The organism is Hymenobacter seoulensis, assembly GCF_054780535.1.
Window position 1 is genome coordinate 455,492 of sequence record NZ_BAAGWD010000002.1, and the last position, 461,373, is coordinate 916,864.

The following is a 461,373-nucleotide window of genomic DNA, read 5'->3' on the forward strand; positions in this document are numbered from 1 at the left end:
TGCCCGGCGCTACTTGGGCAGGCTAGGTAGTGGGTTGCGCTTCGCGTAGCTTGCTGCCGCCAAGGCATTGCACGTACCCAGTATGCTTTCTGAACCTACTTACCTGGCTGCCCGCGTGGTGGCCCCCATGATTGAAGCTCACTTTGCTAGGCACCGCGCCGGCGCTAACCCTACGGATGTAGCCCAGCTGGCGCCCCCGCCGCCTGCGCAGTGGGTTGAGGCCATTATTGATGTAGCCTTCTGGGCCAGCCTGCGGCGCGAAGAAGGCCACCCACCCAAAATTTCGTTGGCCCTGTTACAGCCCGCGCAGGCCGGTCAGCCGGTAGTGTTCGGGCAACGCCGCCTCACGCCGTATAACCTGCTGAAGCTAGCTCCGGCCGTAGAGCAGCCCGGTATTCATTTGGGCGTGTGGTACGATGCCGAAGGGCTGTATGTCTGGGGCACGGCCACCGAAATCCCGCCCCTGAGCTTTGTGCTGGAAGTAGTGGAGCCGGGCCTGCTGGTGGTAAAGCACCGCCGCACCGATGGCTTCGGTAAGTTTGTGAACGTGGCCATCCTGCGCGGCGACCAGCTCCAGCTCGTAGACGCCGAAAACATTGCCGTAGATGATTGCCCGGCCCTGCAAAAGTTTCTGCCCGGCCACGATCAGAACACAAGCGCCAATGAAACCGACAACGTGCTGGTGGAGCTGGCGGCGGTTATGCGGGCCCACGGCCGGGGCGGGCTGGTGCTGGTAGTACCCTCGGCTTCTACGCTGTGGCAAGAGTCCATTGTGCAGCCCATGACGTATCCGGTAACGCCGGCGTACATGGGCATTGCGGAGGTGCAGCAAGGCCAATCAAAGCGGAAGTGGCTGGAGGAAATTCAGCGCAACATTGGCATTGTGGGTGGCTTCACGGCCGTCGATGGGGCCACCATTATCACCCGCGACTACCACCTGCTGGCCTTCGGAGCCAAAGTAGCGCGCGCCAAGTGGAGCCAGCCCGTCGACAAAATGGTGCTCACAGAACCTGTTATTGACAGCCCGGCGCGCTACCTACACCCAGCCCAGAACGGCGGCACCCGCCACTTGGCCGCCGCCCAGTTTGTGTTTGATCAGCGCGATTCCCTGGCTCTGGTAGCTTCTCAGGATGGCTTTTTCACCGTCTTTGCCTGGTCGGTGGCACTGCAAATGGTACATGCCCACCGCATTGATGTGCTGCTGCTCTAACGCTTCTGAGAGTGCTAGTAACGCAGAGCGGCTGCAACTCCTGGGGAGCTGCAGCCGCTTGAAGGCCTAGTGCCTCTGGTACTTTATACTGGGGTGTCCAGCTTTACTCCGAAAGCACTAGGGCCTTTAGGACCCATTTCTACTTCGAAGCTTACTTTATCGTTTTCTTTAATCTGATTCACTAGCCCATTAGCATGAACAAAGATGCTTTCCTGAGTTACTGAGTCCTTGATAAAGCCGTACCCTTTCGAGTCGTTGAAGAACGTAACCACGCCTTTCCGGATGGGGTCAGTTGGCTCCATGTCTTCCTGCTTCAGCGCGCCAATCCGGATATCTTCCGTCTTGATTTCTTTCTTCTTCTTCGGATCCGGCGGAGAAGCGGAAATGTTGCCGTTCTCATCTACGTACGCCAGCATATCGTCGAGGCTCTGCCCTTTCTTGGCATTGGCCTGACGCTCTTCTTTCTTCTCTTCTTTATCCTGACGTTTCTTTAGGCGCTTTTTTTCGTTTTCCCTCTTGCCGAAGGTGGCTTGTGATCTACCCATGTGTTGTATTAGTCAGTTATGTCGCTCCGAAAAGCGAGGTCGGCGATGTTAAGACAGGTGGTTAATTTTAGACGAAATCGGATAGGCTAAGGTTCATAATTACAATAGAATATATAGTAATATCAGTAAAGCTGGTATCAGGCAGATTTGCACGAATAACTACCCGTTGCTACCAGGGTAGCCCAACCAGCAAACAGGGTGGGAGCCGGGCCGGGCAAAGTTGCCGGCGGGGGTCTGCGGCATAATAGTAGCGTAAAGTTACTTCTTATTCTCACAGCAATAGCACAGAGTATATGCACTAGGTGCTATACCTGCTCAAATACCTGCCGGGCAGCCGCAAAATCAGAAAACTGCGCTCCGCAAAAAGCCAAACATATGCTGGCCGGCTCGCTGTAGCCACCACCGCTGGTGTAGGCACAAAAGGCCCACCCAACTTGAGTGGACCTTTTGTGCCTACACCGGGTCTAGGGTTTATTTTGAAAGGCTGATTCGGCTGGTTTTGGTTTTGCCGTTAGTAGTTACGCGGTAGTAGTAGGTACCGGAGGGCAACGAGGCACCTTTAAACACCACCGACTTGCTTTCGCCGGCCTGCACCATGCCATCGAACAGGGAGGCTACCTGCACGCCCATGGAGTTGTACACACTCACGGAAACACGCCCGCTTTTGGGAGCCGAGAAGTTAATAGTAGCATCAGAGCCCGTGGGGTTAGGATAGGCCTCTGACTCGATGCTGCGCTGCTCCGGTGCCCCAAATAGCTGCGAGCTTTTAGTGGTAGGAGCCGCATCTGCCGTATTGTAGTTCTCGCAATCCGTGGCAGCAGACACGCACCCATCTACCGTCGTGACAATGATGCTGAATCCAGATCCGGCAGCTAAGCCTCCGAAATCTAGGTTGCCCCCAGTTCCCGTTTTTTCAGTGGATACAGAGCCATTTGTGAGCGTGTAGGTAGCATCAAGAATTGATCCAACCACGCGCACTGTAGCGGTAGCAGATCCGCACAAGCTAGGCTCTATTACTTGCACCGCAGGGCGGCCGGGCTTGGTTTTTTCTCCCACTGCTATGCTAGCGTAGCTTTCGCAGGTTTCGGCGCTTACTGCTTTCACGTAGTACGTAAACCCTACAGGAGCCTTTGTTGCATCCGGCACCAAAGTAGTACGGGCAGCATTGGTATAGAAGTAAAGCGTACCGGTATACTCAGTAACCCCCTCGTTCAGATCAACCGTAAAGCCTGCGCATGCCGAGAGTGGCTTGGTAGTAAGTTTTGGCAAAGCATTCTTAGTGACCACAATCGTGGCATAGCTTTCACAGGCATCAGCACTTACCGCTTTCACGTAGTATGTAGCGCCCAAAGCCGCTTGTGTCGGATCCGTCACCAGGGTTGTGCGGGCAGCATCAGTATAGAAAGAAAGCGTACCCGTGTAGGAGGTAACTCCAGAGTTCAGATTTACCGTGGAGCCTTCACACGCTGCCAAAGGTTTGGTGGTCAGGGTAGGCAGTGGATTGATGGTAAGACTCCGACTGGCCGTAGCAGAAGCGCAAGCTGCATTGGAACTGGTAGTAGTAAGCGTGACGGTTACTGGGCCGTTTCCGGTTACGCTTACGGTGGCAGTAGCAGTGCCGTTAACGTTATACTGTTGGTTGGAGAGCTCGCCGCCTGCTGATACACTCCACAGCGGGGTGCCGTTAGAATAGGTACCGCTTACGGCGAAGGTAGTAGGCCCGGAAGACGCTTTACAGGCTGGGCTTACCTCCGCTACAGTAGCTGTTGCGGCAGGCGTTAAGGAGAATTTCAGGATATCAAAATCCTTCAGCTCAGAAGTGTACGAAGGAGAAGAGCGGGTTTTGACGGTGATAGTGGCCGCTGGGGTGCACTGGTTTAGAGTGGAAAGCCCTTCAATGTCCGTGATGTTAATGCCTCCTTCTACCATTTGTAGCGCCCCTGTTACATTGGTGTAGGCACCATCACCGGTAAATGATTTGTTGGGCGCTACCGGCCCCACATTCGTTGTATTGGTTGTGATGAACGCCCCCAACGTAGAAACAGGCTTTTCTGCCGACCAAGTGCCATTGGCCAACCACGTCCGAACCCCAATGATGGGCCGGTTACCCCCGCCCGTGTAGTTTACTACCAGTAAAAAGTCATTTACCGTGCGTCCGTTTACCAGGCCCTGGCCTACCAAGTTTGAGCCTATTACTTTGGCCCCTGCTTGGTTATACTCAAAATCCAGGTAGCTGGCGCCGTTTACTGACCGGGTTTCTGCCGCGAAGAACAACCACAACTTCCCGCCTACCTCCCGCGAATGCAGGAAGGTATTAGTGATGTCGTTTTTCTGTGGACCGCCGCTACCAGTGCCTATTGTGTATGGCGATTGATTACTGCCAATGGCATCACCGTTTTTGTTAGAACTCCCAGCAAACACAGACTGCTCGGCAATAGGAGAGAGGTTGCCCCAGTTTCCATCAACCTGCCAAAGGCTGCGCCCATTAGCCGTTACGCCGGGTATGGATATCCCGCCTGATTGAAGCAAAACTGCATTTCCAGTTGTCCCTTTCGACCAGTCGTCGCCCAGTGTTGTGATGGAAGGAGAGTAGTTGGCATTGCTCCAGAACCCAGGGATAAAACCGGATTTGAAATCTGCATCAACTTCAAACCCGGCTTGGGTGCCGCCTTTACCCGGGTCCTGGGCTATGGCAGGGCTCATGGCAAGCCCCAAACCTACAAGCAGAGCGCCAAAAAAGCGTCCAAGTCGGGCGGAACGTGTAGTTTGTAAGGTGTTGCTAGAGTAGCCTGTTGAAGCACTCCGGCGTGGTGTGAGAAAAGTAGAGGGCATGATTGCTTTGTTCAGATGTGTGCTGAAAAAGTATCGTAGCGGTGAGGCTGCTAGGCAGCATACCAAGGTGCAGCGCACGTAGGCCCTTGGTGCGAGAGGAGAGTAGGTGGTACTAGGGCACAGGTTGCCCTGAACCGGTTTAGGGCGGAGTTGATGTTGGTCAGATGGAATGAATGGTCGGGCTCATGTGCACGGTTACCGGACTAGCGTTGGCCAGTAGCAGCAAGCAAAATTCTCCGATTACCTGAGGCAGGCGGTTGCCCAGTTAGCTGGGCGGCAAAAACGTAGTGTCTGCTTCTTCCTTGCACATGCCATTACCACATAAAATGTACACACTGGCGTCATCTGACAGGCGGCTTTGGCTTCAGGCCACTTTGGAGGCTAGCCAACGGGCCATATACCGGTATAGGGCCTGCTGCTTTTCAATGGGCCGGCGCCTAGGTGCCTGCCTTTCGATAGTTAAATGTAGATATATAAAAATACAGATAAAATAATTTCAATAATAACTTAAACAATTCTAATGAAAGGTTGTGTTGTATGAAGTTATGTAATATTATTGATATTGCTCTTAGTACGCGGAGCTCTTACCACACATACTATTACCATGGTTCTCAGCTTTTATGTGCAGTCTGAGTGGTTTAAAAGACGCAAATCACTATAAGTCGGAAAGCATGAGCATAAATTATAAATCGGAGTACTGTAGGATTATTATAATATATGACTAGGCCACATGAAGGTGGAGAGTCAGTTGAGCATAGGGTTTTAGTAGACGAGCTTGCCTTTAGTGCAGGTAGAAAGTTTTTTGGAATTACTGTTGACTCAAAACGGGAAAGGTATACTGGCTTATAGCGGGGCTAACGTGTCCGTCTATGCCTTGTCTGTAATGTTGATAGGTAGTAAAAACTGTATTCCGGTGCTGTGTTGGGCAATAGGTCGTCTACTTCGCGCACCTCGCCAGCTTGCAAATCTCCCAGCCAGATAGAGCCCACGCGTACGCGTACTAGTCGCAAAGTGGGAAAACCAGCGGCGGCCGTCATCTTCCGGACCTGCCGGTATTTGCCTTCCGTGACGGTAATGGATACCCAGCTGGTAGGGCCATGGCGGTCATCGCGAATTTTGCGGGTCCTAGGGGGCAAGTCGGGCGCAACCTCTAAGCGGCGTACGCGGCAGGGCAGCGTCTGGTACCGCTCATTATGTACCCCAATTTCAACTCCTAGGCTAAGCTGCGCCACGGCTTCCTCGGTAATGAGGCCGTCTACCTGTGCATAATATTCCTTCTCTACGGTTTTGCGGCGCACCTGCTCACTTATCCGGCCATCGGTGGTTAGCAGCAACAGTCCTTCGCTGTGCTCATCAAGCCTCCCAATTGCCATGGTGCCTTCCGGAAAGTTGTGCAGCTCGCCCAAAAACCGCTTTTTACGTTTTTCTAGGGGGGCTTCACTGGTAAACTGGCTGAGGTAGCCGAAAGGCTTATGCAGCATGAAGTGGCTGTGGGCCATGGCAGGTTAAAACTAACAGAAGGTAATGCAGTGGAAATTAACGGCTGCAAAGCTACATAATGTGTGGGCGTCGAGGGGCGGTAACAGGTTCCCAGCCCCAGTAAATGAAATAGTAGCACCATCGTGAAGTGACAACGCAAATACAATGGGTTGTGCACTCTTGAGGGGGTAGCGAATCCTGCCTGGAATAATGGCGGATTTGCAGCGCGATGCCGAACTCGCGAATAGCCTAATTGTGTACAGGTAAAGTTATGTAGGTCAAGACTATATACAATAAATTGCTGCGTTAAATACGTATTTTTAACTACTTAGCGCCCATTTAGCATAAGGGCAAATCCGGGTAGCTTAGCACAGCCGTAGCTCAGGTTAGTAATATTTTTTCTAACATAAATTCTACAGGTATGTCTGAGCTTTTAGACGAGAAATCCGCTGTTGAAAAGGCAGGGGAAGGACTGCGTATGCCGCTGCAGCGTCGGTCGTTTTTGCGCTTTACGGGGGCCGGTGTGGTGCTCACCGGGTTGGTGCTGGCGGGTTGCAGCGATAGTACCCTAGATGATGAACTGGCGGCGGCAGCTAGCAGCGACAGCAAAGACGACAATAACCGCGTGGTGAACGTGGGAAGTGGGGACTTCGGCGTGCTCAATTTTGCCTATGCCCTAGAGCAGTTAGAGGCTGCGTTCTACGCCCAGGTATTGTTGGGACGTTATTACGCCGGTGCCTCAGCCGCCGAGCGGTCGGCATTTAAGGATATCGAGGCGCATGAGCGTATCCACCGCAACTTCTTGCAGGCGGGAATTGCGGCCAACGGTGGCACGCCAATCAAAGATCTGGAGCCTGATTTCTCCTCCATCGATTTTGGGAGCCGCACGAGCGTGCTGGGGGCAGCCAAGGCGTTCGAAGACCTAGGGGTAGCGGCCTATAATGGGGCCGGGCCGCTTATTAGCAACCCGGTGTTTCTGGGGCTGGCGGGCAAAATTGTGTCCGTAGAAGCGCGCCACGCCGCCCTGATTCGGGACCTGATCCAGTACGGCTCGTTTGTGGGGCCCGATGTAGTAGACGCCAGCACTGGCCTAGAAAAGTCGATGCGCCCGGCACAGGTAGCCGCCATGGCCAATAAGTACCTCAAGCCCGGCTCTAAAATCAACGTCAGCAAGCTGCCCCGCTCGTAAGCGCCGCTGGCTATTCCTTCTGTATCGTCAAGACTCCTACCCATGAATATTCTCAACCTGATTGCTGAAATTGAACGCGTAGACCCCGAGGTTTACGAGCGGCTCGACCAACGCCGCCACATGTTTCGTCATTTTGCGGGCTTCGGTAAAAAGCTGGCAGTGGCGGCCGTACCCTTGGCGCTAGGGTCGTTGTTTCAGAAAGCCTACGCGCAATCTGGTAGCCTGAATGAGCAGATTAAGTATGTGCTGAACTTTGCCCTAGGCCTTGAATACCTGGAGTACTATTACTACCAAATGGGCCTAGATGCCTCCGGGTTGCTAAGCAGGCAACAGCGCACTTCTGTTATGACCATCCGCACCGACGAGCGCCACCACGTGGATTTCCTGAAGGCCGTGCTGGGTACCGCCGCCATTCCCGATCCGGGGGCCAGTGCCTTTGATTTTACGGGCAGCAAAGGCGGCAAGAGAGCCCCGCTGTTTGCGGACGTGTTTACGAATGCCAGCACCTTCCTGGCTGTAGCGCAGGCACTGGAAGATACCGGGGTACGGGCTTATAAAGGCGGCGCGCCGCTGCTGATTAGCAACAACACCATCTTGGAAGCGGCGCTTAACATTCACTCGGTGGAGGCACGCCATGCGGCGCACATTCGCACCATACGCCGTGGCGGACCACAGGCGGTGCCGGGCTCGCTCAACACCAACCCCAAAAGTTGGATTTCCGGTAACGACAATGGCGGGCCCGCACCGAGTGCTACGGCTCCCGTGTATGGCGCTGGTAACCCGGCTGGTGCGTATCCGGGCGAAGAAAATGTAAGCCAAGCCGGCGTGAACCTAGTAGCTGCATTCGGGGTAACCACGGGCGAAGCCTCAGAGGCCTTCGATGAGCCGCTGGACCCCAATACTGTTCTCACTATTGCCTCTAACTTTATAAAGTAGCCATGAAGCGTACTGCACTTGCAGGGAGGTAGCAGCGCGTTGGGGTGGCTTTTGGACTGCTCCAACGTGTTTCAACGTGCCCGGAAACACTAGTTGTGTTTCTTGCCTCAACCTGCTGCCTAGTCGCGCCGCCTAAGCTTATATAAAGCACTGAGTGGTATCGGCAACACAAGCGCCTAGGCAGTTGGGGGCCTCTAACTGCCTAGGCGCTTGTGTTGGGTGTAGTGCCCGGAGTTCAGGTAGTTTTATATAAGTACCACCCATTGCCAAGCGGCTTAAGCATGATGACGTGGTCGGGCGTCATGGCGGGAACGGCTGCGATATTGGGTTGGTAGAGCAGGCCCACGGCGTTATCAACCATGCCGCCAATAACAAACTCCAGGCAGCTGGTGCACCCCAGGTTGCGCTGGGTCACGCGGCTGATATAGAGCGGGCGCAGTACGGCCTGCAGTTCAGTATCTTTACTTAGGTCTGGTTCCGGGCTGGCAGCTTTGCCAGAGAAGTAGCCGCGGGTTTTGATAAGCTGCACGGCCCGCTCAAAGCTTGATTTGTTGCGTTCAAAATGCCGGATAATATCTGCATCGGGGCCAATCCAGAGCTGAATGTTGCCGAGCATAAACTGGTGGTCGGCGTCGGGGTGCTTCTGGTTATAGCGGGCTACTTCAGCGGGCGGCATATCGGATAAGAGCTGCAGCATAGGCGCGCCAAACTGCGTCATGGCCAAGCTGCGCACGGCTTCCAGCTTCCAGGTGGTAGGGCTGGTGGTTGAATCGCGCCGAAAGTGCAGGTATACATCATTGCGGCTAACGGAGTCGCGCAGCTCTACGCTTACTACAGCCGTGCGCTGGTTTTGCTGCAGCAGCTGGCAGTTGCGCTGCAAGGTGGCCGGAATCTGCTGGCCCAGGCTTTGGCGCTTGGCCTGGCCGGCTGCCTCACAGCAGAGGTACTCGCGCATATTGGCCCAGCCGCCGGGCGCCACAAACTGCTCCGCAATCTGGAGGGGCTCCAGGGGTGGCGCGGCGGCCCAACCCAGTAAGGGCAGCCACCAAACAAGGACTACAAGCAAATACTTCATTACCCAAGCAAGGCTAGCCGCTGCACCCACCCGGATGCGGTACGTAACCTCTAAGATAACCAGAAAGCCAGGTGAGAAGGTTGCGGCACCCCAAAGATTGTCAGTGGAAAGCACGTAGCACTTATCAGGCTGCTGCTTGGGTAGTGGGGTTGGGGGTGCAGGCGACCCCTAGTCAGGAGTGAAGCCTTTTGAAAAACAAGGCTTTACTTCTTGAAATAGGCTAGTAGCTCGGCTTTGTAGGAGTTGCCGATGGGAATAAGAGTACCATCAAGCAGCTGCACCGTATCGGGCTGGAGGAGCTTGATGTGCGTGGCCGCTACAATAAAGGAGCGGTGCACGCGCAAGTAGCTGGGGCCTAGTATTTCTACCATTTCTTTCATGGTTTGGTGCAGCAGGTAGGTTTTGCTGGCCGTCATCAACTTCACATAATCCTTGCAGCCTTCCACATATATAATGTCGCGGTGCGGGACTTTAAGCAGCCCTTGGCGTTCCTTCACCAACAGGTATTTCTCCGTGATTTCGTCGGTGGGGGGCGCGGGTTGCAGCGCGGGCAAGCGGGCAATGGCTTTCATAAACCGCTCGTAGGAAAACGGCTTAAGCAGGTAGTCTAGCACATCCAGCTCGTAGCCCTCGTAGGCGTACTCGCGGTAAGCCGTCGTCAGGACGGTTTTGGGCGGATTGCGCAGGTTTTTTAGGAAGTCGAGGCCGGACATTAAGGGCATTTCGATGTCCAGGAAAAGCAAATCGACGGGTTGCTGCGCGAGGTGCTCGTAGGCTTCCATGGCGTTGCGGCACTTTCCCGTGAGCGTAAGGCCCGGCGTCTGGCCAATAAACTGGGTGAGCACTTGGTGGGCCAGCGGCTCATCATCCACAATCAGGCACCGGACGGGCGCGGAGGTAGTCGTCATATACAAGGAAGGATAGAAGGGAGACGCTATAAGGTAGTAGCTGGGGTGTACTAGGTAGCACGCGACATTAAACCTGCAGCGTCAGCTCGGCCCGGTAGAGGCCCTCGTGCTCGGTGAGGTGCAGTTCATGGGTGCCGGGGTAATAGAGGTGGAGACGCTGCCGAATATTCACGAGGCCGATGCCCCCGCTACGTTTTATAGAAGCAGCCGGCGCTTCGGGCAGCATGTCGTTTTCAATCAGGAAGTGCAGGCGGCCGGGCTGGCTGCTCAGGGTAGCACGCACGCTGGCCTTGTCGGAGTAGTGGTGGCGGCCGTGCTTAAAGCTGTTCTCTACGAGTGGCAAGAGCAGCAGCGGTGGCACCTTCAGGCCCGCAGGCAGGCTAATGGCCGTCAGCTGAATATGAGCGCCGGGGTATTTGCGCTGTTCCATCTCGAAGTAGTTTTCCAGAAACGCTACCTCCTCGGGCAAGGCAATGTACTCTTTGCCACTATCATAGAGCACGTAGCGCATCAGCTCCGAGAGCAGCAAAATAAAGCGCGGCGTTTCGGGCGAGCCCGCCAGGCTCAGGCCATAAATACTGTTGAGTGTGTTGAACAAGAAGTGCGGTTGTAGCTGGCTTTTAAGCTGCTCCAGTTGGAGGGCCAAGTGGTCTTTCTCGAGGTGGCGCCGACGGTACTCATTTTCAAAGGCCAGCCGCACAAAAGCCACGCAACTGAAGGCCAGCAAGTCAGTGAACAGCAGGCTGATGTAGGTATTGCGCAGGGCAAATACCTGGGCCGCCGCCTCCTGAAAGCCACGCTGGTAAAAGTCTTGCAGCAATGGCGGGCTGGCCACCCACTGAAACAGCCAGTTGGCCACGGCCGCGTTCAGCTTAATGCCCCACCACAAATACACAACCGACGCCAGCCCTAGCAGCGCGTAGCGCCGGCGGCGTAGCAGCACAGGCACTAGCCAACGGTAGTACGGGATGATATAGAGGGTAGCGGCCAGCGCAAAAACGATAAGCTGCGGATACGGAAAATTGGCGCGGCCGGTGGGTTGCGGCAGCACGGTACCCATTACCACCGCGTATTTGTACATGCCCACATACAAACCCCAAATCAGGATTTCGAACAGGAGAGGAAAACGGCTGGGCCGGTCGGCAGCGTCGTGTTGCATGAGGGCAAGTTGGCTGATTTTCCGGCGGCGTGGTGCTGGCTAGCCCCGCTATTTCGACCAAGCCGGGTGTTTTTTCGACTAAAAATGGGAGCCCTAGGTTTGGTCGGATGGTAGGCAGGCTTGGTCTAAAAAAGCTTCATTACGGCTTTTGGAGGGCATTCCTTTGTGTCGTTGCTAGTCGCTGAACGGCTGGCACATCTCTGACACTCACTACCCTTCCGCCATATGAAAACCCTGTTCCGCTCCCTGCTTGCTACGGCCCTGATGACCACCGCTACGCTAGCCGCCCAAGCGCAGCCCAGTGCCCTCACCGCTTCCCCTGCTGCCGATACGGCCCGCATCACCCTCGACGCCAGCATCATCAACCCCGTGAGCACCCAGAGCTTCGAGGCCTTCCGGACGGCTGTGCAACCACTGGTAAAGCAAATGGCCGGCAAGCAGGTAGTGGCCATGGGCGAGGGTACCCACGGCACCTCGGAGTTCTACAAGCTGCGGTTCTGGCTTACCCGCATCCTGATGGAAGAATATGGCTTCGACCGCCTGGGCCTGGAAAATACCTACGGTGACACCTACCTGCTCAACCAAGCCATGCAGCAACCCAAAGTCGACCTGAAGCCCCTGATGCAGAAGCACATGCTGAGCATGTGGCAAAACCAGGAAATGGCCGAGCTGCTCACCTGGATGCAGGGCCACAACCGCACCCATCGGCGCAATAAGGTGGAGCTAACGGGTATTGATGCCATGTTCAGCAACGCCGACGCCCAGCTGCTTCAGCAGGGGCTGGCCAAAACCAAGCGCCCCGAACTACAAACCCTCACCGCGCAACTAGTCAAGAATTCTGCCTACATGGATAACATGTGGTACCACGCCGAGGACACGAGCTACCACCTTAACCGCAAAGAGTGGCTGGCCAACGGCATGGCCGGCTACGAGGCCGCCGACCAGCTGGAAAAAGCCCTTCCGGGCCTCCGGCTGCCTCGCAAACAGCGCGAAGTCCTGGCCGGCGCCGCCAAAAACGCCCGCATGCGCTTTGATCTGTTTTATCAAGCTAAAGTATATAAGCGCAACTCCTCCCGCGACAGTGTATTTGCCGAAATGACCAAGTTCTTGGTGGGGAACAAGCAGCATAAAGTGATTATCTGGGCGCACAATGCCCACGTGGCCCGCACGGTGGCTGCCCCTGGCGACAACAACGGCGGTGGTACCGGCAGCTTCCTAGACCGCATGTTTCCCGGGCAGTATTTCGTGCTGGCTACCGGTACCACTTCCGGCACTTTCTCGGCTACCACGCAGCGCTTTATTTCTCCTGCCAGCGTGATGACCAGCTACCCCCTCGAAATGGCTAAAGCCGGCTCCTGGGAAGCCTCGTTAGGACAAGTAAGCAGCCCGGTCTATTATTTCAACACCAACCAGTTGGGGGTCAAGGACCTCAAGCGCCCGCACCGGTTGGTGGGCCAAACGGCTGGCAGTGAGAATTTCTACAACGACACCCAGCTCAGCACCGCCTACGACGCTATGCTGTTCGTGCGCCAAAGCACGGCCGCTACCCCTCTGCGGTAAGCCAACCCTTTATTCAGGTGTTACATTCCTGTGGCGTATCCGTTCGTGTTCTATAAAAAAGCGGCAGCAGCTCCCAGAGCTGCTGCCGCTTGTGCGTGGTAGCGGGGCCAGTGCGGGCTTGTTATTAATCTGCTATATGCTCGTCGCGCATGATTTCCATGGCATCAACTATGCTGAAGCCAGCCTCATCAAAGGCTAAAAACTTGCCATTGCCGATACCACGCAAGCCCATTTCCTCGTGGTGTCCGAATCGAGTTACTTTTTTGGCTTTATTCCACCAGAAGAAGCGGGCTGGTTCCTCATAGGAGGAATGAAAGATGATATTACCGCGGCTGGTAGTTACGGCGTGGGCGCCGGCAACATCAGCTGGAGTGGTATGATGAATCACGCGGAAATCGGTAAGGCGTACTTCTATCAAATGGAAGTCAGTGTACGCATAGGCCATAATGGTGTCCTTGCCTTGTTTTGTCATGCAGTAGCAGTCCAGAATAAAGTAGGGCTGACTAGAATTGTACCCAAAAACCTGCTGGCCCGAAAAGTCAAATACCGCTAAACCGTCCCTACTAGGCGTTTTACTTCCAATACCTTCATCGAAGTACGAAATAACAATCTGGCCCTGCTGAATCAGGACATCCGCAATGGCGTCTCCGGCATTAAAGGTCAGAAGCTTGCGTCCCGCACGGTCGAAGATGTGGGCATTGTCGGTGGTTCGCAACCGGCCCTCAACAATCAGAAAGAGCTCGGCATTCAGCTCCCGGATACGCGGGTGCCGGAACTGCTCGTGTAGCTGAATCCGCTCGTCGTTGATCTGAACTTCGGACGTACTGAGCAAGGCAATGTAATTGCCATATTCATCGGCATCTAGGCTTATAATCTGCGCTTTGCCACAGTTGAGGGGGTAGTGAGTAGTCAAGATAGGAAACCAGAAAAAGGCGGAAAGTGCTAGCCTGATTTAAGCTAGCACTTTCCGCTTGTATAGTACCTAGTAAACGTACTGGCTTATCTCGTCACGCGGGGCTTGCCTTTGTAATGAATGTCGCTGGCGCCGGAGGTTCTAGATGAGAGCTCCTCCGTAACGGCCACATAGGCATCGGAAGAACCGCTGGCCTGCACGCTGGCGGTGCGACTTTGCAGGTTGTAGGCTTGGTAGTCGCTGCTGCCGCTGAGCTGCACCTGCTGGCGCTCCACCTCCCCGGTCAGGCGCAGGTCGCTGGCGCCTGAGGCGGTGGCGCTGAGGGTTTTGGCCTTGATAACCAAAGTTACATCGGAGGCGCCGCTGGCTCTGATGGTAAACTCGTCGGCGGTGAAGGGGGTGGTGCTTTTCACGTCCGAAGCGCCGCTGGCTTCTACTCCTTTCAGGGTGGGGCACGTGATGTACACCGTTACTTTCTTGTTATTGAGCAGCTGGCTTAGCGTGTTCGTATTGGACCGGTAGAGTTGCAGCGTACCGTCTTTTACTTCTGTTTTGATGTACTCCAGCACGTCTGGATCAGCATCAACCTTCACGGAAGTAGTAGCGCCCTGCGTGAGCACTACATCAATGGCGCCGCTGGTTCTGACTGTTTGAAACGAGCCAACCGAGCGGGTTTGCTGCGCGAGGCTGGCGCCGAGGGTAGCCATGCTAAGCACGGCCGTAGCGGCTAACGATTTGAGTAGGGCAGACTTCATGGAGCAGTTGAGTTACAAATGAAAGGAAGGCTAGTACTCATCAGATGAAGCCACTAGCCCATCGGTTGCCTGAGCTTCTGCTTTTTATCAACCGCTTCCTCCGCCCGCGGCTTTCATTCAGTCTAGGAGCCCGCTATTCTGCCTGTTTGGCGTTGGTACTGCGCGTGGCTTTAGAAAGGTGGGCACAACCTCGCCGTAACCTGCGCCGTAACAGCGGCCAGTATAGCCTGCGGGCTATGCTCTTCTCCCACCTATTGCTGTTTCTGATGAATAAGACCTTGCTTTTCCTTTCCTGCGCCGCCAGCCTCGCCGTGGTTTCCTGTAATCAGGATAAACAAGCGGCCGTGGATGCTGCTACTACTCCTTCTGCCGATACGGCCGTAGTAGTCCGCGACGGCACCATGGACACGGATGCGGATGCCACTGCTACGGCTGATACCGCTGCGTACCGCACCGAAGCCGACCGCCTAGCCGACCGCATTGCGCAAGACCTGCGCCTGACCGATACCGTAGTGGTAACCCGCGTTGAGAAAACCTACTACACGCGTGGCCGTCAGCTCCGCGACGTGGAAACGCGCTACGCCACCGATACCACCGGCCGTTATGCCGCCCAGCGCGCCATCAACGACAACACCGACCGCGAAGTCCGGACCTATATCACGGACCCAAACCAGTACCGCACGTACGAAACCAACCGCAACAGCTACTACTCAGGCACGCCGTACAGCAACGCCACCATCACAACCACGACGACGGAACGGGAAGCAGCTCCAGCGCGTCGGCAGGGCCCCTCAGTGGTGAAGTATGATAAGAAAGCCAACGGCGAAACGAAGATTGTGTACTCGAATGGCAAAACCGTGAAAGTAGACAAAGACGGCGACCGGAAAGTAGAGTACCCCAGCGGCACCAAAGTAAAGCGTGACGCCGACGACGGTACCACCAAAATTAAACGCTAGCCCTGCGCTGAGCCTTAAGCAAAAGCCCGTGTACTGGTCAGTACACGGGCTTTTGCTTGGGGTTTGGTGAGTTGACAGGCCTAGTGCGTGACGCCATAGTGCCGCAGCTCCTCATCGATGCGGCGGTTCCAGCGCTCCTGCGCCACCGTATTCAGGCCGCCCTGGGTTTCGGTGTCATACTGTTCCTGAATGTGGTTCATTTCCGTGAACGACTTCAGGTACTGCAGTTGCAGAATGCTGTTGTAGTCTTCCACCGTGAGGCTATCGGGCGAGGCCTTGCGGCGAAACCGTTCGGCCACCAGCCGCACCAAGTCAAAATGCCGCTGTTCGTGGTTCAGGTGGTAGTCGGTGCGCTGGCCGGCATCTACCCACGAAGAGCTCCGCACCACAAACACCTTCAGTATCAGGTCTAACTCTATCACTCCATTCACCACCCGTGGCTGGCCTTGGTAAGCAAAGCTCGGGAATACTGAAGCGGCAAAACGCCCGCGCGGCCGCGGCTGCCCCGTAAAATCAGACCATACCAGCGGCCGGGCGGGGTCGTAAAACACGGTGTCTGGTTCCGTTCGTGTGGTTTCGTACCGAAATACCGGATGCACCGCTGTGGCCAGTCGAACATCGTGCGTGGCGGCGCGCGTAAGCCACGTATTGAAGTAGGTAAAGCTCGTCACCAAGGCCTGGCGCAGTACGGGCTCCACCACCGTGCGGTCGGCGAGGGGCCGCAGGTAGCGGGCGCCGCCACGGTACTCGGTCAGGGTTATGGTGCGGCCCTCGGGATTTGTCCAGTCGAAGGCTAAATGCAGCGTAACCTGGCCCGCCGCCTGCCCGCCACCTCCCGGCGTTTCCTGAACCCGGCACTCCAGCACACGCAACACCACGTTATACCGAGCCGCTTGGGCCGGCAGCATGCGCGTTGCAAACTGGCGCAATGCGGTGGCAGTGCCTCCCTGCAGCTCCACCGGACGGGGCTTGCTGCCAACCACAGAGGGGGCGGGCAGCAGCCACGCTACGGCCGGGTGGCCCGGGCGCTCATCGCGCACCGCTTTTACAGTAAATAAGGCGGTTTTGAAAGCAGAAGGAGCCGGTTGCAGCACCAGCGGTTTTTCGGGGGAAGCTTGCCGGGCCGCGGTCAGCAGCACCAGGAGCAGTACTAGCCCAGTTATTCCCCCAAACCCCTTCCAACGCAACAACACAGTCATATCAGTATAGCAGACATTCATCTGCCAGACACAAGCCATGCGGCGCTTGTTCCCTAGGTCCTGAAGGGGGCCGAAGTGCTGAAACCCAGGGGCCGGTTACCGCACCAGGATTCCAGCACTTCAGCCGCAGTTCGGGCCTAGTTACTTGCCCATGCGCTGACGACGATATTCAGTAGGGCTTTGGCCGGTGTATTTGCGGAAGGTTTTGTTGAAGTGTGAGAGGTTGTTGAACCCACACGAGTAGCACACTTCCGTTACGGCCAGGTCGTCATCGAGCAGGAGGCGGCAGGCTTGGCCCACGCGGTATTCCTGCAGGAAATCGGTGAGCGTGTGGCGCGTCATCTTCTTGAAGTAGCGGCAGAACGCGGGCACTGAGAGGTGGGCTACATCGGCCACTTCCTGCACCGAGAGGGTAGTGCGCTGGTAGTTCTGCTCCACAAACTGATACACCCGGCTTAGGCGCTGCTGCTCTTTGCCGCTTAGCCCTTGCCCGCCGTTGCCGGCATGCAGCGGGATACAATCTTCGGCGGGAGCCTGGGCCAAATCTTGCAGCACCTGCAGCAGCAGCAGCAGGCGCATAAAGGGCGGCGCGTTCAGCAACTGGCGCAGGGCCGGCCCCACGGTAGCGCGCGTATTGCCGCCAAACGAAAGACCCTCGTGGGAGCGAGCCAGCAGCTGCCGGATAGAAGCCATTTCCGACTTCTCCCAGAAATCAGGACCTAGAAAATCGCCGCGCAGCTGCACCACAATTTCCTCGAAGGGCGTACCCGCCGGGTGGCCGTAACTAAACGTCAGGTGCGGCAGGTCGGGCCCTATAAGAGCCAGCTCACCTTCCTCAAACCGGGAGATGTGCTGCCCAATATGGCGTCGGCCGTGGCCTTTCGGAATGTAAACCAGCTCGTACTCCGGATGATAGTGCCAAAGCAACTCTGCCTTGCCTACCTCAGTATAATGGAGCAAAGTAAATGAGCTGTCGACGGTGGGGTGGATGGGCTCAAATTGTAGCTTCACAGTTCAATAATGCCAGAATGGCTAGGTGGGAACGTGAAGTTAACAGTTTTGGTCAATATGACACCGTAATTGGCGAACAAGGCAGTAGCCGCCTAGGCTATTTTAATCCGAAATTGCAATATCAAATCGAGCTACCCGAATGAAGACATTCCATACCTGCCTATTAACGCTGGCCATGTTGCTGCTTTTGGTAGTAGGTTCTCGTTTTGCGCAGGCCGCGCAACCGGTAGCTGCCTCGCCTGAATCAGTAAAACTACGCACTGAGCGCCTAACGGGCTACCTCACGCAAGCTTTGCAGCTTAACCGCCAGCAGCAGCGCGCCGTAGCAAAAAGCACCCGGAAATATCTGCAGCAGCTTAGCACGTTGCCGGCCTCAGCCAACCGGGCGGCCATGGTGGCCACCAACTCCGACGAGCGGCTCCTGCCGGTCTCCTCGGTGGTAGCAATTGAAAAGGAATATTCGCTGGCCCTGGGGCGCATCCTGACGCCCGGCCAGTATAACGCATATAGCTGGCTGCATATGCACCAGCCAGAAGAAGGCAGCCGCTAGGCTGTTTTTAGTACAGACATCCAGCGGCTTTGGGTGGGAATTTTAGCCGCTGGCCGTTTCCCGGGCTGCCTTTGGTGTCCGGTAAACGCAAAAGAGGTTGAGGCTGTGGGAGCTTCAGCCTCTTTTTTTTGTTTCTGTACGTATGAAAGGGCCGCTTGGCCCGTTGCCATAGCTCGGCTTCCGACCTTTTTCCCCTATACTTAGGGTTCCAATTGTCCTCTATGCGCCTTTATTTGCTTGCTTGCTTGCTGTTGTTCTCCTTCGGGGCCAAGGCACAGCAGCCTGATACTTCCCGCTCAGCCCGCCAGATTACCCTTTCCAACGTCGACGTAGCTCCCGCGGCCGTTGATATTTCTGGGTGGCTGCTGCTGGACAAGGATATTCAGACGGAGCTCGAAGGGGCCGTGCAGAACATCTATAACTTCAAGCACGACCGTGCCGAGCGACAATTCCGTAGCCTGCGCCGCCGCTACCCGCAGCACCCCATGCCGTACTTCCTGCTAGGTCTTACTACCTGGTGGAAACTGATGCCTTCTAACATTACCGAGGAGCGCTACGACAAAACGTTTCTGGCCTACATGGACACGGCCATTACCAAGGGCGAGGCCCTCTACGCCCGCGACAATAAGAATTACGAAGCCTGCTTTTTCCTGTCGGCGGCCTACGGATTTTCGGCGCGCCTGCACTCCGAGCGGCACAACTGGCGTAAGGCTACCTTCTCCAGCAAAAATTCCCTGGCCTACCTCGAAAAAAGTAAGGAAGCCAACGGCCTCAGCCCCGAGTTCCTATTCGGCCAAGCCCTGATTAACTACTACGCGCCCTGGATTTCCGATAACTACCCCTTGCTGCGGCCGGTGCTGCTGTTCTTCCCGAAAGGCAACAAAAACCTAGGGCTAGCTCAGCTACGCAGTGTTTCGGCGAACGGGTTTTACACCGCTCCGGAGGCCAAGGTGTTCTTGATGAAAATCCTGCAAAACCAGGAGAATAAGCCCGAGGAAGCGTTGCCACTAGCCCGCGTTATGGCCACAACCTACCCCGATAACGGCTACTTCCAGCGCTTTTATGCCCTAATGAGCTACCAGATTGGCGACCTGAACGAGTGCGAGCGGGTAAGCCGGGACATTCTGGACAAGCTGAACCGGGGCCTGCCGGGCTACGAGGCCATTAGCGGGCGCTACGCCACGTTCTTCCTCGGAAGCCTGATGCAAAACCAGTACAAAGACCTGAAAAGGGCCAAAGAGTACTACCAGCGCTGCGTGGTGTTTGCCGAAAGCACCAACGACACCAAGCAAGGCTTTTACCTCTATGCCCTGCTGAACATTGCCCGCATAGCCGACAAGGAAAAGGACATTGCTACCGCCGTGCGTAACTACAAAGAGGTGCAGAAAAAAGCCGAGCGCAAATCAGAAGCCCACAACGAGGCCACTGCGTACCTCAAGAAGCAGAAGCAGCGCAAGTAACGGTTCAGCCGCTCAGCAGGGCTAGGGTTATTCGTTGAGGGCCGTTTGGGGCTGGCGCCGACTTTCTTGGCGTAGTAGTGTGTGGGTGTGCACCAGCAGCTCGGGGTTGCCCCACTGGCCGTGACCTGGTATAACGATTCGGGCTTTGGGGTAGCGGGTGGCTAGGGTGCGCAACGCAAGGGGCCATTGTTTCAGGTTCGCATCCTCGAGCGGGCCCAAATTAGTAGCTGCTTGCTCCCGGACAAGCTCACCGCCAAACAAGAGCTTTTGCTTGGGCAGCCAGGCCACCATATTATCAGCGGAGTGCCCGGCCCCGGGGAAAAACAGCTCCACGCGGGTGCGGCCCGCTCGAATGAGCGTATAGCGCTTAAGTGCCGGGGTGGGCGCTGCCTGCTGCGGATGCTTGGCTAGGTAGCGCTGCGCCGTAAGCGGGGTGCTATATACTTTAATTCGGTGCGCTTGCAGCACCGCTAGGCCACCCGTTCGGTCATCGTGGGCGTGAGTGATGACGGCCAGCCGAACCCGCTCATGTAGGCTGTCAGTTACCCAGCGCAGTAGCTGTTCCGTTTGTTCCGGGTCCCAGGCGGTATCAATCAGCACTACGCCCTGCGCGGTGCGTACCACTAGGCCATTGGAAGCAGTAAGGCCCGCCTTACCGGGATACCGCCCGTACGAGGTGTGTACAAACACATTAGGAGCCACGGGGCGCACCCGAATACGGGAAGGTGTTTCCAGAGCCGGCGGGGCGGTGGCTTGCGTGGAAGAAGGCAGTGAGAAACTCAGCGTGAGCGTGCAGGCAACAGGGGCGAAAAAGCGGGTAAGCGAGAAAGGTAACGGCACAGAAAGCGTAAAAAATTGGAAAGCCAAGATTTGCTAACGCCGCTCTGTACAATAAAAGTGCCTTATCTGTAGCAACTACCTAGGTGTGCGCCCCAGGATCTGCTGCACATGCTGCTCCAGGTGCATCACGTAATCCTCTATCAGCCAGCCCAGCGTAACGCTATAGCCGTTATCGAACTCGCAGGGATGGTGCAGGGCTGCTGCGGGTAATTGTAGAATGATGCGGATCAGCTGCCGGTTATAGCAGGTCCAGAGGCTCAGCAAATCGGTGGCCGGCGTGTGCTGGTAATTGGCCAGGCGCACCCATTCATCCTGGTCGTACGGGATGATGACCAGCGGCTCGGGCCGGGTGCTAGCCAGAATAAAGCGCCGGTGGTTGTTGGCTGCCGAATCTATTAAGTGCCCTAGAATCTGTTTGCGCGACCATTTGCCGGGGGCGTGCTGCATTTCCAGCTCCACTTCTGAAAAAGCTGGCAGGCGCGCATTGAGTAGTTCCAGCAGCTCCTGAAGACGATGACAGACCTGTTGCATAACAAACGGATATAAAATAGGCTAGCCGGGCGGTTTGTTGCGGCGAGCACCCTAGTCAAACATTTCCACAAAGATGTGGGTATGTCGTTGGAACTCTGGCGGGCTCCGCGTAATTAATCTGCGTTTCTTTATCAGCCGCTACTTCCCTTTGCCATGTCTACACCAACCGTTTTACCATCGTCGGGCGCCACTGCAGTAGCCCAGGAGCCTTCCTCAGTTGCCAAGCTGTTTGCTAGCCAGCTAGCCCGCTCCGAAGCCTTGCGCCGCGAGCCGGTAGAAAGCCGGGCCCGCCGTTTGCGCGCCTTGGCTGCTTGGGTAACTGAAAACCGCGCCGCCATTGAGCAGGCCCTGTTCGCCGATTTCCGGAAGCCGGTTGCGGAAACCGACGTAACCGAAATCTGGCCCACGCAAACCGAGATAAAGCACACATTGCGCCATCTGAAGCAGTGGACCCAGCCCCGCCGGGTGGGTACGCCCATGTCGCTGGTAGGTACGCGCGGCTGGGTGCAGCATGAGCCCAAAGGGGTGTGCCTGATTATCGCGCCTTGGAATTATCCGTTTTATTTGGCTCTTGATCCGCTGGTATCGGCGCTGGCGGCCGGCAACTGCTGCATTATCAAGCCCTCGGAAATGACACCCACGGTAGCGGCCCTGCTCAGCCGCATGTGCCGTGAGCTGTTTGACCCCGCCGAGGTAACGGTGGTAGAAGGCGACAAAGACGTGGCCACAGCGCTGCTGGCACTGCCCTTCCACCATATTTTCTTCACGGGCAGCCCGCAGGTGGGCAAAGTGGTAATGCGCGCTGCCGCCGAGCACCTGACCAGCGTGACTTTGGAGCTGGGCGGCAAAAGCCCGGCCGTGATTGATGAAACCGCCAACCTGCGCGATGCCGCCGAGAAAATTGTGTGGGGCAAGGGCATTAATGCTGGCCAAACCTGCGTGGCCCCCGACTATTTGCTGGTGCACGAAGCCATCCGCGACGAGCTGGTAGCCGAAATAAAAGGCGTAGTGCAGCGCTTCTATAACCCTGAAGGCGAGGGCGTAGCTGCATCCTCTTCCTTTGCCCGCATCGTCAACGACCACCATTTCGGCCGGGTAGCATCGATGCTGGAAGAAGCCCGGGCGGCTGGCGCAACGGTGGCGTTGGGCGGCCAGACGGATGCCGCGCACCGCTTCATAGAGCCCACGGTGCTGCTGAACGTACCCGCCGATAGCCGCCTGATGCAGGAAGAAATATTCGGGCCGTTGCTGCCCGTGCGTACGTTCCGCAACCTAGCGGAAGCAGTGGATGAGGTGAATTCCCGACCTAGGCCGCTGGCTTTGTACGTATTCAGCCAAAGCGCCGAAAACCAGCGCTACCTGCTCCAGAACATGCCGGCCGGTGGCGCCTGCGTCAACGAAACTATTCTGCACTTGGCCCACCCAGAGCTGCCCTTTGGCGGGTTTGGCAACAGCGGCCTGGGCCGGGCGCACGGCTATGCGGGTTTTCAGGCCTTCAGCAACGAGAAATCAGTACTAAAGCAGCGCGTGGGCCATACCGGCCTCAAACCCATTTATCCGCCGTATTCGCCGCAGGTAAAGAAGCTCATCAACTGGCTGGTGAAGTGGCTGTAAGCTAGGAGCTAGCAGGAGGAATGAGGAAGGGTACTAGGTTCAGCATATCGTCAAACCGATGCTATGCTGCAGTAACCGGTTTGTGCCCGTAAAACTTGTATGCAAGCCGAGTAGTTCTGCCAAAAAATGCCGAACTTTTAGGGCGCCGGTGTTTCCCACGTAGCCGGCGGTTTCACTTCCTGCCCGGTTATGCTCTTCTCTGCTGCTCAACACGCCACCCTGCGCGCCCTTGCCGATACCTTTATCCCGTCACTAGCCCCGCCCGAGGCTTCAACCGATACCGCGTATTGGAATCGGGCTGGCTCCGAAGGGGTAGATCTAGAGAAGATTGGGCTAGTGCTGGAAGCGCAGCCGGCCGCCGCCCGCCAAGAGTTTCTGCAGTTGCTCAAGCTGTTGGATGCTCCTATGTTGGGTCTCACGTGGTTTGGGCCGCTTCGGCCGTTTGCGCGCCTAGCCCCTGAGCAGCGCGAAAAGCTGCTGCAAAGCTGGGCCGCCAGCAACGTGCCCCAGCTGCGGAAAGGCTTTCATGCCCTGCGCAAGCTGTTTGTGTTTCTGTACTATGGCGGCTCCACGCCCGACCAGGGCAACTTTGTGTGGGAGCATATCGGCTACCCTGGTCCGCAGGTGGTCGATGAGTCGGTGGTAACGGAAAAGCCCATCCGGCTGCTGACTCCGGCTCAGGACGTGCATTACGACTGCGACGTGCTGGTAATTGGCAGCGGCGCCGGTGGGGGAGTGGTGGCAGGTGAGTTGGCGGCCGCCGGGCAGCAGGTGCTAGTGCTGGAAAAAGGCCCTTACTTCCATGGCCCCGACTTCTGCCAGCGCGAAGTAGAGATGCTGGGCGCGCTATATGATGGCCGTGGGGCGCTTTCAACCCAAGATGGTGGCATTGCGCTGCTAGCCGGCTCCTGCCTGGGCGGCGGCACCACCGTAAACTGGGCTGGGGCTTTCCAGACACCTGACTATGTGCTGCAAGAGTGGGCCCGCGAGCATGAAGTGCCTCATTTTACCTCAATGGAGTTTAAGCGCAGCCTAGCGGCGGTTAGTGAGGTACTAGGGGTCAATACCGACTATACCCGCCACAACGGCCAGAACCAAGCTCTCTGGGACGGCTCCCGAAAACTAGGGCAGGACGTAAAGCTGATTCCGCGCAACGAAAAAGGGCTCACCGACTCGGAGCAGCACTACTGCGGCCTCGGCTACAGCGGCTTCGGCGACCGGCACGGCATCAAGCAGGGTACCCTTAATACGTACCTGCAAACCGCCTTCGACCACGGCGCCCGCATGCTGTGCAACACCCACGTGAGCCGGGTAACCATGGCCCAAGGCCGGGCTACCGGCGCCGAAGCAGTCTACACCGCCCCCGATGGCCGCCCGATACGGGTAACGGTGCGGGCCCGGCGGGTAGTAGTAGCCGGTGGCTCTATCCAGACGCCGGCATTGCTGCTCCGGAGCGGTTTGCGCCACCCGCATATTGGGCAACACCTGCATTTGCACCCCACTGTAGCGGTTTCAGGGCTGTATGCGCAGGCCATTAATCCGTGGCACGGGCCCATGATGTCGGTGGTGAATGATGCCTTTACCCGCATGGAAGGCTCTAACTTTGGGGTGAAGCTGGAAACGCCGCCGGCTCACCCGGGCCTGATGTCCATGGTACTGCCCTGGCGCTCCGGCCGTCAGCACAAAGAGCTGATGCAGCAGGCCGCGCACCTAGGCTCCTTTATTGTGCTCACCCGCGACCGGGACGGCGGCCGCGTAACCATCGACCCCCACGGTGCTCCCCTTATTGATTATACCCTGAGTGCTTTCGACCGCAACCACCTGCTGCAAGGCGTGCGGGCGGCTGCCGAAATTCATGTGGCAGCCGGCGCCCACACGGTGCTGCTACCCCATGGTACGCTGCCAACCCTAAAAGCCCAGGACGGCAAGCTGCTGAACCCGGAAGTGTTAGACGGGCTGCCGCACCTCGGCTGGAAGCCAAACCAGTTCGGACTCTACAGCGCCCATCAAATGAGCACCTGCCGCATGGGTGGCACCGCCGCCACGCACCCTACTAGCCCTTCCGGAGAGCTCTATGAAGTAAAAAACCTGTTTGTAGCCGATGCGTCGGCGTTTCCGGCGTGTAGCGGCGTAAACCCTATGCTCACTATTATGGCCTTGGCGCATTATATGGCGCAGGAGCTAAAAGCCAGTCTGCCAGCGGAAGCAGCGGCGGGCCGAGTAGCTGTAGCCGGATAATTCGCGGGGAAACATAGCCGTTGGTGCATTTTTCGCGTAGGTGAACCACACCCCTATTTTTCCCTTCTATGTACGCTCCCCGCTTTACCCTTTCCCTGCTGTTGGCGGCTAGCTTGCTGGCGGGTTGTGCCCGCCGCGACAAGGCTAAAAACTCTACCGCCAAAGCCGAGCCGGTTGCTGCTCCGGCTCCCGTAGTAGCGCCCACCGCCGCCCGCGACCTAACCGATGTGCTCACGGAAGAGCTCAACCTAGAAAACGACCAGCGGCGCAAAGTGCGCGCCGTGTTTACTAGCACCGTAGAGCAGGCCAACGCCGCCCAGCAACGCTTGGGCGCCAACCGTCCGGCCTTGCTAGCCGAATTGAAGCGCATCAACTTGGCCTCTGACCAGGAACTGCAAACCATTCTTACACCGGCCCAGTACAAGCAGCTCAAAGCCAAACAGCGCCAGGTGCAAGCCCAGATGCAGGCCCGCAAAGCCCAGTAGCCTGACCAAAGTTGCTAGGTGCTTTCGGCGCTTCAACCTCTTAAACGTCAGTCGAAGCCAGCGAAAAGCCGCAAGTCTGCCCAGCGCAGGGTTGCGGCTTTTTGCTGACCTAGTGTCAGTGGCTCAACCTTATGCGAGGTGGGTGCGTTTGTCAGAAGCTTCCTGACCTCTAATTCCCCTCACTGTGCGCCGCCAACCCTACACCCTCCGATTTAATCCTAAAAACAGCTTAAACGCGGCTGGCAAGCACGTCCGCGACGGGCTATCCACGGTGCTGCGTACCGGCGACAACCTGTGGGTGAGCTGCGACGAGCGCACGACCATTGAGCGCCTGCGCCTTACAGGTCCGCATGAGTTTGCCCAGCACTGCTCCTATAAGGTGACCGACTTTCTGGATTTGCCGTCGGAGAGCACCGAGGAAATTGATATTGAAGGCATGGGGGAGGGCGAGCATTACCTCTGGCTGGTAGGCTCACATAGCCTCAAGCGCAAAAAGCCCGACGCCGATAGCAAAGACGTAGACAAGGAAATTGCCCGGCTAGCAGAAGTGAAGGAAGAGCCTAACCGCTACTTGCTGGCCCGCATTCCGCTGCTGCTTAACCCCAAAACCGGCGACTACGAGCTGCATAAAACGGCCCCGCACCCCACTGATCCTACGCGTACGCTGCATGCGGCCCAGCTCCGCGGTACCGATGACTCTAACGACCTGCTCGATATTCTGGCCGATGATCCGCATCTAAAGCCGTTTCTGTCGATTCCGGGCAAAGACAACGGGTTTGATATTGAGGGCTTGGCCGCCGCGCCCGATGGCCGCTTGTTTGTAGGGTTGCGCGGCCCGGTTCTCCGCGGTTGGGCCATGGTGCTGGAACTGCTTCCCCGCGAAGATAAGCACGGCCGCTTGCGCTTAGATAAGCTGGATGGCGCCACGGAGGTGTACTACAAAAAGCACTTCCTGGCCCTGGGTGGCATGGGCGTACGGGAGTTGCGCCAGCGGGGCTCCGACTTGCTGCTCTTGGCTGGCCCTACCATGGACCTCGACGGTACCATTGCCGTATACTGCTGGCCCGACGCCCTGCGCCTGCCCCAGGACAGCCTCATCGGGCCCGATAAGCTGCAGCGCCTCTTTGATGTGCCCCACGGTAGCGGCCCCACCTCCGGCCAAGACAAAGCCGAAGGCATGGCCCTACTAGATGAGCACCATGTGCTGCTGGTATTTGATAGCCCAACCGATGCCCGCAAAGCCGCGCCGCACGAGGTAACTGCCGACAGCGTCCGCCTTCCGGGCTAGGGTGCTGCGGTGGCTAAACCGCCGGGCCGTAACATTAGGGCCGGCCGGTGGTTTGGGTTCTTCTCCTTACTATTTCCCTTTGTTATGGCTTCTTCTTTGGTTCAGGTTCCCGAAACCACGCACCGCATCCGGTTTCAGGACTGTGATATGCTCGGGCACCTCAACAATGCCCGCTACCTCGATTATTTCCTGAATGCCCGCGAAGAGCACACCATTCAGCACTACGACCTGAACCTGGGCAAGCTGGCCCGCAACTCTAACTCAGGCTGGGTGATTACCAAGCACCATATTGCCTATTTGCGCCCTGCCAACCACGCCGAGGTAGTTCGTATCCGCACCCAGCTTATCCACTTCGATAACTCGAACCTGGTAGTGGAAATGCAAATGCTCAGCGAAGACGGACAGCGGCTGAAAGCAGTGCTATGGTCAGAAATGGCCTTTGTGAAAGTGCCCGGCGGCACCCGCACCGAGCACCCCGATGAGCTGATGGATATGCTGGAAGAGCTGGACGTAGACGACATCAGCTACGACCCCGACGGCTTTGATGAGCGGGTCCGCCACCTGCGCAAACAGCTCAAGCGCGAACGAAACGAGCAGGACTAGTCCTGCTAAGTGCGCAAACCGGCTGGTACTTGGCCTGCTGACTATCTAAATCGGTTTACCTACCCCAACTGCCTAGGGCACTAGGGCCAACAAGGCGGCCGCGTGCGCGTGGTATACGAGGTAGAACCCCACGTCGAACAGGAGTAAAAAGCCGCCTTGCAGCCACAACGAGCGGCCGAAGCCCGCCAGGCGCTCAGGCCTTTTGGCATCTTCCGTGTCGGCGCGGGCCTGAAGCCAGCTGCCTACGCAGAGGTAGGCCACATCCAGCCCAGCATTGAAAAGCAAAATCTTCTCGAAGGTAAACTGGGCTGCTAGGCTCTCCGCGAGGGTAAGGCCTGCCACCTGCTGCGGATGCGCCTGCAAAATACCCCATACCGCCAGCAGCGCGTTTACCATATTCCAGCCCACATTCATGAGGTGGAAATGGTGAGCTTGCGTGCGGGTATCGGTGCGGGCTACGTAGTAGCCGCTAATCACGAGGTTGAGCAGCGCCCATGTGCCGAGCACGGCCATGCCGCGCTCGGCCAGTAGCTCCCGGGCGTGGTTCAGGACGGGCAGAGCTGTGGCCGTAGCAATACCAGAATCAAGTAGCATAAGACAACATACAGTAGTAGAAACCCAGCTAGCAGACACAAAAAAAGGAAGCCTCCTAGGAGGCTTCCTTTTTTGAACCGTAGCTTGAGGAATTAGTTGGAAATACCAATGCCCACATATACCTGAAACGCACCATTCTTGATGTTAGTCAGGGTTTTGTTGCCGGTGGTAGCCAAGTTTTGATCCTGAATGATATCGGCAAAGCCAGCGGTGTAGCGGCCGCCTACGCGAGCTGGTCCTACGCGGGCTTCTACCCCAGCCGCCAGGCCATAGTCGAGGCTGTTGTAGCTATAGCCGTAGAGGTTATTATCGTCGGCAATTTTCCGCTCCCGGTCGCCCTCCTTTACTTTGGTGAGCAGCGAAACCTGAGGGCCTACGTGCACACTCACGTTATCAAGGAAGTTGTACACCAGCAGCACTGGCAGTTGCACGTAGTCGAGGCGAGTAGTGTAGGTATTCTGGGTAGGGTTAGCGGGGCTGCTGCTCTCAAAACCCTGGCGGCTATACAGCAGCTCAGGCTGAATCGAGAAGGCATCGTTGAAGCCAAACTGCGAGTAGATACCGGCGTGGAAGGTGTTAAAGGTGCCTTCGTTGCCGTAGTTTTTCTTGTCGTCGCCGCGGAAATGAGCCGCCGTGAAGCCGCCTTTAATCCCGAATCCGTTGTTGCGCGAGTCGCTGCCCGTGCTGGCCGCGTAGTCAGTGGAGGAGCGCAGGCCGCTTACACGGGGAGCTTCAGTAGGAGTTTGGGCAAAGGCAGTGGCACTCAGCGCGCAGCCAGCCAGCAGGAGGGTAACTTGTTTCATAAGGGAGCGGAAGAGGTAGGTCAGAAGAAAGAGCTGGTTGCATTTAAGCTTGAACAGCATCAGTAAGCCGCTATACTTACGGCGGCCCAGAAGGTTACAGCAGGACCGCAGGTAAAGCAGGAATTTTATACGCGCTGGGCTGTACATCTTACCGGCTAAGTTTTATCTTTGGCCCTTTACGGCCGCCGCCAGATGGTTTTGTCCGGGGTGTTAGCTCAGTTGGTTCAGAGCACTACCTCGACAAGGTAGGGGTCACTGGTTCGAGCCCAGTACGCCTCACTTACAAAACCGCCCGAATCCGAAGATAACCGCTTGTAAAGGCGGTTATTTTTGTGAGGTGCCAGCTGGTTCCTGAGCTGTTTTGGCGCCGGCTGCGTAGGTTCGTACGCTATGCTTTCAATTGCCTGGGCGCCCTTGTACGCCCACCCGCTGCCCGCCAACCATCGCTTCCCGATGCTTAAGTATGAGCTGTTGCCCGAGCAACTGCTTCGCGAAGGCATTGTACCGGAAAGTGCCTTTTTCCAACCGGTACCGCCACCCGAGGTGGACATCGTCCGGGTGCACGCTCCTGAGTATTATCAGCGCCTTTGCGCCGGCCAGCTCACCCGCCACGAGGAGCGTGCCACGGGGTTTCCGTGGAGTGAGGAGCTAGTACTGCGCGAAACCACCATATTGGGCGGCACCTTGGAGTGCGCCCTAAAGGCCCTTCAGCACGGAGTAGCGCTCAACATTGCTGGCGGTACGCACCATGCCTTCCGGAGACGGGGCGAAGGGTTTTGCCTGCTCAATGACCAAGCCGCCGCGGCGGCTTACCTGCTGGCCCAGCCGGAGCTAGGGGTGCAGCGGGTACTCATCGTAGATCTGGATGTGCACCAGGGCAATGGCACTGCCAGTATTTTCGGGGCCGATCCTCGCGTATTCACCTTCAGTATGCACGGCGCCCGCAACTATCCCCACCGCAAAGAGCAATCGGACCTCGACCTGCCCCTGCCCGACGGCACCGACGACACTACGTACCTAGCTCTGCTCCGCGACACGCTGCCGCGCCTGCTGGAAGAGCACCAGCCCGATTTTATGTTTTACCTCAGCGGCGTTGATGTGCTGGCCACCGATAAGCTGGGCCACCTCGGGCTCACGCGGGAAGGCTGCCGCCAGCGCGACCTGTTTGTGCTTGAAACCTGCCACCGCCACCGCCTGCCCGTGGTAGTGTGCATGGGCGGCGGCTACTCCCCGCGCATCGCGGATATCGTAGATGCCCACGTCAACACCTTCCGCATCGCCGCCGATTTGTGGAGCTAGTGAACGGTTTGCGCTGTCTCAGTACCTAGGGGTGTTAAGGCGTCCAACCCACTACTGCCCTCTAACACTACCTGCCACCGAAAGGCCCAGCGCCAGCGCAGCATGTAGTGCGGCACACCGGCAGTAGCTAACAGATCTTGCCAGTCGGAGCGGGTGAAGGCGCGGGCTACGGAAAGGGGCGCATCATGCTGCACTAGGCGCGAGCCACCTAGCAAGCGCGTGAGCCACCGGATGCTGTAGTAGGCCAGCGGGTGTCGGTGCAGGTCGTTGATGATGACGGCCACGTGCGCCTGCTGGCTCCAGTGGTGCAACATCCTAGTTAACTGCTCATCCGGGAAATGGTGGCAGAACAGGCTGGCGGTCAGGATGTCAAACGGCTGCTGCTGAAATGCCGGCGAGAAAATATCTGCTTGCTGAAAGCTGATTTCAGGATACTCACTGCTACGGCTGGCAGCATACTCCAGCATAAACGGGTTGGCATCAATACCGATAAGCTCCACGGCTACCCCCCGGCGGCGGGCCCAGCGGGCAATCTGGCGCAAGGTGTCACCGCCGCCGCTCCCTAAGTCAGCAAGCCGAAGCGGGCGGATTGTTGGGAATCGGGGGCGCAGCTGCTCCAGCGCATGCAATATGGGCGCATAGCCTCCCAGCCAGGTATTGATGGTTTCCAGCTCATCGAGGTTCTGGCGCAGCTCTTCCGAAGCCAGCGTCAGGTCATCCATCAGCTCTTCCTCCGTAGCTCGTACGCGAAAATCAGGCATGGGTAAGGGTGCACGGCATCAATGAGCGCCTATTGGGGCAAACGCACTGCGCTAACATCAGAATTACAGAGCCTCCGTGAAGTTTGCCGCATCTTGCGGTTGCCGCGTGGTGCGCTCCAATGCATTTTTCTGCGGAATGGCTTTCTGTTTTTTGCCATCCCAGAGCACCGTGAGCAGCATAGCTTCTAGGGTAAGGCCGGGGCCAAAGGCAAAGCTCAGCACGGGGGCACTGGCATCAGCAGCAGACAGAGAAGCCAGCAGGTCGCGCAGCACAAACAGCACTGTGGCCGATGACATGTTGCCGTATTCGCGCAGTACTTGGTACGCAAAGCGGTTATCGTGGGCGGTGAGCCCTAGGGCCTGCTCAATGGCTTCCAGAATTTTGCGCCCGCCCGGGTGAATGGCAAAGGCTTGAATGTCTTCGAGCGCCACGGGCAGTTCGGCCAGCAAATCCTGGGTGAGCCGCCCAATGCCCTGCTGAATCATGCGCGGTACATACGAGGAGAGCGTCATCTCAAACCCAAAGTTGTTGATGTGCCAGGCCATGTCTGCCTGTCCGTCGGGCTCCAGGCCGCAGTGGAAAGCCGTTAACTCCAGGCAGGCACCGGTAGGGCGGGGGTGCCCCTGCACCAGCACAGCAGCTGCGCCATCGCCAAACAGGGCATTGGAAACCAAGTGGTCATCGGCTTGGCTTTTCTGGAAATGCAAGGTACACAGCTCGGTGCACACAATTAGCACCCGCGCCTCGGCATCGGCCCGACAAAACGCAGAGGCTAGCTTAAGAGCGTTTACGGCTGCGTAGCAGCCCATAAAGTTTACGCACGTGCGCTGCACATGGCCCGGCAGCCCGAGAGCAGCTACCAGCTCAATATCCAGCCCAGGAGCGTACATGCCCGTGCAGCTCACGGTAATCAGGTGCGTGACGGAGCCAATTTTTACGTCGGGTAGTTGCTGCAAGCAGTCGTGCACGGCCTGCACCGAAAGGGGCAGGGCGTGGCGGCGGTACTCGGCCATGCGCTGGCCCACTGACGGGAACGGTTCCAGGCCCGGCGTATTCGGGAAAAACTCGAATTCGCCATTGGCGCGGGCATAATCCGGAAGCACCGTAAAGCGCTGCCCAATGCCCGACACGCGGTAGAGGGCGCGGAGCTTGCGCGTGCCGGCCTCATCCAGCTCTAAGGCACTGGCCATGAAGTCGGCAATCTGAAGCTGCGGAATACGGTGGGGCGGGTTGGCTGTGCCAATGGCACACAGATAACTACTCATCAGCGCAGTTTACGCATAAAAGCAAGGTAGAAGGTTGTAATATTTCGTTGTTTGCTTGATTGTATTCGATTTAACAACCGGCGGGTTGGTTTCCGGTTCAGAGCCCAACGGAGGCTAGTAGGCCAAGTAGCTCGGGCGCAAAAAGTTAGAAAACGGCCCCATGCGTTTGGCGCATAAGGGCCTGCACTCCGCCCGGCCACAGCCGCAGGCCGTTCACCACGGCTTCGCTGAGCACCGGTTGTCCAAACAGGCGCTGTACTGCCCGCCCTACCCGCAGCCGGGCTCCAAAGTGCTGGTGCCAGTCGTGGTGGTAGGCGGTTTCGAGCGCGGGGCGGGCTAGTCGGTTGCGCAGAAAGGCATCAATGCGCTGTGAAGCCAAGTGGGCGCCGTGCATGGCCATGGCCATGCCGTTGCCGCACAAGGGCGTAATCAGGCCGGCTGCATCGCCGCACAGTAGCACGTGGTCTTCCACGCAGGTTTTGGGCGCGAAGGATATTTCGTTGATCACCTCGGGCTGTGGATACAGCACTTCGGCGTGCTCCAAAATGTGGTGCAGGTGCGGGTTACGGGCCAGCACGTGCTCCTCTAGCTGCGGAATGGTGCCGTGGGCCTTCAGGTTGCGGCGCGTAGTGAGGTAGCAAAAGCAGTACTTGTCGTCTTCAATGGCCGAAATACCCGCGTACCCATCAGAGAAGTTGTGCAGCGCAATCAGGTGGCGCGGCATGCTGGGGTAGCGCAAGTGATATTTCACGCCCAGGTAAGGCGAGCGTTGGGTGAAAAAAGCTCGCTGCAACTGGCGGTCGAGGGAGCTGCGCTTGCCATACGCCCCTAGTACTACCCGCGCCGTAAGCTGGCGGCCATCGGCCAGCGTTACGTGGTGCTGATCAGCGGCCGCGTCAAACGCGACGGCGGTGGCGGTGGTCTGCTGCAGCACGGTAACACCCGCCGCTACGGCGGCCTCCAGCAGAAAGGCATCGAGCAGGTAGCGACTGACGCCAAAGCCGCCCAGATCCAAAGGGGCCGACAGCACGCGGCCGGCCGGCGAGCTAATGTGCAGCTCCGAAATAGCGGCTGGCGCCAACGGAGCCGGATCAACCCCGAGGCGGCGCAGGTAGGGGAGGGCCTCGTTGGAAATATACTCGCCGCACACCCGATGAAATGGGTACTGCCGCCGCTCCAGCAGCGTCACGCTGTGGCCGCGCTGGCGTAGGTCTAGGGCCGCGCATAATCCACCCAGTCCGCCTCCAATAATGACAACGTCCAACTTATTTCATCGGATAAAAGCGTGAGAAAGAAGATAAAAGCAAGTCTTTTATCGAAGATGAGTTATATTCTGGCAACCTAAATAAAAAGCCTTGTTACTTTTGTTAACCTAAACCAATCCGCGTCGTTATTGTCTATTCTGTAACGACCTTCATGCTACTCCCCCACCGCTTTGTATGATGAAACTCCTACGCGTGTTGTTTTTGTGTGTTCCACTTGCTTTGGGACTGAGCGGCACTGTGCTGCCAGCCGAAGCGCAGCCCGGCAGTAAGCCTGCCGCCCCCACTCGCTTGACTACCAGCGAAGACAAAGCTTTGCTGGTGTATCCTAACCCGAGCACCGGTATTGTGCACATTGCCATCAATGGGTTTGAAGGCCGCAAGCTGGAGCTGCGCGTGCTCAACGTCATCGGGACGGTGATGTACCGCGAAACCCTGACCGAACTCAACGACCGGTACACCCGCACCCTCGATCTGAGCAAGTTTGCCAACGGCCTGTACTACGTGAAGCTGGAAGCCGACAATGCCAGCGAAATGCGCAAGCTGGTCATTCGCTAGGGCAACGCCTAGGCTCAACCTGATTTCCCTGATTTAAAAGAGCAGTGCTGTGGCTGCTCTTTTTTTGTGAGGCTACAGCCCCAATTACCCATAAAAAAGCACCTCTACCTACGGTAGAGGTGCTTTACTATGAGAAGGCAGTATGCCCGAAAACTAGCGGCGGTTTTGAGCGCGCACCGGAATCGGCTTTAGCATTGCTTTCAGGTTGTTTACCGTGTCGAAACCGAGCAGGGCAGTAGCCAGCGCAATTCCGAGGAAAATCAGCAGCGTCATACAAAATAGGATTAAGAGAAAAGAAAACCTCGCACCCAGGAAAAGCCATGAAGCTCGGGCTGCCTGCGAAGTTGATACAAGTATAACCCCTAAGTGGGGTAGGTAGTTGCAGTATAATTATGTCCTTTTCAATAGTTTGTCTACTACATGTGCTGCATCGGCCGCAGCGCCACCCATAAGCGCCGAGCGGCGGCTGTGCAACCAAGGTAACCCCAGAAACGCTAGCCCCGGAACCGGGCTCAACCCCCGCTGGTGCCGAGGGTGCCCATCGGGGGTGAGGGCGCCGGGCACGTGCAGCCAGCCGTAGTCGGGCGCAAAGCCGGTTGCCCACACCACGGCCCCTAGGGGCGGTGTAGTTGCCTGCCGCCCTTTGATTTCAGCTTGGGAAGTAGCCGCCACGGCCCGGCCAATAAACTGAACGCTAGGCAGGCGCCGCAGCTTGTGCAAATCGGCGCTTACCACGGGCTCGGGCTGGCTGCGCATGTAGCGTCCCAGCCAAGTGTCGTGGCCGGCTTCCAGTATGCGGGTGGTCAGGAGCAGCGCCCACATGGCCGTGTTGTTAGGCATGGCCGGCGTTTTCTCATCGTAGGCCGCAAAAACCTGCCGGCCTGTAGCGGCTACATCAGCGGCAATCTGCAGGGCTGAGTTGCCGCTGCCTACCACGGCTACCGGCCCCGCAGCCGGCAACTGGCCGGGCCGCTGGTACTCGCTACTGTGCAGCTGCAGCACGCCGACGGGCAACTGGTAACTGAACTCCGGAATGCGCGGCGCCGAGTACGGGCCGGTACACACCACAACATGGCGGCAGCTAAACTGCTGGCCTACCTCCGTCAGTACGAGGTAGCCATCGGCAGCAGGCTGCACCCTGATAACGCGCTGCCCGGTGAGTACGGGCAGCTGAAAATGAGCGGCATAGTCGTGCAGGTAAGCCGCCGCTTCCGCTTTGGTTGGGTAGCGGCGCGGGTTGCCTGGCCACGGCAAACCAGGCAGGTTACTAGCCCAAGCCGGCGAGAAAAGCCGCAACGAGTCATAGCGGGAGGCCCATACGTGGCCAACGGTGGGGCGCTCATCCAGCACCACAAACCGCACACCCTGCTGCTGCAGGTAGTAGCCCGCCGCCAGCCCGGCCTGCCCGGCTCCTATAACCACAGTATCGAGTATTTCGGGAGAGGCTACCTGGGGTTCAGTATTCATGCTGCATACTATAACCGCGGTGCGGCTTTTCGGTTGTGCTTCCAGCGGAGGCTAGTCCGGAAATTCCTCCCACAGCTGCCGAATGGCCAGGTCCACAGTCTGCCGAACCACCTGCACCTGCTGCTCCAACTGGTTCCAGTCGGCGGTTTCGGGGGTATAGGCAGCGTTTTCGATGGCGCGAAGTACGTCGCGCAGGGCCTCAATGTGCAGGCCATCCACGGAGCTTTTCAAATGGTGGGCCGCCGCGCCCAGCTGGGCCAGATTGCGCGTCTGCAGGTGCTGCTCTAGCTCGGCCAGTGTGGGCGGAGTAGTGCTGATAAACAGGTGCGCCAGCCGCCGGATAAAGGCTTCGTCGTTGTTGGAGAATTTGCGCAAACTGCTCAAATCGTACACGGCGGTGCCCGCCGGCTCCGGGGAGGTTTCTGGCTGGTTAATGGGTAGTGATTTTGGTGGTTCTGGAGAAAGGGTTTGCGTAGTTGCTGGGGGTAGCAACTCCTGCAAGAGGTGGAAAAGGGTTTCTTGGCGGAACGGCTTAGACAGGTAGGCGTTGAGGCCGGCGGCCTGGTAACGCTCCGCTTCTCCCTGCATGGCGTGAGCCGTGAGAGCCACTACCGGCGTGGCGGCCCGCGCCGACTCTGGGTGCTCGCGGAGCAGGCGCGTGGCGGCTACCCCATCCATGCCGGGCATCTGAATGTCCATCAGTACCACATCATAGGCATGTTGCTGAAACAGCGCCACAGCTTCCGGGCCCGACGACGCGGTATCCACTACCATGCCCCAGCCGCGCAACATGGCCTGCATTAGAAACTGATTGACGCGATTATCTTCCGTGAGCAGCACCCGGCGCCTACTGAGTGCCTGGTAATTGGGGGCTGCCGGTTCTGGGGCCGGCGCCGGTGCCGAGGCCGGGCCAAATTGCAGCGTGAAGCGGAAGGTGCTGCCTTGGTGCAGGCGGCTTTCAGCGCTCAGCTCCCCGCCGAGCAGCTCTACTAGGCCCCGCGAAATGCTAAGCCCCAGGCCCGAGCCGCCGTACTCGCGGGCGGTGCTGGCCGAAGCCTGCGTGAAGGGCTCAAACAGCTGCTGCAACTGCCCATCGGAAATGCCAATGCCCGTATCCTCCACCGAAAACTGGTAGCGCGGTGCTTCTGAGGCTAGGCTTACCCGGCGGCAGGTGAGCAGCACTTCGCCGGTTTGCGTGAACTTGATGGCGTTGCTGAGCAGGTTCAGCAGCACCTGCCGCAGCCGGTATGGGTCGCCGAGCACCCAGATAGAGCCACCGTCTGAGGGAAGCTCCAGCCGCAGCCGGATGCCTTTTTCATCGGCTTTGGCTTGCAGAGCTTGGCCGCTGGCTTTCACCACTTCCTGCAGCTCAAATGGTACTGCCTCCACCCGCACGCGCCCGGCCCCAAGCTGGGCCATATCCAGAATATCGTTGATGACCACCAGCAGGTTTTCGGCCGAGTAGCGGATATGATGCAGGTATTGGTGCTGCTGCTCCGTCAGGGAAGTTTTGGCCAACAGCTCCGCCAGTCCCATAATGCCGTTCATCGGCGTCCGGATTTCGTGGCTCATGTTGGTCAGGAAGGTCTGGCGGGCCTGGGCGTTTTGCTCAGCTACCTCCTTGGCGCGCTGCAAGGCCAGCTCCGTCTGTTTCAGGGCGGTTATGTCGTTATCAACCCCTAGTACCTGCACGGTGCCGTCGGCCAGTACAAACGGGCGCTTCAGGATCTGGAACCAGCGCTGGTTGCCCCGGGCATCTGTAAAGGTATCTTCCAGGTCCATGTCCTGTTGGGTGCTCAGGATCTGGTCGTCAAGGGCACGGTGGCGAATAAGGTCCGGAAAGCGTTGCTGCAGCTCCGTGGCCGAGGTTTGTAGCAGGGCTTCGTTGGTGAGGCAGTACAGCGCAGCCGTGGCCTGGTTGGCCAGCACGTAATTGCCTCGGGCATCCTTGAGGTAAATCAAGTTGGGCACGGTATCAATCACCTGGCGAAACAGGCGGTTTTGCTCGGCCAGGCGGCGGGTGGCCGAGCGGCGCTGCTCATCAGCGGTTTTCCAGCGCGTGATATCCTCGCCGGAGCCTACCACCTGGGTTACGCGGCCCTGCGCATCGCGGGCAAAGGGGGTATTGCTGCTGCGCAGCCAGCGCAACGTGCCGTCGCGGTGGTAAAGGCTGTACTCCAGATGTAGAATCTGGCCATCGGCTAGGGTGGCTACTTCCTCAAAGTGCTTGCGCAGCCGCACAGCTTCAGGAGCGGGCATTATCTTCTCCAGCATTCGGTCGCCCATTTCCTGCAACTCCTGGTCGGTGTAGCCCAGCACTGTTTCAATAAACTGATTGCAGTACACATTCGCTTCCTTTTCTATATCATAGATATAAATCAGGTTGGGCGTGGTTTCCGTGATGCGCTCCACAAACAGGCGACTCTGGCGCAGCTCTTCCTCCGTGAGGCGCCGCTCCGTCACATCAGCCGCCGATACCACCATCTGCCACACCCGGCCGTTGGGCTGGCGGGTAAAGCAGGTACTCTTCAGGCTTAGCCACCGCCACGAGCCATCCCGATGCTTTACCCGGTACTCGGAGCTCATCACTTCGCCATCCTGCATCACCAGCCGCTGCGGGCTTTTGGTAAGCGCCAGCAGGCGGTCATCGGGGTGGAGCAGGCGCTGGCCCAGCTCCGAGCCCATGGCCAGCACTTCCTCGGGAGCATAGCCCAGCAGCACCTCGCTTTGCCGGTTGCAGTACTGAATAGTGTTGGTGAGCAGGTCGTAGATAAACACGATGGTAGGTACCGTGTCGTTGATGCGGGCCGTGAATAGCTGGCTGCGCATAAGTTCGGCCTCGGCGCGGCGGCGGGCCGTGATATTGGTCAGGTACAGATTGGCGCCTTCTTCCTCTGAGAGCGGGGCAATGGTCCAGAGGTAGAACTCACCGGCCAGCTGCTTGTCCACGGTTCGGGGCTCGCCGGTGGCTAGGGCCCGGGCAATTTCCCGCTGTATGAGCTGCCGGCAGTCGGCTTCGGTGGGCTGATACAAGGCTTCCAGTACCGGCGCTGCGGCCGGGTTGGCATATTGGGCCTCTGCGGCGCGGTTAAACCGGATAATGGGCTGGGGGCTTTGCTCCGCGAGGCGCGAAAGCTCCTGCACGCGCTCCTGCGCCTGCTGGCGCTCCGTTACATCCTCATAGCTCCAGATGTGCAGGCGCGTCGTGCCCTGCTGTACCACCGGCAGGTAATCCTGCTGCAGAATCATGCCGTTGCGCAGCCGCAGCAGCATGCCGCTCACGCGCTCCTGCTCGGCAATCAGGCGGGCATTCTGCTGTTCAGCGGCAGTGTGCTGATGCAGCTTCGTGCGGCTTTCCTGCAACAGCAGTTCGGAGCGCTGACCCAGGTAGTACGCCGGCGGGTTTGCTAGGCCAAATAAGTCGCACAACCGCTGATTCAGCAGCGTTACCACATGGTCCTGGTCTTCGGCCAGGATGGCGGTGGTCATGGTATCGAGCAGGGCGGCGGCTTGCGCTGAGGCAGCTTGGGTTCGGCTTTTCAGCTCGGCCAGCTCCTGCTGCGCTTGCTGCCAAGCCATGCGCGTGTGCCGAAGCTGGCGCTCCAGATGACGGGTGCTGATAGAACTCATAGTATGGTCCGGTGCCAGGTCAGCGGATGCGGACCTCGTTGTTCTGTACCATACGGTAAATGGTAGACTTACCGATTTGTAGCTTGGCCGCTACCTGCAGAATATTTCCCTCGTGCATATCCAAGTAGCGCTGCACAATGGCCGCCGTTTGGAGGCGCAACGATTCATTAGCCAGCTCACCTCCCGCCTCGGGCGCCGCTGCCTGAGGATGGCGCAGAGGCAGGTCGTGGGGCTGTATTTCGTCGTTTTCAGCTAGTACGGCGGCTAGCTCCATCACGGCTTTCAACTCCCGCACATTGCCCGGGAAGGCGTAGTGCAGCAGCTTGTGCTCAGCCGCCGCCGAAAGCCGGCAGGCCGCCATGTTGTTTTGGGTACAGAAGTCCTGCAGAAACGTGTTGGCCAGCAGCAGAATATCCTGGCCCCGCTCGCGCAACGGCGGCAGCTGAATTGGGAGGCCCAATAGCCGGTAGTACAAATCCTCGCGGAAACGGCCCTCTTGCACTTCCTGGGCTAGGTCGCGGTGAGTAGCTACCATCAGGCGGGCATCAAACGGAATGCGGGTGTTGCTGCCCACACGCGTTACTTCCCGCTCCTGCAGCACGCGCAGCAGCTTGGCCTGCAGGCTGATATCGAGCTCAGCTACCTCATCCAGAAACAGGGTGCCCCGGTGCGCCTCCTCAAAGCGGCCGATGCGGCGGGCAATAGCGCCCGTAAAGGCGCCTTTCTCGTGCCCAAACAGCTCACTTTCTATCAGCTCGCGCGGAACTGCGGCCACGTTCACGGCCACAAATGCTCCGTTGCGCCGCTCTGAGCGGAAGTGAATAGCCTTGGCTACTAGCTCTTTGCCAGTTCCGGTTTCGCCGCTGATGGAAACGGTGATGTTGGTGCGGGCCGCCTTTTCAATGAGGGTAAAGAGCTGCTTGATTTGCGGACTCTCGCCCAGGATGGCGCGCTTAGGGTCGTATTTCTGCCCGATTTGCTCGCGCAGGCGCGTGTTTTCCTGCCGCAGCTCTATCTGCTTGCGGATGTTGCCCACGGTGTTCCAGAGGCGGTCGGCGGTTTCCTCGTCTTTTACTAGGTAGTCATAGGCGCCTTGGCGCAGCAAGCCGATAGCTGTGCGCACATCTTCCTGACCCGAAATGACAATGACGGCTACCTCCGGCAGGCGCTCCTTAATCTGGCGGAGCACCTGGTCGCCCTGGCCATCGGGCAAGGAATAATCCAGCGTGATGATATCGGGTTTGTCGGAAAGGTTATCAAGGCAGGCCTGCGCGGTTGTAAAGCGGCGGATGGTGTAATCGGGGTTCTGGGCCAGCTTGTATTCCAGAAGCTCACCATACCACGCATTATCCTCGACAATAAAAATGCAAACAGGTAATAAAACGCTCATGGAAAAGTAGAAGAGGGATGCAGCAAGAATGATTCGTTCCAATCATAATTCCGGATACGGAGATACGGTTCATTGGAATATTCAATTCTTGGAAAGTAAGTTTTCAGAGGCCGTGAGGCAGAGGAATAGGGCGATACTGCGAGTATAAGCGGGAAATCCGGCTATACCAAACTTTCTCGTTTTAGGATTGGGAATCTCGGAATGGAACAATATATAGTTCTTATGATACTAATAAGTTACTGATACTCAATAGTAAGTATTTATGGCAGCACAATGGCGACGGAATTGATAAGGTTGAGTTAGCTCATAACTATTTATGAGTGACAGCTAACTACCTGCGCTATGAGCCTCTTTTACAGATTTTTACCCTCTTGCATATTTGCATTTGCCGTGCTGCTCAGTTTGGGCCTGCAAACCGGTTGGGCCGCCAGTGCGCCCATCTACTCCAACACCGGCCCCAACGGAAGCCGTACCATCCGGACCTGCACCACTACCGAAGTGCCCATCACGGGCATTGAAATAACCACCTGCTTTGGGCGCATCGACAGCTTGGAGCGCGTAAGCGACACCAACTTCAACTCGGGCGCAATAATGAATGTGCCCACTTCGCTGGTAAGCAGTTCGTTGCGTTTGCGCGTCGATTTAGCGTCAATGGCGCCGGCCAACTACCGGGCAGGCTTCGCGGTAGAGCGCATTGGTGGGGTGCTAAATTCGCTGCCCCTGAGCACTGCCAACGTGCTGATAGTGCGCACCTACCTGAAAAACGGCACTACCTCGGTGCTTCAGGAAGAAAAAGCCGTAGATGCCACGCTAGTCAAGGAATTACTAGGTAGTCAGAGTGGCAAAACCCGGATTGAGTTTCTGGCCACCAAACCCTTCGACCAACTGGAGCTGGAAGCGGCATCATTGCTAAGCCTAAACTACAACCTAAAGGTTTACTACGGCTATGCCATTGATGCCAATGTAGTGGAAACGGCCCTGGGCTACGTATCGAGGTTTGCGGCGCCCACGGCCAGCAGCTACAGCACCAGCGTTAGCACCGATGGCCTGACGGTGTGCGTAAATTCAAACGTGAGCAACCCGCTCAACGCCGTTGACCAGAGCCTAACCAATTACGCCACCCTAGGCTCTCTGTTGGATGTAAGCTGCCCCACCACGTTTCAGACGCAGCTGGAAGGTGCGGCCCCGGCCGGCTACCACGCCGGGTTTGTGCTCGGCAGCAACACCGTGCTCGATGCCCGGGTGCTGGACGAGTTGAAGGTAACTACCTACCTAGGCGGTGTGGCGCAAGAGTCTGGCTCTGGTGCCGCCCTGCTCGACCTGAACGTGCTGCCCAACCAGCAGTACAACGTGAACTTTGCTACCACCAAGCCCTTTGATAGAGTTGAAATTCAGCGCACCAGCCTGGCGAGTGTAACTGACGACCTGCGCCTGTATTACGGATTTGGAGTAGAACCGCGCGTATTTGAAGATCAGGCACCGCTGCTTTCGGAGTTTGTTGATCCGGCCGGTAACTTTCAGGTCAACAACAGCCTGGCTTGTATTGGCTGCTCCGTCACGAACCCCGGTAATGCCGCCGACCAGGACGTGACCACCAACTACGCCACCATCAAAACGGCGCTAGCGTTGGGCGGCACCACCCGCCTGAAGCTTCGCCTCGATGGGGCCGGCCGGGCCGGCAATGTGGCAGGCGCCGTGCTAGGCCTTGCTTCCGGCTTACTTGATGTGAATCTGCTCTCTAACATCAAAATCAACACCTACTCGGGCGGAACCGGTACGGGTTCTACTGGTACCGATGGCAGCGTGCTGGTAGAAAGTGCTTCTGGTAGCTCATTTCTGAAGCTGGAGCTGCTCGCCGATGGCCGTCAGGAGGTTTCCTTCCTAACCACCCGCGACTTCGACTGGGTTGAAATTGAAATTGACAACGGCGTAGCTCTGCTCAACAATACGCAGGTGTACTACGGCTTTGCTGAAGACCGGCCCGTAGGCTTCCCAACCACCATTAATCGGCCTGCTCCGCTGCCAGTTCAGCTGGTTGCCTTCACGGCCCGAACTAGCGGTACGAGTGTGGTGCTACACTGGCAGACCGCATCGGAGCTCAACAGCAGCCACTTCCTGGTGGAGCGCGCCATCGGTACCAAGTCTGAGTTCAAGGCAATAGGGCGCCTAGTAGCGGCTGGCAACTCCACCGGGGCCCGGCACTACACCCTGCGCGACGCGGATGCCTCCGCTGTACGCTCGGCAGTACTGTACTACCGGTTGCGGCAGGTGGACCTGGACGGAAAAGAAACTTTCTCGGAGGTAGCCGTGGTGCAGCCTGCTCCGCAGGGCCCGGCCCTAACGGTATTCCCGAGCCCTGCTTCCGCCACCGAGGTAGTCCGAGCCGAATGGCAGGGCCTGCCCGCCGGAGCTTATCAGTTGATGCTTTACAACATGCAGGGGCGCTTGGTAAGCCAGCAAACAGTTAGCGGCAGTGACGCCGCACTAGCTACCTCGGCGCTGCCAACTGGCTTGTACCAGGTAGTGCTCGTGAATAATGCGGGGCAGCAAGTGGCGGCGCAGCGCCTGCTGGTGCAAGGCCGCTAGGTAGTAGTTACCCTTTATCCACCTATCCTTATCTCACTTATTTTTCTTGAATTGGAAGCCCCGTTGTTGCAGGCAGCGGGGCTTTCCTGCGTTCAGGACATGCTGGTTTGTTGCGCCGACAATTGTGTAAAATCTTGTTGATTGTACTTATGCCCGAAATGATAATAGTATGTTAACCTCCGCTTAGGCGCTAAGCTCCACCTTTGCCTACGCAATGCTCTCATTCTTCCACAACCAAAAACCTTTCTCAATGCTGCGTACTCCTATTCGCTTGCTGAGCCTCGCTCTGCTGGCCAGCTTAGCCGTGTCCTGCGCCAAGGACGAAGTAGTGCCCACCGCCGGTCCGGCTCCCGTTGTGCTGCAGGCCGATGCCACAGCCACCCGCGACAATAACCTGGCGCTGGGCAACCCCAGCGGTGCCGTAGCCGATCCGTATTACTACTGGAATTACCTTGTTACCAAGTCGCAGTTCTCCATGTCGTATCACCGCGACCGGGGCACGCCGAACTGGGTAAGCTGGCACCTGAGCAGCGCATGGTTGGGCAGCACGCCCCGCCAAGATAATTTTGCGCCCGATAACACCCTGCCTTCTGGCTGGTACCGCGTTTCCAGCACCAGCTACACTGGCTCGGGCTTCGACAGAGGCCACAACTGCCCCTCCGCCGACCGGACGGCCTCTATTGCCGATAACTCGGCCACGTTCCTGATGAGCAACATGATTCCGCAGGCTCCCAACAACAACCAGCGGACCTGGGCTAACCTGGAAAACTATTGCCGCACGTTGGTTAGTGCTGGTAATGAGCTATACATCATCATGGGCAGCTACGGCAAAGGCGGAACGGGCTCGGCGGGGTACGCAACCACCCTCGATGCCGGCCGCGTTACCGTACCGGCTCGTGTGTGGAAAGTGATTGTGGTGCTGCCAAACGGCACCGGCGACGCAGCCCGCGTCACGACCAGTACGCGGGTTATTGCCATTGACACGCCCAACGATAACGCCCTCAATACTTCCTGGAGCGCTTACCGCACTACCGTCGATGCCATTGAATCGGCAACGGGCTACAACCTGCTTTCAGCCGTATCCTCGGCGGTGCAAACTACCGTTGAGGCCCGCGTAGATAACGGCCCCACCAGCTAATTCACTAGGTCCTCCGTAAGAGCAAACCCTGGCTACGTGTAGTCGGGGTTTACTTTTGCCTCACTCTAAGCTTGTTAAGCTACGTGTAGGTGGCAACTTCTTTTAATCTAGCAGAAGCGGCTGTTCATCTTTAAATTTATGTTATTAGTCTAAGGTGGCGCCTTTCCTTGAGGGCGTCGTTGTAAGTTTGTACTGAGTGAAGTGAGGGTGAATAGAGGAGTGATTTGAATGAAAAGCCGCGCTGCAACGCGGCTTTTCTCTTTTCCGGCCAGTGTAGGTGCAGGATGAAATAGGAGCCGTCTGTAGTGTCGCGTTGACCAGGATATTACTGCTTAGTAAACAAGTGATTATAATGTAGCGGTTTGCGCTCTGGCACTGCCTAGTGAGTTGCTAGTCAAGTGCCGACTACTCGACTGCTCAGGCAGAGAAATACTAGGGTCAATTTGGGTGGCAAGTGCCTCTTACATCAGCAAAGCCTCTGCTCGAAACACAACGTTTCGAGCAGAGGCTTTGCTGATGTAAGAGGCTAGTAGAAAGGCCTAGTTTTCGCCGCCGGCCACACCCACCTGTCCTTCGGCTGGGGTGCTGTTCATATATGAACGAAACGACATGGCGGCTTCACTGGCCAGAGAAGTGGCCTGAGCCGTAATACGCCGGTCGTTGCGGGTTTTGTCGTTGCTCTTTTCTTCCTGAAGCTGGGCCCGGTACTGATCAAAGGGTACAGTCTGGGAGGGCTGCTTGGTATCCGGAATAACCCGGAACGAGCCGATGCTGTATTCGTAGCCAGTTCCGGTAGCTCGGAAGGAGAAATCGAATAGCACCGGCAACTCCTGCTCCTTGCCTTTGGTGTCTACTTGCTTCACTTTACCCGTGCCCGTTACCCGAACAGTTCCGGCGCTTTCATCCACCTTCATCCCCGACTTCGGGCCGTAAGAAAAACGGTTCTGTGCCCAGTCTAGTGCACGGCGGTAAAGAGTAATGTTATCTAGGTTTTCGGCGGGTACCCGTTCGCTGTATCCAACAGGGGCCGGTGCATCGGTCTGGGCTTGCACCTCCGGTGTCAGCGTCATCATCCCGAGTACAAGTAAGCTAAGTAGTACTTTTTTCATAGCAAAGAGAGAAGAAGTTTAGAAAAACATGCAAAAAGCCCCTGTAGAACAAAGATAACAGTTACTTGCGGCTTATTATAAAGGAACTAGTATTATAAATATGTTAAGACACTGGTTGGCGCAGGTAGCTCATAATTTGGTATAGATTACCCGAAATAGACTACGAAAAGATGATTTTTACTGGTCCGTGGCGGCTAGTATACACTATAATAGTGGCTGGAAGTTCACTGTTTGTATATTTCTAATATTGAGACATCGATTCTCAGAATGATATATGCGGCAAGAACGACTTGCTCTAGCACGTGTGTAATAAGCTTTGATGAATACTAGGATACATAATACTGTTGAAACAACCTGAATAGCAGACAGATAATAAAAGTGTTTTCTAGGTGTGTGCTAAGTTTAAACCGATATTGGGTAATTTTCAGATAACAAATAATTAACATAAATGTCCTTGCTAGTGAAAATAAGAGTAGTACTTTTGCACCGTGCTTCAGCTAAATCAACCCAATCTGATGAAGCGCGGGACCGAGCGAAACGCCGTCCTGCGAGATGACCGAAAGGTTGTTTCTCCCGTTGACTCTTTCGGTTTTATTGGTTTTGCCGCTTTCACCGTTTCGGTTTTCGAAGCGGTTTTTTTATGCCCTGTCGGCTCGGCAAGCCTTGCGAAAACCAGCACTTCCACCCGCTTTTCTCACCCCCTACTGGTAGCCACCTCATGAACGACAATACCACCCTCGCCCAGCAGATGGTAGTCGCCGCTCCCGCCGCCACCCGCAACGTGAACCTGCCCTCGGGTGCCGGCGTAGGCACGGCCCATGTAGCCCCGTTCATCTCCAGTCAGAAAGACATCCGCGACTGCGTAATCTAGTCTGGCTCCTTCGCAAGCGCCCGGTTCTATAGCCGGGCGCTTTGCTTTGGTAAGGATAGTGATCTGACGCTAGATCATAAAAACTAGCAAACCCGACGACAATCCCGTTTCCCACCTGAAGGCGGCAGCGGGGCGGGGTGGATCAAGGAAGCGGGGTGATAGAAATCAGGGGGGATTCTGACGCAAGTCGGTCCGCGAATTGGCCACCCCGTTTTTTCGGGCGCAAAAGGAATAAATGTTAACTACTTTAGGCCCAGGCTAAGGGTAGTGTTTTCGTCTGATTTAGTGGTAGCCTGCTCCGGCTTGGGAGTGCGGCGGCCAGCGAAATCATAGCTTTTTAAACTATATGCAACTCGGCAAACTCACGCTCCAGAACCCCGTGTGCCTCGCGGCCGCCCCCTGGCAGCTGGATGGAACAGGCTACGAGCGACTGGGGGCGATTTTCACCCGCACCGTGACCATGGAGCCAAAGCCCGGGCTCTACGAAGAAGGCATTTGGCAGGTCGCTGACCAAACCTTGCTGAACGCCACCAATATGCGCACTGAAAGCGCTGAAATTCTGGTGCAGGAGTACTTGCCCAACCTGCGGCGGTACGGCGTGCCAGTGTTCGTGAGCATCACGGCGCCCGGCATTCCGGGCTTTCGCAAAATTGCGCGCTTCCTGGCCCGCGAAGCTGGCGACCTAATTGCCGGCGTAGAGGTGTACATCGCCCAGCCAGATACTGGCAAAGGCGAAGAACTAAACGCCAAATTCGTACGCGAAGCTACCCAAGCCGTGCGCAACGAGCTAGGCCCTGAGGCCGCCGTAATCGTGAAGCTGCCACCGTGGCCAGAGCACATTCGTGGCTTGGCGCTCGGGGCGCAAGCTGGCGGCGCCGATGCGTTGGCGGCTACCAATCTACTGAAAGCTTTGCACCTGCCCGATGATGCTACGGCCGCACCAGTGGCAGGTGGCCTGTCGGGTGAGGCCTTGCGGCCAGTGGCCTTGCGCTGCGTATGGGAGCTCGCTCACGATGAGCGTATTACGTTGCCCATTTTCGGGACGGGCGGCGTGTTTACGGCCGCTCATGTCAGTGATTATCTGCGCTGTGGTGCCGTTGCTGTGCAGGTAGCCAGCGGCGAATGGCTGGAACCTGGCTTGGCCGCCCGGCTGGCAGCTGAGTGCGGGCACTTGGTGCCAGAGCCTTCGCAGGCCCGGCCTTAGTAGTGAGTTGCCCGCTAATTAGTTAGAACCCAGTTTCTCCCACCGCGAGCCGCCCGGTTCGCGCCACTTCCCACCTCATGGAAAAGCTACTTCACCGCGTACAGGCGGCCAATTCCCTGCTCTGTGTAGGCCTCGACCCTGTAGGCGATGATGCGCAGGTTGCGCGTCGCCTAGCCCAGGTCATTGACCAAACCAGCGAGTACGCTGCTGCTTTCAAGCCCAACCTAGCCTTTTTCCTCAGCCGGGAAGATGGCGTGAAGCTGCTTCGCGAAACCGTGCAGCGCATTCCCGAAAGCATCCCGGTTATTCTGGACGGCAAGTTCGGCGACATTGCCAACACTGCCGACCACTATGCCCGCTTTGCCTACGACATCGTTGGGGCCGACGGCGTAACCGTGAACCCGTATATGGGCGACGACGCTATTGTTCCCTTTGCCCTGCCCGGCAAGCTAGTGTTCGTGCTGGCTAAAACCAGCAATAAGCCCACTCATTCCCTGCAGGATGTAGCCCTCACCCGCGGCGGCTCCCTGTCAGATTGCGCCGCTACCATAGCCCGCAAGCTCGATGAGCAGCATGGCGGGGGTATAGGCCTAGTGGTAGGTGCTACCAACGCCGAAGCCGTTGCCCGTATGCGTCGCCTCTCGCCCGAGCAGTGGTTCTTGGTGCCCGGCGTAGGTGCCCAAGGCGGCGACTTGCAAGCCACGTTGAAAGCCGGCCTGCGCGCTGATGGCTCCGGTCTTCTTATTAATACGTCGCGCGCGTTGTGGCAAGCAGATGATGCCGGTGCCGCAGCTCGGGAGCTGGTAGCACAGATCAACCAGTTTCGCCCGGTAGTGGCCTAGGCCGAACGTATCTATAAAGTGTCAATGTCCACCAACCGTGAGTCTGTACAAGGAACGTTTGAGGTTATTGACAGCTTCGCTATTCCACGACGTAAGGAGTTCTATCTAATAGGGCTGATTACGACTGGTTTGATACAGGAAGGATGGTATGCTCATATTTCCTTGAATGGGTTTACAACGTTAACCATCAGAATAGAGCGGATAGAATACGTCCTGATGAAGGCACGAGAAGAGTATACGATGTTAGTTGTTAAGGCCGAAGAAGATAGTATGGATGTGCTGCTGGGCCTTAATATTGGGTTAGAATCAGTAATCATTTCAACAGAAGGCTCCGAATAAAACATACATGTCCTCCACCCCAACCACCTTCACCTCCGAAACGCTAGAGCAGCAACTACTGCAAGAAGACGCGCTGCTGCGTGGTCACTTCCGTCTTTCTTCCGGCTTGCATTCTGATACCTACGTGCAGTGTGCCAGGTTCTTGCGCCGGCCCGACCTAGCAGCACCCGCCGCGGCAGAGCTAGCCCGGCAGATTCAGGCAGCCGGTTTGCAGCCTGATGTGGTGGTAGGGCCAGCTATGGGTGGCGTGGTGATTGGGTATGAGCTGGCTCGCCAGCTAGGCGTGCCCGGCATCTTTACGGAGCGGGATGATACCGGGCAGATGACCTTGCGGCGGGGCTTCACCATTGAGCCGGGTCAAAAGATTGTTATTGCCGAAGACGTCGTGACTACCGGCAAGAGCACCAACGAAGTAGCGCGGCTGTTAGAGGGGCTGGGCGCAAAAGTTTTGGCCGTGGCAAGTTTAATTGACCGCACGGGTGGGCAAGCCTCACTTTCTTTTCCGAACTTTGCCCTGCTGCCGGTAACGGCGGCCACCTACGCACCCGATGATTGCCCGCTTTGCCGGGCAGGTATTCCGGTGGTGAAACCCGGCAGTCGGCCGGAAAAAGCGTTTTCTTAAACCTACTTCGCTGCAACCGGTAGCTAAGCAAGGCATTTTCGGCGTACCCTGCGCGGGTATGCTTCCTCACGTGGGCACCTTCGCCTAAGCGTGGGAAACCCGAAAAATAGATAACCACCCTCCTTTTGGACTCTACCCAAAGAACCATACAGCTTCTGCTCAAGCCCGGCCAACACGATGGCGAGGGCCAACGTGTAGCCGAAGCTGCCCAACGCCACCTAGGCCTCTCTACCGGCCGGGTGCAAAGCACCGCCCTCTACACGGTGCGCTACCCCGTGAGCGACGAGCAACTGCGCGACTTCGCCACCCACTGCCTTCAGGACCCAGTGCTGCACGACGTGGCCCTCGACGAGTTCCGCCACGGCTCCGAATACAAAAGCTACATTCTAGTAGCCAAGTTGCCCGGCGTGACGGATGACGAAGGCATATCGGCCCAGAACGCCCTAGGCGACTTCCTGAACCAGCCGCTGGACACCCATACCCAGCACATCTTCAGCAAACGGCTCTACTTCCTGGAGCACGAGCTGCCCGAGAGTAGTCTGCGCCGCCTGGCCGAAGATCTGCTCGGCAATAAAATGATCAACCGCTTCGAGGTCGGCCCCATAGCCCAGATTCGCGACTATACGCCGCGGCCGGGCGGTGGGGCCGAATCTATTACGGACACGGTGCGCCTCGTAGGCCTGTCGGATGAGGAGCTGGTTAAGCTGTCGAAAGACAACCTCTACGCCCTGAACCTGGAGGAAATGCGCGTCGTGCTCGACCATTACACCAGCATTGCCGCTAGGCGCCAAGCCGCCGGCCTGCCCCAGGACCCTACGGACTGCGAGCTGGAAATCATTGCTCAGACCTGGTCGGAGCACTGCAAGCACAAGGAGTTCAGCGCCGTTATTAAGTACCGGGATGCGGACACCGGCGAGGAGTTTGAGGTAGACTCTCTATTCAAGACCTACATCAAAGACGCTACCTCCGAGGTTGACCGTCAGCTCCGCGCCAACGGCAACGACTGGCTGATTAAAGTGTTCAGCGACAACGCCGGCGCCGTACGCATCAACCCGGAGTCGTTGTTCGTGTGGAAGGTCGAAACCCACAACTCTCCCTCGGCCATTGACCCCTACGGCGGAGCCATTACCGGCATTTTAGGCAACAACCGCGACCCGTTGGCAACTGGCATCGGGGGCGCGCGGCTGCTGTTCAATACCAACGTGCTCTGCTTCGGCAACCCCGATTTTTCGGGCACGCTGCTGAGCAACCAATTGCACCCGCGCCGCATTTTTGAAGGCGTGCGCAAGGGTATTGAAGATGGCGGCAACAAGTCGGGCGTACCGACGGTGAATGGCGCTATTGTGTTCGATGACCGGTATGCTGGCAAGCCGCTGGTGTACTGCGGTACCGGAGCCGTAATGCCCATGCAACTGGCTGGGCTTGATTCGTGGGAGAAGAACATTGACGCCCAGGACCGCATCATCATGGCTGGTGGCCGGGTGGGCAAAGACGGTATCCACGGCGCAACCTTCTCCTCTATTGAGCTAGACGAAACTTCGCCCGCTACGGCTGTGCAAATCGGCTCGCCGATTACCCAGAAGCTAGCCATGGATTTCCTGATCCTGGCAACCCGCCGCGGCCTCATCAAGTGCAGCACCGACAATGGTGCGGGCGGCTTGTCTTCCTCCATTGGCGAACTAGCTACTATCAGCGGCGGTGCCGTGGTGGAGCTGGAAAAAGTGCCCCTGAAGTACCCTGGCCTACGGCCGTGGGAAATCTTCGTGTCGGAGTCGCAGGAGCGGTTTTCGCTGGCTGTGGAGCCCGCGAAGATGGCCGAGTTGATGGCTCTAGGCCAGGAGATGGAAGTGGAGCTGACCGATATCGGCTACTTCACCGCAGATGGCAGCCTTGATGTGCGCTTTGACGGCGAGTCGGTGGCGCGCATCGACATGGAGTTCCTGCACAACGGCGTGCCGCGTAAAGTGCTGGAAGCCGAGTGGACCAAGCCTACCACCCAGGAGCCCGCGCTACCCGCTAACCTCGACTATACCGACGTGCTGAGCCGCCTGCTGGGCAGCCTCAACATTTGCTCCCGCGAATCGGTGATTCGGCAGTACGACCATGAGGTGAAGGGCCGCACCATTATCAAGCCGCTGATGGGCGCTACCGGCCAAGCCCCGCAGGATGCCGCCGTGGTGCGTTTCAACTTTGAGAGCTGGGAAGGCGTGGCTGTAAGCAACGGTATCCTACCCCGCTTCGGAGATATCGATGCCTACGATATGTCGGCCGGCGCGTTTGATGAGGCCGTGCGCCAGATTGTAGCGGTAGGAGGGAAGCTGCCCAACCTGAGCTACGGCGACGGCAACTTCTGGTCGGTGAACGACAACTTCTGCGTACCCGACTCAGTGTATGACCCTGCCACCAACCCCGACGGTAAGCACAAGCTGGCCAAGCTGGTGCGCATGTGCCAGGCCCTGCGCGACGCCACGGCGGCCTACTGCATCCCGCTCACCTCGGGCAAGGACTCGATGAAGAACGACTTCAAGGCCGATGGCGTGAAGATTTCCGTTCCGCCCACAGTCCTGTATTCCATGACCGCCAAAATCGAGGACGTGCGCCGCACCATCACCTCCGACTTCAAGCAAGCCGATGACGTGGTGTACCTGCTGGGCGAAACCTACGACGAGCTAGGCGGCTCGGAGTTCTACCAACTCTTTGGTGAGCTAGGAGCCAATGTGCCTAAAGTTCGGTTCGAGGAAGCCAAAGCCCTCTACACCCTGATGGGCCAAGCCAACGACAACGGCCTTATCCAATCCTGCCACGACCTATCGGATGGTGGCCTTGCGGTTGCCTTGGCGGAAGCCACGTTTGGTCACGGTTTCGGTGCTGATGTGGAACTGCCCGCTACTGGCTTAGGCCTATCGGCGCAGCTGTTCTCGGAGTCGCACTCCCGCTTCGTGGCCACGGTGGCGCCAGAAGATGTGGTGGCTTTTGAGCAGCACTTCGGCGCCCGCGCTACCCGCCTCGGCGTGGTGACGCAGAACAGCCAGCTCACGGTACGCCACGGCGGGAAAACCGTTATTTCGGCCAGCACGGCGGCCCTGCGCCACGAGTGGACGAATGGCCCAGTAAACAGAATTATCGGCTTCGGCCAGCACGAAGCGGCTCAGATATCATGAACGAGAAACCATTATTTCCGGATCTGAATTCGCCGCCCATGCCGCAGCGCGACGAAACGGGGCCAGCGCAAACCAACGCCGACGGTTCCGTGACGGTGCTCGGCTATAAGAGCATTGACGGCGGCCACGAAAGCACCGAGCCCCTAGGCCACTCAGCCGAAGGAACTGCCTCCAAGCGGCCGGTACGTGCCCTTATCCTGACGGGCTTCGGCATCAACTGCGAAGAGGAGTTTGCTGCCGCCTACAAGCTAGCCGGTGCTGAGCCAACCATCGTGCACCTCAACCAAGTGTTGCACGGCCACGTCAGCATTCACGACTACGATATCCTGAACTTCCCCGGCGGCTTCAGCTTCGGCGACGACCTAGGCTCGGGTGTGGTACTGGCCAACAAGCTGCGCTACCGCAAAAACGCCGAAGGCCGCACCCTGCTCGATGACATCAAGGAGTTCATTGCCAACGGCAAGTTCGTGATGGGCATCTGCAACGGCTTCCAGGTGCTGGTGAAGCTAGGCCTATTGCCTAACCTGAGCGGCAACGTGACGCCGGAAGTGACCTTGACGCACAACGCCTCGGGTCGCTACGAAGACCGGTGGGTGCGCCTGAAAGTCAATCCCAAGTCGAACTCCCCCTTTCTGAAAGGCATTGACTCCATGGAAGTGCCGGTGCGACACGGCGAAGGTCGCTTGATCATTAAGGGCGAAGAAACCTTGGCTGAAATAGAGGCGCGCGCGCTGAACTGCCTGGCCTACACTGATTTCGACGGCTCGCCGACGGACGTGTACCCGCACAACCCCAATGGCGCCGACCTAAACTGCGCCGGCCTGACCGATACCACCGGCCAAGTATTCGGGCTGATGCCGCACCCTGAGGCGTTCCTGTCGCTCTACAACCACCCCGACTGGGCCCGTCGCAAGCGCCAGAACCCGAATCTGAGTGAGGAAGGCGACGGCCTGCGCCTGTTCCGCAACATTGTGGAGCACGTGCAAAGCCAGCGCCAAATCGTTACCACACCCCAGGAAGCCAGCCAGTTTTCCTCCTAGACACCTCCGCATTCCGCTGACCTAGTGCCGGCTGCTAACCCGTTGTATGAACACCCTCAACCACTTCGATACCCCCCAGCTCGAACTCCTGCACCGCGGCAAAGTTCGTGACTCGTACCGTGCCCCTTCCGGCGAGCGTCTCATCGTGGTAACCGACCGCCTCTCGGCGTTTGACTCAGTGCTGGAAACGCCCGTGGCTCACAAAGGTGCGGTGTTGAATGGGCTGGCCGCTTTCTGGTTCGACAAGACCAAGCATATCATCCCGAACCACGTGATTTCGTTGCTCGACCCAAACGTGACACTGGCCAAGGAGGCTGAGCCGATTCGGGTGGAGATGGTGGTGCGGAACTACCTCACGGGCTCTATGTGGCGCGGCTACCAGCAGGGTCAGCGTACGTTCTCGGGCGTAACCGTGCCGGACGGCCTGACCAAGCACCAGCAGTTCCCCGAGCCCATCGTGACGCCAACCACTAAAGAGGAGTCGGACCGCGAGATTACGCCAGAGAACCTGGTGTCGGAAGGCTGGGTGACGGCGGAGCTGTACGAGAAGATGCGGGTGAAGTCGTTGGAGCTGTTCAACTTTGCTTCGAAATGGATGGCCGAGCGCGGCATTATCCTGGTAGACACCAAGTACGAGTTTGGATTGCTGGATGGGGAGCTGATTCTGATTGACGAAATCCACACGCCCGACTCGTCGCGGTTCTGGAGCGCCGAGGACTACGCCAAGAACCCTGAGACGGCCGAGCAGATGGACAAGGAGTACGTGCGCCAGTGGCTGATTGCCAACAAGCAGGACGGCCAGTATCCCCGCGCCCTCACCCCCGAAGTATCCGCCGAAGCCACCCGCCGCTACCTCGATATCTACGAGCGCATCACGGGCGCCCCGCTGCCCATCGGCAACGAAACCACTCCCGGCGGTGACGTACAGGCCCGCCTCATAGGCAACCTCGTGCGTGCTGGTATCATGAAAGATGCCTAAAACTCATAGGCGAATATGCCCTCAGCTACCCCAATCCCAAGGTAGTGCGCACCGCTAACACTGAGCTACGGACGCTGTATTACTAAGCCAATGAACGTTGCGAAACACAAACAACTAGTGCAAGAGTACATTGAAGCGTACAACCACTTCGATGTAGACGGGATGGTGCGCCATCTGCATGAGGATGTAGTATTTCGCAACATTTCCAGCGGTGAAGTCAACCTGACGACTACCGGTAAGGAAAGCTTCCGCCAGCAGGCCGAGCAAGCCAAACAGTACTTCACGCAACGGGAGCAGCGCATCACGGATTGGCAAGTAGCCGACAACCTCGTGGAAGTCCTTCTGGACTATACTGCCGTTGTTGCTCTTGATTTTCCTAATGGCCTAAAAGCCGGCGACACACTGCAACTGCAAGGCAAATCCGTTTTTCGGTTTGCAAATGGGCTGATATCTTCCATCGACGACATCAGCTAAGCCTACGCTAATCTCCAATGACCACCACTGCCACCATAGTGCTCGAAGTTTCCTCGCCCCAGGCGATGGAAGCCCAGCCGTTGCTCGACGCCTTGTCGGAGCAATTGGGCACGCGCTTTGGCAGCGACGGGCGGGCTTCGTTTACGGAGTGGCGGCAGGATGACTCTCGCTACATCTTCCTGCTAGCCCGGCAGGATGGCGAAGCCGTAGGCTGTGGCGCGGTGCGGCCTATTGCTGATGGTATTGGCGAGGTGAAGCGCATGTTTACCAAGTATACCCGGCAGGGAATAGGGGAAGCAGTGCTGCAACAACTAGAAGCAGAAGCTCAACTGGCGGGCTACACGGAGCTATGGCTCGAAACGCGGGTAGCTAATACCGAAGCCTGCCGATTTTACATCAAAAACCATTATCAGCGCCGCGCCAACTACGGGCAATACATCGGCCATGACCATTCTGCCTGCTTCGGCAAATATCTGATACCTACTGACGCAGCCGAGTTACTCTCTCATGACTAGTTCTCCGAATAAAACCATAGTACTCCTCGGCGGCGGGGCCCGTGAACACGCCATGGCGTGGAAGCTGACCCGCGACGGTGCCACCGTGCACGTACTGCCCGGCAACGCCGGCATTCCGAACAGCCACCCCGAAATCAGCGCCACTGACTTTTCAGCCATCCAGAGCTTCTGCGAAGCTAATGGCGTGAAGCTGATTGTAGTTGGGCCAGAGGCGCCGCTAGCAGCTGGCGTAGTGGATTATTTCGCTGGCTCCGATATCCGGGTGTTTGGTCCAGGCCGCGCCGGGGCGATGCTAGAAAGCTCCAAGGTATGGTCGAAGGACTTTATGCGGCGTCACGGGGTAGCAACGGCCCTGTCGTGGAAGTACCGAAGTGATAAGCTGGACGAGGCTCGCGCCAAAGCCACGGAGCTGGATGGGCAGGTAGTAGTGAAGTTTGATGGCCTAGCGGCTGGCAAAGGTGTGTACGTCTGCTCCTCTATAGAGGAAGCCCAGGCTGCTCTGGACGACTTGCAGCAGCAACACACGGGCTGGTTCAGCTTCCTGCTGGAAGAAAAACTGACTGGCCCCGAAATCAGCATCATCGGCGTGACGGATGGCAACCGCGTGCGGCTGCTGGCGCCGTCCCAGGACCACAAGCAACTGTTGGCCGGCGACAAAGGCCCCAACACGGGCGGCATGGGCGCTTACTGCCCTGTTCCCTTCTGCGACGATAATATCCTGGCTGCTATCCGCACCAGCATTGTAGATCCTACCTTACTAGGCCTACAAAACGAGCAGTTCGACTTTAAAGGCTTCCTGTACTTCGGTATCATGCTCACGCCCCAGGGCCCGAAGCTGCTGGAATACAATGTACGCCTCGGCGACCCCGAAGCCGAAGTATTGCTGCCGGCATTGGAAAGTAGCCTTCTGGAACTCATTGAAGCGACGCTGGATGGCCGGCTGCAGCAAACGGTGGTGCGGCAACGCCGCGGGTATTATGTAGGCGTGGTCTTGGCTTCAGGTGGTTATCCGGCAGCCGATTTCCCGACCGGCTTCCCGATTACTGGCCTAGACCAGTTACATCCCAGCATCTTAGCCTTCCACGGCGCTACTCGCCGCCAAGACGACGGCCAACTGGTGACCAACGGTGGCCGGGTAATGGTGCTCGTAGGCCACGGTGATGAGCTGGAAGATGCTGTAAATCATGTGTATCGGGAGGTAGAAAGAGTTAAATTCAAGGATGTATACATCCGTACCGATATCGGCCAGCGGCCGGAACCTAGCCTTGCAGGAAACTGGTAAACATAGCACCCGTAAGCAGCGCCTGGCCATCTTATTGTCGGGGCGGGGCTCCAACATGGTGGCCCTGGTACACGCTGTGCAGTTCGGCGTGTTGCATGAGCTAGCCGAAGTAGCCGTAGTCTTCAGCAACAAGCCCGATGCACCTGGCCTAGAAACGGCTGCCACGCTGGGGTGCCCCACTGCCAGCCTCAGCAGCGAGGGCCGCAAGCGCGCCGAGTACGATGCGGAGGTAGTGGAGGTGCTGAACCGCTACCAGCCCGACTACGTGGTACTGGCCGGCTACATGCGCATACTGTCGCCCACGTTTGTGCGGGCGTTTCCGGGGCGCATCATCAACATTCATCCGGCCGATACGCACCAGCACCAGGGCCTGCACGCCTACGAGTGGGCCTTTGAAAATCAGCTGCTTGAAACCAAAATCACGGTACATGTGGTTGATGAGGGCCTGGACACTGGGCCTATCCTGGCGCAGCATTCTGTGGACTTGCGCGGGGCTGATACCCTAGCGGAAGTAGAGCGCCGTGGCTTAGCCGTTGAGCATTTTTTGTACGCCGATACGCTGGCCCGGTTCATTCGGGGCGAGCTACCACACCACAATCCTGAAACAGTGGCTGCGGCCGCTGTTTCAACCTCCACCCCCGATCCTCTGCTGCCTGTTTCCGCTGGTTCTTCTCCGCAAGGAGATGAGGCTGTGGGCTAGGCCACTTACTCGCCTCAACCCGCTGGTGCTGCCAAGCTGCGGCGGGGTTACTTCACCACCCCTGTAGTGGGTTTCACGCTCACTACTGCCTTCTCGATATTTCCCATGTGCGGAATTGTAGGTTTTTACGGCCCCGATGACGTCGCCCACGACATCGTATTTGGTCTGACGGCGCTCCAGCACCGCGGCCAGGACGCGGCCGGTATAGCCACCTTCGATGATAACTTTCACCTCTGCAAAGGCAACGGCCTGATTTCCGATGTGTTCCGGAAAAAGCAGCTCAAGAAGCTGAAGGGTAACATCGGTATCGGCCATGCCCGCTACACTACGCAGGGCTCCAACGATGCGGAGCTGGCGCAGCCGTTCACTACCAGCTACCCCTTCGGGCTCTCTATGGTGCACAACGGCAACGTCATCAACTTCCGCTCAGCTGCCAAGCGCTTACATGAGAAGTACCACGTGCTGCCCAAAACCAGCAACGATCTGGAGCTCATCATGTACACCTTCGCCTCGGAGCTGCGCCTGAAGAACCTCGATGCTCTTTCAGTAGTCGACATCTTTGATGCGGTAGAAACAACGCAGGAACTGGTGAAAGGAGCTTACGCTACCATCACCGTTATTGCCGGCCACGGCCTGCTGGCCTTCAACGACCCGCTGGGAATTCGGCCCTTGGTACTAGGCCGCCGCGATACGGAAAAGGGTCCCATCTACGCGTTTGCCTCGGAAAGCACCTGCTTTGATTATCTGGGTTTTGAGTTCATCAAGAACGTAGGCCCTGGCCAGGCAGTGTTTATCGACAAAGACTTCAAGGTACACTACAAGAATCCGTACAACCTCCCGAAGGCCTTCTGTGTGTTCGAGCACATCTACTTCGCCCGCGAAGACTCTACTATCCATGGCCGCTTGGTGGCTCGGGAGAGAGTGCGGTTGGGTAAGATGCTGGCCCGGAAAGTTATCGAGTCGGGCATTCAGCCGGATATGGTGATTGACGTGCCCTCTTCGGGCTACTTCTCGGCTTCTGGCCTAGCCGAGGCCATTGGCGTGCCCTACCGTCGCGCCATGGTGAAGAACAACCACATGGGCCGCTCCTTCATTGTGAGCAGCCAGGCCGGCCGCGAGGATATCGTGAAGAAGAAGCTCAATCCCATCCGGGAGTTTGTGGAAGGCAAGAAGATTGCGGTGGTCGATGACAGCATCGTGCGGGGCACCACTTCACGGCGCATTGTGCGCATTCTGCGTGAGGCTGGCGCTGCCGAGGTGTACTTCATTAGCAGTGCGCCGCCCATCATTGCCCCCTGCATCTATGGCATTGATATGGCCATGAGCACGGAGCTGATTGCCGCTAACTACACCGAGGACGAAATCTGTCAGTATATCGGGGCCGATAAGGTAATCTATCAGTCGATTGAAGACCTGCAGGAACTGTTCTCGGAAGATAAAGGCCACGGCGGCAGTTGCTTCGCGTGCTTCACCGGCAAGTACCCTACCGGCGACGTAACCAAATACCTGCGTCACATTCAGGAGGAGCGCCAGAGCCACCGCCACGACAAGAAAAATGACGCTAACGCGTTGCCTTCCGTGAGTGCCAAAGCTCCCGAGCCAACCGAACATTAATTCAAGATGATGACAGCATTAGGACTAAGCTAAAAACTAGTTCCTCGCCTCAATGAGGAGAGGTTAGGGGTAGTTGACCTATCGTCAGGCACCCATTAGTCTCTAGGTCTAAAACTCGTTCTGCTGTCTATCAACCACCCCTAGCCCCTCCTCATCTGAAGAGGGGAACTAGCCTTCTAGTTTGCTTAACCCTAGCGTTTCATATGTCCTCTGACCTCAAAGCTACTGCCGGCTACTCCATCGAGGAAGGCAATGCCGCCTCCAAAAATGCTTACCACTGGGCCCAGAAAACCTTCTCTACCCGTGCGGGTAAGCCTGGCGAGCCGGCGCAGGACCTGGCGGGCGGCTTCTCCAACGAAATCCGCTTTGGCGCGGAGCGGCTGGGCATTGGCTCCGATGGTATCGGTACCAAGATTGAGGTGGCAGAGCGTACGGACCGTTACGATACGTTAGGATATGACCTAATTGCCATGGTAGCCGACGATCTAGTTGTGGCGGGTTTCATCCCTACCAATCTGTCGAATATCATCGACGTGAACACCCTCAACTACGAGGTGGTAGATGAGCTGATGCACGGCCTGCATGATGCGGCGCAGTTCAGTCAGATAGCCGTAACAGGTGGCGAAATTGCTGAGCTAGGTAACCGCATCGGTGGCTACCCCGGTGCCCGCATGAACTTCAACTGGTGCTCCACGGCCGTGGGCGTGTTGCACCCGAGTCTTGAGCGCCCCCTAAGTGGTGCCAACGTGCACGCCGGACAGGCAGTGGTAGCGCTCCGGTCCCCATCGTTCCGCTCCAACGGCTACTCCCTGGCCCGTCGCGCCCTCACCAAAGCCTTCGGTGAAGCCTGGCACACGGCTCCGTACACCGGGCCTGATGCCGCCGAAATGGGCCAGACCTGGGGCGAGGTGATGCTTGCGCCTTCGCTCATTTTCGCGCCCGGTGTGACGGCGGTGCTGGATGCTGGCCTGCTGTTGCATGCAGCAGCGCACATTACCGGCGGCGGTATTGCCGATAACTTCAAGCGCGTACTCAAAAACGGCGTGGGCGCCGAACTGACCAACTTGTTCGAGCCTCTGCCTGCTATGCAGCAGCTGGCTGAACTGGCCGGTATTACACCCACCGAAGCCTACCTCTATTGGAACATGGGCAACGGCATGCTTCTCGTTACAGACGAAGCCCAGGCCGAAGCCGTGGCCGAAATCCTTCGCAGCTACGGCTACCAAGCCCAAGTAGCCGGCCGCATCACGCAGGAAACTGATGTAGTACTGCGCGTAGGTGCGGGCGAGTTGCGCTACGAGGCATAATTCGTAACCAATCACCCTTATAAAACATGAAGCGGTAGGTACTGTACCCACCGCTTCATGTTTTATAAGGGTTTGAAAGTCATAACTATTTCTACCGTGAAGTCCTCCGGGGTATCGTAACGCTCTCTGATTTTAAGAGTTGAAGCATCTAACGCAAGGACCTCGTATGTGTGCAGGTTTCTATCGATAGTAATCGACAACGTTTTTGCATCTGGAGTTAGCGTCCAGCTGCCTGATCTTGATTGCGGAGTAGATGAGCTGAATTTGGTGCCACCTTCATCCACAATAAAGCTTTGGTTGGAAATAAATTGCCAAGAGTCATCCTTAGTCCAGTCAGAGATGCTGTTATACCCTTCCTCAGGTACTTGATCAGGAGAAAATTCAGCTACTGTTGAGACCTTCAGCCTTGTTGTGTAAGAGGTCAGTTGCCATTTAGTAGCTAGCAGAAATTCGTTTTTGGTAGCAACATGTTTCGGCGTTATGCTATCTTTTTTGGTGCAAAAAGTAGTAAAGAGAAGCAGACCCAATGAAAGGACAATAGGTAGCAGTTTCATGAATAAAGAGAATAGTAGGTGAAAAAGTGTATAGCAAATAGGGATACAATCAACCAGTGAAGACTGTCGATGACAGGCGCTATCTGCTTCTACACGCATGACCAGGCCGCAAAAGCATAGGTTGCTTCTACTACCAACTTCTTTTAAAACAAGTTATAACGGTGGGCATTGAAGGCGATGCTGAACTTATAAGGAATCGGTTTACGGTAACCTGGACTCCACGAGCAGATATAAAAACAAAAGCCGAACTGTTCATACAGCTCGGCTTTTGTTTTTATAGAGGTATTGTAAACTAGGCCGGTTCGATATCAAACCCGGCTTGGGCCACAGATTTCATGATCAGCTCGGGAATGGGGTTCTCGCCTTCTACAGTGAGAATCTTCTCGGAGCTGTTTGTGTCTACGCTCCATTTGCTCACGCTGGCTTCGGCGTCGAGGAAAGGGGTTACGGCGCGCACGCAGTTAGCGCAGTTGATGCTGGTTTTGAATTTCAGGGTTGACATAAGAGTAACAGTTAGAGCTGCAGTGGCCTAGAGAAGCGGTCCGCGGCGGGTGAGTTGCTAGTACAACGAATACAACGCAAAATTAGCTGCCGCAATAGGCCTAGCCCGTACAGGCTTTGGCTAGAGTAGTGCAGAGTTTTGCCGTATTTAGTCGCCCAACTCGCAGTACACCGAAAATGGATAAGAACGAATTCTGGCAGTTAATAGACGCCGCCAAAAAAGCTTCAAATGGCGACCAGACTCTTCAGGAGCAGGCATTGATCAACAGCTTGGCAACGTATGTGCCGGAGCAGATTATCGATTTTGAGTGTATTTTGAGTGAGTGTCTGATGGAGGCCGATGACTTCGGCATTATGGCCGCTCAAAAGATACTTGATGGTTACGTTTCAGATGATACCTACCTGTACTTCCGGTGTTGGCTCATAGGTCAAGGAGAAAGCGTTTTCAGGGCGGCGCTTGAAAAACCCGATACGCTGGCAACGGTGCTAGACGCCGGGTATCAGGATTTTGAAGAACTGCTATACGTAGCAACTACTGCCTTTCAAAAACGCACTGGCAAAGAAGAGGAAGACGATACCTTTCCCAGGGAAATAGCGTCGGCCCGAGGATTAGATTATGATTTTGGCTCTGTTACCAAAGGCGAAGACTGGACCGAAAGTCAGTTGCCGAAGATGCTGCCTAAGCTTTGGAAGAAATTTGGTGCCTTATGATTAATGGTAACTATGCATTGTAGAATATAGCGCAGTTAACTATAAGTAATCTATAGATTCGTCTTTGTAACCTACTCAGGGTAGAGTAAATTATTCCACAATTACTCGCCAGTCGATAGCTTCAAGTTCCTTCAAGGAAAGCGAAATCGTAGTGTAACGATGTGTTTGATTGAGGCTATCCATGCTGTGGTATCGACGCACAGAGTCCGTTGCATAGATGAAAAGATTGAGTTGCTTGTTTTTGCTGCGGTTTACTTCTCTGACCCATTCATCCATGCTACCAGGTATGGTTTGCTCAGCCTCAGTTCTTGGTGTAATGCTACGGCTCAGACATACTTCTGACCTATTAAGGCTTGGATAGTCAGGAATGGTATCGTGCGCCATCTCTACGCAAATAGCGGTCTTAGTTTTGTTTACTAGCACCAAGCGAGAGTCGTAATAATCACAACTCATTAGTAGAAGGGCTAGTGAACATAGTGGGTGGAGGCGCATTGGAGGACAAGTAAGCCTAATCGTACATAAACGCTTAGTACCTTATTCATAAGTAAGCTGTACAAAGGTTACGCCAGCCGTAGTGGGCGTTTCTCCAGAATCAGGTTGGTGCGGAAGGTGTTCAGGCTTTCCTCGAGGCCTACGGGGTAGGTGTGGGGGTTGAGGAAGCGGCGGATGCTGGGGTCGAGGCTGAGGACTTCGCGGTGGGCACGCTGGCGGCTTTCTTCCAGGGTGGGCAACGCATGCACCAGCTTGCCGCGGCGGAAGATGGGCTCCAGTAGCTCACGGTACGCCGCATCGGGGCGCACGGGGCGGCGGCGGGTATAGTCGCTGGGGTCAATGATGGTCAGGTGGTCGGGGAGGGGCTCGGCGGTGTTGTAGAGCATGTCGGCGCGGGGCTGGCCTTTCTCGGTTTCGTAGCGGCGCACCTGCAGGATACCGGGGATGCTGGTTTTGGCCAGCTGCTCCGAGAGCTTAATGGTGAAATCCCAGCCCGAATCGTCGGGTTTGCGCAGGGCAGCCATCTTGTACACTCCCCCAAGGGCGGGCTGGTCGTAGGCTGTAACTAGCTGCGTGCCGATGCCCCAGGTATCTATTTTGGCGCCTTGCTGCTTGAGGCTGGTAATAAGGTTTTCCTCTAGGTCGTTGCTGGCCACGATGCGCACGTTCTCAAAACCGGCTTCATTGAGCAACGCGCGGGCTTCACGGCTAAGGTAGGCTAGGTCGCCGGAGTCGAGGCGGATGCCGCCTAGCTCGTGGCCGTTGGCTCGCATCTGGCGGGCTACTCGGATGGCGTGGCGCACGCCTTCCAGCGTGTCATAGGTGTCAACCAGGAATACTGAGTCATCGGGGAAAGCCTTGGCGTAGGCGGTAAAGGCCGTTTCCTCGTCCTCGAAAGCCATTACCCAGCTGTGAGCATGCGTGCCCTTCACCGGAATGTTGAAGCGTTGCCCGGCCAGCACGTTGGAGGTAGCATCAACCCCGCCCAAATACGCGGCCCGACTAGCTGATAAGCCCCCATCAAACCCCTGAGCACGGCGCAAGCCGAATTCCAGCACCGTATCAGACCCGGCAGCTTCGCGAATGCGGGAGGCTTTGGTAGCTACTAGGGTCTGGAAGTTGACGAGCGTCAGCAACGCCGTTTCCACCAATTGCGCCTGTAGCAGCGGGCCTTGCACCCGAATCAGGGGCTCGTTGGCAAACACTACGGTGCCTTCCGCAATGGCATCCACATCGCACGTAAACTTCAGGTCGCGGAGATAATCGAGAAACTCTTGGGGGAACATTTTCTCGCCCTTCGCGCTCTTCAGGCTACCGAGGTAGGCCAGGTCGTCGTCTGAAAAGCGCAGGTTTTCGAGCCAGTCGGCGGCGTAGGCCAGTCCTGCGCACACGGCGTAGCCGCCATCAAACGGCGGGCGGCGAAAGTAGAGGTGAAACACGGCCTCTCGGTCCTGCATGCCCTGCTGCCAGTAGCCGTAGGCCATGGTAACCTGGTAGAGGTCGGTGAGGAGACTGAGTGAAGGAGCGTAGAGGCCGGAAAGCGGAGCAGGGTTCATACACAAGGAGCGTGATACAAGACGCTCGAAGGTACGGCAAGACGGCCGATGGCGGACAACTTACCGCTGTCCCCCATCGAGTATGAGAGGCTTACCGTCTCTGCTTTTGCTCTGTTTAGGCTACTGGCGGTTTACGCCTGAAGGAGGGGTAGCAGCGCTGGCGCGTGCTAGGGTTGGTTTCCTGCCGAAGTAGGCGAGCCATGTGGGGCGTGCCTATTCGGGCTGGGCCACTAGTGAAGAAGGTAACTGATGATGCCGGACCACACTGTGTTGGGTGCGGCAGTACTGTTCCGCATCGAGGAGGGTGGGCACCACCGGCGGGCAAAGGGCGGTAGGCAGTTTGGCCATTAGCTGGCGGGCAGAGTCGCCGAGGTGGCAGAGCACCAGCTGCACCTGCTGCTTGCGCAGCCGACGGTAGTAGCGGGCCAGTAGCCGAAGCGTGGCAAACGACAGATTTCGGGTGTGGCTGCAGTCAACCCAAATGTTGGGTTTGCCACTCCGGCTAGCTCGGCGCAGGGCATACGAAAGCTGATCTTTGGTTGCCGGCTCGTTGTCGTCGGCCAGAATAAGCAGATAGCTCTCGGGGAGGATTTCGCGATACACTTCCATAAGGCGGGTGGGAAAGGGTGGGGCAAGGGGTGCGGGCAAAGCAGTGGCCAGCCGCACGTAACGGAGGGAGCGGAGACAAGAGATATACGCTTGTAAAATAAAAAAGGTGCGCAGGTAAGTTGTTGATTTATAGAGAGGTATTTGCTAAGGTGGCTAGGTCGCTACAGGCTCTGAACCGGTTCTTCAAGGATAGCATGCAGCTGTTAGGTGAAGCCTGCGGCCACCCGAATACCGTGCTTCCTGTTGCCCGAACTGGCCAGCCGTCCTGCTCAGGTGCCTGGGACTGGGCAGGAACAGCAGAAGACATAGTTTCTAGACCTCATTGGTTGGGGCATAAAGTCAGCCTAGGCAAAAACCAAGTAGGAACGGCCGGAAACTCCAGTCATCTACGGTCATATTCCGTAGTATTGTCAGGCCGCGCTGTTGCGGCGTTTCACTGCTGAGCTTTCGTAAAAGCATATGATTCGTGTATTGCTAGCCGACGATCATGCCATTCTGCGGGATGGTATTCGTGCTATTCTTTCCCGGGAGCCCGACATGGAGGTAGTAGGCGAGGCGGGCAACGGACAGCAGTTGCTGGATATGCTGGCCACTACTCCTACGGATGTGGTACTGATGGATATCAATATGCCGGTGCTGGATGGCTTCGCGACCATGCCATTGATAAAAGCACAGTTTCCGGAGGTGCGGGTATTGGTCTTGTCGATGCTCGACCACGAAAAATACCTGTATCGCATGTTTCAATTGGGCGTGCTGGGCTACGTGCTCAAGAACGCCGACAGCTCGGAAATCACCTACGGCATCCGGACGGTGGCTTCGGGCCGTCAGTTTCTGTGCACCGAAATAGGTTTGGGTTTGCTGTACCGGACGGAACACCGCGCCGATGTGCTCCCGGAAACCAGTTCAATTCAGAATCTTAAAAGCCAACGTTTGCCCGGAACGGTTGAGCTTTCGATGCGGGAGATGGAAGTGCTGAAGCTAATTGCCGAAGGCCTCACGAACGCTGAAATTGCCGATCAGCTGTTTGCCAGCAAGCGTACCATTGAAACGCACCGCCAGAACATCATCGAGAAAACCAACGCCAAAAACACGGCCGCTCTTATCCGCTACGCCATGAGCCACGGCCTGATTGACTAACGAAAAAACCTGGGTGCCAGTGAAACAGGGGTTGCGTGTTTGGCCGGCCCTAGGCCCGCCGCCGCATCAAACCCTTGTTTCACCCGCACCCAGGTTTGCCTCTGGAGTAGCCGCGACGGGAATCGAACCCATATCAAGCGTTTAGGAAACGCCTATTCTATCCGTTGAACTACGCAGCCGGGGTAGTACGCTAGTACAAAGCTACGCCGAAAGCGCGGGCTGCCCAAACCCCGTGCGGCCAGCAAGGCGTATAGGCCGCAGGGCGCTAGGCCATTTCGTAGCACAAACCCTCACCCTCTTCTTCTCTTAGCATGGGCTTACTGGATGACTTGCGCGCTGACCGGCGCACAGCCGGCGGAAGGGCCTTGCAGGAGGCCGATAAGCAAGTGCCGGCCCTGTTACTCATTCCCGATATCAGCGGCTTCACGCGCTTTATTGAGGAGTCAGGCAGTCCGCAGGCGCCGTTTCTGGTGGCCGATTTGCTGGAAATCCTGATTGAGGCCAATATGCTGGATTTGCAGGTAAACGAGATTCAGGGCGATGCCGTGCTGTTTTACCGCCTGGGGCCGCCGCCGCCCATTGCCGACCTCGTGCGCCAGTGCCGCCGCATTTACCTCGACTTTCAGAACTACCTGCGCCTGGTGGAGCGCGATACGGGCTCGGAGCTGGCCGAAGCATTGCAGGAGCTGGCCCTCACCCTCAAAATAGTGGTGCACTACGGCCGGGTAAGCGTGGCGCGCATTCGGGAGCACACCAAGCTCATGGGTCGCGACGTAATTGTGGTGCATCGGCTGCTCAAAAACAACATTACCGGCTCAGAATACCTACTGCTTTCCGAAGGCTATACGGCTACTCAGCACCCTGCTGCCCTAACCCGCGCCTTCTCCTGGACGCGTCTGCAGCCCGGCGCCACCTACTACGAATACCTAGGCGAAGTGCCTTATCACTATGCTCACCTTTCGCCGCTGCGGCTGCTGGTGAGCACCCCGGAAGTAGCCGACGATACCACGCAGAGTTGCGCCCTGAAAGTGCGACGGGCGGTGCGCGTATCGGCGGCGTACGCGCTGCGGGTCATCAGCAACTTTCGGCTCCGCCCCCTCTGGATGGAAGGCGTTTCGGCCGTGCACTACGATGTAACCAAGGCCGGGCGCTTGGGCACTAGCTACAAAGCAGATGTATACCGGGGCCAGATTGACTTTCAGGCGGTGCAATACGTGGAAGAAGACGGCCGCTTGGAATACGTGGAAAAGATTTCCCATTTCCGCCTTTTCCCGAATACGCTGCTGTTCTACTGCCTCGAGGTAGTGGACACCAGTACGTGCTTTATTACCATTGAACTCCGTTACGGCCACATTGCTAGCTCTAATCGGTTGGTGCGATTCGGCCAACTGCGCCGCCTCCACCGCTTTCTGGGCAGCTCCCTTCACCAATTCGCGGCGCTGGTTGAAAAACAGGCGCCAAGTGCCTCATAACCTTCCTGGCTACTAGGCCTCCAAAACGCTTAAAGCGGTTGACCCTAAAACGGGACCTAGCATAGTGCTAGGTCCCGTTTTGGGGTCAACCGCTTTAAGAACGTAAATAGGCTGAGTTACACCTTGTAAAGCAAGGCAATACCAAACGAAAGCGCCGTCAGGATCAGGCCCACCATGAAAATGGTGTAGCTCAGGCGCAGCAAGCGGTACTTTTTGGTCAGCACGTCGCCGAGGTAGTAAATGTCCGTCACCATGTTGGTATACAGCGCTTCCTTCTGGCCCATAATCTCCGTCATGCCATGCTGGAAGTCATCGAGGCTGAGCTTGCTGAAGTTGCCAAAGAACAGCAGGTTTACGCGGCGGTTAGTAGCAATTTGGGGGCTGCGCTTCAGCCATTTAAAGCTCGTTACATCGGGCTGTGCACACAGGATGGCCGTGATAACCGACCCCAGGGCTGTGGCCAGCAGAATGCCCATGGGCACCGTAATAACTGGGTTTCGGATGAGGCCCACGTTACTCAGAGCCGCTGACTTGCTGCCCAGCTTAGCGCCGAAATATGTGATGATCAGGGACATGAGCACCGCATTGAGGCTGATCATCATATTGGCCTTTTTATCGGCCATGTCCGAAAGCTTCATGTGGTTGCTGTACATCGTCCGGAACATGGTTTCGATGCCGCGCTTGGGTTCCGCGAAGGTGCCCTGCTCTTCTTCCTCTTTCTTCTTTTTCTTTTTCTCGGACTTCTTTAGCAGTTTTCGCTGCTCCTTTATATTGTCCTTGAACTGCTCCTGGTAGCGCTCCTTGGCCACCTTGGTGTAGTACTTGCCGCCAATCAGGAAGGCTAGCTGGTTATCGGCCCACTCGGGGTTCGAGTAGGTTTTGCCAAAGGTGGCTTCCCACTCAGCCCGCAGCAGCTCGGCATTCGAGAAGAAATCGTCGCGGCCCATGCCGCTCATGTCGGCGTCCACTAGCAACTGCTCCAGCTCTGTTTCGCGGGTCGCGTCGCGGTGAGTGGCCCGGATCAGGTTCTGCACCAGTTCAGTGCGCTCGGGGGGGTAGCCTTGTTGGGTAAGCCACTCGCCGGCCATTTCAGCGCTCCGGAACTCGTGGCCATCATATACTTCTGTGTAGCCTACATCATGAAACCAGGCGGCCAGCACTAATGCTTCCTGGTCGGCCTCGCTGAGGCCAGCCGCTTCGCCAAGGGCACGCGCTTCCTTCACCACTACGGCGGTGTGCTTCGGGGAGTGATACACGAGCTGGGCCGGAAGCTTTTCTTCCAGCAGCGCCATCACATAAGCCTTTGCGTTCTTGACAATTTCGGCCTTAGCCGGTTTCTGAGTAAGAATGGGTTCCATCAGGAGATGTGGAAAACAAAAAACGACAGCTAGGCTGTTCGGCTTACAACGCGAATTGCGGCCACAGGTTTTCGGCAGTCGCAACCCAACCGTAGCCAGTTGAATTGCGTAGGGCAGCGCACAGCGCTATACTCCGGTTGTAAGGGGTAGCCGTTGCAGGTAAGTTTACGTATTTCCTGAACACTCTCCCCCCTTAACAAGTGCCGTTTCAGGGATTCCCTGTTTTTTGCTACCTTCTTTTATGAGCAGACATTTCCTGTCCTGTTGCTTACTGCTGGCTTTGGCTGGTGCTGTTGTGCCCGTGGCGCAGGCCCAGCAGAAAGAGCAAGCCTCTCACCCTACGCGGCCTAACTACCGCAAGGCCGGCCTGAACTGGGAGTCCAAGACGCCGCCTGATAGCTCCCGCATTCGCTATAGTGTATTTCTGATTGGCGATGTGGGCAAACCCGCCCCGGAGGCGGAAGGTGGCGAGCCTTCCCTGAACTACCTGCGCAAACAGATTCTGGCCGCCGGCTCCAAAAGCACGACGGTGTACCTGGGTGACAATATCTACGAGTACGGCATGCCCGAGGAAGGCGCCTACGACCGCAAAGCCTCAGAGCAGCGCATCGTTGACCAACTGAAGGTACTGCGCGACTACCAGGGCGAGAAATACATGATTCCCGGCAACCACGACTGGAAGCAGGGCCTGCAGGGCTCGGTGGAACAGGTGAACCGGGAGCAGTTTTTTGTAGAAAATTACCTGCAGAGCGACTCCGCCGCTTTCCCCTACACCGGCGACTTTTTCCTGCCCCGTGATGCCTGCCCCGGTCCGGTTGAGATTCGCCTCCAGGATGACCTAGTACTTATTGCCATCAACTCCCAATGGTTTCTGCAAACCAACGGCGAGCGGCCGTATGGCGCCAACAGCGGCTGCGGTATTGCCAACGAGACGGACTTCTTTGTGCAGGTAGAGGATATCATCCAGCGCAATGAAGGCAAGAACATTATGGTGGTTGCCCACCACCCCTTGTTCTCCGATGGTATTCACGGGGGCTACTTCACGCTCGGTGACCATTTCTTCCCGCTTTCCATTGTGTACAAATACGCCTTTGTGCCGCTGCCGGTCATTGGCTCAATCTACCCCTTTGCGCGCAAATACGGCGGAGTAACCCAGGACTTGCCCCACCCGCTGTACCAAGCCTATAAGAAGGGCCTGATGGAGGTGTTTAACAAATACCCCAACATCATTTACGCGGCCGGGCACGAGCACAACCTGCAGTTTTTCAAAGAGGGTAACCTCAACCACATTGTCAGTGGCTCGGGCTGCAAAACCCAGCACGTAAAGCCTGGCAGTGGCGGCGACGCTTGGTTCTCGGACAAGGAAAAAGGGTTTGCCCGCGTCAACTACTATGACAACGGGGAAGTATGGACGGAATTCTACGTGCCCGAGGGCAAAGGCCAAACTGGCCGCCTCGTGTTCCGGCTGCCGCTGTATGCCCAGCAGGCCAGCGCCGAGGAAGTAGTGGTGCAGCCTACCGGTAACCGCCCCAACTTTGCCGATAGCACCGTAACCACGCCTGTAAACACTAGGTATGCCAACCGGAGCAAGTTCCATAAATTCCTGTTTGGTGAGCATTACCGCCACGAGTGGGCTACTCCCGTTACCTTTCCGGTACTAGACCTAGCTACTGAAAAAGGCGGCCTGACGCCATACAAAATTGGTGGTGGCAAGCAAACGGCCTCGCTGAAAGTGCGCAACGAGGAAGGCCGCAACTTTACCGTTCGGAGCCTGAACAAAGACCCCTCGGCGGTACTGCCGGAAGCCTTGCGCGAAGGCGCGGCCGCCGACATTCTACAAGACCAGATTTCGGCGCAGCACCCCTTTGCCTCTATTGCACTGCCACCTCTGGCTGATGCTGCTGGCATTCTGCACACTAACCCCGAGCTGCGCTATATTCCGCAGGACCCGCTGCTGGGTCAGTACCTCGAGCGCTTCGGCAATACGCCCGGCGCCATTGAGGAAGACGCCAAGGACGACCAAAGCGACGTGGCCTCCCTGGGCAACGCCAAGAACTTAGTAGGCACCGACAAGGTGTTTGAGCGCATCACCGACGACAACGATAACCGCGTCAACGAGAAAGCCTTTGCCCGCTCCCGCCTCTTCGATATGTGGATTGGCGACTGGGACCGGCACGAAGACCAATGGCGCTGGGCCGAGAAAAAGGATAAAGACGGTGACCGCAAATTCACGGCCGTACCCGAAGACCGCGACATTGCCTTCTTTAAAGGCGATGGTATCTTCCCATATCTGGCCTCGCGTAAGTGGGCTATCCGCAACTTCCAGAACTTCGGGCCCGATTACGCCGACTGGAAAGGCTTGAACCTGACGGCCCTCAGCAACGACCGGGTTTACCTGGCTTCTGTCACGAAGGAAGACTGGGTAAAGCAGGCCGAGGAAATGAAAGCGGCCCTTACTGATGAGCTCATCGAGCAAACCCTACGTGAGCGGTGGCCCAAGCAAATTTTTGAGTTGCACGGCCCCGAGATTATTGCCAAGCTCAAGAGCCGCCGCGATTTGCTGCCCCAAGTAGCCGCCGACTATTATGGCTTGCTCAGCGAAGTAACCGAAGTGAAGGGCTCCAAGAAGCGGGAGCGGTTTGTGGTGGAGCGCCTGCCTAGTGATCAGACGCACGTAACGGTGCAGAAGATCAACAAGGAAGGGCAGCTAACCAAAATCCTGTTCGACCGCACCTTCGATAACAAGGTGACGAAAGAGCTGCGCCTCTACGGATTTGAAGGCGAAGACCAATACGAGCTGAAAGGCGATGTGAAGCGTGGACCAATGGTGCGCATCATTGGCGGCACCGACCGCGACTCGATTGTGGACCGCTCGAACGTAGCTGGCTTAGGCCACCGCCTACATGTGTATGATGCGGATACCGGCAACGTAATTATTGCAGGGAAAGACGCTCGTTTGCGTTTGGAGCCCGGTATTGATGTCAGCCAGTACGACGTCCACAACCGCACCGACCGCAAAGACTACACACTCAACTACTTCGGGCCCACGGCTTACTTCGGCTACAACATCGACGACCGGTTGTTCCTCGGAGGGGGGGTAGTGTATCGTACGTATGGCTTCCGGAAGGCACCATATGCTACCGAGCAAAGCCTGGCGGCGAACTACTCGCCTTCTCAGAGCGCCTACAACGTACGCTACCTCGGGCATTTTGTCGATACGTTCGGCAAGCTCGATTTGCGCGTGAATGCTCAGTTGTATGGCCCGCAGCTGCTCTACAACTTTTTCGGGTTGGGCAACGATACGCGCAACGTGCTGGCCGACGACCAGGATACCCGCGCCCGCGACATCAACGATACCTACCGCATCCGGTTCTCGCGCCTAAGCGTGGCCCCGATGTTGGAGCAGGATGTGTTCAGTTTCCTGAAGCTGGGCTTTGGGCCTCAGTACGACCAGTTTCATATTGAGCGCGACCAGCTCGGGCTGGAAATTGCCAACGGGCTCGATGCCAACAGTAATGGGCAGGAAGGTACGGCCGCGGCCGGTATTCGGGCCTCTGACTTTGGTGTGAACCGCTACCTAGGCGCCAAGGCGTACATGAGCCTCGATGCCAGCTCCTCGCCGAAAAACCCACGCATCGGCTTGCGTATCTACAACTCGGCGGAGTATAACTACCAGCTTAACGGCGAGCGGCTTAACTATGGCCGACTAGCCACTGAGGCCCGCTTCTATCTGTCGCCTAACTTCCCATTCCAGCTGACCTGGGCCGGCCGCATTGGCGCCAACCGCAACCTCGGCGACTACCGCTTCTACCAGGCTAATACCCTAGGCGGCACTACTAACCTGCGCGGCTACCGCCGCACCCGCTTTGCGGGCCGGAGCTCGGTGTATGCCAACGGAGAAGTGCGTGTGCAGCTGTTCAGCTTCAATGCCTACCTAGTGCCCGGCAAGTTCGGGGTGTTGGGCCTGGCTGATGCTGCCCGCGTGTTTACCTCCCGCGATACGGATACCGGCATAAAGGCTCTGCACACGGCCGTGGGCGGTGGCATCTGGGTTGATGTACTGAAACAGGCCGTTATCAATGCTACGTACTCGGTAGGAGAAGAAAAGCTGGTTTTTGTTGGGTTTGACTTCCTGTTCTAGCTAGTGGGGCATGGCTGCTAGCTCACTGCCGGGCGCCAACCTCACTCTCCGTTTTTGCGTTTTCACCTGCTCTCATCCTTCCTCCCTCCTCTGTATGCGTACTCTCTTGACTCCTTTGTATAGCCGGCTTGTGCGGCGGCTCGGCGCCAGTATGCTGGTAGCGGCCCCGCTGCTGGCAGCTCAGGCGCAGGTAACGCCCGCCCAGCCTCGTGTGTATCCGCCGCCCGCTCCCTTGCCCGGCGATACTATCCAGGCAGGGAATGGGCAGGAGTTTGCCGTGCCTTCGGTGGTAGGTATGGGTCCAAGCAAAGGCCTGATTTTCCATTACGAGCGGATGCCGCGCTTTAATGTGGACTCCGATGGCAAAGTGGTAGGGCTGCAGGATTTCAGCTCAGAGGCCACCAAAAACGCGCGCCTGGTAATCAAAGGCTACATCCCGATGCTGAACCACCCGCACCTGAAGCTGGTGATGGGCGTGAATTATGAGCGGGAAGAATTCAAGTTTCGGCAACGCCCCACCGGCTATGAGCTGTATGATAACATCGAGGACAAGGGCCTGAAAACACTGGGGGCACAGCTGGCGGTCATCCGTCCCGTGAACACCGTGAACTGGTATATCTTCCGGGTGAAAGGGGAGCTCAGCGGCGACTACACCTCCTCGGAGCTGAGCGTGCGCGACTACCTGCGCGTGTCCTCTGAGTTTCTGTACGGCTGGAAGCGCAGCCCTACCTTCTCGTGGGGGGTAGGGTTGCAGCTTGGCTACACCTTCGGGCGCCAGAGCATTTATCCAGCTCTGTTATATAACCGCACCTTCAACAACCGCTGGGGCGTGGAAGCGCTATTTCCTGCCCGCGTGACCATGCGCTACAACGTGTCGCCGAAGTCGTTGCTGTTTGCGGGCTATTCCGTTGACGGGTTGAACTATATTATCAAGCTGCGGGAGCCCCTGCGGCGCGAAGGAGCTATTGATCTGCGCACCTTGGAGCTACGCGAAACGGAAGTGAAGTTCCGCGGCCGTTGGGAGCGGGAAATCTATGACTTCCTGTGGTTCGGGCTGGAAGGAGGCTACCGCTACAACTACGCCTTCGATGCCTTTGACCGCACCAATGATAACCGTGTCAAAATCATCGATTCTAAGCTGGCTGGTGCTCCCTATGCTTCGTTTGAGCTGTTCATTGTGCCTCCGCGCAAGTTCCTGAAAAAGGCCTCTGGCAACTAAGCCTATTCCAGCCAGCTTATTTGCATTGGGGTTTGCCTGGTGCACAAGCCTAGCGAAACAATACACAACAAGCCCGGCCGTTTTTCAGCAGTCGGGCTTGTTGTTTTTGCTGATAACTGCCTGGGCTTCGCATACAGAATACGGGTAGTATCCATGCCGTAAAAAAAGCCCCCGCACAGCGGAGGCTTTCAACAGAAACAGACCCTAGGAAAACGCACTTACCACAGGCGCGTGTCGCTGACGCCTAGGGGCAGTGGTGGGTGCTCGGCCAAGCCAATTACGCACCAGCCGGCCTCAATGCCAAAGGCGCCGCCTTGCAGCAGGTAACTGATCCAGCGCTCCGTAGTACGGCCGCTGTATTGCTCGCTTTCTGGCTCGTATTCGCACAAGAGCAGTGCGTCGCCTACTTGGTACTCCCGGTCGTTGAGGCGTACGTCGAACGGTTTTCGTCCGTCGAGTACGGCCTCAAAACAGGCGGGCCAGACTTTGAGCTCGTGGTAGTTGGCAATAGCGCGAATGGCGGGAGCTAAAGTGCCGGAAGAAAAATATTGCATGGTAGTAGTGTCAGAGGTGAAAGGAAATCCGGCACAGGAATCATGCCGTATTGCCTCAAAGTAGAAAAAAACCAGGTAAAAGCAAGCAATACAAGCGTATTATAGGAGGTAACGGATATTTAGTTGGAATGTTCGCGGTTTGTGACAGAATGGCGGATGTAATTTATTAGATATGAGCAAGATATCTTAGAACGGGTGCCTTTAAGGCAAACACGCACCTAGCGCCGACTATAATACAAAAAGCCAGATGCCGCTACCAAAGTGGTAGCGGCATCTGGCTTTGAGTGAGTTGGTTATACAGACAGGAAGTGCGGCACTTGCACTCCTGAAAGCCGGTAGGGAAGCTACTTGCGTGGTGCCCGCAGCTTTTTAGGCGCAGTTAGGCTCTTCAGATACTCATAGGTATCAAACTGGGAGCGGACGCGAGCGGAGGCAGCATCTTCGGGGCCGATAAAACGGTTGTGGAAGTCGCGGGCTTTCACGTTGTCCTGACGTTGTAAATCCAGGAGGTGGCGTACCTCAGCCCGCAAATCGGGTTGCAGAATCGGGAAAGCTACTTCCACGCGCCGGTCGAGGTTACGGGCCATCCAGTCCGACGATGCGACGTACACCTTTTCCTCGCCGCCGTTGCCAAACACATACACGCGGGCATGCTCCAGAAACCGGTCAACCATGCCCCGCTGGCGGATGTTTTCGCTCTGGCCGGCTAGCTCCGGAATCAGACACGAAATTCCCCGAATCAGGAGTTCTACCTTCACTCCAGCCTGGCTGGCCTCATACAGCTTCAGAATCATGCGTTCATCCTGCAGGGCATTGAGCTTCAGAATAATATAGGCATCCTGGCCCTGCTGGGCCAGCTCGATTTCATGGTCGATCAGGGCGTTAAGCCGTTCGCGCAGCTCAAACGGAGCTACTAGCAGGTGCTTGAACAGGCCGCTTTTATCCTGGCGGTCGTGGAAGTAGCGGAATACCTCAGCTACCTCGCGGGTGAGTTCGGGGTTGCTCGTGAACACCCCATGGTCGGCGTATATCTCGCTGGTTTTCTCGTTGAAGTTGCCAGTGCTCAGGTACGCGTACAAGCGGTTTTGGCCTTCTTCAGCCCTAGTAATCAGGAGCAACTTGCTGTGCACTTTCAGCTCCGGAATGCCATAGATGACGTTAGCGCCGGCCTTTTGCAGCTTCTCGGCCCAAAACATATTGCTTTCCTCATCGAAGCGGGCTTTGAGCTCTACTACTACGGTTACTTGCTTGCCGTTTTTAGCTGCTTTCAGCAGCGCTTTGGCTACCTCACTTTTGCCTGCCACCCGATACAGCGTGATGCTGATGCCGCTTACCTGGGGGTCTTGCGCTGCTTCCGTTATTAGGCGCGTAACGTAACCGAACGACTGGTATGGTGGGTGCAGCAGGTGGTCGCGTTGGGCAATAGCGGGCAGCATTTTGCCAGTTCGCGGCAATGTAGGGTGCTGCAGCGGGGGCATGGGCTCGTACTGAAGCTGCTCCAGCCCAAAGTCCGGGAAGCCAAAAAAGTCGCGGAAGTTGTGGTAGCGGCTGCCTTCCACCAGCTCTTCTTTGCCGATGCCGGTTTTCTGCATCAGGGCGCGCAGTACGGCTTTGGGCATGGCGGGGTCATAGAGCAGGCGCGCCGGGTAGCCGGTTTCTCGCTTTTGCAGGCTACTCTTGATTTTGGCCAGCATATTACCCGATACTTCTTCCTGAATGTCGAGCTCGGCATCGCGGGAAAGCTTCACGGCCTGCACCTGCACCTTCTGGTACTTCGGAAACAGTGAGCTGGCACAGCACCGGATTACGTCGTCCAGAAACATTACATACTTGTCCTCGCCGTGGGCCGGCAGCTGCACAAAGCGGCCACCGTGGCGCTTGGTAGGCAGCTCCATCACTACCACTCGCTCTTGCTCTTGCTTTTTCTGATCTAGGGGCTGAGAGAGCAGGAACGTGAGGTACACGCTCTGGTCGCGCAGAAACAGGTGGTGCAGGTTGTCGTCGAGAATAATGGGCGAAAGCAAATCCTGCACGTGCTGGCAAAAGTAGTCGTTCACCCAGGTGCGCTGCTCTTCCGTCAGGTCGTGCTCCGTAACTAGGTGAATGTGCTGGGCGCGCAGCTCCGGCAGAATGTCATTGCGGAAGGTTTCGCCGAACTGCTGCTGCTGGCGGCCCACTTCTTCCAGCAGGTTATGCAGCTGCTCCACGGGGTCTTCGCCCAGCTTGGCCCTAGTCTTCTTTTTCAGCTTTACCAGCCGGCGCAGGGTAGCAACCCGCACCTTGAAATACTCATCGAGGTTGCTGCTAAAAATGGCCAGAAACTTAATGCGCTCTAGCAGCGGCACGTTGGGGTCCTGCGCTTCCTGCAGCACGCGGCGGTTGAAAGCCAGCCAGCTTAGTTCTCGGTTTAGCAGCCGGGGCTGAGCCTGTGTGGTTTCGGACATGGTAGGGGGTAGGGGCCGGGGCGTAGGAGGTGGGTTTGAAAAGTAGTGCCAGTGCGGCAGCAAGGTTCCTAGGCCACCGGGTCCCTAGTTGTGTTTCGGATAATCGTAGAAGTAGTATTCGGCATTCGCCCGGTCAATTTCAACCCAATGGGCGCAGTTGAACTTCAGGCACACAATGGCCGCCGTGGGCATATCCGGAATTTCGCTGGGCGAAAGCAGATTGGCAAAGTCGGTGAGGGTGTTGTTGTGGCCCACCAGCAGCACCGAGTCCGCCGTATCGGGGCACTCGCGCACCACCGTCAGCAGTTCGGGCACGGTGGCCTCGTAAATGCGGTCTACTACCTGAATGCGCTCAGCCGGATACTCCAGCTCGTGGGCTACTAAGGCTGCCGTGCTCAGGGCCCTAACGGCTGATGATGCCACGATGAGGTCAAGCTGAATATTACGCTTGGCTAGCGCCTGGCCCATCAGCGGCGCATCGTCGCGGCCACGGTCGTTGAGGGGCCGTTGCTTGTCGCTTAAATCATCGAAGCTCCAGCTCGATTTGGCGTGGCGCATCAGGTATAAGGTCTTCATAGGGGAGAAAACAGTAGGCACGCCTCTTTACTGTGGCGCTAGGAAAAGGTTTTGCTTCGGAGGGCGGGTATGTCCAAAATCGGGCCGGTAACTAGCCGGCAACTAAAAAGACCCGCCCAGCCGGGCGAGTCTTTTCGTTGCAAGCTACGCAAAGCCAGCGGTTTAAAGCCGACAAGAGCCTAGGTTATTCTTTAATGAAGCGTTGGTGCGTCACCTGCTGTCCATCGGCAATGCGCAGCGTGTACACGCCTTTGGCCAGGCGGCCCACATTGAGCAGGTTGCCATCAAACGATACCTGCTTCATTTCGGCGCCGCGCACATCGTACACCCGCACCGAAACAGCGCTGGCGTTGAGAGCAGCTGGCACTTCAATGTTTAGGACATCTGCAGCTGGGTTCGGGAAAATGCGGTAGCCCGCAGCTTCAGCCGTAGCTCCGTCTTGGCGGGCAGTGCCACCCGAGATAGAAATGCTGTAATCTTCGGTTTCACCGTAGCTGTAGCTGTTGCAGCTGGTGGTAGCCGAGGCATCGCTCATGATAATGCGCATGCGGGTTTTGCCCGTTTTGGCAGTAGCTGGTACCGTGAAGGTGCTGGTAAGGGTGCTAGCCGAAGCGCTGCTGCGGCTGGCTACTAGCTCGCCGGAGTCGATGAAGTCGCCGTCCTGGTTGTAGTCGATGTACACTTTCCAGTACTCGGTGTAGGCCGTGGAGGCATAGCCCGCGGAGTAGCTGATGGTCTGGGAAGAGCCGGCGGTTACGGTAGTGGACAGGGCTGTGCCATCGTAGTAGCCTGCATTGGCCCCCGAGGTGCGGCTGATGGAGCCTAGCTGCACAAAGTCAATCCACTCATACGACACTGAATTGCCTTTGGAAGCGCAGTACGTAGGCGTGGTTGGGGTAGTGCCGCCAGGAGCAGTGCCACCGGTAGAAGTAACTAGGCCCACGCGGGCGCCGCCAGTGGCGAAGAGGGCATTCATGCGCGAGGACTGGCCGTTGGAGAACATGTACATGCAGGCATCATCGGTGTAGTCCATGTAGTTCATGAACATGTCGCCGTTGGGCCCGTTGGAGCAGGTCACCTTCGGGAAGGAAGGGCAGCCGTAGTTGCTGGTTTGCTGGGTCGGCGTGTCCGAGACGAGGTCATTGCCGCAGCTGGCATCGCCCCAGATGTGGCGCAGATTCAGCCAGTGCCCCACTTCGTGCGTGCCGGTACGGCCCAGGTTAAACGGAGCCGAGGCCGAGCCGCCGCGCCCGAAAGCCGACGTCAGGATTACTACCCCATCGGTGCTGACGGGGCCGCCCGGAAATTGTGCGTAACCCAGTACGCCGCCCGATAGGTTGCACACCCACAGGTTCAGGTATTTGGTAGCATCCCAGGCGTTCAGGCCGCCGGTAGCCGTGCTCTTCATCTTGTCGTCGGTGCCCCAGCTCGTGATGGTCGTCGACTTGCGCTCGATGCCGGTGGTAGCGGTGCCGGAAGGCGTGCGCTTGGCCAGCACAAATTGAATGTTGGCGTTAGCAGCCAGGCCAGCAAAAGCCGAAGGCGTCTTGCTCACGTCGGCGTTAGTTTTGCTGAAATCCTCGTTCAGAACCGTAATCTGCGACTGAATCTGGGCGTCGGAAATGTTCTGGGCCGTGGTGTTGTACAGCACGTGCACCACTACCGGAATGGTAATAACAGCGGTGGTACGCTGCGCTACCGGGTCGGCCTGAAACTGGCGGGTCTGGTTTTCGATGTTCGACAGGCGCTGAGCCATGGTTGGGTCGGCGGCCAGCTGCGCCGCCAAGTTTTCCATCGTCGAGCACTGCCGGACCGTTTGGGCTTCCGCCGTAAGCGAGGCGCCTAGCCCCATGCAGGCCAAGGCCAGGGCGTAGATAGTTTGTTTCATAGAGAAAGGGTTTGGTTGTGAAAAAGAGGAATGGAGCGGGTAAAAAAGAAAGCAGGTGTGCTGGCTGTGAGAAAAGGGCGAAGGGTACTATGGTGAGGTAAGGCCGGTTGCTAGGGTGCCGGAAAGGCTAAACTGCTTGGCGCCTGCTGTTTTAGCGAAGACGATTCAGCGACTCTCCGAAAGCACTTGCTGGCGCGCTGAATTGGGAGCGCTGGCACGTACCCACAACGCCCACTCCAATACTGATTGGAGCGGGCGTTATTTGGTATAAGCGGTAGGGCTACTCCTTGCGGAAGCTCTGGTGCTGGGTTGATTTGCCGTCGGTCAGGACGAGGTGGTAGATGCCATTAGGCAGGGCCGAGATGTCAACGTTACCAGCTTCGAGGCTGCGCGCCTGCTTCATTTCAAAGCCACGCAGATCGTATACTTTCGCCGACCATTTGCTGGCGGGCATGTTCAGGCCCGTGCGGATCGAGAGCTGATCGACGGCGGGGTTCGGGAATACGTTCAGGGTTTCTACCGAAGTAGAGCTCATGAGCGGAGCGGTACCGCCGGTTGAGCTAACCAAACCCACGCGGGCGCCACCGGCAGCGAACAGGGCGTTCATGCGCGAAGACTGGCCGTTGGAGAACATGTACATGCAGGCATCATCGGTGTAGTCCATGTAGTTCATAAACATGTCGCCGTTAGGGCCGTTGGAGCAGGTCACCTTCGGGAAGGAAGGGCAGCCGTAGTTGCTGGTTTGCTGGGTCGGCGTGTCCGAGACGAGGTCATTGCCGCAGCTGGCATCGCCCCAGATGTGGCGCAGATTCAGCCAGTGCCCCACTTCGTGGGTAGCCGTGCGGCCTTTGTCATAGGGCTTGGCTGTGCCGCCGGGCAGCGAGGAATACAATACTACTACCCCATCGGTGCTAGGCGAACCACCTGGAAACTGCGCGTAACCCAACAGGCCTTGGCCCAAGTTACACACCCAGATGTTCAGGTATTTGGTCGCGTCCCAGGCATCATCGCCGCCGCGCTTGGAGTTCTTAACGGCATCGTTTGAGCTCCAGGAGGAGGTTTTGGTGTATTTGTGGATAATGCCGTTGGTGGCTGTACCGGTTGGTGTGCGCTTGGCCAGCGTGAACTGAATGTTGGTGTTGGCCGCAGCACCGGCGAAGGCCGCCGGAACTAGGCTGGCATCGGCGTTGGTTTTGGCGAAATCCTGGTTCAGTACATCAATCTGAGCCTGCACCTGCGCATCCGATACGTTCTGAGCCGTGGTGTTATACAACACGTGCACTACCACCGGAATAGTTACGGCAGCATTTGTGCGCATGGCCGTGGTGGGGTTGTTCACAAACTGGCGCGTCTGAGATTCAATGTCCTCCATGCGCTTTGCCAGGCCGGGGTTAGCCGCCATTTGCGCCGTAAGCACATCCATCGTCGCGCACTGGCGGCCAGCACCAGCCGGAGCAAAACCGTTTGCAAGGGCACCAAGCTGGCCGCTCTGCGCTGAGGCAGAGGCTGCTAAACATACTAGGCCCAAAGTGAGAGAGTAAAAGGTTTTCTTCATGTGAAACGGGTTGGTTGTGGAAACGGAAACTGTAATTTAAGCGCTTATTACTGATTTGTTAATAAAAGGTTCGTTAAACTGAAAAATTATTCAAAATATGCTCTTTAGGAGTGATAATGTTTAAAATAAAGTGACCAAATGCTGAATCCCTACTGTTGTTCTGCTTGCGGCCCAATCTGCTAACCAAGAGCTCAGTCCATAAGCAAATTGAGTTGTCAGGAAAGCAGGGGCTAGTAAAAAACACGGCACGTCACTTGGGTAATGGAGCCGTATTAGCGGGTTGCTAGGACGCTAAAACGCCCGAACCGCTGATGCGGCCCGGGCGTTTTTCTGAATGCTCAGTGGCGTTTACTCGCTTTCGTCTGACTGAGTGGCACCGTAATACTGATGCTGCGAAAGCGCTGATACGTGCCGTACCAGCAGGTCGCGGAGCTCATCAATGTTTTCGCGCTCCTGGGCCGAGATGAAGATAACCGGGTCGTGCAGCTTGGCCATGTACGTAGCCTTCAGCTGTTCCAGGGTGGGGCGCGGCGTGTGCTCCTCGTCCTCGTTCATGCCCTCGAAGCCGCTGTGATACCCCACTTCTTCTTCGCTATTGTACCGGTCAATCTTATTGAACACCAGTAGCATCGGCTTTTCAGCCGCCCCAATGTCCTTGAGCGTGTCGTTGACTACGGCAATCTGGTCTTCAAACGTGGGGTGGGAAATATCCACCACGTGCACCAGCAAATCGGCTTCTCTAATTTCGTCAAGCGTGCTCTTGAAGCTCTCAATCAGGCGGGTGGGCAGTTTCCGGATAAATCCTACTGTGTCGGAGAGCAGAAACGGTACCGTGTCCAGTACTACCTTGCGCACCGTGGAGTCAACGGTAGCGAAGAGTTTGTTTTCGGCAAACACATCGGCGCGGCTCAGCAGGTTCATGATGGTACTTTTGCCCACGTTGGTGTAGCCCACCAGGGCTACCCGAGCGATGCCCGTGCGCGACTTGCGCTGGGTGTGGCTTTGCTTATCAAGCTCCTTTAGGCGCTCTTTCAGCAAGTCAATTCGGTCGCGCACCACGCGACGGTCGGTCTCGATTTCCGTTTCACCAGGTCCGCGCTGGGCTACGCCACCACCTCGCTGTTTGTCCAAGTGAGTCCAGAGGCCAGTCAGGCGGGGCAGCAAGTATTGGTACTGAGCCAGCTCCACCTGCGTGCGGGCCGTCGCCGACTTGGCGCGGCTAGCAAAAATATCAATGATCAGGAGCGAGCGGTCGACGATTTTGACCTTCAGCTCGGCCTCCAGGTTGCGGAGTTGAGAAGGTGAGAGGTCATCATCGAAAATAACCATGCTGGCATTGGAGTGCTGCACGTACGCTTTGATTTCCTCTAGCTTGCCTTCACCCACAAACGTACGGATATCGGGCTTTTCGAGGCGTTGCACAAAGCGTTTGGTGACGGTAGCGCCGGCTGTTTCAGCCAGAAAAGCCAGCTCGTCGAGGTACTCCTGCGTGCGGGCATCGGCTTGGCGCTTGTCGGGTACGGCTACCAGCACAGCGGTTTCTTCTTCAGGAGCGGTTTCGTAGGTGCCGTCTTTGCCTGATTTGGCCAGCATGCGACCTACGCGGCCTTTTACAGTATCGGTAGCGCCGGGGTGGCGGGTGCTTTTGCCCGGCTTACGGCCTTTGGAGGCGGGTTTGTTAGCCATTTGGAAAGGGGTAATGCTAGGGGAAGAGATGGAGTGAACAGCAGGGTAGGGAGCAGATGCTGGCTTTCTATTTCAAGGTAAGGGAGTAGGCTACCACCTGTTGAATCTGCTCTTCCGTGAGTTGATCCTTGAAGGAAGGCATCTTGCCAAGGCCGTTCACTACCATATACACGCGGCCCGTGGTATTCAGGTTGCTCTTGGTTAAATCGTGGGCACCGTTGAGGCCCAATTTTCCATCGGTACCGTGGCACACGGCGCAGTTCTGGGTGTAAAGGATTTTGCCAGCTACCAGCGCCTCATCGCCGGAGGTTTCTGCCGCGGGTACCTCGGCCGCTGCCGCGAGGGTTGCTACATCCGCCGCCGACAGATCAGTGCTTAGCGACGTTGTATCAACCGGAGCGGAAGCTTCCGGCGTGGCCGTGGCTTCGGCCCGGCCAATGGGGGGGCCGGCAGGGTTGGAGGCCGCTGTAGGGCTAGTAGGGCGGCTAAGCGTAAAGGAGCCCGTTTCGGCTAGGCCATACACATACAAAAAACCCAGGAACGTGAGCACTACGCCCGCTTTGTGTTGGCGACGCATGGCGGCAATGGCCAGCGGCAATAGCACCACTACTAGGCCCAGTTTCACCCACAACCAGCGCGGTGTATCACCCGGGTATTGGGCTAGCAACGTGCCACCGGTTAGCAGAATCAGCAGGCCTAGTACCGAGTCGGCTACGCGGGTACGAGCCCGCACGGTGCGCAGCGTGTCCTGTCGGTTGGTTAGCAGCAGCACGGCTTTAAAGGCGTAGAACAGTAAAAATGCCAGCACAACCAGCAGGTGCAGGCGCAACAAAAGCGGGGAAGGCATCAGCGAAATCAGGTAAAGAAGAAGGCAGGAATGTAGCTCGCAAAGATAGGGCGCTCGGGAACGGCAGCACGAAGTTGGCCCCCAAACCAGCCCTAAATTCAGACTTACCGTATAGGGCCGCCGGAAGGCCCGTATCTTTGCGGCCCGTTTGCTCCCTAGCTTCTTCTTTTCCTTAAACCTCCGGAATGCGCGTTGCCATCGTTATTAATACCAGCTGGAACATCTGGAATTTTCGTCGGAGCCTGGTAAAGGCCCTGCAGGCGGCCGGCCACGAGGTGCTAGCCATTGCCCCACCCGATGCGTATTCTGAGCGATTGGAAACTGAGCTGGGCTGCCGATTTGTGCCGATTCTGATGGAAAATAAGGGTACCAATCCGCTTAAGGATGCCCAACTCACCGGCCGGTTTTACCGCATCTACCGCCGCGAGCGGCCCGATGTGGTACTGCAGTACACCATCAAACCCAACATCTACGGCACTATTGCCGCCAAACTGGCGGGCATCCCAAGCGTAAACAATGTGTCGGGCCTGGGTACGGTGTTTATCGTGAAGAACTTGGTGAGTAGTGTAGCCCTGGGCCTCTACCGCTTTGCTTTTCGCTTTCCCAAGCGCGTATTTTTCCAGAACAACGACGACCGACAGCTTTTCCTGCAGCATGGCTTGGTTGCGGAGCGCATCACTGATCTGCTGCCCGGCTCCGGCATCGATACGCACAAATTCCGGCCCGCCGCTGAGTTTACGCGCCACGAGCCCTTCACCTTCCTGATGATTGCGCGGGTACTGTATGAAAAGGGCGTGGAGGAATATGTGGAGGCCGCCCGGTTGGTTCGTGAGGCAGTACCCGGAACCCGCGTGCAGCTCCTCGGCGGTATTGATGAGTCGGGGGGGGTAGGCGTGAAGCGCGTGGTGTTCGAGGAGTGGCTGAAAGCCGGAAACCTAGAATATCTGGGCACTTCCGACGACGTAGCCGCTCACATCCGCCAAGCCGATTGCGTTGTGCTCCCCTCGTACCGCGAAGGAACCCCCAAAACCTTGCTTGAAGCAGCCGCTATGGGCAAGCCCATCGTTACGACGGACGTACCAGGCTGCCGCGAAACGGTGGTTGACGGGCAAAATGGCTTGCTCTGCGAAGTGCGTAATGCCCAGGATTTGGCTGCCAAAATGCTTCAGATCGTGCGCATGCCTAGTGCGGAGCTTGCGCAGATGGGCCGCGCCGGCCGCCGCCTAGCCGAAGAAAAGTTCGACGAGCGCATTGTGCTGGACAAGTACCTAAGCATCGTGCATGACGTCACTACCCGCCGCAATTCTGGCTAACTTGCCACAAAATTCGGCACCAAACCAGCCCTCATACCTGTCTCATTATCCCATTCTTAGTCGATGGAAATTAAGCATCATGCCCTGGCCGGCGTAGTAGAGTTTACCCCCCGCGTATTCGGCGACGCCCGAGGCGCTTTCTTTGAGTCGTTCAGCCAGAAAGCTATGCGCGAAGCCGGCGTTGATGAGGAATGGGTGCAGGATAACCAGTCACGCTCCATGCGGGGGGTGTTGCGGGGGCTGCACTTTCAGCGGCCGCCGTATGCGCAGGCCAAGCTGGTAAGGGTAGCCCAGGGTCGGGCACTGGATGTAGTCGTAGATATACGCCGCGACTCCCCTACCTACGGCCAGCACCTAACGGTAGAGCTGGATGCCACCCGGTTTAACATGCTGTACGTGCCCGTTGGGTTTGCCCACGGCTTCGCGGCCCTGGAAGACGACACCCTCTTTCTGTACAAGTGCAGCAACTACTACCAGCCTAGCTCCGAAGGCGGCCTGATTTGGAATGACCCTCAGCTCAATATCAACTGGGAGCTTTCTGAGCCGGTGATATCGCCCAAAGACCAAATCCAGCCTTCCTTGGCCGAGTTTGATAGCCCTTTTTAGGGTAGCGTACCAGTAATGAAACCGTCCTTCTGCTGGTGTTGCAAGCTGTTAAAGCTGTGGCAACACCAGCAGAAGGACGGTTTCTCTGTTAATGTGCTTACGCTAGACTAGCTCTAGCAACGACTCCAACCCCATGCCGCGCGAGCCTTTGATGAGTAGCTGGCTGCTGCGCAACGGATTTTCGCGGAGCCAATTGGCGGCTTCGGGCTTGGTAGGGAAGTATAAAAAAGAAGAGTCCGTAACGGCGTGGTGCATGTCTTGGCCAATGAGCACCACCTTGCCAAACGGCAGGCCCTGCAGTAAATGGCCAATGGCTTGGTGCTCCGCCTGGCTTTCCTGACCCAACTCAAACATGTCGCCCAGAATAACCACTTTTTGGGCCGGGTTTCCGGGGCGGGCGGCAAAGCTGTTTAGGGCGGCCGTCATGCTGCTAGGGTTGGCATTGTAGGCATCCAGCACCACTTCGTTGTGCGTGGTGCGCACTAGCTGCGAGCGGTTGTTGGTGGGAGCATAGCTGGCCAGCGCCTCACCAATACGAGCCGGCTCCACGCCAAAATAAGCACCTACTGCGGCCGCTGCCGCTAGATTCGGGAAATTGTAGCCGCCGGTAATCTGTGCCTCTACTACCGAGTCATTAAAGAGGCGAAACTTCACGTTGGGAGCGGCACTGAGCAACTCAGCTGGATAGGTGTCAGCGGGGCCCGGATACGTGACGCGCTCCGATACGCTTTTGGCCAAACCAGGTAGCCGCATATCCAGCGTATTCACGAAGGCCGTGCCGCCTACCTGGGCCAGGAACTGGAACATTTCGCCCTTGCCTTTGGCAATGCCTTCTACCCCTCCAAACCCTTCCAAGTGTGCTTTACCGATGTTAGTAATGAGGCCGTGGGTGGGCTCGGCCAGGCGGCATAGCAGCGCAATTTCGCCCTGGTGGTTGGCGCCCATTTCCACAATGGCCAACTCATGCTCGCCGGGCCGGATGCTGAGCAGCGTAAGCGGCACCCCAATGTGATTGTTGAGGTTGCCGCGGGTGTACTGCACCTGGTAGCGCTGGCTCAGCACCGCGTATACTAGCTCCTTGGTAGTGGTTTTGCCGTTGGATCCCGTGATGGCCAGCACCGGAATAATCAGCTGCCGGCGGTGATAATGGGCTAGCTCCTGCAGGGCCGCCAAGGGGTCGGGGGCGTAGGTATAGCGGTCGGGGTCCTGCGCGGCCAGGGCTTCATCATCTACTACGGCGTAGCGGGCGCCGGCCGCCAAGGCTTGGGGCGCGAAGTCGCGGCCACGGAAGCTAGGGCCGTTCAAGGCAAAAAACAGGGTGCCGTCCTGGGGGTGGCGTGAGTCGGTGCTGACGGCGGAAGCGGCACGGTACCGCTCGTAGAGAGCCGGGAGGTCTGCCAGGCGGTTTTGCATGTAACTTAGTGCGAAAGAAGACTGTTGGTTGATTGGACCCTGACGTAACGCCCGGAGTATATGCGCCGCTATTTTATTGGAAGCTACCTCGCCGCTGTGGTAAGCGGATTTTCACTGCCAGCAGCAGCCCAGAGCGGCGCCCCTTTCGGGTTTGAATACCAGGCCGTAGCAAAAGTAATGCACGGCGAGGAGACCCTGCTACATGCGTGGGCTGGCGGACTGAATTCGCCACAATTTTCCAACATAGACTTAAACGCCGATCAGCAGCCCGACTTGTATGCCTTCGACCGGGCTACTAACCGCTCTTTCACGTTTCTCAACGTAGCCACCGCTACCGGCCGCGGCTGGCAATATGCCCCCGAGTACGAGGCTCTGTTCCCCCGCGACCTGCAAGGTTGGGTGCTGCTGCGCGACTACGACTGTGATGGCCGCCCGGATATCTTCACAGCGGCCAACGGCGGCAACATCCGGATACTGCGGCAGGTGCCCACGGCGCAGGGGCGGCCCGCTTTCCAACTTACCACCGATATGCTGCTGTACTTCGACCCTTCCTCGAACGGCGGCAACATCAACATCACCACTGGCGGCTACAACATGCCGAGCATTCAGGATGTGAACGGCGACGGGCGCCTGGATATCCTCACCTTTGACTTTTCCGCTGCAGTTCCTAGCATCCTGTACTTTCGCAACACCACGGCTACCGGCTGCGGCGGACTAGCCTTTGAGTTGGCTTCCACCCAATGGGGAGGGCTAGCCGCGTGTACGTCCGGGTGTACAGCCTTCACGTTTGGTACTGATTTGTGCCGGCCCTTACTCCGGCCTTTGCACACGGGTGGCTACAACATCACGCTGCTGGATTTGGATGGCGACGGCGACCAGGATTTGCTTTCCGGCCGCGACAACTGCCCGGAGCTGGTGAGTGTCCGGAATGATGGCACCGTTCAGGATGCCCGCATGACCAGCGCTGGCCTTAATGCCGCCTTCCCTACGGGCACCAATGTGGCCCGGGTGCCGAACTTTCCGGCAGCGTATCTGGCCGATGTAACCTTTGATGGTCGCCAGGACGTGCTGGTAGCGCCTAACCTTTTCGATAATGTGGATACCGTCGAGACTAGGCAATCGGTGTGGCTGTACCGCAACACGGGTACAGGCGCGGCGCCCACGCTAGTGCGCGAGCAAACCGACTTCCTGCAGCACGATATGATAGACGTAAGCGAAAGCGCGGCGCCTACCTTCGGCGACCTGGATGGCGACGGTCTATTGGATATGCTGATCGGGAGTGTGAGCCGCAATAACGCCAAGCGGTTTTATCGCGCTAGCCTCAGTTACTACCGCAACACCGGCACTCGTACCCAACCAGTCTTTAAGCTAGTAACCAACGATTATTTAGGCCTGTCCGGCCTGAAACTGGTTTCCCTTAAGCCCGTGCTGGCCGATTTAAATCAGGATGGCGCTCTGGATTTGGTGTACTCAGCCTACAAAAAAGGCAGTGCGGCCAATACCATAGCCTACGTGCTGAACACGGCAGCCGCTAGCCAGCCGGCGCAGTTCAACCTGGCCGCTACCAGCAACTTCGCCAACGTGCCCGGCCAGAAACATGACGCGCCCTGCTTTACGGATGTGGATGGCGATGGGCGCCTGGACATGTTGCTGGGTACCAACTCCATCACCACGGATAACACGGGTGGCTCGTTGCGCTATTACCGCAATACGGGCGCGGCGGCGCTGAGCCAGACGTTCGTGCTGCAAAACAACGATTTTGGCCAAGTCAGGACGAGCACCGGTAGCCGGCCGAGCTTTCTGCACCCCACCGTAGCTGATTTTGACGGAGATGGCCGCCCCGACTTGCTGACGGCCGATGCCTCTGGCGAAATCCGCTTTTTCTCTGATTATCGGTCCCAAACCGGCGCCTTCACGGCGCGCACCGACGTGTTCTATAATGCCCTCACACAGCAATTTATAGCTCCCCGGCTGGGCTCCGCGGCTGAGTTCCGGTATGCGCCCGCCGCCGCCGATGTTAACAACGACGGCGCGCCGGAGCTGTTTCTGGGGCTGGAAGGAGGCGGCATTACCAGCTTTGTGGGCCGCAATAGGGTAGTAACTGCCAACCAGCCCGTTCGACCCACGCTAGCCCTGCAGCTGTACCCAAACCCTGCCTCGGCCACGGCAACTATTTTGGCGCCGTCTCCGGTCCGCCTCACGTTGCTTGACCTGACGGGCCGCGTAGTGCGCCGCCTTCCGGCCTTCGCCCGCGAACATCAGCTTAACGTAGCAGGGTTGCCGGCTGGCGTATACCTAGTACGCTGCGAAACGGTAGCCGGTGAGCTAGGCGTGCGGCGACTGGAAGTAAGCAAATAGCGTGAAATAGGCTTTTCAGGTTCACCTAAAGATTGCACCAGTCACGAAAAGAGAATTGCTGAATTAATTCAAAAAGAGAGGCCACTTGACATTCAGTCAAGTGGCCTCTCTCGTTATCACCAGATGCCTTTATCTATTTTGACCCAGCAGAGGAGGCTAGTATTGTGTGCAGCTCAAACGAGTCGCCATCGTTGAGGGCCGGAAAACGCTCCCGGAAGGCGGTTAGCTCGTCGCGGCGCAGGGCCCGCGTGATGCTGGTTTCCTGGTTGCCTACTTCTACTAGGTACTCGCCGCGCATATCAAGCAGGGCCGAGTCGCCGGCATAGGCCAAGCTGTTGTCATCAATACCCACCCGGTTTACCCCGAGCGTGTAGGCCAGGTTCTCGATGGCGCGGGCCCGCAGCAGCGTTATCCAGGCGGTGCGGCGGGTGGTGGGCCAGTTGGCAACGTACAGCAGCAAATCGTACGGTTGGTCGGGGGAGTTGCGGCTCCACACCGGAAAGCGCAAGTCGTAGCACACCAGCGGGCAAATGCGCCAGCCGCGCCACTCCACAATCAGGCGCTCGGTGCCGGGTGTATACACGTGGTGCTCTCCGGCCATGGTAAAGAGGTGGCGCTTATTGTAGTAGCTAAACGATCCATCGGGCTGCACCCACAGCAGGCGGTTGTAGTAGCGGCCCTCTTCCTCCACAATAAGACTGCCGGTAACCACGGCATCGTGGGCGGCGGCTTGGTGGCGCATCCACTCCAAGGTGGGCCCCTCGGTAGGCTCAGCCAGGGCTGCCGCTTCCATGCTGAAGCCGGTCGTGAACATTTCGGGCAGCACAATCAGGTCCGTTGGAATCGAAATGGCATCCATGTGCCGGCCTAGTTCCTGGCGGTTGGCATGCGCATCGTGCCAGGTCAGGGAAGCCTGTACAAAGGAAACGGTAAGGTCAGACACAGCTCTAGCGTAAAGTGAAAGTCAGGAAGCAGGAAGAAGTATACCGAAAAAAGGTAATACCAAAAAGGGAAATGTTTCTATTCGAAACTTTCCCGGTTCCAACTACTGCCGCAGCAGGCGCTCAGCAGCGGCGCGCAGGGTAGTGTCTTGCTTGGCAAAGCAAAAGCGTACCAACCGGTGATCCTGCCGATTGTGGTAGAACGCTGATATAGGCACCACGGCTACCCCGCTTTCGAGGATTAACTGGCGGGCAAACGTTTCATCATCCAAGTCCGGGGCCACGTCCTGAAAATCAGCCACCTGAAAGTAGCTGCCCTGCACCGGCAACAGCCGAAACCCCGTGGGCGCCAGCAGCTCCCGGAACAGGTCGCGCTTTTGCTGGTAGAAGTGGGGTAGCGAATCGTAGAGGGCCGTATCGGCCAGTACATCGGCCAGGGCGTGCTGGGTTGGGGTGCTCACGCTAAACGTCACAAACTGATGCACGCGGCGCAGCTCCGTGGTGAGGGCCGGCGGGGCCACGCAATAGCCCACTTTCCAGCCCGTGGCGTGGTAGGTTTTGCCAAACGACGACAGCACAAAGGCCCGCTCGCGCAGCTCCGCGTGGCCTATCACGCTCTGGTGCTGCTCGCCATCAAACACCATGTGCTCATACACTTCGTCGCTGAGCAGCAGGGTAGGGGTATCGCGCAAGAGGCCGGCCAACTGGTCCAAATCTTGGGCGGTCAGGACGGCGCCCGTGGGGTTGTGTGGGGAGTTGATGAGCAGCAGCCGGGTACGCGGCGTGAGAGCCGCAGCTACTAGGTCCCAGTCGGGCCGAAACCCTGGCAGCTGCAGCGGCACGTATACCGGCGTACCACCCTGCAGGCGTACGGCTGGCGCATATAGGTCGTAGGCCGGTTCCAGAATCAGTACTTCATCACCGGGGCGTACTACGGCCGCCAGCACCGCGTACAGGGCCTCGGTAGCGCCACTTGTAATGGTGATTTCAGTAGCCGCATCGGGCGTGTAGCCGTAGAGGCGGGTTGTTTTGGCTGCAATGGCTTCGCGCAGGCGCGGCAGGCCTGGCATTGGCGCGTACTGCTGGTGGCCGGGCGTGAGCACGTGGCGGGCCAGCGCCTCCAGTAGCGGCTGCGGCGGGTCGTAGTCAGGAAAGCCCTGCGCCAGATTGATGGCTCCACTTTCCTGGGCCAGCTGGGTCATCACGGAGAAAATGCTGGTGCCTACATCGGGCAGCTTCGAGAGCAGCAACGGCTGAGCCATAAAAGGGAGCTAGAAACAAGAGGATGGGCCCCCAAAGTACACCTGGTTAGCTGAAAACCCAGCGCCAACCCGTAGGCTTTGGCCTTATCATGAACCTAGCACTTGCCCGAAGGCAAAATGCTAGGCAGTTATTGTCCATAAAGCCTCTACTCAGGAAAGGCTACAGCGGGTTTTTGAGCAGCTGCGGAAACGTATGCCGAAACTTCTCCACCTTGGGTGTCGAGATGCTGCGGATATATGCTTCCTGTGGATGCAGACGGTAGTAGCCCTGGTGGTAGCCCTCTGCGGGCCAGAAGGTAGCAAACGGCACCACCTGCGTGACGATGGGGTTGCTGTATTGCTTGGCCGCATCTACGCGCCGGATGGCTTCCTGAATAAGTTGCTTTTCCTTGGGCGTGCGGTAAAAAGCCACCGAGCGGTATTGGGCGCCAGCATCGGGACCTTGGCGGTTTAGGGTAGTCGGGTCGTGCGCGGCCCGGAAAAACACATCAACCAGCGTAGCAAAACTGATTTGCTTGGGGTCGTAGTATACCTGCACGGCTTCGGCGTGGCTGGTCTGGCCACTGCCCACTTCCTCATACGTAGGATTGGCTTCGCGGCCACCGCTGTACCCTGATACTACCGCCTGCACCCCTTTCAGCTCTTCAAATATTTCCTCCGTGCACCAGAAGCAGCCGCCGGCAAACGTGGCCGTAGCCAGCCCGCGCAAATCGCGGGGGGCGGGGGAGGCTGTAGAGCGGGCTAGTACCTGGCTACCCGTCTGGGCTTCGGCAGGGCGCCGCTCTGAGCAGGAAAATAACACGGCCAGCAAGGTGGCAAAACAGAAATACCGCATGGGTAAGAAAGTAAAATCAGTGAGAAAGAGCAGTATATACGCAGGAACTTTAACCCCCGGTGAGGCCGCTGCCGTAGAAGCTGTTCCTTAACGCCTCGTCAGCCCGACCCTATCCGTTCGTTTTCTATCATGGCCTTACGTCTTCTGCACCAAGATGCTAGCATCAGCATTTGTTTTGACTATCAGGAGAACTGGCTTTCCGCCGAATGGACCGGAGAACAGAACGGCGAAACCGTGAAAGCCGGCGCCCTGCGGATGCTGGACCTAATGCGCCAGGAGCAGTGTCATAAAGTGCTGAATGATAACCGACTCGTAACCAGCATGTGGTCGGAGGCGGCGGAGTGGGGCGGCACGGAGTGGTTTCCGGCCATGGCCGATGCGGGCCTAGAGTACTTTGCGTGGGTATACTCGCCCAACGTGTACAGCCGCCTTTCCACAGACCTGACCCTGAAATACACCACCCGTCCCGTTGTGCTCACCTTCGACAGCATGGATACGGCCAGCGCCTGGCTGCGCCAGATGTAAAACCGCACCCCGGGCGCTTGCTTTCCGGCGGCGCGGGTAGTTTATTCGGAAGTTTCAACCCTAGCTTGCTGCGTGATTTTCTTTCTGCGTACCCTGCTGCCAACGGCATTGCTGGCTGGCGTTTCCCTAGGGGCAGTTTCGGCTCAAAGCCTGCTGCCCGCCCTTCAGCAAACGCCCGCCGCCCTGCGCTGGTACGAGGTGCGCACCCCCCATTTTAGGGTGCTGTACCCAGCAGGGTTTGCCGACCGTGCCCGCCGCACGGCGCATCGGCTGGAGCAGGTACACGAGCCCGCTGGCGCATCGTTGGGCATAGCGGCGCGGCCCGTCACGGTGGTGCTGCAAACCCACAATACTATCGGCAATGGCTTCGTGACCTTGCTGCCGCGCCACTCCGAGTTCTTTACTACCTTCCCCCAAGATCCTTACCTAGTAGGCACCCTCGACTGGCTTGATCAGCTCACGGTGCACGAATACCGCCACGTGGTACAGTATGATAAGGCGCGCCAGGGCTCCGGCCTGATTGGCTACGCGCTGGGCGGCTACGGGGGCCTGGGCCTGATGACGCTGGGGGTGCCCGACTGGTTTGCCGAAGGCGACGCCGTAGGTACTGAAACTGCCCTGACGCGCAGCGGCCGCGGCCGCATTCCCAACTTCGATGCCTACCTGCGCGCCAACCTGCTGGCTGGCCGCCGCTACACCTACGCCAAGGCCGTAGGAGGCTCTTACCGCGACTATGTACCCAACCACTATGTGCTAGGGTACTTTCTCACCACAAGCCTTAAGCGCACGGCGGGCCCCGGCGTGTGGGGCAATGTGCTGAACCGCTACTACCGCTTCCCGGTCTATCCGTTTTCCTTTTCCGATAAGCTGCGCCTGACCACCGGCCTGCGCACCGACGACCTGTACCAACGCACCATGCAGGAGCTGGACAGTACCTGGCGAATCCAGCAAGCCCGCCGGGAGCTCACCCCCGCTACCCAGCTGCCCGTGGCCTCTTCCGAGAAAATTTTCACTGAGTACCAATACCCGCAGTATCTGGATAACAACAGAGTACTGGCCCTGAAAAGCGGCTTGGGCCACACGCCCCGGCTAGTAGAGTTGCGGAGGGGTGGGCCGGAACGGGAGTTGCTCGTGCTGGGCCTTAACAATAACCCCGAGCAGCTTTCGGCGGGTGGCGGGCGGGCGGCCTGGCTGGAGTTTCGGTACCACCCGCGCTGGCAGCAGCAAGTGTATTCGGAGCTGCGCATTCTGGACCTGGCCACCGGCCGACTGAGCCGCCCGGGCCGCCGTACGCGCTATTCAGCGGCGGTGCTCTCGCCTGATGGGCAACGCCTGCTCGCCGTCAGCACCGACTCGGCTTATCAGCACCGCCTGCAACTGCTCGATGCTGCTACCGGCGCTACCCTGCGTACGTACCCCAACCCTCAAAACGAGCCCTACTTACATCCACGCTTTGGGGCCGACGGGCGCACGGCCGCGCTGGTGCGGTTGGAGCCCGCCGGCAAACGGCTGGAGCTATTGGAAGTAGAAACCGGCCAGGCCCGCACCGTTCTCCCCGCCGCCAACGACAACCTCTCGCACCCCCAGCCCTGGCAAGACTACGTGCTGTTTAACTCGCCCCGCTCGGGCCAAGATGAGGTGTACGCCGTGCGCATCAGCACCGGCGAGGTGCGGCAGGTAACGGCCCGGCCCGTAGGCGCCTATCACGCTACCGTAGCGCCCGATGGGCAGCGGCTGGCGTTCCATGAGGTGCAGGCCCAAGGCAGCCGGGTGCTGGAAATGCCGCTTACTCCGGACCAGTGGCGCCCCGTAGCGGCCACGGCCGGCAACCCCACCAACGCCTACGCCGATGCTCTGGCTGCCCAGGAGCCGGGCGCGCGCACTGTGGGTAGCATTCTGCCTACTGATTCGGTGGCCGGACTGCCACTTACGGAGCACCGTTACCGCCGCCTGCCGCACGCCCTCAACCTCTATGGCTGGGGCTTGGTGCAGAGCCCTACGGGCACGGGCCTCAACCTGGGGTTGCGCGCCCAAGATGTACTCAACACGACCCAAGTGGTAACGGGCGTTGGCTACGATGCCACGGAGCGCACCGGCCGCGTATTTGCCGATGCCAGCTACCAGGGCTTGGGGCCGATATTGGACCTAGGAATTGAGCACGGAGGCCGCCGCGCCATTGGCCCGGTAGCTCCCGATGAGTTTGCTTCTGACCGGTGGCAATACACGCGCCTGAGCGTGGGCAGCCGCCTGCCCCTGGTGCTCACTACCTCCCGCATGCTCACCGCCTTTACGGCCGGTGCTTATTATCAGCTCGAGCAAACACAAGGATACAATTTCCTGGTACCTCCGGGCCGCACAGAGGTTGGTAGCCAGCCGCTGCACGCACTGCTGGGCAGCCTGAGCTTTTCGCGCACGCTGCGCCAGAGCTACCGCGATGTAGCGCCGCGCTGGGGCCAGAGCGTGAGCATGGTGTGGCGCGGTACGCCTTTCGGCAAGGGCATTTCGGCGGAGCAGCGGGCGGTGCAGGCTAGTTTATTTCTGCCCGGCATAGGCTGGCACCATGCCGTGCGGTTGCGGGCCGGCTACCAGTGGCAGCAGCAACAGCAGTACCGGTTTGGAGCGGCCATATTCTACCCACGCTCCCTGCCTTACTTGAGCTATAACCAGCTTACTTCCTACAGCGCCGAATACCGGTTGCCGCTGGCTGATGTGCATTGGGAGTGGGGCCGGGCCTTGTATGTGCAACGGCTGAAAGGCGCCGTATTTGCTGATGGCGTACGCGGTGAATCCGGCCCGCTGCTCAAGTCCTATTATGCCACGGGCTTCGATGTGTCGGCGGTGTTTAATCCGTTGCGGTTGCGCACGCCCTTAGAGCTAGGAATTCGTACCGTGTATAACTCCTTCGACCAGCGCTGGCAGGTGCAGCCCTTGCTCCTGAATATCGGTTTCTGATCCTTTCGTAACGGCAGCAGCACGTCCTGATTCTTGTGGCAGAATCAGGACGTGCTGCTTTGTAGGTACTGTGCTATGTATCTCGTAACTCTCACCCCCTACTTGGCGGCTCTGTACACCAGCAAGGGCTGGGCGTGCGCAGCATCATACAGCGAAAGCTGATGGTTGCTGATAGTGTAACGCGTCACCTGGGGGAGTAACTCGAGGTAGCGCGTTTCCTGTGACTGGGCGGCGCAGGTGGCATACGTACTGGCTTGGGTGCCGAACCGGAGCTGCGGTGAGCCAGGAGCCAGCGTGTACTGTCCGCCATACGTATTGCAGGCTGCCCGCCCTGAGTTGGTGCTGCCCACGGCGCTAAGCACCAAGTCGGTAGCAGTGCTGCCGGGCTGCGCACTAATGGCCTGTCCTTCCAGCTCCACTAGCTCCCAGCGCTGATCCAGCAGGTACACGGGTGCCGGCATGGGTTCACTGTCTTTGGCGCAGCTGGTCAGCAACGCGGCGCTTGTCAGCAAAGTCAGGAGGAAGGAACCACGCATAAGGCAGCACAACAGATAGGGTGAGGAGTAGTACAAGGAGCAAGGTAACCAGCAAATAGTTGCATGCTAATTTCGGCTCCCATTTTAGGTCGCTTTTCTGCTGCCTGCCTCCAAATTTTTGGGCTGTTTTCCGGCCAAATTTTCTGAGGAAAAAGCAGCGGTGTTTAGCACCGTTTACTTTGCCGCTACTGGCCCAAATCCTGGCTTTTGTGTAAGGTTTATATCTTGTATTTCAAGAGATTAGATGATGGTTCGGTGCTTTGGCAGGGCTAGTGTGGCGGAACTGTAACCGGGGGCTACGTAATTATTTTTGAGCGGCGTGTGTTAGAGCCTGCATTCCAATGCCTATCTTCTGCCATGCTAGTACTTCCGCTCCTTTGCCTCCCTGCTTTTTGTGCTACTGATTTGGCTGCTCCGGCCGCGGCTCCGGCGGCAGGCTCTGCTACTTCCATCACGGTGGTGGTATCGTCGCTGGCCTCTACCTCATCTTCCGTGAAGCTGTACTTCTATAATGTGCGGGAAAAGTTTCTGGAGAAAGGTGGCTATGCCTTTATGCGGGTAGTGAAGCCAGGCGGGCAGCGGCAGGTAACCTTGCCGGTGGAGCTGCCGAATGGCGACTGGGCCGTGGCCATCACGCAGGATACTAACAACAACGATAAGCTGGACAAGAACTTTATGGGCATCCCCACGGAGCCTTTTGCCTTTTCCAACAACGTGCGCCCCCGCCTAGCCCCTCCTGATTTCAACGACTGCAAGTTTACCGTCAGCGGCGCGGGCAAAGTGGTGAGCATCGTACTCACCAAATAAGCCTATTCTTTCCGAAACGGATGCGCGCCTTTAGCTAGGCGTTCCGTTAGCTCCACGGCCCGCCGGGCGCGGGTTTCCGGCTGCCGTGCCGTCGTAATATGCTGTACTACTGCCCGGCGCATACTGGCGGAAAGCTTCTCAAACCCTAGCCCGGCCTCGGGCCAAGCGGCAAACGCTTCGCTAAGCTCATCCGGAATATCTACGCGGTCGGGCTCCGGGTCGGGGGCGAGCATAAGCGTAACCTGCTGGCCAACCTGCACGCTGGCGGCGTAACACAGGTCTTTGTTGAGCATTAGGTAGCGGCCCCCGCCGGTTTGGGGCAGCAGGCTCAGCCGGATAGGATGCCCATTGAGCGTGCCAACTACCCGTTTTATGCTTTTGCCGCCCAGTGCCTCCAACACTAGCGGCGGCACCACTACCACCTGCGTAGGCATAAAGCTGGGCCCGCCCGCCTCAATGTGAGCTGTGAAAGTAGTAGACATGGTATAGGGTTAGAGTAAGTTGCTAGGCTAGTAGTTGTTACATGTAGTTTTTCCGGTGGCAAGTAGCAAAGTATGGATGGTTTCTGGCAGCTAGCCGCTGCGCCTCAAATCATACGTCTTCGAGCTGGGGTGCCGCAATGTGGCCCTCCTACGCATCATAGAGATACTTGCCAGGTAAAGCTACCTTCTGCTTCCGCCTATCAGTGCCCGTAAGGGCCAACGATAGTTATAAGGTGTGTTGTAGTTTCTTTCGCAGTCCTGGCAGCAAGACATCGACGGCCACAATGTGGCCTGTGCTATCCACAAGCAGGTTGGCCGGGATGCCGGTAACGGCAAAACGCCTGATGTCCTCTCCATTCCCGCCTTGCAGCTCCGATAGGTGCGGGATACGCAGGCTGTCCTCGGCAATGGCTTGCACCCACTTGTTGTAGTTGTTGTCCAGCGAGACGCCAATCATGCCGAAGCCTTTGCTGTGGTACTGGTTGTATAGTTGGCGATACTGGGGCATTTCCATGCGGCAGGGGCCGCACCAACTGGCCCAAAACTCAATCAGCGTTAGTTTATTCTGTTGAAAGAGGTGTGCCGCATCCAGCACTTGGCCCGTTGGGGTCTTGCCCGCCAGGCGCTGGATGCGGCGGCCCACAAAGCGCTGACTGTTCTGGTTGCGGCCTTCGTTTTTGGCCAGCTGCTTGTCGAGTAGCTGGCCCGTGTAACTCTGTTGCAGCTGCGTCGGCATAGCTTGGTAGTACTGACGGAAGCGCTCCACCGAAGGCCGGTCATTGCGGTTATCCAGCATGGCGTAGAGAGCTACCACGGAGGTAGGATGTTGCTGGACGAATAGATCAGCCGCCGCGGCCCAGTAACTGGACGCCCGGTAATTGAAGCCGTTGACGGAGTCTGCCCATTGCTCTATCAGGGCTTTATTGCCGGAGCCGAAGGTCTCCCTAAACTTGGCCGTGACCAAGGCTTTATCAACGAAAAACTTATGCCAGAGGCTGTCCCGCGTGAGTAGATATTGCTCCCACTGCTGTTGCAGCGGGGAGGTAGAGAAAACGACCGTGTTTTTTAAATAAGAACCCATATCGGGCCGCTGATAGAAGTCGGTTCGAATCAGCTTTTTCGTGGCTCTTATATGAATAGAGTCGGTAGGTAGCTGTAGCTCGATGTAGCCGGAAACCGTGTTATCTGCTTTGCTGACGTAGCGAAGACCGTAGAGACCGGGATGGGTAACTACCCCCCGCAGTGAAAAGCGGCCATTGGCGGTTTGCGTCGCATTGATAACGGAGTCTTGCATCCATAATTTTGCCTGACAGTCTTTACACCCTTCCACATCCGCTACAATCAAATAGCTGTGTTCTTCGGGCTGCTTTTGCTGGCAACTGCTAAGCAGTGCTACACACAGCAAAAAAATCCAAGTGATTTTACAAGTAGCCCTAACACACATACTATTCGGCTTTTTTTATATAAGTGAAAGCGGGCTGTGATAGACGTTATTTACTGCATACAACTTGGCGCATGTAATGCGCCTTTCCAAAGCCTCGGAAAACTTTTTGATCCTTGCGAGGCTTATAGCCTGCTGAAAACATAGATCTTCTTCCCATGAAAATAGAAATCTGGTCCGATATCGTGTGCCCGTTCTGCTACATCGGCAAGCGGCGCCTGGAAAATGCCTTGGCAAAATTTCCCCACGCCGAGAACGTAGAAATTCACTGGCGCAGCTTTGAGCTGGATGCGCAAGCCAAGCCCGAGCCCGGTGTGAGCCTCTACAAACGCCTCGCCGCCAAATACAACAACACGGAGGCCTGGGCCCGCCAAATGAGCGCCAACATGACCCAGTCGGCTGCTGAACTGGGCCTGACCTTCGACTTCGATAAGGCTGTGCATGCTAACACGCTGCATGCCCACCGCCTTGTACACTTGGCCGAGCGCCACGGCAAGCAGGACGCGGCCAAGGAGCGCTTTTTTAAGGCCTATCTGGAGGAAGGCGAAGACCTCAACGACTTCGCTACGCTCACGCGCCTGGCCACTGAGCTAGGCCTGCCCGCTACTGAAGTAGCGCAGGTGCTACACTCCAATGAGTTTGAGCAGGACGTGCGCCACGACGAGTACCAGGCTCGCCAGATTGGCGTGCGCGGCGTGCCCTACTTCGTGTTCGATGATAAGTATGCCGTATCAGGCGCTCAGCCCTCAGAGCTGTTCCAGGAAGTGCTGGAAAAAGTGTGGGAAGAGTCGCGGCCGCAGCCGGTGCAGCTGGCCGGCGCGGATGGCGCCGCCTGCGGTATTGATGGCAGCAACTGCTAGTAAGGAGTCTAGCCTATAAAGCCAAAACGGCCGCCCTAGTATAGGGCGGCCGTTTTAGGTTGGTAACGAGCCTAGTCCGCGTCTTTGAAAACGAGGATGGGCTTCAGAGAATTGGTGGCATCATACAGGCGCAGTTCCCGCCCACTAATTTCGTAGCTAACCGTGCGCGGCAACACCTCCAGGTAATGGTCTTCAAGGCTTTGTCCGCCACAGGTAAGCTTGGTGGTGGCCTGCTCACTGATGGTTAGCCGGCCCGCCGGGCCTAGGGTGAATGTACCGCTGTATGTGTTGCAGGGCGCCTGGCCGGTGGTTTTGCTGGTAGCTGCATCAAACTCAATATAAGAGCTATGCGCGCCTGAATAGCTGGAAGCCAGTATCGGGAAGTCCTCTACCTTTTCCAGCATCCAACGCGTACCGGGCAACGGCGACTCCTGGTTTTTGTCTTCGCAGCTACTAAGCAGCCCCAGCGCGGCCACGCACAAAGAGAGAAAAGATAAGCGCATAAGTAAAGCGGATATAGAGTAGGAAAAAACACCTGATGCGCTGATGATACCAAGCCCGCCCGTAAGGTTGCACACAGAAAACGCCGCCCAAACCGGGCGGCGTTTTCTGTATTTGCAGTTGCTGCGCTTTACGCAGTGTATTGCTAGAGCTGAGCTAGTTGTTGCGAAATGAAATCTACCTCCTGCGGGGAAAGCTGCACATCAATAGCGTGAGCATTCTGCACGGCCTGCTCAGCGTTGCGTGCGCCCACCAGCGCCACCGAAATGCCAGGCTGCGCTAGGGTCCAGCGGAGCACCAACTGCCCCAATGTGGCGTTTTTGGTTTCCGCCATCGGCCTGATTTTGTCGAGGAAAGCGTTTACGCGCGTCACGAACTCCGGAGTGAACAGCGGGTGGCCCCAGCGCAGGTCGCTGGCATCGAAGTGTTGGCCTGGCTTGATTTTGCCCGTGAGCAGGCCCAGCTGCAGCGGGCTGTAGGCCAAAATGGCTTTGTTGTGCTCCAGGCAATAGGGCACCACATCCTTCTCAATATCACGGCGTACCATGCTGTAGGGTACCTGGTTAGAGGCGAGCTTAACTACCTGCTCAGCTTCCTGCATCTGCTCCACGGAGTAATTGCTCACGCCAATGGCGCGCACTTTGCCTTGCTCCACGAGGCGCTGCACCGCTTCCATCGTATCGGCAATGGGCGTGGTGATATCGGGCCAATGGATCTGGTACAGGTCAATGTAGTCGGTGCCGAGGCGGCGCAGGCTGTCCTCGCACTCCTTTACGATGCTTTCCGGCGCCGCGTACTTGTACACATCAATATCCTGGCCCTGGTTGTTCTTGCTCTTGAAGCCGAAGTCGCCTTTGGTATCGTCCCAGCGCATGCCAAACTTGGTCAGAATCTGCACCTTGTCGCGGGGTAGAGTTTTAATGGCTTCGCCCACAATTTCCTCGCTTAGGCCCTGCCCGTAAATAGGCGCCGTATCAATGCTGGTGACGCCCAGCTCATACGAGGCCCGGATGGCGCCCACGGCATCGTTCTGCTCGGTGCCGCCCCACATCCAGCCGCCGGCTGCCCAGCTGCCGAACGTAATGCGCGAAACCTGTAAGCCGGAGTTGCCTAGTTCAATGTATTCCATAGCCAGAAAAATAACGGTGGTGCCCTGCCGCCCCGGCTGCGTTGCCGGGTGTGAGGGAGCTAGTACCTACCTCCTCTGCCGCCCGAATGTTGCGGCTGGGCTACTACGGTTGGGTTTCGTTTCAGGCGCCGGGGCGGTTGGACCGGCCAGAAGGGCTAGTAGCCGGCCATCAGAATCAGAAAAGAGGTGGGAGAAGGCTGTGGGCAGCAGGTAGATAAATTAGCGCTATACTTCGGATACAATCTTTATCTAGTAATCCGCCATGCATTATCCTCGACTATTACTGGCTGTTTCGGCCGCCGGGCTGCTCGTATCCTTCCGACTTCCCCTCGATGAGTTTGCTCGCTTGGTGGAGCAGCAACTGGCGCGTTTTTATCAGGCCGCCGCTCCCGAAAAAGCCTATCTGCATTTTGATAAGGACAGTTATGCCGCGGGCGAAACCATCTGGTTTAAGGCGTATGTAGTGGATGCTGCCCGCCACCAGCCCGACAGCAGCCGGGCCGTGTATGTTGATTTAATTGGCCCTGATCAGCAGGTACTGGGGCATCAGGTACTGGCCCTGCAGAACGGGGGCGCCCCCGGCGACTTTGTGCTGCCCCCCGAGCTTCCGCAGGGCGGGTATACCGTGCGCGCCTACACTAGCTGGATGCGCAACACCCCGGAGTTTTTCTTTAGCCGCGTGCTGCCCGTATGGTCAGAAAACACTAGCCCTTCCCGCAGTGAAAACCCCGCCGGCAAGCCCGATGTGCAGTTTTTTCCGGAAGGCGGCCAGCTGGTGAATGGGGTGCCGAGCGTAGTAGGGTTTAAGGCCACGGGCCCAAATGGGCTGGGCTTGGCTATAACAGGAACGGTGCAGGATGCGCAAGGCAACGTAGTGGCCGAGCTCCGCAGCCAACACCTGGGTATGGGGCGCTTTGAACTGGTGCCCGCGGCCGACCAGCGCTACACGGCCCGCATCCGGCCAGGCAATGGCCCCGAGCTTACCTATGCGTTGCCTGCCGCTCAGCCTGCGGGCCTGGCGTTGCGCGTGCAGGACCTAGGCGATGCATATCAGCTCACGGTGCAGCGCCAAGCTAGGGCCACCGACGCGGCTGCGGAGCGCATCACGGTGGTGGCGCACGTGCGCGGCCGCATGGTGTACCTAGAGCAAACCGAGTTGCAAGGCCGTACGCCCTTCGCGCCAAAGATTCTGAAAAGTCAGTTTCCGGCCGGCATCATTCACTTCACCGTCTTCGATAGCCAACGGGCCGCACGGTGCGAGCGGCTGGCTTTTGCCGATACCGACCCCGGCGTGCGCCTCACCCTACAGCCCGATAAGGCCGTGTATTCGCCGCGAGAAAAAGTAACGGTGAAAGTAGCCGCTCAGGATGCTGCCGGGCGCCCCGTTGCCGCTGACTTTTCTCTTGCCGTTACCGAGGCGGCCCTGGCGGCTCCCACCGGCTACGAAACCGATATCCGGACCCACCTACTGCTGACCTCGGATTTGCGCGGCCATGTGGAGCAGCCGGCTTTCTATTTTACTAGCCCTACGCCGGCCACCAAGCAAGGCCTCGATGATTTACTGCTGACCCAAGGCTGGCGCCGGTTTGCCTGGCAGCCGCTGCTAGCAGGCCAGTTGGGCAACTTTCCGCATCCGCTGAAGCGTACGTTGAGCCTGCGCGGCAGGGTAGTGGGCTCGCGCCAAGAGCCATTGCCCGGCGTTACCGTTGAGCTTACTCGTTCCAAATCCGCCGCCCCGCAGCAAACCCTCACCGATGCCGAAGGCCGCTTTGTGTTCACCGGCTTTTCGGGCCTCGATACAGCGCTGGTTCGGTTGGAAGCCAAACCCACCCGTAAAGTGCGGCAGCCCCAACTCCTGCTCGATACTGATTACCCAGCCGTTTCGGAGGTAGCGCAGGCCCTGCAGCTCCCCATGCCGCCGGAAAACCGCGTGGCGCTGCTGGCCAGCGCTAGGAGTAGTGCCACCGCTGATCCTACCCCCAACGGGCGCAGTATTCTGCTCAGCAACGTAACCATAAAAGGAAGTAAAGCCGCGCTCAAGCCCGATAACCGGCGGATTTATGGGCGGGCAGATGCTGTTATCCAGACTAAAAATATTGCCGGCATCAGCACCTATCGGGATGTAGTGCAGGTGCTGCAGGGTCGGGTGGCGGGCCTGAGTGTGGTATCAAACCAGGGCTTTGTGCAGGTAACCATGCGCGGCAGTACATCGGTTTCGCAGATGCGGCTAGGCTCTGCTCCCAACCCCACTGGCTCCCGGATGCGCAACCCACCCCCTGATATTCCGCCTACCAAAAACACCACTGCGCCCTTGTTCCTGCTCGATGGGGTGCCCACCGATATCAACATGATTAACTCGGTGCCGGTCACGGATTTCGAAACCATTGAGGTGCTAAAGCCCAGCTCTGCCGCTATTTTCGGCGACCGGGCCGGGGCTGGCGCTATTGCGTTTTTCACGAAGTATGCTAACCCCAACTACAACCCGGCGGCTGACCAGCAGCCCACCCGCGAGCCGAACATGTACATGCCGCCCCGCTTTTATCAGGCCCGAAAGTTTTACGAGCCGGCGTACGGCACCAACCCAAGCGCCGCTGCTGCCGATAAGCGCGGAGCCACTATTTATTGGAATCCTACGGTGCATACGTCTGCCGCCGGTGTGGCCACCATTTCATTTTACACCGCTGAGAAAACCGGCGTCTTCCGTTTGCAGGCCGAAGGACTTTCGCCAGCCGGTACTCCCGGCCGGGGCACGGCCATGCTGACGGTGGAGAAAACAAAGTAAGCACCGCATGGCCACTTGCGCCCAGGAGCGGGAGTAGTAGACAGCCGTTATTTCAGACGGCGGTACGGAAAGTCGCTTGCTGACCGGCGAACCAGATCAGCGGCGAGCTTGGCCGGCTTGAGTGCCGCCGAACCCGTGCGGTCGTAATCGAAGCGCCAGGTTAGCTGCCCAGAGCGGCAGTCGTGTACCGTTAGGTTGGTGGTAGCCTGGCTGAAAGGAATACTGGAGGGCGAATCGGTGGCGAGCAAGGGCTCATTCAGAAGCAGGCGGGCCGCCAGGGCCAGCCCACCAGGCAGGGGTTGGTACAGGTCCGTCTGGCCCGAGAGAATGGCGTCAACCCCTAGCGCCTGCTGCAGCTCACTCATAGAGCGCTCCGGCAAATTGGCGTAGCTGATGCCCGCGGCCTGCAAGCGTCGGTTGGTTTCGGGCACGGGCTGGAGCTGCACCGTGTAGCCGGCCGCTGGTCGTTGTTTCTGCAGCTCCGCGTACAGCAATTGCTGTAGCTCGTAGGCCAGCGCTTGGCTTTCGGCCTGCTGCTGAGCCGTCCAGTCCTGTTGCACGCGCTGCTGAGTTGCTAGGGTGGTATCGGAGCCCAAGTACCGCAGGTCGCGCATCCGAAACCGGTCTTGGGTTACTTCAAAGGGCAGAATGGCAACCGTTCGGTGCGCCGTTAGGGCCGAGGCATCGAGGGTGCGGACCGCGTAATTACTAGGGGTGCAGGAGGCTGCCAGCCATCCGGCCAACAGCAAAAGCAAAACGCGCGACATACAAACAATAAGCTAAATCAAAAGTGAAAGTACACTAGCTCCACGCATTCGTAAAACAAGCACGGCTCCCTAGGCTCAATACACCAGCCAAGCCATTGCGCCGCAGCTTGACCCTGCACCTGGAGTTGCAAGCGCAAGTGTAGGCCACGTGGTAACGGAGGACGACAGCAGGATTAGGCGGAGCGCGGTTCAAGCACCTGTATCACCTAGTTGAACAGAGCGCCGCTAAAGCTGTAAGGTTGCTTGGGTGGCGCTGGGCAAGATGAATTTCTGGCTGGAGTAGGCTAAAACTTCTGAAATGCGCGTGCGAAGTGGTGTTCAGCAGCCCACCAGCCTCTGGCATATAGGTCTGGCAACAGGTGAAATTTACACACCTATCCTGCGTGAGTTAATCATAGAAAAATTATAAAATTTAAATATCGGCTTATTTGTCCGAAGTAGTTTCACGGGCTTGTTTAAGACACTATATGGTTTGTTAATAGTGAATTAGATATACAAGATGATTTATAAAAGACAAAATTTTATATAGGTAAAATACAGCTCGTCAGTAGCAACATGCCTGCCATGGAGGCGTAGAAAAAGCCCCATGAACACTACGCCAACTTCCGCTTCCGGGGCTCGTCTCCCTGACCCGACCCCAGCTGCCGGGGCAGTGGTTCTACCTGTTATTGAAGAGCAAGCCGTTGTTCGGCGTGAGGTAGTGGAAACGGGCCGTGTGTTCGTGACCAAAACCGTACAGCAACACGAGGAAACAGTACAGCTTGATCTGCTGCATGATGAGGTACAAGTAGAGCGCGTACCCGTCAATACATTCGTTCCGGATGGCGCCACGCTGCCCGGCGTACGCTACGAAGGCGACACCATGGTGATTCCGGTGGTGCGCGAAGTAGTAGTGAAACGAATGCTGGTGGTAGAAGAGCTGCACATCACCAAACACCAAGTCCCTACCCAGGAGAGTCATACGGTAGTGCTGCGCCAAGAGGTGGTGCAAGTAAACCGACAGGACCTTACCCCGCCTCCGGCCGCTCCGGCCACGTCTGACGCTCCTATTCTTTAATCTATCCATTCCTTCCATCCCCCTTTCCACCACACAATGAACCAGACAGTAGTAGGAATTTTCGAAACGGCTGCCCAGGCGCAGCAAGCTGCTCAGCAACTAGCCGCCGCCGGCTTCAGCACCGAACACGTAGATGTAGCTTCTTCCGGCGCCGCCGGAGCAAGCACTAGTAATAGCAATAGCAATTACCGCAACAGCAGCGGTACTGCCGTAGAGGGCGTAGCCGATGCCGCCGGCCGTACCGCCGAACATGCTGGCGACGGTATCAGCAATTTCTTCAGCAACCTGTTTGGCGGCGCTGACTCCGACGACGCCCGCCGGTACTCGCACGTAGCTCGCAACAGCGGCTCCGTGGTAACGGTGCACGCACATTCCGCTGAAAACGCCCACCGGGCCGCCGAAATTCTGGACCGAGCTGGCGCAGTTGACGTGGATGAGCGTGCTGGCCAAACCGGCTATCAGTCCGGCAACAACTATAATGCAGGTGCTACCGCAGCCGCTGGAACCGGCGCTACAGCGCAAGTAATTGAGGAAAACCTGCAGGTAGGCAAGCGCGTGGAGCAAACCGGTGGCGCCCGTTTGCGCAGCCGCATTGTGGAGCGTCCCGTTGAAGCCAGCGTGCGGTTGCGCGAAGAGCATGTAAACGTGGAGCGCCGCCCCGTTGACCGCCCCGCCACAGAAGCTGACTTTAACACCTTTAAAGAAGGCGAAATTGAGATTACAGAAAGCGCTGAGCGGGCCGTAGTGGCCAAAGAGGCCCGAGTAGTAGAAGAGGTTTCGTTGGGTAAAGAAGTAACCGAGCGCGAAGAGATAGTGCGAGATACCGTTCGGAAGACGGAAGTTGATGTGGAGCGCCTCGATGGCCGCACCGATGTAAACACCAACTCCGGCACGAACACCGACCCCAATTACAACCAACGCAATAGCTAAGCACAGCGTAGTATTGTAGCAAGAAAAGGCGCCCGGGCATTCCGGGCGCCTTTTTTATGTATGCGGGTATAGGTCATGCACGTCTCAGGCAGGTTCAGGCCTATATCACCCCTAGTAAAATATGCTGTGGTTACACATAGCCACTGGTAGTACTGCTCTGAAACGGTTTAAGCGCGGCGCAGGCCTAGTAATATTAGCCGACTGCAAAACCTAGGATACTGCGAGCTGCTGCCAAACAGAAAAGGCCACCTTACGAGTAAGGTGGCCTTTTCTGTGGAAAGGAACGGATGGAGCGGGTGAATTACTCCGGGCTACCGGAAGTGTCTTTCGACTTCATTTTCATCTTCTTGTCGCGCGGCTTTTTCATGTCCTTGGTGCGGCGCACTTTGCGGTCAGTGTCCATGGTAGAGGTACCGCTGGTGGTGCCGTCCATGGTGCTGCCGGAAGTGCCTACCGACGAGCCACTGGTAGTAGCCGTCTGACGGTCGCTGGCGGGCTGCGTGTTGCTGGCCGGAAGCGTACCCAAAGAGCCAGCAGGCTGCGCTGGAGGAGAAGACTGAGGGCTTACGCTACCGTTCACGGTAGGCGTGCTGCCCGAGGTAGTAGATTGAGCGGAAGCGGCAGTAGCACTTAAGGCAATAGCAGCGGCGAAAGCAAATACGATTTTCATAGCGTGGTGATGAATGAGAAATGGATAACGAAGCCAGTTGGCTGGCTGCTGTAGTCCTTACGGGCTCACTAAGTGTTGCGTTTACTAAAACACCCTTTTAGAAGTTATAAGATCATGGCATTGGGCAATGCAGTTTAACCTGGGCCGGCGCTTAGGCCTATTACGCAACCAAGCAAAAGCACCCAAAAAAGCACAGCTGAGAGAACCATTGCTGCGCTTCCCGGCCATCATGCGAAAATGCCGACCCCAATTCTTCTCTGGCTGTGCATGGCGGTCGGTGCAGTCTACTGGGCTGTGCAGCGCTGAGCAGATAGCGCCCGATTATTTAGCTGAAAACGGGACTCCTTGTACTTCTATGGCCTAGGTTAGGCAGCTTTCATCTACTGGTAGGGCAGCTTGGTACTCAGGGTACTAGGTGCAAAATTTGGTGAAAGCTCGACCATACACGGAGAATGCTGTTGTGTTAGGGTATTCATCACCTAACCAAACGATTATCCTTATGAAAAAGTCAGTTGTTTTGAGTATTGTGTTGGCCGGAGGCTTTTTCCTGTGTGCCACGGAGCAGAGCGCGGCGCAGTCCATGGGCGCCACTACGTCGGCTACTACCGCCGCCTCAACGGGCAAGGACTTGGCCGCCAGCGCTGGTTTGTCGTCGAACCACACTACCCTGCTGAAAGCCCTGCAAGCCGCTGGTCTGGCTGATCAAGCCAAAGGCGCCGCCCCGTACACCGTATTCGCGCCCGACAACGCCGCCTTCGCGAAGCTGCCCGCCGGCACGCTTACAACCTTGCTCAAGCCAGCCAACAAGAAACAGCTGGCCGGTCTGCTTTCTTACCACGTGGTAGCCGGCAATGTGATGGCCGCCGACCTGACCGATGGCCAGGTGATTAAAACCGTGCAGGGCGAAAGCCTGACGGTGAGCCTGGCAGGGGGCACCGTAAAAATCAAGGATGCCAAAGGCGGTACTGCCACCGTTACCCAGCCCGATATCAAAGCCACCAACGGGGTAGTGCACTCCATTGACACCGTTCTGATGCCTGCTAAGTAAGCTTAGAAAGTTTCTGTCAGCAAAAGGCCACCCAAACCGGGTGGCCTTTTTGCTGTACACAGTGCGGGAATTACCGCTGGTTGTTCCAGCATTGCGAAGTGCGCTTTGGCGAGAAGCCCCCTCCCGCCTGCGCGCTGCATAGCGCTGTGTTGTGCGGTTTCAGTTTCTGTTCAGGCAGACTTTTCGCTAGGTCCTTGCAAGAGAGCAAGCCTATTCATCGGTTGCCTGGTGCCCGCTGCTGAGTTGCGCAAGAGCAGTGTATAAAATCATAATTAGTTGTAATTTACTATATACCCTCTGGTCCGGCGCACCTCGCCGCTGGTACTCCCTGCCGCCTACCCCCGGTAGGCCCACTATACTGGCCTTACTGGCCTGCGTATCCTTTAAGTACAGCTTTGGTATATGTTAGTGGATGAAGTAAATACGCTGCCTTCGCTGAGTGTGCGAGGGCAGATCCTGCGGCCTCACGATGCGCAATATGACGCCGCCCGCCAGGTGTACAACGGCATGATCGACAAGCACCCGGCCCTGATTGTGCGGTGCGCCGATGTAGCCGACGTTATTGCGGCCGTCAATTATGCCCGTACGGAGCACCTGCTGCTTGCTATAAAGGGCGGCGGCCACAGTGGCGCCGGTCTGGGCATGTGCGATAATGGGATGGTCATCGATCTGAGCCTGATGCGGGGCATCCACATCGACCCCGAAGAGCGCACCGCAGTAGTGGAAGGTGGCTGCACCCTCGGCGATGTTGACCACGCCACGCATGCCTTCGGGTTGGCTCTACCGGGCGGCATTATCTCTACCACTGGGGTAGCCGGCCTTACCCTGGGCGGCGGCCTAGGTTACCTCACGCGCCACTACGGCCTCACCATTGATAGCCTGCTGGAGGCGGATGTAGTGCTGGCCGACGGTCGCTTTGTGAAAGCCTCGGCCACGCAAAACGCCGACCTGTTTTGGGCGCTGCGCGGCGGGGGCGGCAACTTTGGCGTGGTTACCTCCTTCCGGTTTCGGCTGCACCCCGTGAAAATGGTGCAGGGCGGCCCCATGCTGTGGCCGCTGGAAGAGGCGGCCTCCGTGCTGCGCTGGTTTGACCAGTTTATGCAAACGGCTCCCGAAAACATCAGCGGCTTTTTTGCTTTCCTGACGGTGCCGCCCGGGCCACCTTTCCCGGAGCACCTGCACTTGCGCAAAATGTGCGGCATCGTGTGGTGCTACAGCGGCCCCATGGCCCAGGCCGACGACGCTTTCCGGGCGGTGCGCGCCTTCCAGGCCCCGGCCCTCGATCTGGTAGGCCCCTTGCCTATGCCGGCGCTCCAGTCGATGTTTGATGGGCTGTACCCGCCCGGCCTGCAATGGTACTGGAAGGCCGATTTCATGAACGACGTGTCAGAAGAAGCCATTGCCCAGCATCATCGTTTTGCCGACTTGCTGCCGACCATGCACTGCGCCATGCACCTGTATCCCATCAATGGGGCAGCGGCGCGCATCGGCCGCAAGGAAACCGCCTGGAACTACCGCGACGCCCGCTATGCCATGGTGATTGTAGGCGTCGACCCGGACCCCGCCAACAAGGAGAAAATAATGGCCTGGGCCAAAGCCTACTGGGAAGCCCTGCACCCCTATTCGGCCGGCGGGGCCTATGTTAATTTCATGATGGACGAAGGCGACGAGCGGGTGCGCGCTACCTACGGCGCCAACTACACCCGCTTGGCCGCCATCAAAGCCCTATACGATCCGCATAACCTGTTTCGGGTAAACCAGAACATCCTGCCCGTCGAGCGGGAGCATATCTTCACCTGATCCTACCGCCCCTGCGCGCACTCGCCGCATAGCCCGCAAAAAAGCCCCGCCACTGTGTATGGCGGGGCTTTTTGGTGGCAGGCATATCGGTGCCAGAAGCGCGGTAACGTACCAAAGTGCCTCTTTAGAAACCTAGCCCGATAGTGAACCCGGAAACCGGACCGGAGAAGTCGCCTAGGCGCTGGGCCTGGCCCGTAGTGATATTGATGCGGTAAAGCCCAGTGCGGCCCGCTACGTCCAGCAGGGCGTATGCCTCGTTGCTGGTGCCCCCAATATCAAACCCGGTTGAAGCTTCGGCATTCACTCCCAGTGCGCCTACTTCTACCAGGGTGCCGTCGTTGGGCGGCATCTGACGAAACAGCTTGTCGCTGGCTACATCAATATCGTAAAGCGTAGTGGTGGCGGTGCCGGCCACGTTGTTGGCGTAGGCCGCTCCCGTAACCGCGGGCATGCCGGGATTGAGGTTGCCGTCCTTGAGAACCACCCCATCGGCGGGGTTGATGCGCAGATTCTGGCCCGTGTTGCTCACCACCCGAATACGGTCCACCACCGGGTTAAAATCGACCCCGAAGGAAGTACCCTGCAGCGGCATGCTGAGGGTAGCCACCAGCGCTGCCGCGCCCGAAGATGCATTCAGCGTAAACAAACGGCTGTTGCTGCTGACAGCATACAACTGCCCATTTACCGGCCGGAAATCAAGGCCAACTACGGTTTCGCCACTGCTCAGGCCCGTGATGGGTTTGGCAACGGATGTGCCGGGAGCGGTAGGGTTGAAGATCAGAAGCTGGCTAGCAGCACTAACCGCATAGGCTACCGGCTGCGTCGGAATGGCTAGGCCCGTGTATTGGCCGTCCTTATCGTACTTGGCCAGAATGCGGGCTGCTCCCGTGGTCAGGTCTACCTGGAAAAGGGTGGGCTTCTTATTGACTTCGAACAGGCCTAGCGCTAGGTCGGTGCCGGGTACGATATCGAAGCCGCCATTGCCGGTTACGTTAATCTTCAGGTCGCCTACTTCTACCAGCGTGCCATCGTTGGGCGGGGTTTGCTTGTAGAGCTTCTGAGTGGTCAGGTCGATATCGTAGAGAGTAGTAGTGGTGGCTCCGGCTACGTTGTTGGTGTAGGCGGCCCCAGCGAGGCGGGCTCCGCTCACCCCATTGATGGGGCCATCAACAGCGGCTACAGTGCCGGTCTCGGGGTTCAGGCGCAGGTTCTGCCCGGCGTCGGTTACTACCCGAATGCGGTCAACGGTGGGGTTGAAGTCGAAGCCGGCTACCGAGCCGGTGAGGGCAGGCGTGAAGGCCTGGGTGCCAATGGCGCGGGCGGCTCCCGTTTGCGGATTAATCACGTAGAGCCGGCTGCTACTGCCTAACCCGTATAGCTGGCCGGTGGCGGGGCGGAAGTCGATGGCCAGAATGGTCTCGCCGTTCTGTAGGCCTGTAATAGCTACCGAGCTGAGGGGCCGCTCCGGGTTTGTTCCCTCGAACGCGTCTAGCTGCAGCCCGCCCGCCAGAGCGTAGAAGCGAAAAGGCAACTGCGCCCGTTTCACGTCGCTGGTGCTGCTGCCCACAGGAGCCATGCTGGTATCATCGGTGGCTTTTTCGCAACCAACCAGGGCACAGAAAAGTCCGGCAGTAGCAAGGAGCTGGCCGAGGTAGAGCTTATTTTTCATTTTTAGGGGTTTAGGTAAAATAAATCCGTGACGAAAAAAGCTACGAAGTGGATTCGCCCCCGGATTGCGGGCCGCTGATAATGCTGGAATTTAGTTGGTTGTCTTCTCCGACGAGGTGGTTCCCATCCTTCCAAAGGGAACCGGAGTAGCACCCTAGGCCACCGACTGGCTCCAACTGAACTCTTGCTACCAGCGCCGGGAAGCATAGGGCGTTACCTTCGCCCAAAACTGCCCCGTATGATTACGCTAGCGCCCCTGCAACCCGAACACGTAACCCACTTCTACCGGTGGATTCAGGATCCGGAAGTCATCGAGTATTCGCTATCAGCATTCCAAACCATGACCACGGAAGCGCAGATTGACCCCTGGTTTGCCCGCACCCTGCACGACGACAGCAGCCTCAACCTGGGCATCTTCACCACCGACACGCACCAGCTGCTGGGCTACGCGGGCATCTCCGGCATTTCCCGGCTCAACCAATCGGGCGAGTACTTCATCCTGATCGGGGAGAAAGCTTATTGGGGCCGGGGCGTGGGCACTGAGGCTACCAAGCAGGTACTTACTAGGGGTTTTGCCGAGCTCAACCTCAACCGGATTATGCTCACGGTTTCAGAGCCGAACGTGGGTGGCGTGAAGGCGTATGCCAAAGCAGGGTTTGTAGTGGAAGGCCGTATGCGAGAAGCCTGCTTGCGAAACGGTCAGTTCCATGATAAACTCATCCTATCGGTCCTGAAAGCAGAGTGGCAGCAGTCGGTAGCCGGAGCATCCTCCATGGTGCCGCTCCTCCCGCAGTAGCAGGCTAGCACGCCGTACCTTCCCGCTGCTCCGGCCCCTAGGCCACCTGCTACCGCAAATCCTTCGAGGCCCGCTCCAGGCGCTGTGCCTCGGCCAGCGTGATGGGTCGGTACGGAATGCCCAGGCGCAGAGCGTTTTCTTCCACCGTAGAGTCGAAGCCGGCTTTTTTGCGGCGCTGGTTTACGAGGGCGGCATCCTCAATGGGCCAGATAAACGACACCTGCTCTGGGCGGCCAGTGCAGGCATTACGCACCAGGTAACCGCGGCCCTGGGTGCCGTAGCGCTGCGGTTTGCCCTGATAGGCCAAGTACCTGTCTAGCATGCGGGCATAGAGGGAATAAGGTACTTCGCCTAGCTCAGCCATGCGCCGAATAAGCGGCAGGTACTGCGGAATGCGCCCGGAGTGCTGAATCACGAGCAGCGCCACTTCGTTGGTGGGCGCGCCTACTAGCGTGCGGCCGGGGTAGCCGTAGCGGGCAATCAGCTCGGCCACGCGCCGGATATGCACCGAGTCCGTGGCAATCATCATCCAGTTCAAGCTTGCCACCGACTCGTAGCGGGGGCGGGTGCCACCCATCAGCAGTTGCCGGTAGTGCTGATCGGCTACATCCAGGCTATCCAGCTCCCGCTTCAGGCGCCGCTGCTGGCTGGTTTGCCCGGCCGCGGCCAAGGCCAGCAGGCAAACCGCACACACAACTACACAACGGATCAGAGGCATAAGACGGAAGTATAGGCCTGGCAAGATGGCAACTTTCTGTGGAAAACGGGGCTAGGCCATGCCATAAGGGTAGTGCGCAAAAAAGCCAATCCGGTACATGCGGAGCCGAAGTTGGGCGTTCTGGCCGGTTTTCCGGCTTGCGGTGAGGGGCCTTGAAGCAAAAGAATACCTAGTGAATATAGATTTAACAAAATATTAGCAGGTTTGCAGCGCGTTGTTCCTTTCCGCAAAGTCTCAGCGCATTTGCCCAAACTCTATCCCGCATCTTCCCTCATCCCTACTATGCTGCGTACGTACCGCTCTGTTTTACTAGCTAGTCTGCTGGCCTGTGCCGCCTGTGGCTCCTCCAATGAGGAAACAACTTCTGCCGAAATCACCTCTGAGGAAAATACCGAGGAAGTAGCTACCCAGGAGCAAGCCCCCGAAACTCCGGCCACCACCGCCGCAACCCCAGCCGCTGCCGACACCGAACCCCACCTAACGGCCGGCCCGAAAAAAGACGTGTACAGCGTAGGCGACGTAGCAGAGCTGGACTCGCTGCTCATCAAGGTAAATAGTGTAACCACTGCCCCCGAAACCGATTTCAAGGAAAAACCCAAGGCTGGCCACGAATACGTGGTAGTAAACGTGACCTGGGAAAACGGCACCACCAAGCTCCGCGACTTCTCGACCCTGATGAATACGATGGTGCTGGATGCCCAGGGCAAAGAAATCAAAGCGAAAGCCGCTGCCAGCTCCGAAGGCACCATGCAGCTAGACCGTAGCCGCGCCGCCGGCCACTCCGGCACCGGCCCCATCTTCTACGAAGTGCCAGCCAAGGCCAAAGGCCTGAAATGGGTATTCCGCACTATCAAAGGATCTGCCCTGGACATGGCCGAGAAAGGCCGTGTAGCCTTTGACCTCGGCCGCTAACCAGGTTGAACACTAGGCCGTAACCGAGCCTTTCTGCCAATATAGACCGTCATGCTGAGCGCAGTCGAAGCATCTCGCTTGCTGTTGTCATTGCCCAAGCCAAACTAACCGTCATGCTGAGCTTGTCGAAGCATCTCTCCCGCGGGCTAATCAACTGGCCTAGAACTGCTACGAAGCGGTAGAGATGCTTCGACAAGCTCAGCCTGACGGTCAGTTTTTTACTAGGCCAGTCGCTAGGCCACTTGCTCACTACTGGCGTACGGCTGCCATCAACCGGGACAGGGTTGCCGCCGAAGCAGTTGACGAGCTACGTATGCCGGCTAGGCCACCTATCAGTCCTGGGGTTTGGTGCCGGGCAGGCGGCTCTTGATCCATTTAATCTGGCCGTTGTGGTTCGACTCATGCTCACAGACGTGAAACCACTTGCAGTAATTGTTGGTGGGCCCCCAGAACCACTGCGCATCTATGGCCATCAGCCAAGCATCGTCGCGCTGTTGCAGCTCCCGCAGCGAGGTGGCCCGCACTTCCTGCAGGGTGCTGAGGTAGAAATCGAGGGAGTGGCCCCGGATGGTTTGGCGCGCTTCCGGGCCTAGCTTCATCGGGGTATCCCATTGCCGCTTGATGGCGCTGCTCCAAGAGTCCCACTTGCGACCCTCAAAAGTGTGCAGCTGGTAAAGTTTTTCGGTAGCGGCCAGGTGCAGCAGCATCGCGCCAATGGAGTTGGCCTGCGGGTCGTGGAGGTAGTCGAGTTGCTCCCTGCTGAGCCCCTGCACCGAGCTGTATACCACGGCCCGCATCCAGTCCAGCATCGAAACCAGGGTGCCCACCATCGGGGAATACCCCGGCCGCGGGCCCAATATATTCGGGCCGGTATCGGGTGGGGCCATGCTACATCCCAACTGGGGCACCAGCGCCAGACCCGTTAGGCCGGCCGTGGCGGCGGTAGCAGTTTTCAGGAAGCGCCGACGGGTGGGGTGGGAGATGTTCATGCGTCTTAACCGTATGCCCTGTTCGATTAAGCATACGCCAAGCACTGAAATAGTTACGTTGAGCTTGTGTAGTGGAAGGGCACAATAGATGGTAGTGCTGAAGTATAGAGTTAGTGAAATAAAAATAGGCGCTATTCCCAGGGGAATAGCGCCTATCCAAACTGAACATTACTTCTTACACCCCAACCTTCTCCTCACTCCCCAACTCACTCAAAATCCGTTGGGCGGCTTGCACGTTTTTCACGTCCTCGATGCTGATGACGAGTTGCTCCTTGCGCTCCTTCATGGAGGCCGAGCGGGGGTGGGTTTGCACGTAGCTGAGGATGTTGCCGAAGGTGGGGCCCTGGAAGTATCGCTCGTTGTTGGTGGCCGGAATGAAGCCTTTCAGCAGGTTCTTCTTCAGCGTGAGCTTCTCGAACCCGGCGTGGCAGGCCTGCCAGCGCAGGCGCACAATGTCGGCGAGCTGCTCCACCTCGGCGGGCAGCGGTCCGAAGCGGTCCACCATGCCATTGAGCACCTTGCGCAGCTCCTCGGCATTCTTGGCCCTATCCAGCTTGCTATACAGCTGCAACCGCTCCGATACGCTGGCCACGTAGCGGTCCGGTATCAGCACCTGCAAGTCGGTTTCAATGTTGCACTCCTTGGGGCCTGCGGCGCCGGCAGCTTCCTGCAGGCGCTGGGTGGTGTCGCCCAGGAATAGGTCGCGGAACTCGGTTTCCTTCAGCTCCGTCACGGCCTCGTCCAGAATCTGGTGGTAGGTCTCGAAGCCCAGGTCATTGATAAAGCCCGACTGCTCGCCGCCCAGCAGGTTGCCCGCCCCCCGAATGTCGAGGTCGCGCATGGCCACGTTGAAGCCCGCGCCCAGGTCCGAGAATTCCTCCAGGGTGCTCAGGCGCTTGCGGGCATCACTAGGCAGGCCCGCCACCGGGGGCGTGAGCAGGTAGCAGTAGGCCTTCTTGTTGGAGCGGCCTACGCGCCCGCGCATCTGGTGCAGGTCAGAGAGGCCGTGCATGTGGGCCCGGTTGATGAGGATGGTGTTGGCATTGGCAATGTCTAGGCCACTCTCGATGAGGGTGGTGGCCACCAGCACATCGTAGTCGCCGTCCACAAACTTCATCATGCGCTTTTCCAGCAGGTCGCCGTCCATCTGGCCGTGCACGTAGGTCACGCGGGCATCGGGCACTAGGCGCAGAATCATGTTGGCCTGCTCCTCAATGTCCTTCACGCGGTTGTGCACATAAAACACCTGTCCGCCGCGCTTCAGCTCGCGCGAAACGGCGTCGCGCACCAGCAGCTCATCAAACACGTGCAGCTCGGTTTGCACCGGCTGGCGGTTGGGTGGGGGCGTGGCAATCACGCTCAGGTCGCGGGCGCCCATCAGCGAGAAGTGCAGGGTGCGCGGAATAGGCGTGGCCGAGAGGGTGAGCGTATCTACGTTCACCTTGATTTCCTTGAGCTTGTCCTTGGTTTTCACCCCGAACTTCTGCTCCTCGTCAATGACCAACAGGCCTAGGTCCTTGAACTTTACATCCTTGTTAGTGAGGCGGTGCGTGCCAATGAGGATGTCGGTTTTGCCCTCGGCCACGCGGCCCAGGGTTTCCTTGATCTGCTTGGTGCTCTTGAAGCGGTTCACGTACTCCACCGTCACGGGCAGGTTGCTGAGCCGCTCCCGGAAAGTTTTATAGTGCTGCATGGCCAGAATGGTGGTGGGCACCAGAATGGCTACCTGCTTGCCATCGGCTACGGCCTTAAACGCTGCCCGAATGGCAACCTCCGTCTTACCGAAGCCCACGTCGCCGCACACAAGGCGGTCCATGGGGTGGGGCACCTCCATGTCGCGCTTCACGTCCTCGGTGGCCTTGGCCTGGTCAGGCGTGTCCTCGTAGATGAACGACGATTCCAGCTCAGCCTGCATAAAGGAGTCGTGGGCGAAGGCGTGGCCGGGCGCGGTTTTGCGCTTGGCGTACAGCCGGATCAGCTCGGCCGCAATGTCCTTCACCTTCTTCTTAACCGACTTCTTCTTGTTTTCCCACTCCGGCGAGCCCAGCTTGCTCATGGTAGGCGGGTTGCCCTCGGCCCCCGAGTACTTGGCAATCTTGTGCAGGGCATGGATGCTCACCGTCAGCACGTCGTCGTCGCGGTACACCAGCCGGATGGCCTCCTGCAGCCTGTCGTTGATTTCTACCTGCGTGAGGCCCGCGAAGCGCGCAATGCCGTAGTCCTGGTGCACCACGTAGTCGCCGGGCACCAGGGTGCGCAGCTCCTTCAGGGTCAGGGCCTTTTTCTTGGAGAACTTCCGGGTTTCCTGGGCCCGGTAAAAGCGCTCGAACAGCTGGTGGTCGGTGTACACCAGCAACTTCAGCGTCTCATCAATAAAGCCTTCGCGTAGGCCTATCAGCATGTGCTGAAACTGCACGTTGTTGTCCAGCTCATCGAAGATGGTGCGCAGGCGGTCGGCCTGGCGCACCTGCTCGGCGGCAATGATATTGGTGTAGCCCTTCTGCTGGTTGTCGTGCAGGTTCTTCACCAGGCGGTTGAAGTCCTTGTTGAAGCTCGGCTGGGGCTTGCTGTTGAACTGGAAGTCCTCGCCGGTCTTGTAGTAAAACCGCTTGCCAAACTCCACCACCGCAAAGCTCTCCAGCAGCTTCTTAAAGCTCTTGTTGGTCTCGAACAAATCCTCTGGCTTGCTGACTACCTGGGTGCCGCCCGCTACCTCCAGCAGCTCCTTAAAGCCCGCCTCGGCCCGGTCAAACGATTCCTCCACTACATCCAGGGCCTGGCGCAAATCCTTGGCCCAGATGGTGGTGTTCTTCGGAATGAAGTCGAGGAACGCTTCCCGCGTTTCCTGCAGCAGCTTGGTTTGCACGTTCGGGATGATGCTCACTTGCTGGCGCTTCTCCACCGACAGCTGGCTCTCCGGGTCAAACGTCCGCACGGTTTCCACCTCATCCCCGAACAACTCGATGCGGTAGGGCAGCTCGTTGGCGTAGCTGAAGATGTCCACGATGCCGCCGCGCACCGCAAACTGCCCCGGCTCATATACAAAGTCGGTCCGCTCGAAATCGTACTCCGCCAGCATGTCACTGATGAAGTTCACGTCGAGCTTGTCGCCCGTCTTCACCAGGAAGGTATTCGCTACCAGGCTTTTCTTGTTGATTACCTTCTCAAACAGCGCCTCGGGGTAGGTCACGATGAGGGCACCGGCAGTTTCCTTGGCGGTGGCCTTCGCGCGCTTCTTGCTCTTGGGTTGGCCTTCCGTTTCCGGCGTGGCGTCCTCCGCCTCGTCGTCGGCTTGCTCCGCGGTGGTTTTTGGCCCACGGTGAGAGTTGAGCTTGTTCAGCACCTCGGCCCGCATGAGCACGTTGGCGTTTTCCGTCTCATCAAAGGAGTAGGGGCGCTTGTAGGAGCTCGGGAACAGCAGCGGCTCCTCATCGGGCACTAGGTGCTGCAAATCGGCCAGAAAGTAGGCCGCCTCGTCCCGGTCGTGCAGAATAAACAGGTGGTGCTGATCGGGAAATTCCTGGTGTATGGCGGCAGCCAGCACCGCATCCTGCGAGCCTACCAACCCCTTTAGGTGCATGCGGGGGCTAGCAGCAACTGATTTATCGGCTGTGGCGGGCTTCAGGGAATGGCGCGTGGCCGGGTTCAGGCGGGCGCCGACGGTCATTACCGTCGGGTCCAGCGTGTAGAGCTTCAGTAAATCGGAAACCTTCAAAGCAAGTATCGGCTAGGGGAGGAGGCAAAGGTAGAAGCCCGGCCGAAGTCTACTCCGGTCGGGCAAGGTAAGCTTACTGAGCGCCACGAAGGCGCGCTAGTCAATACCCGTACCAGGCGCCGAAAGTTTCCGTCACTTTTCGGAGTCTCTGCCGTATCTTCCGAGTTCATGCATCGAAGTGGCCCAATAGGGCATAAGGCTATGGCAGACAAGCAGAAGGAGCAAGGGGCCGAAGAGTGGGATGCAATTCTAAGTCATCTGCGCCAAATCAGGCAGCAGGTGCAGGAACAAGGCCCCATGGCTGAGCAGCAAAAAGCAGAAGTAGAGGACGCCTTTCATCGGGGCTTGGCCTTGCTGGAAAGCCAGGTACAGGGCTTTCAGGATGTGCAAGACGTGCAGGGCGGACTGAAAGGTAGCGCCGGCCAGTGGTAAGAATGCAGCCCACTCAGGGGTAGCTACCCTTTACTAGGTAGCAAACCCGACATAACGCTCGGTGGGTACTGCCCGTATGCGCGGTATCTTTGTGGCGTATTCTCTTCCTTACCTTTTTAGTGCGCGGTTCTTCTCACCTGGCCATTGGCCTTATTACCGGCGTTGCCGTAGCGGGGTTGGTCCCCGGCATTCCGTTTTCTCCTGCTGGTATTGCGCTGGCCGGCTTCTCCGCCCTCGCCCCCGACCTTGACCATCCGGGCTCCCGCCTTAGCAAGCGCTTGGGCTTTGCGCAAAACTATGTGCGCTGGGCCTTTGTAGCCGTAGCTGTGGGCTTGGCGCTCTACACGCATTTTCAACTGCCACTAGGCCCTGATCGGCGTATGGGCTTCACGGCGGCGCTGGCGTTCGGCCTTATCGGAGCCGCCATGCAAGGCGACTCCACCCGTAAGCTGGCCCTGCTGTTTACGGGCCTGTGCACGGTAGTAGCGGGGCTCTATACCAGCTACGTGTGGCTGAGCATGCTAGGTCTGTTTGTGTCGGTAGCCCCATTTACGGCTCACCGCTCCTGGACGCACACCCTCTGGGCCACCGGTTTCTGGACCTATACGGGGCACCTGGCCAACCAGAGCCTAGGCTGGCACGGGGTAGCCTTGTTTGCGGGCGGCGGCTATGCTTCGCATTTACTAGCCGATACCCTTACCAAAGCCGGCGTAAAGTGGTTTATGCCCCTCACCGATTTGACCCTTAAAATACCGCTTATCCGCACGGGTTCTGCCAGCGGCAACTTCCTGGAAGTAGCCATTTGCGCCGGCTATGCCATGCTGGTGCTAGGGTTAGTGGTGGGCAAGCTAAGTTTCTAAGTAGCTGAAACTTTATTCACTACTGTCGAGCTATAAAGAGCAACTAATGTAGTATTGCATTTGTCTATTATTGTGGAGCTTTTAACCGCCAATAAGGCCTATCGGACGAATAATTACGCCACTCATTGTGAACTCTGTACATTTGTTGCAAGGCCTTACCACTTCATGGGTTGAATATTGTATTTAACCATGAATTGCTTGCTATTCCTCCCATGCTTTTGCATTGAGGTTTGGCAATTACATTTATACAAATCATATTTGATTTGTACTTCTTAAATTTAAATACGATATATCTATGAATTAATATTATACCGGTGATTATATCCAAGCTATTCATTGGAACATGCTAGTTTGCTCTGCCTGAGAGGCAAGCACTGCCTTCCAGAAGATGTTGCTCGCTTGTATTAGATTAATGTAACCGCCAGCTAACCGCTCCACAGGTTTCTGCCAGCGAAAGGCCCCTAAACATTTCAGCCTATGGATTATTACAATATATGGGAATATACCACTGCTATCTTCAGCCCGAACTGTGCCCGGCACAGGCTTCTTTGCACTTACTACTCGCTCTAATACACACACACCTTTTTGCGCTCAAACCGTTTCTTGTATGAACCAGATGAATAGCCCCCTGATTAGGATCGGCGTCTTCTATGACGGCAATTATTTCCTAAAGATCAGCGATTACTACTACTTCCAGCACGACCGTAAAGCCCGGATTAGCCTGGAAGGTCTCCATGAATTTATTCGTCATCAGGTTGCTGAAGAAGAAGACGTAGACGTACGTCTGAGCCAGATCATTGACTCTCACTTCTTCCGCGGCCGCCTATCAGCTACTGAAGCCCGCGATAAAGACCGCCTGTTCCATGACCGTCTGCTCGACGACATCTTGATGAACATGGGTATTACTACGCACTACATGCCCCTGAAAACGCGCGATGGCCGTTTGCAGGAGAAAGGCATTGATGTGTGGCTCTCGCTAGAAGCATTGGAACTGGCTATCCACAAAAGCTTTGATGTAGTGGTGCTGATTGCCGGCGACTCGGACTATGTGCCCCTGATCAAGAAGCTGAATACCGTGGGTACCCGCGTGATGCTGCTGAACTGGGACTTTAAATACACCGACTTCAAAGGCGAAAACCGCGTCACCCGTGCTTCGCAGCAGCTGTTGGAGCAGGCTACCTATCCCGTGCAGATGCACGACCTCATTGACCAGGGCCTGAACAGCGGCGACGACGTGATTGAGTCGATGTTTGTGAACACGCCCGAGCCGGTAGCTTTCCCAGCCGTGAAGCCCGTACGGCCCACTGGCCCCACGGCGGCCGGTCCCGTAGGCACCGTAGGCATCAGCACCATCAAAAACCTGAAAAACGGGTTTGGTTTCGTGGTAATGCCGCCTAACAATCTGTTCTTCAGCTACGCCGACATGGCCGAAGGTGACTTCAACGAGCTGCAAGAAGGCGACTGGGTGGAGTTTACGGTAGGCCGCAACCACCGCGACGAGGACTGCGCCCGCAACGTACGCAAAGTAGAAGCCCCTGAACTAGAGGAAGGCGACGAGTACGGCGACGAGCACGAGCACGAATCGGCCGGCTCTCCGGAGCGGATGTAAGCACTTTCGCCTTTGGGCCTGAAAAGGAAAAGCCGCCGGGTAATCTGCTATTAGCAGGTTGTCCGGCGGCTTCTTTTGTATGGTGTAGGTGGTAAGTAGGGGTTTGAGGTGTTCACGGACCTAGTAAATGTAGGCTCAGCGGCAGCCTTGCTTACTCGCCGTTTGCCTCACCCGGAAACAGCAGGTTATGAAAATCGCGCTTCGAAGCGGGGTACCGGTTGAAGGTCCCTAGCCCCCGGGCCACCACCAAGTCGTTGCGGGTGGGGCACGTGATGAAGGCGCTGCTGACGATAAGGGTTTTTCCGCTGTGCTCTACCACGCCGTGCGCCACTAGGTGGTCGTGGAGGCGAACCGGGTGGAGGTAGTTGATTTTGAACTCGACGGTAGAAACCAGCTCCCCGGCCGTGAACGCCAGCGAGAGAGCTGCCGCGCCCAGCACCGAGTCCATGAGGCCGGCCAGTACGCCGCCGTGGCAGGTTCCGGGCGAGGAAAGGTGTTCATTCTGCACGGTCATGGTGTAGCGCACGTCGCCAGGCTGGGACACGAGCAACTCCATGCCATTGGTGCGGCCGTAGTGGTTTATCTGATTATAGATGGCAATGAGCGTCGCAACGTCAGGGGTTGGCTCCATGGAGGGGGGTAGTGGGAAGGGCAGGTGGAAATCAAGAGAAAAGGTAGCTACTTTAGACAAAACCCTACCGCTTATGCCTCTATCTGCCTCGCCTAACTTTGCCGAGTTCTACCCGCATTACCTGCGCGAGCACAGCCGTCGGGGCACGCGCGTTCTGCATTTTACAGGCACCACTCTGTTTCTGGCTGCCACCGGGCTGGCCATTGCCGAGCGCCGCCCAGCGCTGGTGTTGGCTGGCGTAGTAGCCGCGTATGGCTTTGCGTGGGCGGGGCATTTCCTAGTAGAGCGTAACCGACCTGCCACCTTTCAGCACCCATGGCTTTCGCTGCGCGGCGACTTCCGCCTGTATTGGGACCTAGTACGGGGCAAAGAGAAGTTCTGAGCCAGTACCTGCTAGAGCGCCCGGTGCATCAGGAAATGCGGGATGGTGCCAAACAGCAAATGCGAAGGCGCCACCACCTCATAGCCCAGCCGTTGGTAGAAAGGCACTGCTTCCGCGCGGGCGTGCAATACTATTTCCTGCAGGCCTTGGGTGCGGGCGGCTGCCTCCAGGTGCAGCAACACCGCGCGGCCTAGGCCGCGGCCCTGCCAGCTGGGGTGCACCGCCATAAACCGAAGCTGGCCCTGCCCGGGGCCGGAGGGGTGCAGGCGGCCCACTGCCACGGCTGCGCGTGTGTCGGGGGCTAGGATCAGGGCGTGGGTAGTAGTAGGGGCCAGGTCATCGTCGGCGCGCTCCGAGCCGGGTGGCTGCTGCCAGGGCTGGCGCAACACGGCGTAGCGCAACTGGTAATATGCGTCCCAGTCGGCGGCGGAAGCAGGGGTAGTAATATGCATACAATAGAAAACAGAAGTTGACCGGCAAATAACACGGAAAATCAGATGCCAAGCAGGGCCGGCTTGGCACCGGTTGCTGGCCTAGTAGCGGGCCGCTTCTTCTGGGGCTAGCGTTTCATGCGGCGCCATATTCTCGTCTCGCTATCTTTGGCTTCTCAACCCGCGGCAGGATGCTGCGTAGCACATTCAGCCCTCACCTTTATTTTCACGCATGGCATCCTTTGATATTGTAAGCAAGGTAGATCCGCAAACCCTCGAAAACGCGGTAAATACGGCCAAAAAAGAATTGCAAACCCGCTACGACCTGCGCGATACCAAAGGCGGTATCGAGCTCGACAAGAAGGCCAACACCATCACGCTCACCTCCGAAAACTCCATGCGCATTAAAGCCCTGGAAGATATTCTGCTCACGCGCATCGTCAAGCAGGGTATTGATGGCACGGCCCTGGATTTTACCGCCGAAGAGCAGCCCATGGGCGCCTTGGTAAAGAAAGTAGTAAAGGTGCGCGCCGGCGTCGACAAAGAAGCGGGCCGCAAAATCATCAAAGCCATCAAAGACGGCAAGGTGAAGGTAGAAGCCCAGATGCAGGACGACCAGATTCGGGTGACGGCCAAGAAAATTGACGAGCTGCAAGCTGCCATTGCTGTGCTGCGCCGCACTGATATTGGCCAGCCCCTGCAATTTGTAAACATGAAATCATAGGGAGGCAACGAAGCTAGCACATGGCGCGGCGCTAGGCACATACGCTTGCCAAAGCCCCTCGTACCGCTGAGTACACACCATTATTCGTTCTTTTCTCTCTTCCCGATGAACTTCGACTTTTCTGTTTTTTCAAACCCCGAAACCTGGGTGAGCCTGCTGACGCTCACGTTCATGGAAATCGTGCTGGGTATTGATAACATCATCTTTATTTCCATCATCGTAAGCCGGCTACCCCGCGACCAGCAGAAGCGCGGCCGGACTATTGGGTTGATGCTAGCACTGCTGTTTCGGATTGGCTTGCTGCTCAGTATCTCCTGGATTGTGGGCCTAAAAGCCCCGCTGTTTAGCCTGCCGCTGCCGTGGATGGAAGGCGGCTGGAGTGTAACCGGCCGCGACCTGATTCTGCTGGGCGGTGGCTTGTTCCTGATTGGCAAAAGCACCACCGAAATTCATACCAAGCTTCAGGGCGAAGAAGAGGATGAGCACGGCAACAAAGGCGGTACGGCCACGATGAGCCACATTATTTTTCAGATTATCCTCATCGATATCGTGTTCAGCTTCGACTCCATTCTCACGGCCGTAGGCCTGGTAGATAACGTGCTGATTATGATTCTGGCCGTGATTCTTTCCATGGCCGTCATGATGATTTTCAGCGGCATTGTGGCCGATTTTGTGAATCGCAACCCCACTATCAAGATGCTGGCCCTGTCGTTCCTGATTATGATTGGGGTGATGCTGGTGATGGAAGCCTTCCACAAGGAAATCGAGAAAGGCTACATCTACTTCGCCATGTTCTTCTCCCTGATAGTGGAGGTCCTGAACATGCGCCTGCGCAAAAAGACCACCCCCGTGCACCTGCGCGACTCGCAATACGACTAAAGGCACTAGCCCTTTGCCAAGCAGAAAGCGCCCGGAACAACTGTTCCGGGCGCTTTCTGCTTTTTAGCATGTTGCCTTAAGAAGCCTGTAGGAAATAAATAACAACCGCTAGCAGCAGTACGCAGCCCAGGCTGCAGTTAATTATCAGCGGATAGGCACTGCGTTTGCGTGCGCCTACCGCGGCCACCACCGCCAGCAGCACCGGCGCAAAAAAGAAGTTGCCATATACGCTCACCTGGTCTACGCGCTGTAGCGGCTGCCCCACCGGAGCTAGTTGCCGCACCTGCCGGAACAGCGCACTCCGCCGCACGGTAAGCACGGTACCAGTTTCCAGGTCGAAGTCGTAGTTACGTAGGTTGGCATGAGGCGTATGCAGCGAGTAGTGCGTCACAATCCCGCTTCTTCTAGACGACATGGTGTGCCGCTCCACCGCTTGCACCACTTCCCGGGGGTAGTCGAGGGTCCAGCAGAAATCAAGCAGCAGCAGCCCGCAAAACACTAGCATAAGCTGGCAAAACCGGCGTGCCCAGGGCGCATAGCGGGCGTATACTTCGGCATACGGATCGGACTTGGGCGCACGGCGCGGCGCTGGCCGGCCGGTGCGCCGCAACGCTGGGTCGCGGTGAAGCGGTGCCGCGGGCGCAGCGGCCACCAGCCGTGGCTGCCGCTGCGCCTGTAGCTGGGCATCGTAGGCTAGGCGCCGATCCGGGATGCTTAATACATCATAAGCTTCATTAATCAGTAGGTAAAGCGCATGGGCCGCCGCGTCGGGGGTGCGGTCGGGGTGCGTGAGCAGCACTAGGCGGCGGTAGGCCTGGCGCAGCTCCGCCGGCGTTGCCTGCTCTGACACACCTAGTATGTCGTAATAGGTGGTCATTACATAGTTGGCAGAAGAGATGCTATGGCGGGCGTCTGGTCCTGGGCCCGCCGAATGGCTAGCTCCAGCAACCTGCGGTTCAGCTCCGCACGATTCGCCCGGTAAAAGATAGTTTCTTCTTCGGTAAACAGGCCCACCATCAGCCCAATAATAGTATAGCGCAGCTTGGTATTGCGGCTTAAAAGCTCGGCTACCAGGCGCTGCTGCTCCGTAGCGGATGCCCCGGCGTACGGTACGTGGTGGTCAGCAAGGAAATCGGCGAGGGTAGCAAGCAGGCGCTGGTTTTGCAGTTTCAGCACGGGCCGCAGCGTATGGTGCAGAAACGCGCCCACGGTATCAGCCGCATCAAGAGGTAGCGCCAGGGTGATAACGGGGCGCAGGGCTAGTAAAGCGGCATCGGCCGCCGAAAAGGTAGAAGAGTCAGACATGCCTAGATAACCCGCAGCCGGGCAAATCGGTGTAAAAAAATACCCGCCCAGCTTACGCCGGGCGGGCAAAATGCCAGTGCAGAGGCGGTTGGGCGCACGCCAGAGCCTAGTGCTGCACTACTATTTTCTTGGTGATGATGCCCTCAGAGGTTGTCAGGCGAACAATGTAAATGCCCGCGCGCAAGGCCGCCGTGTTGATGGCAGTGCCTTCTTGCTGCAGGCGTGCTGAGTTAACTGTTTGGGTGCTTACCCGCTGGCCCAGCAACGATACTAGTTCCACCTGTACCGGCACCGCGCTGCTTACCTGCGTCCGGACCACTACCTGGCTGTTGGCTGGGTTCGGGTACACTTCCAGCAAGGCTTCGCTGAGCTGCTTGCGGTTGCTCAGAATAGCCGGCAGATCATACGCAATGGTTTGATCGGTGAGCTTGTTGGCGTCGCCTTGCTTGGCGCTGAAGCCCATGCCGCGCCGAGCAAACGCCCGCCAGATCAGGGCAGAGTTGGCGGCCTTGTTGTTGATGGAGTCGGCCTTAAGAATGGCGTTGCGACCGTCAATAAAGCCGGGGTTGCATTTCTGCAGTTTGCAGCCATCAATTACCAGCTGCAGAGCCAGGTTATTGCCGCCAGTGGCGGCCGTCAAGTCGGGGTTGTAGCCGTGCTTTTCAATCAGGGCCCAGTTCATGTCCCAGAGCGTAGAGGCCCAGATGTAGCCGATGTTGTGCACCTGTACGCGGGTCACATTTTCGGCGTCTTCATAAGTGTTGTAGCTGCCGGTGCCTACCAGGGCATACGTGGCATCATTCACTTGAAAATTGGTGCTGTAAGGCTTGGGCCGGATGCCGCCGCCGGTGGTGGGCTGGAACGTGGCATACGTACCGATGCCGCGCGGGGTAGTGCCTACGTCGCCGGGCTTAGTGGTCATCCAGAGGGCAAAGAAATCACTCCAACCTTCGCCCATCTGCTCGGCGCTGGTCAGGCAGTTGGCGTTGCTGGCCCCACCCGTCAGGCGGCTCGAAATACCGTGTCCGTATTCGTGGGCGACAATGCCGTTATCGAAATCACCATCGCGCAGGTAGTAGTTACCGGCGGCGTTTATGGAAACCGTCTGGCCAGCCTGTAAAGCTGTTTTCAATCGGTCGCCATCGCTCTTGGAAATAAAAATAGACGGGATACGCAGGCCAACGGTGTCAGTGCCACCCATCGTAATCAGGGGCGCATTGGCCAAGTTATCCATCACGACCACCATTTTTGCCCCGGCGTTTTGAGCATTCCTGATTTTTACGGCAAAGCCACAGGGCGTGCCGCCGCCGCGTTCAACCAAAGCAATGTTGTTGCGAACATCCGCAGCGTTGGTAAAGGCGTTGCAGGCTAACGTAGGGGTAGCCGTGCCGTCGTTTGCCAGTACTAAGTTACCGGTGATGGGGCCTACGGCTGCCAATTTCTTGCCCAGGCTTCCCTCGCGAGCATTTAGCTTTCCGGCCAAGCTAGCCGGAGCAACAACGTTAATGACCAACTCGGAGAAATCCCAGAGGTACATCTGCATGCGGGGGCGCGCTCCTTCAGCAGGGGTAGCGAAGTTGGCATTGTTCAGGTTCACGGCTGAGGCCGACATGGAAGCGTCTTGCGCTTCGGCCTGCACGTCATCGTTGCCAGTGCCGCGTCCGGAGTAGTTTTTCACCTGAAAGTTGCCACTAGCCTCATCGAAGCCTTTAACCGCCATCACATCGTGCATGATGTTGTTCCAGTAGAACAAGTTCACGACGGCCGCCGGCAGGTTTTCGTTGGGGGAAGCGCTCAGGCTGGCGTTGAAGGGGTAGTTAAAGATCAACTCAGGGCCGCCGCTGGGGCTAATGCTGGAGGCGCTGTACTTGTTGGCATTGCCCCGGTCGTCGTAGGCCTGCACGTTGTTACCCCGCGTCAGGTTCGATTCGGCTCCGGCCACGCCATTGGTATCATGCCAGCCAAACGGCGAAACGCGGGCATCGGCCGGGTTAGTTACTACTTGGCGGGCTCCATGAATGGGGCTCTCCACCGTAATCGGCCATACGTTATAGGAGTTGGTAGCAGTTAGCTTGTTGGCCGTGGTAGACGTAGGCGTTGGTGCATCGGCGGAGGCGAGCCGGGCAATGGGCTGCGTTAGTTCCGACATGCTGAAGCTGTCGTGGATGGTGTAGTCGGTTTTGTCCAGCAGCTCGCCGGTGGCCGCATCAACCCGCGCACTCCAATAGTGCTCTGCTGAGGTCGGGGCTATGGTAACATCCCACACCAGGCGTAACTCGCCATCGGCCATGGGCAGGTACATAAGCTTTACCGGAATGTTTTCCAGCGAAATGCCACCATGGCTGAACTCCATACCCTCGGCAGCAGTGCCGGCTTTTACTACTTGTAAGTTGCCGGGAGCCGGCAAGCGCAGGGCGCGGGCGGCCGCCGCTACGGCCTTTTCGGGGCTCAGAGAAGGAGTGGCAGCCCGGGCGGCTGTGGCTACGTTTGCGCGGAAGCTGCTGTGCAAGTCGGCTACCTTGCCTGCCTGGTTTACGTGCACATCAGCTACGGCTCCAAATACCTCAACTCCTTGGTGGCGCTGGCGCAGATAGATGTGCGTAATGCCCGTATGCTCGTCGGTATGCTGACTGGTGACGGCAGGTTCAGCTACATCTGTGGCCAGCAAACCCAGGCTGGTACGCTTCGCGCTTAAGGCTCCAAGTGCCCGCTCCAGCGGCACATTCTGAGCAGCTGCTAGGCCTGGAACGGCCAGTAAAGCAGCAACCGCCAATGACCGCGCCGCAGAAGTAGTAAAAGGTGCTCTCATTCAAGGAAATCTAGAGGTGGGCAGGAAGCAGACTACAAAAACGAGCCACGGATTGTTCTGGTGGCTCGTTTCAAATTTACACAACAAACGACGGCTTTGGTTCCAAAAATGCTGGCTAAGTGTCGAGTTTGTTGCTAGGTTGTCATTTTCTAGCCCTCATCGGATGCCAACCCCCAACCCATTTTGCTGATAAAATCCCATAGTACCACTCCAGCCGCTACGCTCACATTGAGGCTGTGCTTGGTGCCAAACTGCGGAATTTCTACGGCCGCGTCGCAGTAAGCCAGCACCTCGTCTTCTACCCCAAACACCTCGTTGCCCATCACCAGCGCGTAGGGCCGGCCGATTTCGGGCTGAAAGGAGGGTAGGGGCTGACTGCCCGTGGTTTGCTCCACGGCCACCAGTACGTAGCCGGCGGCTTTCAGCTGTTGCAAGGCCTCGAGGGTAGTAGGCGCGTATTCCCAGGTTACCGACTCGGTGGAGCCTAGGGCCGTTTTCGTGATTTCGCGCTGGGGCGGGCGGCCCGTGATGCCGCACAGCCAGATTTTCTCAATAGCAAAGGCATCGGCGGTGCGGAAAGCGGCGCCCACATTGTGGAGGCTACGCACATTGTCGAGCACTAGGGTAAGGGGGAATTTTCGCGTATTTTTGAAGTCTGCCACCGTCAGCCGGTTCAGCTCTTCCATGGAGAGTTTGCGCATCCTGCAAAGGTAGGAACGCGCCCGGTTGCGGCTGATGTTGGGCGTACACGAACCACCGGAAAACAGCGCGAAGCTCCAGCTTCGTGCATTAGGGCGCACCACCCTCGTGCCCCAATGCCCGCCTCGGTGGTTCCCCTCTGTGCCAAGCTGGAGCTTTGCGCCACATGATCTGCTAGTGAAAACGAAAGTCGTCGACCCCAATAAAAAGCCCATCCGCACGCATGGCTCCCTCGGGCCCGCTCCCGTAGTTGATACGCCGCTGATGAAGCAGTATTATCAGCTGAAGCAGGCCCACCCCGGCGCCGTGCTCCTGTTCCGCGTGGGCGACTTCTACGAAACCTTTGGCGAAGATGCCGTTACGGCCTCCCGCATTCTAGATATCACGCTTACCAAGCGCGGCGCGGGCACTTCGTCGGAGACTCCGCTGGCGGGCTTTCCGCACCATGCCCTCGATAACTACCTGCCCAAACTGGTGCGGGCCGGGCAGCGCGTAGCCATCTGCGACCAACTCGAAGACCCTAAGCAAGCCAAGGGGCTAGTAAAACGCGGCATTACGGAGCTGGTAACACCCGGCGTGAGTCTGCACGACAACGTGCTGGACCGCCGCTCCAACAACTACCTCTGCGCCGTGCACTTCGGCAAGCACGAGGCCGGTATCAGCTTCCTGGATATTAGCACCGGCGAGTTTCTGGTGGCCCAGGGCACCATTGAGTACCTGGGCAAACTGCTCCAGAACTTCCAGCCCGCCGAGGTACTGTTCTGCAAGAAAAGCCGCCAGGAGTTTGAAGGCCACTTCGGCCCCGACTATTGCCATTTTGCCCTCGATGAGTGGGTATTCGGGTTTGATTATGGCCACGATACGCTTACGCGCCACTTTAACACCACCTCGCTGAAAGGCTTCGGGATTGACGGGCTGCGCGAAGGCATTACGGCCGCCGGCTGCATTCTGCACTACCTCGCCGAAACCAAGCATACCGACGTGGGCCACATCGGCAGCATCGGGCGCCTGGAGGAGGACAAGTACGTGTGGCTCGACCGGTTTACGGTGCGCAACCTCGAGCTGGTCCAGCCCCAACACCCCGGCGGCGTGCCGCTTATTGATATTCTCGACCAGACGGTAACGCCGATGGGCGCCCGCCTGCTGCGCAAGTGGGTGGTGCTTCCCCTGAAAGAGCCCGCCCAGATTCAGCGCCGCCTCGATACCGTTGAAGCCCTGCTCCAGACGCCCGAGCTGCTGGAAACCCTGCTCCAGCACTTGCGCCAGATTAACGACCTAGAGCGCCTGATTTCCAAGGTGGCCGTGCGCCGCATTAACCCGCGCGAGCTCACCCAACTTGCTAGGGCCCTGGAAGCCATCAGCCCGATGCGCGAGCAACTAGCTGCTTCCGGCATTCGGGCCCTGCAGAAGCTGGCTGATCAACTAAACCCCTGCGCCGCTTTGCGCGATGAAATCCAGGCCAAAATCCGTCCCGATGCCCCCATCCTGACCAATCAGGGCGGCGTGCTGAACGATGGCGTGGATAAGGAGCTAGATGAGCTCCGGGCCATGGCCTTCTCGGGCAAAGACTACCTCTTTCAGCTCCAGCAGCGCGCTATTCAGGAAACCGGCATTTCGTCGCTGAAGGTGGCCTATAATAAGGTGTTCGGCTACTACCTCGAAGTCACGAACTCGCACAAGGATAAGGTGCCAAGCACTTGGATCCGGAAGCAGACCCTAGTGAATGCCGAGCGCTACATCACGGAGGAGCTTAAAACCTACGAGGAGAAAATCCTGCACGCCGAGGAGCGCCTGTTCGTCATTGAGCAGAATATCTACAACGACTTGGTGCTGTTTGCGGCCGAGTATGTGGCTCAAATTCAGCAGAATGCTCGCGCCATTGGGGTAGCCGACTGCCTGGCTTCCTTTGCGGCCACGGCGCGCCAGCACCGCTACGTGAAGCCCGTGGTGGATGATTCTACTACCCTTGATATTACGGCGGGCCGCCACCCCGTCATCGAGCGCCAGTTACCGCCCGGCGAGCAGTACATTCCCAACGACATCTGCCTCGACCAGGATGACCAACAGATTGTGGTGATTACCGGCCCCAACATGGCAGGTAAATCGGCCTTGCTACGCCAGACCGCGCTGATTGTGCTCTTGGCCCAGATTGGCTCCTTCGTGCCGGCTGATGCGGCACACGTGGGTGTTATCGACAAGATTTTTACTAGGGTCGGGGCTTCCGATAACCTCAGCAAAGGCGAAAGTACCTTTATGGTGGAAATGACCGAAACGGCTTCCATCCTGAACAACCTCTCCGACCGCAGCCTCGTGCTGATGGACGAAATCGGGCGCGGCACCAGCACCTACGATGGCATCAGCATTGCCTGGGCTATTGTGGAACACTTGCACAACAACCCGAAGGCCCGGGCCAAAACGCTGTTTGCTACCCACTACCACGAGCTCAACCAGCTAGCCGACGACTGCCCACGGGTGCGCAACTATAATGTGGCCGTGAAAGAAGCCGACGGCCGCATTCTGTTTCTGCGCAAGCTGCGCGAAGGTGGCTCTGAGCACTCGTTCGGTATTCATGTGGCGCGTATGGCTGGTATGCCCACCTCGGTCGTGTTGCGCGCCAACGAAATCATGCACCACCTGGAGCAGGAGCGCACCTCAACCGGCGTGGATGCAGAGGCAGCCACGGAGTTTGATGAAGTGCTAGCCGGCCTGGATGAGGAGCCTGGAACGGGGAAAGTAGTACCGCTTAATGGACACACACCAGCCTCAGAAGCTGCTCGCCGAGGCCCGAAAGCCCAGCCCGCCGCGGCTGTGCACAACGCCCCGCGCCCCAGTCTGCAGCTCAGCATGTTTGAGCCCGCCGACCCAGCGCTGGAACGCGTGCGCGAACTACTGGCCGCCCTGGATGTGAATACACTCACCCCCATCGAGGCCCTATTGAAACTCAACGAGCTGAAGCTGGCGGCTGGCAGCAAGTAAGCACTCCAGAAAGCCGAGCTGCCGTATCAGGTGGCTCGGCTTTTTGCGGGACGTTTGCCAGTCACTAGGTTGGTTACAGGACGCAACCGGCAGGTAAAACTTGTAATGCCGAGCAAAATCAAGGTTTTCAGGTGAAATTTTTCTGACTGAGAATCAGCTGGAAAGGGCTGAAAACAGAATTTTCTAGCGGTTTTTTTAGGGCTGGCTCTTGACTTCAGGATTTCCTGTATTACCTTTGTCACATCAAAACGCCACTACGGCGCCAAGATCAAAAGCGAGAGTAGCTCAGTTGGTAGAGCGCGACCTTGCCAAGGTCGAGGTCGCGAGTTCGAACCTCGTCTCCCGCTCCAAGTAAAGACCCTGCTAAACGGCAGGGTCTTTTGCTTTATAGCAGGCTGTGTGTGGTTGCTCGCAACTGCTTTCAGTACGTAACAGGCCCGCCAAAACTGTGTTACCTGCTCTTTAGGCCCGTTCGGGGCCAGAAAAGGAAGCGTTGCCTTCATCGTTTGCTGATTTTGCAGTTACTTTGTCGTGCTATCCTGCTGCTAGGTGCCTGTGCGGGCAAAAGCAGTCTCCTCTGCCAGAGTGGTGTAATGGTAGCCACGAGGGACTTAAAATCCCTTGTCTTCACGGACGTACGGGTTCGAGTCCCGTCTCTGGTACTCTTTAGCCTCCGGGCTAGTAAAAAGCCGCCTCCAACCTCGTTTCTATAATGGAAACGAAGGTTGGAGGCGGCTTCTTTTCGTTCACCGTTTACCATCTGTTTAACACGTGAGTTACTCCGCTACAGTAAACCTCCGTAAACCTGCGCAGAAAAATGGCTTGAATACCGTACGCCTCCAGGTCATCATAAACCGAAAAGTGGTGCCCATCCCACTGAAGCTAACATGGCCAGAAGCTCTGTTCGATGAGGAGGCCGGCACCTGTTTGGCCCAACTGCCGAAAAAAAAGCAGGGCTCCGACTATAAAAACCTGCTGGCCCGTACCGAAGCAGCCATCGGTCGGCCACTAGAGACCGCAGCTCACGATAGCAACCTGATCATCGGGCAGGCCCGCGCCAAGGCTAACGACATATTTGTCCGGTACCGACTGCAGGAAGACTTAGTGCTCACCGTGGACGAGTTCCTGCGCCAATACAATACTGCCGCTAGTGGTTCTGACTTCCTGAGTTACATGGAACACCGCATTGCCGAGCGGGGCAAACGAGGGCAGATATCAGAAAGCACCCGGATTAAGCATGTGACTACGTGGCGAAAGCTTCAGGAATTCGCTCGAACACTGCCACTTAACAAGGGCTGTTTGAAGGATGGTACAAAAACACCGGTGCTGCCCTTCAATGCCTTCAGCCATAAGTTTGCTGGCGACTTCGATGCTTGGCTTAAGAAGGTGCATAAGAGTTGCACCAACACACGCTCGGGTAGACATCGCAACGTAAAGGCCTATCTTGAGCTAGCTCGGCGGGATAAAATTACGTTTGAGGACCCGTATGAGTACTTCACTAACAGTACGGTGGAAGGCAAGTGGAAAGCGCTACCCGAGGAGGAGCTGGCCGCCTTGGAGGACTACTACAACCGCACGGAGCTAGGCTCAACCCACCGGCGCATGCTCCAGAAGTTTCTCTTCAGCTGCAACTGCGGGCTGCGCCTTGGTGACCTGAAGCGGATGGGCGAGGCTAAGGTTAATGGCCAGATAGTCGAGCTGAAGATTCAGAAGACCTTCCGATACGATGAGAAGGAAACTATACTCCCCATCACCAAGCGGGCGCTGAAGTACTTAAATGATAGTCGGACCGAGAATGGTACGGATGGGTTTTTCCTCTACACCGATCAGTACACCAATCGGGCTTTACAGAAAATTGCCGATTGGTTGGGCATTAAAACCAAACTGCACCATCACATTGGCCGCGAGACCTTCGCTACAAATTTTATCAGGAAAGGGGGTAAAGTCGAAGTCCTCCAGAAACTGATGGGTCATAAAAAGCTGAGTATGACGATGAAATATGTTCACGTCGACGAAGCTATGAAGCAAGCTGAAATTGATAAAATGGATTCTATAGATGACGCACGAATTTTATAATGATACATTAATATGTCAACATCGTTACAATAATGTATCGATTATTGATTTATTGTATCATGCTCATTCATTGTTATAGGAATTGATACAAGCCTATAAATGGAACTCCTATTAGGCTCACTATCTTGCATGCAAGTTGAGAGCACAAATCATGTTGATAGGTACTTGAGCTCAAAAATTTACATAATAAGAAAATGACGAAGAAATCGAAGGTGTCAACTGAAAAGGAGGAGAAAAACCTTTTCTTAAGTGAGGCCACAATCGAGAATGTTAATGCTGTTCGGAAGGCTACTGTAAATTTTTTACAGGGTTTAAATATAGTTATAGGTCGAAATGGCGTAGGGAAAACTACCTTCTTCAATAGCATCTACAATTTACTCAATAGAGATGCGGAAAGTACTTTTAACGTTAATGCAAATTTTGTATTTAAAGGGTCTAGTGAAATAAGTGTTGATTATCAAAAGCAAGCAAAGAAAATATTGCTTGACCCATTGATTGACGTTAGGCAGAGCGTTTCTAAAGTTACTGTAAAATATAATAAAAAAAGGTATAAAGGACTCAGGGAGTTTTTCAATGATTTAGAAGTTGAAGGTCCTTACACATTGATATTCGTTCGGCATGGGGTGCCAATGGATCATTTAATGGTCTTTAACGAACCCTTTAACTTTGAATTTGATAAGGATGGCGAATCTGATGAATTAGGTTTATTAGGATACTCTGGTCATAATAACAGAGCCTTTCCTTATTTTGTTTGTAGTCTTATGAGGAGCTTAGATGTTTCTATAAGCGCTATGGATAACTTAATATCCACTGATATTAATTATAACGAGCGGGTTAGAATTTCACTTGGAAACGCATTGGCGCCTGTTTTAATCAGATTTAATGAGATACTTCCTAAGTACTCTCCAATTAAAGGGGTTCGTTTAAGTAACTCAATTAATATACATGTTGATGAGGATAAAAAATCAACCAGCGTTAGTAATATATTTTTAGAGTATAATGTAAATGGAAATTGGCTTCCCTTTAATAGTTTGTCTGATGGCACAAAAAGGGTTTTTTATATAATAGCTGAGTTAACTACGCCATATATGGAACTGGCTAGGCCTACTTCTGATGGAGAGTTTGAATTCTTTTCAAGAGAAAGCGCACGCATATCAATTGTAGAAGAGCCCGAGTTAGGAATCCATCCACATCAATTTCATGATCTTCTAAATTTTATCAAGGAAGAGTCAAAAAAACAACAAATAATTATTACAACTCATTCTCCTCAATCATTAGACATATTGGAAAAAGATGAATTGGATAGATTGCTGATATGCACATTTGATAGAGATGAAGGTACTGTCTTTAAAAGATTAAATGATGAAGAGCGTATAAAAGCACTTATGTATATGGATGAAGTGCATTTAAGTGAATATTGGCGCGTTTCTGATCTTGAAAAAAGTCCTGATTAATTTATGAAAAAGATTGGCTTGTTTGGTGAATCGCCTAATGACACAAAAGCTGTTAAAGAAATTCTTTCAAAAAAATACTCAGGTAAATTTGAATTTGAGATATTACTCCCTCGTATAACAGGTAGTATGCTTGATAATAGAATGGCTAGGTTAGATTTGGCTATTGAGTATAAATTGAAAAAGCCAGATTATGTGGTTGTTGTAAGAGATTTAGATTCTCTTAATTCGGATTTTAATAAACTGTGTAAACTATATAATTTCTTTATAGGTATAAATAAAACAGTTGAAGGTAAAGGTATATTTCTGCTAAGTGTTTATGAGTTAGAAACATTGATTATTTCTGAAGTCGATGCATTTAACGATTACTACGGTACTGCTGCGTCCTTCCCGGGCGACCCAATGTTAATCGAGGAGCCTAAAGAGATTCTAAAAAACCTTACTACTTATAGTAAAAAGAAGTATACACCTGGGCATTGCCCAGATGTTTTTAGAATGATGGATTTTGATAAGTTGGTAGATAATTGCATGTTTTTTAAAGATTTTATACACGACTTTGAATCTCACGCATTGGCTTAAGAGTAAAATAGTTAAATAGAGTACCTATTGTCTTAAATATTTAGCTACTGTGCTGGGGGACATTTCGAGGGCAGTGGCAATAGCCCGGTTGGAAATTCCAGTGGCCTTAAGTCGTTGCACTTGAGTAAGCTTCTCCGGATCAACACCTGGCCGGCCCAACGTCTTTCCCTTGGATACAGCCTTGGCAAGTCCCGCCTTAGTTCGCTCCCCCAGACGCACTCGCTCCTGCTTAGCGATAGTGGCTAGGATACTGATAATGGCATCCCGGAACATCCCAGTGGAGTCTAGGTATTGCTCTGTGTAGCTCTTGAATTGCACCCCTGCTAAGGATAGCTTTTGTAAGTGGTTAAGGGTTTCGGTGACTCCCTCGCGGCTGAAACGGTCCAGCGCCCAAAAGAGTACCACGTCGAAGCGCCGTTGGTGGGCATCCTGAAAGAGCTGCTTGAACTGCGGCCGGTCAGCCTTGCCGCCTGACTCCTGGTCGGTGTACTCTTTATATACAGTATAGCCCAGACGCTCGGCGAAGGCACGCAGCTCACGCAACTGGTTCTCATTGTCCTGGCCCTTGTCGCGGGTACTCACGCGGGCATAGATGGCTGCCTTCATTTACACGAATACAAAGCCTTTGGGTGGCCGCTTATGTTCGGGCAGGTTGAGGCAGCCCGTTTCAGCAGCTTTCTGATAGGCAACTTCAATAAGTTGTCGCGCCTGCTGTAGGTATGCACGCACTTGGTCATGGCACGAATACGTTAGTGCGGGTTGCTCCAATACGGATGAGTCGCAAAGCTCCCGCAGTTCGCGCAGACTATGTTCCAACATATACTGTTGGAGAGTTGGAGGCAATTTTACTTGTTCACTCACGTGCTTACCAATTGTCTTTCGGTTTGATGCTCATTTGAATTAAGATGATGGCTTACATATAAGAGTACTATAATCCATCTCTGTCAATTCTGATATCCCTGCCAACGGTTAGTTCTTTCCCCTCTTTTTTCCATTGTTCGTTTATTCTATAGTTGGGAGCATATTTATACAATAGTTTGCTAGTGAAGTAATTAATAAAATCTATAAGTGTATTTGAGGATGCAGCAAAATATGGTGCATCTACTGTGCGGTAATCGCCTATTTTATATTGGCTATTATGCACATTGCTATTGTATATATAGTTTACAACTCCTTTGTTATGTATTATAATATTTCTTGTTTCTCTAATTTCTATTAAATTATTCAACATTTCGTTATTCTTTATCAATGTTAACTTTGAAAATTTATGTATATAATCAATCTGCTCTTTTAATGACTTAAATCCAAATGAGGTGATTTCTTTGTCAATAATGTGTGCTTTTAACTCATCTAGTGAATTGGCTTTAAATAGATTTGAATAACTTATTGATTTAGCATCAGACCATAATAATTCAGGTATCAACTCCATTAAAGATTTAACAATATCTATTAATGCTGCATCCAATAAAGTAACTAGATGAGTAAATGAAGATAAATAAACAAAATCTTCATTGCGTTTCTCTCTAAGTATTTTATGATCTAGTCGCTTGGCTATTCCCCAAAGTTCGTGAAGTGTCATCTTGTCTCCACTGCCACTGACAATCACTTCATCAACTTCTGATGTTGTCCCTGATTTAGCTATTCTCTGTTTAATAGTGTCTTGAAACTCTTCATATAAAAAAATTTTGTTACGATCATCAGGTTGGGTGCTTCGATGTTCCACATAGAATGCCGCAACCTTAATATCTTCTTTTAGACCATCAATAATTCCTTCGACGTGGTTGTAGAATGTTACTTCAGGAACAGGAATTTGTTTGTTTGACATAGTATCTCTGAACTTATCATAGGTGATGGTTCATAAAGCTACAAAATGGTGTCCAAAAAAGGGTGCCAAAAATAGCCTTGAAAATCTGTGTTTTTAGGGTTGTTTTGAGGGATGCTAAAAGTGTCCAGAAAACGGAGGTTTTTTGGATAGGGTAGGGGCAATACAAAACCGCCTCACTGGAATAGCGAGGCGGTCATGGCATGTAGAGGTTGGGCAATAGAAAGAGAGGGGAGCTTGAACGGCAGAGCTAGGGTGCCTGGATGATAGAGACACTATCAATGGCAGCTGATAAGTCGGCCACCAAGTTAAGCCGACACCGGAGAGTAGTAGCAGACTCATTGCTTTCCGGACCTCGCATCATATAAGTCGTCAGCTGATTGAGTGCGTGTACCAGCTGCTCTTTGTCACCACCATATTTTCTATGTAGCAACTCAAAGAAGGGGCGAAAGTCTAGAACCGATTTCGATACTGGATCGATCACTACAACGGGTCCGCTAGGAATTTCTGTTGTCGTCGACATAGGTAAAAGAGAAGAGGTGAAAAGAAGCTCTTAATGACTAAAAACGTTAGCAAACCAAAAACGTTAGCAAATTAAATATAGTATACTCTTGATGGGGATATTTATGTGAAAGAAAATTAGAGGCTAAGCCCCTAATCTTAGTCGCCTTTTCGAATAGCCGATTCCACTCGAAGGGTATCGAGCATCTGCTGCTCTTTCTCTAGGGCCAGTATATTGAGCGAAACATTCAAGTCTCGCCGCCAGGATTCCACGCCTACCAGCCGGTGATCAAGCCGGCCAAGCACGCTGAGCATCTCGCGCATCAGTTCAGTATCGGTGCCCGCGACAGTGATAGGGGCCACCGCCTGGCTGCCGCCTTCGGTAGTGCCACCACCCTCAGCATACCCACGCAAGCGTTTTGCCTCCAGCCAATTTTCAACGGCCAATACCTGTGGATCTTCGCGCATCCACTTGGGGATAACATATTCGTCCTGGTGCACAATGCCTGCTACAGCAAACCCAGTATTGTCAACGAGTTTGCCATTGGAGGCAACACTAACGCCTGACATTTCCATCAGTTGGCCCATTGGATTGATAGCGCTGGCTCCTGCCCCGATGCCACTGCCTGTCCGACCACCCTTTGCAAACTGCTGAGCCTTTACCTGCGACACAGCAAATCCTGTCCGGACTGCAGCAATAGCAGAACGGGCAATAGCGTAGGCAGTACTGGCACCAGGTGGCAGCAGCTTCCAGAAGGGGTTCTGAGCCGCATCCGTCCAGATACCTTGGATTTCCTGGGTGCCATCCAGGATAAGCTTAGCCATGGTGAAACTGCGGATCAGACCCGCATTACGCTTCCGGGCCTCCTCGTCCCGGCTCAGGATATCAATAGTGAGTTGAAGCGCGTCCGTCTGCGTCTTCATCGTCATTTCCAAAAACTTAGTCATTGCATCTGCCCGCTTCTTGGCATTTGCTTCTGCCTCCTTGGTGGCCGCCCGATCCAGCTTTTCCAGCTCCTTGTGCGTTTTCATATACAGGGCCGAGGTTTTGCCACCGTACGCTTCCTCCATGGCTAGCTTAGCTTCCAAGGAGGCCCGCTTAGCCTCATAAAGCATTTGGTCCCGTTGTTCCTCCGTGATTAGCAGGTCCTCAAACTTGGCCTGAATAACTGCCTCCCGCTCGGTTTCTTGGGAATCTTCCTCTGCCAGTCGTTTCTCAAAACGGTCCTTCTTATCGTCATCGGCCTTCTTTTGATATTTGGCCGATAGCGCTTGCAGTTCGCGCTCCTGATCCTCCCGGATGGCACTGAGCTGCATGGCCTGCTCAGCTTCCGTTCCCTCCACCAGCGCTGCTTTACGCCGATATTTCAGCAGTACGCCAGCAATTTCCCGCTCGTGGCCATCACTGATGGCATCCACGCGGGCATCTTCCAGTTTGCTTTCAAACTCTACCTGCTTCTTTAGGGCGTTAAGCCGGGTCTGATCAGCCTTATTCTGCGCGTCTTGGGCCTTTTTTAGGGCCGCTTCACGTGCTTTCTCAGCTTTCTGGCGCTCCTTCTCGGATAGTTCAGCAGGCCCTGAATTGGTGCTGGTGGGTAATGCGCCCTCGCCTGAACCACTCGTTTCGGTTTCTACGCTCACTTTGCGGACGATGCGCTTATCCTTTGACAAAGCGTAGCCAGCCTGAAAATTGCCCGCTGCATTCGCCCCAGCCTTGTACGTCAGGTCAGAAAGCGAATCGAATGTCAGCTTAAGGCCTGCCTTAATCTTGTCCGTATCCAGGGTGAAAATGCCCACCAACAAGTCAGCCACGCCACCTAAGCTGTCCCAAGCAGACTTAGCAATTGACTTGAAAACTTCCACCAGACCCCCAACTGACCCGCGGAATATCTCACTCTTATTATAGAGATTGATGAAGCCATCGGCCAGAAAGTTTACAATGCTGTACACCGCCTTGATCGGGGCCAGCAGCAGTGTAAACAAGGTAGTAAGCACCTTGGCCACGATACCAGCTGAGTTGCCCGAAGAAGAAACCAACCCCAAACCCTCGGCAATTTCATAGAGACTGTCATAGAGTTTGGCCGCTTCCGTCCATAACTCCACAAACACGTCGACGATGGGCTGCGACTTATCGAGCAGCTCGCCGAACCACTGCGAGGCAGCATTTAGTCCTGCCGAAACCTTCTCGCCAACGGTCTCCTTGAACTCACCCCACCGCATTGAGAGTGTGGCCATGCCGCCTGCCGCCTTACGAGCTGCCTCTGCCGAGCCCCCGAACTCTTTGTTCAGTTCAGATAGAATCAGCTTCTGGGCTCCAGCAGTATTGCCCGCCTTCACCATCTGGGTAATCTGTTCTTTCTGGGCCTCGGTAAAGGTTACCCCTACGCGCGTCAGAGCAGTAATGCCCTTGATCGGATCGTTCAAGGCTTTACCCACTTGAATAGAGGCCCCTTTCAAGTCAGCCGGCCCATCACCTGCCATCTTGGTGGCAATGTCCTGAATAGCTGGCAGGGCATCTTCAAACACGCCCTTCTTAATGTTGGTAAACGTCAGCAGCATCGCGCTGGCTGCGTTCGACTCGTCGTCGTCGAAGAGCGTGACCTTGGCTCGGGCTTCGCCAATGGCTTTGATTTCGTCAGCAGTCAGGCCTGCCGCATGGGCTGTGCTGCGCAGGGTGTTTTCTAAGTCTGCCGTAATTCGGGCACTGGCCTGGTACTCCTCCCTAGAAGAAGTCAGGAAGCCCCACACCTTCTGCACCACCTCCAGCAGTCCTCCACCAGTGAAAATAGCAAACGCATTAGCAAACCCTTGCTTTAAAAAGCCAGTGGATTCGCTTACTCCCTTCAGCTCTGCGCGCACATCATTTACCCGGCCCTTCAGCTCGTGGTAGTCTGCCAGAAGCTTGGCGCGGCCAGGATCATCAGCAGAGAGTTTACGAAACTGATTGTAGAGCACCGCAGCCGCGGCATCCATTTCCTTCAGGCTGGCATGCGCCTTCTGCCCATTGACGATTATTTCTACTGTCCGTTTTTCGGTTTCACCAGCCATAAAACTTCACTTATAAGTTAATTTCTACACGATTAGGCACGGCCATATTCACCGATGCGATGAGAGTATTGCCGGTGATATCACTCATTAATTCCCCGAGGCGGTGCTGCTCGCGGGCCAGCTGCTTGCTCTGCCAGCGCTTAGCCTTCCGCACATGCCGATGCAGCTTCCCCTTTTCATTGCGAAACCGGTTGTAGTCGCTCGAACCTTTGCTGGCACCCGCGCCCATGCCGCGGCCAACCCCCATATCCACGTACATGCCTTGAATGGCATAGACCAGGCGTAGCTTCAGCTCGTCCCCTCCAGCGCCCCCAACTAGGGTGCCCAGAAAGCTCTGGTACAGTTCGCCAGTGGAGCCGATGCGGAGCTTCTTTATGTTGGCCCGAAACTTCTCGATGGTGAACTTCAGCCATTCTAAAGCCGCTTGGTTGCGTTCAGCCAGGATATCAGCTGGTTTAGGATCTTCATTCATCGCACTTCCTGATAAAAGATGGTAGCCTTGGTGAGCTTGCGCTGGAGGTCAATAGTCACGTTGATCTGCTGCCAAAGCCGCAGGTGGTAGTCCACCATTTCCATCCGACCTGGGTCGATGCTGCGCAGGTCCCCCAGGTTGAAGGGCATCTCGTACTCCGACTCGGTTGAACGGCTCCGAAAGTCCAGCCACGGCTTGGCGAAGCGAGCATACAATCCATTCGGCCCATCCCACAGCAGCGTGAGCAGGCCCAGCTGCGTGCCTGAATAACTCACATTGCCCGAGGAACCCAGCGGGTAAGCCGCTCCTTGGCTGTCCGGTTGTAAACCGCGGTTGAAGAGCAGTCGCAGGCCAGTCCGGCTGGCCTCGCCCAACTCATAAGCCGCACTGGCCCCTTTCGCTTCGATGGCTGGCACCAACCAACTACGGCCCGCGGCCAATGGATCAGCCTCACGTACCATGTGCAGGGTGCCAGCCTCCACCCGTAGCTCCTGGCCACCAGCACCAATTCGTAGCTCTTGCCAGCTTACATCCAGCGTTTTATCTAGCTCGTCGTTGTTGTCAGGTTCCTGGGCCAGCACCCACCCTGTGGTCTCATTGGGCTTACTGCGAATCAGCTTGCCGCTCCGGTCGTTGTAGTCGGTGCGGGCCAGCTCATGACCTAGTTGCCTTACTCGCAACTCGCGGCGCTGCGGATTGAAGTCGTAGCCCACCGTGAATAGGCCCTGCAGCGCCAAGAGCAAGTCAGCCACGGATATGGCGGGCACGTGCTGCGCTAGGACAACCTGCGCCAGCACGGCCCCAGCTGCATCCTCCAGTGCCCGGTCGCTGTAGATAACCGCCGACTTGATTTCGGGGTCTTCTAGAATTTCACCAACTACCTGCCAGCCAAAATGCGCCATCACCTTGCGGAAGATGGGCACGAGGTAGGGCTGGGGCGCAAAAGCGTGCTGAGGGCTGGATTGCTGCACGTAACCATTGGCTCCGTAGTAGTTCAGCACGCCCTTGAAAGCTTTGTTTTTGTCGCCGTAGAAGGCAGTATTCCGCACCGGAAGCAGCGCATAATCAGTCTGGTTGTTGTCCCGAACAAAGGGCACTGTACCTAGGTCCAGGTCGGAAATGAGGATGCCTTTGATCTGCTCCCGCAAGTCCAGCGCATCGGCGACGAAATTGTAGGACAGTCGCTTCTTGCTCTCGTCGCACTCCAGATACTTTAACGCACCTACCTTCCAGAGCGGCCCATCTATGTACAGGTTGATGGGCAGTGCAGCTGGCCGGCCAGCACCACGAAACCGGTGAGGGAAGTTGAGGCCACGCAGGTTATTGCGGGTCCAGCCAAAGCGGAAGGGAAGAGAAGACGTGCCAGGAATGGCATCTTCCTCAAAGAAGGGGTTCTTAATTTCCAGGCTGAGGGAGTTGCCGGCCAGGTCAAGTTCCTCGCCGGTATTGGTAGTCATTCGGATCATAATGCTCCTCCTTCCCCAGCCCGAACGGGCACCGTTGTCGCAGCCGACCGAACGGGCAGGCGCGGGGTAAACAGCCGCTGTCGTGGCATTACGAAGTCGAACTCGTGGGTCAGCACGGTATCAGCATCGGCATATGCCTCCAGCGCCTTGGCTTTCACTTTGCCCGGCCAGTAAGCCCCATCGCGCTGCAGCGTTACACGCGCGCTCAGCACGAAGTCCTGAAGGTTAACCATATCTGCCCGTTTGAGCAGGCCGGTATTGACTGTCAGCGTAAGTGGGCCCGAGGTATCCAGAATAATGGAATCACCATCCAGTGGGTTGTAGTATGGGCTGGGGCCCCGGTCTGCCTCCTCCTGGGTAGGTGTGAGGGTAGCTTTGCCCTCTCCGATACACGCTAGGGTATTCACTCCACCGAGGCTGTTGGTGTACAGGAAATAGCGGCGCTGAGCTGCGTAGCGGTACTCCAGCCGGTACCGGCGCTGCTCCGACTGCGGCACACGAGCGTCGTCGATAACTTGCACCACCCAGCTAATCACCCGGCGAGTAGCAGATTCGAACCGACTTAGGCCAAGGGGCAAGTAACCTACGGGCAGGCAAAACACCTCAAACCGGCGCGGATTGGCATACGTGTGGGTGTCGAACTCTTCTAGGCTACCATCAGAGCACGTAACCCGCACCTTCAGCTTGAACGCGGCCAGGGTGAACGAATTGGCCATGAAATACAGGTATTCCGGCTGGTCCGCATACACCAGTTTATTATCGGGTTGCCAGGTTAGAAATGGCTTTGCCGCGGCCTGATACGTGTTGAACCAGGTACGCGCAGCATACTCGTAAAAGTCCAGGCCACCGAGCAGCACGTAGTTCTGCTGTTCGGTGCGCTGCACGCCATCTTCTGGTACCTCACCAAAACGCTCCCAATACTTCAGATAAAACCGTTTGAACAGGGAGTCCGCGCGGCTCACCTGGGGTTGATCCAGATCGGGTAAGTGCTCTTTCAGGTAGGCATCCAGCAACGCCTGTACTTCGAAAGTTGTGCGGCCCATGCGGTCAGCGGGCTGCTCAATTGGGTCCCCAATACGCACGAAGTTCTCGCTCATATAGTCGGGCTCAATCAATACCTCACACAGAAAAGAGAGGTTGGGCTTGGTTGTTGGGTCCACGCGGTATTCCTCGCCGGCATCCAGCTCCAGCAGCACCGGGTTTTGAGAGAAGTAAAAGCGATAGGAGTCAATTGTGACTGACGCCTCCACGGTGGCACCCGCCGAATCAGTAACCAGACAGGTATAGGTGCCCGCTTCTAGATCAAGCCGACCAGAAGTGGTGGAGCCATCTTCCCACAGATAGGTATAGCCAGGAATGCCTCCACTCACCCGGAGTGTGACATCATTATTGAGGCGGTCCACCACCACGGTCAGCCGCTCAGGCTGCCCTACCAGAACGGTGATGGTAGTATTGGCTCCAGTTGCGGTGTCCGTTACCGTAACCGGGTAGTTTCCCGCTGCGACGTTGGCCCGATCCCGAGTAGTGGGGCCATCAGCCCAGGCATAAGCATACGAGCCAGTGCCATTGCTAACGGCCAGCGTAACGGAGCCGTTAGCGGCTCCGAAAATGGTGGCATGTACAACCGTTTCCTTAACAATCAATGATTTGATTGTGGAGAGGCGCTCCAAGTCTCGGAATTGAACGGAGTACCCTGAAGCGGGGAGAATAGAAGGTTGAAAATCCAGGCTGTCGTCGTAGCGGGTAGCCTGAATAACGATCTGCCCTTTGCTGTTTTCGGGGACGTTCACGCTGGGGTCATCCACCACGCCATCGTTATCAGCGTCAAGCCCACCTTGGTTGATGTGGAAGGAGCTGGTAACAGTATAATCACCGCCCAGACCTAATGCCTGCAGCTTCTTCTGGATCACATAGGCCAGGCGGTCGGTAGATACCTGCAGGGGGTAAGGAGGAATGGTGGGCAGGTTATAAATAACCTGGTACTCACCGGACCCATTATTCATATCCACATACCCTGTGCGGGCCGTGAAAATTCGATAGGCTCCTGCTAGCCAAATAGAAATCTGCTGCCCATCATCGGGCTGGACCATCTCCAGCACCAGTTTGGCTAATCGTTCACCTGCCATCAGTTGATATAATTATCTGGGTTGTGAGTCAGCGCCCGACGTGCGGAGCTGCGGAATACATAGTTGAAGCGGCACCCTACCAGTATCTGGTTGATTGGCCCCACGGCCTCCTGCATTACTTCGGCCGGCGTGATGTACATGCCAGCCTCATTAAGCTGCTCGATAAGCGTAGCAATCAGCTCCTCGCCAATTCGCTCGGTCTCATCAATAGCCGCGTCCCGCCCGTCAAAGTCCCCGACTTCCACTTTCTTCAAAATCATGAAGCTGCTGTGGTGAAACTTGTGGTAGGCATCCCCCTTGTTGTCGTCGTAGTCGGCCTGATAGTTTTCGACAACCATAGCGGCTCTGTCACCGGGCAGATCGAGGCGGGTGCGCAGACTGCTGTAGAACTCGGATAAGTCCAGCTGCTTCTGCACTGGATCGGTACTGATAAGGATGCGCAGAAAGCGGCACTGGTCGGCCGAGTGCTGGATGTCCTTGTGCGTGCTGGCCAGGAGCCGGCACATCGAGGTGTACTGTTGGTGGCGCATTAGCTATGAGTTTGTTGGGCTTGTTGCTGGCGGATGCGTTCGGCTGCTTCCTGGTCATCTTCAATTTTCGCCAGCACCATGAGCGTGTTCTGCTGGCTGGTTTCGGCCAGCGTGCCAAAGGCGCCACCGCTCATTTCACGTAGCACATAGTCCCAGCCCTTGGCTGAGGCGGTCTCCTGATTGGAAGGCTGAAAAACGTGAGGGTACAGCTGCTGGAGCAGGTCGCGGCACCCCGCATACCAGGTGTAGATGGCGAGCTTCACCGCGTCGGGTAAACGGGCCAGGTGCTTGGCCCGCGCCTCCACCAGATGCTCATTGAACTCTTCGCGTCGGTCGCCGGCATAGTCAGCATCGTGAGGGCGGTAGTCGCGGCGCTGGGGGCGGTAGAGCACGGCCAACAGCTTATTGAGCAGCTCGGGGGCGCGGTCCTGGCTGTAGCGCACGAAGTAGCTATCGGCGAAGATGAACTCGGCGAAGCGCAGGTTGCGAAACGAGTCGCGCGGGCCAAAATAGCGCTGGCGACGCCATGGCACCCGTACGCTGGGCAGTAGTTGGGCCGTAAGCTCATTGCCTTCCGTGATGAAGCCAACCAAGGGCAGGAGTTGGGCCAGCTGCACATCGGTAAACGAGAGCAGGAACGGCAATCGAATATTCAGGACCACGCAGAGCAGGCGCAGGCGTAAGTCGAGTTCGTTGCGGTGGGGGCTGAATAGCAGGCTCACCACCCGCAAAAGCTCGGGGCGGGTGAGGGTGTTCCAGGAGTTAGGAGCCAGGCGATGCCGGCCAGCAATGCGGATATCGACCATGTTTGGGAAGTAGGTTTCCCAAAGCTCCGCGCACCCGAATTGAGGAAAAAGGACATAAAAAAACCCCTCCTGTGGGAGGGGCTGTATTGGAAAGCAAGCTTATAGATGATCCATCTGGGCAAGGTGATCCCGAATAGATTTCTTTAACGATGTTCGAATCTGATAATGACCATCAGGTTGCATCCAGTATTGACCATACTGAGAAACAACGCCTGAATCTTGAATAGTTTTTAACAGCGCAGAAACATATTCCTCATCCATAGATATGTTGTCTGATGTCAGAAAATATTTATGAATGACGGCCTCAATTTCAGGAGTAAAGCGGGGGGTGTAGTTTACGTAGGGTTTTAAATGACTAGTAGGAGACGATTTATCTTGTTTCGACGGAAGGCGCGATTCTATGTTTTCCACAATTCGACTTTCCATAGCTTCCAAGTAGTCCTTCAACCCCAATTCCTCCGTCTTAAGGGAGCCAAGAGATAGGTGCGGAATAGAGAAGCTGTCCAAGAACGATTTGTAACCGGCTTTTTTTACTGCGTCAAGATCACTGTGTATGCGTGCTGTCAGCTTCCTTTTAAATTCATTTATGCTGTAATAGTCGAGTCCCTTTGGGTAGGGGATGTGCTCTATTGGCGAGGAGTCGAACGAGTAGGGGGTTACGTCATCTTTAATGACAATTACAGGCTTTTGAGATGCTAAACGCAAGCCCAGTTCCAGCATCACGTTTGGGTTGCGGTTGCTCACATCACAGACCACTATTTCATCCTGGTAGATGTTCGTGACGATTCGAGAGTGAATAATAGATGAGTTGTTCCCATCGCTAACGAGTCGCGCTTCATACCCTGCGTCCCGAACGGCCTCTGAAATAATACTCTTTACCTGTGCCCAGTGCTCAGCGGGATATTCAGTTGAGCCAGCAATGGGCATAATAATGCCGCATATAGGAGTGGATACGACACCTGCGGTTGGGCGATTTTCAGGGGTGGCTTCTTCTGGCGTACGGGAATCGTTTTGCTTAGCCATGTAGTGGTAGAGTGAATAGGAGGGACAATCTAACAAGAAAAGGCCTCGCTGTTGCAGGTCAGCGAGGCTTTAACGCAAGGCAAAAAGTTAACTAAGGCTGAGCAGGCGGGGTTGGCTTTCTCTTCAGCATATACAGGTTGTACTCTGTGTAGGGCGTTTTTTCCTGGCCGTTTGGCGTTACATCCCACCCCAAGCTGTCGAGCAGCGCCAGTACGGCACCCTCGTTGGCAAACTGCCGGGCACGGTTGCCTTTTGTGGTGGCGTAAAAATTGAACTTGGAATAGCGCTTCACCCCATCCTCCAGGATAAGGGAGCGTTGCCCGGCCTTAAGACCGGTCATGGTTTTCGCCACCGCAATAGGAGGCGTGTCCTGGGCCAGGCCAACGAACCCCAATGCGGCAAGCAAGGTGATAACGAGTAGCGTTTTCATATAAGTGGTATGATGTATTACCAAACTTACTGAAAACGATGCTCAGACCTAAAGCAATAAAGCCTTATTGCTTTAGGTCCGCGACGAAGCTAACACTACTCTATTTTCTTGAAGTGCCACTCACCGCCTTCTCCACGCTCAAAGTGTACATGGCGGTACGCTGGAGTGGTAGTGAAAGGATGCGATTCTACTTCAACAGCGATGCGAGCTAGGTTTGACTTGGGGGGGCTGGCATGAAGTTTTGCGAGCGCCACTTTAAGCATATCTGCCTGGCTCATCATTCCCTCTACTACTTGGTATCCCGCAAAATAACCAAAAAAGCCCTGGCAAATTGCCAAGGGCATCTAGTCGATCTAGCGCAGCCCCTTTATCTGCAGCAGGAAGGTACGGTACAAACCTAAGGGCCGCTCGCTGGCTGGGCAGAGCATTAGGTATCCAAAAAGTTCGGCGGCTTCGGTGCGGGTAGTAGGCTGGCTGGTCATAGGTGCGTGCGTTTTAGTAGGACAAACAACGCATCGTTTTTAGCCCCTATCAAGCTAAATGAGCAGATTCCACGAACAGTCAAGTCAGCGGCACGCACAGTGCAATCGGATACAAAAAGCCCCGGCTGATGGGCCGAGGCTTAGTGTGGGTTAGGGGCGGTGACCAAGCAAGTCAACCATGTCCTCCAGCGCCTTTATGATGCCGAAGAGTTGCATATCGCGCGCAGTGGGCGGCGTAAACTCAATACTGTACCGCTCACAGAGCCGCCAGATTTCGTCGTTGGTGATGCCCGCAGGTTTTACCAGCGGTAAGTTGGGGGCCTCGTCGGCGCGTTCATCGGTAGCCATAGCAGTCGGGCAAGCTGGGGGAATCGCTGCTAACGTTTTAGAACACTCTTCCGAGCACCCAAAGCATACGGGTCATGCTCCCGCACTACCCCCCAGCCGTATGTCGACGGCCGAGGTGCTCGGTAAAAGGGTATTCCAAAACGTTAGCGGGACGAAGATAAGTGAATGCTTATAACCCACCGCGCAAAAAACGCGGCCCGAGCCAAAGCAACAGGGCAAGCACACCCAGCACAATGACAGCAGTTGTAATCTGCCCGCCTGTAATGCCCGACTTCACAGAAGAGTGATCGTCCGTGTTGCCCACGTTTTTCAGTTTGACCTTCCGGGCCGGCGCACCAACATTCCCCAGCATCTTAACCTGCGAGTCCCGCCAGGCCTCGGCCTGCTTGGGAGTAGCCTGAGCCGGTGGCGGCACCAAGTACGGAGGCAGCTGCGCCACTCGCTCCAACGAGTCCAGGTTCAGCGGGCGCAGCAGCGGAGGGATAGGGCGCTCCGTAGCGCAACTCAAACACGTAAGCAGCCCAAATAAGAATAGTCGTTTCAGCATCAGTACTTCGGATTATCAATCACATTTGCTACCACTTGGACCTGCCGCTTATCTCGCCAGTTTCGATATACACCCTGCCCTTCTCGCAGCAAGGCCCGACCGCCCCCCGTATTGCCTTCAATGGTCAGGCAGCTCACTCCTGCGCCCCACTGCTCTATAATGCCGACGTGGTTGATGTGGCTTCCGCCCCATTGATAGCCCGTTAAGTCGCCAGGCTTAGGAGTGGCTCCACGGCCCTGCCGCCAAATGACATGGCGCTTATCAAACCAGGAGCGGGCCGCACCAAACTTGGCTGTCAGCACGCCGGCCGTTCGTAGGCACCAGGTCACAAACCATGAGCACCAGGCATCTCCCTTCCTGCCGCCACCGAAGCGCTGGTACTTCTCGACTTGAGGGCCGGCGTTGTTGCCCACCTCGCGTACACCCAGCTGGGAGATGGCTACAGCAACGACGCGGGCGCGGAGGCTGTCGGAAGTACGGTCATGGCCACTGTCAGCATGTGCACGGCCAGCCAGAGCAAAAAGCCCAATACCAATAAGCAGAAGGATAATCTTACGCATCGTAATAGGAGTTGAAACTGAGCCACCTTCCGGCGCTCGATAAGTTTATTGAGATGGTCCGGATAGATGTTGTCGATGGAATACAGGGGCCCTCGGAGTTCGTCGGTCAGGTTTTCAAAGAGCTTTCCTTCCCCTTCCAAACACTCCCGCAGGTAGTCGTAAAAGCGGGGAAACAGCCGGCGATACACGAAGAAGGCGATGTGAATGGCGGCCAGCACGAGCAGGGCCGCTAAGGCCAGCGTGTTGAACTTGTCGACAGTAAAGCCCCCTGCGCCCTCATCGAAGAAGTGGAGCAGGTAGGGCAAGCCGATCAGAATGAAAGCGGCAAGAAGTAGTGAACAGCCGGCAAAGCGGAGGTAATTGGGTTTAGGTGCTTGCATAATCATTTTCGCGCATGGCGCAGGTTATCGATGATAAAATCAGTAAACATGTTCTTGACAGCGCCGATATCGTGGGCAATCTGATCCAGGCGCTTTTCGGTGCGCTGTTCGCACTCGCCCATGCGCTTCTCCAGGTTGTCGATGTTCTGTTCGTTCTTTTTGGCCAGGTCCCAGGTTGCCTCGAGCTTAGCTTTCTGCTGCTGGTCTTTCTGGTGAGTGCGCGCAGTGAGCACGTTGTACACGGCGGCTCCTACGCTGATGGCGCTAATGACCAGCGTGATGAGTTTAAGAGCTAAATCCATCTTACATCCAGCCGTATATGGCCCCGTCAGGAGCAGTTTTCACCGTTGCGCGGGGCGCGTTGGGGGACTGGTAAGCGCTGGAGGCGAAGTAGGTAGCATATTTCGTCTCCGAGGCATGGGTGTTCAAGAAGCGCTTCATGCGCTCCAGATACACATTACCATCACTCATCGCTTGCTGCACTTTCAGCGTCAGTAGGTTATCCAACGAGGCATCGGCTTCCTTCTGGTTGGCATCGTCGAGGCGATACACATTTAGCTCAATGGCATCGCCATTCAGCCCCAGGCCAATTTCAGGCACTGCCTTGGCGATAACTAAGTGCGCCAGGGCGGGCCGCACGAAGAGGTCCAGCACCTGCAGGTTCTCAGCCGACAGGTCGCGGTCCATTATCTGTTCCTTCAGCTCCAGGAAGTATTTAGTACCAAGCACTAGCTCCAGGCTGAAGCGCTCCATTTTCCGGAGCGTTGGCAACAGGGCCAGGTACGTAAGCCGCGAGTTGCCAATGTTATAGTGCTCCGAGAATTGAGTCGCCGTGTTGATAAAGAACTTGTGCGAGGCAGTTGCCGCGGCTGATGTTGCCCAGGCTTCGAACTCGGGCGCATCCAGGTGCTCATCCAGTAGGTTCAGCGCCTGCTCCAGGGCATTGTAGCCTTTGCCTTGGAAGTTGCTGCGCAGCTGGTTGATCTGCCACTGATAGGGCTGTTTCTGATCAGCAGTGGTAAACACCGAAACGCCGAGGTCTGAAATGTGCACCTGGCTCAGAGGCAGGTACCCTACCATGGCCAGGTATGAGATGGACCGGCGCAGCAACGCCAGCACGTCGGCTTCGGCTTCAGTAAGCTCCGACCCGACTTTTACCTTGCCATCCAGCTGGTAGTAGAGGGCAGCCCCGATGAGGGGCTTGATGCGCTCCTGCTCTACGAGCCGCATATCCGGCATGATAGAGGATAGCGAGAAGCCAGTACGGTCGACCGTTACGTGCTCCCGAAATTGATCGAGACTAGTGATAAGGGACATAATTACTTGGATTCTTGCTGCGCAGGCTTGCTTTCGTCCTGCGACATAATGAAGGGATTGAGGAAGCGCCACACGACTGGCTTGCCCTCCACCTGCCAGCCGTTATAGCGGGACACCAGGTTGAGCGGGGCAGTCAGAAGGTCTAGTTGGAATTGCGCCGTGCTGACGAAATTGTTGAACAGCACCCGGGGCTCAGAGCCGCCCCCAGCGCCACCGCCCATACCCTTGCCAGGGCTTACCCCCATTAGGCTGGGTGCTACGCCCACTGCGGTATATATGTGGCTACTGGCCTCCTGCGAGTCTTCGATGTAAATACCATCTTTCAGCTTATCGTCGATGGCCGTGATTTTGAAGGCCGACACTTCCTGCCCGGTTTTCTTGTCCAGGATGGTGGTGGTCATCACAGTTTTACCGGCCCCGTTGGTGCCCTGCATCACATCGTTAAAAGCCTGAATCTCATCCTCTAACAGCTTCTTTTTCTCCTCGCGAGTCAGAGCATCCCAATCACCAAACTTCCACTCCCAATAGGCAGAGTGAACCTCAATAAGGTATTTGACGGATAGCTGGTTCTTGAAGAGCATCTTCTTGAACTCAGGAATGGCTGCGGCCACGTCGAGCCAGCCCGAGCGGCGCACCGAATTCCACGAGGCCAGCTGGTACAGTGCCTTGTCGGGGCTGGGAATGCTTAGGGGATAGATGAACTTAAAGCCATCCTTGCGGGCCCGCAGGTTGCCCACCGCGTCGAAGTAAGGGTCGATGACAGGAACGATGGTCGCGTCGGGGTCGTCGGACTTGCCGCCATCGGCCCAGTTGGCATTGATTACAACGCCAGGCAGGGTGCCTTTCTTTGGTTTCAGGTACCGGCACCAAGCAGCTTCCTGAATGGTCACCACCTTAATCTTCTTCCGGTTTTTGGACAGAATAATTTCAGGGAAGGCGTTGGCAAACGTGTTGATATCATGCAGGCCTTCGAAGCCGTAGCGGTCGAGGCGCGAGTACTCAATGAACTCGTCGATTTCTGGGATGGATTGCGCCTCGAAGATGGGCCGGCCGGATTTGTCTTTCCCGGTTATGATGCCATAGACCAGCCCACCGCCATACATCATCGATGTTTTGCGCTCCAATACGGAGGGCAGGATGGTGCTCTTCTCAATGTCCTTGATGACGTTCTGCGGAAACAGGTTGTCATCACCCCAAGGCGAAATGGCTTCGCTGCCTGACTCTTTTTTCAGCGATGTGGTGGGTTCATCCCCTGGTGTGTCGGCAGAGCTAATGCCACCTCCAGAGGTCGCGGCACTGATGCCGGTCCGCACCATTATGCCGCCCGCGTCAGAATAACCGACCGTCAGGTCTTCATTAACTACAACACTCATGATAGCACTACTTTTTTACCATTGAAGGCCAGGATTAGCCAGATATGCACTTTTCGCACCTGCGTGCTGCGGCCCTGCACCAGGTTGCGGGTCGCGTTAGCGTAATGATTGGGTTGCCGGCTGGCAGGAGGGAGGGTACTAGTGGGCGTGCCTATCTTCTTGCGTTGCGCCTGCCGAGGCCGGGATAATTTGCAGTGGTGCCATTCCACGATAGTGCCGGCCTTTTTGCGCTTGCGGTCAGCCTGTACGAACCGCAATGTGAAGCCCGTTTGAGCTTCTTCCATTTCGCGCAAAGCGTCCGCAAGTCGTATCGAATTAGGAATCATCGAGACGAAATTCGGCCGCTATGAAAGCGGGAAAAAGGACAGTAAAATGAGGTAAGGGCGGGGGCTAAAAGGGTCAATCTCACAGCATATTGCCCTAGTACTATCAGGAAGGCCGTTTTTTGGACTTAGCGGGTTTATTCCGTCTCATTTTGTCGGTACTCACCCCGACGCGCACTGTCCCGGCCGGAAATTTCCACGAGCGCCCCAGAGGATATATGCCAGGCGCAATGGACGCACAAAAGCCCGTTTGCAAGCAGCAAACGGGCTTTGTACAGTATTTCCAATCAACTGACCGACATCGATGTCGGTTACATGATACTTAGCTGCTCACGATAAGCAGGCCCGCGGCCTCGGGAGTTGAGCGGACTACATGCTTATCGATGCTCATGAAGTGCAGGTCCACGGTGTCGGTGAAGTGAGTCGCCTCTTCGCCTGGTATCGTCTTCTTGCGCTCGGACGTCTTATCCTTTTCTATCTCGCCGCGGCTGTTCTCCTTAAGCGGGGCCATGCTCATGGCCGTAAGGGTATTCTTATTGTTGACCTTATTGAAGCGGATCAGCAGCTGACGCGTATCCGACTCTCCTAGTAGGTCGATGCCCAGCTTATAGCGGATAGCATAGTTAGGCACGCGCCCTTGATTGAAGAAGCGCACGCGCCAGCCCCGCTCTCGTAAGCATTCAGCGAACTGCTGGTTGTAGGTCAGCTTACTATCCGGCTTACGCGCATTACCCCACTCGCTATCCTCTATGAAGTGAAACTCCTTCAGATGATGGTGCTCATAGTAGTCGCAGAACAGCTTGGCCAGGTCTTCGATCAGCTTAGGGTGCTTGACATAGAAGTCCTTCAGGAACCGGTACTCACCCGCATCCTTGTGGATCTGGGCGATGGTCATCACACTAATCTTGCTACCCCAGTCTACTGCCCCACGAAGGGGGACAAAGGGCAGGCAGTCGGAATCCATCAGGCAGCCAGGCTGTCGCAGTCGGCCGATATTGAAGTTAAGGCCCGCGATATAATCATTGGCCATGCACTCCTGGGCATGGTGTCCGATATTCAATTTGGGGTAGAAGCCGGCTTCTACCGTGGCCGGCCGCTGGTTAAGAATTTCGATAAGGAACACAAAGTCCGAAAGCTCCCGACGCTGCTCCTCCAAATAGCCTACCCCAATATTGAGAAGGTTATCGAAGATATTAGCTTCAGAGTAGAGCAGGCCCTTGGGTATCTTGTTCTTGCCCGCGGCCATGGACTTGGGGTTGGCATAGAAGCGCAGTTGGGCGCTTAGGTCCAGTATCTCCTGATACAAGGCCATGCGTGTGCTCGTGGCCCGGCTATCCACGAACTCCACCTGCAGCTTAATCATCTGGTTTCGGACCTGGCTGAAGTCGACTCCATCCCGCTCGTAGTATGCGGAATCCTCCAGCAGCCACTTGCCCTGATCACCCCAGGGCATCGACGAGAAGATGAACTTGCCATGATGCAGCGGGCAGTCCCAGATGCCCAGGTTGCCGCGGTTGGAGGCAATTACATCGGTGCCGAGCTTTTCGCGGTCGAGGAGCAGGCCTTCGTCCGCAATCCAGCCATCTAGGTTCAAACCGCGCGACGAGCTGCTGCCCCCATCCTGAGAAATGAGGTGAAAACCAGTTCCCGTGTAGAAAATGATAAAGTTGTCATACTTCACCGGGCGCTGAAACGGCTCTGGCCACCCCCACGAGGGAGGTGGCTTACGACCGATGAAATAATGCACATCCTTGAAATAGCCGAGCTTTTCCAGCGCGTCAATCGTCGAGGGCAGCGTACGGGTCAGAATCTGGCCATACGTCGAGCCTACCAGGCCCCATGCACTGCGCGGCATGTGCTGCACAATCATGTGCATCAGCCAAGCGATGAGCGTAGACTTGCCAGTGGCCCGGCTCCAGAGCGACACCGCAGAGGCCAGCTTCGCAAGGATAAAGCGCAGCTGAGGCCTATTGAACTTCAGCTCCTTTACATCAGGCCGATTAGTCATCATGCTGCTCGGCCTCCTCTTCCGGTTCATCTTCAGCCATGCGCAGCATCTGCTCCATCTGAGCCAGCGTCGGGTCGGACTTCTCCACCGCGTCGACGAGCTGCGCGTAGGTGCTCGGATCAAGTTTGTTTAAGTTGTTGCCAAGCGGAACCTGCACATCCTTCCCACCAGCCCCAATAGTGACATTGAGAACGTAGGTGCGGTTTGCCAGCACTTCAGGGCTCAGCGCGTTGGAATCGTCCTTATCCAGCCCTTTTAGAATGCTCATATTCTTGATGGCCCCGTTCATGGCCTTCAAATCTGGTGGCTTGGCACTGGCGGCGAGCTGGAATACCTTCATGGCAAACTCGTACAGGATATGGCGGATGCCATCCTTGTAGGAGCGCGTCACATCGCCAAACAGGCGAATAGCCTCGGTGCACCGCCGATAGGCCGTGGCCCGACTGATATCGTAGCGACTTACCAGCAAAGGAACGGCTTGCTCCATGCTGTGGTAGTTCACTAGCAAGCCGTGGGCAGCCTCCAAATGCTCCTTTCGCTTCTTATCGTCGGGCGTAAGCCGGTCCTCTGCCCCCTCGTGCAAATAGGAGGCACGGATACGGTCCAGCGCCGTTTCAGTGGTGCTGGAGTAGTTCGGATTACTCGTAACGGGCAAGTTCGCCATCGGTCATTTCCTCCCCGTTGCGCGTCACCACGAAGCGACGCTGGTTATCACGCATAAACTTCACCCAGCGGCGCACGTGTACGTCCACATAGCGCGGATCAAGCTCTATCACATGGGCATTCCGATCCAGTTTCTCGCAGGCCACCAGTACCGAGCCTGACCCACCAAAGCCATCAAACACGACGTCACCAGACTTGCTGGAGCACTCCAGCTGGTACTCCAGGATGTCCAGGGGCTTCATGGTGGGATGGTCCCCATTACGGCTCGGGCGGTTGAAGTTGAGCACGGTGGTCTGCTTGCGGTCAGAGTACCACTTGTGGGCTGCGCCTTCCTTCCAGCCGTAGAGAATGGGCTCGTGCTGCCAATGGAAATCCTGCCGGCCCATCACGAAGGCCTGTTTCACCCACACCAGGCACTGCGAGAGTTTCAGGCCCGCTTCCTGCATGGCCAGCCGGAAATTGGCGCCTTCGGAGTCTGCGTGAAACACGTAGATGGGCGCGCCCAGCTTCATGAAAGTGAAGCAGTTGGTGTAGTAATCGTACAAGAACTCGCGGAACGATGCATTATCCATGCTGTCGTTCTCAATCTTCAGCGCATCCTTGGTTTTGCCCTGATAGTCGACGTTGTAAGGCGGGTCGGTATTAACCAGGTCGATGAGCTTGCCATTGAGCACGCGTGCCACAACGTCCGAGTCCGTCGACGAGCCGCACACCAGGCGATGCTCTAACGCCCGTCCTGGGCTGCTAAACTCGTACACGTCGCCGAGCACCGATATCGGGTCCACTGGCGGGGTGGGGTCGAACTCCTGCTCTTCGGAGGGCATGGCCTCCAGGCCCATGTTCGCCAGCGCGGCCAAGCCTTCCAGCATGCTGGTATCGCCAATGGCACCCAGATCGATATGGGCGAAGTTATCCTGCAGGCTCTGGTAGTCCCAGACACCGGCACCGACGTTGGAGGTGATGTTGTACTCGTCCAGTTCCTCTTTGGTGAGCTGACGATTGGGCATCCGCACGTCAATTATCTCCTCACCGCGACCTAGGTCCAGGAGGATGCTCAGGCGCTGGTGGCCGGCCAGCACGACGTTGTCCGTGTTAATGGCTGGTATTTCGGCCAAATTAAACTTCAGGATGCTGCGCATGAGGCGGGCGCGGCCTTCCTCAGTCAGAATGCGGGGGTTGTAATCAAGTGGCACCAGCTCACGCACGGTGCGCTGCACGGTAGTCCAGGATAGGGGTGTAATTTCTTCCGTCTGCATTATTGAGATAGTTTGGATTCAAGTAGTTCGATGTTGGCTAGCACCTGAGCGTAGTCATCCAGCCGGTCGGGCCGGTCTTTCAACTTGGAGCGTTGAGTGCGCTGCAGGGCCAGATGGCGGCGGATTTCGCCCATATCGGTGAGGGTGGCTAGCTCGGGAGCCGGCGCAGCCTCGGGTAGCACTTCCGGCAGGGTGCCATATTTCTCGTAGTAAGCCTCCGCATCGTAGCTTTTCTGCAGTTCGTCGCCGATATCCAGGATGCGCAGGGCGGCTTCGCCCCGCTCAGCATCCGCGAGTAGCTCCAACCGGGCATGCAGGTACTCCCGCTCACTGAGTAGCGGGCGGCGGGCCTGGTGCAATGCCTTCAGCACGTCGGTTACTGTGGCCACTTGAACAACTACAGCGGGAGCGGGCTCCAGGGGGAGGGGAGCCACCTGCACCATGCGCTCCAGCTCTCGGGCCAGCACCTCTCGCGAGTAGGAGGTAGAACCAGCGGCCAACAGCCGCTTGATCACGATACTCTTGCCGTGCTGCTCATAGAGTGCCACTCCCGCAGGAAAGTCTTGCTCGGAGGCCAGCCAGTTGGAAATTTCCACATTCATAGGGCAAAGCTGCCCTTGGAAACTCGCTCCCGAAAGGACGCAAAAACGCCCCGACCAGTGGCCGGGGCGTTTGTCAGCAACACCCAAATCTTCTCCTACTTTCTCCCCCTATTTGGGAGTTGCTGAGGCAGTGCGGCGCACCTTCCGAAGCTTGAAGTACTCGGAACCGCCCTGCTTCACTACCAGCTCGTCGGCCTCGGCCACACTGAGGGTACGGAGGTCGATTTCCTGGTAGTTCAGCACCCGTAACCGATAACGGCCGGGTACCTGAAGCACCTCATACTTCGCAGCTACGTCCGGGCGCAGCATTTTTTGCCAGGTGGTATTCACTGCTTAAGCGCCGGTGGGCGCAGGAATAGTAGCACCACCCTTAATCTTGATATCACCTTCGTAGAACGCCAGGCCGTTGGCATAGCCCTCTACTTTGAAGGTGAAGCCCCGCTTGCCACCCGAGAGCTTGCCCGAGTCGTAGCTGCCCAAGATTTCAACACCCAGGCCTTCCGAACCCAGCTGGAGCACTTCGCCATCTGGCGTGTTCACCAGCATGATGCCAGACGTGTTTTTGATCTGACGGTCGAACTCGGCCACTTCCTTGGAGTTGCCAGGGTGGAAGAATTCGAAGTTGATCTTCTTGCCACGCGAGTCACGCTCTCCCGTTGGGTCCAGCTTCAGGGTATTGGTGTCGAGGGTGGTGTACACCTTCACAAAGCCCTTATCGGCGGCGAAAGCGTGGGAACCATCAATGGTTACCGAGTCACCTGGCCCTGTCGTCTTTTTGAACCCTTTGATCGTGGTGAAGTCATCCTCCAATGCCAGGAACATGGTGTTCTTCAGGCCGGGGCTGTTGTCTTTACCGCGGGGGCCTTTTAGTTCTAGTAAATCCATGGGGATTGAATAGCTACCTTATAAAATCTATTACTTCAGCCTACTGACGCGGGCTTACTTCTTAGCCTCAATCTTCTGGAGCAGGCCCGATCCGGACTTCACCAGTGCGGCCAGGATTTCTTTCTTGCCCTGGAGTTCCGACGCCAGCACCTCAGTGCCTTCGTAGTTGAACTTCTGAGCCAGCACGAGGTACTGATGTTTCTCGTGGGTAACCACCGCCTGAGCAGGCGTTACAGCCTCCGCATTCGAGAGCTTCTCGCTCAGCTCATCGACTGCCTGGGTAGCGGTGGCCAATTCGGTTGCTTGCTCGGCAGCTTTTTGCTCCAGGGCAGCATTTTCACGCTCCAAACGAGCAAATTTTTCTTCTAGGGTTTCAGTGGCCATGACAGTGGCTTAATGACGATTTGAAATAGGAAAACAAATGCAATGACGATGGCCGGCACCCTCAGTGGGTGCCGGCGCGTCGTGACCTTACTAGGTCAGCTCCTGATCGTTCGTGAAGACGATTTCAGGAATAATGAAACCAACGCCTTTGCTCCAGTCGCTGTACACCTTCACCTGACGGTCTACATTTTCCACTTGGAACTTGCCCTGGTTGCCGGTACGCTTACCCAGCACCACAGCGTTAGGCTTCGGCGTGCACCAGATTTTGTTGGAACCAGCCATCGAAGGCAGACCCACCACGGTAATCTTGGTGTTGTTGATCTGCTCGCCTACGCCAGCGCCCTGGGTGTTCTTACCATACTTGCGCTCCTGGCCACGCAGGAAGCGGCGCTGCGTTTGCTCGGACATACCTAGCTGCATGGGGATGCCCCAATACGCCTGGCCGATGCGGTCAGCAAACTGCTCCAGCTGATCAACCAACGCCTCGGGGTCTGTTGCCAAAGCACCCGTTACGATAGGGGTGATGCGGCCAGCGGTGATATGCGTGTTGATGGTAGTCTTGATACCATTCATCGACGTGCCAGCTGCACCAGGAGTACCAGCCGTAGGAGCCACAAACTTGCCGTTGTACACTTCAAGCAGTTCGTAATCCTGCTGTGACTGCGGAATGAGGTACTGCTCGATGTACCAACGGATGAAGGGCCACTCAGTACGCTTGATGCCTTCGCCCGTCAGGAAGCCCGCCCAGGTCGCCTCCAGTTCATCTGGATATTCAGCCGTGTCGATCTTCATCTTGAACTGCTCGATGCCAACAGGCACGAACGTTACGCTGGCCAGAGGCGTGTACGCCTTCTGGAAGGGCTGAAGCACCCGGGTCATCAGCGTTTTGGCCGCGCGGTACACCGTATCATCCGTCAGGATGGGGGTGAGCAGCGAGTCCGTAACGCTAGGACGGAACAGCAACTGCACGAGGCGCTGCATGTTCTGGCCTTGGTTAATGTAATACGCACCAAATTGGGCGATAATGTCTGTGGTAACGAGGCTCATAGCTTCGACTTATAGAAATGAAAAAATGGGTTTAACTCGTAGCAGATAGGGGCTTAGTTAAAGCGGGGGTCATCGGCTCCACCCATGCGGGCGTCAAGCTCAGCTACCACCTGGGCGTAGTCCACCGCACCTTCCTCACTTACATCCGACTTTTCTTTTGCCGAAGAGGTAGGCAGGGCACCAGGCTGATCACCGAACTCCTCGGCCTGAGCCATGGCGTCGTCGCGCTGCTTCACCAGAGCCGCAATCGAATCCACACCAGCAGCGGCCAGTGCGTCGGTCATGGTCTTGTGAGCAGCAGCAGTGCCTTCGAAAGCATCGAAGTCGGCTTTGCTGATAATGGCGGCATCCGTAATGCCTTTAGCCTCCAACTCGTCGTTGGCGGCAGTTACCAGCTCAGCGGTCACAGCTGCGCCAGTCAAGCCGGCCAGAGCGGCAACGGCTGAGAATTTGTTCTTTCCGAACATGGTATTTGAATTGGAATGGTTGGCTTGGGTAGCGTCGTCGCCCGTGGGCGCGTCGTTGGTGCCGGTGGCGAGTGCCACAGCACGCTCTACAGCGAAGTCGAAGGAGCCGATGCCTGTAATCAGACCCATTTCTAAGGCCTCAGAGGCGAAGAACATGCCGCCCTTCAGAGCTTTTTCGCTGGTTTTGGGGTTGAGTCGGTCGCCGAGGCTGGCCTTCACATGCTCGTGAAATACTGCCCGTAGCGGATTGAGCACGTTGGCTTTATAGGGCTTGTAGTCGCCCGCCATCACAGCGATGAAGTCGGAGTTCTTATCCTCAGAGCCATCGGCTACCAAGTCGTGAAACTCAACGCCAAGCTTCTTCAGGGCGGGCTTGATATCCTGAAACGAGGCCATCACACCGATAGAGCCGATGCGGCAGGTCTCGTTATTGAGGATAATTTCTGGGCAGGAAACGGCAGCCCAAACAGCAGCAGAGCCAATAATGCCATCAGAATAGGCTACAATGGGCTTAGTGAGACCCTTAAGGCCTGCAGCAAACTCTGCTGTGCCATCCACCGTGCCACCACCCGAGTCGATGCAGAGCACATGGGCCATGACGTTGTCGTGAGCATCAGCAGCCTGGATAGCCCGAAGCCGGGAGGCTGTGCCTGGCACATCCGTGCACAGGCCTGGCTGATCGTCCTTCATCATCACACCCTTCAGAGTGTGCACCGCTACGGAGCGCTCGGGCGCATCATCGTACTTTTTGGCTGAGCGACTGCCTCCTTTGGTCGCGGCAAAGAGTACACCCTGCTCTGCTGGAGCAGCCGGTGCAATAGCTGCAGCCAGCTGCTCACCTTTGAGCATACCCGCAATCTGCGGCAGATAACCGAGCACCGTCTCGCTCTGGATAGCCCAGGGCGAACGTAGTATGGCTGACAAAAGATGGTTGACTTGCATCGAATTAGGGTAATTATCGATGCAAATCTTATTCGGCGCAGAGGCGGGAAAAAGGACATAAAAAACCCCTCCTCAGATGAGAAGGGGCTGGGTGATGGCATTTGCGCGACCGCATTAAGAAATAGGAATGAATAGCGTCTGCCCGCGTAGTGCATGCTGACAATCCGTGGCGTAGTAGAGGATGCCATCGACTAAGGCTACATCACAGCGGCCCTCTACCCCGTCTGGAGAAGGCTCTACTTGGTAATTGACAACGCGCTGGGAAAGCGTCGGCTTGAGCACGGTGCCGAGTAGCTGCTGCTCATCGCTCAGCTCGACTTCGTGTCGCACCAGACAGCCAGGACAGAAAAAGGAATAGATTTCCATTAGGCGGTAAAGTTGTTTTTCGTGGCATTCGCGCCGTTGCCACTCGTATCATAGGCCACTGTTGCCGTATCGGCGCGGAACTGGTACTGACGCACCATGCCGGTGAAGGGCTGGTTGAGGTAGTCAGCTTTTTCGGCTGCTGTCTGAATGCGGTTGTACACGCGGAAATCCCAAAAGCTCGCCCCGCCCAATTTTTCAGCATTGGTGTAGCGACTTCCCAGCGTAATGATGCCCGCATTCCAACTGCGCCCGGCTCTCTCCAGTACAATGAGTTTCCAGGTGGAGCTGGTAAACGGGAAATTGGCAATTGGCGTACTGACTCCATCTACCCACAAGGTCCAGCCGGTGCCGATAGCCCCGACTGCTAAGTAGGCGTTGGCATCTCCCGTAGCATCTCGACAGTCGAGCAGGTACTGGAAGCCATCGGAAGTGCCTACATTTTTCTTATACCAAAAGCTCAGGCAGATGCCGCCCCCAGCGCTGCTGATGGCCGGAGTAGGTATTTTTACGGTCTGGATGACACCCGCATAGGACTGCGGATTGATAACCAGCGGGAAACGGTCAAAGGCCATCACCTGCTGGGGCACCATTCTGAAATACCGATGCATGGCCTAGGTAAAGCGAAAGGTTACACTACCACCCCCGGCACCTACCACGCCGCCCATGTCGAATACATCGCCCATTACGACAGTTGCCGGAAGGTTTACCGTTACCCCGTTTACCTTGTAGATGGGGCTGGCGATATTGACGATGGCAAATTGAGTGATCGTGCCCACCATGCCCACATTGTCAATTTTGAGCGTGAGGGCCAGGGTTCCGGGTATCAGGCTCTGGGCGTAGGCTTCCCGCCAGGCCACGGCCGCAATAGCTTGGGCAATGGTCTTGGTGCTGGTGCTACTTTCTTTCAGGGCTCCCCAATAGGTGGTGACTGCCGTTTGCCCACTGGCCACGTCCGTGCTCTGGCCTACCCAGTTGGGGCCGGCCGTATTCGTGAGTTTATCAGCCGCAACGGGAAGCACTGTGCCACCGACAGTACCGGCCGCATTCTGGGCTGTCTTGGCCCGAAACAGGCTTTCCACGTTATCGAGCGTGAAACGGTAGGTTCTATCGACTACCGTTGGGGTGGAGGAGGTGAGCTGCGGAAAGGTCGCCACGACCTGCGCCTCGGTGGCCGTGTCTTTGATCCAGGCCGTGCCGTTGCTGTTGCGGGTGTAGAGCCCGGTATTCACCCCATCCTCATACACCCGCGCGGAACTCGGATAGATGGCCAGGTTAGTGGACACCGCGTTCAGCTCAGCCAGGGTCTTATAGCGAAAAGGTCCGCCTACCAGCTTGTTGGTAGTTAGGTTGGCCACCAATGCATAAAGCCAATTCAGCCCGTCCGTAAAGGAGCCAATGTTAGCAATAGGATTGAGACTAGGAAAGGGAACTGCAAGTAGTTGACGTAATGCAGTTAGTCCCCCTATCTTGACATCTGTGCCAAGCTTAGAATCACCAATGGCGTCATCCTTAATCTTCGAACTGGTGACAGCTGAATCGGCCAGCTTTGGCGTTGTAATACTCCCATCCGCAATTTCTGTCAGTCCACCCGAAGCTTGCTTTTTTTTCAGGCCGGCATTGCTGGTATCTGTTCCCCAAGACCACTCCTCCCCCGCAATCAGCACGGTGCGGCCAATCCGTATAGACTGGTCTATCTGGTCACAAGCGTCCTGTGCCGAATCGTAGCCATTTGAACCCTCGGGACGGTACCAATAGTCGGCGGGGGCAGGGCCATTCACCTTCACACCCGTTTTAAGCTCGGTGCCTGCTTGTCCTAATAGTGACATGATTAGCTCGTTTTCTTAAAAGTCAGGACATGATTGGCTGACACCCCGTATGGGACGGTCTGGCTCATTTGGTACACGTTGTAAGCCCGCGCTTCCGCGGCGGCATTGTTGACCTGAGTTAATCCAGTGAGCAAGACATAAAACGGCCGCACGTTAGCCCCTTGGTTGGTGGTGTCTACAGCTGTATCGAGTACCCAGCCAGCTGGTGCAGCACCCACGAAATTCTTGGCAGCAGTGCCAGTGGCCAGAATGACTTGTATCGTAGTGCCAATACCAGCATTTGCAGGGAAGTAAGGCACGTACACCCAACCGCTGTTGCCATTTGCCAAGCTCCGCACATCAGCTGAGGTTGCTACTGCGGTTGACTTGGGCCCAAAGAAGAGTTTTTGTTGACCATTAAGGCTTAGGTTGCCCGACTCAAAGCCAGTAGCTGCAGCTTGTGGAGCATTCACAGAGCGCACAGCCGCAGCGCGAGTATCCGGTGTATTGGCTGGTTTGACTGGCTTGGGGGCACCAGCAGCATAGTCGGCCTGCATCTTATAGAGAACCGAACCGAGCGGCCGTACCACGTTTTCAGTAAATGAAACAGAGCCATCTACATCAGCGGCAACCTCTACCCCATTTTTATAGAGGCGAGTTGCACTGGCCGCGCCGGCATCGCCTGGTGCGTAGGTGCCCGTAACCGTGTTCGACACATTTTCGCCTTCCTCACCAGTGGCGGGGGCAGTCTGTACTACAGAAAGCGAAGGATTGGTATAGCTTGGCAGAATGCTGCCGCTCCAAGCATCCAGTAGGACTGCGTTTGAATCCTTATCCTTCGCTGGCACCATCTGGCCCTTCAGGTACTTACCGAAAGGGGTATCTGTCACGACAAGCCAATCGGCATCAAAAGGCTTGCTGCCCGCCCCAAATGAGTCAGCACAGTCCTCCGAAAGCTCCCGGAAGGTCGCTTCAGTGATGTTTTCGAACTCGTTATCGGCAAAAAGAGCCTGGTATTTAGTCTTGAATTGGACTGGAGTTAATACTGCCATAACTACACTACACGTAACACGACTCGGAAGCCGCTGCTAATAATGACGGTCTTGCCCGCGGCGACGCGGGCCATCAACTCGCCTTTGCGGTTGCGGATTTCTACTGTGCCGCTGTCACCACCCTCGCCTGGAGCACTGGCCACAGGGAAGGCCCCGCGGTAATAGAGTGCCCGGCGCGTCAGCTCACCCGAGAAGTTCAGGTCGATGCCCGCGCGTGCTCCAGGGTTGCTGCCTTCACTTCCTGACCGGAAAGTCAGGAACGACTCGCGGCCTCCCACCAGGCGCAAGCGGCCACTGGCTTCCTGCAGCATCACCACGGCCCGACGATTATCCATTGTCTCCAGCACTACTATCTCCTGACCGGCAAGAGCACGAGTGGCCGTGACCTTCGTGGTATAAGTCGTGACCCCTTTGGTTGGCTTGGGGGTTTCGTCGAACTTAATCGTATTCTGCGTCACGCGCAGTGGAAACCACGTTGCTCCTTCGCGAAGGCGTAAGTCGTCGAGGATATCGGACCCATCCGTTTCGGGATCTTCTAGCAAGTCCTCAACTGGTAGCCACCACAAACCAGTGTAACCAGGCAAGGCTGTACCAGCACCTGCGACGAGCGGTCGGGGCTGGTAGGGAGCAGGGGCTAAGGGACTAGTAGAATCAGGCACGAGTACCGATGGACAAAAATCAATTTTGAGAGGACAAACGCACTACTGAATTCAGGGGCGTTTTTGACAATAGTTAGACTCTTACCGCATGGCCGGCAGTGGCAGTGGATACCACCAGCTGCGACAGGCTGGCCTGGAGGTTCAGCATGTCCTTTCGGAGGTTGACGGTAACTACCTTTCTTTTTTTGGTTGGCACCGAGGCCCGGTACCGTTGGTAAGACTTGATAAGGGTATCATAGCTGATATCCTTATCGGTGAAGTCGTACTTGGCCATGAAGTCGAGCACGGCATCCTTCTGCCGCTGGCCTAGCTCCACGGCTAGATCAACAAAGGCGTGCAGCTCTGCTTTGATTTGCTCGTGCACGGTATTGTTGAACATGTAAACCGTGTCGGAGGTAAGGGTCAGCCCATACTGGCGGAATGGGTAGTTCTCCAAGCCCACGTTGAACTTCAAAGAGTACTCCGCTACCACCGCATCCTTGCGGGCATTGGTGAGCGGACTCCGCAAAAGCAAAAACAGCAGCAGGCCGTGTGGATCAGTGCGGCTCAGCACGTATTCCGGGCCCAGATGTAGTAACAGGTATTTATAAACGTGCGGACGTACAGGCAGATCGAGGCTATTCAGGCTCTTCACAGGGTAGCTGGCTTAGGATAATCAAACTTAGAGCCCGCTCCTTGCAGGCCAAAGGACTGAGAAATAGGAGGTGATAAATCGGGCGGGAGAAGTGAAGAGAGTAGATTTTGGGCCATTAACAGTCGTTAGAATTTGTAACCAAGTTGTGCAATTAATGCGGAATGTTTACAAAAATGTATCATATACAATTCCCGTAATGCTCAGTGTGATACATTTTTGTATTTCAATAAGATTCATGCCAATGCCAGCCCATACCAAGGAACAGCATGCGTTTTTGTAAAAGCGGAATAAAACTGATGCAGCAGCAAGGGTGCTCGAAAAGCTGACCTACACGACCTACACGAGCCTACACAATTCAAAAACCTTATTTCTGATTAATAAGAAAGGTTTTTGTTGTAGGTGGGCTGTAGGTCGGAACCTGATTCTGTAGGTTGCTGTAGGTTGGATGAAAAACGGCCGACCTACAGCAACCTACAGTAACCTACAGCCTTTACCCCTCTGTGATTAGATAGAGAAACTATAAAACCTACATAGTAGAGAGTATAAAGCCTTTTTACATTATTGTCTCACCCTGTAGGTTTGTAGGTCGGTGTAGGTCGGCTTTTTGAAGGGTGCAGCGGCGGTGAACACTATTTATAGGCTTTTGGCCCTTAATGCGCCCGCCTGCAAGCGCCTGCGCCCGCGCCCCTACAATTGTACTTTATAAAGCACGTGCGCCCCACGTGCGCCACCGGATGGCACAAAAAAAGGGTAGCGCTTCTGCGCTACCCTTGTGACCAGGTGTCCCGCCTGGTTAATCGATCCGGCCGCTACTCCGAATCAAAAATCTATATGATTGTGCCGACCTTCATCGGCCTCCAAACCTACTCGGTATCTGCCGTCTCAATGTTGGTGTGGATGCTGCTACTCAGGTCGATACCAAGTTCGTCAAATTTAAACCCGTAGCAGCTGGTTGGGTTTGTTTTCATTGCACCTATGCCGGGAGCAGCGCTGGGCATATCGAAGCGCAAATTCTTCATATCCACGTAGGCTGGGTCGTTCTTGAGGTAGTAGTCCAGCGTGGTCTTGTCCAGGCCCGGTACGTTGTACTGGTTGCGGTGTTGCTGCATATAGGGCGGATGTACGTTGCCCAGGCGCAGGTAGAGGTTGCCCTTGTGGAATTTGTAGTCCACCCCTTCCACCACCAGTGGCATGGGCTTGTGGGAAACCATGCCCACGAACACGTCCCAGAAACGGCGGCTGTCGGTGCTCAGGCTGATCTGCTCTTGCTGGCGCAGGATAATCTTCATGGCCATGTTGTACAGGTCATCCGCATCAAAAGGGAAGGCCAGCAGCTGCTCTTCCAGTAGGAACAGGGTAGGGGTTAGAATGATGGCCATGTTCTGCACCATCCGGTCTTCTACCTGTACCTTCTTCTTTTCAATCAGCTTGCGAAGGTTGTCGCGCACCACCTTGAAGGAATCCTTGTACCACTTCACCATTTCGGGGCGGTGGGTGAGCACCTCCAAGGTGACGTTGGTCAGGCTCTTTTCCTGCATCTTCTTCAGCTTATCGAAGCTGTCGTAGTCACGATCAGCCGCCAAAAATTCCAGCAGAATGGTGCGGGTGAAAAGGGCGTTGTCGATGTTGGGCATGTCCTGGCCGCTGATCCACACGGCCGAGCGAGGCTTGGTAACCTTGGTCTGGTTGTCGTTTGACTTGACACCGGTGGTGCGGCCAAAGCCATCGTAGAAACCTTTGAGCATGCCGACTGTCTTCTTATCCACCGAGTTCTTATACTCGTCGAGCATCACGATGCTGTTGGTGAAGTTGGCCAGCGTTCTAATAACCCCGATTACGGTGCTGGGGTTCTCCAGCGAAATGGAATCCTGCGGGGTGCCAAAGAGGTGTTTGAAGCTATCCGCGAATACCGACTTACCCGACTGGCGCTGGCCAAAGGCATAGAGCATGGGGAAGCTGTTGTGAGCCTCGAATATGTAGTCGCGGAAGAGGGAGGAAATGTAGAAGCACATTCCTATGGCTCCGTTCACGCCATACACCTTGTAAATCAGGTCAGCCCACTGCTCAAACTTTACCGGGCTGGGTTTATGCGAGAATTTCTTCTCGTTGATGTAGGCGCTGTGGTCCTCGTTGATGCCAGAAAAGAAGGGTAGGAAGTAGTTGTTGCCATCATGCTCTACGATACCATACTCGTCGGTCTTGCTCCAGGTGCTGTTGTAAATGCCGTTTGAAAAAGCGTAGAACTGACCGCGCTCGTGCCAGCCGAGCGTCGTTATCTCGGTGGTTACTTTCTCCTCCCGGAAAAGCTTCTTTTTTAGGCGCGTCAGGTCGGTGTCGTTTCCTTCGAATACGTAGTTGCCTACCGATTCTACAGCCTTCTTGAAAGCACCCAGGCTTACGAATGCCTCTGTTGGCAAGCTCAAAGTAGCCTTATAGCCCTCCTGGTTTTTCAATTCCACAATACGCTGTGGGTTGTCTTTCGACTTTACCAGGTAGAGCACCTTAATGCTGAAGCCGCACACCATGCGCGGAACCCCATCCTTAATGGAGTAGTAGCAGTTATCGAGCTCATAAAAGCCATGCTTGAAATAGTCCTCGGGGCTTACGCCTTTAGGCAGCACTTTGAGGGTCTCATCCTCCTCTTCCTCTTCTTCGCGTATGTCGCGGAGGGTAATGTTGTAGTGGTTGGCAATCTTGAAAAACTTAGCTGGGGAGTTGCATACAGCTAGCTCCAGCGCCTCGTCGAACGTGGCGTCTACGTCCTTTTTGGAGTAGGTCTGCTCGGGGCGGGCCAGGCGGTGCAGCAGCTCACGACCATGCTCCCGGAAGACGGCCAGTGAGCTGGCTGTGTTGTTCCAGTCCTCGTCGTTTTTGCCGATCCAGATACCGCGGCGCTCAAATTCCGCTACAAACCGGCCTGCCTTATACCAGTAGTCTTTCATCTGGATGCTCCAGTTGTCAACGTCAGCTGGCAGTACTGGTACATCCTTCTGCTTCTTGCCCGGCTTTTCTACTGGCTTCTGTTTGGCCGGCGCTACGATATCGGGCCGCACCCCATCCCGGAGGGCATCCGCAATATCATACCCGTCGTTCCGCTCCGGAAACAGGTCAATCACTACGAAGTCCTGCTTATAGGCTTTGAGCTTACGCAGGCTGCTATTGTTGCGCCCGCCCTCGGTAAGCACTGGCTTGCCATTGCGCATTTCGGGCTGGCCATCCTTCATTTTAGGAACGTTGCCATCCGCATCAGCCAGCCACCAAATGGGGCGGTTGAACAGGGCCGATATCTTCTCATCGGTGATACCGTTTGCGGCTCCGCATGCCACCCAGTCCAGGTGCGGATAATGGAAGGAGGCTAGGACCGCTGATTTTTCGGATTCTACCACGCAGATGGGGCGCGTAGGGTCATCGTGGCGAATGAGGTGCTCTCCATACAAGCAGAAGCCGTATTTGGCACCTTGCTTCTTTTCGTCGGCTGTGGTGCCAAAGCTATATGGCTGGGTCAGCTTATCCCGCTTACCCTCCTCCGTGTACTTGAACCATTTGGCGTTGATCAGCTGCTTCTCGCCATTGAGGTGCAGAAATACCGTGCGGTCTTTATCGGTGGCTACTGCCCATTTCTCCAGGTGCTCAGCCGGGATGGTGATGGTGCGGGCGTAGCGGTGCAGGTTGCTGCGGTGGTCTTTCGTCTTAGCCAGCAGATCGGCCGCAACTTCGGCGCTGGGGCGTAAGGTGATGGTTTCGGGAGCATCGGCCGCGGCACCGGTGGCGGTGAACAGCTCGCCCGAGGGGCGGTGGTCATAGCCGCACTTTGCCTGGCGGTCGCAGATACCATATTGTTCGTCGAGGCGGTTGCCTTCTGCGTCTTGGAAGAAACGAAACACCTTCTTCTGCTGGCAGGAGGGGCAGGTTCCTTTGGGCTTAGGGTGCTTTTCGAGAGAGTAGCGGGACATGGACGTAAGCGAAAAAAGAGGTTTCAGAACCGGAGCATGTAGCGGTGCTCCGTATCTGGTCGGGAAGCAATAGTTGGTCCTGTTAAAGCTGTAATCGAGGCAGAGAAGCGTGTTTCTTGCCGTATTTGGCACGTCGGGCATTATCGGCCCTGTCGTGGTTAAGGTGGCAGGCCTGGCAGAGCAGCACCAACCTCGAATCGTCCACCTGCCAGTTGTGCTCGTCGTGGTCAAGGTGCGCCACGGTGAGGATGATGCGGATCATCTTCGGAGCCAAGGCCTGGTGGTCGACGAAGAGCTGGCCAAGGGTTGCTAGGGTAGGTGGCGTTCCAGGGTGAAACTTTCCGCGGCTGTCACGCCACCCAAACTGCCAGGCCCTTGCCCCGCACCATTCGCACCTGGCTCGTGCTCTGGCTCTGATGCGCGGCACTATCTCCTTGCGCCAGTTGGGCGGGTATCGAGAGTAATCAATTGGCATCGGTTACTCTTTTGAACTCTACCACCCACACCCAGGGGTTAGCCTTCCATGATTCGGGGCCGTTGATCTTAGCCCACAGACTGCGGTATGAGTCTCGTGCTAGAAGCTGATTGGAGTCATCCGTGTAGTCTTGATACCAGGTCCAATCCCCACCCCAAGCCTCGGTCTGCTCAATGCCCTCCGCTACTGCATCTTCATGGCTAATGTCCTGCAGCCGCTCCACCCGCACCGACACGATTTCTAGCAGGATGCGGCTAGCCTTGCGGGGGATGTGAATGCTGGGTTTCCAGCCTTGGAACTCTAGGCTAGTACCAATTCCTTTCCATGTGTTGCGGGCTACGGCATTCTCTAACCAAGCGGGGTGCATTGCGCCTAGTCCAGCAAATGCGTCATCAGCGGCATACTGTACATCGTATCGGGCATCACAGGTACCAGCATTGGTAATGACGTATCTGAACCCTTCCCGCACCCACAGCCGGTCACCAGGTTGGCCGTAAGGGCATTTAACCTCTTTACCGTGGAATAGGTCAGGTAAGCCAGGCTCGCGAATTGGGCCGCAAGAAACTATTGGTACCCCGGTTCGAGACTGATCCAGCTCGCTCACAAAATCAGTTGGCTGAGGTTTCATAATCCGGCGCGTCTGGGTCTTAGTGCCAGCGAGTAGGGCGCGCACCATGGCACCGCTGAAGAGGATAGGTCTTTCTATTACAGAAAGCACGACAGATTTATCGTGGCTCATACTCCAAGTAGTTTGACGTTTCCGGCTTTCACCTCCTGGTAATGGGTAGCTCCAGTGTTTTGATTGTACTGCTGCGCCAGGAATACCTGCAGCGGGTCCATCTGCTGCATTTGAATCATGGCCACCTGAATCTGGACCAGCTCGTGCAGGGAGCGCCAAGCAGTGCGATATGCCTGCGCCCGAATTGATAGTCGCTGCTGCGCGTTAGCCTTGGGCTTCTGCTTCAGCATAAAGTCCGTGACGCGTTGCACATTGGCCGGCAGCCGGAACACCAGGGAAAGCCCATTTATTGGCAATTCGAAGATGAAGCCAATGAGGTGCTTCTCTTGGTACCACTTGCTCACGGTCGTAGCACCAGCCTCGACTAATAGCACCTCGATAGCCGCGGCCGAATTCAAGGCTGGGACTGTCGATGTATAGTTCTTGATGTTCATCTCTGCTTACCTCCTTTCTGAGCCAATACAGGTGTTGGGTGCTCGGTATCGTGAAAACGCATGAACTTCTGGCAGCAGCCGGTAATGGAAAGGAGCAGTGCCATACCAATGAGCATGTGCCACTGGCTGCGTTCAACCTGGCGGCGGGCTGCAGCCACGGTGTGCAGCAAGGCATAATGCTTTTGAGCTTGATAGCGGAAGCGGGCTGGCTTTCTCATAGGGTAGCCAGCTTAACGCGCTTGGAATCCAGCGTTTGCTGCAATTCAATTCTTAGCCGTTCGTAGTACCGTAACTCCTCGCCTACAGCCTGAGCAGAGACCAGTTCGATATTGGCAAGCTCAGATTCAAGGTGCTCGATGTCGTCGCTTAGGCGGTGGATCTGCTCTTCGATTTGGGTCTTCATGCGGCCAGCCCTCCTTCCTCTTTCTGCACCAGCATGCTCACTACTGAATCAGGCTCGGGAGCGCCAGTCAGCTCTACTATTTTACGGGCAACTGCTTCCCGGCCCCGCGGGCCCAGGGCATCCATGTGCTCCCGATTGGTTTCTAGGTAGCGAATGTGGCCCTGAATGGTCTTGTTGGTAGCATCTACTTCCTTGCGGATGGTCTCCTCAATCAAGCGCCGCTTGGCATTCGGCATCTTAGACCAGTTTTCACCGAAATGCTTAGCCACCCGGGTCATATCTACGCCCGAGAATTCATCCACCAGGCGCGCATAGGTCTTATAAGCTTCAAGTACCTGGTCGAGCAGAATGCCGATAGTCAGGCAGGCTGATGCCCCATCTACTCCAATACCACGGGTGATTTCGCGCTGCACGAAAACGTGGCAGAATTCAGCCACTGAACTGTTATTTGGGACCTTAAATACTGGCGCACTGTTGGCAGATGCAGCCGGCTTACTCGTTGATTTCTTAGCCATTGTAGCGGAATGGTTAAAGTGAGAAAAGAGAAAAACTAAAGGAGGTCAGCCAGCTGAGGCAGCGGGCATATGCGTTCGATGGCTTCTTCTGTTTCAGTCAAAGAGGACTGTAATTGGCCGTGCTCATACTGCCAGGCGTCCAGGTTGCCTTGTTCTATGAAGCGCAGCTTATGTAGGCTGAGCTGGCCTAGTTCACGCTTAAGGAAGCGTTGCGCCCACATCAGCACCTTCAGCTGGATATCTTGTGGGAAGTGCTGGATTTGTTGAAGGCTGACAGTCGTAATCATGTGGCAGAACAGATAGGGGACAAGGTGAAAGCAGCGTAGGGGACGTGTAGAAGGTGCTCTTCGGGGAATGAGGCAATCAGCGCCTCAAAATCTTTGGATGTGGGAAAGGGGGGCCAGGAAGCAGGCTCGGTGTGCAGCAGCCATATCGAATCGGCCTGCGCTATCCAGGTGGTGTAAGTCCCATCTGGTTCTCGGATTACCACGTCGAGCAGGCCATCAGAGCGGTGGCGCTTACAGACTAGTGGCGTTGTAGCGATGAATCCGAAAGTGCGCCACACGTAAGTGCTCGGCACGAAGGCTCGCATTAGAGCAGCTTCTTGAGCATGGCATTTGCCTCCTTCACCCGTTGCTCGCCAGCCTCTTTGTTAGCTGCAGCCAGAGCAACGATGGCCTGGGTGATTGGATCAGCCAAATCGAGCTGATGAATCTTGCGGAAATAGGTGGCCCGGCTGATGCTGTGATCCTTGCAAATATTTTCCTGATCATCAGTGGTCAGGTTTTTTCGCAGAGCATCAGATTGTTGCTTTAGCTCGAGGCTCTTTTGAGCTGGGTCCAGAGTATCATTCTGAACACTTTTTGTAAGTCCCATGATTTCTTGGCTTAGTCCTTGTGAGACATAATTGATACTTACTGATACGTAAGTGATACAAATTTGATTCAACAAGAAGCAAAAACCAAACGAAATCATTAGAAATATGGAAAACAATTACTGCTGTCGTGTTTCCAATTTTGTCTCACACAGAGACTAAAACGTCACGTATGGTTCACAGGGGAGAGATTGTGGCCAAGGCGGTGCAGCAATCAGGCATTAAGCTGACTAAACTCCACACCACGCTTGGCATCAGCCGGCCGACCTTGTATCGCCGGTTTGAAGACCCGAAACTAGACTTCGACTTTATCCAGAAAGTCGGGGATATCATTATGCATGACTTCAGCGAAGATTTCCGCGAGCTGAAGCGCAACGCTCCTATTGCTCAGGAGCCTATCGTAGCTTACCACTTGGATGGTCTGGATGACTGTAAGGACAAGCTTCTGCATGTCTATGGTCTGTACACCGAACTACTTCAGAAGCATAACGATCTACTTCAGACCCTGCGCCAATGACCATTACAGCTACAGAACTATTCATTGAAGCCAAGGAGCGGGAGGATATACTCCTGGTCTCAAACGACGAGCACCAGCTGAACCCGGTTTTCGAACCAGGTGAGCCGGTGCCGCCTTTTACTGCCTTCATCTGGAATGAAGGAGCCAATGACTGGTTTGTAGAAATAGGAACGGCTCTTGACGAGCCGACCATTGAGCGCTTGGTGAGTAAGCTCACCTGCGACCCCACTGAAAATGAATAAATGTTTAGCAGATGTTTAACACCTGCTGCGTAACTCATTGATAGATAATACAGTCATGTACCTCCGTCTCTGGTACTAAAAAGCCCCTTTGCAGCATGCAAAGGGGCTTTTTATTGCGAGTTGGCCTAGCAATTTTTACTGTATTCGCTAGCGCACCTCTACTCCTTTAGTATAGATGGTGCCATCGTTAGTGCGTATGCGCAGTACGTACAACCCTTTGGGCAGCTTCGAGCAGTCAAACAACGCCCGAACCTGAGACGAAGTGGCGGCTAGCAATGGTTGGGTAGCTACGGCGGCCCCCATGGCGTTGTGCAAGGTAGCCTGGCCTGCGAGCAGCATGCCGGCTTTGTTCCATGTCAGCTCGGCCACGAGCCGTTGGCTGGTTGGGTTCGGGAATACTTCCACTATGGCATTGGCCCCACCGTTGTTGCCGGAGCGAGGCGCTAGTATATGCAGGCGGGCAACAAAGTTGATTGGGCTGCTGCCAACGTTAAAGCCAACCCGGCCGAAAGAGCCTTTCCCGGAAAGCTCACCTAGTAAATACAGTTTGCCCGATTGGTCCTGCGCAATGCTTTTGGCTTTTGTGTCGCCGCTAGAAGCTAGATTTTCAGCATAGTACACGTCGCCATCGGGCTGGAAGCTTTGAATAAAGGAGGATACCTTAGGGTCGGACGGCGTGCGCCACCCGATGAGCGTGCTGTATCCTTGCTCGTCTGTGGTCAGGCCGGTAGCCGATTCATTGGCGCTGGTCCCGACTGAGGTAATCCACTGCGCGTTGCCGGCGCGGCTGTACCGGGCCAGAAAAGCATCGGAGCCACCGGCACTATTCAGCGGCTGGCCCCCAAAAGAGGTGCTGCCCGAGTACGTGCCGGCCACATAGATATTGCCTTGCCGGTCGGCGCCGAGCTCAGCAATGCGAGCAGTGCCCCCGCCTTGTTTCAGCCAGTGCACATCACCTGATGCCGTGCTCAGACTGGCCAGAAAAGCATCTGAAAAGAGAGAGGTGCCTTCAGTTGTCAGTGATTTGCCTCCTAGCTCCATATCGTAGTTGAAGAAGCCCCCCACAATGCAGTTGCCGCGCCCATCGAGGGTTATGTCGGTACCGCTGGCACCGTAGGTAGTGAAGTTAGACGACACCTTGGCCCACGACACGGCTCCAGAAGTGGTGTAGCGCACCACGTACATCACCCGGCGGCTGTCGCCTACTGTCTGGTTGCCAAACTTGATGCCGCCATAATCCGACCGGCCGGTTATGTAACTGTTGCCAGCCGCATCGGTTGCAATAGCATTGGCTTCACAACTATACACGGGAATGCCAAAGGCTTGTATCCACTGCACTTGGCCTTTGCGGTCGAATTTGGCCAGCATAGCGGTAGTGTTTAACTCACTAATGCCTGGTACGATGACGTTGCCATACGATACCTCGCGTACAAAATTTCCGGCTACGTACACGTTCCCTGCCGCATCAACCGATACATCGGCCCCAGAGGCAGAATAATTCCGGTATGGCTGTGGGTTAGGTCCGCGACCAATTTGTGAGGCCCACATCACCTTACCACCGGGGTTATACTTCACCAGAAACAGGTCATTATCGCCCCGGCTGGTAAGTGTGGTGCGGCCGAAGCTGACGGTGCCAGAAAACTGGCCCGTTATAAAGCTGTTACCCGACTTATCAGTAGTAATGCTATTGGCCCGAACGTTTGTTCCGGAACTGTTGAGCTTCTGAAGCCAGTGCCAGTTGGCTTGCGCGCTGGCATTTAGGTAGCTCAGCAGCAAAACGAAAGAAAGAAAACATGCTTTCATAGCGGATCAGATAAGAGTAAGAAGTGACAAGAGCCGGTAAACGTCTCGAAGACGCGTTTGGGAACCAGAATAGAGTGGCAATGGGGCGCTGCCACAGATGTGACAGATAGATAGAGCAGCACAGAATCAACAGCACAGCAATAAGTGCTTAAGTAGTACTAAGTTAGTTTTAATTATTTCTTATCAAAGAATAAATATGGTTTACTTAATGATGATCTATGTCATGAACTAGGGATAGCGGGCACGGAAATACGAGCGTAAAATATTCAGGTAAGCGGGCCTGACCCTGAAGACGCCAGGAATGAGCGGGTTTCTCTACCTTTAAGCGTATTAGACCTGTTTCGCTTCTGTATGATGCCTCCGCAGCCTGCTTCGGCACCCGATTACCAGCACAAAATCAAGCAAGTATTTGCCGAGGTAGGCAAGGTGGTAGTAGGCCAGCATTACATGCTGAACCGCCTGCTGATCGGGCTTTTCACGGGAGGACATATACTGCTGGAAGGGGTGCCCGGTCTAGCCAAGACGCTTACTATCAGTACACTATCTAAGGTGCTACACCTGCACTTTCAGCGCGTGCAGTTCACGCCCGATCTGCTGCCTTCGGATTTGGTGGGCACTATGATTTATAATCAGAACCAGTCGCAGTTTGAGGTGAAGAAGGGACCCATCTTCGCGAACTTGGTGCTGGCAGATGAGGTGAACCGCTCTCCGGCTAAAGTGCAGAGTGCCTTGCTGGAGGCGATGCAGGAAAAGCAGGTGACCATTGGCGAAACCACCTATCCGCTGGATCTGCCGTTTCTGGTACTGGCCACCCAAAATCCGGTGGAGCAGGAGGGTACTTACCCCTTGCCTGAGGCCCAGGTTGACCGCTTCATGATGAAGGTGTACGTGGACTACCTCAAGAAAACTGATGAACTGGAGGTGATGCGCCGCATGGCCAACATGAGCTATGTGGGAGAAGTTAGCCCGGTCCTGACTAAGGAAGATATTTTTGGTATTCGCCAGCAGATCAATCAGGTACAGATTTCAGAAACGCTGGAGAAGTATATCATCGAGCTGGTATTTGCTACCCGCAAGCCCGCTGAATACGACCTGGCGGAGTTTCAGCAGTACGTACAGTTTGGCGTGAGTCCACGGGCTAGTATTGCGCTGCACCGGGCGGCCAAAGCCGTGGCCTTTTTCGATGAGCGCGACTACGTGTTGCCGGAAGACATCAAAGAAGTGGCTGCCGATGTGCTTAATCACCGCATCTTGCTCAACTATGAGGCCGAGGCCGATGGCATCCGAACCCAGGATATGATAGACGCCATTCTGCGCAAAGTCCCGATTAGCTAGTTATTATATAAGTAGCACCTAGGGGCGCGGCTTGCGCACAAGTTGCCAGTAATGCGCCACATCGGAGGGGCGCGGTAGGAAGGCTATTGGGCTTAGGCCTGTGGCTCGCCGGAACTGTACCACTAAATACGCGCAGGAAGTAAGGTAGGAGAGAGAGGAAGCCAGGGCCACACCCCGAATGCCCAGACGCGGCACCAGCACCGAGCACGTTACTAGCGTTACGCCCAGCCCCAGCACCGAGGCCCAGTTGTTGATGCGGTAGCGCGCCAAGCCGGCAAAATAGCTGCTGAGAAGCAACTGAACGGCAATGGCTAGGGTGCCGGGCACCAGCAGCACCATTAGAGGACGGGCGGCCCCGAATTCCGGCCCGAAAACAGCAGTTAACAAATCAGTAGGGAGGCTTACTAGGGTTATTGCTGCCGTAAAGGTGCCCAGCAGCGTTAGCCGGCTGACGCGTAAGGCCGAATCGGACAAAGGGCCAGCAGAAGCCGTGTGCACCAGGTCAACATATTGTACCAGAGCCGTACTGCGCGGAATCAGCCAGATAGCCTCCATCAGCGCTACCCCCACCGATAGCACCCCAACGGCCCGGATATCGGCGAAGTGAGCCAAAAAGTAGTAGCCCAGCCGGTAATTGGCAAAGGTGATGATGTTGGAAAAATGGGCTCCTCGGCTGTGCCGAGCCAACTCGCGGGCCGTAGCACGGAGTCGTAGGCGGCTGTGGCGCTGGTAGTTGGGTTGCCGAAGTAAAGCTACTAGGCTCAGCAGCAGTGGCAACCCGAAAGCCACGTAAGCAGCCGCATAGTACGTGCTTATAGTGCGCGCGGCAGGACTTGAACTGAAAGCCAGCCCTAACCCGGCAGCCAACAGCGCCACCTGCAAAAGCAGCAAGTTGTTATAGGTTGCCTCGCGCCGGCGGCCTAGTAGCAGAGACGTGTTTATGGAGAAAAAAGCCTGGAGCACACTCAGGGCGCCCAAATGCTGGAGGTACGCTGCCTCAGGGTGTCGGAGCCACGCTACAGTTGCTGTTCCAGCCAGGCACACCACCACGGCCCACCCGTAAGCAGGCCCCAGCAAGTGCCACAAGTTGCGGCGTGGCGCCAGGTATATCAGGGAAGAGCCGCCAAACAACCCGATAAAGAGCAGCAGCAGCGCACAATCCGTAACGAACAGACTGATAGTACCCCGCCCGGCGGCGCCTAGGTAATGCGCCGTCAGCCACACTATCCCGAAGCTTAGGAAGGCCGTGGCTAGGCGGGTAGCAAAATTACGGACGATGCGGCGCAGCATAGGTCGGGGGAGGGGTTTGACGCTAGCGCCGGCCTAGTACCTGATGGTATAGCTGCCGGAAGGCAGCCCCTACCGCCGGGTAGCTGAACCGGCTGACTGCCGCCTCGCGCAACTTCGTGGCATCATACTGATGCGGCGGCGCCTGTAGAATAGTCTGAATAGCGTGGGCCAGAGCGGCTTCGTTTTGGGGTGGCACCAGCAGGCCCCGGGAGCCGTCATCGGGCAGCAGTTCAGGTATGCCGTTCACGCGCGTTGCCACGGCCGGCAGTCCGCTTGCCTGGGCTTCAATCAGGACGCAGGGCAGGTTTTCGTAATTGGAAAACAGCACCAGGGCCTGCGCCCGCTGCATTTCCAGGGCCAACTCGGCCGGGCTTAGCTTCCCCAGAAACGTAACGGTTCCATCAGCGAGCAGACCTAGGGATTTGGCCAATTGGTGTAGCTGCGCTTCGGCCGGGCCGTAACCGGCTATGCGCAACTGCACGTGCAACTTGGGGTGCGCCGTGCGCAGAGAAGCTACTGTGCGCAGAATGCCGCTGAGGTTTTTGGCCTGCTCATTAAACGCTGCCACATGCAGCAGCCCATGCCGCGGCTCTGGAGTTGCCGGGAGCCGAAACACGTGCATATCAACCGCATTCGGAATAACAGTGGTGTGCAGATTGGTGGCGCCTAATCGGGCCAAAGCCTGGCGCAAGTCTTCGGATACGGGCGTAACTGCATCGGCCTGGCGTACCAGAAACCCAGCCATCTGGCGCCGAAACCACCCTAGGCGCGCCGCATTTACAGGGAGAAAAGCCGTCCAGTGCTCCGTTAGCAGATACGGGGTTCGGTGCCGGCGCTTAAGCCACCACGCCAGCACGGCCGTGCGAAACAGAACATGTGCGTGCACCACCTCGGGGCGTTTTCCGTGCCAGTGCTGGCGTACCGCCCGCAGGCCGCGCTGCATGCACACCAGCCATAAAACAAGCTTCAACAGTTTATCGAGGTATCGTATGCCCGTAATGCGCGAACGATAATAGTAGCGCCACGTGGGTATGTTGTTTTCGACAACCGCTTCAAATTCAATGAAGTGTGGCAAGGGGCTGCGGGCAACAGCGGCAAATACAACGGCCATGGAAAGTGGAGCGGTACCAGGGGCGTCACCCTGCTCGATGGCCTGAATATGCTGAGCCACAAAATTGCCATCCTGGTCGTCGTAGCGGTTGGGGTACCACTTAGGCAGATGCAGGATGCGCATGGCAGGTAAAACAGGTTGAGGCAGATGTGGGGGCTAGTAAAAGTAGTGCCGGGCAGCCCAATTAGGTGCGGGCCGGTCAAACCACTAGGTGCCGCTAGGTGGCAAACCGCCGCAACGGCCTGCGCAAGCGTCGCCATTTGCAACGGTTAGTTTGAATCGTAATATTGTAGCTATCAGTCTGTGTTTTGCGGCTGCACCTAGTAATAGGCACGCATTGCTGGCTTTGCTCAGTTGAGAGAGCTAGCACTGGGTGTATGCCCGGCCGCCAACGGTGCCACAAAGCTGCTAACCTCACCTGGCATGTGTGGGGTGCTGTAGAAAAGCAGCAAGTTCCGGCTGTTTGGCTGCCTAGCAACTTACGCCGTACACTGCTCCCTGCCCGAGTAATCCTTATTTTTGAGTTCCATTTGCCCCTTTCTACCATGCTCCAGTCCATGACCGGCTACGGTATCGCTCACCGCGAAACCGACCGCTATTCCGCAACCATCGAAATCAAGTCGCTCAACTCCAAAACGCTTGATCTGAGTTTGCGCCTGCCCCGTTTCCTGCAAGACCGGGAGCTGGAAATCCGCAATCTGGTGACCAAAAGCCTGATTCGGGGCAAGGTGAACCTGAATCTGGACTTTGTACGCCCGCGCGCTACTGGTGCCCAAGGTTCCATTGTGAATACCGAAGCCCTGCGGGTGGCCAGCCATGAGTTGTTGGAGCTGAGCAGGGTAGTGGGCTTATCCCTGGAGCAGCTGACGGCCATTGCGCACGCCTTGCCCGGTGCCATGCGTATCCCCACTGATGCCACCGCCGCGACGGAAGAAGAGGAAGAAACGCCCTGGGAAGAGCTGCTACCGCTGCTTCAGGAAGCCCTCGACCGGGTACACCAGTTCCGCCGCGACGAAGGACAGGCGCTTACCAGCGAAATTCTGGGCTACATTGACCGCATCCGGATTCAGCTGGCTGAGGTAGAGCGCTACGACCCCACCCGCATTGAGCTCGTGCGCCAACGCCTGCAAACCCACATGGCCGACATTACGGGCAGCGAGCATTTCAACGCCATTCGCTTCGAGCAGGAGATTCTTTTCTACATCGAGAAGCTAGACATCGCCGAGGAAAAAGTGCGCTTGGTCAATCATTTACACTATTTCACCGAGACCGTAGGGCTACCTGAGCCCACAGGTAAGAAATTAGCCTTCATATCGCAGGAAATAGGCCGCGAAATCAACACCATCGGTTCTAAGGCCAACGACTCTACCGTGCAACACCTAGTGGTGGGCATGAAGGAGGAGCTTGAAAAAATCAAGGAACAAATCAATAACATTCTGTAAGTACCACGGTCTATAGAATGCCTGGTTTTTGCGGCTGTAAATAGAACTTTGCCGCTAGCATTAACTATTGACTATTCCCAATATATAATTGGGATTTTTCAGGTATGACTTGGTTTGATAAAAAAAATCTATATTGCCTAAAAACCTTGTTTAAAGGCTGTATTTGATGTTTTTGAGCGTTGAATAGTTCTGGCTTTTACCTGAAGTGGAACTATTATTTTGTAAAATACTTGCATCTGCTAATTTTGTACGTAAATTGTGTTATCCAAACAGAGCGGCTTTTCACTCTGCGGACCACAGTTTGCTTTTGATATCCACCTTTTTTCAATCCATACTTATGAAAAAAGTCTTACTCGCTGCCCCTGTTTTCTGCCTGATGCTTTTGCTGATGGCTGCCCGTCCCTTCGCTGAAGTGGAGCTGATAAAAAAGCGCGTGTTGAGCGAGCGGGTGGAAATTCTCATTCCCAAAGGGTTTGAGGTGATGAGCGAACAGCAAATGGACTTTAACTACGCTAAAGCCCAGAGCCGTCCGAGCGTAATCTATACCAACAGCAAGGAGGCCAGCATTGCCTTCTCGTACACCGACAACACCGCCGATCAGGACATGATCGAGATGTACTCGGATAACTTCTACAAGACCTACGCCAAGCAGTTCAAAGAAGCGAAGTGGTTCAACCACGGCGTGAAAGAAGTGAACGGCCGCAAGGTTGGCTACATGGAGCTGATGAAGCCTGAGTTGGGCCATGAGGTATATAACCTCATTTTCTTCACCGACGTGGAAGGCAAACTTCTCATGTGCACCTTCACCTGCGCTGACCGTCAGAAGCCCGAGTGGGAAAACGTAGCCAAGCAGATCATGGCTTCGTTCAAAGCCAACAGCTAGAAAAATACCTCTGCCCCGGGCCTAACCGCGGTAGATATAGAAAAGCCTGCACATCCTAGCCACGCTAGCATGTGCAGGCTTTTTCGTGTTGAATACTCATCTAATGAAAGAAGTGATGACTACCTGCAGTTTATGGGTGTTGCAATGGTAGGAGGTTAAGTATAAAACCTGGGCGCGCAGGCCGCCATAGTTTGCCTTGTTGCGATGCCTAGGACATATGCATCGTCAAGTTTGCATGACTGCATAGGTATCTCAGGCAGAGCAGGAGGAGAAGCAAGGCGTTTCTCATGTCAACAGTTCACACTACTTGGTAGGATAGACCAGTAGGCTACCGTGCTCCCTGCTGATTCAGGAAGTCGCGCAGGAGTTGGAAGACGTTGGAAAAGACTGTTAAGGGTAGCGTTTCGGCTTTGTCATGCACATCGTGGTAGGCACTGATTCCGCCACGGGTATAGACAAAAAAGGCCGGCACGCCGCGCTCCGAAAAAAAGTAATGGTCGGAGTTGGCCGCGCGGCCGCGGGCCGCGACTGAAGGAACGTAGTTGCCCGCCGCATTAAGTTGGCTGATCTGCCGAAACTGCGGCTCGAAAACCCGGCCATTAACCACGGTAATGCCGTCTTGCCCAGTGCCCAGTAAATCAAGGTTCAGCAGAAACCGAATTTGGCTCAGTGGCACTAGGGGGTGCTCCACAAAATATTTCGAGCCTAGCAGTCCAGCTTCTTCGGCTCCAAAAGCAATGAATGCTACGGAATACGCGGGGCGGTTTTCGGGGCGGGCATAATGGGCGGCTAGCTCCAGCAGCATAGCCACGCCACTGGCATTATCGTTGGCGCCGGGAAACAGGGCGTGCTTGCCCTGGCTGCCGAGGTGGTCGTAATGTGCGGAAACCACCAGAAATGAGTCGGGTTGGATGCGTCCCGGCAGGTACCCTATCAGGTTTTGCGTGGAGTACGCGGTTTTCAGTTCAGCATCTACCCGCAGCTTGGCCGTAGCAGCAGGCGGGCTCCCAGCATTATTAACCCCGGTTAGCCACGGATGCGGCAGCGCCTCCAGTCGTATCTGTCGGCTTTGGCTGGAAGATAAGGAAGCGGTCAGTTTCGGGACCAGCGTAATTACCGCCGCAGCCGAATCGAGACGCTTGCGGATTTCAGGCGGGTACTGAGCCAACTGAGTTTTAGTGCGCGCCGAGACTACTACCGTGCCTGGAAAGCTGGTGAAACGCAGGAAGCGTTGCTGGGCGGCGGCATCAGTTAGGAGCGTACTATCCAAATAGGCTAGGGTTCGACCGATGCCTAGCCGGCCTGGGCCACAGTCGGGAGCCGCAATGAAATCGAGGCCAGGACGGAGGCGACGCTGGTTGCTCAGCAACGGAAACGGAAATAGGGCCCGATTCAATCGGAGTTTAAGCGCGCCCGGGAAGGTGTTAACGGTAAGCGGAAAGAGCTGCCGAAAACCGGAGCCAAGCGGCTGAAGTCCAATTTTGCGGAAGCGCTGCTCCAGGTAACGGGCCGCTTTCTGGTCGCCGCCGCGCACGTACCCTCGGCCCTGGAAGGCTGGCGAAGCCAGTGTAGCAATCGTGCTTCGCACGCGAGGCAGGTCCTGCGCTAGGCTCGGTACGGCCGTCAACCACCCCAGGCTAGCCCAGGCTAAGAGGCGAAATTGCCGGTGCATAGCCCTCCGGTGCCACCTCATTGCCAGAAGCGCCGCAGGCCCCACATCAGCAGCAACCCACCCACGGCACCAATGGCATCACTGATGATGTCCGACCATTCACCGTTGCGGCCTAGGTCCATCCACATCTGCAACACCTCAATGCCGGTGCCCATTATAAGCGTAAACACCAGCACAACTCGGAACGCATTCGCCTGCAACGCCGGAAACCAACGTTGACGCCGGGCCGAGAAAACCGTCAGGACCGACTGCACCAAAAAGACAAAAGCATGCGCGCCGGTGTCAAACGACAATAGTTCCCAGTGCGGCGTTTCGGGCATGGAACGCGCCGGGGTCAGGGTCAGGGCAAACACCAGCGCCGCCCACGCCAGCGGCAGAGCCACTAGTGCTCGGCGACGGGTCGGGGGCGGCGCGGTAGTTAGCACGGCCAGTAAAACAAGGGTAGGGCCGCTTACGCGCCTACCAGTTCGCCGTAAGCTTCTGAGTTCAGGAGGCCCTCCAGCTCAGCAGGGTTCGAGATGGAAATCTTCACCATCCAGCCATCGCCGTAGGGGTCAGAGTTTACCAGCTCCGGGCTGCCATCAAGCTGCTCGTTTACTTCCAGTACGGTGCCAGTGATGGGGCTGAACAGGTCCGAAACCGTTTTCACAGCCTCCACCGTGCCGAATACTTCGTTTTGAGCTACCTCTTTATCGAGGGTGTCAATGTCCACATATACGATGTCGCCAAGTTCCTTCTGAGCGTGGTCAGTAATGCCGATGAAAGCAACGTCGCCTTCAATCCGGATCCATTCGTGCTCTTTGGTGTACTTCAGGCTAGCGGGCAGATTCATGAGGGTGCGGTTTGGGTAACAATGAAAGAAGGCGCGCCGGGGCGCCGGACCAAAAGTACAGGTTAAAAAGGGAAAAGGTAACAAAGTGGGCGGGGGAGTTTGCTGTTTTACTAGGGCTAGTAAAACAGCAAACTCCCCCGCCCACTTTGTTACCTTTTCGGGCCTAGTACTTATTGCGACAAGCTGTAGCGCAACTGAATGCCGCCCTCGGTAGCGGTGTTACGGAACGCATTCTGTACGCGCGGCGCCGTAATGTTCTGAGTGAAGAAGAACTGTAGGTTCAGGCGCTGGTTCAGCACATAATCTACAGTTGGGCGCAGCTGTACTTGGCGGGTGCCGTTGGTAACCTGGCTCGAAGAACGGCCTGGGTCGCCAGTGCTCGTAGCAGTAGGTTCTACCACATCCAGAATGGTGCGTTGTATCGTGAAATTGTCGCGGATGCTTAGGTCGAGGCGGGCCGTGAGTTCATTGCGCAGTATCCGCTGCTCGCCGCCCACCCGGAACGGCAGCTTAAGGCGGTTGGTGGCAAAGCCCACGCCTACTACCATCTCCGTGGAGTGCAGTTCGGTTACCTGTGCGTTGTTGGTGTTCAGGCCCAGGTTCCGGTCGATGCGGTACTCCAGGCGGCCGGTTAGCTTGCCCGTCGTCTGGAAGTTAACGCCAATCAGGGGCGCCAACCGCTCGGCAATCGTCACCTGCCCGATGAGGTAGTACGGAATGTACTGTCCGTTGCTGTTCGTGATGTCCGGCAGCTGTTCCGGCTCCCGAATGTAGTCAGCGGCGGTGGTGTACCCGTTGATGTTGTAAGTAGAGGCGTAAGCGTGGTTCAGCGTGAACGAGCGGAAATACCGCTGCACCAGCGGCAGCTCGGCCAGGCCGTTGTAATCGATGCGCCAGTTCGGGATGGGCAGGAACGAGAACGGATTGAAGCGCTTGGCCTGGTACCCATCCGACGACTTACCGCGGTACGCATCCAGGAAAGCCGGCAGCAAGACATCCTGCGAGTTGTAGCTGTATGTGCCGAGGTTGCCGTTCTGGTCGGTGTTCTGGTTGGCCCGCGCCAGCCGCTCGCGCACTACCACGCGGTTGCTAAGGAAGCGGTCAAACGCTTTTGAGGTTTCGCCCTGGCTTCCTAAGTCGCCAAACAACGTTTGGATGGAGATAAACGAAGTGCTGAACGTACCCGAGCCCAGCGCATTGCTAGCCGTTGGTACATTCGAAATCGGCGTCAGCTTCTGTTCATCCAGCAACAGGCGGTAAAACACCTCCCGGTTCCGGACTAGGTTGCGCCGAGCGTCCAACTGAATAATAAAGTCTCGGAAGGGTTCCAGAGAGGTCCGCAACGTCAGCGCCTCCGTCAGCAATGAGCTAAGCGGCGTGTTCAGGTACTGGCTGCTGTCGGTGTACCAGCCGCGGCTGTAGGCCCGCTGAAATAGGTTGTCTAGGTCATACTGCCTGCCCACGATGAAGGGAATACCCGGCGCATCAAAATCACTGTTCAGCCCAAAGAAGCGGGTGCCGGGCAGGTAGCCGGGTAGGAGCGTGCCGTTTGAGCGGGTGTAGGTAAAGTTGATGGAGCGGGCCGTCATCAAAGACCGGAGCACGGCTTTCAGCACGCGCAGCTCCGGACCCTTCGCCGTGTCGGCAGGGGTAGTGGCCGCGCCCGGAGCACCGGGTACGCCCGGCGTGGTGGGGGCGGTAGCGCGGGCTTGCGGAGCGGGCGCGTTGTTGATGATGTTGAGGAAGCGAACCTTGTTATACAGCTTCACCAAGTCAATGCGGCCGTTACCACTGAACTCGCCGTTGTTCTGAATGGTGTTGCCCAAATCCAGCGGAGCCGTGGTGGTGTCAGCGGGGTTACCGGGGTTAGTAGGCGCCCGCAGCGCCGTAGAAGCCGCCTGCCAGCTGTAGTTAGCTGCGTACCGCACATCAGCCGAAATCCAGTCGGTGAGCGGAAACTTGTCGAGGGGCAGGCGGTAGGTAAGCGCTACGGTTTGGTTAAAGTTGGTGGTGCGGCCGCCCCGGCGGAACAGGTTGTCGCGAAGCTGCTCGCGGTTGCGCCGGGCCTCGTCCGTGTCGCCGATGCTGCGGCCAATGCCTTCATCTACCACGGCGCGGTTGGTTGCCGTGTAGTCGAGGGCTAGTGCTTTGGTTAGGTCCCAGCGCAAATCATAAATACGGTTGAAGAAGAACGACTTCTGGAACACACCCGGAATGCCTTCGGTGGTAGGTACCTGGCCGGGCTCCAGAGTGCGCTGCAGGAACCGTTCGTTGTAGCGCCGGTCTAGGTCGGCCCGGAAGCTAAACCGCGAGGGCAGGGGAGTGAAGTTCACTTCCTGCAGCATCTTCAGGTACGGCGAGTCAAAGGCCTTCACCTTGGCCAGTGGCGTGTAGCTCTTTGGGGTTGTCTGGTACACGTAGGCTAAGGCGCCGGTATAGGTGCGGGTGTAGTCGCGGTCGGTGCGGATATCGGTGTGCAGGCGCTCCGTGAGTGAGTAGCTTACGGCAAAGTTCTCGATATCGTAGGGCCGTACTTTCTTCTCGGTATTGGTGCGTTCCTTGCGCACATTAAGCACCGAAATGCTGCGCTGGCTGGTTTGGTCAATCACCTCCTTGCGGTACGCGGCGCGCTCTTCCGAGGTCCGGAACTTCTCCAGTGATTGGGTAAGCTCGGTATCGGGATTGAGCGGGTCGTATTTCGGAGCTCTCGACTCCACCCCGGCCTGCACCAGCACGGGCACGCGCAAGCCCAGCTTCTCCGGGAAAAACTTATCGGCGGCCACGGTAGCGTTCAGGTCGCCGCGGGCTACATTGTCGAGGGAGCGTTGCTGAGCTTTGTCCTGCAAGCCGCCAAAGCCGGTGGTTACATAGCTGCCGGTAGCCGTAATGTTGGCCACATCGGCCAGTTTGGTGTTGAAGCGAGCCGTAGCAGCCCACCCGCTTTCGTTGTCGAAATCGAGCACGCGCAACTCATCGGCCCACAGTGTGAGGTTTTTGTTAGCGCCATCGTCGCGTGGGTTCAAAATGCCAATCATAGCGCCTTGCACCGCCGAGAGGTCGGGGTTGCCCACTATCGTAATGGTAGAGCCGTCGGGCAGCGTCACGATATAAGGCCGAGCATAGTCAATTCCACTGGTGGCTTGGGCGTTGCGCTGGGCTTTGGCATCAATAAACGCCTGCAATGCCAGGTCAATACGGTTTTCCACGGGCCACACTTCCTCCTCACGGCTCTGCCCCACGCGGGTCAGCACCAGGGGCTTGGAGTACTCGTAGTAGTTCTGGGTATAGTCAGTGCCAATGCGGACGAAGCCGCGCAGCTGGCCGTTCTGTACCGTGCGGTCGTCGCTTTCGGCGTGCATAAACATGCGCAGGCGCTTGTAGCGCAGCATGCTCAGGTTGATGTTTTTGTAGGCGGCCTTGGCAAAACCGTCGCGCAGGCCTTCCACCACCAGGCGAAGGCTTTGCTCGTTCTGCTGGCGGTTTACGGTGCTGGAGCCATACTCTCGGTCGCGGCGGATATCGGGCGGCAGTACATACGGAATAGCATCGGTGCCCACTACCGAAGCTGGGCCGTTTTCCTCAATGCTAACCGTAGAAATGTTAAAGGCGTCGGCGTCGGTATCGGGGTTGATGACGGGCTGCGTTGGGTCGGCAATCTTGGTTAGGAAGCGGCGCCACTGGTTGGCCACAAACTGCGGCTGCACCATGCGCAGCACCACGGGCTGCTCCCACTGCGTGAGGTACATGCGCAGAAAGCGAATCGACTTGAAGCCGAAATCTTGGCCAGGCGGCACGCCTACTACCCCCGTGGGCTGGCGCACCGGAATCCGAAACTGGTACCAGGTTACTTCCTCTCCACCCGTGTCGTTGTTGCGGTTCGTGATTTTATCCACGATGAAGTTCTGGCCCACTTCCATCTGGCCAGGGCGCAGCTGCATGCGGTACTCGTAGTAGCGCTCCGTATCGGAAAGCACGTTGTCGCGGTTCAGGTCTTCCTTGTCGGGGAAGGCCGTGGAGCTGAGCTGGCTGCCCTCAGGCGAGTTGCCCTCCATACCGTTAAAGTCCTTGTAACGGGCTAGTACTTTGGCATCGGCCTGGTCGTAGCTGGGGTCGAGGTGGTGGCGGAAGTTATCGGCAGCTGGGTCCGGCACCGTCTGGTACACGGGTGCAATGGTGGGCAGCGTCTTTTCCTCATTATCCGTTACGCCATCGAGACCAACATCCTGGCGGGTACGGGCGCCGGAAGTGGCACTGAACGCATCGGTGAGAAAAGGCTGGCGCGAAGCCCGGCCGTAGGGCGTGGGAGTCGTCTCCAGCGCAATATCAGCCGGGTCAGTTGGCAGGCCGTTCTCGAACTCGTAGCGGTTGTTGTCCTTCAGGACATCCTCTGAAACCGAGCCCAGGTTGATGTATAGCTCGCCGCCGGTGCGGTTGTTATCCTGGTGCCCGTCGGAGTCTGTCACGCGGCCGTTGTCGGTGGTGATAAACGGGTCCATCATCCAGAATTCCAGAAACTCGACGTTGGCGTTGTCGAAGTCGGTATCGAAGGTGATTTCGCGCGAAATACCACCGTAGCGCGCGAGGTTGTCGGGCCGGGTAGTGCTAGCAAACCGCTTGGGTTGGCTCGGGTTTACGTTGGGCGTATAGTTGTACTGACCCCGCTCATCGGGAAAATACGCTAGGTCCAGCGTCGACTCAAAGGAGTTGCCGGTGGTACCTACGTCGCGGTTCGGGAATACCTCCGTGCGCTTGATGCCGCGCACATAGTGGTTTTTGAGGTCGTTGTTCCCAATGTTGCCGGGCTTGCTCTGGCCGTTCGTGTAATACGTCTGGTCAATGGTGTACCAGGCCAGCTTAGCGCGATTAAAGCCCACTTCCAAATCCTGGGCCGTACCAATTAGCGGCTGCGGAGTAGAAGCCAGCCGCCAAGTGGTTGCCGAGTTAATGCCCCCTAGGGTGTAGGGCGTGCGCGCATTCTCGAAGTCATCGAGGTACGAGACGCCATTTTCGCCGCCGCTGTTCTTAGTGCCAAGCTTCGATTGGCCTGGGAGCAACTGGGCAAACTCCGCACTAAACGCTACCGATGAAGGCTCTTTCGTGGAAAGCAGCGGCAGCATGTCCAGGTACTTGGTTAGGGCCCGCGAGTCGCGGCGCATGTTCAGGTCGAAGCCGTAGAGCGTGTTGTTAATGGGCTCGTCGCCGATGTTGACGCGGTTGATGCCCGGCGCTTGGTTTTCGCGCAGGTGCAGTACCGTGGCGCCAAAGTTGATGTCCGGCGACACGCGGTAATCAAAGCGAGCCCCTAACAGCTTACGCGGCTGCACTTGCACTAGGGCGTTTTTCTCGAACTCTACCCGCAGCTCATTAGCTGAGTTGAGGTAGCTCGGGTTTAAGATTTTTACCCGGGCCTGGTCATAGAATACCTGGTAATCAACGCCTTCCTGAAGCAACGTGCTACCGGCGCGTACCCGCACCGAGCCTTCCGCAATACCAATACCGGGCAGGCTGATTTCATCGGTAGTGGTGGCCTGAAAGCGCCCGCGCAAGAAGAACTTGTCTTTTTCCTGACGCTGTTGGGCGTCGCTCTGCACCTGATTGTACAGCTCGCGGTACACGTACTTGCGCGCTAGGTCTCGCTCGGTGGTAGATGTAGCAGTATCAAACTGCGCGGCCAGGTAGTTGCCGAAGGGCTGAACCTGCGGGAAAATGACCTTGCCTAACTCGGTATCGATGGTGATGCCGGGGAAGAAGTCAAAGTTGCCGTCGGGGTTGCGGTCGTTGTTGGGGTTTACGTTGTCGAGGTTGAGCACCTCAATCAGGGGGCGGTTGGCAATGCGCGCACCCTCCTTCAATGAAATCAGATCGACGCCCGTCACGTCATCTTTGTAGATGAGCTGCAGGTTGAAATTGTCGCGGTTAAGCTGCGAGGCGTTCAGGGGATAGATGTTTTTCATCATCAAATCCCAGGTGGGCAGGTTGCGCGTCTGCAGATTTTCGTTGGCGGGGTTCTCTGCGGGGTTGGCCAGCCCTACGCCGGGATTGGTGGCCTTCAGCATCTTCAGGAAAATCACCTGGTCCTGATTAACGCTGGCGTAATCCTTGGTTAGCTCGCCTACCTGGTAGGTTTTGCCGTTGTAGATGTACTGATACGCTACCCCCAGTACCTGCTCAGGCAGCAGTTGGGTGTTCAGGGAGAGGTAGCCGAGCTGGGCATTGTAGGTGTACTCGCGCGGGTCGAGCTTACGGGCTCGAATGTGCTCATAATCCGCGTTTTTGGCTAGGCCCAGGCCATTCAGGTAGTTATCGGTGGTAAGCTCGCCGCGTGCGGCACCGCCCCCAGCCAGCACCTGCCCAAACAGTGTATTGGCGGCGTTATCGGCTAGGGCGTTGGGGTTGGAGCCTGCCCCAGACAGAAACTGACGGCGGTACACGCGGCGGGGTTCGGCCACGTCCATTAGGGTTACTACGTTGCGCAGGTTGTCGCTCTGGCGGTTGTCGTTCGTGACGTATACTTCCAGGTAGGTAATCTCGACGCCGCTTTGCACCGTGGGCAGGTTGCGAAGTGCCGCATCGTACCGGTCGCGGAAGGCCTGGGAGAGGAAGTAGTGCCGGTCTCGCTCGTACTGGCTGGCTTTCAGCTCAAACTGCCGGCTCTGGCCGCCATTCTGAATGCGTACTTCATCGGCCTGGCCGCGCAGGGTACTTGCCACCGCCGTAATGCCTAGGCGCCCAAACTGCAGCTGGGTTTTGATACCAAACAGGTTCTGACCGCCTGTGATTAAGGAGTTGTTCAGCGGCAACGACACATTGCCCAGCTCCACTTTGCGGATGATATCGGTTTCGTAGCCCGTGTAATCGAGCTTCATGTTGTTCTCGAAATCGAAGGCCGCGCGGGTATCGTAGTTAAAGGTCAGCTTGAGCTTCTCGCCAATCTGGCCCGTAAGGTTCAGGTTGAGGTTCTGGTCGTACTGGAAGTCGCCGACGCGCTGCTGACGCAGCGTGAGGGTTGGATTTTCGTTGCGGTTACCGCGGTAGCCCATGCGCAAGGTCACAGAGCCCTGGGGCCGAATATCCACGTAGCTACCCCCGAAAATACGGTCGGCCATGGGGCCTAGGTAGATTTTGGGGATAACCCGCCGGCTGGCGGCCGAGTTGGAGTCGCCGGCAATGCCGCCGGCGGAGCGCTGGCGGAAATAGTTGCGCACGGCCTGCTGCTGCTGCCAGCGGGAGTACTCCTCAAACGACATCCGGCTAGGGTCGCGGTAGTCCAGCTCGGGGCCTAGCCGCTCCCGGATGTCAAAGTTCTGGAGGCTGTCATCGGGCTGCACTTCCAACTGCACGTTAGAAGGCAGCGGCAGCACCAGCGGCGAGCGGCGACGCTGCGGCGAGAGGGGCGTGCCGAGGCGGTCAGAAGGGGCTACGCGGGGGCGGCGGCTGGGCCGGTAACGGGTAGTATCGGTAAGGGGGGTATCGGGGGCAAACGCGAAGGGAAAGCGCGAGACGTCGGCTCCTGCTGGCAGCCAACCGGCCCACAGCTGGCGCATAGCAAATGGCGCCGCCTCGCTGCCCGCCGGCATAGCCTGCGACCACCACGCCACCAACGATACAACAGCTACCAGAGAGGCAGCCAGGGACTTCTTACTGGTATTCAAGCGTCAATAACCGTCGGGAAAGGAGGAATAAGAAGCTAGCGGACCTGGAGCTATTAAGGTACTTCTGCCGGCTCTTATGTAAGAGGCCGGCGGCAGCAAAAAAAGCTCCTAACTACCATCTGGTAGCCAACAGCTTCTAATGAGACTTAAGAGCGAATTTAATCAATTCCTCTATGCTCAGGTCGTTGCCATGCTTGTGCTGAATCTGGTCGAGAGCTTTCTCGGCCGCAGCGCGCGCAAAGCCTAGCGTTACCAGAGCGGCTAACGCTTCGGAGCGGTTGGTATTGTGTGCTTTGGCCAGCGGTACGGTATCAATTCCGGCTTTGGCCATCAGCTCCTCTTTGCGCAGCTTGTCTTTCAGCTCCAGAATCACGCGCTGGGCCGTTTTGGGGCCTACACCTTTGATGCTCTGGATGGAGCGTACATCTTCCTGCACAATGGCCTGCCGGATTTCGCCCACCGACATCGACGACACCATCACGATGCCCGTGCCCGGCCCAATGCCTGACACCGAAATTAGCTGCATGAACAACGCCTTTTCGTTCGGGTCGAGGAAGCCGTAAAGTGTCTGGCCATCCTCTTTGATATGCTGGTAAGTATAGAGCTTGGCTTTCTCACCATCGGCCGGAAGCTTGGAGTAGGTGGCCAGGGAAATCCGGACTTCATAGCCAATGCCGCTTACATCGAGAATGGCTTGGGTGGGGTCTTTATAAGCGAGTTTACCGTCGACGTAGGCAATCATGCGGGGTGGTTTGGTTGATGAAGCTAGAACAAGCCGAACACCTCCGGTCACGATTTTGTGCCAAAGAAGTTAGAAGTTCTAACAGGCTTAGCCAGCAGTTACTGCCAGCGCAGGGTAGACAAGCAAGTTGGGGCGAATTTGCCCGGAATCAAAGCTTGGGCCATAAACCCCTGAAAAGCAAAGCGCCCGGCTCCAGTTGGGGTGCAGGGCTTGCCTAGTGAACCGGCGGGGACCAATCAGAAAGAGATACCGGATGTAATTAGCGTTTTGTCGAGGGCCGCGCTGAAGCTATCGATTACTGCAGTATAGTGACTCGGTGATACAACAGCTGACGACGAAGAACGAAGCTGCTGAGCTTGCAATAATGTAGGTAAGAAAAAGCTGCAAATCAGAAGTAAGCGGTACACGTATGGCATAAGCTTGAGAAGCAGATATGATTAGAAGGTGAGATCAAAACGACCTTGGGTCAGTTGGTGGGTTTCCGTACTAGTCTCTTCCTGGACTGTTAAATTGAATGTACCAGCAACTATATGAGCCATTGTATCAAAGCGGCTAATAATTAATGTGCCGGTGGCGGATGGACCTGTATAAAAAGCCCGAAGGGGGACTGGTCTTTGGATGACATACATAGCATATGATGGATTAAGGTCGCCCAGAATGAGATTGGCTTGTTGATTGAATGAATAAGTCCCAGCTTTCTGTACATCAGGTATAAAGAAATCCATATCCAAACGTTCTCTGTCATTCAAGCGAGAAAAGCCAAGGCGTAACGTGCGTCCCACTTTGGTCTTTTTCCATGAGGCGTCTACTGGGCTATTGGTTGAGTAACTGGAATTCCATTCTGGAATCCACGCCTTAACATCGAGCAGGAAACCCGCCGTGTTCTTGCCCTCTTGCGTGGCGGAAGGCAGGCGCTCTAGCTCCGTTTTTTCTTTCTTACAACCGGTAGTCAGCAACAGGCTCAGTAGGGGAATGAAGTATGGTTTCATTGTGGTAGAAGCAGCTTTCACTGACTTGCACGGTGCTGCCCTCATCGGTGCGGCCCGTGAAGGTAAAAGTGCCTGATACAATGCGTGCATTAAATGAGAGGCGTTAAAACCGTAAATCAAAGCGACCTTGGGTGAGTTCATGGGTTTCCGTACCAGTCTCTTCCTGCACTGTTGCATTGAAAGTGCCAGCTACCACGCGGGCCACTGTATCAAATCGTGTGATGACTAGCGTACCCGTGGCAAATGGACCTGTGAAATAAAAGCGTGGGAGAGCCAAACTTTTAGTCATTTGAAAACCAACGTAGACCGGATTATTATCGAATAAGCCGATGCTAGCAGATTCTTGCAGCCGATAATTTCCTGTTTGTGTAATATGTGGAATGAATATCCCTGCTGAGGTACCGTCGCTAGCACGGCTGAAGCCAAGGCGCAGAGTACGACCAGCAATCGTACGGTACCACTGTGCACCTGTTGCTGAACCGGAGCCAATAAGGTCACTAGCTTCAGGCATCCACGCCTTGCCATCAAGCAGGAAACCCGCCGTGTTCTTGCCCTCTTGCGTGGCGGAAGGCAGGCGCTCTAGCTCCGTTTTTTCTTTCTTGCAACCCGTAGCCAGCAGTAAGCCTAGCATTGAGAGTAGGCAACGGTTCATCGTAAAGGAGGGGGTAGCAGTGGGAACCAGTTTTTGCTAAAAAGTATCGCCGCAAGATGGCAGGAAAAGCACAGCGGCAGCGGTTCACGGCAAACCAAAAAGAAGCTACATCAGACTTTACCCGGCAGGGTTTGACCCCTCAAGCGACCTAGTAAAACAGCGCTATTTGCATTGACTGCTTGTAGCAGAAACTCTATTGTGGGCTGTAAAGCAGACTTTGCGTGAGCACAAAAAAGCAGCGCGGGCAATCTGAACTGCTGCCCGCAAAGTAGGCAACTTCAGATTACTCGCGCTGCTTAGAATGACAGCAGAAGCTTACAGCCCTTTTCCGTACGGATGCTGAGCATCAACCACCGCAATGGAGGCCATGTTCACGATTTCACGCACGGAAGCACCTAGCTGCAGGATGTGCACCGGCTTGCGCATGCCCATCAGTACCGGCCCGATTACCTCCGCGCCCCCAATCTCCTGGAGCACTTTGTAGGCAATGTTACCGCTAATCACGTTCGGGAAAATGAGCGTGTTGGCGCCGCCTTTGTCGGCGAGGGGCGAGAAGGGGTACTGCTCGCGTAGCAGCTCCGGGTTCAGGGCGGTGTTGGCCTGCATTTCACCGTCCACAATTAGCTCGGGGTAGCGCTCCTGAGCCAGCACGGTGGCGCGGCGGGCTTTGTCGGGCAGGTCACCGGGGTTCGAGCCGAAGTTAGAGTAGCTGATAACCGCCACCCGAGGCTCCGTGTCAAAAAACTTTACCGCCTGCGCCGTAAGGCCAATAATGCCCACCATTTCCTCGGCCGTGGGGTCGATGTTTACGGTGGTATCGGCAAAGAAGAACGGGCCTTTCTTGTGCTGAATGATGTACATGGAAGCCACGCGCTTCACGCCATCGGCCACGCCAATTACTTGCAACGAAGGAACAATAGACTTACCGTAGTCTTTGCTCAGACCCGTAATGAAGGCGTCGGCCTCACCGGTTTCCACCATCATGGAGCCAAAGTAGTTTCGCTCACGCAGCAGGCGGCGGCCTTCGTAGAGTGTGATGCCGCGGCGCTGGCGCTTTTCGTACAGCTTCTGGGCGTACTCTTCGCGCTTGGCCTCATCCTGCAGAATATCGATGATCTGGCAGCCTTCCAGGTCCAGGGAGTTTTCAGCGGCGATGCGTGCAATCTTCTCCCGGTTACCCAGCAAGATGGGCTCGGCAATGCCTTCGTCGTGCAGAATCTGGGCCGCTTTCAGGATTTTGTAGTTGTCGCCTTCGGCGAATACTACACGCTTGGGGTTACTGCGAGCCGCCTGCGTGATGCGGTTCATCAGCTTCTGGTTTACCCCCAGGCGGGCGCGCAAATCGTCTTCATACCCCATCCAGTCTTCAATCCGAAGCCGGGCTACGCCACTTTCCATAGCGGCTTTGGCTACGGCGGGGCTCACGGTGGTAATCAGACGTGGGTCGAGAGGTTTCGGAATCAGGTAGGTGCGGCCGAATGCCAGCGTATTGTCGCCGTAGGCCTTGTTTACCATATCCGGCACGGGCTCCTTAGCCAAGTCTGATAGCGCCTTCACGGCCGCCAGCTTCATGGCTTCGTTGATCTCCGTGGCCCGCACATCCAGGGCACCCCGGAAAATGTAGGGGAAGCCGAGTACGTTGTTTACTTGATTGGGGTGGTCGGAGCGGCCCGTTGCCATAATGATGTCGGGGCGGGTAGCCATGGCCACCTCGTAGGCAATTTCCGGATCAGGATTGGCCAGTGCAAATACGATGGGGTTGGCCGCCATTTTCAGCAGCAGCTCGGCGGGCAGGACATTGGCCGCGGAGAGACCCAGGAACACATCGGCGCCTTCCATGGCTTCGGCCAGGGTAGTGATGGGCCGGGTAGTGGCAAAGCGCAACTGCATGTCGGCCAGGTCGGTGCGGGCCGGCGTGATGATGCCGTCCTTATCAAACACCACTACGTTTTCTACTTTCAAGCCCAGCTCCAGGTACAGGCGCAGGCACGAAATGGCTGCAGCACCCGCGCCGCTTACCACTACGTTAATCTCCTCGATCTTCTTGCCCACTACCTCCAAACCGTTCAGCAGCGCCGCCGACGAAATGATGGCCGTGCCGTGCTGATCGTCGTGCATAAGCGGAATGTTCATCTGCTCCCGCAAGTCCGTTTCGATGCGGAAACACTCCGGAGCTTTGATGTCCTCGAGGTTGATGCCACCAAACGTAGGCTCCAGCGACTTTACAATGCGGATAAACTCGTCGGGGTCCGTGGCGTCGATTTCAATATCGAAGCAGTCGATGCCCGCGAATTTCTTGAACAATACGCCTTTGCCTTCCATTACGGGCTTAGAGGCATCGGGGCCAATGTTGCCCAGACCCAGTACGGCGGTACCGTTGCTGATAACACCTACTAGGTTGCCTTTGGCGGTATACTTATATACGTCGTCCTTGTTGGCTGCAATGGCTTTGCAGGGTTCGGCTACGCCTGGCGAGTAGGCCAGGGCCAAATCAAGTTGGGTACTGACGGGCTTGGTTGGGATTACCTCAATCTTGCCGGCGGGGGTGCGGGAGTGGTAATCGAGGGCGTCCTGTTTGTTTATTTTCAGCATTGTGTTGCTCGGGTGGGCTTTCTGTGAAAAGGCAAGAAAGCAATATGGGGCAAAATCGGACCGCCGCAAAGGTACTACCCACCGCCGGGATAGAAAAAATGCCCCGACCATTGTATAGTCGGGGCTTGAGGACGAGCGAGGGCCTAGGGCCAGATGGCTACTTACGGCCGTAGCTTACTGCACGGGCACATTCGTGAATTCGCCATTCACCATGATGTCAGCGCTGCGAGCAGGCCGGTTAGGCGTCAGGTCAGCGTAAGGGTCCGGCACTTCGCTCATGGTGAGGGCATAGGTGCCACTAATGAGGCCACGGCGAGCATCATAAGCGCTGATAGTTAAGTCGCCGGTAGTTTTATGAAGGCTGGCCCGGTATATTTTGCCCACAAGTGAGTTCTGGTCGCTGGAGTAGGTGAGCGTGTAGGTAGCCTGGGCAGGGTTATCCGTAGCGGCAACGGATTTCAGCGGGTACTTGCCCACCCGGCCCGGCGTAAGCTTGGTGTAATCGAGTAGGAAAACAACGTTATCCTCGGATGGGTCGCCGGAGCGAAACCGCAGCTCCAGGCCGCCGCCACTGTGCTTCACGGTGCCGGTTATGGCTGAGGGAGAGTGGCTTACCCCCGATGACTCGAAGCTGGCGGGGTAGTGTACCATCCGATCGAGCTTGTACTGAGCAATAACCGGGGCTTCGGGGGTTGGCTCGTTGTCTTCTTTCTGACAAGCGGTGGTGCCTAGCACTACTGCACTTAGGGCTAGAAATACGGGTAGAAAGGGGCGCATAGTAATACAATAAGAAGTAGAAGTGTACAGGTGTAAACCCAACAGTCGTGCCGAAAATCGAAAAATAAGTTCCCGGCTTTTTTACTTTTTCTGTTGGAGGCAAAAAAGAGCGAGCACCCTAGGGTGCTCGCTCTGGTAAACCTCGTGAAGAATAGTTAAGATACTAGCTGCGCACAATCAGCTTTTGCCCGGGCTTCACTTCATCCGACTTCAGGTTGTTCAGCTCTCGAAGTTTCTCCACCGTTAGGCCCTGGTAGCGCCGCGAGATGTTGTAGAGCGTGTCGCCGGGTTGCACGAGGTGCACTTCCGGTACTGGCAGGTTTGGGCGCGTGGCAGGGGTAGTGCGGGCCGCCTGGCGCACGGGTGCCTGAGCGGCGGCCGCTACTTCTCGGGTCGCCGCAGTCAGCTCAGCTACAGTTTCAGTGGTCTGGCGAAGATTCAGCTTTTGGCCGGGCGTCAGGGTAATGCCGTTGAGCTTATTCCAGGCCCTGAGCTGAGCAATGGTCACGCCATGGGTCCGGGCTACTTTTTCCAGGAAGTCGCCACGCTGCACCACATAGGTAGCTGGAGCTGTGGAGTCCTCTTCTGCTACAGGAGCTATGGGTGCCTCTGCTGCAGGGCGGGGACTAGTGCGAACGGTAGCGGGCTGCGTGCGCGATGTTGGTCGGCGGGCCACTACTGCCGGAATCGTATCCTCCTGGGCAGTGGCAGGAGCACTCGACCGGGAAGCACTCACGCGAACGGGAGCTACCGCAACCACCGGTGCCATAGGAGTACCGTCGGAGGTGCGGGGGCTTACGCTGGGCTGCTGCGCGGGAAGCGGTAAAAACACCACTAATTGCCGACGCGGCGCTAGGGCTGCGCTTTTGCCCAACCCATTCCAGCGCCGCACTTGCGCCGGGCTTACATCGTAGCGGTTCGCCACGGATGCCACCGTTTCACCGCGTTTTACGGTGTGGCGTACTCGGCGGAAGCGCGGCTGCGACTGAGCGGATGCTTCGCGAGGGGCACCATCGGCCACTAGGTTGCGGCTGGGGAAGGGGGTAGTACCGGTAAGCGCCACCATGCGCGGAGCCAGTGGGGAGGGCAACTCCGCCAGGGGGCGGCAGTATTCAAACAAGGTTTCCCGGTCCACAACGGCCAAGGAAGGACGAGCAGCGGCAGGCAGCTTCACAGCGTAGGGCCGGTAGCCGGCCGGTAGCCACGGCTTGCGCATTTCGGGGTTGAGCCGCACGATGGCCATGGAATCAGGTAACCCGCAGGCGCGGGCCAACCGGGTCAAATCAAAGGCGCGGCCGCCAAGCTGCAGCGTGTCCATCGGCTCGGCATACTGGTAGCGGAGGGTAGGAGAGTGCAACTGGTGCTGCTCGGCATACTTCATGGTGTACATGATGGCCGTGAAGGTGGGCACGTAATTGCGGGTTTCGGCAGGAAGATGGGAGTGTACTTCCCAGTAGTTGTTCTTGCCGGTGCGCCGTACTACCTTTTGCATGTTGCCAGCACCCCAGTTATAGGCTGCCAGTACCATTTCCCAGTCATGAAATACGCCATAGAGGTAGCGCAAATGCTTGCAGGCCGCCTCGGTAGCTTTCTCCGGGTCCATGCGCTCGTCCACCCATTCGTCGCGGCGCAGGCGCAAGTCGTTGGCGGTGGGGCCCATGAACTGCCAGAGCCCGGTAGCACCCACACGTGATTTAGCTGTCGGAATCAGCGCCGATTCTACTACAGCCAAATACTTCAAATCGGTGGGCAGATTGTACTTATCTAGATATTTCTCAAAGAGCGGGAAATAGAGGTTTTCGCGTTCCAGCACGCGCTGCGTGTACGCGCGCTGCCGCTCCGTAAATAGCCGCACAAAAGCCATTACATGGGAGTTGAACACATGTGGCACATCGGCTTCTATGCAGCCAATTCGGTCACCTACTAGGTCGCGCAGCTCTGGAGGCGTACGCAGCCACGCCAGCCGTACAGAGTCAATCTGGGCCGGGACGGCCACTAGTGAATCAGGAAGTAGCTCCAAGTTTACCCGCAAGGAGTCGGTGGGGAGCAGGGGCTGTTCAGCGGGAACCGTGGGAAGTTCGGGCCTTACTTGGGCGGCGGCGGGGCGCGCTACCGAAGCGGCAAACAACAGGACAACAACTGCACGCAACAACGACTTCTTCATCTTACATATAAACTGGAGGAGGAAGGCTAGCACCTCAAATAGCTGAGCATCAGCCCGGCGTGTGCCCAAAAATAGCACTGATTCAGTTAAAAGCCAGCCCTGAAGCCAAAACGAGTACTCCGAAACAGCACTTCGGCAGGCGTAACAGCAGCTACTAGGTAGGCTGTCGGGCCAAAGTGGCGCTTCGGAGTACTCGTTTTTAAAGCCGAAATCTTATACCGTAGCGGGCGCTAGGGTTTCGGTTACGGAGCCGGCAAAGGCTAGTAAATGCTCTTCGCGGAAGGCTCCGCTCAAAATCTGCAAGCCAATTGGCAGGCCCTGCGAGTCGTGCCCGGCAGGTACTGAAATGGCCGGTACACCAGCCAAGGAGGCCTGCACCGTGAAAATATCAGCCAGGTACATGGCCAGCGTATCCTTGTTTACATCGCCAATACGGAAGGCCGTGGTAGGCGTAGTTGGCAGCACCAGGAAGTCGTACTCCCGCAGCAGCTCGTCAGTCTTTTCCTTAATGAGCCGGCGTACTTTCTGGGCCTTGGTGTAGTAGGCATCGTAGTAGCTGGCGCTAAGCACAAACGTGCCAAGCAGAATCCGGCGCTGTACCTCGGGGCCGAAACCCTGCGCGCGCGTCTTCTTATACAACGACTCCAGATCCGTAGCGTCGGGGGCGCGGTAGCCAAACTTCACCCCATCGTAGCGGCTCAGGTTAGAGCTAGCTTCAGCGGTGGTGAGGATGTAGTAGGTCGGAACGATATAGTCGAGGTAGGGGAACTCTACCGGCTCTACTAGGTGCCCTTGACTGCGGAACCGCTCCAAGGCTTGCTCGGTAGCTTCTTTAATCTCGGGGTTCAAACCGGGGCGCTCCAGGCAATCTTGAATGTAGCCGATGCGATAGTGCGGTGCCGGTGCCAGATGCTGACTATACGCCGGAACCTCGCGCTGGCTAACAGTACTGTCGAACGTATCAGGGCCGGCCATCACTTCCAGCAGCAGCGCAGCATCTTCCACTGAGCGGGTCAGCGTACCAATTTGGTCGAAGGAAGAGGCATAAGCAATCAGGCCGTAGCGGGAAATGCGCGAATACGTTGGCTTGAAGCCCACAATCCCGCAAAATGCCGCCGGCTGCCGCACCGAGCCGCCCGTATCGGAGCCGATAGAGGCCAAGCACATATCGGCCTGCACCGCCACCGCCGAGCCACCCGACGAACCGCCGGGCACACGCTCCGGGTCGATTTCGTTGCGGGCCGGCCCGAAATAGGATGTCTCGTTGGAGGCGCCCATCGCAAATTCGTCGCAGTTCTGGCGGCCAATCAAAATAGCATCCTCATCGAGGAGGCGCTGCACTGCCGTGCCCGTAAACAACGACTTAAAGCCATCCAGAATACGGCTGCTGCTTTGCAACGCGTGGCCTTCGTAGGCCAGCACATCTTTAAGCCCGATGACCATACCCGCGAGCTTGCCGGCCGTACCGGCTGCCAGCTTGGCATCAACGGCCTCGGCCTGGGCTAAGGCTTCTTCGGGCCACACCTCCAGAAAGGCGTTGAGGTGTTCTTTGCGGCGGATGTTATCCAGATAATACTCCACGAGCTGACGGCAGGTCGTGGTGCCTGCCGTCAGCTCGTGGCGAACTTCCGTGAGAGAGGTAAAGCGTCTCAAGACGAATAGGGTTTAGTTCATTTGGTCGAGGCGGGGGCGCTCCTCGGGGGTAGGCGTAACGGGAGGCGTTATACCACCGTCCATGGGCGGGGCCACCGGCATGGCAGCCGGGGCTTCAGCTACCGGGGCAACGGGTGCTACCGGAGCCTGGTAGGGCTGCTGATTGAATTGCTGCTGATACGGCTGCTGGGGCTGACCGGAATTCTCGATTTCGCTGCGGATTTCACGCGAAGCATCTTTGAATTCACGGATGCCTTTGCCTAGGCCGCGCGCTAGCTCAGGAATCTTGTTGGCGCCGAAGAAGATCAGAATGACCACCATGATGAGCATCAGCTCACCACCACCAAGGTCACCCAAAAACAGGAGTGTGGGCGTGTTCATCGTCGAAAAAACTTAAAGGCGAGGAGCCGTAGGATCGTTCGGATTTACTGGCCGGTCGCGGAACTCAGGCTTCTCTTCCTTGGAAGCATCCTTGAACTCCCGAATGCCCTGGCCCATGCCCCGGAACAGCTCCGGAATGCGTTTGGCGCCAAACAACAGGATAATAGCAAGACCGATAAGCAGAAGCTCGGTGCCTCCGAAGTTACCGATTCCTAACAGCAGGGTGGCAAAGTTCATAGGGGGAAGGCCAGAAGGCCAGATTAATAGGTGGCAAAGCTACGTATACGCAGCTTAGTGTGCTTCGGGATTGGTAAAGGTACCGCATAATTTCAAAATCAGTTCCCTTAGCACCCTCGTTACTGTTTAGTAAACGTAACTCACAGAAGTCTGGTGGGATCAATAGTACGACCTAAGGTGTAAATGAACCGCTTTAGCCAGATAAGCACCTAGTCCAACGAGCGAAATGGGATGTTTAACGTTTCAATTAGGTAATTTGAAGAATTTACAGCCTATTTTGGTGATGGTCCTTTTGCCGCCTGTTTAGGTGTGCGTTCCTTTGTGTTTTCTTCGTAATGCCTACCAAACAGTCTAGTTCCGCACGAGCTGCCAAGTCCGCAGTTGGCTACCCCGACGAAACAGCCCGACTAGAAGCGCTGCGCAACTATCAGATACTGGATACTCCCCCCGAGTCTGCCTTTGACGACTTAGTGCGGCTAGCAGCGTATATCTGCGGTACCCCTATTTCTTTGGTGTCGTTAATTGATGCCGAGCGACAGTGGTTCAAGGCCAAAGTAGGCTTGCCCGGGATAGACAGCACGGCACGGGAATTGGCTTTTTGCCAGCACGCCATCTTATCGGATAAAGTGTACGAGGTAGAAGACGCCACCCAGGACCCCTTGTTCCGGGATAACGACTTAGTAACCGGCAGCCCTGACATTCGCTTCTATGCCGGAGCACCCCTCATTACGCCCGATGGGCAGGCGCTGGGCACCATCTGTGCCATTGATAAAGTGCCCCGCCGGCTTGATGACTCGCAACGGGAAGCCCTGCTGATACTGGCCCGGGAGGTAGTGTCGCACCTAGAGCTACGCCGGGCACGCATGCAGCTAGAGGAGGAAAAGCAAAAAATGGAAGGCTTGCTGCAGATGGCCAACGACACCGCCCAATCGCTCTACCTCAGCAGCGGGCAAAATGAAATTTTTATCAAGCAGGACCACAAGCTGGTGCGGGTAAATGCCGTTGAAATCAGCTACGTAGAGGCCCTAGGCGATTACGTGAACATCTATACGGCGCGCGAGCGGTACACCGTGTACAGCACTATGAAGGAGCTGGAAACCAAGCTGCCCCTTCGGGATTTTGCCCGCGTACACCGCAAATACATTGTGCGCCTCGACCGCATAATGGCCATTGAAAACGATGCGGTAATTGTGGAAGCTGGCCGGAGCGCGGAGCGTGCTACCAGCCTGTTGCCGGTGCCCATTGGCAGCTCCTATAAGGCTACTCTACTCAGCCGTCTGAACTTGGTGTAACTCCTGAGCTGGGGCTGCATTCAAATGTTTATAATTCGCCGAGTTATTACGTTCGTTCAGCGAAATAGCTAGCATGTATAATACTATCTACGTTATCTTTCGTCATGTTATCGGGGATTACCCTGGAAGTGACTACTGCCCTAGGGCGGGTGTTATACCAGGGGAGGGATTCTGATAGCTAAGTTTGTTTTCATAGCTTAGAAAGACACCGCACTTTGTGCGGTGTTTTTTTGTGCTAATTACTTTTGGCCCAGCCAGTTTTCAGGATTGAGGTTGGAGCTGTTGTGCCACACCTGAAACTGCACTTCCGAGGTGCCTTCCGCGTCCGTAGAAACCGTTCCAATGGTCTGGCGGGCACTGATGGTCTGGCCCTCGCTTACGCTCACATTGCGCAGCTTGGCGTACACGGTAAAGTAGTCGCCGTGCTGCACCATCACAATAGTGTTCATGCCGGGCACGCTGGCTACGGTCAATACCTTGCCACTGAATACGGCGCGCACTGGTTCACCGGAGTTCGTCTGGATATCAACCCCCCGGTTTTCTACTACCACATTCTTTAGCACCGGATGGTTGTGGCGCCCAAAGTGCTGGCTAATGAAGCCGCGCCCAACGGGCCAGGGCAGGCGGCCACGGTTGTCGCGGAAGGAAGCGGCCAGCTCGGCAGATTCGGGTGTCAGTGTTACCCGGTCTACGCGTTCAGCGGCGGCCTCGGCGGCTTCCGTTTCGGCGTTGGCCCGGGAGGTAGCGCTAGGGCTGCGAGTGGGAGCGGTGCCGGCGGCCGCCCGGGCCGCGGCCGCTTTGGCCGCTGCTGCCCGCTTGGCCGCCGCAATACGAGCCGCGCGGGCAATTTCTTCGCGCACACGTTGGGCAATCAGGTTGTCCAATCGGCTTACGGCCTGCTGGCGCGCGGCCAGTTCCTTGCGTAGGGTTTCTTCCTGCTGGGTGAGCTTGGTTACTACCTGGTCTTGCTGGCTTTTTAGGGTTAACAGGTTTTTCTTTTCCGAAAGCTGCGATGAAAGCAACGAGCCCTTCTCTTCCTGCTTTTCCTTGAGGCCCGTCAGCTGGGAGTTAAGGCGCTGCTGGGCCTGGGTGATTTGGGCGGCCTGAGCCTTGCGCACTTCCGTGTACTGCCGGATATAGCGCAGACGCAGCATAAACTGGTTAAATGATTCCGAGGCAAACAGGAACATGACCCGGTTATAGCCGTTTGCCGTTTTGGAACCCGTGTAAATCAGGCGAGCATATTCGGCTTTCAGCTGCTCCAGGCTCTGGCGCGTGCGCTGCACTTGGTTTTCGGTCTGGCGTACATCAGTTTCAAGGTAACGCAACTCGTTGCTGATGTTCTTGATGATGCCCTGCTGCGACGTGAGCTTTTCTTTTAGAGCGTTCAACTGCCCCACGGAGGCCTGTTTCTGCTGTTGGGTTTGCTCCAGAATGCGGCTGGTTTCCTGAATCCGCTTAAGAGTCAGGCGCCGCTCGCGCTCCAGTTGGGCCTTCGTTTTCTGCCGGCCTGAGCTAGCACGCTGCGCCCATACGGAGCTACTGCTGCCAAGCCATAGCAGCATGCCAATCACCAGCCACAGCCAGCGCTTACTTTTTCCGAACATAGCCTTTGGGTACCGAGAACGGGAAAGCTAGTCTTTCTTTATCTAAGTCGATGTTTCGGAAGCTCACAGAGGCCGTGGCCGGAGCCGTGCTTTTCGCTTGCTTCAGGTTCAGCAGCATAGCGTGCGCGAAAAGCTGCATGTTGGGCGTCAGGGGCTGAAAGTCAGAGTAATCAACCGTGATGCTGTTTTGCGAGGACTGCTCTAGCACTGAAAGCTGCTGGACCCGGGCTTTAGCCACATCAATAAGCTGCTTTACCAGTAAGCCGCTCTGCTCATACGTTACATTCTGCATGTCGCCTTCTGTGGCAACTTGCGGCGTTACTTCGCTGCCCGGGCTAGCAGGAAGGTAGTCGCCGAGAAGCAAGGCCTGAACGCGCTCAAACGTTACGGGTACGTTCAGCAGGCGACTCAGGTAGGCATAGTCGCCGGCATAATACTCGCGTTGCAACGGAAACAGCACCTTCACTGAGTCGCGGGTAATGTAGGCCCGGAAGCCCTCGATGCCGAGAGAAGCGGAAAGCCAGATAACACTGTCGCGGCGCACGCGCACGTTTAGGTTGGCCGTTTGCTGAAGCCCCGGAAAGTCAATGGCTACTTTGCCCTTGGCTTTCAGGTAGCGAAAGTCCACGTTGGTGGCCTTCACCATTTCGGGCGTTTTGGTGCGGGTAGTGGCAGATCGGCCAGTGAGCAGTTTGCGGTTACAGCTGCCTAGCAGCAATACGGCGCTCAACAGCACCAGCACGAGGCGGTTACTCATACAGTTTCTTGTCTTTAATCTTTCGATCAATAAGCGGGGAAGCGCCGCCAGTTTTTTTAGCGCGTTGCCATTCCGCTAGCGCTTTGTCTTGCTCGCCAAGTTGGAACAGCACGTCGCCATAGTGCTCGATAACGGTGGCGTCTTTGGAGGTTTTGAGCGCTTTCTCTAACTGCTGCCGGGCACCGGAGTAGTCTTTCATCCGGTACAGTACCCAAGCGTAGGTATCGAGGTACGTGTCGTTGTCGGGGTTTTGCTTCACCAGCTTGCCCGACATTTCTTTGGCCTTGTCCAGCTTTTCGCCCCGCAGTGAGAGGTAGTAGCTGTAGTTGTTCAGGGCCTGCGCATTGTTGGCATCAAATACCAGCGCCGCTTCATACGCCGCATCCGACTTAGGATAATCTTTCAGCTCGTGATATACGTCGCCGAGTTGCGTGTCGAACTGGGCTAGTAATTCGGGGTTGTCGGTGGCGAGTTTACGGCCGTACTCCAGGGCTTTCAGGGCTTTGGTAGGCTGCTTTTTCAGCTGTTGCCCCACGCCATTGTAAAACCACAACGAGGCCTGGTTTGGGAAAAGCTCCAGGGCCTGCTCCGTGTGCAACAGCAACGAATCAACCTGATTTAGCTCGGCATCAATGAGCACTACCTGCTGCCAGATCTGATACCGGGAGTTATCAAGCTTAATGGCTTTCTGATAGTTAGCGCGGGCCGCTGCCCGGTTTCCCGTTACGGTCTGGATGTCGCCGGCAATGGAAAAGGCCTTGGCTTCGCGCGGATGTACACGGGTAGTAATGGCGGCCAGATCCTGCGCGGTCTGGTTAAGGGCTGGGTTAGGAAGCTGCCGGATGTAGTCGACCAGAATCCGCACTTTGTCATCAATATCCAGCAGGGGGCTGGCAAACGCCAGCTTAATCTGCTTTTCTGATTCCTGTGGATTGTTCTGCAACCGGTACACATCGGCCAGAATCATGCGGGCCCGGGGGTTATCGGGGTCCTGCTTCAGGGCTAACTCCGCCGACCGGATGGCATCGGGGAAGCGGTTGTTGGTAGCGTACAGTTGCGCCTGGGCCAACACGTAGCGCACCTGGTCGGGGTTAGCTGTAATCAGCGACTCACCTTCCCGCAGCGCCTTGTCGAGGTTGTTTTGCTTCAGATAAATCTGCTGCTTTTTGAATGACACCTCATCGAGCTGGCCAAACTGCTTTTCCGCCTGATCAAAGGTGGCTAGCGCCTCATTCAGCTTGCCCTGAGCGATGTACAGATCAGCCAGATTAAAGAGGTAGTAACCTGAGTTAGGCACCTCTTTGATAAGCGTATTGTACACCTGCGCGGCCTGGTCGTACTGCTTCTGCGACGTGTAAATCTGAGCGAGCAGCAGATGGTAGTAGGCGTTTTTAGGGTCCAGCTTCACGGCAATCTGCCCGAAGTTGGTAGCATCTTGCAGGTTGCCGCTTAGCAGGTTGGTTTCGGCTATTTTGTAGTTGACGGCGGCATTGGTTGGGTTCAGGGCATACGCCTTGAGCAGGCGCTCCAGTGCCTTGTTATAATCTTCCAGCATTAAATACCGAACCCCGTCGACAAAGAAGGACTCGCTCATTTCGCGCTCCTTTTCCGACAGGGTTGGTTTTTGCTGGGCCGCCGTAGCCAACGCGGCTCGGCGCGCCAGTTCTTTGCGCTCTTTGCGCGTCAGCTTGCGGGGTTTCTCCTGTTTGGGAGAAGGGCTAGCTGTTTTTTGGGCGTACGTCGGCCCGGCCAGAAACAGGCCGAGCAGAAGTACCGAAAAGATGCCAAATCGACTCATGAATAACAGTAGCGCAAGCCTTGCAGCCGCGTTTTGGACAAGAGGAAACCTAACCCCCAACAAACCAGACCTGAAAAAGGCCCGCGCTACTGAAACGCCAGGAGACGCAAAATTATCACACGCGCAGCGTGTTATAATCACCTAGGCTCAGGTCGTGGGGGGTGCCGGCTACGGTAGCGTGGTTGCCAACCATAGAGTTGGTCAGGCTGGAGTTCAGTACCGAGGCCGACTGCTGCACGATAGAGTTTGAAACGACTGACGCGCGTACGTTGGTATGGTTGCCTAGCGAAACGTGCGGACCCACCACCGAATCGGTGATGATAACGCCCTCCCCAATATACACTGGCGGAATTAGTACAGAGTTGGTGATGGTAGCCGATTTAGATACCAACTCCTCGCCGCGCTCCTGCAAATACTCCAGGTAGCGCTGGTTGGTGAAGACGGTAGCGTCTTTGTTGCCGCAGTCGAGCCACTCAGTTACGCGGCCGGGCACGAAGGTGGTGCCTTTGTTCTTCATGTTCTCGAGGGCATTAGTGAGCTGGTACTCGCCTTTGTCCTTGATATCGTTGTCGAGCAGGTATTGCAGCTCGTTTTTCAGGTATTCGCCATCCTTGAAGTAGTAGATGCCGATGATAGCCAGGTCAGAAACAAACTCCTGGGGTTTCTCCACGAAATCCGTAATCTGGCCCTGCTCATCCAGCTTCACTACGCCGAAGGGCTTGGGGTCATCTACGCGCTGCACCCAAATGGTGCCTTCAGCTGAGGAGTCGAGGATGAAATCAGCTTTGAACAGCGTGTCGGCAAAAGCTACTACCACGGGTCCATCGAGGGCCGACTTAGCGCACAGAATAGCATGGGCGGTGCCCAGGGGCTCGTCCTGGTAATGGATAGTGCCTTTGGCGCCTACTGATTCGGCAATTTGTACCAGGCTTTTCTCTACCTCCGCCCCAAAGCGCCCGATGATGAAGGCCACTTCTTCTACCTGTTCGCCGCACACTTTGGCAATATCCTCCACCAGCCGTTGCACAATGGGTTTGCCAGCAATAGGAATAAGAGGCTTAGGAACGGTAAGGGTGTGGGGGCGCATGCGCTTCCCCATGCCAGCCATCGGGACGATGATTTTCATAGATGTGGACTAGTAAGGGTGTACTGTTGAATTGGAAAGGGTAGAAAAAGCCGTGCGTTTACTAGGTCTGGATGAGAGGCAAACCCTTTCAGGGACCCACTGCGCGCAGCCGTACTAATGAACTCCGGTGCTGCCGTAGCCGCCCTGGCCACGCTCAGTTTCGCTGAGCGTTTCCACGGGCTGCCACTGTACGGTTTCATGGCGGGCAACAACCAACTGGGCAATCCGCTCGCCATCCTGTACTACGAACTCCTGGTCGGACAGATTCACGAGCAGCACTTTCAGCTCGCCACGGTAATCTGCATCGATGGTGCCGGGGCTATTTACTAGGCCAATACCGTGCTTGAAGGCCAACCCGCTGCGGGGCCGAACCTGCATTTCGTAGCCAACCGGAATTTCCAGAAACAGGCCCGTAGGTACCAGGGCGCGTTGCAAGGGCTTCAACGTAACGGGCGCCTCGAGGTTGGCCCGCACATCCATTCCGGCGGCGTGGGCAGTCTGGTAAGCGGGCAGCGGATGCCGGGAAGTATTGATAATAGGAATCTGCATGTACTAAGGGCCAAAACGGGTGGCTAGGCGGCAAAGATACGAGTCGGCCGGCCGGTTGCGCGTAAATGTTGCCGGATTGCCGGGAAATACAGGACGATTCTGAGGCGCTAGGCACTCTGAGTCGTCCGAAGCTACTGAATTCTGGGACTTTCGGGTACCAAGCTCCTCAAATTAGATGGTGCGCAGGCGGCGGCCTTCTACTAGGCCTACTAACCCCACAAACCCCAGGGTAAGCGCCGCATGGAACCCATAGCGCATCCAACCAGCCTCTACCGGCGTCCACCAGCTGAGAGCTACTACCCCCACAGCCACGGCCAACCATACCAGGAGGCGCGCCACGGGGTAAGGCACCGGAAAGTGCCGCTCGCCCAGCCACCAGCACAGCGCCGCCATCAGGAAATAGCAGGCCAGCGTGGCAATGGCCGAGCCCATGTAGCCCAGGAGTGGAATCAGCAGGAAGTTGAGGGCAATGGTGAGGATGGCGCCCGCAAAGCCCAGGTAGGTGCCGTAATAGGTTTTATCAGTGAGCTTAAACCACACTGAGAGGTTCCAGTACACACCCAGAAACAGGTTGGCCAGCAGCAACACCGGCACCACGGCCAGCCCTTCCAGGTACTCGGGGCGCCGCAGGAATATTTGCGCCACCAGGTCTACGTTCACGCTCACACCTACAAAGAGCATGGCGCAGCACAGCGTAAACCACTTCAGGACCAGCGCAAAGGTGCGGGGCGAGTTTTTGTCGGTGCTTTGGGCGAAGAAGAACGGCTCGGCAGCGTACCGGAACGCCTGTATTACGAGGCTCATCAGAATGCTGATTTTGTAGCAGGCCCCGTAAATGCCCACTGCCGCCAGATTGCTTTTGCCGGGGTAGAAGCCCTCGGGCAGCCAGCGCGGCAACAAAATCCGGTCGAGCGTTTCATTGACCATTCCGGCCAGTCCCATCAGCATAATAGGGTAGGCGTACTGAAGTAGCGGCCGCAGAAACGCTAGGTCTAGGCGCGGCTTAAAGTCCAGCAGCTCTCGGCCCAGAAGCAGCAAGGTGAAGGCGCTGGCAGCCAGGTTGGAAATAAACACATAGCCCACGCCCAGCGTCGGGTCATATATGCTTTCCACCAAAGGGCGCAGGCCGGTGAGGTACTTGCCGGCCAGTACATCAGGGCACAGCACGATAAAAAACAGGTTCAGCCCCACGTTCAGCAGGATATTGGCCAGCCGGATGCCCGCGAATTTCTTGGCTTTGTTTTCCAGCCGCAGCCTCGCAAACGGAATGGCCGCCATGGCATCAAGCCCCAGAATGATGGCAATCCAGATGGCGTAGCGCTCTTGGCCGGGCGGCAGGGCTAGCAAGCTCATCAGGGGCCGGGCTAGCATGGCCAGCACGGCCGTCAGAAGAATGCTGGTGAGTACGAGCAGCGTCATCACCCGATCATACAACTCACGTCGGTCGGTGCCGGGGCGGTTAGCGAAGCGGAAGTACGTGGTTTCCATGCCGTAGGTGAACAGCACGTTCAGGAACGACACGTAGGCGTACAGCCCCGTTACAATGCCATACTGCGCCGCCGCAAACCGCCCGGTATAAATCGGGACCAGCAGCGTGTTGAGCACCCGGCCCACAATGCTGCTCACGCCATAAATGGCCGTTTGGGAAGCCAGGCGCTTGGCTATACTCATGCTAGTGTAGTCGTCAGAAATGGGATGATGAACGCCTGTTCATCACAACGTCATGCCTCAGAGTGCCTTACGGCCAGCTGAAACATGACGTGTAAAAAAAGTTGTTTACTAGGGCTTATTTGCCGCTAAACACCGCCGGGCGCTTCGCCAGGAAAGCGGAAGTGCCTTCGCGGAAGTCCTCGGAATCGAAGCAGCGCGCGAAACCGTTGGCCTCGCTCTGGTAGCCGTTGCGGTCCTTGTCGTAATAGGCATTCACGCTGTCGAGGCACAGGCCAATGGCAATGGGGGCTTTGGTCAGGATGCGGGCTAGCAGCTGCTTGGTAAAGCTCAGTAGCTCAGCCTGGGGCACTACATGGTTCACAAGGCCCAGGCGCAGGGCTTCATCGGCCTTGATCATGTCGGCGGTCAGCAAAAGCTCAATGGCCTTCCCTTTGCCGATGAGTTGCGTGAGGCGCTGGGTGCCGCCGTAGCCCGGAATCAGGCCCAGGTTTACTTCCGGCTGACCGAAACGGGCATTATCGGAAGCAATGCGCATGTGGCAGGCCATGGCCAGCTCGCAGCCGCCGCCTAACGCAAACCCATTGACGGCCGCAATAACAGGCTTCGAGCTTTCTTCAATTAGGCGGAAGGCGTCCTGGCCGCTTTCTGAGGCCCGGCGCGCCGAAATATCGTCCAGCTTGGTGAGCTCCGCAATGTCAGCTCCGGCCACAAACGACTTTTCGCCGCTTCCGGTCAGGATGATGCCACGCACGGCGCTATCGTCGAGGGCGTGCTGCACCGCCGCCCGAATCTCTTCGATGGTGGCCGCGTTCAGCGCATTCAGCTTATCGGGGCGGTTTACAGTCAGGGTCAGGATGCCGGACTCGGCTTCCAGCTGGTAGAGCACGTTGTTGAAAGAATCCATAAGGTAAGGCAGATGGTAGCGGTAGGAACGGGGTAAAGATAGCCGGTCCGGTGTAACTGCCGATGCGCTGTTTTGGCAGCTTAGTGGTTACCCTCAGCTACTCAACGCACTAGGTCATCGGGAAGCCGCAACCGCTACGTGTCCGGTTTCTTCCCGCACCCTTCGCATCAGATTCGAAAATTTGTATATTTACCTGAACAGTACCTCCCAATTCAACCTCTATTCCATCATTATGGGCTTTGTTTCCGAATTCAAAGAGTTTATCTCGAAGGGCAATGTGCTCGATCTGGCCGTTGGCGTTATTATCGGCGGCGCGTTCGGCAAGATTGTCTCGTCGCTGACGGATGATATCCTGATGCCCATCCTGAGCGTGTTCACGGGCGGTATGGATTTCAAAGATTGGTTTTTTGCCCTCGACGGAACCTCGTATAAAACGCTGGAAGAAGCCAAAAAAGCAGGCGCCGGCACTATCAACTATGGCTTGTTTCTAAATGCGGTCATCACGTTTCTACTCATGGCCTTTGCTATCTTCTGGATTGTGAAACTGGCCAACCGATTCAAGAAGCCGCAGGAAGTTATTGTAGCCGATCCCGGCCCCACCAAAGACCAAGTGCTGCTGATGGAAATCAGGGATGCGCTGCGCAACCGGGCCTAGCCAAACTCCTGCTTACTTTTGACCGGCCTTTGCTCCTTTACGTGAGTTAAGGCCGGTTTTTTGTGTTACAACACCCGGCTTTCTATGACTAAAATTTACGTACGAGCGGCCGCTGTACTCTGTGGGCTGCTAGGGTCGTGGCTGGCTCCAAGTGCGCTGGCCCAAAGCACCGTTCCGTATCGGCCACCGGTGCCACAGCCCACCTACAAAATATCGGCGGAGGTGGATACAGCGCGCGGCTGGCGGCGTGGCGGGGCCGGCACGCTCAACTTCAGCCAGGTAAGCCTGAGCAACTGGTCGCCGGGTGGGCAAAGCTCGCTTTCTCTGCTGGCGCTCGGCAACCTGTACCTGCACTACCGAGGCCCCGAGCACACCTTTGATCTCTCGGGCAACCTAGTGTACGGCCTGCTCAAGCCGGGTAAGTCCAGGATGCGCAAAAACGACGACCGGCTGGAAGTAAATGGCCGCTACGGCCGTCAGTTCAGCGAGAAGTTCTCGTATGCTGCCCAAGTCAACCTGAAAACCCAGCTTACCCCTACCAAAGCCCTAGATAAGCCCGATTCGCTTTTGTCGCGGTTTTTTGCGCCGGCCTTCATTCTGGCTTCGGTTGGTATCGAATACAAGCCCAACGCCGATTTCTCCCTGCTTTTGTCGCCGCTTACCGGCAAATTCACGGTAGTAGCCGATCAGCAGCTGGCCGATGCCGGGGCCTTCGGAGTGCGCCCGGCCGGCCTTGGCCCCGATGGGGTGCCCCTGCCGGGTACCGGGGAAAGGCTGCGCGAAGAAGTAGGTGCGTATCTGAATGCCCGTTACCGCCGCCAGCTCGGCACCAACGTCACGTATGCTACTAGGCTGGAGCTGTTCAGCAACTATTTTCACAACCCCCAGAACGTTGATGTGAACTGGGAGAACCTGATTGATTTCAAGGTCAATAAGTTTATTAGTGCCAGCGTAACTACCAATTTGGTGTACGACGACGACATTCTGGTGCCTATTGACCGCGACGAAGATGGCACTGCCGAAGAACGTGGGCGGCGCATTCAGTTTAAAGAAACCTTGGGTATTGGCCTGACTTACAAGTTTTAACTTGATTTGAACTAACTTTACTCACTGCCCGTTAGGCGCAACAACCTACCGCAACGCTACATCCCGGATGTGCGTTAGTGGGGGCTGCTTTTCCCCTCTTTCCTGCTCTATGAAGACGTTGCTTTCTGCCCTGCTACTTGCCGCTGCCGGCCTACTGGCTGCTCCTGCTGCTATGGCCCAAAGTACTGCCAGCACTACCCGCACCGATGTGATAGGGCAGGCTCCGCGACCTACAGAAGAAGGCGCCCGGAAAAAGCGTAAGTCTTCGGCCTCCGATATTGCCCGCATGCAGCAGCGCATGAGCATGAACCCCGACGAAGCTAAGCGCGACCAGCAATTGGAAGTTCTGGAGGCTCGCTCGGGCATGAATACCGGCAACACCAGCTTTGGGCGAGCCGCCGGCCCGGCCCGGCAGTTCGAGAAAGGCTCCGGTGGATTCACGGTGCGCAAGTTTAAAGAGAAAGGCGTCGGAACCGCTCGCCAGAAGCGCGGCCAAACGCGTGCCTCTGGCTACGCCGAGCCCAAGGGCAAGCCGCTAAACCATAAGAAAAAGAAACACTTCCTGTTTTTTTAGTAGAACAGCTCCCCAACAAAAAAGCCCCGGCACAGCGTGTCGGGGCTTTTTTGTTGGCAGTACAGGCAGAAGGCACTAGGCCTCCTAGGCTCCGTAACCTGCTGGAGGTCAAAAACTAGCGGTTAGGCCAAACTTAAGGTAGGTCATATCGTAGCCGGCTTCAGCAAACGCCCCAATACCATCGGTTACGAAGTAGCGGGCACCTAGGAAAATACCTCGTTCAAAACGTAAGCCGCCATACGATTCGTTGTAGCGTTGCTTGAGCGCCTCGTCGTTCTGCGGGTTCTTAAACGACTCCACCCGGAATCCGAGGCTTACTCCCGCGTACGTATCGAGCTTGTTTACTTCCAGCAAATCATAGTGATAAGTACCTCTGGCTAATACAATGACGTTGGTCCAGCGGGCCTTATCTGAGGTGCCAGCGTAGTCGTAGTGGTAGCTTTTGTAGCCTACTAGGCCACCCACTCCAATCACGCCCGGCCCGATGCCTTCTACTAGGCCTTTTTCCGCCGAAAGGCTGACGGCAGGGCTTGACTCCAGAGAGTTGCCGAACCCGTATCCGGTGCCCAGGCCCAAGCCCAAATTGACGGCCGTGGTGCCCTGCCGAAACAAAACGCCCGGCGCCACCGGTGTGCCCAAGGGAATAGGTGATTTTATTTGCGCTAGGGCAGAGGTTGTAAGCAAGGCCGAAAGCAGAACGAAGGCACTGGTTTTTTTCATAGGAAAAGAGAAAGGCAGATGCTACACGCAAGGCAGCAACGCAGGCCCGGCCAAAAATGATACAGCACAATGCGCCTAGGCAATACGTAGGCCCGAAGTATAAGGTAGTAATACGACCGTAACAGGCTGAAAACACAACGGGCCCCGACCGGTGAAAGTCGGGGCCCGCTAGGCTACTATATGCTTCAAAGCGTTTGCTTACAGCGTACGCTTCACTTCCTGCTCTTCGAAACCTTCGATGTTGTCGCCTTCGCGCAGGTCGTTGAAGTTCTTCAACGAAATACCGCATTCGTAACCCTGACGTACTTCCGACACATCGTCTTTGTAGCGCTTGAGGTCTTGAATCTCGCCTGAGTACACCACGATACCGTTGCGCACCAAACGAACTTTGGTTTTCCGAGTAAAGGTACCGTCCGTCACCATACAGCCGGCAATAGTGCCCACTTTGGTGATGTTGAACACCTGACGAATCTCGGCGTTGGCTACTACCACTTCCTTCACCGTTGGGGCCAGCATGCCTTCCATGGCATCCTTAACCTCATTAATGGCGTTGTAAATGATAGAGTAGAGGCGAATATCAATCTGCTCCTGCTCAGCCAACTTGCGGGCACTCAGCGAAGGACGTACCTGGAAGCCGATGATGATAGCGTCGGAGGCGGATGCCAGCAACACGTCGGATTCCGAAATAGCACCCACGCCTTTGTTAAGGATGTTCACGGCCACTTCCGGCGTGCTCAGCTTCAACAGGGAGTCGGCCAGTGCTTCCACCGAGCCGTCCACGTCACCTTTCACGATAACGTTGAGCTCCTTAAACGAACCGATAGCCAGGCGGCGACCAATTTCGTCGAGGGTAATGTGCTTTTTGGTGCGCAAGCTCTGCTCACGAGCCAGCTGCTGGCGCTGGGTAGCCAGTTCGCGGGCTTCGCGCTCCGTCTCCATCACCTGAATCTTGTCACCAGCCTGGGGGGCACCGGTCAGGCCAAGAACCTGAACTGGAGTAGCCGGGCCGGCTTTCTTCATCTTTTTACCGCGGTGGTCGGTCATGGCCTTCACACGCCCAAAGTGCGGGCCTGCCAGTACCATGTCGCCTACCTGCATTGTGCCGGTTTGCACCAGTACCGTAGTTACGTAGCCACGGCCTTTGTCCAGCGAGGCTTCGATAACGGTACCTACCGCGTTGCGGTCGGGGTTGGCAGTCAGTTCCAGAATTTCTGCTTCCAGCAATACCTTCTCCAACAGATCATCAATACCGAGACCCGTTTTAGCCGATACTTCCTGGCTCTGGTACTTACCACCCCATTCTTCCACCAGCACATTGATAGCCGATAGCTCTTCCCGCACTTTGTCGGGGTTAGCGCCGGGCTTATCAATCTTGTTAAGCGCAATAACAATCGGAACACCGGCTGCCTGTGCGTGGTTGATGGCTTCCTTCGTCTGCGGCATCACCGAGTCGTCGGCTGCTACCACAATGATGGCAATGTCCGTCACCTTGGCACCACGGGCACGCATAGCGGTAAACGCTTCGTGACCCGGTGTATCCAGGAAGGTAACGCGCTTACCAGATTTCGTCATTACATCGTAGGCACCGATGTGCTGGGTAATACCCCCGGCTTCACCTTTCGCTACGCTGGCATTCCGAATATAGTCAAGCAGCGAAGTCTTACCGTGGTCAACGTGACCCATGATGGTCACGATAGGAGCACGGGGCTGCAGGTCTTCCTCGTTGTCTTCAATTACGATGGTCGTATCTTCTTCCTCAGCGCTCAGGAATTCGATGTCAAAGCCAAACTCATCCGCAATTACGGTGATAGCTTCGGCGTCGAGGCGCTGGTTGATGGATACGAACATGCCCATATTCAGGCACACCTTGATTACCTCGTTCACCGAGACATCCATGAACGACGCTAGGTCGTTAGCCGAGATGAACTCCGTAACCTTGAGAGTCTTGGCGTCCAGTTCATTCTGGGCGCGCATGGCCTCGCGGTCTTCTGCGGCGGTGTTACGCTTGTCACGGCGGTATTTAGCACGGTTCTGCTGCTGACCGCGGCCACCACTGAGTTTGGCCAGCGTGGCTTTGATCTGCTCCTGAATTTGCTTGTCGTTTTGCTCAGGCGTAAGGGCTGGAGCAGGCTGACGGTTGCCACCACCTTGGTTCTGGCCCGGACGGCTATTGCCACCCTGACCACCACCTGTACGGTTGCCAGCTGGGCTGGTCGGACGGTTGCCACCTGGGCCACCCTGTCCACCGCTTGGGCGGTTACCACCACCTTGCTGGCCAGGAGCACCTTGTCCTCCGCCTTGCTGACCAGGAGCGCCGGGGCCTCCCATCGGGATGCGCTGGCGCTTCTTCTTATCAGCCGGGTTCAAACCGCTCTTGCGTACATCAGACGATGCCACCGGGCGAGCCCCGCGGCCTCCTCCTCCACGCCGCGACGAATCGAGGGGAAGTTCAATTTTGCCTAGCACCGTCAGGCCTTTCAGCTGATCGGCTTTAGCCACGATGGTTCCTTCTTCCGCTTGCGCTTCAGGAGAAGCAGTAACGGGAGCTTCCGGAGCTGGAGTGGCAGGAACACTAGGGGCAGGGGCCGAGGCAACAGGAGCAGGCGCTTTTGGCGCTTCAGCAACGGGAGCCGGAGCAGCAGGTTCCGGAGCCGCAGCCGCCGGAGCAGGTGCGGGCTTAGGAGCTTCTGCTACCGGTGCCGGAGCTGCCTTAGGCGCTTCGGGAACTGGTTTAGCTTCTGTTTTTGGTGCTTCAGCTACGGGAGCCGGAGCGGGCTTTGGCGCTTCTACTACCGGTGCCGGCTGTGGAGCAGGCTTGGCTGGTTGCGGCGCTGCAGCAGCGGGGCGGGGCGGAACCGGACGGCCTTTCGAGTCAAGCTCGATTTTGCCCATCACTTTCAAGCCAGGCACGCGCGCCGGTTCCTCAACAGGAGCAGGCGCGGGGGCAGGCTTAGGAGCTTCAGCAGCCGGAGCGGGCTGAGGGGCCGGGGCAGCGGGTTGCGGAGCAGCCGGCTTGGGAGCCGGAGCGGGCGCAGCAGCCACGGGTTTGGGCGCAGCCTCGACACTACGTGCCTGAGCAGCTTGCGCTGCGGCTGCGTCTAACTCACTCTGGCGCTTGGCCTGACTGAGTTTTGCGGCTTCCATCTTATCCTGCGCCGACGACGCAAACGCCTTCTCGAGCAGGGATACCTGCTCAGACGTTAGCTTCGTCGTCGGTTTGTTTTCGATGACATGCCCTTTTCCCGTTAGAAAATCCACAATTGTGGAAAGGCCAACGTTCAGGTCTTTGGCCGCCTGATTCAGCCGTTTGGTTGCTGCTTCCGCCATTCTATGCTCGCGAACGATACTCTTATTCAGTTGCAAAGGTACTACATTAAATCTTGCCGGGCGGGGTCAAAATCAAGCCACCCGGCCTGATTTTAACGCCCTTGCCGTACCGGCCGCCGCGCACTCATTGCGCGCCGCCGGAATTTGGTGCTTCGTCGTTCTGTTCTTCGCTGTCTTCGAACTCCTGGTTGATCACACGGAAGAGTTCTTCCACCGTTTCTTCTTCCAGTTCCGTCCGACGAACGATGTCTTCTTTGCTGACAGCAAGTACGGAACGCCCGGTGTCAAGGCCGATTTTCTTCAGCTCGTCCAGGATCCAGCCTTCGATTTCGTCCTGGAACTCGTCCAGAGCAATATCTTCCTCGAAGTCGCCGGCATCCCGGAAGACGTCGATTTCCATGCCCACTAACCGCGAGGCCAGCTTGATGTTCGCGCCGCCCCGTCCGATGGCCAGTGATACCTGGTCAGGCTTTAAGAACACGGAAACCCGGCCAGTTTGTTCGTTTATTTTCATCGACGTAATCTTCGCCGGCGACAAGGCCCGAGCAATGTACAGCTCCAAGTTGTCGGTGTAGTTGATGATGTCGATGTTTTCGTTTTCCAACTCGCGCACCACTGCGTGGATACGAGAGCCTTTCATGCCTACGCAGGCGCCTACCGGATCGATACGGTCATCGAAGCTTTCAACAGCTACTTTGGCCCGCTCGCCTGGTTCGCGCACAATGTTCTTGATGGTGATAAGGCCATCGAAGATTTCAGGCACTTCCTGCTCCATGAGGCGCTCCAAGAAAGCGGGCGCCGCACGGGAAAGGATGATTTTAGGCGTGCCGTTCAGCACATCTACGCGGTGCACAACGGCCCGGATGGTGTCCCCTTTACGGTAACGATCCTTCGGGATTTGCTCGCCTTTAGGCAATACTAGCTCGTTTTCATCCTTGTCCAGGATAAGGGCTTCGCGGCCCCACACCTGGTACACTTCGCCTACCACGATTTCGCCTACCTGGTCTTTGTACGCCTGGTAGAGGTTGTCGCGCTCCAGGTCTTTCACCCGCTGAATCAGCGTCTGACGGGCCATTAGTACTGCCCGACGACCGAAGTCCTCGAGTTTTACTTCTTCGGCTACCTGCTCACCAATCTCAAAGTCCGGCTCAATTTTCTGCGCCTCTGACAGCGGAATCTTGTCGAAATCCCAGATGTCCTCGGAGTTGTCGTCAACGATTTCGCGGTTACGCCAGATTTCCAGGTCACCCTTATCGACGTTCAGGATGACGTCGAAGTTCGAATCATCGTCGTACTTCTTCCGAATCATGGTGCGGAATACCTCCTCCAGGATGCTCATCATCGTGGGGCGGTCGATGTTCTTCGACCGGGCGAATTCGGCAAATGATTCAATCAGGACGTTGCTGTTCATACTGATTTGCTGTTGATTATCGGTTGATGAGTGTGAGGTAGGGAGGCAAATGAAGAACTCATTTGGGGTAGTGCCTTACCCACAGCGCTCAGCTAGTTATTTAAACGAAATCACCACTTTGGCCTCGCTGATAGCAGCAAAAGCAACGAAAGCGGTGGGGAGGGTCTTGGTCTTGCTTTTCTCCTTCACTATTTCTGTCAACTGAATGCCTTCGGCTTCAGTTGCTTCCAGAGTGCCGGTTTTTTCGGTGCCGTCTGTGAGCTTGAGGCTTAGGTTGCGGCCCACGTGGCGGGTGTACTGGCGCGGGTCGCGCAGGGGCTGGTCGGCGCCTGGCGAAGTCACCTCCAGCGTGTAGCTGGCATCCTCCCCGTACTCCTCATCTACCCGGCGCGCCAATCGGCGGCTAACCTGCGCGCACTCATCAATGCCAACACCTTCTTCACCATCAAGCGTGACAGTAACTTTAGGGCGAATAGCGTCAGAAACAGTCAGGTCTACTACAAACAGTCCGCCGTCGGTGGGCAGGCTGTCTTGGAGTAGCTCCGAAAGGCGGGCGCGGTCAAGTTTCATAGGTAGGACAAGGGTGATAAAAGAAAGAGGGGACTGTCCGTCCCCTCTCATTGTCTTCTAGTTTGCTGGTGCAAAGATAATACAATTACTGCCCGAAAGCAAGCCCTGTTGCGCTACCGCTGTACGTTAAGCCAGCCTTTTAGGGTGGTGCCATCGGTAGCCCGCAGCAGGTAGTAATAAACTCCGCCCGGAAGGCCTGCTCCGTTCCAGTTGTTTTGGTACTGAGCCGCCTCAAATACCTTGGCTCCCCAGCGCGAATAGATTTGGATTTGGGAAGGGCAGGCGGTACTCACCACGAAAAATTCATTTTTTGGGTCGCCGTTCGGAGTGATAATATTGGGGGGCAGGACGGACGGAACAACCGCAACCGTAGGCAAGGCCGCCGCCGCCGTACAGCGCCCCTCGTTGTAGGCTGTAACGAGGCGGGGCTGGTAGGCGCCAGGTTGGGCATACGTGTGGGTGGTAGTAGCGCCCGTAACCGGAGGAGTTCCATCGCCAAAATCCCAGGTGGTGGTACTAGCCCCTCCCGAGAAGGTAAGTGTAAGCGGAGCCAAACGATTTTCAGGGCAGCCGGCAGGTGTCCAGATAGGAGCGGTAGTAGGAACCGGCGCCACGCTTACTTGCCGAGTGCTGGTGGTCACGCAGGCATTGGGTATAGTATAGGTAAGGGTTACAGAGCCGGTAAAGTTAGCGGGCGGCGTAAACACTCCGCTTGGGCTGACATTAGGGCCACTCCAGATGCCACCAGCCGGGCTGGCTCTTACCTGAAACGGCTGCCTCGTGCCCGGGCAGAGGGTAGTATCGGGGCCGGCGTTTACCGTTAGCGGGAGCCCCACCTTTACGGAAACTGTGCCCGCAATATCACACGGGCCAAAGCCAGTGCGGTAGTTTAGGGTATGGGTGCCAGGGCCGGCTAGGGCCGGTGTAAAGGTAAACACACTGCCAACAGGCCCATTTACACCGGGGCCGCCCCAGATTGCTCCTTTGGGCAGTGGTACGGGAGTGTTGGTATCGGTACAGTAAGGGGGAAGGACAGGAACTGTGAAGGTGGGAGTCGGCTGTACGCTCACGTTTACTGCGCTGGTGCTGGTGCAGCCATTAGGTAAAGTAATAGTGTAAAGTAGCGTGTGGTAGCCAATGAGATTGGTCGTCGGCGTGAATACGAAGTCGGTTGTTAGGTTGCTGGAAACGCCTGGGCCCGACCAGAACCCGCCCGCCGGGGTGCCCACCAACTTGCGGGGGGCAGTACCGGTGCACACAGTGAAGTCAGGCCCCGCATCGGCCTGCGTTACGGTAACCTTGAGCGTCGTCTGGAGCTGACATCCGGCCGCATCTACCGTATATACCAGCGTGTGCGTCCCGGGGCCGGCCTCCGAAGGAGAAAACGCGCCATCCCTCACGCCTGGGCCAGAGAAAGTACCGCCCGCAATTGAGGCGACTAGCAGAACAGGAGGCTGCGGCGGCCCAGGGTTCAGGCAGAAGTTGGCTTGAGCGGGTTCGGTAAACGCTACGCCAGGAGCCGGTACCACCGTCAGGCGCAAGTCAGAAACGCCTCCGCAGGGCCCAATGCCGGTGACGGTATACGTTAGGTTTTGGGGGCCTAGTAACGCTGCGGTAGGCGTGAAAACATAGCCTGTTGCTACGGAGCCCGATACACCGGGCCCGGTCCATACGCCCCCAAGCGGGCTACCGGTGAGCTTTACAGGCGCGGCGGCCACGCATACATCCCGGTCGGTGCCGGCTAGTACGTTCACGGTTTCAAAGTTGTATTTGAAGGCGGCGTTGTTGCAGTTGGTGCTATTATTGACGGTAGAGTAGTACCCTGCGCCAGGCGGAATGGGCCAGCTACTGGAGCCGCCGCAACCGCCGCACACCGCCTGGTACACGGCGCCTCGCGGATCAAAGCGAGAGGTGCCGCCATCTACGTGGTCTTGGCCATTGCCCCCAAAGAAGGTGGCATAATCTAGGCTCCAAGCGCCGCTTGAAAGCTGCATCAGGTAAAAGTCGCTGCCATCGGTGGTACGCTGCGTGGCGTTAGCGGTGGTCGGGAGCTTGCGCACGTTGCCGTTGCCGTAGCCTACGTTATTGCCGCCGCCCCAGCCCGCCACGTAAATCCGCTCGCACTGGTCCACCAGAAAGGCCGTGGGGGAAATGTCAATCCAGGGTTCACCGCTGCCGAAGGCGGTAGCAAATTCTGTTACGCTCAGGTCGGCGTTCAGCTTATGAATAAACTGCCGCCCATTCTCGACGCCGTAGCGGCCGCCTACTGTCGGGTAGTTGCCTAGGGTCTGGCCGAGGACATACACGCTGCCTGCCTTATCAAGCTGCACAAAATACGCTTGGTCGTAGGCCAGCGTACCCAGCACCGCCGCTTTTTCCAGCACCGAGCCATCGGCGCTAATGCGCACAATAAAGCCGTCGGTTCCCTCATGCTGCGCAGGCGTTACGCTGCCCGGGGTAGTTGGAAAATCGGGGCTGGTAGTGCCGCCGGCTACATACACGCGGCCGCTGGCATCTAGCTGGAGCGAGTACGCTGCATCGGGTTGGTTACCGCCCAAGTGGCTACCCCAGGTAAGCTGGTCAAGGCTGGGACTAAGCTTGCAGACTACACCGTTCTGGCCAGCTATGAAGGGCTGAAAATTATTGCGAACTGGAAAGTCGCCGGAAGGTGAGTTCGAGGCAATATAGACGTTGTCGCGGCTGTCCACCAAAATGTCGCCCCGCAGTTGGTCGCCGTAGTTTTGAATCAGCTTAAACACACTATTCGATACGAGGAGGCCCTCATTGCCCCCGCCGCCTAGGTAGGTAGAGCCAACTAACCGGGAGCCATCGGCGCTGAGGCGCGTTACGGCCAGGTCGGAGCCATTATCCATGCGCGTGGCCGGGTGCGAAAACGGGTTCACCGCGTAGCCACCATTGAAGCTGGCATCAATAGCGCCGGGCGTGGTGGGGAAGTTATTGGAGCCAGTAGTGGCCAGAATCAGCAGCTCATTGCGGCTATTTACCACCAAGCTTTGCGGAAACTCAGCACTGCTGCCGCCCAGGTACGTGGCCCACACGCGGGCAGCTGGGCCGGTAGCCGTGGTGCGGTACTTAATCAAGGCGATATCAACACCACCCTGGTACGTTTCGTTGTAGGCGCCTACGCTGGCCGGATACCCCACCCCAAACACAATGCCGCCCGTGTAGAGGTTACCTTCCTGATCGTAGGTAGCCGTGAAGCCCCAGTTATCGGCGGTAGAGCCTGTGAACGAGGAAAACACCACGGTTGGGTCGATGGTAAGGGCGCGGCGGTGGTCATAGCGGCCGAGGCGGAACTGCACCTGCTGGCCCTCCAGCACATAGGCGCAGGTTACGGGCTGGCGCTTGCCGGTGGCATCGGTTTGCCAAGCTTTAGGGGCTAGCTCTTTCACCAAACCCACGGACGTGCGAATCTCTAGGGTGCCTTCAGGGGTAAGCCGCATGCTTTCTGCGCCACGGTAGCGCAGCCGAATGGCCGCCGCATCGGCATTTGGCGCCAGCTCAAAGTCGTATTCCAGCTGTTGCTGTTGGTTTTCATAGAGCTGCGCCCCAATGCCGGGCCACAGCTGCTGGTAGCGCACCCGGCGGAAACTGGGAACGGCATGTGCCCAGCGTTTGGGGTCGTTGCCGCGCAGGTAGTTGCGCACTTCCTGCGTGGGCTCTGTGGCGGTTACTACGGGCCCGGCGGCAGCGCCTACAAACTCAACCCGGAAGGCGTGTGCGGGTACCAGGCGGTTGGGGGCCGGAGCGGGGCTAGTAGCACGAGCCTCGGCACCATGCGCGTGCGGAACGCCGGCCGTTAGTGCGTAGGTCAGGCTAGTAGGCTCCAGAAATAGGCGGCCACCCGGAACATCGGCTGAAAAAAGTACGGGAGCGGGCCACTGGCCACGGTTTTCAATAAATTCTAACTGCTTATCTGAGGGGGTTGGGCTACTAGCCCTGACGGACACTTGAACCGCACACAACAGACATAAAAACAAGTAGAGTTGCTTCATATAGCAAGAGGCAGATAACGGGTAGTTTCGCAAAGCTACGCGTTATCTGCCTCCTCTTTAGCCCAAATTAGTGGGGCTAACACACAATTTAGCGCTGCACCGTAAGCCAACCTTTGGCCGTGCGCCCGTCGGCATCTTTCAGGTGGTAATAGTAAGTACCCGCCGGCAGATTATCGGCCTGCCAGTCGTTGCGGTAGTTATCGGTTTCGTACACCTTATTGCCCCAGCGCGAGAAGATGCGCAGAGAGGCCGGCCGGCAGCTGAAGCGCGGCACAAACGTATCATTCTTGGTGTCGAGGTTGGGCGTGATGATGTTCGGGACGAATACATCCCCCACGATGACCGGCGCAAAACTGGTTTCCACGGTACAATCGGAGTAGCGGGCTGTGAGCTTCACATTGAAGGTGCCGGCTGCGGTATAGAGGTGCGTTGGACGTTCTTCTTTGGAGATGGGGCAACCATCGCCAAAATCCCACTCATAGGTGCCGCCGGTTAGCACTGGCTCGAAGTTGACTGTGAAAGGGGCCAAGCCCGTGTATTGTGGTGCAGTCGAGCACTCCGGTATGTTCAGCGGAAAATTGACGGTAGGCGACGGCGTGACTACAATGCGGCGGGTGGCCGAAGCGGTGCAGCCATTCACTTCTACGGTGTAGCGAAGCGTAAATATGCCCCCACGCAGGTTGGTATCGGGTGGGGTGAACAGGCCGTCGGGCGTTACGCCAGGGCCGCTCCAGGTACCGCCGGTTGGGCTGGCGCCGGTCAGTTGCAGGGCTTTGGTTTCGTAGGCGCAAAAGGTGAGGGTAGGCCCGGCATTCGGCTGGGGCAGCGGGCTTACAGTTAAAACGCGGGTAGCGGTGCCGCAGCCCAACGAATCGGAGTAAGAATACTGCAGTGTGTAGGTGCCCGGGCCCGCCTGCTGCGGATTAAACACGTTGCCGGAAAGGCCTTTCACCGTGCTCCAGGTGCCGCCCGCCAGGCTGACTTCCAGCGTTACGGCCGCACCATCGGCGCACATAGGCGGCACGGGCGAAATCGTGACAGGTAGCTCTGGCGTCACAATCATGCGGAGCGGGCGGGTGCTCTGGCAGGTGCCGGTAGTAGTTACGGTGTACAGCAGTACGTTGCGCCCTACTAGGTCAGCAGAAGGCGTAAACTGATAAGAACCGTTGGTCTGGCGCGTGACGCCGGGACCAGTCCAGGTGCCGCCACTAGGCTGTCCGCCGAGCGTAACCGGGCCGTTGGTCAGGCACACGTAGCGGGTAGGGCCGGGGTCGGCTACCGTAATACCGAAATTGATGGCAAAGGCCGCATTGTTGCAGTTGGTGCTGCCATTGCGCGTGTTGTAGTAATTGGCGCCGGCCGGCACCGGAAAGCCCTGTGTGCCGCGGCAACCGCCGCATACGGCTTGGTACACCACGCCCCGCTTATCAAAGCGGGAGGTGCCGCCGTCCACGTGCTCGCCGGTACCGCCCGCCTGCCCGAAGAACGTAGCGTACTCGAGGCCCGTGAGGCCGGGGCGGAACTGCGCCAGGTAGAAGTCGTTGCCATCGGTTGTTTTTTGCAGGGCGTCGGCGGTAGTTTCCAGCAGCTTGGTGCTGCCGCCGGCATAGGTGGCATTGGTGCTGCCGCCCCAGCCGCTCACGTATACTCGCTCACAATCATCAACCAGAAAAGCCGTGGGAGATATGTCGAAGCCGGGCTGCGTGGAGCCGAACGTGGTGCTGTAAACGCCTCTATCAAGGGCGGACGACAGCTTATGAATAAACTGATGCGCACCAAGCTTGCCGTACAAACCGGGGGTAGTGGGGTAGGTTGAGGACGTGGTCTGGCCTAGTACGAACACGTCGCCGCTGTTATCGAGCTGCAGAAAGAAGATGATTTCGCTGGCACTGGTGCCCAGGTAGGTACTTTGGCGCAACGTGTTGCCAGCCGGATCAAAGCACACAATAAATCCATCCCGCGCGCCGGCCAGCCTCGGTTGCAACGCCCCGGTTACGGTTGGGAAGTCGGAGCTGGTAGTGCCGCCGGCCACGTACAGGCGCCGGTCGGGGGTGAGCTGCACCGAGAAGGCCGCATCGGCGGTGCTGCCGCCCAGGTACGTGCTCCAGATCAGCTTATCCAGCAGGCGCGGTAGCTTTACCACTACAGCATCGGAGGTGCCCTTCAGTGTGGATTGCAGCGCTTGTGCCGTCGGGAAGTTGGTGCTCTGCGTGACCGAAACCAGGTACACGTTGTTGTCGCCATCGGTTACTACATCGCCCCGAAACTGGTCGCCATAGTTGTTGATCAGGTTCAGGTTGAGCCCGTCGTTGCCGCCACCTCCCAAAAATGTAGAAGCCACTAGCTGCGAGCCAGTCGTAGTAAGCGTAGCCACAAACAAGTCGGACCCGCTAGAGTATTCCATTACGCCGCCAGAGGCCCCTCCAAACGGATTGATGGTGGGGCCGCCCCGAAAGGTGCCCTGCACTACCCCATTGGTAACGGGGAAGTTGCGCGAGCTGGTAGAGCCCAGAATTACGAGCTCGTCGCGGCCGTTTACCACTAAGCTGTGCGGCGCATCGGTGCCGTTGCCACCCAGGTACGTAGCATACAGCCGCGCCGCCGGTCCGGAGGCCGTGATTTTGTATTTGATGATGGCCACATCCGTAGCGCCGGCAAAGGTGGTCTGGAAGGCACCGATAGAGGCAGGGTAGCCTACGTTGAACGCTATGCCGCCCGAATACATGTTGCCGGCCTCATCATAGGTGGCCGTGAAGCCCCAGTTGTCGGCGGTAGAGCCCGTAAACGAGGAAAACACCACGGTTGGGTCGATGATCAGGGGTAGGCGCGGATTGTATTCGCCGAGCTTGAACTGCACTACCTGCTTACTGAGCACAAACCGGCAGCTAACCGGCAGCCGCTCGCCGTTGGCGGCAATCTGCCAGGCGCGGGGAGCCTGCTCCGTAATATCTCCTACCGAGGTTTGAATCAGCAGGTGGCCCTCGGGGGTAAGCTGCAGCTGGCGCACGCCCTCATACCGCAGCCGAATGGCAGTTGGCTTAGCGTTAGGCGCGACCATAAAATCATATTCCAGCTGCTGGTCGGCGTTTTCATACACTTTCGCCCCAATGCCCGGATAAATCCCCGAATAATTTACAGTTCGGAAGCCGCGCACATTGCTAGCCCACTGGCGTTGGTCGGAGCCCTTGAAGTAGTTGCGTACTTCGGAGGTAGGCTCATCAGCGCGTAATTGGGCGCTGGCGTTGCCGCCCTCAAACGTCATGGTGTAGGCGTGGCCGTGCAGCTCATTTGATGCTGAGGCCGGGCGGGCAGCGGTGTTGCTTTCCTGAGCGTGCGCATGGGTGCGTAAGTCGGCGGGGTCCAGAAAGCTGTAGGTAAAGCCGGTGCGCGTCAGAAACAGGCGGCCGGCGGCGGGTAGCTCGGCCATATAGTGCGCTTTGGCATCCCACTGGCCTTTGTTTTCCACAAACTCCAGGCTTCGCTCCGGCACTGCGGAAAGAGCCGGGCTTGGCTTGGGAAAGGGGCTAGCGAAACTGCTTATAGAAAGAAATAACGCAAGAGAAAAGAAAGTAAAAAGTCGGGGCATACGCAGGTAGGATACAGCGGTAGTAAGATACAGAATGTGCGCGCAAAACTTGGTCCAGTTCTAAGTGCTAAGGCTTAAAGGTAACCTCTACCTTTGCTCCTGATCTACTAGTCAGGAAAAAGGTTGCTTGTGCGTCGTTCATTTGCTTTTAAGTGCACTGTATTGCTGGTCTTGTGGGTGCTGGTAGCCATTGCCTGCGTCCAGATTCCGGCCTACACCTTCTGGCCTGCCATCTTCGGGGCCCTCACGCTACCGTTGGCCCTCGGGCTGAACCTAGTGGCGGTGGTGTATTGGCTGCTGCGGCGCTGGCCGGTAGCGCTGCTGCCGCTGGCCGTGGCGGTGCTTACGTGGCCGCACTTTCAGCGCGGGCTAGCCCTGCACCCCTTGCGCGTAGCGCCTTCTGAAGCCGCTCAGCAAGCCGGTGGCCCCATTGTAAAGGTGCTCTCAGCGAATGTGCGCATCTTCAATGTGTATCCGCAGCTACGCGACGCCGGCCTGAACTCTTCGCGCCAGATGGTGCGCTGGCTGGTCGAGAACCCAGCCGATATTCTCTGTCTGCAGGAGTTTTACAACGAGCCGACTTCTATCCGTACCAAGGATAAGGATGTGTTCCAGACAGTGGATAAGATCGGGCAGAAAGCCGGCCGCCAAGTCTTCCTTTCCAAAACCCTGACCAATAGTGCCGGGGCGGAGTTCGGTATGGCTATTTTCTCGCGCCACCCTATTGTAAACCGCGGTACCATCAGCTTCGGTAAGCTTACCCAGAACCACGCCATGTGGGCCGATGTGCAGCTGCCTTCTCAGGATACGATTCGGGTGTACAGCTTCCATCTGCAAAGCATGAGTCTGGATGAGCAGGATATCGTGGACAGTTACTCCAGTAAGGCGGGCCTGAAGCAAAAAGGACTCGGCTTGCTGCGGCGGTTTAAGCGCGGCGCCATTGCCCGGCATTGGCAAGTTGACACCCTAGTAAACCGCTTCGCCAAATGCCGCTACCCTATTTTGCTCTGTGCCGACCTCAACGATGTGCCCTACAGCTATAGCTACGACCAACTAGCCGACCGCTTTCAAAATGCCTGGGCAGCTGTGGGCAACGGCGTGGGCAGTACTTACAATGGCCGCTTGCCCTTTGTGCGCATCGATAACCAGTTTGCCGGCCCGCACTGGACGGTGGCCGACTTCTGGGTGCACTATGAAATTCCGTATTCCGACCACTTCCCCACCATGGCTACTTACCAACTCCAAAAGGGAAAAACTCCCTAGGTAGTTTAATACCCCAAACCCCAACGCATATACCACTGAGTGAACTTTATAAACTACGGTCAAAAGCTTTTGTACCTCTTGGCAGTGGTTTTAGACTTAGTTGCGGGAAATTGGAGGGAATTTGGGTTAGTATGTAGTCTTTTCTCGTAGTTGGCTGTTACAACCCGCTACGCGCCGGACCCTCTGGCCACAGGTTATAAAATCTGTGCATTCCACTTACTCTGCAAATTCTGCGGTTACTTTTGTACCCATGCAGCACCCCCTATCGCTCTACAATACCCTCACCCGTCGGAAAGCCCCGTTTGAACCCCTGCACGCCCCTTTTGTGGGAGTGTATTTGTGCGGACCAACGGTGTATAACGAAGCCCATATTGGTAATGCCCGCGGGCCGGTGGTGTTTGATGTGCTGACGCGCTACCTGCGTTACTTAGGCTACACCGTGCGCTACGTGCGCAACATTACCGATGTAGGCCATTTGGAGGGCGACGCCGATGAAGGCGAAGACAAAATCGGGAAGATTGCCCGCGCCCGCCAAGTAGAGCCCATGCAAGTGGCCGAAGGCTATACCAACCTCTACCAAACCCACGTGGAGGCCCTGGGCTGCTTACCCCCCGATATCACGCCCCGCGCCAGCGGCCATATCATAGAGCAGATTCAGATGATTGAGGAAATCATCGGGAATGGGTTTGCCTATGAGTCCAACGGCTCGGTATACTTTGATGTGCCTGCGTACAACGCTGCTGGGCGCGGCTACGGCAAGCTCTCTAACCGCGTGGTAGAAGAGCTGCTGGCCGGCTCCCGCGACAACCTAGCGGGCCAGGAGGAAAAGCGCAGCCCCCTGGATTTTGCCCTCTGGAAAAAGGCCGACGAGCGCCACCTCATGCGCTGGCCCTCACCCTGGAGTGATGGTTTTCCGGGTTGGCACCTGGAGTGCTCGGCCATGAGCCGCAAATACCTCGGCGCCGAGTTTGATATTCATGGCGGCGGACTGGACCTGATGTTCCCGCACCATGAGTGCGAAATTGCCCAGAGCCAGGCCTGCAACCACCCTACCAACGAAGCCCAGGTGTGGATGCACAACAATATGATTACGGTGAACGGCCAGAAGATGAGCAAGTCGCTCGGCAACTTCATCACTATCAGCCAGCTGTTTGAGGGCTCCAATAACACGCTGGCCCAGGCCTACTCGCCCATGACGGCCCGGTTCTTCCTGCTCCAGGCGCACTACCGCAGCACCGTTGACATCACGGACGAAGGCTTGCAGGCCGCCCGCAAAGGGTACCGTAAGCTGATGAATGGCTTGCGCCTGCTCGAGAAGCTCAACGATGCCAGCTTGTCGCGAGACGTTATCATGAGCCGCACTGTGCTACCGATAACGGAAGGCCAGGCGCCTGATACCAACAAAGGCGATGAAGAACTGCGCAAGCTGGTGGCTGACTGCTTTGCCGGCCTGAACGATGACCTAAACACAGCTCGTGCTATTGCCAGCCTGTTTAATCTGCTGCGCAAGCTCAACGGCTTTGCGGCCAACCCCACCACGCTTTCTACTGTGAGTGCAGCTGCGTTGCAGGAAGCCACTCAAGCCTACCAAACGCTGGTGCAGGATGTGCTGGGCCTTGCAGACGAGCCCCGCGCCAGCGCCGAAGACCTACTGCGCCTGACCTTGGAGTTCTACCAGGAAGCCAAAGTCACGAAAGCGTATGATAAAGTAGATCAGATTCGGGCCGCACTCAAGGAGCAAGGTATTGTGGTGAAAGACACCAAGGCCGGCGTTGATTGGGCGTACAGTGAAGAGTAACCGGAAACCCGAAACGGGCGTTTCGGACTGCCACCAGCCTAGTGGCTCTTTCTTGCCAAAGCCTTTCTTTGAGTAGCGAAGCTGGAGCTTCACGCTTATATCTGCAACTTGCCCTCATGACCACGCTCTTTCGCTTTGCCCCAGCCGCTTTGTCGGCGCTATTATTTCTTACGGCCTGCCCCTCTAAAAAAGACGCATCGGAAGCCGAAACTGAGGTAGCCGAGGAGGCTGCATTGCCCAAAGCGCCGGCCTTCAATGCCGATTCAGCCTACGCCTTCACGGCCAAGCAGGTAGCGTTTGGTCCGCGGGTGCCCAACACCAAAGCCCACGTGCAAACCGGCGACTGGATCATCAAGAAGTTTCGGGATGCCGGCCTGACGGTGAAGGAGCAGCCGTTTGAGGCTATGGCGTTTGATGGCAAAATGCTGAAGTCGCGCAACATTATTGCCCAGTACATGCCGCAGGCGCCGCGCCGTGTGGCCGTTTTTGCCCACTGGGATACCCGCCCGTTTGCCGACAAAGACCAGGCCCGCAAAAACGAGCCGCTCGATGGTGCTTCTGACGGCGCCAGTGGCGTGGCTATTGCCCTTGAAATGGCGCGTACACTGGCTGCCCAGCCCGACAGCTTAGCCCCCGGCGTGGGCGTCGACTTCATTCTCTTCGACTCCGAAGATTATGGCTACGATGGCAGCACCCAAAGCGAAAAGAAAAATCTGCTGGGCAACAAGGAAAGCTGGTGCCTGGGCTCCCAGTATTGGTCTAAGAACTTGGTGCCCGCGAATTATAAGCCCAACTATGGCATTCTGCTGGATATGGTAGGGGCCAAAGGAGCCAAGTTCAGCCGCGAAGAACTCTCGCGCCAGAACGCCCGCGACGTGGTAGATAAAGTATGGAACACGGCCTCCGCACTCGGTTTCTCCGATTACTTCTTGTACCAAGATGGCACCGGCATCACCGATGACCATGTGTTCACCAATCAAGCCGGCGTCCGCACCATTGATATCATCGACTTCCTGCCGAACGGTGAGTTTCAGCCCTATCACCACACCACCCAGGACAACATGAACATCATCGACCGGCGCACGCTCAAAGCCGTGGGCCAGACGGTGCTCACCACCATCTACGGCGAGTAAATTACTAGGCATTAAAACATAAGAAAGCCCCGGTAGCCTATGTTGCCGGGGCTTTCTGCTTTAATAAGAGCTAGCGAAGTAGCTTGTAATACACCACCGTGGCTTCCAGCGCGCCATTGGCCACGCGCGCGTATTCCGGGATGGCACCAGCGGCTGTGTAGCCCAGGCCCTGGTACAGAAGCTCCGATGATGCGCCCTCCAGCGTGTCAAGCACCAAGGTGGTGCGCTGGTGCTGTTGGGCTAGTTCTTCCACGGCGTGCATAAGCTGGCGGCCTATTCCTTGGCGTTGCGCTGTGCTGTGTACTAGTACTTTTGCTACTTCTGCCCGATGCGCCGCGTTGGCCTTCGTGGCCAGATGCAGCTGTGCGGTGCCTACCACGTTTCCTTCTTTCTCCGCAACCAGCAGGAGTACTTCCTGCGAAGGCAACGCCGCCGCTATGCCCTGCCAATACTGCCTAGCTTCTTCCGGTGCTAAAGGTGGCAGAAACCCCACGGAAGCGCCGGAGTCAACGGCATCTCGCAGCAGTTCGCATAAGCTGTCGAGGTGCTGCGGAAAGTGCTGGGGCGAAACGGGACGGATGGTAACCGACATAGTGGAGGCAACCGAATTAGATATAGGAAAGCACGGTGCCCTGCTCCTGCACTACTAAGCGCGCCATGCGGCCAACAATAAGCGCCTGATTGTCGGGCTCGTGGCCGACGGGGAAGCCGTGGGCAATCGGGAAACCATAGGCGCCTGCGTACTGATTGATGATTTCGTGGGGCGTTTGGCCGTAGGGCACGGCGTTGTCCTGGGGGTTGGTGAAGTGCCCCACTACTAGGCCCGCCAGTTGCCGCAACTTGCCGGTCCGGTTCAGGTGCACCAGCATCCGGTCAATGGCGTAGAGGTACTCATCGATATCTTCCAGAAACAGAATGCGCCCGGCCGTGGAAGCATCGGAAGCGGTGCCCGTGAGGGTTTGCAGCATGCTCAGGTTGCCGCCCACCAACTCGCCGGTGGCGGTGCCCAGAATATTTAACTGATGAGCCGGCGCGGTATAACTAACTGGCTCACCGAACAGCGCCCGCCGCAAACTTTCCAGCGACTCCTGCCCACCTTCCTGATGAAACAGCAGCGGCATGACGCCATGAATGCTTTGGTGCCCCAGGTTCAGCAGGTGGCTGTTAAGGGCCGTGATATCGGAGAAGCCCGCTACCCATTTGGGCGCCTGCGCATACCTAGTAAAATCAAGGCTATCGATGATGCGGGTGGTGCCGTAGCCGCCGCGGGCGCACAAAATGGCCCGGATACTGGGGTCGTCGAGCTGCTGCTGCACATCTTGGCGGCGCACCTCATCGGCCCCGCCAAACTGATGATAGCCCACGTTGGTACTAGCCCCGAGCACTACCTGAAGTCCCCAGCTTTCCAGCGTGGCAATGGCCGCGGCCAGTTCCTCGTGCGAGGCTTTGCGGGCGGGGCAGACAATGGCAACCCGGTCGCCGGGCCGTAAGGGGAGAGGGGCAGTAGTGGGCATACGAAAGGGCGAAGAGCAGATGCACAAACATAGCAAGCTGCTTGCGTTCTGTGACTAAGTGCCGAAAACTAGTCCGAACTTTGCGGAGAGGTGATGCCCGTACCTTTTTGTGTTTTCTGAGTTGATGCTGCTTGTGCGCTTTTTTATTTTACTACTGACGCTAGGTCTGGGCCTGCTGCCAACTCGGTTGCAGGCCCAGGCCGCGCCCGATACTACCCGGGGCCGCTACCACAAGCCTATGTTCCGGCAAGTGACGGTGCAGCGTGGGGTGGAGTTTGCTCAGGTAACCAGCCTGCTGGGCTTGCCCCAGACCTTGTACATGGATGTGTACCAGCCCACCGGCGACACCGTGCGGCGGCGCCCGGTAGTAGTGCTGGCTCACGAAGGTGGCTTCCTGACCGGCACCCGCGACGATGCCGTTATGACGGCGCTGTGCACGCGGCTGGCCAAGCTTGGCTATGTTGCGGCTACCATTGATTATCGGTTGTATTTCTTTCCCTTTGATACCGTAGGCATCGGCCGAGCCGCCATCCGGGCCACTCAGGATATGCGGGCGGCGGTGCGCTTTTTTCGGCATGATGCCGCCAATGCCAAGCGTTTTCGGGTGCACCCAGGCTTTGTGTTTGTGGGCGGGTCTTCAGCCGGCGGCTTTATGGCCCTGCAAGCCGGCTACCTCAATAAAGTGTCTGAAGTGCCCGCTTACTTAGGGCTTGCTGACCTGGGCGGGCTGGAAGGCAGCGGCGGACACGCCGGGTACAGCAGCCGTCCGCGGGGCGTAATTAACCTCTGCGGCGCGCTGGCCAGCGCCACCTGGCTAGAAAAAGGCGATGTACCCTTGTGCAGCGTACACGGCACCCGCGACGGGCTGGTGCCGTATGGGCGCGGCACCGTGGGCTCGGCGCTGCCACCGCAGCTGGTGTACGGCAGCGGTGCCCTGCGTGCCAGGGCCAATGCCGTGGGCGTTCCCAGCGTACTGCGCAGTTTCCGGGGCGCGGGCCACGTGCCATACTCCTTTGAGGCCACCTACATTGATTCGGCTTTCTTTGTAATGCGTGACTTCCTGCGGCCGCTTCTGGGGAATGGTGCCCCCGGGCCGTTGCTGGCCGCCGCGCTTAATCCGCGGCGCGTGGCGCAGGTTACGGCCTTCCTATTGCCTAGGCGTGTAGGGCTTGCCGTGCAGCCGCCAAGCCCAGCGCTCAGCTGGCAACCCGACGTATTGAAAGCTCTTCCTGATTCAGCAGGAGTTTCATCGTTGCCAGCGCTACCGGCTACCCAGGCTGCAACGGAGCCGCCAGCTTCAGCGCCCACTACTACCGCTAGTCCGTACTAGGCCGCCTGAAACTCAAAACCCTCCGCAGCACGTGCTGCGGAGGGTTTTGTAGTAATGCTAGGGTAGTAAACGGCTTACGCTGCTTCTTCCGAGTACTCATTGGCACTTACTGGGCGCACATTGCCCGTGCGCACCAGAAACGCACCGTATTTGCGCAGCACCTCCCGATGGCGCAGCAGATGCGCCAGCGCCACATAGCCTACCACGTACCCATCCTCATCGGCTTCCTCCGAAATTTCGCTGAAGTCAAGCAGGTCAATCAGGCGGTCTTCGTCGGTGCGCAGGTAAATTTCCACCTCCAAGTCAGTAAGGGCCGAAGATCCAGGTAGCGGCCCCGAAGCCGAAGTAAAATCGGCATCGATGCTGACAGCTGCCGCGCCCATTTGCGGGGCGAGCTGGGGCATTATCAGGGCCGTAATGCGGCCATCGGGCAGGCGCTGAATACTGGCTTCCAGCTCAATTTGGCAGCCGTAGCTGGCCGCAAAGGCAATATCAACGGGTTGCAGGTTTTCGATGCTGCTCTGAAACACGTGCTCGGGTTGCAGGTAGGTTCCGAAGGTACGGGCAGCTAGTAAAGCGGCTTCAGAGGTCAGATCGAAAAGGAGCTGCCGGCGCTCCGACGCCGGGGTAGCCGGCTTTTTGCGCTTAGCTAGGGCGTTGAAATCAGAAGAAAATGCGGGTAACGGCGCAGCGCTAGTGGACATAGGTCTGGACGTAAAATCGTTCAAGGAAGTGAGTGATTTGAGCAGTTTCAATCAGAAAGCCGTCGTGGCCATATTCTGACTCCATTTCAGCGTATTGCGCCCCCCGGATGTAGCGGGCAAGCTGCTGCTGCTCAGAAGTCGGGAACAGTATATCAGAAGTTATGCCAAGTACCAGGGTTCGGGCCCTAATGCGCCCTAGGGCTGCTTTTACACTGCCGCGGCCCCGGCCCACGTGGTGGCTGTCCATAGCCCGCGACAGGGCTACGTAGCTGTGAGCGTTGAAGCGCGCCACCAACTTATCACCCTGGTAACGCTGATAAGAGCTGGCCAGAAAATCGTCCAGCTTCTCGTCGTCGGTTTCGGTTTGGGTGCGGCCGTAGGCGTGGTGGCTGCGGTAACTGAGCAGCGCCGTGGCCCGGGCTGCCCGCAACCCCGCCGCGCCGCCGTCCGGCGTGGTCGTGTGGTAGGTTGGGTCGGCGAAGATGGCTAGGCGCTGGGCTTCATTGAAGGCAATGCCCCAGGCCGAGTGCCGTGCGTTGGTAGCCAGCAGCACTAGGTTCTCAAACAATGCCGGCCGCTGCACCGCCCACTCCACTGCCTGCTGCCCACCCAAAGAGCCGCCAATCAGGGTATGGATAGACGGTAGGGCAAGGTGCTCACGCAAGGCCTCATGGGCAGCTACCATATCCCGGATGGTCAGGAGCGGAAACGCCTGATATGGTGCTTGCTCCGTGTCGGCATCAGCAGAGGCTGGACCGGTTGTGCCGTAGCAGGAGCCTAGTACATTGGCGCACACAATAAACCAGTCGGCGGGGTCGAAATAACAGCCCGGTCCTACTAGCCCCGGCCACCAGCTCAGCACATCAGAGTTAGCCGTGAGGGCATGGCACACCCATAGCACATTGTCGCGGGAGGCATTTAGGCGCCCGTAGGTATGGTAGGTTACGTTCACCTGAGGCAATATGGCGCCGCTTTCCAGCCGAAGTGGCCTAGGCAAACGAAACAGGTGTGGTTCTTCTTCGGAAGGCATGGTACTAGGGCAATTTCAAAGTCAATAGCCTGCGGGCGGAGCCGATTCTGCCCGGCTCCGCCCCGGCTGTAGTGCGGGCGGCGTTGGTCCTCGGCTTCCTCTCTCCTGAAAGCCCAGGCACCAGCCCGCGCGCTGCGTTGCTGGAAGCTGATCCGAGCCGCTCTCTCACCTGCGGCCCGGCATCAACCCCTCTCAAGTATCAGACTTCCAGCGTGGCAACGTGTTCGGTTTCGGGTTCGGGTAGGAGGGTGCTGCCACTCTCCCCGGAAGGAATAGTAGCTGCCGTGCGCACGGCGTCAAAGGCTAGGGTCAAATCCGCCCGAATGTCTTCGAAGTGCTCCGTGCCCAACGACAGGCGCAGCAACGTGGGTGTTACGCCGGCTGCCCGCTGCTCTGCCTCAGAAAGCTGCTGGTGCGTGGTAGCCGAGGGTTGAATAATCAGCGTTTTAGAGTCGCCAACGTTGGCCAGGTGGCTGATTAGCTTCAGGTTATCAATGAACTGTATAGCGGTTTCCTTGGTGCCTTTGATGGCGAAGGTGAGCACGCCGCCGTAGCCGCGCTTCAGGTACTTCTGGGCCAGCGTGTGGTACGGGCTGCTCTTCAGGCCGGGATAGTTCACGGCTTCTACCTGCGGATGTTGCTCTAGCCAAGTAGCAATGCGCAGGGCATTTTCCACGGTGCGGTCTACGCGCAGGCTTAGGGTTTCGAGGCCTTGCAGCAACAGGAAAGAGTTGAACGGGCTCTGCGAAGGGCCAAAATCGCGCAGGCCTTCTACCCGGGCCCGAATGATGAAAGCAATGTTGCCGAACGGGCCACCTTTGCCGAATACCTCATTAAAAACGAGGCCGTGGTAGCCCTCCGAGGGCTCCGTGAATTGCGGGAACTTGCCGTTGCCGAAGTCATATTTGCCGCCGTCTACAATCACGCCGCCAATGCTGGTGCCGTGGCCACCAATCCATTTTGTGGCCGACTCAACTACAATGTGCGCGCCGTGCTCCAGTGGCCGGAACAGGTAGCCCCCGGCTCCAAACGTATTGTCCACAATGAGTGGCAGATCGTGCTTATTGGCAATGGCGGCAATGCGCTCAAAATCCGGAATGCTGAAGCTCGGGTTACCGATGGTTTCGAGGTAAAGCGCCTTGGTATTTTCGTCGATCAGAGCTTCAAATTCGCTAGGCTGGTCGCCGTTGGCAAAGCGCACCTCAATGCCCAACCGCTTGAACGCCACCTTGAACTGGTTGTAAGTGCCGCCATACAAGTGCGTAGTGCTCACGAAGTTGTCGCCGGCCTGCAGAATGTTGTTGAGGGCAATAAACTGCGCCGCCTGCCCCGAAGAAACAGCCAGTGCCGCTACGCCACCTTCCAGCGCGGCTATGCGCTGCTCGAACACGTCGGTGGTGGGGTTCATCAAGCGGGTATAGATGTTGCCGAACTCCTTCAGGGCAAACAGGTTAGCACCGTGCTCGGCATTCTTGAATACGTAGCTGGTCGTCTGATAAATCGGAACGGCGCGGGACCCGGTTACGGGGTCGGGCTGCTGGCCGGCGTGGAGTTGGAGGGTCTCGAAGTGAGCGTTCTGCGTGGACATAGCAAGGCTGGTTAGCAGGAAGTTGGATATGAAGGAAGGGAGCGTAAACCGCTACAGTGGGGGCTACGCAAGGGCGTAGCAGGAGCCGGGCTGAAGTCAGCAACCTGTGAGGGCGAGCTGAGCAAACAGACGAGCCAGGCGACGCTGCCTAGGCAGCACCAGGGGCCAAAGCCCAGGAAACAGGGGAGGGGAGAAGCTGGGCCGCCGTGCGTGGGCTAGCTACAGCAACAACAAGCGCCGCTACAGCAGCGCATTCGCATTCGCCAAGCAGCGTGGGCGGCTACAGAAGCCCTAGAAACGCAGGTAAGCGGCTGGGCAGTAAGCAACAAAGCAGACTGGGCAGCAGCGGAAGGAAGGGCGAAAGCGAAGGTGTTTTCCATGGCACTCTGAGTTATATGCCCCGCCGCCGAATGGCTGGTCGGGCAGGAATTGGCACCTTTCGCGCGGTCGAAGGTTGCCAGTGGGTCAGGGAGCCTGTTCTCTCGCCACTTCTGTATAAATCTTTGAAAACTGCCCCGCCGCGAGCGGGAGAGTACCTAGTTGGTATTGCAAAGGTATAGGCCTAGTTTCGATATATGCAATAGCTAGTGAAAATAATTTTTAATCAGCCGATACTGCTAATATGCTTATGCTGCGTTAAGATGAGTAGCCGTCAACTTGTTGATTGGCAGGCACTAATAGATGCAGGCAACAAGCTGTCTTTTCTGCTCCTGTTGAGCAGAGGGTACACTTTAGGCAACAGTGAGCCTTAGTCTCTGTGGGCCATACCACCATCCGAAACATATTACAGGGAACTTTAGAAACACAGAAAAGCCACCTTGTAAGAGGTGGCTTTTTTGGATATTTCGAAGCTAGAGAAATGCTAGAGCTTGGGCAGCGTCAGTACCTGTCCTACTTCAATTAGGTCGGGATTCGAGCCGATAACGCTTTTGTTGGCGTCATAAATCTGGTGCCACTTGGCCGCGTCGCCGTAATGGCGCTTGGCAATTTTCGAAAGCGAGTCGCCGCTTACTACGGTATAGGTATCGCCCTGAGTAGTAGTAGCTGCGGCCTGGTTGGCGTTGCCAAAAAAATCGGTGGCACCACCCGCTGCCGGAGGAGTAGTAGGCTGAACAGGCTTCTTATCGCCGTCGTTAGAAAGGAAATCAAACAGTCCCATAGCAGTAAGTCAGTTTAGTTGTGAGAGGGGAATTGACCGAGAATCAGCACGATGCACTGGTCTGGTTTGCCTCTCTTACGCTTGATAATGCAATAAGTTGTAGCCGGACTGTAGCGCGAACATCTTGGGGAATGCTGCCGTAAGAGTGGCAATGCTGACCTAGCAGCCTGGTTATCCAGGAGGCTGAGCAGAGACATAAAATCTACTCTCTCATCTAACCATTCTCCCCATGAAAACCCCCTCTTCCTCTTTTCGCTTGCTAGCTAGCCTGCTTATGCTGGTAGTACTTTTCACGGCTGCTTGTGGCAGCAAAGAAGGTAAAGTAGAAGGCGTTAATATGCTTTACGGTAAGGAAAGCAAAGTATGGAAAACCGATAAAGAACTCAGCGCTTCCGGCGACAAAGTAAAACAGACCGATGCCCAGGAAGATGAGCGCATCACGTTCTTCGCGAACCAGCAGTACACCATGATGTCGCCAACCGGAGCAGTGAACGGTAAGTACACCTTTGATCAGGCGGCCAAGAAAATCACGATGACGCCCGACGGTGCTACCCAAAGCAACACCTTTGATGTAGTAACCCTGACCGACGACAAGTTGACCCTAAAAAGCCCCCAAGGCGCGGAGTTGCGCCTAGAAAAGGAATAAACCAAGTTTTTTCCTAATTAGAAAAGCCCTTTTGTACTATGCAAAAGGGCTTTTTTTATGGCTATAGGTGAACAGTAAGTACTGTCGAGGCATAAAATCTTGTACAGTGATGATTGGACAATTTTGATTTCATGTCGGTTAGGGGCGGGTAGTGCAGAGCACTGGCTAGCACGTTATAACTCCCACTAAACCTGGTATATGAAGTCCCAGACGTTGTTTACACGCCTTACCGTTCTGCTGCTTTTGTGGAGCAGCTTCAACAGCCAAGCCCAGACGACGACGACCGTCGTCAGTTACGATTTCAACAGCGGCACCAGCTTCAGCAGCATCTCGCCGACAGTGGCTACCGACGTCACTAGCTCCGTTTCCTCAACCGAGCCCTTCGTTACGTTCACGGGCACTGCCACTGGCTCAAGCGCCTTCACGGCGGGTACCGCTGGCCTGGCACTAGGTATGAACAACTCAGCCGGCACGAATACCCGGTATCTTGAATTTGTGCTTGGCGGAGCTAATCTGCCCAGCTATTTTGGCTATAAGCTTTATTACCAGCAGTACCACCCGTCCACGGGTGCCAGTACTATTACAGTAGCTTTCAGTGGTGATGGTGGGCGCACGTTTGAAACCGCAACACCCATAACCACTGGCAGCGGATTCTGGACCGAGCACCTGATTGACCTTTCAAGCCAAAGCAGCCTCAATAACAAAGCAGCGGTTGTGGTACGGCTACTAGTAAGTGGCGCGTCTGGCGTTGGCCCAGTTCGTATTGATAATTTTCAGGTGCAGGCTACTTCTCTGCTCAACCCCAAGCCCACACTTACAGCATTGGCGCCATCTAGTATAGCTGCCGGCAGCGGTGGGTTTACGTTGGCTGTTACGGGCAGTGGCTTCGGGGCAGGCAGCGTAGTGCGATTCAATGGCACAGAGCTGACTACTACGGTAGTAAGTGCTACGCAGCTTAGTGCCAGTGTGCCAGCTAGTGCGGTGGCAACGGCTGGCTCGTTTCCCGTCACGGTGTTCAATCCTGCGCCGGGCGGGGGCAGCTCCGAGAGCCGTACGTTCACGGTTACGCCAGTGGTACGTTGGGATGGTGGCGCCGGTACGAGCAGTTGGTTTGACGCACAAAACTGGGACAAAGATGCCCTACCTACCTCCAACGATGATGTACTGCTGGACCATACCAGCGTAGCCAAAAGCTATGCGGTGGTACTGGCGCCCGGCATAGCCGCTTCTGCCGTGGGTACACCTGCCGTTACGGTTCGCTCGTTGCGCGTAAACCCAGGGTCCGGCGACTCCATCTTCTTTGAAATTCCAGCCCTCAATACCAGCACTACGCCCCTCACGCTCACGCGCAGTGGCGCTACCGAAATTGCGCTGGCCATCCATGATAAAGGCGTGGTTACCAACTCCAGCGACCAGGGTGTTATTACTATTGAGAGTACCAGCCAAGTATTTTATATCTACAATGGTGGCACCTATCGGCACTATACTGACCGGCCGCATGCCGCCTTGGTACAGACGCTGGCTACCACAGCTGGCACCGAGGCCGGCACTTGGGAGTTTCGAGCCAAAAACCAGGCTAGTGCCACGCCGTCGTTGGCCGGCCGCACCTACCCGAACTTGGTGTTCCGCAACCGCCCGGGTCAGCCCTATACTTCCTATGGCGGAAGCGGGGCCAATCCGCTGACGATACGGGGCAACTTGATTGTAGGGGCTGCCGTGACGTTTGCCCCTGATCTGAACAGTGAGTTGCGGGTAGCCGGCGACATTGTAGTGCGAGGCAATTTCCGGTTTCAGCCCAGCCAAACAACTGCCGCAAAGTTGGTATTGAACGGCAGCAAGCCCCAACGCATCAGCGGTACGGCTTGGGGTAGCCCTACCAGTTCCAGCTATTTGGGGCCTAGCGTGCCGTTGCAGATCAACAACACCAGCACCGATGGCGTGACGCTTGCAACCCCCATCACCGTCAACAATATATTGCAACTGACCAGCGGCCGGCTCAATACCGACGCCACAGCTCTACTGACGCTGCTAAATCAACCTACGGGTGGCTCCGATAACAGCTTTGTAAGTGGGCCGGTAGCGCGGCAGACCAGTGGTGCGGCCAGCCTCACGTTTCCACTAGGCCGCCTGGATGCGCAAGGCCATACGTTCCGCCCCCTGACGCTCAACATTAGCAGCCTGAGCCGCGCCACCACGTTTGTGGCCACCCAAACCGAAGGTGGCTTCGCTGCTCAGCCGCTGGGTGCCGGCCTGAAGCGCATTAACAGCACGCGCTATTTTACCATCACGCCGGAGCCCGCCCTTACCGGCTCCGAAAATTTTGCCGCCACCGTCACGCTTAGCTTCGGGCCCGATGACAAAGTCACGAATCCGGAGGCAAGCACGCTGGTAGTAGCCCAGTACAACGGTACCGAATGGATTAGCGGCGGCCGCAGCAGCTACACCAGCTCCACCACTACTGATGCGTACGTATCGGGCACGCTTACCTCGGGCACCGTAGCGGCGCTGGGAGCTTTTACCCTCGGCAGTACCGACATTTCCGGCAGCCAGAACCCGCTGCCCGTAACCCTGCTCGGTTTCCGGGCTGAGCGCCAAAATGAAGGTGTGCGCCTGCACTGGACCACTGCCACGGAGCTAGCCAATGCCTATTTCCAGGTGCAGCGCAGCACCGATGGCCAGCACTTTGCCACCCTAACCACCCTAGCAGGACAGGGCACCAGCCAGACGGCGCACACCTATGCATGGTACGATGGCCTAGTACCGAGCGGGGCGCTGTACTATCGCCTGCGCCAGGTAGATGCCGATGGCACCAGCAACTTCTCTTCGGTGGTAGTGTTGCGCGCGGCCCCTGAGGCCATTACAGTGTATCCTAATCCGGTGCAAGGTCAGCTCGCTTTTCAAACGTCTGTGGCCAACGTGCCTTACCGGGTAGTGAACCTGTTCGGGCAAACCCTGCTGGATGGCAAGACGAGTGCGGGGGCCAATATGGTGGAGGTGCACCATCTGCCGGCGGGCGCCTACTATCTGCTGGTTGATGGAGCAGGCAAACCCGAGAGAAGCAAGTTTTATAAGCAGTAACCCGCCCCGCCTAAAAGCGAAATAGAGCATACCCTATATAAGCTGTACAGTTATGCCTAGCTTGTAGCGTTAGTGTAGCTCCATTCTATTTCTGCTGTATGTTTTTAGGTTTTCGGCTGGTATGTATTCTGTCTCTGTTCCTCTTATCTATAGCTGCCAGTAGAGCGCAAACGGCTTCTAACCTACCCAGTGGCCTAGTAACCCACCCCGTCCGCAGCATCAACCCCATTGACACCGACTTTCAGGACTTGGCGTTTCTGCGCCAGGAAATTGGCAGTGCGCGGGTCGTTATGCTTGGTGAGCCCACCCATGGCGTAGGCAATGCGACCGAGGCCCGCATTCGGGTGTTACGGTTCTTGAAAGAGCGGATGGGGTTTACTACCGTTGCATTTGAAAGCGGTTTCTACGCGCTTGATCGGGCCGAGCGGGAAATTCAGGCCGGCGCGCCGGTAGCGGCCGCAATTTCGGCATCGGTATATCCCGTCTGGACCGAAACGCAGGAATTTCAGGCTATCCTACCACTGCTGGGCAAAGGCGGAATGCGCGTGGCTGGCTTCGACTCGCAGGTGGGGTGGGGCAACGACGAGCTGCTAGAGGAATTGGAAGCTTTCCTGAAACTGGAAAAAGGGGCCGATGGCATTGCCTATGACTACCTTGACGAATGCCTGAGCACGATGGGGGAAACCAACATCTTTCCGCCCTCGCACCAAATTCTGTTGTTCACGGCGCAGCTCAATAAGGCCCGCAAGCTGCTCGAAAAAGTAGCTGCCGGCTCCGACGCCGCCCGCCGGGAACGAGCCAAGTTCTGGTTACAGAATCTGCGCAGCATCCGGGCACTGGCCCAGGACTATACCACCAATGACCCCGCTGCTAAAGACTCAGCCAGCTTTAAAGCTTCCGATAGCAATGCGCGTGATGCACAGATGGCCGATAACCTACTGTGGTACGTTCGCCAACATCCGCAGGAAAAAGTAGTGTGCCTAGGCGCCATTGGGCACTTAGCTAACAAAGTGGCCACGCTAGAAAATGCGGAGTTGCGCGAATTCAAGCCTATGGGCCAGACGGTGAGGGAAGCTTTGGGCCAGGATGCGGTGTACGTGCTGAGTACGGTGGCTGGTGGCGGTACGCACGGGTTTGGCTATTGGGGCAAGCACCAACCGGTTCCGGCTCCTGCGGCCGGCAGCCTGGAAGCTGAACTGCTGGCCCAAGGGCAGGAGTATAGCTTCGTTAGCCTGAAGCATGATGCGTCCGGTCGCCGGCTTACTACCTATGCCTTCGAGTTTATGCCCATTGCCGGCCATTGGAGTGAGGTGCTGGATGGAGTACTGTACTTGAAGTCAGTCAATCCGCCGCATGCAGCCGCAGCTATTGCCGGTGCGGAAGTGCCAGTTGAGCCCACTACGGCCACAATGCCCTCTGCCGGGCCACTGCGGCCAAACCCAGCCTTGCGTGTGTCAGCTAAAGCCGGCGCGGCGCTAACACTCAGCGGTACCATACTCGACCGTAAAACCGGTCAGCCCGTACCGTTTGCCACCGTGGCCATACCTAGTAGGAGTGCAGGCACCATCACCGATGCGCAGGGGCGTTTTCGGCTGGAAGCGCGTAGGGGCGAAACGGTGCAGGTGAGCAGCATTGGGTATGAGCCCACTACATGGGCGGCTCAGCCCGGTGGTGCCTTGGCCATGAAGCTGCAGCCCGCTGCTTTTGCGCTGGCTAATGTGCGTGTAAGCGCGCAGTCGCAGGACCCGAAGCGGATTATGAAAAAGGTGATTAAGGCTGCTGAAACCAATTATGAGCGGCAGGATTATGTGGCGCAGGCATACATACACCGCCGCAGCATCAGCTTTGATACCTTGAGCCAGGAGTTAGAATGCGTTGGCCAAGAATACGTGCCAGCCGGCTATAAGAACTGGGCGGGTGGTTTTCTGGGTATGGAGCCGTATCCATTGATCCGCTTGCAGCAGAAGCATGTGCTAGCTCCTGTGCCGGAGCCAAAAGGGATAGTAGGCAATGATGAGGGAGGGCACGGTTTTGCTGGAGGCTTCGACCCGGTGCGAATTTCACCGTTATTCAAAAGCAGCACGCTGGGCAAATACCAGCTGCACCTCGATACCATTGAACAGCGCGGAACGGAAACGGTGTATGTCATACGTTTTGCTGCCAAACGGGCCAACCACCGTACCACCGGCATGTATCTGGAAGGTGGCTATTCCGGAAAAGTATACATCCGGGAGCAGGACTACGCCGTGGTGCGCTACGAAGCGCTGTGGCAGGAGGATACGTTGAAATGGAACAGCATTGCGCGCAAATACTACGGTACCCGAAGCCCCATTTCGCGGCTGTACCAGGGTGTCTACTCTGAGCACCGCAAAGCGCACGTAGTAGTATACCAGAAGGCTCCTAGTGGCCGGTATTATGCTGCCTCCAGCGTGGCGCAGGCTTCGGCAGTTGGGCGCGTACTAGGCGCCGGATCCTTTCACAAGCAGAAAATCAACGAGGTGTATTTCTCCGCTCCCGTGCCGGTAGCCGCCACCGACATGCCGGATCAGAAAGTAAGCAAAGACATGCGCGGTGGCGGATTATGGCAACTATCTAAAGTTCCGTACCGCACGGAGTTCTGGCAAACCTACCAGCGCCCGGTGCCCGCTGAGCCAGCACCAGAGTTGAAAGCCGTGGCTCCCTAGGCCTCTTACAGCCCCCAACTTGCCTGCGCCCCGATAGGTGTATTTAAATTGCTAGGCGATGAAGACTAAGAAGCTGATTGTAGGGGATTGAGCCATCCCGTTATACCAAAAAACGTCCTGCTGAGCTTGTCGAAGCAAGGCGTTCTAGTATAGATAAAACAACTGGCTTACTCACCCTGCACTGCTTTCTAAGCAGTTTTTACACTAGGAGTGTATCACTTCTTCCACCTTGCGCTTGCCATAAATGCGGGTAATCCAGCGGGGCAAGAAGATGGCTCCGAGCATTAGGTAGAGGTAGTAGGTCAGCAGCCGGTACATCAGCACCATGAAGTTGGTCATGGTAGCGGTGCCGATGAATTTGCCGAAGAATGTGGGGAAGGCGCCTTCGGCAATGCCCGCGCCGCCGGGCGTAATGGCAATGAGCAGAATGACCTTATATGTAAGGTTGCGCCCGAAAATCAGCCAGAACTCCGGCCACGTTACATCAATAAACGCCGCAATCAGGCACCCGATAACCAAGTAGCGCGCCGTCCAGACGAAGGCTGTACTCACCGATGCCCTCACCCAATACGCGCGGCCATTGTTGCGCAGCTCCGCCGAGGCCAGCACCATTTCGTTGCCCATTTTATAGGCTTTGTTGCGCCAGCGCCGCAGCCCGCGCAAGGAAAACAGGCGCACCAGCAGCCGCTTCACCGCCTGCGGATTGATAAAAATAGCGTACAGCATCAGCAGCGCATACACCGTCACGAACACATAGCTCAGAATAAAGCCTACCCTCAATGTAGCCACCAACCCACCCTGCAGCGCCTCGTGCGGATACAGTGCGTCGCCGCCAATTAGCACTACCAGCGGCACGGCCAACACATAATACAGGTTATCGAGCATAGCCGTAGCCATGATATAGGCCACTGATTTACCCAGCGGAATACCTTCTTTGTGTAGCAGCACCGGCGCCACGGCGGTTCCGCCCACCGCGGAGGGTAGTACGCACGAAGAAAACTCCCAAAGCATAATCACGTCCAGAGCGGCCCGCCAGCTCAGTACTTTTTGGGTGAGGTAGCGGATGCGGTACACATAGCCGGCGTCGCGGGCTACAAGCACCACCAGCATCAGCAGCAGCCATGTGGGTTTGGCATTGGCCAGTGGAGCCAAGTCGCCGGGCTTATAGCTGCGCCAGAACATAAAGCCCACTACGCTCAACCCAATCAGCACCGGCAGGATAATCCGCGAAGGGCGGAGCTTATCCAACAGTTGCTGATCCTCGTTCTGGGTTTCCGTGAGCTGGGGCATACGATGGCAATAAGAGCGGGTGGGGGCGGGTAAAGGTACGGATTCGGGCAGGGGAGGATATTAAAGTAGGGTTAACGAAAATCGAGAGTGATAGTCCGCTCTATATAGGCACCCCGCAATTTCATAAGTACGGCATTAATCCGCTCCTCTGGAAAACCCGTAACTTTGTCTAATTGTAGGCAGCTGGAACCTAAGAAGGGTTAACCTTTCGGCCACCTAGCTGTTGCTTTGCTACTTATCTTTCTTTTCCTACCCCCTGCCACATGATTGTTGAACCTGGTGCCTTGCTGGCGGAAATTAATTCCCCCGACGACCTGAAAAAGCTCAGCCCGGAACAGTTGGTTCAGGTCAGCCAGGAGCTACGGCAGTTCATCATCGATTCCGTATCCATTTACGGCGGACACTTTGGCGCCTCGCTGGGGGTAGTAGAGCTGACGGTGGCGCTGCATTACGTGTTCAATACGCCTCACGATCAGCTGGTTTGGGACGTAGGACACCAGGCATACGGCCACAAAATCCTGACTGGCCGCCGCGACCGGTTCCCGACTAACCGCCGCTATCATGGCATGTCGGGCTTTCCCAAGCGCAGCGAAAGTGAGTATGACGCCTTTGGCGTTGGCCACAGCAGCACCAGCATTGGCGCCGCACTGGGCATGGCCGTGGCCTCCGACTACAAAAAGGAGTTCGACCGCCAGCACATTGCCGTAATTGGTGATGGTGCCATGACGGCCGGTATGGCCTTCGAGGCCCTGAACCACGCCGGCGTTGAAAAATCGAACCTACTGGTTATCCTCAATGACAACTGCATGAGCATTGACCCCAACGTGGGCGCGCTCAAAGAATACCTCACCGACATCACTACCTCCCGTACCTATAATAAGGTGCGCGACGAGCTGTGGAATGTGCTGGGCAAGCTCAGCAAGTTCGGCCCCAACCCTCAGCAAATTGCCCGCAAGGTGGAGTCGGCCATGAAGGCTACCCTGCTTAAGCAGAGCAACCTGTTTGAAGCCCTAAACTTCCGCTACTTCGGCCCCGTGGATGGCCACGATGTGCAGCACCTTGCTACCATCCTCAACGACCTGAAGAGCATCCCTGGGCCTAAAATCCTGCATTGCGTAACGGTGAAGGGCAAAGGCTATGCCCTGGCCGAAAAGGACCAGACGCTGTGGCACGCCCCTGGCCTCTTCGATAAGGTAACGGGCGAAATCCATAAGAAAACCTACGATAAGCCCCAGCCGCCCAAGTACCAGGACGTGTTCGGCGAGACTATTGTAGAGCTAGCTGAGCAGAACGATAAAATCATGGGCGTGACGCCGGCTATGCCCTCGGGCTCGTCGCTGAACATCATGATGAAAGCCATGCCTACCCGCGCTTTCGATGTGGGCATTGCCGAGCAGCACGCCGTGACGTTCTCGGCGGGCTTGGCCACGCAGGGCTTGGTACCCTTCTGCAATATTTACTCCTCATTCATGCAGCGCGCCTACGACCAGGTAGTGCACGATGTAGCCCTACAGAACCTGCACGTGGTGTTCTGCCTCGACCGCGCCGGTTTCGCCGGTGCTGATGGCCCCACCCACCACGGCTGCTACGATTTGGCTTATATGCGCTGCATTCCGAATATGGTGGTTTCGGCCCCCATGGATGAAGAAGAGCTGCGCAACCTGATGTACACGGCTACCCTACCCGAAAATGCTGGTCCGTTTAGCATTCGCTACCCGCGTGGCGAAGGTGTAATGCCCGAATGGCGTAAACCGCTCAGGAAGCTCACCATTGGCACCGGCCGTGTGGTGCGTGAGGGCGAAGGCGTGGCGGTACTCAGCATTGGTCACATCGGCAACTACGCCGTGAAGGCTACCCAGCAGCTTGTGGCCGAAGGGCTTAACCCTGGCCACTACGATATGCGCTTCTGCAAGCCGCTGGATGAGGAAATGCTCCACACTATTGCCCGCCGGTACAAAGCCATCGTCACGGTGGAGGATGGCTGCGTGCAAGGTGGCTTTGGCACCGCTGTGCTGGAATTCTTCGCCGACCACGGCTATGCCTTGCCCGTGCGGCGGTTGGGCATCCCAGATAGAGTAGTAGAGCACGGCACGCAGGATGAACTCTATAAGGAGTGTGGCTTCGACGCCACTGGCATTGCGCAGGCCCTACGCGAAATGGCCGGCAGCGTAATTGCCAACAAGCCCAAAGAAACAGTGCTGCTCTAAGTCATCAAGTACTTTTTGCCCCTGAAGCCGAAGTAGCCACCGCTGCTTCGGCTTCAGTGCTTTTAGCTACCTAGGGAAGGAGTGTAAACAGCAAGCAACCATAAGCTTTCGTGCCTTCGACCTTTCATGCTGAGCTTGTCGACGCATCTTGCGTGCTGACGTTATAATGATAACTGACATCCTGAGTGTAGTCGAAGCATCTCGCCTTCATCGTTGCGCTGCATTACTAGCCTAGCTACGCGAGATGCTTAAAGCCTAGTCTTGATGCGGCACAGGCACAACAGGACGTTTTTTACTAGCTGTTCACACAGGCAAGGGAACAAAAAAATATTTATTCATGTAGGTACATCAATTAAAATAATGTCTCTACATTTGTTCCGGATTCAGCGGCGCAACTGCTCCAGAGTCTTCCCGTGTCATCAACAGCAAAACGTACTACCATGGCTACTACTAACTGGGCAATTGACCCCACCCACTCCGAAGTGCAGTTTAAAATCAAGCACTTGGTAATTTCAACCGTTACCGGCTCATTCAAAAAGTTTGAAGGCCAGGCCGTAACTGAAAACGACAGCTTTGAAAATGCCCAGATTCGCTTCGCGCTGGACGTGAGCAGCATCGACACCAATCAGGAGCAGCGCGATGAACACTTGCGCAACAACGACTTCTTCGACGCCGCTACCTACCCCCAAATCACGTTTGTATCGACCTCACTGACCAAGAAGAGCGACGACGAATACAAGCTGACTGGCAACATGACCATCAAGGACGTGACCAAGCCAATTACCCTCGATGTAGAATACGGCGGCGTGGCTACCGATTTCTACGGTAACGAAAAGGCTGGCTTTGAAATCAGCGGCAAAATCAACCGCAAAGAGTTTGGTCTGACTTTCCACGCTGTAACCGAAGCCGGCTCCATCGTCCTCGGCGACGACGTGAAGCTCTCGGCCAGCGTGCAGCTAGTAAAGCAGAAAGAAGAAGTAGCTGCGTAAGCAACAGCGCGATTAGACCAGTATCAGGAAGCCCCGCCACGTAAGTGGCGGGGCTTTTTTATGTCTGTGGCGTAGCTGTATCAGCTACGCCAGTTGCTGTAACACTACCATAACACGGCGCTAAATAGCGCTCATCTCATAGTTGGCCTGTAGGTAGGTACAAGGGTGAAGCCAGGTGTTGGCGAGATAAGTTACCGCGTAATACAGGTAATTTCTCCAATAGTTAGATGGTCTACAGCAAGTCTTAACTAGGACTGGAACAAGAGCTCGGAGCCAGAATAATCCGCAGTAACTACATAGGTGGTCATAAGGAGTTTGGCAAGTAGGATAAATGCCTGAATATCTGATAGAAATATTAATATAACAGTATTGATATATATAAAAAGAAGCTCAACATAACCAGCCATGCCCCGTAAGCGCCAACTCTTCTCGTGTACTACACCTTGTAAGCCTGGCGACAACAAAACCGGCTTCTGCATCCCAATAAAAAGAAATGAAATTTCTATACCCAGTGCTAGGCTCTTTCGCCTTACTTTTTTCCGGTGCTGTTACTAATAGCTACGGGCAGGGCAACAATGACAATGGCAGCAGTAACTGCTCGGGTCAGTTTGAGATTACGTACCCATCCGGATCGGGTACGTTCACCGAACGAATCAACAACGGCTCAGGAGACCAGTTCACCGACTATTGCCCTACCGGCGCACCTACTGCTTCGCAACTGATAGTTACGCCGCTGTCTAATAGCAAAGCCATTCTTTACCGCGGCAGTGGTACGGATACTGTACGTGTTTCTAAACAGTTCATCGCGGCCGGTACAACCTATACGTTTGCAGTGCCCATTACCTCGACCAACACCACGTACACGCTGCGTAACGATATCGTCTGCAACAACCCCAAAACCAACATCTTCACCATTGATTTGCGGCCTACGCTTACCATTGTTGCTTCTGTTGATGGCCGTCCAGTAGCCGGTGCGGTTTGCCCTGGCACCAACGTCACCCTCACCGCAGCCGGAGCCACTGCTGATGCTATTTATTACCTGCGCAACTCCAACAGCGCTACCATCCTAGACCAGAATACAACGGGTATTTTCCAGGTGACGCCAACTACTTCATCTACGTACTCCATCACTACCAACACGCCAACGTGCGGTACGGCCGATGTAGTGCAGCAGATTGTGGTGAATACCAACAACATTAGCCTCAGCTCTAACGATGCCGACAACAGTACCAATGGTACGGTACCGGTGACCCTCACGGCAACAGGAGGCACTGCCGGTACCTATACCTGGACGGCCTTTAGCGCAGGCATCACAACAACTATTGCCTCCACTAGCTCTTCCATTGTGCAGACGCCAACCCGTACTACCCAGTACACGGTAAGTGGCAATACGGCCATGGGAAACTGCGCCAGTGCTGCTACGCTTACCATCATAGTGAACGGGTTGCCGCTTCCGGTGGAGCTTATCAGCTTTGAAGCCACCTGGAAGGGCAACAGCCCAACCCTGACCTGGGCTACGGCCTCTGAGAAGAACAATGCCTACTTTGACGTTGAGCGTAGCCGTGACGGAGTACATGCCTTTGAGGTAGTGGGCCGGAAAGCCGGTGTAGGTGCTTCCCTCACACTCACCCGATACCAGTTCACTGATGCCAGCGTTTCTGCTACTGCGGGTACTGTGTACTACCGGTTGCGGCAAGTAGATGCGGATGGTACTTCAAGCTATTCAGAAGTACGGGCGGTGCAGGCCGCTGCGGTAGCCCGGGCATTTAAGGCAGAAGTATTTCCTAATCCCTTTGAGGACGTAGTTTCTGTTCGCTTTGCCACGCTGGGCGCCGGTGCGGTTACGCTCACAGCACATGATGTAATGGGCCAGGTACGATTAACCCAAACCGTCACGTATGCTGGCTCGGGAACTCAAGAAGTTACCCTGCCCCAAATGGCTGGCTTGCCCACCGGCGTTTATTACCTGACCATCCGCCAAGGTAATCAACAGCAAGTTGTGAAAATAAGCCACCGCTAGCGCACGTTACTAGCTATTGTATAGAAGCAAAGCCCCAGGCCGCAAGGTCTGGGGCTTTTTGTTTGCCCAAACTATAGTCAGCAGTGAGCATTCTTCCGATAGAGTACCTTTACCCAATATCTGCCTTGGTACTTACCTCCGTCACGATGACTCCACAACCGACTATCCTCTTCCTACATGGCTTTGCTGAGTCACGCGAGGTCTGGACTGAATTCACCCGTGAGTTTCCCGAGCAATACCGCCTGCTTACGCTGAACCTATTAGGCCACGGCACCAACGTACACGACATCCGGGACTACTCCATGGAAGCTCAGGCTCGCTACGTGGCCGAGCAGCTTCGGCAAAAAAACGTGGAGCAGGCGCTGCTCGTGTGCCACAGCATGGGCGGCTACGTAGCCCTGGCCTTCGCGGAGCGCTACCCCGAAATGGTAGCCGGACTGGTGCTATTCCATTCTACAGCGCTTCCCGATACGGAGGAGAAAAAAGCCAACCGCGACAAGAACAAGGACTTTGTGCGCCGGCATGGGGTAGAGAAGTTCATGGAGTCGTTTATTCGTCCCTTGTTTGCGCCTGCTAACCGGGAGAGCATGCTGGAGCAGCGTGAGTTTCTGGAAGACATCGGCCGCTCTACCCCGCAAGCCACAGTAGTAGGAGCACTAGAGGCCATGAAAAACCGCCCCGACCGCACCCATGTGCTAAAAGACGCCCGGTTCCCAGTACTGTTCATTGCTGGCAAGGACGATGTAGCTGTGCCCACTGAAAGCCTGCTACCCCAACTGGCACTACCAAACCAAAGCCACGCCCTATTCCTTAGCAACGTGGGCCACCTCGGCTATTTCGAGGAGCCAGACCTGACGCGCCTCGCCATCATCAACTTTGCGGCAGTCGTGTTTGAAGGGCAGTAGGGAAGAGGTCGTTTGGGTTTCTCTCAAAGCTAATATGCTCTCTAGTTAACTGGTAAAGCAAAACTGTTGTGATACGATCAGCGGTATTTATGGTTAATATAATATTTATTTAATATTGTATGAAATTTATTTATAATATAACTTTTAATATTTTACGTGGGCGGATTTGTTCATATAGAACTGTATTTTCTTAATACAACAGCAATTAATTATGTGAATTCAAGGGGGTTGATATAAACTTTAAGTTTAATCTCTAAATTTACGCGGTTGAGTTAAAATTGTAGGGAATCAACACCTGAGCAAAAGGGCCTTGGTCTTTAGACTCATTGCTTGATTCTCTTTCAAATGTAAGCACAACCACAAGCGAGGCAATCCGTGCCAAGCCAACATCCTCTTTTGATCGGCGAATGTTCGCCGCTTGACGATGAACGTTGACTTTTTTAAAGAGAGTAGGCTAGTTACGAGCGTCGCCGGCAGTCCCGATTTCTTAGAAATACTTTAGCCAAGCATCGAAGCTGGAGTATGAGTCTTTTCAAATAGTTTACATATGAAAAATCTGTACAAACTGTTGAGTTGCTTCGCGCTTCTCTTATTTCTGATGCCATTCACTAGTAATGGACAAGGGTGTGATAACAAGGTGACTGTGAATGCAGGCGGCTTAGGTGTAAGATCAAAGCCTGGAAGCACAGGAATTGCTACTTATGACTACTGCCCAGATGGTGGAACCAATGGTGTTACTATCAGTGGATCTAGCTCTACACCTGGAACAGCATTGGTTTGGAGAGCTACTTCAGGTGGCACGACAGTTATTGTGCCTTCTACTAGCTCTACTACCAGTAATGGTACATACAGTTCCATCACTGTAATGCCCTCTGCTAGCACTACTTATACATTGACTAGCAATGCTAGTGCTGTATGTAATGGCAACAATACAACTTCTGACGCTTCAGTAGTAATTGCCCCAAGTCTTAGTGTTACGGCTTCCTCTTCGCTGATTTGTGCAGGTGGCTCGACTACCTTAACAGCAACGGGTTCTACCTCTGGCCAATATACGTGGTCTGGCCCCGGTATTACCACGGTTACCAACTCAGGTACCTTGACGGTAAACCCTTCGGTTACGACAACTTATACAGTTACGGCTACTACAGTTGAATGCGGCGCTACTACGCAGCAATTTACTGTCAATGTAAAAGCACTTACTATTTCGCCAGCTGCTCCAGTGATTTGCTCCGGTCAGTCGGTTTTGCTTACTGCTAACTACACTGGCACATCGGTATCCACCTATAAGTGGGAAAACGTGAATACTGGTGCTGTACTGTCCTCAGTGACTGCTAGCGCAACGGTTAATCCAACTACAACCACAACTTACCGAGTTACGGCTACTAGCTCAGATTGCGGCACGCTTACTCAATTAGTAACAGTGACGGTTGGAACTGCCACGATTGGCATATCACCTGATGTTACTATCTGTTCGGGTTCCAGCGCTACGCTCACTGCTACTTCTAACAACCCCAACACCACGTTTGCTTGGTCGCCATCAGGAACTCTGAATACGGCATCAGGTGCAACAGTAGTAGCTTCACCAACTAACACTACTACTTATACAGTTACCGCTACTACCTGTGGAACAACTCAAACCCGTACGGTAGTAGTGACTGTAGTTCCTACACCTACATTCAATACTATCCCTAATACGGCAGTATGCGCTGGTAGCTCTACTACGCTCACGGCAACCTCTAACATCTCGGGGGCAACATATCAGTGGTATGACCTATCTACTACAGCGTCTTCTACTATCGTTGTTTCTACTAACGCATCACTAACAGTAACTCCAGCTGTTACAACAACCTATCGTGTGGTAACAACGACCTCTTGCGGGACCAATACGAAGGATATTATTGTGACTGTGAACCCAGTGCCAACTATTACGGCTATTACTGGTGCGCCCACTGCTGCCATTTGCGCAGGCTCAAGTACTAATTTAACCACTACTGGCACCAACGTTTCAACTTACTCTTGGACGTACCGGATTGGAACAGGTGCTGCAACTACTTTCGGAGGAACAGGTGCTACGGCTAGTTTCACTGCTCCCACTGTATCAGCACAGACGGTGTATACTATCACCGTGGTAGGTACTAGCAGTTCTGGCTGCGTCTCTACTTCTCAGACAACGACGATAACGGTCAACCCCACGCCGAGCCTGACGGCTATTACCGGTACGCCGGCTGCTGCGGTTTGCGCTGGATCAAGCACGGCCTTGGCCACCACGGGTACTAACGTTACCACTTACGCCTGGACCTATCGAGTTGGTGCGGGCACACCTACCACTTTTGGTACTAACTCGCCATCGGCTAGCTTTGTAGCCCCCACGGTTACTTCGCCAACTACCTTTACTATTACGGTAACGGGTAGCAACACTAACGGCTGCACATCTGCTGTTCGCACAGTCGACATCACTGTGAATCCTCAGCCTGCTATTACATCCATCACAGGTGCTTCTTCAGCTTGCTCGGGGTCTAGTGCTACACTCACTGCTGTTGGCACTAACGTAACGAACTACGTCTGGACCTATCAAACTAATGTAAGCAATCCAACGACTTTCGGTAGCAATTCGGCATCGGTATCCTTTGTCGCTCCTGCAGTATCATCGCCGACAGTTTACTACATTACGGTAACAGGTACTAATGGCTGCACTCCTGCTACCCGCACGTTCAACATCACGGTCAATCCTTTGCCTACAGTTGCCGCTTCGGCTGCATTTCCACGCATTTGCACGGGGTCTTCTACGGCGCTGAACGCTACCGGAGCGACCTCATATACTTGGACTGGCGGTAATTTACCTGCCAACACCACAGGTGCGTCTATCAATGTTTCGCCTACCACCACCACCACCTACACTGTAACGGGCACCAACGGCAACTGTACAAACACAGCCACTGTGGTTGTTACTGTTGACAACCCAATCACATTGAGCTCCAACATTGCGGGTAACAGCATGACGACAAGCGGTCCGGTAACACTTACCGCAGGGGGGGGCAACTCTGGTCCTTACACGTGGGTTGCTTATGACGGCTACACTACTACTACTTTAGCATCAAACACGGCAACGGCAACGCATACGCCTATCCGGACCACTCGGTATACTGCTACCATTCCTGCTGGCAACACTACCTGCTCCAATACTGCGCAATTGCTCATCACGATTGGTGGACGGCCTCTGCCCGTTGAGCTGATCAGCTTTAATGCAGCTTGGACTGGCAAAGCAACTAAGCTCACGTGGGCAACTGCTTCCGAGAAGAACAGTGCTTACTTCAGCATTGAGCGCAGCATTGATGGCAGTGCTACCTTCCAGGCTATTGGTAAACAAACCGCTGCCGGAACCAGTACTTCGCAACTCAACTACCAGTTCCTGGACAACAATGTGCCTTATACCGCAACTGGCACGGTGTACTACCGCTTGCGTCAGGTTGACTTGACGGGTGAGGCTAGCTACTCTGAGGTACGGACGGTGCAGGTAAGCGCAACGGCAAATGCATTCAACGCAACCGTATTCCCGAACCCATACGAGGAAACTGTAAAAGTGCAGTTCACTACGTTGGGCGCCGGCGCTGTTACGCTAACGGTGCATGATGTAGTAGGCAAGACGTTGCTCAACAAGACGACGACCTATACAGCTGTTGGTACTCAGGAACTGAGCCTGCCACAGGCTGCTACTTGGCCAACAGGGGTATACTACCTCACCATTCGTCAGGGCAACCAGCAGCAGGTTGTGAAGATTAACCACCGCTAGGCCGCCTAGTCTTCTAGCGTAAAAAAAGCCCCGACCAAGTAGGTCGGGGCTTTTTGCTTTTATCTATCAGGCAGATGCCTAAGACAGGCTAACTATCGTGTGGATGCTCAGAGTTTCTTAGCCGGTGAAGATGATGGGGGCGTTCCCATCGAATGCCTGCTACCCCAACTAGCATTACTAACCCAATGCCACGCCCTACTCCTAAGTGATGTGGACCATCCCAGCTACTTTGAGGAACGGGACCTGACACACTACGTTGTAGTCAATGTTGCAGTGGTGGTGTTTGAGGACTAAAAACTTAAAATTAGTTGCGGGAGAATGTCATTGGCAAAAGGTAGCCGGCTCGTACGGTTCGGCCATGATGTTGGGCTGGGATAAAGACCGGTAAACTACGGACCACGCGCAAGGCTTCTGCATCTAAAGCAGGATGTACAGATTGTAATACCTCTGGGTTTTCTACTTCACCTAGCTTGTTGATAACAAAGTACAGCAACACCTCGCCCTCCGCCTTTTCCTTCCAAGCTGCCGACGGATACTTGGTTTTGCTGGCTATGAAGCGTACCAATGCTTCTTCGCCTCCGAAGAACTCGGGCATTTTATCTACAAGCTGATACACAGTATCGGCGGCGGACTGTAGCTGGTAGTTTACGATAGCCACATTATGGCTAAGCAGAGGCTTTTTGTCTAAGGTGCTTGGCTGCCATGAGGCTAATGTCTTAACTGTAGCTTCGGCAGCAGTAAGTAAGCTAGGGTGCAACGGATGCAAAGCTGGTCGTTGATGGAGCTTACGTTGCATTTCAGCACTAAGAGGCTGCATAGCCTTAACGTTCGTTGCTTGCCCGGTTGTATCTATATCAAAAAGCACCACTACGCGGCCTTCTACCTTTGCAGCCTGTGCCTCAGCGGGATACGTTGGGAAGTACAGTCGTGCATTCAGCTCCTCCGCAGTGCCTTGGTACTGAGCACTCTTGAAAACGACTTCGGGAGCCTCTGTGAATGTACCGTTAGGAGCACCTTTGCGGGCTGGGCCGGCAATTCGAAATGTAACGGGCAAGCTGAAGGCCACGGGCACCGCCCGGCCGGTCTGCCTGCCCGGATGCCAGCTTGGCATTTCTTGTACGACACGCAAAGCCTCCTTGTCTAAGGCCGGATGAGCGCTTCTCAACACCCGGATATTATCCAGGCGCCCGTCAGCTCGCACCGTAAACCCTACCAGTACGGTACCCTGAGCGCGTTCCATGATGGCTTGGCCCGGATACTTTATGCGGGAGGCAACGTAGCGTAGCGCATCCTCCGCATGTTCACCGAACAGCGGCATTTGCTCAACATACGTGTAAGGGAGCTGCGCCTCTGATGTGCCGGCATAGGTTGAGTCTGTGGCCTGGGCTAGTACTTTGGAAGTGAAGCTTCCGATAATAAATAACACTAGTAGAGTTGTTCTCATACGCCTGGGAAGGATAAATGCTGCTTATAAGATAGATCCGCAAGATACAGACCTGGAGAGCTGTAGAGCCGGTGAGACCAGTAAACTTTACAGAGAAAGCCCCTACCGAAACAGCTAGTGTTTCCGGTAGGGGCTTTTTACTAGGTCGCTAACTATGTGAAACCTACTTGAGCAGGCCCATTTCGAGCATTTTCTCAGCAATCTGGACGGCGTTGGTGGCGGCCCCTTTGCGCAGATTGTCGGCCACTACCCACATATTAAGGGTGCGGGGCTGAGTTTCGTCGCGGCGCAAGCGGCCGACGAGTACAGCGTCTTTACCGTGCGCATCTTTGGGCATGGGGTAGATGTTGTTTTTCACGTCATCTACCAGCTCCACGCCTTCGGTATGGCGCAGGATTTCGCGCACTTCGGCTAGGTCGAATTCGCGGGCAAACTCCACATTCACGGCTTCGGAGTGGCCACCCATTACGGGGATACGCACGGTGGTAGCGGTTACGCGGATGGAGTCGTCGCCGAAGATTTTCTTGGTTTCCTTTACCATCTTCATCTCCTCCTTGGTGTAGCCGTTGTCCTCAAACACATCAATGTGGGGCAGCACGTTCAGGTCGATGCGGTGGGGGTAGGCGGGGTTGCTAGGCTCCTGGCCGGCACGCTCTTCCAGCAGCTGATCAACGGCCTTTTTGCCGGTGCCCGTTACGCTCTGGTAGGTGCTGACCACAATGCGCTGCACCTGGTACGCTTCGTGCAGCTTGTTTAGGGCCACTACCATCTGGATGGTAGAGCAGTTTGGGTTAGCAATAATCTTGTCTTCGGCGGTCAGCTCTTTGGCGTTGATTTCGGGCACCACCAGCTTTTTGGTGGGGTCCATGCGCCAGGCCGAGGAGTTATCGATTACTACGGTGCCCACTTCGGCAAAGCGTGGGGCCTCTTCCTTGGAGATAGAGCCGCCCGCCGAGAAAATGGCTACCGCCGGCCGCGCCGCAATGGCGTCGTCCATGCTCACCACTTTGTACTTTTTACCCTTAAACTCGATTTCCTGCCCCACCGATTTCGCGGAAGCAACGGGCAATAGCTCGGTTACCGGGAAGTTACGCTCGGCCAATACTTTCAACATTTCGCCTCCGACCAGGCCGGTGGCACCTACTACGGCTACTTTCATGGAGTGTAAGGGTTTGTCGGAAGCAAAGGTACATTAGGAATGGTGGTTATATTTCACTTAGGCGCTATAGTAGAAAAGTTATAGCTCAGCAGTGGTACTGGTGCATGCTCAACTGTAGTAACTCTGTTTTATACAAACAGTACTCTATGTGTTGACTAAGCTCTAACCTGCGTGAAAAACCTGCTGCTTTTAGCACTTTGGCTCTGGGCTGTGCCCGCGGCGGCCCAGCTGACCGATACCTTCCCAGACGGCGACTTCACGCAGCAACCAACCTGGACGGGCGATACTGCCGACTTTCAGGTAAACGCGGCGCGGCAGCTCCAAACCAAGGGCCCCGCCGTTACGGGCAGTACGCTGCACCTAATTACACCCTGCACTGCTACTACCGGCACTAGCTGGGAATTTTGGGCAAACCTCAAGCTAGCAACCAGTGGCGGCAACTACGCCGATGTATGGCTGATGGCCGACCAGCCTACACTAGGTGCCAGCGGCACCAAAGGCTACTTCGTGCGCCTGGGTGGTACTCCCGATGAGGTAGCGCTGTTTCGGAAAGATGCCACTGGCAGCCCTGTGTATGTTATCAATGGCCAGGATGCTACTCTGCGCTCTACCAACAACCTAGTGCGGGTACGCGTGACACGCTCCGTAGACAACCTCTGGACCCTGGAGCGTGACCTCACCGGTGGTACTGCTTTTGCGCAGGAGGGCACCGCTACCGATGCCACCTACCAGCGCAGCGCCTATTTTGGTGTGTTTGTAATGTACTCAGCCGCCAACAGCAACGCCTTTTTCTTTGATGATATACAGGTGCGAGACGCCACGGCCCCCGTGTTAGTGCAGGCGAATGTGAAAAGCGCCCGCCAGCTAGATGTGGTCTTTAATGAAGCTGTAGCCTCGTCGCAGCAGGTGGCTAATTACCAGGTTGTGGCCCCGAGTGCACCTAGTGTGACAGCCGCCCAGCTAGATGCCACGGACCCTACGTTGGTGCATCTTTCCTTATCCTCTGATTTGCCACTAGGCTCCCTCAGGCTGGAAGCGCGCAACATAACCGATCTGTTTGGCAATGAGGCTGCCGTAGCGCTTTCCGCCACGTTTCAGAATGTGGGGTTTTCCGTGGCACCTGCTCTGAATCAGCTGCTTATCACGGAAATTCTCGCCGATGAACTGCCCACTGTGGGGTTACCGGCTTCTGAGTTTGTGGAAATTCACAACCCATCAGGTACGGCGGTGCTCGATTTGGCGGGTGTACGCCTACTGAAACCAGGTAGCAACGGAAATCAGGCGGTATTTCCGGCCGGTGCGGTGCTACTGCCCGGCGAGTATGCAGTAGTGTGTGGCAGTACCCGCGCGGCGCAGTTCGCGGCCTACGGCAAGGTGTTCGGCCTAGCAAACTTCCCCAGCCTCAACAATGCCGCCGACCAACTGGTGCTACGAGACAAAGACGGCCGCACCCTGTTTGAAGTCAGCTATGCCGATACCTGGTACCAAGACGCACGCAAGAAAGACGGCGGCTGGACGCTGGAAATGCTGGACGAAACCAACCCGTGCGCAGGTGCCAACAATTGGCGGGCCAGCACTGATCCTAGCGGCGGTACGCCCAGCCGGGCTAACTCCGTGCGTACCACTAACCCCGACCGCACGGCCCCCGTTTTGCTGCGTGCCCTCGCTCTGCAACCTACCCTAGTGCGGCTCTATTTTGGCGAGAAGCTGGATAGCGCCGCGGCAGCTACTATAGCGCACTATATGCTTACGCCGGCCACTACCATCCTGAAGGCTGTGCCCCTTGGCCCCGATTTCCGGCAGGTAGAACTTACGCTGGCTGCGCCACTAGATGTTAATCAGCCTGTAACCGTCACGGTGCAACGTGCCACCGACTGCGTAGGCAATGCCAGCGGCCCCATTTCCTCCACCCGCTTCGCTGTGCCGGCTCCGGTAGCGGCCGGCGACGTAGTGATTAATGAAGTCCTCTTCAACCCGCGGGTAGGCGGAGTTGATTTTGTGGAGCTGCTGAACCGCTCCGGCAACTACCTAGATGTGCAGGGGTGGCAGCTGGCCAGCCAAACCTCCGATGGCTCCGTGCAAACAGAGCCCATCAGTGCTGAGCCCGTGCTGCTCCCGCCCGGCGGGTTTCTTGCCCTCACTACGCAGCCTGAGGTGCTGCAACGACACTACCCGACCAGTACTTCCCCCGCTAACCTGCTAAAGCTGCCAGCGCTACCTACCTTTCCCGATGATGTCGGCGTGGTGTTCCTGCTGGATGCCCAGGGCCGCCAGCTCGACCGCTACGCTTATTCCGAAAAGCACCACCTGAAGCTCCTGGATGATGTAAACGGCGTGTCGTTGGAACGTATTCGGGCAGATGGCCCTAGTGAGCCGGTCAACTTTCATTCGGCAGCTAGCACCGTGGGTTATGCCACGCCCGGCCGCGCCAACTCGCAACAGCAGCCTGACCCCGCCGACGCTGGCTTCCTCACGGTAGCGCCCGAGCTGTTCACGCCCGATGACGACGGCCAACAAGACTTCACTACTCTCAGCTACCAGTTGGATGCGCCCGGCTACCTAGGCTCCGTCACGGTTTATGATGCGCAAGGCCGCCTGGCCCGCCGGTTAGCTCGCAACGAAACGCTGCCTACCAAAGGCTTCTGGCAGTGGGACGGTCTCACCGACCAAGGCCGCAAAGCTGCTGTAGGCTACTACGTACTATTGGTAGAGCTATTTCAACCCAACGGAGGCCGCAAGCAGGAGTACCGCAAAACCGTAGTGGTAGGAGCCCGCATCTGAACCAGCATACATACTTCGGCAAGCGTTGCGCTGTACCTTTTTGCCGCCGCCTTCTGTGCTTGATTGCTAGCTGATTACACCTCTTCTGCCCGATTGAGCTGAGCATTCCTGCGCTGTGTTTCAAGCCGTTACCGAGAATTGCTCGGCAGGAAAAATCCAATGAAAGATTATGTAAAAGGTTGCACCTCAACAATATCCTTTGAAAAATAGGAGCGTAAAAAAGGCAGTTGTCCTTTTAAACTCCTAGCTATGAAAGTTATATCACCTCGCATGCACGGCATGCTCGACTACGGTACCATTGCCATTTTTGCTTTGGCTCCCACGCTCTTCCACTTCGCTGGTCCTTATGCCACGGCGTGCTATGTGCTGGCAGCTGGCTACTTGCTGATTACGCTCATGACCGATTTTCCGATGGGCGTAATTCGTATGATTCCGTTTCCAATACACGGTGGCTTAGAGCTGATAAGTGGTCTGGCGCTGTTGGCAGCTCCCTTCATCTTCGGTTTTCACGATGATAACACGGTCGCGCGTAATTTCTTCATGATCATGGGCGTGGTGTTCCTGGGTGCTTGGATGCTCACTGACTGGCGCGCCGATACCCGCACGCACAACAACATGATGCCCCAGCACTAAGCTGGCCAGTATTTCTGCCGAAAAGAGCTCGATAGTCTCTGCTGTCGGGCTCTTTTAGCGAGACAGCTACACGTTTACTTCACCCATACTCTTTTCCAATATGAAGATCCTCTCATCGACGGCCCACGGCTTTGTAGATATCGCCTTTATCACGGTGCTGACCATGGCCCCCATCATGTTCGACTTGGAGCCGGCCGTTGATACGGCTTGTTTCGTGCTGGCCGGAGGCTATTTGCTTATCACGTTGCTCACTGATTTCCGGCTTGGGTTATTCAAGCTGATTCCGTTTCCGGTACATGGTATGCTCGATTTGCTCACGGGCCTGGCGTTGCTGGCTGCGCCCTTTCTGTTTCATTTTGAGGCGGGTAGCGCCGAGCGAAATCTGTCGTGGGCGCTAGGGGCGGTTTCGGTCGTAACCTGGTTTATCACCGACTGGAAAAGCCGTACGCGCAGCATGATGACCGACCAAGGCTAGTTCATAGCTCTGTTATTGGCAACGCAAAGCGCCCGGAACTCCGCAAGGAATGCCTGGCGCTTTGGTGTACTATAGGGGCTAGTAAAGTGGCTAGCGTCGGTACGTGAAGCCGATGAAAAACTCGCGGTCTGATTCTCTGTTTAGCGCCAAATGAGCGCCTAGGTCAACCTGCAGGTTTTCGTTTAGGCTGAAGATGGGAGCGAAGTTCAGGGAAGAGCGCCAGTTGCGGCTTTGGGCATCCCATTGCGTAACGCCTTCTACCAGAAAGCTGAATACGTCGTTGAACTCATGATCCAACGCGACGGAGGGCATCATTCGGACGTAGTGCTTGCCCTGCTCCCGGTCGTAGTTCAGGTCCGATTCAATCTGGAGGTCTAGGTTATACTTGTGAGGCAGCTCGATGTTCACGGGCAAAATCAGGCCACCTTCCATGGCCCCGCTTCCGGCTTTGCCACCAGTTGGCAGGCGCGTATAGGCCACTATAGCTATGGCAACCGGGCCATCCTGGTCGTCGCCAATGAAGTTGTGCTTTAGGCGCAGGGCCACGTCGCCGAAGCCTGCCTCGCGCTGCCAGTCGGCGTCTTCCGTTTCTCGCTCTTTCGCAACTTTATACAGCGGCACTTCCAACTGCACATCGGTTCGGCGGCTTAGGCCTAGTTTCAGGGTAGTGTAGGCCGCTTTCCACTCCCGGCTTCTTGACACGCCCTCGTGGGTGTTAATGAGACGCAGCGCATCGGTTTCTAGCTGAAAGTGGCCAGCATCAACGGTAAACGGGCTTTCTGTTACGCCGGGGCGGTCGGGCCGCAGGGGGCGCAGCTGGTTGCGCGGTACGGGCTTGAACAGATTGAAATGGGCCGAGTCGTAGGGACAGGTTTTGGGCTTTTCCTGGGCTAGGGCCACAGGCCCCGAAGCCAGGAGGCTCATCAGAGCCACGTAACGTAAAACAGACATAGGAGTGAGGGGAGAAAAGAGTGCGGTGCCCCTCATACGCATGCTAGCAGGCAATAGGTGCTAAGGCTGAGCCTAGAAAAAACAACTTCTTGTCATGCAGTTCATAATGCGTAGCGCACGCCCAAAAACAGCCGCCGGCCCTGCAACGGCGCGAAGTTGTAGCTGGTATCGAAGGTGTAGCCCTGGGGGTTATCTACCCCCACATTTTTGTCAAACGGATCGAAGGGGCGCAGCAAAGCATGGCGGGGCAGGAAGTTGAATATGTTTTTGAGGCCCCCGTACAGCTCTAGCCCTTCCTTCAGCTTGCGGGTTGCCTGCACGTTCTGGAGGGCAAACCACGGCGAGCGGCTGGGGCGGAAATCATTCGGGAAAACGGGCAGGGCCATGGGGCTGCTCACCTGGCCGGTATAGTCGAGGCTGAGGCCTAGGCGCTCCAAGGCGTAACTCACGGCCCAGGTACCCGAGAAGGGTGGCGAGTGAAACTGTGCCAGCCGCTGGGTTGGACCGCCTTCCTGTGGGCGCTCTTTCCGGAACACATCCAACACGGTTACGCCCACCATCAGCTTCAGGGGCCGGCTAAACACTAGGTCCGTATTGAGCGTGAACCCCCGACTCACGGCATACCCGTTCAGGTTACGGTACACAATTTGGTTGGGGTCGGTGTCGTAGTCGGGGCTGATTTTGTTGGTGAAGTAGGTGTAGAACACGCTGCCATCGAGGGTAAGCGTGCCGCCGCTCGGGAGCTGGAAAAAGCGGTTGTAGTTGACGTTCACGTTCCAGCTGCGCTCCGGCTTCAGGGCCTCAGGCACTACTACCTGCCGTGCCCCTGTGAGGGCGGCGTGGTCTTCCGTGAACAAGTTCACTACCCTGTAGCCGTTGCCCAACCCTACCCGCCACACGCGGCTGCCATCGGGTAGGCCCCACTTGTAGTTCAGGCGCGGACTCAGGATACTACCGTGACGGGAGTTATAGTCGTAGCGCAGGCCGGCCAGCAAGGTGGCGTCGGGCGTAAGGCGCCACTCATCCTGCACGAATGCCCCAGGCAGCTGTATCAAATCAGGAGCATTGCGGGGCGCATCTTGGGAGGAAGTAGCCGTAGCGGGCGTGTTGTCGTCGTACCAAGTGGTGCGGTAGGTAGCGCCGGCCAGCAGGTTGTGCCGAATGCTGAGCTCCTTAGCCCACGTTAGTTGCCCGAACCCTACACGCTGCAAGGCTCGGTACAAAGTAGTGCCGTAGGCTGAGTTCTGGTGGTGCTGATTGAAAGTGCCACTCAGCATCAGTTTCTGGCCACGCACCGGCAGTTGGTATTGGCCCAGCAGCTCGTAGCGGCTGGTGTACACGCTTTCCCCATACACGCTATCAAGGCCGCGGTGCTCCGGGCTCCAGTTGAGCTGGCCTCCGAAACGGTCTTCATAATAATAGCGGCCGGCTACGTTGGCCACGCGCTGCTCGGGCCGCGCCCAGGTCCATTTGTTGAACACCGAGACGCGCTTCTGAATGGGCACATCCGTGAAGCCGTCGTCGTTCACGTCGCGGCGCTGGTTGTAGTGGTAGAGGCTGGTGCTGAGCAGGGTAGAGGCTTCCCCGACTTTTCGCGCTACCCCCAGGTCTAGGTTTACATCGCGGTGCGAGGTGCCAAACAGGTCGGCGGAAAAGCGCGGTGCTTTCGCTGGGTTTTTGGTAATGACGTTGATCAGGCCGCCCACTGCTTCAGAGCCATACAGCGTGGAGGCTGGTCCTTTCACTACCTCCACACGCTCAATCAGGCTGCTCGGGATGCCACTCAGGCCATACACGGTGCTCAGGGAGCTTACCAGCGGCATGCCATCAATGAGCACCATCGTGTAGGGCCCTTCCAGCCCGTTGATATGGATGTCGCCGGTGCCGCATACGTTGCAGTTGAGCTGGGGCCGCACCCCGTTTATCATCGCTAGGTTCTCAAACAAACACACCGCAGGGTTTTTCCGAAACAGCTTCGGCGAATACAGCTCCACCGCCACCGGCGACTCGCTGCGGATCACCTCATTCAGCGTGCCGCTTACTACTACGTCGCCTAAAGCATTGGCGCCGGGGTTTAGGCTGAGGTTGAGGGTAGTGGTTTGCCCCGCTGATACGGTTACGCTGCGCTCCGTAGGTAGCAGCCCCACGGCGCTGCCCACCAAGCGTTGGTTGCCGGCTGGCACTTTTTCCAGTACAAAGCTGCCGTGCTCATTGGCCGTGGTGCCAAGGGTAGTGCCTTTGAGCCCGATGCTGGCAAACGGCACCTCCTTGCCCTCGGAGCGCACGACTCCCCGCACCGTTCCGAGCGACTGCGCCGCGGCCGTAAAGCTGCTTATCCAGAAGAGAATCCAAATGCAGAGTTGTTTCATATTAGGAAAGGCTGCTAATAATATTTAGATGAGTCTAAACCTGTGGGCCCGAAAAAAGCGCAAATGGTGCGCTTTTTTCAAGTGAAGTACTAGGGCAGTTTGCAGCGCAAACCGCTTACCCAAAGAAGGTTTCCCAGAGCAGGTACACGTTCAGAACAATGATGATAGCCGAAACTACCCACGCCAGCCACTGTACCCAGGGCTTGTTCACGAACACACCCATTTTGGCTTTGCTCCCCGTGAACATAACCAGCGGTACTACCGCGAAGCTGAGCTGAAACGACAAGATGACCTGACTAAGCACCAACAGCTCCCCGGTACCTTTCTCGCCATACAGCAGCGTTACAATGAGGGCCGGTACTACAGCAATGCCGCGCGTAATCAGGCGACGCAGCCAGGGCCGCAGGCGCAGGTTCAGGAAACCTTCCATCACAATCTGGCCGGCCAGCGTACCCGTGAGCGTGGAGTTCTGACCCGATGCCAGCAGCGCCACAGCAAACACGGCTGAGGCCGCGCCGGCACCTAGTACCGGGGCCAGCAGCTCATGGGCCTGGTTGATGTCAGCTACATCGTGGCGGCCATTTTTGTGGAAGGCAGCGGCAGCAGTTACCAGAATGGCGGCATTCACGAAGAACGCCAGAAACAGGGCCAGGGTACTGTCGATGGTTGCAAACTTGATGGCCATGCGCTTACCGGGCTCGGTTTGCTCAATGGCCCGCGTCTGCACAATGCTGGAGTGCAGGTACAGGTTGTGGGGCATAACGGTAGCACCCAAGATGCCAATGGCAATGTAAAGCATGCCGGGCGTGGTGACTACCTCCGGCCGCGGCACCAACCCGGCCAGAATCCCAAAATAGTCGGGGTTCGAGACGATGATTTCATATACGAAGCAGCCAAAAATCAGTACAATCAGGCCGGCCACAATACTTTCCAGCACCCGGAAGCCTTTATTCTGAAACAGCAGCACTACCATCACATCCAAGATGGTAAGTACTACCCCCCAGGGCAGCGGCAACCCAAACAGCAGGTTCAGGGCAATGGCCGAGCCGATAACCTCGGCCAGGTCGCAGGCGGCAATGGCTACCTCACACAGAAACCACAGCACCATCGAAACGGGCTTCGAAAAATGGTCGCGGCAGGCCTGGGCTAGGTCGCGGCCCGTTACAATGCCCAGCTTGGCGGCCAAGTGCTGCAGCAGCATGGCAAACAAGTTGGAAATCAGAATGACGGAAAGCAACGTATACCCGTAGCGCGAGCCGCCGGCAATGTCGGTGGCCCAGTTTCCGGGGTCCATGTAGCCTACTGCCACCATCAGGCCCGGCCCCCAGAAGGCCAGCAGCTTCCGCCAGAACGAGGCATCTTGGCCGGGCACCCGAATAGAGGCATACACTTCCTGCAACGAAGGCGCATTACGGGCATGCCGCCAGCCTGATTCGGGCGGCGGAGTGATGCTAGGTGGAGTTGTATCGGGAGGCGTTTGTAGGGTTGAAGGCATAGAGCTATCTACTAGGTCCGGCAAAGGTCCAAAGTGGCTGGTACTTACAAAGTAAGCGAATTTTAGCCTTGTCTAAATTTATTTTTAAGACAGTCTACATACTGTTTTTGTTTTGAAAAGTTGCGAGCCGACACAGAAACCGGAATTTTCCCGGAATTTTGTTGCCCTCGTTCGTGTCATTCCTTGCCCGACCAGAAATCTGATTACCCAGCTCAGCCGGTATACGCTGGTTCCATCCTGTTTGCTTTCGAATGACGTCCCGCTTTGCTGCCCGCTCCATGTTCACGCTACCGCTCAAAACGCGGTATGCCCTGCTTTCCCTGGTAGTAAGCGTGGTACTGGTGGCCATAAAGTTTTATGCGTGGCTGCTGACTCGCTCGCAAGCCGTACTAACGGACGCCCTCGAATCGATTATCAACGTGGTAGCCAGTGGCTTTGCGCTGTATAGCATCTACCTCGCTAGCCTGCCCAAAGACGAAAATCACCCCTACGGCCACGGCAAAATAGAGTACCTGTCAGTAGGCTTTGAAGGGGGCCTGATTCTGATGGCGGGCGTATACATTTTCTACACCGCGCTGCAGTCGTTGCTGCACCCGCACGCCATTGAGCGGCCCGACTGGGGCATGGTGCTGCTCGCCATTACGGCCGTAGTAAACTTGGGCACTGGGTTTCTGCTGATTCGGGCCGGGCGTACGCATCATTCGCCCACGCTGGTAGGGGATGGGCAGCACCTGTACCTCGACGCCGTGAGCACTTTTGTGTCGTGCGCGGCGCTGGTGCTGGTGCTGTTCACCGGCAATGTGGTCTTCGACTCCGGGGCGGCGCTGGTGCTAGGGGTATTCATTGTGGTAAATGGCTACCGCATGGTGCGCCGCTCCGTATCGGGGCTGATGGACGAGGCCGATGATGCCACTGTGCAGCACGTAGTGGCCGAGCTACAGGAGCACCGCGAGCCCGCATGGATTGACGTGCACAACCTGCGCGTGGTGCGCTACGGCGCCAATCTGCACATCGACTGCCACGTGACGATGCCCTACTATTTCAGTCTGGAGCAAACCCACGAGCAGGTGCACCGCATTGAGGTGCTGGTCGATCAGGAGTTTGAAGTGCAGGTAGAAATGTTCGTGCACGCCGACCCGTGCACCTTTGCCGCCTGCTCGCACTGCCACATGCCCGACTGCCCTGTGCGGCAGCACCCCTTCAGCCAAGAAATTCCCTGGACGATGGCCAACGTGGCAAAAAACGAGCGGCATCAGCTAGCCGAGCCAGTACAGGGATAGCATAGCCTAGAGGGCTAACAGTTTAGCTACTCTACCACCAGGCGCTGCGTAGCCATACCCGTTTTTACGGAATACACGCCCGCGCGCAACCCCTGCAAAGACAGGGTTACGATTGATTGGCCGGCCTGGAATTGGGTTGAGTGCACTGTGCGGCCTAGGGCGTCCTGTACTTCTACCGGCGTGGTAGCCGTTGCGGGCGTGGGCAATTGTAGCGTGGCGGTTTGCTGCGCGGGGTTTGGCCAAAGGCTCAGATTGCGGTTCCGGGTGGGGGTAGTAGAAGTGGGAACGAATGCACGGTTTTCCAGCACCAGAATTCTATCATCGGTAGGAGCAGGGGTAATGCGGCCGTCGCGGTTGCTGGTGCCCACGTACACCCGGCCCTGCGGCGAAACGCAAATAGCGCGCAGCCGCCCGAAGCTGGTTAGGTAATCTGAAAAGGGCAGCGGAATGGCGTCGCCGGCCGCGTTCAGCGTGAGGGCTGTGAGGCGCGACGCTTTCAGGGACAGCAATAACAGCTTGCCTTGCCAATCCGGAATAGCCGGTGAGTTGTAATACGTCAGGCCCGATACGCCCCGCGTAGGCGTCCAGACGGCCAGTGGTTCGCGCACATTGTTGGCGGTGCAGAAAGCCTGTTCAGTGACCCCGCTGCACAGGCCTGCTACGGTGGGCCAACCGTAGTTGCGGTTCGGCTCAATCAGGTTTACTTCATCATCGGTGTCCGGGCCGTGCTCTGAGCTATAAATACGGCCTCCCGGCCCCTGTACCAGGCCTTGTGGGTTGCGGTGGCCTAGTGTGTACACCAGGCTTCCGGCTACCGGGTTATCGGTCGGAACGGTTCCATCCAGGTTCAGGCGCAATATTTTACCATTTAAAGAAGCTGGGTTTTGCGCCTGGGGCTGTTGCTGCGCATCACCGGTGGTCATCAGCAACGTTTTATCGGGCAGAATGAGCAGGCGAGAACCACTATGGGTGCTGGTGGCTGGTATATTGGCCAGCAGCACCAGCGGGCTGACCAACGTACCTGCCGCGTACGTTAGGCGCACCAGCTTTTCTTTGTAACCATTGTCGTTGTAGTTGTACACCACATACACATACGGCGAGGTAGCAAAGTCGGGGTGCAAGGCCATGCCCAACAGGCCGCCTTCTAAGGAAGTAGCCACATCGGGCAGCGTTACCAACGGCGTAACCTCACCGGAGGCAGGGTTTACACGACTAATGCGGCCACCCCGCTCTGTCATCCAAATAAAGTCATCAGGCCCCCACACTAGCTCCCATGGCACCTGCAAACCCGTAGTAAGGGCTGAAACGGTTACCGTCGTGCTGCCCACCGGAAACGTGGTAAGCACCGGTGCCGTTTGGGCCTGCGCACAGGTGGCGCTAGCTACTCCTATAACCACAGTCCAGATAAAGTTCAGGTGTTTCATAGTCAGGTTGTTGTAGCTTGATATGGTCAATAGAAGCTAACGTAGCGCCTCAGATTTCGGATTACCCCTGCTGGAGTTTTAGCCTAAACTGCCTTTCTTACCCCAGTGCCTTACTAGGCACCGTCCATGCCCAAAGCTCTGTTCCGCCCGCTATGTATACTGTCAGCCCCGATCCTGCCCGCCTCAATGTGACGCTTATCCACCACTACTTATCTGAAGAGTCGTACTGGGCGAAAGGTATTCCGCGCGAAACAGTTGAGCGAGCCATTGCCAATTCGCTCACTTTTGGCGTCTATACTCCGGAAGGCGCGCAGGTGGCATTTGCCCGCGTAGTGACGGATAAGGCCACTTTTGCCTGGCTCTGCGACGTTTTTGTGCTAGCCAACTACCGCGGGCAAGGCATCAGCAAGCAGCTGATGGAGGCCGTATGGAGCCACCCTGAGCTGCAGGGCCTGCGCCGACACCTGTTGGCTACCCTGGATGCACATGGCCTCTACCAGCAGTTTGGGTTTCAGGAGCTGGCGGCCCCTGAGCGCTACCTGGAAGTGCGGCGCCCCAACCCATACGGAGTGCCCACGGCCAATTAAGCAAGTGGCTCGGCAACGGAACGTAGGCAAGACCGCTACGTTAGGAAAGCAACCTTTTCGGCGCCGAAAGCTTTCAGATACTACCTATATTTTCTATCCGAAGCCACCTTCCTTTACTTGCCTTGATCCGCTCTGCCCTATGAATACTACCCTGAGCGCCCGCTGGCACCGCCTCACTACCCCGTTACTGGCTGATAAGGACCGTCGCACGGCCACCTATCAGCAGCTGGCGGGCGCGTACGGTGCCTCCGACCGGCACTACCATGCCCTACCACACGTGCGGGCGCTGCTGGATACCGTGAGTAAGCATGCCGCTTTGGTGCAGGATCGGGAGGTAGTGGAGCTGGCCGTGTGGTTTCATGATGCCGTGTACAGCACCCTGCGCGATGACAACGAAGCCCGCAGCGCCTTGCTAGCCCTGGAGTTTTTGGAGCACACCACGCTGCCAAAGGAGCGCCGCCAACGGGTAGCATTTCTGATTGAGTGTACCAAAGACCATACGCAGCCGCAGCTCCCTGATGCCGATCTGCACTTCTTCCTCGATGCTGACTTGCAGATCCTCGGCGCTCCGGAGGCCGACTACTGGCAGTATGCCCGGCAGGTGCGCCAAGAGTATCGGCTGGTACCCGACTTTATGTACCGCCGTGGCCGCCGCAAAGTGCTGGAAAAGCTACTCGGCGTCAGTGCGCTCTACCGAACCCCGCATTTCCACGAGAAGCTGGATACGCAGGCCCGGCGCAATTTGCAGGCCGAGCTGAAAGCCTGGGAAAACGGCAGTGTATAAGCCGGCGGGCACTTAAGCCAGCAGCACAAGCTAGTGGATTGGGTAAAAGGCGAATGAAAGGCGCAACGCCTGTTGTGAAGACGCGTCCATTGGGCGCTGTGTGCTATGTTGCAGCCTGATCTTCCCCCCTCTGTCATGCCGAACCGTTACCGTTTAGTGCTGAGTGCCGTCCTAGGGCTGCTTGCGGGCCAAGCCCACAGCCAGCAGCTGGCTCCGCTTACCGTTGAGAAAATAATGCGCGACCCGGCCCAGTGGCTCGGCAACTCGCCCAGCAACATTTCCTGGTCAGAAGATGGTAAGGCCATTTACTTCAGCTGGAACCCCGAAAAAGCGCGCCGCGACTCGTTGTATACCGTAGCACCGAATGGCGGCAAGCCGCGCAAAGTAAGCCTGCGGGAGCAGCTGAGCCTGCCCACCTCCAACGGCGAATACGACCAGCGCTACACCCGGAAAGTGTATGAGCGCGACGGTGACATCTATCTGCTGGACCTGAAAACGCAGCGGGTGCGGCGCGTTACGAATACGGCGGAACGGGAAACCGATGCGCAGTTTGCGCTGCTGGGTAAGCTAGTAAGCTACACGCGGCAGGGCAACCTCTTCACTTGGGACCCCACTACCGGCGAAACGGTGCAGCGCACCGACTTCCGCTATGGCAACCGGCCCCGCACCGGCGAGCCCACCGATAAATCAGAGAAGTTTCTGAAAGCCCAGCAGCTGGCGTTGTTTGAGGTATTGCGCGGCAAAGAGCAAGATGCCAAAGCCCGCCAACAACTACAGAAAGCCTTGGCTCGGCTGCGACCTAAGTCTATTTGGCTCGGCCAGCAAGTGGTGCGCAACCTGCGCCTCTCGTCCGACGGCCGCTACGTTACCTACACGCTGGTGCAGGAGCCAAGCGGCGAAAAACGCGCGCTGGTACCCAATTTCGTCACTACCTCGGGCTTCACCGAAGACATCAACACCCGCCCCAAGGTGGGTGCTGCCCAAACGGCTTACGAGCTGGGCCTCTACGATATCGGGCGCGACACCACATTTGTACTAGGGTATAAAGAGCTGCAAGGCCTCGATGAGCAGCCGGCTTACCGCAAAGAGTACCAGCTGCAAGCCAAAGCGCCTACCCCCGCTGATACGGTAAAGGCCGGCAGCACGCGCAAAACCAAGCCAGCCACTGAAATGCGCCGTGTGGTGCCCTTCGGTCCGTTTTGGTCCGATAATGGGCAACACGCTTTCCTAGTCATCCGCAGCGCCGATAACAAGGACCGCTGGATTGTCAGCCTCGACCCCGTCACCCAGAAAATTAAGCTGCTCGACCGCCAGCACGATGATGCCTGGATTAACGGCCCCGGCATTGGCTACGAAGACGGTAACGTAGGCTGGATGCCCGATAATCGCCACATCTGGTTTCAGAGCGAGGAAACCGGCTTCAGCCACCTTTATACCGCCGATATTACCTCGGGCCAGAAGAAAGCCCTGACTAGCGGCCGCTGGGAAGTGCTCAAAGCCCAACTCAGCCGCGACCGGAAAACGTGGTACCTCACGGCCAATAAAACCCACCCCGGCGAGCAGCACTTCTACCGCATGCCCCTGGAAGGCGGCGCCATGACGCAGGTTACGACCCAGACGGGGGCTAGTGAAGTTACGCTCTCGCCGGACGAGAAAACGCTGGCCGTGCGCTACAGCGCCTCCAACAAGCCCTGGGAGCTGTTCGTGATGGACAACAAGCCGGGAGCTAAGCTGCGCCAGCTCACGCATAGCACTACCCCCGAGTTTGAGAGCTACCCCTGGCGCGCCCCCGAAGTTATCAGCTACAAAGCCCGCGACGGAGCCGATGTGTACGCGCGCTTATACCGCCCCGTCAACCCCGTAGCGCAGGGCCCGGCTGTGGTTTTCGTGCACGGCGCCGGCTACCTCCAGAATGCCCACAAATGGTGGAGCACCTACTTCCGGGAGTACATGTTCCACAACCTGCTCGTCGATAAAGGCTACACGGTGCTCGATATCGACTACCGCGGTTCCGCCGGCTACGGCCGCGACGTGCGCACGGGCATCTACCGCCACATGGGTGGCAAAGACCTCACTGACCAGGTAGACGGCGCCAAGCTCCTCACGGACAAGTATGGCGTTAGTCCGCAGCGGATTGGTATTTACGGCGGCAGCTACGGCGGCTTTATCACCCTGATGGCCATGTTCACCCAGCCTGAGGTGTTTAAGGCCGGTGCCGCCCTGCGCTCCGTTACCGACTGGGCCCACTACAACCACGACTACACCGATAACATCCTCAACGAGCCTTACAACGACTCCCTGGCCTATGTCCGCTCGTCGCCCATTAACTACGCTGCCGGCCTAAAAGGCGCCCTACTCATGTGCCACGGTATGGTCGATACCAACGTGCACTTCCAGGATATTGTACGCCTCTCCCAAAAGCTGATTGAGCTGAAAAAGGAAAACTGGGAGCTGGCGGTATATCCCGTCGAAGACCACGGTTTTGTGGAGCCCACTTCCTGGACCGATGAGTACCGCCGCATTCTGAAGCTGTTTGAGACCAACCTAAACCCTAGTGCGCCAGCTACCGGCTCCACCGGCGGCCAGTAACGGAAGGTCAAGTCTGGCGCCTGAGGTACTGCCCCTGGCGATAAGCTCAACTTGCCTAGAGCTAGCCTTTGTGCGGTTTAGAGGAAAGCGTGACCTAGTAGGGTACTAGGTCACGCTTTTGCTTAAAGCTGTTTGGTAAGTAGGAAGCCACTATAAGCATGGCCCTCCAGATTCCGTCCCTGAATGGGCAATACCGACAGGCTACTGCCACTTTTCTTGTGTAGTTGCGGAATCAATATTCCTGACAAAGCGCCGACGGTGTAGCCCACAATGTTATCAGACAGAAAGTGCTTGCCTGCCTCCATGCGCGTGTAAGCTACTGCTGCTGGCACCAGTGCCGCGGCGCCCCATACAAACGGCTCAGCCGGCGAGTCTGGGTTGAAATCGTGAAATACTTTGGCCGCAAAAAAGGTAGCCGTGGCAGTATGTGCCGTATGCCCCGCGAAAAAGGAGTTAGTCGAAATCTTACTATTCCGGTCGCCGCCACCTTCTGTGCCATACAGAAATGGACGATACCGATACACATTTCCTGCGGTTAGCGTGAAAGCAGCATCAGTGGCCACCAACGACTGCAGATAAAGCCCTAGCACTTGGCCGTAGTTTCCCCGGATGTCAGCGTTTAACGCCAGCAAGCCGGGCGCAACTACCAGAGAGCCATAGCAAAGGAAGTCACCGGCCGTTTGGGCCGTATTGCTGTAGTTGCCGGCCGAAAAACGGTCAAACTTCGGGATGTCGTTTTTGTCTAATGCGGCCACCTCCGCATTGGTAAGGCCTTTTTTTTGCTGAATCAGGTAAAGTCCTAGGCCACTGGCGGCGCCCAACCCCAGCGTGATGGGAGCATCAACGGCAAAGCGCGTGCGGTACGGCGTGGTGTTGCGCTGGGCTTGCGCCGTAGAGCAGGCCAGCGACAAAGAAATTACAAGCGAGAGTATCGTTTTAGTCATGTAGGAGGGGAGTAAGCAGAACAGTTGAGGCCTAAACGCAACTTTTGCCCGGAGGTTGGGGCCAGAAAATGAGGCTGCCCCGTGGTATTTGTCTGGTCCCACTACTTCTTGAGTCTCTTATACATTTAGAAAACTTGTAGCTTTGCGACCCTGCCTGACCTAGTCGTGGCGGCGGGGCAGGGGCTGCCGGCCCCTAGCGTACTTCTACCCTATAAGCTGATGCCGTACCTGTTCACCTCCGAATCCGTTTCGGAAGGCCATCCCGATAAAGTAGCTGACCAGATTTCCGATGCCATCCTCGACGAGTATTTGCGTCAGGACCCTACGGCCAAAGTTGCTTGCGAAACCCTGGTTACCACCGACTTTGCCCTAGTGGCGGGTGAAATCAAATCGACGGCTCACGTGAAGGCTGAGCCCATTATCCGCGAAGTCATTCGCCGCATTGGGTACAACAAGCCGGAATATCTCTTCAACGCCGATACCTGCGAGGTGATGAACCGCCTGCACGAGCAGTCGCCGGATATCAACCAGGGAGTAGAGCGCGCCAAGCCCGAGGAGCAAGGTGCCGGCGACCAAGGCATGATGTTCGGTTACGCCACCCGCGAAACCGAAAACTACATGCCACTGGCGCTCGACCTGTCGCATCGGTTGCTGCGTGAGCTGTCGGCCATTCGCAAAGCCGGCCAGGAAATGACCTACCTGCGCCCCGATGCCAAAAGCCAGGTAACCATCCGGTACAACGACGACAATACCCCCGAGGCCATTGAAACCATTGTGGTGAGCACCCAGCACGATGAGTTCGATGCCAACGAGCAGACCATGCTCAAGCAGATTGAGCAGGATATTAAAACCATCCTGATACCGCGCGTGAAAGCGCAATTGGGCCAGGAAGTGCAGGACCTCTTCACCAAGGACATCACCTACCACATCAACCCCACGGGCAAGTTCGTGATAGGTGGCCCCCACGGCGACTCCGGCCTCACCGGCCGCAAAATCATTGTGGATACTTACGGTGGCAAGGGCGCCCACGGCGGCGGTGCTTTCTCCGGCAAAGATTCCTCTAAAGTAGACCGCTCAGCCGCGTATGCGGCCCGCCACATTGCCAAGAACCTGGTAGCCGCCGGCGTGGCTGATCAGGTGTTGGTGCAGGTAGCCTACGCCATTGGTGTAGCCGAGCCGGTTGGCGTGTTTGTAACCACTTACGGCACTACCAAAGTTACTGGCGCCTTCGGGCATCTGCTCACCGACGGCGAAATCGCCGCCAAGGTGCAGCATATTTTTGATCTGCGCCCCTATGCCATTGTAAAGCGCTTGGGCCTGCAGAACCCCATTTTTGCCGAGTCGGCTGCGTATGGCCACATGGGTCGTCAGCCCGGCACCAAGCAGGTACAGGGCGCTGATGGCACTTCCCGCACCGTGGAAACCTTCACGTGGGAAAAGCTGGACTATGTTGACGCCATTAAGGCAGAGTTCGGCCTATAAGTTACCCTAGTAAACCAGCAGCAAAAAGCCCCAACCTTCTTCAAGGTTGGGGCTTTTTTTATAGCGCGTGGTCTGCGCGTCTAAATAGCAGGAAGCTTAATGAGCAGTTAGTTTTTCTTTATACCGCGTAATCTGGCGCTTGAGGCTGTCGGCCGCGGCATCGGTAGCCGCTTCAAAGGTACCGGCATCTTCTTGGGAGAAAAGGGTAGAGCCTGGCACGAAGAGCTTAATCTCCACCGTCTTATTGGCGATACCATCTTTATTGTTCAGGCGCAGAATAACTTCGCCTTCTGTCACGCGGTCATAGAAGGTTTCGAGTTTATCGAGGCGCTTCTGGATGAAGTCGAGCAGTTTCTGGTCGGCATCAAAATGCACCGATTGCATCTGTACTTTCATCGGTCGTGGGGTTAAGAGTAAATGAAGAAACAAATCAGGCCTTTGGGTGGGCCTTTTCAAAAACAGATTTCAATTTGTCAATACTCAGGTGAGTATATACCTGAGTGGCAGCCAGGTTGGCGTGCCCAAGTAGCTCTTTGATGGCGTTTAGATCGGCTCCTTTGCCTAGTAAATGGGTGGCAAAGGAATGGCGCAACACGTGTGGGTGCTGCTGCCCAGAAGCAGTAGTAATTTGACTTAAATAGTGCTTTACTGTCCGATATACAAACTTTTCATAGAGCGGCTCTCCTTTATCCGTAACGAGTAGGGACCGGCGCACGTTGCTCTCCGAGCCAAATTCGCGTTGTTTTTGGGCTATATAGCGTTCTAGCACTAGAAGGAGTGTGGGGTTAAGGGGCACTACCCGTTGCTTGTTGCCTTTGCCAGTTACGCGCACCGTGTGCCCAGCCAAGCTAAGGTCATCGTGGCCGATGCCAATAAGCTCTGAGAGGCGAATGCCAGTGCCATAGAGCAGCTCCAATATCAGTTGATCGCGGACTCCGTCAAACGTAGTTGGAAACTCGAATGTATTCAGCAATGCATTCAATGAATCTTCCGGCACAAAATCAGGAAGCTTCTTGGCCACTTTCGGTGACGTGATGCGCAGCATTGGGTTTTTCTGTACCGCGCCAGTACGCAGCAAAAATTTGTAGTAAGAGCGCAGGCAGGCTATTTTCCGATTGACCGTCCGCGGGTCTTGGTGCTGCTGCATGAGTTCTACTACCCATGAGCGGATTAAAGTATGATCGGCCTGGGTAGCATCAGCTAGCTCGTAGGTGGTCTGCAGGAAGGCTGCAAACTGCCGTAAATCAGTCTGGTAAGAAAGGACGGTGTGAGGGCTGTAGCGCCGCTCAAATCGCAAGTAGTCAAAAAACAATTCCATATTTCCGGCTCCGACTGTTGAGGTCAGATATCCAATGTATGGAATTCAACGCAGGAAAAAAACACAATACTGCGCACACGAAAAAACCCGCTGATTTGCGCCAGTGGGGCAAATCAGCGGGTTTTTTCGTCCTAGCTTGAGCAGCGGAAGCCGACTACGCTTCGGTAGCGTCGGGGCCGTAGGTGGCTAGCTTGTAGATAGCCTTCTGCTTCTGCTTACGATTGGTGATGGAAGGCTTCTGGAAGAAGGTGCGGCGGCGCAGCTCTTTCAGAACGCCGGTGCGCTCAAATTTCTTTTTGAAGCGCTTGAGCGCACGGTCAACCGACTCGTTTTCTTTGATTTGGACGATGATCATATCTTCAGTGAACTTAGGAACCCGAACTTGGAGGGGCCGCAAAGATAGATAATGATACTAAATGATGCAAATGATTAAGAATGCAAAAGGTAACAAGTCAATAGAGTAGCCTCTTTTCTGTACCTGTTGCAGCACTTTACCCATTGTATCTACCTAGTAATTTACTTCAGCAGGGCGCGTGCAATCACCAGTTTTTGAATTTCCGACGTGCCTTCGCCAATGGTGCACAGCTTGGCGTCGCGGTAATATTTCTCGGCTGGATAATCTTTGGTGTAGCCGTAGCCGCCAAAAATCTGCACGCCCTCGTTGGCTACCCGCACCGATACTTCCGACGCATACAGCTTAGCCATTGCTGACTCCAGGTTTACGTTCAGGCCGCGGTCTTTCATATCAGCGGCGCGGTATGTGAGCAGTGAGGCAGCCTCTATCTCGGTAGCCATATCAGCCAGCTTAAAGCTAATGCCTTGGAAATTGCTAATGGGCTGGTTAAACTGATGACGCTCTTTGGAGTATTGCAAAGCAGCTTCGTAAGCGCCTTGCGCAATACCCAAGCTAAGCGCCGCAATACTGATGCGACCGCCATCCAGCACCTTCAACGACTGCACGAAACCATCGCCAACTTTACCAATAACGTTCTCCTTTGGTACGCGGCAGTCGGTGAAAATCAGCTCGGTGGTTTCAGAAGCACGCATCCCTAGCTTATCTTCTTTCCGGCCAGCTTCGAAGCCTGGCGTGCCGCGCTCTATAATAAAGGCAGTCATACCATGCGAATCACCTACTTCACCCGTGCGCGCAATCACGACGGCTACATTGCCGGTTTTGCCGTGCGTAATGAAATTTTTGGCACCGTTCAGTACGTAGTGGTCGCCATCTTCAATAGCTACAGTGCGCATGTTGCCTGCGTCGGAGCCGGTGTTAGGCTCGGTAAGGCCCCAGGCACCAATCCATTCGCCCGAAGCTAGTTTCGGAAGGTATTTATGCTTTTGTTCTTCCGAGGCGTGCTGCAGGATATGGCCCGTGCAAAGTGAGTTATGTGCGGCCATGCTCAGGCCAATGCTGCCATCAATTTTGGCTAATTCAGCAATGGCAGTTACGTATTCTACATAGCCAAAGCCAGCGCCGCCATATTCCTGGGGTACCAATACGCCCATCAGGCCTAGATCACCCAGTTTATGAAATACTTCTTTCGGAAATTCCTGTGTTTCATCCCAGCGCATCATGTGGGGCTTGATGTGCTGTGCGCCAAAATCACGCACCATCTGGGCAATCATTGTCTGGTTTTCGGTTGCTACCAGTTCCATAGTACTAGGGGTGGGGTGGGAAATATGTGGGAAGGTACGACAAGAACCGGCACAGGCCGGTTTTGGGTCCGCGAAAGTAGGATTTTACTGCCGCACAAGCCAGTACAGTATTTAGTGCTAGAAGGCATGGATTTTGAAAGCGGGCACTAATTAGGTTACTTTGATGGTTTTTCAGGCAATTATCGGCATATGTAGCCACTGCCTTTCTGTTGTAAATCTGACCTTGGCTTGCCAGCCTACATGAATAAAACCACCTCTGGACACCTGCTGCGTCTGCTGATGCTGTGCCTGCCTCTGGCGGCACTTACTTTCTCTTGCACTACTTCTCGCGTACGGCAGCAAAATATTCTATTCCGTACGGATGGAACAGGTAGCATTGACACCGCTCGTTTGCGAGATGTAGTTAACCGGGCGGAGCGTAACTATATCATCCAACCGAACGATTATCTGAGTGTTCGGGTGTTCACCAACAAAGGTGAGCGAATCTTAGATCCTAACGGCGAGTTGTTCTTCGGTTCACCCAACGGAACTAATACCGGTGGTGGCGGATTTAGTCGGCAAGGAACCTCAGGTATATCTGGGGGAGGTATGCAGCGTCTGGGCGGCCAGCAAGGTCAAGGTTCTGTGAACGGTCAGCAGGGAGGTACTGAATTTTTAGTCCAGCATGATGGCATTGTAAAGTTGCCAATGGTGGACTACGTGAAGATTTCAGGCTTAACGCTATTGCAAGCTGATAGCCTCTTGCAAGTAAAGTACACTGCTTTTTATAAAGATGTGTACGTCATCACCCGGGTTACCAACAACCGAATTGTAATTCTTGGTGCTACTGCGGGCGGAGCCAGGGTTGTGCAAATGCTTGATGATAATATGAATCTACTAGAAGTATTAGCTCAGGCTGGTGGCATCTCAGGTGGCTTTGTGGGGCCTAGTGGGGGTAGCGGCCAATCAGGCCGCGCTGACAACATCCGCTTGATACGAGGTGACTTGAAGAATCCGCAGGTGCAAATCATCAACCTCACTACAATTGATGGTATGCGTCGGGCTAATCTGCAGGTAGAGCCAAATGACATTATTTACGTAGAACCTATTCGTCGTCCGTTCTATGAGGCTTTAGCTGACGCTACGCCGCTTTTCTCCTTCTTGGGAGGGCTGTCCGGACTGGCTACGCTTATCATCGCTATTTCAAGATAAGCTTCATAATCTCAACAGTTCCTTCGGGTTTCGCTGAAGGCAATTTTCACTACTCATTACTACATGGCGGCGAAAGAAGAAGCTGAACTGGAAGAACTAATTCGTAATTCAGGAGCTGAGCCAGACGAGGACGAAGGCGGAGGGTTTGACTTGACCATACTTTTCATGGTAGTGCGTAAAAGCCTGCCATGGATGCTACTGCTTATTTTACTTGGCTTGACAGCTTCTTGGTTGTTTTTGCGCTATACCCAACCCATATATAAATCCTCCTCAACTATTAAAATAGATGAGAAAACTGAAGCAGGTGTTCTAGGGTTAGGCGCAATCGGAGGAGCAGCGGAAAAGCAGCAAAGCATCACTAATCTATCAGGTGAAGTTGAGCTTATTAAATCTGATATTATCTACAGGCAACTGAAAGATTCATTACGCCTTGCCGTCAATTATTACGTGCAAGGAACAGTTCTTGAAAGTGAGCTCTACAAAAACTCCCCATTTCGAGTAGAATACACAGCTAGCCAGGATGCACTCTACAATACTAAAGTAGGGGTGCAATTTTTGTCTAATAATCGTTTGCGTTTGCAGTGGCTCATTAATGATGCCGAGCAATCTGGAGAGTACTCTATTGGAGAACAAGTTTCAATTTTAGGATTCAAGCTGAGAATCTACCCTACTGCATTTTTTAATTCAGAAGTCGCTGGTAGAGAATATTCCTTTGTAATCAATGATGATGCAAGTCTCAATGCATATTTAAGTCAAAACTTATTGGTTGAAATTGTAAATATTGATGCTAGTACAATAGGTATTTCTTTTACGGATCATAATCCAATAAAAGCACGTGATATAGTTAATAAGACTGATTCGGTTTATCTGGTAGAGAAGCTAGAACGGAAAAAGGAGCAGGCCGCCCGTGCTACTCGCTATATTGATGATCGATTAGGGGAGAATAAGCAGGACTTGCAAAAGGCTGAGGAAGAAATGCAGGCTTTTGTCAAGAGAAATGGTACCTATGATGTCAAAGAAGAGGTGGGTCAGATTACTACTTTGCTAGAAACAGCAGAGGAGGAGCGCGAGAAACTACAGGAGCAGGCGGACATGCTGGCAAGCTTAGCCGTATTAATTGAGCAAAAGCAAATTACAACCAGAGAGGATGGCGATGTAACACAGGCAATTCCTGCATTAGCAGAACTCAAAGACGTTCAGTTAACACAGCGTATTACAGACCTGAGCAACTTGCAGATAGATTTGCAGCGAGCAGAATTATCTTATCAGCCAGGTGCTACCACTGCTCTGCAGACGAAAGAGTTGCAAATCACGAATACGAAACGAATTATTCGGGAATTGCTACAGAAAAACCAACAGCTGATCCGGAGGCAGCTAGCCAAGATGGATGCCAAAAGAGCTGAATTGGAGGGACGGTTACGGCAATTGCCGGAAAGGCAGACGGAGCAAGCACGCTTACAGCGCCCCTTGGAGTTGTATGAGAAATACAACGTCAACATGATGGATAAGAAAATCGAATTTGGTATCGAGATGGCTGGAGCCACTGCCGATTTTCAAATTCTATCTCCTGCTACTACACCTAGCATTCCAATTGCGCCGGTTAAAATGATGGTGTATGCCATTGGCTTGGCTGCTGGAATTGTATTAGGGTTAGGCTTAATAGCCGTTCGGTATTTATTGCACAATACGGTAACCAGTGCCAAAGAATTAGAGCGAAATACTACGGCTTCTGTTTTGGGTATTATCCCTACTTACGATAGAGAAAAGATGAGTGTCTCTAAGTTGGTAGTGGATAAGAATCCAAAGTCAGCTATTTCAGAATCAATTCGCTCGATTCGTACTAATCTGGAATTTGTTGCTTCTTCCAAAAAGAAACGGCTTATTTCTATTACCTCTACGGTAAGCGGGGAAGGTAAGACTTTTGTCACCGTTAACTTGGCCGGGATTATTGCTGCTTCAGATCAGCGCGTGGTCGTGCTTGATCTTGATATGCGGAAGCCTAAAGTGAATTTGGCTTTTAATGCTGGAAACATTAAGGGGGTAAGTACTATTTTAATTGAAAAGCATACGTGGCAGGAGTGCATACAGCATACTTCCATACCAACGCTTGATTTTATTTCGGCGGGTCCAACGCCTCCAAATCCTTCGGAATTAATTCTGAGTTCTCATTTTGATGAGCTTATTAATAACCTTCACGCACAGTACGACGTTGTGATTATTGATACGCCTCCTGTGGGTTTAGTAACCGATGGTATTCTTATTATGAGAAAGGCGGATGTTCCTATTTATATTGTTAGAGCTAATTATTCTAAGAAATCATATCTGAAAAACATTAATAAATTAATTCGGACAAATGGTTTTACCAAACTGTGCACTATTTTGAATGATGCCCAAGGTGGTGGAGGCTATGAGTATGGTTACGGGTATGGCTATGGCTATGGCCAAGGATATTATGAGGAGCCGACGGTAGCAAAAGGCTTATTCTCCCGCTTTCGAAAGCGCGCATCCTAATTCCATGCGGCGCTAGTAATGTCATTCTTTCAGAAATTATTCGGGCAAACTGCACACGACAACGGAGCCAGCATAACGCTGGCTCCGTTGGGCGTTGATATGCATTCTCATTTGCTGCCTGGGCTTGATGATGGAGCGGAAACGGTTGAACAGTCAGTAGAACTGCTGCGGCAACTGCAGGAACTGGGGTACCACAAGTTGGTAATGACGCCGCACATCATGGGTGACTTTTACCGCAATACGCCTGCTCAAATTAAGGAAGCACTTGAGGTTTTGAAACGGGCCGCTTTGGCGGCGGGTATCACGGGCATGACCTTGGAATGCGCGGCCGAATATTACCTGGATGAATGGTTTGCTGAGAAAATGAACTCCGGAGAAGAGTTGCTCAGCTTCGGGGGCGACCAGCGTTATGTCCTGTTTGAAACGTCGTACATCAACGAGCCCTTCAACTTTCAGGAAACAGTTTTCAATCTGAAAGCCTCGGGGTACCAGCCTGTATTAGCCCATCCGGAGCGGTATACTTACCTGTATGGGCGTTTCGAGGAACTGATCAGAATACGGGAGGAAGGAGTACTGCTACAAGTAAACCTCAACTCGCTGGTAGGGTATTATTCCTCGGGAGCGAAGCGAGTGGCAGAAAAGCTAGTGGACGCGGGTATGGTAGATATGGTTGGAACTGATGCCCATAATGTGAAGCATCTGGACAACATCCGGACAAAGGTGCTGGCTAATCCATATTTGCCGAAGGTGCTGGCGCTTCCGCTTCTTAATAATACTTTATAGTTCCCAACCCCCTAGTACTTCTCTTTCACTAGCCCATTTCCGCTCGATGATATTTGTTACTGGTGGCAGTGGCCTAGTAGGTAGCTTTCTGATATCGGCGCTGGTAGCTCGCGGGCTGCCTGTACGCGCCCTGTATCGGGAGCAGATTCCGGATATACCTAATGCTGACCAAGTAGAATGGGTGCCGGGTGATATAAGGGATGGGCTAGGGTTGCGTACGGCCTTAGAAGGCGTTACACACGTATTTCACTGTGCTGGCCTTGTGTCGTATGCGCCGCAGGATGAAGAGGCGTTGTTGCAAATAAACGTAGAAGGTGCCGCGAACCTAGTAGATGCCTGCCTGGAGCGCCCCGGCTTGCGCCTCGGCTTCGTTTCCTCGGTAGCGGCACTAGGTGGCGGAATAACACCAACCGACGAACAACCGACAGCTGGCCCACTGCTGATAGATGAGAATGCCAAATGGGACTTGGGTGCTGAGCACAACGCGTATGCAACCTCCAAGTACCTCGGTGAGCTGGAAGTTTGGCGCGGTATTTCAGAAGGACTGCGCGCTGTTATGGTCAACCCATCTGTTATACTGGGCCCTGCTGACTGGGACCGAAGCAGCACGCGGTTGTTCCGATATGCCTACAACGAACACCGCTTCTACACCCCCGGGAATATCAATGTAGTGGATGTGCGGGATGTGGTGGAAGCACTGCTTCGCCTGACGCTCGATTCTGACAGTAGTGGGGAGCGGTACGTGCTGAATGCAGCAGCAATTCCGCTGCATAGCTTCCTGACGCAGGCCGCTGCTTGCTTTGGTAAGCGGGCACCCAGTGTAGCAGTGCCGGAATGGGCCGCCGAAACGATTTGGCGAGTAGAACATGTACGCTCCATGCTAACCGGAGCCCGGCCCCTGATTACCAAAGACACTGCCCGGGCAGGAAGACGCGCCGTTGAGTATCGTGCTGATAAGATCAAAAAAGCCATAAACCTGGAATTTCGGTCCGTTTCTGAAACTATTGCGTGGTGCTGCGCCGGGTTGGGCGCTCACGCGAGGGTAGCAAAACAGGCCAACTAGTGCAGATGTAAAGCAGCTGGGTTGGCGAAGTTAGGCTGCCTAGTAACGCCAGATATTCCTGCCTGAACCTGCTTGGCTCCGGTGCGGTTGTTGTATATTAAGGGCGTAGGCTGTTTGTATAGCAAACAGCCTACGCCCACCCACGAAGTCTGCCGTTTTGGCGGCTCCGTGTTGATTGTAGCAGGATGAGAATGAACGAAAACTTCGAGGATCAGGATGAAATACTAGCTACTGTGCGCCGTTTCGAGCACATGGTGGCTAATAATGAGCCGGTGTTTTTTGACCTGGCTGATTTTGAAAATATAATTGACCATTACACTACCAATACGCTGTACGAAAAGGCTCTGCAAGCCTGCGAAGCAGCCATTGCGCAGTATCCGTTCAGCACGGAACTCCTGATTGACCGCTCACAGGTACTGGCTATGAAAGGCGAGTACGCTGCGGCCAGTACGCAAATTGAGGACGTAGCGCACTTAGAGCCGGATAATCCGGATGTGGCCGTTACGCGTGGAATCATTGCCACCCAGAAAGGTGACTTTGCGGAGGCTGTAGCGTTTTTTCATCAGGCCTCAGAACGGGCGCAGGACCGTGACGATATCTATTTCAACCTCGGGCTAGCTTACCAGAGCTGGCAGAAGTATAAGAGCGCCGCCAAGTATTACAAGCAAAGCCTTCGCCTGAACCCCGACAATGATATAGCGGTACAGGAGCTGCTGTATTGCCTGGAGGTAAGCGAGCGACTAGAGAAGAACCTTGAGTTTTTTCGTCGTTTCACGGATGAAGACCCTTATTCGGCAGTGGCGTGGTACAACCTGGGCCAGGCATACTACCGCTCCGGCAACCTAGATGATGCTATTAGCGCTTTCGAGTATGCCATCCTGATTGACGGGAAATTTCATGAGGCGCATGGGTTCCTGGCCAGCGTGTATGTCACCCAGGAGCGCTACCGCGCAGCCATCGGTGAGTTTGAGTTGAGCTACCCCGAAGGGGAGCCTAGCCCGGAAGCGTTGTGCAACATTGGTGAGTGCCACGAAAAGCTGGCCGAATGGGATTTGGCGCGCCGGTTCTATCAGCGGGCCATTGACCAGGACCCCGAAATGGACGAGGCTTGGTTTGGTATGGGCATCGTGATGAACGTACAGGAGAAGTTCTTCGAGGCCATTCACTTTTTCCGCAAGGCCGTGAGCCTCTATGAAGAAAGTATTGAGTACTGGCTGGCCCTGGCTGCGGCGGAATACCAGATTGGTAATGTGGTGTCGTCCATTGAAGCCTATGAGAAAGCCACTGAGGTGGCACCCGACAGCAAAGACGCTTGGCTGAACTGGAGCATTATCCTGTATGAGCAAGGCAACTTTGATGGGGCCATTGACCTGATGCGCAACGCCGTGGAAATTCAGCCTCTGGAGGCCGAGCTGCACTACCGCTTGTGCGCTTACTTGCTGGCGGGTGGCCGCTACCGCGAAGCCTACCAGTGCCTGGAAAATGCGCTGGTGCTGGACTTTGATAAGCACCGGTTGCTGTTTGAATATTTCCCCGAGCTAGAGTCGCAGAAGGCACTGGCGCGCCTGATTGATCAGTATCGGAAGTAGACTGCACGTTTGAAGGGCTGGGGCCTGGGAACCGTAATGGGGCCCAGGCCCCAGCCCTTTTGTGAACGGTTACAGAATTCGGGCGTACTTTTGGCCCTAGTGTCGAGGCTGTTTAGTTGTGGCGCCAGATACTACATTCCTGTTGACCTTACGTCCTTTAAGACCCTAGAGAATGAATTACAACCTGAATCAACTCCCCGAACGGACCGAAAAACCCCGCGAGCAAGGCTTTACCATGGTAATGGATAAAGGCCTCAGCGTACGCGAAACAGAAGACTTTCTGGAAGTGGGAGCGGCCTACACGGACATTGTGAAGCTGGGCTGGGCGACGTCCTACGTCAATCCTAACCTGAAGCGCAAGCTGGCCGTGTACAAGGAGGCGGGTATTCCGGTGTACTTCGGCGGAACGTTGTTTGAGGCGTTTATTATTCGCAACCAGTTCGATGATTATCGTCGGTTGCTGGAAGAATTCGGAATGGAATACGCCGAGGTGTCAGATGGCTCCATTGACCTGAACCACGACAAGAAACTGGAGTTTATCCGCACCCTTTCCCAGGATGTGAAGGTGCTGTCGGAGGTAGGCTCAAAGGATGCCGAGAAAATCATTCCGCCCTACAAGTGGATTTCGCAGATGAAAACGGAGCTGGAAGCCGGCGCCGTTAAAGTTATCGGTGAGGCTCGCGAGGCAGGTAACGTAGGCTTGTTCCGGAGCACCGGTGAGGTGCGCTCGGGCCTCGTGGAGGAAATTCTAACTCAGATTCCGTTCGAGAAAATCATTTGGGAAGCGCCCCAGAAAGCGCAGCAAGTGTGGTTTATTAAGCTGTTGGGCGCCAACGTGAACCTGGGCAACATTGCGCCCAACGAAATCATTAGCCTCGAAACCATTCGGTTGGGCCTGCGCGGCGACACGTTCACGGACTTCCTGGACATGGACGCGGTTGACGAGATGTTCAAGCCGGAGCCCAAAGTATCGGGCAAGCCCGGTACCTCCATGCCCCGCGGATAGAAGCTACTAGGTGCCCCTATCCCTAAGACCGTCATGCTTCGACTAACGTAGCATGACGGTCTTTTTAGTATTAACACTTACCACTTTGTGATGCTGTTACGGCTAGTGATGTTATGGTTTGCGCTGCTGAGCGCCCTAGGAACGCAGGCGCAGAAAACGCCACGAGTGGAGCATTTGGCAGGCTTTCCATCGAAGTTGGTGAAGCCGCGCAACGTGGATATCTGGCTGCCGCCTGGCTACCCGAAGCCGGGTTACCGCTACCCCGTGCTGTATATGCACGATGGGCAAAACCTGTTCAACCCTAAAACTGCCTACGGCGGCACGGCTTGGGAAGTAGACAGTGCCCTGGTGCAACTGGCAGGGCGCGGAACTGTGCGGGAATGCATTGTGGTGGGCATCTGGAATACGGAGCTGCGGTTTCAGGAATACACGCCGGCCAAACCCTACTACCTCCTTCCCGAAGCGCAACGTGCCAAGCTGGCAACCGAACGAGCCGGCGCGCCGTTGTCGGACGCCTACCTGCAGTTTCTGGTAACGGAGCTCAAGCCCTACCTCGATCAGCACTACGCCACCAGCCGCAAGCGCACCGATACCTTTGTGGCCGGCTCCAGTATGGGCGGCCTGATTTCGCTGTACGCCGCGTTGGAATACCCTAAAGTGTTTGGCGGCGCGGCGTGCGTTTCTACGCATTGGCCCCTGAGCTTAAAGGAAAACTCGTCGGCTTTCACGGAGGCTATGCTGGCCTACCTGGATAAAAACTTGCCGAAGTCGAATCGGCGGGCGCCTAAGCTATACTTCGATTACGGCACCACTACCCTTGATGCGTGGTATGAAGTGCACCAGCTGCGGGTAGATAGCTTGTTGCAGGCTAGAGGCTACTCCGCGCGAAACTGGATGACGCGCAAATACGAAGGCGCCGCCCACAACGAAGCTTCCTGGCAACAGCGGCTGCCCGTGCCCCTGGAGTTTTTGCTGGCCCCACCGTCCCAACGCAAGCGTAAACTCTAGCCCCGAAGCCAACCTGAACAGCAGCAAAGCAGTAAGAGAAAAGCCCAGCCTTAACCGGTTGTGCTTTTGTGGACTTCTATTCTTACTGTAATGAACCGAATTATTCCAGGCTCTGCATTGGCCCTGCTGGCGGGAGTTGTGGCCTCCTCGTGCAGCGGCCCTTCCAAGCAAGAAAAGGCCGAAGCGGCCGCGACAACTCCCGCCACTACGGTTGCTACGGAGGCTACCCCTGTGAACTTGCCCAAGCCCTATGCTACAGAATCGAAAACGAAACGCAGCAAAGTAATTGGCTGGCCCGCGGGCAAAATGCCTACGGCTCCGGCCGGCTTCGTGGTGACGAAATATGCCGATGGCTTTGAGAGTCCGCGCAATACGTATGTGCTGCCCAACGGAGACGTGCTGGTAGCCGAGTCCAACACCATTCCGAACGACGCCAAGAAAAAAGTGGTGGCTGCGCTGGACCTGGATCCTTCCCGCTCCTTGCGGGCAACCAGTGCCAACCGCATTACCCTGCTGCGCGATGCTAACCAGGACGGCAAGCCGGAAACCCGCGAAACGTTTCTGGCTAATCTGAACCAGCCCTTCGGGATGCTGGTGCTGGATAAGTATTTCTACGTAGCCAATACCGACGGGGTGTGGCGCTACCCCTACCAACCGGGGCAAACCAAGATTACCGGAAAGGGCGAGAAAATCATGACTCTGCCCGCGGGCGGCTACAACAACCACTGGACGCGCAACCTGCTGGCTGGTCCCGATGGCAAGAAGATATACGTGTCGGTAGGCTCGGCCTCCAATGTGGCGGAGCACGGCATGAAAGAAGAAGAGCGCCGGGCCAATGTGCTGGAAATCAACCCTGATGGTAGCGGTGAGAAAGTGTATGCCGCCGGCCTGCGCAACCCTGTGGGCCTCGATTGGGCGCCGGGTACGCAAACCCTGTGGGCCGCCGTAAATGAGCGCGACGAGCTTGGCGACGAACTTGTGCCCGATTACCTGACCAGTGTGAAACCCGGCGCGTTCTATGGCTGGCCCTACTCGTATTTCGGGCAGAACGAAGACCCGCGCCGCAAAGGCGAACGGCCCGACTTGGTACAGAAAGCCGTAGTGCCGGAGGTGCCGCTGGGCCCGCACACTGCTTCGCTAGGCTTAGCTTTTTACAAAGGGCAGGCGTTTCCGGCGCAGTACCGTAGTGGCGCGTTCATTGGTCAGCACGGCTCCTGGAACCGCTCAGAGTTTTCGGGCTACAAGGTGGTGTACGTGCCCTTTGAAGGCGGTAAACCCAGCGGCCCGATGCAGGATTTCCTGACAGGCTTCATTGCCAACCCCAAAGAAAAAGAAGTGTACGGTCGGCCCGTAGGCGTTACGGTGCTCCCGGATGGCGCCCTGCTGATAGCCGATGATGCCGCCGATACACTCTGGCGCATAGCTGCGAAGTAGTTTAAGGCCAGTTGATGCCTAGTACTCGGCCTCCTGCTGCATCTGCGGCAGGAGGCCGTTTTGGTAGCTGCCGCTTGTGACTGTGGTTCAAAAAATAGCCTGTACGCTACTACTAGCTGCTTGCAGGTGAGCAACCTGCTGGGAAACGATTACCTTGCCTCTATGAAGATGCTACGCCAAACTGCTCTAGCGGCTGCCCTGCTGCTTGCTTCGCTTGCCAGCCAAGCCCAGAAAGTAAAAGTCAAGACCAAACCAGGCGACAAAACTACCGTGGCGGCCCCGGTGAATGCACTGCTATGGGAAGTGTCGGGGAAAGGCCTGGCGCAGCCTTCGTACCTGTACGGCACCATTCACCTCATTTGCCCCCAGGATTTGCAGCTGACGGAGCCGCTTAAGCAGGCCTTTGCCCGCACAAAGCAGGTAGTGATGGAGCTTGACATGGATAGCCCCACCATGATGCAGGAAATGCAAGCCGGCATGATGATGACCGACGGCCAGACCTTGGAAAAGCTGCTTTCTGCCGCCGACTACGCCCGTGTAGGCGACTACCTGAAAGCCAAAGCCGGTATTCCGATTGCGCAAATCGGGATGCTGAAGCCTTTCATTGTGAGCTCTCTGCTGTATCCGGCTATGCTGGGCTGTACGCCAGCCAGCTACGAAACCACCTTCGTGAAACTGGCTCAGGAGCAGCACAAGGAAGTAACCGGCCTCGAAACGGTGCAGGAGCAGCTCGGCTTCTTCGATAAGATTCCGTACGCAGTGCAAAGCAAAATGCTCACGGATATGGTGCTGAAAGAAGCCGAAGCCCAGCAAGAATTTCAGCAGTTACTAGCCCTCTACAAAGCGCAAAACGTGGAAGAGCTGCGCACCATGAGCAGCAAAAGCTCGTTCGGGTTTCAGGAATATGAGCAGATGCTGCTAGATAGCCGCAACCAGCAGTGGATTGCCCGCATGGAAAAGCAGGCTACCGCACAACCTACGTTTTTCGCCGTGGGCGCTGCTCACCTCGGCGGGCCACAAGGCATACTAAATCTGCTGCGCCGGCAAGGCTACCAGGTAAAGCCGGTGCAGTAGCACCCAGCATACGGGCGCCAACAGGCACCAACGCAACACACATACAAGCTAAAGCCGAAATGGTTGGCGCGCTAAGTAGGGGTAGTACCTCCTTGGTCAGTACGCCAGCTGTTTCGGCTTTGGGTTGTGGCGGGGCCTAGTAAACGGCACGTGCTAAAGCCGAAGGCCGTATGTTTGTCGTTCATGAACAAGCTGCTGACGTCACTTCGGTATTGGTTGAGCTACGCTATGCCCCTGAAGCGACAGGTGCCGTCGCGCTACAGCAACTCCCTGATGGTGCGCCTGCACCAGGGCCGCAAAACCCTCGATACGGAGCTGGCTAACTACAGCTACGGCCCCTTGCAACAAGTGCTTCGCTACGGGCTTCGGTTCACGGATACTAAGCCCCATACACCGGTACTCGTGCTGGGTATGGGCGGCGGCTCAGTTATCGAAACGCTGCGGCAGGAGCACCGGCATACTGGCCCTATCACGGCCATTGAGCTGGACCCGGCGGTGGTGGAGCTAGCGGCGGCTGAGTTTGGCATCCGGGAAGATGCGCAGCTGCACATCATCTGCACCGATGCCTTTGCGTGGCTACCTACGGCCCCAACAGCCGCCTACGGCCTGATTGTTATTGACCTGTTTATTGACCTTACGCTCCCGAAGGGGCTAGCAACACCTGAGTTCTGGCAGGAAATACGGCGTGTGCTACAGCCTGAAGGTGCTGTACTCTTCAACACGCTGGTGCAGGCGCCCCTGTATATCAAGGAGCAGGAAGTCAGTCTGTACTTGCTGGAGCAGGGATTTGGAGTGAAAGAAGTGGAGGTGGAGTACAACCGCCTACTGGTGGTGCGTGACTAGGGCCGAATTATCATCAAACCTACCTGCCAACCTAGAAGCTACAACGCAGAAACCCCTTTCTTTGTAGGCTCAACCCCCGCTCTATGGAAATTCTGAAGCATCTGCTTGACTTTATTCTGCACCTCGATAAGCACCTAGCTGAAATTATTCAGGATTATGGCGCCTGGACCTACGCCATTCTCTTCCTCATCATCTTCGTCGAAACCGGCGTAGTGGTGCTGCCCTTCCTGCCCGGCGACTCCCTTCTGTTCGCAGCGGGCACTTTGGCAGCACTTCCTAACTCTCCCCTCAATGTGTTGACTATGATGGGCCTGCTGATTGTGGCCGCTGTGCTTGGCGACGCCCTCAACTACCACATTGGTGACTATTTGGGGCCGCGTGTATTCCGAGAAAACTCCCGGTTTTTAAAGCGTGAACATCTCGAAAAAACTCAGGCTTTCTACCAGAAGCACGGCGCCAAAACCATTATTATAGCCCGCTTCATCCCAATTATCCGCACGTTTGCACCCTTTGTGGCTGGGGTAGGTACTATGAAGTACACCAAGTTCCTTTCTTATAACGTAGTGGGCGCGGTTCTGTGGGTAGTACTTCTCACAGGGGCTGGCTACTTTTTAGGGAGCATACCATGGATTCAGCGCAACTTTGGACTGTTCACTATAGGTATTATTGTAGTGTCAGTACTGCCGGCAGTATGGGAGTTTGTAAAAGCGCGCCAGAAGCCACGCCAGCCCGTAGCATAACGGGTATTGTAACAAATTAAGAAAAGCCGCCTCCGCCCGTTTGGGTTGGGGCGGTTTTTTTCGTTGCTTTCCAGTGTAATTACTCGTGCGTTATGCCTGAATTCGGACTGCTTGGCCGCTCCCTGCGTCATTCCTTTTCTCAAACCTATTTTACCCAGAAATTTCACAATCTGGAGTTGCCTGATCATCGGTACGAACTGTTTGAGCTGACGACGCTTGACGAGCTACCGGCCCTGTTGGCCAGCCATCCGGAGCTACGTGGCCTCAACGTAACCATTCCGTACAAAGAGCAGATCTGGCCTTTTCTGGATGAAGTGGCTTCATCGGCGGCCAGGGTGGGTGCAGTGAATGTAGTGGAGTTTAAGGCCGATGGTCGCCTAGTAGGCCACAACACCGATTATTTGGGCTTCCGCGAATCGGTGCGCACGTTTCTGCCAGCAGGGGAGCTATCCACGGTTCGGGCATTGATACTAGGTAGTGGCGGTGCCTCCAAGGCCGTGGAGGTTGCCCTGCGCGAGTTAGGCGTGGGGTACTGGGTAGTGTCTAGGAATCCGCTGGGCTCAGGGCTCACGTACGAGGAACTGACGCCACGCCTGTTGCAGGAGCACCAGCTTATCGTCAATACCACGCCCCTGGGCACCGTCCCGAATGTGGAAGAGTGCCCGCCCATCGACTACACGGCACTTACTACCCAACATTACCTCTACGACCTCATCTATAACCCCAGCGAAACCGAGTTTATGAAGCGCGGCGCGGCGGCCGGGGGCCAAACCAAAAATGGGTTTGAAATGCTCTGCCTTCAGGCCGAAGCCGCTTGGAAGATCTGGCAGGGCTAGCAAACACATTCCTCAAACAAACCACAAAGGCCCGACTGAAGTGTTCCAATCGGGCCTTTGTGCTTTGCTTGAGTTCCTGAGTTTGCTAGCCTCCGGTGGTGCTGCTACCCTGTTTGGAGTCGTCGTTGCGGATGGTGCGACGCTGGCGCTGTCCGCTGCCATCTACCTTCCCGAAGCGGTAGTTGAAGGCCAGGCGCACGGAGCGCTGGTACTGATAGAAGCTGCTGGCACTGCTGAATTGCTCTGTAACGGTAGTGCTGCGGAACTCGCGGCCGGGCGAGAGAAAGTTGTTGGCACCCAGCGTCAGGTCGGCTTTCTCTTTAAGTAGCATGCGCTTCATACTCAGGCCATAGTATATCCCGCCCGAGTAGCGCGTCTGGAGCTGCACGCCGCCCGTCCAGAAGCCACCGTAGCCTTGCAGCGTATAGTTTTTAGCAAACTTCAACGACGAGTTCAAATTCGTGAACATGGAAATGCGGCTGCTGGTACGGTTCAGAGCCACACTGTTCAGGCGCGTATAGTCGGCGCTAATGTTGCTGCTGATGTTCCAGTCTTTGGTAGGCTTCAGCGAGCCGTAGAGGTTCAGGCCGTAAGTTGAGTTGGTAGCCAGGTTACCGAAGGTGGTTTCGGAGCGGGCCAGTTCCTCATTGTAGCGGTAAAACTGCTCAATAGAGTTGCCCGTGTGGCGAATGTACGTGGACACGTTCAAGGAGCTTTTGTCGCCGTAGGTGCCGTAGCTTAGCTCATATGAGTCTGTTAGCTCGGGGCGCAGCTCCGGGTTGCCGTACTGAATGCTGTTGGGCGTAATCTGGTTGACGTAGGGGTTGAGATAGTACACGTGCGGGCGCTGAATGCGGCGCGAGTAGCTGAAGCGCAGGGTTTGACCGTCCTTCTTGAGCGTGCGGGTCGCGCTCAGGTTCGGCAGCACATTCAGGTAGTCGTTTTCAAAGCGGCTTTCCTCGCCCTGAAACTCGCCGGCAATGGCGGTTCGCTCCAGGCGCGTGCCTAAGCTAAACGAGTACTTCTTGCCCAGCGCAAAGTTGTAGGTGCCGTACGCGGCCAGCACGTTCTGGCTGTAATCAAAGGCATTCGAGCGGCGTAGGCTGCGCGTGAAGTCGGCTTGCCTGGCCACTAGCATGGTATCCAGGGTATAGTTGCTGAGTACTTGGCGGCGGATGAGCTTGGCGCCCGTTTCCAGGGTGTTCTTTTCGCTGAGCGGGTGCGTGTAGTCGGTTTGGAGCGTGGTTTCCAGGTTGCGGGCCAGGTTGGCGCTTTGCTCGCGGTATTCCAGCGGGCCACCCAGAATATCAGCTGCGCCATATTGGTCGAGGCGGTAGTTCTGGTTATTACGGCTAACCGTATGCTGGGCTAGCACCGCCCATTCGCGGCGCGGCTGGGCCTCGCCAAACGTGCGGGTGTAGCCGGCGTTCAGGTCGTAGTTGCGGCTTTCACCACCCCGGTTAATGTCGCGCGCATACAGCGTATCCAGCTGCGGCTGCCCAAGGTACTGGTTAAACAAGCTTTGCGGTGAGCGGCTGCTATACAGGTTGCCGTTGCCGCTCAGCGTGAAGCCGTGCAGCGGCGACGGGTCGTAGGTAAGCTCCATCTGGCCGTAGCCGCCCTCGCCAATGTTCTTGGACTCGGTGCGCTCCGTGAGCTGTCCGCTGGCGCCGCCCGCCAGAAAATCGGTGCGGGTGTTGTTGCTCTTGTACGGGTACACATTATGGAATGCGCTGAGCTTGGTGTTCACGCCAAACTTGCCGCGCCGCGCGTTCAGGCTGCCGTTCAGGCCCTGGTTTCGGTTGCCGGTGTTAGCGCCCAAGCTGCCGTTCACGCCCTGTAGGCTGCTTTTTTTCAGTACAATATTGATAACGCCACCGGAGCCCTCGCCATCGTACTTCGCCGAGGGTGCCGTAACTACCTCAATGGCCTTGATCTGGTCGGCCGGAATCTGTTTGAGGGCTTCCGCCAGGTTGCCGGAAAGCAGGGCCGAGGGCTTGTTGTTGATGAGGATACGCACGTTGCTGGTCCCGCGCAGCTGCACATTGCCGTCGCCGTCGAGGTTAACCATGGGCGTTTTGCGCAGGATATCGGCGGCCGTACCGCCGGCGTTGGTCGCATCCTGGTCGGCATTGTATACCAAGCGGTCGGGCTTGGTTTCTATCACGGGCCGCTCGCCAGTTACCGTCACGCCCGCCAGGTTCTGGGCTGAGGCCGCCAGAGAAATTGTGCCCACATCCAGCGCCTGCTCCGTGAGCGTAACGGCCTGCACCAGGCTGGCATAGCCCACAAAACTTACCTGCAACCGATAAGAGCCACTAGGCAGGTTCTTGAGCTCAAACTGACCTTGCTCATCACAGGTGCCACCCGTAATGGGGGTAGTGCCGGCGGCCGGTAGCAGCGCCACAGTAGCAAACTCCACAGGTTTTTGAGTAGCCGCATCCAGCACCCTTCCGGTAAGGCGGCCAATGCCCTTCGCGGGGCTAGCAGGGCTAGTAGCAGTAGTGGGGGTTTGCGCCCGAACACCAGGCACGGCTAACACGGCCAGCAATAGCAGGGTAGCGTATTGTTTCATGTATAGAGAAAAAGAAAACGATAAAGCACTGGTAGCACGCAGGCCTAAGAACACCGCATAGAGTCCCGCCCGCAGTAATCGGTGGCAGAACGTATCAAAGCTACTTTGTATTTTCTCTACTGTCGTGATAATTCAACCGAATGCCATAAAAATGAAAAGAGCCACAACGCACGGGTTATGGCTCTTTTGCGAAAGGGGGTTTCTGGCTTGCGGTGGGCTAGTAAGTAGGGGCTATGGTTGGCCTTGGCCCTGACCTCCTTCACCCTGCTTGGCGTCGTCGTTGCGGATGCTGCGCTTGGGGCGCTGGGGCTGGGCCGTTACCTTACCGAAGCGGTAGTTAAAGGCCAGGCGCACGCCGCGCAGGTAGATGTAGTTGTTGCTGATCTGGCGGAACTGGTCGGTGTTCAGCTCGCTGCTCAGGTTGCGGGTGGCGCTCAGGAAGTTGTCGGCGTTCAAGGTCAGGTCGGCCTTATCCTTGAGCAGGTTTTTGCGCAGGCCCACCGAGTAGAATGTCCAGGCGGCTTGCTTGCCCTGCAGCTGCACGCGCGGCGAGTTAAGGCCTCCATAAAACTGCAGGCTCACACCCTTCTCAAATTTGTAGCCCGAGTTCAGGTTCATGCTGTACATCACGCCGTCGTTGCTCAGGCCCAGGGCCGGGCTTTTCAGCGACACGTAGTACACGTTCAGGTTGCCGCTTACATCCCACTTCGGCACCGGCTTCACCGAGCCAAACAGGCTTACGCCGTAAGTAGCGTTGCGACCGATGTTCTGGAACGTCTGGGTATTTACGCCCGTCGTCTCGTTTACTTCCCGCACCGCCTCAATAGCGTTGCCCGTGCGCCGCACATACCCCGACATGTTCAGCACGGAGCCTTTGATGAAGGTAGTGTAGTTCAGCTCGTAGCTGTCCGTCAGTTCAGGCTCTAGCTCCGGATTGCCCTGGCTCACGTTCAGAGAATCGGAGGTGTTGCGGAAGGGGTTGAGGTAGAAGATCTGGGGGCGCTGAATGCGACGTGAATACGCCAAGCGCAGCGTTTGACCCGGTTTCTTGGGGTTCTGCGGCTGGAAGCTCATGCTCAGGTTAGGCAGAAAGTTGAGGTAGTCCTGCTGTACGCCCGATTTTTCATCTTCCTGCTGCTGGAAGTTTCCATTTATGCGCGTGTTCTCTACCCGTGCACCCAGCTTAAAGCTCACTTTCTTCGAGGCCGAAAACCCGTAGGTGCTGTAGGCAGATACTACATCCTGGTTGTAGTCGAAGAGGTTGGAGCGGTTGGGGTTGTATACGGGGGGTAGCCCGTCAAACACATCATAGTCGCTGCTCACGCGGCGCAGAATGGCTTTAGCACCAGTTTCCAGCAGGGCCGTTTCCGAGAAGGGGTGGGCGTAGTCAGTTTGCAGCGTGGTTTCCAGGTTGCGGGCCAGGTTGTCGCTCTGCTCCTGGTAGGTAATGTCCTGGTCTTGCTCTGAGCGACCCAGGAACTGGTCCAGCTCGTATTCCTGCACGTTGCGGTTGCGCGTGTGCTGGGCCAGCACGCTCCACTCGCGGCGCTTTTGCTCAAAGGTGCGGGTGTAGGAGCCGCTCAGGTCGTAGCTCTGGGTCCGGAACTTGCGGTCGGTGTCGCGGGAGAACTGGTTGGCCTGCGGAAACAGCACATTGTTGAATTGCTGGTAGTCGCCTTTGTTGCGAAACAGGTTGCCCTGCACACTCAGCGTAAGGTTGTGGTACTGAGCCGGGTCATAATCAAGACCTAGGCGCCCGAAGCCGCCGCCGCCCAGCGTGTTGCCATCACCATCCTGCTCCAGCTGCTTTACCTCGGTGCCACTAGGGTCTTTGAGGTAGCGAACCAGGTCGTTGCGGTTGGGACTGTAGAAGGCAAACCCGCTCACGGAGCTGGTCAGGCCTACTTTGCCTTTGCGGTAGTTTACGGAGGCGTTACCGTTAGAGCTCCGTGTGCCCGCCGCTAGGCCCACCGAGCCGTTCAACCCCTCCAGGTTGTTCTTCTTCAGAATAATGTTGATGATGCCGCCCGTTCCTTCCGCATCGTACTTCGCCGAAGGGGTCGTAATTACCTCCACGCTCTTGATTTGGTCGGCCGGAATCTGCTTCATGGCATCGGCTACCGAGGAAGCCACAATGCCTGAGGGCTTGTTGTTGATAAGCACGCGCACGTTGCTGGTACCGCGCAGCTCCACGTTGCCATCGGGGTCGACGTTTACGAGGGGCACTTTGCGCAGTACATCAGCAGCCGTACCGCCGGAGTTGGTCAGGTCCTTATCGGCGTTATACACAATGCGGTCGGGCTTGGTTTCCACCACATCCCGCTCGCCGGTTACCGTTACCTCGCCTAATTTCTGAGCGGTAGAGGCCAGTTGTACTGTAGGCACGTTAGTGAGGCCCGTTCCGATGGTGACGTTGCTGGTTTGGGTAGCATAGCCGATAAAGCTGATTTGCACGCGGTACTCGCCGGCAGCTAGGCCTTTCAGCACGAAGCGGCCCCGCTCATCGCACACGCCACCATCTAGGGGTGTGTTGCCGCTTAGGGGCAACAGCGCTACGGTAGCGAACTCCACGGGCTTTTTGGTGGTGGCATCCAGTACGGTGCCTTCCAGCCGCCCGGCGCCTTTGGGTGCTTCGGGCAGCACGGGCCGGGCCGGAGCCGCACCAGCTCCGGCTGGCATTCCCGCTGGCCGCTGACCAGCCGCCGGTGCAGTGGCTGGCGGAGCCGTTTGGCCAAAAACCGGAGCCGAAAGCAGGCCCGTTAGCAGCAGAGGAAGGGTAACGTGTTTCATGAGAATAAAAATGGGTATCGATACAAAGTGACGCCAGCCAGCCCAGAAAGAGGAATGAAAGTGGCTGAAGCGACAGAAACGAATGCTGAACTGTAGGGGAAAGGCTAGCTGTTTGCGCCTTGTTGGGTTAATGACCACAAAGCTCCGGCAGCGTTGTCAAGCTGAACTATATATTCAACCAACCCGATGATTTGTGCCGCCAACGCCTCCGGACTCGCGCAGTTTCGGGGGAGGCTAGTTGGTGGCGTTGCGGCGGTAGAGGAGCACATAGCCCAGGAGCAGGACCCCGCCAAACCACGCCAGGCTGTACCATTCGTGCTTGGCTAGCTCATGCGCAACCTCTAGGCCGCCCAGCTTGGCCGCCTTCATAGCCATGGTAGTGGCCAGGGGCGAGGAGTACGGGATTTTATCCACGTGCTCCCAAGAAAGCAGGGCAATAGTAGCCACCACGGCGCCCATGCCTACCCCCACCGGCACCACAAACGAGCGCCAGTATAAGCTCACGATATACTGCACCGCCAGTAGGCCCAGCGTAGCCACAAAGGTCCGGACCAACATCCAGGAAACGGCCTCCATCGGAAGCGAGTACGACTGGAAACCCAGCTTAGGCCGGAGCAAAATCAGCAAGCCGCCCGCGCCAAACAGTAAGGCCACAAACAGCACCAACGACACCGCATTCAGGGCCAGAATCAGGAGAAGCTTCGAGCCGAACACCGCCCCGCGGCCCACGGGCTGCGCGTACAGGTGTTTCCAGGCAGTAGCTTTCGTTTCAATGTTCACCACCAGGCTCGTGAGCAGCACCACAAATAAGGGCAGCAGTAGCGTACCCGCCGTTTGCCACGCCATCGAAATAAACTGCGGCCAAGGGTCGCCGCCCGCTTTCAGAATGACATGGCCTTTAAAGAAGAAAATCAAAAACGTAATCAGGACCGGGAAGGCCCCGCTTAGCAGCGCTAGCCGCAGGGCAGCTGTTCGGCGCAGTTTTAGGGTATCGGCGCTGAGGCTACGGCTGAGCTGGGTGAAGGGGCTAGGTGCTGCGGGCAGCGTAGTAAAATCAGGCAGTGTAGTAGTCAGGGTAGGGTTCATAGCAACGAAAGGGCTAGGGATACAGCGGGAGAGAAAAGGATAGGGGGGTTACTTCACCAGTTCGGCTTTGGCCTCGGTGAGGTGCAGGAAAGTGTCTTCCAGGCTAGGTTGCTCTTGGCGCAGGCCATAAAGCGGCTGGCCGGCCGCTACAAGGGCCGCTGCCAACTCGGCGGTTTGCTCCCGCGAAAGCCAGGGCAGCCACAGTGTATGGGCGCTTATTACCGTGGCGTTGCCTAGTAACCGGGGCAGCAGGTTGCGGCAGGTTTCAGCGTTTTCGGTTTCCAGCACCAAGCGGCCCTTGCCGGTTTGCAGCTGCTGCAACTCCGTGAGGCTGCCCTGGAATACCAGCCGGCCCTCCTGAATGACGCCCACGTGGGTAGCTACCTTCTCAATTTCGTTGATGAGGTGGCTGCTGACCACAATGGTTTTGCCGTGCTCCTGCCGCAGGTGGCGCAGCAGCTCCCTCATTTCAATAATACCATTGGGGTCGAGGCCGTTGGTGGGCTCATCCAGAATCAGCAAATCGGGGTCAGAGAGCAAGGCAATGGCCAAGCCCAGGCGCTGGCGCATGCCTAAGGAGTATTCGCGAGCGGGGCGGTGGGCGTTATCAGTAAGCCCTACTAGGCGCAACACCTCGGCGGTGCGGGAAGCGGCTACTCCGCGCAGGCGGCGGGTGGCTTCCACGTTTTCGCGGCCCGTGAGGTGGTCATAGAGGGAGGGGTTTTCGATAAGCGCACCTACCCGGTCAAGCAAGGCCACGCGGTGCCGGGCCAAATCATGCCCAAACAAATGCACCGAGCCACTTGCCGGCCGCAGCAGGCCTAGCAGCAACCGCATGGTAGTGCTTTTGCCGGCCCCGTTGGGCCCCAGAAAGCCGTAGATGCTGCCGGCCTCAACCCGCAGGTTTACATCGTGCAGGATAGGCCGCGAGCCAAAGCGGAAATCGAGGCTGCGGGTTTCAAGTAGCGGAGTAGTGTCAGGAAGCATAGTGTAGTGAATCAGTGTGGACGGCAGCAAACATAGCTGGCCTGGTATATCGGCCGGGCGCTATTCAACCAACCTCTACTGCTAACCCTGTAACAGCTTCTTTTTCTGGCTGAACCATGGTTTGGGAGCCGCCAAGGGCTTCAGAACGAGTTAGCCGCCTGCCAACAGGCGTTGGTGGGGCAGGGGAGCGGGTTGATTGAAAAGAAAGGCCTAGCAGCAGCCGCAGGTTGTAGTTTTAAGCATGGAAGTATCGTCTGTTTCCGCTGCTGCTCCTCTGTCGAAAGAAGCAGCCGTGCCGCGCTCGGCTAGCTGGCGGGCGCGGCTGCGGCCCTTGTTGCGCCCTGCTAATTGGCCGGCCGCGCCGGAAGTCAGCCCCATTCCGCGCTGGGTTCATGCGCTGCTGTGGCTGTGGCTGTTGGGGCTTGATGCGCTGAAGCTCAGTACCAACCTTGCCACGCTGGGGCACATGCCGGCCACCTCGGCGGAGTGGCAACCACTGCTTCCGCTGCTGGGCCGCTTGGCGCTGGAAGATATGTGCGGAGCGCTGCTCTTTTACCTGACCTGGAGCTGGCTGATACCGCGCACGCTGGGCCGGGCCCGGGTGGCGTACTACGTACTATTGGCAGCCATACTGGTGCTTCCGTATGCCGCCCTTATTGGCTGGATTACCACCCAAACGTTCCGCAAAACTCCGCAGATGGTTGCGGCTGCCAATGAGGCGAAGAGGAAAGCCATTGCCGCCGGCGCCGACCCCAAAAAAGCGAACAAGGAAATGCCGGAGCTTTGGATGCGCATTGTTAGCTCTGGTATTGTGGGCGTATTTATTGTAGGGAGCAGCTCGGCCCTGCGCGTTACCGGCGACTATATCCGGGGGCAGCGCAACCGCCGCGAAATGGAGCGCCAACAGCTGCTCACGGAGCTGGCTATGCTCAAAACCCAAATCAACCCACACTTCCTGTTCAACACGCTCAACAACATCTACTCTCTCACCAGTCGGAAGTCAGATAAAGCGCCAGAAGCCGTGCTGCGCTTGGCCGAAATCATGCGCTACCTGCTCTACGAGAGCAGCACCGATACCGTCCCGCTCAGCCGGGAGCTGGCCCACCTGCGCAGCTTCCTCGACCTGCAGCGCCTGCGCCTCTCTGCCTCGGCGCAGGATGCCATCCAATTTGATGTTTCGGGCACTTCCCCCGATTGCGCCCACCCCATTGCGCCGTTGTTGTTGCTGCCGCTAGTAGAAAACGCCTTCAAGCATGGCGACCTCACGGCCCGACCGGTGGCGGTACACATCTCACTGGTGCTCTCGGAAGATGGGGAGTTGCGCTTTTCAGTGCTCAACCACGTGGCCCCTGCTGATGCCGAGCGCGAGTTGCCCCGCCAGCCGGGCGGTGTAGGACTCGTAAACCTCTCGCGGCGCCTGGAGCTGCTGTATCCGGGGCGCTACACGCTGCAGGTGCAAACTCCCCCCGGTCAGCACCTCGTGACGCTGGTTCTGGCACAGGAAGTTGTGGCCTGAGCTAAATATCAGCACCTTAGCTTATTCAAAAAGTAGCTATTCATATGACCTGCGCTATTCTCGACGACGAACCCCTGGCCCTGGATTTATTAGCCGATTACTGCGCCCAAGTGCCTGGCCTGGAGCTAGTAGGCCAGTTTGATGACGCTCTCGTGGGCCTTGCTTTTTTGCAGGATAACCCCGTGGACGTGGTCTTTCTCGATATTCATATGCCGCGGCTCACGGGGGTTCAACTTGCCCAATTGCTGCCCCAGCCCGGCCCGCGTGTCATCTTCACTACTGCCTACGACCAGTACGCCGTGCGCAGCTACGAGCTCAACGCCTCTGATTATTTGCTCAAGCCTATTGCCTTCGAGCGGTTTGTGCAGGCCGTTCAGAAAGTGCGCCAGCAGCTAAGCGCCTCGGTTGCTGCTACCTCCGCCGCCGCGCCAAACCCTGCTGCCACCCTCGAAACGCACCCCACCGCCCCCGATGCCATGTTTGTGAAAAACGAGCACCGGCTGCAGCGCGTCGCGTTTGATGATATTCTCTACATCGAGGGCATGAAGGAGTACCTCATGATTTATACCACCACCGGTAAGGTGCTCACGTTGCAGTCGTTCCGGAGGGTCGAGGAAGTGCTGCCGCCCGACCGGTTTGCCCGCATTCATAAGTCGTACCTGGTGGCTCTGAGCAGGATTGAGCACGTGGAGCGCGGCAAAGTGCAGGTGGCCGGCCGCCTGCTGCCCATCGGCGACACCTACCGCGACTCATTTAATAGCCTGATTAAAGCTTACAACCTGCTCTAGGCACTGCTAGCTTGTAAACCGTAACGGCCGCTCTCCCAGGGTTAACCCCAAGGAAAGCGGCCGTTACGGTTTATCTTCTGGTGCTACCTAGCGCGCCAGTTTGCTGGCAATTTCAGCGGTGTATTTGCCCTGGTGGCGGGCTCCTTCCAGCTCATTGGCGCTCGGCTGTCGCTCGCCCTGGCCGCCGGCCACGGTGCTGGCACCGTAGGGCGTGCCACCGGTTACTTCCTCGTGGCCCATTTGGCCCTGCCACGCGTAAGGCAGGCCCACAATCACGCAGCCGTGGTGCAGCAAGGCCGTGTGCAACGCCCGAATAGTGGTTTCCTGTCCGCCATGCTGCGTAGCCGTGCTCACGAAAGCACCCGCCGCCTTGCCGATCAACTTGCCCTGTGCCCACAATGCGCCCGTCGAGTCGAGGTAGGCCTGAATCTGGCCGCAGGCGTTGCCGTAGCGCGTTGGCGTTCCGATGATGATGGCGTCGTAGTCGGCCAGCTCCTCGGGGGTAGCCACCGGCACGTGCTCAAACGCTTTCTGGGCCTGAGTTGCGCCAATTTTATCGAGCAGGGCAGCAGGCAGCGTTTCCGGTACACGCTTTACCACTACTTCATTGCCAGCAACTTCGCGGGCGCCTTCGGCAATAGCCTCGGCCAATTTCCAGACGTGGCCATACGTGGAGTAAAACAGGACAATCGTTTTCATAAGCAGGAATTGGGTATGGTGAAAATGGGAAGCAAAGCGGGTAAACAGGCCTTAGGCCTCGGTTCAACCTCAACAGTGTATTCTGTTACGAACAATAGTTATGAGAGGGTAACATAGAGGCGGCTTGTTAATCAATGTTAATACATGGGTTATCTGGTTAAGGTTGTTGATTTGTTTATTTTTAAGAACTAGAATTCCTGCTTCGGCCCTATTTGTAGCGGTTACGAAAAAACACTAGCCCGTATGCAACCTTCAACCGCTTGGGCGGCCTCTTACCAGCACAACCTTCCTTTCCAGGGTGAAGGATTATTGACTTATTTCTATCCGACTTTGCAGCTTATGCAGCATTCTTACTTGCGCGGAACTCAGCCTCACAGGGGGCAAGCCGCTGGTGAGCACCTTAACGCCGGAACCTGCCAGGGCCGGAACTCCCAATGAGCGCCCTTTCGGCGGCATTGGCAGGAGGCGGGCTGCGCAGCCTGTTGCCAAGCGGTGCCACTATGGCACGCTCCGAGTCCGTATCCCCGTCGTTAGCCGCTCCTGTGCGTACCCTGACCCCGCCTTCCCAGCTCTCCGATCTGGAGCTGATTGATGGCTGCCTCGCTGGTAGCCGCCTGATGCAGAAGTACCTGTACGAACGATTCGCGAGCCGCATGATGGCCGTGTGTCTGCGTTACGCCCAAACCACCTTTGAGGCCGAAGACGTGTTGCAGGAAGGTTTTCTGACGGTATTTAAAAATCTGGCCAGCTTCCGCCGCGAGTGTCCGCTGGAATTTTGGATTCGCCGTATCATGGTCAACGCCGCCCTCCGCCAGCACCGCCGCAACGCGCCGTTGGTAGCCGTAAGCGACGGGGGCGAATACCCCGAAGACCTGGCCGGCGAAGAATTCACGCTTTCTAATTACAATTTCGAGGAGCTGCTGAACATGATTCAGGACCTCGCACCGCGCTACCGCATGGTGTTTAACCTTTTCGCCATTGAAGGCTACGGCCACAAGGAAATCGGCGAGATGTTGAACATCTCGGAGGGTACCAGCAAGTCGCAGTACTCTAGAGCACGGGCCATTTTGAAAAATAAAATCGAGCGTCTCGACGCCCACCGCACACATGGCAGCATCCGCTCCTAATAATACGCCCAACACTCCCGATCAGCGCCCCACCGGCGACCTGGAGCACCTGTTTCGGCAGAAATTTGCCGAGGCTGAGGTAACTCCGCGCGCCAGCTTCTGGGACCAGCTCGACCATGAGCTGGTGGTACAGCAGAACGAACAGGTAGTGCAGGAAAACGTGGTATTCCGCCGCCGCCTCGTGGTGCACCGCTGGGTAGCCGCCGCCTGTTTGCTGCTGGCCCTGGGCTTTGGTGGCTGGGCCCTACTCTGGCAAACCGGCCAAACCTTTGGCCCGGAGCTGGCAACTACCTCTCCAGCTACTTCTGCTGAAGGTGGTGCCAACGGAACTGCCCAACTACCGCAGGCGGGCGCTGTGGCCAGTGCTTCAGGTTCCGAAGGCTCCCGTGGTGCCGGCGCTGATTTCTTGGCTGCATATGACCAAGCCACCTCTGGCGCAACGGGCTCTGGTGCTACTTCCGACGCCGCGCTTGCTGATCGTTTCAATAATGCAGTGGCTAGTTCCGCTTCGCCTGCATCGTCGGGCGGGGTAGCGGGTTTGCTGGGCAGCCTCTACTCAGCTTCGGATTCTGAGGCAGCTAGTAGCCGGAGCGCCGGTTCGTACTCCAATGGTCTGGCGGCCTTGTTCGCCAGCGGTTCGGGGTCAGGAAATGAAGGATTCCAGGGCGGTTATGGCAGCGTGGAAAACCGCACCGCCCAGCTGCGCCGCCTGCTAGGTAGCCTAGCCCGCCCCGATACGCTGAAGCCTTCCTTGCTGGCCGCACCGCAGCTGGCCGCCGCTAGTAAAGAGCTGGCCGCTGTGGAGCCGGAGCGCAAAGAAACCCCAAAGCTGTGGCGTCGGCTGCGCCTGGGTGGTGGCTATGCAGTGGGTAGTTATAACCCGAACATCAATTTCTCGCACACCGATGGCCGCCTGGCCGCTGACCCCGTAACCAACGCCCTGCGTAATTATTACCAAGACGACGCCGAAAACGAATACCGCCGCAACCTGCGGGCCGGTGTCAGCCAGCGCGTGGCCCTGAAAGCTTCCTACGCCCTCAACGACCGGTGGACCTTGCTTTCCGGCGCTGAAGTAGCTGATCAGCGTGCCACTTCGGCCACTACCTATGGCTTTGTTGATGGCAAGCAGGTAGGCCGCGAAGCTGCTGACTTGTTTAGCCGCCCAGCCGTTGCTATGTCCTACTCGCCTCAGCCTCGTACCACTTCCTATCGGTATCGGACGGCTTCGGTTCCGGTAGAAGTGCGCTATGGCTCGACCAAACCGGGCGTAACGCTCTATGCCAAAGTAGGCGCGGCCGTAGGCTTGCTGCTGAACAGCCGCTCGGAGTTGGAAGGCTCACCAGAAGCTACCCGCACCTACACTCTGCGGTCTGCTGAGTCGCCGTACAGGCACGTGCTGACCTCGGTGCGCGGTGGTGCCGGGGTGCGCTATCAGCCAGCGGCGGCAGCCTGGAACCTGGTGGTAGGCCCCGTAGCAGAAGCTGGCCTCACAACCCTCAATGCACACCCCAGCCAGCGCCCCATGAACCAGAGTCGGCCTTATAGCCTCAGCCTGGAAGCCAGCGTGGAGTTTGGCTCCGTGAAGCCCCAGCCAGTTGCTCAGTAGTACCGGCCTAGTGCCTTTTACCCTATATGAACCGCTTTTTTACCTACGCGTTGTTGTGGCTACTGCCGTTGGCTGGGGCTACTTCCTGCTCTACCTCTCTGGAGGATGTAAACTTGGCTTGCCCTAGTAACTTCTCCGATACTCTTATTGAGCAGCTCAAGCAAAAGCCTAAGCAAACTCCGGCGGCGGAGGTAACCCAATACACTTACAAAGGCAAAACGGTATATCTGGTAACGGGCGGTAGCTCCACCAACTACAGCTACCTGTTTGATGCCTGTGGCAACGTGCTGTGCGCCGCCGCCGGGGGCGCCAGCAACTACGGCGACGGCCGCTGCACCGATTTTGCCACCGCGGCCACCAACCCGGTTCTGATCTGGCGCGACCCGCGCTAGGCCTCAGGTCGGTACGAACCGTTTTGTTTTACTTTTTGCAGGAAAGACGATGAAAGCGCTTCTCTTTTGGTTGGCCTTAGGCAGCACGCTAGGCCTAGTACAATGCAAACACGAAGCGGCAGCTCCTGCTGATGGTGCCGTGCAGCTTCGGGCCACCGAGAGCAAAGCCGTGCGTGCCAGCGACAAAACCGTTGAGCTTACGCTGCTCAATATTTCTGATTCCCGTTGCCCAGCCAACACCGACTGTATCTGGCAGGGCCAGGCCAACGCTACAGTGGAGGTGCGCGGTTCACTAGGTGGTCGTCAAGCCGCAACCCTATGTCTGGGCGCCTGCAAAAACGACTCAGCAGCCGTGGAAGTAGATGCCGTGCCGTATTGGGTGCATCTGGAATCTGTAGAACCCTACCCTTCTGTTGCCAACCAGGCCGAGCCCAAAACTGCCACGTTCCGCCTTACACGCCGCTAACCGAAGCATTCATCCCAAGCTTACAAAAAACCTGTTCCTTGTCCGGACGGGTTTTTTTGGTTCCAAGAAACCTCCTCATCTGGAAATGAGTTATCATAGGCTACCCTTTCTGGCCTATATTTCCCTGTATGCACTACCAACTGACCTCAGAATTCAAACCAACCGGCGACCAGCCGCGGGCCATTGCCCAACTGGTAGAGGGCGTGAATAACGGCGAGCCGGCGCAGGTACTGCTCGGGGCCACGGGTACGGGCAAGACCTTCACGATGGCCAACGTTATTGCCCAAACCGGCAAGCCTGCCCTCGTACTTTGCCACAACAAAACTCTGGCGGCCCAGCTCTACGGTGAGTTCAAGCAGTTTTTCCCCAATAATGCCGTCGAGTACTACATCAGCTACTACGACTACTATCAGCCCGAAGCTTACATTGCCAGCACCGACGTCTTCATCGAGAAAGACCTGGCCATCAACCAGGAAATCGAGAAGTTGCGCCTGCATACTACCTCTACGCTGCTCAGCGGCCGCCGCGATGTAATTGTCATTGCGTCGGTGTCGTGCATCTATGGTATTGGTAACCCCGAGGAGTTTGGTAAAAACGTGATTTACCTGGCCCCCGGCCTGCGGTACTCGCGCAACAACCTGCTCTATTCCTTTGTCCAGATTCTGTATTCGCGCACCGAGACGGAGTTCACGCGTGGCACGTTCCGGGTGAAGGGCGACACCGTGGATTTGTTTCCGGCCTACGCCGATCACGCCTACCGTATTTTCTTCTACGGCGACGAAATCGAGGCCATTCACAAGATTGACCCCGTCAGCGGCAAGAAGCTCGCCGATGAGAAATCCGTGACGCTCTACCCCGCGCAGTTGTTCGTAACCGGCAAGGATACGCTCAACCAGGCCATCAAGGAAATTCAGTTCGACATGGTGCAGCAGCACGCGTACTTCGAGAAAGAAGGGCGCGACTCTGAAGCCAAGCGCATTATGGAGCGCACCGAGTTCGACCTGGAAATGATTCGGGAGCTAGGCTACTGCTCTGGTATTGAGAACTACTCCCGCTATTTTGATGGCCGCCAGCCCGGCTCCCGGCCCTTCTGCCTGCTCGATTACTTCCCCGACGACTACCTCTTGGTAGTAGACGAAAGCCACGCCACCATGCCCCAGATCCGGGCCATGTGGGGCGGCGACCGGAGCCGTAAAACGGCGCTTGTGGAGTACGGCTTCCGGCTTCCCTCGGCCATGGACAACCGCCCGCTCACGTTTAATGAGTTTGAGGGCATGGTACGCCAGGCCGTGTTCGTGTCGGCTACGCCCGCCGATTATGAGTTGACGCAGGCGAATGGGGTAGTAGTGGAGCAGATTATTCGGCCCACGGGCCTCTTGGATCCTGAAATTGATATCCGCCCCAGTACCAACCAGATTGACGACCTGTTGGACGAGGTGGATAACCGCGTGAAAATGGGCGACCGGGTGCTGGTAACTACCCTTACCAAGCGCATGGCCGAAGAACTCCAAAAATATATGGAGCGCTTGGGCATTAAGTCTAGCTACGTGCACTCCGATGTGAAAACGCTGGACCGCGTGGAGATTCTGCGCCAGTTGCGCCTTGGCGAAATTGATGTGCTGATTGGCGTAAACCTGCTGCGCGAAGGCCTTGACTTGCCGGAAGTAAGCTTGGTAGCCATTCTGGACGCCGATAAAGAAGGCTTTCTGCGCGACCAGCGCAGCCTGATCCAGACGATGGGCCGCGCCGCCCGAAACGACCGGGGCAAGGTGATTATGTACGCCGACCGCATTACGGGCTCCATGCAACGCGCTATTGATGAAACCAACCGCCGTCGCGCCACCCAGCTGGCCTACAACGAGGAGCACGGCATTACGCCCCGTACCGTTCGGAAGTCGCGGGAGGCCATCATGGAGCAAACGTCCTTGTCCGACTACCGCATTGTGGAAGCGCAGGCCTACATTGGACCAGACTCGGATACGACGATGGCCATTGCGGCTGAGCCAGTGGTGTCCATGATGAGTAAGGTTGATCTGGAAAAGCTTATTAAGCAGACCGAAAAGCAGATGGAAGCCGCCGCCAAAGACCTCGACTTCTTGACCGCCGCCAAGCTCCGCGATGAACTAGCTGGCCTCAAGCAAGTGCTTAAAACCAAGCGCGACTAGCCCAGGTTACTAGCCAAACCACAAAACCGGCCCGGTCAAAGCTCTACTCTAGAGTTTTAACCGGGCCGGTGTTATTTTAAGGAAGGTACTAGCCCCTGCATCGGGCGCAACTGTATGGTATCAACGACCAGCTTGCTCAGCTATGTAAGCGGGCACTTCGGCTAGGGAGGAAAGCTGTTTGAACTCAACACCTACCAGGTGTTCCGCCGCTACTTCTTCCATAATCCAGGTGGTATAGTAGGGGATATGTACCGCCTGGGCACCTAGTCGGGCTACCGGCAGTACATCTGATTTCAGCGAGTTGCCAATCATCAGAAACTCGGCGGGCGCCACCTGGTAGCGGGTTAGGATGCGGCTGTACGTCGCCTCATTCTTCTCGCTTACAATCTCCACATGGTCAAACAAGTCGCCCAGGCCGGAGCGAGCCAGCTTGCTTTCCTGGTCGAACAAGTCGCCTTTCGTAACCAGCATCAGTGGGTAGCCTTGCTGCTTAAGGGCACCTAGTACTTCCGGCGCTGCGGGCAGCAACTCAATAGGAAAGTCGAGCAAGCGCTTGCCGTGGTCTAGTATCTGCTGAATCTCGGAGCCCGTTACGGCACCATCGGTCAGCTGAATTACCGACTCAATCATCGACAGCATAAACGACTTGGCGCCGTAGCCAAACAGCCGCATATTCTGCTGTTGCACCTCATTAAAGCGGCTTCCTATTACACTAGGCTCGCCATAATGGGTAAGCAATTCGTAGAGTCTCGCCTCCGCATAATCGAAGTGAGGCTGGTTCGGCCAGAGGGTATCGTCGGCATCGAAAGCAATAAGGCGGGGAGCAGGCACTGCGCAGTAAGGTGAGGTTAGAAGCACAAAGTTATCGAACTTGCTTGCCTATGAAGCAGCAAATAGATCTGGCTACGTGGAGCCGGCGGGAGCATTTTGCCTTTTTCTCAACCTTTGAAGAGCCCTTATTTGGCATAGTAGCCGACGTAGATGCTACCCACGCGTACGCCCGGGCCAAAACGTTGGGCGTGTCTTTTTTTCAGATGTACCTGCATTGTACTCTGCAGGCCGTGAATGCGGTAGAGGCATTCCGGTATCGGATCGAAGATGGGCAGGTGTACTGCTATGATCAGGTGCACGTATCAGCCACCCTCATGCGCCCTGATACCACGTTTGGGTTTTCCTTTATCCCCTATACAGCCTCTCTGACCGAATTCGGGGTAGGCCTAGCAGCCGAAATAGAAGCTGTTCGCCAAACGCCGGGCCTGCGCCTGAATGACACTACCGGCCGGCCCGATGTAGTGCATTTTTCAGCAGTGCCGTGGTTTTCCTTCACGGGCCTCACGCACGCCCGTTCGTTCCGGCATACGGACAGCATTCCCAAAATTTCCGTTGGCCGCGCTCAGCAGAAAGAAGGTAAGCTGATGCTCCCCATTGCCATCAATGCCCACCATGGCCTCGCCGATGGGTATCATGTTGGGCTGTTTCTGGAAGCGCTGCAGCAGGCCCTGGATGCATCGTAGGAGGTTACTAACGTCATAAACCTGACTGACTTGCAGATAAGGCAGTGGCCAGGTTTAGCAGTCGGTAGCTGAATCTGGCGCCTCTCACAAACTGGGCTTCCTGGCTTTTACCGGCCTAGGGCCTCTACTTGTATAAACCAGCGTGTACACTGCCAATAAAAAAGCCACTTACCTCTAGAGGCAAGTGGCTGATTTACAATGAGCGGGAAACGAGGCTCGAACTCGCGACCCTCAGCTTGGGAAGCTGATGCTCTACCAACTGAGCTACTCCCGCGTGGTAAAGCAAAAGTACGTGGGTAAAATCAATTTCCAAGAAAGCATTGGGTAAGGCAAGCCTGAGCAACCTGCGCGGTTTATCCTTGGACGACATTTTCACGTACGCCGGAGTACAGACGAATCTTTACAATACGCGTAGCGTAGCTGCGCCGAACTATAGCACTGTTACGTATGTCGTGGCCTCTTCCACCCAAAACGCGCCGCTTAGTGGCCTGGATGTTTCTCACAGCTGGCTTTTTGCTGTTGCTGGGCCAGTTGCTGCGGTTGTGGGTGGTGTATCAGGAATATCAGCGGTTAGGAACGGAGGCAATAACATCTACTCAACTGGTTCTGAACCTGATGATGCTGGTAGGAGCTATGCTGCTGCTGCGCTACGGCTGGCGCGAACGGCGCGGCAATGACACCATAGATTAGTACCTGTACCTTTGCGGCTTCTTGCCGCCTTGGTTTTTGACTTTATGACTTCACCGCTCCGCATTCTGGTTGCCAAACGCAACAGCGCCACGGCCAACCAACTGGCCGAAATGGGCCGCCGTATGTTTCATGACACGTACGCCGCGCACAATCGCCCCGAGGATATGGCCGCTTATGAAGATGCCACCTTCAGCCCCGAAAAGCAGCTAGCTGAGCTACAAGACCCCAATACGGTGTTTCTGTTGGCGCAAATGGTGCAGGAAGTGGTGGGCTATGCCAAGTTGAAGCTGCACTCCACCCTAGGCCTCGACCCGGGTAAAACCCCCGAGGACCGCCTGGAAATCGAGCGCCTGTACGTGGATGAGGAATGGATTGGAACGGGGTTAGGGGCCACCCTCATGCGCCGCGCCATTGAAGAGGCGCGCCAGCAGGGAAGCCGTGCCCTTGTGCTGGGGGTGTGGGAAAAAAATACGCGGGCGCTGGAGTTTTACCAGCGGTTCGGCTTCAAGCGCATTGGTGAGCAAAAATTTATGGTAGGCACCGATGAGCAGAACGATTTTATTCTGCGCAAAGGACTGCATTAAGCGCAGCAGCTTTTTAGGGCAGTAGGCACGGTTTGAGCAGCAGCAAGGCCTAGCGCAACTGCCCACGCCGAGCTCAACTCCTTGAAGCGTTTGGCTCTCCCTTGAAGGGTAGCAGGTTTTGAGCCGAAGCGGTAACGCGTCCTGAATTGCTGCCACTCCTGTACCTTTGGCACACGTATTCCTCTTAGCCTGTTGCGTTTGATACCAGTTCGGTCAGTTTGTGCGTGGTCGCTTAGAGTTGCCTGCGGAGCGTGGTTGCTGCTGGCCGCGGCGTGTTCTACCGAGTCGGGCTCTGGTAAGCAGCCAACGGCTCCGCTGCCGGTGGGGCATTATGAGGGGCCGATCAGTTATCAAGGAACTGAGTTGCGAGTTGCACTTGATTTGCGCACCAGCACCGAGGGCAAGTTGCAGGCGGAAGTAAGCTTCCCGCAACTGCCTGGCCTGGAGTTCGACGCTATTCGGCCCAGCTACCGCGAACCGCAGCTGCTGCTGGAGCAAGAGCCTGGCCGCGCGAGTGGAGTTATGGTCCAGGCCGTGCGCGAAGGCGACTTTCTGCGGGGAGTGTTGAGCTGGAACGGGGTGCAGTCTGACTTCGTGTGGGTGCGCCGTGGCGAAGCGCCCGCGCGTGGGTTTCGGGAACAGAAGTTTCCGCTTCGATACGCCGGCTATGACCAGACAAGTCGTTTGTTGGTGCCCGACGACACCTTGCTGCAGCATCCGGCCGTGGCATTAATGGCCTTTCGTAGCACCCAGGCTACCGCGCAGGCGCGAGCTACGTATCTAGCGCGGCGCGGCTTTGTTACCCTGCTGGTCATCACTCCTGAACCCCGTAGCGCTACCGACTCAACCATTTTCCAGGCTACTGCCGGGGCTTTGCAGGCATTGCGGCGCCAGTCCAGCGTCGACTCCACGAAGGTTGGTTGCTGGGGTAGGGGTAGTGCCGCGCCTCAGGTTGCCAAAGCTGCGGCCCAAGCCCAACCGTTAGCGGCTTTTGTGGTACTGGAGGCCGCTCCGGCTGCCACTCGAGAGCAAGCCAGTGCGTATCAGCCGCTAAACAAGCAGCGCATTCCGGTGCTGGCCCTGTATGCTGGGCTCGATACAACGGTGCAGGTAAAAGAAAGTGCCCGCCGGATGCGCACTGCCCTGGGCCGCCGCAACAACAAACAAGTGCGTGAATATGCGCAAGCCACCGCTGACTTCACGCAGCCCGGCCGCACCGGCCCCGATGGGCAGTGGCAATGGCCTAAACCTACCCCCGGTTACTGGGACGGAGTAATAGAGTGGCTCCAGGCGGTTACCCGATAAGTAGGGCCTAGAGCACCAGCAGGCCTTTTTCGCGCAGCTGCTGCCACCCCGCAGAAAGTAAAAACTGCTCCCACGGTTGGCTAGCCCCGGCGGGGTAAGAAACCGCCGCATCTTTCAGCAGCACTTTGGTGTCGTAGTCGTGGCTGAGGGTAGTGAGCAGTTCGTGCAGCCAGGGGCCTAGCACGCCGGGCACCTGAATTTCGAAATCCTCGGCCTGCTCATAGAAGGTTAGTACGGCCCGCTGCCCTTTCTTGCCCGACTCATACCGCAGCTCAGGGGCATTGCCCAGCCAGAACAGCCGGTTGTTGGGGCGGGCGGCATCGGACTTGGTGGGCTCCTGCAAGGCCTGCTGAATCAGATGGCGCGGCACTGTGGTCTTGGGCGTCCGGAAATCAAACCAGAAACTGAGCGGCTCCGTGAGGGCCACGCCGTGCAGGTAATTGTACAAGGCTTTTGCCAGCCCCGGGCCGAAAGCTTCGTGGTCGGTGCCGGTGGGGTCGTCGTGCCACAGGTCGTTCCAGGCAAACGGGCCAGGCTCCGGACCCACGGCCGCTACCTTATATTTCGTGGGGTTTTTGCCTACTGGTGAGTGCGCAGTCATCGAGAAACGGTGCCAGTAACCGCTTTGCACGATGCCGGCGGCAAACAGCTGCCGCACCACTTCCAACGAATCGATGGTTTCTAGGGCCGTTTGGGTAGGGAAGCCATACATGAGGTAAGCGTGCACCATAATACCGGCTTGCGTAAAACCATCCGTCACGCGGGCTACTTGCGCAATGGTTACGCCCTTTTCCATCATGGCCAGGAGTCGGTCGGAGGCCACTTCCAGGCCTCCGCTTACCGCAATACAGCCACTAGCTGCCAACAGGCGGCAAAGGTCGGGCGTGAAGGTCTTCTCAAAGCGGATATTGCCCCACCACGTGATATTCACCTGCCGCTTCAGCAGCTCAATGGCTAGGTCGCGCAAGGCTAGGGGCGGGGCGGCTTCGTCCACAAAGTGAAAGCCAGTCTGCCCGGTTTGCGCTACAATCTGCTCAATGCGGTCAACTAGCAGCGTGCTGGGCGCGGTTTCGTAGCGCGAGATGTAGTCGAGCGTTACGTCGCAGAAGGAGCAGCGCTTCCAATAGCAGCCGTGTGCCACCGTGAGCTTATTCCAGCGCCCGTCGCTCCAGAGGCGGTGCATGGGGTTCAGCACCTCAATTACGGAGAGGTACTCGCTCAGTGGCAAATCGGAATAATCTGGGGTGCCAACTTCGTGGTGCGGCACATCGGGGTGCGGGTGGTTGATGTATTGTACCTCACCGGCCTCATTGCGCAAAAAGGTGCGCTGAAACGCTAATTCCTTGTATGCTACAACCTCATGCTGCGCTTGCCGAAGCATCTGTACCGCTTCGTCCCCACGCCAGGAGTTAGCCAGCTGTAGGGATGCTCCGGGAAGCGCAGCATGACGGTCTTTCTCTTCGCTCAAGTGTTCCAGCAACCGCAGCCAAGGCCCTTCCCCGTCGTCGAGAGTCAGAAAGTCGATGTAATCGAAGAAGCGCGGCTCTTTCAGATTGCGCAATTCTGTGTTGGGGTAGCCACCGCCCATCATCGTCTTGGTGGCGGGGCTGGTTTCCTTGATTCGGCCGGCCAGGCGCAATGCCCCATACAGGTTGCCCGGAAACGGAACCGTAAAGCCGGCTACATCGGGCTGCACGCGGGCTACTAGGTCATCAAGTAGCTCCAAGAGCATGCGGTCCAGTAGATTGGGTTCGGTTTGCAGGGCTTCGTGTAAGGCATCAAACGTAGTAGCCGACATACCTAGCTTCTCAGCGTAGCGCGAGAAGCCGAACTGCGGGCCCACGGTTTCCTTAATCAGGTCGCCGAGGTCTTCGAGGTAGAGTGTGGCAAGATGGCGAGCCTGATCCGTAAGGCCCATGGTGCCGAAAGCCGTTTCTAGGTCGGCTACGTTGTCAAAGCGGCTGGCCTCAGGCAAAAAGCGCGAGTGGCAGATGCGCGGCGCCAGCGTGTTGTCTTTATTCTGCAGAAAGCGGATAACCGGCTCAATGGTGCTGAGGTAGCTCCGTTGGAGGCGTACCATGCGCCGGGCATTGTCGGAAAGGCTGTACGGGCTGGCTTCGATTTCAGCGAAAACCCGCCCTAGTCCTTCCTTTGAAAACAGCTTCAATACCAGCTCCAGGCCCAGATCGGCCTGCGTAACGTGGTAGCCGCGCCCGCCCAAAAAGCCCTTCAAATAGGCCGTTGCGGGGTACGGCGTATTCAGCTGCGTAAGCGGCGGGGTAATGAGCAGAATGCGAAGAGTAGACACGGCAGCAACAACCACAGACTAGCGGCAAAGGTGCCGCAAAGATAACTCCGCAAACGGCGCTTTGCCTCAGGCTACTGCCTAGTGGCCAAGCACCGCAACCGGAACGGTGCCTACGTATAACAAAAAACGCCCTGATTCAGCCGTAGCTACATCAGGGCGCTTGTATGTATGGGGCGTGCGTACGCTTAAGCCAGTTGGTCCATCGACAAACGCTTAGGCATCAGGTCGCGGCGAAATTCGCTTACTGAGCGGCCGGTTACCTGGCGGAACTGGTTGCTTAGGTGCTGGCCTGAGCTGTAGCGCATGTGCTCGGCAATTTCGCTGAGGGTCATTTCATTGTAGCTCAGCATCTCCTTCACGCGCTCAATTTTCAGGCGGATCAGGTATTTCTCGATGGTGAGGTTGGCAGTGCGCGAAAACACCTTGCTCAGATGTGAGTAGGTAGCGGCAAACCGGTCGGTGAGGAAAGCCGAGGTAGTAAGCGGCATGCGGGCGGTGCGCAGGTGCTCTAGGTATTCAACCAAGGCACCTTTAATTTGCTCAGTGAGCTGGTCGGCGCGGCCCATGAGCACGTCAAAGCCTGCTTCACGCAGAATAGGAGCCACGGAGGCAGGGTCGACGGGGGTACTTTGGTCGAGCTGTGCTTGGCCCAACGTAACGTCGGTGGGGCGGTAGCCAGCCTGTTCGAGAAGACTGCGCACGGCATCAATGCAGCGTGGGCAAACCATGTTCTTGATGTGGAGGAGCGTCGTTTTCACGGATGTTGAGTTGAGTTCAGCCGCGTTGCGGTTCGCGTGGGTTTATGGGTTGTAGTTGGGGTAGAGGCGGGCTTTGAGCGTCGAACTGGTTTCGACGGCGTTTCGGCCCATTCTTTCCCAAACCAACTGACCGCCGCCCAGTTCACAAAAGGGACAACCCCTAGGAACGTTACGGCCAGTAGCCAGAAAAATACTAAAAAAGCGCCGAACAAACGGCTAAAGAAGTGGTCCTGAACACCAAACAGGTACGCCACCAGCATCAGAGCTAATAGAAAACTGATACCGGCCAGAATACCAGCTCGTCGCAACAGCGCTCGGATGACGTCAGGATGAACAAAGGGTCGGTTCATGGCAGCTGCGAAAAGTAGACAAATATACTTGCCCGATTTATTTCGGCAGCTTCCGTCGGCCGGAGCGAGGCAGGGGTCAGGGGTACCAATGTAACATGAGCGCGTAGTAGGGTTTGGTAGTGAGGTATGCTAGTAGAACGAGAAATCATCCTACGTAAAAACCAGGGGCGCGGTCAGCCGTAAAGCACAAAATAATGTTTCTTTTCACTGCTCTTGCTCCCTAGTAACATGAAAATCTTTGTTCTCCTGCGTGCCGTAGCTGTTGCGGCTGTTTTGGTTGGTTCACTCACGGCATGCGACACTGGCGAAAAGGCTGGCGCTACCAACGTAGAGCGTGGCGACTATAAGTCAAAAGATCCGGCGGCTAACATGCCCAACAACACAACTGGCGGTGACTCAGCCACCTCCGGCCTGAACCGCAGTACCGACAACAGCCCGACAGGCCGGGAAGTTTATGAAGATGCGGCCAACCGCAAAGACAAAAACAACGATGGCATAGCCGACTAATGCGCGGCCTTACCCTATCTATACACAAAAAGCCGCCCCAATGTGGGGCGGCTTTTTGTGTATAGATAGGGTAAGGTTTATTGCTTGCCTAGGCCTAGTAAAAGGCAAAACCGTTCGGGCCGATATTAACAGTAAAGGAATCAATGGCTGTACCGTTGGCGCGGTAGCGGATTACCTTGTCAGCGGCCGTGAAACTACCGATGCCACCGTAAATGGTGTTATCCTGCGGATCAACGCCCAAGCCATAAAAGTTGCGCCGAATCAGGGGCTGTGTGGGCAGCGTGGCCTCATCAACGCCCAGCGAGTACACACCGCCCCGATACACGTAATAGAGCCGGTCTTTGGACCCGTTGATGGCCAGGCGGCCCGGCGAGCTGAGGTTGGAGCTTACCTCGCGGGTAGTAGCCGTGAGCTGGCCGGGCACAATCTTCGAGAGGCTGCCTTTGGTAGTGCGCGTGTAATCCACGGTGTAATCGGTGTTGTACACGGTTTGGCCGCCGTTCAGTACCCATACGTTGCCGTTGCGGTCCTGCACCAAGCTATTCGGCGAGTCGCCCACGGGTATCGTGCCTTCTACCTCGTCGGTGGTGGTATTGATGACCGTGACGGTGTTGGCGCCGCTGTTGGTTACGTATAGGCGGTTGCCAGCTACCAATAGCCGCTCGGGTTGCGCACCTACGGCAATGCTTTTGGTAACGCGGTTAGTTTTGAGGTCGATAACCGATACTTGACCGGCGGGCACATCGTAGGATACAGTTTCCGTTACGTAGCCTTTGTCGGCGGAAGCGGCCTCGAAATAGCGGGGCAGTTTCAGTCCCTCAATGGTGGCGGATTTGAAGTTGGGTAGCGACACCACTTCTAGCTTATTGCTATTGTTAACCACAATATAGGCCGTGCTGCCCTTTATGCTGATGCTCTGGGCCACGTCGCCGAGGTTGCGCTTGTTGGCAGCACTAAAGGCCGACTTATACAGCAGGCTGCCGCTGGTTTTGCCGAACACGCTTACTTCGGCATTGGCTTTCTGAAAGTTGCCTTCGTTTACAATCAGCACGCTATTAGTAGGCACCTCAACTGCTTCCGGATCAGAATCGGAGCCGCAGGAAGCTAGGCTAAGTGCCAAAGCCGGAGCCCATAGCAGGTGAAGGGAGCGAGCAGAAAGGGCGGAAAAGGGTGTCATACGAAAAGTAATAAGGAAAAATGGTTAGGGATGTTGCTAAAAATCTGGTTGTTACAAACTGGCCTCAGCGCCACAGTAGCCGCAAACTCAGGGCACCTGAGCGGGGCGGCATGGCGCGGTTCTGGTAGCTCTGGTAGTCTTGGTTGGTGAGGTTGTAGCCCTGCGCCAGCACGAGCAGCTTCCAGTTGGGCTGTAGCACCAGCGTGCGGCCCACAGCGGCATTTATCAGCAGATAGGAAGGGATGAACTCCGTGGCCGAGGCATCAGTAAACCGCTTGCCCGTGAAGGTGAGGGTAGTGCCGAGCTGCCACTGGTGCCACTGGTGGTCGGTGCTGAAAGCAGCCGTATGCATCGGTACAAAGGGCAGCTGCCGGCCGGTTGGGTCGGCATCATCAGGAGTGCCTTTGGTTTTGCGCGAGCTGGTGAAGCCGTACGAAGCGCGGGCCGTGAGATGATAAGTTTTCGGCTGCCATTCCAGCTGGGTGCTGGCTTCCAGACCCTGGGCGCACACCTGCCGCAGGTTGCGCGGCGACCAATACGAAACGCCCGGCGTCCATTGTACCCAGTTATCTACTAGCTGGTGGTAGCCAGTTAGCTCGGTTTGCAGCCGAAGGTGCGCCGGTGCTAGGGTTAGCACGTGCACCAAGCCGCCTTCGTAGCCCAGCCCTTGTTCAGGTAGCAGGTTGGGGTTGCCGCCGGGGCGCCAGTATCGCTCGTTGAGGGTAGGGGCACGGTAGCTGCGCGAGGCGTTGCCCTTCAGGCTAATGGCGTGGCTAGTGGTTTGCAGCGCCAGCCACTCGGCACCTAGCGTGGGCGTGAGCGGTGGCTGGCGGCCGGGCAGCACGGCCTGCCGCAGGTTCAATGACAGTTGTATTCTAGGCCGCGGGTCGTAGCGCAGCAGCGCGAAGCCGGAAAAGCGGTTTTCAGTGCGCGGGGCAGTACCATAACCATCAACTTGCGCTGCAAAATGTTGGGCCTCGGCTCCTGCCCGCACCGAGGCGTTGGGTGCCAGCCGCCACGTGTGTTCAACCTGTGCCTGGGTTGTACGCACCCTCGATTCGCTGAGGCCACTCACATCGTCGCGGTAATTGATGATGTCTTCAAACCACGCCACGCGCCCGGCCCACTCATGCGTAGTGCCTACGCGCCGATACCCGGCCAGCAGGCGGCGGCTCTGGTCGCGTTCCTGGGCGTGGGTGTTATTGGTGCCGATGCCGGGCTGAATGTGGCGGTCGGCGTCCGTGAGCCACACGGCTGCTGTCAGCTCGCCACGTTGCCCTAGCCGCAAGGCTAGGTCTTGGGTGAAGCTAAACTGCCGGAAGGCCGCGTTTTCCTGCCGACGACGGACGCGCCCGATGGCTTCAGTAGTGAAGTACGGAAAGTTGTTCTCGGCCTCCCGATACAGCAGGTTGGTACGCAGGGCCAGCTTCTGGTTGCTGAAACCAGCCTCTACGGTGCCGGCGCGCAGTCCAAAGCTGCCCAGGTCGCTTTGCACGCTTCCGTGCCAGCCCGCGCCCCAGCGCACCGGCGCTGAAAGCAGTAGCGTGCCCCCAATGGCGCCGCTGCCGTACGTGGCACTAGCCGGGCCAGGCTGAATATCGACTCGGGTGGTGGCGCTGGCCGGAAAAAGGGCTAGGTCCGCTTCGCCTAAAGAGGGTAAGTTGATGTTGAAGCCATTCCAGAGTACCGCCGTATGGCGCGCCGAGGTGCCGCGCATGGTGATGGAAGCCAGTTGGCCGGGGCCGTAGTTGCGGAGGTAAAGCGCCGTGCGCGCGCTTAGCACATCAGCCAGCGTACCGGTTTGGTAGGTGGCAAGAGCTAGCGAATCGAGGGTGATGCGGCGGCTGCCCACGGCAAACCGCTCGGGCCGGATACCGGCCACCCGCACCGTGGGCAACTGCTGGATGCGCGCCGAATCAGCCGGTATCACCGATTGCGCCACGCTGGGCACCGTGCAGGCTACTAGGCCTGCACTTAGCGCTAACCGGCAACTCTGCTTTTTCAGCAGAAGCCACTTGTTGAAATGCATCTTCCGAACCAAATTTTCGCAATCGAAAAATTCAGTTCAAAACTTCTGGGCAGGCTACTGTGCATTGCTATGCTACTAGCCCTTCCTCGAAGCCGAGGCCGAAAACAGATAGGTGCTCTGCGGCGCCGAAACGCCACTACTGTATTCATTCTCCGCCCTTCCTCCGCAGGCGCTGAACATGGGAAATGCAAAGGCAGGTCTCCTGGCTTGCTTCAGATGCGTCGCCTTCCCATTTCTCGGGCCTTCCTAAGAAAGCTTTCACAGAAACAGTGGCTTGGTGTGACGCACCAACTCATGAAGCGTACAGTTGCGGGGACAGCTCCGGATTTAAACCGAATTCCCTTTTCAGCCTCGCCCCACAATTAGGGTCTGGCCACCTTTACAGCCGCAAAGATAGAAAATGTACGGAAGCTTTAGCGCCGGGCTTGCGTAGAAGGTTTGCCCCGCGTGCCGGCCTAGGCGCCGCCAGGCGATGCGCGCTGGGTTAAACTGTACCTTATTTCTACCGCTGCTCTTGAAACTTCCCCTGGCCTTTTACCGGCGTCCTGATCCGGTTGTCATCGCCCAAGAACTGCTGGGCAAGCACCTGTTCACCCGTATCAACGGCGTCCTGACGGGTGGCCGCATCGTCGAGACGGAGGCGTATGCTCACCTCAACGACCAAGCATGCCATTCGCACCTAGGGCGCTACACTGCTCGAACCCGCATCATGTACGAGCCCGGCGGCGTGGCCTATACCTACCTGATTTATGGGCGCTACACGCTGTTCAACCTTATTACGAACGAGGAAGGCAAGGCCGACGCCGTCCTGATTCGGGGGCTGGAGCCGCTGGAGGGAATTCCGGAAATGCTGCTGCGCCGCGACATGTCCTCCGTAAAGCGCAACCTGACCGGCGGCCCTGGCTTGCTCACGCAAGCACTTGGTATTACCACCGCCCATTACGGCACCGATCTGACAGGTGATACTATCTGGCTGGAGGACGTTGGAGAGGCAGTAAACGGAGCGGAAATAGTAGCGTCCCCGCGCGTGGGCATTGACTACGCTGGCGCCGATGCCGCACTGCCCTGGCGTTTCCGCTTGAAAGGCAACCCCTGGACTAGCCCCGCCAAATAGCCAAACCGCCCCCGCCTGAGCAGAACTGTTCAGGCGGGGGCGGTTATATTGGATGCTATGGTTACAGCTTCTCGCAGACCAGCACCATCAGCTTGCCTTCCAGATTGGTGGTAGCAAACAGATACAGGTCGCCGCCTTCTCTAATGCCGGTGCGGTGCCGGAACTCAGCTACGGTATCAGGGAAATTGCGCGTCGTGACGTGGGCCCGTACATCAGGTCCCAGGTAGGTGCGCAACGCCTGGCCATCGTATTTCTCTACCCCTTTGATTCGGAAAATGCGGCCCGGAAACTCGGGGCGCAGGGTATCGGAGGTGTACAGATGACTGTGCTGGTGCAGTTTCAGCAACTCAAAAGCCGTTCCGATGCTTTTAAAGGCCCCGGCTTTCAATACGGCTACATTTGGCTCATAGAGGAACTGTTGCGGCTCGGCGTAGCGCGCAATGGCTCGCGCCTCCCGCGCTCGGTTCAGCCGAAACTCCTGCTGCTTGCCTGTGCGCAGTAAATTCACCGTGAAGCGCTCCGGATCTACGGCTGGTTCCGCGGTAAGCTCATACAACACCTCCTTGCACTCATTATCGACTGACACCACCCACAGGCGGCGCACGTGGCGCAACTCCTGAATGGCCAGCTCAATGTCAAGCATAGGCGAAGTTTTCAGTAGTACGCGCTGGCTTTTTTGCAGCAGCAGCGGCATGATGCGCAGCACGTCGGGCTCACAATCCTGCAACCGAAATATTTTCTTGGCGGCTGTGTCCCGGCGTGCGGGGTCGAGGTATAGCCAATCGAAGGTGTCCGGCGTATTGCGCAAAAAGTGCGTAGCATCCTCGTTGTGGCACTGCACGTTTTCAATACCTAGTTGCGCCAAGTTGTAGCGCACTACATCCGTAAGTGCCGCATTACGCTCCACATAATGCACCTCGGACACGGTAGCAGCAAAATATGCCGAGTCAACCCCGAAGCCACCGGTCAGGTCTGCTAGCCTTTCTCCCTGCACCAAAGAGGCTTTAAACGCGGCAGTTCGGGCAGAGGAAGCCTGCTCTACGGATAGCGTGGGCGGAAAAACGAGGTCTGGGTTATCGGCCCAGGTAGGGAGTTTGGCGCGAGCTTTTTGGCGGGCCTGGATTTGGCGAACCAAGTCCGGAATGGGCAGGCCGGGGTAGCGGCGGGCTTGCAAAGCAAGTTGGGCTGGGTCGTCGTGCAGGTGCTCGGCAACGTATCGCCGAGCTGCTGTCGGCAGCGGGTATTCCATGTAGGTTTCCTACGAAAGTACGTCAGGGTCGGACGTGAGCCAGGCCCCGGGCAAAGCAAAAGGGAGCGCCAAACGTAGGCAGAAACGCGCGAGGTTTCCCTTGCGCCAGCTTACTTGGTAGCCATCAGATAAAAAAAGTATTCCGGACCGAGCCAGAAACCACGCTGCCACAACTGGCAAACGAAGCGTTCTAGGCTCGGCCCGGAATAAAAAAAGCAAGTGGTATTACCGCAGGCTCCAACTCAACGCCAGCATTGGCTTGCCGGTGCGGCTAGCAGCCAGCCCCACCGAAGTAGGCCGGAGCTGCAGCGCGCCATGCCGGGCCGCCGGAGCACCTGCGTTGTACGACTCCACCGCCCGCTGAAAATGCGAGTTGGTGTTGCGCGAAATAAAGATGTTGCTTAATAGGCTAGCCAGTGCTACGCCAGCCGCCACCTGCTGGGTGTTGTTGAAGTACTGCTGCTTTTCATCCAGCGACAACACCTGCTGGCTGTACAGGCCCACGGCACTCACAAACGTAAGGCGTTCAGCCAGAAACAGCCATTTTTGGCGGCGGTAACGGTTTAGGTTATCCAACGCCTCCTGATTGCCGGCCAGGTAAGGGCGCAAACGCTGCCCAAAGAAGCCCGCGCTGCGGTAATCCGCATCCGTGGTGCTGTATCCTGTCGTGAAAAAGAAGTTTTTCTGCACCCCATTCAGGCCGCGCTCCTTGTCTTCGGGGCTTAGGCGAATAACGGTAGGAGCCAATTGCGCCTTGCTCGTCATCGACAAGCCAAGAACGCAGGAAGCAACAAGCGCAGAACGACGTAAAACGCCTAAATGAGGGGATGAAAGCAATTGGGGCATGAAGACAAATTTACAGCACAAATACTCAGGTCACTAAGCGCCCCAGCGAGAAAAAAGTGCAATTCGTCGAGGAAAAGTTTTAGTTGTCATCCAACAAAATCAGGAGTGCCTTCGTTCTGACGGGCAATTCACCAATTTTCATGCATATGAAAACCCTGAACTCCTTCCTGCGCCCAGCTGCTTTGCTTACCCTTCTGCCTGCTGCACTCGCTTTTTCCTCCTGCTCCGATGACAACGATAACGAGGCTGCCCCGGATCAGAGCAGTGTATTGATTTCGCATGCGGCGGCCTCTGTCAACACGCAGGTAACAGCCTTGGTTGATGACAAGCAGGTAGGGCAGCTGAACTATGGTCAGAGCAGCCCTTACCTGAAGGTAAACTCTGGTGCCCCCACGCTGAAGATTAATAACGGCACTCAGACAGCCACTCAGCAAGCCTTAACTCTTTCGAAAGACCAGAATTACTCGGTTTTTGTATACTCGCCCACCGCTAGTATTGGTAGTGCAGCGCTGTTGCCCGTGACAGATGACTTGTCAGTGCCCGCTGCTAACCAGGCAAAAATCCGTTTGGTGCACTTAGCTGTAGGTGCTCCCTCCCCTGTCAGACTGAGCGTGCCTTCTCCGGTGCCCGGTGGTGCTTACACCGATCTGACCCCGGATGTAGCATTTGCCGCCGCCTCTGGTTTTGTGGTGGTGAACGCCGGGCCTCTTAACCTGAGTGTAACATCTACTGGCACTCTACGGACCCAGGTATTAGCAGTAGGTGATGGAACTGGCACCGGTACGGGTACAAAAACCTTTGAAGCCGGTAAGATATACACGGTTGTAGTACGTGGCATTGCTGGCGCAGGAGTTCCTGCTGCTCAACAGGCTCAAGCTGTTATCATCCAAAACAACTAGGTAGCACTGTTGCTTTAACCTTCCGGAAAGCCTACCTTCATCAGAGGGTAGGCTTTTCTGTTTAAAGCGCTGACTGTCAGCGGCGGCAGAAAAACAGCAACAAATTGAGTACCTTTGTGGTTGAAAAGCGACAACGCATCCAGCTATCTACATCATGGTTGATACCAAGACTACGGCTTACGCTCCGTACAAAGTAAAAGACATGTCTCTGGCCGAATGGGGCCGGAAAGAAATCCGTCTGGCCGAAGCAGAAATGCCCGGTTTGATGGCTCTTCGTGAGGAATACGGCGCCAGCCAGCCCCTAAAAGGTGCGCGCATTGCCGGTTGCCTGCACATGACCATTCAAACCGCTGTCCTCATCGAAACGCTGATTGCGCTGGGTGCTGACGTTACGTGGTCGTCGTGCAACATCTTCTCTACCCAGGACCATGCGGCGGCTGCTATTGCGGCGGCGGGCATCCCAGTGTATGCTTGGAAGGGCATGAACGAGGAAGAATTCAACTGGTGCATCGAGCAAACTCTGTGGTTTGGCGAGGAGCGTCAGCCTCTGAACATGATTCTCGATGACGGCGGCGACCTGACCAACATGGTGCTGAATCAGTACCCTGAGCTGGCTAGCGGCATCAAAGGTCTATCGGAAGAAACTACTACGGGCGTATTGCGCCTGCTGGACCGTGTTAAGAATGGCACGCTTCCTATGCCAGCCTTCAACGTAAACGACTCGGTTACCAAATCGAAGTTCGATAACAAGTACGGTTGCAAAGAGTCGGCGGTAGACGCCATTCGCCGCGCTACCGACGTGATGATGGCCGGTAAAATTGCCGTAGTAGCTGGTTACGGCGACGTAGGAAAAGGTACTGCCGCTTCCCTGCGTGGTGCTGGCGCCCGCGTTATCGTAACGGAAATTGACCCCATCTGCGCTCTGCAGGCTGCTATGGACGGCTACGCGGTGAAGAAGATGGAGAATGCCATCAAAGAAGCTGATATCGTGGTAACTGCCACCGGCAACTGCGACATCATTACGGAAGCTTCGTTCCGGGCCCTCAAGGACAAAGCCATTGTCTGCAACATCGGTCACTTCGACGATGAAATTGACATGGCATGGCTCAACAAAAACTATGGCCACACCAAAGACACGGTAAAGCCACAGGTTGACATCTACAACATCGATGGTAAAGAGGTAATTATCCTCGCCGAAGGCCGCTTGGTAAACCTAGGTTGCGCTACCGGTCACCCATCGTTTGTAATGTCGAACTCGTTCACGAACCAGACGCTGGCGCAGCTGGAGCTGTGGCAGAACGCTGATCAGTACGAAAACAAAGTGTACACCCTACCCAAGCACCTCGATGAGAAGGTAGCCCGCCTGCACCTCGCCAAAATTGGTGTGGAGCTGGACGAGCTGAAGCCGAAGCAGGCCGAGTACATCAACGTACCAGTGGAAGGCCCCTTCAAGTCGGACCTGTACCGTTACTAAGCCGTTTCGACCTAGCGAATACAAGAAAACCCGCCTGGCACTACGCCGGGCGGGTTTTTTGTTTGTAGGGGGCTAGTCCTGAAAGAAATTGCGCTGCACCATCCGTTCTGTTTCCAGCCACAGCTGGAGCGTGTTCTGAGGCGTATTGAAAGCGTGCTTTACAGGCTCGGCTTTCTTTTTGGCGAAGAAGCCGCCACTGACTTGTCCGGCCGCTGGGTTTGTGGCCAAATACAGGGTAGTCTCGGCTCCTTTCTCGGTTGAAATCATGAATGGGCGCAGCAGCTTGGTGCCCTTCGCTAGCCAGCCTTTGGCGTTGTCGCCGAAGTTGCTGGCGATAACGCCCGGGTGCAAGCTGTTCGTGACGACGTTGGAAATGCCTCGCTCGCGAAGCTGGCGGGCTAGCTCCTGCGTGAACAGGATATTGTAGAGCTTTGTGTTGCCGTATTGTTGCAAGGGGCTATAGCCCTGGTCTTGGTTCAGATCATCGAGCCGCGGTTTGGCTAGCTTATAGCCCATGGACGCTACATTGATGATGCGTGCCGCCGGGCTTTGCTGCAGCCGCTCAAAGAGCAATGCGGTAAGTAAAAATGGTCCGAGGTGGTTGGTGGCCAGCGTCATTTCAAAGCCATCGTTGGATAGCTGCCGGGGCTGGCCAAACAAGAGGCCGGCATTATTCACCAGTACATCGAGGTGCTGATAACGCTGGTTGAACTCAGCTCCGGCCCGGCGCACCTGCTCCAGATCCGATAAATCGCAGAGCAGCACATCTACCCGATGCCCTAGGCCAACCGCTTCCTGAATCTGTTGCCGGGTAGTGGCGGCTTTGTCGGCGTTGCGGGCTAGCAGTACCACATGAAACCCCTGCCGACTAAGTTCCTGGGCCGTTACTTTTCCAATTCCGGAAGTGGCACCCGTAACAAGGGCAATCGGCGGTGCTGAGGTCATGTGCTGTTGAGTTAGAAGCTGGGTGGCTATACGCAAGGGCTAGAGTTCGGATGCCGCTCTTTTATTATGGAAGCTCAGTGCTCTACCACTAACCGTGAGGTATACGCTTGGCGCCTGTTATCACCAGAGACACTACGCACTAGGTATGTTCCAGCCTTTAACTCCCGGACTGACAACGAGAGCTGAGAGGCGCTGGTACGCCAGGTATTGAGTTGCTCTCCGTTGCTGTCATACAGAAACACTGTGTAAACAGATCCTTCTTGCAACGTAAGCGTGGTGGTAGTGCTGGCCGGATTAGGGAAAAGGGCGGGCTGAATAGCCGACGCAGCTACCGCTGGCTGGTCTCTGACGGACAAAATCCTGTAAACCGGTACACTGTCTAGCTCGGCCACGTAAAAGCTGTGGAGGACGGCTTTATCAAACCGTAGCCGGATGCTGTCGCCAGCTACATTTTGATACCGAACTAGGTCGTTGAAGTGCTCCTGCTTCACTAGCTGGGTCAAGTCGATCATCTGTTTGTAGCCGGTGTTCAAGCCCCGCACCTGGCCGCGCTTTATCTGCATACCATACACCCAGCAGCCGGTGGTACGGAGGCGCTCCATTACGTAATAAAGCTGCTTGTACCTCCATACGGGCGCGAAAAGGAGCGTATCGCCTAGTGGCTCTGCTGTAATAAGGCTGTGGCCACTGGTAGGGTCGAAGCGTACGTGCAGCGTCAAAGTGTCGTGCTTCCCGACTAGGGCGGGAGCTGAGCCCAAGTGCCGCGCTAGGTTTATTGGATGATGAATCGCAAATTCATCAAAGCGGGCCGCCGGATCTGAGCAGGCAGCCAAAAGCCCGAGCAGTAGCCATAATATATAGCGCATAGCAGAAGGGATGTCAAGAAAACACTACCCCTAATACTAGCGCAAGGCCAAACGTCACCCTTCACAGCCTGACGAAATGATGGGCCCAACAAAACTCCGATATTTGCCGGCGCTATGCCCGCTATTCCGCTGTCCGTCGTCATCATCACTTTCAACGAAGAAGCCAACATTGCCCGCTGCCTGGAAGCCGTGCGCGAAGTAGCCGACGACGTGGTGGTGGTAGACAGCTTTTCCACCGACCGGACCGTGGAAATCTGCCGCGGGCTGGGTGCTAGAGTGGTGCAGCAGGCCTTTGCGGGCTACGTGGAGCAGAAGAACTTCGCTACCTCCCAGGCGCGCTTCAACCATGTGTTGCAACTCGATGCCGATGAAGTACTGACGGATGAGCTGCGCCAGAGCATATTGGCCACCAAGCAGAACTGGCAGGGTGCGGGCTACACGCTGGCTCGCCTCACTAACTACTGCGGCGCCTGGGTGCGCCACGGCGGCTGGTACCCCGACCGCAAGCTCCGCCTCTACGACCGACGCTTAGGAAGTTGGGAAGGCCTGCTGTTGCATGAGCGCTATGAGCTGCAACCGGGCCAGCCGGCGCCTCTTCCCTTGGGCGGTGATGCCCTACATTTCTCCTATGACTCCATTGCGCAGCACGTAAGCCAACTCAACCGCTTCACCAGCATTGCGGCCGATGAGCTGTGGTTGCGCGGCAAACGCCGGGTTTCGCTGTTTCATTTGCTGCTGAAGCCGTGGTGGAAGTTCGTGCATGGCTACTTTTTCCGATTGGGCTTTCTGGATGGTTTTGCGGGTCTGAGCATCGCCCTGATTTCGGCTTGGGGCGTGTTTTTGAAATTCGCTAAGCTGAAAACCAAAGCCCACGCATGAAAACCTTCCTCATCAGCCGCACGGATGCCATCGGCGACGTAGTCCTGACGTTGCCGGTAGCCGGCCGCCTGAAGCAGCTGTTTCCGGGGTGCCGGGTTGTGTTACTAGGCCGGACGTATACGCAAGCCGTAGCGGAGGCCTGCCCGTGGGTAGATGCTTTTCTGAATTACGACGACCTACTACGGTTGCCCGCCCCGGAGCAGCTAGTAACTCTGCGGCAGCAGCAGGCGGAAGCCATTCTGCACGTTTTCCCCAATAAGCATCTGGCCCGGTTGGCGCGGCAAGCCGGTATCCCGCTTCGGATTGGCACGCGCAACCGGTGGTTTCATTGGCTGACTTGCAACCGGCTGGTGTCTTTGAGTCGCAAAAACTCGCCGCTGCACGAAGCTCAGCTGAACTCAACACTGCTCCAGCCGCTGGGTCAAGCGGAAGTACTAGGCCTAGCGGAAGCCGCAACCCTAGTGAAGCTCCGGCCCACGGTTGAGATACCAGAACACCTGCAGCGCGTATTGGCTGCCCGGAAGCCTGAGCAGCTTAATGTAATCCTGCATCCACGCAGCCGGGGTAGTGCCCGCGAATGGGGGTTGGCACATTTCGGTACCCTAGCCCGCCTGTTACACCAAACTGGCCACCGCGTCTTCGTGACGGGCACAGCTGCGGAGGGAGAGGAGCTGCGCGAGTGGCTCCAGGAGCACCAGCCGTTTCTGGCCGCCGACCTAACGGGCCACCTTAGCTTGCCGCAGCTCTTGGCCTTTATTTATGCTTCCGATGGGCTGGTAGCTGGTAGTACGGGGCCGTTGCACTTGGCTGCGGCTCTGGGCCGACATGCGCTGGGCCTGTATCCGCCCATCCGGCCTATGCACCCTGGGCGCTGGGCGCCGCTGGGCAGCCATGCAGAATACCTCGTTTTCGACCGCCCCAATTGCCAGGAGTGTCGTGCTCAGCCTCAGGCGTGTACCTGCATAAAAGCACTGGAGCCAGTAGAGGCGCTGGCTCGCATCCGGCAGTGGCAGCCATTGCCATCTGCGGGTTTCTGACCTACTTGCTCCCGAATGGGCCTTTTTCCTGCTGACATTTCCTTCTTTTCTGCACGCACCTTTCAGGAGCTGTGGCGCTCCGGTCGGCTCTCCCAGTACCTACTGCTGTTGGCTTGCTTAGCGGGGGTAGCGGGCCTGCTGGCTTCGCGTGCTCTAATAGCCTTGAGCCCAGTAGTAGGGGTAGTGGCAGTACTAGCAAACCCCGGTTTGCGCCGTGAACTACCCCGTTGGATCCGGCTGCGCACCGTGTGGGCACCGTTGGCCCTGTACGCGTTGCTACTCATCAGTGGACTGTATACCCAGGAGTGGGACGTGTGGCGGCATCAGCTGTTTCGACAGTTGCCGTGGGTGGGTGTGCCGCTGGTTTTTGGAGTAGCCGTGCCGTTGCGCGCCGCACAGCGCTTTTGGGTAGGGTTTCTCTTTGTAGGAGGGCTAGCGCTAATAGGGCTGGCTACCTTAGGCCAATACCTTCTGAACCCCGCTGCGGCCAACGAAGCCTTTGGCATTGGGCAAAGTATGGGCTCCGTAACCAAAATCTTTCATATCCACTTTGGGCTGATGCTGGCCCTAGGCGCCGTTTTCGGGATGGTGCTGCGGCAGGAAAAGCAAGCAAGCCGCTTCCTACGCATGGCATTGCTGCTCGCGGCCGGCATCTGTGCGCTTACCTTGCACGTGCTGGCGTACCGCACCGGGCTGTTTGTGCTATATGGTATGCTCCTGCTGGATGCCTTGCTGGCCCTAATCGTGCGGCGGCGGTTTTGGTTGGGGCTGGGCCTGCTGCTTTCCTTGGTGCTGGTTCCTTGGGCGGCGTACCACTCGTTAGAGTCAGTGCGGCAGCGCCTAGAGGCTACCCAGTACGATTTAGAGCAGTTTGAGCGAGACCATGATATCAACCAGTTTTCCTTATCTAAGCGCCTAGCTGCGTGGCAAACCGCAACCGTAGTGGCCCAGCAGCATCCATGGCTGGGCGTAGGTCCCGCCGATGCTAGCCGCGCCATGATGGAGCAATATGCTTGGCGGAGCTACGGGCTAGAGCCCAAAAACCGGGTGATGATTCATAACCAGTACCTTCACCAGTGGGTAGCTAGCGGAATAGTAGGGCTGGTGCTTTGGCTCTTAGTACTGTTTGGGCCGCTGGCGCAACCCGCCCAATGGCGAAATGCGTACGTGTATAGGTTCCTGCTAATACAGGCACTGGCCATGACCGTTGATTCGTTGCTGGAATTGCAAACGAGCTTCAACTTATTCGTTTTCCTCTACGGATTCCTGGTTGTGGCTACCGAACGACAGGCGGCGGCTAATAAAACCTTCCTTCCTGCGGATGGTATAACTCCTACATTTGTCTAACGGCAGTATTTTTTCAATATTCAGCCGCAATTCTTACCGTCCATGAGCGACTCTCCCGAACGGGTTCCGAAACTGAGCAAAGAAGAGAAAGATCGGCGTTTTCAGGCCGAACTCATGCCTGTGCTCGATTCCCTGTACAACTTTGCCTTCCGCCTCACGCTTGATGAAGATGATGCAAATGACCTCGTACAGGAAACTTATCTGAAAGCATATCGCTTCTTTGAGTACTTCGAGCAAGGAACAAACGCCAAAGCGTGGCTGTTTCGCATCCTGAAAAATTCGTTCATCAACGATTTTCGCAAAAAAAGTAAGCAACCTGCAAAAGTTGACTACAGCGAAATCGAAGGATACTACAACTCAGAAGATGTGGAGTCCGACGGCGACGCCGGTAGCACTTCTTCTGACATGCGGCAGCAGTCCGTGCGCGACCTCATCGGCGACGAAGTGGCCAGCGCCCTGAACTCGCTACCCGTGGATTTTCGCACGGTCATTATCCTCTGCGACCTGGAAGGGTTCACGTACGAGGAAATGGCAAAAGTGCTGGACATCCCAATCGGAACGGTGCGCTCCCGCTTGCACCGGGCACGCAACTTTCTCAAGGACAAGCTAGATCGATACGCGAAGTCCATGGGCTACGGCTCTGAGAACGACAGTGACGACGAAGACTTTACGACCGACGAAAACGAATAATATCCTCCTGTCAGGCCCCCATTATGGAAACCACTTCTACTAAGCAAACCAACCAGAGCGCGGTGTCTACAACCGGCCCCGACTGTGAACGCGTGAATACTATTCTTGACCAAATTATCGTCGGGCAGGAGCCCACGGCCGAGGATGAGGATTACTTCATCCATCATGCCGAAGACTGCTCTCCGTGCTTTGATAGCATCGATAAGCAGCAAATCTTCATCGACTTTCTGACCCAGCATGTAGGTCGGAAAGGCGCGCCATCTTCTCTGTCAAACGCAATTCTTGCGAAAGTTCAGGCAGAAATGGCCTAATTTTGCCCGATGCAGGGTAAAATCATCGCCTTTTCGGCTCCTTCCGGCGCCGGCAAGACAACTATCGTCCACCGGCTGCTGGAGCGGATTCCGGAGCTAAGCTTTTCTATTTCAGCGTGTACGCGTGATAAACGCGGCCGTACTGAAGCCAACGGTAAGGATTACTACTTTATCTCCGTACAGGAGTTTCAGGAGAAAATCCGCCGCGATGACTTCGTGGAATGGGAAGAGGTGTATGAAGGTGCCTTTTATGGCACGTTGAAATCTGAAGTGGAGCGGATCTGGGACCATGGGCAGCATGCTGTGCTAGACGTGGACGTGAAAGGTGGCCTCAGCATCAAGGAGTTTTACAAAGACCGTGCCCTAGCGGTATTCGTGAAGCCCCCGTCGCTGGAAATCCTGGAGCAGCGTTTGCGCAACCGCGCTACCGACTCTGACGCCAGTATTTCGGCCCGGCTTTATAAAGCCAACTTCGAGCTGACCTTTGAGGACCGCTTCGACGTGACCATCGTGAACGATGATCTGGAACGAGCTATTGATGAAGCGGAGCGCTTAGTGCGCGCGTTTCTGATAACTGAACCTGCTATTCTGTGAGCAGCCCTGCTTCCGCCTCTGTGGGCCGGAAAGTAGGGCTGCTTTTTGGTTCGTTCAACCCTATTCATACCGGGCACCTGATATTGGCGCACTTCATGGCTACCCACACTGATTTAGATGAGGTGTGGCTTGTAGTGTCGCCCCAGAGCCCGTTTAAAGTGGGGCAGGAGCTGCTGGCCGAAGAGGCCCGCCTGCAGTTGGTGCAGCTGGCTATTGCCGACAACGACCGGCTGCGTGCCCTTGATGTGGAGTTTGCCATGCCCAAGCCCAGCTATACTGTCGATACGCTGGACGAGCTGCGCCGCCGCTACCCCTCGTATCGGTTTGTACTGCTCATGGGTGAAGACAACCTACCTGGCTTACCGCGTTGGAAACAAGCCGACCGACTACTGGCCGAAAACGAAGTGTATGTGTACCCTCGGCCCGGAGTAGATGCTACGGAGGTGAAAACTCACCCCGGCGTGCGGGTAGTAGATGCGCCGCTGCTAGACATTTCCGCCACATTTGTGCGCGACTGTGTTCGAGCTGGCAAGTCTATCCGCTACCTTGTTCCGGGGCCAGTGGAGAAAAAAATTATGGAAGCTAACTACTGGCAGGAATAGATGGGTTTGCCACGTGCAGAGACCTAGACCATACCATCACTTAACCAAAGAAGCCGCGCTCATCCTCCTGATGGGCGCGGCTTCCTTTTTTACTAGGGTCTTATAAGCAAGTAACCCTAGTCGAAATCAGATGGTCATGATTTCAGCTTCTTTCTTGCTGAGCAGATCATCTACGCGGGTGATGAAGGTATCGGTGAACTTCTGCACCTTGGCTTCCGCGTCTTTAATAGCATCCTCAGCTGCACCTTCTTTCAGGAGCTTCCGCAACGATTCGTTGACATCTTTTCGGATGCCGCGAATACGCACTTTGCCGTTCTCCGATTCGGATTTGGCTTGCTTTACCAGATCGCGGCGGCGCTCCTCCGTCATGGGCGGAATGTTCAGGCGCACACCTTCCGCATCCGACTGCGGGTTCAGGCCTAGGTCGCTGTTCTTAATGGCCTTGGCAATTTCACTGATCATATTCTTCTCCCAGGGCTTGATGAACAGCGTCCGGGCATCGGGAGCAGCTACGTTGGCAACCTGCGCCACGGGCGTAGGCGTGCCATAATAATCTACGCGCAAAGAGTCGAGCATGGCAGGGGTAGCCTTGCCGGCGCGGATGCGGGCAAACTCTTGGCCGGTGTGCTGCAGGGCCTTGCCCATGGACTCTTCTGCCTCGTCCAGGTAGAACTTAATTTCCTCGTCCACTTCTGAAAGGTTAAGTGTTGAAAAGTTGAGAATCGAGTAGGGTTGCCAGCTGGCTAGGGCCTAGTAAAGGCGAGCCTCAGCCGCTGACAGCAGGTTAAACTTGTTCGTTAGAGTTTTGCTTTGCCGTCGTATTAAACGCGGCATCACGGGAGCCGTGCATGCTCACGAGGGTTCCGATGCTTTCACCGGCTAGCAAACGGAGCAGGTTGCCTTCCTTGTTCATATCGAACACAATAATAGGAAGGTTATTCTCCTTGCAAAGCGTGAAGGCTGTCATGTCCATCACGTTCAGGTTTTTCGCCATTACTTCATCAAAGGTAATTTCGGGGAAGCGCACCGCACTAGGGTCTTTCTCCGGGTCGGCCGTGTAAATGCCATCTACGCGGGTTCCTTTCAGCACCACATCGGCCTCAATCTCAATAGCCCGCAAAGAAGCCGCCGAGTCGGTGGTGAAGTACGGTGAGCCAATGCCCGCCCCGAAAATTACCACGCGGCCTTTTTCCAGGTGGCGCACCGCCCGACGGCGGATATAGGGCTCGCATACCCGCTGAATGGTTACACCGGAAAGCAGGCGCGTGGGAATACCCAATTTCTCGAGGGCGCTCTGCAACGCCATGGAGTTGATGACTGTGGCCAGCATGCCCATGTAGTCGCCCTGAACCCGGTCAAGGCCAAATGCCTCGGCCTGTACACCCCGGAAAATATTGCCGCCTCCGATAACGACGGCTACCTGCGTGCCCGTGGCAGCCGCGGCCTTAATTTCTTCAGCGTACTGCATGAGCCGTTCGGCGTCGATGCCGTACTGTTGCTGGCCCATCAGGGCCTCGCCGCTCAGCTTCAGCAGGATTCGGTTGTACTTCAAAACGAAAGAGGTTAAGCGTGGAACGCGAGTGTACGTGGTGAGGCCGCAAGCGGCTACCCGACAGGAGGAGGGGTAGTAACTTACGGCCCAGATAAATAGAAGTAAGGGTGGTTAACTGAAATGAACCAGCACCTGCCCCTTGGTAACGTTGTCGCGCAGATTGACTTTGATAGCCGCTACTGTGCCTTCGCCGGGCGCTTTTAAAATGTTTTCCATCTTCATAGCTTCCAGCACTAGCAGTGGGTCGCCCTTTTGCACGGTCTGGCCCGGTACTACCCTAATGTCAACGATAAGGCCCGGCATAGGAGCCTTCAGCTCATTGACCTTGTTGCTAGCGGCGGTGCTCATGCCCAGCTTGTCCAGCAAAATATCAAAGCGGTCTTTTGCCTGTAGCTCCAGCTGCTTTCCGTTCAGCTTCAGAACCAGTGTTTTCGCAGTGTAGTCGGCTGAAATGAGCTCAGCGCTATACGAACGTCCCTGATAGAGAAGATGGTAGCGCCCATTCCCCAGGGAGGTCAGGTCCCATTCAAAGGGCTGCCCATTAAGGGTGATGGGGCCATTGGCGTGGTAGTCAACCTCCCAAAGTTGGTCGGGAGCAGCATCAGTGCGTACCTGTAGCATGCGAATAGAGCAGGGGTGGGGCGGAAAAGGGCTTAAAGATAGGCCAATTCTGAAATAAATTCGGAACTTGACCCTCCAATACCCTAGTGCCTTCCCGCATGAAATACCCCGTCCTCGGTACCCTTGCCGTGGTGCTGATGTGTCAGTTTGCCTCGTTTGCTCAGGTAACTAAATCCGGTTCGCCGACTCCTACCGCGAGCCGGCCGGTCCGTAAGAAAGCGCCTGCTACCCCCGCTGAGCCTACAGCTACGGCGGTGCAACAGCCTGTGCCCAATTGGCTGCCGCCCACCAATCCAGAGCAGCCGAGCGCCACTATGCTGCACGACCTGAAGGATACCAAGCTGGATGTTCGCTTTGATTGGGCGAAGCAATGGCTGCTGGGAACGGCGGTGCTCACGTTGCATCCACACTTCTATCCGCAAAACCAGCTGGTACTGGATGCGAAAGGGTTTGATGTGAAAAGCGTGGAGCTGATGAATGGCTCGCGCAAAGGCAAGGACTTGAAGTACAGCTACGACAAAAAGAAGCTGACTATCACGCTCGACCGTCAGTATACCCGTACCGAGCAGTTTCAGGTACGGATTCAGTACGTTGCCAAGCCCAATGAGCTGCCCAAAGGAGGCAGTGAGGCTATCGTCAGTGATAAAGGGTTGTACTTCATAAACCCCCTAGGCACTGAAAAAGACAAACCCCGCCAGGTCTGGACCCAGGGCGAAACGGAGGGTAGCTCCTGCTGGTTTCCTACCATCGATCGGCCCAACCAGCGGATGACCCAGGAAATCAGCCTCACGGTTGATAGCAACCTCAAAACCTTATCTAACGGCCTGTTGGTGTCGTCTCGGCGTAACTCTGATGGCACCCGAACTGATGTGTGGAAGCAGACCCTGCCGCACGCACCCTACCTGGCCATGATGGCCGTTGGCGAATTCGCAGTAGTTTCGGATACGTGGCACGGAAAGCCCGTCGAGTATTACGTTGATCCGCCTTTCCAGTACACAGCCAAGCAAGTATTCGGCAATACCCCGGAAATGCTGGACTTCTTTTCCAAGAAGCTGGGCGTAGAGTATCCATGGGAAAAATACGCGCAGGTAGCCGTACATGACTTTGTGTCGGGGGCCATGGAAAACACCACTGCCTCCACGTTTCAGCAGCAGCTGGTACAATTCAGTGCCCGTGAGTTGCCCGATATGTCGTACGAGCCGGAGTCGGTAATTGCGCACGAGCTGTTTCACCAGTGGTTCGGCGACTACGTAACCACAGAGTCGTGGGCGAATTTGCCCTTGAACGAGTCATTTGCCGACTATTCTGAACTGCTGTGGGCCGAGTATAAGTATGGTGCCGATGCCGCTGCTTTAGTGCAGCAAACCAAGCTGCGCAATTACTTAGAAGAAGCGCAAATGAAGCGGGAACCACTTATTCGCTACCGCTATGCTGATCATGAGGACATGTTTGATCGGCATTCCTACGACAAAGGTGGCCGAGTGCTTCACATGTTGCGCAAGCAGGTCGGTGACGAGGCGTTCTTTGCTTCTTTAAATCGGTATCTGACCCAGAATAAGTTTACGGCTTCTGAAATAGCCAAGCTTCGCATAGCATTCGAAGAAACCACTGGCGAGGACCTGATGTGGTTTTTTGACCAGTGGTTTATGCAGCGCGGCCACCCGGAGCTACGCGTAACCCACAGCTACGAAAATAGTCAGGTTGTATTACGGGTCCAGCAAGTACAGGATACCTTGTATCAGCCGGTGTTCCGGTTGCCCGTAACGGTGGCTACTTGGAACTCCAACCAGCCCACGGAGCACCGTATCCTCATCACCAAAGCTGATCAGACCTTCCGGCTTCCGGTAAATCAGCGGCCTAGTCTTGTTAAGTTCGACAACGACGGCGTGCTGCTAGCCCAAATTGATGAAGTGCAAAGTCAGGAAGAGCTGCAATATCAGCTCAGCCATGCTAAAGGCTACCTACAGAAGTACGAAGCTATCCAGGGCCTGCGCACCAAAACAGCCGACTTAATGGTAAGCTCCATGTTTCGCAATGCCTTGAACGATCCTTTCTGGGCCGTGCGCGTAGCCGCACTAGATGGCTTGCGCCGTTACCGTGGAGCCGAGGGCACTGCCGTCCGCAAAGACCTGCAACGCGTGGCCTTGAACGAGAAAAAAGGGGTAGTGCGCGCTACGGCCATCAGTGCCCTATCGTCTTTCGCCAACGAAGACTTTAGCGACGTGTATAATACGGCTCTTAAAGACAGTTCCTATCTAGTAGTAGGAGCGGCCATTGAGGCATTGGCAAAAGCCCCTACAGCCAGCACTCGTACCCAAGTAGGAGCCCTGCAGAATACCAAGAATCCGGCATTGCTAACAGCTTTATCGAATTACTACGGAATCAATGGCACCCTTGATGATTACCAGTGGTTTCTGCGACGGAGCCAAGATGCACCAGCAGATGTATTGTACGTGTTGCTCGAAAACTTCGGAACTCTCATGAAGCGCATTCCGCCGATTGAGCGGGAAAAAGGCATCCAGCAACTAGAGTCACTCGCCCGTAACCATCCGCAGATGTACGTTCGTCTGGGTGCCTACAAAGGCCTACATGAGCTCATCGCCAGTATGCCTGCTATCAAAACAACCCTGCAGGATATCCGAAATAAGGAAAAGGACGACAACCTGAAGTCCATGTATAGCCTGATCCAATAACTTTTTTAATTTTTTTCGGGTTTTCTCAACTTCTCCGGTTCGGATGTTTCAAGTAGGTAGTCAGATGGTTAAGGGCAGTTAGAGGGAGTACAGAGGCTAGGGAAGAAGAAAAAACTTGAAACGTTTTTCGTCGATAGCTTGACTTGCATCTGAAACCCTCTAATTTTGCAGCTCCAATCAACACCGCAGCCGCTTCGGTAAGCGAATTGAGAAGGGAAGATCTTTACATGATCGATGTAGAGAAAAACAACTGGGGGGGTTCCAGAGCGGCCAAATGGGACAGACTGTAACTCTGTTAGCGTAAGCTTTCGAAGGTTCGAATCCTTCTCCCCCCACAGTAGTAAACAAGCAGCTTAGTGAAACAGCATCTGCGCGGGTTGCTTCACTGTCTTGTTGGTTTGCCTTATGCGGGAGTAGCTCAGTTGGTAGAGCGGCAGCCTTCCAAGCTGCAGGTCGCGGGTTCGAACCTCGTCTCCCGCTCGGTGCCTAGGTCGGCAGCGAGAAATAGAATACCGGCCTTTACTGGCATATGTTCTCCGCCTGTTGTACCTTTGCCAAAACAAAATCAGCCGTTTTAGCTCAGTGGTAGAGCACTTCCTTGGTAAGGAAGAGGTCATGGGTTCAAATCCCATAAATGGCTCAGAATTACGAGTACCAACGGGGCAGCGCGACTGCACCGTTTGGCTCTGTCAGCAAGTAAAGCGACGTGCAGTCCCGACTAAGCGGAGCTGTGTTTCGCTTTCTTACTGTATAGACTAGTCGCGTTTCCCCCTCATTACCTCAAAATTCCTCTTAATCTCTTTACAATGGCTAAAGAAAATTTTGACCGGTCCAAGCCGCACGTAAACATCGGCACGATTGGTCACGTGGACCACGGCAAAACCACCCTGACTGCTGCTATCACTATGGTGTTGGCTAATAAGGGTCTGGCTGCCAAGCGCGACTTCTCTTCGATCGACAATGCTCCCGAAGAAAAAGAGCGTGGTATCACGATCAACACGTCGCACGTTGAGTACGCTACCGAAAACCGTCACTATGCTCACGTTGACTGCCCCGGTCACGCTGACTATGTGAAGAACATGGTTACTGGTGCTGCTCAGATGGACGGCGCTATCCTCGTGGTAGCCGCTACCGACGGCCCAATGCCCCAGACTCGTGAGCACATCCTGCTCGCTCGTCAGGTAGGTGTACCTCAGTTGGTAGTGTTCATGAACAAAGTGGACATGGTGGACGATCCCGAGCTGCTCGAGCTTGTAGAGATGGAAATCCGCGAACTGCTTTCGTTCTATGACTTCGACGGCGACAACATTCCAGTTATTCAGGGCTCTGCTCTGGGCGGCTTGAACGGCGACGCTGCTTGGGTTCCCAAGATCGAAGAGCTGATGGCTGCTGTTGATAGCTACATTCCAATTCCTGCTCGTCTGACCGACCTGCCCTTCCTGATGCCAGTAGAGGACGTGTTCTCTATCACGGGTCGTGGAACGGTTGCTACCGGCCGTATCGAGCGTGGTATCATCAACTCGGGTGAGCAAGTAGAAATCCTCGGTATGGGTGCTGAAAACCTCAAGTCGACCGTAACTGGCGTTGAGATGTTCCGCAAGATCCTTGACCGTGGTGAAGCTGGCGACAACGTTGGTCTGCTGCTCCGTGGTATTGAGAAAGAAGCCATCCGTCGTGGTATGGTTATCTGCAAGCCAGGTTCCGTTAAGCCTCACACTAAGTTCAAGGCTGAAGTGTACGTACTGTCGAAAGAGGAAGGTGGTCGTCACACTCCGTTCTTCAACAACTACCGTCCTCAGTTCTATTTCCGCACCACCGACGTTACCGGCATCATCTCGCTGGGCGAGGGTGTAGAAATGGTAATGCCTGGTGACAACGTAACTATCTCGGTTGAGCTGATCAACTCGGTGGCTATGGAAAAAGGCTTGCGTTTCGCTATCCGCGAAGGTGGCCGTACGGTAGGTGCTGGTCAGGTAACTGAAATCACCGAGTAGTTTCCAGCTGGAAATTGATAAAATAAGACAATCCGCCTCTGAAAATTTCGGGGGCGGATTTGTTTTGTTTAAAGAGTTCCATACATTTGCAGTCCCAATCCAGCACCTTGACTGGACAGGACGCATACACGGGCGTAGTTCAAGGGTAGAATAGAGGTCTCCAAAACCTTTGATGGGAGTTCGAATCTCTCCGCCCGTGCCACTAAGTACTACGGCTGCTTCGGCAGCCGTAGTTTTAAACACCAAACTGGTGCCACCATCATGAGCAAGCTAACAAACTACTTCCGGGAGACTTCCGAAGAGATGCGCTACAAAGTGACGTGGCCCTCGTTGGAAGAGCTGCAGAAAAGCGCTGGTCTAGTACTGATCGGCTCGTTATTGTTTGCCGCAGTAGTTGGTTTGATGGACGTGGCTTTCAGTAAAAGCCTAGAAGTATTTTACAACTCGTTCCGTTAATCGGTAGAACACACGACGACAATGGGCGAATTGAAATGGTACGTAGTCCGCTCGGTTAGCGGGCAAGAAAAGAAAGCCAAGACTTACTTGGAAACAGAGATTGGCCGCCATGGTCTTTCCGAGCTGGTGCCTCAGGTGCTGATTCCAGTAGAGAAGGTATTCGAAATGCGTAACGGCAAAAAGCGTGTACGCGAACGGAACCTTTACCCTGGCTATATCATCATTCATGCTGACCTAACCCACGGTGAGGTTGATCATATTATCACTAGCACGCCTGGTGTAATTGGTTTTCTGAGTGATAAAGAAGGCAAAGCGTCCAACCAAAATACCAAACCAGTTCCGTTGCATATTTCGGAGGTTAACCGCATCCTAGGGATTGTGGATGAAGCCGAAGAGCAGACTGCAACACTGGAGACTCCTTTTGTAGTAAATGAGTTGGTGAAAATAGTAGATGGCGGCTTTGCGGGTATGTCGGGTACGGTATCTGAAGTATTCGAAGAGCGCAAAAAACTGAATGTTATTGTGAAGATTTTCGGCCGTAGCACTCCTATGGAGCTAAGCTATACTCAGGTTGAAAAGGAATCATAATAAGCTATAAAACGTCACCGGTTATCCGCTCCGGACCGGTGGTGCTTCCACTAGGAGCAATAAAAAACTGAGGAAGCTGCGTGTTACGACACAGTATCCGAAGCCTTTCAAACCAATGGCCAAAGAAATTAGAGGTTATCTGAAGCTTCAGATAAAGGGAGGCGCCGCGAACCCCGCGCCGCCGGTTGGACCTGCACTTGGTAGCAAAGGCCTTAACATCATGGAGTTTTGCAAGCAGTTTAATGCTCGCACCCAGGATAAGGCCGGCCAAGTTTGTCCTGTACTGATCACCATGTACACTGACAAGTCGTTTGACTTCGTGGTGAAGACCCCTCCGGTACCGGTATTGCTTCTGGATGCTGCAAAGCTCCAGGGCGGTTCGAAAGAGCCAAACCGGAACAAAGTAGGGTCGGTATCATGGGACCAGGTGCGCACCATCGCCGAAACGAAAATGCCTGACCTCAATGCCTTCAAGGTAGAGTCGGCAATGCGTCAGGTGGCTGGTACGGCTCGCAGCATGGGCATCACCATCTCGGGTACTTCTCCCTTTGCTGAATAATCTAACAACGGAGAAGACACATGGCAAAGATTAGCAAAAAGCGCAAGGAAGCCCTTGCCAAGCATGACCTCACCGAAGTTCGGAATCTGGTTGACGCTGCCAAAGTGGTAAAGGATATTACCTATACCAAGTTTGACGCTTCAGTAGACATCGACGTTCGTTTGGGTGTTGACCCCCGTAAAGCTGACCAGATGGTACGTGGCGTAGCCACACTACCACATGGTACCGGCAAAACCGTTCGTGTTCTGGCTCTAGTTACCGCCGACAAAGAAGCTGAAGCTACTGCAGCTGGTGCTGATTATGTTGGTCTAGACGACTATATCGCCAAAATCGAAAAGGGCTGGACCGACATCGACGTTATCATCACCATGCCATCTGTAATGGCTAAGGTTGGTCGTCTAGGTCGCGTACTAGGTCCCCGCGGTCTGATGCCAAACCCAAAATCGGGTACGGTTACTACCGACGTAGCAAAGGCTGTACAGGAAGTGAAGGCTGGTAAAATCGACTTCAAAGTTGACAAAACCGGTATCATTCACTGCTCGGTTGGCAAAGTGTCGTTCGATGATCAGAAGCTTGCTGAAAATGCCATTGAAGTAATCCAGACGCTGCTGCGTTTGAAGCCTTCTTCGGCCAAAGGCACTTACATCAAGAGCATCACGCTGTCGAGCACGATGTCGCCTGCTGTTCCGGTTGACACCACCGTAACTTCCGCATAATTTAAATCAACACGACGATATGATCCGGGAAGAAAAACAAGCCCTCGTCGACGAGTTGAGCGAGAAGTTTCAATCGCACAACGCGTTCTACATTGCCGATGCTTCGGGAATGTCGGTGGCGAAAATCAACGAATTCCGTCGCCTGTGCTTCAACCGCGGCATGGAGTTCAAGGTGTACAAGAACACGTTCATCCGTAAGGCCCTCGACACTCTAGGTGGCGATAATTCGGAAATGGACGCGGCTCTGGTAGGCCAGTCGGGTATCCTGTTCTCGAAAGAGTCGGGTAATGCTCCTGCTAAGTTGCTGCAAGACTTCTACAAGTCGCAGAACTATGGCAAGAACGTAGAGCCCCGTCCGGCGCTGAAGGGTGCTTATGTAGATGCTGGCATTTACATCGGTGCAAATCAGCTCAGCAGCCTCAGCACTCTGAAAGGCAAAAACGAGCTTATCGGTGACGTTATCGGTCTGCTTCAGTCGCCTGCTAAGAATGTTATCTCTGCTCTGTCGAGCGGCGGCAACAAGCTAGCTGGTATCCTCAAAACGCTTTCCGAAAAAGAAGAGGTTGCAGGCTAACCGCTGCTCATCTTTTTCACCTTCAATTTCCTTTAACAACCCCCTTTTTAACAATCTACAGAAATGGCAGATTTGAAAGCATTCGCCGAGCAGCTCGTTAGCCTGACGGTAAAAGAAGTAAACGAACTGGCTACTATCCTGAAAGACGAGTATGGCATTGAGCCTGCTGCTGCTGCTCCGGTAATGATGGCTGGCGGTGGCGCTGCTGCTGCTGAAGCTCCTGAGGAGAAAACCACGTTCGACGTGATCCTGAAGGCTGCTGGTGGTCAGAAACTGGCTGTTGTGAAACTGGTGAAAGACCTGACCGGTCTTGGCCTGAAAGAAGCCAAAGAACTGGTTGACGGTGCTCCTAAGGCCCTGAAAGAAGGTGTAGCCAAGGATGAAGCTGAGTCGCTGAAGAAGCAACTGGAAGAAGCCGGCGCTGAAGTAGAAGTTAAGTAATTTCTGCTGCTTGCTCTTAAAACCAGCAAATAAGGAGAGGCCTGGCAACTAAGCCAGGTCTTTTCCTGTTTGTAGGCAACAAACTAGTCGGAAGTTCGTTTGCACGCCGCTTTGCGGCTTTTCGTGCCTACGGACGCCAGAGCGCAAGGTTCTGCTTTGCGCTTTCGTGCGCCAAATACTTCCAAAATCTTTCAAGGCAATAGCGCTGCTGCTGCCCTGATGTGGATTCTCTCAGTATCCATTTCCTAACCCCACATACATTGGCTACACCGAAAGCACAGACAGGCTTGCAAAAACTGCAGGCGGCTGACGAGCGGATCAACTTCGCCAAGATTAAAAAGGTTATTGAGTACCCGGATTTCCTGGACGTGCAGGTTCGCTCGTTTATGGATTTCTTCCAGTTGGAAACGGCTGCCGAGAACCGTGCCGATGAGGGGCTCTTCAAAGTATTCGCCGAGAACTTTCCAATTTCGGACTCGCGCGAAAACTTTGTTTTGACCTTTATCGACTACCACGTTGACCCGCCGAAGTACTCAGTTGATGAGTGCATTGACCGTGGTCTAACGTACTCGGTGCCCCTGAAGGCCAAGCTGCGCTTGGTATGTAACGATACGGATAACGAGGATTTCGAGACGATTGAACAGGAAGTTTTCCTTGGAAACATCCCGTACATGACCGAAAAAGGCTCGTTCGTGATTAACGGAGCTGAGCGTGTTATCGTTTCGCAGCTGCACCGTTCGCCCGGCGTGTTCTTTGCTCAGAGCAAGCACACCAACGGTACGAAGCTGTATTCTGCCCGTATTATTCCGTTCAAAGGCTCGTGGATTGAATTTGCCACGGACGTGAACAACGTGATGTATGCGTACATCGACCGTAAGAAGAAATTCCCGGTTACTACGCTGCTTCGCGCTATCGGTTATGGTACCGACAAAGACATTCTCGATCTGTTCGGTTTGTCGGAGGAAGTAAAGGCCGACAAGAAAAACCTTAAGAAAGCAGTAGGTCGTAAATTGGCTGCTCGGGTGCTCCGCACTTGGACGGAGGACTTCGTGGATGAGGATACCGGTGAAGTGGTATCTATTGACCGCAACGAAGTTCTGTTGGAGCGCGACTCTACCATCGAGGAAGAGGATATCGACGTAATCCTGAATGCTGGGGCTAAGTCGGTGATTCTGCACCGCGAAAATGTAAACATTGCGGACTACGCAATTATTTACAATACGCTGCAGAAGGATAATTCTAACTCGGAAAAAGAAGCCGTGGAGCAAATTTATCGTCAGCTCCGTAACACGGAAGCTCCCGATGAAGAAACTGCCCGCGACATCATCCAAAAGCTATTCTTCTCGGACAAGCGCTACGACCTCGGTGACGTAGGCCGCTACCGTATCAATAAGAAGCTGGGTATCGACACGAACTGGGACGCCCGCGTGCTGACCAATGAGGACATTGTTCTCATCGTGAAATACCTGATCGGTCTGATCAACTCGAAGGCTATTGTCGATGACATTGACCACTTGAGCAATCGTCGGGTTCGTACGGTAGGGGAGCAGCTATACGCCCAGTTTGGCGTAGGTCTGGCCCGTATGGCGCGTACAATCAAGGAGCGCATGAACGTGCGCGACAACGAGGACTTCAAGCCAGTTGACCTGATCAATGCCCGTACCCTGTCGAGCGTTATTAACTCGTTCTTCGGTACCAACCAGCTGTCTCAGTTCATGGACCAGACTAACCCACTGGCTGAGGTGACGCACAAGCGTCGCGTATCGGCACTGGGGCCAGGAGGTCTGTCTCGGGAGCGTGCTGGTTTCGAAGTACGTGACGTTCACTACACGCACTATGGCCGTCTATGCACCATCGAAACGCCGGAAGGGCCAAACATTGGTCTGATTTCGTCGCTTTGCGTGCACGCCCGGGTTAACTCAATGGGCTTCATTGAGACTCCTTACCGTACCGTTGAGAACGGCAAGGTAGATACGACAGAGCACGTAAAGTACCTGACAGCTGAAGAAGAAGACACTCACCACATCGCGCAGGCCAACGCCCGCATCGATGAGGAAGGTAACTTCATCAACGACCTAGTAAAAGGTCGTTTCGAAGGCGACTTCCCGGTAGTAGGTCCAACGGAATATAGCTACATGGACGTAGCCCCGAACCAGATCGTGTCGGTGGCTGCTTCGCTGATTCCGTTCCTGGAGCACGACGATGCTAACCGTGCCCTGATGGGTTCGAACATGCAACGTCAGGCAGTTCCGCTGCTGAAAGCTGAGGCTCCTATTGTGGGCACTGGTCTGGAAGGTCGTGTGGCGTCTGACTCCCGCACTCTTGTAGTAGCAGAAGGCAACGGTGTAATTGACTACGTAGATGCTAACCGCATCGTGGTGAAATACGACTTGACGGAAGATGACATCCTAGTAAGCTTTGATGCTGAAAAGATTTCCTACGACCTCATCAAGTTCCGTCGCACGAACCAAGATACCTGCATTAACCTGACGCCGCTGGTGAAAACTGGTGAGCGGGTATCGAAAGGCCAGGTGTTGTGCGAAGGCTACGGTACGAACAAAGGTGAACTTGCCCTAGGTCGTAACATGCAAGTAGCGTTTATGCCGTGGCAGGGATACAACTTCGAGGATGCTATTGTAATCTCGGAGAAGGTAGTGCGCGACGACATCTTCACCTCGATTCACATTGAGGAGTTTGAGTTGGAAGTGCGCGAGACCAAGCGTGGTGAAGAAGAGCTGACCTCGGAAATTCCGAACGTGAGCGAAGAAGCCGTGCGTAACCTCGACGACAACGGTATCATCCGCCTAGGTGCTGAAGTTCGCGAAGGCGATATTCTCATTGGTAAGATCACGCCGAAAGGCGAAACTGATCCGACACCGGAAGAGAAACTGCTCCGCGCCATCTTCGGTGACAAAGCCGGCGACGTGAAGGATGCCTCCCTTAAGGCGCCACCGTCCCTGAACGGTGTAGTTATTGGCACCAAGCTGTTCTCGCGTCCTAAGAAAGACAAAAACCTACGGGCCAAGTCGAAGAAGGAAGTAGAAGAGCTGAAGGATGCTTATGCCAAAGAACTTCGCGGTATCAAAGCCGTGATGGTTGACAAGCTGGTGCAACTGCTAGAAGGCAAAACCTCCCAAGGCGTGAAGCACAAGTTCGGCGACGAAATCCTGTCTAAGGGTGTAAAATTCGGGAAGAAGAACATCACGGAAGCGTTGTTCCCCGATAAGAACCCTTACAAGGACGAGAGCAACTACGCCGTGCCGGAAGAGGTGAACATGTTCAAAGACCTCATTCTGGAGAACTGGACTGCTGATGCGAAAGTGAACGGTATGCTGCTGGACCTGGTGAAAAACTACGCCAAGCGCCGCAATACCATCACGGCCCGCTTCAAGCGCGACCGGTTCACGCTGGAGGTAGGGGATGAGCTTCCCGCTGGTATCGTTCAACTGGCCAAAGTTTACATCGCCAAGAAGCGTAAGCTGAAGGTGGGTGATAAAATGGCAGGTCGTCACGGTAACAAAGGGGTAGTAGCCCGCATCGTGCGCGATGAGGACATGCCCTTCCTGCCCGATGGTACGCCTATGGACATCGTTCTGAACCCGCTTGGTGTACCAAGCCGGATGAACATCGGTCAGATCTACGAAACCGTACTCGGCTGGGCCGGCCTCAAGCTGGGCCGTACCTATGCTACCCCAATTTTCGACGGTGCTACCGAAGAGGAAGTGTCGAAGGAACTGACGGAAGCTGGTCTGCCAACGTTCGGTCGTGCCTATCTGCACGATGGTCTGACTGGTCAGCGTTTCGACCAGCCGGTAACCGTTGGTGTGATTTACATGCTGAAGCTAGGTCACTTGGTTGATGACAAGATGCACGCCCGTTCTATCGGACCGTACTCGCTCATTACCCAGCAGCCGCTTGGTGGTAAAGCCCAATTCGGTGGTCAGCGCTTCGGCGAAATGGAAGTGTGGGCTCTCGAGGCCTTCGGTGCTTCCAACGTGCTCCAGGAAATCCTGACTGTGAAGTCGGATGACGTGGTAGGCCGCGCCAAGGCGTACGAAGCCATTGTGAAAGGCGACGTACTGCCCAAGCCGAATATCCCCGAGTCATTCAACGTACTCATCCACGAGTTGCGCGGTCTGGCCCTGGAAATCACACTTGACTAACTATTGAAGGGTAGTAGCCTGCGTTTCGGTGCGGTCTACTACCCCTTCAACGTGTTTAAAGTCCGCGGTTCGGGGAACCGATAACAACCGCTGCCGGCGTCGTTCCGAGATATGGTCAGAACGGCATCAAGCCCAGCACTGGTTGGCCGCAAAAGGTTCGTATTTGCCCAAAGACGAACTGTTACCCCATCAGACCTAGTAAAACCTGCTGCACGACGTACCTATCCGATCTGCAGAGCACTTTTGCCAGAGTCGAACTGTTCTGGTTTTTCGGACTTTTCTTAAGAGGAGCCGATCATCCGAAACAGCCCACAAAGCCAACAGCTAATAGCTTCCACACATGGCGTTTGCAAAAAACAAAAAACTGGTACAGGACTTCTCGAAAGTCACTATCTCGCTGGCCTCGCCCGAATCCATCTTGGAGCGGTCGAACGGTGAAGTAGTAAAGCCCGAGACGATCAACTACCGGACGTACAAGCCCGAAATGGGTGGCTTGTTCTGCGAGCGGATTTTCGGTCCGGTAAAGGACTGGGAATGCCACTGCGGCAAATACAAGCGCATCCGCTACAAAGGCATCATCTGCGACCGTTGCGGCGTAGAGGTGACCGAGAAGAAAGTACGTCGGGAGCGGATGGGCCACATCGAACTGGTGGTACCCGTAGCGCACATTTGGTACTTTAAGTCCTTGCCCAACAAAATCGGCTATTTGCTAGGATTGCCTACCAAGAAGCTTGATCAGATTATTTACTACGAGCGCTACGTTGTAGTGCAGCCGGGTGTGCTGGCCGAAGAAGGCGTACAGCAGCTTGACTTCCTCACCGAAGACGAGTACCTCGACATCATCGACAAACTCCCCCGGGAGAACCAGATGCTGCCAAACGAGGATCCGAATAAATTCATTGCCCGCATGGGTGCTGATGCGTTGCAACTCCTGTTGGAGCGCACTAACCTCGATGAGCTGTCGTATTCGCTGCGTGACTCCGCTGCGCACGAAACTTCGCAGCAGCGTAAGGCAGAAGCTCTGAAGCGTCTGCGCGTAGTGGAAGCTTTCCGCGACGCCGCAACCCGCGTAGAGAACAAGCCCGAGTGGATGGTAATCCGCATGGTACCGGTTATTCCACCGGAACTGCGCCCTCTCGTTCCGCTGGATGGTGGCCGTTTCGCTACTTCTGACTTGAACGATCTGTATCGTCGTGTTATCATCCGTAACAACCGCCTCAAGCGCCTGATCGAAATCAAGGCTCCTGAAGTGATTCTGCGGAACGAGAAGCGTATGCTGCAGGAAGCAGTGGATTCGCTCTTCGACAACTCACGTAAGGTGAACGCCGTGCGTGCTGAAGGTAACCGCGCGCTGAAGTCGCTGTCTGATATGCTGAAAGGCAAGCAGGGCCGCTTCCGTCAGAACCTGCTTGGTAAGCGTGTCGACTACTCTGGCCGTTCGGTTATTGTGGTTGGCCCTGAGCTGAAACTGCACGAGTGCGGTCTGCCCAAGAACATGGCAGCTGAGCTATTCAAGCCGTTTATCATCCGTAAGCTCATCGAGCGCGGAATCGTGAAGACGGTTAAATCGGCTAAGAAAATCGTTGACCGTAAGGACGCCGTAGTATGGGACATTCTGGAGAACGTGCTGAAAGGCCACCCAGTGCTCCTGAACCGGGCTCCTACGCTTCACCGCCTAGGTATCCAGGCGTTCCAGCCTCGCCTCATCGAGGGTAAAGCTATCCAGCTGCACCCACTGGTTTGTACGGCCTTCAACGCTGACTTTGACGGTGACCAGATGGCTGTGCACGTTCCCTTGGGACCGGCTGCTATTCTGGAAGCCTCTATGCTCATGCTGGCGTCCCACAACATCCTGAACCCTGCCAACGGCGCACCCATCGCGGTACCGTCGCAGGACATGGTTCTGGGTCTGTACTACGTAACGAAAGGAAAGCGCAGCACGGAAGAGGAGAGCATCCAGGGCGAAGGCCGTATGTTCTACTCCGATGAGGAGGTAGTAATTGCTCTTAACGAAGGTCAGCTGTCGAAGCACGCCTATATTAAGGTGCGCACGCAGGTTCGCGACGAGGATGATAACCTCGTAACGAAGATCATCGAGACGGTTGCTGGCCGCGTATTGTTCAACCAGCTTGTTCCGGTTGAAGTAGGTTTCGTGGATGAGCTGCTGACGAAGAAAAAGCTGCAGCAGATCATTTCGATGGTGTTCAAGCGTACGGGCATGGCTCGCACGGCACAGTTCCTCGACGACATCAAGACGCTGGGTTTCCAGTCGGCTTACAAAGGTGGTCTGTCGATGGGTCTGGGCGACATCCAGATTCCGAAAGAGAAAGACGCTCTCATCGCGCAGGCGCAGGCCGACGTGAAAGCCGTTACTCAGAACTACCAGATGGGTCTGATTACCGACAACGAGCGTTACAACCAGGTTATCGATATCTGGACCCGCATCAACAACCAAATCACTGAAACCCTCATGGGTCGCCTCGAAAAGGAGAACCAGGGCTTCAACTCGATTTACATGATGATGCACTCCGGTGCTCGTGGCTCGCGTGAGCAGATTCGTCAGCTCGGCGGTATGCGGGGTCTGATGGCGAAGCCACAGAAGTCGCTGCAGGGTTCGGTTGGTGAGATTATCGAAAACCCGATTCTGTCTAACTTCAAAGAAGGCCTGGACGTAATCGAGTACTTCATCTCTACCCACGGTGCCCGTAAGGGTCTGGCCGACACCGCTCTGAAGACGGCTGACGCCGGCTACCTGACGCGTCGTCTGGTGGACGTATCGCAGGACGTTATCGTAAACGAAAACGACTGTGGTACTCTCCGTGGCATCGAAACCTTCGCGTTGAAAGACAACGAGGACGTAGTAGAGCCGCTGGCCGAGCGTATCCTGGGTCGTGTAGCAGTACACGATATCATCGATCCGCTGACCGACGAAGTGATTCTGACGGCTGGTGACGAAATCACCGAAGAAATCACGCGTCGCATTGACAACACCAGCATCGAATCGGTAGAAATCCGTTCGGTACTGACCTGTGAGTCGAAGCGTGGTATCTGTGCCCGTTGCTACGGCCGTAACCTGTCGTCGGGCCGCATGGTCCAGCGAGGTGAGGCAGTTGGTGTAATTGCTGCTCAGTCAATTGGTGAACCCGGTACCCAGCTTACCCTGCGTACATTCCACGTAGGTGGTACGGCTTCTAACATTGCAGTAGAAGCAAGCATCAAGGCGAAGTTTGCTGGTGTAATCGAGTTCGAAGATATCCGCACCGTAGAAACCGCTGGCCCTGATGGCGAGCAGGTGAAAGTAGTGATGGGTCGCTCGGGCGAAGTTCGGATCGTGGAGAAAGGCACCGGCAAGGTGTTTATCTCAAACCACGTTCCATACGGCTCGTTCCTGCTGGTTAACGAAGGCCAGGAGGTAGAGAAAGGCGACGAACTGAACAACTGGGACCCTTACAACGCCGTTATTCTGGCCGAGTTTGATGGTACCATTCAGTACGACGCCATTACCGAAGGCATCACCTACCGCGAGGAATCGGACGAACAGACCGGTCACCGCGAGAAAGTGATTATCGAATCGAAAGCCAAGGATCAGAACCCGGCTATCATCGTTCGTCCGGGCAAGAAGGGTGATCTGGAAGGCCACAAGGCCTACAGCATCCCGGTAGGCTCGCACTTGAACGTAGAGAACGGCGAGAAAATCAAGGCTGGTCAGATTCTGGCCAAGATTCCGCGTGCCGTGGGCAAAACCCGCGACATTACCGGTGGTCTGCCCCGTGTTACGGAGCTCTTCGAAGCGCGTAACCCATCGAACCCGGCCGTTGTGTCGGAAATCGACGGTGTGGTAACCTATGGTACCGTGAAGCGTGGTAACCGTGAAATCTTCGTGGAGTCGAAAGACGGCATCAAGAAGAAGTACATGGTGCCGCTGTCTAAGCACATTCTTGTGCAGGACAATGACTTCATCCGGGCTGGTTCGCCGCTTTCCGATGGTGCCATCACGCCATCCGACATCCTGAGCATTCAGGGTCCGGGTGCTGTGCAGGAGTATCTCGTAAACGAGATTCAGGAAGTGTACCGCTTGCAGGGTGTGAAAATCAACGATAAGCACATTGAGGTGGTAGTTCGCCAGATGATGCAGAAAGTGGTTATCCTTGATGCCGGCGACACTACCTTCCTGGAGCACCAGGTAATCGACAAGATTATCTTCATGGAAGAAAACGATACCATCATCGACATGAAGGTGGTAACGAATGCGGGTGACTCGACGGTTCTGAAGCCCGGCCAGATTGTAACAGCTCGTCGCTTGCGCGACGAGAACAGCAGCCTGCGCCGTCGCGACCTGCAACTAGTGGAAGTGCGTGAAGCTCAGCCAGCCGTATCACGGCCAACGCTGCAAGGCATCACGCAGGCCTCGCTGGGTACGCAGTCTTTCATCTCGGCCGCTTCCTTCCAGGAAACGACCAAGGTGCTGTCGGAAGCTGCCATCCGTGGCAAGGCCGACGAACTGCTAGGTCTGAAGGAGAACGTAATCGTTGGTCACCTGATTCCGGCCGGTACCGGTCTGCGCGAGTACACGCGTCAGATTGTAGGCTCGAAGGAGGAAATGGAAGCGCAACAAGCTGCCAAGGCCGACGACGTAGTAGCTCCCGCCAAACGCCCTGCCCGCGCCTCACGTCGCGAGTCAGTTTCGGAGTAAGCGTAAGCTAGTGTGATTAAGAAAAGCCGACCGGGGAAACCTGGTCGGCTTTTTCGTTTTCAAGAAGTGGGGAAGGCTGCGGTTACTAGGGTTCCTGCCGTCATAAACCCCCTTCGCGTCCGCGGCTACTGGTGTCTTCAATGGTTAAGGAGGGTTGGACGACTTTCACGACCTAGTAGCTTCGGCGGGCGTTTCGCGCGACATGTTCCGTATATATTTGCGCACTTCGGGAGCCGTTGCCAGTTTACTAGGATAAAAAAATGAGCAGACCGTAGTTGACTAGCTGGCTGCTTTGCCGTATTTGCCTGCAAATGCACCCGCAGGCACTAGCGGCCGCCCGTTGCATAAGCCACCCTGAAACTACTCCTTAGATTCGTAAAATGAGCCAGCCAATTCAACCAGACACCGACGCTACCCCTCTGCAGCCACAAGACCCGAATGCTATCAACATCGAGCTATCGGAAGAAATTGCCGAGGGCGAATACGCTAACCTCGCTATGATTGCGCACAGCAGCAGCGAGTTTGTAGTCGACTTTATCCGGCTGATGCCAGGCTTGCCCAAAGCCAAGGTAAAGGCCCGGATTATTCTTACGCCTGAGCATGCCAAGCGCCTGCAGGCCGCCCTAGCCGAAAATATTGAGCGGTATGAGCAGGCTAACGGCACGATTAAGCAGCAGAACGACTCGCCGATGTACCCAATGGGCTTTGGCGGTAAAGTAGGAGAGGCGTAGATCTATAAATAATACTATCACAGGAAAGGCTTTTATCGAGAAGATAGAAGCCTTTCCTGTTTTATGTGCAATTATTACCCGTCACACTTATTACAAACTGGTGTAGGCGCTTGCTACTAGGGTAGTAGAGGAGGCGAACCGCTGTGATGCAAGCTAGCTGAAGCGTAGTGCTAGGGTGAAATATGGCTCAAACCCCTACCAAAAGCAGTTTGAACATGGGTTGCAGCTTCTCTAAAATTAACTATTTCAACCTGTTTGCTATTTCCGGCCAACTTTTATACCTTTGCAAGCCTAATTTTTTGGGAGAGAACCCTCCTTGACAAAACATTCCGTAGATGCCTACCATCAACCAGTTAGTACGAAAAGGCCGCGAGAAGCTGACGACGAAGTCGAAGTCGCCGGCTCTTGACTCGTGCCCGCAGCGCCGTGGCGTTTGCACCCGTGTGTACACCACCACGCCTAAGAAGCCGAACTCGGCTATGCGTAAAGTTGCCCGTGTGCGCCTCACCAACGGCAAAGAAGTTAACGCCTACATCCCTGGTGAAGGCCACAACCTGCAGGAGCACAGCATCGTGCTGATCCGTGGTGGCCGTGTGAAAGACCTTCCCGGTGTACGTTACCACATCATCCGTGGTGCTCTTGACACCGCCGGTGTAAACGGCCGTTTGCAGCGCCGCTCAAAGTATGGCGCTAAGCGTCCGAAGCCGGGTCAAGTTGCCGCAGCAGGCAAAGGTGGCAAACCCGCACCCGGTAAGAAAAAGTAATTGAATACGAGTAAGGTAGCGCCCAGTGCAGGATAGCACATGGTTCTTATCCCGCTGCTCGCTACCGCCACTCATTTCTACACCCATGAGAAAGTCAAAACCAAAAAAGCGCATCCTCCTGCCCGATCCTAAGTACAAGGAGACGCTAGTAACCCGTTTCGTCAACTACATGATGTACGACGGGAAGAAAAACCTAGCCTACACCATTTTCTATGATGCCTGCGAGCTTGTTGAGCAGCGCACCAAGGAAAGCGGCCTGGAGATGTGGCGCAAAGCCCTCAACAACGTAATGCCGACTGTAGAAGTGAAGAGCCGCCGCGTAGGTGGTGCTACCTTCCAGGTGCCTACTGAGGTTCGCCCTGATCGTCGTATTGCTGTTGGCTCGAAGTGGCTGATTCAATATGCTCGTCGTCGTGGTGAGAAAACCATGAAGGACAAGCTGGCTGGCGAAATCATTGCTGCCGCCAAAGGTGAAGGTGCTGCCGTTAAGAAAAAGGACGACACGCACCGGATGGCAGAAGCCAACAAGGCCTTCTCGCACTTCCGCTTCTAACAAGACCTAGCAGAGAGTATAGAAGTCGTGCATCTTGGGAATGAGAAAGTAATTTTTCGCGTTCAGAGAGCTCAACTGCAATAATCTCTACGTCATAACAAAAGCAATGGCTGTTAATAAAGACCTGCAATACCTCCGGAACATCGGGATTATGGCGCACATCGACGCCGGTAAGACCACGACTTCGGAGCGCATTCTCTACTACACCGGTAAAACCCACAAAATCGGGGAAGTGCACGAAGGTGCTGCCACGATGGACTGGATGGAGCAGGAGCAGGAGCGTGGTATCACCATCACGTCGGCTGCTACTACTACCTTCTGGAATTACCCTACCGATGCAAACGGTGATCCGACTTCGGAGACCAAGCAATATAAAATCAACCTGATCGATACTCCCGGCCACGTAGACTTCACCGTAGAGGTGGAGCGCTCGTTGCGTGTTCTGGATGGTGCCGTTGCTCTGTTCTGCGCCGTTTCGGGCGTTGAGCCGCAGTCGGAAACCGTATGGCGTCAGGCTGACAAATACAAAGTGCCGCGTATCTGCTTCGTCAACAAGATGGACCGTGCCGGCGCTGACTTCTTCAAGGCCGTAGCCGAGATTAAGGACAAATTGGGTGCAAACCCAGTGCCTCTGCAAATCCCGATCGGGGCTGAAGAAACCTTCAAAGGTGTTGTCGATCTGCTGACCGGCAAGGCTATCGTATGGGATGATGCCACCCAAGGCAAGTCGTACCACGAAATCCCGGTTCCCGAGGATCTGGTGGATACTGTTGCCGAGTGGCGTCAGAAGCTCATCGAGAGTGTTGCTGAGTATGATGACCGTCTGTTGGAGAAGTTCTTCGAAGATCCAGAAAGCATCACCCGCGATGAAATGATGGTTGTTATCCGCCAAGCGGTTATCGACATGAAGTTCTCGCCTGTAATGTGCGGATCGGCCTTCAAAAACAAAGGTGTACAGTCGATGCTGGATGGCGTAATGGCCTACCTGCCTTCGCCGCTGGACATGCCTGCCATTATCGGTACTAACCCCGACACTGGCGAGGAACTTGAGCGTCACCCAGACAATGACGAGCCCTTCACGGCTCTGGCATTCAAAATTGCTACTGACCCGTTCGTGGGCCGTCTGTGCTTCTTCCGCTGCTACAGCGGCGTGCTGGACGCAGGCTCGTACGTGTTCAACAACCGCACCGGCAAGAAGGAGCGTATCTCGCGCCTGATGCAGATGCACTCCAACAAGCAGAACCCAATTGATAAGATCCAGGCGGGTGATATTGCTGCAGGTGTTGGTTTCAAAGACATTAAGACTGGTGATACGCTGACCGACGAAAAGTCGCGCATCGTACTCGAGTCTATGTCGTTCCCTGAGCCTGTTATCGGTTACGCCATTGAGCCCAAAACTCAGGCTGACGTTGATAAGATGGGTATGGCTATTGCCAAACTCGTGGAAGAAGATCCTACCCTCGTAGTACAGACTGACCCCGAGACTGGCCAGACCGTACTGAAAGGTATGGGCGAGCTTCACCTTGAAATCATCATCGACCGTATGCGTCGTGAGTTCAAGGTAGAAATCAACCAGGGCGCCCCAATGGTTGCCTACAAGGAGATTCTGACCAAAACGGTTGAGCACCGCGAAACTTATAAGAAGCAGACTGGTGGTCGTGGTAAGTTCGGCGACATCGTGTTCGAACTCGGTCCGAAACTGACCGATCCGGAGAAGCCAGGTCTAGAGTTCGTAAACGATATCACCGGTGGTGTTATCCCTCGCGAATTCATTGCCCCAGTTCAGAAAGGTTTCGAAGAAGCCATGAAGAACGGTCCGCTGGCAGGCTTCCCCATCGAGGGTATGCGTGTACGTCTGTACTACGGTTCCTACCACGATGTTGACTCGGATGCTCTGTCGTTCGAACTCGCAGCGCGCGGTGGTTTCCGTGAGGCAGGCAAGCAAGCTGGTCCAAAACTGCTCGAGCCTATTATGGCTGTAGAAGTAGTTTCTCCTGATGAATACACCGGCTCGGTAACGGGTGACTTGAACCGTCGTCGGGGTATCATGAAAGGCATGGACACGAAAGGTGGCGCCAATGTGATTAAGGCTGATGTTCCGCTGTCGGAACTGTTCGGTTACGTAACCACGCTGCGTACTATCTCTTCGGGCCGTGCTTCAGCTTCGCTGACTTTCTCGCACTACGATCAGGTGCCCAATAACCTTGCTGAAGCTATCATTGCTAAGCAAAAGGGTAACGCCATTCGCTAATACCGCTTTCATTCAAAAGACATGAACCAGAAGATTCGCATCAAACTCAAATCCTACGACCACAACTTGGTGGATAAATCGTCGGAGAAGATTGTGAAGGCGGTGAAGGCTACGGGTGCTATCGTAAGCGGCCCTATCCCATTGCCAACCGACAAGGAGAAGTTCACTGTACTACGTTCACCCCACGTGAACAAGAAGTCGCGTGAGCAGTTCCAGCTCTGCACTTACAAGCGCCTCGTTGATATCTACTCCACTTCGTCGAAGACTGTAGATGCCCTGATGAAGCTTGAACTGCCCAGCGGCGTTGACGTTGAAATCAAAGTCTGAGGACTGATTTCTAAGATTTAAATAAGAAAATGCCCCATTAGTTCTTCGGAACTGATGGGGCATTTTCTTTGCTGATAAGGGGCTAACTATATGATCCTGAAAATATTTCAGGGCGGGGTTAGATTATCACATAACAATTTCCTAGCTTTGCACTCCATTTCCGAAAACGCCACTTGGGCGTTTTCGAGTGTGTCTTTTTCTAAAACCCCAATCGAATGCCTGGCATCATCGGTAAAAAAATCGGTATGACAAGCCTCTTCACTCCGGACGGGAAGAACATTCCCTGCACGCTCATTGAGGCGGGTCCGTGCGTAGTGACGCAGGTTAAGACCATCGAAACGGACGGCTATACCGCCATCCAGCTCGGTTACGGCGAGAAGAAAGCAAAGAACACCACCAAAGCATTGGCTGGTCACTTCGCTAAAGCCGGAACCACCCCCAAGAAAAAACTCGTTGAGTTCCGCACCGACGAGGCAGCCAATTATACTGCTGGTAGCGAAATCAACACTACTCTCTTCGAGGAAGGTGAATTCGTTGACGTAGTAGGTACCTCAAAAGGTAAAGGTTTCCAGGGCGTAGTAAAGCGTTACAACTTTGCTGGTGTTGGTGGCCAGACGCACGGTCAGCATAACCGTGGTCGTCACCCCGGTTCTATTGGTGCTTGCTCGTGGCCTTCACGCGTATTCAAAGGAATGCGCATGGGTGGCCGTATGGGTAACGACCGTGTGAAAGTGCAGAACCTGAAGGTGATGCGCATTGTAGCCGACAAAAACCTCATCGTGGTGAGCGGCTCGATTCCCGGTGCCAAGAACTCTTTCGTGGTCCTGGAAAAATAAGCTAGCAACATGGAACTGTCAGTAATCAACATCAAAGGCGAAGACACCGGCCGCAAGGTTACTCTGTCTGACGCCATCTTCGGCCTAGAGCCGAACGAGCACGTGATGTATCTCGACGTGAAGCAGTATTTGGCCAATCAGCGCCAGGGTACGCACAAGTCGAAACAGCGTAACGAAGTACACGGCACTACCAAGAAGCTGAAGAAGCAGAAAGGTACCGGTGGTGCCCGTGCAGGTAGCATGAAGTCAGGTGTATTCGTAGGTGGTGGCCGTATTTTCGGTCCTCAGCCTCGCGACTACGGCTTCAAGCTGAACAAAAAAACAAAGCGTCTTGCTCGTCTGTCAGCCCTCTCGGTGTTGGCTAAAGATGGCAAAGTATCAGTAGTGGAAAACATTACTCTTACTTCAGCTAAGACCAAAGACTTCGCCGCTATCCTAGCTGGTTTGAAGCTGAACAACGGCAAGAAAACCCTGCTAGTAACTGGCTCGGTTGACAAAAACGTGGTTCTGTCGGCTCGCAACATCCAGAAAGTGAGCGTAGCTACTCCGGTAGCTCTGAATACCCACGATCTGCTGAACACCGACACCCTGTTGCTGTCAGAAGATGGGTTGAGCGCTCTGGAACAACTCTATACCACTGCTGAGTAATGAGCATCCTGAAGAAACCCATCGTAACTGAAAAGGCTACGGGTCTGAACGAGAAAAGCCAATATGCTTTCGAAGTGGCTATTGACGCCAATAAGGTTCAGATCAAGAAAGAGATTGAGCAAATGTACGGAGTGACGGTAACGGGCATCAGCACGATCCGCACCATCGGCAAAGTGAAATCTAAGTTCACGAAGGGCGGCGCCGTTTCTGGTCGTCGTGCCCATGGCAAAAAAGCCATCGTGACCGTGAAAGAAGGCGATATCATCGACTTCTACAGCGGCCTGTAAGCCTACTTTCCCGCCAAGAGATTTTCCCTAAGCAAGAGTAATGGCACTCAAAAAACTAAGACCAACATCACCGGGTCAGCGCTTCCGCATCGCCCCGGCCTTCGACGAGATTACTGCGTCGACGCCGGAGAAGTCGCTGTTGGCACCCCTGAAAAACTCCGGTGGCCGTAACAACTCAGGCAAGATGTCTAACCGCTACATCGGTGGTGGACACAAAGCCAAATACCGTATCATCGACTTCAAGCGTGACAAGGCTACTGTGCCTGCTACGGTGAAGACGATTGAGTACGATCCTAACCGTACCGCTCGTATTGCTTTGCTGCAATATGCTGATGGTGAGAAACGCTACATCATTGCTCCAGCTGGTCTGACCGTAGGAGCTAGTGTGGTGTCGGGTTCGGGCGTAGCTCCGGAAGTAGGCAATGCCCTGCCCCTGCGTGAGATTCCGCTGGGTACCATCGTACACAATATCGAGCTGATGCCCGGTAATGGTGCTGCTATGGCCCGCTCAGCTGGTACTTATGCTCAGCTGGTAGCCCGCGAGGACAAATACGCCACCTTGAAATTGCCCTCCGGCGAAATGCGCATGGTACTCGTTACCTGCATGGCTACGGTAGGTACCGTTTCAAACGGCGACCACATGAATGTTCGCCTCGGCAAAGCCGGCCGTAACCGTTGGTTGGGTCGTCGTCCCCGCGTTCGTGGTGTGGCTATGAACCCTGTCGATCACCCAATGGGTGGTGGTGAAGGTAAATCGTCGGGTGGTCACCCACGTAGCCGTAATGGTATCTTCTCGAAGGGCCAGAAAACGCGCAACAAGAATAAGTATTCCGAGAACCTGATCGTAAGCCGCAAAGGCAAGAAGTAAGCAATGGCACGTTCACTAAAAAAAGGGCCGTACATTGACTTCCGGCTCGAGAAGAAAGTATCGGCAATGGACGAATCCGGCAAAAAGTCGGTGGTGAAGACTTGGTCTCGCCGCTCGATGATTTCGCCTGACTTCGTTGGCCACACCTTCGCTGTTCACAACGGCAATAAGTTCATCCCGGTGTATGTAACGGAGAACATGGTAGGACACAAGCTCGGTGAGTTTGCTCCGACCCGGAACTTCCGCGGCCATATCGCCAAGAAAGATAAAGGCAAGCGCTAATCATGGAAGCAGTAGCTAAACTCCGGAACGTGCCTACCTCGCCGCGCAAGATGCGCTTGGTAGCCAACCTGGTACGCGGTCAGAAAGTGACCCGTGCTCTAGGCCTGCTGAAATTTGAGGCCAACTCGGGTGCTCCTAAAATCGAGAAACTGCTCTTGTCGGCTTTGGCCAACTGGCAGCAGAAGAACGAGGACGAGCGCATCGAAGATGCCAACCTCTACATTAAAGAGATTTTCGTGGATGAAGGTCGTATGCTGAAGCGTCTGCGCCCTGCCCCTCAGGGACGTGGCCACCGCATCCGCAAGCGTAGCAATCACGTGACGCTGGTGATTGACTCTAAAGTAGAACCGCTAGGCAGCAAAGCTGCTGCTAAGCAGGCTGCTGAGACCAAGCCAGCCGCCAACGCTGAAGCTAAGCCCAAGACGACTCGTCGTAGCACGGCCAAGAAATCCACTGAAACCACGGCAGAAGCCACCGCATAAGCACTATGGGACAGAAAGTAAATCCGGTTGGCTTCCGTCTGGGCGTCATCAAAGGATGGGACTCGAACTGGTACGGTGGCAAGGACTTTGCCGACAAACTGGTTGAGGACGAAAAAATCCGCAAATACATCATGGCTCGTATCCCGAAAGGGGGTATCAGCCGCATCGTAATCGAGCGCACTCTGAAGCGTGTCACCATCACTATCAACACGGCTCGTCCGGGTGTAGTAATCGGTAAAGGCGGTGCTGAAGTTGATAAGATCAAGGACGAACTGAAGCAGATTACTGGCAAAGACGTTCAGATCAACATCTTTGAGATCAAGCGTCCTGAACTTGATGCCAAGCTAGTAGGCGAAAGCATTGCTCAGCAGCTCCAGGCTCGTATCTCTTTCCGCCGTGCCATGAAAATGGCAATTCAGGCTGCTATTCGTGTTGGTGCTGAAGGCATCAAGATTCAGTGCGGTGGTCGTTTGGGTGGTGCTGAGATTGCTCGCTCCGAGCAGTATAAAGAAGGCCGTACGCCACTGCACACACTGCGCGCTGACATTGATTACGCTTTGTCAGAAGCACAGACTGTGTATGGTAAAATTGGTATCAAGGTATGGGTGATGCGTGGTGAAGTATTCGGCAAGCCGGATCTTTCTCCTAATCAGCAGCCCGCCGGTGGTCAGGGTGGCGACAGCCGCAACGACCGTGGCCCGCGCGGTGAGCGTGGTGACCGTGGTGGTGACCGTGGCCCACGTCGCGACCGTAATGACCGCGGCGGTGAAGGCCGTGGTGGTGACAACCGCGGTGGTCAAGGTGGTGGACAGCGTCGCGGTGGCGGCGGTGCTCCGAACCGTGGCGGCCAAGGCGGTGGAGCACCCCGTCGCTAGCCTTTTTCTTTTCTCTCGATTAAATTCAAGATAACTCATGTTACAACCGAAAAGGACCAAGTATCGCAAGATGCAAAAGGGTCGCGTGCATGGCCTAGCCCATCGCGGCAGCTCCATTGACTTCGGTTCGTTCGCTATCAAGTCGCTGGAACAGGCATGGATTACGGCTCGCCAAATTGAGGCAGCTCGTATCGCCATGACCCGCGCCATGAAACGCGAAGGTCAAGTATGGATTCGCATCTTCCCAGATAAGCCTATCACTAAGAAGCCCGCTGAAGTGCGGATGGGTAAGGGTAAAGGTTCACCCGAGTATTGGGTAGCCTGTGTTAAGCCTGGCACCATCATGTTTGAGTCAGACGGTGTTTCACTAGAAGTGGCGCAGGAGTCGCTGCGTCTGGCCGCGCAGAAATTGCCGGTTCGGACTTCATTTGTTGTTCGTCGCGACTACGTAGAAAGCAAGTAAGATGAAGAACGCAGATATCCGTGCCCTCTCTATTGAGGACCTCAAAAATCAAATTAAGACGGAGCAAACCAATGGTCAGACGATGCGCTTCGCGCACGCCATTTCACCTTTGGAAAACCCGATCCGTCTGAAGCAAGCCCGCAAAAATGTCGCCCGTCTGCTGACCGAGTTGAAACGTCGCGAGAACGAGCAGGCTACTAACACTGCTAACTAACGATGGCAAGCAACGAAGAACAGCAGGCAACGACCGCAACTGAGCGGAACCTGCGCAAAGAAATCATCGGGCGCGTTTCCTCCTCTAAGATGGACAAGTCCATCACGGTGGTAGTGGAAAGCAAAATGAAGCACCCGATCTACGGCAAGTTCGTTACCAAGTCGACCAAATTCATGGCACACGACGAGAATAACGAATGCGGTGAAGGTGATACGGTTCGTATCATGTCAACCCGTCCGTTGAGCAAGAACAAACGCTGGAGACTGGTAGAAATCGTAGAACGCGCCAAATAAGATGATACAGCAAGAATCCCGTCTGACCGTCGCTGATAACAGCGGCGCCAAAGAAGTTCTCTGCATTCGTGTCCTCGGTGGCACGGGCAAGAAATATGCTAGCGTAGGCGACAAAATTGTGGTTGCAATTAAGTCGGCTATTCCCTCCGGCAACGCCAAAAAAGGCGCTGTATCAAAAGCAGTAGTTGTTCGTACGAAAAAGGAAATTCGTCGTAAAGACGGTTCTTACATTCGTTTCGATGACAATGCTGCTGTACTGCTCAACAATAACGATGAGCCCCGCGGTACCCGCATCTTCGGCCCCGTGGCCCGCGAATTGCGTGAAAAGCAGTTCATGAAGATCGTTTCGCTGGCTCCTGAAGTTCTCTAAGCAATGGCAACGAAAACGAAAGCAACGCCCGCGAAACTGCACGTGAAAACTGGTGACACCGTTCTGGTGATTGCCGGCGACGAGAAAGGCAAAACCGGTACTATTAAGTCGGTGAACCGCTCTACCCAGCGTGTTATCGTGGAAGGCCTGAACCTGGCAACTAAGCACAACAAACCAAGTGCGAAGAACCCACAGGGCGGCATCACCAAGATCGAGGCACCGATTCATGTGAGCAACGTGAAGCGTGTTGAATCGACCAACGCCTAATCAGCTCTACGACTATGGCACGACTGAAAGAAAAATATAATAAAGAAGTAGTACCTGCGCTCCAGGAGAAATTCCAATTCAAGAGCATCATGCAGGTACCACGCATCACTAAGATCTGCATCAACCGTGGCATCGGATCAGCAGTAGCTGATAAGAAGCTAGTTGACAATGGCGTAGATGAGCTGACGACCATCACTGGTCAGAAAGCAGTTGCTACCATTGCCAAACGTTCGGTGTCGAACTTCAAACTGCGTGAAGGCATGCCTATCGGTGCTCGCGTTACCCTACGCGGCAATCAGATGTACGAGTTCCTCGACCGTCTGCTAACCATCGCTCTGCCCCGCGTTCGTGACTTCAAAGGCATCAATGATAAAGGCTTCGATGGCCGCGGGAACTATACCCTCGGTGTCAAGGAGCAAATTATCTTCCCAGAGATTTCGATTGATAAAATCAAATCGATTTCCGGTATGGATATTACCTTCGTAACGACTGCTGAAAACGACGAACAGAGCTACGAGCTGCTGCGCGCTTTTGGGATGCCGTTCGCTAACGCCAAGAAACAGAACAATGGCTAAGGAATCAATGAAAGCACGGGAGCGGAAGCGTATTGCTACCGTAGCCCGTTACGCCGAGAAGCGCAAGGCTCTGAAAGAGGCTGGCGACTACGAAGGTCTGGATAAGCTGCCCCGCAATGCTTCGCCAGTGCGTCTGCACAACCGCGACAAAATTGACGGCCGCCCTCGTGGATACATGCGTAAGTTCGGCATTAGCCGGGTACGGTTCCGTGAAATGGCACTCGCCGGTAAAATTCCTGGTGTAACCAAGTCAAGCTGGTAAGACCACGAATTGCTTTACATAGCCAGCTAGTAAAGCAATGATATTTGGCAGGTTGCCGAAAGAAACCATTGGCCGAGCCTAAATAAGCCGAGCCGAGTAGTCTTAACCGAAAATTTCGTCGCCTCTTTCCGTGGCGGCGAAATTTTCATATCTTTGCGGCTCCCTAAAAAAGGGCGCTTCATTTTTACATCCGAATGAACACAGATCCAATTGCCGACTACCTTACCCGGGTGCGCAATGCCATTAAGGCAAACCACCGGGTAGTAGAAATCCCGGCCAGCAACATCAAAAAGGAAATCACGAAGGTGCTCTACAAGAAGGGCTACATTCAGAGCTACCGTTTTGATGACTCTGCGGTACAGGGCACGATCAAAATCGCGCTGAAGTACAACCCGGCTACCAAGCAGCCTGCTATCACAAAGCTGGAGCGTGTAAGCACTCCAGGTCTGCGTAAGTACGCTCACGTAGAAAACCTGCCCCGCGTATTGAGCGGCCTAGGTGTTGCGATTCTGTCGACGTCGAAGGGCGTGATGACGGAGAAAGAGGCGAAAGCCGAGAACGTGGGCGGCGAAGTGCTGTGCTACGTCTACTAATCTGAAAGGAAAACGAGACTATGTCACGCATTGGTAAACTGCCCATCAGCCTGCCCGCCAACGTGCAGGTTGAAGTGAGCAACGAAAACACGGTAACCGTGAAGGGCCCTAAAGGTACTTTGGTGGTTCCAGTTGACCGCGACATCACGATAGCTACCGAAGATGGTCAGCTAGTAGTGTCGCGCCCAACCGAGCAGAAGCGCCATAAGGCTATGCACGGCCTTTATCGTTCGCTGCTAAACAACGCAGTAAGCGGTGTTAGCAACGGGTTGGAGCAGAAGCTGGAGCTAGTAGGTGTTGGTTACAAAGCTTCTATGGCTGGTACCACCTTAGAACTGTCGTTGGGTTATTCACACAATATTTTCTTGGCTCTGCCGAAGGAAGTAACCGCCACGGCTGTAACTGAGAAAGGTAAAAACCCAATCGTTACTTTAACCAGCATTGATAAGCAACTGCTGGGCCAAGTGGCTGCTAAAATCCGCTCGTTGCGTAAAGTTGAGCCTTACAAAGGCAAAGGCGTGCGCTTCGTGGGTGAGCAGATTCGTCGTAAGGCTGGTAAAACAGCTTCGAAATAATAACACACCATGGCTTTCGATAAAGCAACTAGAAGAAAACGGATCCAGCGCATCATCCGCACTAAGGTGGCTGGCACGTCCGAGCGTCCGCGTTTGTCGGTCTTCCGCAGCAATACGGGTATTTATGCCCAGATTATTGATGACACGACTGGTCACACGCTGGCGTCTGCTTCCTCGAAGCACGTTTCGGTGGAAGGGGGCAACGGAGTCGCCCTCGCTGCCGCAGTCGGCAAAGAACTTGCTGCCCGTGCTACAGGAAAAGGAATTTCGAAAGTGGTATTTGACCGCTCCGGTTACCTCTACCACGGCCGCGTAAAATCATTGGCAGAAGGAGCCCGCGAAGGCGGCCTCAATTTCTAAATCATCATGGCAGAATTTAACAACGGCCCTCGTGGTGGTAGCGGCGATAACCGTGGCGGTGGCAATGACCGTCGTGGTGGTGGCAATGACCGTCGCGGGAATGACCGCAACAACGATCAGTCCCGTACTGGTGACTCTGATCTAAAAGAAAAGGTGGTTGCCATTAACCGTGTAGCAAAAGTAGTAAAAGGCGGTCGTCGCTTCAGCTTCTCTGCTATCGTGGTTGTAGGTGATGGTAACGGTACTGTTGGCTATGGCCTAGGCAAAGCCAATGAGGTAACCGACGCCATTGCTAAAGGCATTGACGACGCTAAGAAAAACCTGGTGAAGGTTCCGCTGTACAAGCACACGGTTCCTCATATCATGGAAGGTAAGTACTCTGGTGGTTTTGTGTTGGTTCAACCAGCTGCTGCTGGTACGGGTGTAATCGCAGGTGGCGCTATGCGCGCTGTTTTCGAAAGCGCTGGTATCAAGGATGTACTAGCTAAGTCGAAGGGTTCGTCGAACCCGCATAACGTGGTAAAAGCGACCTTCGATGCTCTGCTGAAAATGCGTGACCCCATGCAGATCGCTCAGCAGCGCGGCATCACCCTCTCCCAAGTTTTTAACGGCTAAGAGCAGATGGCGCAGATCCAAATTAAACTCGTAAAGAGCGTTATTGACCGCCCCGAGCGTCAGAAGCGCACTGTAAAGGCCTTGGGCCTCGGTAAGATCGGTAGCTCTAAGGCAGTGGAAAACACTCCTCAGGTAGCTGGCATGATCCACGCCGTGAAGCACCTGTTGGAAGTAACCGAACTCTAGGAATCTCCCGAAAATGAATCTCAGCAATCTACAACCTGCCGTTGGCTCGACACGCAATCAGAAGCGTATTGGCCGTGGTACCGGTTCCGGCCGTGGCGGCACGTCGACGCGCGGTCACAAAGGTGCCAAGTCCCGTTCGGGTTACTCCAAAAAATCAGGCTTTGAAGGTGGCCAAATGCCTCTCCAGCGCCGGGTACCAAAGTTCGGTTTCAAAAATATCAACCGTGTTGAGTACAAAGCCGTCAATCTTGACGTGTTGGCTTCTCTCGCGGAAGGTGGCATCACTACATTGGATGCTGCTTTCTTTGTGACTGCTGGCTTAGCTTCGAAAAACGCTAAGATTAAAGTGCTGGGCCGTGGTGAAATCACCCAAGCCCTAGAAGTGCATGCCCATGCTTTTTCCAAATCGGCTGTTGAAGCTATTGAGAAAGCAGGTGGCAAAGCTGTGACGCTGTAAGCCTGACTGGCAATGAACAAGTTAATCACCACGATTAAGAACATCTTTGCGATTGAAGATCTGCGTATGCGGATCTTCAATACGCTTTTTTTCATTGCCATCTACCGGCTGGGTTCTTACGTGGTGCTCCCTGGCGTCGACCCAACGAAGTTGACTGAAGGCGCAACTGGAGTTTTAGGTATCCTAGATACCTTGCTTGGTGGTGCTTTTAGCCATGCATCAATCTTCGCCTTGGGCATCATGCCTTATATATCGGCGTCCATTGTGTTGCAACTGCTCACAATTGCGGTTCCTTACTTTCAGAAACTTCAGAAAGAAGGTGAGTCCGGCCGTAAGAAGATCAACCAGTATACCCGCTTACTAACTATCCCTATTGTTGCTTTACAGTCTGTTGGCTTTATAGCAACGATAAACGCGGATGCAATTCTAAACCCAGGAGTTTTCTTTACTGTCTCTACTGCCATAATTGTAACAGCTGGTACGCTGTTTTGCATGTGGCTTGGAGAAAAGATAACTGATAAAGGTGTTGGCAATGGTATCTCCATGATCATTATGATCGGGATTGTATCACGGCTTCCTGGCGCTCTGATAGGTGAAGCGACTGCGCGGACAATGCGCGGCTCACTCATTTTCCTTATTGAGCTTGTAGTACTGTTCTTGGTAGTAATGGCGGTTATCATCCTGACTCAGGCTGTACGTCAGATACCAGTACAATACGCCAAACAGGTAGGAGGGGCAGCTAGCCTCAGCTCCCAGCGTCAGTATATCCCGATGAAGGTGAATGCGGCTGGCGTTATGCCAATCATTTTTGCTCAGTCGTTGATGTTCGTTCCTGCTATTGCAGCTTCTGCTTGGAATAAGAACAGCGACGCTGCTACGCTTATCAGCACATGGTTTCAACCTAACCATTGGGTTTATAACGTTGTCTTTGGCTTGTTGATTATCATCTTCACTTACTTCTATACAGCTATCAGCGTTAATCCTAATCAGATTGCTGATGATCTGAAGCGCAGTGGTGGATTTGTTCCCGGTGTAAAACCAGGTCGTGATACATCAGAGTATATCGATGAAGTGCTGACCCGGATTACGCTGCCTGGAGCTGTGGCTTTGGCTGTAATTGCAATATTGCCTGCACTCGCCAAAGTAGCTGGAGTGACTAGCAACTTTGCTCAGTTTTATGGTGGCACTTCCCTTATCATCATGGTTGGGGTAGTACTTGACACTATGAACCAAATCAAGAGCTATCTTCTCATGCGTCATTATGATGGTATGATGAAGACGGGCAAAGTACGGGGCCGGTCTCAGAACATTGCCCTCGCTTCGTAAGATGATTTTTTACAAGACAGAGGAAGAAATCGAGTTCATGCGAGCAAGCGCGAAAGTGCTGGCTCAGGCTCATGGAGAAGTTGCGAGCATGATTCGCGAAGGAATTACGACGCGAGAGCTGGATCAGCGCGCTGAAGAATTCATTCGGGACCACGGTGGGCATCCTTCTTTCAAAGGGTACAATGGGTTCGAATATAGCCTTTGCATTTCTCCCAACTCAGTAGTAGTACATGGTTTTCCAGGCGACTATACGCTGAAAAGTGGTGACGTTGTCTCGATTGACTGTGGAGTGCTGCTCAATGGGTATCACGCGGACAGTGCTTACACTTACCCAGTAGGGGAGGTTGCACCGGAAGTAATCAAGTTGCTAGAGGAAACCAAGAAGTCATTGTATCTCGGAATCGAGCAGGCGGTGGCTGGTAACCGGATGGGCGATGTAAGCTTTGCAATCCAGAACCATGTTGAAAAGCAAGGTTATGGGGTTGTACGGGAACTAGTCGGTCATGGCATTGGCAAGAAACTGCATGAACGGCCTGAAGTACCTAACTACGGTAAACGTGGTGCAGGTTTAAAGCTACAGACCGGGCTAGTACTTGCCATTGAACCAATGGTAAATCTGGGTACGAAGAGTGTAATCCAAGAAAAGGATGGTTGGACTATCCGAACCAAGGATTTAAAGCCTTCGGCGCATTTTGAGCATACCGTAGTCGTTCGCAAAGACAAGGCGGAAATACTTACCTCCTTCGAATACATAGAAAAAGCCTTACAGTAGCCTTATGGCCAAACAAACTTCCATTGAGCAGGACGGTGTTATCCTGGAAGCCTTATCCAATGCCATGTTCCGCGTGGAGCTGGAGAACGGTCACCAGTTGATTGCCCACATTTCGGGTAAGATGCGGATGCACTATATCAAGATTCTGCCGGGAGATAAGGTAAAACTCGAAATGTCGCCCTACGATTTGTCGAAGGGCCGAATTGTGTACCGTTACAAATAATCCGACGACATGAAAGTCAAAACCTCGGTTAAGAAGCGTAGCGCTGACTGCAAGTTGGTTCGCCGCAATGGCAAGCTCTACGTGATCAACAAAAAGAACCCGCGCTATAAGCAGCGTCAAGGGTAGTCAACTGGAAGTTGGGGACTTAGGGTCTTCAGGACTTGGTTTTTGAAGGAAAACTGTCCTAGCTCAAACCAGGTCCCCAAGACCCTAACTCGCCAAAAACCCAAACTCAACACATGGCTCGTATTGCAGGGGTAGATATCCCAGACAACAAGCGCGGTGAAATCGCGCTGACCTACATTTTCGGCATTGGCCGTCCTTCTGCCCAGCAGATCCTCACCAAAGCAGGCGTTGACCTGAATAAGAAGGTGAAAGATTGGACTGAAGCGGAGGCTGGTGAAATTCGTGGCGTAATTGCCGCCGAGTTCAAGACCGAAGGTGTGCTGCGCTCAGAAGTGCAGCTGAACATTAAGCGCCTCATGGACATCGGTTGCTACCGGGGTCTGCGTCACCGCAAAGGTCTGCCAGTTCGTGGTCAGCGTACCAAGAACAACTCGCGTACCCGCAAGGGCAAGCGTAAGACCGTTGCTGGCAAGAAAAAGGCTACTAAATAATCTGTAGCGGGAATCGAAGCCCGACTTCCAGTGTTGGAGGCGGGCTTCAACACCTTCCGCAGTTTTTCGCGATAACCAAATGGCACAAAAAAGAAAAGACAAAGCCAAGAAGCGCGTTGTCGTTGTAGAGCCAGTAGGCCAGGTACACATCAAGGCCTCGTTCAACAACATCATCATCTCCATCACCAACAACAATGGCCAAGTAATTTCTTGGGCATCGGCTGGTAAGATGGGCTTCCGGGGTTCTAAAAAGAACACCCCCTACGCAGCTCAGATGGCTGCTACGGACTGCGGCAAAGTAGCTCATGACCTGGGCATGCGCAAAGCTGAAGTATTCGTAAAGGGTCCGGGCGCTGGGCGTGAATCCGCTATCCGTACGCTGGGTAACGTGGGTATTGAGGTTACGACCATTAAGGACGTGACGCCGCTGCCCCACAATGGCTGCCGTCCTCCCAAACGTCGTCGCGTTTGATTTAGCGAACGGGCTCGCCTAGCGCGAGCCACCGGTGTCGGGTTCCGATTGCGCCTTTCTGCTATAGTAAGGTGCGCCTCCGGAAGCCGACACACGCGGTTCAACCCCTTCAAAACTCAATAACCCCGAAATGGCACGTTATACTGGTCCTAAAACCAAGATTGCCCGTCGCTTCAATGAGCCGATTTTCGGCCCAAGCAAGGCACTCACCAAGAAAGCATACCCCCCCGGCCAGCACGGTCGTGGTCGTCGTAAGAAGCAAAGCGAGTACGCTGTCCAGCTGATGGAGAAGCAGAAAGTAAAGTACATGTACGGCGTACTTGAGAAGCAATTCGAGAATCTGTTCCACAAAGCTGCTACTCTGCCCGGCATCACCGGTGACAACTTGCTGGCTTTGCTGGAGTCGCGTCTGGACAACACGGTATACCGTTTAGGCATTGCTCCTACGCGTCGTGCCGCTCGTCAGCTCGTTCTGCACAAGCACATCACCGTGAATGGTGAAGTTGTAAACATTGCTTCCTACAAGCTGCGTGCCGGCGATGTAGTGGCCGTTCGCGAAAAATCTAAGTCTCTGGAAGCTATCGTTACGAGCCTGAGCGCTCGCAACGCCCGTGCTTTCTCGTGGCTGGAGTGGGATGGCAAAGAAATGGTGGGCAAATTTATTAGCGCCCCCTCGCGTGATCTGATTCCGGAGAAAATCACGGAACAGCTCATCGTCGAGTTGTACTCGAAGTAATCATTGGAACGGCCCGGCAGTCTGGGCCGTTTCTCTGCTTCGACATTTTTTCCTTGTTATAACTGGAACTGGGTAGCAGGTGGTAAGAAATTAGGCTAGATTGGCCGCATTCTTACTACCTGCTCTCACTACTTCAAACGCCCCACTTATGTCAATCTTAGCTTTTCAAATGCCGGAGAAGGTTGTGATGGAGAAATCCGACGACTTCTACGGAACGTTTGAATTTAAACCGCTGGAGAAAGGCTACGGCGTCACGATCGGCAACGCTCTGCGCCGCATCCTGCTGTCGTCGCTGGAGGGCTATGCCATCACGTCGGTTCGCACCAACAGCGTACTGCACGAGTTCATGACCATTGAAGGGGTGATTGAGGACATGTCCGAAATCATTCTGAACCTAAAGCAGGTTCGCTTCAAGAAAGTGAGCGACGCCATCGAGGACAAAATCACGGTGCGCGTTAAAGGTCAGGACACGTTCTCGGCTGGTGAAATCAACAAGTTTACCAACGGTTTCCAGGTTCTGAATCCAGACCTGGTTATCTGCAACGTGGATCCCAACGTTGAGTTGGAGTTTGAATTCACAATTCAGAAAGGCCGTGGCTATGTTCCCGCTGAGGAGAATAAGCCTGCTGACCAAGTTTTCGGTCAGATTGCCATTGATGCCATCTTCACGCCTATCAAGAACGTGAAGTATAGCATTGAAAACACCCGTGTTGAGCAGAAGACCGACTATGAGAAGCTCCTCATCGAGATTCACACCGACGGTTCTATTCATCCGGAGGATGCGCTGAAAGGCGCTGCCAATATTCTGATTCAACACTTCATGCTGTTCTCGGACAGCACCATGACCTTCGAAACGGCGAAAGCTGAGGAAGAAGAGACCGTGGACGAAGAAACGCTGCACATGCGCAAAGTCCTGAAGACGCCACTGGCGGATATGGATCTGAGCGTACGTGCTTATAACTGCCTGAAGGCTGCCGATATCAAGACGCTGGGTGACCTAGTGCAACTTGACATGGCGGACATGATGAAGTTCCGCAACTTCGGTAAGAAGTCGCTGACTGAGCTGGAAAACCTCGTAGAGGAAAAAGGCTTAACCTTCGGAATGGACCTAGGCAAGTATAAGCTCGACGAAGAATAGGCTGTTGCCTGAAAAGGGGCTGAAGAGAATTGCTGTTCCAAACAGTTTCTTTTCAGCCCCTTTTTCATGTCCGCATATTCCGTACCTTTGCACTCCCATTTCACACTTTCATAAACCAGTGAGCCCTAAGGGACGACGGTTCTAATGTGAAAGCAACCTCGCGTTTGCTTTCCGCCGTGGTCGTTGTTCGCAAGCCCACACTTTTTTCATTTTATGCGTCACGGTAAGACCATCAACCACCTCGGCCGCACGGCCTCGCACCGCAATGCCATGCTTTCGAACATGGCGTCGTCGTTGATCCTGCATAAGCGGATCACTACCACGGTTGCTAAAGCTAAAGCTCTGCGCAAGTTTGTAGAGCCCCTGCTGACCAAGTCGAAGAACGACACGACGCACTCGCGTCGCCTTGTTTTCTCGGTACTGGAAAGCAAAGAGGCTCTGAAAGAGCTGTTCGGCACGGTGTCGGCTAAAATTGCTACCCGTCCAGGTGGTTACACCCGCATCATCAAGCTGAGCGATGTGCGTTTGGGTGACAACGCAGAGATGTGCGTTATCGAGCTGGTTGACTTCAACGAGACTCTGCTCGAAGCTAAGAACGCTAGCGAGTCAAAGGCTACCACTACGCGTCGTTCGCGCGGCAAGAAGAAGGCTGATGCTCCGGCTGGTGCTGCTGTAGCTCCTGCTGCTGTTGTAGAAACGGCTTCTCCTGAGGACACCGCAACTACTACGGTGAAAGAAGGCGAAAGCCGCGACGAAGCTAAAGCTGCCGACGAGGAAGCTGCTTCGTAATCTGAGCCAGTAAATTGTAAAAAGGGATGCACTGCAAAGTGCATCCCTTTTTTTGTGTCTGCGCTCTTTGACCTGTAAGTAGCGCATCAGTGATGCCGCCCTGGTAAATGTCGTAGTAGAAGCTAGCATCATCTGAAGATCCTGCATAGCTCCGCTGTTAGTAAGTATAGCTGGTGGGGCAGAGGGTTGAATGCGAGATACAGCCTAGTCTTTTGCAGCGGCCCAAATTATGGGGGCTGAAACGTCGGGGCTAATTTTTACCTTGCGGCGCAATACCTACTGGGGCATTGTCTGACACAGATCTTCATTTCATTCAACCCATTTCTTATGAGCATTATCACCGAAATTCACGCTCGCCAGATTTTTGATTCGCGCGGCAATCCAACCATTGAGGTGGACGTGACCACCGAAAGCGGAACTGTAGGCCGTGCAGCCGTGCCTTCGGGCGCTAGCACCGGCAAACACGAAGCTGTGGAGCTACGCGACGAAGACAACTCGAAGTACATGGGCAAAGGCGTGCTGAAAGCGGTGGAAAACGTGAACAGCAAGATTGCCGAAGAGCTGATTGGCTTCTCGGTGTTTGAGCAAGGCCTGCTCGATAAAATCATGCTGGAGCTGGACGGCACCCCGAACAAAGCCAACCTGGGTGCTAATGCCATTCTGGGTGCTTCGCTGGCTATTGCCCGCGCCGCTGCCGCCGAGGTAGGCATGCCGCTGTACCGCTACGTGGGTGGCGTAAACGCCACCACGCTGCCTGTGCCGATGATGAACATCCTGAACGGTGGCTCGCACGCGGATAACAGCATCGACTTCCAGGAATTCATGATTATGCCAGTTGGGGCTTCTTCCTTCTCAGAAGCGCTGCGCTGGGGTACTGAAATCTTCCATCACCTGAAAAATGTGCTCAAGAAGCAGGGCTTCAGCACTAACGTAGGCGATGAAGGGGGGTTCGCGCCGAACATCAAGTCCAACGAAGACGCTATCAAGATTGTACTGCAAGCCATTGAATCGGCTGGCTACAAGCCTGGCGACGACGTAATGATTGCCATGGATGCGGCCGCTTCGGAGTTCTATTCCGATGGTCACTACCACTTCAAAAAGAGCACCGGCGACAAGCTAACCTCTTCGGAAATGGTATCGTACTGGACCGACTGGACCAAGAAGTACCCTATCATCAGCATTGAAGATGGCATGGACGAAGACGACTGGAGCGGCTGGAAGGCCCTCACCAACAGCATCGGCTCTACTACCCAGCTGGTAGGCGACGACCTGTTTGTGACCAACGTAAACCGTCTGCAGCGCGGTATTGATGAGAAGATTGCCAACTCCATTCTGATCAAGGTGAACCAGATTGGAACGCTCTCCGAAACTATCGACGCCATCAACCTGGGCCGCCGCAATGGCTACAAGAGCATCATGTCGCACCGCTCAGGCGAGACGGAGGACAACACCATTGCTGACCTGGCAGTAGCGTTGAACACCGGCCAGATCAAGACAGGTTCGGCTTCGCGCTCCGACCGGATGTCGAAGTACAACCAGTTGCTCCGCATTGAGGAAGAACTCGGCGAAATTGCCTACTTCCCCGGCCGCAAGATGTAATTCGGCAGCTTGATCTGCTAACCCAGCGCAAGCACTTAAGAACGGCACCGTTGCCTTTGGGCGGCGGTGCCGTTTTTGGGTTTAGGCCGCAAACGTGCCTAGCTTTACTTACCGGCTTCAAGCAGCCACCACCTGGGTGGTGGTTTGGCTGGAATATTTGATATTTGTTGAGATGATACCTAAGTCAGGTTCATCCGCAAACCCTCAGTACAACTCTGCCATGCGCATCGGTGAATTATTCGGGCGGGTGCCGCGCTTTCTGCGCAGCTTCTATTTCCTGGCGGGCCTCAGCTTTCTGGTTTGGATGTTCTTGTTCGATGCCAACGACCTGATGAAGCAGTACGACATGTACGCTAAGTGGCAGGAGCTGCAAAACGACAAGGAGTATTACCTGCGCGAAATTGACAAAGTGAAGAAAGACCGCGCCGAGCTGCTTAGCAGTCCTGAGCTGCTAGAGAAGTTTGCCCGCGAAAAGTATATCATGAAGCGCCCCGGCGAAGATGTATTTGTGCTGATACCGCAGGAGAAGGAGTAAGCGTATGCGCGCCCTGAGCTTGTGGCGTGGTAGTTGCCCACAGCCTCCCGATGAGTTTACTGCGCAAAACATGTTGCTTACTTGGGCTTAGCGCCTTGTCGTTATTGCTGCCGCAGCTGGCCCAAACGGCACAGGTGCAACCCTCACAGGTGCAGGTGGCCCGGCGCTTTCTGCTGGCCGTGGTGCAAGGGGAGTGGGACGCCGCCTACGCGTGGCTAGCCCCTGATGTGCAGCAAACCCTCACGCCTAAGCAATTTAAAGCGGCTGCCCAGCCCATGCGGGAGCAAGCTCGCCGTTACGGGTCCTTCATCGACTTATACAAGCTAGGCTACCGCTTGCGCGGCACTGCTACGCCCGAGCCATTTGTGGCATTCTCCTTTAAAGCTGATACGCTTCAGAAGCCTCCACATTTCCAGCTCGACGTAACGTTTCGCGACTCCACAGCCCGGCAAGTGCAGGGCTTTAGCTTGGTGCCGCTGGTAGGAAGCAAGTAGAAGCTAGCCGGGCAGAGAAATCTTGCCCATCGTTACGGCCGGTACTCGCTGCCGTCCGGCTCCCATACAGATAGGCTGGCCTGCTACGGCTTCGTTGGCCAGCAACGCAAACAGAATAGCCTCTTTGGCGTCGGGCAGAACTCCTAGGGCAGCTGTGGTAGCAAAGCGGCAGCCGGGCAGATGACGTTGCAACGCTGCGCGTAATGTGGGATTATGCGCGCCGCCACCACTCATATACACGGCTAATGCCGGACTAGGGCCAAATACCAGCGTAACTGCCTGAGCCACTCCTAGGGCACTTAACTCCGTGAGGGTAGCTAGGGTATCTTCTACGCCTAATGTGGTAGTAGCGCTTTGTTGCTGTGCTTGGCACAGGTAAGTCGCTCCGAACAATTCTGGGCCTGTAGTTTTGGGTAATGGAGCCGTGAAAAACGAGTGCTCTAGTAGCGCAGCAAGCAAGCCTTCATGTACCGCGCCAGCTGCGGCTAAGTGGCCATCTTCATCGTAGGCCAACTCGGGGAAATGGGCGCGCACTGTGGCATCTAGCAGCGTGTTGCCAGGGCCGGTATCGGTGCTGAAGGCAGTGCTGGAATCCTGGGTAGTACGGGGTAGGTATGTGAAGTTGGCAATGCCGCCCAGGTTCAGTAGCAGCCGCTCTTCGTCGGGGCTGCTTAGCAGCAGGTAGTCGCCGTAGGCTGCTAACGGGGCGCCTTCTCCGCCGGCAGCAATATGCTTCTGCCGAAAGTCGCTGAGCGTGATAACGCCGGTCCGGACGGCTATGTGGTCGCCGTCGCCGAGCTGCAGGGTGGCATTTAGGGGGAAATCGGGGCGTCGGTGTTGGTGCTGAGGCGCGTGGTATACCGTTTGGCCGTGGCTAGCTATCAGATCTACTTCTGCCGCTGGAATCTGCCACTGCTGCAAGCTCTCCAGTATCATATCAGCGTGTAGCTGCCCTAGCCATGCGTGTAGCAGTGTAAGGTATTCCAGGCTTACCTGCTCCCGCGCAAACACCTCCCGAATACGCCGGCGTACGTCGTCGGAATAAGGTACCGTGGTGAATTGCAGCAGCTCCAGACGAGTGCCTGTGCCACTGCCGTGCAGGCGACACAGTGCTACATCCAACCCATCCAGAGAAGTCCCGGACATTAAGCCAATGATGCAGCGGCTAGGTTGCTGGGCAAGCTGACAGAGACGAGCAAGCGAAGAATTCATACAGTTCTTTTATACCCTTTACTACCTCAAATGGAACTCTCAAACCAAACTGAAGGCAGTTTGTACCTTTTATTGCCGCTAGCTAGGCAGTAGGTGGTCGGGTGAGAGGAAGAAACGCACTTAGGGTAGCTTCTTTATGTAGTTCATTTGGGTGTTGCTAGGTCACAAAGAAAGCAAAAGCCCCGCTGGCAGCAGCGGGGCTTCATAGAAGACAACAAGGTAGCCTGGCTCCATTACCAGACAGGCTTCTAATTACTCGATTTTCTTACCAGCCATAGCCTGACTGATGGAAATGTTCATTACACGTTCTGCGAAAGGCCGCGTGAGTTCTTCCAGCTCGTCTACGGCTTTCAGGATGGGGTCTTTTTCTTGGGTAGTGAGGGCCTGTTTCAGGTTCGCTACGCCGGCTTGCGTTTGGCTGATTTCCTCTTTCGTGAGGTGTTGCCCGTTTTTCGCTACAAAGCGCTCCACTTGATACAGCATCTGCTCGGCCACGGTGCGGGCTTCAATCACCATGCGGGCCGCAATATCCTCGCGGGCGTGGGTCATGGAGTCCATCAGCATTTGCTCTACCTGCTCATCGGTAAGGCCATACTGAGGCTTTATCTCCACGGCTTGCCTCGTGTTGGAGCGCAGTTCAATGGCTTCTACTTTCAGAATGCCATCGGCGTTCAGGATGAAGTTCACGTCTACTTTTGGCAAACCGGCGGGCATGGCCGGAATACCTTTCAGGTCGAACTCGGCCAGCTTGCGGTTTTCTTTTACTAGGTCCCGCTCGCCCTGATACACCGAGATTTTGAGGTTTACTTGGCCATCAACGGAAGTAGTGTACTGCCGTCCCGCCTTGGTCGGGATTTTGGAGTTACGCGGAATAATTGGGTCCATCAGGCCTCCCAAGGTTTCGATGCCTAGCGTGAGCGGCGTAACATCCAGCAGCAGCACGTCGCGGCGGTTACCAGCCAGAATGTCGGCCTGAATGGCGGCCCCTAGCGCTACCACCTCATCAGGATTCAGCGAGCTGTTGGCGGGCTGCTTGAAAAACTCCGACACCGAATCGTACACCAACGGTACACGGGTGGAGCCACCTACCAGCAGCACGGCATCGAGGTCCTGCGGCGTAAGCTTGGCATCAGCCAACGCTAGGCGGCAGGAGGCAATGGTGCGCTCTACCAGCGGCTGCACCAGCTCATTGAACTTGGTTTTGGTGAGTGGCAGGCGCGTGTCGCCGAATTCGGCCTCAAATGCTTCGTTGTTGCTGAGGTGGCGCTTGGCTTGCTCGGCTAACAGGCGCAACTGCTGCTGCGCCGGACCATTCTGGAACAGTACTGTCGCCAGCTGGTACTCACTGGTCCAGTAGTCGGAAATGGCGCGGTCTAGGTCATCGCCGCCCAGATACGTGTCGCCGTTGGTGCTCAGAACCTCGAAAATGCCTTGGTGCAGGTGCAGAATGCTGATATCGAAGGTTCCGCCGCCCAGGTCGTACACGGCCACCGTCTTTTCCTCTTCCGGCGAAAGGCCAATGCCGTAAGCCAGCGCCGCCGCCGTGGGTTCGTTTACAATGCGCAGCACTTCTAGCCCGGCCAGCCGGCCGGCATCGCGGGTGGCTTGGCGCTGAGAGTCGTTGAAGTACGCTGGCACCGTAATAACAGCCTTGTTTACGGGCGTCTTGAGGGCGTGCTCGGCGCGGGCACGCAGCTCCTTCAGGATTTCCGCCGAAAGCTCAATGGGCGAGTAGAATTTGTCGCCGACCCGGATTTTTACCAGCCCTTCGGAGTTATCATCAATCACCTTATAGCCCAGCGCTTCGGCGTGCTGGCCTAGGTCTTGATACGATTTGCCCAGCAAGCGCTTCACTGAGTAAATCGTGTTTTGCGGATCAGAGAGCAGATATTCCTTGGCCTCATTGCCAACCAGCGGCGCGTCGCCGGAGGGCGGAAAGTACACCACGGAAGGCACAATGGTGCCCCGGCCCTGGTCATTGATAGCAAGGGGCTGGCGGCCGTCCGGATGGATGTAGGCTACTAGGGAGTTGGTAGTGCCCAAGTCAATCCCGACAATAATTTCTTCTTGTTGAATACTCCCGGTGGAGAGGTTGATTGCAACTTTGGCCATAAGCAGAAAGGCACGCCAGAGCGCGCCGAAGAAGTGCGAAAACGTAAGCGTTGGCTTCTATAACCAGCCCGCTAGCTGAAAGGCACAAAAGTAAGGAACAAAACCGCGGAAAGCAGGCAAACCTGACTAGGCTCCGCAGTGGGCCAAACCGGTTGCGTATAAGATTATGCCTAGTACAAACCGCGCGCTAACCTCACTGCGTAGCTAGTGTTCTTATCCTGGGTGGGCTTTGGCCTGCCAGCAGGGGTAGTATTCTGTTAGCTAGTGAGTAACGCATGCGCAACGTACTGAGCAAACTCACTACTGCAAGACTGGCGGTTTCCCATGACGCGCCAGCCTGTGACGGTGGGTAGATAGTCGGGCCCTGGGTGAGTCCGGCTATCTTTTCAGCGCAGGCAGCGCTGCTGTTTCCGCTGCTAGGTTGATTTTATCGGCCAACAGATCAGCCAACACTTGTATCGGGAAGCTGAAATGCGGACTTTCGGGCCGAACCGTGTTGTGTGCTATGCCCGTACCGCTACCCCTGTCATCCAGTAGTTATCGCCTTGGTTCGTTGCGACGGCTGGCACGGTTGGCCGTGTTGCCTGGCCTAGTGGGAGTGTTCACGGCGTGTCAGTCCTCCATCGGCGAAACTACCGTGGCAGGCAGCCGGCCCGGGCAATACAGCGCCGTGGCGTTGCCTGCTGCCACTAACGCCGCACCCGCTGTTGAACTGCCCGACTCCTTGCGCCTGACGCCGGTGTCGCCGCTGGCCGGGTTGCCCGATTCTGTACACCTAGCCGTACAGGCGTTGCACTCCCGCCTCGGAGAAGCTGCGGCTGGCTTACGCTTAGAGGTACTGGAGCGGGCCTGCGTGGGGTACCTGAACTTGCGGAAGACGGGCAAAGTAAGCCAGCCTGGTATTCTGGCCGTGGTAGATATGGATTTGCCCTCCACCCAAAAGCGTTTCTGGGTGCTGGATTTGCGTGCGGGCCAGGTACTGCAGCACAGCCATGTGGCGCACGGGCGCGGCTCGGGAAAGCTACGCGCCCGGCGCTTTTCCAACGTTATGAAATCAGCGTGCACTTCCCTGGGCTTTTACCGCACGCAGGATACGTATCAGGGCAGCCATGGCCTTTCGCGCCGGCTGCGCGGCCTCGACCCCGGCCTGAATGATAATGCGCAGCGGCGCTACGTAGTGCTACACGCCGCCGACTATGTAAGCCAGGAATACCTGCAGCGCAACGGCCAGCTTGGATACAGCCGGGGCTGCCCGGCGCTACCCCCCGATCAGTACCGGGCCATCATCCGGACGGTAGGGGAGGGCGCCTGTCTGTACCTGAGCGGACCCGGACTGGAATCAAAATGGCTTGACGGTGCGGTTGCCGCTACTCGGTTCCAGGCGCATGGATGGCAGTAAGCCTGTAGTGCGCTATTCCGGGTTCGGGCTTGAGAAGAGCCTAGTGCTGGCGCGGTTGTACCATTTGAATGGAAGGTGTGAAAATATTTATTTTATAAAATGTAAAAAACTAACAGTAGGGCTGGAAATTACTTATGAAGGGTAGGTGTATATAGCTGATTAGGTTGTGGTTATCTATAGTTGAACAAGTTATATTTTAATTTATTAATAGAATAAGAATAATGCAAAATTTGCCCAATTGAACGGGGTAAAATTATACTTCAACGGGCAATTTGTATAGTTCACCTAATAGCTTGGAAATTATTAGGGCGGGCATTGGGCTGCAGTTAGTTTTGAGGCTCATTATGGGAATTTTTAGTACCAGAATGAATCCCAAGAATATGCTGTCGTTGCCTGTATATCCAACCAGGTAGTAAATAGTGCAAAGGGCTAACTTTTTCACTAACAGGCATGTATTGCGGTTGCCGAGGGTAATAAGTGCCCACAGGGCAGTATATCAGCGGATAACAAGCTAAAAATATTTTTCCCGATCTGAAACATAGTTCGTCGTGTCTGGTATTGTATGTAGCAATATCATTCTGGTGCGGCTTGCCACTCACAATTGAATTATTCATAGACCCGCTCAGCGAGGGGGCTGCTATGCTTGCCGTGTCCTTCGGGTACAAGGGAAGTAGGTGCGTCCATATGCTGTTCCACCCTAGTTCTATTTGCTCATGGTAAAACGTTGTACTCTTTATGGTGCGTTACTTAGCCTGTTGCTTAGTGGCTGCGCCTATAACAATGCCGATGAAATAGGTTCGCCGCGGGTTGTGTGCACTACTCCCGCAGTAGTTTCCTATAGCGTATCTATTTCTCCGTTGCTGGACCGCAACTGTCGCAGCTGCCATAACCCGGTACTGCTGACGGGTGGAGTGAACCTAGAGGATTTCTCGGTTATCCAGAAGTACGTTCGCTCGGGCCAGCTAATGGGCAACGTAAAGCACCTGCCCGGTTACAACCCCATGCCTGATGGTGGCAACAAGCTCTCTGACTGCGACATTGACTTGCTGCAGAAATGGGTAGACGCCGGTGCACCTAACAATTAACGGACAATGCGAAGCCTGAATTTTCGTGCGCGCATTGCCTTGTGTGGGCTCCTGCTACTGATCGGTGATATTACCATCGGGCTGGCTCAAGCCAAATACACCACCCAGAAGGGAAACGTCAGCTTCTTTTCCACCAGCATCATCGAGGATATTGAGGCCCGCACTGAGCAAGCCGCGGCCATCATTGATCTGCAAACCCAGCAACTGGCGTTCAGCGTGCCCATCAAGTCGTTTCAGTTTAAGCGCACCCTCATGCAGGAGCACTTCAACGAGAACTACATGGAGTCGGAGCGCTTTCCCAAATCCACGTTTCGGGGGAAGGTGCTGAATTTCGATGCCGACGCGCTGGCCCGCGGCGAGTCGCAGCGGGTTTCCGTGGAAGGCGACCTTACCATTCACGGCGTAACCAAGCACCTGACCGTTACGGGCGCCCTAGAGCAGCAGAAAGGTGTGTTGCTGGTAAACGCCTATTTCAGTGTAGCGCCGGCCGATTATGGCATTGAGATTCCGCTGTTGGTGCGCGAAAACATTGCTAAAGTAGTCGGCATCAAGGTCACGCTCAGTTGCGAGCCGGTTGGCCAGCTTACCATTCACAAGCCTTAGTATCCAGCAAACGGCACCGGAGTACCGGTGTGCCGCCTTTAGCTGACTTTCCCTTTTTTATGTCAACAACATTTACTCCCTTCTCGAGCCGATTGGCTTTGTTGCTGGGTGTGCTACTAGCCTTCTGGGCCACGCCAACCCTTGCTCAGGATGATTTGCTGGGTGAGCTCGACAACCAGGCGCCTCCGACAACTCCTTCCCTGGTAGAGGCTACGTTTAAAAGTACCCGCCTGATAAATGGGCACACCGTTCAAACGCCCGGGCAGGGCACCATGGTGTTCCTGATTTCGCACCGATTTGGTACGCTTAACAGCGGTGCCTACAACTTTTTCGGGCTTGATCAGGCTAGCATCCGCCTAGGGCTGGAATACGCCTTAACCGACCAACTGGAAATCGGGATAGGCCGCAGCTCCCTGGAGAAAACGCTCGACGGCTTCGTGAAATACCGGGCCCTGCGCCAGAGCACCGGACCCAAGGCCATGCCCGTAAGCGTGACGCTATTTGCCAGCTCGGCCGTGAATACACTCCGCAGCGACGACCCGGCCATGAATTTTACGCGTCGCTTGTCGCTCTCTTATCAGGCCCTGATAGCCCGTAAGTTCAGCCCTGATCTTTCCCTGCAGCTCATGCCGACGCTGATTCACCGGAACTCGGTGGAAGCCACTACCGAGCCAAATGATGTGTACGCAGTAGGAATTGGCGGGCGCCAGAAGCTAACCAAGCGCACCTCCCTGAACGCAGAATATTACTACATGCTGCCCAGCGCCAGACCCACCGGCGTCCGCAATGCGTTGGCAGTAGGGGTGGATATTGAAACGGGCGGGCACATTTTCCAGCTGCACGTGACCAACTCCCAGGGCATGATTGAAAAGTTCTTCGTGGCCAATACCCGCGGCAACTTCTTTAAAGGCGACATCTACTTCGGCTTTAACGTGAACCGCAACTTCACTATCCGGCCGAAAGAGGGATTCCGCAAATAGTCATTTCCATTATTGATTTTTTCATTTCGTTTCATTGATGAACGCAAAAACTACCCTTCTCTTTTTGTCCTTGCTTGGTTCCGCCGCTTTTTCGGCGTGCAAAGACGATGACACCACGGCCGCGCCAGCTTCTAATGTAGTGCAGCTCAAGGCTACCATTAATGGCCAGCAGCAGGTAGCGCCTACGCCTTCTACCGCAACCGGTACCATGTCGGGCTCTTACGATAAAACCACGCGCGTACTAACCTACACCGTTACTTACACCGGCCTGACCCCGTTGGCGGGCCATATTCATCAGGCAGCGCCCGGTGTAAATGGAGGCGTTATTGTGCCCTTCAGCAGCGTAGCCACCTCGCCTATCACCGGCACGGCTACTCTGTCGGAGGCTGATGGTGCCAAGCTGCTAGCCGGCGAAACCTATGTAAACCTGCACACGCAGGCCTACACCAGCGGCGAAATTCGCGGCAACATCACGGTACAATAACTGCTGATACGTGGGCGCGCTAGCTAAGTCTCGATGTTCAAGCGTTAGGCTAACTCGTCTGTAGGCAGTGAAACTGAAACGATTGGGACAAACAGCCTTGCTATTACTTGGCATGCTAGTAGCCTGGGCTGGCTGGAATAAGCTTCGCTTCGGCAACGATGCACGCGCCGTGCAGATGCTGCAGCTACAAGTAGCGGGCCTACAAGATCCGGTGCAGGTAGCCACTGTACAGCAACAGCTTAGCGGTTTGCCAGGGGTAGCAGCCTGCGTTATCGATGCCAAAACCCAGGTGGCAACGGTGCATTTTCACAAGGAAGACATTACCGCTGAGGAAATTGAACGGGTACTTTCCGTAGGAGGCGTGTTTAAAGTAACGCATCCGGCCCCGGCGTCCGGCACAGCACCCGGCCACGACTAGACCCTACAATAAAAAAAAGCCCTGTCAGATATCTGACAGGGCTTTTTTGTTAACTAATGCCAAGCGGTTACTTGACTACTACCTTCCGGCTGAGGCCCAACTCCGGCACCTGCAGCTGATAGATACCCGCTGGCAGCGCGCGGTTCACCGTGAGGCGGCGCTCCGTAGAGCCCGGGTACAAACGCACCGACTGCTCATGCACCAAGCGGCCCGTTAGGTCCAGCAGGCGCATGGTAGCCGTCAGGTCCTGCGGCGACTGAAGCACCACATCAATGCGGTCGGAGTTGGTTGGGTTCGGGTATACCGTTAGGTCCGCCCCAGCCATAGCAGGCTGCATCGTGGCCAGCACAGTGTTTTCGCGCATGGCCGTGGTCGATATCACGGTTGGGGCCGTGTAAGTGGCTTTGATGAAGGCCCGCTGGGCTGGGTTGGTGCTCACGGCGTTTTTGGCGCGCAGCGTAATCCAGCCGTCGGCGGTGGGAGTGTAGGTACCCGTGAGGTTGCCGGTGCCCGTTTTGCTGGTCAGGATGGTGCCCGTGCTGCTTACCAGCTCCACGGCCAGGCTGCGAGTGGCATCGGTAGGGAAGAGAGTGTAGGTGACGGCTTTGCCTGCGGCCACGTAAATCCGGCCCGCCGTGCGGTACGCCGTAGAGGAAGCCGGTAGTTGCCCGCCCTGCTTCAACGATGACGCGTGCGAGTCGCCGAGGTCATCGGCCAGCTCCCATTCCTGGGTGGTGGCCATGGCGGCGCGGTTGTAGTTGGTCCCGATGCCGGTAGGTGCCCACACCGAGTAGCCACGACGGCCGCTGGTAGCGGTGCCGTTGCAAGGAGGCGTATTGATGCTCACCGTCTGGGAGCTGCTGACGGTTACGGTGGCCGTACCGTTAGCGCCCGAGTAGTCTTTCAAGACCGTGCCGGGGGCAAAATCACAGGAAACCGTGTTGTTCTGCCACACCGAGAAGTTGTCGTTGATGCCGATGATGGCCTTGGCGCCGCGCTCAATCACTAGGTGGTCGGCGGCCTGATACCGCACTTTGTAGGCGCCATCCTTAAAGCGCAGGTTCTGGTGGCACCAAATCAGGTTATTGATATCATCGCGCAGCGGCAGGTCGGTGGTGCTAGTGGGCTGGTGCGAAAACCGTTTGCTGGTATTGCCCACGTTGAAGAGGTCTTCAAAGAAAATTTGGGGCGAGCCATCCATAGCCATAGCTGCCGCATAGGTAGCGGACAAGCGCGGATCGAAGGGGTCAATATGAGGGGCCAGCTCCGAGCCGGTATTCCAGCCGGTGTAGTTACCGTTGGCATCGGTAGTAGGCCGGAAGGTGTCGTGGTTGTTCACAAACGGTACGGTGCGATGCACATACTGTCCGTTAATCAGAAAAACTCTGGACCCCTGCTGGTAGCCAGGCAATGAGCCGAGGTCGAAGTTGCCGCCGCCGCTTACGATGCTGTAGAGGCCATTGCGCAATGAAAAGTCGAAGGTGCCGGCCCGGTTTTGCACGTTGCTTACCCAGCCGTCCATCTGGCCCGCGGAGCCTACCCATTCGCCCACGGCATACATGGTAGCACCTCCGGAAGCCCAGCCCGCGTTGCTTTGCAGGTTATAGAGGAAATCTTCGCTGGCGGCATCCGGGAAGTGCTTTACGGCATCCATCCGCACGCCATCAAAGCCCACCTGCTTCTTGTACCAAATCAGCCAGTTGCGCACGTTGGTGCGCATATAGTCGGCGCTTTGGGTAGGGTTGAAGGTGGCATTAGAGCTCTGCCCATAGGCACCGTTGTAATAGCTCACATCGGGCCCAAAGTACACGGCGTTCCAGTCGCCGGAGGTGGAGTTGTTGCCGGGGTTGGGGTTGAAGTTCTGCCAATTCTTCGGAAAGCGGCCGTTGCGGGCCAGGTAGTTGGCGGCATCTTCCGTGGTAGCAGGCTTGGAGTAGCTTACGTAGCGGAAGTTCTTGTATTTGCTGGTAGAGTAATCTTCCCAAGCGGCAGGGTCCTGGCCACCCGCGCCGGTTTGCGAGCCAGCACCGTCGTTGTGATTCAGTACGATATCCTGTACTACTTCAATACCATTGGCGTGGAGTATAGCCACGGCCCGCAGCAGCTCATCTTTGGTGCCGAGGCGAGTAGCTACGAAGCCTTTCTGGTATTTGTCGCCGAGGTCGTAGTTGTCGAAGGGCGAGTAGCCATTGCCCTGGTTCCCGTTTTTGATGCTTGGTGGGAGCCACACGGCATCAATGCCCATGGCCTTCAGGCGGGGAGCCAGTTGAGCAATATAGTTGGCCCAGCCATTAGGGTAGTTGCTGTTCCAGTAATCCCACCAGTAGCCTTGCAGAACTACCTTTTGGGCGTTGGCGGGGTGCCCTCCTAAAACCAGCAGCGCGGCTGCGGCCAAAGTGAGCTTGCGCATCCAGGATGTACAAATGTGCATAAGAGAAAGTGGGAATTGGTTGGGGAAAAAAAGAGCGGCGAGTTGCCGGAAAAGGCAGCTATCAAGAAAATATGGGGATTCAAGATAACTAAGAAAATTGCAATACTCTTGAGCGAGTGCAAGATTTGTTTTCGAGCTCCAGAACGCGTAACTTATTTTTCATGGAGCCGGAATGAATCAATTAGCCTTGCGCTATGTTTCAAAACCTGAACAATGAAGTTACGCCAAGGCATCTGTACTGAAGCCGAACGCGTATAGACTTTATATAATAGGTTTCCTGCTTGGCAGGAAGCTTTTTCGAAAACGAAAAGAACCTGTGTCGATGGAAAATCAGAGTGTAGTTAGCCGCCAGCGTCTCAAGCGCCGCGCCCGTCGGATGGCCCGGCGTGTGTTGCCGTTTGTAGCCTCCCTGTTTTTGGCTACCCCCCTGGCTGCCCCCGTGACCAAATCGAAGGCCGCTACCACAGGTTCGGAACTAAACCTGCCGTCACCGGCCGTGATGAAAGCTGTGCTGTTCGACCAGCGTCTGCAGGGCTTGTACCGCGACTTAGGCCTGGAGCAGCAGGGCCTGCGCTACGAGGTGTTTGAGAAAGCCATGACCGGCTACCTCAACCTGGAAAACGAAAACAAGCTCGGTGATAAGCAACTGCTCACGGTAGTAGATTTCAGCTTGCCCTCAACGCAAAAGCGCTTGTGGGTGCTGGACTTGGCCGCTAAGCAAGTGAAGTTTCACACGTTGGTGGCCCACGGTCACAACTCCGGTGAGAACATGGCTACGAACTTCTCTAATGAGAATGAGTCGAACATGAGTAGCCTGGGCTTCTATGTAACGCAGGGCGAGTACACTGGCAAGCACGGCCGCTCGCTTAAGCTCAAAGGCGTAGATGAAGGCTACAACACCAATGCGTTGTCGCGGGCGGTCGTGATGCACGGCGCCGACTACGTGAGTGAGGATTTTATTAAGCAGTACGGCCGGTTGGGCCGTAGCCTTGGCTGCCCCGCGTTGCCTATGGCTGAGAAAGATGCCATCATTGGAGCCGTGGAAGGCAAAACCTGCCTCTTCCTCAACGGTCCCGATGAAAACTACTCTTCTAAATACCTCAACGAAGATGTAGCCATGAGCAAGCTGCTCAATGATACTCAGATGATTTAAGCGGCTTTCAGGCTAGTCTATAGAAAAAGCCCACCCGGTATCACCGGGTGGGCTTTTTGTTGTTTTGGGTTTGAGCTTCCGCACTAGGTAGCAAATGCTTTCAAACCCCGTAGTACCTTTTCGAAGCTGGCAGGGCTAGAGCTTCACGCCGAACTTGGCGCCTACGGTTTCCAGGTCTTGTATCACGGGCTCTAGGAGGGGAATACCACCTAGCAACCGGTGTTCGGCCATGGTTCGCTCCGGGTCGCCAGGGATAAGAACGTGCTTGCCCTCCATGGCCTGAGCAGAGCGAAACGTAGTAATCCAGTTATCCATGTGGGCTTTAAACTCGGCGGCCGGACGGAACGCGTCGACGCGCATAGCGCCGAAAAAGTGACCTAGTCCGGCACCCACTGGGTTGGCTGATGGTTGTAAAAACGCCACGAACGGTGGCACCCACGGCCCATAGTTGGCACCACTCAGTACCGCCGAGAAAATATCCACCACAGCGCCTAGGCCATATCCTTTGTGCGAACCAGTAGCGCCGCCAAGTGGCAGCAGAGCCCCGCCATTTTTCACGGCGTTGGCATCCGTTGAGCCTGAGCCATCGGCGTTCTGGGCCCAGCCGTTCGGGATAGGTAGGTTTTTACGCTGGGCTATTTCGAGCTTGCCGTTGGCGGCGGTGGTAGTGGCCATATCCAGCACGAAATCGGGCTGGTCGCCGGCGGGCACAGCTACCGCGATAGGGTTAGTGCCCAGCAGCCGCTCCAGCGAATACGTGGGCGCCACCAGCGGCGAGGCGTTGGTCATGGCCACCCCAATCATGTCGTGCGCTAGGGCCTTCATGGCGTGGTAGCCGGCAATGCCAAAGTGGTTGGAGTTCTTTACTGAGACCCAGCCCGTACCCACCTGCCGCGCTTTCTCCATGGCTACTTCCATGGCCTTGGGGCCTACTACCAGGCCTAGGCCACCGTCGCCATCTACCACGGCCGTACTCGGTGTTTCGTACGTGACGCCTACCCTCGGCGTGGCATTAATGCGTCCGGCTTCCCACAACCGAATGTAGCCAATGAGCCGAGCTACGCCATGGGAGTCCACTCCTCGCAAGTCAGCCGAAAGCAGGGTTTCTGTAGCGAGGGTAGCATCTTCATCAGAGCAGCCAATGCGTTTGAAAACGCTTTCCGTGAAAGTGAAGAGTTGAGTATAGGGAAAGACAGTGGACATTATGGACGGAGCTTGGGCAAAGTCAGGACGTGAGGTAGGGGCGGCTTGAGGCGTTTACTGACCTAGTAACTCAGCCAGTAAACCTTCTTTGAGGGCATAGGCTGAAGCCTGCATAGTGGTAAGGCCGTATGTGGTCAGCACATAGTCAATTAGCACGCAGGCTACTACAATCATATCGGCGCGCAGTGGTGTCATGCCGGGCAGCGCTAGGCGTCCGGCATGGTCGAGGGCCAGGAACTGCTCGTAGCTTAGTCGGAAGCTTTCCAGCGGAATAGCGGTGGCTGGGGCAGGCTTGCCTACCAGTTCGGGGTGGCCCGTGCGGGCTGCTTGCAAGTCGCAGAGCGTATCGAAGGTGCCGCTGGCGCCTACCAGGGCCACCGGGCTCCACTGGCGTACGGCCGCCGTGAGCGGTGCCAATACGTCTGCCAGGTATGCTTGCTGGGTTTGCACGGCGAGAGGGGGTAGGGGGTCGGCAGTGAAAAACTTATCGAGTAGCCGCTGGGCACCAATCTCGAAGCTTTGTTTCCAGAAAATGGTGCTTTCGTTGGCAATGATGAACTCCACCGAGCCGCCACCAATATCCATCAGCAAATGCGGCACCGTACCCAGTGGCACGGCCTCCCGAACGCCCTTGGCAATGAGCTCGGCCTCCCGGTCGCCAGGGATTACCTCCACTTGAATGCCAGTCTGCTCGAAAATGTCTTTTACCAGTTCAGGGCCGTTCTGGGCCACGCGCACGGCGCTAGTAGCGGTTGCGCGCACTTCTGTCACCTCGTGCAGCTCTATTTCCTCCTTAAAGCCAGCCAGCGTATGCAACGCCCGGGCGTAGGCTTCGGGCGCAATGTGACCGGCGCTGATGCCGCCCTCGCCTAGCTTCACGCCTACTTTGGTGCGCAGCAACGTTACGGGCTCCTGATGGCGGGGCTCAGGCAGCTCCACAATCAGCAGGTGAAACGTATTGGTGCCCATGTCAATGAGGGCCAAGCGACGATGACGAGAAAGCGGATGCGACATACAGCAGGTAATAGCGTCAGGCTGCGCCTAGGTGCAGCTTAACCGTAAAGTGTCATGACAGGAAGGGTGCCCCGCTTACGTAGCAAACCGGCAGAACGTACCGAGCGGTAGCTTGCGGGCAGCGGCATCATGCAAATAAATTTCCCCGATTTCGCGGTTCTGGCGCGCATCCGGGAAGATTTCGTGCACCAAGTTTTCCAGAATGAGGGCTGAGAAGCCCAAGGAGTACAGGTTAATCAGGAAGAAGTGGTCCTGCGGATCGAGAAGCTCCTTGCAGAGCTTGAGCATTTCGTTCAGCTCATCTTCCAGCTGCCATTTCTCGCCGTTCGGGCCGCGGCCGTACGCGGGCGGATCGAGGATGAGGCCCTGGTACTTACTGCCGCGCTTTACCTCGCGCCGCACGTACTTCATGGCATCTTCCACTAGCCACCGCACCCCATCAAGGCCGGAAGCTTCCATGTTCTCACGAGCCCAGAAGTTCACCTGCTTTACCGAGTCGAGGTGCGTAACGTCGGCGCCGGCAGCGCGGGCAGCAAGGGTAGCAGCCCCGGTGTAGGCAAACAGGTTGAGCACACGCGGCTGAGCGGCGCGGCGCTTGCGGGTTTGCTCATAAATGAACTGCCAGTTCGGGTCCTGCTCCGGAAACAGCCCCACGTGCTTAAACGACGACATGCCCAGGCGAAACCGCAGCTTCAGTCCATTGGGCCGCTCGTAGCCAATAACCCACTGCTCCGGCGTGCCGGGCTTTATTTTCCACTGGCCGCGCTCCTGGCTGCCTTTCTCGCGGGTAAACGTGGCGTTGGCGCGCTGCCACTCCGCGGCGGAAAGGTGCGGATCCCAGATGGCCTGGGGCTCGGGGCGAGCCAGAATGTGTTTGCCGAAGCGCTCCAGCTTCTCAAAGTTGCCGGCGTCGATCAGCTCGTAGTCGGCCCAGGGGCTGGTGGTGAGGAACGTGTACATAGAACTACCTTTAAGCTACCCGCAGGGGCAGGCAGGCAAAGGTACGGGATGGCACAGTTCCGGCTGGTATTGTATATTCTATCTTGAAACGAAGTGAGGCAAAATGAAAGAGTCAGAGCGCATTACTGATCAGCTACAGCGGGCATTTTGGGGTGAGGCGTGGTCGGGACCCTCGCTGCAGCAGGTGCTGGCGGGCATTTCGGCCGCACAGGCAGCGGCGCATCCATTGCCCGGCATCCATAGCATTGGGGAGCTAGTGCGCCACCTGACTACCTGGGCCGATACGGTTACACACCGCATCGAACGGCTGGAACTAACCCCGCCAACAGCTGACGACTGGCCTGCCTTCGAGAGCGAGCCTAGTGAAACCGCCTGGCAGCAAGCCCGGCAGGAGCTTCAGCAGGCCCATGAGCGGTTGCTGGCCGCGGCGTCAACAGTAGCGGAAGGTGCGCTGGATACAGTGCTCCGCGAAGTGCCCGCCCGCCCCGATGGCGCGGCAGATTCTGTGTACGTGCTGCTGCATGGCACCGCGCAGCATTATCTTTACCACGCCGGCCAGATTGCCTTGCTGCGTAAACTTGTCTGACTTTTGTTTGCCCTTCCCCATGATGCTCTCTTTCTTTAAATACCAAGGCACTGGCAATGACTTCGTGATGGTAGATGACCGCGCCATGCAGTTCGATGAAAACAACCATCAGCTGGTGCGCTTTCTCTGCGACCGGCGCCGCGGTATTGGGGCCGATGGCCTGATACTGCTGCGCCCGCACGGTCAGTACGATTTCGAGATGGTATACTTTAACGCCGATGGCTACCTCGGCTCTATGTGCGGCAACGGTGGCCGCTGCACGGTGGCGTTTGCCAAGCAGCTCGGCGTAATTGAGGACACTACCCATTTCCTGGCCGCAGATGGTCCGCACGAAGGCCGCGTGGATGCCGATGGCACAGTGCATTTGCGCATGCAGGATGTGATTGGGCAGCAAGAGGTAGATGAATACGGCATCTTCCTCGATACCGGCTCGCCGCATTTGGTGCGGTTTCAGCCGCCGAGCACCCTAGCCGAGCTGAACGTGTTTACCGAGGGCCGCTCTATTCGCTACAATGAACGGTTTCGGGAGAAGGGTACCAACATCAACTTTGTGGAAGCGCCGGCCGTGCCGGGCCAACCGTGGCAGGTGCGCACCTATGAGCGCGGCGTGGAAGACGAAACCCTGAGCTGCGGTACGGGCGTAACGGCCGTGGCGCTGGCGGCTTCGCGGCGTGGTGCCACCAGCCCCGTGCACCTGCGCACCCCCGGCGGCGACCTGCACGTGGCCTTCGATGCTAAGCCCGATGGCTCCTTCACCAACGTGTTTCTGAGTGGCCCTGCCACCCGCGTATTTCAAGGCAGCATTGAGGTTAGCTAAGGCTAGCACCAGCGTTGGTTTGCGCGCTACAGCACCCTAGTAAAACCCACAGTGCCCTGGCCAGAACAACGTGTTTTGGCCAGGGCACTGTGGGTTTTACTAGGGTGCCATAAGGGTTAAACTTGCCGGTCGCCTTTGGTAAAGTCCAGCATCCAGTTGGGGTACTCCGGGGCTAGCTTGCTTACTTCGTCCAACTGCTGCAGTTCCTCTGGGCTCAAGCGCACATCAACGGCTTTTAGGTTATCATCGAGCTGTTCCATCTTTTTGGCCCCGATGATGACACTGGTGACTACCGGCTGATGCAGCAGCCACGCCAGCGCCAGTTGCGCCACGGTAGCGCCTTTCGCCTCGGCCATGGGGCGCAGCACATCCAGCACCGCAAATGCTTTTTCTTTATCAACGGGCGGAAAGTCGAAGCCCGTACGGCGGGCGCCTTCTTCGCTCTGGTTTTCGCGGGTGAATTTGCCGCTCAAAAAACCACCGGCCAGCGGGCTCCACACCATCAGGCCCACTTTCTGATCCTGGAGCAGCGGCACCAGTTCCCGCTCCAGGTCGCGGCCTGCTACGGTGTAGTAGGCCTGCAGCGAAACGTACTTTTCCACATGGTTGTAGGTGGAGTAGCTCAGAGCTTTCATGAGTTGCCAGGCCGCCACGTTGCTAGCACCAATGTAGCGCACCTTGCCGCTGCGCACTAGGTCGTCGAGGGCGCGCAAGGTCTCTTCCAGCGGCGTGAGCGGGTCGTAGCTGTGGGTTTGGTAAAGGTCGATGTAGTCGGTTTTCAGGCGGCGCAGGCTGTCTTCTACTTGCTGATAGATGTGCTTGCGCGTGAGGCCGGCATCGTTGGGGCCTTCGCCCATTTTACCGCGCACCTTAGTAGCCAGCACCAACTCATGCCGCGACACGCCCAGGTTGTGAATGGACTGGCCCGTCAGCTCTTCCGAAAGCCCTTCAGAGTACACATTAGCCGTATCAATAAAATTGATGCCGGCCTCTATGGAGCGCTTCATTAGCTCATCTACGGCCGCTTGGCCCAGGTTGCCGATGGCCGCCGCCCAGCCTTTGCCGCCAAACGTCATCGTGCCCAAACACAATTCCGATACTTTCAGGCCCGTATTGCCTAGCAAATTATATTTCATAGCTGAAAACCAGTAAGGTGGAATCTAGCTAAACTGCTCTTCACCCTGAAGGTTGGCGCATAATTGTGGGGTAGCAGCCTTGGCGGTTTGCGTTTGGCGGCAGGGTAGTAGGTTTGCTTACCCGAATTTCACGTACTAGCCCTATGCTTCGCTCCGACCTGATTTTTCTGCGCCCCCTGGAAGCCGACGACCTCGAGTTTCTGTATGCGCTGGAAAACGACCCTAGCGTGTGGGGGGTGTCGGACACGCTCACGCCGGTTTCGCGCCACGTGTTGCGCCAGTACCTGGATAGCGCCGCTGCTGACTTTTTTGAGGTGCGCCAACTGCGGTTGGTTGTGTGTGAGGCCGCCACGCGGAAGGCCGTCGGGACGGTAGATGTATTTGGGTTTGAGCCGCTGCACCAACGGGCCGGCGTAGGCATTACTATTCTGCAGCCCCACCGCCGGCAGGGGTATGCGCAGGCAGCCCTAGAGTTATTACTTGCGTATGCTAGGCAAGTGTTGCAGCTGCACCAATTGCACTGTACCATTAGCGTTAGCAATGTGGCCAGCGTGGCCCTGTTTGCGGCTGCTGGGTTCACGAGGGTAGGCATACGGCGAGAGTGGCTGCGTACTGCGCAGGGCTGGCAAGACGCCTTGGAAATGCAGTGCATTCTGTAGCCTTAGCGCCATTTTTGGCCACCTTAGAGTGTAGGGAGAGGGGTAAAGCAAACTCATCCATACCCTTTTTTAGAGCTAACCGTACTAGTGTAAGACGACCGCCGACAGTGGTGATTTCTGTATCGGGGTTGGATGGTCGTCTGCTGATGAACGTAATACTCTTTACTCTATGTCGCTGACTCCACCAGCGGAGCCGCCAGTGCGCGCCTCCCACACTACTTCCACTACCACATCCGCTGATTCTGCTCTATCCTTACCTCACCGTCTGCCTGATGTAGTGTGCTTTGCGCATTTGCATTGGGATTTTGTATGGCAGCGCCCGCAGCACCTAATGTCGCGGTTTGCGCAGCAGGGCCGGGTGTTTTACGTAGAAGACGCCTTCTACCACCCCGATGACCTGATTGAGCCGCACTTGGAAGTAAAGGAGCGGCAGCACGGCCTGAAAGTGCTTGTGGTGCATCTGCCCGCCCGCCTACGTGGCCCCGAGCAGGAGGAAGCCGCCGACCAGATCCAATTTGAGGTGCTTGCTCAGCACTTTCGCGAACAAGGAATTGAAAATTTTATTGCGTGGTACTACACGCCCATGGCATTGGGTAAATCACGCAACTTCCAGCCTGCTCTCACCATCTACGACTGCATGGATGAGCTGGCTGCCTTTAAGTTCGCTCCGCCCGCGCTTCGTGAGCGGGAACAGGAGTTATTCCGGAAAGCCGACTACGTTTTCACAGGTGGGCACACGCTCTACGAAGCCAAGCGCGAGCAACACGCTGATGCTCACCCGTTCCCAAGCAGCATAGATAAAGCGCACTTTGGCCAGGCCCGCCAGCACATGCCCGAGCCCGCCGACCAAGCTGGCATTGCCCATCCCCGCATAGGATTTTTTGGGGTAGTGGATGAACGCCTAGATATTGAGTTGTTGCGCCAGCTGGCCGATGCCCACACCGAGTGGCAGTTCGTTATCATCGGGCCGGTGGTGAAAATTGACCCCGCGCTTTTGCCTCGTCAGCAAAACATTCACTACCTCGGCAGCAAAGACTATCAGGAACTACCTTCCTACTTACGCGGTTGGGATGTAGCAACGTTGCTTTTTGCTGATAACGAGAGCACTAAATTCATTTCGCCCACTAAAACGCCAGAGTATCTGGCCGCCGGCCGCCCGGTAGTGAGCACGCCCATCCGCGACGTAGTGCGCCCATATGGCGAGTTGAACCTGGTGCAAATTGCTGCCACCGCCGATGATTTCGGGCAGGCCATTGCCAAAGCCCTTACGCAGCACCAGGATGCTGACTGGCGCCAGCGCACCGACGACTACCTCGCTACCATCAGCTGGGACCAAACCTGGCAGCAAATGGTGGACCTCATGCAGAAAAAACTCTCTGCTACCTCAGCCGCCGCGGCTGAGCAGGGTACGCTGTAGCAACAACATTACGCTAGCTTATCTCTAACAGAACGGTTCAGGCATTGGGGCTGAAAGGCCACCAGCACTCCCGCTCAGCGCTTACTACTACCTCCTACCGCCTACCCACCCGCCTGACATTCTTTTCCTTTCTCCCCTAAAAGACCGCTTAGCTATGTTCGATTATCTCATCGTCGGAGCCGGATTTGCCGGCAGTGTATTGGCCGAGCGGCTCGCTACGCGCTCCAATAAAAAAGTACTCATTGTAGATAAGCGCAGCCACATTGCCGGCAATGCTTATGATCATTACAATGAGGATGGCATCCTGATCCACAAATACGGTCCCCATATTTTCCACACCAACTCCAAAGACGTATTCGAGTACCTCTCCAACTTTACGGATTGGCGCCCTTATGAGCACCGCGTACTAGCCTCTGTAGATGGCCAACTTGTACCGATGCCCATCAACCTCGATACCATCAATAAGCTGTACGGCCTCTCACTCAATAGCTTTGAGGTAGAGCAGTTCTTTGAGTCAGTAGCGGAGCAAGTGCCGGTTATCAAAACCTCTGAGGACGTAGTAGTAAGCAAGGTAGGCCGGGAGCTATATGAGAAGTTCTTCCGCAACTACACGCGCAAGCAGTGGGGCATGGACCCCTCAGAACTTGATAAATCGGTGACCAGCCGCGTGCCTACCCGCACCAACCGCGACGACCGGTATTTCACGGATACCTACCAAGCCATGCCGCTGCACGGCTACACCCGGATGTTTGAGCGCATGCTCGATCACCCGAACATAAAGGTGATGCTTAACACCGACTACCACGACATCGTGGATTTCATTCCGTTCAAGGAAATGATTTTCACGGGCCCGGTAGATGAGTACTTTGACTTCAAGTACGGCAAGCTTCCTTACCGCTCCCTGGAGTTTAAGCACGAGACGTTGAACGTTGAAAACTACCTAGCGGCTCCGGTGGTAAACTACCCCAACGACAACCTGTACACGCGCATTACGGAGTTTAAGGCCCTAACCGGCCAGAAGCATCCCAAAACATCCATCGTGTATGAATATCCGAAGGCCGAGGGCGACCCGTACTACCCCGTACCACGCCTCGAAAACGCCGACTTGTATAACAAGTACAAGAAGCTAGCCGACGAGACCCCGAACGTGCACTTTGTAGGCCGACTGGCTACATACAAGTACTACAACATGGACCAGGTAGTAGCCCAGGCCCTGACGCTGTACAAGAAACTCACGGAGAAAACGGAAGAAGCCCAAAAGCCCGCAAAGCCCGCAATAACCGGCTCTGCTGCCATTCTGGACAAGCTTGTGCCCCGCGACCCAGCCAAGGGCAAGCCATAACCGGCCCTTAGAATTACATCGGCTAAGCCACTGGATGTACTGTCATCTGCTTCCCGACAAAAGCCTTACGCAGGCCCGCGTCGGAAAGCAGATGACAGCCCCGTTCTGGGGCGTTGTAATCTCAACACTGCGTAGCAAATCTAATCTGAAGCTGCTCAGTGCCACTTTACCTTTCAAGCTATGCAAGATGAGGACGTAGAAGTATGGGGCGGCATAGAATGTACCATCCGACGAGTAGGAAACGGATACTTCGATCAGCTCGCAAGCAGTGGGCACCGTACCCGAATCGAGGACTTAGACTTATTTGCTGACCTAGGAATTCGGAAATTGCGCTACCCCATTTTGTGGGAGCAAGTGGCACCCGAAAGCCTTGACCGCCCGGACTGGACCTGGACAGATGAGCGCATGGCTCGGCTGCGAGAGTTGGGCATTGACCCCATCATAACGCTGCTGCACCACGGCAGTGGTCCGCACTACACGGCGTTGCACCGGAAGAACTTTGTAGCGGGCATCGCCCGCTTTGCCCGGATGGTGGCCGAGCGCTATCCTTGGGTGCAGTATTATACCCCCATTAATGAGCCGCTTACTACGGCTCGATTTAGTGGTTTGTACGGCCTCTGGTATCCGCACGCGTTTGATGACCGCACGTTTGTGCGCATTCAGCTCAACCACATAAAAGGGGTAAAGCAGGCGATGCAGGCCATTCGAGAAGTAAATCCGGCCGCACAGTTGGTGCAAACGGAAGACCTAGGGAAAACGCACTGCACCCCCGGGCTTGCTGATCAAGCTGAGTTTGAGAACAACCGCCGTTGGCTGACTTATGACTTGCTCTGCGGCCGCCTCCATGAGCAGCATCCCTTGTGGGCCTATCTACGCGCCAATGGTGCCTCCAGAGCCGAGCTGTTGGAGTTAGTCCATGCTCCCACACCTCCCGACATTCTGGGTATAAATCACTACATCACCAGTGAGCGGTTTCTGGATGAAAACCACCAGTATTTCCCGGCCCACCACCTGCGTCAAAGTCAAGCTCGCACCCACTATGCCGATGTAGAGGCCGTACGCATACAGGCGGTGCAAATGACAGGCCTGCATGGCTTGCTCACGGAAGCTTGGGAGCGGTATCACTTACCCATGGCCATAACCGAGGTGCACCTAGGGTGCACCCGCGAAGAACAAATGCGCTGGGTGCAGTATGCCTGGGATACGGCCCAGCAGCTTAAGCACGAAGGCGCAGACATGCGCGCCATCACTATCTGGTCGTTGCTAGGTGCTTATGACTGGAATACCCTGCTTACGCAAGAAGCGGGCTTCTACGAAAGCGGCGTTTTCGATGTACGTAGTGGCAATCCTCGCCCAACGGCCCTGTTTCATATGGTTCGAAAGCTCGCCACGGAAGGGCATTACGATCATCCGGTGCTTCACTCCAAAGGCTGGTGGGAGCGAGATGATAGGTTTCTGTATCATCACCATGGCCCCACTTATAACAGCTAATACGCTATGCAACAACATCAATACACTACCCCCGAGCCACTGCTTATTGCCGGCGCCAACGGCACACTAGGGCGAGCTTTTCAACGCATTTGTGCCAGCCGGGGCATTGCGGCAATTGCCTTAGGACGTACCGAGCTAAATATCTCGGATCCGCTTTCTGTTGAAACGGTATTAGCCCGGTACCAGCCGTGGGCCGTAGTGAATACGGCCGGTTTCGTGCGGGTTGATGAAGCAGAACAAAATTTTCATCAATGCTACCAAGAAAATACCACAGGTCCTGCTGTGTTAGCCTCTGCCTGCGCCCACCGAGGTATTCAGTTTCTCACATTTTCCTCTGATTTGGTGTTTGATGGTACCAAAGCAGAGGCGTACGTGGAAAGCGACCAGCCTTCTCCGCTTAACGTGTACGGCAACAGTAAGCGCCTAGCAGAGCGATATGTACAGGCCCAAATGCCGGAAGCACTGATAATCCGGACAAGTGCTTTTTTCAGCCCTTGGGATGAGTACAATTTCGTGTACGATGCACTCCGGGCGGGCCATCATAAGCAGGCCTTCTACGCCGCCGATGATGTATTGATTTCGCCCACGTATGTGCCTGACCTCGTGAATGTATCCCTGGATCTGCTCATCGACCAGGAGAAAGGCGTGTGGCATTTGGCCAATCAAGGGGCCTATACGTGGGCTAGTCTGGCACGGCAAGCGGCGGACATAGCCGGATTAGATACCTCGTTTGTAGTTCCGCGTCCCATGCAGGCGTTCGGCTTGGCCGCGCCACGCCCTGCCTACAGCGTGCTAGCCAGCAACCAAGGAAACTTGATGCCGAGCTCTGAAGAGCGACTACAGCAATGCGTAGGCGAAATGCTAACGACCATTCAAGCTACGGAGGAAGCTATGGCCGTGGCATCCTGACAATACTCTATCACTAGCTCTATTTTTCCATCAAACCCTGCCGCCTCACGAGGTAGCAGGGTTTGATGGTGTAAGGAGGGTAGTATACCACGGGTGTAGATTAGGCTGGTTCATGCTGAGTATTTTAGCAGGCAAGCCGCGCATACAAACACCAGAGGGCTAGTATTGCTTGCTGAACTTTCCCGATACTATTGCGCATTTTAGTTTAATGAAAGTAGCAGGCTAAGGAGGTTGGAGGCACCTTAGTGGCTAGTAAAATGATGGGTTCGTTGTAACTGTACAACTCGGCTTACGACTGCATCAGCTTGTCAAATTATTAGTCTGGGGGCAATAGGCCGAAGTATTTGGGCTTGGTGTTTTTGCGGAAAAACCCGCCAGATTGTCTGTTGATTATGATATGGGGCGGTTTTGGATAGAAATCCTGTAAATTTGGGATGCGCCCCGGCGTTTCAATTAAGTAAAACCAGCATGTTTGATTTTCTAGGGAAAACCGTCGCCAAAATTTTCGGCTCTAAATCGGAGCGGGATTTGAAGGAGATTGTTCCGTACGTGGCGCTCATAAACGCCGAATATGCCAAACTGGCACAACTCAGCGACGATGAGCTGCGCGCCCGCACTGACGAGGTCCGGGCCCGGATCGATGCGTACCTGAAATCTATCGACGACCAGATTGCCGCCCTGCACCAGCGCGTCAACGAGGATGCTACCCTGGATGCCGTGCAGAAGGAGCAGCTGTTCGACCAGATCGACACGCTGGAAAAGAGGCGCAACAAGGAACTAGAAGTTGTGCTGATGGAAGTGCTGCCCATCGCGTTTGCCATCACCAAAGAAACTGCTCGCCGCTATACCCAAAACGGGCAGCTCGTAGTTACTGCCACCGACTACGACCGGCAGTATGCCCAGCGCAAACCCAACGTGCGCATCGAGGGCGACAAAGCCATCTGGAGCAACAAGTGGCTGGCCGCCGGGGCCGAAATTACCTGGGACATGATTCACTACGACGTGCAGCTGATTGGCGGCGTAGTATTGCACCAGGGCAAAATTGCCGAAATGGCTACGGGTGAGGGCAAAACGCTGGTATCAACCCTGCCGGCCTTCCTGAATGCGCTGGCTCGCCGCGGAGTTCACTTGGTAACCGTAAACGACTACCTAGCCAAGCGTGACTCTGAGTGGAATGCGCCGCTGTTCGAGTTCCATAAAATCACGGTCGACTGCATAGATAAGCACCAGCCGAACACGGATGCGCGTCGGCAGGCCTACCTGGCCGATATTACCTACGGCACCAACAACGAGTTTGGCTTCGATTACCTGCGCGACAACATGGCGCGCGACCCCGAGGAGCTAGTGCAGCGCAAGCACCACTACGCCATGGTCGACGAAGTAGACTCCGTTCTGATTGACGACGCCCGGACGCCACTTATCATCTCGGGCCCTGTGCCACGTGGCGATGTGCACGAGTTCTATATCCTGAAGCCCCGCATCCAGATGCTGGTGGACGCGCAGAAGAAGCAGGTGCAGCAGTACCTCGTCGATGCCCGTCGCCTCATCAAAGAAGGCAAAGACGGTCCCAAAGAAGGGGAAGGTGGCTTGGCTTTGTTCCGTGCTTACCGCGGTCTGCCCAAGAGCAAGCCCCTCATCAAATTCCTGTCGGAGACTGGAATGCGGGCTATTCTGCAGAAAACCGAGAACCACTACCTGCAGGACAACCAGCGCCAGATGCCCCAGGCCGATATGCCGCTGTTCTTCACCATTGACGAGAAGAACAACCAAATCGAGCTGACGGAAAAAGGCATTGACCTGATTACCGGCCAGGGCGAAGACCACAGCTTCTTCATCATGCCCGACATCGGGACCGAACTGGCCAACATCGAGAAAGACCCTAGCCTCTCGGGCGAAGAAAAGCTCCACACCAAGGAGAAGCTCATGGACGACTTCCAGACGAAGTCGGAGCGCATCCACACTATCAACCAGTTGCTGAAGGCGTACACGCTGTTCGAGAAGGATGACCAGTACATCCTCACCGACGATGGCAAGGTGAAGATTGTGGATGAACAAACCGGCCGCGTAATGGAAGGCCGCCGCTACTCCGATGGCTTGCACCAGGCCATTGAAGCCAAGGAAAACGTGCGTGTAGAAGACGCGACGCAGACCTACGCTACCGTAACGCTGCAGAACTACTTCCGCATGTACCACAAGCTGGGCGGCATGACGGGTACGGCAGAAACCGAAGCCGGCGAGTTCTGGGAAATCTATAAGCTCGACGTAGTAGTAGTGCCTACCAACCGCGGCATTGCCCGCAAAGACGAGCACGACAAAGTATTCAAAACCGTTCGCGAGAAATACAACGCCGTAGCCGAGGAAATCCAGACCCTGGTACAAGCTGGCCGCCCCGTGCTGGTAGGTACTACCTCCGTTGAAATTTCGGAGTTGGTTAGCCGCATGCTAAAGCTGCGCGGTATTCCGCATCAGGTACTTAACGCCAAGCAAAACCAGCGCGAAGCTGAAATTGTAGCGGGCGCGGGCTACCCCGGCACCGTAACCATTGCTACCAATATGGCCGGCCGTGGTACTGACATTAAGCTCAAAGAGACGTCGAAGGCTTCTGGTGGCCTAGCCATTATTGGCACCGAGCGCCACGAGTCCCGCCGCGTAGACCGCCAGCTGCGTGGTCGGGCCGGCCGCCAGGGCGACCCAGGTTCTTCGCAGTTCTTTGTAAGCCTCGAGGACAACCTGATGCGCTTGTTCGGCTCCGACCGGATTGCCAAACTCATGGACCGCATGGGCCTGGAGGAAGGCGAAGTAATTCAGCACTCCATGATTACCTCGTCTATTGAGCGTGCGCAGAAGAAAGTAGAGGAAAACAACTTTGGCATCCGGAAGCGGCTGCTGGAGTACGACGACGTGATGAACGCCCAGCGCGAAGTGGTGTACAAGCGCCGCCGCAATGCCCTGCACGGCGAGCGTCTGGAGCTGGACATCTGGAACATGATCTACGACGTCTGCGAAGCCATTGTAGTAGGCCACAAAACCTCTAACGACTTCGAAGACTTCAAGCTGGCCATTATTCGCGTGTTCGGGTACGATACGCACCTGACGGCGCAGGACCTGAGCGGCATGCAAGCTGGCCAGCTAACCCAGAAACTCTACGACGAAGCCCTAGGCTACTACCACAGCAAAAACGACTTCATTGCCGGTAACTCGATGCCGCTGATTAACGATTTGCTGAGCCAGAACGCGCCGTACGAGAACATTGCCATTCCATTCACCGATGGCCGCAAGCAGATTCAGGCTATTGCTAACCTGCGTCGCGCCCAAGCTAGCGGTGGCCACGAAATAATTCGGGGCATGGAGAAGGTGGTGGTACTCTCGGTTATCGATGAGGCCTGGACCAAGCACCTGCGCGCCATGGACGACCTGAAGCAGGTAGTGCAGAACGCTGTGTACGAGCAAAAAGACCCGCTGTTGGTTTACAAGTTCGAGTCGTTTGAACTTTTCCAGCAGATGATTGGCAAGGTAAACGAGGACACCATCCAGTTCCTGTTCCGTGCTGATGTGCCGATGCAGGCTGGCCAGGATGGCTACGACGAGCCCGAGTACTTCACCGAAGACGAGCTACCCGTAGCGCCGCCTCAGCCTAAGCTGAAAGCCGAGAAGGAAGTTTCGTCGGTATCGTTGGGTGCTGGTCCCGAGGACCTGGAGCAAGATGGCGCTCAGCCGCAGGTTCTGGAAAAGCAACAGCCGGCTAAGTCGCAGAAAGTGGCTAACCGCAACGAGAAAGTAAGCGTGCAGTACATGGACGGCCGCATTGTGCGAGACGTCAAGTTCAAGTCAGTGGAAGACGACCTACTGAATGACCGCGCTGTGCTGATCGACTAACGAAGAGAAGCTTACCAAACGGGCCGCGTTTCCAGAGAGGAAGCGCGGCCCGTTTGTTGTAGCATGGTTGCCATAGACGTGCTACCGTTCCTGTCCGTTACCTTTGCTTACCTATGTCGCAGAAGATTGCCGCCACCATCGACCATACGCTGCTGAAGCCGGATGCTACCCCGGATCAGATTGCTCAGCTTTGCCGAGAAGCCGCCGCCAACCAGTTTGCCAGTGTGTGCGTGCCACCGTGCTACGTGCGCTTTGCCGCCGAGCAACTCCAAGGTTCCGGCGTTCCAGTGTGCACTGTTATTGGGTTTCCCTTGGGATATGCCCTAGCAAAAGTAAAGTTCTTTGAAGCACATCAGGCCTTGTCGGATGGGGCTACGGAGCTGGACATGGTCATCAATGTAGGCGCGCTGAAAGCTGGCCGGCTGGATGAGGTAGAGGAAGAAATCGGGCAGCTGGCGGAGCTTTGCCACCTGCGCGGGGCAATTCTCAAAGTCATTATCGAAACCGGCTTGCTCACCGAAGAGGAGATAGTAACGGCTTGCCGCCTGTGTGAGGAGGCCGGCGCCGACTTTGTTAAAACCTCCACGGGCTTTGCCAACCGGGGTGCTTCCGTTGCCGACATCATGCTGATGCGCCGTTCTTTGCCCGGAGGCATTCGTATTAAAGCCTCGGGTGGTATTCGTACCCGTACGGCCGCTCTGGCCCTTATTGCCGCCGGCGCCGACCGGATTGGCTCGTCTAATAGTCTGGCCTTGCTCGAAGCCGATTCTCATGAAACACCTGCTACGTAACGTGTTGCTGCTGTCTGTTCTGTTTTCCCTCGGAGCTTGTGCTTCATCCGGTCCGGGGGCGCCCACAACCTCCAAACCCGACACGGCGCAACGTGCTGCTTCGGCACCACCCGTCGAGGATTTAAGCAAGTACCGGCCCGTGTTTGCTGCGCCCAAAGCGCCCGTAGTAGCGCCTGCTAGCCCCGCTAGGGCCGTAAACCCCACCAACCACGTGAACCCTCAGATAGAGCAGCGCCTTCGCGACCAAGCATACACCAACCAAAACGTGAAGTATGCGCAGGGCTACCGTATTCTGGCGTACGTGGGACTCGAGAAAGATCAGGCTATGGCCGTGCGCCGGGCCATCATTAGCCGCTACCCCGAAGAAACTGATTATCTGGCCTACAAGCAGCCTATTTTCCGGCTTCGCATCGGCGACTACCTTACCCGCCTTGAAGCCGAGCAAGCACTGCTGCGCATTCGGGCGCTGGCACCAAAAGCGGAGCTGGAGTCTATGCAAGTGGTCATTAATAAAAACGCGTACTAGTCGTGCCTATCGTTCGGGAGCTGCATTGGGATGAGCTGGACTTTCTGCAAGGATTGGAGGTAGTACCCACCGAAAACAACAACGGCGGTATCCATTTCAGTGTGGACCGCCAAGGGTTGCGCTTGCTCGTGACGTTGTGGCCTCAGGCGGGGGTAGTAGATGTTACGCTGCTGCAGGTAACATCGAAGGCCATTTTGCTTGATTTTACGGTGGCGGTGCGCGGCCGCATTCGCTACAACAACGATAAGCGGGGCGAATACCTGGAGTTTCCGGACAGTGTGCTGGTAAGTCGGATTTCTTTTTCGACGGAGCAGGATGAAGCTGCCTTCAGCCCTAATACCTTTGGCCGACCCATGCTCCTGACCGTGCGTCCGCACTTGAGCGTTTTGTTTGAATAGCCTCGCTTTACCGTTTTAAATATGCAGCATCTGATTTCGCGCATCAAAACCCTGGCCGCCGCCGCCGCCACCGATACCGTAGCACTGCGTGAGCACCTGCACGCCCACCCGGAGCTTTCGTTTAAAGAGCATAACACAGTGGCTTTCGTTACGGAGCAGCTCCAGAAGCTTGGCTTAAAAACTCAGCCCATTGCCGGCACAGGGGTAGTAGCCCTCATTGAAGGCCGCAACCCCGGCTCCCGCACTGTAGCCCTGCGCGCTGATATGGATGCTTTGCCCATTACGGAGCAAAACGAGGTGCCTTACAAATCAACGAACCCGGGCGTGATGCACGCTTGCGGACACGATGTGCATACGTCTTCTTTACTAGGGGTAGCGCGCATCTTAACCCAGCTTACCGATGAGTTTGAGGGGAGCGTAAAGCTCATGTTTCAGCCCGGTGAAGAGCTCCTGCCCGGTGGTGCTTCCCTCATGATTCAGGAAGGCGTACTGGAAAACCCTAAACCCGCCAGCGTACTAGGGCAGCATGTATTTCCAAGGCTACCCGCTGGAAAAATTGGGTTGCGCGCGGGCCGCTATATGGCCAGCACCGATGAGCTATACCTTACTGTACGCGGCAAAGGAGGCCACGGCGCCATGCCCGAGCAGAACCTGGACCCCGTTTTGGTAGCGGCTCACATCATTGTGGCCGCCCAGCAGATTGTTAGCCGCCGGGCTAACCCAAAACTGCCTTCGGTGCTATCATTCGGGAAGGTAACTGCGCAGGGCGCTACCAACGTTATTCCAAATGAGGTGTACATCGAAGGCACGTTCCGCACCCTGAATGAAGAGTGGCGCAACGAAGCGCATGAGCACCTGCGTCGGCTGTGCGAAGGGCTGGCGGAAAGCATGGGTGCCACCTGTGAACTGGAAATTCGGCGCGGCTACCCCTATCTGGAGAATGAACCGGCGCTTACTGCGCGCACCGAGCAGGCAGCCGTAGAGTACCTGGGCCGCGAAAACGTAGTGGAGCTCGACCAGTGGATGGCCGCCGAGGACTTTGCGTACTTCAGCCAGGCTACCAGTGCGTGCTTTTACCGGCTCGGCACGGCCGCTGCCGATGGTAGCAACCGCTACACCTCATCCGTACACACGCCTACCTTTGATATCGATACCAAAGCCCTGGAAACCGGCCCCGGCCTAATGGCTTGGTTGGCACTACGCGAACTGGCCGAAAAGTAAGCTTCATCCTGTATCCTATAGTGTAGCTCTATCTCTATGCGAATTCTACCAGTACTACTAGCCGCCCTGGCGCTGCTCACCTCTGCTTCAGCTAAAGCCCAACGCCGGGCTACCGGCAACTTGGGGCTGCTACCGGAGGTGCAGGCCGAAGTTGCCTTGTCAGGTGATGATTACGTGCTACTGGCCCTGCGCGCACCCATCCAGACCGGAACATTCCGGGGTACCCAACTGGACCAGGTAGGTGTACGGGTGGGGTATGAAAGTTTCTGGAGTGACCAATGGAGCTGGGGAGCGGAGCTAAGGGCGGATGGTTATGATACCTACCGCAGCTCCGATGCTACGGATATACAGGTAGATATTCGCCCGCAGGTGTTCCTGCGGCATTGGGCTACGCTCGGCAGCGTTAACTTTCGGCAGCGCCTGGGCCTAGAGTATTGGATACCCGGCGAAACCGGACCCCAGAGCCGGGCCTTGGCCAACTTGCGGTTGGATGTAGACAAGGTGTTTGCCCTCAATGAAAGGGTAGCGTTGCGCCCGCGCATTTCCGTGGAGCCCCAGGCTTATCTGCGTTTTCAGCGCGATGAAGACGAACTCAAGGAGCGGGTTATTGATTTCAGCTCCCTGCGTGGTGAAGTTGGCGTGCGTCTTTCGCCACGCATCGACTTCACGCCGTGGTTTGCCTGGCAAAGCACCTATTACTTCTCTCTGCCCCAAACCGACAGCAACGGTACGATTACCATTCCGGGAGGAAAAGGCCGTTATACGCAGCCCATCCTGGGCCTCGACTTGCGCATGACCCTAGGTGGAAATGCCCAAAACGCCGACCGCCGACAATTGCCTACCCAGCACTAGGCTCTCGTGTAAGACAAAGTGGCAGCAGCAGGAGGTGCTAATAAAGTGCCTTTAAATGAAATTTAGGCAGTTTAGCAGGTTGTTATACCTAGTGTTACGTGAGAGTGAATTTTGACAAGCGACATTACGTCATATAAAAAGAGCTAATAGGCAGTTGGTATAGATTTTATAGAGATACATGTGTCCGGATGGACATAGCATTTGACCGTAACTCTAACAACATCTTATACTTACCATGGCAACTCTGCTTTATAACAACCAGCCTGCTTTGCGTCCTGCCCGCGCCATTAGCTCCGTACTAAACGAGATGCTGCGCGAAACTCTTCCTTCCCAAACGGCTCCTTCAGCTAGCTTCATTCCGCAGGCTGATATTGTAGAGTCAGAGCAAGGGTTTGAGATTCATCTGATGCTGCCCGGCGTAGCGAAGGAGAACGTTAAGATTGATTTCCAGGAAGGTAAGCTCACTATTTCCGGCGAACGGAAAGCGCCTGAGTCTGCTGAAAATGGTCCTAAATTCCGGCGGGTAGAGTCGGGCTACGGTTCGTTCACCCGCTCCTTCCGCCTCCCCGACACAGTTGAGGTAACGGCCATTGAGGCGCAGCTTCAAGATGGCGTGCTGCAACTGACGCTTCCCTTTGACAGCAAAAAGGTCACGAAGCACCAAATTGAGATTCGCTAAGCACTGATCTTCAAGAAAAAGGCACCTATGTTGGTGCCTTTTTCTTGGCTAGTGTGTTATAGAAAAAGAAGGGTGGAAACGGGCAAGTAGCGTTTTGCCAAGATAAATAATCTACCAACAGGTCATTTTCTTCCCTGAACAGCCATGCAACCGGACACCATCCCTAGGGTATCTAGCGTTAGCAAGTCATCAAAACAGTAATACCGCAGTTGAAGTAGGCCACCAGTTCATGGTTCGCTCACAAATCTGTTGTATTTTCAAACTGACATCATTCATCTCACCTTTTCATTACCCATGCAAGCAAAACAAATGATGCTCGGCCTGCTCGGTTCCGCTATACTGGGCGGAGGCGTGGCCGTGGGTGGGTACAAGCTGCTGGAACCCGAGCGCTCTTCTGCGCCGCAGACCGTAGCTGCCGACCCCAACGTTCGCTACACCAGTGAGCTGCGCAGCAGCACGTACGCGGTGCCCGAAGGCCTGAATTTTACGGCCGCGGCGGCTTCCGTTACTCCGGCAGTAGTACACGTCATGACCGAGTATGCGCCCAAAGCTAGCCAGAACGATATGTCGCGCATGGATCCGTTCCTGCGGCAGTTCTTCGGCGAGGATATGGACCAGTACCAGGGCCGCCGGCAGGGGCCCCAGCAGGGTTCCGGCTCCGGCGTAATCATTGCTGCAAATGGCTATATCGTCACGAATAACCACGTGATTGACAAGGCCGATAAGATTGAGGTGGTTATGGATGACAAGCGCAAGTTTGCCGCCGAGCTAGTGGGTACTGACCCCACCACCGACCTAGCCCTACTTAAGGTAAAAGCCGACAACCTGCCTTTCATTCGTTACGGCAACTCCGATAACGTGAAGGTAGGCGAGTGGGTACTAGCTGTGGGCAACCCGTTCAACCTGAACTCTACCGTAACGGCGGGTATTATTTCCGCGAAAGGCCGCAACATCAACATCCTGCGCCGCGAAGACGGCATGGGCGTTGAGTCGTTCCTGCAGACGGATGCCGTAGTGAACCCCGGTAACTCGGGTGGTGCACTGGTAAACCTAAACGGCGACCTGATTGGTATTAACTCCGCCATTGCTTCCCAGACGGGCTCTTTCGTGGGCTACTCGTTTGCCGTGCCGAGCTCCATTGTGAGCAAGGTGATTGACGACCTGCTGAAGTACAAAGTAGTGCAGCGGGCTCTGCTAGGGGTGCAAATCCGGGAGGTAGATGCCCAGCTGGCTTCTGAGAAGAAGCTGAGCTCCTTGAACGGTGTGTACGTGATGGGTGCCGGCAAAAACAGCTCGGCCGCTGATGCAGGTCTGCAGGAAGGCGACATCATCACGGAAATCAATGGCGTGAAAGTGAATACCTCCTCGCAGCTACAGGAGCAGGTAGCCCGCTTCCGCCCCGGCGACAAAATCAAGGTAACCTACCTACGCGACTCGAAAGAGCGTACGGCCACGGCTACCCTGCGCAACTCCACCGGTACCACCGATATTATTCGGGAGGAAGTGGCTTCTACGCTGAAGTATGAAGGTGCTACGCTGGTTCCGGTAACGCGCCAGGAGCAAAACAAGCTCGGCATTGAGGGTGGTGCTAAAATCAACGGCATCAAAGGATCCAACTTCCGCGAAACCGGTATTGCCGACGGGTTTATTATCACCCGCATCGACAAAAACCGCGTGACCAAGCCCCAGGATGTGCAGCGCTACCTCGAAGCCGCTAAGGCAACGGATGGCGCCCTGGTAGAAGGCGTTTACCCCGATGGCCGCAAAGCGTACTACCCCATTGGTCAGGCCCAATAAGCTTGCCCTAGGTAGTGTTTTGAAAGAAACCCTTCGCCGGCTGGCGAAGGGTTTTTTATTTCCTGATGGGGTTTAAAGCCGAAGCAGGCCTAGTGCGATGCCGGACGCAGGTAACTCGGGCGAAGCAGGAGGGATATCCGCTGAGAGGTAGGGGCTTTTTGCTAGTTTTGCTTTCATCAGCAGTACCCCACTTTCGCAATTTCCACCCAACTCATATTTTCCTTCCCATGAAACAAGCCCTCGAAGAAGCTGCCGCTACCGGCACCGATGTGCAGGAGCATGACCACCACGGTATTCGGCAGGTGTTGCAGGAGCTCGGCCTTGAAGCGCATAGCCCAGCCTGGAGTACCGGCCTGCACTGGGGCGGCGCCTCCAACGGGAATTCGCGCGCTATTCACTCGCCTACCGATGGCCGCCTGATTGGTTCTGTAGCCTTTGCAACCCTCGATGATTACGACCAGGTAGTAAAGAAAGCCGAAGAAGCTTTCAAAACCTGGCGCCTGATGCCTGCTCCCAAGCGTGGCGAAATTGTACGCCAGATTGGCAACAAGCTGCGCCAGTACAAGGAGCCATTGGGCAAGTTGGTAAGCTACGAGATGGGCAAAATCCTGCAAGAAGGCCTCGGCGAAGTGCAGGAAATGATTGACATCTGCGACTTTGCCGTGGGTCTTTCGCGCCAACTCACGGGCTACACCATGCACTCCGAGCGGCCCGCGCACCGCATGTATGAGCAGTACCACCCCCTAGGAGTAGTCGGCATTATTTCGGCCTTCAACTTCCCGGTGGCGGTATGGAGCTGGAACGCCATGCTGGCCGCCGTGTGCGGTGATGTCAGCATCTGGAAGCCTTCTGAAAAAACACCCCTAGTAGCCGTGGCCGTGCAGCACATTCTGAAAGAAGTGCTGGAGGAAAACAACATTCCCGAGGGCGTCTTCAGCCTGATTGTGGGTGATGCCGAAATTGGCGCCGCTATGGCTGCTGATACGCGCGTGCCGTTGGTATCCGCCACAGGCAGCACCCGCATGGGCAAAAAAGTAGGCGAAGTAGTAGGTGGCCGCCTAGGCCGGGCCTTGCTGGAGCTGGGCGGTAATAACGCCATCATCCTGACGGAGCACGCTGACCTGGACATGGCCATGCGTGCCGTGGTGTTTGGCGCAGTAGGTACCGCCGGACAGCGCTGCACCACCACGCGCCGCCTCATCATCCACGACAGCATTTTCGAGGATGTGAAGGCGCGTCTGCTCAAAATCTATCCAAACCTGCCCATCGGCCACCCCTTGCAGGATGGCAACCTGGTAGGCCCCCTGATTGATAAGGCAGCTGTGGAGTCGTTCAGCAAAGCCCTGGAAGCCGTTCAGGCAGAAGGCGGTACGCTGCTTATCGGCGGCGAGGTACTAGGTGGCGAAGGCTATGAAACCGGAACCTACGTGAAGCCCGCCTTGGTAGAAGCCCGCAACGAGTACCACACAGTACAGGAAGAAACCTTTGCGCCCATCTTGTATCTGATTAAGTACAGCGGTGGGGTAGAGGACGCTATTGCGGTGCAGAACGGGGTGCGGCAGGGCCTTTCGTCCAGCATCTTCTCCCTGAACATGCGTGAGACTGAAACCTACCTCAGCCACGCCGGCTCCGACTGCGGCATTGCCAACGTAAACATTGGCACGAGCGGCGCCGAAATTGGCGGCGCCTTTGGCGGTGAAAAGGAAACCGGCGGTGGCCGCGAGTCCGGCTCCGACGCGTGGCGCATCTACATGCGTCGTCAGACGAATACCATCAACTACTCTGACCAGTTGCCGCTGGCCCAGGGCATCAAGTTTGATGTGTAAAGTGGCCTAGGCCCAGCATCTGATGATACAAAAAAAGCCCGACTGGTTTTCTAGTCGGGCTTTTTGTTTGTAGTCCTATGCACTACATGGCAATCTGAATATCGCCGTGCCCTTTCAAATACAAGGTGGCCGGAGAGGTGCTGAACAGGATATAGTACATCCGATAAGTAGTGTTAGGCGCGAACTTGTTCGCTGGAAATTCAAACGAAAATAAAATATCAGCAACGCTAAATGGGCCATATTCTAGCCTATGCACCACTTTATAATTTTTATCGACGAAAACTATCTGCCACATAGCCCCAAATGGAATCCCATAAAACCCGAAACCGCCGCCGCGCTTCAGGGTGGTTGGGTTAGGAAAGAAGCCACGCGTCTGGATACCACGGGGAGAAGGTGCTTCTAAATCGACCGGAACCGTGAATAGCTTCTGTTCTTGTTTGGTCCAGGTCGCGTCGGCAGTCCAGTCGGTGGTATCTATGGCGCCGTAAATTTTGTTGCTGCCGTCGCGTTGCGTGATACCATCGTCAGGACCGAAGTCAATGGTAGGTTCAGCTTCCTTTTTACTGCAGGCAGCTACACTAGCTAAGATGCTCAGACAGAGGATAAGTTTTTGCATTACTAACCAGCAAAGATTACACGGTAAATAGCAAGATGTAAATAAACAGGTTGCGAGGTATAAAGCAGTATTGATCGACACAAATCCAACCGCTAAGCCTATTGGCTAATAAAGTGGCAATACAACCTAGTACTACTTAGGCGCTTTGAGCAAATGAACAATCCCCGATTATTGGGTGTCTTGTAAACTAAGTGCAACCTCGCTCCGCCGGCCCTGTCTTTCATCTGATTACCAGAAAGCACTCGCCGTTTTTCGCCCGGAAAGTTGGATATTTACGATTCACCTGTTTCCGAACACCCGCCAACCCTGCACCCTATGGAGGCATTCGCGTATACCGACATTAACGCCCCGCTAGTTGAGCGGTGCCGGCTGGGCGACCGGCGTGCCCAGGCCGAAATCTACAAGCGCTACTCCAAAGCCATGTTCAACGCCTCGTTGCGCATCACCGGCGATTATGCCGAGGCCGAGGATGTATTGCAGGAGTCGTTTCTGAGTGCTTTCCGCGAGCTGCATAGTTACAAAGGCGATTCGTCCTTCGGATCTTGGCTGAAGCGTATCGTCATCAACAAAAGCATTAACTGCCTGCGCAACCGGCGCCTGCAACTGGTGCCACTAGGCGAACAGCACGACAGTGCCGCGTCCGACGCCGACGACTTTGGCCCCGATATGCAGGAAATGGGCTGGCGTGCTGATGTGGTGCGCCGCTGCGTGCAGGAGTTACCGGATGGTTACCGGGTAGTCCTCTCGCTGTACCTGCTGGAAGGCTACGACCACGCCGAAATTGCCGGTATACTTAACATCACTGAATCTACTTCGAAGTCACAGTACAGCCGGGCTCGTAAAAAGCTTTTGGAGCTAGCCCGCCAGCACGGTTTGTAAGTATCTGTTGACCTGATTTCATTTTCGACCTCACTTTCCGTTGCCCTTTTACGCGGTGGCCGCTGCCGGCCCGCCCCATTTCCTGACCAGCCTGCTGCCGCCCCGGGATGCAACGTGCCCTTTACCACCTGACATGAACGAGAAGAAAACCGGACTGGAAGCCTTTGTTGAGCGCCACCGCGCCGACTTCGATGCCTTTGAGCCGCGCCCCGATTTGTGGGATGCTATTGAACTCGACTTGGCAGCTTCGGCTACTACAGAGGACGAGGCGGCACCCCTACGCGTACTACCCCTGTACGAATCTGAAACCGCTCCGACTACTCAAACCGTAGTTACTGCTGCGGCAGCTACCCCCGATATGGCGGCTATTCGCTCGGCGCGCCCGTATGGGGTAGCAGCGGCGGTAGCAGCCCTACTGATGGTTGGCGGCTGGTTTTGGCAGAACCACTCTGACGCAACCCGCTGGACCCGCACCGGTCAATCAGCTGTAGTGCGGACGGTGAGCCCAACTGCTGCCCCCGACCATAGCTTGTATACTGGCCCCAGCCTTACCGCTACGCCTGCTACGGCTGGCCCCGAGCAGCGCCTGGCTAGCACCGTGCAACGCATGGAGTCATATTACGCAACGCAAATTGCCGAGCGTCAGCAGGAACTACGCGAACTGGATAAAGCAACGCCGGCCGCTGCACCAACTGCCGATTGGCAACAGGAGCTGACTAACTTGGACTCCACTTACCAGCAGTTGCGCAGTGAGCTTTACCGTAACCCCGAGCCTAGTGTGGTGCTGGAAGCTATGGACCGCAACCTGCAAATCCGGCTTGACCTGCTGAATCAGCAACTCCGCACTCGCGAACAAGTTCGTGACTATCATACCCAACCCTTTATAGTGGCCGACAGCCGCCAGACTCCCTAACCATGCGCCACCACTCGCTTTCCATCGGTCGATTGGGGCGCCTGCTCCCGCTGGCCGGGTTGCTGAGCGTGGCTGGCATCACGGGTCGGGCGCAGGCCCCCGTTGCAGTGGAGCCCACTGTGCTGCATTACTGTCAGCCGGCCGTAGCGCCGCTAGCTCATCAGGAGCAAGGCAACCCCACCGATGCCCGGCATGGAAGCACTGCGCAAGGTCCGCAAGTCGAAGCACAACCCGCTCCGGCAGTTGAGAAGGTTCGCAAAATCAGCCGCACATTTCCCGCTAGCGCTACCAAGCTCTATACCCTGGACACGCGCTACGGCCGGGTGCAGGTAAACGTCTGGAATCGGGCTGAAATCCGCACCGATGTAGATATTATTACGCGCGCCGATACGGAGGAGAAAGCCCAGCAGCTCCAGGATATGATTCAGGTGCAGGTGCAAGACAAGGACGCCACTACCGGTGGTATTGTGGCCCGCTCTACGTTTGGGGCCATGCCGCGGGAGTGCTGGAGTCGTACCAAGCTCTATGAAGTAAATTACACGGTGTGGGTGCCCAAAAACACGCCCTTAGCACTGCACAATACCTTCGGTGAAATTAGCCTGACGGGCGACCTGACGGGCGCCACAGAATTAGCCATTGAGTACGGCCATCTGCGCACGGCGCGCCTAGAGGGGCCTCGGAACTCGGTAAAAGTAACCAATGCCCAGTGCGCCGTACCGTATGCTCGGCGGGCTACCATTGAGGCATCTTACTCCAAGCTACGCCTCACGGAAGCGGGTACAGTAGAAATGCGCAACAACTACTCCGACATTGATATTGGCTCGGTAGAAGACTTGACTGTGCACAGCAAGTACGGCGACGTGGTGCTGGGCACCGTCCGCAACCTGAGAGGCTACTCCGGCTACTCCCGCTTCAGTATCGATAAGCTCAGCCATCAGCTGGATATGAAGCTGCAGTATTGCCCCAACTTTGAAGTTCGGAACACGGGCAAAAACTTCCAGAACATCAACGTAGAAGGCGGTTACAGCACCATTCTGCTCAATTTCCCAGATGGCGCCGGTTTTAACTTTGATGTGAATACCGACCATGGCAAGCTGCTGGTGGATAAGCGCTTGGTGAAGGTAGATTCAGAGGCCAATAGCCCGTCGTCCAGTGATATGCAGGGCAGCTTTGGGGTTGCCCCCACCCGCAACCCTAGCAACGTAAATATCAAGGTCCGGTACGGCAACGTGAGCTTTAACCGGTAGATAAGTTACTAGGCCTACAATGGCGTTAAAGTTACCTCAAGGGTAGAAAACGAATCAGGAGCCTGATTCGCTTTCTACCCTTTTGTCTGACTACCTTGCCCCCAATGCGTATACTTCTTCTCGCGTTTCTGCTGGGCCTTGGTGCAACCACAGTGGCGGCGCAAACTGTTTCGGGTTCTATGCAACGGCCTTCTGCTCCGGTTTCTTCTATGCGCACCTATGCCCTGCGGCTACGGCCCGGCCAAGACCTCCGAAAGGAGCTGCTGGCCTTCACCACCCAGCACAACATGAAGGCAGCGGCACTGGTGACCTGCGTCGGGAGTCTGACCACCACGACGTTGCGCCTAGCTAACCAAGAAGGTTCAACCGTTTATCAGGGGCACTTCGAGATTGTATCGTTGGTGGGCACTTTGTCCGTAAATGGCAGCCACTTGCACCTGTCCGTTTCGGATTCTACGGGTCGTACCATCGGCGGGCACCTGCTCGATGGCAACGTGGTGTACACCACCGTGGAGCTGGTGATTGGCGAGCTGCCCGAACTGGACTTCCGCCGCGAAACTGACCCCACATTCGGCTACAAAGAGCTAACCGTGTACCCAAATTCCGGCGCTGAAAAGTCTAAATCAAACAGAGTTAAAAACAAGTTAACAGACTAGATAGGAGGATTTTCGAGAAAGCACTTAGATATTATTCGGGTTCTTTTTATGGCCAACGGAAAGCGGTATACTTGTAGAATTATCCGCTGGTCACCGCGTGGGCGGGAAGACAAGTGACGTATTTTAGTAGTTAGCATTTGATGAAAATTTTACGGTATAGCACCCTACTTGGCCTGTGGGCTGGTGCTACTGCTTCGGCGTTCGGACAACAGCAGTCTGCGACCCTAGTTACTTCTCAACAAGCTCTTACTGATGGTGTTGCCCTGCATGACAAAGGAGACTATGCCGGAGCCATTCGGCAGTACCTGCTGGTGCCATCCTCTGATTCGGGTTACGTCCGGATACAAGGGGAGCTTGCGTTGTCGTACACTCAGAACAAGCAGTATGCTGAAGCTATAGAGGCCAGTCAACGCGCTATTGCACTCCACATGCACGATGCGTTGCCCTACTACGTGATGGCAGAGGCAGAAGAGTCATTGCAGCACAAGGAAGCAACATTTAAAGCGTATGCCGATGGACTAAAGCAGTTCCCGTACAGCCAGCGGTTGTGGTATAACCAAGGGGTAAGCTACGACCTGCTGAAGCAACGGCCGGAGGCGCTAGCTAGCTGGCAGCGTAGCTTGGAGTTGTCGCCATTACACCCCGCTACGCACTACCAACTGGCTTGGCTGGCGCTGGAGCAAGGCCAAACGGCACGGGCTCTTGTAAGTCTGGTAACCTACCTAGCGCTAATACCTGATGGGCTCGAAACGCAGCAGGCATTAGTCTTGGCCGAGCGCATTGCCTCTAACCTGCAGGAAGTAGAAGAAAAAGACAAAGAGAAACCTTTTGTCTTGAATGAGGCATTCCAAGACCTAGACTTACTGCTGACTTCGAAAGTAGCGCTTCAGAAGGACTATAAGTCGAAGGTGAAGTTTGATGCCAACATTGTAAAGCAGCTACAGCTATTGGTTGAAAAGTTTCCTGCTGCAGGAGCTAACGAGACTGATTTATGGTTGCGGGCGTATGCCCCGCTAGTGCAGGCATTGCGGCGCAACGATAACCTTACGCCTTTCACCTACCTTATTTTGCAGTCAGCTGACGATAAGCAGCCTGCGCAATGGGTGAAAAGCAACAAAGCCAAAATTGAGCGCATGAGCCTGGAGGTAAGCCAGGCACTGCTGGACCTGCGGGTTCAACAACCGGTAGTTGGCCAGCCAGACAATGTGCGACGTACTGCCTGGTTTCAGGATGGTAGTTTGCAGGGAATAGGGGAGGGTGAGCTGAAAAACGGTGAGCTTTCCGTATTGCGTGGCCCATGGCTGATGGTAGATGGCGCCGGTGCCATAACCGAAGCAGGTAGCTTCACCGAATCGGGCAAACGTACGGGCTTGTGGCGCGAGTATCATGGCGATGGGCGTGTCGCGAAAGAGTCGCGTTACAACGCCGAAGGCCAACTTGACGGGCGCTACCTCGAATACTTTGACAATGGAGCGCTATCAATTGACGGGACTTATAAGGCTGGCGAAGTAGTAGGGCAGGTTAAGCTGTATCACTACTGCGGCGAGGTCAAAGAAGTGCGTCCTTATCAGAGTAATGACATTACGGGGGAAGTACTGAGTTACTACCCCAGTGGCAAGCTCGAACGCCGGGCAACCTTCCGCTCTGACAAGCGCGAAGGCCCGGAAGCATATTTTTATGCCGATGGCACACCTGAAGCCACGTATACCTATGTGGCTGATAAGCGGCAAGGGCCATTTGAGGTGTTCTACGCTGATAAAACTATAGAGCGTAAGGGATCTTATGAACAGGGTGAATTTCATGGCGACTACAAGGATTATCATCCAAATGGCCAGCTAGCTTCCGCCGGGCGCTTTGAGCATGGAAAGAAGGTAGGGCCCTGGCAGCTGTATTATGCCACAGGTAAGCTCAGCGAAGAAAGTAACCGCTCAGCTACAGGCGAACTGCACGGCTCTCTCAAGGACTACAATGCACAAGGCCAGCTAATCAGTGAGTTTATCTATGACCAGGGGCGCGTCACGAAGCTCACATATTTCGATAGTAAGGGCAAAGCCATAAGCGAAACTGCCCTAGCTAAAAAGGGAAAATCAGCGGTAAAAGGAGTGTATCCAGATGGTGCTACGCGCTTCACCGGTGCCTATTCCGATGGTCGTCAGGCAGGTGAGTGGCGCTGGTTTCGGCGCGACGGCAGCCTGAGTGCTGTGCGCAACTACGTGGAGGGCAAGCAGCAAGGCGTAGAAGAACTATACGCCCGCTCGGGGCGGGTGCAGGAGCGCAGTCAGTACCAGAATGACCAGCAGAACGGACTCTATGAGCTGTTTTATGAGCATGGGCAGCTGAAGCGGGCCGGCAATTACAAAGAAGGCAGTACTCAGGGAACTTGGCGCCAGTACTACCCTAGCGGACAGCTCAGCGAAGAGTACAACCTATTAGGAACCGATTTGCACGGCTGGACGCGCAGCTACTCTTCTACTGGCAAGCTCACGCAGGAGCGGTGGCTGGAATATAACCGCCCCCTGTTCGTTACCTCCTTTGACTCTACAGGCAAGGTAGTAGACCGCATTGACGTGCAGCCGACCACCAAAACGTTTACCGCACACTATGCCAATGGAAAGCCACGCACGGAAAGCGGCTGGCTGTGCTATGACTTGCAGGGAACCGATAAGCGGCTATATCCGAATGGGAAACTGGAGTCCAGTGTGGAGCAGGAGCGCGGTAACCGCCAGGGCTTGTACCGCTCCTACCATCCGCTCACGGGCAAGGTAACGGAAGAGGGAAACTACCGGCAAGGAAAGACCGAGGGAGAATGGAAAGGATACTATGCTTCGGGGGCGCTTCGGTATAAAGGAATTATGCGCTCTGGTCTTCAAGAAGGGGAGTGGCAATACTACACCGAGACAGGCCAGTTAGAAGGAACTGCGCAATACACTGGTGGAGAGTTGGATGGCGCTTCCAAAATGTACAATCAACTGGGCGAGCTGTTGTATGAGAAAGTGTTTGCGGCCGGCGAGTTGCTGGGCTACCGTGGCCTAGGCGCTGATGGCAAACCGGCCGGCGAGATAAAGCCGCTCGGAAATCTTACTACCTCCTTTGCAAACGGTAAGCCGGCCGCCTCTGAAACCTACCAGAAAGGCCTGCTTTCCGGTGCCAAAACCTACTACTACAGTTCGGGGCAGGTGTATCGCAAATCACAGAACAACCCCGATGGTCAGCTCACGGGCCACTTGGTTACCTATTACCCCAATGGAAAGGTGCAGGAGGATGAGAACTATATATTCGACGAGCTCCACGGCCGTAACCGCTATTACCGCCCCGATGGCACCTTGGAGCGCGAAGAAAACTACCGTTACGGCGAGAAATATGGCCCTACCGTGTACTTCGACTCGAAAGGCAAGCCGCTTCGCACTGATATATATTGGGATTCCCTTATTTATGAAAGCCGCTAGTACGCGCTCTGGCCTAGTGTGGCTGGCGCTGCTACTAGTGCCAGTGTTGAAAGGGCAGGCGCAGCAGCCGTTGCAGTTGCTTCAGCAAATGAAGCAGCAGTACCCCACTGAGCAAGCCGTGTACCTGGATTACCGCCAAGAGCTGATGGTGGAGGTAAAGGGCGACTCGGTGCAGGTGCTGGCCAAGCATCACTACGATATGCTCCACTTGGGTAGCCAGTCGGCGATGTATGCCCCTGACCAAGTGTATACCTCTCACTTTAACCGATTACAGAAGCTAGAGGCCCGGACCCTGCTGCCGGCTACCAATGACTACAAACCGATTAAGGTCACGGAGTTCAAGGATAAGTTTGAGGTACGTCCGGGTATTTTCTTTGACGACGCCCGGGTGGTTAGCTTTACCTATCCGGCAATAGCTCCTGGTGCCCGTACCGTAAGCGACTACATCATTCGGCAGCCGGATGCCCGCTTCCTGAACCCGTTCTACTTTGCCAGCCACGTACCCATGCGCCACGCCGAGCTGGTAATTACGGCGCCGCGCGGGGTGCGCATCAACACCAAGCAGTTTCACCTGCCGGCGGGCCTAGTAACGTACACCCGTCAGGAAAAAGGCAGCAATGTTATCTACCGCTGGACGGCCGACAATCTGCCCGCTGCTCCGCTTGATGAGGATGCCCCTGAAGCTCCCTACTACGTGCCGCACCTGGTGTACTTCGTGGAAGAAGCCTTGGTGAACGGGCAGCCGCGCCGACTGCTAGGAGGCGTTAAGGAACTGTACAGCCTGTACGCCGGCTTCGTGAAGGAGCTGGATAAGCAGGAGAGCCCTGCCCTGCGCCGCGTAGTCGACTCGTTGACCGCTAGCGTGCGCACGGAGCCAGAGAAAGTAGCCCGCATCTATTATTGGGTGCAAGACCATGTGCGCTACATCGCCTTCGAAAATGGCCTGCGGGGCTTTGTGCCGCATGATGCGGGGCGGGTGTATGCCAACCGCTACGGCGACTGCAAGGACATGGCTAATCTGCTCCATGAGATGCTGCGGATGGCCGGCGTAAGGTCCTATCGAACCTGGATTGGCACGCGCGACTTACCGTATCATTACGCCGATTTGGCTACGCCAGGCGTTGATAACCATATGATTACCACGTACGAGCCTCGCCCCGGCGAGTACGTCTTTCTGGATGCTACCAGCAAATACACGCCTTACGGGATGCCTTCCTGGATGATACAGGGCAAAGATGCCTTGCTGGCTCTGGATGCTACCACCTGTAAAGTAGTAAGCGTACCCGAGATGGAGCGGAGCCGCAACCGCGCCGTTGATAGCTCGGTAGTGGTGCTCGATGGAGCCACCGGCCTGCGCGGAACCGGGCGGCTAGCCCTTAGTGGCTACACGAAGGTGCGCCAAGCGTACGCGCTCGATGGACTTGACCAGCACGAGGAAGGCAAGGTTGTGAAAAACATGCTGGAGCGCGGCAACAATAAGTTTTTCGTAGACAAGTATACCGTGCAGCACCTCGATGCCCGCGACCAGCCCTTAGTTGTGGACTATCAGTATCGGCTGCAAGACTACGTGCAGCGTATTGATGATGAGGTATATGTGAACCTGAACTTGGATCAGGCCTATGCCGCCGACCGCCTGGACCCGGCCAAGCGCCGCCTGGCCCGCACCAACGACTACTTCCACACCAACCGCATCCGGACGGAGTTTGAAGTGCCGGCCGGCTACGAGGTTTCCTATTTGCCAGCCGATGTAAAAGGCCAGGATCAGGTGCTCGGGTTTGCCATCCGATACGAGCGCAAGGGCAACAAGATTATCCAGGAGAAGGAAGTGTATGTAAACTACCTGCTGCTGGAGCCCGCTCAGTTTGCGCAATGGAACGGGGTAGTAGATAAGCTTAACGCCGCTTACCGCGACGCTATCATTTTAAAACGCAAAAAGGCTTAGGCCATTTTACCCATTTGTCCGGCAGTCGGGCAGTACTCTTTCTTATTTCGTGTCGCTATTTACCCTTCGCAGCACCGCACTACTGGTGAGCTTGCTGATTCTTGCCCCAACCGGGCGGAGCCGTGCCCAAACGGCCACGGCTCTGCCCGCTACCCTCAAATACGCTACCTACACTTGGGAAGCCCGCCGCAAGCCGATAGCCATCAGCGCCGCGGAAGGACAGCAGGGCGCCGTGGTGCTCCGCGACTTTCGAGTGGAAGAATTTGCGGCCGACCAGAAGGACCAGCTGCATCTGTACTCGCTCGACCACCGCATCGTGCGCGTAAACACGTCGGACGGAATTGAGCGCTTTAATAAGATTTACCTGCCCATTCAGGATGGCGGGCGCATTGTGTCTCTGAAGGCCCGCACCATCAGCCCCAGGGGTGAAATTGTGGAGGTGTCGGATGCCAACATGAAGGAGCTGAAGGACGAAGATGGTGGCCGCGGCTTTAAAGTTTTCGCGGTAGAAGGTGTTGAAAAAGGCAGCGAAATTGAATACCTCTTCACGCGGGAGCGGCCGATGACCTATTTTGGGCGGATATACGTGCAGAACGAGGTGCCTACCCGCGAAATGGAGGTGGAGCTGATTTCACCCGAGGCGCTTACCTTCGAAATGCACCGCTACCCCGGCGGACTCGTTCGCGACACGCTCTTGGGTGGTAAGCATCTTACGCGTGTGGCCTTGCACAACGTGCCTGCCTTACGCGAAGAAGGGTTTGCAGCCGTCCAGGCCAACCGGCAACGCCTGGAATACAAACTGGCCTACAGTGCGGCCCAGGGCGAAGCGCGGCTTTTCACTTGGGCCGAGGCTAGTAAATTTATCTATGCCCAGAACTACAAGCTGGACAAAGACGAAGCGAAAGTACTTGATAAGCTGGTAAAGCAAATGAACTTGCCTAGTGTGGGCACCTTGCCAGCGCTGGAGAACTACATCAAAACAAACTTTCGGTTGGCAGATGATGCCGACATGAGCCTGACGCGCATCATTGCTTCGCGGACAGCATCTGAACGAGGATTTACCCGCTTATTTGCCGTGTTGCTCACGCGGTTTAACCTTACTCACGAGCTAGTACTTACCTCCGACCGCAACGAGGTTGCCTTCGATGAGGCATTTGATACGTGGAATGCTCTTGACCACGCGGTTTTCTATTTCCCAGCAACCAAGCAGTGGCTGGCACCCGGACGGACAGATTACCGTCTTCCGTTGATACCGGCCGAGTGGACCGCTAATAAGGGCTTGTTTGTGCGAACAGTAAAGCTTGGGACCACTGAAAACGCCGTAGGCCGCATCGGTGAAATTCCTACCCTCACGGCTGAGCAAAGCCCGAACGACCTAGGCATTACCATCCAGTTTGCTCCAAACCTGGATAAAAGCATTGTTACCATTCGGGAAACTCTTGGGGGCTACAATGCCCTGCAAATTCAGCCGTTTTACCTCCTGATTCCAGAGGACAAGCGTACTGAAATACTACAAAACCTGATTAAGTCGAATGTGCCGGACGCTACGTTCCAGAAGCTGACGGTTACGAACACTGAGGTCGGTATAAACCCCATAGATAAGCCGTTTATAGTAGATGCTACGGTAGAATCGGTGGCCTTACTTGACCGGGCGGGACCAAAGTATCTGTTCAAGATTGGTACGCTGCTGGGCCCTCAGTCGGAGCTATACCAAGCCAATGAGCGGCAGTTTGACGTGGAAAATGAGTTCAACAGGCAGTACAACCGCACCATCACCTTCGAGGTGCCGGCCGGATACCAAGTACGCAACCTTAACGACTTAAACTTTAACGTGACGGCTGGACCAACCGCCAAGGAACCCGAGTTTCTGTTCAAGTCAGGCTATCAGCAGCAAGGTCAGAAAGTCACTATCACCATTGAGGAATACTACCGTCAGATTCGGTGGCCAAAAAGCGACTTTGAGGCTTTCAGGGGGGTAGTGAATGCTGCTGCCAACTTCAATAAGGTGGTTTTGGTGTTAGAGAAAAAAAGTTAATCGCCCAACTGTTAAAAGCCCTGGCCCGGCCTGCTTCAGATGCAGAAAGCCGGGCCAAGGCTTTTATAGCAGAATCAGTACCTTTCTTCATGAGCCAAGCCCTAGTACCTAACAGCCCCAACACTGCCCGCATGGAGAAATTCCGGCGCGACATCAGCAACCCCCTGAAGCTGCGGCTGTTTATGCTCCGTCGGCTCCCGATGGCGTACTTGGCGGGGTTGCGGGTGGCTGAGCTGACGGCGGAGCGCGCTACTGTGACGGTAGGGTATAAATACCTTACCCAGAACCCATTTCGAAGCATCTATTTTGCCTGCCTGAGTATGGCTGCTGAAATGGCTAGTGGCCTGCTAGCCATGATGCACGTGCAAAGTGGTTCTGCGGTTTCCATGCTGGTGGTGGGGCTAGAAGCCCAGTTCACCAAAAAAGCCGTCGGGCTCATCCGCTTCACTAGCGAAGATGGCGCCGCCATTGGGCAGGCCATAGCTGAAAGCCGTGCTACCAGCGAAGGCCGCACCGTGGTGTGTACCAGCACGGGCCATGACCAGGCTGGCGATGTAGTGGCCACGTTCCGCATTACATGGTCTTTTCGGGCCAAGAAGTAGGGAGAAGAGTTACAGCGAAATGTCCTATCATAGGCTGGTCTTGTGGGGTATCAGGCTGCCTCCTTTTCCAGTGAAGCTCTTTTCATTACCGCTGGATTAGGTAAAATGCAGAACATGCATGCTGAGCCTCAGCACCTACTAGGTACCGTTTTACTTTAACCCACAACACAGTACGTAACCCCCTGGCCTGACACGCGCTTCATGCCAAGCCGTGAGTAAAATGCTTGCGCAGTAGCTACTTCAGCGAATAACTGATGAGCTCCATGCGGCGCTGCAGTTGGTCAGAGTCGCGGAAGAAAGTGTCCCACCGTACTAGCCCAATGGAGGGGACAATCCAATCTTCGCGCTTCTGAATTTGAGCAGTTGTTTGGCCAGGGTAGGTGAACTGATACTCCACTTTGAAGAGGTTGCCCACAAAGTTCTTCTTGGAAGCCGGCACAGGCTGCGGAATACTGCCCGAAAGAGTATACACCCATAAATCGTAAGCTGGGTATTTATAGCCGTAGCCTATGCCGCCCATGGTGCTGCCCGGGTACACTAGCAGGCTTTGTTTTCCGGCTACGTTATAATACGCATAGCCTTGCGCCGTATTTTGCACAATGCTACGGTCATTGAGGATATACCAGGTGCTTTTGTTGATGAGCGTATCCCGCAGTACGCTGCGGATATAGGTGGCCGTAGAGTCGTAGATAAGGCCGTCGCCATCGTACTGATACACCCGGTAAGTCCACTCGTTGCCAACCCGCAATGGGATAATGTTTTCTACAGGCTGGGGCTCCTGTTCTTTCTGGCAGGAAAACAGCCCTACTACACATAGCCCGCCGGCCAGGATACTGTTTACTTTATTCATTCTGATATATAGATAAAAGTTACCAAGCAGAGCGCACACTGCCCCGCCGGCGTTGCAAGCCACTGCTAAAACTTGCGTGCCTAGGCATAAAAAAGCGGGTACTGCACTAGTAATGAACCAGAGCAGTACCCGTTTAATGCCAGGTGCCGGCTACTCTTCCCGCAGGCTTTCTTTGGTAATAACGTCTACTAGCCCGTCTTCACTTACCACAATGGCCAGACACGCATACGGCGAGCTTTCCACGTACCGGATGGCGGAGTTGAAGCGGGCCCCGCGTGTGCTGGTGCCGTGCCCGGAGGCCTTGCCATCCAGAATAACCCCAATGGAATAGCAGTAGCCCTCCGGGTCGAGGAGTACGGCGCCATCTATGGCCGTCACGAGGCGGGTGATAAGAGGCGTTAGGGGCACGGGCTCAATGAGCGTGCATTGCAGCTTCAGGCGGTCGGCTTCGGCCAGGGCTTCGGTGGTAATGACCAGGAGCGTGCCGTGCTTTTGGCGGCTGGCTTCTACCACTACATCCCAGAGGCGCTCCACCTTGGCGGGGTCCGTGAGCTGGAAGGTATGTTTCAGGTCGCGGCGGAAGCGGGCGCGGTGCAGGCGTGTGCGGGGCAGGCTGGGCATGCCGTAGTGGGCCCGCATGAGTACCTGCCCGCCGTGGTGAAACTCCCAGGCGTAGTGGTTTACGAAGTTGATGACGAACAGATCTTCGCGGCTAGCATCGTAGTGGCCAACCTGCCGGCCCAAGGCGTACACGTTTTCTCCGTCGGCCAGCAGGCTTACGTCGGCAGTAGCCATTTCGAGGAGCTTGCGCACGGCCCGGTAATCGGTGAGAGGCGTGGGGCAGGTGAGCGCAAATACCTCCGTCAGGTTAGGGTGCCCGCGCCGGGCCAGCAGCAATTTTCCTACCCCTTCGGCGCCTTCATACCGCAACGAGGAAATGGTATTGCAGGTAGTAAATAGCTTGGCTTTGGCCGGATTGGTGCCCAGGTCCTGCGCGGGCGTATCCATAAAGAGCTTGCCGGCAGAGCGGATAATCTCGTCGGTTTCGCGCGGGCGTACCAGCAGGCCGGAGCCGGGTTCTGGTTCCGTCAATGACTTCAGGCACTCCTCATGGAACCGAATGACGGCTGCCATCAGCAGAGAGTGCGAAAGGAGCCGCCCATCGGTGTAGTAGCGGTTTTTTTCGAGGGTAGGGTAGGCCTTCATGGCCTTGCGGTTGAGGCGCAATACGGGCACCACTGAATGCTGATTGATGGCTACCGGCGCGCCCGCAAAATACACGTGGCGCCCGCCTGACATCACCTCGTCCAGCACTTCCTGCACCGCCTGCCGCAGCCCAATGGCAGCTTGCTTGCGCTGAATCATTTCTTCGCTCATCAGCTCCCGATCTGGGGAGTTCCAGGGGTGCAGGTACTGGTAGTAGCGGCCGCGGGCCTGGGCCTCAGCAAAGGCTGTGGTGTCGAGGCCGCAGTCGATGGGCTCCAGGCAGGTAGGTACTACTTCGTCCTCGGCGTCAGGGTTATTGGCGAGGGCCAAGAGCAGCACATACGCATCCAAGTCTTCATCGAGGGCCTCAAAAATGCCATTCGCTACTGTTTGGGCCGCCTGTCGGAAGCGTGCCTGATAGGGCCAGATGGGGTAACTGGCAGGCAAGGGCAACGGAGTACCAAAAGCGACGGGCGGGGCAGAAACAAGCGGCAGGGGCGAAAGCATGAGGAAGGAGCAAGAACAGACCGGAACAACAGCCAGACCTGAGCTCGGCAGCCTGGATATCCAGGCAGACGTAAATGAGGGAAAAGTATTTTAAAAAGGAGGCGCTGGTTTCCCCAGCGGTTGCAAGAATCCGAGCGAGTAGCCTGATTTTTTATCCGAAGAAACAGGCCAGCAAATGCACAAGGATGAGGTAGCTACTATAACCGCGCCGCCGCGAAAAGGCTTTTGCGAACAGGCCAGGAATTTACTACCCCGTGCCCCGGCTGCAACCCAAGCATTACCTGTTACAGGCTAAACACGACCGGCAGTACCATCTTCTGCCGCATTGGCTCGCCCTTGTAAGTAGCGGGCTGCCACTTCGGCGCGGCCTTAATCAGCCGGATGGCTTCTTCATCGAGGCCGGAACCTAGCCGTTTGATTGGCTTGATATCGGAGAGGGTACCATCTTTCTGGATGATGAATTCCATCATCACGCGGCCTTCCACTTTGCGCTGGCGAGCCAGAGCGGGGTAGCGTTGGTTTTTCTGAATCCACTCGAAAAAGGCCTCGGTGCCACCCACCGGGCGGGCGGGCTGATCGGGGGCTACTACCTGGGTAGTGGGGCTAGCAGAGTTGGCAGGAGCAGCCGCGCCGGTGGCACCAGTTCCTGCATCAGCCGGAATCTGGAAGCTGATGGGCACCGTGATGCGCTGGCGTACCACACCACCGCGGTGCTGGGCCGGAGTCCAGCGGGGGCCAGCTTTTATCAAACGAATAGCCTCCGCGTCGAGGAGCGGATTAACGGGCTGCGCCACGGCTACGGTGGAAATCGAACCGGTTTTTTCCACCACAAATGTAACCGACACGGTGCCTTGCACCCCGGCCTGCAGCGCCTCAGTAGGGTACTGCTGCTTGTCGCCGAGATACTGAGCGTAGGCCTCCATGCCGCCTAGGGGCACGGCAGGCTTTTCTACAGCATCATAAATCTCGCTGGCGGCCGGCGCTTTGGGGTACTTGAGTTTTTTCTGGGCGAAGGATGGGGCGGCAGAAAAGAGTAAACCGGCCAGTAAAAGCACGCGAAACGAATGTGGCATAGAAATCAAACCGAATGAGAGGAGAACACACTGGCGCAAGAACCGCACCAGCACCGAGCAGAGTTTCAGCTGCGCTACTAAAATAGAGTATTTCGCTAGGGTTGCTGATGCACTAAAGCCTGCTACATAGTTCTGCTCGGTGGGCGGCTGCCTTCCGGGCTTGCGGTTCCGCGCCGTACCTTCGCGGCTTCACCTGTTGCTGTTGCCGTGCCTACCTCTCCCGAGTTTCGTTTGTTTTCCGTCGCGCCGGCGGAGTTGTTTCAGGATGCCATTGCGCGGCACACCGAGCGCGAAAACTACTTCGCCAGCCGGCATCGGTTGGTGTCGTTGGTGAGGGTAGCGCTGTTTCTGGCGGCTGGCGTGGGAGCATGGCTGCTGTTTAGCAACGGCAACGTGGGAGCAGGCGTGGCGGTGGTAGTAGGCGCGTATCTGGCCTTTATTGGGCTAGTGCGTTGGCACACGCAGGTGGGGTATGAGCGCGAGCATCACCGCCTGCTAAAGCAGCTAAACCACGACGAACTGGCGCGCCTACAGGGGCAGCTGCGCGGCTTCGACCCCGGCCGCCGCTACCTAGATGCCCAGCACCCCTACGCCGCTGACCTAGATGTATTCGGCGACCATTCCTTGTTCCAGCTGCTAAACCGCAGCACGTCCCGCTTGGGCCAAGATTGGCTGGCCGGCTGGCTGCTAGCCCCCGCCACACCCGCAACCGTGCGCGAGCGGCAGGAGGCTACGGCCGAGTTAGCGCCCGATATAGCCTGGCAGCAAGAATGGCAGGCCCGCGCCCGCCACTACCCCCGCCAGGAATCGGACCCCAGGGAGTTTGCCGCGTGGCTGCGCGAACCAGATTTTTTTGCCTCCCGAGCTTGGCTGTTGCCCTTGTTGGTGCTGCTGCCGGTGCTGGCAGTGGGAGCCGTTGTGGCCGTGCTTAATGGCTATGGCACGTTGCCACTGCTGGCGTTATTGCTTACAACGGCCCTCAACGCCCGCTTCGCCACCATCCGGCTGCAATACTACGAGCACGTCACCATCATGCGCGATGCACTGCGGGCCGCGCAGGACCAACTCGCCCTGTTTGAAGCCGGAAACTGGCAAAGCCCTGCCCTACGCCGGTTGCACCGCGTGATGCACGACACGGGTGGTACAGCCGCAGCTAAGTTACTAGGTCGCTTATCGGCCGTAGCCGGCTGGTTTTCGGCGCGGCAAAACCCGGCGGTGGCGGGCGTGCTGAATGCGTTGCTGCTCTGGGATTTGTGGGGCATGTGGCAGCTGGAGCGCTGGAAACGCCGCCTGCACCACGGGCTGGAGCCGCTGCTGGAGGCTGCGGCCGAGTTGGATGCGCTGGTGAGCCTAGCCGCTTTCCGGGCCGCCAACCCCAGCTTTGCGGAGCCTGCCGTAATGGCCGCGGCCCTCACGGTAACGGCCGAGCAAATGGGCCATCCATTACTGTTTGCTGAAACCGGCGTGCGCAACGACTTCCATATGGCTGGGTCTGGCCAAACGGTGGTGGTCACGGGCTCCAATATGGCGGGCAAAAGCACGTTTCTGCGCACCGTGGGCCTGAATCTGGTGCTGGCGCAGGCCGGCGCGGTAGTGCCCGCCGCTACATTTGAGTGCGGCCCGGCGCAGGTGTACACGGCCATGCGTACCAACGATAACTTGGCCGAAAGCACTTCTTCCTTCTACGCCGAGCTGAAGCGCTTGCGTTTGCTACTCGACCTAACAGCTCCGGGCAGCGAAGCCAAGGGCCTGCCCGTATTCTACCTGCTAGATGAAATTTTGAAGGGTACTAACTCCGAGGACCGCCACCGCGGAGCCCGGGCGCTGGTACACCAGCTGCACCAGCGGCCCGCTAGCGGCCTTATCAGTACCCACGATCTGGAGCTGGCTGCCCTGGAAGAGGAACTGCCTGAGCACGTACGCAATGTGAGCTTCAACTCGTTTCTCAACCCCGACGGTACGCTGCACTTTGATTACCAGCTGACCCCGGGTGTGTGCCGCTCCTTCAACGCCAGCCAACTGATGCGCCTGATGGGTATAGTGCTGGACTAGCTAGGTAAATGATCTGGTATGTAACTCGGCTGTAAAGGGGCTTTGTTGCGTAAGGGCAGAGAAGACGTAAGGCCATTAACGTAGTTTAATCTGAGGTTAATGGCCGAATTCTATCTTGCCGTTTACCATATTCTCTGGTCTCTTAACGCTTAGCTTGTGTACATCCGCGAAAATCTCCGCCTGCATATTATCTGGAAACTTGGCTGGAAATCCATCGTGATTTTCACTGTGTATAGCCTGTTGGTATGCATCGTGTACGGGCCTCTGAATTTCCATTCGGTAGCAATTCCGTGGCAGCCGGCGGCTACGCTGGGTACGGCCGTGGCTTTTTATATCGGCTTTAAAAATAACGGCTCCTATGACCGGTTCTGGGAAGGGCGGCAGCTGTGGGGTGGCATCGTGAACAGCAGCCGAACGGCCGCCGTCCAGATTCTAGAGTTTATTACCTCCGTGGTGGATGCGCCCGGCATTGATGCGCCCGCCGCTACAGCCGAGGAGCTGACCGACCGCCACCGCCGCCTGGTGTACCGCCAAATTGCGTGGTGCAACGCCTTGCGCATTCATTTGCGGCGCCAGCCTGAGCAGTGGGATGCCGCCGTAGCGCCTTTCCTAGATGAAGAAGAATCGGAGCGGCTGCGGCAAACGGCCAACCCGGCGGCTCAAATCCTGCGGCAACAGGCCGCCGCCCTCCGGATGTTGCGGGAGGAGCGAGGCCTGCTCAACGACTTCCAGCACGTGACCATGATGAACACCATTGAGGTGCTCTACAACCTGCAGGGTGGCTGCGAGCGAATCAAGAACACGCCTTTTCCGCGCCAGTACGCCTTTTTTAGCATGCTGTTCGTGTACCTGTTCACGGCCGTTATGCCCCTAGGGCTGGTAACGGAATTTGCCAAAATGGGCCCCAACCACATCTGGCTTACAGTGCCCTTTTCCGTGCTGGTGTCGTGGGTGTTTTCCACCATCGAAACGGTGGGACACAACAGCGAAAACCCCTTCGAAAACAACATGAACGATGTGCCCATGACGGCCATCTGCCGCTCCATTGAAATAGACCTGCGCCAGATGCTGGGCGAAACGGAAGTGCCCAACAAGCTGGAGCCAATAGAGGACATTCTGTACTAGGTGCCCGCTAGGCTGAAACCGTACTCAAAGTGGTTTCAGCCCCAAGCTCGACCTTAACCCCAGCTGAGCAGGAGGCGTACGTCAGAGGACTTCTATCCTGAACCTTGACCAACTGCCGTTATGCCCCAGCCCAACCCTACCCAAACGTCCGGTGCTACTACTTCCTCGTGGTTTTCCACGGCGGCCCCACTGCCCTCCTTCCAAGCCTTGCGCGAAAATCTGACGGCCGATGTGGTGGTAGTAGGGGGCGGCATTGCTGGCCTTACCACCGCTTATTTGCTGGGCCTGGAGGGCAAACACGTAGTGTTGCTGGAAGATGGCGAGCTGGCCAGCGGCGAATCGGGACGTACCACGGCCCACCTGAGCTTCGCACTGGATGATCGGTATTCGACCCTGGAACAGCTCTTTGGCCAGGAGGGCGCGCGCCTAGCTGCCGAAAGCCATCAAACCGCCGTCGACCGCATCGAGCAAATTGTTAAGAAGGAAAAGATTGACTGCGACTTTACTCGTCTGCCAGGCTACCTGTTTTTGCCCCAGAGCGGCACACCCAAAGAACTGGACGAGGAGCTGGAAGCCGCGCACCGGGCTGGCCTCAAGAATGTAAAACGCCTCCCCGATGCCGGTGCTCAAGGGTTCCAGACTGGTGAGTGCCTCGTGTTTCCAAACCAAGGCCAGTTTCACATTCTGAAGTACCTAGCAGGTTTGGTACGCGCTATTGAAAAGCAAGGCGGCCAAATTTTCACGAAAACCCACGTGGAGGAGGTTCACGGCGGCAAGGAGGCTAGGGTGGTCACTTCAGGAGGCAAAGAGGTGCGCGCGCAAGCGGTGGTGGTAGCCACTAACACGCCCTTCAACGACCGCGTAGTGATGCACACCAAGCAGGGCCCGTACCGCACCTACGTGGTAGGTGCCCGCGTCCCGAAAGGCTCGGTAACCAAAGCGCTGTACTGGGATACCGCCGACCCCTACCACTACATCCGACTGCAGGAGGTAGAAAACGCCGACTATGACCTACTGATTGTGGGCGGCGAAGACCACAAAACCGGACAGGAAGACGACCCCGCAGACCGGCTGCGCTGTCTGGAGTTTTGGATAGAAGCACACTTCCCTACAGCCGGTAAAATCGACTTTCGCTGGTCGGGACAGGTGATGGAGCCCAATGACGGGCTGGGCTATGCCGGCCGCAACCCGCTGGATGCAGAGAATATCTACATCATCACCGGCGACTCGGGCCATGGCATGACCCACGGCACGCTCGGCCCCATCATCATCACCGACCTGATTCTGGGCCGCGAAAATCCTTGGGCCAAGCTGTATGACCCAGGCCGGGTAACGCTGAAACCGGAATCGGTGAAGGAGTTCGTGCGCGAAAACGTAAACGTAGCCGCTGAGTACACCGACCTGCTCACGGGCGGCGATGTGAGCACCGAGGCTGATATTGCGCCAGGTACCGGAGCCGTGCTTCGTCGTGGCATCACGAAAGTGGCCGTGTACCGAGACACCAAAGGTAAAACCCACGAATGCTCGGCCATTTGCCCCCACCTGGGCTGTGTGGTGCACTGGAACGGCCTGGAAAAAAGCTGGGACTGCCCATGCCATGGCTCGCGCTTCAATGCGTTGGGCAAGCTTATGAATGGCCCCGCAAATTCCGATTTGGCGCCGGTTGACTAGCTGGACTGTTGTACCTTTCCCTCCCGAACCGGACCTCGTGCGTATAAGCCGGGTCTTACTTTCGGCGCGGCTATCATGAACGAACGGGTACGTTCCTTTCAGTACTTCTTTTCCAGCCAGGAATTTTCCGATGGTCTGCGGACCACACTTTCCATTCTGCTGCCCGGCCTGGTGTTAGGCAGCGTAGGCGACCTAGTAACGGGCCTAACGGTATCGTTGGGCGCGGTGTGCGTTAGCCTGACCGATGCGCCGGGCCCGATGGTGCACAAGCGCAACGGCATGCTGGCGGCCACGGCGCTTATCGGAATAATGGCCCTCGTTACCGGTTTTCTGCACCCGTATCAGTGGTTGCTGGGCGCAGAGGTGGTAGTAGCCAGCTTTGTGTTTACCATGCTGCTGGTGTATGGCAACCGGGCCGGCGGGGTAGGTACGGCCGGGCTACTGGTTATTATCCTGATGCTGGAGCGGCCCTTGGCACCAGCGGAGGTGCTCCCGTACGCGGCCCTGATTGTAGCGGGCGGCCTGTGGTATTTGTGCGTTACGGTGCTGTTTGATCGGTTGCGACCGTACCGCCCGGCCCAGCAGGCCCTCGGCGACTGTATCCGTACCATTGCCGACTTTCTGCGCCTTAAGGCCGAATTCTACCGCACGGGCACCAACCTGGAGCAGGATTACCGTCAGCTACTAGCCAAGCAGGTTTCGGTAAATGAAAAGCAGGATGCCGTGCGCGAGCTCCTGTTCAAAACCCGGCAACTCATGAGCGAATCGACCGGCACGGGGCGGCGGCTGGTGCTCACGTTTGTGGATGTAGTAGACCTCTACGAGCAGATTACCATCACCTACCACGATTACAGCGCCCTGCATCAGCGGTTTGAGGGCACCGGTATTCTGGATGTCATCGCCCGGGAAATTGAGCAGTGCGCCGCCGAGCTGGAAAATATCGGCTTTGCCATTCAGGCCAACCACGGCTATACCTCCGGCCGCGACCTGATGGCCGGCCTCGAAAACCTCAAGCTCCGGATTGATGCCCTCGAGGACCCTAGCAAATCCGGCTACACGCTCATGCTCAAAAAGATTCTGGTAAACCTGCGCAACCTCACGCAGCGCCTCCAGGATGTACGGGCCTATTTCGATACGACAGCTAAGGCGCCTATTGGCCGGGAGCTGGAGTTCGGGCGGTTTGTGGCGCACCAACGCTTCGACCTCAAGCAGCTCCGCGACCACCTGACGCCGCAGTCGAGCATTTTCCGGCACTCGGCACGCATGTTTGTGGCCTGCCTTATTGGGTTCCTGATAACGCAGGTGCTGCCCGGCACCCACAGCTACTGGGTACTCATGACCATCACCTACATGCTCAAGCCCGCTTTCAGCCTCACCAAAGAGCGCAACGTGCAGCGCGTACTAGGTACTCTGATGGGCGGAGCCCTCGGAGCCGCTATGCTCTGGCTGATTTCTGACCATATGGTACTGCTGGCCCTGCTGGTGGTATGCATGCTGGTTTCCTTCAGCTTTGCGCGCATCAACTACCTAGTAACCGTCACGTTCATGACGCCCTTTATCCTGATCCTGTTCAGCTTCTTGGGGCTGGGCTATGTGCAGGTGGTAGAAGAACGGGTGTTTGATACAGTGCTGGGCTGCTTTATTGCCTTCTCCACGGGGTATCTGCTGTTCCCGAACTGGGAGTCGGGGCAGCTGCACGACCACCTGAAGGCCGTACTGCGCGCCAACCTGCACTACCTCCGCACGTTGCAGGAAGCGCTCAGCGGCTCGGCCGTGGCCGTGCTGGATTACAAGCTGGCCCGAAAAGATGTGTATGTGAGTTCTGCCAACCTGAGTGCGGCCTTTCAGCGTATGATGTCGGAGCCGCGCGCCAAGCAGCACCGGCCCACCGAGGTGCACGAGTTTGTGGTGCTCAATCACATCTTGTCTTCCAATGTGGCCTCCATTACCTCCGCGGTGCTAGCCGGCGATATGCGCCCCTCACTGCCCGCTGCCGGCCAAAAAGCTCTGCGCCAGGCCCAGCAAGCCCTGCACCGTAGCCTTCGCCGCCTCGATCCGCAGCAGCCGGAGGCGCCCGCCAGCCCGGAGGTTCCGGCCGCTGCCGCCGCTACCGCACCCCCCACTGATCCGCTGCTGAATGAGCAGCTGGAGTTTATCCAGAAAGTCAGCAGTGATATAGGTAAAGTCACGGAAGCCGTGCTGAAGTAAGCGCCTAGGGTGCCGCATGCGGTAAACCCCCACAAGAGAGTGCCCTGCCAAGAGTCAAGCCCACTCATACTCAGGCTGGCGTTTTGCGGAAAGTTGCTCAGCTCAACCTAGGCCCTTGAAGTATATGAGCTGCTATCAGCAGGGTAGTAGCACCTCAATGCAAGAGCCCTGTTGGGAGCTGCGGATAGAAAGTTGGCCGTGCAAATAGTTCACGCGTGCCTGCACACCCCGCAGTCCGATACCAGCATATGGTTTATCCTGTTCGAAGCCCCGGCCGTTATCTTCCACGGTTATGCTCAGGGCGGTTGGCTGGCGTTGCAGCTGCACCGTAACGGTATTGGCGCGGGCGTGGCGCACGGCATTGTTGAGCAGCTCGGCAGCAATCCGGTAAGCCGCTTTCTGAATTTGAAGGGGTAACTCATCCAGGCCATCATCACAGTGGACCTCCACCATGGGGTTGCCGTAGAGGTTGAGCAGTTCGCCTAAGGCAGCTACAGAATCAGCCAAGCTGTCTTGTCCTTGCTCAGCAGGTAGCAAAGCGTGGCTGTAGGTGCGTACTTCGTCGCGCAGGTGTCGGAGCAGCAGCTCGGCTTGTTTGCCCGCAGTGGCCGCTTCGGGGGAGGTGGCCAGTGCCTGCCGAACCGCCGGACCCTGCCAGGCCAGATGCAGCGCGGCCAAGTTCGGGCCCAGTGCATCGTGCAGCTCCCGGGCCAGCTGCTCGCGTTCTTCTTCTTGGGCCGCGATGAGCAGGGCACTGTGCTCGTTGCGCTGTCGTAGCTCCCGAATGCGCAAGTCGGCGTTTTGCTTGAGTGTGTGCCGAAAGCGGCCCGTGAGCAGGGCACTCAGCACCAGCAACTCCAGAAACAGGCCCCACGCCAGCGGATTAGGGTAAATAGGGTTGAAGCTGCTCAGCCCCACGTGGTTGCTCCAGAAAATGGCAAAGCCACTGGAAAAGAAAAAGAATGTGAGCATGTAATACGCCGCCAGTTGGCCCCACCGCCGCGTACGCACCACAATCAGCAGAGTAGCCCAGCTATAGCCGAACAGAGCCAGCAGTACCAGCTCGCGGGTGGTATTCAATACCTGTAACACCTCCGGGCTGTTGCGCACGGCCCACGGAAACAGGCTGGCATACAGCACAACAAAAAGCACCGCTACCCGCGCCAACCAACGGCCACTCCAATACAAGCGGGGCCAGCCGCCGCGCAGCCGCAAGAACAACTGCATAATATGGATGCCCGCCGCTGCTGCCAGCACCATAAAGTTGAATTGGCCTACCGTCCAGATCAGCCGGTACAAGCTGGTGGGCAGTAGCATGGCATCCAGGCCATCTTCCATCATCAAAAACAACAATACGCACGCCACATACGCCACGTACCAGATATAAATTTGGTCGTGGAGGAAGGCGAAAAGCACGAGCGCAAAGAGGGCGCTGCCTAAGTAAAAACCCAGCATCCAGACCCAATGCCGCTCAAAGGGGAAGTTCATTTCCCAGGCCAAGAAGTGCTCGGCCGTCTCGATGTAAGTAGGCAGATACAGGGCACCAGCGTGCAGATCGATGCGCAGGTACAGGGTTGCCGTCTCGTGAGGGGCTAGGGTAAAGGGGAAGCTCAGGGAACGAGCGGGAACGGGCCGCTCCGAGGCCGGAACCCAGGAACTGGAGGCAGCTACCTTCTTAAAGGTGGTTTCGCCCTGGCGGCGGCAATACAGCGCGGCGCTATCAGTGAAGTTGAAAATGCTCCAGAAGTAGCGCAGGCGTTGGGCCTCGGTGTTGCGCACCGTTAGCCGCATCCAAACACGCTCATGCAACAGTCCTAGGTTAAGGGTTTTGTGCCAGGGCCCGGGCTTAAATTTGCCCGCCCGCCATTGCGCTTCTACCTGGTTGGGGTCGGGGGGTACACTGAACGGCTCGGTGTAATAGCGGTAGGCTTCAGAAATATGCGGCCCTTTTGGGTCTTTCAGCAGAAGCGTGTCGCGGAGGAGCTTGCCCGGCTCAGGTGCAGCATAGGTGCTTATGCACCCTGTCAACCACCAGCCCAGAAGGAAGGTAAAGCTAAAACGTAACCACATACACTAGGGGTAGGAAGAGCTGCTGCTGTGGTAAATAAATACAAATTCATCAGGTTAAAAAATAAAACGGGACACTACCGCTGAGGAAGCTCAGCGGTAGTGTCCCGTTTAAAATTCAAGAAATGCTATTGTCTATTTAGCGGCCTGAACCTCAGGCTTGAGGGTGCGGCCCAGCCACTCAAAAAACACGCGGTTCCAGAGCACCGAGTTTTGGGGTTTGCTGATCCAGTGGCCTTCATTGGGAAAGTACAGAAACCGGCTAGGTATGCCTCGGAGCTGAGCCGTACCGAATGCCTCCATGCCCTGGCCCTCCGGCACCCGGAAATCCTTGCCGCCATGTATCACGAGCAGCGGCGTGTCCCAGTTTTTGGCGAATTGCTGCGGGTTGAAATCGGTGTATGATTTATGTAGCGGCGTTTCCCAGGGGGCGCCGCCAATGTCCTGCTTGGCGAAGAACATTTCTTCGGTGCTAGGATACCAGCTGGTGAGGTTGTAGAGGCCGCAGTGGGCAATGAATGTCTTGAAGCGGCCTTCGTGCTTGCCGGCGAGGTAGTACACCGAGTAGCCTCCATACGAAGCACCTACGCAGCCCAAGCGGGCCTTGTCAACGTACGGCTCCTGGCTGACGGCATCAATAGCCGAGAGATAGTCGCGGATGGCTTGGCCGCCCCAGTCGCCGGAGATGCTGTTGTTCCACTCAGTGCCGAAGCCGGGCAGGCCACGGCGGTTGGGGGCCACCACAATGTAGCCATGAGCCGCCATCAGCTGGAAATTCCAGCGGTACGAGAAGCTTTGCGTAATGGGGCTTTGCGGGCCGCCCTGGCAGTAGAGTAGGGCTGGGTACTTTTTGCTCGGGTCGAAATCAGGCGGATAGATAACGTACACCTGCATCTGCTTGCCGTCGGTGGTTTTCACCCAGCGGGCTTCGGTTTTGCTGGTTTTAATGCCGGCCAGCTCCTGCTGATTGATGGTGGTCAGCGGCGTTTCGCGGCCGCTTTTTAGGTCTACGCGCACCAGGTCGGCGGGCAGGGCCTGGGTGGTTTTATTCACGATGGCCACGTCGTTGCCAGCCAGTTCAAAGGAGTTGTAGTTGAAGGCGCCTTTGGTCAGCTGCTTTACTTTGCCGCCTTTGCTGGCTACTGAAAACAGCTGTTCCGTGCCTTCCAGTGGGCTCACGAAGAAAATGGTTTTGCCATCGGGGCTCCAGCGGATGTTGGCGGCCGTCTGCTTCGAGCCTTTGGTAACGTCCTCGCGCTTTTTGGTTTTGAAGTCGTACACCACAATGCCGTTGCGGTCCGACTCAAAACCGGGGGTAGCCATGCTCAGCCACGCTACTTTGGTGCCATCGGGCGAGAAGGCCGGCTCGGTGTCGTAGCCGCCCAAGCCTTCGCTCAGGTTCAGGGTTTTGCCCTCCCGAATGTCGTAGAGGTAAATGTCGGAGTTGGTGCTTTCGGCCTCGGCCTTGCCCGTGAGCTTACGCGAGGTGTAGGCCAGCCGGTAGCCATCGGGCGAGAAGGTTAGCTGCTCAGAGCCACCTAGCGGTTGCAGCGGCGAGTCGAACTTCTCGCCGGTCATTACATCTTTGCCGTAGCCGGTTGGCCGGCCATCGGAGCCTAGGGGCTGGAAGAACACGTGCGAGGCTTTGTAGTCGTCCCAGGCGTTCCAGTGGCGGTAGTTCAGGTCGTCGATGATTTTGGCATCGGCCTTGGGCAAATCCGGGAACATTTCCTGCACCGTCTGGCCCGTTTTCACGTCCTGGGTGTAGAGGATGAAGTTGCCTTTGGGGGCGTACTTGAGGTTGGCCAAGCCTTCTTCCTTGAACTCGCTGAGCTTCTGCTTGCCCGAGCCATCGGGGTTGATGACGTACAGTTGGTCGGAGCCGCCGTCACCGGAAATAAATGTGAGCTTGCCGTCGGGGCGCCAGTTCAAGGTGTTTTCAGAATCAGGCGTATTGGTCAGTTGCTTGGCTGCGCCGCCGGCCACAGGTACCACCCAAATGTCGGAGTTGCCTTTGTTTTCACTGAGGTTATAGCGCGTGACGGTGTAAGCCACCGTTTTGCGGTCCGGCGACACCTGCATTTCGCCCAGGCGGCCCAGTTTCCAAAGCAGCTCAGGGGTGTATACGGTTGGTTGGGCGGCGGCACCTAGGGGCAGGAAGGCCAGCGCCGTCAGGAAATAGTTTTTCATGTGGGCTGAAGTAAGGGGAAAGCAAGGTAGGCAGAAGCGGCCGGTCGTGAAATGCGGCCTGCGTTAAGCGTGGTGCAAGTAGAACGTCATGCTGAGTGTGAGAAGAAAGGGTAGCGTTTTCTGCACCCTTTTCCGGAGTTCTTCTGCCGCGTACCTTGCACCCATGCCCGATTTTCGTTTGCGCGTTTTTCAGTCGGTGGCCCGGCACCTGAGCTTTACCAAGGCAGCACAGGAGCTCTATATCTCGCAGCCAGCCATTACCAAGCACATTCGGGAGCTAGAGCGCGCCTACGGGCAGCGCCTGTTTGAACGCCGCGGCAACCGCGTGAGCCTGACCGAGGCCGGTACCTTGCTGCTGGCCCACGCCGATGCGGTAGCCCAGCTGCACGAACAACTCACGGAGCAGCTGCACAACCTGCACAGCGAAGCCGCCGGCCGCCTTCGGCTCGGGGCCAGCACCACGCTAACTCAATATGTACTGCCTGGCATTTTGCCCGGCTTTCAGAAACGCTACCCCCAGGTAGAGCTGACACTACTCAACGGCAACTCCGAGCAAATTGCGGAGGCCATTTTGCACGGCCAGCTCGACCTAGGCTTTGTGGAAGGTCGCTCCAAAAGCCGCGACCTGCACTACGAGCCACTGCTGGCCGATGAGCTCGTAGCCGTGCGCCGGGCCACGCCAAGCGGCCCACCTGCTGAGCCTATGTCGCTTCCGGAAGCCATAGCGCACCCGCTGGTATTGCGGGAGCGGGGCTCGGGCACCTTAGAAGTGCTGGAGTTTGGCCTGCGCGAGCAGAAAATCAAGCTCACCGACCTACAAGTAGCATTCTATTTCGACAACACCGAAGCTATCAAGTCTTACCTCGAGGCGGCGCCCGAAGCCCTGGGGTTTGTGTCGCGGAGGGCCCTAGCACGAGAGTTGGAAGCGGGCCTGCTGGAAATTGTGCCTATTGAGGGCCTGGAGCTGCCGCGCAACTTCGAGGCGCTGTGGGTTCAGGGGCAGCCGTTGCCTAGGGCCGCCGAGCGGTTTCTGCGGTATGCCCAGCTTCAGTATAACTTAAAGTAATCGCCTATAACCTTTTAAAATTATCGATAGGGGAAGGGCTGCCGTACTTTTGAACAAGTATTGCCGCCCACCCATGAAGTCCACCCACCCCCCCATTCCAGCCTCAGCCTTTGTTGATGCGCCGGAGCCTCACCCTCAGGCTGCCAGCCTTCCCCCAGCTCCAGCCACAATAGCCCCCACCGCGCCGCCAACCACCCGCCCCATGTGGCTGCCGCCGGCAATGTTTGCGGTGTTTCTGGTGTTTTGCCTTACACCCTGGGCGTCGCCGCCGGTGGCGCTGGCCCTAGGCCTCGTATTGGCGCAAACCGTCGGGAATCCATTCCTGAGTTACACGCGTCGGTTCACGGCCAAGCTGTTGCAGTACTCGGTTATCGGGCTGGGCTTTGGTATGAATGCGCACGCGGCCGTACAAGCCGGGCGCGAAGGGTTGCTGTTCACGGTCGTCTCTATTGTTGGAACGCTTGCGCTGGGTTATTTCGCGGGCAGATGGCTCAAGCTCGGTCGGCCCTTAGCACACCTTATTGCTTGTGGCACAGCTATCTGTGGCGGAAGCGCCATTGCCGCGGTAGGACCTGTGCTGCGGGCTAAGGAAGAAGAAATGTCGATGGCGCTCGGCACCGTGTTTGTGCTGAATGCCATAGCTCTGTTTCTGTTTCCGCTAATTGGGCACGCGCTCAGCATGAGCCAAACGCAGTTTGGCTTGTGGTGCGCCATTGCCATTCACGATACGTCCTCAGTAGTAGGCGCCGCCGCCGCGTATGGCGCCCAGGCGCTCGAAGTAGCTACCACCGTCAAGCTGGCCCGCGCCCTCTGGATTATTCCGGTGGCCCTGGGCACGGCATGGGCCTTTCGGCAGCCAGATGTGAAGGTGAAAATTCCCTACTTCATTCTCGGGTTTGTTGCCGCTATGCTGCTCAATACCTACCTGCCCGCTACCCATGTGGTGGCGCCCTACCTGGTGCAGCTGGCCAAACTAGGGCTTACGGTCACACTATTTTTCATTGGTGCCGGGCTTTCCCTAAAGGCCATCAGAGCCGTGGGCCCGAAGCCCTTCACGCTCGGGGTACTATTGTGGGTGGTCATTTCTAGCGCCTCGCTATACGTTATTCTGAAGCTGGTATAGGCTAACTTCCGATTCCTTACTACACACACAAAGCCCCAGCTTCTGCTTCAGAAACCGGGGCTTTGTGTGTGTAGTAAGGCTAGTGCTGGTTACGATTTCTTACGGCCAGAGCCGCTCTTCTTGCCGCCACCGTCTTGCTTGTTCACAGTAGCCCAGGCGCGCTTCTCGGCTTCTTCTTCCGATACGCCGCGCTTCTCGTAACTTTCTTCAATGTGTTCGGCCTGCCGCTTTTGCTTGTCGGTGTAGGCTGATTTATCTCCTTGTGGCATGATGGTAAATGACTTAAGGATACAACAAGCTACCCGAGGGTAGACGAAAAATGTACGCGGCCACTCCGCCGAAGTTATGTTGAGCTTTGCAGGTGTGGTTGGGGTAGGCTGCCTATCTTCGCGAGTTCAATCTTTCGCTCCCCCCGTATGCGTCAGCTCGCCATTATACCGCACCCCGATGCGAAAATCACGCTGTTCAGCTGGAACGGCAAATACCTGATTAAGCTCGAAAAAGGCCCCTTTGAGCAAACCTATAAGGTAAGCGAGCTGGACCTAACCGGCGAAGAAGACATCCATCTGCTCCTTGACGACGAGTTTGTGCAGGCCGCCGTGCGCCGGTTTGCCGGTATGCAACAAGATTTGCAGGCCTCCTTCGACCGGCATGGTATCTGAGTAGCTGCCAACCAGCATATTTCACCTCTAACGTATCTACTGCCATGAACCGGCTCACTATACTCTTGCTTGCCCTTGCAGCCCTGTTGCTGCCTACGTTGGCTAAGGCTCAACTCTATGATACCCGCACGAGTAGCGTCAACTACGAGAAGCGCGAGCGGGATGCCCTGAAAGTACAGGTAGAAGGCACCGCCCAGTGGACCCGCGACTACTGGCAGTCGTGGCTGAAGGACACCTACAACATCCGGATGAAAGGCGACGGCACATTTGGCGTGGGCAAGAAGGACGTGCTCACGGCTAAGCAGGTGCCCATGTCCAGCGTCACGGGCAAACTGATTGACTTGTACTCCACCGTTACAGCGCCTTCTGATTCCGTGGCGGAGCTCTCGGTGTGGGCTGCCATGGGGCCCGATTCGTTTTTGTCGGCTGCTGGCACGGCATCTGAGTTCAGCTCGCTACGAAATATTGTGCAGAGCTTTGCCGCTGCCGCCCGCACCAAAGCTTACCGCGAGCAGATTGCCGAAGCCGAAAAGCAACTGAGCGCCGCAGAGAAAGAAAAAGATAAGCTGGAAAAGGAGCGCGTAACGCTGGCCAACACCACCAAATCCAATCTGGAGAAGATTGAGCAGCTTAAAAAGCAGAATGAAGAGAACAAGCTGAAATCGGTGGCCGATTCGGTGAAGCTCCTCGACAACGCAAAGCTCACTGAATTGCGTAAAGCGCAATTGGAGCGTCGCCGCGCCCGCCTCACCAATCTCGACCGGAAGTAAGCTATTCCCACCGCCTACGGGCGGTTCTCTCCCATGGACAAAGACCCCTCTCCCCTCGATACCCTGCGCCAGCTGAAAGAGTGGCTGGATGCCGGCACCATTACGCCCCAGGAGTTTGAAACCCTGAAAAAAAAGCTCCTCTTCAGCGAAGCAGCGGCTGCGCCCACGCCAGCACCGCCGCCCGCGCCGGTTGCCCCCATCTTGCCGCCAACACCACCCGCGCCAGAAGCCCCCAGCCCGCCACCCCCGCCTGCGGCTACACCGCTGATTCCGCCGGCTATAGCAGGGCTGGAAGGCAGCATCCCGATGACCTATATAGAGCCTAACCCCGCACCGCCCGTTGTGCCGCCGGTTACGCCTGCATCGCCCGTTATACCGCCTGCACCAGCGCCTGCCACTAGGGTAGGGCCGGTAGAAGACCCCATGCTGCCACCCGTGACAACCTCGCGGCCTCTTACGGCGCCGTATGTGGCCGAGCCGCCCACCCCACCATCTAATACGCCGGGCCTGTCGCACCCGCTGGAGGCCGGTCGGCCCCGCACCTCGCCCTCGCGCGATGATGAGTTTATAGCACCACCTACCACTGCCCCAATACGAGAGGTAGTAGAAGACGAACCGTACGTGGCCCCCACTAAAAGTCCGCTCAGCACCATCCTGATTATCGGTGGTATTCTGGCCTTGCTAGGGCTAGTAGCCTACCTAATGCTCGGCGACCGGGAATCGGAGCGGCTGACCAGCACTAGCGTAACGGCCGCCGACTCTCTGGCTACCCGTCCCGAGGAAGGCCCCCAGTCGGAGCAAATTGAGCTAGCTCCAGCCGCCGCACCCGAAACCATCCGGGTTGCTCCAGTTCTGCCTCCTAGCACTACCACTCGCCCCGATTCTGCCTCGCAACCCGTAACCACACCGGCCCCGGCTGCTACCACGGAGCCCGCCTCACCAGCGGCCCCTTCGCCCGCCGACGAAAGCGCCGCTCAAGCCCGGATTGAGGGTGTGCTGAAAAACTACTACGCCGATTTGCAGGCGGCTCCTTTCTCGGCGGCTTCTTACTTTGCTCCACAGGTAGAGCGCTTTTACTTGCAGCAGAACACTACGCCAGCGGCTATCAATGCGGAGTTGGAGAAGTCGCACTTCCCGGAGTTTCTGGAAGGCCAGACCGCTATTGAGCCGGGCAGCCTCAAGGTGAACCCACCGGTAAACGACGGCTCGCGGGTGGCCACCTTTATTGAGAAAAGCAGCGCCCTGCGCCAGTCCATGCAGAAGCGCCAGCAGACAACTGCTCAGGTACGCGTCCGCTTCGATAAAAACTTTAAAATTGTGTACCTGCGCCAGGAGCGGCTCCTGGAAAATACCTTCACGGAGTAGGGGGCCCTGGGTTTCGGTTGCACCGAGGCCTAGGCGCTGGTACTGATGGGGTTCCTGCGTATTTTTGTACGACCAACGCGCGCTACCGGCAACCTGGAGCGCGCGTTGGTGTTTATTGAGGTCCCCGATATTTTCAGTTCCTGTGATGCATATCCGCGTAATCAGTGCCTTCGCGCTGCTAGCAACCTTATGGCCACTAAGCTCCTGCCTCAACGTTATCAAGCCCGGCAAGGAATATACCCGCTACCCCACGCCCGAAGCGCCCGACTACCGGATGGAAGACAATTGGGCCGCGTTGCCTGACCGCCGCGACTCTGCTGATGCGGTGCCGCGCAACACGCTCCTGCGCGACCAACAGCGCGACGCCCCGGCCGACGTGTTTTACGTGCACCCCACCACCTACTACGGCCGCAAGCAGTGGAATGCCAGCCTCACAGACGCGCGCGTCAACCACTTCACTGACGTCAGTGTCATCCGGAAGCAAGCCTCGGCGTTTAACAATACGGCGCGCATCTATGCTCCGCGCTACCGGCAGGCTACCTTGTTTTCGTTTTTCGATGAGAAAACCGACAACGGCAAGGAAGCGCTGGAGCTAGCGTACCAAGACGTGAAAACCGCCTTCCGCTACTACCTCGATACCTACAACCACGGGCGGCCCATCATCATTGCCAGTCACAGCCAGGGAACGTACCATACCACCCGGTTGCTGCGTGAGTTCTTCGATAATGACCCCAAGCTGCGCCGCCAGCTGGTGGCAGCCTACCTCATTGGGTTTAAGGTGAAGGCCGAGGAGTATAAGGTGCTGCGGCCCTGCGAAGACTCTACTCAAACCGGCTGCTACGTAGGCTGGAATACGGTGGAGTGGGGCAATGAGTATCCGCCTTTTGCGGGCGGCGTAGCCGTAAACCCGCTTACCTGGACGCGCGACACTGTTACGGCGCCGGCTCGGCTCAACCTCGGTGGCGTGCCCTATGGCTTCAACTCCGTGGATAAGCGCGTGGTAGATGCCAAGGTGCACGATGGCCTGCTCTGGATTCACCCAACGGAGCGCAGCGGCTACCCGCGCTTCCTACTGCCTGGCCGGCCGGAGCTGCGCCACTCCTTTCACATTGCCGATTACGCCCTGTTCTACTACAATATTCGGCAGAATGCCGAGGCTCGGGTGCGCTCCTATCGGATGCTGATGAGCGGGCAATAGGCTCGTAGCTAAGGTGAAAAAGGGTGGGAATGGAGCACTTTTCGTTAGGCTCAGCCATAACCCTAGGGTAGTACGTTCGTTGCTATACGCTCCGACTATACTTACTACCTATGGAAAACAAGCCAACTACCCTGCCCCCGCAAGAGCAAGACCAACAGCCGGGCATTGAACAGGAAATGACCCCACAACCGGAGTACATCCGGCCTGGCTACAAGGGCAGCGACAAGCTGCAAGGCAAAGTGGCCCTCATTACGGGCGGCGACTCCGGCATTGGCCGCTCGGTGGCGGTGCACTTTGCCCGCGAAGGTGCCGATGTTGCCTTCACCTATCTGCCCGAGGAAGAAGAAGACGCCTACAAAACCCGCCAGCTGGTAGAAGCTGAAGGTCGCCGCTGCCTGACCCTGTCTGGCGATTTGCGCGACCGAGACTTCTGCCAGTCCATTGTAGAGCAGACGGTGCAGGAGTTGGGCGGCCTGAACATCCTAGTAAATAATGCGGCACAGCAGTTCGTAAGTAAAGACATTACGGAAGTAGACGACCAGCAGTGGGAAGACACGTTTCAGGTAAACTTCTTCTCGTTTGTACGCGTGACGCGCGCGGCGCTGGAGCACCTAAAGGAAGGCGACTCCATCATCAATACCTCGTCCATCAATGCGTACCGCGGCAATCAACAGCTAGTAGACTACACCTCCACAAAAGGCGCCATTACGGCCTACACCCGCTCGATAGCCCAGCAACTGGCCGGAAAGAAAATCAGGGTGAACTCCGTGGCGCCCGGCCCCATCTGGACGCCGCTCATCCCGGCCTCCTTCCCACCCGATAAAGTAGCCTCCTTCGGTAAAGACACGACCATGAAGCGCCCCGGCCAGCCCTCCGAAGTTGGTCCGTGCTACGTGTTTCTGGCTTCCGACGATGCCTCGTACATCACGGGCCAAGCCTTGCACCCCAATGGCGGCGAAATCCTGAATACCTGATTATTAACTACCCGAAAAAATAAAAGGGGCACCCAATATTGGGTGCCCCTTTTTATTGCCAGGCTTGCGCCATGAAGCGACCTAGTACATCGCGTCGATGCCTACTTTGTCGCCGCTGGAAAGGGCTGTGCGCTGGATGTTGAAGGTAGAGCCGTCCTTTTTCACGATGGTTGGCTGGCCATTCGAGGAGAACGAGAACGAGCCGTACATCATGATAGAGCCGAAATCAAGGACACCGTAATCAGTGCCGCTGTAGCCCGAGGTAGAGTACTTGGCGAAGTTGTTCTCGTAACCCGCCTGGATGTTCTGGGTCAGAATGGTCACGTAGTTGTCGCGGTCATTGCGGGTTTGCTCATGAAACAGACCTAGGGCGTGCCCAATTTCGTGAATGGTATTGCCCGTAGAGCAGCCCGACGCCAGGTTGATGTACTGGCGGCCGCCAATCATACCAATGTTAGAGGAGCAGCCTGAGCCTACCCGGAATGTCACGTAGTTCGACTGGGTAGTGCGCTTTACGAAGCGAATGGCCGTGTTAGTCTGCCAGTGGGCAATGGCATCGGTTACGCGGGTTTGGCTAGGTAGCGCGGCATCAATGGTATAGTACACCACGGCCGAAGGCCAGCGTCCCGTGTTGCGGCCGGCGCTTTCGGGGCGGGCTTCCTGCGCCAGCTTCACCTGCTCGGCCGTCAGGATAATGTCGCCTTCATAAATGTTTTCGCCGTTGATGGCGCGATACTCCACCGATTGGCCACCGAGGAAGCCGGCGCGGCTCTCACCGGTTTGGCCGGGGTAAGCTTCTTCTACCTGGGCTTGCTTGGTAGCTGAAATCGACTGGCTAGGCGCCGACTCTTGCTCTTTGCTGCAGCTGAACATGGAAAAAGTGCCAATTGCTGCCAGCAAGGCAAGACGGGATAATTGGGGTTTGTGCATGCGTAAGAGGGTTTTGGTTGTGGTAGGATGAGGAACGTGCTGAGAAAAGAAATATTCTCTGCCTTAAGTAACAAACTTTTGGCCTCACTACCACCACATCCTCTGTAAAAGCCCTAGCTCCCCTTCCGCTTCAAACCGCCCTACGTACCCTTATTCGCGAAACAGCCGCTTGTCGGCCCAGAAAGTCCCGAACGGCACCACCGACACCACCAGCGCCAGCAGCGCCTTCCGCCACGACCAGCTGTGCTCAATGGCTACCTGAAGTACCAGCAGCACATAGAGTACAAACAGCACGCCGTGCGCCATGCCTACTATGCGTACCGCCTCAGGCTGGCCCGCCAGGTATTTCAATGGCATGGCAATGCCCAACAGCACCAGAAAGGAAATACCCTCCAAAAAACCCACCGCCCGCAAGCGGCCTAATGACGTTCGCAGCAAAGAAGAAAGCATATAGCAGTACCAGATGAAGCTGCAAGATACGCCAGCATCTTTTCCTAGCCCTACTAAGGAGGGCAACCCCAACGCCTTACTACCGGCGGTTTGCTGGTTGTAGCTCCCTAGTAAACTGGAGGTGTAGCCCAAGCGAAAGTATATTTAAATATGCGGGCAACTGTATATACGCTCTGTACATCTCTCTCCTCACAAGGCCGCCACGCAGGTGCCAGACAAAGACTAGATGTACTAGGATATCTTACGTATGAAAGCGCAACGCACCATCACAAGAGGGAGTACTTTCTGGCTACTGCTCTTGCTGCTCCTGAGCAGTTTTTCGGTGGCCCAGGCCACTACCCCTCCCGACAGCCTCGACCGGTTCGTGCAAGCCAAAATGAAGCAACTCCGGATTCCGGGGCTGCAGCTGGCCGTAATCCGGCAGGGAAAAATTGTGAAGCTGGAGCACTACGGCCTAGCTAACCTGCAAGACTCGATTCCGGTAACGGCTCAGACGCGGTTTACCATCAACTCCATCACGAAAGCCTTTGTAGGAGTGGCCGTGATGCAGCTGGTGGAGGAAGGTAAGCTCGACCTGACCGCACCCGTGTCGCGTTATCTGCCGGCGCTTCCTGCTGCCTGGCAACCAGTAACCGTACGGCAACTGCTCACGCACACGTCGGGCCTGCCTGAGGTCATGAACGATGACGACATGGTGACGGAGGCCAATGCCAGCGCGGCCTGGGCTCAGGTGCAAACCAAGCCCATGAGCTTCCAGCCTGGTGAGAAGTTCGCCTACAACCAAACCAATTATGTGCTGCTAGGCCAAATCATCGACAAGCTCAGCGGACAGCCCTTCGCGCAGTTTATGCAGGAGCGGCAGCTCAACGTGGTCGGGATGCCACGTACTGTGTTTGGCGATGCGCACGATGTAATACCACACGCCGCGCGGGGCTACACCTTTTATCACATGGTAGATGGGCAGATGGGCCGCTCCAAGCAGCTCCGGAATGTGTTTGAGATGTTTCCGCCGTTTCTGCGCACGGCAGCCGGCCTCAACTCTACCGCCGAGGAGCTAGCCCGTTGGGTACTAGCCCTGCAGCAAGGGCAACTGCTGAAAACCACCAGTCTCGCTACCCTCTGGACGCCTGGCAACCTCAATAACGGCACGCAGCGCGGCTTTAGCGGCTTTCTGAACGGCTACGCGCTGGGCTGGCCTACCATTTCTAGGGCCGAGCACCCAGCCGTAGCGCCGGTAGGAGGGGGGCGCAATGCCTTGTTCGTGTACCCTCAGGACGAGCTGGCCATCGTGGTGCTGACCAATTTGCAAGGCGCCAACCCCGATAACTTCGTGGACGAAATAGCAAGCCACTACCTGCCCGACATGCGCGCCATTACGGGGTTTGGCCTGCCACCCACCATCCGGACGCTGCACAACGAGCTGCGTAAGCGCGGCTTTGCGCAGGCCAGTGCCCTAGTAAAACAGCAAAAGAAAAAGAACCCCCAGTACCAGCTTCCCGAACAGGAGGTAAACGCCTGGGGCTACTACCTCCTCAAGCAAGCCAAACCCCAGGACGCCCTGGAAGTGTTCAAGCTGAACGTTAGCCTGTACCCCGAAAGCGCCAACACCTACGACAGCCTCGCAGAAACCTACGCTGAGCTGGGCAACAAAGAACAAGCCACCAAACACTACAAACGCTCCCTTGCCCTAAACCCCAAAAATACCGCCGCCGCTGAGTATCTGAAAGTGCAGCAGTAGGCATCTAAATTAGATGTAAGCAACTGGACGATGCATATAAGTGAAATAAGTCGCTTGAATGGATAGAAAGGAAAACCCCGCGCCAGCTTTACAGCTAACGCGGGGTTTTTTGTGATTAATAGGCTAGTGCCAAGCTACTACATCCGCTCGATAATCTCGCTGCCGAATTCGCTGCATTTCAGCAGAGTAGCACCTTCCATCAGGCGCTCGAAGTCGTAGGTAACGCGCTTCGAGGCAATGGCGGCTTCCAGGCCTTTGTAGATCAGGTCGGCGGCTTCCTGCCAGCCGAGGTGTTCCAGCATCAGGGCACCCGACAGGATTACTGAACCGGGGTTCACCTTATCGAGGCCAGCGTATTTAGGTGCGGTGCCGTGGGTAGCTTCGAAGATGGCGTGGCCAGTTACGTAGTTGATGTTGGCGCCGGGAGCAATACCGATACCACCCACAATAGCAGCCAACGCATCGGAGATATAGTCGCCGTTCAGGTTCAGGGTAGCTACCACCGAGTAGTCGGCGGGGCGGAGCAGAATCTGCTGCAGGAAGGCATCAGCAATGCTGTCTTTAATCAGGATTTTGCCACCATCCAGCGCTGCTTTCTGCTGAGCGTCGGCTACTTCTTGGCCCTGCTTGGCCAGCACCTTGTCGTACTGGGCCCAGGTGTACACTTTGTCGCCGAACTCGCGCTCCGCCAACTCGTAGCCCCAGGTTTTGAAGGCACCCTCCGTGAACTTCATGATGTTGCCTTTGTGCACGATGGTCACGGAAGGCTTGTTGTGCGAAATAGCGTACTCAATGGCCGCGCGTACCAAGCGCTCCGTGCCCTCTTTCGATACAGGCTTAATGCCGAACGAAGAGGTCTCAGGGAAGCGGATTTTCTTCACGCCCATCTCGTCCTGCAGGAATTCCAGCATTTTCTGGGCCTGCGGCGTGCCGTTCATGTACTCAATGCCAGCGTAGATATCCTCCGTATTTTCGCGGAAGATCACCATGTCGGTCAGTTCGGGGTGCTTAACCGGAGAAGGCACTCCCTCAAACCACCGCACAGGGCGTACACAAGCGTAGAGGTCGAGCTCCTGGCGCAGGGCCACGTTCAGAGAACGGATACCACCGCCCACGGGCGTAGTCAGAGGGCCTTTGATGCCCACGAGATAATCGCGGAAGGCATCCAGGGTTTCGTTTGGCAGCCAGTTATTGGTTTGCTTGAAGGATTTCTCACCAGCCAACACTTCTTTCCACACCAGCTTGCGCGAGCCGCCGTAGGCTTTCTCTACTGCCGCGTCGAACACGCGGACGGAAGCCGCCCAAATATCCGGACCCGTGCCGTCGCCTTCAATGAAAGGGATGATGGGTTGATCGGGCACATTCAGCTTGCCGTTCTTGATGGTGATTTTCTCTGCCATTTTTGAAAAGGTACTTAGGTACTGTAGGGTTTTTGGTAGTGGTGGCCTTGTTCTAGTCTCCTGCCTAGTGAAGCAGGAGGGCTGGAGGCTGACTTTTCGCAGTAGTGGCCGTGCTGTGGCCGGTTTGCGGCTCTGCTTGGGCTAGTAAAACGAAACGCCAGAACCCTGTATCCAAAGAAGCAGGGCTAGGGGCCGGGGCGTTAATAGCCGAAAATTTCTTTCAGCGTAAGTTGCTGGACCTGGCCGTACTTGGCTAGTTCCTTGAAATTGAGGCGGTCTTTGGAGCCGATAACCAGAATGGTCTGGGGCTGGCCTTTCACGCGGGCCTGCTGAAACTTCTGCAAATCCTGGAAACTCATGTTGGGCGTCTGCTCGTACACGTCGCGGCGTACATCGTAGTCGAGGCCGAGGCGCTTGGCGCGCTCGTAGCTGAACAGGATATCGGACTTGGTGATGCGCTCCGTGGCAATGCTGTTGCGGATGGCGTCTTTGGCAATCTGCAGGTTGGCTTCGGCGGCGGGCATGTCGTTGAGCAAGGCATTCATGCCGGCCATGGCCTCGGGCAGCTTGTCGCTCTGGGTGCCAATGTAGCTGAGGTTGTAGGAGCTGCGCCCTACCTTATCTGCACTGGCAAACCGCGACGAAGCCGAGTACGCTAGGGCCTTCGACTCGCGCAACTCCTGAAACACAATGCTACCCATGCTACCCCCGAAGTACTCGTTGTAGAGGCTGGTGGTCGGCAGCAAGCCTTTGTCGAACACGGGTCCTTTGCTCAGGAACAGGATTTCGGCCTGCACCATGTTGTAGTCCACCCAGTACACCTTGCGGTCCGTAAGGGGCTGCTCGGCAAAGTCTTTGTTGGCCGGTACGGGCGTGAGCTTGGCGGGAACTTGGTGCAGCGTATTTAAGGTAGAAGCCAGAGCGTCCGTTGCTCGCGGCCCATAATACAGCACGCGGTGCTCGTAGGTCGGAAGCTTTTGGATGAGAGCCGTGAGCTGCTCGGGCTTCAGGGCCTTCAGTTCTTTCTCGCTGAGCTGGCTGGTGAACGGGTTTTTCTGGCCGTACTTGGCGTAGTTTAATAGGGCCTGATTCAGGATAACCCCCTTATTGAGTTTGGCATCCTGGCGCGCTTTCAGCACACCCGCAACCATGTTCTTAAGAGCAGCTGCGTCGGGCTTCGGAGCTTTCAGCAGGCTTTCAAACAGAGCAAGGGCGGGCTCAAAGTTGCTGTCGAGGCCCGATAGGCTCACAAAGGTGCGGTCCTGGCCACTCTGCACCGAGAAGGAGCAGCCGAGTTTGTAGAACTCCTGCTGCAGCTGCGCGGCGTTGTATTTGCCAGTGCCCAGGTACTGTAGGTAGTCAGTGGCTAGGCCCAGCTTGGGGTCGTTGTTGGTGCCCAAATCGAGCACGTAGTACAGGTTGAAGAGGTTGTTCTCGGAGTTGTGGGTGTAAAACACCGGCAGGCCAGAGGCCAGCTTCGTCTCCTGAATGTCCTTCTTGTAGTCGAGGAACACGGGCTGCAGGTCCGGCGAGGTCATGGCCGTTACCTGCTTGTAGAAGTCGGAGGCCACCTCACGGTTCACCGGCACGGGCGTAATGGCGGGTTTCACCACTTTCACCGTGTTGGGGTCTTTGCCGGTACGCTTGTACACCAGGGCGTAGTTGTTGCCGTAGTACTCGTTGGCCACGCGCATTACGTCCTGCTTAGTGATGGCCGCGAAGGTGTCGAACTGGCGGAGGTAGTCTTTCCAGTCTTGGCGAGCTACAAAAGCCGCCACGAAAGCGCCGGCGCGGGCCTCATTGCTCTCGTAGCTTTTGGTGCGCTGCAGCTGCTCATTGTTGATGATGGCCGGAATCAGCCAATCAGGGAAGTCGCCCTTCTTTACCTTGTCCAGCTCGGCCAGCAACAAGTCGCGTACTTGCTCCAGCTTCTGGCCCTGGCGAGGGGTAGCGTAGAGCACGTGCGTAGAGTAGTCGTTGTTGATGTCCGTGAATGAGGCGGCGCTCAGTACGGTCTGCTTCTGGTTCAGGTCCAGGTCGATGAGGCCAGCCTGCCCGTTGCTCAGGATCTTATCAATCATGCGCAGCACCAGCGTGTTTGGCTCACCGGTGGTAATGCCTTTGAAGCGGAAGCCCAGCATCACATTTTCGGCATCGGGGCCCAGCACTTGCTTTACAATGGGCGCCGTAATGGGCGCTTCCTGGGCTACCGTAAAGCCGGGCACGGGCTTGCGCTGCAACTTGCCAAAGTACTGATCAATAATGCGGATGGTCTGGTCGTAGTCCAGGTCGCCGCTCAGGCACAGAGCCACGTTGTTGGGCACGTAGTACTGCCCGAAATACTTCTTGATTTCCGTGATGGACGGATTCTGCAGGTGCTCGATGGTCCCGATGGTGGTCTGGGTGCCGTACTCGTGCTTCTGAAACAGGCTGGCGTTCAGGGCTTCAAACTCCTTACGAAAATCGGAGTCGAGGCCGCGGTTTTTCTCTTCGTACACTGCTTCCAGCTCCGTGTGGAACAGGCGCGGCACCATTTCCTGCATGCGCTCGGCCTGAATGGCGGCCCACTTTTCGAGCTGGTTGCTAGGTATGTCTTCCTGATAAACCGTCTGCTCGACGGAGGTGTAAGCGTTGGAGCCCTTCGCCCCAATGGCACCCATCACCTTGTCGTACTCGTTAGCCACGGCGTACTTGGCCGCTACCCCCGAGATGGAATCAATCTGGTGGTACGTGCGCTTGCGGGCGGCGGGGTCGTTGCGCTGGCTGCGGTACTGTTCGTAGAGGGCTTCAATCTTATCGAGCTCTACTTTCTCGGCGGCCCAGTTTTGCGTGCCTAGCTTCGAAGTGCCCTTGAACACCATGTGCTCGAGGTAATGCGCTAGGCCGGTGGCGGTGCTGGGGTCGTTTTTGGAGCCGGCGCGCACGGCCAGGTAGGTCTGGATGCGGGGGGCGTCGTCGTAGTCAGAAAGGTAAACGGTCAGGCCGTTGTCGAGGGTGTAGACGCGTGCCTTGAGCGGGTCGCCTTCCACCGTCTGATACTTGTATTCTTTCTGCTGAGCGGCCGGAGCGGTAGCCGCCGGAGTAGCGGCAGCGGTGGTTGTAGCGGCCGGCTTGCTTGTCTGGCACTGGGTAAGCCCAAGCGTAGCCAGCGCCGGAATGAGAAACAGCAGGGGTTTTTTCACAAGCAAATCGACGCGGAAAGCGAATCAGGAAGGAACAAGGAATCAAAGATAGGCGGCCCCTCCGGGAATAAAAAGCCTGATAGAAGCCCCACGCCTTCGAAGTGCGAAAATTTGTGTATGAGAATCACCGGTTTACAGCCCGCAAACGTCCCAAGGCTGAAGCGGTAAGGACGAGCTTCATCGCCTGCTGGCTGCAGCGTTTCATCGGGCTTGGTAGAACTTCATTTGCCAGGACGACCTAGCAATCAGCTAAAAGCAGAAAAGAGGAATCTGGCTAGCTCACCGGAGCTACTGCCAGATTCCTCTTGTTAAGGAAAAATCACTACCCCAGAAAACCAGCGCAACCTGCTTGTAAGCGCTGTAACGGCCTAGTGGGTTTAAAAGTCGGCGTCGAGGCCCAGGCGCTGCTTCATGGCCGTGAGCATCGGGTACTTCTCCATCAGGTATTCCATCTTGTCATTGGAGGTGTACAGCTTGCGGCCGGTTTCTACGCGCTCCACTACCTCGGCTTGCACGTTCAGGCGGGGGTAGCCGGTGCGGCGGCGCAATTCGCCCAGAAACTCAGCCCGGAACTCATTGAACTGGTCTTCCTGCACGGGGTTATCTACGCGCAGCATAATCAGGTGCTGCTCGTTGGCCTGAATGGGCCGCTTCAACAAGCTATAATGCATCATGCTGATGGCTTTGCGCTCCTCCGTCAGCTCCGACCACACCCGCTGCAATACCTCATCGTTGATGGTGGGCAAGCCCATCACGGGGCCACTCGGCTCGGCTTCAACGGCAGCTTTACCGGCTGCCTGCTGCTGCTCCAGTTGGGCCTTCATGGCACTAAGGCTACCTAGTCCGGGTAGTTTGGTGCCCAATCCCATAGGCTTGCCGCTGGGCATTCCGGGGCGAGGTGGGGGGAGGGGAGCCGCCGTAACCGGAATCTGGCCGGGCTCGTGGCCGGCTACACTAGGCTTCCCGATTTCCACGTGCGGCACGGTGTCGCGCAGCTTATGGGTGGTGGGCACCTCCGTAGCGGCTTTGTCCTCGATGCTGGGGGTAGCGTGCATTTCCTCCACGCCATTGTTTACCGGCACAATCGGCTCGGGGTCGGCGGGGGCATGGGCCAAAGGAGCAGAAGCCGCCGTAGCCACTGGCACAACAACTGGCTCACTAGCCCTCGTGGCAGCTGAAACTGGTGCGGCTTGAGTTGGGGCGCTAGCCGCTGGCTGATTCGCCTCCGGAGTGCGGGCGGCCGGGGTTACGCTACTTTTTTTTTTCGCCTCGCCGTTTTCTGACGATGCTTTCGGGGCGCTGGCAGTAGCGGCCGGGCCGGTTCCCATGTCGCGGGCAAACTGCACGGCGCCGTTGAGGTAAGCCAGCTTCATGAGCATCAGCTCCACATGGAGGCGCTGGTTTTTGGCTTGCTTAAACTCCCGGTCGCACTGGCTTACTAAGTTCAGGGCCGAAAGCAGAAAGGCCAACGGCGCCGCCTGGGCCTGCTGCACGTAGCGGCTCCGGATGTTTTCAGATACTTCCAGCAGCTGCACCGTCACGGGGTCTTTGCACACAAGCAGGCCACGCAGGTGCTCAGCTGCACCTACCACAAAGTTGTGCAGGTCAAAGCCATTCTGTACTACCTCTTCCAGCAAGAGCAATGTGCCCGACAGGTTTTCCGTCAGCAGCGCCTCCACCAGCCGGAAGTAGTACTCGTAATCCAGAATGTGCAGGTTCTGCACTACGTCTTTGTAGCGCAGATCATGACCCGAGAAGGTCACCATCTGGTCGAACATGCTCAGCGCGTCGCGCAAGCCGCCATCGGCTTTTTGAGCCAACAGGTGCAGGGCATCGTCTTCGGCCTGAATCTGCTCCTGCGTGGCTACGTAGCGCAAATGCCCCCGGATGTCATCTACCCGAATCCGGTTGAAATCGAAGATCTGACAGCGCGAGAGAATGGTGGGGATGATCTTGTGGCGCTCGGTGGTAGCCAGAATAAAAATGGCGTAGCCCGGCGGCTCTTCCAGCGTTTTGAGGAAGGCATTGAAGGCCGCATTCGAGAGCATGTGCACCTCATCAATGATGTACACCTTGAAGCGGCCTTGCTGCGGCGCGTAGCGCACCTGCTCTACCAGGCTCCGAATGTCTTCGACCGAGTTATTAGAGGCCGCATCCAGCTCGTGCACGTTAAACGAGGCGTTTTCCTGAAACGCGCGGCACGACGAGCACTTCCCGCAGGCTTCGAGCTCAAAGGGGGTGTTGTCGGGGTCAGAGGCCGTCTGTAGGGCATCGGGCACAATGTCGGGCTGGGTTTTCAGCAGCTCCGAAACCGGCCGGCCTTTGCGCACGTGCTCTTCTACAAACTCGCAGTTGATGGTTTTGGCCAGAATCCGGGCGCAGGTGGTTTTGCCCACCCCGCGCGGACCGCAGAACAGAAACGCCTGGGCCAAGTGCTGGCTGACAATGGCGTTCTGCAACGTAGTAGTAACGTGCTGCTGCCCAACTACACTGCGAAACGTAGCGGGCCGATACTTGCGGGCTGAAACAACGAAATTCTCCATACGACTAGCCACAAAGATACCCCGAAAAGCTGGGCTTTGGAAGGGTACATGCACCTAGGAAAACCGAGAAATAAGAACTGCTAGCTGACGCGAAGCGCCGAACTAGGCATGGGTTATATTCTATGTGGTCAGTACACAAAACGGGAACAATTTTGCCTCCCAGCAACGTTTTCTCCCTGATGTGCGTACATTCGCACCCCGCTATTCGTGGCGGAAATCGTTCTTTCTAAATTGGGGCTGACCGGAATTGACAGCTTGTGCATGTCGCGAGTAAGCGTGTCGGGAGTTGGATGAATCTCCCGTTAAAAAGTCGTCCAAACAACAACCGGCGAGTATAGCTACGCCATGGCTGCTTAGTCTAGGTACTAAGTAATGTCATCGTCCCGCATCCGTCTTCCTCTTCACGGGTGAGTTCGGGGCGTCGTAAGTATTAGGATAGTCTTGGGGGCGCTGCGACTCTAAGGCGAAACTCAAGCAGATAAGGACAAACCAAGGGCCTGATGTGCGCCTGGAATGTCTCGAAAATTTAAGCATAGATACACACGTAGAAAGCTCGACGCCTTCCTTGTCTGGACCAGGGTTCGACTCCCTGCAGCTCCACCTTAAAACCCTGCTCACTTACTGTGGGCAGGGTTTTTTATTTTTCAGCATGTATAGCGTTTTGAGCGAAGGACTTAGCTAGTACTGCCACAAGGGTGTTTGGGCGCGCAAAGCCTCTGAAATACTCTAATCTTTCACTTTACCGAATGCTGTATTTGGTATTATTTCAAGTATAGTTAATACCTAGTATACTTTTGTCGACTCCATGATAAGATTGGTCGATAAGTGCTATGATTCTTCCGGGGCCTAGTGTATGTTTGGTCATCTGTTCTGCCAAACCACTGTCTACCTTGGAAAAAACCTCTACTCAGAATACGCTGGCATCTCATGAGAAGGGTGCTATGTATGTAACTGCCGGTCTGGTGCTAGCCTTGCTGCCCCTCATTTACGCCGCCTTTATCTAACACATACTTCGCCAGCCTATACGCTTGGCGCAAAAGAACATAGAAAAGCCTACCAGCCTTTGGGCGGGTAGGCTTTTTCCTTGATGGGCAGGTCGTACGCTTACGGTTGGGCTTCCAGCTTGCTTCCGGCTTTCAACAGCGTATCTGATAAGGTCTGCAGGCCTGCGCGCACGTCTTCGGGGGCGTTACGGGCGGCTTCGGCAGTTTGGGCACCTAACATGCTCAAGGAGCGACCAATGGCCTGGCCATCTAAGCCAGCGGAACCCACGGTCAGCAACGACTGCAGATTGCCCAGTTCCCGGCCGATGTCCTGCAGGCCAGGCTCTCCGCTTTGCAGCAGCTGTTGTTGCCAGTTTTCGGTGGTATCCATGGCCGTGCTGATGGGCAGGCCGGTAATGCCGTTGCTTAAGGCTTGGGTAGTGGCGTTCAGAAGGTCAGATGAAGTCATAAGAAGAAAAGTAGGAGTGAGTTATACCTCGGCGGTAGTGGCAATACGGCCTAGGTTGCGCAAAATGCCGCAAGCACGGCCGGCGCTGGCTTCTTTGTCTTTGATTTCGAGCATGATGTCCACGTCTAGGTCGCCTAGCTCCGTCAGGAAGTTGTGGAACAAATCTTCTTCCAGAGATGCCGTGTGCTTACCGCGCCGTTCGCCGGGTGCCTGCGAGCTGTAGTCCATCAGCATCACGCCGTCGCGGGTGGGGTGCCAGGTAGCGGCAGCCATGCGCAGTGCTTCAGCCATGGGCTCGCCATGGTTCAGGCACTCATGATGGAAATTATCAAACAGAATCGGGATGCCCACGGCTGCGTGCACGCGCAGGCAATCTTGCAGGCTAAATAGCCGGTCATCGTTTTCAATTACCAAGCGCGCTTTCACGGCTTCGGGCAAGGTATGGTAGGTGGCAATAAAGCGGGAAATGGCTAGCTCCCGGTCGTTGTACAAACCACCTACATGAATCTGAAGCTTGTGCGTGCTATCCAGCTGCATCAAATCCAGCATCGAGCCCTGGTACACCAGCTCCTGAATGCTGCGCTCCACAATGCCGGCATCGGGCGAGTTCAGCACCACAAACTGATCGGGGTGGAACGATACCCGCATGTTGTGGGCCTTGATATAGTCGCCGATGGCCTTAAACTCCGAAGCAAAGCGCGTTTGCCACGGATAGGTGTTAATAGCATGAGAGCCAAACGGCACAATGCCCGAGCCGATGCGGAAAAACAGCAGGTGCTGCGCCACATTATACACCAGAATGCGCTGCAGGCAACTGAGGTTGTTAGCTACGGCCAACTCAACCCGTTCATCGGAATACGAAGCCAGCCGAAAGGTGCTGGTAGAAGTGCAGTCTAACGACTCATTAACGCAAGGATAGCCTATTCTCATACTCCGGCTTACGTAAGAAAACGGGAAAAGGCGAAGCGCCGGGTTTGCAGTTTGGTGAGGCCTAGGCCTTGCAAACAGTTAAACCTGGCGCTTCATCTTTCCTGACGGCGTACATTATTACTCTTCGTAGCCGCGATTGTCCTTGAAGTTGGTGTTGTACTTGCGCCGGGCCTGTTGGGCTTTTTTGGCCGCTTCCTCGGCCTGAATTTCCTCCATTTTGCGGCGCTCTTTGCCGGCCCTCGAGAACTGCTCGTAAATCAGGCTGACGGGGCTGGCCAGGGTGGGAACGGGCGCTTTGGGCGCGGCCGAATCGACGGGGAACATGGGCTTGGGCGCGGGCGGACGCTTTACGGCGCTAGTGGGCGCGGTACTAGGCCGCTTGATGTTGCGAAGTGCTCTGTTGATGGTGGCGCGGTCGGGGCGGCCTTCCGTTACGCGCACTTCGCCGAGCTGCACCGTATCCTGCTGCAGCTTAATGTGCACAATAAGCTGCGACAAGCCCGAGCCACCCAGCGGCAACCGCACCGCCTTAAAGCCAACGGCTCGGAAAAGCAGCGTGTCGGTGCTATTTGCTGAAATGCTGAACTCGCCTTCTTGGTCAGCCATGATGCCCAGCTTGGTGCGCTGCACTACCACCGAAGCACCCGGAATGGGTTTTTTGGTGCTGGCGTCCGATACGCTGCCGGTCACGCGTATCTGGGCGGCGGCGCCTAGGGTGCCCAGCAGCAACAGCAGTAAAAGGGCAAGCCCGCGACGC

General features: G+C 56.0%; 395 protein-coding genes, 9 tRNA genes, 1 other RNA gene, 2 pseudogenes and 2 riboswitches (1 of these 409 running past the window's edge). Of the genes and pseudogenes, 221 read left to right on the plus strand and 186 right to left on the minus strand.

Translation table 11 applies throughout. The features are described from left to right. The first annotated feature begins 82 nt into the window (after positions 1-82). Complete coding sequence (locus ACYVHC_RS09770) at positions 83-1,210, plus strand: putative sensor domain DACNV-containing protein (RefSeq protein WP_460613527.1); 1,128 nt, start codon at positions 83-85, stop codon at positions 1,208-1,210. A gap of 83 nt (positions 1,211-1,293) precedes the next feature. On the opposite strand, the gene ACYVHC_RS09775 is transcribed toward ACYVHC_RS09770, so the two are convergent. From ACYVHC_RS09775 to ACYVHC_RS09785, 3 genes are all read right to left on the minus strand, one after another. Further along, positions 1,294-1,755 (minus strand): cold-shock protein, encoded by a 462-nt coding sequence (locus tag ACYVHC_RS09775; protein ID WP_460613529.1) that lies wholly within the window; start codon positions 1,753-1,755, stop codon positions 1,294-1,296. A gap of 471 nt (positions 1,756-2,226) precedes the next feature. Next, a complete protein-coding gene (locus tag ACYVHC_RS09780) occupies positions 2,227-4,458 on the minus strand; it encodes a T9SS type A sorting domain-containing protein (RefSeq protein WP_460613530.1) in 2,232 nt (743 codons plus the stop codon). A gap of 983 nt (positions 4,459-5,441) precedes the next feature. Beyond that, positions 5,442-6,086: a pseudouridine synthase family protein gene (locus ACYVHC_RS09785; RefSeq protein ID WP_460613531.1), complete on the minus strand. Its 645-nt coding sequence runs from the start codon at positions 6,084-6,086 to the stop codon at positions 5,442-5,444. A gap of 401 nt (positions 6,087-6,487) precedes the next feature. Here ACYVHC_RS09785 and ACYVHC_RS09790 point away from each other — a divergent pair, with 401 nt between their 5' ends. Together ACYVHC_RS09790 and ACYVHC_RS09795 are read left to right on the plus strand one after the other, a co-directional pair. Then, positions 6,488-7,255 (plus strand): ferritin-like domain-containing protein, encoded by a 768-nt coding sequence (locus tag ACYVHC_RS09790; protein WP_460613533.1) that lies wholly within the window; start codon positions 6,488-6,490, stop codon positions 7,253-7,255. 42 nt (positions 7,256-7,297) lie between these two features. Continuing rightward, positions 7,298-8,191 carry a ferritin-like domain-containing protein gene (locus tag ACYVHC_RS09795; protein ID WP_460613534.1) on the plus strand — a complete coding sequence of 298 codons (894 nt, stop codon included), beginning with the start codon at positions 7,298-7,300 and terminating at the stop codon, positions 8,189-8,191. A gap of 235 nt (positions 8,192-8,426) precedes the next feature. On the opposite strand, the gene ACYVHC_RS09800 is transcribed toward ACYVHC_RS09795, so the two are convergent. The 3 genes from ACYVHC_RS09800 to ACYVHC_RS09810 all read right to left on the minus strand — a co-directional run bounded on the left by ACYVHC_RS09800 (position 8,427) and on the right by ACYVHC_RS09810 (position 11,333). Beyond that, positions 8,427-9,266, minus strand: a complete 840-nt coding sequence (locus ACYVHC_RS09800; RefSeq protein WP_460613536.1) for a hypothetical protein — start codon at positions 9,264-9,266, stop codon at positions 8,427-8,429. A gap of 203 nt (positions 9,267-9,469) precedes the next feature. Continuing rightward, a complete protein-coding gene (locus tag ACYVHC_RS09805) occupies positions 9,470-10,174 on the minus strand; it encodes a LytR/AlgR family response regulator transcription factor (RefSeq protein WP_460613537.1) in 705 nt (234 codons plus the stop codon). A 67-nt stretch (positions 10,175-10,241) separates the two neighbouring features. After that, positions 10,242-11,333, minus strand: coding sequence for a sensor histidine kinase (locus ACYVHC_RS09810; protein WP_460613539.1), 1,092 nt, complete (start codon positions 11,331-11,333; stop codon positions 10,242-10,244). 225 nt (positions 11,334-11,558) lie between these two features. Between ACYVHC_RS09810 and ACYVHC_RS09815 the strand changes: the two genes are divergently transcribed. Then, the gene (locus tag ACYVHC_RS09815; RefSeq protein WP_460613540.1) at positions 11,559-12,893 is read left to right on the plus strand and encodes an erythromycin esterase family protein; all 1,335 of its coding nucleotides are present in this window, start codon (positions 11,559-11,561) and stop codon (positions 12,891-12,893) included. 124 nt (positions 12,894-13,017) lie between these two features. Here the strand turns inward: ACYVHC_RS09815 and ACYVHC_RS09820 are convergent, their stop codons facing one another. Both ACYVHC_RS09820 and ACYVHC_RS09825 read right to left on the minus strand, forming a co-directional pair. Further along, entirely contained in the window at positions 13,018-13,806 is a 789-nt protein-coding gene (locus ACYVHC_RS09820) for a hypothetical protein (protein WP_460613541.1), read from the minus strand. A gap of 86 nt (positions 13,807-13,892) precedes the next feature. Next, positions 13,893-14,561 (minus strand): head GIN domain-containing protein, encoded by a 669-nt coding sequence (locus tag ACYVHC_RS09825; protein WP_460613542.1) that lies wholly within the window; start codon positions 14,559-14,561, stop codon positions 13,893-13,895. 236 nt (positions 14,562-14,797) lie between these two features. On the opposite strand from ACYVHC_RS09825, the gene ACYVHC_RS09830 reads away from it, so the two are divergent. Continuing rightward, a complete protein-coding gene (locus ACYVHC_RS09830) occupies positions 14,798-15,517 on the plus strand; it encodes a T-complex 10 C-terminal domain-containing protein (protein WP_460613544.1) in 720 nt (239 codons plus the stop codon). An 80-nt stretch (positions 15,518-15,597) separates the two neighbouring features. On the opposite strand, the gene ACYVHC_RS09835 is transcribed toward ACYVHC_RS09830, so the two are convergent. Both ACYVHC_RS09835 and ACYVHC_RS09840 read right to left on the minus strand, forming a co-directional pair. Then, a complete protein-coding gene (locus ACYVHC_RS09835; protein WP_460613546.1) occupies positions 15,598-16,716 on the minus strand; it encodes a hypothetical protein in 1,119 nt (372 codons plus the stop codon). Positions 16,717-16,857: 141 nt separating this feature from the next. Next, complete coding sequence (locus ACYVHC_RS09840; protein WP_460613547.1) at positions 16,858-17,727, minus strand: helix-turn-helix domain-containing protein; 870 nt, start codon at positions 17,725-17,727, stop codon at positions 16,858-16,860. Between the two features lie 139 nt (positions 17,728-17,866). On the opposite strand from ACYVHC_RS09840, the gene ACYVHC_RS09845 reads away from it, so the two are divergent. Both ACYVHC_RS09845 and ACYVHC_RS09850 read left to right on the plus strand, forming a co-directional pair. After that, positions 17,867-18,277 (plus strand): hypothetical protein, encoded by a 411-nt coding sequence (locus ACYVHC_RS09845; RefSeq protein ID WP_460613549.1) that lies wholly within the window; start codon positions 17,867-17,869, stop codon positions 18,275-18,277. Between the two features lie 245 nt (positions 18,278-18,522). Beyond that, positions 18,523-19,737, plus strand: a complete 1,215-nt coding sequence (locus ACYVHC_RS09850) for a tol-pal system protein YbgF (protein ID WP_460613551.1) — start codon at positions 18,523-18,525, stop codon at positions 19,735-19,737. Between the two features lie 27 nt (positions 19,738-19,764). On the opposite strand, the gene bla is transcribed toward ACYVHC_RS09850, so the two are convergent. Next, positions 19,765-20,577, minus strand: coding sequence for a subclass B1 metallo-beta-lactamase (gene bla / locus ACYVHC_RS09855; RefSeq protein ID WP_460613552.1), 813 nt, complete (start codon positions 20,575-20,577; stop codon positions 19,765-19,767). Positions 20,578-20,652: 75 nt separating this feature from the next. Next, entirely contained in the window at positions 20,653-21,108 is a 456-nt protein-coding gene (locus tag ACYVHC_RS09860; RefSeq protein ID WP_460613553.1) for a DinB family protein, read from the minus strand. Positions 21,109-21,261: 153 nt separating this feature from the next. Between ACYVHC_RS09860 and ACYVHC_RS09865 the strand changes: the two genes are divergently transcribed. From ACYVHC_RS09865 to ACYVHC_RS09885, 5 genes are all read left to right on the plus strand, one after another. Beyond that, positions 21,262-22,722, plus strand: coding sequence for an aldehyde dehydrogenase family protein (locus ACYVHC_RS09865; RefSeq protein WP_460613555.1), 1,461 nt, complete (start codon positions 21,262-21,264; stop codon positions 22,720-22,722). Positions 22,723-22,911: 189 nt separating this feature from the next. Next, a complete protein-coding gene (locus ACYVHC_RS09870) occupies positions 22,912-24,960 on the plus strand; it encodes a GMC family oxidoreductase N-terminal domain-containing protein (RefSeq protein ID WP_460613556.1) in 2,049 nt (682 codons plus the stop codon). Between the two features lie 68 nt (positions 24,961-25,028). Further along, complete coding sequence (locus tag ACYVHC_RS09875; RefSeq protein ID WP_460613557.1) at positions 25,029-25,445, plus strand: hypothetical protein; 417 nt, start codon at positions 25,029-25,031, stop codon at positions 25,443-25,445. Between the two features lie 184 nt (positions 25,446-25,629). Then, positions 25,630-26,733 (plus strand): DUF3616 domain-containing protein, encoded by a 1,104-nt coding sequence (locus ACYVHC_RS09880; protein ID WP_460613559.1) that lies wholly within the window; start codon positions 25,630-25,632, stop codon positions 26,731-26,733. An 84-nt stretch (positions 26,734-26,817) separates the two neighbouring features. Then, entirely contained in the window at positions 26,818-27,336 is a 519-nt protein-coding gene (locus ACYVHC_RS09885; protein ID WP_460613560.1) for an acyl-CoA thioesterase, read from the plus strand. A 72-nt stretch (positions 27,337-27,408) separates the two neighbouring features. On the opposite strand, the gene ACYVHC_RS09890 is transcribed toward ACYVHC_RS09885, so the two are convergent. After that, positions 27,409-27,930, minus strand: a complete 522-nt coding sequence (locus ACYVHC_RS09890; protein WP_460613561.1) for a DUF6992 family protein — start codon at positions 27,928-27,930, stop codon at positions 27,409-27,411. Positions 27,931-28,022: 92 nt separating this feature from the next. Continuing rightward, positions 28,023-28,733 (minus strand): porin family protein, encoded by a 711-nt coding sequence (locus ACYVHC_RS09895; RefSeq protein ID WP_460613562.1) that lies wholly within the window; start codon positions 28,731-28,733, stop codon positions 28,023-28,025. A 204-nt stretch (positions 28,734-28,937) separates the two neighbouring features. Here ACYVHC_RS09895 and ACYVHC_RS09900 point away from each other — a divergent pair. After that, positions 28,938-29,012: transfer RNA gene (locus ACYVHC_RS09900), tRNA-Val, on the plus strand. Between the two features lie 111 nt (positions 29,013-29,123). Then, a complete protein-coding gene (locus ACYVHC_RS09905) occupies positions 29,124-30,032 on the plus strand; it encodes a histone deacetylase family protein (RefSeq protein ID WP_460613563.1) in 909 nt (302 codons plus the stop codon). Here ACYVHC_RS09905 and ACYVHC_RS09910 read toward each other — a convergent pair. From ACYVHC_RS09910 to ACYVHC_RS09920, 3 genes are all read right to left on the minus strand, one after another. Next, positions 30,029-30,793: a class I SAM-dependent methyltransferase gene (locus ACYVHC_RS09910; protein ID WP_460613564.1), complete on the minus strand. Its 765-nt coding sequence runs from the start codon at positions 30,791-30,793 to the stop codon at positions 30,029-30,031. The two genes, ACYVHC_RS09905 and ACYVHC_RS09910, sit on opposite strands and share 4 nt — an antisense overlap. A 63-nt stretch (positions 30,794-30,856) precedes the next feature. Beyond that, a complete protein-coding gene (locus tag ACYVHC_RS09915) occupies positions 30,857-32,059 on the minus strand; it encodes a type III polyketide synthase (RefSeq protein ID WP_460613565.1) in 1,203 nt (400 codons plus the stop codon). Between the two features lie 145 nt (positions 32,060-32,204). Further along, positions 32,205-33,323: an NAD(P)/FAD-dependent oxidoreductase gene (locus tag ACYVHC_RS09920; RefSeq protein ID WP_460613566.1), complete on the minus strand. Its 1,119-nt coding sequence runs from the start codon at positions 33,321-33,323 to the stop codon at positions 32,205-32,207. A 175-nt stretch (positions 33,324-33,498) separates the two neighbouring features. On the opposite strand from ACYVHC_RS09920, the gene ACYVHC_RS09925 reads away from it, so the two are divergent. Further along, entirely contained in the window at positions 33,499-33,879 is a 381-nt protein-coding gene (locus tag ACYVHC_RS09925; protein ID WP_460613567.1) for a T9SS type A sorting domain-containing protein, read from the plus strand. 390 nt (positions 33,880-34,269) lie between these two features. On the opposite strand, the gene ACYVHC_RS09930 is transcribed toward ACYVHC_RS09925, so the two are convergent. Genes ACYVHC_RS09930 through ACYVHC_RS09940 form a run of 3 tightly spaced genes read right to left on the minus strand, consistent with a single transcriptional unit; the run spans position 34,270 to position 40,366 of the window. Then, entirely contained in the window at positions 34,270-35,346 is a 1,077-nt protein-coding gene (locus ACYVHC_RS09930) for a flavin-containing monooxygenase (RefSeq protein ID WP_460613568.1), read from the minus strand. Between the two features lie 51 nt (positions 35,347-35,397). Further along, positions 35,398-38,976, minus strand: coding sequence for a PAS domain S-box protein (locus tag ACYVHC_RS09935; RefSeq protein ID WP_460613569.1), 3,579 nt, complete (start codon positions 38,974-38,976; stop codon positions 35,398-35,400). 19 nt (positions 38,977-38,995) lie between these two features. Continuing rightward, positions 38,996-40,366 carry a sigma-54-dependent transcriptional regulator gene (locus ACYVHC_RS09940; RefSeq protein WP_460613570.1) on the minus strand — a complete coding sequence of 457 codons (1,371 nt, stop codon included), beginning with the start codon at positions 40,364-40,366 and terminating at the stop codon, positions 38,996-38,998. Positions 40,367-40,756: 390 nt separating this feature from the next. Between ACYVHC_RS09940 and ACYVHC_RS09945 the strand changes: the two genes are divergently transcribed. Together ACYVHC_RS09945 and ACYVHC_RS09950 are read left to right on the plus strand one after the other, a co-directional pair. After that, complete coding sequence (locus tag ACYVHC_RS09945) at positions 40,757-42,952, plus strand: T9SS type A sorting domain-containing protein (protein ID WP_460613571.1); 2,196 nt, start codon at positions 40,757-40,759, stop codon at positions 42,950-42,952. Positions 42,953-43,202: 250 nt separating this feature from the next. Beyond that, positions 43,203-44,090: a DNA/RNA non-specific endonuclease gene (locus ACYVHC_RS09950; RefSeq protein ID WP_460613572.1), complete on the plus strand. Its 888-nt coding sequence runs from the start codon at positions 43,203-43,205 to the stop codon at positions 44,088-44,090. Positions 44,091-44,629: 539 nt separating this feature from the next. Here the strand turns inward: ACYVHC_RS09950 and ACYVHC_RS09955 are convergent. Continuing rightward, positions 44,630-45,199, minus strand: a complete 570-nt coding sequence (locus tag ACYVHC_RS09955) for a DUF4468 domain-containing protein (RefSeq protein WP_460613573.1) — start codon at positions 45,197-45,199, stop codon at positions 44,630-44,632. Positions 45,200-45,917: 718 nt separating this feature from the next. On the opposite strand from ACYVHC_RS09955, the gene ACYVHC_RS09960 reads away from it, so the two are divergent. From ACYVHC_RS09960 to ACYVHC_RS10025, 14 genes are all read left to right on the plus strand, one after another. After that, a complete protein-coding gene (locus tag ACYVHC_RS09960; RefSeq protein WP_460613574.1) occupies positions 45,918-46,070 on the plus strand; it encodes a hypothetical protein in 153 nt (50 codons plus the stop codon). 346 nt (positions 46,071-46,416) lie between these two features. Beyond that, the gene (locus ACYVHC_RS09965; RefSeq protein WP_460613575.1) at positions 46,417-47,274 is read left to right on the plus strand and encodes a dihydroorotate dehydrogenase; all 858 of its coding nucleotides are present in this window, start codon (positions 46,417-46,419) and stop codon (positions 47,272-47,274) included. A gap of 77 nt (positions 47,275-47,351) precedes the next feature. Beyond that, complete coding sequence (pyrF, locus tag ACYVHC_RS09970; protein WP_460613576.1) at positions 47,352-48,116, plus strand: beta/alpha barrel domain-containing protein; 765 nt, start codon at positions 47,352-47,354, stop codon at positions 48,114-48,116. A 24-nt stretch (positions 48,117-48,140) separates the two neighbouring features. Next, positions 48,141-48,455, plus strand: a complete 315-nt coding sequence (locus tag ACYVHC_RS09975; protein ID WP_460613577.1) for a hypothetical protein — start codon at positions 48,141-48,143, stop codon at positions 48,453-48,455. Positions 48,456-48,462: 7 nt separating this feature from the next. Beyond that, a complete protein-coding gene (gene pyrE, locus ACYVHC_RS09980) occupies positions 48,463-49,077 on the plus strand; it encodes a type I phosphoribosyltransferase (RefSeq protein WP_460613578.1) in 615 nt (204 codons plus the stop codon). A 125-nt stretch (positions 49,078-49,202) separates the two neighbouring features. Further along, entirely contained in the window at positions 49,203-52,238 is a 3,036-nt protein-coding gene (locus ACYVHC_RS09985) for a phosphoribosylformylglycinamidine synthase subunit PurL (protein ID WP_460613579.1), read from the plus strand. Further along, a complete protein-coding gene (locus ACYVHC_RS09990; RefSeq protein ID WP_460613580.1) occupies positions 52,235-53,278 on the plus strand; it encodes a phosphoribosylformylglycinamidine synthase subunit PurQ in 1,044 nt (347 codons plus the stop codon). The genes ACYVHC_RS09985 and ACYVHC_RS09990 overlap by 4 nt, the downstream gene beginning before the upstream one ends. 46 nt (positions 53,279-53,324) lie before the next feature. Then, entirely contained in the window at positions 53,325-54,257 is a 933-nt protein-coding gene (locus tag ACYVHC_RS09995; RefSeq protein ID WP_460613581.1) for a phosphoribosylaminoimidazolesuccinocarboxamide synthase, read from the plus strand. A 90-nt stretch (positions 54,258-54,347) separates the two neighbouring features. Next, positions 54,348-54,731, plus strand: coding sequence for a nuclear transport factor 2 family protein (locus ACYVHC_RS10000; RefSeq protein WP_460613582.1), 384 nt, complete (start codon positions 54,348-54,350; stop codon positions 54,729-54,731). A 17-nt stretch (positions 54,732-54,748) separates the two neighbouring features. Continuing rightward, positions 54,749-55,246 carry a GNAT family N-acetyltransferase gene (locus ACYVHC_RS10005; protein WP_460613583.1) on the plus strand — a complete coding sequence of 166 codons (498 nt, stop codon included), beginning with the start codon at positions 54,749-54,751 and terminating at the stop codon, positions 55,244-55,246. Beyond that, positions 55,239-56,528: a phosphoribosylamine--glycine ligase gene (gene purD, locus ACYVHC_RS10010; protein ID WP_460613584.1), complete on the plus strand. Its 1,290-nt coding sequence runs from the start codon at positions 55,239-55,241 to the stop codon at positions 56,526-56,528. Before ACYVHC_RS10005 ends, purD begins: the two co-directional genes overlap by 8 nt. Continuing rightward, positions 56,467-57,228, plus strand: a complete 762-nt coding sequence (gene purN / locus ACYVHC_RS10015; protein WP_460613585.1) for a phosphoribosylglycinamide formyltransferase — start codon at positions 56,467-56,469, stop codon at positions 57,226-57,228. The genes purD and purN overlap by 62 nt, the downstream gene beginning before the upstream one ends. Positions 57,229-57,333: 105 nt before the next feature. After that, entirely contained in the window at positions 57,334-58,842 is a 1,509-nt protein-coding gene (gene purF / locus ACYVHC_RS10020; protein ID WP_460613586.1) for an amidophosphoribosyltransferase, read from the plus strand. Between the two features lie 203 nt (positions 58,843-59,045). Next, positions 59,046-60,149 (plus strand): phosphoribosylformylglycinamidine cyclo-ligase, encoded by a 1,104-nt coding sequence (locus ACYVHC_RS10025; protein ID WP_460613587.1) that lies wholly within the window; start codon positions 59,046-59,048, stop codon positions 60,147-60,149. Between the two features lie 62 nt (positions 60,150-60,211). Here the strand turns inward: ACYVHC_RS10025 and ACYVHC_RS10030 are convergent, their stop codons facing one another. After that, positions 60,212-60,703, minus strand: coding sequence for a hypothetical protein (locus ACYVHC_RS10030; RefSeq protein WP_460613588.1), 492 nt, complete (start codon positions 60,701-60,703; stop codon positions 60,212-60,214). A gap of 292 nt (positions 60,704-60,995) precedes the next feature. Further along, the gene (locus ACYVHC_RS10035) at positions 60,996-61,205 is read right to left on the minus strand and encodes a heavy-metal-associated domain-containing protein (protein ID WP_460613589.1); all 210 of its coding nucleotides are present in this window, start codon (positions 61,203-61,205) and stop codon (positions 60,996-60,998) included. A gap of 176 nt (positions 61,206-61,381) precedes the next feature. On the opposite strand from ACYVHC_RS10035, the gene ACYVHC_RS10040 reads away from it, so the two are divergent. After that, complete coding sequence (locus tag ACYVHC_RS10040) at positions 61,382-61,915, plus strand: DUF4240 domain-containing protein (RefSeq protein ID WP_460613590.1); 534 nt, start codon at positions 61,382-61,384, stop codon at positions 61,913-61,915. 90 nt (positions 61,916-62,005) lie between these two features. Here ACYVHC_RS10040 and ACYVHC_RS10045 read toward each other — a convergent pair whose 3' ends face one another. From ACYVHC_RS10045 to ACYVHC_RS10055, 3 genes are all read right to left on the minus strand, one after another. Continuing rightward, positions 62,006-62,299 carry a hypothetical protein gene (locus ACYVHC_RS10045; protein WP_460613591.1) on the minus strand — a complete coding sequence of 98 codons (294 nt, stop codon included), beginning with the start codon at positions 62,297-62,299 and terminating at the stop codon, positions 62,006-62,008. Between the two features lie 176 nt (positions 62,300-62,475). After that, positions 62,476-63,963: a nicotinate phosphoribosyltransferase gene (locus ACYVHC_RS10050; protein ID WP_460613592.1), complete on the minus strand. Its 1,488-nt coding sequence runs from the start codon at positions 63,961-63,963 to the stop codon at positions 62,476-62,478. Between the two features lie 213 nt (positions 63,964-64,176). After that, complete coding sequence (locus ACYVHC_RS10055; RefSeq protein ID WP_460613593.1) at positions 64,177-64,572, minus strand: STAS domain-containing protein; 396 nt, start codon at positions 64,570-64,572, stop codon at positions 64,177-64,179. A 459-nt stretch (positions 64,573-65,031) separates the two neighbouring features. On the opposite strand from ACYVHC_RS10055, the gene ACYVHC_RS10060 reads away from it, so the two are divergent. Beyond that, positions 65,032-65,709, plus strand: a complete 678-nt coding sequence (locus tag ACYVHC_RS10060) for a response regulator transcription factor (protein ID WP_460613594.1) — start codon at positions 65,032-65,034, stop codon at positions 65,707-65,709. 107 nt (positions 65,710-65,816) lie between these two features. Here the strand turns inward: ACYVHC_RS10060 and ACYVHC_RS10065 are convergent. Continuing rightward, a tRNA-Arg gene (locus tag ACYVHC_RS10065) sits at positions 65,817-65,888 on the minus strand. 132 nt (positions 65,889-66,020) lie between these two features. Here ACYVHC_RS10065 and ACYVHC_RS10070 point away from each other — a divergent pair. Next, on the plus strand, positions 66,021-67,181 hold the full coding sequence (locus ACYVHC_RS10070; RefSeq protein ID WP_460613595.1) for a DUF2652 domain-containing protein: 1,161 nt from the start codon (positions 66,021-66,023) through the stop codon (positions 67,179-67,181). Positions 67,182-67,297: 116 nt separating this feature from the next. Here ACYVHC_RS10070 and ACYVHC_RS10075 read toward each other — a convergent pair whose 3' ends face one another. After that, a complete protein-coding gene (locus tag ACYVHC_RS10075; RefSeq protein WP_460613596.1) occupies positions 67,298-68,539 on the minus strand; it encodes a Pycsar system effector family protein in 1,242 nt (413 codons plus the stop codon). A gap of 241 nt (positions 68,540-68,780) precedes the next feature. Between ACYVHC_RS10075 and ACYVHC_RS10080 the strand changes: the two genes are divergently transcribed. Both ACYVHC_RS10080 and ACYVHC_RS10085 read left to right on the plus strand, forming a co-directional pair. Next, a complete protein-coding gene (locus ACYVHC_RS10080) occupies positions 68,781-72,680 on the plus strand; it encodes a metallophosphoesterase (protein ID WP_460613597.1) in 3,900 nt (1,299 codons plus the stop codon). Positions 72,681-72,774: 94 nt separating this feature from the next. Further along, complete coding sequence (locus tag ACYVHC_RS10085; protein WP_460613598.1) at positions 72,775-73,899, plus strand: DUF6268 family outer membrane beta-barrel protein; 1,125 nt, start codon at positions 72,775-72,777, stop codon at positions 73,897-73,899. Between the two features lie 218 nt (positions 73,900-74,117). On the opposite strand, the gene ACYVHC_RS10090 is transcribed toward ACYVHC_RS10085, so the two are convergent. The 7 genes from ACYVHC_RS10090 to ACYVHC_RS10120 all read right to left on the minus strand — a co-directional run bounded on the left by ACYVHC_RS10090 (position 74,118) and on the right by ACYVHC_RS10120 (position 83,449). Then, positions 74,118-74,453: an ASCH/PUA domain-containing protein gene (locus ACYVHC_RS10090; protein WP_460613599.1), complete on the minus strand. Its 336-nt coding sequence runs from the start codon at positions 74,451-74,453 to the stop codon at positions 74,118-74,120. A gap of 344 nt (positions 74,454-74,797) precedes the next feature. After that, entirely contained in the window at positions 74,798-76,897 is a 2,100-nt protein-coding gene (gene ppk1 / locus ACYVHC_RS10095) for a polyphosphate kinase (protein ID WP_460613600.1), read from the minus strand. An 84-nt stretch (positions 76,898-76,981) separates the two neighbouring features. Next, positions 76,982-77,473 (minus strand): SixA phosphatase family protein, encoded by a 492-nt coding sequence (locus ACYVHC_RS10100; RefSeq protein WP_460613601.1) that lies wholly within the window; start codon positions 77,471-77,473, stop codon positions 76,982-76,984. A 184-nt stretch (positions 77,474-77,657) separates the two neighbouring features. Further along, complete coding sequence (locus tag ACYVHC_RS10105) at positions 77,658-79,361, minus strand: GEVED domain-containing protein (RefSeq protein WP_460613602.1); 1,704 nt, start codon at positions 79,359-79,361, stop codon at positions 77,658-77,660. A gap of 280 nt (positions 79,362-79,641) precedes the next feature. Next, positions 79,642-80,916, minus strand: coding sequence for a M43 family zinc metalloprotease (locus ACYVHC_RS10110; protein WP_460613603.1), 1,275 nt, complete (start codon positions 80,914-80,916; stop codon positions 79,642-79,644). A gap of 348 nt (positions 80,917-81,264) precedes the next feature. After that, positions 81,265-82,509 (minus strand): GTPase HflX, encoded by a 1,245-nt coding sequence (gene hflX / locus ACYVHC_RS10115; protein WP_460614309.1) that lies wholly within the window; start codon positions 82,507-82,509, stop codon positions 81,265-81,267. A gap of 160 nt (positions 82,510-82,669) precedes the next feature. Continuing rightward, a complete protein-coding gene (locus ACYVHC_RS10120; RefSeq protein ID WP_460613604.1) occupies positions 82,670-83,449 on the minus strand; it encodes a c-type cytochrome in 780 nt (259 codons plus the stop codon). Between the two features lie 185 nt (positions 83,450-83,634). On the opposite strand from ACYVHC_RS10120, the gene ACYVHC_RS10125 reads away from it, so the two are divergent. Both ACYVHC_RS10125 and rfbC read left to right on the plus strand, forming a co-directional pair. Continuing rightward, a complete protein-coding gene (locus ACYVHC_RS10125) occupies positions 83,635-84,762 on the plus strand; it encodes a glycosyltransferase family 4 protein (RefSeq protein ID WP_460613605.1) in 1,128 nt (375 codons plus the stop codon). Between the two features lie 63 nt (positions 84,763-84,825). Next, positions 84,826-85,368 (plus strand): dTDP-4-dehydrorhamnose 3,5-epimerase family protein, encoded by a 543-nt coding sequence (gene rfbC / locus ACYVHC_RS10130; RefSeq protein ID WP_460613606.1) that lies wholly within the window; start codon positions 84,826-84,828, stop codon positions 85,366-85,368. 102 nt (positions 85,369-85,470) lie between these two features. Here the strand turns inward: rfbC and ACYVHC_RS10135 are convergent, their stop codons facing one another. Then, positions 85,471-86,781 carry a UDP-N-acetylmuramoyl-tripeptide--D-alanyl-D-alanine ligase gene (locus ACYVHC_RS10135; protein ID WP_460613607.1) on the minus strand — a complete coding sequence of 437 codons (1,311 nt, stop codon included), beginning with the start codon at positions 86,779-86,781 and terminating at the stop codon, positions 85,471-85,473. Between the two features lie 60 nt (positions 86,782-86,841). Between ACYVHC_RS10135 and ACYVHC_RS10140 the strand changes: the two genes are divergently transcribed. Next, positions 86,842-89,139 carry an FG-GAP-like repeat-containing protein gene (locus ACYVHC_RS10140; RefSeq protein ID WP_460613608.1) on the plus strand — a complete coding sequence of 766 codons (2,298 nt, stop codon included), beginning with the start codon at positions 86,842-86,844 and terminating at the stop codon, positions 89,137-89,139. 133 nt (positions 89,140-89,272) lie between these two features. On the opposite strand, the gene ACYVHC_RS10145 is transcribed toward ACYVHC_RS10140, so the two are convergent. From ACYVHC_RS10145 to msrA, 3 genes are all read right to left on the minus strand, one after another. After that, complete coding sequence (locus ACYVHC_RS10145; RefSeq protein ID WP_460613609.1) at positions 89,273-90,082, minus strand: nitrilase family protein; 810 nt, start codon at positions 90,080-90,082, stop codon at positions 89,273-89,275. A 102-nt stretch (positions 90,083-90,184) separates the two neighbouring features. Beyond that, positions 90,185-91,342 (minus strand): pyridoxal phosphate-dependent aspartate aminotransferase family protein, encoded by a 1,158-nt coding sequence (locus ACYVHC_RS10150; RefSeq protein WP_460613610.1) that lies wholly within the window; start codon positions 91,340-91,342, stop codon positions 90,185-90,187. A 160-nt stretch (positions 91,343-91,502) separates the two neighbouring features. Then, on the minus strand, positions 91,503-92,177 hold the full coding sequence (msrA, locus tag ACYVHC_RS10155; protein ID WP_460613611.1) for a peptide-methionine (S)-S-oxide reductase: 675 nt from the start codon (positions 92,175-92,177) through the stop codon (positions 91,503-91,505). A 129-nt stretch (positions 92,178-92,306) separates the two neighbouring features. Between msrA and ACYVHC_RS10160 the strand changes: the two genes are divergently transcribed. Further along, positions 92,307-92,702, plus strand: coding sequence for a hypothetical protein (locus ACYVHC_RS10160; protein WP_460613612.1), 396 nt, complete (start codon positions 92,307-92,309; stop codon positions 92,700-92,702). A 72-nt stretch (positions 92,703-92,774) separates the two neighbouring features. After that, a complete protein-coding gene (locus tag ACYVHC_RS10165; protein ID WP_460613613.1) occupies positions 92,775-95,654 on the plus strand; it encodes a hypothetical protein in 2,880 nt (959 codons plus the stop codon). Positions 95,655-95,752: 98 nt separating this feature from the next. Here ACYVHC_RS10165 and ACYVHC_RS10170 read toward each other — a convergent pair whose 3' ends face one another. Then, positions 95,753-96,190, minus strand: coding sequence for an META domain-containing protein (locus ACYVHC_RS10170; protein WP_460613614.1), 438 nt, complete (start codon positions 96,188-96,190; stop codon positions 95,753-95,755). A gap of 357 nt (positions 96,191-96,547) precedes the next feature. On the opposite strand from ACYVHC_RS10170, the gene ACYVHC_RS10175 reads away from it, so the two are divergent. Further along, positions 96,548-96,997, plus strand: coding sequence for a DUF2141 domain-containing protein (locus ACYVHC_RS10175; RefSeq protein ID WP_460613615.1), 450 nt, complete (start codon positions 96,548-96,550; stop codon positions 96,995-96,997). A 2-nt stretch (positions 96,998-96,999) separates the two neighbouring features. Here the strand turns inward: ACYVHC_RS10175 and ACYVHC_RS10180 are convergent, their stop codons facing one another. Together ACYVHC_RS10180 and ACYVHC_RS10185 are read right to left on the minus strand one after the other, a co-directional pair. Then, positions 97,000-97,479 (minus strand): YdeI/OmpD-associated family protein, encoded by a 480-nt coding sequence (locus ACYVHC_RS10180; RefSeq protein ID WP_460613616.1) that lies wholly within the window; start codon positions 97,477-97,479, stop codon positions 97,000-97,002. A 226-nt stretch (positions 97,480-97,705) separates the two neighbouring features. Continuing rightward, positions 97,706-98,773, minus strand: coding sequence for a TlpA family protein disulfide reductase (locus ACYVHC_RS10185; RefSeq protein ID WP_460613617.1), 1,068 nt, complete (start codon positions 98,771-98,773; stop codon positions 97,706-97,708). 305 nt (positions 98,774-99,078) lie between these two features. Here ACYVHC_RS10185 and ACYVHC_RS10190 point away from each other — a divergent pair, with 305 nt between their 5' ends. After that, positions 99,079-99,780, plus strand: coding sequence for a DsbA family oxidoreductase (locus ACYVHC_RS10190; RefSeq protein WP_460613618.1), 702 nt, complete (start codon positions 99,079-99,081; stop codon positions 99,778-99,780). 71 nt (positions 99,781-99,851) lie between these two features. Here ACYVHC_RS10190 and ACYVHC_RS10195 read toward each other — a convergent pair whose 3' ends face one another. Both ACYVHC_RS10195 and ACYVHC_RS10200 read right to left on the minus strand, forming a co-directional pair. Next, positions 99,852-100,283: an META domain-containing protein gene (locus ACYVHC_RS10195; protein WP_460613619.1), complete on the minus strand. Its 432-nt coding sequence runs from the start codon at positions 100,281-100,283 to the stop codon at positions 99,852-99,854. A 143-nt stretch (positions 100,284-100,426) separates the two neighbouring features. Next, positions 100,427-101,410, minus strand: coding sequence for an aldo/keto reductase (locus ACYVHC_RS10200; RefSeq protein ID WP_460613620.1), 984 nt, complete (start codon positions 101,408-101,410; stop codon positions 100,427-100,429). A gap of 262 nt (positions 101,411-101,672) precedes the next feature. Between ACYVHC_RS10200 and ACYVHC_RS10205 the strand changes: the two genes are divergently transcribed. Further along, on the plus strand, positions 101,673-104,192 hold the full coding sequence (locus ACYVHC_RS10205; RefSeq protein ID WP_460613621.1) for an MG2 domain-containing protein: 2,520 nt from the start codon (positions 101,673-101,675) through the stop codon (positions 104,190-104,192). A 47-nt stretch (positions 104,193-104,239) separates the two neighbouring features. Here ACYVHC_RS10205 and ACYVHC_RS10210 read toward each other — a convergent pair whose 3' ends face one another. Continuing rightward, complete coding sequence (locus ACYVHC_RS10210) at positions 104,240-104,959, minus strand: hypothetical protein (protein ID WP_460613622.1); 720 nt, start codon at positions 104,957-104,959, stop codon at positions 104,240-104,242. A gap of 586 nt (positions 104,960-105,545) precedes the next feature. Between ACYVHC_RS10210 and ACYVHC_RS10215 the strand changes: the two genes are divergently transcribed. Together ACYVHC_RS10215 and ACYVHC_RS10220 are read left to right on the plus strand one after the other, a co-directional pair. Then, positions 105,546-106,016, plus strand: coding sequence for a YsnF/AvaK domain-containing protein (locus ACYVHC_RS10215; RefSeq protein ID WP_460613623.1), 471 nt, complete (start codon positions 105,546-105,548; stop codon positions 106,014-106,016). 36 nt (positions 106,017-106,052) lie between these two features. Continuing rightward, on the plus strand, positions 106,053-106,946 hold the full coding sequence (locus ACYVHC_RS10220) for a YsnF/AvaK domain-containing protein (RefSeq protein WP_460613624.1): 894 nt from the start codon (positions 106,053-106,055) through the stop codon (positions 106,944-106,946). 301 nt (positions 106,947-107,247) lie between these two features. On the opposite strand, the gene ACYVHC_RS10225 is transcribed toward ACYVHC_RS10220, so the two are convergent. Continuing rightward, positions 107,248-107,616: a hypothetical protein gene (locus ACYVHC_RS10225; RefSeq protein WP_460613625.1), complete on the minus strand. Its 369-nt coding sequence runs from the start codon at positions 107,614-107,616 to the stop codon at positions 107,248-107,250. A gap of 499 nt (positions 107,617-108,115) precedes the next feature. Between ACYVHC_RS10225 and ACYVHC_RS10230 the strand changes: the two genes are divergently transcribed. Beyond that, positions 108,116-108,664: a fasciclin domain-containing protein gene (locus ACYVHC_RS10230; protein WP_460613626.1), complete on the plus strand. Its 549-nt coding sequence runs from the start codon at positions 108,116-108,118 to the stop codon at positions 108,662-108,664. A 402-nt stretch (positions 108,665-109,066) separates the two neighbouring features. Then, positions 109,067-110,464, plus strand: a complete 1,398-nt coding sequence (locus ACYVHC_RS10235; protein WP_460613627.1) for an FAD-binding oxidoreductase — start codon at positions 109,067-109,069, stop codon at positions 110,462-110,464. A gap of 124 nt (positions 110,465-110,588) precedes the next feature. Here the strand turns inward: ACYVHC_RS10235 and ACYVHC_RS10240 are convergent, their stop codons facing one another. Continuing rightward, positions 110,589-112,133: a DUF4394 domain-containing protein gene (locus tag ACYVHC_RS10240; protein WP_460613628.1), complete on the minus strand. Its 1,545-nt coding sequence runs from the start codon at positions 112,131-112,133 to the stop codon at positions 110,589-110,591. A gap of 237 nt (positions 112,134-112,370) precedes the next feature. Between ACYVHC_RS10240 and ACYVHC_RS10245 the strand changes: the two genes are divergently transcribed. Continuing rightward, on the plus strand, positions 112,371-112,928 hold the full coding sequence (locus ACYVHC_RS10245) for a GNAT family N-acetyltransferase (protein ID WP_460613629.1): 558 nt from the start codon (positions 112,371-112,373) through the stop codon (positions 112,926-112,928). Between the two features lie 49 nt (positions 112,929-112,977). On the opposite strand, the gene ACYVHC_RS10250 is transcribed toward ACYVHC_RS10245, so the two are convergent. Further along, positions 112,978-113,646: a DUF6624 domain-containing protein gene (locus ACYVHC_RS10250; RefSeq protein WP_460613630.1), complete on the minus strand. Its 669-nt coding sequence runs from the start codon at positions 113,644-113,646 to the stop codon at positions 112,978-112,980. Between the two features lie 282 nt (positions 113,647-113,928). Between ACYVHC_RS10250 and ACYVHC_RS10255 the strand changes: the two genes are divergently transcribed. Continuing rightward, positions 113,929-114,558, plus strand: coding sequence for a DUF4352 domain-containing protein (locus ACYVHC_RS10255; RefSeq protein ID WP_460613631.1), 630 nt, complete (start codon positions 113,929-113,931; stop codon positions 114,556-114,558). A gap of 332 nt (positions 114,559-114,890) precedes the next feature. On the opposite strand, the gene ACYVHC_RS10260 is transcribed toward ACYVHC_RS10255, so the two are convergent. Beyond that, positions 114,891-115,547 carry a DinB family protein gene (locus ACYVHC_RS10260; RefSeq protein WP_460613632.1) on the minus strand — a complete coding sequence of 219 codons (657 nt, stop codon included), beginning with the start codon at positions 115,545-115,547 and terminating at the stop codon, positions 114,891-114,893. 175 nt (positions 115,548-115,722) lie between these two features. Next, positions 115,723-119,262, minus strand: coding sequence for a transcription-repair coupling factor (gene mfd, locus ACYVHC_RS10265; RefSeq protein ID WP_460613633.1), 3,540 nt, complete (start codon positions 119,260-119,262; stop codon positions 115,723-115,725). A gap of 168 nt (positions 119,263-119,430) precedes the next feature. Between mfd and ACYVHC_RS10270 the strand changes: the two genes are divergently transcribed. The 3 genes from ACYVHC_RS10270 (at position 119,431) to ACYVHC_RS10280 (ending at position 122,163) form a co-directional block, all read left to right on the plus strand. Next, positions 119,431-119,694, plus strand: a complete 264-nt coding sequence (locus tag ACYVHC_RS10270; RefSeq protein WP_460613634.1) for a hypothetical protein — start codon at positions 119,431-119,433, stop codon at positions 119,692-119,694. Positions 119,695-119,813: 119 nt separating this feature from the next. Beyond that, positions 119,814-120,554, plus strand: coding sequence for a metal-dependent hydrolase (locus tag ACYVHC_RS10275; protein WP_460613635.1), 741 nt, complete (start codon positions 119,814-119,816; stop codon positions 120,552-120,554). Between the two features lie 607 nt (positions 120,555-121,161). Continuing rightward, entirely contained in the window at positions 121,162-122,163 is a 1,002-nt protein-coding gene (locus ACYVHC_RS10280) for an NYN domain-containing protein (RefSeq protein ID WP_460613636.1), read from the plus strand. A 151-nt stretch (positions 122,164-122,314) separates the two neighbouring features. Here the strand turns inward: ACYVHC_RS10280 and ACYVHC_RS10285 are convergent, their stop codons facing one another. Then, the gene (locus ACYVHC_RS10285; protein WP_460613637.1) at positions 122,315-122,794 is read right to left on the minus strand and encodes a PaaI family thioesterase; all 480 of its coding nucleotides are present in this window, start codon (positions 122,792-122,794) and stop codon (positions 122,315-122,317) included. A gap of 73 nt (positions 122,795-122,867) precedes the next feature. Here ACYVHC_RS10285 and ACYVHC_RS10290 point away from each other — a divergent pair, with 73 nt between their 5' ends. Beyond that, positions 122,868-123,176 carry an Mpo1-like protein gene (locus ACYVHC_RS10290; protein WP_460613638.1) on the plus strand — a complete coding sequence of 103 codons (309 nt, stop codon included), beginning with the start codon at positions 122,868-122,870 and terminating at the stop codon, positions 123,174-123,176. An 11-nt stretch (positions 123,177-123,187) separates the two neighbouring features. Here the strand turns inward: ACYVHC_RS10290 and ACYVHC_RS10295 are convergent, their stop codons facing one another. After that, complete coding sequence (locus ACYVHC_RS10295; protein WP_460613639.1) at positions 123,188-123,628, minus strand: GNAT family N-acetyltransferase; 441 nt, start codon at positions 123,626-123,628, stop codon at positions 123,188-123,190. A 211-nt stretch (positions 123,629-123,839) separates the two neighbouring features. Between ACYVHC_RS10295 and ACYVHC_RS10300 the strand changes: the two genes are divergently transcribed. Both ACYVHC_RS10300 and ACYVHC_RS10305 read left to right on the plus strand, forming a co-directional pair. Then, positions 123,840-124,331: a YajQ family nucleotide-binding protein gene (locus ACYVHC_RS10300; protein ID WP_460613640.1), complete on the plus strand. Its 492-nt coding sequence runs from the start codon at positions 123,840-123,842 to the stop codon at positions 124,329-124,331. A gap of 105 nt (positions 124,332-124,436) precedes the next feature. Continuing rightward, positions 124,437-125,210: a TerC family protein gene (locus ACYVHC_RS10305; RefSeq protein ID WP_460613641.1), complete on the plus strand. Its 774-nt coding sequence runs from the start codon at positions 124,437-124,439 to the stop codon at positions 125,208-125,210. Between the two features lie 76 nt (positions 125,211-125,286). On the opposite strand, the gene ACYVHC_RS10310 is transcribed toward ACYVHC_RS10305, so the two are convergent. From ACYVHC_RS10310 to ACYVHC_RS10325, 4 genes are all read right to left on the minus strand, one after another. Continuing rightward, positions 125,287-126,087: a J domain-containing protein gene (locus ACYVHC_RS10310; protein ID WP_460613642.1), complete on the minus strand. Its 801-nt coding sequence runs from the start codon at positions 126,085-126,087 to the stop codon at positions 125,287-125,289. Next, on the minus strand, positions 126,087-126,515 hold the full coding sequence (locus ACYVHC_RS10315) for a hypothetical protein (protein WP_460613643.1): 429 nt from the start codon (positions 126,513-126,515) through the stop codon (positions 126,087-126,089). Before ACYVHC_RS10315 ends, ACYVHC_RS10310 begins: the two co-directional genes overlap by 1 nt. A 106-nt stretch (positions 126,516-126,621) precedes the next feature. After that, positions 126,622-129,324 carry a T9SS-dependent M36 family metallopeptidase gene (locus ACYVHC_RS10320; RefSeq protein ID WP_460613644.1) on the minus strand — a complete coding sequence of 901 codons (2,703 nt, stop codon included), beginning with the start codon at positions 129,322-129,324 and terminating at the stop codon, positions 126,622-126,624. A 149-nt stretch (positions 129,325-129,473) separates the two neighbouring features. Further along, a complete protein-coding gene (locus ACYVHC_RS10325; RefSeq protein ID WP_460613645.1) occupies positions 129,474-130,025 on the minus strand; it encodes an RNA methyltransferase in 552 nt (183 codons plus the stop codon). Between the two features lie 262 nt (positions 130,026-130,287). On the opposite strand from ACYVHC_RS10325, the gene mutS reads away from it, so the two are divergent. The 6 genes from mutS (at position 130,288) to ACYVHC_RS10355 (ending at position 137,105) form a co-directional block, all read left to right on the plus strand. Beyond that, on the plus strand, positions 130,288-132,999 hold the full coding sequence (mutS, locus tag ACYVHC_RS10330) for a DNA mismatch repair protein MutS (RefSeq protein ID WP_460614310.1): 2,712 nt from the start codon (positions 130,288-130,290) through the stop codon (positions 132,997-132,999). A gap of 274 nt (positions 133,000-133,273) precedes the next feature. Continuing rightward, positions 133,274-133,349, plus strand: a tRNA-Gly gene (locus ACYVHC_RS10335). A gap of 229 nt (positions 133,350-133,578) precedes the next feature. Next, positions 133,579-133,661, plus strand: a tRNA-Leu gene (locus ACYVHC_RS10340). Positions 133,662-133,821: 160 nt separating this feature from the next. Beyond that, positions 133,822-135,075, plus strand: coding sequence for a tyrosine-type recombinase/integrase (locus ACYVHC_RS10345; RefSeq protein WP_460613646.1), 1,254 nt, complete (start codon positions 133,822-133,824; stop codon positions 135,073-135,075). A gap of 194 nt (positions 135,076-135,269) precedes the next feature. Then, on the plus strand, positions 135,270-136,529 hold the full coding sequence (locus tag ACYVHC_RS10350) for an AAA family ATPase (protein WP_460613647.1): 1,260 nt from the start codon (positions 135,270-135,272) through the stop codon (positions 136,527-136,529). A 3-nt stretch (positions 136,530-136,532) separates the two neighbouring features. After that, positions 136,533-137,105 carry a hypothetical protein gene (locus ACYVHC_RS10355; protein WP_460613648.1) on the plus strand — a complete coding sequence of 191 codons (573 nt, stop codon included), beginning with the start codon at positions 136,533-136,535 and terminating at the stop codon, positions 137,103-137,105. Between the two features lie 24 nt (positions 137,106-137,129). On the opposite strand, the gene ACYVHC_RS10360 is transcribed toward ACYVHC_RS10355, so the two are convergent. From ACYVHC_RS10360 to ACYVHC_RS10565, 42 genes are all read right to left on the minus strand, one after another. Then, positions 137,130-137,711, minus strand: coding sequence for a recombinase family protein (locus ACYVHC_RS10360; RefSeq protein WP_460613649.1), 582 nt, complete (start codon positions 137,709-137,711; stop codon positions 137,130-137,132). A 322-nt stretch (positions 137,712-138,033) separates the two neighbouring features. Further along, positions 138,034-138,930 (minus strand): hypothetical protein, encoded by an 897-nt coding sequence (locus ACYVHC_RS10365; RefSeq protein ID WP_460613650.1) that lies wholly within the window; start codon positions 138,928-138,930, stop codon positions 138,034-138,036. 657 nt (positions 138,931-139,587) lie between these two features. Next, entirely contained in the window at positions 139,588-142,476 is a 2,889-nt protein-coding gene (locus ACYVHC_RS10370; RefSeq protein ID WP_460613651.1) for a phage tail tape measure protein, read from the minus strand. Between the two features lie 10 nt (positions 142,477-142,486). Beyond that, positions 142,487-142,948, minus strand: a complete 462-nt coding sequence (locus ACYVHC_RS10375) for a hypothetical protein (protein WP_460613652.1) — start codon at positions 142,946-142,948, stop codon at positions 142,487-142,489. Then, positions 142,945-144,405, minus strand: a complete 1,461-nt coding sequence (locus ACYVHC_RS10380; RefSeq protein WP_460613653.1) for a hypothetical protein — start codon at positions 144,403-144,405, stop codon at positions 142,945-142,947. The genes ACYVHC_RS10375 and ACYVHC_RS10380 overlap by 4 nt, the downstream gene beginning before the upstream one ends. A 5-nt stretch (positions 144,406-144,410) precedes the next feature. Then, positions 144,411-146,540 (minus strand): SprB repeat-containing protein, encoded by a 2,130-nt coding sequence (locus ACYVHC_RS10385; protein ID WP_460613654.1) that lies wholly within the window; start codon positions 146,538-146,540, stop codon positions 144,411-144,413. After that, positions 146,540-147,070, minus strand: coding sequence for a hypothetical protein (locus tag ACYVHC_RS10390; protein WP_460613655.1), 531 nt, complete (start codon positions 147,068-147,070; stop codon positions 146,540-146,542). The genes ACYVHC_RS10385 and ACYVHC_RS10390 overlap by 1 nt, the downstream gene beginning before the upstream one ends. Then, complete coding sequence (locus ACYVHC_RS10395) at positions 147,070-147,876, minus strand: hypothetical protein (protein ID WP_460613656.1); 807 nt, start codon at positions 147,874-147,876, stop codon at positions 147,070-147,072. Before ACYVHC_RS10395 ends, ACYVHC_RS10390 begins: the two co-directional genes overlap by 1 nt. A 99-nt stretch (positions 147,877-147,975) precedes the next feature. Next, the gene (locus tag ACYVHC_RS10400) at positions 147,976-148,899 is read right to left on the minus strand and encodes a hypothetical protein (protein WP_460613657.1); all 924 of its coding nucleotides are present in this window, start codon (positions 148,897-148,899) and stop codon (positions 147,976-147,978) included. Positions 148,900-148,990: 91 nt separating this feature from the next. Beyond that, positions 148,991-149,329, minus strand: coding sequence for a hypothetical protein (locus ACYVHC_RS10405; RefSeq protein WP_460613658.1), 339 nt, complete (start codon positions 149,327-149,329; stop codon positions 148,991-148,993). A 632-nt stretch (positions 149,330-149,961) separates the two neighbouring features. Beyond that, positions 149,962-150,159 (minus strand): hypothetical protein, encoded by a 198-nt coding sequence (locus ACYVHC_RS10410; RefSeq protein ID WP_460613659.1) that lies wholly within the window; start codon positions 150,157-150,159, stop codon positions 149,962-149,964. A 169-nt stretch (positions 150,160-150,328) separates the two neighbouring features. Continuing rightward, positions 150,329-150,706 carry a hypothetical protein gene (locus tag ACYVHC_RS10415; protein ID WP_460613660.1) on the minus strand — a complete coding sequence of 126 codons (378 nt, stop codon included), beginning with the start codon at positions 150,704-150,706 and terminating at the stop codon, positions 150,329-150,331. Next, positions 150,706-151,257, minus strand: coding sequence for a CHAP domain-containing protein (locus ACYVHC_RS10420; protein ID WP_460614311.1), 552 nt, complete (start codon positions 151,255-151,257; stop codon positions 150,706-150,708). The genes ACYVHC_RS10415 and ACYVHC_RS10420 overlap by 1 nt, the downstream gene beginning before the upstream one ends. Then, positions 151,146-151,652, minus strand: coding sequence for a hypothetical protein (locus ACYVHC_RS10425; protein WP_460613661.1), 507 nt, complete (start codon positions 151,650-151,652; stop codon positions 151,146-151,148). Before ACYVHC_RS10425 ends, ACYVHC_RS10420 begins: the two co-directional genes overlap by 112 nt. Next, the gene (locus ACYVHC_RS10430; RefSeq protein WP_460613662.1) at positions 151,649-151,948 is read right to left on the minus strand and encodes a hypothetical protein; all 300 of its coding nucleotides are present in this window, start codon (positions 151,946-151,948) and stop codon (positions 151,649-151,651) included. Before ACYVHC_RS10430 ends, ACYVHC_RS10425 begins: the two co-directional genes overlap by 4 nt. Position 151,949: 1 nt before the next feature. Next, positions 151,950-152,963, minus strand: coding sequence for a DUF6712 family protein (locus ACYVHC_RS10435; RefSeq protein WP_460613663.1), 1,014 nt, complete (start codon positions 152,961-152,963; stop codon positions 151,950-151,952). Between the two features lie 2 nt (positions 152,964-152,965). Then, complete coding sequence (locus ACYVHC_RS10440; RefSeq protein WP_460613664.1) at positions 152,966-154,336, minus strand: hypothetical protein; 1,371 nt, start codon at positions 154,334-154,336, stop codon at positions 152,966-152,968. Continuing rightward, positions 154,333-154,620 carry a hypothetical protein gene (locus ACYVHC_RS10445; RefSeq protein WP_460613665.1) on the minus strand — a complete coding sequence of 96 codons (288 nt, stop codon included), beginning with the start codon at positions 154,618-154,620 and terminating at the stop codon, positions 154,333-154,335. Before ACYVHC_RS10445 ends, ACYVHC_RS10440 begins: the two co-directional genes overlap by 4 nt. Positions 154,621-154,981: 361 nt before the next feature. Further along, positions 154,982-156,670, minus strand: a complete 1,689-nt coding sequence (locus tag ACYVHC_RS10450; protein ID WP_460613666.1) for a hypothetical protein — start codon at positions 156,668-156,670, stop codon at positions 154,982-154,984. Beyond that, positions 156,660-157,322: a hypothetical protein gene (locus tag ACYVHC_RS10455; protein WP_460613667.1), complete on the minus strand. Its 663-nt coding sequence runs from the start codon at positions 157,320-157,322 to the stop codon at positions 156,660-156,662. The genes ACYVHC_RS10450 and ACYVHC_RS10455 overlap by 11 nt, the downstream gene beginning before the upstream one ends. After that, entirely contained in the window at positions 157,306-158,586 is a 1,281-nt protein-coding gene (locus tag ACYVHC_RS10460) for a DNA modification methylase (protein ID WP_460613668.1), read from the minus strand. Before ACYVHC_RS10460 ends, ACYVHC_RS10455 begins: the two co-directional genes overlap by 17 nt. Beyond that, a complete protein-coding gene (locus tag ACYVHC_RS10465) occupies positions 158,586-159,188 on the minus strand; it encodes a hypothetical protein (protein ID WP_460613669.1) in 603 nt (200 codons plus the stop codon). Before ACYVHC_RS10465 ends, ACYVHC_RS10460 begins: the two co-directional genes overlap by 1 nt. A 108-nt stretch (positions 159,189-159,296) precedes the next feature. Next, the gene (locus tag ACYVHC_RS10470) at positions 159,297-159,497 is read right to left on the minus strand and encodes a hypothetical protein (protein ID WP_460613670.1); all 201 of its coding nucleotides are present in this window, start codon (positions 159,495-159,497) and stop codon (positions 159,297-159,299) included. Positions 159,498-159,521: 24 nt separating this feature from the next. Next, positions 159,522-160,073, minus strand: a complete 552-nt coding sequence (locus ACYVHC_RS10475; RefSeq protein WP_460613671.1) for a hypothetical protein — start codon at positions 160,071-160,073, stop codon at positions 159,522-159,524. Between the two features lie 54 nt (positions 160,074-160,127). Next, positions 160,128-160,457 carry a hypothetical protein gene (locus ACYVHC_RS10480; protein ID WP_460613672.1) on the minus strand — a complete coding sequence of 110 codons (330 nt, stop codon included), beginning with the start codon at positions 160,455-160,457 and terminating at the stop codon, positions 160,128-160,130. 90 nt (positions 160,458-160,547) lie between these two features. Beyond that, positions 160,548-161,504, minus strand: a complete 957-nt coding sequence (locus ACYVHC_RS10485; RefSeq protein ID WP_460613673.1) for a hypothetical protein — start codon at positions 161,502-161,504, stop codon at positions 160,548-160,550. 53 nt (positions 161,505-161,557) lie between these two features. Continuing rightward, entirely contained in the window at positions 161,558-162,913 is a 1,356-nt protein-coding gene (locus ACYVHC_RS10490; RefSeq protein ID WP_460613674.1) for a S49 family peptidase, read from the minus strand. 114 nt (positions 162,914-163,027) lie between these two features. After that, positions 163,028-163,243, minus strand: coding sequence for a hypothetical protein (locus ACYVHC_RS10495; protein WP_460613675.1), 216 nt, complete (start codon positions 163,241-163,243; stop codon positions 163,028-163,030). A gap of 35 nt (positions 163,244-163,278) precedes the next feature. Next, positions 163,279-163,887, minus strand: a complete 609-nt coding sequence (locus ACYVHC_RS10500) for a hypothetical protein (protein ID WP_460613676.1) — start codon at positions 163,885-163,887, stop codon at positions 163,279-163,281. 3 nt (positions 163,888-163,890) lie between these two features. Further along, positions 163,891-165,105 carry a hypothetical protein gene (locus ACYVHC_RS10505; RefSeq protein ID WP_460613677.1) on the minus strand — a complete coding sequence of 405 codons (1,215 nt, stop codon included), beginning with the start codon at positions 165,103-165,105 and terminating at the stop codon, positions 163,891-163,893. Positions 165,106-165,107: 2 nt separating this feature from the next. Further along, positions 165,108-166,136, minus strand: a complete 1,029-nt coding sequence (locus tag ACYVHC_RS10510; RefSeq protein WP_460613678.1) for a hypothetical protein — start codon at positions 166,134-166,136, stop codon at positions 165,108-165,110. A 2-nt stretch (positions 166,137-166,138) separates the two neighbouring features. Continuing rightward, positions 166,139-166,678, minus strand: coding sequence for a hypothetical protein (locus tag ACYVHC_RS10515; protein WP_460613679.1), 540 nt, complete (start codon positions 166,676-166,678; stop codon positions 166,139-166,141). Positions 166,679-166,868: 190 nt separating this feature from the next. After that, positions 166,869-167,429 (minus strand): hypothetical protein, encoded by a 561-nt coding sequence (locus ACYVHC_RS10520; protein ID WP_460613680.1) that lies wholly within the window; start codon positions 167,427-167,429, stop codon positions 166,869-166,871. A gap of 863 nt (positions 167,430-168,292) precedes the next feature. Further along, positions 168,293-171,382, minus strand: a complete 3,090-nt coding sequence (locus ACYVHC_RS10525; protein ID WP_460613681.1) for a DUF6371 domain-containing protein — start codon at positions 171,380-171,382, stop codon at positions 168,293-168,295. An 82-nt stretch (positions 171,383-171,464) separates the two neighbouring features. After that, the gene (locus ACYVHC_RS10530; RefSeq protein WP_460613682.1) at positions 171,465-171,644 is read right to left on the minus strand and encodes a hypothetical protein; all 180 of its coding nucleotides are present in this window, start codon (positions 171,642-171,644) and stop codon (positions 171,465-171,467) included. 202 nt (positions 171,645-171,846) lie between these two features. Further along, positions 171,847-172,596: a hypothetical protein gene (locus tag ACYVHC_RS10535; protein WP_460613683.1), complete on the minus strand. Its 750-nt coding sequence runs from the start codon at positions 172,594-172,596 to the stop codon at positions 171,847-171,849. Continuing rightward, positions 172,593-172,994: a hypothetical protein gene (locus ACYVHC_RS10540; RefSeq protein ID WP_460613684.1), complete on the minus strand. Its 402-nt coding sequence runs from the start codon at positions 172,992-172,994 to the stop codon at positions 172,593-172,595. Before ACYVHC_RS10540 ends, ACYVHC_RS10535 begins: the two co-directional genes overlap by 4 nt. Before the next feature lie 32 nt (positions 172,995-173,026). Beyond that, complete coding sequence (locus ACYVHC_RS10545; RefSeq protein ID WP_460613685.1) at positions 173,027-173,248, minus strand: hypothetical protein; 222 nt, start codon at positions 173,246-173,248, stop codon at positions 173,027-173,029. After that, positions 173,245-173,433 (minus strand): hypothetical protein, encoded by a 189-nt coding sequence (locus tag ACYVHC_RS10550; RefSeq protein ID WP_460613686.1) that lies wholly within the window; start codon positions 173,431-173,433, stop codon positions 173,245-173,247. Before ACYVHC_RS10550 ends, ACYVHC_RS10545 begins: the two co-directional genes overlap by 4 nt. Then, positions 173,430-173,870 (minus strand): hypothetical protein, encoded by a 441-nt coding sequence (locus ACYVHC_RS10555; RefSeq protein WP_460613687.1) that lies wholly within the window; start codon positions 173,868-173,870, stop codon positions 173,430-173,432. The genes ACYVHC_RS10550 and ACYVHC_RS10555 overlap by 4 nt, the downstream gene beginning before the upstream one ends. Positions 173,871-173,983: 113 nt before the next feature. Further along, complete coding sequence (locus ACYVHC_RS10560; RefSeq protein WP_460613688.1) at positions 173,984-174,235, minus strand: hypothetical protein; 252 nt, start codon at positions 174,233-174,235, stop codon at positions 173,984-173,986. Positions 174,236-174,539: 304 nt separating this feature from the next. Next, positions 174,540-174,923 (minus strand): hypothetical protein, encoded by a 384-nt coding sequence (locus ACYVHC_RS10565; RefSeq protein WP_460613689.1) that lies wholly within the window; start codon positions 174,921-174,923, stop codon positions 174,540-174,542. Positions 174,924-174,994: 71 nt separating this feature from the next. On the opposite strand from ACYVHC_RS10565, the gene ACYVHC_RS10570 reads away from it, so the two are divergent. Both ACYVHC_RS10570 and ACYVHC_RS10575 read left to right on the plus strand, forming a co-directional pair. Next, positions 174,995-175,339: a helix-turn-helix domain-containing protein gene (locus tag ACYVHC_RS10570; RefSeq protein ID WP_460613690.1), complete on the plus strand. Its 345-nt coding sequence runs from the start codon at positions 174,995-174,997 to the stop codon at positions 175,337-175,339. Beyond that, on the plus strand, positions 175,336-175,581 hold the full coding sequence (locus ACYVHC_RS10575; protein WP_460613691.1) for a hypothetical protein: 246 nt from the start codon (positions 175,336-175,338) through the stop codon (positions 175,579-175,581). Before ACYVHC_RS10570 ends, ACYVHC_RS10575 begins: the two co-directional genes overlap by 4 nt. 147 nt (positions 175,582-175,728) lie before the next feature. Here ACYVHC_RS10575 and ACYVHC_RS10580 read toward each other — a convergent pair whose 3' ends face one another. Then, entirely contained in the window at positions 175,729-177,384 is a 1,656-nt protein-coding gene (locus tag ACYVHC_RS10580) for an SBBP repeat-containing protein (RefSeq protein ID WP_460613692.1), read from the minus strand. 351 nt (positions 177,385-177,735) lie between these two features. Here ACYVHC_RS10580 and ACYVHC_RS10585 point away from each other — a divergent pair, with 351 nt between their 5' ends. Further along, positions 177,736-178,719, plus strand: a complete 984-nt coding sequence (locus ACYVHC_RS10585; protein WP_460613693.1) for an AAA family ATPase — start codon at positions 177,736-177,738, stop codon at positions 178,717-178,719. Between the two features lie 18 nt (positions 178,720-178,737). Here the strand turns inward: ACYVHC_RS10585 and ACYVHC_RS10590 are convergent, their stop codons facing one another. Continuing rightward, entirely contained in the window at positions 178,738-180,009 is a 1,272-nt protein-coding gene (locus ACYVHC_RS10590; RefSeq protein WP_460613694.1) for a lipopolysaccharide biosynthesis protein, read from the minus strand. Between the two features lie 22 nt (positions 180,010-180,031). After that, a complete protein-coding gene (locus ACYVHC_RS10595) occupies positions 180,032-181,243 on the minus strand; it encodes a glycosyltransferase family protein (protein WP_460613695.1) in 1,212 nt (403 codons plus the stop codon). 407 nt (positions 181,244-181,650) lie between these two features. Here ACYVHC_RS10595 and ACYVHC_RS10600 point away from each other — a divergent pair, with 407 nt between their 5' ends. Then, complete coding sequence (locus ACYVHC_RS10600; protein ID WP_460613696.1) at positions 181,651-182,562, plus strand: YicC/YloC family endoribonuclease; 912 nt, start codon at positions 181,651-181,653, stop codon at positions 182,560-182,562. 337 nt (positions 182,563-182,899) lie between these two features. Then, positions 182,900-183,445 carry a hypothetical protein gene (locus tag ACYVHC_RS10605; protein WP_460613697.1) on the plus strand — a complete coding sequence of 182 codons (546 nt, stop codon included), beginning with the start codon at positions 182,900-182,902 and terminating at the stop codon, positions 183,443-183,445. Between the two features lie 328 nt (positions 183,446-183,773). Here the strand turns inward: ACYVHC_RS10605 and ACYVHC_RS10610 are convergent, their stop codons facing one another. The 13 genes from ACYVHC_RS10610 to ACYVHC_RS10670 all read right to left on the minus strand — a co-directional run bounded on the left by ACYVHC_RS10610 (position 183,774) and on the right by ACYVHC_RS10670 (position 203,788). Beyond that, positions 183,774-185,117 (minus strand): M28 family metallopeptidase, encoded by a 1,344-nt coding sequence (locus tag ACYVHC_RS10610; protein WP_460613698.1) that lies wholly within the window; start codon positions 185,115-185,117, stop codon positions 183,774-183,776. A 17-nt stretch (positions 185,118-185,134) separates the two neighbouring features. Further along, positions 185,135-185,542, minus strand: a complete 408-nt coding sequence (locus ACYVHC_RS10615) for a VanZ family protein (RefSeq protein ID WP_460613699.1) — start codon at positions 185,540-185,542, stop codon at positions 185,135-185,137. Between the two features lie 26 nt (positions 185,543-185,568). Next, positions 185,569-185,949 (minus strand): glycine cleavage system protein H, encoded by a 381-nt coding sequence (gcvH, locus tag ACYVHC_RS10620; protein ID WP_460613700.1) that lies wholly within the window; start codon positions 185,947-185,949, stop codon positions 185,569-185,571. A 170-nt stretch (positions 185,950-186,119) separates the two neighbouring features. After that, positions 186,120-193,601 carry a cell surface protein SprA gene (gene sov, locus ACYVHC_RS10625; protein ID WP_460613701.1) on the minus strand — a complete coding sequence of 2,494 codons (7,482 nt, stop codon included), beginning with the start codon at positions 193,599-193,601 and terminating at the stop codon, positions 186,120-186,122. A 136-nt stretch (positions 193,602-193,737) separates the two neighbouring features. Beyond that, on the minus strand, positions 193,738-194,343 hold the full coding sequence (gene ruvA / locus ACYVHC_RS10630; protein ID WP_460613702.1) for a Holliday junction branch migration protein RuvA: 606 nt from the start codon (positions 194,341-194,343) through the stop codon (positions 193,738-193,740). A gap of 437 nt (positions 194,344-194,780) precedes the next feature. Further along, positions 194,781-195,332 carry a Riean_0653 family protein gene (locus ACYVHC_RS10635; RefSeq protein WP_460613703.1) on the minus strand — a complete coding sequence of 184 codons (552 nt, stop codon included), beginning with the start codon at positions 195,330-195,332 and terminating at the stop codon, positions 194,781-194,783. A 103-nt stretch (positions 195,333-195,435) separates the two neighbouring features. Beyond that, the gene (locus tag ACYVHC_RS10640) at positions 195,436-195,984 is read right to left on the minus strand and encodes a Riean_0653 family protein (RefSeq protein WP_460613704.1); all 549 of its coding nucleotides are present in this window, start codon (positions 195,982-195,984) and stop codon (positions 195,436-195,438) included. 315 nt (positions 195,985-196,299) lie between these two features. Then, a complete protein-coding gene (locus ACYVHC_RS10645) occupies positions 196,300-198,576 on the minus strand; it encodes an NADP-dependent malic enzyme (RefSeq protein ID WP_460613705.1) in 2,277 nt (758 codons plus the stop codon). 174 nt (positions 198,577-198,750) lie between these two features. Then, positions 198,751-199,353: a hypothetical protein gene (locus ACYVHC_RS10650; protein ID WP_460613706.1), complete on the minus strand. Its 603-nt coding sequence runs from the start codon at positions 199,351-199,353 to the stop codon at positions 198,751-198,753. A gap of 163 nt (positions 199,354-199,516) precedes the next feature. Further along, complete coding sequence (locus tag ACYVHC_RS10655; protein WP_460613707.1) at positions 199,517-201,517, minus strand: LysM peptidoglycan-binding domain-containing protein; 2,001 nt, start codon at positions 201,515-201,517, stop codon at positions 199,517-199,519. Between the two features lie 213 nt (positions 201,518-201,730). Continuing rightward, positions 201,731-203,170, minus strand: a complete 1,440-nt coding sequence (gene gatA, locus ACYVHC_RS10660; RefSeq protein ID WP_460613708.1) for an amidase — start codon at positions 203,168-203,170, stop codon at positions 201,731-201,733. A gap of 12 nt (positions 203,171-203,182) precedes the next feature. Beyond that, positions 203,183-203,551: a Sec-independent protein translocase subunit TatA/TatB gene (locus ACYVHC_RS10665; RefSeq protein ID WP_460613709.1), complete on the minus strand. Its 369-nt coding sequence runs from the start codon at positions 203,549-203,551 to the stop codon at positions 203,183-203,185. A 12-nt stretch (positions 203,552-203,563) separates the two neighbouring features. Continuing rightward, a complete protein-coding gene (locus ACYVHC_RS10670) occupies positions 203,564-203,788 on the minus strand; it encodes a Sec-independent protein translocase subunit TatA/TatB (protein WP_125435627.1) in 225 nt (74 codons plus the stop codon). Positions 203,789-204,123: 335 nt separating this feature from the next. On the opposite strand from ACYVHC_RS10670, the gene ACYVHC_RS10675 reads away from it, so the two are divergent. Beyond that, positions 204,124-205,080: a GAF domain-containing DNA-binding protein gene (locus ACYVHC_RS10675; protein WP_460613710.1), complete on the plus strand. Its 957-nt coding sequence runs from the start codon at positions 204,124-204,126 to the stop codon at positions 205,078-205,080. 239 nt (positions 205,081-205,319) lie between these two features. Here the strand turns inward: ACYVHC_RS10675 and ACYVHC_RS10680 are convergent, their stop codons facing one another. The 7 genes from ACYVHC_RS10680 to ACYVHC_RS10710 all read right to left on the minus strand — a co-directional run bounded on the left by ACYVHC_RS10680 (position 205,320) and on the right by ACYVHC_RS10710 (position 213,492). Further along, the gene (locus tag ACYVHC_RS10680; protein WP_460613711.1) at positions 205,320-206,687 is read right to left on the minus strand and encodes a murein hydrolase activator EnvC family protein; all 1,368 of its coding nucleotides are present in this window, start codon (positions 206,685-206,687) and stop codon (positions 205,320-205,322) included. After that, positions 206,671-207,444 carry a DUF4292 domain-containing protein gene (locus ACYVHC_RS10685; RefSeq protein WP_460613712.1) on the minus strand — a complete coding sequence of 258 codons (774 nt, stop codon included), beginning with the start codon at positions 207,442-207,444 and terminating at the stop codon, positions 206,671-206,673. The genes ACYVHC_RS10680 and ACYVHC_RS10685 overlap by 17 nt, the downstream gene beginning before the upstream one ends. After that, positions 207,437-209,242 (minus strand): tetratricopeptide repeat protein, encoded by a 1,806-nt coding sequence (locus ACYVHC_RS10690; protein WP_460613713.1) that lies wholly within the window; start codon positions 209,240-209,242, stop codon positions 207,437-207,439. Before ACYVHC_RS10690 ends, ACYVHC_RS10685 begins: the two co-directional genes overlap by 8 nt. Before the next feature lie 115 nt (positions 209,243-209,357). After that, entirely contained in the window at positions 209,358-210,368 is a 1,011-nt protein-coding gene (locus ACYVHC_RS10695) for a sugar phosphate nucleotidyltransferase (protein ID WP_460613714.1), read from the minus strand. A 114-nt stretch (positions 210,369-210,482) separates the two neighbouring features. Further along, entirely contained in the window at positions 210,483-210,917 is a 435-nt protein-coding gene (gene dut, locus ACYVHC_RS10700; RefSeq protein ID WP_460613715.1) for a dUTP diphosphatase, read from the minus strand. A 171-nt stretch (positions 210,918-211,088) separates the two neighbouring features. Next, positions 211,089-212,588 carry a lipopolysaccharide biosynthesis protein gene (locus ACYVHC_RS10705; protein ID WP_460613716.1) on the minus strand — a complete coding sequence of 500 codons (1,500 nt, stop codon included), beginning with the start codon at positions 212,586-212,588 and terminating at the stop codon, positions 211,089-211,091. A 115-nt stretch (positions 212,589-212,703) separates the two neighbouring features. After that, on the minus strand, positions 212,704-213,492 hold the full coding sequence (locus tag ACYVHC_RS10710) for an enoyl-CoA hydratase/isomerase family protein (RefSeq protein WP_460613717.1): 789 nt from the start codon (positions 213,490-213,492) through the stop codon (positions 212,704-212,706). A gap of 232 nt (positions 213,493-213,724) precedes the next feature. Between ACYVHC_RS10710 and mscL the strand changes: the two genes are divergently transcribed. The 3 genes from mscL to ACYVHC_RS10725 all read left to right on the plus strand — a co-directional run bounded on the left by mscL (position 213,725) and on the right by ACYVHC_RS10725 (position 215,807). Next, on the plus strand, positions 213,725-214,147 hold the full coding sequence (gene mscL / locus ACYVHC_RS10715; protein ID WP_460613718.1) for a large conductance mechanosensitive channel protein MscL: 423 nt from the start codon (positions 213,725-213,727) through the stop codon (positions 214,145-214,147). An 84-nt stretch (positions 214,148-214,231) separates the two neighbouring features. After that, a complete protein-coding gene (locus ACYVHC_RS10720; RefSeq protein ID WP_460613719.1) occupies positions 214,232-215,233 on the plus strand; it encodes a DUF3078 domain-containing protein in 1,002 nt (333 codons plus the stop codon). 109 nt (positions 215,234-215,342) lie between these two features. Beyond that, entirely contained in the window at positions 215,343-215,807 is a 465-nt protein-coding gene (locus ACYVHC_RS10725) for a hypothetical protein (RefSeq protein ID WP_460613720.1), read from the plus strand. Positions 215,808-215,915: 108 nt separating this feature from the next. On the opposite strand, the gene ACYVHC_RS10730 is transcribed toward ACYVHC_RS10725, so the two are convergent. From ACYVHC_RS10730 to ACYVHC_RS10755, 6 genes are all read right to left on the minus strand, one after another. Continuing rightward, positions 215,916-216,527, minus strand: a complete 612-nt coding sequence (locus ACYVHC_RS10730; RefSeq protein WP_460613721.1) for a hypothetical protein — start codon at positions 216,525-216,527, stop codon at positions 215,916-215,918. Positions 216,528-216,725: 198 nt separating this feature from the next. Beyond that, complete coding sequence (infB, locus tag ACYVHC_RS10735) at positions 216,726-219,854, minus strand: translation initiation factor IF-2 (protein ID WP_460613722.1); 3,129 nt, start codon at positions 219,852-219,854, stop codon at positions 216,726-216,728. Positions 219,855-219,978: 124 nt separating this feature from the next. Then, entirely contained in the window at positions 219,979-221,265 is a 1,287-nt protein-coding gene (gene nusA / locus ACYVHC_RS10740) for a transcription termination/antitermination protein NusA (RefSeq protein ID WP_460613723.1), read from the minus strand. Positions 221,266-221,361: 96 nt separating this feature from the next. Beyond that, positions 221,362-221,835: a ribosome maturation factor RimP gene (locus ACYVHC_RS10745; protein ID WP_460613724.1), complete on the minus strand. Its 474-nt coding sequence runs from the start codon at positions 221,833-221,835 to the stop codon at positions 221,362-221,364. Between the two features lie 113 nt (positions 221,836-221,948). After that, positions 221,949-225,851, minus strand: coding sequence for a DUF7948 domain-containing protein (locus tag ACYVHC_RS10750; protein ID WP_460613725.1), 3,903 nt, complete (start codon positions 225,849-225,851; stop codon positions 221,949-221,951). Between the two features lie 88 nt (positions 225,852-225,939). After that, on the minus strand, positions 225,940-229,341 hold the full coding sequence (locus ACYVHC_RS10755) for a DUF7948 domain-containing protein (protein WP_460613726.1): 3,402 nt from the start codon (positions 229,339-229,341) through the stop codon (positions 225,940-225,942). A gap of 225 nt (positions 229,342-229,566) precedes the next feature. On the opposite strand from ACYVHC_RS10755, the gene ACYVHC_RS10760 reads away from it, so the two are divergent. The 3 genes from ACYVHC_RS10760 to ACYVHC_RS10770 all read left to right on the plus strand — a co-directional run bounded on the left by ACYVHC_RS10760 (position 229,567) and on the right by ACYVHC_RS10770 (position 233,631). Continuing rightward, complete coding sequence (locus tag ACYVHC_RS10760) at positions 229,567-230,700, plus strand: endonuclease/exonuclease/phosphatase family protein (RefSeq protein ID WP_460613727.1); 1,134 nt, start codon at positions 229,567-229,569, stop codon at positions 230,698-230,700. Between the two features lie 250 nt (positions 230,701-230,950). After that, a complete protein-coding gene (gene cysS / locus ACYVHC_RS10765; RefSeq protein ID WP_460613728.1) occupies positions 230,951-232,498 on the plus strand; it encodes a cysteine--tRNA ligase in 1,548 nt (515 codons plus the stop codon). A 116-nt stretch (positions 232,499-232,614) separates the two neighbouring features. Further along, entirely contained in the window at positions 232,615-233,631 is a 1,017-nt protein-coding gene (locus ACYVHC_RS10770) for a zinc-binding metallopeptidase family protein (RefSeq protein ID WP_460613729.1), read from the plus strand. Between the two features lie 70 nt (positions 233,632-233,701). Here ACYVHC_RS10770 and ACYVHC_RS10775 read toward each other — a convergent pair whose 3' ends face one another. Together ACYVHC_RS10775 and ACYVHC_RS10780 are read right to left on the minus strand one after the other, a co-directional pair. Further along, positions 233,702-234,223, minus strand: a complete 522-nt coding sequence (locus ACYVHC_RS10775; RefSeq protein ID WP_460613730.1) for a GNAT family N-acetyltransferase — start codon at positions 234,221-234,223, stop codon at positions 233,702-233,704. 16 nt (positions 234,224-234,239) lie between these two features. Continuing rightward, positions 234,240-235,145 (minus strand): S66 peptidase family protein, encoded by a 906-nt coding sequence (locus ACYVHC_RS10780; RefSeq protein ID WP_460613731.1) that lies wholly within the window; start codon positions 235,143-235,145, stop codon positions 234,240-234,242. A gap of 109 nt (positions 235,146-235,254) precedes the next feature. On the opposite strand from ACYVHC_RS10780, the gene ACYVHC_RS10785 reads away from it, so the two are divergent. Beyond that, positions 235,255-236,475, plus strand: coding sequence for an alpha/beta hydrolase (locus tag ACYVHC_RS10785; protein WP_460613732.1), 1,221 nt, complete (start codon positions 235,255-235,257; stop codon positions 236,473-236,475). A gap of 74 nt (positions 236,476-236,549) precedes the next feature. On the opposite strand, the gene ACYVHC_RS10790 is transcribed toward ACYVHC_RS10785, so the two are convergent. From ACYVHC_RS10790 to ACYVHC_RS10805, 4 genes are all read right to left on the minus strand, one after another. Further along, entirely contained in the window at positions 236,550-237,179 is a 630-nt protein-coding gene (locus tag ACYVHC_RS10790) for a hypothetical protein (protein WP_460613733.1), read from the minus strand. Further along, the gene (metX, locus tag ACYVHC_RS10795) at positions 237,169-238,209 is read right to left on the minus strand and encodes a homoserine O-acetyltransferase family protein (protein ID WP_460613734.1); all 1,041 of its coding nucleotides are present in this window, start codon (positions 238,207-238,209) and stop codon (positions 237,169-237,171) included. Before metX ends, ACYVHC_RS10790 begins: the two co-directional genes overlap by 11 nt. Before the next feature lie 199 nt (positions 238,210-238,408). After that, a complete protein-coding gene (locus ACYVHC_RS10800) occupies positions 238,409-239,797 on the minus strand; it encodes an O-acetylhomoserine aminocarboxypropyltransferase/cysteine synthase family protein (RefSeq protein ID WP_460613735.1) in 1,389 nt (462 codons plus the stop codon). Positions 239,798-240,185: 388 nt separating this feature from the next. After that, a riboswitch (SAM riboswitch) is annotated at positions 240,186-240,299 on the minus strand. A 360-nt stretch (positions 240,300-240,659) separates the two neighbouring features. Next, positions 240,660-240,956 (minus strand): LysM peptidoglycan-binding domain-containing protein, encoded by a 297-nt coding sequence (locus ACYVHC_RS10805; RefSeq protein WP_460613736.1) that lies wholly within the window; start codon positions 240,954-240,956, stop codon positions 240,660-240,662. 229 nt (positions 240,957-241,185) lie between these two features. Between ACYVHC_RS10805 and ACYVHC_RS10810 the strand changes: the two genes are divergently transcribed. From ACYVHC_RS10810 to ACYVHC_RS10820, 3 genes are all read left to right on the plus strand, one after another. Beyond that, the gene (locus tag ACYVHC_RS10810) at positions 241,186-241,602 is read left to right on the plus strand and encodes a lipocalin family protein (RefSeq protein WP_460613737.1); all 417 of its coding nucleotides are present in this window, start codon (positions 241,186-241,188) and stop codon (positions 241,600-241,602) included. A gap of 198 nt (positions 241,603-241,800) precedes the next feature. After that, positions 241,801-244,680: an IPT/TIG domain-containing protein gene (locus tag ACYVHC_RS10815; protein WP_460613738.1), complete on the plus strand. Its 2,880-nt coding sequence runs from the start codon at positions 241,801-241,803 to the stop codon at positions 244,678-244,680. Positions 244,681-244,778: 98 nt separating this feature from the next. Continuing rightward, a complete protein-coding gene (locus ACYVHC_RS10820) occupies positions 244,779-247,364 on the plus strand; it encodes an erythromycin esterase family protein (protein ID WP_460613739.1) in 2,586 nt (861 codons plus the stop codon). Positions 247,365-247,568: 204 nt separating this feature from the next. On the opposite strand, the gene ACYVHC_RS10825 is transcribed toward ACYVHC_RS10820, so the two are convergent. After that, positions 247,569-248,654, minus strand: coding sequence for a lysylphosphatidylglycerol synthase transmembrane domain-containing protein (locus ACYVHC_RS10825; RefSeq protein WP_460613740.1), 1,086 nt, complete (start codon positions 248,652-248,654; stop codon positions 247,569-247,571). Positions 248,655-248,917: 263 nt separating this feature from the next. Here ACYVHC_RS10825 and dxs point away from each other — a divergent pair, with 263 nt between their 5' ends. The 6 genes and pseudogenes from dxs to ACYVHC_RS10855 all read left to right on the plus strand — a co-directional run bounded on the left by dxs (position 248,918) and on the right by ACYVHC_RS10855 (position 258,565). Beyond that, complete coding sequence (gene dxs / locus ACYVHC_RS10830; RefSeq protein ID WP_460613741.1) at positions 248,918-250,861, plus strand: 1-deoxy-D-xylulose-5-phosphate synthase; 1,944 nt, start codon at positions 248,918-248,920, stop codon at positions 250,859-250,861. A 440-nt stretch (positions 250,862-251,301) separates the two neighbouring features. Continuing rightward, positions 251,302-251,850, plus strand: a complete 549-nt coding sequence (locus tag ACYVHC_RS10835) for a YceI family protein (protein WP_460613742.1) — start codon at positions 251,302-251,304, stop codon at positions 251,848-251,850. Between the two features lie 493 nt (positions 251,851-252,343). Next, on the plus strand, positions 252,344-253,870 hold the full coding sequence (locus ACYVHC_RS10840; RefSeq protein ID WP_460613743.1) for a T9SS type A sorting domain-containing protein: 1,527 nt from the start codon (positions 252,344-252,346) through the stop codon (positions 253,868-253,870). Between the two features lie 146 nt (positions 253,871-254,016). Next, positions 254,017-254,775 (plus strand): alpha/beta fold hydrolase, encoded by a 759-nt coding sequence (locus ACYVHC_RS10845; RefSeq protein WP_460613744.1) that lies wholly within the window; start codon positions 254,017-254,019, stop codon positions 254,773-254,775. Positions 254,776-255,640: 865 nt separating this feature from the next. Further along, positions 255,641-256,678: pseudogene (locus tag ACYVHC_RS10850) on the plus strand (Ig-like domain-containing protein); the annotation flags it as partial. Between the two features lie 1,035 nt (positions 256,679-257,713). Beyond that, the gene (locus tag ACYVHC_RS10855) at positions 257,714-258,565 is read left to right on the plus strand and encodes a T9SS type A sorting domain-containing protein (RefSeq protein ID WP_460614312.1); all 852 of its coding nucleotides are present in this window, start codon (positions 257,714-257,716) and stop codon (positions 258,563-258,565) included. A gap of 304 nt (positions 258,566-258,869) precedes the next feature. On the opposite strand, the gene ACYVHC_RS10860 is transcribed toward ACYVHC_RS10855, so the two are convergent. Together ACYVHC_RS10860 and ACYVHC_RS10865 are read right to left on the minus strand one after the other, a co-directional pair. Beyond that, positions 258,870-260,009: a TonB family protein gene (locus ACYVHC_RS10860; RefSeq protein WP_460613745.1), complete on the minus strand. Its 1,140-nt coding sequence runs from the start codon at positions 260,007-260,009 to the stop codon at positions 258,870-258,872. 163 nt (positions 260,010-260,172) lie between these two features. Next, positions 260,173-261,168, minus strand: coding sequence for an aspartate-semialdehyde dehydrogenase (locus ACYVHC_RS10865; RefSeq protein WP_460613746.1), 996 nt, complete (start codon positions 261,166-261,168; stop codon positions 260,173-260,175). Positions 261,169-261,339: 171 nt separating this feature from the next. Here ACYVHC_RS10865 and ACYVHC_RS10870 point away from each other — a divergent pair, with 171 nt between their 5' ends. The 3 genes from ACYVHC_RS10870 (at position 261,340) to ACYVHC_RS10880 (ending at position 265,057) form a co-directional block, all read left to right on the plus strand. After that, entirely contained in the window at positions 261,340-263,949 is a 2,610-nt protein-coding gene (locus ACYVHC_RS10870; protein ID WP_460613747.1) for a lamin tail domain-containing protein, read from the plus strand. Positions 263,950-264,198: 249 nt separating this feature from the next. Further along, positions 264,199-264,582: an SPW repeat domain-containing protein gene (locus tag ACYVHC_RS10875; protein WP_460613748.1), complete on the plus strand. Its 384-nt coding sequence runs from the start codon at positions 264,199-264,201 to the stop codon at positions 264,580-264,582. A gap of 100 nt (positions 264,583-264,682) precedes the next feature. Beyond that, positions 264,683-265,057, plus strand: coding sequence for a hypothetical protein (locus ACYVHC_RS10880; RefSeq protein ID WP_460613749.1), 375 nt, complete (start codon positions 264,683-264,685; stop codon positions 265,055-265,057). A gap of 90 nt (positions 265,058-265,147) precedes the next feature. Here ACYVHC_RS10880 and ACYVHC_RS10885 read toward each other — a convergent pair whose 3' ends face one another. The 3 genes from ACYVHC_RS10885 to ACYVHC_RS10895 all read right to left on the minus strand — a co-directional run bounded on the left by ACYVHC_RS10885 (position 265,148) and on the right by ACYVHC_RS10895 (position 269,872). Beyond that, on the minus strand, positions 265,148-266,008 hold the full coding sequence (locus tag ACYVHC_RS10885) for a transporter (RefSeq protein ID WP_460613750.1): 861 nt from the start codon (positions 266,006-266,008) through the stop codon (positions 265,148-265,150). A 101-nt stretch (positions 266,009-266,109) separates the two neighbouring features. Beyond that, positions 266,110-268,377, minus strand: a complete 2,268-nt coding sequence (locus tag ACYVHC_RS10890) for a TonB-dependent receptor (protein WP_460613751.1) — start codon at positions 268,375-268,377, stop codon at positions 266,110-266,112. Positions 268,378-268,492: 115 nt separating this feature from the next. Next, positions 268,493-269,872, minus strand: a complete 1,380-nt coding sequence (locus tag ACYVHC_RS10895; RefSeq protein ID WP_460613752.1) for an Nramp family divalent metal transporter — start codon at positions 269,870-269,872, stop codon at positions 268,493-268,495. 251 nt (positions 269,873-270,123) lie between these two features. Here ACYVHC_RS10895 and ACYVHC_RS10900 point away from each other — a divergent pair, with 251 nt between their 5' ends. Then, the gene (locus ACYVHC_RS10900) at positions 270,124-271,152 is read left to right on the plus strand and encodes a cation diffusion facilitator family transporter (RefSeq protein WP_460613753.1); all 1,029 of its coding nucleotides are present in this window, start codon (positions 270,124-270,126) and stop codon (positions 271,150-271,152) included. Between the two features lie 26 nt (positions 271,153-271,178). Here ACYVHC_RS10900 and ACYVHC_RS10905 read toward each other — a convergent pair whose 3' ends face one another. Continuing rightward, positions 271,179-272,576: a PQQ-dependent sugar dehydrogenase gene (locus tag ACYVHC_RS10905; protein WP_460613754.1), complete on the minus strand. Its 1,398-nt coding sequence runs from the start codon at positions 272,574-272,576 to the stop codon at positions 271,179-271,181. Between the two features lie 152 nt (positions 272,577-272,728). Between ACYVHC_RS10905 and ACYVHC_RS10910 the strand changes: the two genes are divergently transcribed. From ACYVHC_RS10910 to ACYVHC_RS10920, 3 genes are all read left to right on the plus strand, one after another. Beyond that, on the plus strand, positions 272,729-273,163 hold the full coding sequence (locus tag ACYVHC_RS10910; RefSeq protein WP_460613755.1) for a GNAT family N-acetyltransferase: 435 nt from the start codon (positions 272,729-272,731) through the stop codon (positions 273,161-273,163). A gap of 139 nt (positions 273,164-273,302) precedes the next feature. Beyond that, complete coding sequence (locus tag ACYVHC_RS10915) at positions 273,303-273,947, plus strand: HD domain-containing protein (RefSeq protein ID WP_460613756.1); 645 nt, start codon at positions 273,303-273,305, stop codon at positions 273,945-273,947. Positions 273,948-274,082: 135 nt separating this feature from the next. After that, on the plus strand, positions 274,083-276,536 hold the full coding sequence (locus ACYVHC_RS10920) for a prolyl oligopeptidase family serine peptidase (protein WP_460613757.1): 2,454 nt from the start codon (positions 274,083-274,085) through the stop codon (positions 276,534-276,536). A 122-nt stretch (positions 276,537-276,658) separates the two neighbouring features. Here ACYVHC_RS10920 and ACYVHC_RS10925 read toward each other — a convergent pair whose 3' ends face one another. Then, the gene (locus ACYVHC_RS10925; protein ID WP_460613758.1) at positions 276,659-277,480 is read right to left on the minus strand and encodes a phosphatase PAP2 family protein; all 822 of its coding nucleotides are present in this window, start codon (positions 277,478-277,480) and stop codon (positions 276,659-276,661) included. A 219-nt stretch (positions 277,481-277,699) separates the two neighbouring features. Between ACYVHC_RS10925 and metK the strand changes: the two genes are divergently transcribed. Then, positions 277,700-278,962 carry a methionine adenosyltransferase gene (gene metK, locus ACYVHC_RS10930; RefSeq protein WP_460613759.1) on the plus strand — a complete coding sequence of 421 codons (1,263 nt, stop codon included), beginning with the start codon at positions 277,700-277,702 and terminating at the stop codon, positions 278,960-278,962. Positions 278,963-279,058: 96 nt separating this feature from the next. Here the strand turns inward: metK and hpf are convergent, their stop codons facing one another. The 4 genes from hpf to ACYVHC_RS10950 form a co-directional block, all read right to left on the minus strand. Further along, entirely contained in the window at positions 279,059-279,358 is a 300-nt protein-coding gene (hpf, locus tag ACYVHC_RS10935) for an HPF/RaiA family ribosome-associated protein (RefSeq protein WP_460613760.1), read from the minus strand. Between the two features lie 34 nt (positions 279,359-279,392). Further along, complete coding sequence (locus ACYVHC_RS10940; protein WP_460613761.1) at positions 279,393-280,280, minus strand: site-specific integrase; 888 nt, start codon at positions 280,278-280,280, stop codon at positions 279,393-279,395. A 154-nt stretch (positions 280,281-280,434) separates the two neighbouring features. Further along, a complete protein-coding gene (rpsU, locus tag ACYVHC_RS10945) occupies positions 280,435-280,635 on the minus strand; it encodes a 30S ribosomal protein S21 (RefSeq protein WP_460613762.1) in 201 nt (66 codons plus the stop codon). Positions 280,636-280,796: 161 nt separating this feature from the next. After that, a complete protein-coding gene (locus ACYVHC_RS10950; RefSeq protein ID WP_460613763.1) occupies positions 280,797-281,936 on the minus strand; it encodes an acyl-CoA dehydrogenase in 1,140 nt (379 codons plus the stop codon). Positions 281,937-282,176: 240 nt separating this feature from the next. Here ACYVHC_RS10950 and ACYVHC_RS10955 point away from each other — a divergent pair, with 240 nt between their 5' ends. From ACYVHC_RS10955 to ACYVHC_RS11010, 12 genes are all read left to right on the plus strand, one after another. Then, positions 282,177-283,127, plus strand: a complete 951-nt coding sequence (locus tag ACYVHC_RS10955; RefSeq protein WP_460613764.1) for a polysaccharide biosynthesis/export family protein — start codon at positions 282,177-282,179, stop codon at positions 283,125-283,127. A 63-nt stretch (positions 283,128-283,190) separates the two neighbouring features. After that, positions 283,191-285,638 carry a P-loop NTPase family protein gene (locus tag ACYVHC_RS10960; RefSeq protein ID WP_460613765.1) on the plus strand — a complete coding sequence of 816 codons (2,448 nt, stop codon included), beginning with the start codon at positions 283,191-283,193 and terminating at the stop codon, positions 285,636-285,638. An 18-nt stretch (positions 285,639-285,656) separates the two neighbouring features. Continuing rightward, entirely contained in the window at positions 285,657-286,421 is a 765-nt protein-coding gene (locus ACYVHC_RS10965; protein ID WP_460613766.1) for a tyrosine-protein phosphatase, read from the plus strand. Positions 286,422-286,467: 46 nt separating this feature from the next. Further along, positions 286,468-287,484 (plus strand): Rossmann-fold NAD(P)-binding domain-containing protein, encoded by a 1,017-nt coding sequence (locus tag ACYVHC_RS10970; protein WP_460613767.1) that lies wholly within the window; start codon positions 286,468-286,470, stop codon positions 287,482-287,484. 191 nt (positions 287,485-287,675) lie between these two features. Next, positions 287,676-289,073, plus strand: a complete 1,398-nt coding sequence (locus ACYVHC_RS10975) for a tetratricopeptide repeat protein (protein WP_460613768.1) — start codon at positions 287,676-287,678, stop codon at positions 289,071-289,073. Between the two features lie 172 nt (positions 289,074-289,245). Continuing rightward, positions 289,246-290,079 (plus strand): phosphosulfolactate synthase, encoded by an 834-nt coding sequence (locus ACYVHC_RS10980; protein ID WP_460613769.1) that lies wholly within the window; start codon positions 289,246-289,248, stop codon positions 290,077-290,079. Between the two features lie 90 nt (positions 290,080-290,169). After that, on the plus strand, positions 290,170-291,087 hold the full coding sequence (locus ACYVHC_RS10985) for an alpha/beta hydrolase (RefSeq protein ID WP_460613770.1): 918 nt from the start codon (positions 290,170-290,172) through the stop codon (positions 291,085-291,087). Between the two features lie 90 nt (positions 291,088-291,177). Beyond that, positions 291,178-292,521: a PQQ-dependent sugar dehydrogenase gene (locus ACYVHC_RS10990; protein ID WP_460613771.1), complete on the plus strand. Its 1,344-nt coding sequence runs from the start codon at positions 291,178-291,180 to the stop codon at positions 292,519-292,521. Between the two features lie 162 nt (positions 292,522-292,683). Next, a complete protein-coding gene (locus tag ACYVHC_RS10995) occupies positions 292,684-293,595 on the plus strand; it encodes a TraB/GumN family protein (RefSeq protein WP_460613772.1) in 912 nt (303 codons plus the stop codon). Positions 293,596-293,778: 183 nt separating this feature from the next. Further along, complete coding sequence (locus ACYVHC_RS11000; protein ID WP_460613773.1) at positions 293,779-294,438, plus strand: spermidine synthase; 660 nt, start codon at positions 293,779-293,781, stop codon at positions 294,436-294,438. A gap of 83 nt (positions 294,439-294,521) precedes the next feature. After that, positions 294,522-295,178 carry an SNARE-associated domain-containing protein gene (locus tag ACYVHC_RS11005; RefSeq protein WP_460613774.1) on the plus strand — a complete coding sequence of 219 codons (657 nt, stop codon included), beginning with the start codon at positions 294,522-294,524 and terminating at the stop codon, positions 295,176-295,178. Positions 295,179-295,270: 92 nt separating this feature from the next. Then, a complete protein-coding gene (locus ACYVHC_RS11010; protein ID WP_460613775.1) occupies positions 295,271-296,014 on the plus strand; it encodes a shikimate dehydrogenase family protein in 744 nt (247 codons plus the stop codon). 85 nt (positions 296,015-296,099) lie between these two features. On the opposite strand, the gene ACYVHC_RS11015 is transcribed toward ACYVHC_RS11010, so the two are convergent. The 4 genes from ACYVHC_RS11015 to ACYVHC_RS11030 form a co-directional block, all read right to left on the minus strand. Further along, positions 296,100-298,589 (minus strand): TonB-dependent receptor, encoded by a 2,490-nt coding sequence (locus ACYVHC_RS11015; protein WP_460613776.1) that lies wholly within the window; start codon positions 298,587-298,589, stop codon positions 296,100-296,102. 231 nt (positions 298,590-298,820) lie between these two features. After that, the gene (locus ACYVHC_RS11020) at positions 298,821-301,379 is read right to left on the minus strand and encodes a TonB-dependent receptor (protein WP_460613777.1); all 2,559 of its coding nucleotides are present in this window, start codon (positions 301,377-301,379) and stop codon (positions 298,821-298,823) included. A 234-nt stretch (positions 301,380-301,613) separates the two neighbouring features. Further along, a complete protein-coding gene (locus ACYVHC_RS11025; RefSeq protein WP_460613778.1) occupies positions 301,614-302,465 on the minus strand; it encodes an ABC transporter permease in 852 nt (283 codons plus the stop codon). 48 nt (positions 302,466-302,513) lie between these two features. Next, positions 302,514-303,452: an ABC transporter ATP-binding protein gene (locus tag ACYVHC_RS11030; protein ID WP_460613779.1), complete on the minus strand. Its 939-nt coding sequence runs from the start codon at positions 303,450-303,452 to the stop codon at positions 302,514-302,516. Between the two features lie 241 nt (positions 303,453-303,693). Between ACYVHC_RS11030 and ACYVHC_RS11035 the strand changes: the two genes are divergently transcribed. After that, on the plus strand, positions 303,694-304,968 hold the full coding sequence (locus tag ACYVHC_RS11035) for a sensor histidine kinase (protein ID WP_460613780.1): 1,275 nt from the start codon (positions 303,694-303,696) through the stop codon (positions 304,966-304,968). A gap of 44 nt (positions 304,969-305,012) precedes the next feature. Further along, on the plus strand, positions 305,013-305,756 hold the full coding sequence (locus tag ACYVHC_RS11040; RefSeq protein ID WP_460613781.1) for a LytR/AlgR family response regulator transcription factor: 744 nt from the start codon (positions 305,013-305,015) through the stop codon (positions 305,754-305,756). An 87-nt stretch (positions 305,757-305,843) separates the two neighbouring features. On the opposite strand, the gene wrbA is transcribed toward ACYVHC_RS11040, so the two are convergent. Next, positions 305,844-306,455, minus strand: a complete 612-nt coding sequence (wrbA, locus tag ACYVHC_RS11045; protein WP_460613782.1) for an NAD(P)H:quinone oxidoreductase — start codon at positions 306,453-306,455, stop codon at positions 305,844-305,846. A 500-nt stretch (positions 306,456-306,955) separates the two neighbouring features. Here wrbA and ACYVHC_RS11050 point away from each other — a divergent pair, with 500 nt between their 5' ends. The 5 genes from ACYVHC_RS11050 (at position 306,956) to uvrB (ending at position 312,211) form a co-directional block, all read left to right on the plus strand. Next, positions 306,956-307,582, plus strand: coding sequence for an RNA polymerase sigma factor (locus tag ACYVHC_RS11050; protein ID WP_460613783.1), 627 nt, complete (start codon positions 306,956-306,958; stop codon positions 307,580-307,582). After that, positions 307,563-309,188: a hypothetical protein gene (locus ACYVHC_RS11055; RefSeq protein ID WP_460613784.1), complete on the plus strand. Its 1,626-nt coding sequence runs from the start codon at positions 307,563-307,565 to the stop codon at positions 309,186-309,188. The genes ACYVHC_RS11050 and ACYVHC_RS11055 overlap by 20 nt, the downstream gene beginning before the upstream one ends. A 26-nt stretch (positions 309,189-309,214) precedes the next feature. After that, the gene (locus tag ACYVHC_RS11060) at positions 309,215-309,580 is read left to right on the plus strand and encodes a DUF6970 domain-containing protein (RefSeq protein ID WP_460613785.1); all 366 of its coding nucleotides are present in this window, start codon (positions 309,215-309,217) and stop codon (positions 309,578-309,580) included. Between the two features lie 49 nt (positions 309,581-309,629). After that, entirely contained in the window at positions 309,630-310,046 is a 417-nt protein-coding gene (locus ACYVHC_RS11065) for a hypothetical protein (RefSeq protein WP_460613786.1), read from the plus strand. A 128-nt stretch (positions 310,047-310,174) separates the two neighbouring features. Next, the gene (gene uvrB / locus ACYVHC_RS11070; RefSeq protein ID WP_460613787.1) at positions 310,175-312,211 is read left to right on the plus strand and encodes an excinuclease ABC subunit UvrB; all 2,037 of its coding nucleotides are present in this window, start codon (positions 310,175-310,177) and stop codon (positions 312,209-312,211) included. 120 nt (positions 312,212-312,331) lie between these two features. On the opposite strand, the gene ACYVHC_RS11075 is transcribed toward uvrB, so the two are convergent. Then, positions 312,332-313,042: an HAD family hydrolase gene (locus ACYVHC_RS11075; RefSeq protein ID WP_460613788.1), complete on the minus strand. Its 711-nt coding sequence runs from the start codon at positions 313,040-313,042 to the stop codon at positions 312,332-312,334. 50 nt (positions 313,043-313,092) lie between these two features. Here ACYVHC_RS11075 and ACYVHC_RS11080 point away from each other — a divergent pair, with 50 nt between their 5' ends. Beyond that, positions 313,093-313,725, plus strand: a complete 633-nt coding sequence (locus ACYVHC_RS11080; RefSeq protein WP_460613789.1) for a CatA-like O-acetyltransferase — start codon at positions 313,093-313,095, stop codon at positions 313,723-313,725. Positions 313,726-313,926: 201 nt separating this feature from the next. Here ACYVHC_RS11080 and ACYVHC_RS11085 read toward each other — a convergent pair. Then, positions 313,927-313,999 (minus strand) — tRNA-Gly (locus tag ACYVHC_RS11085). A 173-nt stretch (positions 314,000-314,172) separates the two neighbouring features. Here ACYVHC_RS11085 and ACYVHC_RS11090 point away from each other — a divergent pair. The 3 genes from ACYVHC_RS11090 (at position 314,173) to ACYVHC_RS11100 (ending at position 316,304) form a co-directional block, all read left to right on the plus strand. After that, the gene (locus tag ACYVHC_RS11090) at positions 314,173-314,415 is read left to right on the plus strand and encodes a hypothetical protein (protein ID WP_460613790.1); all 243 of its coding nucleotides are present in this window, start codon (positions 314,173-314,175) and stop codon (positions 314,413-314,415) included. A gap of 44 nt (positions 314,416-314,459) precedes the next feature. Continuing rightward, complete coding sequence (locus ACYVHC_RS11095; protein WP_460613791.1) at positions 314,460-314,999, plus strand: GNAT family N-acetyltransferase; 540 nt, start codon at positions 314,460-314,462, stop codon at positions 314,997-314,999. A 363-nt stretch (positions 315,000-315,362) separates the two neighbouring features. Continuing rightward, positions 315,363-316,304 carry a dienelactone hydrolase family protein gene (locus ACYVHC_RS11100; RefSeq protein WP_460613792.1) on the plus strand — a complete coding sequence of 314 codons (942 nt, stop codon included), beginning with the start codon at positions 315,363-315,365 and terminating at the stop codon, positions 316,302-316,304. Between the two features lie 7 nt (positions 316,305-316,311). Here the strand turns inward: ACYVHC_RS11100 and ACYVHC_RS11105 are convergent, their stop codons facing one another. From ACYVHC_RS11105 to ACYVHC_RS11115, 3 genes are all read right to left on the minus strand, one after another. Then, positions 316,312-318,612, minus strand: coding sequence for a B12-binding domain-containing radical SAM protein (locus ACYVHC_RS11105; RefSeq protein ID WP_460613793.1), 2,301 nt, complete (start codon positions 318,610-318,612; stop codon positions 316,312-316,314). Between the two features lie 185 nt (positions 318,613-318,797). Further along, on the minus strand, positions 318,798-319,370 hold the full coding sequence (locus ACYVHC_RS11110) for an AraC family transcriptional regulator (protein WP_460613794.1): 573 nt from the start codon (positions 319,368-319,370) through the stop codon (positions 318,798-318,800). Beyond that, entirely contained in the window at positions 319,367-319,720 is a 354-nt protein-coding gene (locus ACYVHC_RS11115; RefSeq protein WP_460613795.1) for a hypothetical protein, read from the minus strand. The genes ACYVHC_RS11110 and ACYVHC_RS11115 overlap by 4 nt, the downstream gene beginning before the upstream one ends. A gap of 228 nt (positions 319,721-319,948) precedes the next feature. On the opposite strand from ACYVHC_RS11115, the gene ACYVHC_RS11120 reads away from it, so the two are divergent. Beyond that, positions 319,949-320,227 (plus strand): hypothetical protein, encoded by a 279-nt coding sequence (locus ACYVHC_RS11120; protein ID WP_460613796.1) that lies wholly within the window; start codon positions 319,949-319,951, stop codon positions 320,225-320,227. A 94-nt stretch (positions 320,228-320,321) separates the two neighbouring features. On the opposite strand, the gene ACYVHC_RS11125 is transcribed toward ACYVHC_RS11120, so the two are convergent. Together ACYVHC_RS11125 and ACYVHC_RS11130 are read right to left on the minus strand one after the other, a co-directional pair. Next, positions 320,322-321,404: a YncE family protein gene (locus ACYVHC_RS11125; RefSeq protein WP_460613797.1), complete on the minus strand. Its 1,083-nt coding sequence runs from the start codon at positions 321,402-321,404 to the stop codon at positions 320,322-320,324. A gap of 64 nt (positions 321,405-321,468) precedes the next feature. Next, positions 321,469-323,433, minus strand: a complete 1,965-nt coding sequence (locus ACYVHC_RS11130; RefSeq protein ID WP_460613798.1) for a TonB-dependent receptor — start codon at positions 323,431-323,433, stop codon at positions 321,469-321,471. A 175-nt stretch (positions 323,434-323,608) separates the two neighbouring features. After that, positions 323,609-323,829: riboswitch (cobalamin riboswitch) on the minus strand. Between the two features lie 118 nt (positions 323,830-323,947). Here ACYVHC_RS11130 and ACYVHC_RS11135 point away from each other — a divergent pair. Beyond that, the gene (locus ACYVHC_RS11135) at positions 323,948-324,547 is read left to right on the plus strand and encodes a DNA-3-methyladenine glycosylase (protein ID WP_460613799.1); all 600 of its coding nucleotides are present in this window, start codon (positions 323,948-323,950) and stop codon (positions 324,545-324,547) included. A 61-nt stretch (positions 324,548-324,608) separates the two neighbouring features. Here the strand turns inward: ACYVHC_RS11135 and ACYVHC_RS11140 are convergent, their stop codons facing one another. Further along, positions 324,609-325,796: a THUMP-like domain-containing protein gene (locus tag ACYVHC_RS11140; protein ID WP_460613800.1), complete on the minus strand. Its 1,188-nt coding sequence runs from the start codon at positions 325,794-325,796 to the stop codon at positions 324,609-324,611. A 225-nt stretch (positions 325,797-326,021) separates the two neighbouring features. Further along, entirely contained in the window at positions 326,022-326,561 is a 540-nt protein-coding gene (locus ACYVHC_RS11145; protein WP_460613801.1) for a hypothetical protein, read from the minus strand. Positions 326,562-326,788: 227 nt separating this feature from the next. On the opposite strand from ACYVHC_RS11145, the gene ACYVHC_RS11150 reads away from it, so the two are divergent. Together ACYVHC_RS11150 and ahcY are read left to right on the plus strand one after the other, a co-directional pair. After that, the gene (locus ACYVHC_RS11150) at positions 326,789-327,541 is read left to right on the plus strand and encodes a DUF4397 domain-containing protein (RefSeq protein WP_460613802.1); all 753 of its coding nucleotides are present in this window, start codon (positions 326,789-326,791) and stop codon (positions 327,539-327,541) included. Positions 327,542-327,695: 154 nt separating this feature from the next. Beyond that, positions 327,696-329,015, plus strand: a complete 1,320-nt coding sequence (gene ahcY, locus ACYVHC_RS11155) for an adenosylhomocysteinase (protein ID WP_460613803.1) — start codon at positions 327,696-327,698, stop codon at positions 329,013-329,015. Positions 329,016-329,087: 72 nt separating this feature from the next. Here the strand turns inward: ahcY and ACYVHC_RS11160 are convergent, their stop codons facing one another. Both ACYVHC_RS11160 and ACYVHC_RS11165 read right to left on the minus strand, forming a co-directional pair. After that, entirely contained in the window at positions 329,088-329,960 is an 873-nt protein-coding gene (locus ACYVHC_RS11160) for an SDR family oxidoreductase (RefSeq protein ID WP_460613804.1), read from the minus strand. A 74-nt stretch (positions 329,961-330,034) separates the two neighbouring features. Then, a complete protein-coding gene (locus ACYVHC_RS11165; RefSeq protein WP_460613805.1) occupies positions 330,035-330,826 on the minus strand; it encodes a T9SS type A sorting domain-containing protein in 792 nt (263 codons plus the stop codon). 114 nt (positions 330,827-330,940) lie between these two features. Between ACYVHC_RS11165 and ACYVHC_RS11170 the strand changes: the two genes are divergently transcribed. The 7 genes from ACYVHC_RS11170 to nadD are packed head-to-tail and all read left to right on the plus strand — an operon-like array spanning position 330,941 to position 336,286. Then, complete coding sequence (locus ACYVHC_RS11170) at positions 330,941-331,705, plus strand: glycosyltransferase family 2 protein (RefSeq protein ID WP_460613806.1); 765 nt, start codon at positions 330,941-330,943, stop codon at positions 331,703-331,705. Beyond that, positions 331,702-332,742 (plus strand): glycosyltransferase family 9 protein, encoded by a 1,041-nt coding sequence (locus ACYVHC_RS11175; RefSeq protein WP_460613807.1) that lies wholly within the window; start codon positions 331,702-331,704, stop codon positions 332,740-332,742. The genes ACYVHC_RS11170 and ACYVHC_RS11175 overlap by 4 nt, the downstream gene beginning before the upstream one ends. Positions 332,743-332,757: 15 nt before the next feature. Then, on the plus strand, positions 332,758-334,089 hold the full coding sequence (locus ACYVHC_RS11180) for an O-antigen ligase family protein (RefSeq protein ID WP_460613808.1): 1,332 nt from the start codon (positions 332,758-332,760) through the stop codon (positions 334,087-334,089). 42 nt (positions 334,090-334,131) lie between these two features. After that, on the plus strand, positions 334,132-334,779 hold the full coding sequence (locus tag ACYVHC_RS11185) for a sigma-70 family RNA polymerase sigma factor (RefSeq protein ID WP_460613809.1): 648 nt from the start codon (positions 334,132-334,134) through the stop codon (positions 334,777-334,779). Between the two features lie 23 nt (positions 334,780-334,802). Next, positions 334,803-335,090 carry a hypothetical protein gene (locus tag ACYVHC_RS11190; protein ID WP_460613810.1) on the plus strand — a complete coding sequence of 96 codons (288 nt, stop codon included), beginning with the start codon at positions 334,803-334,805 and terminating at the stop codon, positions 335,088-335,090. 9 nt (positions 335,091-335,099) lie between these two features. Continuing rightward, positions 335,100-335,684: a guanylate kinase gene (gene gmk / locus ACYVHC_RS11195; protein WP_460613811.1), complete on the plus strand. Its 585-nt coding sequence runs from the start codon at positions 335,100-335,102 to the stop codon at positions 335,682-335,684. Next, entirely contained in the window at positions 335,681-336,286 is a 606-nt protein-coding gene (gene nadD, locus ACYVHC_RS11200; RefSeq protein ID WP_460613812.1) for a nicotinate-nicotinamide nucleotide adenylyltransferase, read from the plus strand. Before gmk ends, nadD begins: the two co-directional genes overlap by 4 nt. 126 nt (positions 336,287-336,412) lie before the next feature. Here nadD and frr read toward each other — a convergent pair whose 3' ends face one another. The 3 genes from frr to ACYVHC_RS11215 all read right to left on the minus strand — a co-directional run bounded on the left by frr (position 336,413) and on the right by ACYVHC_RS11215 (position 338,459). Next, positions 336,413-336,976: a ribosome-recycling factor gene (gene frr / locus ACYVHC_RS11205; protein WP_460613813.1), complete on the minus strand. Its 564-nt coding sequence runs from the start codon at positions 336,974-336,976 to the stop codon at positions 336,413-336,415. Positions 336,977-337,070: 94 nt separating this feature from the next. Continuing rightward, positions 337,071-337,838: a uridine monophosphate kinase gene (gene pyrH, locus ACYVHC_RS11210; protein WP_460613814.1), complete on the minus strand. Its 768-nt coding sequence runs from the start codon at positions 337,836-337,838 to the stop codon at positions 337,071-337,073. A gap of 111 nt (positions 337,839-337,949) precedes the next feature. Beyond that, positions 337,950-338,459, minus strand: coding sequence for an acyl-CoA carboxylase biotin carboxyl carrier protein subunit (locus tag ACYVHC_RS11215; RefSeq protein WP_460613815.1), 510 nt, complete (start codon positions 338,457-338,459; stop codon positions 337,950-337,952). A 98-nt stretch (positions 338,460-338,557) separates the two neighbouring features. Here ACYVHC_RS11215 and ACYVHC_RS11220 point away from each other — a divergent pair, with 98 nt between their 5' ends. From ACYVHC_RS11220 to ACYVHC_RS11470, 51 genes and pseudogenes are all read left to right on the plus strand, one after another. Continuing rightward, positions 338,558-341,152, plus strand: coding sequence for a M1 family aminopeptidase (locus tag ACYVHC_RS11220; RefSeq protein ID WP_460613816.1), 2,595 nt, complete (start codon positions 338,558-338,560; stop codon positions 341,150-341,152). Positions 341,153-341,404: 252 nt separating this feature from the next. Then, positions 341,405-341,487, plus strand: a tRNA-Tyr gene (locus ACYVHC_RS11225). 72 nt (positions 341,488-341,559) lie between these two features. Beyond that, positions 341,560-341,632, plus strand: a tRNA-Gly gene (locus ACYVHC_RS11230). Positions 341,633-341,720: 88 nt separating this feature from the next. Next, a tRNA-Thr gene (locus tag ACYVHC_RS11235) sits at positions 341,721-341,792 on the plus strand. A 166-nt stretch (positions 341,793-341,958) separates the two neighbouring features. After that, the gene (gene tuf, locus ACYVHC_RS11240) at positions 341,959-343,146 is read left to right on the plus strand and encodes an elongation factor Tu (protein WP_185888775.1); all 1,188 of its coding nucleotides are present in this window, start codon (positions 341,959-341,961) and stop codon (positions 343,144-343,146) included. Between the two features lie 128 nt (positions 343,147-343,274). Beyond that, positions 343,275-343,348: transfer RNA gene (locus ACYVHC_RS11245), tRNA-Trp, on the plus strand. A 59-nt stretch (positions 343,349-343,407) separates the two neighbouring features. Beyond that, a complete protein-coding gene (secE, locus tag ACYVHC_RS11250) occupies positions 343,408-343,602 on the plus strand; it encodes a preprotein translocase subunit SecE (protein ID WP_460613817.1) in 195 nt (64 codons plus the stop codon). 21 nt (positions 343,603-343,623) lie between these two features. Further along, positions 343,624-344,190: a transcription termination/antitermination protein NusG gene (gene nusG / locus ACYVHC_RS11255; RefSeq protein ID WP_460613818.1), complete on the plus strand. Its 567-nt coding sequence runs from the start codon at positions 343,624-343,626 to the stop codon at positions 344,188-344,190. 115 nt (positions 344,191-344,305) lie between these two features. Then, the gene (rplK, locus tag ACYVHC_RS11260; RefSeq protein ID WP_460613819.1) at positions 344,306-344,749 is read left to right on the plus strand and encodes a 50S ribosomal protein L11; all 444 of its coding nucleotides are present in this window, start codon (positions 344,306-344,308) and stop codon (positions 344,747-344,749) included. Positions 344,750-344,769: 20 nt separating this feature from the next. Then, a complete protein-coding gene (rplA, locus tag ACYVHC_RS11265; RefSeq protein ID WP_460613820.1) occupies positions 344,770-345,465 on the plus strand; it encodes a 50S ribosomal protein L1 in 696 nt (231 codons plus the stop codon). Between the two features lie 19 nt (positions 345,466-345,484). Further along, positions 345,485-346,039 carry a 50S ribosomal protein L10 gene (gene rplJ / locus ACYVHC_RS11270; RefSeq protein ID WP_460613821.1) on the plus strand — a complete coding sequence of 185 codons (555 nt, stop codon included), beginning with the start codon at positions 345,485-345,487 and terminating at the stop codon, positions 346,037-346,039. A gap of 63 nt (positions 346,040-346,102) precedes the next feature. Beyond that, complete coding sequence (gene rplL / locus ACYVHC_RS11275) at positions 346,103-346,480, plus strand: ribosomal protein bL12 (protein ID WP_460613822.1); 378 nt, start codon at positions 346,103-346,105, stop codon at positions 346,478-346,480. A 287-nt stretch (positions 346,481-346,767) separates the two neighbouring features. After that, complete coding sequence (gene rpoB / locus ACYVHC_RS11280; protein ID WP_460613823.1) at positions 346,768-350,643, plus strand: DNA-directed RNA polymerase subunit beta; 3,876 nt, start codon at positions 346,768-346,770, stop codon at positions 350,641-350,643. A 340-nt stretch (positions 350,644-350,983) separates the two neighbouring features. After that, positions 350,984-355,336, plus strand: a complete 4,353-nt coding sequence (rpoC, locus tag ACYVHC_RS11285) for a DNA-directed RNA polymerase subunit beta' (RefSeq protein ID WP_460613824.1) — start codon at positions 350,984-350,986, stop codon at positions 355,334-355,336. Between the two features lie 380 nt (positions 355,337-355,716). Then, positions 355,717-356,067 carry a DUF3467 domain-containing protein gene (locus tag ACYVHC_RS11290; RefSeq protein WP_460613825.1) on the plus strand — a complete coding sequence of 117 codons (351 nt, stop codon included), beginning with the start codon at positions 355,717-355,719 and terminating at the stop codon, positions 356,065-356,067. Positions 356,068-356,402: 335 nt separating this feature from the next. Then, positions 356,403-356,831, plus strand: a complete 429-nt coding sequence (gene rpsL / locus ACYVHC_RS11295; protein WP_190783495.1) for a 30S ribosomal protein S12 — start codon at positions 356,403-356,405, stop codon at positions 356,829-356,831. 85 nt (positions 356,832-356,916) lie between these two features. Beyond that, complete coding sequence (gene rpsG / locus ACYVHC_RS11300) at positions 356,917-357,384, plus strand: 30S ribosomal protein S7 (RefSeq protein WP_264679966.1); 468 nt, start codon at positions 356,917-356,919, stop codon at positions 357,382-357,384. Between the two features lie 106 nt (positions 357,385-357,490). Then, entirely contained in the window at positions 357,491-359,635 is a 2,145-nt protein-coding gene (gene fusA, locus ACYVHC_RS11305; RefSeq protein ID WP_460613826.1) for an elongation factor G, read from the plus strand. A gap of 21 nt (positions 359,636-359,656) precedes the next feature. Continuing rightward, positions 359,657-359,962 (plus strand): 30S ribosomal protein S10, encoded by a 306-nt coding sequence (gene rpsJ, locus ACYVHC_RS11310; protein WP_022822123.1) that lies wholly within the window; start codon positions 359,657-359,659, stop codon positions 359,960-359,962. A 215-nt stretch (positions 359,963-360,177) separates the two neighbouring features. Next, entirely contained in the window at positions 360,178-360,798 is a 621-nt protein-coding gene (rplC, locus tag ACYVHC_RS11315; RefSeq protein ID WP_460613827.1) for a large ribosomal subunit protein uL3, read from the plus strand. Between the two features lie 9 nt (positions 360,799-360,807). Further along, complete coding sequence (rplD, locus tag ACYVHC_RS11320; RefSeq protein WP_460613828.1) at positions 360,808-361,446, plus strand: 50S ribosomal protein L4; 639 nt, start codon at positions 360,808-360,810, stop codon at positions 361,444-361,446. Beyond that, on the plus strand, positions 361,446-361,733 hold the full coding sequence (gene rplW / locus ACYVHC_RS11325) for an uL23 family ribosomal protein (protein ID WP_460613829.1): 288 nt from the start codon (positions 361,446-361,448) through the stop codon (positions 361,731-361,733). Before rplD ends, rplW begins: the two co-directional genes overlap by 1 nt. A gap of 40 nt (positions 361,734-361,773) precedes the next feature. Next, complete coding sequence (gene rplB, locus ACYVHC_RS11330) at positions 361,774-362,601, plus strand: large ribosomal subunit protein uL2 (RefSeq protein ID WP_460613830.1); 828 nt, start codon at positions 361,774-361,776, stop codon at positions 362,599-362,601. A 3-nt stretch (positions 362,602-362,604) separates the two neighbouring features. After that, complete coding sequence (gene rpsS / locus ACYVHC_RS11335) at positions 362,605-362,883, plus strand: 30S ribosomal protein S19 (protein ID WP_110976712.1); 279 nt, start codon at positions 362,605-362,607, stop codon at positions 362,881-362,883. A 2-nt stretch (positions 362,884-362,885) separates the two neighbouring features. After that, positions 362,886-363,365, plus strand: coding sequence for a large ribosomal subunit protein uL22 (gene rplV / locus ACYVHC_RS11340; protein ID WP_460613831.1), 480 nt, complete (start codon positions 362,886-362,888; stop codon positions 363,363-363,365). Positions 363,366-363,370: 5 nt separating this feature from the next. Further along, positions 363,371-364,240, plus strand: a complete 870-nt coding sequence (gene rpsC, locus ACYVHC_RS11345) for a small ribosomal subunit protein uS3 (RefSeq protein ID WP_460613832.1) — start codon at positions 363,371-363,373, stop codon at positions 364,238-364,240. A gap of 37 nt (positions 364,241-364,277) precedes the next feature. Next, the gene (rplP, locus tag ACYVHC_RS11350) at positions 364,278-364,703 is read left to right on the plus strand and encodes a 50S ribosomal protein L16 (protein WP_125417668.1); all 426 of its coding nucleotides are present in this window, start codon (positions 364,278-364,280) and stop codon (positions 364,701-364,703) included. 1 nt (position 364,704) lies between these two features. Further along, complete coding sequence (gene rpmC, locus ACYVHC_RS11355) at positions 364,705-364,917, plus strand: large ribosomal subunit protein uL29 (protein WP_460613833.1); 213 nt, start codon at positions 364,705-364,707, stop codon at positions 364,915-364,917. Positions 364,918-364,919: 2 nt separating this feature from the next. After that, a complete protein-coding gene (gene rpsQ / locus ACYVHC_RS11360; protein ID WP_088844269.1) occupies positions 364,920-365,210 on the plus strand; it encodes a 30S ribosomal protein S17 in 291 nt (96 codons plus the stop codon). 1 nt (position 365,211) lies between these two features. Next, positions 365,212-365,580, plus strand: coding sequence for a 50S ribosomal protein L14 (rplN, locus tag ACYVHC_RS11365; protein WP_045688459.1), 369 nt, complete (start codon positions 365,212-365,214; stop codon positions 365,578-365,580). 3 nt (positions 365,581-365,583) lie between these two features. Continuing rightward, positions 365,584-365,832: pseudogene (rplX, locus tag ACYVHC_RS11370) on the plus strand (50S ribosomal protein L24); the annotation flags it as partial. Positions 365,833-365,861: 29 nt separating this feature from the next. Continuing rightward, entirely contained in the window at positions 365,862-366,422 is a 561-nt protein-coding gene (gene rplE / locus ACYVHC_RS11375; protein ID WP_460613834.1) for a large ribosomal subunit protein uL5, read from the plus strand. Then, positions 366,415-366,684 carry a 30S ribosomal protein S14 gene (rpsN, locus tag ACYVHC_RS11380; protein WP_088462455.1) on the plus strand — a complete coding sequence of 90 codons (270 nt, stop codon included), beginning with the start codon at positions 366,415-366,417 and terminating at the stop codon, positions 366,682-366,684. The genes rplE and rpsN overlap by 8 nt, the downstream gene beginning before the upstream one ends. A 194-nt stretch (positions 366,685-366,878) precedes the next feature. Then, positions 366,879-367,277, plus strand: a complete 399-nt coding sequence (gene rpsH, locus ACYVHC_RS11385) for a 30S ribosomal protein S8 (protein ID WP_088844266.1) — start codon at positions 366,879-366,881, stop codon at positions 367,275-367,277. A gap of 20 nt (positions 367,278-367,297) precedes the next feature. Further along, positions 367,298-367,852 carry a 50S ribosomal protein L6 gene (gene rplF, locus ACYVHC_RS11390; RefSeq protein ID WP_460613835.1) on the plus strand — a complete coding sequence of 185 codons (555 nt, stop codon included), beginning with the start codon at positions 367,298-367,300 and terminating at the stop codon, positions 367,850-367,852. 9 nt (positions 367,853-367,861) lie between these two features. Beyond that, positions 367,862-368,212: a 50S ribosomal protein L18 gene (gene rplR / locus ACYVHC_RS11395; protein WP_044003239.1), complete on the plus strand. Its 351-nt coding sequence runs from the start codon at positions 367,862-367,864 to the stop codon at positions 368,210-368,212. Between the two features lie 6 nt (positions 368,213-368,218). After that, a complete protein-coding gene (gene rpsE / locus ACYVHC_RS11400; RefSeq protein ID WP_460613836.1) occupies positions 368,219-368,827 on the plus strand; it encodes a 30S ribosomal protein S5 in 609 nt (202 codons plus the stop codon). Positions 368,828-368,833: 6 nt separating this feature from the next. After that, a complete protein-coding gene (gene rpmD, locus ACYVHC_RS11405) occupies positions 368,834-369,013 on the plus strand; it encodes an uL30 family ribosomal protein (RefSeq protein ID WP_460613837.1) in 180 nt (59 codons plus the stop codon). Positions 369,014-369,026: 13 nt separating this feature from the next. Further along, complete coding sequence (rplO, locus tag ACYVHC_RS11410; protein WP_460613838.1) at positions 369,027-369,470, plus strand: large ribosomal subunit protein uL15; 444 nt, start codon at positions 369,027-369,029, stop codon at positions 369,468-369,470. A 12-nt stretch (positions 369,471-369,482) separates the two neighbouring features. Beyond that, positions 369,483-370,796 (plus strand): preprotein translocase subunit SecY, encoded by a 1,314-nt coding sequence (gene secY / locus ACYVHC_RS11415; protein ID WP_460613839.1) that lies wholly within the window; start codon positions 369,483-369,485, stop codon positions 370,794-370,796. A gap of 1 nt (position 370,797) precedes the next feature. Next, entirely contained in the window at positions 370,798-371,568 is a 771-nt protein-coding gene (gene map / locus ACYVHC_RS11420; protein ID WP_460613840.1) for a type I methionyl aminopeptidase, read from the plus strand. 4 nt (positions 371,569-371,572) lie between these two features. Next, positions 371,573-371,791, plus strand: a complete 219-nt coding sequence (infA, locus tag ACYVHC_RS11425; RefSeq protein ID WP_022822146.1) for a translation initiation factor IF-1 — start codon at positions 371,573-371,575, stop codon at positions 371,789-371,791. Positions 371,792-371,800: 9 nt separating this feature from the next. Next, positions 371,801-371,917, plus strand: coding sequence for a 50S ribosomal protein L36 (gene rpmJ / locus ACYVHC_RS11430; RefSeq protein WP_460613841.1), 117 nt, complete (start codon positions 371,801-371,803; stop codon positions 371,915-371,917). Between the two features lie 113 nt (positions 371,918-372,030). Beyond that, positions 372,031-372,408: a 30S ribosomal protein S13 gene (rpsM, locus tag ACYVHC_RS11435; RefSeq protein ID WP_022822148.1), complete on the plus strand. Its 378-nt coding sequence runs from the start codon at positions 372,031-372,033 to the stop codon at positions 372,406-372,408. 79 nt (positions 372,409-372,487) lie between these two features. Further along, positions 372,488-372,880 (plus strand): 30S ribosomal protein S11, encoded by a 393-nt coding sequence (rpsK, locus tag ACYVHC_RS11440; protein WP_022822149.1) that lies wholly within the window; start codon positions 372,488-372,490, stop codon positions 372,878-372,880. Between the two features lie 130 nt (positions 372,881-373,010). Further along, positions 373,011-373,616 carry a 30S ribosomal protein S4 gene (gene rpsD / locus ACYVHC_RS11445; RefSeq protein WP_460613842.1) on the plus strand — a complete coding sequence of 202 codons (606 nt, stop codon included), beginning with the start codon at positions 373,011-373,013 and terminating at the stop codon, positions 373,614-373,616. A gap of 148 nt (positions 373,617-373,764) precedes the next feature. Beyond that, positions 373,765-374,754, plus strand: coding sequence for a DNA-directed RNA polymerase subunit alpha (locus tag ACYVHC_RS11450; RefSeq protein ID WP_460613843.1), 990 nt, complete (start codon positions 373,765-373,767; stop codon positions 374,752-374,754). 213 nt (positions 374,755-374,967) lie between these two features. Continuing rightward, positions 374,968-375,543, plus strand: a complete 576-nt coding sequence (gene rplQ / locus ACYVHC_RS11455; protein WP_460613844.1) for a bL17 family ribosomal protein — start codon at positions 374,968-374,970, stop codon at positions 375,541-375,543. A gap of 327 nt (positions 375,544-375,870) precedes the next feature. Next, complete coding sequence (gene eno / locus ACYVHC_RS11460; protein ID WP_460613845.1) at positions 375,871-377,142, plus strand: phosphopyruvate hydratase; 1,272 nt, start codon at positions 375,871-375,873, stop codon at positions 377,140-377,142. Positions 377,143-377,362: 220 nt separating this feature from the next. Then, positions 377,363-377,677 (plus strand): FtsB family cell division protein, encoded by a 315-nt coding sequence (locus ACYVHC_RS11465; RefSeq protein WP_460613846.1) that lies wholly within the window; start codon positions 377,363-377,365, stop codon positions 377,675-377,677. A gap of 95 nt (positions 377,678-377,772) precedes the next feature. After that, positions 377,773-378,171 (plus strand): hypothetical protein, encoded by a 399-nt coding sequence (locus ACYVHC_RS11470; protein ID WP_460613847.1) that lies wholly within the window; start codon positions 377,773-377,775, stop codon positions 378,169-378,171. A 3-nt stretch (positions 378,172-378,174) separates the two neighbouring features. Here the strand turns inward: ACYVHC_RS11470 and ACYVHC_RS11475 are convergent, their stop codons facing one another. Beyond that, positions 378,175-379,317 (minus strand): anhydro-N-acetylmuramic acid kinase, encoded by a 1,143-nt coding sequence (locus tag ACYVHC_RS11475; RefSeq protein WP_460613848.1) that lies wholly within the window; start codon positions 379,315-379,317, stop codon positions 378,175-378,177. Positions 379,318-379,635: 318 nt separating this feature from the next. After that, the gene (gene hscA / locus ACYVHC_RS11480; protein ID WP_460613849.1) at positions 379,636-381,495 is read right to left on the minus strand and encodes a Fe-S protein assembly chaperone HscA; all 1,860 of its coding nucleotides are present in this window, start codon (positions 381,493-381,495) and stop codon (positions 379,636-379,638) included. A gap of 505 nt (positions 381,496-382,000) precedes the next feature. Between hscA and ACYVHC_RS11485 the strand changes: the two genes are divergently transcribed. The 6 genes from ACYVHC_RS11485 to ACYVHC_RS11510 all read left to right on the plus strand — a co-directional run bounded on the left by ACYVHC_RS11485 (position 382,001) and on the right by ACYVHC_RS11510 (position 386,464). Next, complete coding sequence (locus ACYVHC_RS11485; protein WP_460613850.1) at positions 382,001-382,894, plus strand: murein L,D-transpeptidase catalytic domain family protein; 894 nt, start codon at positions 382,001-382,003, stop codon at positions 382,892-382,894. A gap of 713 nt (positions 382,895-383,607) precedes the next feature. Then, positions 383,608-383,979: a hypothetical protein gene (locus tag ACYVHC_RS11490; RefSeq protein WP_460613851.1), complete on the plus strand. Its 372-nt coding sequence runs from the start codon at positions 383,608-383,610 to the stop codon at positions 383,977-383,979. A gap of 6 nt (positions 383,980-383,985) precedes the next feature. Next, entirely contained in the window at positions 383,986-384,582 is a 597-nt protein-coding gene (locus ACYVHC_RS11495) for a YceI family protein (protein WP_460613852.1), read from the plus strand. Positions 384,583-384,641: 59 nt separating this feature from the next. Next, the gene (locus ACYVHC_RS11500) at positions 384,642-385,562 is read left to right on the plus strand and encodes a DUF5777 family beta-barrel protein (RefSeq protein WP_460613853.1); all 921 of its coding nucleotides are present in this window, start codon (positions 384,642-384,644) and stop codon (positions 385,560-385,562) included. Positions 385,563-385,626: 64 nt separating this feature from the next. After that, on the plus strand, positions 385,627-386,046 hold the full coding sequence (locus ACYVHC_RS11505; RefSeq protein WP_460613854.1) for a CHRD domain-containing protein: 420 nt from the start codon (positions 385,627-385,629) through the stop codon (positions 386,044-386,046). Between the two features lie 112 nt (positions 386,047-386,158). Next, the gene (locus tag ACYVHC_RS11510; RefSeq protein ID WP_460613855.1) at positions 386,159-386,464 is read left to right on the plus strand and encodes a heavy-metal-associated domain-containing protein; all 306 of its coding nucleotides are present in this window, start codon (positions 386,159-386,161) and stop codon (positions 386,462-386,464) included. A 67-nt stretch (positions 386,465-386,531) separates the two neighbouring features. Here ACYVHC_RS11510 and ACYVHC_RS11515 read toward each other — a convergent pair whose 3' ends face one another. Beyond that, positions 386,532-388,895, minus strand: a complete 2,364-nt coding sequence (locus tag ACYVHC_RS11515; RefSeq protein WP_460613856.1) for an alpha-amylase family glycosyl hydrolase — start codon at positions 388,893-388,895, stop codon at positions 386,532-386,534. Positions 388,896-389,217: 322 nt separating this feature from the next. Between ACYVHC_RS11515 and ACYVHC_RS11520 the strand changes: the two genes are divergently transcribed. Beyond that, on the plus strand, positions 389,218-390,048 hold the full coding sequence (locus tag ACYVHC_RS11520; protein WP_460613857.1) for a murein L,D-transpeptidase catalytic domain family protein: 831 nt from the start codon (positions 389,218-389,220) through the stop codon (positions 390,046-390,048). A 135-nt stretch (positions 390,049-390,183) separates the two neighbouring features. On the opposite strand, the gene ACYVHC_RS11525 is transcribed toward ACYVHC_RS11520, so the two are convergent. The 3 genes from ACYVHC_RS11525 to ACYVHC_RS11535 all read right to left on the minus strand — a co-directional run bounded on the left by ACYVHC_RS11525 (position 390,184) and on the right by ACYVHC_RS11535 (position 393,225). Continuing rightward, positions 390,184-391,251, minus strand: coding sequence for an Ldh family oxidoreductase (locus tag ACYVHC_RS11525; protein ID WP_460613858.1), 1,068 nt, complete (start codon positions 391,249-391,251; stop codon positions 390,184-390,186). A gap of 54 nt (positions 391,252-391,305) precedes the next feature. Continuing rightward, positions 391,306-392,265 (minus strand): Ppx/GppA phosphatase family protein, encoded by a 960-nt coding sequence (locus tag ACYVHC_RS11530; RefSeq protein ID WP_460613859.1) that lies wholly within the window; start codon positions 392,263-392,265, stop codon positions 391,306-391,308. 75 nt (positions 392,266-392,340) lie between these two features. Beyond that, positions 392,341-393,225 carry a class I SAM-dependent methyltransferase gene (locus ACYVHC_RS11535; RefSeq protein WP_460613860.1) on the minus strand — a complete coding sequence of 295 codons (885 nt, stop codon included), beginning with the start codon at positions 393,223-393,225 and terminating at the stop codon, positions 392,341-392,343. Between the two features lie 103 nt (positions 393,226-393,328). Between ACYVHC_RS11535 and ACYVHC_RS11540 the strand changes: the two genes are divergently transcribed. Then, positions 393,329-393,811: a DinB family protein gene (locus ACYVHC_RS11540; protein ID WP_460613861.1), complete on the plus strand. Its 483-nt coding sequence runs from the start codon at positions 393,329-393,331 to the stop codon at positions 393,809-393,811. A gap of 19 nt (positions 393,812-393,830) precedes the next feature. Then, the gene (gene dapF / locus ACYVHC_RS11545; RefSeq protein WP_460613862.1) at positions 393,831-394,628 is read left to right on the plus strand and encodes a diaminopimelate epimerase; all 798 of its coding nucleotides are present in this window, start codon (positions 393,831-393,833) and stop codon (positions 394,626-394,628) included. 116 nt (positions 394,629-394,744) lie between these two features. Here dapF and ACYVHC_RS11550 read toward each other — a convergent pair whose 3' ends face one another. Then, positions 394,745-395,764: an aldo/keto reductase gene (locus ACYVHC_RS11550; protein ID WP_460613863.1), complete on the minus strand. Its 1,020-nt coding sequence runs from the start codon at positions 395,762-395,764 to the stop codon at positions 394,745-394,747. Between the two features lie 143 nt (positions 395,765-395,907). Here ACYVHC_RS11550 and ACYVHC_RS11555 point away from each other — a divergent pair, with 143 nt between their 5' ends. From ACYVHC_RS11555 to amaB, 14 genes are all read left to right on the plus strand, one after another. Continuing rightward, on the plus strand, positions 395,908-396,423 hold the full coding sequence (locus ACYVHC_RS11555) for a GNAT family N-acetyltransferase (protein WP_460613864.1): 516 nt from the start codon (positions 395,908-395,910) through the stop codon (positions 396,421-396,423). Positions 396,424-396,592: 169 nt separating this feature from the next. Further along, positions 396,593-397,840 (plus strand): glycosyltransferase family 1 protein, encoded by a 1,248-nt coding sequence (locus ACYVHC_RS11560; RefSeq protein WP_460613865.1) that lies wholly within the window; start codon positions 396,593-396,595, stop codon positions 397,838-397,840. A gap of 154 nt (positions 397,841-397,994) precedes the next feature. Continuing rightward, the gene (gene glf / locus ACYVHC_RS11565) at positions 397,995-399,182 is read left to right on the plus strand and encodes a UDP-galactopyranose/dTDP-fucopyranose mutase family protein (protein ID WP_460613866.1); all 1,188 of its coding nucleotides are present in this window, start codon (positions 397,995-397,997) and stop codon (positions 399,180-399,182) included. Positions 399,183-399,362: 180 nt separating this feature from the next. Beyond that, complete coding sequence (locus tag ACYVHC_RS11570; protein ID WP_460613867.1) at positions 399,363-400,673, plus strand: glycoside hydrolase family 1 protein; 1,311 nt, start codon at positions 399,363-399,365, stop codon at positions 400,671-400,673. A 6-nt stretch (positions 400,674-400,679) separates the two neighbouring features. Beyond that, the gene (locus ACYVHC_RS11575; RefSeq protein WP_460613868.1) at positions 400,680-401,582 is read left to right on the plus strand and encodes an SDR family oxidoreductase; all 903 of its coding nucleotides are present in this window, start codon (positions 400,680-400,682) and stop codon (positions 401,580-401,582) included. Positions 401,583-402,050: 468 nt separating this feature from the next. Then, entirely contained in the window at positions 402,051-405,458 is a 3,408-nt protein-coding gene (gene secA / locus ACYVHC_RS11580) for a preprotein translocase subunit SecA (protein WP_460613869.1), read from the plus strand. Positions 405,459-405,571: 113 nt separating this feature from the next. Next, positions 405,572-406,249, plus strand: a complete 678-nt coding sequence (deoC, locus tag ACYVHC_RS11585; protein ID WP_460613870.1) for a 2-deoxyribose-5-phosphate aldolase — start codon at positions 405,572-405,574, stop codon at positions 406,247-406,249. Then, positions 406,230-406,775, plus strand: a complete 546-nt coding sequence (locus ACYVHC_RS11590) for a sporulation protein (RefSeq protein WP_460613871.1) — start codon at positions 406,230-406,232, stop codon at positions 406,773-406,775. The genes deoC and ACYVHC_RS11590 overlap by 20 nt, the downstream gene beginning before the upstream one ends. Before the next feature lie 2 nt (positions 406,776-406,777). Next, complete coding sequence (locus ACYVHC_RS11595) at positions 406,778-407,173, plus strand: hypothetical protein (RefSeq protein ID WP_460613872.1); 396 nt, start codon at positions 406,778-406,780, stop codon at positions 407,171-407,173. Positions 407,174-407,194: 21 nt separating this feature from the next. Continuing rightward, a complete protein-coding gene (locus tag ACYVHC_RS11600) occupies positions 407,195-408,394 on the plus strand; it encodes a M20 metallopeptidase family protein (RefSeq protein WP_460613873.1) in 1,200 nt (399 codons plus the stop codon). A 36-nt stretch (positions 408,395-408,430) separates the two neighbouring features. After that, positions 408,431-409,246, plus strand: coding sequence for a hypothetical protein (locus ACYVHC_RS11605; protein WP_460613874.1), 816 nt, complete (start codon positions 408,431-408,433; stop codon positions 409,244-409,246). A 235-nt stretch (positions 409,247-409,481) separates the two neighbouring features. After that, a complete protein-coding gene (locus tag ACYVHC_RS11610; protein WP_460613875.1) occupies positions 409,482-409,925 on the plus strand; it encodes an Hsp20/alpha crystallin family protein in 444 nt (147 codons plus the stop codon). 294 nt (positions 409,926-410,219) lie between these two features. After that, entirely contained in the window at positions 410,220-411,722 is a 1,503-nt protein-coding gene (locus tag ACYVHC_RS11615; RefSeq protein WP_460613876.1) for a Do family serine endopeptidase, read from the plus strand. A gap of 227 nt (positions 411,723-411,949) precedes the next feature. Further along, complete coding sequence (gene amaB, locus ACYVHC_RS11620) at positions 411,950-413,548, plus strand: aldehyde dehydrogenase family protein (protein WP_460613877.1); 1,599 nt, start codon at positions 411,950-411,952, stop codon at positions 413,546-413,548. Between the two features lie 82 nt (positions 413,549-413,630). On the opposite strand, the gene ACYVHC_RS11625 is transcribed toward amaB, so the two are convergent. Continuing rightward, on the minus strand, positions 413,631-414,164 hold the full coding sequence (locus ACYVHC_RS11625) for a hypothetical protein (protein WP_460613878.1): 534 nt from the start codon (positions 414,162-414,164) through the stop codon (positions 413,631-413,633). Between the two features lie 315 nt (positions 414,165-414,479). On the opposite strand from ACYVHC_RS11625, the gene ACYVHC_RS11630 reads away from it, so the two are divergent. The 8 genes from ACYVHC_RS11630 (at position 414,480) to ACYVHC_RS11665 (ending at position 425,884) form a co-directional block, all read left to right on the plus strand. Next, entirely contained in the window at positions 414,480-415,043 is a 564-nt protein-coding gene (locus ACYVHC_RS11630; RefSeq protein ID WP_460613879.1) for an RNA polymerase sigma factor, read from the plus strand. 133 nt (positions 415,044-415,176) lie between these two features. Further along, entirely contained in the window at positions 415,177-415,956 is a 780-nt protein-coding gene (locus ACYVHC_RS11635; RefSeq protein WP_460613880.1) for a hypothetical protein, read from the plus strand. Positions 415,957-415,958: 2 nt separating this feature from the next. After that, complete coding sequence (locus tag ACYVHC_RS11640; protein ID WP_460613881.1) at positions 415,959-417,203, plus strand: hypothetical protein; 1,245 nt, start codon at positions 415,959-415,961, stop codon at positions 417,201-417,203. A gap of 104 nt (positions 417,204-417,307) precedes the next feature. Next, positions 417,308-417,859 (plus strand): PPC domain-containing DNA-binding protein, encoded by a 552-nt coding sequence (locus ACYVHC_RS11645; protein ID WP_460613882.1) that lies wholly within the window; start codon positions 417,308-417,310, stop codon positions 417,857-417,859. Positions 417,860-417,999: 140 nt separating this feature from the next. Next, entirely contained in the window at positions 418,000-421,305 is a 3,306-nt protein-coding gene (locus ACYVHC_RS11650; RefSeq protein ID WP_460613883.1) for a hypothetical protein, read from the plus strand. Continuing rightward, a complete protein-coding gene (locus ACYVHC_RS11655; protein ID WP_460613884.1) occupies positions 421,292-423,247 on the plus strand; it encodes a DUF3857 domain-containing protein in 1,956 nt (651 codons plus the stop codon). Before ACYVHC_RS11650 ends, ACYVHC_RS11655 begins: the two co-directional genes overlap by 14 nt. A 49-nt stretch (positions 423,248-423,296) precedes the next feature. Then, a complete protein-coding gene (locus tag ACYVHC_RS11660) occupies positions 423,297-425,282 on the plus strand; it encodes a DUF3857 domain-containing protein (protein ID WP_460613885.1) in 1,986 nt (661 codons plus the stop codon). An 89-nt stretch (positions 425,283-425,371) separates the two neighbouring features. Continuing rightward, positions 425,372-425,884, plus strand: coding sequence for a PaaI family thioesterase (locus tag ACYVHC_RS11665; RefSeq protein ID WP_460613886.1), 513 nt, complete (start codon positions 425,372-425,374; stop codon positions 425,882-425,884). A gap of 235 nt (positions 425,885-426,119) precedes the next feature. On the opposite strand, the gene ACYVHC_RS11670 is transcribed toward ACYVHC_RS11665, so the two are convergent. From ACYVHC_RS11670 to ACYVHC_RS11680, 3 genes are all read right to left on the minus strand, one after another. Further along, complete coding sequence (locus ACYVHC_RS11670; protein ID WP_460613887.1) at positions 426,120-426,734, minus strand: hypothetical protein; 615 nt, start codon at positions 426,732-426,734, stop codon at positions 426,120-426,122. A gap of 150 nt (positions 426,735-426,884) precedes the next feature. After that, a complete protein-coding gene (locus ACYVHC_RS11675; RefSeq protein WP_460613888.1) occupies positions 426,885-428,447 on the minus strand; it encodes a DNA integrity scanning protein DisA nucleotide-binding domain protein in 1,563 nt (520 codons plus the stop codon). Positions 428,448-428,731: 284 nt separating this feature from the next. Then, the gene (locus ACYVHC_RS11680) at positions 428,732-429,520 is read right to left on the minus strand and encodes an energy transducer TonB (protein WP_460613889.1); all 789 of its coding nucleotides are present in this window, start codon (positions 429,518-429,520) and stop codon (positions 428,732-428,734) included. Positions 429,521-429,727: 207 nt separating this feature from the next. On the opposite strand from ACYVHC_RS11680, the gene ACYVHC_RS11685 reads away from it, so the two are divergent. The 4 genes from ACYVHC_RS11685 to ACYVHC_RS11700 all read left to right on the plus strand — a co-directional run bounded on the left by ACYVHC_RS11685 (position 429,728) and on the right by ACYVHC_RS11700 (position 436,576). Beyond that, on the plus strand, positions 429,728-431,572 hold the full coding sequence (locus ACYVHC_RS11685; RefSeq protein WP_460613890.1) for a P-loop NTPase family protein: 1,845 nt from the start codon (positions 429,728-429,730) through the stop codon (positions 431,570-431,572). A gap of 156 nt (positions 431,573-431,728) precedes the next feature. Next, positions 431,729-432,697, plus strand: coding sequence for a bestrophin family protein (locus ACYVHC_RS11690; protein ID WP_460613891.1), 969 nt, complete (start codon positions 431,729-431,731; stop codon positions 432,695-432,697). Between the two features lie 120 nt (positions 432,698-432,817). Next, positions 432,818-434,368, plus strand: a complete 1,551-nt coding sequence (locus ACYVHC_RS11695; RefSeq protein WP_460613892.1) for an FAD-dependent oxidoreductase — start codon at positions 432,818-432,820, stop codon at positions 434,366-434,368. 75 nt (positions 434,369-434,443) lie between these two features. Next, positions 434,444-436,576, plus strand: coding sequence for an FUSC family membrane protein (locus tag ACYVHC_RS11700; RefSeq protein ID WP_460613893.1), 2,133 nt, complete (start codon positions 434,444-434,446; stop codon positions 436,574-436,576). Positions 436,577-436,711: 135 nt separating this feature from the next. Here the strand turns inward: ACYVHC_RS11700 and ACYVHC_RS11705 are convergent, their stop codons facing one another. Together ACYVHC_RS11705 and ACYVHC_RS11710 are read right to left on the minus strand one after the other, a co-directional pair. Next, positions 436,712-438,646, minus strand: a complete 1,935-nt coding sequence (locus ACYVHC_RS11705) for a sensor histidine kinase (RefSeq protein ID WP_460613894.1) — start codon at positions 438,644-438,646, stop codon at positions 436,712-436,714. A 132-nt stretch (positions 438,647-438,778) separates the two neighbouring features. Further along, positions 438,779-440,833, minus strand: coding sequence for an alpha/beta hydrolase family protein (locus tag ACYVHC_RS11710; protein WP_460613895.1), 2,055 nt, complete (start codon positions 440,831-440,833; stop codon positions 438,779-438,781). A gap of 163 nt (positions 440,834-440,996) precedes the next feature. On the opposite strand from ACYVHC_RS11710, the gene ACYVHC_RS11715 reads away from it, so the two are divergent. Further along, positions 440,997-441,899: a LysR substrate-binding domain-containing protein gene (locus ACYVHC_RS11715; protein ID WP_460613896.1), complete on the plus strand. Its 903-nt coding sequence runs from the start codon at positions 440,997-440,999 to the stop codon at positions 441,897-441,899. A 73-nt stretch (positions 441,900-441,972) separates the two neighbouring features. Then, positions 441,973-443,022, plus strand: coding sequence for a YeiH family protein (locus ACYVHC_RS11720; protein ID WP_460613897.1), 1,050 nt, complete (start codon positions 441,973-441,975; stop codon positions 443,020-443,022). 89 nt (positions 443,023-443,111) lie between these two features. Here the strand turns inward: ACYVHC_RS11720 and ACYVHC_RS11725 are convergent, their stop codons facing one another. Beyond that, entirely contained in the window at positions 443,112-443,291 is a 180-nt protein-coding gene (locus ACYVHC_RS11725) for a hypothetical protein (RefSeq protein WP_460613898.1), read from the minus strand. Positions 443,292-443,438: 147 nt separating this feature from the next. Here ACYVHC_RS11725 and ACYVHC_RS11730 point away from each other — a divergent pair, with 147 nt between their 5' ends. From ACYVHC_RS11730 to ACYVHC_RS11750, 5 genes are all read left to right on the plus strand, one after another. Next, positions 443,439-443,684, plus strand: a complete 246-nt coding sequence (locus ACYVHC_RS11730) for a hypothetical protein (RefSeq protein ID WP_460613899.1) — start codon at positions 443,439-443,441, stop codon at positions 443,682-443,684. A 44-nt stretch (positions 443,685-443,728) separates the two neighbouring features. Continuing rightward, complete coding sequence (locus ACYVHC_RS11735; RefSeq protein ID WP_460613900.1) at positions 443,729-444,454, plus strand: hypothetical protein; 726 nt, start codon at positions 443,729-443,731, stop codon at positions 444,452-444,454. Between the two features lie 33 nt (positions 444,455-444,487). After that, positions 444,488-445,819: an SHOCT domain-containing protein gene (locus ACYVHC_RS11740; protein WP_460613901.1), complete on the plus strand. Its 1,332-nt coding sequence runs from the start codon at positions 444,488-444,490 to the stop codon at positions 445,817-445,819. Between the two features lie 145 nt (positions 445,820-445,964). Then, positions 445,965-447,017: a DUF3089 domain-containing protein gene (locus ACYVHC_RS11745; RefSeq protein ID WP_460614313.1), complete on the plus strand. Its 1,053-nt coding sequence runs from the start codon at positions 445,965-445,967 to the stop codon at positions 447,015-447,017. Positions 447,018-447,127: 110 nt separating this feature from the next. Next, positions 447,128-447,991, plus strand: a complete 864-nt coding sequence (locus ACYVHC_RS11750; protein WP_460613902.1) for a Rossmann-fold NAD(P)-binding domain-containing protein — start codon at positions 447,128-447,130, stop codon at positions 447,989-447,991. A gap of 81 nt (positions 447,992-448,072) precedes the next feature. Here ACYVHC_RS11750 and ACYVHC_RS11755 read toward each other — a convergent pair whose 3' ends face one another. Both ACYVHC_RS11755 and ACYVHC_RS11760 read right to left on the minus strand, forming a co-directional pair. After that, positions 448,073-448,921: a M12 family metallopeptidase gene (locus ACYVHC_RS11755; RefSeq protein WP_460613903.1), complete on the minus strand. Its 849-nt coding sequence runs from the start codon at positions 448,919-448,921 to the stop codon at positions 448,073-448,075. A gap of 150 nt (positions 448,922-449,071) precedes the next feature. Then, the gene (locus tag ACYVHC_RS11760) at positions 449,072-449,371 is read right to left on the minus strand and encodes a DUF3817 domain-containing protein (protein WP_460613904.1); all 300 of its coding nucleotides are present in this window, start codon (positions 449,369-449,371) and stop codon (positions 449,072-449,074) included. A gap of 247 nt (positions 449,372-449,618) precedes the next feature. On the opposite strand from ACYVHC_RS11760, the gene ACYVHC_RS11765 reads away from it, so the two are divergent. Continuing rightward, positions 449,619-451,109: a serine hydrolase gene (locus ACYVHC_RS11765; protein WP_460613905.1), complete on the plus strand. Its 1,491-nt coding sequence runs from the start codon at positions 449,619-449,621 to the stop codon at positions 451,107-451,109. A 137-nt stretch (positions 451,110-451,246) separates the two neighbouring features. Here the strand turns inward: ACYVHC_RS11765 and icd are convergent, their stop codons facing one another. The 3 genes from icd to dnaX form a co-directional block, all read right to left on the minus strand. Then, positions 451,247-452,509 (minus strand): isocitrate/isopropylmalate dehydrogenase family protein, encoded by a 1,263-nt coding sequence (gene icd, locus ACYVHC_RS11770; RefSeq protein WP_460613906.1) that lies wholly within the window; start codon positions 452,507-452,509, stop codon positions 451,247-451,249. A 200-nt stretch (positions 452,510-452,709) separates the two neighbouring features. Then, positions 452,710-455,691 (minus strand): M16 family metallopeptidase, encoded by a 2,982-nt coding sequence (locus tag ACYVHC_RS11775; RefSeq protein ID WP_460613907.1) that lies wholly within the window; start codon positions 455,689-455,691, stop codon positions 452,710-452,712. 377 nt (positions 455,692-456,068) lie between these two features. Next, positions 456,069-458,234 carry a DNA polymerase III subunit gamma/tau gene (gene dnaX / locus ACYVHC_RS11780; RefSeq protein WP_460613908.1) on the minus strand — a complete coding sequence of 722 codons (2,166 nt, stop codon included), beginning with the start codon at positions 458,232-458,234 and terminating at the stop codon, positions 456,069-456,071. Between the two features lie 233 nt (positions 458,235-458,467). On the opposite strand from dnaX, the gene ssrA reads away from it, so the two are divergent. Then, positions 458,468-458,837, plus strand: a transfer-messenger RNA (tmRNA) gene (ssrA, locus tag ACYVHC_RS11785). A 501-nt stretch (positions 458,838-459,338) separates the two neighbouring features. Here the strand turns inward: ssrA and ACYVHC_RS11790 are convergent. The 3 genes in view from ACYVHC_RS11790 to ACYVHC_RS11800 are tightly spaced (at most 39 nt apart) and all read right to left on the minus strand, a layout consistent with a single transcriptional unit that may run on beyond the window. After that, complete coding sequence (locus ACYVHC_RS11790) at positions 459,339-459,686, minus strand: hypothetical protein (RefSeq protein WP_460613909.1); 348 nt, start codon at positions 459,684-459,686, stop codon at positions 459,339-459,341. A gap of 21 nt (positions 459,687-459,707) precedes the next feature. After that, positions 459,708-460,694 carry a UV DNA damage repair endonuclease UvsE gene (uvsE, locus tag ACYVHC_RS11795; protein WP_460614315.1) on the minus strand — a complete coding sequence of 329 codons (987 nt, stop codon included), beginning with the start codon at positions 460,692-460,694 and terminating at the stop codon, positions 459,708-459,710. Between the two features lie 39 nt (positions 460,695-460,733). Next, on the minus strand, positions 460,734-461,373 hold the 3' portion of the coding sequence (locus tag ACYVHC_RS11800) for a carboxypeptidase-like regulatory domain-containing protein (protein ID WP_460613910.1). The gene runs 29 nt beyond the window's last position; 640 of the gene's 669 nt are visible here — the last part of the coding sequence; its start codon lies off the right edge, out of view; its stop codon occupies positions 460,734-460,736.

Bases quoted from the DNA above. Each gene is read 5' to 3' on its own strand.
- ACYVHC_RS09770 (WP_460613527.1), top strand. From the start codon at position 83: ATGCTTTCTGAACCTACTTACCTGGCTGCCCGCGTGGTGGCCCCCATG.
- ACYVHC_RS09775 (WP_460613529.1), bottom strand. From the start codon at position 1,755: ATGGGTAGATCACAAGCCACCTTCGGCAAGAGGGAAAACGAAAAAAAG.
- ACYVHC_RS09780 (WP_460613530.1), bottom strand. From the start codon at position 4,458: ATGAGCCCTGCCATAGCCCAGGACCCGGGTAAAGGCGGCACCCAAGCC.
- ACYVHC_RS09785 (WP_460613531.1), bottom strand. From the start codon at position 6,086: ATGGCCCACAGCCACTTCATGCTGCATAAGCCTTTCGGCTACCTCAGC.
- ACYVHC_RS09790 (WP_460613533.1), top strand. From the start codon at position 6,488: ATGTCTGAGCTTTTAGACGAGAAATCCGCTGTTGAAAAGGCAGGGGAA.
- ACYVHC_RS09795 (WP_460613534.1), top strand. From the start codon at position 7,298: ATGAATATTCTCAACCTGATTGCTGAAATTGAACGCGTAGACCCCGAG.
- ACYVHC_RS09800 (WP_460613536.1), bottom strand. From the start codon at position 9,266: ATGAAGTATTTGCTTGTAGTCCTTGTTTGGTGGCTGCCCTTACTGGGT.
- ACYVHC_RS09805 (WP_460613537.1), bottom strand. From the start codon at position 10,174: ATGACGACTACCTCCGCGCCCGTCCGGTGCCTGATTGTGGATGATGAG.
- ACYVHC_RS09810 (WP_460613539.1), bottom strand. From the start codon at position 11,333: ATGCAACACGACGCTGCCGACCGGCCCAGCCGTTTTCCTCTCCTGTTC.
- ACYVHC_RS09815 (WP_460613540.1), top strand. From the start codon at position 11,559: ATGAAAACCCTGTTCCGCTCCCTGCTTGCTACGGCCCTGATGACCACC.
- ACYVHC_RS09825 (WP_460613542.1), bottom strand. From the start codon at position 14,561: ATGAAGTCTGCCCTACTCAAATCGTTAGCCGCTACGGCCGTGCTTAGC.
- ACYVHC_RS09830 (WP_460613544.1), top strand. From the start codon at position 14,798: ATGCTCTTCTCCCACCTATTGCTGTTTCTGATGAATAAGACCTTGCTT.
- ACYVHC_RS09835 (WP_460613546.1), bottom strand. From the start codon at position 16,716: ATGACTGTGTTGTTGCGTTGGAAGGGGTTTGGGGGAATAACTGGGCTA.
- ACYVHC_RS09845 (WP_460613549.1), top strand. From the start codon at position 17,867: ATGAAGACATTCCATACCTGCCTATTAACGCTGGCCATGTTGCTGCTT.
- ACYVHC_RS09860 (WP_460613553.1), bottom strand. From the start codon at position 21,108: ATGCAACAGGTCTGTCATCGTCTTCAGGAGCTGCTGGAACTACTCAAT.
- ACYVHC_RS09865 (WP_460613555.1), top strand. From the start codon at position 21,262: ATGTCTACACCAACCGTTTTACCATCGTCGGGCGCCACTGCAGTAGCC.
- ACYVHC_RS09870 (WP_460613556.1), top strand. From the start codon at position 22,912: ATGCTCTTCTCTGCTGCTCAACACGCCACCCTGCGCGCCCTTGCCGAT.
- ACYVHC_RS09875 (WP_460613557.1), top strand. From the start codon at position 25,029: ATGTACGCTCCCCGCTTTACCCTTTCCCTGCTGTTGGCGGCTAGCTTG.
- ACYVHC_RS09885 (WP_460613560.1), top strand. From the start codon at position 26,818: ATGGCTTCTTCTTTGGTTCAGGTTCCCGAAACCACGCACCGCATCCGG.
- ACYVHC_RS09890 (WP_460613561.1), bottom strand. From the start codon at position 27,930: ATGCTACTTGATTCTGGTATTGCTACGGCCACAGCTCTGCCCGTCCTG.
- ACYVHC_RS09895 (WP_460613562.1), bottom strand. From the start codon at position 28,733: ATGAAACAAGTTACCCTCCTGCTGGCTGGCTGCGCGCTGAGTGCCACT.
- ACYVHC_RS09905 (WP_460613563.1), top strand. From the start codon at position 29,124: ATGCTTTCAATTGCCTGGGCGCCCTTGTACGCCCACCCGCTGCCCGCC.
- ACYVHC_RS09910 (WP_460613564.1), bottom strand. From the start codon at position 30,793: ATGCCTGATTTTCGCGTACGAGCTACGGAGGAAGAGCTGATGGATGAC.
- ACYVHC_RS09915 (WP_460613565.1), bottom strand. From the start codon at position 32,059: ATGAGTAGTTATCTGTGTGCCATTGGCACAGCCAACCCGCCCCACCGT.
- ACYVHC_RS09925 (WP_460613567.1), top strand. From the start codon at position 33,499: ATGATGAAACTCCTACGCGTGTTGTTTTTGTGTGTTCCACTTGCTTTG.
- ACYVHC_RS09930 (WP_460613568.1), bottom strand. From the start codon at position 35,346: ATGAATACTGAACCCCAGGTAGCCTCTCCCGAAATACTCGATACTGTG.
- ACYVHC_RS09935 (WP_460613569.1), bottom strand. From the start codon at position 38,976: ATGAGTTCTATCAGCACCCGTCATCTGGAGCGCCAGCTTCGGCACACG.
- ACYVHC_RS09940 (WP_460613570.1), bottom strand. From the start codon at position 40,366: ATGAGCGTTTTATTACCTGTTTGCATTTTTATTGTCGAGGATAATGCG.
- ACYVHC_RS09950 (WP_460613572.1), top strand. From the start codon at position 43,203: ATGCTGCGTACTCCTATTCGCTTGCTGAGCCTCGCTCTGCTGGCCAGC.
- ACYVHC_RS09955 (WP_460613573.1), bottom strand. From the start codon at position 45,199: ATGAAAAAAGTACTACTTAGCTTACTTGTACTCGGGATGATGACGCTG.
- ACYVHC_RS09960 (WP_460613574.1), top strand. From the start codon at position 45,918: ATGAACGACAATACCACCCTCGCCCAGCAGATGGTAGTCGCCGCTCCC.
- ACYVHC_RS09965 (WP_460613575.1), top strand. From the start codon at position 46,417: ATGCAACTCGGCAAACTCACGCTCCAGAACCCCGTGTGCCTCGCGGCC.
- pyrF (WP_460613576.1), top strand. From the start codon at position 47,352: ATGGAAAAGCTACTTCACCGCGTACAGGCGGCCAATTCCCTGCTCTGT.
- ACYVHC_RS09975 (WP_460613577.1), top strand. From the start codon at position 48,141: ATGTCCACCAACCGTGAGTCTGTACAAGGAACGTTTGAGGTTATTGAC.
- pyrE (WP_460613578.1), top strand. From the start codon at position 48,463: ATGTCCTCCACCCCAACCACCTTCACCTCCGAAACGCTAGAGCAGCAA.
- ACYVHC_RS09990 (WP_460613580.1), top strand. From the start codon at position 52,235: ATGAACGAGAAACCATTATTTCCGGATCTGAATTCGCCGCCCATGCCG.
- ACYVHC_RS09995 (WP_460613581.1), top strand. From the start codon at position 53,325: ATGAACACCCTCAACCACTTCGATACCCCCCAGCTCGAACTCCTGCAC.
- ACYVHC_RS10000 (WP_460613582.1), top strand. From the start codon at position 54,348: ATGAACGTTGCGAAACACAAACAACTAGTGCAAGAGTACATTGAAGCG.
- ACYVHC_RS10005 (WP_460613583.1), top strand. From the start codon at position 54,749: ATGACCACCACTGCCACCATAGTGCTCGAAGTTTCCTCGCCCCAGGCG.
- purD (WP_460613584.1), top strand. From the start codon at position 55,239: ATGACTAGTTCTCCGAATAAAACCATAGTACTCCTCGGCGGCGGGGCC.
- purN (WP_460613585.1), top strand. From the start codon at position 56,467: ATGTATACATCCGTACCGATATCGGCCAGCGGCCGGAACCTAGCCTTG.
- purF (WP_460613586.1), top strand. From the start codon at position 57,334: ATGTGCGGAATTGTAGGTTTTTACGGCCCCGATGACGTCGCCCACGAC.
- ACYVHC_RS10025 (WP_460613587.1), top strand. From the start codon at position 59,046: ATGTCCTCTGACCTCAAAGCTACTGCCGGCTACTCCATCGAGGAAGGC.
- ACYVHC_RS10030 (WP_460613588.1), bottom strand. From the start codon at position 60,703: ATGAAACTGCTACCTATTGTCCTTTCATTGGGTCTGCTTCTCTTTACT.
- ACYVHC_RS10035 (WP_460613589.1), bottom strand. From the start codon at position 61,205: ATGTCAACCCTGAAATTCAAAACCAGCATCAACTGCGCTAACTGCGTG.
- ACYVHC_RS10040 (WP_460613590.1), top strand. From the start codon at position 61,382: ATGGATAAGAACGAATTCTGGCAGTTAATAGACGCCGCCAAAAAAGCT.
- ACYVHC_RS10045 (WP_460613591.1), bottom strand. From the start codon at position 62,299: ATGGCGCACGATACCATTCCTGACTATCCAAGCCTTAATAGGTCAGAA.
- ACYVHC_RS10050 (WP_460613592.1), bottom strand. From the start codon at position 63,963: ATGAACCCTGCTCCGCTTTCCGGCCTCTACGCTCCTTCACTCAGTCTC.
- ACYVHC_RS10055 (WP_460613593.1), bottom strand. From the start codon at position 64,572: ATGGAAGTGTATCGCGAAATCCTCCCCGAGAGCTATCTGCTTATTCTG.
- ACYVHC_RS10060 (WP_460613594.1), top strand. From the start codon at position 65,032: ATGATTCGTGTATTGCTAGCCGACGATCATGCCATTCTGCGGGATGGT.
- ACYVHC_RS10070 (WP_460613595.1), top strand. From the start codon at position 66,021: ATGGGCTTACTGGATGACTTGCGCGCTGACCGGCGCACAGCCGGCGGA.
- ACYVHC_RS10075 (WP_460613596.1), bottom strand. From the start codon at position 68,539: ATGGAACCCATTCTTACTCAGAAACCGGCTAAGGCCGAAATTGTCAAG.
- ACYVHC_RS10080 (WP_460613597.1), top strand. From the start codon at position 68,781: ATGAGCAGACATTTCCTGTCCTGTTGCTTACTGCTGGCTTTGGCTGGT.
- ACYVHC_RS10085 (WP_460613598.1), top strand. From the start codon at position 72,775: ATGCGTACTCTCTTGACTCCTTTGTATAGCCGGCTTGTGCGGCGGCTC.
- ACYVHC_RS10090 (WP_460613599.1), bottom strand. From the start codon at position 74,453: ATGCAATATTTTTCTTCCGGCACTTTAGCTCCCGCCATTCGCGCTATT.
- ppk1 (WP_460613600.1), bottom strand. From the start codon at position 76,897: ATGTCCGAAACCACACAGGCTCAGCCCCGGCTGCTAAACCGAGAACTA.
- ACYVHC_RS10100 (WP_460613601.1), bottom strand. From the start codon at position 77,473: ATGAAGACCTTATACCTGATGCGCCACGCCAAATCGAGCTGGAGCTTC.
- ACYVHC_RS10105 (WP_460613602.1), bottom strand. From the start codon at position 79,361: ATGAAACAAACTATCTACGCCCTGGCCTTGGCCTGCATGGGGCTAGGC.
- ACYVHC_RS10110 (WP_460613603.1), bottom strand. From the start codon at position 80,916: ATGAAGAAAACCTTTTACTCTCTCACTTTGGGCCTAGTATGTTTAGCA.
- hflX (WP_460614309.1), bottom strand. From the start codon at position 82,509: ATGCTGGCCAAATCAGGCAAAGACGGCACCTACGAAACCGCTCCTGAA.
- ACYVHC_RS10120 (WP_460613604.1), bottom strand. From the start codon at position 83,449: ATGCCTTCCCCGCTTTTGTTGCGCCTGCACCTGCTGGTTGTGCTGGCA.
- ACYVHC_RS10125 (WP_460613605.1), top strand. From the start codon at position 83,635: ATGCGCGTTGCCATCGTTATTAATACCAGCTGGAACATCTGGAATTTT.
- rfbC (WP_460613606.1), top strand. From the start codon at position 84,826: ATGGAAATTAAGCATCATGCCCTGGCCGGCGTAGTAGAGTTTACCCCC.
- ACYVHC_RS10135 (WP_460613607.1), bottom strand. From the start codon at position 86,781: ATGCAAAACCGCCTGGCAGACCTCCCGGCTCTCTACGAGCGGTACCGT.
- ACYVHC_RS10140 (WP_460613608.1), top strand. From the start codon at position 86,842: ATGCGCCGCTATTTTATTGGAAGCTACCTCGCCGCTGTGGTAAGCGGA.
- ACYVHC_RS10150 (WP_460613610.1), bottom strand. From the start codon at position 91,342: ATGGCTCAGCCGTTGCTGCTCTCGAAGCTGCCCGATGTAGGCACCAGC.
- msrA (WP_460613611.1), bottom strand. From the start codon at position 92,177: ATGCGGTATTTCTGTTTTGCCACCTTGCTGGCCGTGTTATTTTCCTGC.
- ACYVHC_RS10160 (WP_460613612.1), top strand. From the start codon at position 92,307: ATGGCCTTACGTCTTCTGCACCAAGATGCTAGCATCAGCATTTGTTTT.
- ACYVHC_RS10170 (WP_460613614.1), bottom strand. From the start codon at position 96,190: ATGCGTGGTTCCTTCCTCCTGACTTTGCTGACAAGCGCCGCGTTGCTG.
- ACYVHC_RS10175 (WP_460613615.1), top strand. From the start codon at position 96,548: ATGCTAGTACTTCCGCTCCTTTGCCTCCCTGCTTTTTGTGCTACTGAT.
- ACYVHC_RS10180 (WP_460613616.1), bottom strand. From the start codon at position 97,479: ATGTCTACTACTTTCACAGCTCACATTGAGGCGGGCGGGCCCAGCTTT.
- ACYVHC_RS10185 (WP_460613617.1), bottom strand. From the start codon at position 98,773: ATGCAAGACTCCGTTATCAATGCGACGCAAACCGCCAATGGCCGCTTT.
- ACYVHC_RS10190 (WP_460613618.1), top strand. From the start codon at position 99,079: ATGAAAATAGAAATCTGGTCCGATATCGTGTGCCCGTTCTGCTACATC.
- ACYVHC_RS10195 (WP_460613619.1), bottom strand. From the start codon at position 100,283: ATGCGCTTATCTTTTCTCTCTTTGTGCGTGGCCGCGCTGGGGCTGCTT.
- ACYVHC_RS10200 (WP_460613620.1), bottom strand. From the start codon at position 101,410: ATGGAATACATTGAACTAGGCAACTCCGGCTTACAGGTTTCGCGCATT.
- ACYVHC_RS10205 (WP_460613621.1), top strand. From the start codon at position 101,673: ATGCATTATCCTCGACTATTACTGGCTGTTTCGGCCGCCGGGCTGCTC.
- ACYVHC_RS10210 (WP_460613622.1), bottom strand. From the start codon at position 104,959: ATGTCGCGCGTTTTGCTTTTGCTGTTGGCCGGATGGCTGGCAGCCTCC.
- ACYVHC_RS10215 (WP_460613623.1), top strand. From the start codon at position 105,546: ATGAACACTACGCCAACTTCCGCTTCCGGGGCTCGTCTCCCTGACCCG.
- ACYVHC_RS10220 (WP_460613624.1), top strand. From the start codon at position 106,053: ATGAACCAGACAGTAGTAGGAATTTTCGAAACGGCTGCCCAGGCGCAG.
- ACYVHC_RS10225 (WP_460613625.1), bottom strand. From the start codon at position 107,616: ATGAAAATCGTATTTGCTTTCGCCGCTGCTATTGCCTTAAGTGCTACT.
- ACYVHC_RS10230 (WP_460613626.1), top strand. From the start codon at position 108,116: ATGAAAAAGTCAGTTGTTTTGAGTATTGTGTTGGCCGGAGGCTTTTTC.
- ACYVHC_RS10235 (WP_460613627.1), top strand. From the start codon at position 109,067: ATGTTAGTGGATGAAGTAAATACGCTGCCTTCGCTGAGTGTGCGAGGG.
- ACYVHC_RS10240 (WP_460613628.1), bottom strand. From the start codon at position 112,133: ATGAAAAATAAGCTCTACCTCGGCCAGCTCCTTGCTACTGCCGGACTT.
- ACYVHC_RS10245 (WP_460613629.1), top strand. From the start codon at position 112,371: ATGATTACGCTAGCGCCCCTGCAACCCGAACACGTAACCCACTTCTAC.
- ACYVHC_RS10250 (WP_460613630.1), bottom strand. From the start codon at position 113,646: ATGCCTCTGATCCGTTGTGTAGTTGTGTGTGCGGTTTGCCTGCTGGCC.
- ACYVHC_RS10255 (WP_460613631.1), top strand. From the start codon at position 113,929: ATGCTGCGTACGTACCGCTCTGTTTTACTAGCTAGTCTGCTGGCCTGT.
- ACYVHC_RS10260 (WP_460613632.1), bottom strand. From the start codon at position 115,547: ATGAACATCTCCCACCCCACCCGTCGGCGCTTCCTGAAAACTGCTACC.
- ACYVHC_RS10270 (WP_460613634.1), top strand. From the start codon at position 119,431: ATGCATCGAAGTGGCCCAATAGGGCATAAGGCTATGGCAGACAAGCAG.
- ACYVHC_RS10280 (WP_460613636.1), top strand. From the start codon at position 121,162: ATGAACCAGATGAATAGCCCCCTGATTAGGATCGGCGTCTTCTATGAC.
- ACYVHC_RS10285 (WP_460613637.1), bottom strand. From the start codon at position 122,794: ATGGAGCCAACCCCTGACGTTGCGACGCTCATTGCCATCTATAATCAG.
- ACYVHC_RS10290 (WP_460613638.1), top strand. From the start codon at position 122,868: ATGCCTCTATCTGCCTCGCCTAACTTTGCCGAGTTCTACCCGCATTAC.
- ACYVHC_RS10295 (WP_460613639.1), bottom strand. From the start codon at position 123,628: ATGCATATTACTACCCCTGCTTCCGCCGCCGACTGGGACGCATATTAC.
- ACYVHC_RS10300 (WP_460613640.1), top strand. From the start codon at position 123,840: ATGGCATCCTTTGATATTGTAAGCAAGGTAGATCCGCAAACCCTCGAA.
- ACYVHC_RS10305 (WP_460613641.1), top strand. From the start codon at position 124,437: ATGAACTTCGACTTTTCTGTTTTTTCAAACCCCGAAACCTGGGTGAGC.
- ACYVHC_RS10310 (WP_460613642.1), bottom strand. From the start codon at position 126,087: ATGACCACCTATTACGACATACTAGGTGTGTCAGAGCAGGCAACGCCG.
- ACYVHC_RS10315 (WP_460613643.1), bottom strand. From the start codon at position 126,515: ATGTCTGACTCTTCTACCTTTTCGGCGGCCGATGCCGCTTTACTAGCC.
- ACYVHC_RS10320 (WP_460613644.1), bottom strand. From the start codon at position 129,324: ATGAGAGCACCTTTTACTACTTCTGCGGCGCGGTCATTGGCGGTTGCT.
- ACYVHC_RS10325 (WP_460613645.1), bottom strand. From the start codon at position 130,025: ATGCGCAAACTCTCCATGGAAGAGCTGAACCGGCTGACGGTGGCAGAC.
- mutS (WP_460614310.1), top strand. From the start codon at position 130,288: ATGAAGCAGTATTATCAGCTGAAGCAGGCCCACCCCGGCGCCGTGCTC.
- ACYVHC_RS10350 (WP_460613647.1), top strand. From the start codon at position 135,270: ATGACGAAGAAATCGAAGGTGTCAACTGAAAAGGAGGAGAAAAACCTT.
- ACYVHC_RS10355 (WP_460613648.1), top strand. From the start codon at position 136,533: ATGAAAAAGATTGGCTTGTTTGGTGAATCGCCTAATGACACAAAAGCT.
- ACYVHC_RS10360 (WP_460613649.1), bottom strand. From the start codon at position 137,711: ATGAAGGCAGCCATCTATGCCCGCGTGAGTACCCGCGACAAGGGCCAG.
- ACYVHC_RS10365 (WP_460613650.1), bottom strand. From the start codon at position 138,930: ATGTCAAACAAACAAATTCCTGTTCCTGAAGTAACATTCTACAACCAC.
- ACYVHC_RS10370 (WP_460613651.1), bottom strand. From the start codon at position 142,476: ATGGCTGGTGAAACCGAAAAACGGACAGTAGAAATAATCGTCAATGGG.
- ACYVHC_RS10375 (WP_460613652.1), bottom strand. From the start codon at position 142,948: ATGAATGAAGATCCTAAACCAGCTGATATCCTGGCTGAACGCAACCAA.
- ACYVHC_RS10380 (WP_460613653.1), bottom strand. From the start codon at position 144,405: ATGACTACCAATACCGGCGAGGAACTTGACCTGGCCGGCAACTCCCTC.
- ACYVHC_RS10385 (WP_460613654.1), bottom strand. From the start codon at position 146,540: ATGGCAGGTGAACGATTAGCCAAACTGGTGCTGGAGATGGTCCAGCCC.
- ACYVHC_RS10390 (WP_460613655.1), bottom strand. From the start codon at position 147,070: ATGCGCCACCAACAGTACACCTCGATGTGCCGGCTCCTGGCCAGCACG.
- ACYVHC_RS10395 (WP_460613656.1), bottom strand. From the start codon at position 147,876: ATGGTCGATATCCGCATTGCTGGCCGGCATCGCCTGGCTCCTAACTCC.
- ACYVHC_RS10400 (WP_460613657.1), bottom strand. From the start codon at position 148,899: ATGGCTAAGCAAAACGATTCCCGTACGCCAGAAGAAGCCACCCCTGAA.
- ACYVHC_RS10405 (WP_460613658.1), bottom strand. From the start codon at position 149,329: ATGAAAACGCTACTCGTTATCACCTTGCTTGCCGCATTGGGGTTCGTT.
- ACYVHC_RS10410 (WP_460613659.1), bottom strand. From the start codon at position 150,159: ATGGCTACCGATGAACGCGCCGACGAGGCCCCCAACTTACCGCTGGTA.
- ACYVHC_RS10415 (WP_460613660.1), bottom strand. From the start codon at position 150,706: ATGCTGAAACGACTATTCTTATTTGGGCTGCTTACGTGTTTGAGTTGC.
- ACYVHC_RS10425 (WP_460613661.1), bottom strand. From the start codon at position 151,652: ATGATTATGCAAGCACCTAAACCCAATTACCTCCGCTTTGCCGGCTGT.
- ACYVHC_RS10430 (WP_460613662.1), bottom strand. From the start codon at position 151,948: ATGGATTTAGCTCTTAAACTCATCACGCTGGTCATTAGCGCCATCAGC.
- ACYVHC_RS10435 (WP_460613663.1), bottom strand. From the start codon at position 152,963: ATGTCCCTTATCACTAGTCTCGATCAATTTCGGGAGCACGTAACGGTC.
- ACYVHC_RS10440 (WP_460613664.1), bottom strand. From the start codon at position 154,336: ATGAGTGTTGTAGTTAATGAAGACCTGACGGTCGGTTATTCTGACGCG.
- ACYVHC_RS10445 (WP_460613665.1), bottom strand. From the start codon at position 154,620: ATGGAAGAAGCTCAAACGGGCTTCACATTGCGGTTCGTACAGGCTGAC.
- ACYVHC_RS10450 (WP_460613666.1), bottom strand. From the start codon at position 156,670: ATGATGACTAATCGGCCTGATGTAAAGGAGCTGAAGTTCAATAGGCCT.
- ACYVHC_RS10460 (WP_460613668.1), bottom strand. From the start codon at position 158,586: ATGCAGACGGAAGAAATTACACCCCTATCCTGGACTACCGTGCAGCGC.
- ACYVHC_RS10465 (WP_460613669.1), bottom strand. From the start codon at position 159,188: ATGAATGTGGAAATTTCCAACTGGCTGGCCTCCGAGCAAGACTTTCCT.
- ACYVHC_RS10470 (WP_460613670.1), bottom strand. From the start codon at position 159,497: ATGCTGCGCCCGGACGTAGCTGCGAAGTATGAGGTGCTTCAGGTACCC.
- ACYVHC_RS10475 (WP_460613671.1), bottom strand. From the start codon at position 160,073: ATGGATTTACTAGAACTAAAAGGCCCCCGCGGTAAAGACAACAGCCCC.
- ACYVHC_RS10480 (WP_460613672.1), bottom strand. From the start codon at position 160,457: ATGGCCACTGAAACCCTAGAAGAAAAATTTGCTCGTTTGGAGCGTGAA.
- ACYVHC_RS10485 (WP_460613673.1), bottom strand. From the start codon at position 161,504: ATGAGCCTCGTTACCACAGACATTATCGCCCAATTTGGTGCGTATTAC.
- ACYVHC_RS10490 (WP_460613674.1), bottom strand. From the start codon at position 162,913: ATGCAAGTCAACCATCTTTTGTCAGCCATACTACGTTCGCCCTGGGCT.
- ACYVHC_RS10500 (WP_460613676.1), bottom strand. From the start codon at position 163,887: ATGCATCGGTATTTCAGAATGGTGCCCCAGCAGGTGATGGCCTTTGAC.
- ACYVHC_RS10505 (WP_460613677.1), bottom strand. From the start codon at position 165,105: ATGTCACTATTAGGACAAGCAGGCACCGAGCTTAAAACGGGTGTGAAG.
- ACYVHC_RS10510 (WP_460613678.1), bottom strand. From the start codon at position 166,136: ATGGCAGTATTAACTCCAGTCCAATTCAAGACTAAATACCAGGCTCTT.
- ACYVHC_RS10525 (WP_460613681.1), bottom strand. From the start codon at position 171,382: ATGTCCCGCTACTCTCTCGAAAAGCACCCTAAGCCCAAAGGAACCTGC.
- ACYVHC_RS10530 (WP_460613682.1), bottom strand. From the start codon at position 171,644: ATGATCCGCATCATCCTCACCGTGGCGCACCTTGACCACGACGAGCAC.
- ACYVHC_RS10535 (WP_460613683.1), bottom strand. From the start codon at position 172,596: ATGAGCCACGATAAATCTGTCGTGCTTTCTGTAATAGAAAGACCTATC.
- ACYVHC_RS10545 (WP_460613685.1), bottom strand. From the start codon at position 173,248: ATGAGAAAGCCAGCCCGCTTCCGCTATCAAGCTCAAAAGCATTATGCC.
- ACYVHC_RS10550 (WP_460613686.1), bottom strand. From the start codon at position 173,433: ATGAAGACCCAAATCGAAGAGCAGATCCACCGCCTAAGCGACGACATC.
- ACYVHC_RS10560 (WP_460613688.1), bottom strand. From the start codon at position 174,235: ATGATTACGACTGTCAGCCTTCAACAAATCCAGCACTTCCCACAAGAT.
- ACYVHC_RS10565 (WP_460613689.1), bottom strand. From the start codon at position 174,923: ATGATTTCGTTTGGTTTTTGCTTCTTGTTGAATCAAATTTGTATCACT.
- ACYVHC_RS10570 (WP_460613690.1), top strand. From the start codon at position 174,995: ATGGTTCACAGGGGAGAGATTGTGGCCAAGGCGGTGCAGCAATCAGGC.
- ACYVHC_RS10575 (WP_460613691.1), top strand. From the start codon at position 175,336: ATGACCATTACAGCTACAGAACTATTCATTGAAGCCAAGGAGCGGGAG.
- ACYVHC_RS10580 (WP_460613692.1), bottom strand. From the start codon at position 177,384: ATGAAAGCATGTTTTCTTTCTTTCGTTTTGCTGCTGAGCTACCTAAAT.
- ACYVHC_RS10585 (WP_460613693.1), top strand. From the start codon at position 177,736: ATGATGCCTCCGCAGCCTGCTTCGGCACCCGATTACCAGCACAAAATC.
- ACYVHC_RS10590 (WP_460613694.1), bottom strand. From the start codon at position 180,009: ATGCTGCGCCGCATCGTCCGTAATTTTGCTACCCGCCTAGCCACGGCC.
- ACYVHC_RS10595 (WP_460613695.1), bottom strand. From the start codon at position 181,243: ATGCGCATCCTGCATCTGCCTAAGTGGTACCCCAACCGCTACGACGAC.
- ACYVHC_RS10605 (WP_460613697.1), top strand. From the start codon at position 182,900: ATGAAAAAAGTCTTACTCGCTGCCCCTGTTTTCTGCCTGATGCTTTTG.
- ACYVHC_RS10610 (WP_460613698.1), bottom strand. From the start codon at position 185,117: ATGCACCGGCAATTTCGCCTCTTAGCCTGGGCTAGCCTGGGGTGGTTG.
- gcvH (WP_460613700.1), bottom strand. From the start codon at position 185,949: ATGAATCTGCCCGCTAGCCTGAAGTACACCAAAGAGCACGAATGGATC.
- ruvA (WP_460613702.1), bottom strand. From the start codon at position 194,343: ATGATTGCCTACGTCGACGGTAAACTCGCTTATAAAGACCCCACCCAA.
- ACYVHC_RS10635 (WP_460613703.1), bottom strand. From the start codon at position 195,332: ATGAAACCATACTTCATTCCCCTACTGAGCCTGTTGCTGACTACCGGT.
- ACYVHC_RS10640 (WP_460613704.1), bottom strand. From the start codon at position 195,984: ATGAACCGTTGCCTACTCTCAATGCTAGGCTTACTGCTGGCTACGGGT.
- ACYVHC_RS10645 (WP_460613705.1), bottom strand. From the start codon at position 198,576: ATGCTGAAAATAAACAAACAGGACGCCCTCGATTACCACTCCCGCACC.
- ACYVHC_RS10650 (WP_460613706.1), bottom strand. From the start codon at position 199,353: ATGCGCCCCTTTCTACCCGTATTTCTAGCCCTAAGTGCAGTAGTGCTA.
- ACYVHC_RS10655 (WP_460613707.1), bottom strand. From the start codon at position 201,517: ATGAAGAAGTCGTTGTTGCGTGCAGTTGTTGTCCTGTTGTTTGCCGCT.
- ACYVHC_RS10665 (WP_460613709.1), bottom strand. From the start codon at position 203,551: ATGAACACGCCCACACTCCTGTTTTTGGGTGACCTTGGTGGTGGTGAG.
- ACYVHC_RS10670 (WP_125435627.1), bottom strand. From the start codon at position 203,788: ATGAACTTTGCCACCCTGCTGTTAGGAATCGGTAACTTCGGAGGCACC.
- ACYVHC_RS10675 (WP_460613710.1), top strand. From the start codon at position 204,124: ATGCCTACCAAACAGTCTAGTTCCGCACGAGCTGCCAAGTCCGCAGTT.
- ACYVHC_RS10680 (WP_460613711.1), bottom strand. From the start codon at position 206,687: ATGTTCGGAAAAAGTAAGCGCTGGCTGTGGCTGGTGATTGGCATGCTG.
- ACYVHC_RS10685 (WP_460613712.1), bottom strand. From the start codon at position 207,444: ATGAGTAACCGCCTCGTGCTGGTGCTGTTGAGCGCCGTATTGCTGCTA.
- ACYVHC_RS10690 (WP_460613713.1), bottom strand. From the start codon at position 209,242: ATGAGTCGATTTGGCATCTTTTCGGTACTTCTGCTCGGCCTGTTTCTG.
- ACYVHC_RS10695 (WP_460613714.1), bottom strand. From the start codon at position 210,368: ATGAAAATCATCGTCCCGATGGCTGGCATGGGGAAGCGCATGCGCCCC.
- dut (WP_460613715.1), bottom strand. From the start codon at position 210,917: ATGCAGATTCCTATTATCAATACTTCCCGGCATCCGCTGCCCGCTTAC.
- ACYVHC_RS10705 (WP_460613716.1), bottom strand. From the start codon at position 212,588: ATGAGTATAGCCAAGCGCCTGGCTTCCCAAACGGCCATTTATGGCGTG.
- ACYVHC_RS10710 (WP_460613717.1), bottom strand. From the start codon at position 213,492: ATGGATTCTTTCAACAACGTGCTCTACCAGCTGGAAGCCGAGTCCGGC.
- mscL (WP_460613718.1), top strand. From the start codon at position 213,725: ATGGGCTTTGTTTCCGAATTCAAAGAGTTTATCTCGAAGGGCAATGTG.
- ACYVHC_RS10720 (WP_460613719.1), top strand. From the start codon at position 214,232: ATGACTAAAATTTACGTACGAGCGGCCGCTGTACTCTGTGGGCTGCTA.
- ACYVHC_RS10725 (WP_460613720.1), top strand. From the start codon at position 215,343: ATGAAGACGTTGCTTTCTGCCCTGCTACTTGCCGCTGCCGGCCTACTG.
- ACYVHC_RS10730 (WP_460613721.1), bottom strand. From the start codon at position 216,527: ATGAAAAAAACCAGTGCCTTCGTTCTGCTTTCGGCCTTGCTTACAACC.
- infB (WP_460613722.1), bottom strand. From the start codon at position 219,854: ATGGCGGAAGCAGCAACCAAACGGCTGAATCAGGCGGCCAAAGACCTG.
- nusA (WP_460613723.1), bottom strand. From the start codon at position 221,265: ATGAACAGCAACGTCCTGATTGAATCATTTGCCGAATTCGCCCGGTCG.
- ACYVHC_RS10745 (WP_460613724.1), bottom strand. From the start codon at position 221,835: ATGAAACTTGACCGCGCCCGCCTTTCGGAGCTACTCCAAGACAGCCTG.
- ACYVHC_RS10750 (WP_460613725.1), bottom strand. From the start codon at position 225,851: ATGAAGCAACTCTACTTGTTTTTATGTCTGTTGTGTGCGGTTCAAGTG.
- cysS (WP_460613728.1), top strand. From the start codon at position 230,951: ATGCAGCACCCCCTATCGCTCTACAATACCCTCACCCGTCGGAAAGCC.
- ACYVHC_RS10770 (WP_460613729.1), top strand. From the start codon at position 232,615: ATGACCACGCTCTTTCGCTTTGCCCCAGCCGCTTTGTCGGCGCTATTA.
- ACYVHC_RS10775 (WP_460613730.1), bottom strand. From the start codon at position 234,223: ATGTCGGTTACCATCCGTCCCGTTTCGCCCCAGCACTTTCCGCAGCAC.
- ACYVHC_RS10780 (WP_460613731.1), bottom strand. From the start codon at position 235,145: ATGCCCACTACTGCCCCTCTCCCCTTACGGCCCGGCGACCGGGTTGCC.
- ACYVHC_RS10790 (WP_460613733.1), bottom strand. From the start codon at position 237,179: ATGTCCACTAGCGCTGCGCCGTTACCCGCATTTTCTTCTGATTTCAAC.
- metX (WP_460613734.1), bottom strand. From the start codon at position 238,209: ATGCCTTCCGAAGAAGAACCACACCTGTTTCGTTTGCCTAGGCCACTT.
- ACYVHC_RS10800 (WP_460613735.1), bottom strand. From the start codon at position 239,797: ATGTCCACGCAGAACGCTCACTTCGAGACCCTCCAACTCCACGCCGGC.
- ACYVHC_RS10805 (WP_460613736.1), bottom strand. From the start codon at position 240,956: ATGGGACTGTTTGATTTCCTTTCTAACGACGGCGATAAGAAGCCTGTT.
- ACYVHC_RS10810 (WP_460613737.1), top strand. From the start codon at position 241,186: ATGAAAACCCCCTCTTCCTCTTTTCGCTTGCTAGCTAGCCTGCTTATG.
- ACYVHC_RS10815 (WP_460613738.1), top strand. From the start codon at position 241,801: ATGAAGTCCCAGACGTTGTTTACACGCCTTACCGTTCTGCTGCTTTTG.
- ACYVHC_RS10820 (WP_460613739.1), top strand. From the start codon at position 244,779: ATGTTTTTAGGTTTTCGGCTGGTATGTATTCTGTCTCTGTTCCTCTTA.
- ACYVHC_RS10825 (WP_460613740.1), bottom strand. From the start codon at position 248,654: ATGCCCCAGCTCACGGAAACCCAGAACGAGGATCAGCAACTGTTGGAT.
- dxs (WP_460613741.1), top strand. From the start codon at position 248,918: ATGATTGTTGAACCTGGTGCCTTGCTGGCGGAAATTAATTCCCCCGAC.
- ACYVHC_RS10835 (WP_460613742.1), top strand. From the start codon at position 251,302: ATGGCTACTACTAACTGGGCAATTGACCCCACCCACTCCGAAGTGCAG.
- ACYVHC_RS10840 (WP_460613743.1), top strand. From the start codon at position 252,344: ATGAAATTTCTATACCCAGTGCTAGGCTCTTTCGCCTTACTTTTTTCC.
- ACYVHC_RS10845 (WP_460613744.1), top strand. From the start codon at position 254,017: ATGACTCCACAACCGACTATCCTCTTCCTACATGGCTTTGCTGAGTCA.
- ACYVHC_RS10860 (WP_460613745.1), bottom strand. From the start codon at position 260,009: ATGAGAACAACTCTACTAGTGTTATTTATTATCGGAAGCTTCACTTCC.
- ACYVHC_RS10865 (WP_460613746.1), bottom strand. From the start codon at position 261,168: ATGAAAGTAGCCGTAGTAGGTGCCACCGGCCTGGTCGGAGGCGAAATG.
- ACYVHC_RS10875 (WP_460613748.1), top strand. From the start codon at position 264,199: ATGAAAGTTATATCACCTCGCATGCACGGCATGCTCGACTACGGTACC.
- ACYVHC_RS10880 (WP_460613749.1), top strand. From the start codon at position 264,683: ATGAAGATCCTCTCATCGACGGCCCACGGCTTTGTAGATATCGCCTTT.
- ACYVHC_RS10885 (WP_460613750.1), bottom strand. From the start codon at position 266,008: ATGTCTGTTTTACGTTACGTGGCTCTGATGAGCCTCCTGGCTTCGGGG.
- ACYVHC_RS10890 (WP_460613751.1), bottom strand. From the start codon at position 268,377: ATGAAACAACTCTGCATTTGGATTCTCTTCTGGATAAGCAGCTTTACG.
- ACYVHC_RS10895 (WP_460613752.1), bottom strand. From the start codon at position 269,872: ATGCCTTCAACCCTACAAACGCCTCCCGATACAACTCCACCTAGCATC.
- ACYVHC_RS10900 (WP_460613753.1), top strand. From the start codon at position 270,124: ATGACGTCCCGCTTTGCTGCCCGCTCCATGTTCACGCTACCGCTCAAA.
- ACYVHC_RS10905 (WP_460613754.1), bottom strand. From the start codon at position 272,576: ATGAAACACCTGAACTTTATCTGGACTGTGGTTATAGGAGTAGCTAGC.
- ACYVHC_RS10910 (WP_460613755.1), top strand. From the start codon at position 272,729: ATGTATACTGTCAGCCCCGATCCTGCCCGCCTCAATGTGACGCTTATC.
- ACYVHC_RS10915 (WP_460613756.1), top strand. From the start codon at position 273,303: ATGAATACTACCCTGAGCGCCCGCTGGCACCGCCTCACTACCCCGTTA.
- ACYVHC_RS10920 (WP_460613757.1), top strand. From the start codon at position 274,083: ATGCCGAACCGTTACCGTTTAGTGCTGAGTGCCGTCCTAGGGCTGCTT.
- ACYVHC_RS10925 (WP_460613758.1), bottom strand. From the start codon at position 277,480: ATGACTAAAACGATACTCTCGCTTGTAATTTCTTTGTCGCTGGCCTGC.
- metK (WP_460613759.1), top strand. From the start codon at position 277,700: ATGCCGTACCTGTTCACCTCCGAATCCGTTTCGGAAGGCCATCCCGAT.
- hpf (WP_460613760.1), bottom strand. From the start codon at position 279,358: ATGAAAGTACAGATGCAATCGGTGCATTTTGATGCCGACCAGAAACTG.
- ACYVHC_RS10940 (WP_460613761.1), bottom strand. From the start codon at position 280,280: ATGGAATTGTTTTTTGACTACTTGCGATTTGAGCGGCGCTACAGCCCT.
- rpsU (WP_460613762.1), bottom strand. From the start codon at position 280,635: ATGATCATCGTCCAAATCAAAGAAAACGAGTCGGTTGACCGTGCGCTC.
- ACYVHC_RS10950 (WP_460613763.1), bottom strand. From the start codon at position 281,936: ATGGAACTGGTAGCAACCGAAAACCAGACAATGATTGCCCAGATGGTG.
- ACYVHC_RS10955 (WP_460613764.1), top strand. From the start codon at position 282,177: ATGAATAAAACCACCTCTGGACACCTGCTGCGTCTGCTGATGCTGTGC.
- ACYVHC_RS10960 (WP_460613765.1), top strand. From the start codon at position 283,191: ATGGCGGCGAAAGAAGAAGCTGAACTGGAAGAACTAATTCGTAATTCA.
- ACYVHC_RS10965 (WP_460613766.1), top strand. From the start codon at position 285,657: ATGTCATTCTTTCAGAAATTATTCGGGCAAACTGCACACGACAACGGA.
- ACYVHC_RS10970 (WP_460613767.1), top strand. From the start codon at position 286,468: ATGATATTTGTTACTGGTGGCAGTGGCCTAGTAGGTAGCTTTCTGATA.
- ACYVHC_RS10975 (WP_460613768.1), top strand. From the start codon at position 287,676: ATGAACGAAAACTTCGAGGATCAGGATGAAATACTAGCTACTGTGCGC.
- ACYVHC_RS10980 (WP_460613769.1), top strand. From the start codon at position 289,246: ATGAATTACAACCTGAATCAACTCCCCGAACGGACCGAAAAACCCCGC.
- ACYVHC_RS10985 (WP_460613770.1), top strand. From the start codon at position 290,170: ATGCTGTTACGGCTAGTGATGTTATGGTTTGCGCTGCTGAGCGCCCTA.
- ACYVHC_RS10990 (WP_460613771.1), top strand. From the start codon at position 291,178: ATGAACCGAATTATTCCAGGCTCTGCATTGGCCCTGCTGGCGGGAGTT.
- ACYVHC_RS10995 (WP_460613772.1), top strand. From the start codon at position 292,684: ATGAAGATGCTACGCCAAACTGCTCTAGCGGCTGCCCTGCTGCTTGCT.
- ACYVHC_RS11000 (WP_460613773.1), top strand. From the start codon at position 293,779: ATGAACAAGCTGCTGACGTCACTTCGGTATTGGTTGAGCTACGCTATG.
- ACYVHC_RS11005 (WP_460613774.1), top strand. From the start codon at position 294,522: ATGGAAATTCTGAAGCATCTGCTTGACTTTATTCTGCACCTCGATAAG.
- ACYVHC_RS11010 (WP_460613775.1), top strand. From the start codon at position 295,271: ATGCCTGAATTCGGACTGCTTGGCCGCTCCCTGCGTCATTCCTTTTCT.
- ACYVHC_RS11015 (WP_460613776.1), bottom strand. From the start codon at position 298,589: ATGAAACAATACGCTACCCTGCTATTGCTGGCCGTGTTAGCCGTGCCT.
- ACYVHC_RS11020 (WP_460613777.1), bottom strand. From the start codon at position 301,379: ATGAAACACGTTACCCTTCCTCTGCTGCTAACGGGCCTGCTTTCGGCT.
- ACYVHC_RS11025 (WP_460613778.1), bottom strand. From the start codon at position 302,465: ATGAACCCTACCCTGACTACTACACTGCCTGATTTTACTACGCTGCCC.
- ACYVHC_RS11030 (WP_460613779.1), bottom strand. From the start codon at position 303,452: ATGCTTCCTGACACTACTCCGCTACTTGAAACCCGCAGCCTCGATTTC.
- ACYVHC_RS11035 (WP_460613780.1), top strand. From the start codon at position 303,694: ATGGAAGTATCGTCTGTTTCCGCTGCTGCTCCTCTGTCGAAAGAAGCA.
- ACYVHC_RS11040 (WP_460613781.1), top strand. From the start codon at position 305,013: ATGACCTGCGCTATTCTCGACGACGAACCCCTGGCCCTGGATTTATTA.
- wrbA (WP_460613782.1), bottom strand. From the start codon at position 306,455: ATGAAAACGATTGTCCTGTTTTACTCCACGTATGGCCACGTCTGGAAA.
- ACYVHC_RS11050 (WP_460613783.1), top strand. From the start codon at position 306,956: ATGGCACGCTCCGAGTCCGTATCCCCGTCGTTAGCCGCTCCTGTGCGT.
- ACYVHC_RS11055 (WP_460613784.1), top strand. From the start codon at position 307,563: ATGGCAGCATCCGCTCCTAATAATACGCCCAACACTCCCGATCAGCGC.
- ACYVHC_RS11060 (WP_460613785.1), top strand. From the start codon at position 309,215: ATGAACCGCTTTTTTACCTACGCGTTGTTGTGGCTACTGCCGTTGGCT.
- ACYVHC_RS11065 (WP_460613786.1), top strand. From the start codon at position 309,630: ATGAAAGCGCTTCTCTTTTGGTTGGCCTTAGGCAGCACGCTAGGCCTA.
- uvrB (WP_460613787.1), top strand. From the start codon at position 310,175: ATGCACTACCAACTGACCTCAGAATTCAAACCAACCGGCGACCAGCCG.
- ACYVHC_RS11080 (WP_460613789.1), top strand. From the start codon at position 313,093: ATGAAGCAGCAAATAGATCTGGCTACGTGGAGCCGGCGGGAGCATTTT.
- ACYVHC_RS11090 (WP_460613790.1), top strand. From the start codon at position 314,173: ATGTCGTGGCCTCTTCCACCCAAAACGCGCCGCTTAGTGGCCTGGATG.
- ACYVHC_RS11095 (WP_460613791.1), top strand. From the start codon at position 314,460: ATGACTTCACCGCTCCGCATTCTGGTTGCCAAACGCAACAGCGCCACG.
- ACYVHC_RS11115 (WP_460613795.1), bottom strand. From the start codon at position 319,720: ATGAACCGACCCTTTGTTCATCCTGACGTCATCCGAGCGCTGTTGCGA.
- ACYVHC_RS11120 (WP_460613796.1), top strand. From the start codon at position 319,949: ATGAAAATCTTTGTTCTCCTGCGTGCCGTAGCTGTTGCGGCTGTTTTG.
- ACYVHC_RS11125 (WP_460613797.1), bottom strand. From the start codon at position 321,404: ATGACACCCTTTTCCGCCCTTTCTGCTCGCTCCCTTCACCTGCTATGG.
- ACYVHC_RS11130 (WP_460613798.1), bottom strand. From the start codon at position 323,433: ATGCATTTCAACAAGTGGCTTCTGCTGAAAAAGCAGAGTTGCCGGTTA.
- ACYVHC_RS11140 (WP_460613800.1), bottom strand. From the start codon at position 325,796: ATGGAATACCCGCTGCCGACAGCAGCTCGGCGATACGTTGCCGAGCAC.
- ACYVHC_RS11145 (WP_460613801.1), bottom strand. From the start codon at position 326,561: ATGACGAGCAAGGCGCAATTGGCTCCTACCGTTATTCGCCTAAGCCCC.
- ACYVHC_RS11150 (WP_460613802.1), top strand. From the start codon at position 326,789: ATGAAAACCCTGAACTCCTTCCTGCGCCCAGCTGCTTTGCTTACCCTT.
- ahcY (WP_460613803.1), top strand. From the start codon at position 327,696: ATGGTTGATACCAAGACTACGGCTTACGCTCCGTACAAAGTAAAAGAC.
- ACYVHC_RS11160 (WP_460613804.1), bottom strand. From the start codon at position 329,960: ATGACCTCAGCACCGCCGATTGCCCTTGTTACGGGTGCCACTTCCGGA.
- ACYVHC_RS11165 (WP_460613805.1), bottom strand. From the start codon at position 330,826: ATGCGCTATATATTATGGCTACTGCTCGGGCTTTTGGCTGCCTGCTCA.
- ACYVHC_RS11170 (WP_460613806.1), top strand. From the start codon at position 330,941: ATGCCCGCTATTCCGCTGTCCGTCGTCATCATCACTTTCAACGAAGAA.
- ACYVHC_RS11175 (WP_460613807.1), top strand. From the start codon at position 331,702: ATGAAAACCTTCCTCATCAGCCGCACGGATGCCATCGGCGACGTAGTC.
- ACYVHC_RS11180 (WP_460613808.1), top strand. From the start codon at position 332,758: ATGGGCCTTTTTCCTGCTGACATTTCCTTCTTTTCTGCACGCACCTTT.
- ACYVHC_RS11185 (WP_460613809.1), top strand. From the start codon at position 334,132: ATGAGCGACTCTCCCGAACGGGTTCCGAAACTGAGCAAAGAAGAGAAA.
- ACYVHC_RS11190 (WP_460613810.1), top strand. From the start codon at position 334,803: ATGGAAACCACTTCTACTAAGCAAACCAACCAGAGCGCGGTGTCTACA.
- gmk (WP_460613811.1), top strand. From the start codon at position 335,100: ATGCAGGGTAAAATCATCGCCTTTTCGGCTCCTTCCGGCGCCGGCAAG.
- ACYVHC_RS11215 (WP_460613815.1), bottom strand. From the start codon at position 338,459: ATGCTACAGGTACGCACTGATGCTGCTCCCGACCAACTTTGGGAGGTT.
- ACYVHC_RS11220 (WP_460613816.1), top strand. From the start codon at position 338,558: ATGAAATACCCCGTCCTCGGTACCCTTGCCGTGGTGCTGATGTGTCAG.
- tuf (WP_185888775.1), top strand. From the start codon at position 341,959: ATGGCTAAAGAAAATTTTGACCGGTCCAAGCCGCACGTAAACATCGGC.
- secE (WP_460613817.1), top strand. From the start codon at position 343,408: ATGAGCAAGCTAACAAACTACTTCCGGGAGACTTCCGAAGAGATGCGC.
- nusG (WP_460613818.1), top strand. From the start codon at position 343,624: ATGGGCGAATTGAAATGGTACGTAGTCCGCTCGGTTAGCGGGCAAGAA.
- rplK (WP_460613819.1), top strand. From the start codon at position 344,306: ATGGCCAAAGAAATTAGAGGTTATCTGAAGCTTCAGATAAAGGGAGGC.
- rplA (WP_460613820.1), top strand. From the start codon at position 344,770: ATGGCAAAGATTAGCAAAAAGCGCAAGGAAGCCCTTGCCAAGCATGAC.
- rplJ (WP_460613821.1), top strand. From the start codon at position 345,485: ATGATCCGGGAAGAAAAACAAGCCCTCGTCGACGAGTTGAGCGAGAAG.
- rplL (WP_460613822.1), top strand. From the start codon at position 346,103: ATGGCAGATTTGAAAGCATTCGCCGAGCAGCTCGTTAGCCTGACGGTA.
- rpoC (WP_460613824.1), top strand. From the start codon at position 350,984: ATGGCGTTTGCAAAAAACAAAAAACTGGTACAGGACTTCTCGAAAGTC.
- ACYVHC_RS11290 (WP_460613825.1), top strand. From the start codon at position 355,717: ATGAGCCAGCCAATTCAACCAGACACCGACGCTACCCCTCTGCAGCCA.
- rpsL (WP_190783495.1), top strand. From the start codon at position 356,403: ATGCCTACCATCAACCAGTTAGTACGAAAAGGCCGCGAGAAGCTGACG.
- rpsG (WP_264679966.1), top strand. From the start codon at position 356,917: ATGAGAAAGTCAAAACCAAAAAAGCGCATCCTCCTGCCCGATCCTAAG.
- fusA (WP_460613826.1), top strand. From the start codon at position 357,491: ATGGCTGTTAATAAAGACCTGCAATACCTCCGGAACATCGGGATTATG.
- rpsJ (WP_022822123.1), top strand. From the start codon at position 359,657: ATGAACCAGAAGATTCGCATCAAACTCAAATCCTACGACCACAACTTG.
- rplC (WP_460613827.1), top strand. From the start codon at position 360,178: ATGCCTGGCATCATCGGTAAAAAAATCGGTATGACAAGCCTCTTCACT.
- rplD (WP_460613828.1), top strand. From the start codon at position 360,808: ATGGAACTGTCAGTAATCAACATCAAAGGCGAAGACACCGGCCGCAAG.
- rplW (WP_460613829.1), top strand. From the start codon at position 361,446: ATGAGCATCCTGAAGAAACCCATCGTAACTGAAAAGGCTACGGGTCTG.
- rplB (WP_460613830.1), top strand. From the start codon at position 361,774: ATGGCACTCAAAAAACTAAGACCAACATCACCGGGTCAGCGCTTCCGC.
- rpsS (WP_110976712.1), top strand. From the start codon at position 362,605: ATGGCACGTTCACTAAAAAAAGGGCCGTACATTGACTTCCGGCTCGAG.
- rplV (WP_460613831.1), top strand. From the start codon at position 362,886: ATGGAAGCAGTAGCTAAACTCCGGAACGTGCCTACCTCGCCGCGCAAG.
- rpsC (WP_460613832.1), top strand. From the start codon at position 363,371: ATGGGACAGAAAGTAAATCCGGTTGGCTTCCGTCTGGGCGTCATCAAA.
- rplP (WP_125417668.1), top strand. From the start codon at position 364,278: ATGTTACAACCGAAAAGGACCAAGTATCGCAAGATGCAAAAGGGTCGC.
- rpmC (WP_460613833.1), top strand. From the start codon at position 364,705: ATGAAGAACGCAGATATCCGTGCCCTCTCTATTGAGGACCTCAAAAAT.
- rpsQ (WP_088844269.1), top strand. From the start codon at position 364,920: ATGGCAAGCAACGAAGAACAGCAGGCAACGACCGCAACTGAGCGGAAC.
- rplN (WP_045688459.1), top strand. From the start codon at position 365,212: ATGATACAGCAAGAATCCCGTCTGACCGTCGCTGATAACAGCGGCGCC.
- rplE (WP_460613834.1), top strand. From the start codon at position 365,862: ATGGCACGACTGAAAGAAAAATATAATAAAGAAGTAGTACCTGCGCTC.
- rpsN (WP_088462455.1), top strand. From the start codon at position 366,415: ATGGCTAAGGAATCAATGAAAGCACGGGAGCGGAAGCGTATTGCTACC.
- rpsH (WP_088844266.1), top strand. From the start codon at position 366,879: ATGAACACAGATCCAATTGCCGACTACCTTACCCGGGTGCGCAATGCC.
- rplF (WP_460613835.1), top strand. From the start codon at position 367,298: ATGTCACGCATTGGTAAACTGCCCATCAGCCTGCCCGCCAACGTGCAG.
- rplR (WP_044003239.1), top strand. From the start codon at position 367,862: ATGGCTTTCGATAAAGCAACTAGAAGAAAACGGATCCAGCGCATCATC.
- rpsE (WP_460613836.1), top strand. From the start codon at position 368,219: ATGGCAGAATTTAACAACGGCCCTCGTGGTGGTAGCGGCGATAACCGT.
- rpmD (WP_460613837.1), top strand. From the start codon at position 368,834: ATGGCGCAGATCCAAATTAAACTCGTAAAGAGCGTTATTGACCGCCCC.
- rplO (WP_460613838.1), top strand. From the start codon at position 369,027: ATGAATCTCAGCAATCTACAACCTGCCGTTGGCTCGACACGCAATCAG.
- secY (WP_460613839.1), top strand. From the start codon at position 369,483: ATGAACAAGTTAATCACCACGATTAAGAACATCTTTGCGATTGAAGAT.
- map (WP_460613840.1), top strand. From the start codon at position 370,798: ATGATTTTTTACAAGACAGAGGAAGAAATCGAGTTCATGCGAGCAAGC.
- infA (WP_022822146.1), top strand. From the start codon at position 371,573: ATGGCCAAACAAACTTCCATTGAGCAGGACGGTGTTATCCTGGAAGCC.
- rpmJ (WP_460613841.1), top strand. From the start codon at position 371,801: ATGAAAGTCAAAACCTCGGTTAAGAAGCGTAGCGCTGACTGCAAGTTG.
- rpsM (WP_022822148.1), top strand. From the start codon at position 372,031: ATGGCTCGTATTGCAGGGGTAGATATCCCAGACAACAAGCGCGGTGAA.
- rpsK (WP_022822149.1), top strand. From the start codon at position 372,488: ATGGCACAAAAAAGAAAAGACAAAGCCAAGAAGCGCGTTGTCGTTGTA.
- rpsD (WP_460613842.1), top strand. From the start codon at position 373,011: ATGGCACGTTATACTGGTCCTAAAACCAAGATTGCCCGTCGCTTCAAT.
- ACYVHC_RS11450 (WP_460613843.1), top strand. From the start codon at position 373,765: ATGTCAATCTTAGCTTTTCAAATGCCGGAGAAGGTTGTGATGGAGAAA.
- rplQ (WP_460613844.1), top strand. From the start codon at position 374,968: ATGCGTCACGGTAAGACCATCAACCACCTCGGCCGCACGGCCTCGCAC.
- eno (WP_460613845.1), top strand. From the start codon at position 375,871: ATGAGCATTATCACCGAAATTCACGCTCGCCAGATTTTTGATTCGCGC.
- ACYVHC_RS11465 (WP_460613846.1), top strand. From the start codon at position 377,363: ATGCGCATCGGTGAATTATTCGGGCGGGTGCCGCGCTTTCTGCGCAGC.
- ACYVHC_RS11475 (WP_460613848.1), bottom strand. From the start codon at position 379,317: ATGTCCGGGACTTCTCTGGATGGGTTGGATGTAGCACTGTGTCGCCTG.
- hscA (WP_460613849.1), bottom strand. From the start codon at position 381,495: ATGGCCAAAGTTGCAATCAACCTCTCCACCGGGAGTATTCAACAAGAA.
- ACYVHC_RS11485 (WP_460613850.1), top strand. From the start codon at position 382,001: ATGCCCGTACCGCTACCCCTGTCATCCAGTAGTTATCGCCTTGGTTCG.
- ACYVHC_RS11490 (WP_460613851.1), top strand. From the start codon at position 383,608: ATGGTAAAACGTTGTACTCTTTATGGTGCGTTACTTAGCCTGTTGCTT.
- ACYVHC_RS11495 (WP_460613852.1), top strand. From the start codon at position 383,986: ATGCGAAGCCTGAATTTTCGTGCGCGCATTGCCTTGTGTGGGCTCCTG.
- ACYVHC_RS11500 (WP_460613853.1), top strand. From the start codon at position 384,642: ATGTCAACAACATTTACTCCCTTCTCGAGCCGATTGGCTTTGTTGCTG.
- ACYVHC_RS11510 (WP_460613855.1), top strand. From the start codon at position 386,159: ATGCTAGTAGCCTGGGCTGGCTGGAATAAGCTTCGCTTCGGCAACGAT.
- ACYVHC_RS11515 (WP_460613856.1), bottom strand. From the start codon at position 388,895: ATGCACATTTGTACATCCTGGATGCGCAAGCTCACTTTGGCCGCAGCC.
- ACYVHC_RS11520 (WP_460613857.1), top strand. From the start codon at position 389,218: ATGGAAAATCAGAGTGTAGTTAGCCGCCAGCGTCTCAAGCGCCGCGCC.
- ACYVHC_RS11525 (WP_460613858.1), bottom strand. From the start codon at position 391,251: ATGTCCACTGTCTTTCCCTATACTCAACTCTTCACTTTCACGGAAAGC.
- ACYVHC_RS11530 (WP_460613859.1), bottom strand. From the start codon at position 392,265: ATGTCGCATCCGCTTTCTCGTCATCGTCGCTTGGCCCTCATTGACATG.
- ACYVHC_RS11535 (WP_460613860.1), bottom strand. From the start codon at position 393,225: ATGTACACGTTCCTCACCACCAGCCCCTGGGCCGACTACGAGCTGATC.
- ACYVHC_RS11540 (WP_460613861.1), top strand. From the start codon at position 393,329: ATGAAAGAGTCAGAGCGCATTACTGATCAGCTACAGCGGGCATTTTGG.
- dapF (WP_460613862.1), top strand. From the start codon at position 393,831: ATGATGCTCTCTTTCTTTAAATACCAAGGCACTGGCAATGACTTCGTG.
- ACYVHC_RS11550 (WP_460613863.1), bottom strand. From the start codon at position 395,764: ATGAAATATAATTTGCTAGGCAATACGGGCCTGAAAGTATCGGAATTG.
- ACYVHC_RS11555 (WP_460613864.1), top strand. From the start codon at position 395,908: ATGCTTCGCTCCGACCTGATTTTTCTGCGCCCCCTGGAAGCCGACGAC.
- ACYVHC_RS11560 (WP_460613865.1), top strand. From the start codon at position 396,593: ATGTCGCTGACTCCACCAGCGGAGCCGCCAGTGCGCGCCTCCCACACT.
- glf (WP_460613866.1), top strand. From the start codon at position 397,995: ATGTTCGATTATCTCATCGTCGGAGCCGGATTTGCCGGCAGTGTATTG.
- ACYVHC_RS11570 (WP_460613867.1), top strand. From the start codon at position 399,363: ATGCAAGATGAGGACGTAGAAGTATGGGGCGGCATAGAATGTACCATC.
- ACYVHC_RS11575 (WP_460613868.1), top strand. From the start codon at position 400,680: ATGCAACAACATCAATACACTACCCCCGAGCCACTGCTTATTGCCGGC.
- secA (WP_460613869.1), top strand. From the start codon at position 402,051: ATGTTTGATTTTCTAGGGAAAACCGTCGCCAAAATTTTCGGCTCTAAA.
- deoC (WP_460613870.1), top strand. From the start codon at position 405,572: ATGTCGCAGAAGATTGCCGCCACCATCGACCATACGCTGCTGAAGCCG.
- ACYVHC_RS11590 (WP_460613871.1), top strand. From the start codon at position 406,230: ATGAAACACCTGCTACGTAACGTGTTGCTGCTGTCTGTTCTGTTTTCC.
- ACYVHC_RS11600 (WP_460613873.1), top strand. From the start codon at position 407,195: ATGCAGCATCTGATTTCGCGCATCAAAACCCTGGCCGCCGCCGCCGCC.
- ACYVHC_RS11605 (WP_460613874.1), top strand. From the start codon at position 408,431: ATGCGAATTCTACCAGTACTACTAGCCGCCCTGGCGCTGCTCACCTCT.
- ACYVHC_RS11610 (WP_460613875.1), top strand. From the start codon at position 409,482: ATGGCAACTCTGCTTTATAACAACCAGCCTGCTTTGCGTCCTGCCCGC.
- ACYVHC_RS11615 (WP_460613876.1), top strand. From the start codon at position 410,220: ATGCAAGCAAAACAAATGATGCTCGGCCTGCTCGGTTCCGCTATACTG.
- amaB (WP_460613877.1), top strand. From the start codon at position 411,950: ATGAAACAAGCCCTCGAAGAAGCTGCCGCTACCGGCACCGATGTGCAG.
- ACYVHC_RS11625 (WP_460613878.1), bottom strand. From the start codon at position 414,164: ATGCAAAAACTTATCCTCTGTCTGAGCATCTTAGCTAGTGTAGCTGCC.
- ACYVHC_RS11630 (WP_460613879.1), top strand. From the start codon at position 414,480: ATGGAGGCATTCGCGTATACCGACATTAACGCCCCGCTAGTTGAGCGG.
- ACYVHC_RS11635 (WP_460613880.1), top strand. From the start codon at position 415,177: ATGAACGAGAAGAAAACCGGACTGGAAGCCTTTGTTGAGCGCCACCGC.
- ACYVHC_RS11640 (WP_460613881.1), top strand. From the start codon at position 415,959: ATGCGCCACCACTCGCTTTCCATCGGTCGATTGGGGCGCCTGCTCCCG.
- ACYVHC_RS11645 (WP_460613882.1), top strand. From the start codon at position 417,308: ATGCGTATACTTCTTCTCGCGTTTCTGCTGGGCCTTGGTGCAACCACA.
- ACYVHC_RS11650 (WP_460613883.1), top strand. From the start codon at position 418,000: ATGAAAATTTTACGGTATAGCACCCTACTTGGCCTGTGGGCTGGTGCT.
- ACYVHC_RS11655 (WP_460613884.1), top strand. From the start codon at position 421,292: ATGAAAGCCGCTAGTACGCGCTCTGGCCTAGTGTGGCTGGCGCTGCTA.
- ACYVHC_RS11665 (WP_460613886.1), top strand. From the start codon at position 425,372: ATGAGCCAAGCCCTAGTACCTAACAGCCCCAACACTGCCCGCATGGAG.
- ACYVHC_RS11670 (WP_460613887.1), bottom strand. From the start codon at position 426,734: ATGAATAAAGTAAACAGTATCCTGGCCGGCGGGCTATGTGTAGTAGGG.
- ACYVHC_RS11675 (WP_460613888.1), bottom strand. From the start codon at position 428,447: ATGCTTTCGCCCCTGCCGCTTGTTTCTGCCCCGCCCGTCGCTTTTGGT.
- ACYVHC_RS11680 (WP_460613889.1), bottom strand. From the start codon at position 429,520: ATGCCACATTCGTTTCGCGTGCTTTTACTGGCCGGTTTACTCTTTTCT.
- ACYVHC_RS11695 (WP_460613892.1), top strand. From the start codon at position 432,818: ATGCCCCAGCCCAACCCTACCCAAACGTCCGGTGCTACTACTTCCTCG.
- ACYVHC_RS11700 (WP_460613893.1), top strand. From the start codon at position 434,444: ATGAACGAACGGGTACGTTCCTTTCAGTACTTCTTTTCCAGCCAGGAA.
- ACYVHC_RS11705 (WP_460613894.1), bottom strand. From the start codon at position 438,646: ATGTGGTTACGTTTTAGCTTTACCTTCCTTCTGGGCTGGTGGTTGACA.
- ACYVHC_RS11710 (WP_460613895.1), bottom strand. From the start codon at position 440,833: ATGAAAAACTATTTCCTGACGGCGCTGGCCTTCCTGCCCCTAGGTGCC.
- ACYVHC_RS11715 (WP_460613896.1), top strand. From the start codon at position 440,997: ATGCCCGATTTTCGTTTGCGCGTTTTTCAGTCGGTGGCCCGGCACCTG.
- ACYVHC_RS11720 (WP_460613897.1), top strand. From the start codon at position 441,973: ATGAAGTCCACCCACCCCCCCATTCCAGCCTCAGCCTTTGTTGATGCG.
- ACYVHC_RS11725 (WP_460613898.1), bottom strand. From the start codon at position 443,291: ATGCCACAAGGAGATAAATCAGCCTACACCGACAAGCAAAAGCGGCAG.
- ACYVHC_RS11730 (WP_460613899.1), top strand. From the start codon at position 443,439: ATGCGTCAGCTCGCCATTATACCGCACCCCGATGCGAAAATCACGCTG.
- ACYVHC_RS11735 (WP_460613900.1), top strand. From the start codon at position 443,729: ATGAACCGGCTCACTATACTCTTGCTTGCCCTTGCAGCCCTGTTGCTG.
- ACYVHC_RS11740 (WP_460613901.1), top strand. From the start codon at position 444,488: ATGGACAAAGACCCCTCTCCCCTCGATACCCTGCGCCAGCTGAAAGAG.
- ACYVHC_RS11745 (WP_460614313.1), top strand. From the start codon at position 445,965: ATGCATATCCGCGTAATCAGTGCCTTCGCGCTGCTAGCAACCTTATGG.
- ACYVHC_RS11750 (WP_460613902.1), top strand. From the start codon at position 447,128: ATGGAAAACAAGCCAACTACCCTGCCCCCGCAAGAGCAAGACCAACAG.
- ACYVHC_RS11755 (WP_460613903.1), bottom strand. From the start codon at position 448,921: ATGCACAAACCCCAATTATCCCGTCTTGCCTTGCTGGCAGCAATTGGC.
- ACYVHC_RS11760 (WP_460613904.1), bottom strand. From the start codon at position 449,371: ATGCTTTCTTCTTTGCTGCGAACGTCATTAGGCCGCTTGCGGGCGGTG.
- ACYVHC_RS11765 (WP_460613905.1), top strand. From the start codon at position 449,619: ATGAAAGCGCAACGCACCATCACAAGAGGGAGTACTTTCTGGCTACTG.
- icd (WP_460613906.1), bottom strand. From the start codon at position 452,509: ATGGCAGAGAAAATCACCATCAAGAACGGCAAGCTGAATGTGCCCGAT.
- dnaX (WP_460613908.1), bottom strand. From the start codon at position 458,234: ATGGAGAATTTCGTTGTTTCAGCCCGCAAGTATCGGCCCGCTACGTTT.
- ACYVHC_RS11790 (WP_460613909.1), bottom strand. From the start codon at position 459,686: ATGACTTCATCTGACCTTCTGAACGCCACTACCCAAGCCTTAAGCAAC.